The sequence below is a fragment of the Streptomyces sp. NBC_00727 genome (assembly GCF_045161745.1).
Lineage (GTDB): Bacteria > Actinomycetota > Actinomycetes > Streptomycetales > Streptomycetaceae > Streptomyces.
In genome coordinates this window covers 4,900,320-5,358,178 of sequence record NZ_CP108981.1, presented here as the reverse complement: position 1 = coordinate 5,358,178, position 457,859 = coordinate 4,900,320, and the positions used below count along the sequence as shown (strand labels likewise).

General features: G+C 71.5%; 401 protein-coding genes, 6 tRNA genes, 4 pseudogenes and 3 riboswitches (2 of these 414 cut by a window edge). Of the genes and pseudogenes, 144 read left to right on the top strand and 267 right to left on the bottom strand.

Annotated features, from left to right (window positions below; all coding sequences use genetic code 11):
• The 11 genes from OG242_RS24405 to OG242_RS24355 form a co-directional block, all read right to left on the bottom strand.
• Positions 1 to 1,486: the 5' portion of a proline--tRNA ligase gene (locus tag OG242_RS24405; RefSeq protein ID WP_093705679.1), read on the bottom strand. 218 nt of this gene lie to the left of the window's left edge; only the first 1,486 of its 1,704 coding nucleotides appear in the window; its start codon is at positions 1,484 to 1,486; the stop codon falls past the left edge of the window.
• A 73-nt stretch (positions 1,487 to 1,559) separates the two neighbouring features.
• Entirely contained in the window at positions 1,560 to 2,126 is a 567-nt protein-coding gene (locus OG242_RS24400) for a GNAT family N-acetyltransferase (RefSeq protein ID WP_405900180.1), read from the bottom strand.
• A 40-nt stretch (positions 2,127 to 2,166) separates the two neighbouring features.
• Positions 2,167 to 3,012 carry a GNAT family N-acetyltransferase gene (locus tag OG242_RS24395; protein ID WP_405900179.1) on the bottom strand — a complete coding sequence of 282 codons (846 nt, stop codon included), beginning with the start codon at positions 3,010 to 3,012 and terminating at the stop codon, positions 2,167 to 2,169.
• 164 nt (positions 3,013 to 3,176) lie between these two features.
• Entirely contained in the window at positions 3,177 to 4,331 is a 1,155-nt protein-coding gene (gene ispG / locus OG242_RS24390) for a flavodoxin-dependent (E)-4-hydroxy-3-methylbut-2-enyl-diphosphate synthase (RefSeq protein WP_405900178.1), read from the bottom strand.
• Between the two features lie 187 nt (positions 4,332 to 4,518).
• Positions 4,519 to 5,829, bottom strand: coding sequence for a M50 family metallopeptidase (locus OG242_RS24385; RefSeq protein ID WP_405900177.1), 1,311 nt, complete (start codon positions 5,827 to 5,829; stop codon positions 4,519 to 4,521).
• Positions 5,826 to 7,079: a 1-deoxy-D-xylulose-5-phosphate reductoisomerase gene (gene dxr / locus OG242_RS24380; protein ID WP_405900176.1), complete on the bottom strand. Its 1,254-nt coding sequence runs from the start codon at positions 7,077 to 7,079 to the stop codon at positions 5,826 to 5,828. Before dxr ends, OG242_RS24385 begins: the two co-directional genes overlap by 4 nt.
• 85 nt (positions 7,080 to 7,164) lie before the next feature.
• On the bottom strand, positions 7,165 to 8,400 hold the full coding sequence (aroA, locus tag OG242_RS24375; protein WP_405900175.1) for a 3-phosphoshikimate 1-carboxyvinyltransferase: 1,236 nt from the start codon (positions 8,398 to 8,400) through the stop codon (positions 7,165 to 7,167).
• A gap of 79 nt (positions 8,401 to 8,479) precedes the next feature.
• Positions 8,480 to 10,426: an acyl-CoA dehydrogenase family protein gene (locus OG242_RS24370; protein WP_405900174.1), complete on the bottom strand. Its 1,947-nt coding sequence runs from the start codon at positions 10,424 to 10,426 to the stop codon at positions 8,480 to 8,482.
• 197 nt (positions 10,427 to 10,623) lie between these two features.
• Entirely contained in the window at positions 10,624 to 12,069 is a 1,446-nt protein-coding gene (locus tag OG242_RS24365) for an aldehyde dehydrogenase family protein (protein WP_405900173.1), read from the bottom strand.
• 143 nt (positions 12,070 to 12,212) lie between these two features.
• Complete coding sequence (locus OG242_RS24360) at positions 12,213 to 13,781, bottom strand: PucR family transcriptional regulator (protein WP_405900172.1); 1,569 nt, start codon at positions 13,779 to 13,781, stop codon at positions 12,213 to 12,215.
• Between the two features lie 131 nt (positions 13,782 to 13,912).
• Complete coding sequence (locus tag OG242_RS24355; RefSeq protein WP_405900171.1) at positions 13,913 to 16,348, bottom strand: ATP/GTP-binding protein; 2,436 nt, start codon at positions 16,346 to 16,348, stop codon at positions 13,913 to 13,915.
• 248 nt (positions 16,349 to 16,596) lie between these two features.
• Between OG242_RS24355 and gabT the strand changes: the two genes are divergently transcribed.
• Together gabT and OG242_RS24345 are read left to right on the top strand one after the other, a co-directional pair.
• Positions 16,597 to 17,937 (top strand): 4-aminobutyrate--2-oxoglutarate transaminase, encoded by a 1,341-nt coding sequence (gene gabT / locus OG242_RS24350; RefSeq protein WP_405900170.1) that lies wholly within the window; start codon positions 16,597 to 16,599, stop codon positions 17,935 to 17,937.
• A 102-nt stretch (positions 17,938 to 18,039) separates the two neighbouring features.
• On the top strand, positions 18,040 to 18,858 hold the full coding sequence (locus tag OG242_RS24345) for a phosphatase PAP2 family protein (protein ID WP_405900169.1): 819 nt from the start codon (positions 18,040 to 18,042) through the stop codon (positions 18,856 to 18,858).
• Here OG242_RS24345 and OG242_RS24340 read toward each other — a convergent pair.
• Entirely contained in the window at positions 18,812 to 20,641 is a 1,830-nt protein-coding gene (locus tag OG242_RS24340) for a chitinase (RefSeq protein WP_405900168.1), read from the bottom strand. The two genes, OG242_RS24345 and OG242_RS24340, sit on opposite strands and share 47 nt — an antisense overlap.
• 100 nt (positions 20,642 to 20,741) lie before the next feature.
• Entirely contained in the window at positions 20,742 to 21,200 is a 459-nt protein-coding gene (locus OG242_RS24335; protein WP_405900167.1) for a hypothetical protein, read from the bottom strand.
• A gap of 167 nt (positions 21,201 to 21,367) precedes the next feature.
• Here OG242_RS24335 and OG242_RS24330 point away from each other — a divergent pair, with 167 nt between their 5' ends.
• Complete coding sequence (locus OG242_RS24330) at positions 21,368 to 21,943, top strand: NADAR family protein (RefSeq protein WP_405901715.1); 576 nt, start codon at positions 21,368 to 21,370, stop codon at positions 21,941 to 21,943.
• A gap of 64 nt (positions 21,944 to 22,007) precedes the next feature.
• On the opposite strand, the gene OG242_RS24325 is transcribed toward OG242_RS24330, so the two are convergent.
• Positions 22,008 to 22,817 (bottom strand): DUF4190 domain-containing protein, encoded by an 810-nt coding sequence (locus OG242_RS24325; protein ID WP_405901714.1) that lies wholly within the window; start codon positions 22,815 to 22,817, stop codon positions 22,008 to 22,010.
• 500 nt (positions 22,818 to 23,317) lie between these two features.
• Here OG242_RS24325 and OG242_RS24320 point away from each other — a divergent pair, with 500 nt between their 5' ends.
• The 5 genes and pseudogenes from OG242_RS24320 to OG242_RS24300 form a co-directional block, all read left to right on the top strand.
• Positions 23,318 to 24,457 (top strand): adenosine deaminase, encoded by a 1,140-nt coding sequence (locus tag OG242_RS24320; RefSeq protein WP_405900166.1) that lies wholly within the window; start codon positions 23,318 to 23,320, stop codon positions 24,455 to 24,457.
• A gap of 24 nt (positions 24,458 to 24,481) precedes the next feature.
• Positions 24,482 to 25,192: a glycerophosphodiester phosphodiesterase gene (locus OG242_RS24315; RefSeq protein ID WP_405900165.1), complete on the top strand. Its 711-nt coding sequence runs from the start codon at positions 24,482 to 24,484 to the stop codon at positions 25,190 to 25,192.
• Entirely contained in the window at positions 25,189 to 25,356 is a 168-nt protein-coding gene (locus OG242_RS24310) for a hypothetical protein (RefSeq protein WP_405900164.1), read from the top strand. The genes OG242_RS24315 and OG242_RS24310 overlap by 4 nt, the downstream gene beginning before the upstream one ends.
• Positions 25,357 to 25,535: 179 nt before the next feature.
• Positions 25,536 to 25,817: pseudogene (locus OG242_RS24305) on the top strand (response regulator transcription factor); the annotation flags it as partial.
• Positions 25,818 to 26,005: 188 nt separating this feature from the next.
• Positions 26,006 to 26,632: pseudogene (locus OG242_RS24300) on the top strand (serine hydrolase domain-containing protein); the annotation flags it as partial.
• Between the two features lies 1 nt (position 26,633).
• Here OG242_RS24300 and OG242_RS24295 read toward each other — a convergent pair.
• Complete coding sequence (locus tag OG242_RS24295) at positions 26,634 to 27,164, bottom strand: hypothetical protein (RefSeq protein ID WP_405900163.1); 531 nt, start codon at positions 27,162 to 27,164, stop codon at positions 26,634 to 26,636.
• Between the two features lie 115 nt (positions 27,165 to 27,279).
• On the bottom strand, positions 27,280 to 28,719 hold the full coding sequence (locus tag OG242_RS24290; protein WP_405900162.1) for a gamma-aminobutyraldehyde dehydrogenase: 1,440 nt from the start codon (positions 28,717 to 28,719) through the stop codon (positions 27,280 to 27,282).
• Positions 28,720 to 29,056: 337 nt separating this feature from the next.
• On the opposite strand from OG242_RS24290, the pseudogene OG242_RS24285 reads away from it, so the two are divergent.
• The 6 genes and pseudogenes from OG242_RS24285 to OG242_RS24260 all read left to right on the top strand — a co-directional run.
• Positions 29,057 to 29,710, top strand: a pseudogene (locus OG242_RS24285) (ABC transporter ATP-binding protein); the annotation flags it as partial.
• A gap of 26 nt (positions 29,711 to 29,736) precedes the next feature.
• Positions 29,737 to 30,873 carry a hypothetical protein gene (locus OG242_RS24280; RefSeq protein WP_405900161.1) on the top strand — a complete coding sequence of 379 codons (1,137 nt, stop codon included), beginning with the start codon at positions 29,737 to 29,739 and terminating at the stop codon, positions 30,871 to 30,873.
• A 94-nt stretch (positions 30,874 to 30,967) separates the two neighbouring features.
• Complete coding sequence (locus tag OG242_RS24275) at positions 30,968 to 32,098, top strand: Rossmann fold nucleotide-binding protein (protein WP_405900160.1); 1,131 nt, start codon at positions 30,968 to 30,970, stop codon at positions 32,096 to 32,098.
• Between the two features lie 49 nt (positions 32,099 to 32,147).
• The gene (locus OG242_RS24270; RefSeq protein ID WP_405900159.1) at positions 32,148 to 32,552 is read left to right on the top strand and encodes a hypothetical protein; all 405 of its coding nucleotides are present in this window, start codon (positions 32,148 to 32,150) and stop codon (positions 32,550 to 32,552) included.
• 71 nt (positions 32,553 to 32,623) lie between these two features.
• Complete coding sequence (locus OG242_RS24265; protein ID WP_405900158.1) at positions 32,624 to 33,358, top strand: MerR family transcriptional regulator; 735 nt, start codon at positions 32,624 to 32,626, stop codon at positions 33,356 to 33,358.
• On the top strand, positions 33,355 to 34,182 hold the full coding sequence (locus tag OG242_RS24260; RefSeq protein WP_405900157.1) for a hypothetical protein: 828 nt from the start codon (positions 33,355 to 33,357) through the stop codon (positions 34,180 to 34,182). The genes OG242_RS24265 and OG242_RS24260 overlap by 4 nt, the downstream gene beginning before the upstream one ends.
• 15 nt (positions 34,183 to 34,197) lie before the next feature.
• Here the strand turns inward: OG242_RS24260 and OG242_RS24255 are convergent, their stop codons facing one another.
• The 9 genes from OG242_RS24255 to rpsB all read right to left on the bottom strand — a co-directional run bounded on the left by OG242_RS24255 (position 34,198) and on the right by rpsB (position 44,101).
• Positions 34,198 to 35,223 (bottom strand): ABC transporter ATP-binding protein, encoded by a 1,026-nt coding sequence (locus OG242_RS24255; protein WP_405900156.1) that lies wholly within the window; start codon positions 35,221 to 35,223, stop codon positions 34,198 to 34,200.
• Positions 35,224 to 35,226: 3 nt separating this feature from the next.
• Positions 35,227 to 36,831: an ABC transporter permease gene (locus OG242_RS24250; RefSeq protein ID WP_405900155.1), complete on the bottom strand. Its 1,605-nt coding sequence runs from the start codon at positions 36,829 to 36,831 to the stop codon at positions 35,227 to 35,229.
• Between the two features lie 86 nt (positions 36,832 to 36,917).
• Complete coding sequence (locus OG242_RS24245) at positions 36,918 to 38,021, bottom strand: thiamine ABC transporter substrate binding subunit (protein WP_405900154.1); 1,104 nt, start codon at positions 38,019 to 38,021, stop codon at positions 36,918 to 36,920.
• Between the two features lie 82 nt (positions 38,022 to 38,103).
• Positions 38,104 to 38,220: riboswitch (TPP riboswitch) on the bottom strand.
• Positions 38,221 to 38,290: 70 nt separating this feature from the next.
• Positions 38,291 to 39,397 (bottom strand): 23S rRNA (adenine(2503)-C(2))-methyltransferase RlmN, encoded by a 1,107-nt coding sequence (gene rlmN, locus OG242_RS24240; protein WP_405900153.1) that lies wholly within the window; start codon positions 39,395 to 39,397, stop codon positions 38,291 to 38,293.
• A gap of 89 nt (positions 39,398 to 39,486) precedes the next feature.
• On the bottom strand, positions 39,487 to 40,581 hold the full coding sequence (locus OG242_RS24235; RefSeq protein ID WP_405900152.1) for a phosphatidate cytidylyltransferase: 1,095 nt from the start codon (positions 40,579 to 40,581) through the stop codon (positions 39,487 to 39,489).
• Positions 40,581 to 41,138, bottom strand: a complete 558-nt coding sequence (gene frr, locus OG242_RS24230) for a ribosome recycling factor (RefSeq protein WP_405900151.1) — start codon at positions 41,136 to 41,138, stop codon at positions 40,581 to 40,583. The genes OG242_RS24235 and frr overlap by 1 nt, the downstream gene beginning before the upstream one ends.
• Before the next feature lie 157 nt (positions 41,139 to 41,295).
• On the bottom strand, positions 41,296 to 42,072 hold the full coding sequence (pyrH, locus tag OG242_RS24225) for a UMP kinase (protein ID WP_405900150.1): 777 nt from the start codon (positions 42,070 to 42,072) through the stop codon (positions 41,296 to 41,298).
• A gap of 156 nt (positions 42,073 to 42,228) precedes the next feature.
• A complete protein-coding gene (gene tsf, locus OG242_RS24220; RefSeq protein WP_405900149.1) occupies positions 42,229 to 43,065 on the bottom strand; it encodes a translation elongation factor Ts in 837 nt (278 codons plus the stop codon).
• A gap of 97 nt (positions 43,066 to 43,162) precedes the next feature.
• The gene (gene rpsB / locus OG242_RS24215; RefSeq protein ID WP_361029100.1) at positions 43,163 to 44,101 is read right to left on the bottom strand and encodes a 30S ribosomal protein S2; all 939 of its coding nucleotides are present in this window, start codon (positions 44,099 to 44,101) and stop codon (positions 43,163 to 43,165) included.
• 276 nt (positions 44,102 to 44,377) lie between these two features.
• On the opposite strand from rpsB, the pseudogene OG242_RS24210 reads away from it, so the two are divergent.
• A pseudogene (locus OG242_RS24210) lies at positions 44,378 to 44,797 on the top strand (peptidoglycan DD-metalloendopeptidase family protein); the annotation flags it as partial.
• Positions 44,798 to 45,024: 227 nt separating this feature from the next.
• Here the strand turns inward: OG242_RS24210 and OG242_RS24205 are convergent.
• The 18 genes from OG242_RS24205 to OG242_RS24120 all read right to left on the bottom strand — a co-directional run bounded on the left by OG242_RS24205 (position 45,025) and on the right by OG242_RS24120 (position 58,919).
• The gene (locus OG242_RS24205) at positions 45,025 to 45,603 is read right to left on the bottom strand and encodes a TetR/AcrR family transcriptional regulator (RefSeq protein WP_405901713.1); all 579 of its coding nucleotides are present in this window, start codon (positions 45,601 to 45,603) and stop codon (positions 45,025 to 45,027) included.
• A gap of 235 nt (positions 45,604 to 45,838) precedes the next feature.
• On the bottom strand, positions 45,839 to 46,675 hold the full coding sequence (gene whiG, locus OG242_RS24200) for an RNA polymerase sigma factor WhiG (protein WP_405900148.1): 837 nt from the start codon (positions 46,673 to 46,675) through the stop codon (positions 45,839 to 45,841).
• Positions 46,676 to 46,963: 288 nt separating this feature from the next.
• Positions 46,964 to 48,178 (bottom strand): DNA-processing protein DprA, encoded by a 1,215-nt coding sequence (gene dprA / locus OG242_RS24195; RefSeq protein WP_405900147.1) that lies wholly within the window; start codon positions 48,176 to 48,178, stop codon positions 46,964 to 46,966.
• Positions 48,175 to 49,800 (bottom strand): YifB family Mg chelatase-like AAA ATPase, encoded by a 1,626-nt coding sequence (locus OG242_RS24190; protein WP_405900146.1) that lies wholly within the window; start codon positions 49,798 to 49,800, stop codon positions 48,175 to 48,177. Before OG242_RS24190 ends, dprA begins: the two co-directional genes overlap by 4 nt.
• Positions 49,800 to 50,159 (bottom strand): YraN family protein, encoded by a 360-nt coding sequence (locus tag OG242_RS24185; protein WP_405900145.1) that lies wholly within the window; start codon positions 50,157 to 50,159, stop codon positions 49,800 to 49,802. The genes OG242_RS24190 and OG242_RS24185 overlap by 1 nt, the downstream gene beginning before the upstream one ends.
• Before the next feature lie 84 nt (positions 50,160 to 50,243).
• Positions 50,244 to 50,552, bottom strand: a complete 309-nt coding sequence (locus OG242_RS24180) for a DUF2469 domain-containing protein (RefSeq protein ID WP_003965949.1) — start codon at positions 50,550 to 50,552, stop codon at positions 50,244 to 50,246.
• 61 nt (positions 50,553 to 50,613) lie between these two features.
• Complete coding sequence (locus OG242_RS24175; protein ID WP_405900144.1) at positions 50,614 to 51,102, bottom strand: NUDIX hydrolase; 489 nt, start codon at positions 51,100 to 51,102, stop codon at positions 50,614 to 50,616.
• Positions 51,092 to 51,841: a signal peptidase I gene (lepB, locus tag OG242_RS24170; RefSeq protein ID WP_405900143.1), complete on the bottom strand. Its 750-nt coding sequence runs from the start codon at positions 51,839 to 51,841 to the stop codon at positions 51,092 to 51,094. The genes OG242_RS24175 and lepB (OG242_RS24170) overlap by 11 nt, the downstream gene beginning before the upstream one ends.
• A 49-nt stretch (positions 51,842 to 51,890) precedes the next feature.
• Positions 51,891 to 52,814 (bottom strand): signal peptidase I, encoded by a 924-nt coding sequence (lepB, locus tag OG242_RS24165; protein WP_405900142.1) that lies wholly within the window; start codon positions 52,812 to 52,814, stop codon positions 51,891 to 51,893.
• Positions 52,811 to 53,737, bottom strand: a complete 927-nt coding sequence (gene lepB / locus OG242_RS24160) for a signal peptidase I (RefSeq protein WP_405901712.1) — start codon at positions 53,735 to 53,737, stop codon at positions 52,811 to 52,813. Before lepB (OG242_RS24160) ends, lepB (OG242_RS24165) begins: the two co-directional genes overlap by 4 nt.
• Positions 53,619 to 54,680 (bottom strand): signal peptidase I, encoded by a 1,062-nt coding sequence (gene lepB, locus OG242_RS24155; protein WP_405900141.1) that lies wholly within the window; start codon positions 54,678 to 54,680, stop codon positions 53,619 to 53,621. The genes lepB (OG242_RS24160) and lepB (OG242_RS24155) overlap by 119 nt, the downstream gene beginning before the upstream one ends.
• On the bottom strand, positions 54,673 to 55,455 hold the full coding sequence (gene lepB / locus OG242_RS24150) for a signal peptidase I (protein ID WP_405900140.1): 783 nt from the start codon (positions 55,453 to 55,455) through the stop codon (positions 54,673 to 54,675). The genes lepB (OG242_RS24155) and lepB (OG242_RS24150) overlap by 8 nt, the downstream gene beginning before the upstream one ends.
• A 45-nt stretch (positions 55,456 to 55,500) precedes the next feature.
• Positions 55,501 to 55,851 (bottom strand): 50S ribosomal protein L19, encoded by a 351-nt coding sequence (rplS, locus tag OG242_RS24145; RefSeq protein ID WP_405900139.1) that lies wholly within the window; start codon positions 55,849 to 55,851, stop codon positions 55,501 to 55,503.
• Between the two features lie 128 nt (positions 55,852 to 55,979).
• On the bottom strand, positions 55,980 to 56,801 hold the full coding sequence (trmD, locus tag OG242_RS24140; protein ID WP_405900138.1) for a tRNA (guanosine(37)-N1)-methyltransferase TrmD: 822 nt from the start codon (positions 56,799 to 56,801) through the stop codon (positions 55,980 to 55,982).
• Complete coding sequence (gene rimM, locus OG242_RS24135) at positions 56,801 to 57,406, bottom strand: ribosome maturation factor RimM (protein ID WP_405900137.1); 606 nt, start codon at positions 57,404 to 57,406, stop codon at positions 56,801 to 56,803. Before rimM ends, trmD begins: the two co-directional genes overlap by 1 nt.
• Positions 57,407 to 57,485: 79 nt before the next feature.
• Positions 57,486 to 57,725 (bottom strand): RNA-binding protein, encoded by a 240-nt coding sequence (locus OG242_RS24130; RefSeq protein ID WP_005311361.1) that lies wholly within the window; start codon positions 57,723 to 57,725, stop codon positions 57,486 to 57,488.
• Positions 57,726 to 57,727: 2 nt separating this feature from the next.
• Positions 57,728 to 58,168, bottom strand: a complete 441-nt coding sequence (gene rpsP, locus OG242_RS24125) for a 30S ribosomal protein S16 (protein ID WP_018521398.1) — start codon at positions 58,166 to 58,168, stop codon at positions 57,728 to 57,730.
• 157 nt (positions 58,169 to 58,325) lie between these two features.
• Complete coding sequence (locus tag OG242_RS24120; RefSeq protein WP_018521397.1) at positions 58,326 to 58,919, bottom strand: hypothetical protein; 594 nt, start codon at positions 58,917 to 58,919, stop codon at positions 58,326 to 58,328.
• Positions 58,920 to 59,455: 536 nt separating this feature from the next.
• Between OG242_RS24120 and OG242_RS24115 the strand changes: the two genes are divergently transcribed.
• Entirely contained in the window at positions 59,456 to 60,301 is an 846-nt protein-coding gene (locus OG242_RS24115) for a class I SAM-dependent methyltransferase (protein ID WP_405900136.1), read from the top strand.
• 61 nt (positions 60,302 to 60,362) lie between these two features.
• On the opposite strand, the gene ffh is transcribed toward OG242_RS24115, so the two are convergent.
• From ffh to OG242_RS24090, 5 genes are all read right to left on the bottom strand, one after another.
• Positions 60,363 to 61,910: a signal recognition particle protein gene (gene ffh, locus OG242_RS24110; protein ID WP_405900135.1), complete on the bottom strand. Its 1,548-nt coding sequence runs from the start codon at positions 61,908 to 61,910 to the stop codon at positions 60,363 to 60,365.
• A gap of 110 nt (positions 61,911 to 62,020) precedes the next feature.
• Positions 62,021 to 64,474, bottom strand: a complete 2,454-nt coding sequence (locus tag OG242_RS24105; protein WP_405900134.1) for a [protein-PII] uridylyltransferase — start codon at positions 64,472 to 64,474, stop codon at positions 62,021 to 62,023.
• A gap of 50 nt (positions 64,475 to 64,524) precedes the next feature.
• The gene (locus tag OG242_RS24100) at positions 64,525 to 64,863 is read right to left on the bottom strand and encodes a P-II family nitrogen regulator (RefSeq protein ID WP_020572989.1); all 339 of its coding nucleotides are present in this window, start codon (positions 64,861 to 64,863) and stop codon (positions 64,525 to 64,527) included.
• Complete coding sequence (locus tag OG242_RS24095) at positions 64,860 to 66,209, bottom strand: ammonium transporter (RefSeq protein WP_405900133.1); 1,350 nt, start codon at positions 66,207 to 66,209, stop codon at positions 64,860 to 64,862. The genes OG242_RS24100 and OG242_RS24095 overlap by 4 nt, the downstream gene beginning before the upstream one ends.
• 395 nt (positions 66,210 to 66,604) lie before the next feature.
• Positions 66,605 to 68,080, bottom strand: a complete 1,476-nt coding sequence (locus tag OG242_RS24090) for a hypothetical protein (RefSeq protein WP_405900132.1) — start codon at positions 68,078 to 68,080, stop codon at positions 66,605 to 66,607.
• Between the two features lie 361 nt (positions 68,081 to 68,441).
• Here OG242_RS24090 and OG242_RS24085 point away from each other — a divergent pair, with 361 nt between their 5' ends.
• A complete protein-coding gene (locus OG242_RS24085) occupies positions 68,442 to 69,101 on the top strand; it encodes a bifunctional DNA primase/polymerase (protein WP_405900131.1) in 660 nt (219 codons plus the stop codon).
• 73 nt (positions 69,102 to 69,174) lie between these two features.
• Here OG242_RS24085 and ftsY read toward each other — a convergent pair whose 3' ends face one another.
• Positions 69,175 to 70,374, bottom strand: coding sequence for a signal recognition particle-docking protein FtsY (ftsY, locus tag OG242_RS24080; RefSeq protein ID WP_405900130.1), 1,200 nt, complete (start codon positions 70,372 to 70,374; stop codon positions 69,175 to 69,177).
• Positions 70,375 to 70,498: 124 nt separating this feature from the next.
• On the opposite strand from ftsY, the gene OG242_RS24075 reads away from it, so the two are divergent.
• The gene (locus OG242_RS24075; protein WP_405900129.1) at positions 70,499 to 71,878 is read left to right on the top strand and encodes a purine-cytosine permease family protein; all 1,380 of its coding nucleotides are present in this window, start codon (positions 70,499 to 70,501) and stop codon (positions 71,876 to 71,878) included.
• Between the two features lie 67 nt (positions 71,879 to 71,945).
• Here OG242_RS24075 and OG242_RS24070 read toward each other — a convergent pair whose 3' ends face one another.
• From OG242_RS24070 to OG242_RS24055, 4 genes are all read right to left on the bottom strand, one after another.
• Positions 71,946 to 73,370, bottom strand: coding sequence for a sugar porter family MFS transporter (locus OG242_RS24070; RefSeq protein ID WP_405900128.1), 1,425 nt, complete (start codon positions 73,368 to 73,370; stop codon positions 71,946 to 71,948).
• Positions 73,371 to 73,470: 100 nt separating this feature from the next.
• A complete protein-coding gene (locus tag OG242_RS24065; protein ID WP_405900127.1) occupies positions 73,471 to 77,205 on the bottom strand; it encodes an AAA family ATPase in 3,735 nt (1,244 codons plus the stop codon).
• 353 nt (positions 77,206 to 77,558) lie between these two features.
• The gene (locus OG242_RS24060) at positions 77,559 to 77,768 is read right to left on the bottom strand and encodes a hypothetical protein (RefSeq protein ID WP_018521386.1); all 210 of its coding nucleotides are present in this window, start codon (positions 77,766 to 77,768) and stop codon (positions 77,559 to 77,561) included.
• A 438-nt stretch (positions 77,769 to 78,206) separates the two neighbouring features.
• Positions 78,207 to 78,488, bottom strand: coding sequence for an acylphosphatase (locus OG242_RS24055; RefSeq protein WP_026242487.1), 282 nt, complete (start codon positions 78,486 to 78,488; stop codon positions 78,207 to 78,209).
• Between the two features lie 144 nt (positions 78,489 to 78,632).
• Between OG242_RS24055 and OG242_RS24050 the strand changes: the two genes are divergently transcribed.
• Complete coding sequence (locus OG242_RS24050) at positions 78,633 to 79,655, top strand: CAP domain-containing protein (protein ID WP_405900126.1); 1,023 nt, start codon at positions 78,633 to 78,635, stop codon at positions 79,653 to 79,655.
• 98 nt (positions 79,656 to 79,753) lie between these two features.
• Positions 79,754 to 80,158: a winged helix-turn-helix transcriptional regulator gene (locus OG242_RS24045; RefSeq protein WP_405900125.1), complete on the top strand. Its 405-nt coding sequence runs from the start codon at positions 79,754 to 79,756 to the stop codon at positions 80,156 to 80,158.
• Here OG242_RS24045 and mutM read toward each other — a convergent pair.
• The 8 genes from mutM to OG242_RS24005 all read right to left on the bottom strand — a co-directional run bounded on the left by mutM (position 80,155) and on the right by OG242_RS24005 (position 88,642).
• A complete protein-coding gene (mutM, locus tag OG242_RS24040) occupies positions 80,155 to 81,015 on the bottom strand; it encodes a bifunctional DNA-formamidopyrimidine glycosylase/DNA-(apurinic or apyrimidinic site) lyase (protein ID WP_405900124.1) in 861 nt (286 codons plus the stop codon). The genes OG242_RS24045 and mutM overlap by 4 nt on opposite strands.
• An 86-nt stretch (positions 81,016 to 81,101) precedes the next feature.
• Entirely contained in the window at positions 81,102 to 81,926 is an 825-nt protein-coding gene (gene rnc, locus OG242_RS24035; protein ID WP_405900123.1) for a ribonuclease III, read from the bottom strand.
• Between the two features lie 19 nt (positions 81,927 to 81,945).
• A complete protein-coding gene (gene rpmF / locus OG242_RS24030; protein ID WP_003965982.1) occupies positions 81,946 to 82,119 on the bottom strand; it encodes a 50S ribosomal protein L32 in 174 nt (57 codons plus the stop codon).
• A 2-nt stretch (positions 82,120 to 82,121) separates the two neighbouring features.
• Complete coding sequence (locus OG242_RS24025) at positions 82,122 to 82,730, bottom strand: YceD family protein (protein WP_405901711.1); 609 nt, start codon at positions 82,728 to 82,730, stop codon at positions 82,122 to 82,124.
• A gap of 205 nt (positions 82,731 to 82,935) precedes the next feature.
• A complete protein-coding gene (locus OG242_RS24020; protein ID WP_405900122.1) occupies positions 82,936 to 84,096 on the bottom strand; it encodes a cell division initiation protein in 1,161 nt (386 codons plus the stop codon).
• A 110-nt stretch (positions 84,097 to 84,206) separates the two neighbouring features.
• Positions 84,207 to 84,686, bottom strand: coding sequence for a pantetheine-phosphate adenylyltransferase (gene coaD, locus OG242_RS24015; protein WP_405901710.1), 480 nt, complete (start codon positions 84,684 to 84,686; stop codon positions 84,207 to 84,209).
• 26 nt (positions 84,687 to 84,712) lie between these two features.
• Positions 84,713 to 85,297, bottom strand: a complete 585-nt coding sequence (gene rsmD / locus OG242_RS24010; protein ID WP_405900121.1) for a 16S rRNA (guanine(966)-N(2))-methyltransferase RsmD — start codon at positions 85,295 to 85,297, stop codon at positions 84,713 to 84,715.
• A 111-nt stretch (positions 85,298 to 85,408) separates the two neighbouring features.
• Complete coding sequence (locus OG242_RS24005) at positions 85,409 to 88,642, bottom strand: helicase-related protein (protein ID WP_405900120.1); 3,234 nt, start codon at positions 88,640 to 88,642, stop codon at positions 85,409 to 85,411.
• Between the two features lie 170 nt (positions 88,643 to 88,812).
• Here OG242_RS24005 and OG242_RS24000 point away from each other — a divergent pair, with 170 nt between their 5' ends.
• Positions 88,813 to 90,696 carry an HSP90 family protein gene (locus OG242_RS24000; RefSeq protein WP_405900119.1) on the top strand — a complete coding sequence of 628 codons (1,884 nt, stop codon included), beginning with the start codon at positions 88,813 to 88,815 and terminating at the stop codon, positions 90,694 to 90,696.
• Positions 90,693 to 93,605, top strand: coding sequence for a tetratricopeptide repeat protein (locus OG242_RS23995; protein ID WP_405900118.1), 2,913 nt, complete (start codon positions 90,693 to 90,695; stop codon positions 93,603 to 93,605). The genes OG242_RS24000 and OG242_RS23995 overlap by 4 nt, the downstream gene beginning before the upstream one ends.
• Positions 93,606 to 93,785: 180 nt before the next feature.
• Here OG242_RS23995 and OG242_RS23990 read toward each other — a convergent pair whose 3' ends face one another.
• A complete protein-coding gene (locus tag OG242_RS23990; protein ID WP_405900117.1) occupies positions 93,786 to 95,423 on the bottom strand; it encodes a DAK2 domain-containing protein in 1,638 nt (545 codons plus the stop codon).
• A gap of 291 nt (positions 95,424 to 95,714) precedes the next feature.
• On the opposite strand from OG242_RS23990, the gene rpmB reads away from it, so the two are divergent.
• Positions 95,715 to 95,900: a 50S ribosomal protein L28 gene (gene rpmB, locus OG242_RS23985; protein WP_003965989.1), complete on the top strand. Its 186-nt coding sequence runs from the start codon at positions 95,715 to 95,717 to the stop codon at positions 95,898 to 95,900.
• Between the two features lie 119 nt (positions 95,901 to 96,019).
• Here rpmB and thiD read toward each other — a convergent pair whose 3' ends face one another.
• Positions 96,020 to 96,829, bottom strand: coding sequence for a bifunctional hydroxymethylpyrimidine kinase/phosphomethylpyrimidine kinase (thiD, locus tag OG242_RS23980; RefSeq protein ID WP_405900116.1), 810 nt, complete (start codon positions 96,827 to 96,829; stop codon positions 96,020 to 96,022).
• A 265-nt stretch (positions 96,830 to 97,094) separates the two neighbouring features.
• Positions 97,095 to 98,063, bottom strand: coding sequence for a thiamine-phosphate kinase (locus tag OG242_RS23975; protein WP_405900115.1), 969 nt, complete (start codon positions 98,061 to 98,063; stop codon positions 97,095 to 97,097).
• Positions 98,064 to 98,303: 240 nt separating this feature from the next.
• Between OG242_RS23975 and OG242_RS23970 the strand changes: the two genes are divergently transcribed.
• Positions 98,304 to 98,537 (top strand): Lrp/AsnC family transcriptional regulator, encoded by a 234-nt coding sequence (locus OG242_RS23970; RefSeq protein ID WP_405900114.1) that lies wholly within the window; start codon positions 98,304 to 98,306, stop codon positions 98,535 to 98,537.
• A 20-nt stretch (positions 98,538 to 98,557) separates the two neighbouring features.
• Positions 98,558 to 99,046, top strand: a complete 489-nt coding sequence (locus OG242_RS23965) for a DUF3515 domain-containing protein (protein WP_405900113.1) — start codon at positions 98,558 to 98,560, stop codon at positions 99,044 to 99,046.
• A gap of 46 nt (positions 99,047 to 99,092) precedes the next feature.
• Here the strand turns inward: OG242_RS23965 and OG242_RS23960 are convergent, their stop codons facing one another.
• The 3 genes from OG242_RS23960 to OG242_RS23950 all read right to left on the bottom strand — a co-directional run bounded on the left by OG242_RS23960 (position 99,093) and on the right by OG242_RS23950 (position 102,079).
• On the bottom strand, positions 99,093 to 100,250 hold the full coding sequence (locus OG242_RS23960; RefSeq protein WP_405900112.1) for a D-alanine--D-alanine ligase family protein: 1,158 nt from the start codon (positions 100,248 to 100,250) through the stop codon (positions 99,093 to 99,095).
• Positions 100,251 to 100,319: 69 nt separating this feature from the next.
• The gene (locus OG242_RS23955; protein ID WP_405900111.1) at positions 100,320 to 101,330 is read right to left on the bottom strand and encodes an NAD(P)H-dependent glycerol-3-phosphate dehydrogenase; all 1,011 of its coding nucleotides are present in this window, start codon (positions 101,328 to 101,330) and stop codon (positions 100,320 to 100,322) included.
• Complete coding sequence (locus OG242_RS23950) at positions 101,327 to 102,079, bottom strand: lysophospholipid acyltransferase family protein (protein ID WP_405900110.1); 753 nt, start codon at positions 102,077 to 102,079, stop codon at positions 101,327 to 101,329. Before OG242_RS23950 ends, OG242_RS23955 begins: the two co-directional genes overlap by 4 nt.
• Before the next feature lie 162 nt (positions 102,080 to 102,241).
• Between OG242_RS23950 and cofC the strand changes: the two genes are divergently transcribed.
• Together cofC and OG242_RS23940 are read left to right on the top strand one after the other, a co-directional pair.
• The gene (cofC, locus tag OG242_RS23945; protein WP_405900109.1) at positions 102,242 to 102,925 is read left to right on the top strand and encodes a 2-phospho-L-lactate guanylyltransferase; all 684 of its coding nucleotides are present in this window, start codon (positions 102,242 to 102,244) and stop codon (positions 102,923 to 102,925) included.
• 9 nt (positions 102,926 to 102,934) lie between these two features.
• Complete coding sequence (locus OG242_RS23940) at positions 102,935 to 103,138, top strand: hypothetical protein (protein ID WP_018521363.1); 204 nt, start codon at positions 102,935 to 102,937, stop codon at positions 103,136 to 103,138.
• A 98-nt stretch (positions 103,139 to 103,236) separates the two neighbouring features.
• Here OG242_RS23940 and OG242_RS23935 read toward each other — a convergent pair whose 3' ends face one another.
• From OG242_RS23935 to leuC, 4 genes are all read right to left on the bottom strand, one after another.
• On the bottom strand, positions 103,237 to 103,899 hold the full coding sequence (locus tag OG242_RS23935) for an HU family DNA-binding protein (RefSeq protein ID WP_405900108.1): 663 nt from the start codon (positions 103,897 to 103,899) through the stop codon (positions 103,237 to 103,239).
• Between the two features lie 143 nt (positions 103,900 to 104,042).
• Positions 104,043 to 104,270 (bottom strand): hypothetical protein, encoded by a 228-nt coding sequence (locus tag OG242_RS23930; protein ID WP_026242491.1) that lies wholly within the window; start codon positions 104,268 to 104,270, stop codon positions 104,043 to 104,045.
• Between the two features lie 104 nt (positions 104,271 to 104,374).
• Complete coding sequence (gene leuD, locus OG242_RS23925; RefSeq protein ID WP_405900107.1) at positions 104,375 to 104,968, bottom strand: 3-isopropylmalate dehydratase small subunit; 594 nt, start codon at positions 104,966 to 104,968, stop codon at positions 104,375 to 104,377.
• Between the two features lie 2 nt (positions 104,969 to 104,970).
• Positions 104,971 to 106,398, bottom strand: coding sequence for a 3-isopropylmalate dehydratase large subunit (leuC, locus tag OG242_RS23920; RefSeq protein WP_405900106.1), 1,428 nt, complete (start codon positions 106,396 to 106,398; stop codon positions 104,971 to 104,973).
• Positions 106,399 to 106,572: 174 nt separating this feature from the next.
• Here leuC and ndgR point away from each other — a divergent pair, with 174 nt between their 5' ends.
• On the top strand, positions 106,573 to 107,289 hold the full coding sequence (gene ndgR / locus OG242_RS23915) for an IclR family transcriptional regulator NdgR (protein ID WP_003966003.1): 717 nt from the start codon (positions 106,573 to 106,575) through the stop codon (positions 107,287 to 107,289).
• 72 nt (positions 107,290 to 107,361) lie between these two features.
• Here ndgR and OG242_RS23910 read toward each other — a convergent pair whose 3' ends face one another.
• Complete coding sequence (locus OG242_RS23910) at positions 107,362 to 107,844, bottom strand: DUF4188 domain-containing protein (protein WP_402329748.1); 483 nt, start codon at positions 107,842 to 107,844, stop codon at positions 107,362 to 107,364.
• A 103-nt stretch (positions 107,845 to 107,947) separates the two neighbouring features.
• Between OG242_RS23910 and OG242_RS23905 the strand changes: the two genes are divergently transcribed.
• The gene (locus tag OG242_RS23905) at positions 107,948 to 108,589 is read left to right on the top strand and encodes a MerR family transcriptional regulator (protein ID WP_405900105.1); all 642 of its coding nucleotides are present in this window, start codon (positions 107,948 to 107,950) and stop codon (positions 108,587 to 108,589) included.
• 74 nt (positions 108,590 to 108,663) lie between these two features.
• Here the strand turns inward: OG242_RS23905 and OG242_RS23900 are convergent.
• From OG242_RS23900 to OG242_RS23855, 10 genes are all read right to left on the bottom strand, one after another.
• Positions 108,664 to 108,736: transfer RNA gene (locus OG242_RS23900), tRNA-Glu, on the bottom strand.
• 27 nt (positions 108,737 to 108,763) lie between these two features.
• Positions 108,764 to 108,835 (bottom strand) — tRNA-Gln (locus OG242_RS23895).
• Between the two features lie 12 nt (positions 108,836 to 108,847).
• Positions 108,848 to 108,920 (bottom strand) — tRNA-Glu (locus OG242_RS23890).
• A 60-nt stretch (positions 108,921 to 108,980) separates the two neighbouring features.
• Positions 108,981 to 109,053, bottom strand: a tRNA-Glu gene (locus OG242_RS23885).
• A 27-nt stretch (positions 109,054 to 109,080) separates the two neighbouring features.
• Positions 109,081 to 109,152, bottom strand: a tRNA-Gln gene (locus tag OG242_RS23880).
• Positions 109,153 to 109,237: 85 nt separating this feature from the next.
• Positions 109,238 to 109,957, bottom strand: coding sequence for an HAD family hydrolase (locus tag OG242_RS23875; RefSeq protein ID WP_405900104.1), 720 nt, complete (start codon positions 109,955 to 109,957; stop codon positions 109,238 to 109,240).
• A gap of 38 nt (positions 109,958 to 109,995) precedes the next feature.
• Positions 109,996 to 110,208: a hypothetical protein gene (locus OG242_RS23870; protein ID WP_405900103.1), complete on the bottom strand. Its 213-nt coding sequence runs from the start codon at positions 110,206 to 110,208 to the stop codon at positions 109,996 to 109,998.
• Between the two features lie 148 nt (positions 110,209 to 110,356).
• Positions 110,357 to 111,832, bottom strand: a complete 1,476-nt coding sequence (gene gltX, locus OG242_RS23865) for a glutamate--tRNA ligase (protein ID WP_405900102.1) — start codon at positions 111,830 to 111,832, stop codon at positions 110,357 to 110,359.
• Positions 111,825 to 112,601 (bottom strand): fumarylacetoacetate hydrolase family protein, encoded by a 777-nt coding sequence (locus OG242_RS23860; RefSeq protein WP_306057846.1) that lies wholly within the window; start codon positions 112,599 to 112,601, stop codon positions 111,825 to 111,827. The genes gltX and OG242_RS23860 overlap by 8 nt, the downstream gene beginning before the upstream one ends.
• Before the next feature lie 89 nt (positions 112,602 to 112,690).
• Complete coding sequence (locus tag OG242_RS23855; RefSeq protein ID WP_405900101.1) at positions 112,691 to 112,879, bottom strand: hypothetical protein; 189 nt, start codon at positions 112,877 to 112,879, stop codon at positions 112,691 to 112,693.
• Between the two features lie 582 nt (positions 112,880 to 113,461).
• On the opposite strand from OG242_RS23855, the gene OG242_RS23850 reads away from it, so the two are divergent.
• The 8 genes from OG242_RS23850 to OG242_RS23815 all read left to right on the top strand — a co-directional run bounded on the left by OG242_RS23850 (position 113,462) and on the right by OG242_RS23815 (position 124,253).
• The gene (locus OG242_RS23850) at positions 113,462 to 117,250 is read left to right on the top strand and encodes a nitrate- and nitrite sensing domain-containing protein (RefSeq protein WP_405900100.1); all 3,789 of its coding nucleotides are present in this window, start codon (positions 113,462 to 113,464) and stop codon (positions 117,248 to 117,250) included.
• 9 nt (positions 117,251 to 117,259) lie between these two features.
• Positions 117,260 to 117,673: a roadblock/LC7 domain-containing protein gene (locus tag OG242_RS23845; protein ID WP_168713747.1), complete on the top strand. Its 414-nt coding sequence runs from the start codon at positions 117,260 to 117,262 to the stop codon at positions 117,671 to 117,673.
• A 132-nt stretch (positions 117,674 to 117,805) separates the two neighbouring features.
• Positions 117,806 to 118,213 (top strand): DUF742 domain-containing protein, encoded by a 408-nt coding sequence (locus OG242_RS23840; protein ID WP_405900099.1) that lies wholly within the window; start codon positions 117,806 to 117,808, stop codon positions 118,211 to 118,213.
• Positions 118,194 to 118,778 carry an ATP/GTP-binding protein gene (locus OG242_RS23835; RefSeq protein ID WP_028444348.1) on the top strand — a complete coding sequence of 195 codons (585 nt, stop codon included), beginning with the start codon at positions 118,194 to 118,196 and terminating at the stop codon, positions 118,776 to 118,778. Before OG242_RS23840 ends, OG242_RS23835 begins: the two co-directional genes overlap by 20 nt.
• Before the next feature lie 509 nt (positions 118,779 to 119,287).
• On the top strand, positions 119,288 to 122,515 hold the full coding sequence (locus tag OG242_RS23830) for a nitrate- and nitrite sensing domain-containing protein (RefSeq protein ID WP_405900098.1): 3,228 nt from the start codon (positions 119,288 to 119,290) through the stop codon (positions 122,513 to 122,515).
• Between the two features lie 10 nt (positions 122,516 to 122,525).
• Positions 122,526 to 122,939: a roadblock/LC7 domain-containing protein gene (locus OG242_RS23825; protein WP_018551717.1), complete on the top strand. Its 414-nt coding sequence runs from the start codon at positions 122,526 to 122,528 to the stop codon at positions 122,937 to 122,939.
• Positions 122,940 to 123,037: 98 nt separating this feature from the next.
• The gene (locus OG242_RS23820; protein WP_405900097.1) at positions 123,038 to 123,691 is read left to right on the top strand and encodes a DUF742 domain-containing protein; all 654 of its coding nucleotides are present in this window, start codon (positions 123,038 to 123,040) and stop codon (positions 123,689 to 123,691) included.
• Positions 123,672 to 124,253: an ATP/GTP-binding protein gene (locus OG242_RS23815; RefSeq protein ID WP_014048542.1), complete on the top strand. Its 582-nt coding sequence runs from the start codon at positions 123,672 to 123,674 to the stop codon at positions 124,251 to 124,253. The genes OG242_RS23820 and OG242_RS23815 overlap by 20 nt, the downstream gene beginning before the upstream one ends.
• Positions 124,254 to 124,502: 249 nt before the next feature.
• On the opposite strand, the gene OG242_RS23810 is transcribed toward OG242_RS23815, so the two are convergent.
• From OG242_RS23810 to OG242_RS23775, 8 genes are all read right to left on the bottom strand, one after another.
• The gene (locus OG242_RS23810) at positions 124,503 to 124,706 is read right to left on the bottom strand and encodes an acyl-CoA carboxylase subunit epsilon (protein WP_405900096.1); all 204 of its coding nucleotides are present in this window, start codon (positions 124,704 to 124,706) and stop codon (positions 124,503 to 124,505) included.
• Between the two features lie 18 nt (positions 124,707 to 124,724).
• Entirely contained in the window at positions 124,725 to 126,308 is a 1,584-nt protein-coding gene (locus OG242_RS23805; RefSeq protein ID WP_405900095.1) for an acyl-CoA carboxylase subunit beta, read from the bottom strand.
• A 153-nt stretch (positions 126,309 to 126,461) separates the two neighbouring features.
• The gene (locus OG242_RS23800) at positions 126,462 to 127,703 is read right to left on the bottom strand and encodes a carbohydrate ABC transporter substrate-binding protein (protein WP_405900094.1); all 1,242 of its coding nucleotides are present in this window, start codon (positions 127,701 to 127,703) and stop codon (positions 126,462 to 126,464) included.
• On the bottom strand, positions 127,700 to 128,725 hold the full coding sequence (locus tag OG242_RS23795) for a hypothetical protein (RefSeq protein ID WP_405900093.1): 1,026 nt from the start codon (positions 128,723 to 128,725) through the stop codon (positions 127,700 to 127,702). Before OG242_RS23795 ends, OG242_RS23800 begins: the two co-directional genes overlap by 4 nt.
• A complete protein-coding gene (locus OG242_RS23790) occupies positions 128,722 to 130,158 on the bottom strand; it encodes a hypothetical protein (protein ID WP_405900092.1) in 1,437 nt (478 codons plus the stop codon). Before OG242_RS23790 ends, OG242_RS23795 begins: the two co-directional genes overlap by 4 nt.
• 79 nt (positions 130,159 to 130,237) lie before the next feature.
• A complete protein-coding gene (locus tag OG242_RS23785) occupies positions 130,238 to 132,520 on the bottom strand; it encodes a tetratricopeptide repeat protein (RefSeq protein ID WP_405900091.1) in 2,283 nt (760 codons plus the stop codon).
• On the bottom strand, positions 132,517 to 133,881 hold the full coding sequence (locus OG242_RS23780) for a serine protease (RefSeq protein ID WP_405900090.1): 1,365 nt from the start codon (positions 133,879 to 133,881) through the stop codon (positions 132,517 to 132,519). The genes OG242_RS23785 and OG242_RS23780 overlap by 4 nt, the downstream gene beginning before the upstream one ends.
• Before the next feature lie 86 nt (positions 133,882 to 133,967).
• Positions 133,968 to 137,831 carry an endo-alpha-N-acetylgalactosaminidase family protein gene (locus OG242_RS23775; RefSeq protein ID WP_405900089.1) on the bottom strand — a complete coding sequence of 1,288 codons (3,864 nt, stop codon included), beginning with the start codon at positions 137,829 to 137,831 and terminating at the stop codon, positions 133,968 to 133,970.
• A 336-nt stretch (positions 137,832 to 138,167) separates the two neighbouring features.
• Here OG242_RS23775 and OG242_RS23770 point away from each other — a divergent pair, with 336 nt between their 5' ends.
• On the top strand, positions 138,168 to 139,397 hold the full coding sequence (locus OG242_RS23770) for a glycoside hydrolase family 64 protein (protein WP_405900088.1): 1,230 nt from the start codon (positions 138,168 to 138,170) through the stop codon (positions 139,395 to 139,397).
• An 80-nt stretch (positions 139,398 to 139,477) separates the two neighbouring features.
• Here OG242_RS23770 and OG242_RS23765 read toward each other — a convergent pair whose 3' ends face one another.
• A complete protein-coding gene (locus OG242_RS23765) occupies positions 139,478 to 140,017 on the bottom strand; it encodes a hypothetical protein (RefSeq protein ID WP_405900087.1) in 540 nt (179 codons plus the stop codon).
• A 223-nt stretch (positions 140,018 to 140,240) separates the two neighbouring features.
• Between OG242_RS23765 and OG242_RS23760 the strand changes: the two genes are divergently transcribed.
• Positions 140,241 to 140,861 (top strand): YceI family protein, encoded by a 621-nt coding sequence (locus tag OG242_RS23760; RefSeq protein ID WP_405900086.1) that lies wholly within the window; start codon positions 140,241 to 140,243, stop codon positions 140,859 to 140,861.
• 106 nt (positions 140,862 to 140,967) lie between these two features.
• Here OG242_RS23760 and OG242_RS23755 read toward each other — a convergent pair whose 3' ends face one another.
• From OG242_RS23755 to OG242_RS23730, 6 genes are all read right to left on the bottom strand, one after another.
• A complete protein-coding gene (locus OG242_RS23755) occupies positions 140,968 to 141,510 on the bottom strand; it encodes a DinB family protein (RefSeq protein ID WP_405900085.1) in 543 nt (180 codons plus the stop codon).
• An 83-nt stretch (positions 141,511 to 141,593) separates the two neighbouring features.
• Positions 141,594 to 143,168 (bottom strand): FAD-dependent oxidoreductase, encoded by a 1,575-nt coding sequence (locus OG242_RS23750; RefSeq protein ID WP_405900084.1) that lies wholly within the window; start codon positions 143,166 to 143,168, stop codon positions 141,594 to 141,596.
• Between the two features lie 82 nt (positions 143,169 to 143,250).
• Entirely contained in the window at positions 143,251 to 143,736 is a 486-nt protein-coding gene (locus OG242_RS23745) for a hypothetical protein (protein WP_405900083.1), read from the bottom strand.
• Positions 143,733 to 144,875, bottom strand: coding sequence for a hypothetical protein (locus OG242_RS23740; protein ID WP_405900082.1), 1,143 nt, complete (start codon positions 144,873 to 144,875; stop codon positions 143,733 to 143,735). Before OG242_RS23740 ends, OG242_RS23745 begins: the two co-directional genes overlap by 4 nt.
• A complete protein-coding gene (locus OG242_RS23735; RefSeq protein WP_405900081.1) occupies positions 144,875 to 145,300 on the bottom strand; it encodes a hypothetical protein in 426 nt (141 codons plus the stop codon). The genes OG242_RS23740 and OG242_RS23735 overlap by 1 nt, the downstream gene beginning before the upstream one ends.
• Positions 145,297 to 145,821 (bottom strand): DUF6228 family protein, encoded by a 525-nt coding sequence (locus OG242_RS23730; RefSeq protein WP_405900080.1) that lies wholly within the window; start codon positions 145,819 to 145,821, stop codon positions 145,297 to 145,299. The genes OG242_RS23735 and OG242_RS23730 overlap by 4 nt, the downstream gene beginning before the upstream one ends.
• A 251-nt stretch (positions 145,822 to 146,072) precedes the next feature.
• Here OG242_RS23730 and OG242_RS23725 point away from each other — a divergent pair, with 251 nt between their 5' ends.
• A complete protein-coding gene (locus OG242_RS23725; protein WP_405900079.1) occupies positions 146,073 to 146,330 on the top strand; it encodes a type II toxin-antitoxin system Phd/YefM family antitoxin in 258 nt (85 codons plus the stop codon).
• The gene (locus OG242_RS23720; RefSeq protein ID WP_405900078.1) at positions 146,327 to 146,584 is read left to right on the top strand and encodes a Txe/YoeB family addiction module toxin; all 258 of its coding nucleotides are present in this window, start codon (positions 146,327 to 146,329) and stop codon (positions 146,582 to 146,584) included. The genes OG242_RS23725 and OG242_RS23720 overlap by 4 nt, the downstream gene beginning before the upstream one ends.
• A gap of 70 nt (positions 146,585 to 146,654) precedes the next feature.
• Here the strand turns inward: OG242_RS23720 and OG242_RS23715 are convergent, their stop codons facing one another.
• A complete protein-coding gene (locus OG242_RS23715; protein WP_405900077.1) occupies positions 146,655 to 147,092 on the bottom strand; it encodes an ATP-binding protein in 438 nt (145 codons plus the stop codon).
• A 111-nt stretch (positions 147,093 to 147,203) separates the two neighbouring features.
• Here OG242_RS23715 and OG242_RS23710 point away from each other — a divergent pair, with 111 nt between their 5' ends.
• Both OG242_RS23710 and OG242_RS23705 read left to right on the top strand, forming a co-directional pair.
• The gene (locus OG242_RS23710; protein WP_405900076.1) at positions 147,204 to 148,031 is read left to right on the top strand and encodes a helix-turn-helix domain-containing protein; all 828 of its coding nucleotides are present in this window, start codon (positions 147,204 to 147,206) and stop codon (positions 148,029 to 148,031) included.
• The gene (locus OG242_RS23705; RefSeq protein WP_405900075.1) at positions 148,028 to 148,279 is read left to right on the top strand and encodes a DUF397 domain-containing protein; all 252 of its coding nucleotides are present in this window, start codon (positions 148,028 to 148,030) and stop codon (positions 148,277 to 148,279) included. The genes OG242_RS23710 and OG242_RS23705 overlap by 4 nt, the downstream gene beginning before the upstream one ends.
• Here the strand turns inward: OG242_RS23705 and OG242_RS23700 are convergent.
• The 3 genes from OG242_RS23700 to OG242_RS23690 all read right to left on the bottom strand — a co-directional run bounded on the left by OG242_RS23700 (position 148,276) and on the right by OG242_RS23690 (position 151,091).
• Positions 148,276 to 148,941, bottom strand: coding sequence for a class I SAM-dependent methyltransferase (locus OG242_RS23700; RefSeq protein WP_405900074.1), 666 nt, complete (start codon positions 148,939 to 148,941; stop codon positions 148,276 to 148,278). The two genes, OG242_RS23705 and OG242_RS23700, sit on opposite strands and share 4 nt — an antisense overlap.
• A gap of 136 nt (positions 148,942 to 149,077) precedes the next feature.
• Complete coding sequence (locus tag OG242_RS23695) at positions 149,078 to 150,205, bottom strand: glycoside hydrolase family 3 N-terminal domain-containing protein (protein ID WP_405900073.1); 1,128 nt, start codon at positions 150,203 to 150,205, stop codon at positions 149,078 to 149,080.
• A gap of 28 nt (positions 150,206 to 150,233) precedes the next feature.
• A complete protein-coding gene (locus tag OG242_RS23690) occupies positions 150,234 to 151,091 on the bottom strand; it encodes a GH25 family lysozyme (protein ID WP_405900072.1) in 858 nt (285 codons plus the stop codon).
• Between the two features lie 301 nt (positions 151,092 to 151,392).
• Here OG242_RS23690 and OG242_RS23685 point away from each other — a divergent pair, with 301 nt between their 5' ends.
• Positions 151,393 to 153,015, top strand: coding sequence for an adenosine deaminase (locus OG242_RS23685; RefSeq protein ID WP_405900071.1), 1,623 nt, complete (start codon positions 151,393 to 151,395; stop codon positions 153,013 to 153,015).
• Positions 153,016 to 153,077: 62 nt separating this feature from the next.
• Here OG242_RS23685 and OG242_RS23680 read toward each other — a convergent pair whose 3' ends face one another.
• From OG242_RS23680 to OG242_RS23625, 12 genes are all read right to left on the bottom strand, one after another.
• Positions 153,078 to 154,490 (bottom strand): hypothetical protein, encoded by a 1,413-nt coding sequence (locus OG242_RS23680; RefSeq protein ID WP_405900070.1) that lies wholly within the window; start codon positions 154,488 to 154,490, stop codon positions 153,078 to 153,080.
• A gap of 73 nt (positions 154,491 to 154,563) precedes the next feature.
• Positions 154,564 to 157,641 carry a glycoside hydrolase family 3 N-terminal domain-containing protein gene (locus OG242_RS23675; protein WP_405900069.1) on the bottom strand — a complete coding sequence of 1,026 codons (3,078 nt, stop codon included), beginning with the start codon at positions 157,639 to 157,641 and terminating at the stop codon, positions 154,564 to 154,566.
• 101 nt (positions 157,642 to 157,742) lie between these two features.
• Entirely contained in the window at positions 157,743 to 159,161 is a 1,419-nt protein-coding gene (locus tag OG242_RS23670) for a GH1 family beta-glucosidase (protein WP_405900068.1), read from the bottom strand.
• 43 nt (positions 159,162 to 159,204) lie between these two features.
• Positions 159,205 to 160,215: an ABC transporter ATP-binding protein gene (locus OG242_RS23665; RefSeq protein WP_405900067.1), complete on the bottom strand. Its 1,011-nt coding sequence runs from the start codon at positions 160,213 to 160,215 to the stop codon at positions 159,205 to 159,207.
• Complete coding sequence (locus OG242_RS23660; protein WP_405900066.1) at positions 160,212 to 161,192, bottom strand: ABC transporter permease; 981 nt, start codon at positions 161,190 to 161,192, stop codon at positions 160,212 to 160,214. Before OG242_RS23660 ends, OG242_RS23665 begins: the two co-directional genes overlap by 4 nt.
• A 202-nt stretch (positions 161,193 to 161,394) precedes the next feature.
• A complete protein-coding gene (locus OG242_RS23655) occupies positions 161,395 to 162,375 on the bottom strand; it encodes an ABC transporter permease (protein ID WP_405900065.1) in 981 nt (326 codons plus the stop codon).
• Positions 162,372 to 163,433: an ABC transporter ATP-binding protein gene (locus tag OG242_RS23650; protein WP_405900064.1), complete on the bottom strand. Its 1,062-nt coding sequence runs from the start codon at positions 163,431 to 163,433 to the stop codon at positions 162,372 to 162,374. The genes OG242_RS23655 and OG242_RS23650 overlap by 4 nt, the downstream gene beginning before the upstream one ends.
• 33 nt (positions 163,434 to 163,466) lie before the next feature.
• On the bottom strand, positions 163,467 to 165,143 hold the full coding sequence (locus tag OG242_RS23645) for an ABC transporter substrate-binding protein (protein ID WP_405900063.1): 1,677 nt from the start codon (positions 165,141 to 165,143) through the stop codon (positions 163,467 to 163,469).
• A gap of 128 nt (positions 165,144 to 165,271) precedes the next feature.
• Entirely contained in the window at positions 165,272 to 166,246 is a 975-nt protein-coding gene (locus OG242_RS23640) for a LacI family DNA-binding transcriptional regulator (protein WP_405900062.1), read from the bottom strand.
• Positions 166,247 to 166,582: 336 nt separating this feature from the next.
• A complete protein-coding gene (gene cimA / locus OG242_RS23635; RefSeq protein WP_405900061.1) occupies positions 166,583 to 168,190 on the bottom strand; it encodes a citramalate synthase in 1,608 nt (535 codons plus the stop codon).
• 414 nt (positions 168,191 to 168,604) lie between these two features.
• Positions 168,605 to 169,693, bottom strand: coding sequence for a branched-chain amino acid aminotransferase (locus OG242_RS23630; RefSeq protein WP_405900060.1), 1,089 nt, complete (start codon positions 169,691 to 169,693; stop codon positions 168,605 to 168,607).
• Between the two features lie 227 nt (positions 169,694 to 169,920).
• Positions 169,921 to 170,961, bottom strand: coding sequence for a 3-isopropylmalate dehydrogenase (locus tag OG242_RS23625; RefSeq protein WP_405900059.1), 1,041 nt, complete (start codon positions 170,959 to 170,961; stop codon positions 169,921 to 169,923).
• A gap of 130 nt (positions 170,962 to 171,091) precedes the next feature.
• Between OG242_RS23625 and OG242_RS23620 the strand changes: the two genes are divergently transcribed.
• Positions 171,092 to 172,657, top strand: coding sequence for a purple acid phosphatase family protein (locus OG242_RS23620; RefSeq protein ID WP_405900058.1), 1,566 nt, complete (start codon positions 171,092 to 171,094; stop codon positions 172,655 to 172,657).
• Between the two features lie 9 nt (positions 172,658 to 172,666).
• On the opposite strand, the gene OG242_RS23615 is transcribed toward OG242_RS23620, so the two are convergent.
• Entirely contained in the window at positions 172,667 to 172,798 is a 132-nt protein-coding gene (locus OG242_RS23615) for a hypothetical protein (protein ID WP_018102494.1), read from the bottom strand.
• 342 nt (positions 172,799 to 173,140) lie between these two features.
• Between OG242_RS23615 and OG242_RS23610 the strand changes: the two genes are divergently transcribed.
• The 3 genes from OG242_RS23610 to OG242_RS23600 are packed head-to-tail and all read left to right on the top strand — an operon-like array spanning position 173,141 to position 175,778.
• Positions 173,141 to 173,713: a CDP-alcohol phosphatidyltransferase family protein gene (locus tag OG242_RS23610; protein WP_405900057.1), complete on the top strand. Its 573-nt coding sequence runs from the start codon at positions 173,141 to 173,143 to the stop codon at positions 173,711 to 173,713.
• Entirely contained in the window at positions 173,710 to 174,570 is an 861-nt protein-coding gene (locus OG242_RS23605) for a phosphatidate cytidylyltransferase (protein ID WP_405900056.1), read from the top strand. Before OG242_RS23610 ends, OG242_RS23605 begins: the two co-directional genes overlap by 4 nt.
• A complete protein-coding gene (locus OG242_RS23600) occupies positions 174,567 to 175,778 on the top strand; it encodes a lysophospholipid acyltransferase family protein (protein ID WP_405900055.1) in 1,212 nt (403 codons plus the stop codon). The genes OG242_RS23605 and OG242_RS23600 overlap by 4 nt, the downstream gene beginning before the upstream one ends.
• Positions 175,779 to 175,866: 88 nt before the next feature.
• On the opposite strand, the gene pruA is transcribed toward OG242_RS23600, so the two are convergent.
• Together pruA and OG242_RS23590 are read right to left on the bottom strand one after the other, a co-directional pair.
• Positions 175,867 to 177,498: an L-glutamate gamma-semialdehyde dehydrogenase gene (pruA, locus tag OG242_RS23595; protein ID WP_405900054.1), complete on the bottom strand. Its 1,632-nt coding sequence runs from the start codon at positions 177,496 to 177,498 to the stop codon at positions 175,867 to 175,869.
• 41 nt (positions 177,499 to 177,539) lie between these two features.
• Positions 177,540 to 178,466, bottom strand: a complete 927-nt coding sequence (locus OG242_RS23590) for a proline dehydrogenase family protein (RefSeq protein ID WP_405900053.1) — start codon at positions 178,464 to 178,466, stop codon at positions 177,540 to 177,542.
• A gap of 188 nt (positions 178,467 to 178,654) precedes the next feature.
• Between OG242_RS23590 and OG242_RS23585 the strand changes: the two genes are divergently transcribed.
• Positions 178,655 to 179,797 carry a PucR family transcriptional regulator gene (locus OG242_RS23585; protein WP_405900052.1) on the top strand — a complete coding sequence of 381 codons (1,143 nt, stop codon included), beginning with the start codon at positions 178,655 to 178,657 and terminating at the stop codon, positions 179,795 to 179,797.
• 3 nt (positions 179,798 to 179,800) lie between these two features.
• Here the strand turns inward: OG242_RS23585 and OG242_RS23580 are convergent, their stop codons facing one another.
• The 7 genes from OG242_RS23580 to OG242_RS23550 all read right to left on the bottom strand — a co-directional run bounded on the left by OG242_RS23580 (position 179,801) and on the right by OG242_RS23550 (position 190,194).
• Positions 179,801 to 180,406 carry a TetR/AcrR family transcriptional regulator gene (locus OG242_RS23580; protein WP_405900051.1) on the bottom strand — a complete coding sequence of 202 codons (606 nt, stop codon included), beginning with the start codon at positions 180,404 to 180,406 and terminating at the stop codon, positions 179,801 to 179,803.
• Between the two features lie 86 nt (positions 180,407 to 180,492).
• Positions 180,493 to 182,085, bottom strand: a complete 1,593-nt coding sequence (gene serA / locus OG242_RS23575) for a phosphoglycerate dehydrogenase (protein ID WP_405900050.1) — start codon at positions 182,083 to 182,085, stop codon at positions 180,493 to 180,495.
• A gap of 261 nt (positions 182,086 to 182,346) precedes the next feature.
• Positions 182,347 to 183,348 carry a ketol-acid reductoisomerase gene (ilvC, locus tag OG242_RS23570; RefSeq protein WP_405900049.1) on the bottom strand — a complete coding sequence of 334 codons (1,002 nt, stop codon included), beginning with the start codon at positions 183,346 to 183,348 and terminating at the stop codon, positions 182,347 to 182,349.
• A 117-nt stretch (positions 183,349 to 183,465) separates the two neighbouring features.
• A complete protein-coding gene (gene ilvN / locus OG242_RS23565) occupies positions 183,466 to 183,993 on the bottom strand; it encodes an acetolactate synthase small subunit (RefSeq protein WP_018102507.1) in 528 nt (175 codons plus the stop codon).
• A 23-nt stretch (positions 183,994 to 184,016) separates the two neighbouring features.
• Positions 184,017 to 185,873, bottom strand: a complete 1,857-nt coding sequence (locus OG242_RS23560; RefSeq protein ID WP_405900048.1) for an acetolactate synthase large subunit — start codon at positions 185,871 to 185,873, stop codon at positions 184,017 to 184,019.
• Between the two features lie 215 nt (positions 185,874 to 186,088).
• Positions 186,089 to 188,950 (bottom strand): putative bifunctional diguanylate cyclase/phosphodiesterase, encoded by a 2,862-nt coding sequence (locus OG242_RS23555; protein WP_405900047.1) that lies wholly within the window; start codon positions 188,948 to 188,950, stop codon positions 186,089 to 186,091.
• Between the two features lie 281 nt (positions 188,951 to 189,231).
• Entirely contained in the window at positions 189,232 to 190,194 is a 963-nt protein-coding gene (locus OG242_RS23550) for a 2-hydroxyacid dehydrogenase (RefSeq protein ID WP_405900046.1), read from the bottom strand.
• Between the two features lie 327 nt (positions 190,195 to 190,521).
• Between OG242_RS23550 and OG242_RS23545 the strand changes: the two genes are divergently transcribed.
• Together OG242_RS23545 and OG242_RS23540 are read left to right on the top strand one after the other, a co-directional pair.
• On the top strand, positions 190,522 to 191,478 hold the full coding sequence (locus OG242_RS23545; RefSeq protein ID WP_405901709.1) for an aldo/keto reductase: 957 nt from the start codon (positions 190,522 to 190,524) through the stop codon (positions 191,476 to 191,478).
• A 157-nt stretch (positions 191,479 to 191,635) separates the two neighbouring features.
• On the top strand, positions 191,636 to 192,823 hold the full coding sequence (locus OG242_RS23540) for a PQQ-dependent sugar dehydrogenase (protein WP_405901708.1): 1,188 nt from the start codon (positions 191,636 to 191,638) through the stop codon (positions 192,821 to 192,823).
• A 17-nt stretch (positions 192,824 to 192,840) separates the two neighbouring features.
• On the opposite strand, the gene OG242_RS23535 is transcribed toward OG242_RS23540, so the two are convergent.
• The 14 genes from OG242_RS23535 to OG242_RS23470 form a co-directional block, all read right to left on the bottom strand.
• A complete protein-coding gene (locus OG242_RS23535; protein ID WP_405900045.1) occupies positions 192,841 to 195,975 on the bottom strand; it encodes an AAA family ATPase in 3,135 nt (1,044 codons plus the stop codon).
• 71 nt (positions 195,976 to 196,046) lie between these two features.
• On the bottom strand, positions 196,047 to 196,226 hold the full coding sequence (locus OG242_RS23530) for a hypothetical protein (protein WP_405900044.1): 180 nt from the start codon (positions 196,224 to 196,226) through the stop codon (positions 196,047 to 196,049).
• A gap of 216 nt (positions 196,227 to 196,442) precedes the next feature.
• On the bottom strand, positions 196,443 to 197,027 hold the full coding sequence (locus OG242_RS23525; protein WP_405900043.1) for a hypothetical protein: 585 nt from the start codon (positions 197,025 to 197,027) through the stop codon (positions 196,443 to 196,445).
• A gap of 64 nt (positions 197,028 to 197,091) precedes the next feature.
• A complete protein-coding gene (locus OG242_RS23520; RefSeq protein WP_405900042.1) occupies positions 197,092 to 199,305 on the bottom strand; it encodes an MMPL family transporter in 2,214 nt (737 codons plus the stop codon).
• A 189-nt stretch (positions 199,306 to 199,494) separates the two neighbouring features.
• Complete coding sequence (locus tag OG242_RS23515) at positions 199,495 to 201,603, bottom strand: phosphocholine-specific phospholipase C (RefSeq protein ID WP_405900041.1); 2,109 nt, start codon at positions 201,601 to 201,603, stop codon at positions 199,495 to 199,497.
• Positions 201,604 to 201,789: 186 nt separating this feature from the next.
• A complete protein-coding gene (gene gatB, locus OG242_RS23510; RefSeq protein ID WP_405900040.1) occupies positions 201,790 to 203,298 on the bottom strand; it encodes an Asp-tRNA(Asn)/Glu-tRNA(Gln) amidotransferase subunit GatB in 1,509 nt (502 codons plus the stop codon).
• Positions 203,299 to 203,313: 15 nt separating this feature from the next.
• Entirely contained in the window at positions 203,314 to 203,547 is a 234-nt protein-coding gene (locus OG242_RS23505; RefSeq protein ID WP_405901707.1) for a hypothetical protein, read from the bottom strand.
• A gap of 8 nt (positions 203,548 to 203,555) precedes the next feature.
• On the bottom strand, positions 203,556 to 205,058 hold the full coding sequence (gene gatA, locus OG242_RS23500) for an Asp-tRNA(Asn)/Glu-tRNA(Gln) amidotransferase subunit GatA (protein WP_405900039.1): 1,503 nt from the start codon (positions 205,056 to 205,058) through the stop codon (positions 203,556 to 203,558).
• A gap of 5 nt (positions 205,059 to 205,063) precedes the next feature.
• Positions 205,064 to 205,360, bottom strand: coding sequence for an Asp-tRNA(Asn)/Glu-tRNA(Gln) amidotransferase subunit GatC (gene gatC / locus OG242_RS23495; protein WP_018102521.1), 297 nt, complete (start codon positions 205,358 to 205,360; stop codon positions 205,064 to 205,066).
• Positions 205,361 to 205,645: 285 nt separating this feature from the next.
• Positions 205,646 to 207,853: a putative bifunctional diguanylate cyclase/phosphodiesterase gene (locus OG242_RS23490; RefSeq protein WP_405901706.1), complete on the bottom strand. Its 2,208-nt coding sequence runs from the start codon at positions 207,851 to 207,853 to the stop codon at positions 205,646 to 205,648.
• 314 nt (positions 207,854 to 208,167) lie between these two features.
• On the bottom strand, positions 208,168 to 210,396 hold the full coding sequence (gene ligA / locus OG242_RS23485) for an NAD-dependent DNA ligase LigA (RefSeq protein WP_405900038.1): 2,229 nt from the start codon (positions 210,394 to 210,396) through the stop codon (positions 208,168 to 208,170).
• A gap of 30 nt (positions 210,397 to 210,426) precedes the next feature.
• Entirely contained in the window at positions 210,427 to 211,452 is a 1,026-nt protein-coding gene (locus OG242_RS23480; protein ID WP_405900037.1) for a methionine synthase, read from the bottom strand.
• Between the two features lie 186 nt (positions 211,453 to 211,638).
• Positions 211,639 to 212,328: an SDR family oxidoreductase gene (locus OG242_RS23475; protein ID WP_405900036.1), complete on the bottom strand. Its 690-nt coding sequence runs from the start codon at positions 212,326 to 212,328 to the stop codon at positions 211,639 to 211,641.
• Positions 212,329 to 212,370: 42 nt separating this feature from the next.
• On the bottom strand, positions 212,371 to 212,910 hold the full coding sequence (locus OG242_RS23470; RefSeq protein WP_405900035.1) for a TIGR00730 family Rossman fold protein: 540 nt from the start codon (positions 212,908 to 212,910) through the stop codon (positions 212,371 to 212,373).
• A 77-nt stretch (positions 212,911 to 212,987) separates the two neighbouring features.
• Between OG242_RS23470 and OG242_RS23465 the strand changes: the two genes are divergently transcribed.
• Both OG242_RS23465 and OG242_RS23460 read left to right on the top strand, forming a co-directional pair.
• The gene (locus OG242_RS23465) at positions 212,988 to 213,323 is read left to right on the top strand and encodes a DUF427 domain-containing protein (RefSeq protein ID WP_405900034.1); all 336 of its coding nucleotides are present in this window, start codon (positions 212,988 to 212,990) and stop codon (positions 213,321 to 213,323) included.
• A 67-nt stretch (positions 213,324 to 213,390) separates the two neighbouring features.
• Positions 213,391 to 214,191, top strand: coding sequence for an alpha/beta fold hydrolase (locus OG242_RS23460; protein ID WP_405900033.1), 801 nt, complete (start codon positions 213,391 to 213,393; stop codon positions 214,189 to 214,191).
• 92 nt (positions 214,192 to 214,283) lie between these two features.
• On the opposite strand, the gene OG242_RS23455 is transcribed toward OG242_RS23460, so the two are convergent.
• The 11 genes from OG242_RS23455 to OG242_RS23405 all read right to left on the bottom strand — a co-directional run bounded on the left by OG242_RS23455 (position 214,284) and on the right by OG242_RS23405 (position 224,017).
• A complete protein-coding gene (locus OG242_RS23455) occupies positions 214,284 to 215,135 on the bottom strand; it encodes an SDR family NAD(P)-dependent oxidoreductase (RefSeq protein ID WP_405900032.1) in 852 nt (283 codons plus the stop codon).
• On the bottom strand, positions 215,128 to 216,090 hold the full coding sequence (locus OG242_RS23450; protein WP_405900031.1) for a T3SS effector HopA1 family protein: 963 nt from the start codon (positions 216,088 to 216,090) through the stop codon (positions 215,128 to 215,130). The genes OG242_RS23455 and OG242_RS23450 overlap by 8 nt, the downstream gene beginning before the upstream one ends.
• Positions 216,091 to 216,094: 4 nt before the next feature.
• Positions 216,095 to 217,198 (bottom strand): class V lanthionine synthetase subunit LxmK, encoded by a 1,104-nt coding sequence (gene lxmK / locus OG242_RS23445; RefSeq protein WP_405900030.1) that lies wholly within the window; start codon positions 217,196 to 217,198, stop codon positions 216,095 to 216,097.
• A complete protein-coding gene (locus OG242_RS23440; protein ID WP_405900029.1) occupies positions 217,195 to 218,595 on the bottom strand; it encodes a M16 family metallopeptidase in 1,401 nt (466 codons plus the stop codon). The genes lxmK and OG242_RS23440 overlap by 4 nt, the downstream gene beginning before the upstream one ends.
• The gene (locus OG242_RS23435) at positions 218,592 to 219,905 is read right to left on the bottom strand and encodes a M16 family metallopeptidase (RefSeq protein WP_405900028.1); all 1,314 of its coding nucleotides are present in this window, start codon (positions 219,903 to 219,905) and stop codon (positions 218,592 to 218,594) included. The genes OG242_RS23440 and OG242_RS23435 overlap by 4 nt, the downstream gene beginning before the upstream one ends.
• Positions 219,906 to 220,082: 177 nt before the next feature.
• The gene (locus tag OG242_RS23430; protein ID WP_405900027.1) at positions 220,083 to 220,226 is read right to left on the bottom strand and encodes an LxmA leader domain family RiPP; all 144 of its coding nucleotides are present in this window, start codon (positions 220,224 to 220,226) and stop codon (positions 220,083 to 220,085) included.
• 213 nt (positions 220,227 to 220,439) lie between these two features.
• Positions 220,440 to 221,405, bottom strand: coding sequence for a hypothetical protein (locus OG242_RS23425; protein ID WP_405900026.1), 966 nt, complete (start codon positions 221,403 to 221,405; stop codon positions 220,440 to 220,442).
• 24 nt (positions 221,406 to 221,429) lie between these two features.
• The gene (locus OG242_RS23420; RefSeq protein WP_405900025.1) at positions 221,430 to 222,032 is read right to left on the bottom strand and encodes a flavoprotein; all 603 of its coding nucleotides are present in this window, start codon (positions 222,030 to 222,032) and stop codon (positions 221,430 to 221,432) included.
• On the bottom strand, positions 222,025 to 223,020 hold the full coding sequence (locus OG242_RS23415; RefSeq protein ID WP_405900024.1) for an LLM class flavin-dependent oxidoreductase: 996 nt from the start codon (positions 223,018 to 223,020) through the stop codon (positions 222,025 to 222,027). Before OG242_RS23415 ends, OG242_RS23420 begins: the two co-directional genes overlap by 8 nt.
• Positions 223,020 to 223,376 carry a nuclear transport factor 2 family protein gene (locus OG242_RS23410; RefSeq protein ID WP_405900023.1) on the bottom strand — a complete coding sequence of 119 codons (357 nt, stop codon included), beginning with the start codon at positions 223,374 to 223,376 and terminating at the stop codon, positions 223,020 to 223,022. The genes OG242_RS23415 and OG242_RS23410 overlap by 1 nt, the downstream gene beginning before the upstream one ends.
• Positions 223,377 to 223,396: 20 nt before the next feature.
• Positions 223,397 to 224,017, bottom strand: a complete 621-nt coding sequence (locus tag OG242_RS23405) for a hypothetical protein (RefSeq protein ID WP_405900022.1) — start codon at positions 224,015 to 224,017, stop codon at positions 223,397 to 223,399.
• A 288-nt stretch (positions 224,018 to 224,305) separates the two neighbouring features.
• Here OG242_RS23405 and OG242_RS23400 point away from each other — a divergent pair, with 288 nt between their 5' ends.
• The 3 genes from OG242_RS23400 to OG242_RS23390 all read left to right on the top strand — a co-directional run bounded on the left by OG242_RS23400 (position 224,306) and on the right by OG242_RS23390 (position 226,517).
• Entirely contained in the window at positions 224,306 to 224,755 is a 450-nt protein-coding gene (locus OG242_RS23400; protein WP_405900021.1) for an XRE family transcriptional regulator, read from the top strand.
• A gap of 215 nt (positions 224,756 to 224,970) precedes the next feature.
• Entirely contained in the window at positions 224,971 to 225,348 is a 378-nt protein-coding gene (locus OG242_RS23395) for a hypothetical protein (protein WP_405900020.1), read from the top strand.
• Positions 225,339 to 226,517 (top strand): MAB_1171c family putative transporter, encoded by a 1,179-nt coding sequence (locus OG242_RS23390; RefSeq protein WP_405900019.1) that lies wholly within the window; start codon positions 225,339 to 225,341, stop codon positions 226,515 to 226,517. Before OG242_RS23395 ends, OG242_RS23390 begins: the two co-directional genes overlap by 10 nt.
• Positions 226,518 to 226,544: 27 nt before the next feature.
• On the opposite strand, the gene mnmA is transcribed toward OG242_RS23390, so the two are convergent.
• Positions 226,545 to 227,675, bottom strand: coding sequence for a tRNA 2-thiouridine(34) synthase MnmA (gene mnmA / locus OG242_RS23385; protein WP_405900018.1), 1,131 nt, complete (start codon positions 227,673 to 227,675; stop codon positions 226,545 to 226,547).
• Positions 227,676 to 227,736: 61 nt separating this feature from the next.
• On the opposite strand from mnmA, the gene OG242_RS23380 reads away from it, so the two are divergent.
• Positions 227,737 to 228,402 (top strand): N-acetylmuramoyl-L-alanine amidase, encoded by a 666-nt coding sequence (locus OG242_RS23380; protein WP_405900017.1) that lies wholly within the window; start codon positions 227,737 to 227,739, stop codon positions 228,400 to 228,402.
• Here the strand turns inward: OG242_RS23380 and OG242_RS23375 are convergent.
• The 3 genes from OG242_RS23375 to OG242_RS23365 all read right to left on the bottom strand — a co-directional run bounded on the left by OG242_RS23375 (position 228,399) and on the right by OG242_RS23365 (position 230,399).
• Entirely contained in the window at positions 228,399 to 229,568 is a 1,170-nt protein-coding gene (locus OG242_RS23375; RefSeq protein ID WP_405900016.1) for a cysteine desulfurase family protein, read from the bottom strand. The genes OG242_RS23380 and OG242_RS23375 overlap by 4 nt on opposite strands.
• Before the next feature lie 287 nt (positions 229,569 to 229,855).
• On the bottom strand, positions 229,856 to 230,200 hold the full coding sequence (locus tag OG242_RS23370; RefSeq protein WP_405900015.1) for a DUF4190 domain-containing protein: 345 nt from the start codon (positions 230,198 to 230,200) through the stop codon (positions 229,856 to 229,858).
• Between the two features lie 46 nt (positions 230,201 to 230,246).
• The gene (locus tag OG242_RS23365) at positions 230,247 to 230,399 is read right to left on the bottom strand and encodes a hypothetical protein (protein ID WP_405900014.1); all 153 of its coding nucleotides are present in this window, start codon (positions 230,397 to 230,399) and stop codon (positions 230,247 to 230,249) included.
• Between the two features lie 114 nt (positions 230,400 to 230,513).
• On the opposite strand from OG242_RS23365, the gene OG242_RS23360 reads away from it, so the two are divergent.
• Complete coding sequence (locus OG242_RS23360) at positions 230,514 to 231,149, top strand: TetR family transcriptional regulator (RefSeq protein ID WP_405900013.1); 636 nt, start codon at positions 230,514 to 230,516, stop codon at positions 231,147 to 231,149.
• Positions 231,150 to 231,167: 18 nt separating this feature from the next.
• Here OG242_RS23360 and OG242_RS23355 read toward each other — a convergent pair whose 3' ends face one another.
• From OG242_RS23355 to OG242_RS23310, 10 genes are all read right to left on the bottom strand, one after another.
• The gene (locus OG242_RS23355; protein WP_405900012.1) at positions 231,168 to 232,004 is read right to left on the bottom strand and encodes a thioesterase family protein; all 837 of its coding nucleotides are present in this window, start codon (positions 232,002 to 232,004) and stop codon (positions 231,168 to 231,170) included.
• A 58-nt stretch (positions 232,005 to 232,062) separates the two neighbouring features.
• Positions 232,063 to 232,722, bottom strand: a complete 660-nt coding sequence (locus tag OG242_RS23350; RefSeq protein WP_405900011.1) for a trimeric intracellular cation channel family protein — start codon at positions 232,720 to 232,722, stop codon at positions 232,063 to 232,065.
• A gap of 18 nt (positions 232,723 to 232,740) precedes the next feature.
• Positions 232,741 to 233,952 (bottom strand): ABC transporter ATP-binding protein, encoded by a 1,212-nt coding sequence (locus OG242_RS23345; RefSeq protein ID WP_405900010.1) that lies wholly within the window; start codon positions 233,950 to 233,952, stop codon positions 232,741 to 232,743.
• On the bottom strand, positions 233,949 to 235,037 hold the full coding sequence (locus OG242_RS23340; protein WP_405900009.1) for an ABC transporter ATP-binding protein: 1,089 nt from the start codon (positions 235,035 to 235,037) through the stop codon (positions 233,949 to 233,951). Before OG242_RS23340 ends, OG242_RS23345 begins: the two co-directional genes overlap by 4 nt.
• Entirely contained in the window at positions 235,034 to 236,023 is a 990-nt protein-coding gene (locus OG242_RS23335) for an ABC transporter permease (RefSeq protein WP_405900008.1), read from the bottom strand. Before OG242_RS23335 ends, OG242_RS23340 begins: the two co-directional genes overlap by 4 nt.
• Positions 236,024 to 236,113: 90 nt before the next feature.
• Positions 236,114 to 237,874 (bottom strand): ABC transporter substrate-binding protein, encoded by a 1,761-nt coding sequence (locus OG242_RS23330; protein WP_405900007.1) that lies wholly within the window; start codon positions 237,872 to 237,874, stop codon positions 236,114 to 236,116.
• A 44-nt stretch (positions 237,875 to 237,918) separates the two neighbouring features.
• On the bottom strand, positions 237,919 to 238,911 hold the full coding sequence (locus OG242_RS23325) for an ABC transporter permease (protein WP_405900006.1): 993 nt from the start codon (positions 238,909 to 238,911) through the stop codon (positions 237,919 to 237,921).
• A 352-nt stretch (positions 238,912 to 239,263) separates the two neighbouring features.
• Complete coding sequence (locus tag OG242_RS23320; RefSeq protein ID WP_405900005.1) at positions 239,264 to 240,043, bottom strand: enhanced serine sensitivity protein SseB C-terminal domain-containing protein; 780 nt, start codon at positions 240,041 to 240,043, stop codon at positions 239,264 to 239,266.
• Between the two features lie 114 nt (positions 240,044 to 240,157).
• Entirely contained in the window at positions 240,158 to 240,937 is a 780-nt protein-coding gene (locus tag OG242_RS23315) for an enhanced serine sensitivity protein SseB (protein WP_405900004.1), read from the bottom strand.
• 125 nt (positions 240,938 to 241,062) lie between these two features.
• Positions 241,063 to 241,746: an AAA family ATPase gene (locus OG242_RS23310; protein WP_405900003.1), complete on the bottom strand. Its 684-nt coding sequence runs from the start codon at positions 241,744 to 241,746 to the stop codon at positions 241,063 to 241,065.
• A gap of 184 nt (positions 241,747 to 241,930) precedes the next feature.
• A riboswitch (glycine riboswitch) is annotated at positions 241,931 to 242,024 on the top strand.
• A gap of 144 nt (positions 242,025 to 242,168) precedes the next feature.
• Here OG242_RS23310 and gcvT point away from each other — a divergent pair.
• The 6 genes from gcvT (at position 242,169) to OG242_RS23280 (ending at position 247,397) form a co-directional block, all read left to right on the top strand.
• Positions 242,169 to 243,284, top strand: coding sequence for a glycine cleavage system aminomethyltransferase GcvT (gene gcvT / locus OG242_RS23305; RefSeq protein WP_405900002.1), 1,116 nt, complete (start codon positions 242,169 to 242,171; stop codon positions 243,282 to 243,284).
• A gap of 102 nt (positions 243,285 to 243,386) precedes the next feature.
• Positions 243,387 to 243,764: a glycine cleavage system protein GcvH gene (gene gcvH, locus OG242_RS23300; RefSeq protein ID WP_405900001.1), complete on the top strand. Its 378-nt coding sequence runs from the start codon at positions 243,387 to 243,389 to the stop codon at positions 243,762 to 243,764.
• Positions 243,765 to 243,784: 20 nt separating this feature from the next.
• Positions 243,785 to 245,044, top strand: a complete 1,260-nt coding sequence (glyA, locus tag OG242_RS23295; RefSeq protein WP_405900000.1) for a serine hydroxymethyltransferase — start codon at positions 243,785 to 243,787, stop codon at positions 245,042 to 245,044.
• 157 nt (positions 245,045 to 245,201) lie between these two features.
• Positions 245,202 to 246,584, top strand: coding sequence for an L-serine ammonia-lyase (locus OG242_RS23290; protein ID WP_405899999.1), 1,383 nt, complete (start codon positions 245,202 to 245,204; stop codon positions 246,582 to 246,584).
• Positions 246,585 to 246,735: 151 nt separating this feature from the next.
• Positions 246,736 to 247,008: a hypothetical protein gene (locus OG242_RS23285; protein ID WP_405899998.1), complete on the top strand. Its 273-nt coding sequence runs from the start codon at positions 246,736 to 246,738 to the stop codon at positions 247,006 to 247,008.
• On the top strand, positions 247,005 to 247,397 hold the full coding sequence (locus OG242_RS23280) for a type II toxin-antitoxin system VapC family toxin (protein WP_405899997.1): 393 nt from the start codon (positions 247,005 to 247,007) through the stop codon (positions 247,395 to 247,397). The genes OG242_RS23285 and OG242_RS23280 overlap by 4 nt, the downstream gene beginning before the upstream one ends.
• A gap of 38 nt (positions 247,398 to 247,435) precedes the next feature.
• Here OG242_RS23280 and OG242_RS23275 read toward each other — a convergent pair whose 3' ends face one another.
• From OG242_RS23275 to OG242_RS23250, 6 genes are all read right to left on the bottom strand, one after another.
• Positions 247,436 to 247,951, bottom strand: a complete 516-nt coding sequence (locus tag OG242_RS23275) for a hypothetical protein (RefSeq protein WP_405899996.1) — start codon at positions 247,949 to 247,951, stop codon at positions 247,436 to 247,438.
• 75 nt (positions 247,952 to 248,026) lie between these two features.
• Positions 248,027 to 248,377, bottom strand: coding sequence for a hypothetical protein (locus OG242_RS23270; RefSeq protein WP_405899995.1), 351 nt, complete (start codon positions 248,375 to 248,377; stop codon positions 248,027 to 248,029).
• A gap of 58 nt (positions 248,378 to 248,435) precedes the next feature.
• A complete protein-coding gene (locus OG242_RS23265) occupies positions 248,436 to 248,702 on the bottom strand; it encodes a hypothetical protein (protein WP_405899994.1) in 267 nt (88 codons plus the stop codon).
• A gap of 98 nt (positions 248,703 to 248,800) precedes the next feature.
• Positions 248,801 to 253,495: a putative T7SS-secreted protein gene (locus tag OG242_RS23260; RefSeq protein ID WP_405899993.1), complete on the bottom strand. Its 4,695-nt coding sequence runs from the start codon at positions 253,493 to 253,495 to the stop codon at positions 248,801 to 248,803.
• Between the two features lie 2 nt (positions 253,496 to 253,497).
• Complete coding sequence (locus tag OG242_RS23255) at positions 253,498 to 254,154, bottom strand: hypothetical protein (protein ID WP_405899992.1); 657 nt, start codon at positions 254,152 to 254,154, stop codon at positions 253,498 to 253,500.
• Complete coding sequence (locus OG242_RS23250; RefSeq protein WP_405899991.1) at positions 254,151 to 254,564, bottom strand: SseB family protein; 414 nt, start codon at positions 254,562 to 254,564, stop codon at positions 254,151 to 254,153. The genes OG242_RS23255 and OG242_RS23250 overlap by 4 nt, the downstream gene beginning before the upstream one ends.
• A gap of 261 nt (positions 254,565 to 254,825) precedes the next feature.
• Between OG242_RS23250 and metG the strand changes: the two genes are divergently transcribed.
• From metG to OG242_RS23235, 3 genes are all read left to right on the top strand, one after another.
• Positions 254,826 to 256,532: a methionine--tRNA ligase gene (gene metG, locus OG242_RS23245; protein WP_405899990.1), complete on the top strand. Its 1,707-nt coding sequence runs from the start codon at positions 254,826 to 254,828 to the stop codon at positions 256,530 to 256,532.
• A gap of 651 nt (positions 256,533 to 257,183) precedes the next feature.
• Positions 257,184 to 258,164: a terpene synthase family protein gene (locus tag OG242_RS23240; RefSeq protein ID WP_405901705.1), complete on the top strand. Its 981-nt coding sequence runs from the start codon at positions 257,184 to 257,186 to the stop codon at positions 258,162 to 258,164.
• A 281-nt stretch (positions 258,165 to 258,445) separates the two neighbouring features.
• On the top strand, positions 258,446 to 259,906 hold the full coding sequence (locus OG242_RS23235) for a carboxylesterase/lipase family protein (protein ID WP_405899989.1): 1,461 nt from the start codon (positions 258,446 to 258,448) through the stop codon (positions 259,904 to 259,906).
• A 111-nt stretch (positions 259,907 to 260,017) separates the two neighbouring features.
• Here the strand turns inward: OG242_RS23235 and OG242_RS23230 are convergent, their stop codons facing one another.
• The 7 genes from OG242_RS23230 to OG242_RS23200 form a co-directional block, all read right to left on the bottom strand.
• Positions 260,018 to 260,227: an EF-hand domain-containing protein gene (locus OG242_RS23230; RefSeq protein WP_147970975.1), complete on the bottom strand. Its 210-nt coding sequence runs from the start codon at positions 260,225 to 260,227 to the stop codon at positions 260,018 to 260,020.
• 93 nt (positions 260,228 to 260,320) lie between these two features.
• Positions 260,321 to 261,508, bottom strand: a complete 1,188-nt coding sequence (locus tag OG242_RS23225) for a hypothetical protein (protein WP_405899988.1) — start codon at positions 261,506 to 261,508, stop codon at positions 260,321 to 260,323.
• Positions 261,508 to 262,308, bottom strand: coding sequence for a polysaccharide deacetylase family protein (locus tag OG242_RS23220; protein ID WP_405899987.1), 801 nt, complete (start codon positions 262,306 to 262,308; stop codon positions 261,508 to 261,510). The genes OG242_RS23225 and OG242_RS23220 overlap by 1 nt, the downstream gene beginning before the upstream one ends.
• Positions 262,309 to 262,705: 397 nt before the next feature.
• Entirely contained in the window at positions 262,706 to 263,221 is a 516-nt protein-coding gene (locus tag OG242_RS23215; protein WP_405899986.1) for an ATP-binding protein, read from the bottom strand.
• Positions 263,222 to 263,472: 251 nt separating this feature from the next.
• On the bottom strand, positions 263,473 to 264,240 hold the full coding sequence (locus tag OG242_RS23210; RefSeq protein WP_405899985.1) for an enoyl-CoA hydratase/isomerase family protein: 768 nt from the start codon (positions 264,238 to 264,240) through the stop codon (positions 263,473 to 263,475).
• Positions 264,241 to 264,374: 134 nt separating this feature from the next.
• The gene (locus tag OG242_RS23205; protein WP_405899984.1) at positions 264,375 to 265,622 is read right to left on the bottom strand and encodes an Ig-like domain-containing protein; all 1,248 of its coding nucleotides are present in this window, start codon (positions 265,620 to 265,622) and stop codon (positions 264,375 to 264,377) included.
• Positions 265,623 to 265,813: 191 nt separating this feature from the next.
• The gene (locus tag OG242_RS23200; RefSeq protein WP_405899983.1) at positions 265,814 to 267,046 is read right to left on the bottom strand and encodes an Ig-like domain-containing protein; all 1,233 of its coding nucleotides are present in this window, start codon (positions 267,044 to 267,046) and stop codon (positions 265,814 to 265,816) included.
• Between the two features lie 153 nt (positions 267,047 to 267,199).
• Here OG242_RS23200 and glgX point away from each other — a divergent pair, with 153 nt between their 5' ends.
• Entirely contained in the window at positions 267,200 to 269,446 is a 2,247-nt protein-coding gene (glgX, locus tag OG242_RS23195) for a glycogen debranching protein GlgX (protein WP_405899982.1), read from the top strand.
• A 25-nt stretch (positions 269,447 to 269,471) separates the two neighbouring features.
• Here glgX and OG242_RS23190 read toward each other — a convergent pair whose 3' ends face one another.
• Genes OG242_RS23190 through OG242_RS23175 form a run of 4 tightly spaced genes read right to left on the bottom strand, consistent with a single transcriptional unit; the run spans position 269,472 to position 273,173 of the window.
• The gene (locus OG242_RS23190) at positions 269,472 to 270,122 is read right to left on the bottom strand and encodes a response regulator (RefSeq protein WP_405899981.1); all 651 of its coding nucleotides are present in this window, start codon (positions 270,120 to 270,122) and stop codon (positions 269,472 to 269,474) included.
• Between the two features lie 31 nt (positions 270,123 to 270,153).
• Complete coding sequence (locus OG242_RS23185; protein ID WP_405899980.1) at positions 270,154 to 271,419, bottom strand: sensor histidine kinase; 1,266 nt, start codon at positions 271,417 to 271,419, stop codon at positions 270,154 to 270,156.
• 34 nt (positions 271,420 to 271,453) lie between these two features.
• The gene (locus OG242_RS23180) at positions 271,454 to 272,242 is read right to left on the bottom strand and encodes an ABC transporter permease (protein ID WP_405899979.1); all 789 of its coding nucleotides are present in this window, start codon (positions 272,240 to 272,242) and stop codon (positions 271,454 to 271,456) included.
• Position 272,243: 1 nt separating this feature from the next.
• Positions 272,244 to 273,173: an ABC transporter ATP-binding protein gene (locus tag OG242_RS23175; RefSeq protein WP_405899978.1), complete on the bottom strand. Its 930-nt coding sequence runs from the start codon at positions 273,171 to 273,173 to the stop codon at positions 272,244 to 272,246.
• A gap of 173 nt (positions 273,174 to 273,346) precedes the next feature.
• On the opposite strand from OG242_RS23175, the gene OG242_RS23170 reads away from it, so the two are divergent.
• The 3 genes from OG242_RS23170 to OG242_RS23160 all read left to right on the top strand — a co-directional run bounded on the left by OG242_RS23170 (position 273,347) and on the right by OG242_RS23160 (position 279,567).
• The gene (locus tag OG242_RS23170) at positions 273,347 to 275,245 is read left to right on the top strand and encodes an ABC transporter ATP-binding protein (RefSeq protein ID WP_405899977.1); all 1,899 of its coding nucleotides are present in this window, start codon (positions 273,347 to 273,349) and stop codon (positions 275,243 to 275,245) included.
• On the top strand, positions 275,242 to 277,110 hold the full coding sequence (locus OG242_RS23165) for an ABC transporter ATP-binding protein (protein ID WP_405899976.1): 1,869 nt from the start codon (positions 275,242 to 275,244) through the stop codon (positions 277,108 to 277,110). The genes OG242_RS23170 and OG242_RS23165 overlap by 4 nt, the downstream gene beginning before the upstream one ends.
• Positions 277,111 to 277,512: 402 nt before the next feature.
• Complete coding sequence (locus tag OG242_RS23160; RefSeq protein WP_405899975.1) at positions 277,513 to 279,567, top strand: M4 family metallopeptidase; 2,055 nt, start codon at positions 277,513 to 277,515, stop codon at positions 279,565 to 279,567.
• Positions 279,568 to 279,681: 114 nt separating this feature from the next.
• On the opposite strand, the gene glgP is transcribed toward OG242_RS23160, so the two are convergent.
• A complete protein-coding gene (glgP, locus tag OG242_RS23155) occupies positions 279,682 to 282,285 on the bottom strand; it encodes an alpha-glucan family phosphorylase (RefSeq protein ID WP_405899974.1) in 2,604 nt (867 codons plus the stop codon).
• A 712-nt stretch (positions 282,286 to 282,997) separates the two neighbouring features.
• Between glgP and OG242_RS23150 the strand changes: the two genes are divergently transcribed.
• From OG242_RS23150 to glgB, 4 genes are all read left to right on the top strand, one after another.
• Positions 282,998 to 285,031 (top strand): maltotransferase domain-containing protein, encoded by a 2,034-nt coding sequence (locus OG242_RS23150; RefSeq protein ID WP_405899973.1) that lies wholly within the window; start codon positions 282,998 to 283,000, stop codon positions 285,029 to 285,031.
• On the top strand, positions 285,028 to 286,734 hold the full coding sequence (gene treS, locus OG242_RS23145; protein WP_405899972.1) for a maltose alpha-D-glucosyltransferase: 1,707 nt from the start codon (positions 285,028 to 285,030) through the stop codon (positions 286,732 to 286,734). Before OG242_RS23150 ends, treS begins: the two co-directional genes overlap by 4 nt.
• A 227-nt stretch (positions 286,735 to 286,961) precedes the next feature.
• Positions 286,962 to 288,356 carry a maltokinase N-terminal cap-like domain-containing protein gene (locus OG242_RS23140; protein WP_405899971.1) on the top strand — a complete coding sequence of 465 codons (1,395 nt, stop codon included), beginning with the start codon at positions 286,962 to 286,964 and terminating at the stop codon, positions 288,354 to 288,356.
• A 68-nt stretch (positions 288,357 to 288,424) separates the two neighbouring features.
• Positions 288,425 to 290,824: a 1,4-alpha-glucan branching enzyme gene (glgB, locus tag OG242_RS23135; protein WP_405899970.1), complete on the top strand. Its 2,400-nt coding sequence runs from the start codon at positions 288,425 to 288,427 to the stop codon at positions 290,822 to 290,824.
• A gap of 54 nt (positions 290,825 to 290,878) precedes the next feature.
• Here glgB and trxA read toward each other — a convergent pair whose 3' ends face one another.
• From trxA to OG242_RS23120, 3 genes are read right to left on the bottom strand one after another with little or no spacing between them, the layout of a single operon-like run.
• On the bottom strand, positions 290,879 to 291,211 hold the full coding sequence (gene trxA, locus OG242_RS23130; protein WP_405899969.1) for a thioredoxin: 333 nt from the start codon (positions 291,209 to 291,211) through the stop codon (positions 290,879 to 290,881).
• A 3-nt stretch (positions 291,212 to 291,214) separates the two neighbouring features.
• Positions 291,215 to 291,619 carry a MerR family transcriptional regulator gene (locus OG242_RS23125; protein WP_093706064.1) on the bottom strand — a complete coding sequence of 135 codons (405 nt, stop codon included), beginning with the start codon at positions 291,617 to 291,619 and terminating at the stop codon, positions 291,215 to 291,217.
• A 44-nt stretch (positions 291,620 to 291,663) separates the two neighbouring features.
• Positions 291,664 to 293,049, bottom strand: a complete 1,386-nt coding sequence (locus OG242_RS23120) for a cation:dicarboxylate symporter family transporter (RefSeq protein WP_405901704.1) — start codon at positions 293,047 to 293,049, stop codon at positions 291,664 to 291,666.
• 170 nt (positions 293,050 to 293,219) lie between these two features.
• Between OG242_RS23120 and OG242_RS23115 the strand changes: the two genes are divergently transcribed.
• From OG242_RS23115 to OG242_RS23105, 3 genes are all read left to right on the top strand, one after another.
• Positions 293,220 to 294,839: an ATP-binding protein gene (locus OG242_RS23115; protein WP_405899968.1), complete on the top strand. Its 1,620-nt coding sequence runs from the start codon at positions 293,220 to 293,222 to the stop codon at positions 294,837 to 294,839.
• On the top strand, positions 294,836 to 295,510 hold the full coding sequence (locus OG242_RS23110; RefSeq protein WP_405899967.1) for a response regulator: 675 nt from the start codon (positions 294,836 to 294,838) through the stop codon (positions 295,508 to 295,510). Before OG242_RS23115 ends, OG242_RS23110 begins: the two co-directional genes overlap by 4 nt.
• Before the next feature lie 174 nt (positions 295,511 to 295,684).
• On the top strand, positions 295,685 to 296,314 hold the full coding sequence (locus OG242_RS23105) for a helix-turn-helix domain-containing protein (RefSeq protein ID WP_405901703.1): 630 nt from the start codon (positions 295,685 to 295,687) through the stop codon (positions 296,312 to 296,314).
• A 45-nt stretch (positions 296,315 to 296,359) separates the two neighbouring features.
• Here the strand turns inward: OG242_RS23105 and OG242_RS23100 are convergent, their stop codons facing one another.
• Entirely contained in the window at positions 296,360 to 297,385 is a 1,026-nt protein-coding gene (locus OG242_RS23100) for an ATP-dependent 6-phosphofructokinase (RefSeq protein ID WP_405899966.1), read from the bottom strand.
• Positions 297,386 to 297,649: 264 nt separating this feature from the next.
• Here OG242_RS23100 and pta point away from each other — a divergent pair, with 264 nt between their 5' ends.
• The 3 genes from pta (at position 297,650) to pyk (ending at position 302,489) form a co-directional block, all read left to right on the top strand.
• Positions 297,650 to 299,722, top strand: coding sequence for a phosphate acetyltransferase (gene pta, locus OG242_RS23095; protein ID WP_405899965.1), 2,073 nt, complete (start codon positions 297,650 to 297,652; stop codon positions 299,720 to 299,722).
• A 5-nt stretch (positions 299,723 to 299,727) separates the two neighbouring features.
• Complete coding sequence (locus OG242_RS23090) at positions 299,728 to 300,984, top strand: acetate kinase (RefSeq protein WP_405899964.1); 1,257 nt, start codon at positions 299,728 to 299,730, stop codon at positions 300,982 to 300,984.
• Between the two features lie 74 nt (positions 300,985 to 301,058).
• Positions 301,059 to 302,489 (top strand): pyruvate kinase, encoded by a 1,431-nt coding sequence (gene pyk / locus OG242_RS23085; protein WP_405899963.1) that lies wholly within the window; start codon positions 301,059 to 301,061, stop codon positions 302,487 to 302,489.
• Between the two features lie 163 nt (positions 302,490 to 302,652).
• Here the strand turns inward: pyk and OG242_RS23080 are convergent, their stop codons facing one another.
• The gene (locus OG242_RS23080; RefSeq protein WP_405899962.1) at positions 302,653 to 303,534 is read right to left on the bottom strand and encodes an FG-GAP repeat domain-containing protein; all 882 of its coding nucleotides are present in this window, start codon (positions 303,532 to 303,534) and stop codon (positions 302,653 to 302,655) included.
• Between the two features lie 619 nt (positions 303,535 to 304,153).
• Between OG242_RS23080 and OG242_RS23075 the strand changes: the two genes are divergently transcribed.
• Both OG242_RS23075 and OG242_RS23070 read left to right on the top strand, forming a co-directional pair.
• Entirely contained in the window at positions 304,154 to 307,990 is a 3,837-nt protein-coding gene (locus OG242_RS23075) for a virulence factor (protein ID WP_405899961.1), read from the top strand.
• Entirely contained in the window at positions 307,987 to 308,724 is a 738-nt protein-coding gene (locus OG242_RS23070) for a hypothetical protein (protein ID WP_405899960.1), read from the top strand. The genes OG242_RS23075 and OG242_RS23070 overlap by 4 nt, the downstream gene beginning before the upstream one ends.
• 133 nt (positions 308,725 to 308,857) lie before the next feature.
• Here the strand turns inward: OG242_RS23070 and OG242_RS23065 are convergent, their stop codons facing one another.
• The 4 genes from OG242_RS23065 to OG242_RS23050 all read right to left on the bottom strand — a co-directional run bounded on the left by OG242_RS23065 (position 308,858) and on the right by OG242_RS23050 (position 313,097).
• Entirely contained in the window at positions 308,858 to 310,177 is a 1,320-nt protein-coding gene (locus tag OG242_RS23065) for a hypothetical protein (RefSeq protein ID WP_405899959.1), read from the bottom strand.
• On the bottom strand, positions 310,167 to 310,733 hold the full coding sequence (locus tag OG242_RS23060) for a DUF6114 domain-containing protein (protein ID WP_405899958.1): 567 nt from the start codon (positions 310,731 to 310,733) through the stop codon (positions 310,167 to 310,169). The genes OG242_RS23065 and OG242_RS23060 overlap by 11 nt, the downstream gene beginning before the upstream one ends.
• Before the next feature lie 94 nt (positions 310,734 to 310,827).
• Entirely contained in the window at positions 310,828 to 311,445 is a 618-nt protein-coding gene (locus OG242_RS23055) for a DUF6230 family protein (protein ID WP_405899957.1), read from the bottom strand.
• A 680-nt stretch (positions 311,446 to 312,125) separates the two neighbouring features.
• Positions 312,126 to 313,097, bottom strand: a complete 972-nt coding sequence (locus OG242_RS23050) for a tetratricopeptide repeat protein (protein WP_405899956.1) — start codon at positions 313,095 to 313,097, stop codon at positions 312,126 to 312,128.
• A gap of 318 nt (positions 313,098 to 313,415) precedes the next feature.
• Here OG242_RS23050 and OG242_RS23045 point away from each other — a divergent pair, with 318 nt between their 5' ends.
• A complete protein-coding gene (locus OG242_RS23045; protein ID WP_405899955.1) occupies positions 313,416 to 314,075 on the top strand; it encodes a TetR/AcrR family transcriptional regulator in 660 nt (219 codons plus the stop codon).
• Here OG242_RS23045 and OG242_RS23040 read toward each other — a convergent pair.
• The 4 genes from OG242_RS23040 to OG242_RS23025 all read right to left on the bottom strand — a co-directional run bounded on the left by OG242_RS23040 (position 314,051) and on the right by OG242_RS23025 (position 318,069).
• Complete coding sequence (locus OG242_RS23040) at positions 314,051 to 315,751, bottom strand: methylmalonyl-CoA mutase (RefSeq protein WP_405899954.1); 1,701 nt, start codon at positions 315,749 to 315,751, stop codon at positions 314,051 to 314,053. The genes OG242_RS23045 and OG242_RS23040 overlap by 25 nt on opposite strands.
• An 83-nt stretch (positions 315,752 to 315,834) precedes the next feature.
• Positions 315,835 to 316,170 carry a DUF3817 domain-containing protein gene (locus OG242_RS23035; protein ID WP_405899953.1) on the bottom strand — a complete coding sequence of 112 codons (336 nt, stop codon included), beginning with the start codon at positions 316,168 to 316,170 and terminating at the stop codon, positions 315,835 to 315,837.
• 65 nt (positions 316,171 to 316,235) lie between these two features.
• Complete coding sequence (locus tag OG242_RS23030) at positions 316,236 to 316,745, bottom strand: MarR family transcriptional regulator (protein WP_356318895.1); 510 nt, start codon at positions 316,743 to 316,745, stop codon at positions 316,236 to 316,238.
• A gap of 10 nt (positions 316,746 to 316,755) precedes the next feature.
• The gene (locus OG242_RS23025; RefSeq protein WP_405899952.1) at positions 316,756 to 318,069 is read right to left on the bottom strand and encodes an MFS transporter; all 1,314 of its coding nucleotides are present in this window, start codon (positions 318,067 to 318,069) and stop codon (positions 316,756 to 316,758) included.
• A 74-nt stretch (positions 318,070 to 318,143) separates the two neighbouring features.
• Between OG242_RS23025 and OG242_RS23020 the strand changes: the two genes are divergently transcribed.
• Positions 318,144 to 319,127, top strand: coding sequence for a DUF5937 family protein (locus OG242_RS23020; RefSeq protein WP_405899951.1), 984 nt, complete (start codon positions 318,144 to 318,146; stop codon positions 319,125 to 319,127).
• A gap of 46 nt (positions 319,128 to 319,173) precedes the next feature.
• Here the strand turns inward: OG242_RS23020 and OG242_RS23015 are convergent, their stop codons facing one another.
• Positions 319,174 to 319,467 carry an MTH1187 family thiamine-binding protein gene (locus tag OG242_RS23015; protein WP_405899950.1) on the bottom strand — a complete coding sequence of 98 codons (294 nt, stop codon included), beginning with the start codon at positions 319,465 to 319,467 and terminating at the stop codon, positions 319,174 to 319,176.
• Complete coding sequence (locus OG242_RS23010; RefSeq protein ID WP_359077255.1) at positions 319,464 to 319,814, bottom strand: DUF3817 domain-containing protein; 351 nt, start codon at positions 319,812 to 319,814, stop codon at positions 319,464 to 319,466. Before OG242_RS23010 ends, OG242_RS23015 begins: the two co-directional genes overlap by 4 nt.
• 256 nt (positions 319,815 to 320,070) lie before the next feature.
• Between OG242_RS23010 and OG242_RS23005 the strand changes: the two genes are divergently transcribed.
• From OG242_RS23005 to OG242_RS22995, 3 genes are read left to right on the top strand one after another with little or no spacing between them, the layout of a single operon-like run.
• Entirely contained in the window at positions 320,071 to 320,703 is a 633-nt protein-coding gene (locus tag OG242_RS23005) for an AIM24 family protein (RefSeq protein ID WP_405901702.1), read from the top strand.
• Positions 320,703 to 321,353 (top strand): AIM24 family protein, encoded by a 651-nt coding sequence (locus tag OG242_RS23000; RefSeq protein WP_405899949.1) that lies wholly within the window; start codon positions 320,703 to 320,705, stop codon positions 321,351 to 321,353. The genes OG242_RS23005 and OG242_RS23000 overlap by 1 nt, the downstream gene beginning before the upstream one ends.
• Positions 321,350 to 322,114, top strand: a complete 765-nt coding sequence (locus tag OG242_RS22995) for an AIM24 family protein (RefSeq protein ID WP_405899948.1) — start codon at positions 321,350 to 321,352, stop codon at positions 322,112 to 322,114. Before OG242_RS23000 ends, OG242_RS22995 begins: the two co-directional genes overlap by 4 nt.
• 50 nt (positions 322,115 to 322,164) lie before the next feature.
• Here the strand turns inward: OG242_RS22995 and OG242_RS22990 are convergent, their stop codons facing one another.
• Positions 322,165 to 323,370 carry an RNA-guided endonuclease InsQ/TnpB family protein gene (locus OG242_RS22990; protein ID WP_405899947.1) on the bottom strand — a complete coding sequence of 402 codons (1,206 nt, stop codon included), beginning with the start codon at positions 323,368 to 323,370 and terminating at the stop codon, positions 322,165 to 322,167.
• 218 nt (positions 323,371 to 323,588) lie between these two features.
• Here OG242_RS22990 and OG242_RS22985 point away from each other — a divergent pair, with 218 nt between their 5' ends.
• Positions 323,589 to 324,059 (top strand): MarR family winged helix-turn-helix transcriptional regulator, encoded by a 471-nt coding sequence (locus OG242_RS22985; protein ID WP_405899946.1) that lies wholly within the window; start codon positions 323,589 to 323,591, stop codon positions 324,057 to 324,059.
• A 310-nt stretch (positions 324,060 to 324,369) separates the two neighbouring features.
• Here OG242_RS22985 and OG242_RS22980 read toward each other — a convergent pair whose 3' ends face one another.
• Positions 324,370 to 324,774, bottom strand: coding sequence for an ATP-binding protein (locus tag OG242_RS22980; protein WP_405899945.1), 405 nt, complete (start codon positions 324,772 to 324,774; stop codon positions 324,370 to 324,372).
• Between the two features lie 208 nt (positions 324,775 to 324,982).
• On the opposite strand from OG242_RS22980, the gene OG242_RS22975 reads away from it, so the two are divergent.
• Both OG242_RS22975 and OG242_RS22970 read left to right on the top strand, forming a co-directional pair.
• Positions 324,983 to 325,849 carry a helix-turn-helix domain-containing protein gene (locus tag OG242_RS22975; RefSeq protein ID WP_405899944.1) on the top strand — a complete coding sequence of 289 codons (867 nt, stop codon included), beginning with the start codon at positions 324,983 to 324,985 and terminating at the stop codon, positions 325,847 to 325,849.
• The gene (locus OG242_RS22970) at positions 325,846 to 326,061 is read left to right on the top strand and encodes a DUF397 domain-containing protein (RefSeq protein WP_405899943.1); all 216 of its coding nucleotides are present in this window, start codon (positions 325,846 to 325,848) and stop codon (positions 326,059 to 326,061) included. Before OG242_RS22975 ends, OG242_RS22970 begins: the two co-directional genes overlap by 4 nt.
• A gap of 82 nt (positions 326,062 to 326,143) precedes the next feature.
• Here OG242_RS22970 and meaB read toward each other — a convergent pair whose 3' ends face one another.
• On the bottom strand, positions 326,144 to 327,103 hold the full coding sequence (gene meaB, locus OG242_RS22965) for a methylmalonyl Co-A mutase-associated GTPase MeaB (RefSeq protein WP_405899942.1): 960 nt from the start codon (positions 327,101 to 327,103) through the stop codon (positions 326,144 to 326,146).
• 40 nt (positions 327,104 to 327,143) lie between these two features.
• Positions 327,144 to 328,346 carry an acetyl-CoA C-acetyltransferase gene (locus OG242_RS22960; protein WP_405899941.1) on the bottom strand — a complete coding sequence of 401 codons (1,203 nt, stop codon included), beginning with the start codon at positions 328,344 to 328,346 and terminating at the stop codon, positions 327,144 to 327,146.
• 293 nt (positions 328,347 to 328,639) lie between these two features.
• Between OG242_RS22960 and mce the strand changes: the two genes are divergently transcribed.
• The 7 genes from mce (at position 328,640) to OG242_RS22925 (ending at position 338,210) form a co-directional block, all read left to right on the top strand.
• A complete protein-coding gene (mce, locus tag OG242_RS22955) occupies positions 328,640 to 329,068 on the top strand; it encodes a methylmalonyl-CoA epimerase (protein ID WP_405899940.1) in 429 nt (142 codons plus the stop codon).
• 132 nt (positions 329,069 to 329,200) lie between these two features.
• Positions 329,201 to 332,995, top strand: a complete 3,795-nt coding sequence (scy, locus tag OG242_RS22950; RefSeq protein WP_405899939.1) for a polarized growth protein Scy — start codon at positions 329,201 to 329,203, stop codon at positions 332,993 to 332,995.
• 185 nt (positions 332,996 to 333,180) lie between these two features.
• Positions 333,181 to 334,119: a cellulose-binding protein gene (locus OG242_RS22945; protein WP_405899938.1), complete on the top strand. Its 939-nt coding sequence runs from the start codon at positions 333,181 to 333,183 to the stop codon at positions 334,117 to 334,119.
• A gap of 93 nt (positions 334,120 to 334,212) precedes the next feature.
• Positions 334,213 to 335,205 (top strand): ABC transporter ATP-binding protein, encoded by a 993-nt coding sequence (locus tag OG242_RS22940; RefSeq protein ID WP_405899937.1) that lies wholly within the window; start codon positions 334,213 to 334,215, stop codon positions 335,203 to 335,205.
• Positions 335,206 to 335,207: 2 nt separating this feature from the next.
• A complete protein-coding gene (locus tag OG242_RS22935) occupies positions 335,208 to 335,987 on the top strand; it encodes an ABC transporter permease subunit (protein ID WP_405899936.1) in 780 nt (259 codons plus the stop codon).
• Positions 335,988 to 336,132: 145 nt separating this feature from the next.
• Positions 336,133 to 337,341, top strand: coding sequence for an ABC transporter ATP-binding protein (locus OG242_RS22930; RefSeq protein ID WP_405899935.1), 1,209 nt, complete (start codon positions 336,133 to 336,135; stop codon positions 337,339 to 337,341).
• Positions 337,338 to 338,210 carry an ABC transporter permease gene (locus OG242_RS22925; protein ID WP_405899934.1) on the top strand — a complete coding sequence of 291 codons (873 nt, stop codon included), beginning with the start codon at positions 337,338 to 337,340 and terminating at the stop codon, positions 338,208 to 338,210. Before OG242_RS22930 ends, OG242_RS22925 begins: the two co-directional genes overlap by 4 nt.
• Positions 338,211 to 338,219: 9 nt before the next feature.
• On the opposite strand, the gene OG242_RS22920 is transcribed toward OG242_RS22925, so the two are convergent.
• Entirely contained in the window at positions 338,220 to 338,549 is a 330-nt protein-coding gene (locus OG242_RS22920; protein WP_132899924.1) for an ATP/GTP-binding protein, read from the bottom strand.
• A gap of 200 nt (positions 338,550 to 338,749) precedes the next feature.
• Here OG242_RS22920 and OG242_RS22915 point away from each other — a divergent pair, with 200 nt between their 5' ends.
• Complete coding sequence (locus OG242_RS22915; RefSeq protein ID WP_405899933.1) at positions 338,750 to 339,793, top strand: LLM class flavin-dependent oxidoreductase; 1,044 nt, start codon at positions 338,750 to 338,752, stop codon at positions 339,791 to 339,793.
• A 102-nt stretch (positions 339,794 to 339,895) separates the two neighbouring features.
• On the opposite strand, the gene OG242_RS22910 is transcribed toward OG242_RS22915, so the two are convergent.
• Complete coding sequence (locus OG242_RS22910; protein ID WP_018102614.1) at positions 339,896 to 340,288, bottom strand: SCO5389 family protein; 393 nt, start codon at positions 340,286 to 340,288, stop codon at positions 339,896 to 339,898.
• A gap of 263 nt (positions 340,289 to 340,551) precedes the next feature.
• Between OG242_RS22910 and nucS the strand changes: the two genes are divergently transcribed.
• Entirely contained in the window at positions 340,552 to 341,223 is a 672-nt protein-coding gene (gene nucS / locus OG242_RS22905; protein WP_093706125.1) for an endonuclease NucS, read from the top strand.
• Between the two features lie 186 nt (positions 341,224 to 341,409).
• On the opposite strand, the gene OG242_RS22900 is transcribed toward nucS, so the two are convergent.
• The 4 genes from OG242_RS22900 to OG242_RS22885 form a co-directional block, all read right to left on the bottom strand.
• Entirely contained in the window at positions 341,410 to 343,878 is a 2,469-nt protein-coding gene (locus OG242_RS22900; RefSeq protein ID WP_405899932.1) for an ATP-binding protein, read from the bottom strand.
• Between the two features lie 256 nt (positions 343,879 to 344,134).
• On the bottom strand, positions 344,135 to 344,458 hold the full coding sequence (locus OG242_RS22895; protein WP_018102617.1) for an STAS domain-containing protein: 324 nt from the start codon (positions 344,456 to 344,458) through the stop codon (positions 344,135 to 344,137).
• Between the two features lie 237 nt (positions 344,459 to 344,695).
• Positions 344,696 to 345,544, bottom strand: coding sequence for a 3-hydroxyacyl-CoA dehydrogenase family protein (locus OG242_RS22890; protein WP_405899931.1), 849 nt, complete (start codon positions 345,542 to 345,544; stop codon positions 344,696 to 344,698).
• 132 nt (positions 345,545 to 345,676) lie between these two features.
• Positions 345,677 to 346,318, bottom strand: coding sequence for a TetR/AcrR family transcriptional regulator (locus OG242_RS22885; RefSeq protein WP_405899930.1), 642 nt, complete (start codon positions 346,316 to 346,318; stop codon positions 345,677 to 345,679).
• A 79-nt stretch (positions 346,319 to 346,397) separates the two neighbouring features.
• Here OG242_RS22885 and OG242_RS22880 point away from each other — a divergent pair, with 79 nt between their 5' ends.
• From OG242_RS22880 to OG242_RS22870, 3 genes are read left to right on the top strand one after another with little or no spacing between them, the layout of a single operon-like run.
• Positions 346,398 to 347,177, top strand: coding sequence for an ABC transporter ATP-binding protein (locus OG242_RS22880; protein ID WP_405899929.1), 780 nt, complete (start codon positions 346,398 to 346,400; stop codon positions 347,175 to 347,177).
• A gap of 17 nt (positions 347,178 to 347,194) precedes the next feature.
• The gene (locus OG242_RS22875) at positions 347,195 to 347,947 is read left to right on the top strand and encodes an ABC transporter permease (RefSeq protein ID WP_405899928.1); all 753 of its coding nucleotides are present in this window, start codon (positions 347,195 to 347,197) and stop codon (positions 347,945 to 347,947) included.
• 13 nt (positions 347,948 to 347,960) lie between these two features.
• A complete protein-coding gene (locus OG242_RS22870; protein ID WP_405899927.1) occupies positions 347,961 to 348,533 on the top strand; it encodes a cob(I)yrinic acid a,c-diamide adenosyltransferase in 573 nt (190 codons plus the stop codon).
• Positions 348,534 to 348,557: 24 nt separating this feature from the next.
• Here the strand turns inward: OG242_RS22870 and OG242_RS22865 are convergent, their stop codons facing one another.
• Complete coding sequence (locus tag OG242_RS22865; protein ID WP_405899926.1) at positions 348,558 to 349,112, bottom strand: hypothetical protein; 555 nt, start codon at positions 349,110 to 349,112, stop codon at positions 348,558 to 348,560.
• A gap of 93 nt (positions 349,113 to 349,205) precedes the next feature.
• Here OG242_RS22865 and OG242_RS22860 point away from each other — a divergent pair, with 93 nt between their 5' ends.
• The 3 genes from OG242_RS22860 (at position 349,206) to OG242_RS22850 (ending at position 353,109) form a co-directional block, all read left to right on the top strand.
• Positions 349,206 to 350,390, top strand: a complete 1,185-nt coding sequence (locus OG242_RS22860; protein ID WP_405899925.1) for a sensor histidine kinase — start codon at positions 349,206 to 349,208, stop codon at positions 350,388 to 350,390.
• Complete coding sequence (locus tag OG242_RS22855; protein ID WP_405899924.1) at positions 350,390 to 351,040, top strand: response regulator; 651 nt, start codon at positions 350,390 to 350,392, stop codon at positions 351,038 to 351,040. The genes OG242_RS22860 and OG242_RS22855 overlap by 1 nt, the downstream gene beginning before the upstream one ends.
• A gap of 179 nt (positions 351,041 to 351,219) precedes the next feature.
• The gene (locus OG242_RS22850) at positions 351,220 to 353,109 is read left to right on the top strand and encodes a glycosyl hydrolase family 18 protein (RefSeq protein ID WP_405899923.1); all 1,890 of its coding nucleotides are present in this window, start codon (positions 351,220 to 351,222) and stop codon (positions 353,107 to 353,109) included.
• A 272-nt stretch (positions 353,110 to 353,381) separates the two neighbouring features.
• Here OG242_RS22850 and OG242_RS22845 read toward each other — a convergent pair whose 3' ends face one another.
• From OG242_RS22845 to OG242_RS22730, 24 genes are all read right to left on the bottom strand, one after another.
• Positions 353,382 to 353,828 (bottom strand): DUF2550 domain-containing protein, encoded by a 447-nt coding sequence (locus OG242_RS22845; protein ID WP_405901701.1) that lies wholly within the window; start codon positions 353,826 to 353,828, stop codon positions 353,382 to 353,384.
• Positions 353,829 to 353,969: 141 nt separating this feature from the next.
• Positions 353,970 to 354,344 carry a F0F1 ATP synthase subunit epsilon gene (locus OG242_RS22840; protein WP_329028985.1) on the bottom strand — a complete coding sequence of 125 codons (375 nt, stop codon included), beginning with the start codon at positions 354,342 to 354,344 and terminating at the stop codon, positions 353,970 to 353,972.
• Positions 354,345 to 354,453: 109 nt separating this feature from the next.
• Positions 354,454 to 355,896: a F0F1 ATP synthase subunit beta gene (atpD, locus tag OG242_RS22835; protein WP_405899922.1), complete on the bottom strand. Its 1,443-nt coding sequence runs from the start codon at positions 355,894 to 355,896 to the stop codon at positions 354,454 to 354,456.
• A complete protein-coding gene (locus tag OG242_RS22830) occupies positions 355,896 to 356,810 on the bottom strand; it encodes a F0F1 ATP synthase subunit gamma (protein ID WP_405899921.1) in 915 nt (304 codons plus the stop codon). The genes atpD and OG242_RS22830 overlap by 1 nt, the downstream gene beginning before the upstream one ends.
• Before the next feature lie 3 nt (positions 356,811 to 356,813).
• The gene (gene atpA / locus OG242_RS22825; protein ID WP_405899920.1) at positions 356,814 to 358,385 is read right to left on the bottom strand and encodes a F0F1 ATP synthase subunit alpha; all 1,572 of its coding nucleotides are present in this window, start codon (positions 358,383 to 358,385) and stop codon (positions 356,814 to 356,816) included.
• A gap of 137 nt (positions 358,386 to 358,522) precedes the next feature.
• A complete protein-coding gene (locus tag OG242_RS22820) occupies positions 358,523 to 359,338 on the bottom strand; it encodes a F0F1 ATP synthase subunit delta (RefSeq protein WP_405899919.1) in 816 nt (271 codons plus the stop codon).
• Positions 359,335 to 359,880, bottom strand: a complete 546-nt coding sequence (locus tag OG242_RS22815; protein ID WP_405899918.1) for a F0F1 ATP synthase subunit B — start codon at positions 359,878 to 359,880, stop codon at positions 359,335 to 359,337. The genes OG242_RS22820 and OG242_RS22815 overlap by 4 nt, the downstream gene beginning before the upstream one ends.
• A gap of 42 nt (positions 359,881 to 359,922) precedes the next feature.
• Positions 359,923 to 360,153 carry an ATP synthase F0 subunit C gene (gene atpE / locus OG242_RS22810; RefSeq protein WP_030768902.1) on the bottom strand — a complete coding sequence of 77 codons (231 nt, stop codon included), beginning with the start codon at positions 360,151 to 360,153 and terminating at the stop codon, positions 359,923 to 359,925.
• A gap of 75 nt (positions 360,154 to 360,228) precedes the next feature.
• Positions 360,229 to 361,065: a F0F1 ATP synthase subunit A gene (atpB, locus tag OG242_RS22805; protein WP_405901700.1), complete on the bottom strand. Its 837-nt coding sequence runs from the start codon at positions 361,063 to 361,065 to the stop codon at positions 360,229 to 360,231.
• Positions 361,066 to 361,276: 211 nt separating this feature from the next.
• Entirely contained in the window at positions 361,277 to 361,720 is a 444-nt protein-coding gene (locus OG242_RS22800) for a hypothetical protein (RefSeq protein WP_405899917.1), read from the bottom strand.
• 381 nt (positions 361,721 to 362,101) lie between these two features.
• A complete protein-coding gene (locus tag OG242_RS22795) occupies positions 362,102 to 363,505 on the bottom strand; it encodes an MraY family glycosyltransferase (RefSeq protein ID WP_405899916.1) in 1,404 nt (467 codons plus the stop codon).
• A gap of 91 nt (positions 363,506 to 363,596) precedes the next feature.
• Positions 363,597 to 364,238, bottom strand: coding sequence for a protein-tyrosine-phosphatase (locus tag OG242_RS22790; RefSeq protein ID WP_405899915.1), 642 nt, complete (start codon positions 364,236 to 364,238; stop codon positions 363,597 to 363,599).
• Complete coding sequence (locus OG242_RS22785) at positions 364,235 to 364,882, bottom strand: L-threonylcarbamoyladenylate synthase (RefSeq protein WP_405899914.1); 648 nt, start codon at positions 364,880 to 364,882, stop codon at positions 364,235 to 364,237. Before OG242_RS22785 ends, OG242_RS22790 begins: the two co-directional genes overlap by 4 nt.
• A 55-nt stretch (positions 364,883 to 364,937) precedes the next feature.
• Positions 364,938 to 365,783, bottom strand: a complete 846-nt coding sequence (gene prmC / locus OG242_RS22780; RefSeq protein ID WP_093706161.1) for a peptide chain release factor N(5)-glutamine methyltransferase — start codon at positions 365,781 to 365,783, stop codon at positions 364,938 to 364,940.
• 42 nt (positions 365,784 to 365,825) lie between these two features.
• Positions 365,826 to 366,902 carry a peptide chain release factor 1 gene (gene prfA, locus OG242_RS22775; RefSeq protein ID WP_093706163.1) on the bottom strand — a complete coding sequence of 359 codons (1,077 nt, stop codon included), beginning with the start codon at positions 366,900 to 366,902 and terminating at the stop codon, positions 365,826 to 365,828.
• Positions 366,903 to 367,055: 153 nt separating this feature from the next.
• Positions 367,056 to 367,280, bottom strand: coding sequence for a 50S ribosomal protein L31 (rpmE, locus tag OG242_RS22770; protein WP_360860042.1), 225 nt, complete (start codon positions 367,278 to 367,280; stop codon positions 367,056 to 367,058).
• A gap of 144 nt (positions 367,281 to 367,424) precedes the next feature.
• On the bottom strand, positions 367,425 to 368,525 hold the full coding sequence (locus tag OG242_RS22765; protein WP_405899913.1) for an LCP family protein: 1,101 nt from the start codon (positions 368,523 to 368,525) through the stop codon (positions 367,425 to 367,427).
• A 352-nt stretch (positions 368,526 to 368,877) separates the two neighbouring features.
• Positions 368,878 to 370,914: a transcription termination factor Rho gene (gene rho, locus OG242_RS22760; RefSeq protein ID WP_405899912.1), complete on the bottom strand. Its 2,037-nt coding sequence runs from the start codon at positions 370,912 to 370,914 to the stop codon at positions 368,878 to 368,880.
• A gap of 404 nt (positions 370,915 to 371,318) precedes the next feature.
• A complete protein-coding gene (gene thrB, locus OG242_RS22755) occupies positions 371,319 to 372,236 on the bottom strand; it encodes a homoserine kinase (RefSeq protein WP_405899911.1) in 918 nt (305 codons plus the stop codon).
• Between the two features lie 306 nt (positions 372,237 to 372,542).
• Entirely contained in the window at positions 372,543 to 373,613 is a 1,071-nt protein-coding gene (gene thrC, locus OG242_RS22750) for a threonine synthase (RefSeq protein WP_405899910.1), read from the bottom strand.
• A 6-nt stretch (positions 373,614 to 373,619) separates the two neighbouring features.
• Positions 373,620 to 374,930 carry a homoserine dehydrogenase gene (locus OG242_RS22745; RefSeq protein ID WP_177153931.1) on the bottom strand — a complete coding sequence of 437 codons (1,311 nt, stop codon included), beginning with the start codon at positions 374,928 to 374,930 and terminating at the stop codon, positions 373,620 to 373,622.
• Positions 374,931 to 375,055: 125 nt separating this feature from the next.
• Positions 375,056 to 376,447: a diaminopimelate decarboxylase gene (gene lysA, locus OG242_RS22740; protein ID WP_405899909.1), complete on the bottom strand. Its 1,392-nt coding sequence runs from the start codon at positions 376,445 to 376,447 to the stop codon at positions 375,056 to 375,058.
• Between the two features lie 25 nt (positions 376,448 to 376,472).
• On the bottom strand, positions 376,473 to 377,543 hold the full coding sequence (gene nrtL / locus OG242_RS22735) for an ArgS-related anticodon-binding protein NrtL (RefSeq protein WP_405899908.1): 1,071 nt from the start codon (positions 377,541 to 377,543) through the stop codon (positions 376,473 to 376,475).
• Between the two features lie 55 nt (positions 377,544 to 377,598).
• Entirely contained in the window at positions 377,599 to 378,012 is a 414-nt protein-coding gene (locus OG242_RS22730) for a response regulator (RefSeq protein WP_405899907.1), read from the bottom strand.
• 216 nt (positions 378,013 to 378,228) lie between these two features.
• Here OG242_RS22730 and OG242_RS22725 point away from each other — a divergent pair.
• Positions 378,229 to 378,300 (top strand) — tRNA-Arg (locus OG242_RS22725).
• Positions 378,301 to 378,522: 222 nt separating this feature from the next.
• Here the strand turns inward: OG242_RS22725 and OG242_RS22720 are convergent.
• From OG242_RS22720 to OG242_RS22710, 3 genes are all read right to left on the bottom strand, one after another.
• Positions 378,523 to 379,956, bottom strand: coding sequence for an ATP-binding protein (locus tag OG242_RS22720; protein WP_405899906.1), 1,434 nt, complete (start codon positions 379,954 to 379,956; stop codon positions 378,523 to 378,525).
• A 231-nt stretch (positions 379,957 to 380,187) separates the two neighbouring features.
• Entirely contained in the window at positions 380,188 to 380,634 is a 447-nt protein-coding gene (locus tag OG242_RS22715; protein WP_405899905.1) for an ATP-binding protein, read from the bottom strand.
• A 71-nt stretch (positions 380,635 to 380,705) separates the two neighbouring features.
• Entirely contained in the window at positions 380,706 to 381,692 is a 987-nt protein-coding gene (locus OG242_RS22710; RefSeq protein WP_405899904.1) for a MarR family transcriptional regulator, read from the bottom strand.
• A 422-nt stretch (positions 381,693 to 382,114) separates the two neighbouring features.
• On the opposite strand from OG242_RS22710, the gene OG242_RS22705 reads away from it, so the two are divergent.
• Both OG242_RS22705 and OG242_RS22700 read left to right on the top strand, forming a co-directional pair.
• Positions 382,115 to 382,978 carry a Scr1 family TA system antitoxin-like transcriptional regulator gene (locus OG242_RS22705; RefSeq protein ID WP_405899903.1) on the top strand — a complete coding sequence of 288 codons (864 nt, stop codon included), beginning with the start codon at positions 382,115 to 382,117 and terminating at the stop codon, positions 382,976 to 382,978.
• Positions 382,975 to 383,220: a DUF397 domain-containing protein gene (locus OG242_RS22700; protein WP_405899902.1), complete on the top strand. Its 246-nt coding sequence runs from the start codon at positions 382,975 to 382,977 to the stop codon at positions 383,218 to 383,220. The genes OG242_RS22705 and OG242_RS22700 overlap by 4 nt, the downstream gene beginning before the upstream one ends.
• Before the next feature lie 427 nt (positions 383,221 to 383,647).
• Here the strand turns inward: OG242_RS22700 and glyA (OG242_RS22695) are convergent, their stop codons facing one another.
• Both glyA (OG242_RS22695) and OG242_RS22690 read right to left on the bottom strand, forming a co-directional pair.
• Positions 383,648 to 384,931 carry a serine hydroxymethyltransferase gene (glyA, locus tag OG242_RS22695; RefSeq protein ID WP_405899901.1) on the bottom strand — a complete coding sequence of 428 codons (1,284 nt, stop codon included), beginning with the start codon at positions 384,929 to 384,931 and terminating at the stop codon, positions 383,648 to 383,650.
• A 39-nt stretch (positions 384,932 to 384,970) separates the two neighbouring features.
• Positions 384,971 to 385,098, bottom strand: a riboswitch (ZMP/ZTP riboswitch).
• A gap of 95 nt (positions 385,099 to 385,193) precedes the next feature.
• Positions 385,194 to 386,249, bottom strand: a complete 1,056-nt coding sequence (locus tag OG242_RS22690; protein WP_405899900.1) for a Ku protein — start codon at positions 386,247 to 386,249, stop codon at positions 385,194 to 385,196.
• 62 nt (positions 386,250 to 386,311) lie between these two features.
• Between OG242_RS22690 and ligD the strand changes: the two genes are divergently transcribed.
• Positions 386,312 to 387,205, top strand: coding sequence for a non-homologous end-joining DNA ligase (gene ligD, locus OG242_RS22685; RefSeq protein WP_405899899.1), 894 nt, complete (start codon positions 386,312 to 386,314; stop codon positions 387,203 to 387,205).
• Between the two features lie 36 nt (positions 387,206 to 387,241).
• Here ligD and OG242_RS22680 read toward each other — a convergent pair whose 3' ends face one another.
• From OG242_RS22680 to OG242_RS22660, 5 genes are all read right to left on the bottom strand, one after another.
• On the bottom strand, positions 387,242 to 387,532 hold the full coding sequence (locus OG242_RS22680; protein WP_405899898.1) for a hypothetical protein: 291 nt from the start codon (positions 387,530 to 387,532) through the stop codon (positions 387,242 to 387,244).
• A gap of 113 nt (positions 387,533 to 387,645) precedes the next feature.
• Complete coding sequence (locus OG242_RS22675) at positions 387,646 to 389,145, bottom strand: IS701 family transposase (RefSeq protein WP_405899897.1); 1,500 nt, start codon at positions 389,143 to 389,145, stop codon at positions 387,646 to 387,648.
• Between the two features lie 206 nt (positions 389,146 to 389,351).
• Positions 389,352 to 389,813: a hypothetical protein gene (locus tag OG242_RS22670; protein ID WP_405899896.1), complete on the bottom strand. Its 462-nt coding sequence runs from the start codon at positions 389,811 to 389,813 to the stop codon at positions 389,352 to 389,354.
• Between the two features lie 460 nt (positions 389,814 to 390,273).
• On the bottom strand, positions 390,274 to 390,744 hold the full coding sequence (locus OG242_RS22665) for an NUDIX hydrolase (RefSeq protein WP_405899895.1): 471 nt from the start codon (positions 390,742 to 390,744) through the stop codon (positions 390,274 to 390,276).
• A 2-nt stretch (positions 390,745 to 390,746) separates the two neighbouring features.
• Positions 390,747 to 391,466, bottom strand: coding sequence for an XRE family transcriptional regulator (locus OG242_RS22660; protein ID WP_329223804.1), 720 nt, complete (start codon positions 391,464 to 391,466; stop codon positions 390,747 to 390,749).
• Between the two features lie 273 nt (positions 391,467 to 391,739).
• On the opposite strand from OG242_RS22660, the gene OG242_RS22655 reads away from it, so the two are divergent.
• Both OG242_RS22655 and OG242_RS22650 read left to right on the top strand, forming a co-directional pair.
• Complete coding sequence (locus tag OG242_RS22655) at positions 391,740 to 391,991, top strand: hypothetical protein (protein WP_405899894.1); 252 nt, start codon at positions 391,740 to 391,742, stop codon at positions 391,989 to 391,991.
• Positions 391,979 to 392,224 carry a hypothetical protein gene (locus OG242_RS22650; protein WP_405899893.1) on the top strand — a complete coding sequence of 82 codons (246 nt, stop codon included), beginning with the start codon at positions 391,979 to 391,981 and terminating at the stop codon, positions 392,222 to 392,224. Before OG242_RS22655 ends, OG242_RS22650 begins: the two co-directional genes overlap by 13 nt.
• Positions 392,225 to 392,753: 529 nt before the next feature.
• Here OG242_RS22650 and OG242_RS22645 read toward each other — a convergent pair.
• Positions 392,754 to 393,158, bottom strand: coding sequence for an RHS repeat domain-containing protein (locus tag OG242_RS22645; RefSeq protein WP_405899892.1), 405 nt, complete (start codon positions 393,156 to 393,158; stop codon positions 392,754 to 392,756).
• A gap of 359 nt (positions 393,159 to 393,517) precedes the next feature.
• Between OG242_RS22645 and OG242_RS22640 the strand changes: the two genes are divergently transcribed.
• The 5 genes from OG242_RS22640 (at position 393,518) to OG242_RS22620 (ending at position 399,340) form a co-directional block, all read left to right on the top strand.
• Positions 393,518 to 395,629: a HEAT repeat domain-containing protein gene (locus tag OG242_RS22640; RefSeq protein ID WP_405899891.1), complete on the top strand. Its 2,112-nt coding sequence runs from the start codon at positions 393,518 to 393,520 to the stop codon at positions 395,627 to 395,629.
• Positions 395,626 to 395,952 (top strand): zinc-ribbon domain-containing protein, encoded by a 327-nt coding sequence (locus OG242_RS22635; RefSeq protein ID WP_405899890.1) that lies wholly within the window; start codon positions 395,626 to 395,628, stop codon positions 395,950 to 395,952. Before OG242_RS22640 ends, OG242_RS22635 begins: the two co-directional genes overlap by 4 nt.
• A gap of 95 nt (positions 395,953 to 396,047) precedes the next feature.
• On the top strand, positions 396,048 to 397,445 hold the full coding sequence (locus OG242_RS22630; RefSeq protein WP_405899889.1) for an FtsW/RodA/SpoVE family cell cycle protein: 1,398 nt from the start codon (positions 396,048 to 396,050) through the stop codon (positions 397,443 to 397,445).
• The gene (locus OG242_RS22625; RefSeq protein ID WP_405899888.1) at positions 397,442 to 398,911 is read left to right on the top strand and encodes a penicillin-binding transpeptidase domain-containing protein; all 1,470 of its coding nucleotides are present in this window, start codon (positions 397,442 to 397,444) and stop codon (positions 398,909 to 398,911) included. Before OG242_RS22630 ends, OG242_RS22625 begins: the two co-directional genes overlap by 4 nt.
• A 123-nt stretch (positions 398,912 to 399,034) precedes the next feature.
• On the top strand, positions 399,035 to 399,340 hold the full coding sequence (locus OG242_RS22620) for an SCO0607 family lipoprotein (protein ID WP_405899887.1): 306 nt from the start codon (positions 399,035 to 399,037) through the stop codon (positions 399,338 to 399,340).
• Between the two features lie 16 nt (positions 399,341 to 399,356).
• On the opposite strand, the gene OG242_RS22615 is transcribed toward OG242_RS22620, so the two are convergent.
• Together OG242_RS22615 and OG242_RS22610 are read right to left on the bottom strand one after the other, a co-directional pair.
• On the bottom strand, positions 399,357 to 400,241 hold the full coding sequence (locus tag OG242_RS22615; RefSeq protein ID WP_405899886.1) for a hypothetical protein: 885 nt from the start codon (positions 400,239 to 400,241) through the stop codon (positions 399,357 to 399,359).
• A 58-nt stretch (positions 400,242 to 400,299) separates the two neighbouring features.
• Positions 400,300 to 401,409 (bottom strand): ferritin-like domain-containing protein, encoded by a 1,110-nt coding sequence (locus tag OG242_RS22610; RefSeq protein WP_405899885.1) that lies wholly within the window; start codon positions 401,407 to 401,409, stop codon positions 400,300 to 400,302.
• A gap of 178 nt (positions 401,410 to 401,587) precedes the next feature.
• Here OG242_RS22610 and OG242_RS22605 point away from each other — a divergent pair, with 178 nt between their 5' ends.
• The 5 genes from OG242_RS22605 to OG242_RS22585 all read left to right on the top strand — a co-directional run bounded on the left by OG242_RS22605 (position 401,588) and on the right by OG242_RS22585 (position 407,737).
• Positions 401,588 to 402,523 (top strand): diiron oxygenase, encoded by a 936-nt coding sequence (locus OG242_RS22605; protein WP_405899884.1) that lies wholly within the window; start codon positions 401,588 to 401,590, stop codon positions 402,521 to 402,523.
• Positions 402,524 to 402,549: 26 nt separating this feature from the next.
• On the top strand, positions 402,550 to 403,302 hold the full coding sequence (locus tag OG242_RS22600) for a TetR/AcrR family transcriptional regulator (protein ID WP_405899883.1): 753 nt from the start codon (positions 402,550 to 402,552) through the stop codon (positions 403,300 to 403,302).
• A gap of 43 nt (positions 403,303 to 403,345) precedes the next feature.
• On the top strand, positions 403,346 to 403,648 hold the full coding sequence (locus tag OG242_RS22595; protein WP_405899882.1) for a hypothetical protein: 303 nt from the start codon (positions 403,346 to 403,348) through the stop codon (positions 403,646 to 403,648).
• Between the two features lie 231 nt (positions 403,649 to 403,879).
• Complete coding sequence (locus tag OG242_RS22590) at positions 403,880 to 406,411, top strand: PQQ-binding-like beta-propeller repeat protein (protein ID WP_405899881.1); 2,532 nt, start codon at positions 403,880 to 403,882, stop codon at positions 406,409 to 406,411.
• A 189-nt stretch (positions 406,412 to 406,600) separates the two neighbouring features.
• The gene (locus tag OG242_RS22585) at positions 406,601 to 407,737 is read left to right on the top strand and encodes an NlpC/P60 family protein (RefSeq protein ID WP_405899880.1); all 1,137 of its coding nucleotides are present in this window, start codon (positions 406,601 to 406,603) and stop codon (positions 407,735 to 407,737) included.
• A gap of 40 nt (positions 407,738 to 407,777) precedes the next feature.
• On the opposite strand, the gene OG242_RS22580 is transcribed toward OG242_RS22585, so the two are convergent.
• From OG242_RS22580 to OG242_RS22560, 5 genes are read right to left on the bottom strand one after another with little or no spacing between them, the layout of a single operon-like run.
• Complete coding sequence (locus OG242_RS22580) at positions 407,778 to 409,019, bottom strand: styrene monooxygenase/indole monooxygenase family protein (RefSeq protein WP_405899879.1); 1,242 nt, start codon at positions 409,017 to 409,019, stop codon at positions 407,778 to 407,780.
• 28 nt (positions 409,020 to 409,047) lie between these two features.
• Entirely contained in the window at positions 409,048 to 409,695 is a 648-nt protein-coding gene (locus OG242_RS22575) for a GTP-binding protein (RefSeq protein WP_405899878.1), read from the bottom strand.
• Positions 409,676 to 410,092 carry a DUF742 domain-containing protein gene (locus OG242_RS22570; RefSeq protein WP_018521102.1) on the bottom strand — a complete coding sequence of 139 codons (417 nt, stop codon included), beginning with the start codon at positions 410,090 to 410,092 and terminating at the stop codon, positions 409,676 to 409,678. The genes OG242_RS22575 and OG242_RS22570 overlap by 20 nt, the downstream gene beginning before the upstream one ends.
• Positions 410,089 to 410,568, bottom strand: coding sequence for a roadblock/LC7 domain-containing protein (locus OG242_RS22565; RefSeq protein WP_405899877.1), 480 nt, complete (start codon positions 410,566 to 410,568; stop codon positions 410,089 to 410,091). Before OG242_RS22565 ends, OG242_RS22570 begins: the two co-directional genes overlap by 4 nt.
• Positions 410,565 to 413,588, bottom strand: a complete 3,024-nt coding sequence (locus OG242_RS22560) for a nitrate- and nitrite sensing domain-containing protein (protein WP_405899876.1) — start codon at positions 413,586 to 413,588, stop codon at positions 410,565 to 410,567. The genes OG242_RS22565 and OG242_RS22560 overlap by 4 nt, the downstream gene beginning before the upstream one ends.
• A gap of 363 nt (positions 413,589 to 413,951) precedes the next feature.
• Between OG242_RS22560 and OG242_RS22555 the strand changes: the two genes are divergently transcribed.
• Positions 413,952 to 414,734 carry a hypothetical protein gene (locus OG242_RS22555; RefSeq protein WP_405899875.1) on the top strand — a complete coding sequence of 261 codons (783 nt, stop codon included), beginning with the start codon at positions 413,952 to 413,954 and terminating at the stop codon, positions 414,732 to 414,734.
• A gap of 15 nt (positions 414,735 to 414,749) precedes the next feature.
• On the opposite strand, the gene OG242_RS22550 is transcribed toward OG242_RS22555, so the two are convergent.
• The gene (locus tag OG242_RS22550; RefSeq protein ID WP_405899874.1) at positions 414,750 to 415,232 is read right to left on the bottom strand and encodes a MarR family winged helix-turn-helix transcriptional regulator; all 483 of its coding nucleotides are present in this window, start codon (positions 415,230 to 415,232) and stop codon (positions 414,750 to 414,752) included.
• A gap of 240 nt (positions 415,233 to 415,472) precedes the next feature.
• Here OG242_RS22550 and OG242_RS22545 point away from each other — a divergent pair, with 240 nt between their 5' ends.
• Complete coding sequence (locus tag OG242_RS22545; protein ID WP_405899873.1) at positions 415,473 to 416,315, top strand: lysozyme; 843 nt, start codon at positions 415,473 to 415,475, stop codon at positions 416,313 to 416,315.
• A 282-nt stretch (positions 416,316 to 416,597) separates the two neighbouring features.
• Positions 416,598 to 417,278 (top strand): polysaccharide deacetylase family protein, encoded by a 681-nt coding sequence (locus tag OG242_RS22540; RefSeq protein ID WP_405901699.1) that lies wholly within the window; start codon positions 416,598 to 416,600, stop codon positions 417,276 to 417,278.
• An 83-nt stretch (positions 417,279 to 417,361) separates the two neighbouring features.
• Here the strand turns inward: OG242_RS22540 and lon are convergent, their stop codons facing one another.
• A complete protein-coding gene (gene lon, locus OG242_RS22535) occupies positions 417,362 to 419,782 on the bottom strand; it encodes an endopeptidase La (protein WP_405899872.1) in 2,421 nt (806 codons plus the stop codon).
• Between the two features lie 189 nt (positions 419,783 to 419,971).
• Between lon and OG242_RS22530 the strand changes: the two genes are divergently transcribed.
• The 6 genes from OG242_RS22530 to OG242_RS22505 all read left to right on the top strand — a co-directional run bounded on the left by OG242_RS22530 (position 419,972) and on the right by OG242_RS22505 (position 427,957).
• A complete protein-coding gene (locus OG242_RS22530) occupies positions 419,972 to 420,373 on the top strand; it encodes a DUF4259 domain-containing protein (protein WP_405899871.1) in 402 nt (133 codons plus the stop codon).
• Positions 420,374 to 420,425: 52 nt separating this feature from the next.
• Positions 420,426 to 421,004 (top strand): cysteine hydrolase family protein, encoded by a 579-nt coding sequence (locus OG242_RS22525; RefSeq protein WP_405899870.1) that lies wholly within the window; start codon positions 420,426 to 420,428, stop codon positions 421,002 to 421,004.
• A gap of 96 nt (positions 421,005 to 421,100) precedes the next feature.
• The gene (locus OG242_RS22520) at positions 421,101 to 421,793 is read left to right on the top strand and encodes a spermidine synthase (protein WP_405899869.1); all 693 of its coding nucleotides are present in this window, start codon (positions 421,101 to 421,103) and stop codon (positions 421,791 to 421,793) included.
• A gap of 235 nt (positions 421,794 to 422,028) precedes the next feature.
• Positions 422,029 to 422,766 (top strand): response regulator transcription factor, encoded by a 738-nt coding sequence (locus tag OG242_RS22515; protein ID WP_014154105.1) that lies wholly within the window; start codon positions 422,029 to 422,031, stop codon positions 422,764 to 422,766.
• The gene (locus OG242_RS22510; RefSeq protein WP_405899868.1) at positions 422,763 to 423,839 is read left to right on the top strand and encodes an ATP-binding protein; all 1,077 of its coding nucleotides are present in this window, start codon (positions 422,763 to 422,765) and stop codon (positions 423,837 to 423,839) included. Before OG242_RS22515 ends, OG242_RS22510 begins: the two co-directional genes overlap by 4 nt.
• Before the next feature lie 257 nt (positions 423,840 to 424,096).
• Positions 424,097 to 427,957, top strand: a complete 3,861-nt coding sequence (locus tag OG242_RS22505; protein ID WP_405899867.1) for a multifunctional oxoglutarate decarboxylase/oxoglutarate dehydrogenase thiamine pyrophosphate-binding subunit/dihydrolipoyllysine-residue succinyltransferase subunit — start codon at positions 424,097 to 424,099, stop codon at positions 427,955 to 427,957.
• 77 nt (positions 427,958 to 428,034) lie between these two features.
• Here OG242_RS22505 and fxsT read toward each other — a convergent pair whose 3' ends face one another.
• The 8 genes from fxsT to OG242_RS22465 form a co-directional block, all read right to left on the bottom strand.
• The gene (gene fxsT / locus OG242_RS22500) at positions 428,035 to 431,022 is read right to left on the bottom strand and encodes an FxSxx-COOH system tetratricopeptide repeat protein (RefSeq protein WP_405899866.1); all 2,988 of its coding nucleotides are present in this window, start codon (positions 431,020 to 431,022) and stop codon (positions 428,035 to 428,037) included.
• Between the two features lie 79 nt (positions 431,023 to 431,101).
• Positions 431,102 to 432,493 carry an aKG-HExxH-type peptide beta-hydroxylase gene (locus OG242_RS22495; RefSeq protein WP_405899865.1) on the bottom strand — a complete coding sequence of 464 codons (1,392 nt, stop codon included), beginning with the start codon at positions 432,491 to 432,493 and terminating at the stop codon, positions 431,102 to 431,104.
• The gene (locus OG242_RS22490) at positions 432,490 to 433,638 is read right to left on the bottom strand and encodes an FxsB family cyclophane-forming radical SAM/SPASM peptide maturase (RefSeq protein WP_405899864.1); all 1,149 of its coding nucleotides are present in this window, start codon (positions 433,636 to 433,638) and stop codon (positions 432,490 to 432,492) included. The genes OG242_RS22495 and OG242_RS22490 overlap by 4 nt, the downstream gene beginning before the upstream one ends.
• 214 nt (positions 433,639 to 433,852) lie before the next feature.
• Positions 433,853 to 434,041, bottom strand: a complete 189-nt coding sequence (gene fxsA / locus OG242_RS22485) for an FxSxx-COOH cyclophane-containing RiPP peptide (protein WP_405899863.1) — start codon at positions 434,039 to 434,041, stop codon at positions 433,853 to 433,855.
• A gap of 151 nt (positions 434,042 to 434,192) precedes the next feature.
• A complete protein-coding gene (locus OG242_RS22480; protein ID WP_405899862.1) occupies positions 434,193 to 437,681 on the bottom strand; it encodes an SAV_2336 N-terminal domain-related protein in 3,489 nt (1,162 codons plus the stop codon).
• Positions 437,682 to 437,688: 7 nt separating this feature from the next.
• The gene (locus OG242_RS22475; RefSeq protein ID WP_405899861.1) at positions 437,689 to 438,702 is read right to left on the bottom strand and encodes an AAA family ATPase; all 1,014 of its coding nucleotides are present in this window, start codon (positions 438,700 to 438,702) and stop codon (positions 437,689 to 437,691) included.
• Positions 438,703 to 438,832: 130 nt separating this feature from the next.
• Positions 438,833 to 440,839 carry a trypsin-like peptidase domain-containing protein gene (locus tag OG242_RS22470; RefSeq protein ID WP_405899860.1) on the bottom strand — a complete coding sequence of 669 codons (2,007 nt, stop codon included), beginning with the start codon at positions 440,837 to 440,839 and terminating at the stop codon, positions 438,833 to 438,835.
• A 56-nt stretch (positions 440,840 to 440,895) separates the two neighbouring features.
• The gene (locus tag OG242_RS22465; protein WP_405899859.1) at positions 440,896 to 441,444 is read right to left on the bottom strand and encodes a CU044_2847 family protein; all 549 of its coding nucleotides are present in this window, start codon (positions 441,442 to 441,444) and stop codon (positions 440,896 to 440,898) included.
• Positions 441,445 to 441,568: 124 nt separating this feature from the next.
• Here OG242_RS22465 and OG242_RS22460 point away from each other — a divergent pair, with 124 nt between their 5' ends.
• The gene (locus OG242_RS22460; RefSeq protein WP_003961784.1) at positions 441,569 to 441,751 is read left to right on the top strand and encodes a DUF6104 family protein; all 183 of its coding nucleotides are present in this window, start codon (positions 441,569 to 441,571) and stop codon (positions 441,749 to 441,751) included.
• A gap of 15 nt (positions 441,752 to 441,766) precedes the next feature.
• Here the strand turns inward: OG242_RS22460 and OG242_RS22455 are convergent, their stop codons facing one another.
• Positions 441,767 to 442,603 carry a hypothetical protein gene (locus tag OG242_RS22455; protein ID WP_405899858.1) on the bottom strand — a complete coding sequence of 279 codons (837 nt, stop codon included), beginning with the start codon at positions 442,601 to 442,603 and terminating at the stop codon, positions 441,767 to 441,769.
• A gap of 163 nt (positions 442,604 to 442,766) precedes the next feature.
• Between OG242_RS22455 and OG242_RS22450 the strand changes: the two genes are divergently transcribed.
• A complete protein-coding gene (locus tag OG242_RS22450; protein ID WP_405899857.1) occupies positions 442,767 to 443,624 on the top strand; it encodes a DUF4097 family beta strand repeat-containing protein in 858 nt (285 codons plus the stop codon).
• Between the two features lies 1 nt (position 443,625).
• Positions 443,626 to 444,618 (top strand): helix-turn-helix transcriptional regulator, encoded by a 993-nt coding sequence (locus OG242_RS22445; RefSeq protein ID WP_405899856.1) that lies wholly within the window; start codon positions 443,626 to 443,628, stop codon positions 444,616 to 444,618.
• Positions 444,619 to 444,724: 106 nt separating this feature from the next.
• Here OG242_RS22445 and OG242_RS22440 read toward each other — a convergent pair whose 3' ends face one another.
• The 4 genes from OG242_RS22440 to OG242_RS22425 all read right to left on the bottom strand — a co-directional run bounded on the left by OG242_RS22440 (position 444,725) and on the right by OG242_RS22425 (position 447,999).
• Positions 444,725 to 445,303: a Clp protease N-terminal domain-containing protein gene (locus tag OG242_RS22440; protein WP_405899855.1), complete on the bottom strand. Its 579-nt coding sequence runs from the start codon at positions 445,301 to 445,303 to the stop codon at positions 444,725 to 444,727.
• A complete protein-coding gene (locus tag OG242_RS22435; RefSeq protein WP_018102716.1) occupies positions 445,303 to 445,512 on the bottom strand; it encodes a helix-turn-helix domain-containing protein in 210 nt (69 codons plus the stop codon). The genes OG242_RS22440 and OG242_RS22435 overlap by 1 nt, the downstream gene beginning before the upstream one ends.
• Before the next feature lie 31 nt (positions 445,513 to 445,543).
• Positions 445,544 to 446,515, bottom strand: a complete 972-nt coding sequence (locus OG242_RS22430) for a zinc-binding dehydrogenase (protein ID WP_405899854.1) — start codon at positions 446,513 to 446,515, stop codon at positions 445,544 to 445,546.
• A gap of 272 nt (positions 446,516 to 446,787) precedes the next feature.
• Positions 446,788 to 447,999, bottom strand: a complete 1,212-nt coding sequence (locus OG242_RS22425; protein ID WP_093706270.1) for an NADP-dependent malic enzyme — start codon at positions 447,997 to 447,999, stop codon at positions 446,788 to 446,790.
• A gap of 523 nt (positions 448,000 to 448,522) precedes the next feature.
• Here OG242_RS22425 and OG242_RS22420 point away from each other — a divergent pair.
• Genes OG242_RS22420 through OG242_RS22410 form a run of 3 tightly spaced genes read left to right on the top strand, consistent with a single transcriptional unit; the run spans position 448,523 to position 451,243 of the window.
• Positions 448,523 to 449,500 carry an ABC transporter substrate-binding protein gene (locus tag OG242_RS22420; RefSeq protein ID WP_405899853.1) on the top strand — a complete coding sequence of 326 codons (978 nt, stop codon included), beginning with the start codon at positions 448,523 to 448,525 and terminating at the stop codon, positions 449,498 to 449,500.
• A gap of 28 nt (positions 449,501 to 449,528) precedes the next feature.
• Complete coding sequence (locus OG242_RS22415; RefSeq protein WP_405899852.1) at positions 449,529 to 450,485, top strand: amino acid ABC transporter permease; 957 nt, start codon at positions 449,529 to 449,531, stop codon at positions 450,483 to 450,485.
• Complete coding sequence (locus OG242_RS22410) at positions 450,482 to 451,243, top strand: amino acid ABC transporter ATP-binding protein (protein ID WP_405899851.1); 762 nt, start codon at positions 450,482 to 450,484, stop codon at positions 451,241 to 451,243. Before OG242_RS22415 ends, OG242_RS22410 begins: the two co-directional genes overlap by 4 nt.
• A 63-nt stretch (positions 451,244 to 451,306) precedes the next feature.
• On the opposite strand, the gene OG242_RS22405 is transcribed toward OG242_RS22410, so the two are convergent.
• Together OG242_RS22405 and OG242_RS22400 are read right to left on the bottom strand one after the other, a co-directional pair.
• Positions 451,307 to 452,086: a hypothetical protein gene (locus OG242_RS22405; RefSeq protein ID WP_405899850.1), complete on the bottom strand. Its 780-nt coding sequence runs from the start codon at positions 452,084 to 452,086 to the stop codon at positions 451,307 to 451,309.
• Positions 452,083 to 452,571 carry a SigE family RNA polymerase sigma factor gene (locus tag OG242_RS22400; RefSeq protein ID WP_405899849.1) on the bottom strand — a complete coding sequence of 163 codons (489 nt, stop codon included), beginning with the start codon at positions 452,569 to 452,571 and terminating at the stop codon, positions 452,083 to 452,085. Before OG242_RS22400 ends, OG242_RS22405 begins: the two co-directional genes overlap by 4 nt.
• 210 nt (positions 452,572 to 452,781) lie before the next feature.
• On the opposite strand from OG242_RS22400, the gene OG242_RS22395 reads away from it, so the two are divergent.
• Positions 452,782 to 453,411, top strand: coding sequence for a CGNR zinc finger domain-containing protein (locus OG242_RS22395; RefSeq protein WP_405899848.1), 630 nt, complete (start codon positions 452,782 to 452,784; stop codon positions 453,409 to 453,411).
• Here the strand turns inward: OG242_RS22395 and sodX are convergent.
• Positions 453,315 to 453,773: a nickel-type superoxide dismutase maturation protease gene (gene sodX, locus OG242_RS22390; protein ID WP_405899847.1), complete on the bottom strand. Its 459-nt coding sequence runs from the start codon at positions 453,771 to 453,773 to the stop codon at positions 453,315 to 453,317. The two genes, OG242_RS22395 and sodX, sit on opposite strands and share 97 nt — an antisense overlap.
• 181 nt (positions 453,774 to 453,954) lie before the next feature.
• Between sodX and sodN the strand changes: the two genes are divergently transcribed.
• Entirely contained in the window at positions 453,955 to 454,350 is a 396-nt protein-coding gene (gene sodN, locus OG242_RS22385; protein WP_239223397.1) for a superoxide dismutase, Ni, read from the top strand.
• Between the two features lie 127 nt (positions 454,351 to 454,477).
• On the opposite strand, the gene OG242_RS22380 is transcribed toward sodN, so the two are convergent.
• A complete protein-coding gene (locus tag OG242_RS22380) occupies positions 454,478 to 454,723 on the bottom strand; it encodes a hypothetical protein (protein ID WP_405899846.1) in 246 nt (81 codons plus the stop codon).
• Between the two features lie 167 nt (positions 454,724 to 454,890).
• Here OG242_RS22380 and OG242_RS22375 point away from each other — a divergent pair, with 167 nt between their 5' ends.
• The 5 genes from OG242_RS22375 to OG242_RS22355 all read left to right on the top strand — a co-directional run.
• Positions 454,891 to 455,028 (top strand): DUF397 domain-containing protein, encoded by a 138-nt coding sequence (locus tag OG242_RS22375; RefSeq protein WP_405899845.1) that lies wholly within the window; start codon positions 454,891 to 454,893, stop codon positions 455,026 to 455,028.
• A 213-nt stretch (positions 455,029 to 455,241) separates the two neighbouring features.
• Positions 455,242 to 455,994: a hypothetical protein gene (locus tag OG242_RS22370; protein ID WP_405899844.1), complete on the top strand. Its 753-nt coding sequence runs from the start codon at positions 455,242 to 455,244 to the stop codon at positions 455,992 to 455,994.
• A gap of 517 nt (positions 455,995 to 456,511) precedes the next feature.
• Entirely contained in the window at positions 456,512 to 457,036 is a 525-nt protein-coding gene (locus OG242_RS22365; RefSeq protein ID WP_405899843.1) for a hypothetical protein, read from the top strand.
• 133 nt (positions 457,037 to 457,169) lie between these two features.
• Positions 457,170 to 457,466, top strand: coding sequence for a hypothetical protein (locus OG242_RS22360; RefSeq protein ID WP_405899842.1), 297 nt, complete (start codon positions 457,170 to 457,172; stop codon positions 457,464 to 457,466).
• On the top strand, positions 457,459 to 457,859 hold the start of the coding sequence (locus tag OG242_RS22355) for a hypothetical protein (RefSeq protein ID WP_405899841.1). 580 nt of this gene lie beyond the right edge of the window; only the first 401 of its 981 coding nucleotides appear in the window; it begins with the start codon at positions 457,459 to 457,461; its stop codon lies beyond the right edge, outside the window. The genes OG242_RS22360 and OG242_RS22355 overlap by 8 nt, the downstream gene beginning before the upstream one ends.

Here is a 457,859-nt window from a genome sequence, read left to right as displayed (position 1 = left end):
GCTTCTCGGAGACGTCGAGGGCCAGTTCGGTCTGGAGCGCCTTGCCGGCGGCGACCACGTGGACGTCGGCCGGGGCGACCTCGCGGGGCCAGCACAGGCCCTTGTCGTCGGCGGTCTGCTCGGCGAGGGCGGCCACCGCGCGGGAGACGCCGATGCCGTACGAGCCCATCGTGACGCGGACGGGCTTGCCCTGCTGGCCGAGCACGTCGAGCGCGAAGATGTCGGCGTACTTGCGGCCGAGCTGGAAGATGTGGCCGATCTCGATGGCGCGGTCGACCTGGAGGCCGGTGCCGCACTTGGGGCAGGGGTCGCCCGCCTCGACGACGACGACGTCCAGGTAGTCGTCCACCTCGAAGTCGCGGCCCGCGACGACGTTCTTCGCGTGCTTGCCGTCCTTGTTGGCGCCGGTGATCCAGGCGGTGCCGGCCGCGACGCGGGGGTCGGCGATGTAGCGGACCTTCTCCAGCCCCTGGGGGCCGACGTAGCCGCGTACGAGGTCGGGACGGCCCACGAAGTCCTCGGCGGTGACCAGCTCGACGACGGCCGGCGCCAGGTGCTCGCCGAGCTTGCCGAGGTCGACCTCGCGGTCACCGGGCACGCCCACGGCGACGATCTCGCCGTCCACCTTGACCAGCAGGTTCTTCAGCGTGGCGGAGGCCGGGACGCCGAGGTGGGCGGCCAGGGTCTCGATGGTCGGGGTGTCGGGGGTGTCCAGCTCCTCGACGGGTCCGATGCCCGAGGCGTCGCCGGCGGTGGCGTTGAACGTCACGGCCTCGGTGTTGGCGGCGTAGTCGCAGTTCGGGCAGTCGACGAAGGTGTCCTCGCCGGCGGGGGCCGGGGCCAGGAACTCCTCGGAGGCGGAGCCGCCCATGGCGCCGGAGACCGCGGAGACGATGCGGTGGTCCAGGCCGAGCCGCTCGAAGATCCGGATGTAGGCGGCGCGGTGCAGCTGGTACGCCTCGACCAGGCCCTCGTCGGTGGTGTCGAAGGAGTACGAGTCCTTCATCTGGAACTCGCGGCCGCGCAGCACACCGGCGCGGGGGCGGGCCTCGTCGCGGTACTTCGTCTGGATCTGGTACAGGATGACCGGCAGGTCCTTGTAGGACGAGCACATGTCCTTGACGACCTGGGTGAAGATCTCCTCGTGCGTGGGGCCGAGGAGGTAGTCCGAGCCCTTGCGGTCCTGGAGGCGGAACAGCAGGTCGCCGTACTCGTCGTACCGGCCGCTGGCCTCGTAGGGATCCTTGGGCAGGAGCGCGGGGAGCAGGACCTCCTGGCCGCCGATCGCGTCCATCTCCTCGCGGACGACGCGGATGACGTTCTCCAGGACCTTCTTGCCGAGCGGCAGCCAGGACCAGATTCCGGCGGCGGTGCGTCGTACGTAGCCGGCTCGGACGAGGAGCTTGTGGTTGAGCGTCTCGGCGTCCGCCGGGTCGTCGCGCAGTGTCTTGATCATCAATCGGGACATGCGCTGGACCTGGGCCATGGTGAACTCCTGCTCGGAAGGGTGATGGGCCCGAGGTTAGCGGGGCGGCCCGTGCGGGCGGAAATCCATTCCCTCACGTACGGCGCAGTGGCAGGGGTGCTCCCATCACCGCGTACGGCTTGGGGGCGCTGGGGAAGACGACCTGGCGGGCCAGGTCCTGGTAGCCGAGCGAGCGGTACAGGCCGCGGGCCGGGCTGTCCGTGTCGATGGCGGAGAGGATCGAGCGGGGCTGCGGGACGGCGTCGGTGAGGGTGGTGATCAGGGCGCGGCCGAGGCCCCGGTTCTGGAAGTCCGGGTGGACGTGGAGTTCGGTGACCACGAAGGAGTCGTCGAGCCAGTGGGCGCTGCCGGTGGCGCGGAGGTAGGGCTCGACGACGGTGGACCACCAGTGGCCGCGCTCGTTGGGCATGCCGTAGACGAAGCCGACGAGCCGGTCCCCGGGGGCCAGGGCGCCGAGCGCGCGGGCGTGCGGGTGGTCGAGGTGCCGGAGCACGATGTGGCGGCGCACCTCGATCTCCTCGGCGCCCAGGCCGAAGGCGACGGCCTGTACGGCGAGCGCCTCGTCGACGCGGGCCGCGAGGTCGATCGGCCCGACCCGGACGCCGGTGGTGCGGGGGCCGCCCCCGGAAGCTGCTGCCATGGACCGACCCTACTGTCCGGGGCGCCGCGCCGTGGCCGGGTCAGAACAGCACGCTCATGAAGGCGCCGGTCTCCCGGAAGCCGATGCGGCGGTACGCCTTGCGCGCGGGGGTGTTGTAGTCGTTCACGTACAGGCTGACGATCGGGGCGACGTCGGCGAGCGCGTACCGCAGCACGGCGGCCATGCCGGTCTCGGAGAGGCCGCGGCCGCGGTACTCGGGGGCGACCCAGACGCCCTGGATCTGGCACGCCTGCGGGGTGGTGGCGCCGATCTCCGCCTTGAAGACGACCTTGCCGTCGTCGATGCGGGCGAAGGAGCGGCCTGAGCCGATGAGTTCGGCGACCCGGGCCTGGTAGAGGAGTCCGCCGTCGCCGGCCATCGGGGAGACGCCGACCTCCTCGGTGAACATGTCGACGCAGGCCGGCATCAGGATGTCCATCTCGTCCTTGCGGACGCGGCGGACGAGCGGGTCGGGCTCCACGTCGGCGGACGGGCTCTCGGTGACCATGAGGGGCTGGTTGGCGCGGACCTCGCGGGCGGGGCCCCAGCCGGGTTCGAGGAGCCGCCACAGTTCGGCGGTGGGCTCGGCGGGGCCGACGATCGAGGAGCAGCGGCGGCCGGCCCTGCGGGCGCGGTCGGCGAAGGCGCGTACGGCCTCGGGGCCGGCGCAGAGGGGGACGAGATTGGCGCCCGAGTAGCACAGGGAGCGGAGCCGGCCGTCGGCGTACCAGCCCCACATCTCTCCGCCGAGGCGCCAGGGGTCGAGTCCGGCGATCTGGACGCGGGATGTCACGAAGGCGTTGGCGACCGGCTCGCTCTCCAGGACGGCGAGGGCGGCGCCGAGGTCGCTGGGTTCGAGGACCCGGGTGGTGGTGTGCGTCAACACGAGGGGGCCTCACCATGCGGTCTGCTGATTTCGGCACTGTAACCGAAGAGCCTGAGCGACGCCCCCCGTGCCCGGGAACGGCCGGATGCGGACGTCGTGGGCCCGCTCACGGACCGGCGCCCCGCCGAGTGTTCTCGGGGGGCGCCGGCGGGGTTCGCGGGGGTTCAGCTGATGGAGACCTCGGGCTCGCCGGAGGCGATGCCGTCCATCTCCATCTGCTCGGCGATCTTCATGGCCTCTTCGATGAGGGTCTCCACGATCTTCGACTCGGGCACGGTCTTGATGACCTCGCCCTTGACGAAGATCTGGCCCTTGCCGTTGCCGGAGGCGACGCCGAGGTCGGCCTCGCGGGCCTCGCCCGGGCCGTTGACGACGCAGCCCATGACGGCGACGCGCAGCGGCACCTCCATGCCCTCCAGGCCGGCGCTGACCTGGTCGGCGAGCTTGTAGACGTCGACCTGGGCGCGGCCGCAGGAGGGGCAGGAGACGATCTCCAGGCGGCGCTGCCTGAGGTTCAGCGACTCCAGGATCTGGATGCCGACCTTGACCTCCTCGGCGGGCGGCGCGGAGAGCGAGACGCGGATGGTGTCGCCGATGCCCTCGCTGAGCAGTGCGCCGAAGGCGACGGCCGACTTGATGGTGCCCTGGAAGGCGGGGCCGGCCTCGGTGACGCCGAGGTGCAGCGGGTAGTCGCACTGGGCGGCGAGCTGGCGGTAGGCGTTGACCATCACGACGGGGTCGTTGTGCTTGACCGAGATCTTGATGTCGCGGAAGTCGTGCTCCTCGAAGAGCGACGCCTCCCAGAGGGCCGACTCGACGAGCGCCTCGGGGGTGGCCTTGCCGTACTTCTTGAGCAGTCGGGCGTCCAGCGAACCGGCGTTGACGCCGATCCGGATCGGCGTGCCGGCGTCCTTCGCGGCGCGCGCGATCTCCTTGACCTTGTCGTCGAACTGCTTGATGTTGCCGGGGTTCACGCGCACCGCGGCGCAGCCGGCGTCGATCGCGGCGAAGACGTACTTCGGCTGGAAGTGGATGTCCGCGATCACCGGGATCTGCGACTTGGACGCGATCGTCTTCAGGGCGTCCGCGTCGTCCTGCGTCGGGCAGGCCACGCGCACGATCTGGCAGCCGGAGGCCGTGAGTTCGGCGATCTGCTGAAGCGTGGCGCCGATGTCGGACGTACGGGTCGTCGTCATCGACTGGACCGAGACCGGCGCGTCCCCGCCGACCGCGACCGATCCGACCTGGATCTTCCGGCTGACCCGCCGGTCGGCGAGCTTGGTCGGAACGGCGGGCATTCCGAGAGAAATCGCAGTCATGCGCTGAGCATCCCCAAGGTGTGGATCGAGGTCCCGGTATCGGCGGGCTCCGGCCTTCGAGGTTACGTCACCGGGGGCGGCCGGGAGCACACCGCGTCCGGGGCCGCACGGAATGTCGGCCCGGCCGGACGCGGCCCGCACACCGCCCGTCACTCGCGGTGCATCCGGCGCGTCCGGCCGGCGGCCGTCAGGTGAGCTTCACCGGGTTGACCACGTCGGCGACGAGGACGAGCAGGGTGAAGCAGATGAAGACCCCGGCGACCACGTAGGCGACGGGCATCAGCTTGGCGACGTCGAAGGGGCCGGGGTCGGGGCGCTTGAAGACGCGTGCCGTGTTCCGGCGCAGCGCCTCCCACAGGGCGCCCGCGATGTGGCCGCCGTCGAGCGGGAGCAGCGGGAGCATGTTGAAGAGGAACAGCGAGAGGTTGAAGCCGGCCAGCAGGAACAGCATCATCGCGATCTGGTTCTCCGCCGGGACGTCCAGCGTCATCACCTCGCCGCCGATGCGGGCGGCGCCGACGACGCCGACCGGGGAGTCCGCCGCGCGCTCGCCGTCGCCGAAGGCGGCGTCCCACAGGGCGGGGATCTTGGAGGGCAGGGCGATGATCGAGTCGACGCCGTTCTCCACCATGTCGCCCATGCGGACGACCGAGTCGCCGAAGGAGAGCGGGGCGATCTTCGTCTGGGCGGCGAAGCCGAGGTAGCCGGCCGTGACGAATTCGCCGGCGACCGCCTCGCCGTGGGAGTCCTTCTTGGCGACGGCGTTCTTCAGGAGGACAGCGTGCAGGTCCTTCTCCCGTCCGTCGCGCTCGACCGTGATGGTGGCGGGGCCGACGGTGTCACGGATGCGGTCGGAGAGGGTGTCCCAGGAGTCCATCCGCTCGCCGTCGAAGGCGACGATCTTGTCGCCCTTCTTCAGCCCGGCGGCCTGCGCGGGCGAGACGGCGTCGGACTTCTCGCAGGTCTCGCGCTTCGCGCTCTGCGGGATGACGCACTTCTGGACGCCGGCGACCTCGGTGGTGTTGGTCTGGAAGCCGAAGGACATGGCGACGCCGAGGAAGATCACCACGGCCAGGACCAGGTTCATGAAGGGTCCGGCGAACATGACGATCACGCGCTTCCACGGCTTGCGCGTGTAGAAGAGGCGCTTCTCGTCGCCCGGTTCCAGCTCCTCGAAGGCGGCGGATCTGGCGTCCTCGATCATGCCGCGCCAGGGCGAGGTGGAGCGCGCCTCCAGCTTGCCGTCGGCGCCTGGCGGGAACATCCCGATCATGCGGATGTAGCCGCCGGCCGGGATGGCCTTGAAGCCGTACTCGGTGTCGCCCTTCTTGCGGGACCAGACGGTCGGGCCGAAGCCGACCATGTACTGGGGGACGCGGATGCCGAACAGCTTCGCCGTCGACAGGTGACCGAGCTCGTGCCAGGCGATGGAGAACAGCAGGCCGAAGGCGAAGATCGCGATGCCGAGAATCGTCAGCAGGATCGTCGTCATGCTCATGCGCGTGCCTCCGCAGTGGCCTTGGCCGAGAGTTCCCGGGCCCGGGTCCGCGCCCAGGTCTCCGCTTCAAGGACGTCCGCCACGGTGAGAGAAGTTCCCGACGCGGGCGTTCCGTGTTCGCCCACCACCGCGGTGACCGTGTCCATGATGCCGTTGAAGGGCAGCGCGCCGGACAGGAACGCGTCGACGCACTCCTCGTTGGCCGCGTTGAAGACGGCGGGCGCGGTGCCGCCGAGGGCGCCCACGTGCCGGGCGAGGCCGACGGACGGGAAGGCCTCGGTGTCGAGCGGGAGGAACTCCCAGGTGGAAGCCTTCGTCCAGTCGAAGGCGGGGGCCGCGTCCGGGACGCGCTGCGGCCAGCCGAGACCGATGGCGATCGGTCCGCCCATGTCGGGCGGGGTGCACTGGGCGAGGGTGGAGCCGTCGGTGAACTCGACCATGGAGTGCACGTACGACTGGGGGTGGACGACGACCTCGATGCGGTCGAAGGGGATGTCGTAGAGCAGATGGGCCTCGATGACTTCGAGGCCCTTGTTGACGAGGGTCGCCGAGTTGACGGTGATGACCGGGCCCATCGCCCAGGTGGGGTGCGCGAGGGCCTGCTCGCGGGTGACGTCGGCGAGCTCGCTCCTGGTCCGGCCGCGGAACGGGCCGCCGGACGCGGTGACGACGAGCCGGCGCACATCGGCGCGGGTGCCGGCGGCGAGCGCCTGGAAGAGCGCCGCGTGCTCCGAGTCGACCGGGATGATCTGCCCCGGGGCGGCCAGCGCCTTGACCAGGGGGCCGCCGACGATCAGGGACTCCTTGTTGGCGAGCGCCAGGGTGCGGCCGGCCTTCAGCGCGGCCAGGGTCGGGGCGAGGCCGATGGAGCCGGTGATGCCGTTCAGCACGGTGTGGCAGTCGCTCGCGGCCAGCTCGGTCGCCGCGTCGGGGCCCGCGAGGATCTCGGGGAGCGGCTCGGCCGTCCCGTACTCGTGCCGCAGGGCCTCGCGCAGGGCGGGCACGGCCTCGGGCGAGGCGACCGCGACCGTACGCACCTTGAGCAGGCGCGCCTGCTCGGCGAGGAGGCCGACCCGGCCGCCGGCCGCGGACAGCGCGGTGACGCGGAAGCGGTCGGGGTTGCGCAGCACCAGGTCGATGGCCTGGGTGCCGATGGACCCGGTGGAGCCGAGGAGGACGAGGTCCCGGCGGCCTTCGACGGCGTCGAAGACGAGGTGCGGGTCGGCGAGAGGGGCAGGGCTGTCGGTCATGGCCACCATTGTCGCCGCTCGTTCTGTGTGCGGGGACAGGGCGTCCCGGATCGCGCCCGCGCGTGTCCCGTCCCGCCCCTCCCCGTCAGCCGGTGGCGGCGGCGAACGCCTCGTGGAAGCCGGGGAACGTCTTGCGTACGCAGCCGGGGTCGTCGAACGTGATGCCGGGGGTGCGCAGTCCGGTGACGGCGAAGGACATCACGATGCGGTGGTCGCCGTGGGTCTCGATCTCCACGGGCCGGGGCGTGCCGGGCAGGATCTCGATCCAGTCGGGGCCGGTGCTGACCGTGATGCCCATGCGGCGCAGGTTGTCCGCGCACGCCTCCAGCCGGTCGCACTCCTTCACGCGGGTGTTGCCGACGTCCTCGATGCGTACGGGCCCCGAGGCGAAGGGGGCGATCGCGGCGAGCGTGGGCATGGTGTCGGAGATGTCGCGCATGTTGACGGTGAGGCCGCTCAGGGTGCCGTTGGAGCGGACGGTGGTGGCGTCGGCCGTCGTCGTCACGTCGGCGCCCATGCGGCGCAGTACGTCGGTGAACCTCAGGTCGCCCTGGAGCGCGCCCTCGCCGAGTCCGGGGACGGTGATCTCGCGGCCGGTGAGGACCGCCGCGGCGAAGAAGTAGCTCGCGGTGGAGGCGTCGGGTTCGACGGCGTAGGTGGTGGCGCGGTAGCCGCCGGGCTCCACGGTGAAGACGGTGTTCCCGGGGCCGCTCCGGGTGACCTCGGCGCCGAAGGAGCGCATCATCGCGAGGGTGATCTCGATGTAGGGCGCGGAGACGAGGTCGGTGACGGTGATCCGCAGCCCTGTCCCGGTGAGCGGTCCGAGCATCAGCAGGGCGGTGAGGTACTGGCTGGACTGCCCCGCGTCCAGCGTGAGTTCGCCGCCCTTGATGCCGGCGGCCTCGATGCGCAGCGGGTGGTGGCCCTCGGCCTCCTCGTGGCGCAGGTCGACGCCGAGGGTGCGCAGGGCCTCGGTGAGCGGGGCGAGGGGGCGGCGGCGCATCTGCGCGGAGGCGTCGAAGCGGTAGCTGCCGCGGGCGCCGGCCGCCGCGAGGGTGGGCAGGAAGCGGGCGGTGGTGGCCCCGTCACGGCAGTAGACGTCGGCCTCGGGGGCGGCGGGCCCGGCCGGGCGGCCGGTGATGTGCCAGGCCTCGGCCTCCTGCTCGACCTCGTAGCCGAGCGCGGTCAGCCCGGCGGCGAAGCCCTCGGTGTCGTCGGAGGCGAGGGGGCGTACGAGCGTGCTGCGGCCGTTCGCGGCGGCGGCCAGGAAGAGGGCGCGCGCGGTGACGGACTTGGAACCGGGGACATGGATGACGGTCACGGGCGTCCATCCTGCCGTGAACCGGGGCACGCGGCGGGGCGCGTCCAGCGACTGGACGCGCCCCGCGGTGCCTGCCCGCTCAGCGGATGGGCCGGTGCATGTTGTCCTTCGTGGACGGGCCCGGGGTGGCGTCGGCGATCCAGGGGCCCTCGCCGCTCGGGTCGACGACGCCCTCCTCCAGCCAGCCGTACGTGCCGGACAGGACGCCGTCGACGACGCGCCGGTCCAGGTCGTCGGTGTTGGACCAGAGCCGGGTGAACAGCTCCTCGACGCGGATGCGGGCCTGGCGGCAGAAGGCGTCGGCGAGCTGGTACGCCTCGCGGCCGTGCTCGTCCGTGGCGCGCAGGTGCTCGGCGCGGACGCAGGCGGCGCTCATCGCGAAGAGTTCCGCGCCGATGTCGACGATCCGGCCGAGGAAGCCCTGTTTGGTCTCCATCCGGCCCTGCCAGCGGGACATGGCGTAGAAGGTGGAGCGGGCGAGCTTGCGGGAGGCGCGTTCGACGTACCGCAGATGCGTGGCCAGGTCCGGGTGGCCCGCCGGGTTGAACTCGGCGTAGGCGGTGGGGAGCCGGCCCGGGCCCGCGACGAGCTTCGGCAGCCACTTGGCGTAGAAGCCGGCCGCGTTGACGCCCGCCTTCGCCTTGGCGGAGAGCGGCTTGTCGGGGTCGATGATGTCGCCGGCGACCTTGAGGTGGGCGTCGACGGCCTCGCGGGCGATCAGCAGGTGCATGATCTCCGTGGAGCCCTCGAAGATCCGGTTGATCCGCATGTCGCGGAGCATCTGCTCGGCGGGCACGGCCCGTTCGCCGCGGGCGGCGAGCGAGGCGGCGGTCTCGAAGCCGCGTCCGCCGCGGATCTGGACGAGTTCGTCGGCGATCAGACAGCCCATCTCGGAGCCGTACAGCTTGGCGAGCGCCGCCTCGATGCGGATGTCGTTGCGGTCCTCGTCGGCCATCTGCGAGGAGAGGTCGACCACGGCTTCGAGGGCGAAGGTGGTCGCGGCGATGAAGGCGATCTTGGAGCCGACGGCCTCGTGCCGGGCGACCGGCCTGCCCCACTGCTCGCGGACGGCCGACCACTCGCGGGCGATCTTGAGGCACCACTTGCCGGAGCCGACGCACATCGCGGGCAGCGAGAGCCGTCCGGTGTTGAGCGTGGTGAGGGCGATCCTGAGCCCGGCGCCCTCGGGTCCGATGCGGTTGGCGGCGGGGACGCGCACCTGGTGGAAGCGGGTGACGCCGTTCTCGATGCCTCGCAGGCCCATGAAGGAGTTGCGGTGCTCCACGGTGATGCCCGGCGCGTCCGCCTCGACGACGAACGCGGTGATGCCGCCCTTGCCGTCCTGTGACTTCGGTACGCGTGCCATGACGACCAGCAGGTCCGCGACGACACCGTTGGTGGTCCACAGTTTCACTCCGTCGAGGACGTAGTGGTCCCCGTCCCGGACGGCGGTGGTGGCGAGCCGCGCCGGGTCGGAGCCCACGTCCGGCTCGGTGAGGAGGAACGCCGAGATGTCCGTACGGGCAAGGCGGGGCAGGAAGGTGTCCTTCTGCTCCTGGGTGCCGAAGGTCTTCAGCGGCTGGGGCACGCCGATCGACTGGTGGGCGGAGAGCAGGGCGCCGATCGCCGGGCTCGCGGAGCCGGCCAGCGCGAGGGCCCGGTTGTAGTAGACCTGGGTCAGGCCGAGGCCGCCGTACTTGACGTCGATCTTCATGCCGAGCGCGCCGAGTTCCTTGAGGCCGTTCACGACCTCGTCGGGAATCCGCGCCTCGCGCTCGATGAGGGCGCTGTCGACCCGGGTCTCGCAGAACTCGCGCAGCCGGGCGAGGAACTCCTCGCCGCGCCGGACGTCCTCGCCGGCGGGCTGCGGATGCGGGTGGATCAGGTCGAGGCGGAAGCGGCCCAGGAAGAGTTCCTTGGCGAAACTGGGCTTGCGCCAGTCCCGTTCCCGCGCGTCCTCGGCGACCTGGCGCGCTTCGCGTTCGGTCACCTTGGACGTGGGCTGTTGTGCGGATGGAGCGGACATGAGGGCTCACCTCGCCGCGTCGTCGGGTGGGTGGACCCGGCAGGCGCACGGGCCGGCGGGGTCCGTCCGCCCGTGCGTACCTGTCCGGTTCTACTCGTCCGTATGTACCCGATTCCCGGCGGCCCGACCAGCCTCGGGGCGCCGATCGGGTCGGCCGCCACTCCACTGCCCGCCGCCGGGTGCGGCATGCGCCGGCTTCAGAGAGCGAGGCCCGTGAGGACGAGGACGCGCTCGTAGGTGTAGTCGTCCATCGCGTAGCGGACACCCTCGCGGCCCACGCCGGACTGCTTGGCGCCGCCGTACGGCATCTGGTCGGCGCGGTACGAGGGGACGTCGCCGATGATCACGCCGCCGACCTCAAGCGCGCGGTGGGCGCGGAAGGCGGCCTGGATGTCACGGGTGAACACGCCTGCCTGGAGCCCGTACTGCGAGGCGTTGACGGCCGCGAACGCCTCGGCCTCGCCGTTCACCTTCTGCACGGACAGGACCGGCCCGAAGACCTCCTCGGTGGCGAGGGTGACGCCGTCGGGCAGCCCGGCGATGACGGTCGGCGCGTACGTCGACCCGTCGCGCTTGCCGCCGGCGAGCAGCTGGGCACCTGCGGCGACGGCCTCGTCGACCCAGGACTCGACGCGCCGGGCGGCGGCCTCGTCGACGAGCGGGCCGACGTCCGTGGTGGGGTCGGACGGGTCGCCGGTGACCTGGGCCTCCACGGCGGCGACGATCCTCGGCAGCAGCCGGTCGTACACGGCGGCGTCGGCGATGACGCGCTGCACGGAGATGCAGGACTGGCCGCCCTGGTAGTTGGAGAAGGTCGCGATGCGGGTCGCGGCCCAGTCCAGGTCCTCGTCGGAGGCGTAGTCGCCGAGGACGACGGCGGCGCCGTTGCCGCCGAGCTCCAGCGTGCAGTGCTTACGGGGCACCGAGTCCATGATCGCGTAGCCGACGGGGGCGGACCCGGTGAAGGAGATCACGGGCAGCCGCTCATCCTGGACCAGGGCGGGCATCCGGTCGTTGGGGACGGTGAGGACCGACCAGGAACCGGCCGGGAGGTCCGTCTCGGCCAGCAGCTCGCCCAGGACCAGCGAGGAGAGCGGGGTGGCCGGGGCCGGCTTCAGGATGATCGGGACGCCGACGGCGATGGCCGGGGCGACCTTGTGGGCGCTGAGGTTCAGCGGGAAGTTGAAGGGCGCGATGCCGAGGACGGTGCCGCGCGGGAAGCGCCGGGTGAGGCCGAGGCGGCCGGTGCCGCCGGCGTCGGTGTCCAGGCGCTGGGCCTCACCGCTGTTGAACCGGCGGGCCTCCTCGGAGGCGAAGCGGAAGACGGACACGGCCCGCCCGACCTCGCCGCGCGCCCACTTGATGGGCTTGCCGTTCTCGGCGGAGATCAGCTGGGCGATCTCCTCGGTGCGCTCGGCCAGCCGGCGGGCCACGTGGTCGAGCGCGGCGGCGCGTACGTGGGCCGGGGTCGCGGCGAACTCCTCGCGCACGGCGTGCGCGGCGGCGACGGCCTCCTCCACCTGGGCCCCGGTCGGGACGGAGACCGTCCCGACGAGGCGCCCGTCCCAGGAGTTGGTGACGTCGAAGCTTTCCTCGCCGGTGGCCTGGCGGCCGGCCAGCCAGAAGGCGTGGGTGGAGGTCATGGAGTTCCGGCCCTTCGATGGCGTGGGGTGTGTCGGCCCCCACGGTAGGGCCGCCGGGGCCGCCTGGCGTTTGTCCTGGGTGGAGCAGAACGGGACCGGGGCGCGCCTTATTGGCCAGGGCCTGACCCGCGAAGATCAGCCGGTCAGGCCGCAGGCGGCGTGGTGACCTTCAGGGCGAGCCAGAGCTCCATCCGGACGTCCGGGTCGTCCAGCGAGCGCCCGAGGATCTCCTCCACCCGCCGCATCCGGTACCGCAGGGTGTGCCGGTGGACCCCCAGGTCGGCGGCGGCCGCGTCCCACTGGCCGTGGTGCGAGAGCCAGGCGCGTACGGAGGCGACCAGATCGCCCCGGCCCTTGGCGTCGTGCTCGTACAGCGCGCGGAGCATCCCGTCCGCGAAGGCCCGCACCGCGTCGTCGGCGAGCAGCGGCAGCACGGACCCGGTGGCCAGCTCCGCGTGCTCGACCAGGGCCCGGCCCCGGCGGCGGGCCACCGAGAGGGCCTGTTCGGCCTGCTTGTACGCGGCGGACACGGCGACCGGGCCCGCCGGGGCGGACATGCCCACCACGACATCGGTCTCCCGGGCGGCGGCCGGCTCGCGCGGGGTGAGCTCGTCCTGCGCCTCGGCGTACGCCTGGCAGGCGGCCACCGCCGCACCGCCGTCGGCGGCCAGCACCAGGAGGCGTCCGCCCTCGGGGACCATCAGCAGGGTCTCGCCGGACCGGTCGGCGGCGGTGTCGAGGGCATCGGCCAGGAGCGCCGTGGCCGAGGGGGCCTGGCCCTCGGCGATGAGCAGCCGGAACGGGGCGTCGAGCAGTCCGCCGTAGAGGTCCCCGGCGACGGCGCGGGCATGGTCGGACTGGCCGGCGAGCAGCATCCGCAGCACCGCCGCGCCGAGGCGCTGCTCGGCGCCCTGGAGGGCGCGGGAGCGGGCGGTGGTGAGGGTGAGCAGGGCGACGGCCGAGTGCACGGCGTACCGCTCGGCGGTGCCGAGGGCCGCCCCGGTGCCGACGGCGAGGGCGCCGCGGACCCGGCGGCCGGTGCCCAGGGACTGGAGCTCGACGCGGTCGTCGGTGTCGCCGACGACCATGCTCGCCGGGGCGGGGCGGGTGCGCAGCCGCTCCACCTCGGGGGTGAGCCGGGCGGCACGGCGGGCCGCCCAGTCGGGGGCGGCGGCGACGACGGCCCCGGCGGCGTCGTAGAGGGCGGCCCAGCCGTTGACGTGGGCGGCGAGGCGGGCGAGGAGGGCGGCGGGGCCGTCCACGGCGAGCGCCGCGCTCGTGAGTTCCCGCTGCGCCTCGAAGCCCGCGGTGACCGCGCGGTACTGGTCGGCCGCGATCTGCGAGGAGACCGCCTTGGCGATGGCGATGAAGGGGGTGCGGCGGGGCACTTCGAGCAGCGGCAGCCCGGCTTCCTCGGCGGCGCCGATCAGGGGCCGGGGCACCTCGTCGTAGGTGACTCCGACGGCGAAGCCGAGCCCGGCGACCCCGGCGTCGGCGAGCCGGCGCACGTAACGCCCCATCGCCTCCGGGTTCTCCGCGTCCAGGTTGGTCGCGGTGACCAGCAGCAGTTCGCCGCCCTCCATATAGGGGACGGGGTCGGTCAGCTCGCTGGCGTGGGCCCAGCGCACCGGTGTGCCGAGGCGGTCCGCCCCCGCGCGCACCGTGAGTTTGAGCGCCGAGTGCTGGACGAGCGAGGCGAGCGTGGGCGGCATGGGGGTGAGGGCCTTTGGCAGGGGGTGATTTCGCCGTCCCGTATGAACGGCTCACTTCGATTCTGCCAGGGTGGCAGAGTCCCTGTCACCGCTGCCACTCGTGTCCCGCGCGCCCCTGCCGCCCCTTGCCCTCAGCCGGCCAGCCGCACGAGCAGCGGGGGCGTGTGCTCGCCGTCCACGCTGGTCAGGGAGAGCACCGCGTGGCCGTGCGGCAGTTCGTAGGCGAGCCCGGACGCGGACCACCGCTCCCGTTCGACCTGGCGTACGGTCACCGCGTCCGTGGTGACGGCCTTGCCGGTGGCCATCTTGCGCAGGGAGTGCAGGGCGCGGGTGAGCGGCTGGTCGGCGAAGACGCCGTGCTGCGCGACCTCGCGGACCTCCACCCACTCCTTCCCCCACGCCTCCGCGAAGCGCTTGCCGTCCCAGGTGGTGAGGCCGGGGAAGACCATGGTGCAGCCGAACGCCCCGAGCAGCGTGGTGTGCAGCCCCTCCGGCACGTCGTCCAGGGTGCGCAGGGCGAGGACCGCCCCCGCGTTGACGGACCGGAGGCGGCGGATGCCCCGGACGGTGTCGGCGGTGACGGCGTGGGTGGCGTCGTCCAGGACGAGGCAGACGAACAGCGAGCGGTCGGTGCGGGCGGCGGTGACGGCGTTGAACTGGGCGAGCACCAGGCGGGCCAGGATGCGGGACGCCTCGGCGTGGCCCCGCTCCGGCAGGTCGACGCGGACCCGCAGCGGGTGCCGGCCCAGGGAGCGCAGCGAGAACGGCCGGGCGTCCTCGCCGGTGGCGAAGAACCCCGCGAAGGCGGGCCGGTCGAGCGTGGCGATCCGGTCGGCGAGGACGCCGGCCGGGTCGGCGCCACCGCCCGCCTGGCGGGCCCGGGCCTCCAGCTCGCGCAGCATCGCCTGGTGTCCCCCGGCCTCCAGGGCCTCACGCAGGGCGCCGAGCGCGGTGGCGGAGCCTTCGAGGAGTTCCCGCAGTTCGGGTACGGAGGGGAAGCGGCCGTGGACCGTGCGGAACGGGCCGAGCAGCTGGCCGAGTACGGTCGCGGCGCGCCGGGTCTCCAGGGTGGGGATGTCCCCGGCCAGCCCCTCGGCGAGGGCCGCCGCGGCCTCGTCCGGGTCGGTGGTGCCGCCGTACAGGTCGAAGTCGTGCAGGGACGCGGGGTCGCCGATGCGGATGACGACGTCGTAGGCGTCGTCCGGGCCGAGCCCGCCGCCCGCCCCGCCGACGGCGAGCACCGCGGCCTGGCCGGTGAGCGCCCGCAGCGCGAGGGCTTCCACGACGGGCCCGACGACCCGCTCGGTCTTGCCGGAGCCCGGCGGGCCGACGGCCAGCAGGGAGGTGCCGAGCGACGCGGGGTCCAGCGCCAGTCCGGAGCCCCGGCGCGGGTAGGGGTTGCGCGGGTCGTCGGCGCACTCCCCGATGCGGACCTGACCGGTGAGCGGGTCGTGGGTGGCGGTGCGCCGGGGCACGTCCCGGAGGCCGGAGGGGTGCAGGAAGGCGTCGGCGCCCTTGCGGAGCACGGTCTCGGTGAAGGAGGCCGGGCGGCCTCGCGCCCCGGTCCAGGCGTGGCCCACCCGTACGCAGTCCACGTCGTTCATCCGGCCCGCGTACACGGCGGCGGTCAGCGCCTCGGCTGCGTCGGCGGAGCCGGCGGCCCGCAGCTCGGGCCACTGGGCCCGCAGGGGGCCGTCCGCCGGGGCGGGGGCGGTGGCCGTGCCTTCCGTGCCCTGGGGGCGGGTGGGCGCGCGTCCGGCCCTCAGGTCGCGGAGGGCGTCTCCCCAGTGCGCGGCCCGGGCGATGGGCCACACGACGAGGGCGGTGGTCAGCGCGTAGCAGGTGTAGGCGGCCACCGTGGCCTTCAGCCGGTCGCCGCTGAGCAGCCACCCCTGCGCCGACCCCATGAGCACGAGCAGCAGCGGCACCTTCGGGGTCCAGGCCAGCCACAGCAACACCAGCGCGGCGGCCACCGACAGCGTCAGCCTGACGCGTTCGAACCGCTCGCGGGCGAAGTACCGCAGGACGTGGGCCCAGCCGCCCAGCCGGGCGGCGTAGAAGCCCAGAATGAGCACCAGGACCTCGTAGTACAGGGTGGTCGAGTCGACCACCAGGCCCGGCGCGTCGTCCCGCAGACCGCCCAGGACCCACCACTTGGGCCCGGTGATGATCTCGATCGGCTTGAACACGTAGGGGATGGTGCGCGCCGAGAGCAGCAGCCACAGCAGCAGCCAGAGGATCAGCGTCGCGGCCGGGCCGACCAGTGAGGGGCGCGGCGGGCGCTCGGCGGGCCGGGGCGTGAATCCGTACCGCCAGACGCCGGGTCCGGCCTCGGGCCGGGGGGCGTTGAACCAGTCGGCGGTGGGCGCGGCGGTGCCCGGGGCCGGGGTGTGCGCGAGGGGTGCCGGCCCGGCGGGAGGCCGGGCGGGCGGCGGGACCGTGGGCGGGTAGGCGGGCGGGGCGGCGGGGGGCGGACCCGCCGGACGCGGTACGGAGCCTCCGGCCCGCGCGCCCGGCGGCTGCGCGCCCCGCGTGTCCCACGCGCCGTGCGTACCGTCGTTGTCCATGAACCGTTGCCCCCTTGACCAGCCAGGTCCGTCACTGCACCGGTCAATCTAGTGCGCGCACACGGTGAGTTCAGCAACGCGCCCGGATAGTGACCGCCGGGAAGGCGCCTCGTACCGCCTCGGCACCTTCTGTCCGTCGCGGACAACGACACGCACGCGACCACTACCGATCGGAGCATGCCCCGCCCCGGGCCCCGCGCCTAGCCTGCACAACGAAGAAGCGTCCGAAACACCCCCAGGAGCCCCGCATGACCGAAATCCCGCAGGAGCGCCGACTCGTCACCGCCATCCCCGGTCCGAAGTCGGTGGAGCTGCAAGACCGCCGGCTCGCGGCGGTCGCCGCCGGTGTGGGCTCCACGCTGCCCGTGTTCACCGCGCGGGCGGGCGGCGGGATCATCGAGGACGTGGACGGCAACCGTCTGATCGACTTCGGTTCCGGTATCGCCGTGACGTCGGTCGGCGCCTCCGCCGAGGCCGTCGTGCGCCGGGCCTCCGCGCAGCTCGCGGACTTCACCCACACCTGCTTCATGGTCACGCCGTACGAGGGGTATGTGGAGGTCTGCGAGCGGCTCGCGGAGCTGACCCCGGGCGACCACGCGAAGAAGTCCGCGCTGTTCAACTCGGGCGCCGAGGCCGTCGAGAACGCGGTGAAGATCGCCCGTGCGTACACCAAGCGCACCGCGGTCGTCGTCTTCGACCACGGCTACCACGGCCGGACGAACCTCACGATGGCGCTGACCGCGAAGAACATGCCGTACAAGCAGGGCTTCGGCCCGTTCGCGCCGGAGGTGTACCGGGTGCCGGTGGCGTACGGCTACCGCTGGCCGACCGGTGCCGAGAACGCGGGCGCGGAGGCGTCCGCCCAGGCCATCGACCAGATCAGCAAGCAGATCGGCGCGGAGAACGTCGCCGCGATCATCATCGAGCCGGTGCTCGGCGAGGGCGGCTTCATCGAGCCGGCCAAGGGCTTCCTGCCGGCGATCGAGCGGTTCGCGAAGGACAACGGCATCGTCTTCGTGGCGGACGAGATCCAGTCGGGCTTCTGCCGGACGGGCCAGTGGTTCGCCTGTGAGGACGAGGGCATCGTTCCGGACCTGATCACCACGGCGAAGGGCATCGCGGGCGGCCTGCCGCTGTCCGCCGTGACCGGCCGCGCCGAGATCATGGACGCGGCACACTCGGGCGGCCTCGGCGGTACGTACGGCGGCAACCCGGTCGCCTGCGCGGGCGCCCTCGGGGCCATCGAGACGATGCGCGAGCTGGACCTGAACAAGAAGGCGAAGCGCATCGAGGAGGTCATGAAGGGCCGGCTCGAAGGGATGCGCGCGAAGCTGCCGAACGGCGGGCTGATCGGTGACATCCGGGGCCGCGGCGCGATGATCGCGATCGAGCTGGTGAAGCCGGGCACGAAGGACCCGCACCCGGAGGCGGCCACGCGGCTCGCGAAGGCCTGCCACGCCGAGGGCGTCCTCGTCCTGACCTGCGGCACGTACGGCAACGTGCTGCGCTTCCTGCCGCCGCTGGTGATCGGCGAGGACCTGCTGAACGAGGGCCTGGACGTCCTGGAAGGCGCCTTCGCCGGGATCTGAAACCGGGATTACGTGTGCGCCTGTGAAGAAAAGGTGGGGGGCCGATGGCGGGATACCGTACCCGCTATCGGTCCCCCTTCGCCTGACGTACGGTTTCCGCAGATGAGAGAAACACCCCGCCCGCAGGGGACTGCGGGTGACTCCGGGTCGGCGCTTCCCCAGCACCGTCCCGGCCGTGCCTTCGCGCACACCACTGGAGCATCACGCTTCGGAACTCCTCACCGATCGGATGGCCGCTCGTCCCACACCCCCCGGGACGCGCGGCAAACCGGTCCACTCGTCCGCTCCGGAACAACCCCCCCAGTTCCGGGGCGGACGGCTTTTTTCCTCTCCCTGGTCTCGGGCCTGTCGGCCCTCTTCGCGCTGACCACCTGGCAGATCGCCGCCGACGGCCCGCTGCGCGGCCTCGACGAGCGCGCCGGACGGGCCCTCGTCGGCCACGGCCCGCGACGCCTCACCGAATTCCTCGCCGACCTCGGCAACATGCAGGTGGCCCTCCCGGTGCTGGTCTGCGCGATCGGCTGGTCGCTGCTGCGCGGACGGCGGCGGGCGCCGCTGGGCGCGGCCCTCGCGATGGCTGCGGTGCCGCTGCTGGTCGTACCGCTGAAGGACTGGATCGCCCGGCCCGGACCGCTGACGGAGGCCACCGGCTACTACCCGTCGGGCCATGCGGCGACGGCGGCGGTGGCGTACGGGGCTTCGGTGCTGCTGCTCGCCGGGCGCGGGCGGCGCTCATGGATGATGCCCGTCGCCGCCGTCCTGCTGACGGCGGCGACGGGCATCGGTCTGGTGCTCCGCGGCTATCACTGGCCGCTGGATGTGCTGGGCAGCTGGTTCCTGTGCGGACTGCTGCTCCTGCTGTTGTACGGGGTGCTCAGCCGAAGTAGGCGTCGAAGTTCTTCGAGAACTCCCAGTTGTTGAAGCGGTCCCAGTTGACGGACCAGGTCATCAGGCCGCGCAGGCCCGACCAGGTGCCGTGGGTGGCGTAGGAGCCGCAGTCGGTCTTCTTGGTGAGGCAGTTCAGCGCCTTGGTGACCTCGGCGGGCGAGGTGTGCCCGTTGCCCGCCTGGGTGGAGGCCGGGAGGCCGATCGCGACCTGGTCGGGGCGCAGCCCGGGGAAGACCTTCGTCTGGTCACCGGCGACGGGGAAGCCGGCCATCAGCATGTCGGTCATCGCGATGTGGAAGTCGGCGCCGCCCATGGAGTGGTACTGGTTGTCCAGACCCATGATGGAGCCCGAGTTGTAGTCCTGGACGTGCAGCAGGGTGAGGTCGTCGCGCAGCGCGTGGATCACCGGCAGGTAGGCCCCGGCGCGCGGGTCCTGACCGCCCCACGGCCCCGAACCGTAGTACTGGTAGCCGAGCTGCACGAAGAAGGTCTCGGGGGCCATGGTGAGGACGAAGTCCTCGCCGTACTTGACCTTGAGGGTCTTCACCGCGGAGATCAGGTTGACGATCACCGGCGTGGTGGGGTTCCGGAAGTCGGTGTCACCGGTGTTCAGCGAGAGCGAGTGGCCCTCGAAGTCGATGTCCAGACCGTCGAGGCCGTACTCGTCGATGATCTTGCTGACCGAGGAGACGAACATGTCGCGGGCCGCGGTGGTGGCGAGCTGCACCTGGCCGTTCTGGCCGCCGATGGAGATCAGCACCTTCTTGCCGGCGGCCTGCTTGGCCTTGATGGCCGCCTTGAACTCGGCCTCCGACTCGACGTTCGGGCACTCGGCGACCGGGCAGAGCTTGAAGCGGATGTCGCCCGAGGTGACGGAGGTCGGCTCGCCGAAGGCCAGGTCGATGACGTCCCAGGAGTCGGGCACGTCCGCCATGCGCGTGTAGCCGGAGCCGTTGGCGAAGCTGGAGTGCAGATAGCCGACGAGCGCGTGGGCCGGGAGCTGGGTGCCGGTGCCGCCGTCGCCCCCGCCGCCCTCGGAGGTGGTCGCGGAGACGGCCGCGGACTTCGCGGACTCTCCGGCCTCGTTGACGGCGCTGACCTGGAAGCTGTACGCGGTGGAGGCGCTGAGGCCGGTCACGGTCGCCGAGGTCCCGGTGACGCTCTGGACCTTGGTGCCGCCCCGGTAGACGTTGTAGCCGGTGGCCCCGGAGGAGCCCGCCCAGGACAGGGCGACCGAGGAGGCGGTGACCGTACCGGACTTGAGGCCCGTGGGGGTGGAGGGGAGCACGACCGGGTCGCCGCCGGGGCCGATGAGGCTGACGTCGTCGGCGTAGTAGGCCGGGGTGCCGTACCAGCCGTGCGTGTAGATCTTGACCGAGGTGGTGGAGGCCCCGGTCGTGAACGTGGTCGTGAGCTTCTGCCAGCCGGGCGCGGACTGCGTCCAGGTGGAGACATCGGTCGTCCCGGTGCCCTCGGCGCCCAGATAGACGTAACTGCCCTGCACCCAGGCGCTCAGGGTGTACGTGGAGCCGGGCTTCACCTTCACGGACTGCGAACACTTGGCGTTGTCGCTGCCGGCCGGCGTCGCCTTCAGCGCCGATGTCCCGCCGTGTACGGGGGTGCTGACGGCCGCTCCGCTGCCGCCGGAGCAGTTCCAGCCGGTCAGCCCGGCCTCGAAGGTGCCGTTGCTCGCCACGTCGGCGTCGGCCGCGGCGGCGGTGGGCGCCGTGGCGGCGAGGCCACCGGCGGCGAGGAGGGCGGCCGAGAAGGCGGCCACAAGTCCGGTCATGCGGGCGGGGGGTCTTGTGCGTTCCACAACGGCCTCCGTACAGGGGGGAATTGGTGCGGCGCGGGGAATTGATGCGGCGCGCACAACATGGTCCAGACCAATCGGGTTGTCAAGACCTCTGGCAGCGTCAGACCTCTTCACCGCCCGTCGGGCCGGCCGCCGCCTCGTGCATCGCGAGCTCCAGGAGCGTGGAGTCGGTGAGGGTTCCGGAGCCGTCGGGCGGGACGAGCCAGCGCACCTTTCCGGCCGGGCGCCCCGGGTGCGGTACGACGATCCAGGTGCCGCGCCCGGCGCCCCTGACGCCCGTCCCGACCCAGCGGGCGACGGTGCCCGGCGGCACGAAGAAACCCATCCTGGCCTCGCCGAAGTCCGCGAGGACCGGCCCCGGCCGGTCGATGAGCCGGGTGAGCACGTCGAGCGTCGGATAGCCCAGCTCCCCCGGCAGGATCAGCACGTCCCAGCGCCGGCCGGCGGGCAGGAGCGCGATCCCCCGCGGATCGCGTTCCCAGTCCCACCGGCAGGCGGCCGGGTCGGGCGCCGCCGACGCCAGCCACTCGACCGCTGCCCTGACCTCCGAGCCCGTCATGGCCCGCCTCCGTAGTCCGTGTCGCGCCGGCCGGGCGGCGGGCGCGTTCAGGAGGGAGAGCGGGCCGGGGCCGGTCCATGACGCGGGTTCGGCTACCCATTGGTAGTGATCCGGGTCACGTGGACCTGTTGTCAGTGACGGGTGACAGACTCCACGGCATGGAACACATGGGGGATGTCCGCAGTGCCGAGGAGCTCGTCGAGCTGACGGGTCGCGGCGAGAGGGTGAAATACCTGCACTTCTGGGGGCACCGCCCGCGCCCGGACGGCAGCATCGGTGCGAGCTGTCTCAGTCAGTGGTGGCCCTCGCCGTTCACGGTCGACGGCGTGACGTACGCGTCGGCCGAGCACTGGATGATGGCCGGCAAGGCGCGGCTGTTCGGCGACGCGGATGCAGCCGGGCAGGCGGTGGCGGCGAAGAGCCCGGCGGAGGCGAAGAAGGTGGGCCGGCTGGTCCGCGACTTCGACGACGCCGTCTGGAAGCGCGAGCGGTTCGCCCTGGTGGTGGCGGGCAGCGTCCACAAGTTCGGCCAGGACCCGGAGCTGGGCGCCTTCCTGCTCGGCACCGGGGACCGGGTGCTGGTGGAGGCGAGCCCGATGGACCGGGTCTGGGGCATCGGGCTCTCGGCGGACGACCCGCGCGCGCAGGACCCGGCGGCCTGGCGGGGCCTGAATCTGCTGGGGTTCGCGCTGATGGCGGCCCGGGACGAGCTTCGGAACGGGACCGGCGGCGCCGGCATATGAACCGGCTCGCGGGGGCGGGCGGGGCCGGTGCCCCTCGCGCACCCGCGAGCCGGTTCGGTGGGGCTCAGGTCCGCGCGGAGAGGTGACCGAGCGGGGCCTGCTCGCGCGCCTCGACGACCTGGGAGACGGACGTCCGCCCGCGGTCGGAATCGCTGTCGTCGTCGGCGTAGTCGCTGGTGATCGCCCAGATGAGGAAGCCGAGGAAGGCGGCGCTGACGACGATCCCGATCGATCCGAGGATGATGCCGGCCAGCGCCACGCCGCCGTTGTCGGCCTCGCCCCGCTGGGCCCGGCCGCGGCCGATGATGCCGAAGACCAGTGCGAGGACACCGAGGATGACGCCGAGGCCGTACAGGCAGAAGCCGACCGTCGCGATGAGGCCGAGCACCAGCGCGGCGATGCCCATGCCGTTCGCGGGCTGCGGTCCGCCCCAGGTGGTTCCGTAGCCGGGATAGCCCGGGTAACCGAACTGCGGTGCCTGCGCGGCCGGGTAGCCGTACGAGGCCCCGGGTGGGAACTGGCCGCCCGGGTATCCACCCGGTTCCACCGGCGGGGCGGCCTGCCCGGGGCCGTTCGGCCCGACAGGCGGCGGCGGCACGGTCCCGGGAGCGGACCACCCGGCGCCCGCGGCCTGCGGCCCGGCGAAGCCGGCGGGACCGTTCTGCGGTGCCGCGAAGGGGTTGGACGGGCCGGGGCCCGTGCCGGCGCCCGGCATGGAGGTGACCGTCAGCTGATCGTGCACGCCCGAGGCGCGGGAGCCACCGGAGGATGCGCCGCCGGGCGCGTGGGGCCCGCCGGGTATGGGACCGTCGCCCGGCGCGTGGAGGTCGCCGGGTATGGGACCGTCGCCCGGCGCGTGGAGGTCGCCGGGTATGGGACCGTCGCCCGGCGCGTGGAGGTCGCCGGGCATGTGACCGTCGCCCGGCGCGTGGGGGCCGCCGGGCATGTGACCGTCGCCCGGCGCGTGGAGGTCGCCGGGTATGGGACCGTCGCCCGGCGCGTGGGGGCCGCCGGGCATGTGACCGTCGCCGGGTATGCCGTCCGTCGGCCGGCGGGCGTCGCCGGGCCGGGCGTCGGCCGGGACGGCGTCCTCCGGTGGGCGCGGGGCGCCGGGCGCGTCGTGCTTGTCGAGCGGGACCGGGCCGCCCGGCGAGTGGGCGTCGCCGGGCGGGGCGGCACCCTTGTCCAACGGCACCCGACCGCCCGACGGGCGACCGTCGCCGGGCGGGGCGTCGGCCGGCCCGGCGGTGCCCGGCGGCGTGCCGCCGCTCCGTGTCCCGTCGTGGCGCCGCTCCGGCGGTGCCCAGGGGTCGATCGGTGCGGCCCCGTCCGCCGGCTTGTCCGTGTTGTCTGGCATGGGCCTCCCCCATCGTGATGCGGTCATGCTACGGGCGGGGCCGTCCTACGATGACTCCCGTCCCCCGCCCTGGTCGCGCCGGTGACCGGGACCCGTACCACTCCCTGCCCACGGAGGCCCCGATGACCGATCTGCACCCCTTCATCGCGGGGCTGCCCAAGGCCGAGCTCCATGTCCACCACGTCGGTTCGGCCTCCCCCCGAATCGTCGCCGAGCTGGCCGCGCACCACCCCGACTCCAAGGTCCCCACCGCCCCCGAGGCGCTGGCCGACTACTTCACGTTCACCGACTTCGCCCACTTCATCGACGTCTACCTCTCGGTCGTCGACCTGATCCGCACCCCGGAGGACGTCCGGCTGCTGACCTTCGAGGTCGCCCGGGACATGGCCCGGCAGAACATCCGGTACGCGGAGCTGACGGTCACCCCGTTCTCCTCCACCCGGCGCGGCATTCCCGAGCAGGGCTTCATGGAGGCCATCGAGGACGCCCGCAAGGCGGCCGAGCGGGAGCTCGGCGTCGTTCTGCGCTGGTGCTTCGACATCCCGGGCGAGGCCGGTCTGGAGGCCGCCGAGGAGACCACCCGGCTCGCCGTGGACCTGCGGCCCGAGGGGCTCGTCTCGTTCGGCCTCGGCGGCCCGGAGATCGGTGTGGACCGCCCGCAGTTCAAGCCCTACTTCGACCGCGCGATCGCCGAGGGCCTGCACTCGGTCCCGCACGCCGGGGAGACCACGGGCCCGCAGACCGTCTGGGACGCGCTGACCGAGCTGCGCGCCGAGCGCATCGGCCACGGCACCAGCTCGGTCGCCGACCCCAAGCTGCTCGACCACCTCGCCGAGCGGCGCATCGCCCTGGAGGTCTGCCCCACATCCAACATCGCGACCCGGGCGGTGAAGGACATCGAGCAGCACCCGGTCCGCGAAATGGTCCAGGCCGGGGTGCTGGTCACGATCAACAGCGACGACCCGCCCATGTTCGGCACCGACCTCAACAACGAGTACGCGGTGGCCGCCCGCATCCTCGGTCTGGACGAACACGGTCTGGCCGCGCTCGCGAAGAACGCCGTCGATGCGTCCTTCCTGGACCCGGCCGGAAAGCGCACGCTGGCCGCCGAGATCGACACGTACACGGCCAACTGGCTGCGGAGCACCGGGCGGTGATCCCCGGGCGGTGACAATGGCCCCATGCCCACGCCCACGCCTGTCACCGCCGTCGCGCATCGCGGCGATCCGTACCGTGCCCGCGAGAACACCCTCGCCTCGATCCGCTCCGCCCTCGAACGCGGGGCGGACGTGGTGGAGACCGACGTCCGGGTCACCCGGGACGGGGTGCCGGTCCTGCTGCACGACGCCACGCTGGACCGGCTGTGGGGCCATGACCTGCGGCTGGATCGGCTCAGCCACCAGGAGTTGACCGAGCTGACGGCGGGCGGGGTGCCGACGCTGCGCGAGGCGCTGCTCGCCGTCGGCGCGCACCGCGTGATGATCGATCTGCCGGGCTCCACGCCGGAGTCGGTGAAACGCACGGTGGGCGTGGTGCGGGAGTGCGGGGCAGGCGAGCGCGTGTACTACTGCGCGGGGCCCGAGGCGATGCTCCGGGTGCGGGCGGCCGACCCGTCGGCCGAGATCGCGATGACCTGGACGACGCTCGCGCCCCCGCGCGCGGCGCTCCTCGACGCGGTCCGGCCGCGCTGGCTGAACTACCGGTTCGGGCTGGTCAGCCCGGAGCTGACGGACCGGAACCACCGCGACGGGCTGCTGGTCTCGGCGTGGACCGCCGACACCGGCCGGACGATGCGCCGCCTGCTCGCGTACGGCGTGGACTCCGTCACCACCAACCGGATCGACGTGCTCCGCAAGCTGATCGACCGGCGCGGAGCCGGGCGGAGACCGTGACAGACCCCCGCGCGCTCTGGCGCCGGGTGCGGGAGGCCGGCGGTCCGAGCCCCCGGGTGACCGACATCGGCGTGGTCCTGGTGGTACAGGCGGCGGTGTCGGTGCCCTGGGTGCTGCCCCGCGATCCCGCCTGGAGCCCGCTTCCCTGCCCGCGTATCTGCTGACCACCCTGACCGTGCTGCCGCTGCTGTGGCGGCGCCGGGCTCCCGTGCGGGCACTGCTGGCTGTGCTGGTGACGCAGAGCCTGTACGGAGTGGCCGTCGACGGCCCGGGGCAGACCCTGCCGTACACGGGCCTGCTCGCCCTCTACAGCGTCGCCGCGTACGCCCCGGCGCCGTCGCGGCAGCGGCTCGGCGTGCTGACCGCCCGGGAGCGCGAGACGCTGCTGCACCTGGCACGCGGGCTGTCCAACGCGGAGATCGCCGCGGCCATGGTCGTCAGCGACCACACGGTGAAGACCCATGTGGGCAACGTGCTGTCCAAACTGGGCCTGCGCGACCGCATCCAGGCCGTCATCTGCGCCTACGAGACCGGGCTCGTCGCTCCCTCGCCGGAGGGAGCACCGCCGTCCCCCTCCCCCGTGCAGGGGAGAAGGGGACCCGCCGGGAACCCCCCGCTCCGGTGATCCGCCAAGGGCCTCCCGGTCAGCAGGATGAGACCGACAACGGCGCGGCCGAAGCGACCGCGCCGCCCCGGATCTCGCTGCCTGGAGGCATCACGATGAACGCCCGCATCCGCCGTACCGTCCTCGCCGCCGCCCTGGTCGCCGGAATCGCGGCAGGCACCGCGGGCCCGGCCCTCGCGACGGGCACCCCGGCGGGGACGCGCCAGCACTACCTCAACATCAACTCCACGGTGGCCGGGCTGCTGATCGAGAAGATCACCGGGCACACCTACGAGGCGGAGGTGTCCCGGCGCATCCTGGCCCCGCTGGGTCTGCGCGACACATCGTTCCCCGGCGCCGATCCCCGTATCCACGGCCCGCACAACCACGGGTACCAGCGCATGAAGCGGGAAGACGGCACCACCGTGCTGCGGGACGTCAGCGTGTGGAGCGCGACCGACGGCTGGGCGGCGGGGGACGTCATCTCCACCACCGCCGACCTGGAGCGCTTCCTGACCGCGCTGTTCCGGGGCCGGGTGGTGCGCGGGCCGCTGCTGGAGGAGATGTTCACGCTGCCGGACCCCTCGGTGCGCGACTTCGTGACCGGCAAGGCCCCCGCGTTCAGCGCCGGGCTGTCCACCTGGAAGCTGGGCGGCCGCCAGGTCTGGGGCAAGACCGGCGGCCGCTGGGGCTACAACTCGGGAATCGGCGCCACGCGCGATCTCTCCCGCACGCTCGTCTACAGCATCAACTCCACGGACGCGAAGGCGGAGGGGGAGAACGCGCTGGTCATGGGCGTGGTCTCCACGGTCTTCGGAGCGCCGTCGGCCGACTGAGTCAGGCCGCCACCGGCTCCGGCTCCGGTGCCCGCTCCAGGCTCTCCAGGCGCTTGATCTTGCGGTGCACGATCAGCAGCGGGATCACCCCGAAGACGCCGAACGACATGTCGATGATCGACCACCAGAACGGGATGTCGCGGATCGGGCCGCAGATCAGCGCGAGCGGGATGATCCCGGCGCAGGCGATCATGCCGAACTCGATCACCCAGATGTTGCGGACCGGGTCGCGGTAGGGCCCGTAGAAGGCGACCGCGATGACCAGGTGGGCGAAGGCCAGCCAGTCGGTGCCGTACAGCACGAAGGGGTACCGGGCGTCGGCCTCGTCCAGGCCGGTGCGGACGCGGGTGATCCACTCCAGCAGAGCCGGGAAGTGTTCGGGGACGGGAGAGGCCGAGGACGTCAGCAGATCCTCGGTCCACCGCAGTTCGTGGACGAGCGGGAAGGCGGTCAGCCCGCTCAGAACCAGACAGACGATGAAGACGACCAACCACACGCGTATACGCCTTCGCAGGGCGTTTCGCTCGCTCATGTCCGCAGCGTACGCCCGCATTTACCGGCTCTTCATGCCGCCCCCGGTACAGCGCCGGTAGCCCCGTGCCCCGTGCGAACCGGCCGGTTCTCACGGGGCACGGGGGTGTGGTCGCTCAGCCCTCGATGGACGTCATCACGTGCTTGATGCGCGTGTAGTCCTCGAAGCCGTAGGCCGAGAGGTCCTTGCCGTAGCCGGACTTCTTGAAACCGCCGTGCGGCATCTCGGCGACCAGCGGGATGTGGGTGTTGATCCAGACGCAGCCGAAGTCCAGGTTCTTGGACATCCGCATGGCACGCGCGTGGTCCTTGGTCCACACCGAGGAGGCCAGGGCGTACTCGACGCCGTTCGCCCACTCGACGGCCTGCGCCTCGTCGCGGAACGACTGGACGGTGATGACCGGGCCGAAGACCTCGTGCTGGATGATCTCGTCGTCCTGCTTGAGGCCGGAGACGACGGTCGGGGCGTAGAAGTAGCCCTTGTCGCCGACCCGGTGGCCGCCCGCCTCGACCCGGGCGTGGGCGGGGAGGCGCTCGATGAAGCCGCTGACCTGGGCCAGCTGGTTGGCGTTGTTGAGCGGGCCGTAGAGCACGTCCTCGTCGTCCGGAAGGCCGGTCTTCGTGTCGGCGGCGGCCTTGGCGAGGGCGGTGACGAACTCGTCGTGGATGGACTCGTGGACCAGCACGCGCGTGGCGGCCGTGCAGTCCTGACCGGCGTTGAAGTAGCCCGCGACCGAGATGTCCTCGACGGCCTTGGCCAGGTCGGTGTCCTCGAAGACGACGACGGGCGCCTTGCCGCCGAGCTCCAGGTGGACCCGCTTGACGTCCTTGGCGGCCGACTCGGCGACCTGCACGCCGGCCCGCACCGAGCCGGTGATGGAGGCCATCGCCGGGGTCCGGTGCTCGACCATGGCGCGGCCGGTGTCGCGGTCGCCGCAGATGACGTTGAAGACACCCTTGGGCAGGATCTGCCCGATGATCTCGGCGATCAGCACAGTCGAGGCGGGCGTGGTGTCGGACGGCTTGATGACGACGGTGTTGCCCGCGGCGAGCGCCGGGGCGAACTTCCAGACGGCCATCATCATCGGGTAGTTCCACGGCGCGACCTGCGCGCAGACGCCGACCGGCTCGCGGCGCACGATGGAGGTCAGCCCCTCCATGTACTCGCCGGCCGAGCGCCCCTCAAGGAGCCGCGCGGCGCCCGCGAAGAAGCGGATCTGGTCCACCATCGGCGGAATCTCTTCGGTGCGGGTCAGTCCGATCGGCTTGCCGGTGTTCTCGGACTCGGCGGCGATCAGGTCCTCGGCCCGCTCCTCGAACGCGTCCGCGATCTTGAGCAGAGCGCGCTGGCGCTCGGCCGGTGTGGTGTCGCGCCAGGCGGGGAACGCCGCCGCGGCGGCGGCCATCGCGGCGTCGACGTCGGCGGGGCCGGAGAGCGGCGAGGTCGCGTAGACCTCCTCGGTCACCGGGTTGACCACGTCGATCGTCCGCCCGTCGGCGGCGTCCCGGAACTCCCCGTTGATGTAGTTGCGCAGACGGCGTACCTCGGCGGTCACGGCCACCCCTCCTCGTGTATGTCCAATGGGTGAGACGACCAGCGTAGTCGGGCGTCGGTGTGCTGTGCCGGGCAAGGCATCTCCCAGGTCCCCGAGCGGCCCGGATGCGGCCGATCGAGTGGGAAGAGGCGGACCCGGGCCGCGTGCTGTCCGCTCACCGCGATCCGAATCCTTACGGTGCCGAGTGACCGATCGGCCCCCTCTTCGTTCCCCCGTACGGGGACGGGATATCTGATCTGAACCGAGGTGTACGCCAGTGGCCCCGCCGGACAACGATGTGATCTGGGCGCGTTCCCTGCAGCATTCCCACAACGGCTCACCCGCGCTCGGCGGGGTCTCCCTGGGCATCCGCGACGGCGAGATCCTCGCGGTGACCGGTCCGCGCGGCAGCGGCAAGACGACGCTGCTGCACTGCCTCTCCGGTCAGCTGGTGCCCGAGCAGGGCGAGGTCTGGTTCAACAGCGTGCCCGTGCACACCATGGGGCCGAGGCTGCGCGAGCGGCTGCGCCGCGACAAGTTCGGCTGGATCGCCCCCGAACCGCAGCTCGTCCCGGAGCTGAACACCTGGGAGAACACCGCCCTGCCGCTCCTGCTGCGCGGCGCCTCGCACCGGGAGGCCAGGAAGACCGCCATGGAGTGGCTGGAGCGCCTGGACATCGGCACGTGCGCCAAGAAGCGCCCGCACACCCTCCAGCAGAGCCAGCGGCAGCGGATCGCCGTGGCCCGCGCGCTGGCCGCCGGGCCCTCGGTGATCTTCGCCGACGAGCCGACCGCGACGCTGCACCGCACGGACCGCACGCACGTCCTGCGGACCCTGACCAGCGCCGCCCGCTCGCACGGGATCACGGTGGTACTCGCGACGCACGACGCCGAGATCGCCGCGCTCGCCGACCGCGTGGTGCCGCTGCTCGACGGGCGCCGGGTCTCCACCGTCGGCCTGCCCGCCGAAGCCGATCCGGAGGGGCGCGCGGCGTGCTCGCTCTCCGTCTAGCCCGCGGTTCCCATCCACTGGTCCTGATGCGGCGGCTGCTGGTCGCGGCCGCCTCCGCCGGGGTCGGCTTCCTTCTCCTGTGCACCCTCGGCTACACCGCCGCGCACCCGCACTCGGCGGGGGCGGTGCTGCGGCTGCTGTGGTGCTTCGTCCCGCTGGCGGCAACCGTGCAGTTCGCGGTCGCGGTGGCCCGCACGGACCCGAGCACCCGGCCACGTACCGGGCTGTCCGCCGTGGGCCTCGGCCCGGTGAAGCTCAGCGTGCTCGCCGCGGTCTCGACCGCCGTCTCGTGCACCCTCGGCTCCGCGGTGGCCTTGCTGTTCTTCCTCCATCTGCGCGGCGACCTGTCGGGGCTGCCGTTCGACGGTGCCGCCGCCGACCTGCTCGGTGCGGACGCGTCGCTGCCCATCGCCGCCGTGCTGGTCCTGCTGGCCCTGGTGCCGGTGGCGGCCGCGACGGGCAGTGCGCTGGCGCTGCGCGGCCGCCCGGCGGGGGCGGCGCGCGACACGGACGACGGCGGCGACCTGGTGCCCACCGAGGAGATCTCCGCACCCGCCGCGCCGCCGGGCGGGCTGCCCTGGGGGGTGGCCCTGACCGCCGCCGGTCTCGCCGTCGAGGCGTACGCGAGCCGGGGCACGCCCGGCAGCCCCTTCCCGCTCCCGGGCAAGCTGGACTCCACACCGGCCTGGGTGCTCGTCGGCTGGACGCTCACGGCGATCGGCCTGGCCACGGCGGGCCCCGGCCTGACCTATCTGTGCGGCAAGCTGCTCCAGACGGCCCGGCCCGGGGCCGTACGCCTGCTGGCCGGCCGGGTCCTGATGGACGAGGCGCGCCGGATCGGCCGCCCGCTCGGCATCGTCTGCGCGGTGCTGTCGGCGGTCATCGCCGCCTTCGCGCTGTACGGGACGGGGCCCCGGCCGTTCGGCCCGCTGACCGCGCTGGGGGCGGTGCTCGTCGTCGGCTGCACCACGGCGACGCTGCTGACCTCGGCCCTGGAGGCCCGCCAGGCCCGTGCCGAGACGGCCAGGGCGCTGCTGCGGCTCGGGGCCCCGGCCTCGGCGCTGCGCTGGGCGACCGCCTTGCGCGCGGTGGCGCTGCTGGTCCTCTTCGCCCCGCTCACCTGGGCGATCGCCGAACTGGCCGCGCTGCCGCTGACCCCCTGAGCGCGGCTCGTCGCGCGAAACCGGCCGGGCCTCCTGCCCGGCCGGTTTCGCGCGTTTCCGGGTGCCCGCCCGGATCGGATGAGCGTTTCGTAGCATGAGCCGCGTGGAGAGCCCGGACGAGCACAAGAGCGCCCATGGCGACGAGATCGAGTCGCTGGCCGAGTTCGACGCGGCGGTGGCCGCCGGTTCGCTGGCCGGGCGCCGTGTGCAGTCGGTGGACCTGACGGAGCGGAGCGCGGCGCTGCTGGCCACGGACACCGCCGGAGCCGTGTTCCTCGGCTGCCCGATGGAGCCGGGTCCCGAGGAGAAGGTCCGGGCCGGCGGGGCGTTCGTCTTCCCGCCCGTCCCCGGCCTGCCCTTCGATCCGTACCGGGGCCTGCTCTACTCCCCCGACGCGCTCTACGACGGGCTCGCGCGGGAGGGTTACGCGGCCACGCCGGACGCCCTGGCCTTCGACTGGTTCCGGCGGACCCGGTCGGACGGCGACGCGTTCGCCTCGATGCTCCGGGCGCTCCACGACGACGCGATCTCGGACGCGCTGGCGGAGGTGCTCGCCGGGGCACGGGTGGCCGGTGTGATGGGCGGCCACGCGCTGCCCCGGGGCAGCGCGGGTTACGCGGAGGCGGCCCGGCTCGGCAGGACCCTGGCCCGCAGCGGCCTCACCGTGGCGACCGGGGGCGGCCCGGGCGCGATGGAGGCGGCCAACCTGGGGGCGTACGCGGCGCCGCACCCCGACGCGATGCTGGACGAGGCGTGCGCGATGCTGGGCGCGGTGCCGTCCTTCACACCCTCGGTCACCGACTGGGCGCGGGCGGCCTTCGCGGTCCGGGAGCGCTGGCCGGGCGGCGGCCCGTCCGTGTCGATCCCCACCTGGTTCTACGGCCACGAGCCGCCGAACCCGTTCGCCGGGCACATCGCGAAGTACTTCACCAACGCGCTGCGCGAGGACGGGCTGCTGGCCCGGTCGAACGCGGGCGTGATCTTCCTCCCGGGCGCGGCCGGGACGGTCCAGGAGATCTTCGACAGCACCACCCCGAACTACTACGAGTCACGCGGCGAGCCCGTCCCGATGGTGCTGGTGGGCCACGACCACTGGACGCGCGAGCTTCCCGCCTGGCCCCTCCTGCAAACCCTGGCGGCCGGCCGGAGGATGGAGTCCCGCATCGCCCTGGTCGACACGGTGGAGGAGGCGCCCGACGCCCTTGCCCGGCTCTCGGGGGCGTAAGGGCGATATCCGGTGGGGCCGGCAGGGGCCCTCTGCCATTCTGCTCGCCATGTCCGCACGCAATCGAAGACTTCCCCGGCACCGTGCCTGGCCGCTGACCACCACCGACGTCAGCGAGTGTCTCGGCCCCTGCATGACCCGGGTCACGGGCCTGGCATTCCTCACCGGGCATGACAGCGGGACCCTCGTCCTGGGAGTGGAGTGGGTCGCTCCGAACCCCCGCAACTACGGCCGCGGCGTCCACCCGGACATGGTCGGCTTCCGCATCGACGTCCACCCGGTCGACGCCACCGAACGGGCTGCCACCCGCGCTGTTCTACGCGCGCAGGCCCTCCCCCGACTCCGTGCATGGATCACACGGGCAACCACTGCCGATGAGACCTGGCGGATGGCCGACCACCAGTACTACTGGCGGATGACCGACGGCCGGTGCACGGGGGAACCCGGCCGATAGCGGTGCGGACGCGCCCGGCGATCCGTCGCGGCGCTTGACCTTGACGCAGCGGCAGGGTTTCTACTGGCCGCATGCGAATCGGAGAGATCGCCGAGCTCGTGGGGCTGACCACCCGGGCGATCCGGCACTACCACCATGTCGGTCTGCTCCCGGAACCTGAGCGGCGCCCCAACGGCTACCGGGCGTACAGCGTCCGCGACGCCGTCCTGCTCGCCCGGGTGCGGCGGCTCACCGAGCTCGGTCTCGGTCTCGATGAGGTGCGTGACGTCCTCGCCGATGACGCCGGGCGCGAGCTGGCCGAGGTGCTGGAGGAACTCGACGCGGACCTGGCCCGCCAGGAGGCAGCCATCCGGGAGCGCCGCCGCCGGCTCGGCGTCCTGCTCGCCGAGCCGCCCGGCGCCACCGGGCCCGTCTCGCCCGCCCTCGCCGCACTGTTGGCACAGGCCCCCAGGACGGATTCGCCGAGCGCGGCCAAGGATCGCGAGTACCTCACGCTGATGGATGCCCCCGGCACCGGTGCCCAGGAGATTTTCGCGCTGTTCGAAACGCTGGTCGCCGATCCCGCGGTCGTCGGACTGTACGAGCGCCTGGACGCGCTCGCCGAGGCCCCGGCCGACGATCCGAGGATCGCCCCGCTGGCGGCCGATCTGATGGCAGTCGTCCCCGAGGAACTGTTCGCCGCGATCCCCGAGGACGGGGTCGTCGTGACCGGGCTCAAGGAAGCGATGCTCGCCGAGTACGCCCCCGCGCAGGCGGAGGTCGTGAGCAGGCTCATGGAGGCGTTCATCGCGAGGGGCCGGGGATGAGTGGCGTGCGGGTGGCACGGGTCGCCTCAGCCGCCGTGCTGTCCGGGGAACTGGCCCTGGCGGTCTGCCTGGTGGCCGGGGTCCGGCCGCCCGGTTGGGCACTGGCGGGCGCCGAGGCGCTGGTGCTCACGGTCCTGCTGCTGGAGGCCCGGGTGCTGCGCTCGCTGTACGTCGCGGCGCGCGCCGGCGGCGCGGACCCCCGGGCGGCGCGGCGGGCCGCCGTGGAGCAGGCGGTGCCGGTGGCGGTCCGCCGTCTGGTCCTCCACGAGCTGCGCGCCGTCGCCTCACTGGCGCGGTGGGTCCGGCGCCGCGCGCACGGTGTGCGCCCCGGGGACCTCGCCGCCGCGTACACCGGGCCGCAGACCGCGATGCTGTACGGGCTGCTCTTCGTGATGGCCGTCGAGACGGTGGGCCTGGCCCTCCTCATCCCGTGGCCGGTGGTCCACCGGGTGTTCCTGGTCCTCGACCTGTACGGGCTCGTCCTGGTCCTGGCCCTGCACGCCGCCTGCGTCACCCGGCCGCACGTCGTACGCCCCGACGGCTCTCTGCGGATCCGCTACGGAGCACTCTTCGACCTCGTCGTGCCCCAGGACGCGGTCGCCTCGGTCCGGGTCGACCGGCGATACCCGGAAGGCCGCCTGGTCACCCTCTCCGACGACGGGGTCCTCGACCTGATCGTGGGCAGCCAGACCTCGGTGACCCTGGAGCTGAACCGGCCGCTGCCCTTCACCCGCCCGCTCGGCGCTCCGGAAGGGGCCCACACCATCCGCTTCCACGCCGACGACCCCCGCGCCCTGGTCGACGCACTCCGCCGGCCCGTCTGACGGCGCGCGGCCCGGTCAGAACAGCGCGGGCAGCACCACGCACTCCGACGCGTCGAAGGTGACGCCCACCCGCTCGCCCTCCTCCGGCGTCCCGCGCAGCGGGCACTCGGCGTCCAGCACCGGGCCGCGCTCGGGGTGGAGGGTCACGGCGACATGGCTGCCCCGGAAGGTGCGCGCCCCCACGACGCAGCGCAGCCCCTTCTCCGGCCCGCCGATCCGGACCCCGGCCGGCCGCACCAGCAGATCGCACGCCCCCTGCGGCGACCCGGCCGGCACCGGCACCTCGCCCCAGTCCGTGTCCGCCGCCTCCCCCTCGACGGTCGCCTCGACCACGTTGTCGAAGCCCAGGAACCGGGCCACGAAGGCGGAGGCGGGGCGCTGCCACACCTCCAGCGGGGTGCCCACCTGGGCGACGCGGCCCTCGCGCATCACGACGACCCGGTCGGCCAGCGCGAACGCCTCGCCCTGGTCGTGGGTGACGGCGAGCACGGTGGTGCCGAGCCGGCCGAAGAGGGCGCGCAGTTCGACGACGAGCCGTTCGCGCAGGCTGCGGTCCAGCTGGCCCAGGGGCTCGTCGAGCATCAGGAGCCTGGGGCTGGGGGCGAGGGCCCGGGCGAGGGCGACGCGCTGCTGCTCGCCGCCGGAGAGCGCGGCGACGGCACGGCGTTCGGCGCCGGGGAGGCCCACGAGGTCGAGGAGTTCGGCGACCCGGCGGTCCTGTTCGCCCCGGCCGGCACCGTGCATCCGCAGGCCGAAGGCGACGTTGGCGCCGACGTCCCGGTGCGGGAAGAGCTGGTGGTCCTGGAACATCAGGCCGAGGCCGCGCCGGTGGACCGGGATGCCGTCCTGGTCGGTGCCGTCGAGCAGGACCCGGCCGCCGTCCGGCTCCTGCAGCCCGGCGACCAGGCGCAGCAGGGTGGACTTGCCGCTGCCGCTCGGCCCGAGCACGCAGACGATCTCGTGGTCGGCGACCTCCAGGTCCACCCCGTCGAGCGCGGCCCGGTCGCCGAAGTGGACGGTTGCCGATTCGAGCGTCAGCATCTTCTAGAACTCCCCGGATCGGTCGGTGCGGATGCGTTCGAGCAGCAGCAGCGAGACCGCGCACACGAGCATCAGGATGGTGCTGAGGGCCATGGCCTGGCCGTAGTTGAGCTCCCCGGACCGGCCCAGCAGCCGGGCCACGGCCACCGGAAGCGTCGGGTTGTCCGGACGCGCGATGAACACCGTCGCCCCGAACTCCCCCAGTGACACGGCGAACGCGAACCCGGCGGCGACCAGCAGCGCCCTCCGCACCAGCGGGAAGTCCACCTCGCGCCAGGCCCGCAGCGGCGAGGCCCCGAGCACCGCCGCGGCCTCGCGCAGCCGGGCGTCCACCGCCCGCAGGACCGGCAGCATGGTCCGTACGACGAAGGGCACCCCGACCAGCGCCTGGGCGAGCGGCACCAGGATCCAGGAGGTACGGAGGTCGAGCGGCGGCTTGTCCAGGGTGATCAGGAAGCCGAAGCCGACGGTCACCGCGGAGACCCCGAGCGGCAGCATCAGCAGCGCGTCGAAGCCCCGGACGAGCCGGCCGGCCCGCCGGGTGAGCGCGGCGGCGGCGAGGCCCCCGACGACCAGGGCGATCAGGGTCGCGACGAGGGCGTAGCGCAGCGAGTTCCCGATCGCCTCGATGGGCGCCACCAGGAACGTACCGCTGTTGGCGTCCGCCGAGGTGAGCGCGCGGTAGTAGGCGAGCCCGGAGCCGCCGAGCGAGCGTTCCACCAGCACGGCGAGCGGCAGCAGTATCAGCACGAGCACGCTCAGCAGCACTCCGCCGAGCAGCGCCCACTGCCCGGCACCGCTCGGCCTGCGCGCCGTCTGTGCCGGGTCGACCAGCTTCAGCGCACGCTCCCTGCGGCGTACGGTCCAGGCGTGCACGGCGAGGATCGCGCCGACGGCGGCGAACTGCACGAGCGTCAGCACGGCGGCCGTGGGCAGGGCCAGCAGTTGCGCGGTCTGCCGGTAGATCTCCACCTCCAGCGTGGAGAAGCCGGGCCCGCCGAGGATCTGTACGACCCCGAAGGAGGTGAAGGTGAAGAGGAAGACCATCAGCGCGGCGGCGGCCACGGCCGGGGCGAGCGCGGGCAGCGTGACGCGGCGCCAGGCGGTGAACCTGCTCGCGCCCAGCACCCGGGCGGCCTCCTCCTGACGCGGGTCGAGCTGCGCCCAGAGCCCGCCGACGGTGCGGACGACGACCGCGTAGTTGAAGAAGACGTGGGCCAGCAGGATCGCCCACACGGTGGTGTCGAGCCGTACGCCCCACAGCTCGTCGAGCAGCCCGCCGCGTCCGAGCAGCGCGAGGAAGGCGGTGCCGACGACGACGGTCGGCAGCACGAACGGCACCGTGACGACGGCGCGCAGCACCTGCTTGCCGGGGAAGTCGAACCGGGCGAAGACATAGGCGCCGGGCAACGCGATCAGCAGGGTCAGCGCGGTCGAGGCGAGCGCCTGCCACAGCGTGAACCACAGGACGTCACGGATCTCCGGCCGGGCCAGCACCTCGCCGAACCGGCCGAACTGCCAGACGCCGTCCGCCTTGAGCCCCCGGCCGACGATCGCGGCGACCGGGTAGGCGAAGAACACGGCGAAGAACGCGACGGGCACGGCCATAAGCCCGAGCCGCACCGCGGTCCCGCGCCGGGCCCGGGCGCGTGCGGACCTCCCGCGCGCGCCCGGTCCGCGTACGGGAGTCTTCGTTACTTCACTACGAGCGAGGACCATGACCGGACCCACTGCTCACGGTTCTTGGCGATGGTGTCCGGGGCGACGGTCGCCGGCTTGTCGGCGGTGGCGCCGAACTTCGTGAAGAGCTCCGGCACCTTCGCGTCCTTGGCGACCGGGCTGACGAACATGGTCAGCGGCATGTCCTCCTGGAACTTCTTCCCGATCAGGAAGTCCAGCAGGGCCTTGCCGCCTGCCTCGTTCTTCGCCCCGTCCAGCAGACCGGCGAACTCGATCTGGCGGAAGCAGGTCCCGGTGGCGACCCCGGTGGGCGCGGTCTTGGGCTGCGGGTCGGCGTACAGCACCTCGACGGGCGGGCTGGAGGCGTAGCTGACGACGAGCGGCCGGTCGGCCTTGGCCTTCTTGCCGCCCGCGGAGCCGGAGAACTCCTCGTTGTACGCCTGCTCCCAGCCGTCGACGACCTTGACGCCGTTGTCCTTCAGCTTCTTCCAGTAGTCCTGGTAGCCGTCCTCACCGAAGGTGGCGACGGTGCCCAGCAGGAAGCCGAGGCCGGGCGAGGAGGTCGCGGCGTTCTCGGTGACGAGCAGGTTCTTGTACGCGGGCTTCGCCAGGTCGGCGAAGGTCTTCGGCGGCGCGAGCTTCTTGTCGGCGAAGTACTTCTTGTCGTAGTTGACGCAGATGTCGCCGGTGTCGACCGGGGTGACCCGGTGCTTGTCCGCGTCCAGCTGGACATCGGCCGGGACCCGGTCGAGCCCCTTGGCCTCGTACGGCGTGAACAGCCCGTTGTCGAGGGCGCGCGAGAGCAGGGTGTTGTCGACGCCGAAGAAGACGTCGCCGCGCGGGGAGCCCTTGGTCAGGATCTCCTGGTTCAGGGCGGCGCCCGCGTCACCGCTCTTGAGGACCTTGACGGTGTAGCCGGTCTGCCGGGTGAACTCCTTCAGCACGTCCTTGGAGGCGTTGAAGGAGTCGTGGCTGACCAGCGTGACGGTCTTGGAGCCGGAGCCCTTGGTGGATCCGGAACCGGACGCCGAGTCGTCGGAACTCCCGCAGCCGGCCAGCGCGGTGACGCCGAGCGCGGCGGCGACGGCCGCGACCGCGGCCTTCTGGGTGGTGCTCATGTGTGATTCCTCCTGGAGTGACCAGGAAGAGACGCGGCCCTGCCCGCACCGGTGGAAACCGGAAGCGGGCAGGGCGCAACAGCTTGAGTATGGTCCGAACTTCCTACCCGGAATGACCCGGGCGAGGTTCAGAGGGTCTGCGGCCAACCTGTCCTTGGTGCCGCACTCTCAGCGCTGTGGCGCTCCCCTGTCGGAATATGCAGTTGATTTCGGCCCCAGGCTACACGGCCGTTTTCGGCCGCGGTTCCGCATGCCCGGGCCGCTCGCCCTCAGCGCTCGGAGGCCGCCAGCTGTCCGCAGGCGCCGTCGATCTCCTGGCCCCGGGTGTCGCGGACGGTGACCGGCACGCCGTGGCTCGCGATGGCCTCGACGAACGCGCGCTCGTCCTCGGGCCGCGACGCGGTCCACTTGGAGCCGGGGGTCGGGTTGAGCGGGATCAGGTTGACGTGGACGCGCCTGCCTTTGAGGAGCCGGCCCAGCCGGTCGCCGCGCCACGCCTGGTCGTTGATGTCGCGGATCAGGGCGTACTCGATGGAGATGCGGCGGCCGGACTTCTCCGCGTACTCCCACGCGGCGTCCAGCACCTCACGGACCTTCCACCGGGTGTTGACCGGCACCAGGGTGTCGCGCAGCTCGTCGTCCGGGGCGTGCAGCGAGACCGCGAGGCGGCACTTGAAGCCCTCGTCGGCGAACCGAAGCATCGCGGGCACCAGGCCGACGGTGGACACGGTGATCCCGCGCTGCGAGAGACCGAGGCCGTCGGGCTCGGGGTCGGTCAGCCGGCGGATCGCGCCGACGACGCGGTTGTAGTTGGCCAGCGGCTCGCCCATGCCCATGAACACGATGTTGGACAGCCGGGCGGGGCCGCCGGGGACCTCGCCGTCGCGCAGGGCGCGCATGCCGTCCACGATCTGGTGGACGATCTCCGCGGTCGACAGGTTGCGGTCGAGACCGGCCTGCCCGGTCGCGCAGAACGGGCAGTTCATGCCGCAGCCGGCCTGCGAGGAGATGCACATGGTGACCCGCTCCGGGTAGCGCATCAGGACGGACTCGACCAGCGTCCCGTCGTGCAGCTTCCACAGGGTCTTGCGGGTGGTGTCGTCGTCGCAGCTGATGTGCCGGACGACGGACATCAGATCGGGGAACATCGCCTCGGCGAGCTTGTCCCGCGATCCGGCCGGGATGTTGGTCCACTCGGCCGGGTCGTGCGCGTACCGCGCGAAGTAGTGCTGCGAGAGCTGCTGGGCGCGGAACGGCTTCTCGCCGATCGCGGCGACGGCTTCCCTGCGCTCGGCGGGCGTGAGGTCGGCGAGGTGCCGCGGCGGCTTCTTGGCTCCGCGGGGCGCGACGAAAGTGAGTTCTCCGGGCTTAGGCATGGTTCTTCCAGTGTCGCAGACGGAACGGCGAAGGCCCGCCGCCCTGTGGACGACGGGCCTTCGTACGGAAAACCGCAGGCCGGAGCCGGTCAGCCGGAGCCGACGAAGAGGACGAGCAGCAGCCAGACCACCGGGGCGGTCGGCAGCAGGGAGTCCAGCCGGTCCATGATCCCGCCGTGGCCGGGCAGCAGCGTTCCCATGTCCTTGATGCCGAGGTCCCGCTTGATCATGGACTCGCCCAGGTCGCCGAGGGTGGCGCTGGCCGCGACCGCGAGGCCCAGCAGCAGCCCCTGCCACCAGGAACCGTCGTCGATCAGGAACTGCATGCACAGCGCCCCGGCCACCATGGCGAAGGTGACGGCCCCGAACAGGCCCTCGCGGGTCTTGCCCGGGCTGATGCGCGGAGCCAGCTTGTGCTTGCCGAACCGCCAGCCGACCGCGTACGCACCCGTGTCGCTGACCACGGTCAGCAGCAGGAAGGTCAGCACCCGCTGCGGGCCGTCGTCGGCCTTCAGGAGCATGGCGACGAAGGTGGCCAGGAAGGGCACGTAGAACGCGGCGAAGATGCCAGCCGTGACGTCCCTGAGGTAGTCCTCGGGCGGCTGGGCCATCCGCCACACGAGCACCGCCAGGGCGGTCAGGGCCATGGCGACCCAGGCGCCCTCGGCCCCGCGCGCGTACCCGGCGACGATCATGGCGGCGCCGCCGACGGCGAGCGGCACGAGGGGCGCCTTGATGCCCTTGCGCTCCTCCAGCCTGGAGGTGAGCTCCCACAGGCCGACGACGACGGCGAGCACGATGACGCCGACGAAGACGGCCTTGACGACGAAGAGCGAGACGACGACCAGGGCACCGAGCCCCAGGCCGACCCCTATGGCGGCTCCCAGGTCCCGGCCCGCGCGCTTCTTCTGCGGAGGCGGGGGAGGCGGCGGCGCGGTCGGCATGGGCTCCTGCGGCTTCTCGTCGCGGAACAGGGGGCCGCCGCTCAGGCGTCCGGCCCCCTGTTCCCGGTGATCACGGTCTTCAGCGTCTCTACCTGCGTCGGGAACGTCCGGCACGATGGGCATGGGCCGAGTCTGCTGGGCGTCATGCACATCGTAGGCAGGACCCGCCGCAGCACCCTGCATCTCCGGCGCGACCCGGTGGCCGGCGCCCTGCGGAGCGCCCCAGGAAGAGTCGTTCATCAGACTTCGAGCAGCTCGGCTTCCTTGTGCTTCAGCAGCTCGTCCACCTGTGCGACGTACTTCGCGGTGGTGTCGTCGAGCTCCTTCTCGGCGCGGCGCACCTCGTCCTCGCCGGACTCCTTGTCCTTGACCAGCTTGTCGAGCGCTTCCTTGGCCTTGCGGCGGACGGCCCGGATCGAGATCTTGGAGTCCTCGGCCTTGGTCTTCGCGACCTTGATGTAGTCGCGGCGGCGCTCCTCGGTCAGCTCGGGGAAGTTGACCCGGATGATGTTGCCGTCGTTGCTCGGGTTGACACCGAGGTCCGAGTCGCGGATGGCCTGCTCGATGTTGCGCAGCGCGGTCTTGTCGAACGGCGTCACGACGGCCATACGGGGCTCGGGCACCGAGAACGAGGCCAGCTGGTTGATCGGGGTCGGCGAACCGTAGTAGTCGGCGACGATCTTGTTGAACATCGCCGGGTGCGCACGGCCGGTACGGATCGCGGCGAAGTCCTCTTTCGCGACGACTACGGCCTTCTCCATCTTCTCCTCGGCCTCGAGGAGGGTTTCTTCGATCACCACGTGCTCCTGCGTGTCTTGAACGGGCCCGGCGGGCCCGGCGGGTCCTGCGTCGCGTACCACCTGCACGGTGTCCGACCGGCAGGCCGTTGTCCATCTTCCGGGGCGGTCCCGCGCCCCGGTTCCCACCGGGGCTCACCGGTGGAAGCACCCGTTTTCAGGCGCGGGTGTCCTGGTCGCTCACGAGCGTGCCGATCTTCTCACCCTTGACGGCGCGGGCGATATTGCCGGTGGCGGTGAGCTCGAAGACGAGGATCGGCAGCTCGTTGTCACGGCAGAGCGTGATGGCGGTGGCGTCGGCGACCTTGAGGTCGCGGGCGAGCACCTCGCTGTACTCCAGCGCGTCGAACTTCACCGCGGCGGGGTTGGTCTTCGGGTCGGAGTCGTAGACCCCGTCCACGCCGTTCTTCCCCATGAGCAGCGCCTCGGCGTCGATCTCCAGGGCGCGCTGGGCGGCGGTGGTGTCGGTGGAGAAGTACGGCATGCCCATGCCGGCGCCGAAGATGACGACCCGGCCCTTCTCCAGGTGCCGGACCGCGCGCAGCGGGATGTACGGCTCCGCGACCTGGCCCATGGTGATGGCGGTCTGGACGCGGGAGTCGATGCCCTCCTTCTCCAGGAAGTCCTGGAGGGCGAGACAGTTCATCACGGTGCCGAGCATGCCCATGTAGTCGGAGCGGGCCCGGTCCATGCCGCGCTGCTGGAGCTCGGCGCCGCGGAAGAAGTTGCCGCCGCCGATGACGATCGCGATCTGCGCGCCGTCCCGGACGACCGCGGCGATCTCGCGGGCGATGGCGTGCACGACATCGGGGTCGACGCCGAGACCCCCGCCGCCGGCGAACGCCTCTCCGGACAGCTTCAGCATGAAGCGTCCGGGCACCTTGCCGTCCTCGCGCTTGTGGTCGTCCTTGGCGGCGTCCGCGCCCTTGCTCATGGGGATTCTCCTCGTGCACATACGAAGAAGGCCATTGCCGGTGGGTCTGGTGTCCCTTGCGGCAATGGCCTCCTCGTCAGATCTGCGGTCGTACGGCGGTGTGCGGCCGTCGACTGCACCAGACCCTACCGGGTCCGCCGTTTTTCGCGGACGGACTCAGATGCCGACCTTGATACGCGTGAAGCGCTTCAGGGTGACACCGGCCTCGTCCAGAACCTTCTGGACCGACTTCTTGTTGTCCAGCGCGTACGGCTGGCCGAGGAGGGTGGCCTCCTTGAAGAAGCCGTTGACGCGACCCTCGACGATCTTCGGGAGGGCGGCCTCGGGCTTGCCCTCGGCGCGGGTGGTCTCCTCGGCGACGCGGCGCTCGGCCTCGACGACCTCGGCCGGGACGTCCTCGCGGGAGAGGTACTTCGGCGCGAAGGCGGCGATGTGCTGGGCGAGGCCCTTGGCCAGGTCGGCGTCGGCCTTGTCCAGCTCGACCATGACGCCGATCTGCGGGGGCAGGTCGGGCATGGTGCGGTGCATGTAGACCGAGACGAAGCCACCCTGGAACTGCGCGAAGCGGTCCAGGACGATCTTCTCGCCGAGGTTGGCGTTGGCCTCGTCCACGTACGCCTGGACGGTCTTGCCGGGCTCGATCTCGGAGGCGAGCAGCGCCTCGATGTCGGCCGGGGAGGTCGCGGCGACGTGCGCGGCGAGGGCGTTGGCGACGGCCTGGAACTTGTCGCCCTTGGCGACGAAGTCGGTCTCGCACTTGAGCTCGACGAGGACGCCGGAGGTCTTGTCCTCGGAGACGAGGGAGACGACCGCGCCGTTCTCGGCGGAACGGCCCTCGCGCTTGGCGACGCCCTTCTGGCCCTTGATGCGCAGCGCCTCGACGGCGGCGTCGACGTTGCCGTCGGCCTCGTCGAGCGCCTTCTTGCAGTCCATCATGCCGGCGCCGGTGAGCTCGCGGAGCTTCTTGACGTCAGCGGCGGTGTAGTTCGCCATGAGTCTGTGTTCTCTCTCGAAGTCTGAAAGATCTACGGGTGGACGGCGGGGGCGGTGCCAGTGCACCGACCCCCGCCGTCTTCAGCCGTGACGGGTGTCAGGCCTGCTCGGCGTCCGCGGCCGGGGCCTCGGCCTGCTCGGCGTCGGCAGCCGGGGCCTCGGCCTGCTCGGCGTCGGCGGCGATGGCGGCCGGCTCCGCGTCGGCGGCGGCGTCCTTCTCGGTCTCGACGGAGGACTGGACCTCGGCGTCGGCCTTCTTGTCGCCCTCGAGCAGGTCACGCTCCCACTCGGCGAGGGGCTCGCCGGCGGCCTTCTCGCCCGGCTTCGAGTCGCCGGTCGCGGCACCGGAGCGGGCGATGAGGCCCTCGGCGACGGCGTCGGCGATCACGCGGGTGAGCAGGGTGACGGAGCGGATCGCGTCGTCGTTGCCCGGAATCTTGTAGTCGACCTCGTCGGGGTCGCAGTTGGTGTCGAGGATCGCGACGACCGGGATGTGGAGCTTGCGCGCCTCACCGACGGCGATGTGCTCCTTCTTGGTGTCGACGACCCAGACGGCGCTCGGCACCTTCTGCATCTCGCGGATACCACCGAGGGTCTTCTCCAGCTTGGCCTTCTCGCGGGAGAGGACCAGGAGCTCCTTCTTGGTGAGGCCGGAGGCGGCCACGTCCTCGAAGTCGATGAGCTCGAGCTCCTTCAGACGCTGAAGGCGCTTGTAGACGGTGGAGAAGTTGGTGAGCATGCCACCGAGCCAGCGCTGGTTGACGTACGGCATGCCGACGCGCGTCGCCTGCTCGGCGATGGCCTCCTGGGCCTGCTTCTTCGTACCCACGAACATGATGGAGCCGCCGTGCGCGACGGTCTCCTTGACGAACTCGTAGGCGCGGTCGATGTACGACAGCGACTGGAGCAGGTCGATGATGTAGATGCCGTTGCGCTCGGTGAAGATGAAGCGCTTCATCTTCGGGTTCCAGCGACGGGTCTGGTGACCGAAGTGGACGCCGCTTTCCAGCAGCTCCCGCATCGTGACGACGGCCATGGCCGTACTCCTTGAGGTGCTCGGTTGTCGCGGCAGCAGGTTTGCTGTCGCGCCTGACGTCCCGGCGCGCCGTGCCACGAGGGACCGAGGGGCGCGGCCACCTCCGCTGAGCGGATGGTGGCGGGGCGTGCGAAGTCGACCCGGTGACCCGGGCCGCCAGAAGAAGTGTACGGGACCGTCCGGGTCCCGGGTGACGGCGCTGTCCACAACCGGCGGGTAGTCCACAGATCCGGGCCGTGATCCCCGCGATCCCGGTCCCCGGGGGACGCTGCCGCCATGCGAATCACATGGTGGCGCAGCGTCCGGGCCCTCGCCCTCGCCCTGTTGGTGTCAGCGTTCTGCGGCGGGCCCGGCACCGCCGTGGCGGCGGCCGCGGCGGACGCCGGCGAACGCGTCTGGCCCCTGGCGGGGCGTCCCTCGGTGGTACGGGGATGGGAGCCGCCCGCCGGTCCGTACGGGCCGGGCCACCGCGGGGTGGACCTGGCCGCCGTCCCGGGCACGGAGGTGCTGGCCGCGGCGGCGGGCCGGGTCTCGTTCGCGGGCACGGTCGCCGGCCGCGGGGTGCTCTCGGTCGAGCTCACCGGGACGGGTGACCCGCCCCTGCGGACGACGTACGGGCCGGTGCGCCCGCTCGTCGCGAAGGGCGACGAGGTCGCGGCGGGCCAGGCGGTGGCCGTGCTGGAGGCGGGGCCGTCCCACTGCTCGGCGGGCTGCCTCCACTGGGGGCTGCGCCGCGGGGACACCTACCTGGACCCGCTGTCGCTGCTGCCGCCGTCGTTGCTGCGCCACGGCCCGTCACGGCTGCTGCCGGTGTTCGGGGTGCCGTTGCCGGATGCGCCGGAGATGGCGGCCTCGGCCGTGCGCGCAGACGCCGCGCCCGCGCTGCTGGTGATGCTCGCCGTGCCGTGGCGGCGGGGCCGGGGTCAGTCCCGGGTTCGGGCGCCCGCGCCCCGGACGCCGTCGAGGATCATGGCGACGGCGGTGTCGGCGATGACGCCGGGCTCCTCCGCCACGCTCAGCTCGATACGCCGGACCGCCGCGTCCACGGAGCCCTGCAGCAGCATCGCGGCCAGGCGGGGTTCCTCGTGGCCCAGGTCGCCGAGCGCCTCGACGATCATGGCGATCAGCCCGCCGTGCGCGGCCCGGATCTTCTCGCGGGCGCCCGCGTCCAGCTCGCTGGCGGAGATGGCGACCACGGCCCGGTGGCGCCGGTCCCCGACGAGGCCGAGCTGGCGCCGGACGTAGGCCTCGACCTTCTCCGCGGGCGTGGCCGCGCGCTCCATCGCGCTCTCCACCTCGGCCGCCCAGACCGGGAAGTCGACGGCGCAGAGCTCCTCGACGACGGCGGCGCGGGAGCGGAAGTACTCGTAGACGGAGGACCGGGCGAGGCCTGTGCGTTCGGCGAGGGCGGGGAAGGTCAGCGCTTCCGTGCCCCCTTCGGACAGCAGGGAGCGCGCTGCGTCCAGGAGGGCGCCGCGCTGCATGGTCCGGTGCTCGGCCACGGAGGCCGCTCGAATCCTGGGCACGCCTCCACTCTACGGCGGCCCCCACCCGGAGGGACCCCCATGCTCCCGAGGTGGCCGAACCGGTGCGCCCGGGCCCGGGGCCGCCGGGCGGGGGGACGCGACCGGGCGGCGGTGCGGCCGGCGCGCAGCCCTGGCGGAAGGGCACCGCGCAAGGCGCCCCGGCGCCCCGTGCCCGCAGGTGGGCCGTCGCACCGGCCCGCTCGCGGACCCCTCAGCGGCCCGCGTCCGCCAGTTTCGCGCGGAGCTGGAGCACCGACTTGGTGTGGATCTGGCTGACCCGGCTCTCGGTGACCCCGAGGACGTTGCCGATCTCCGCGAGGGTCAGGCCCTCGTAGTAGTAGAGCGTGACGACTGTCTTCTCGCGGTCCGGGAGGGTGTTGATGGCCCGCGCGAGCAGCCGTCTCAGCTCGCGGTCCTCCGCCACCTCCACCGGGTCGTCGGCGGCGGTGTCCTCCAGCGTGTCCATCAGGCTCAGCCGGTCGCCGCCCTCGCCGCCGACGTGGAGCAGCTCCTCCAGCGCCACCACATTGGCCAGGGACAACTGGCTGAAAACCGCGTGCAGTTCGTCCAGCGTGACGTCCATCTCCGCCGCGACCTCCGCCTCGGACGGGGTACGGCGCAACTGCGCCTCCAGCGTGGCGTAGGCGCGTTCCACGGCGCGCGCCTTCTGCCGCACGGAGCGCGGAATCCAGTCCAGCGCGCGGAGTTCGTCGATCATCGCGCCGCGGATACGGGTGATCGCGTACGTCTCGAACTTGATGGCCCGTTCGATGTCGAACTTCTCGATCGCGTCGATCAGCCCGAACACCCCGGACGAGACGAAGTCCGCCTGCTCGACGTTGGGCGGCAGACCCACGCTCACCCGCCCGGCGACGTACTTCACCAGGGGCGAGTAGTGCAGGATCAGCTGCTCCCGCAGCCGTCCGTCGCCCGTCGTCTTGTACGAACGCCACAACTCGTCGAGCGAGGACGGGGCGGGAGGGCGCACAGTGCCACGCGCAGCCGGTGGAACTGCCGCGCGGTCAGACCCGGAGGTGTGCTGGGGCATGTGGTGCCTTGAGCCGTTCTGCCGTGAAGTACTGGGACTTGTCTCTGGGGCGGAATCCTTGTGAGCGTAGCGTGACTGAGTCGTCGCGGTGCGCGCAGGATAGAGGATGGAGTCCGTGCGCTCAGGGGCGTACGGACATGAGGCGCGACCCGGCCGCGGACATGACAGCCCGTCGGGGTGCGGACGGGCCGGGTACCCGGGGCCGTCGCCGCAGGCTTCGGCCCCGGAGCCACCGTCGAAGCGTCCGCCGAGGTCATCGGCCTCACCTTTTCACCCGAATGCTCCAGATCAAGAACCGCCTCGCCGCGCGTCGTCCCGGCAAGTCGGCTGCCGCGTCAACCTCCATTTCTCGCCCTCGCGTTCGACGAATCCCAGTGAGTGCAGTTCGTACAGCTTGCCGAGGGCCTCGTCGGCGCTCGTCCCGGCGGCGCGCGCCACCTCCCTCGCGTCGACGGCGGTACGGGCCGGCAGCGCGTCGAGCACCCTCCCGGCGACGACGTCGAGCAGGTCGCGGGCCACCAACGGGCCCCTCCTGGACGGCGCCAGGTCCCCGATCTCCCCCACCAGCTCGACGACTTCGGCGGCGTCCGTGACCAGTACCCCCTCCCCGCGCAGGAGTTCGTGGACACCGGCCGACAGGCCACTGGTCGCCGGACCGGGAACCCCCATGGTGAAGCGTCCCAACCGCTGCGCGACCCGCGCCGTGACCAGGGAACCGCTGCGGTACTCCGCCTCCACGACCACCGTGCCCCGTGTCAACGCGGCGATCACCCTGTTCCGCAGGATGAACCGGCTGCGCGTGGGGTGCTCGGACGGCGGCAGCTCTCCGATGACGAGCCCCTGCCCGGCCACCCGGCCGATCAGCTCGGCGTGCCCGCGGGGGTAGGGCACGTCCACCCCGCAGGCCAGCACCGCCATCGTCGCGCCGCCGGCGGCCAGCGCGCCCCGGTGCGCCGCCCCGTCCACCCCGAAGGCGGCACCCGAGACCACCACCCAGCCCCGCTCCGCGAGGCCCGCGCCCAGCGTCGTCGCCATGTGCGCCCCGTACGGTGTGCAGGCCCGGGCGCCGACCACCGCGACCGAGCGCAGCGCCCAGAGCCGCAGATCGGGCCCGCCCCGCACCCACAGCCCGGTCGGCCTCGCGTCGCCCAGGTCGTCGAGCTGGGTCGGCCACTCCCGGTCGCCGGGGCAGACGAAGCGCCCGCCGACCGCCGCGACCGCCGCCAGATCGCGCTCGGGGTCGGCACCGGCCGCCCGGAGCCGGTAGCCGGCCAGCCGCCGCACGGTCATGCCGCTCAGCCGCTCGGCCTCCCCGCCCGGGTCCGTGATCCGGCGCCAGAGCTCCACCGCACCGCACTCCCGCAGCCACCGCCCGCCCCGCTCGTCCCCCGGCTCCAGCACCCGCGTCAACGCCGCCCGCGCCAGCCGCTCCGGCACGCCCGCACCGCCGGCCGCCCCCGCGTCCGCGCCGTGCGCGAGCCCGGCTCCCCCGCACCCCGTCACGCCGCCCCCGCCCCCAGCGCCACCCCGCGCGGGATGCCGCTGCGCAGCTCCAGGGCCGTCACGACGTCGGAGGCCTCCGGGCGGCCCGCGCCACGCAGGTCCGCGATCGTCCACGCGACCCGTAGCACCCGGTCCAGGCCCCGTGCCGTGAGCAGCCCGCGCTCCATGTCCCGCTCGGCCGCCATCAGCGCGCCCGGGGCCACGGCCAGCCGGGTCCGCAGCTCATGGCCGGGCACCTCGCTGTTCGTCGTCCACGGGGTGCCGGCCAGCCGCTCGGCCGCCCGTGCCCGGGCCTCCAGCACCCGGGCGGCGACGGTCGCGGTGGTCTCGCCCCGGCTGCCCCGGCCCATCAGGTCCTCGCGCGTGACCGGTTCGACGGCCACCCTGAGGTCCACCCGGTCGAGCAGCGGCCCGGAGAGCCTGGCCTGGTAGCGCCGCACCGCCGAGGGCGGGCACTCGCAGCCGGCCCCGCTCAGGGTGTGCCGCCCGCACGGGCACGGATTGGCGGCGAGCATCATCAGGAACCGGGCCGGCAGCCGCACCACCCCGGCACTGCGGGCCACCACGACGTGCCCGGACTCCAGCGGCTGGCGCAGCCCGTCCAGGGCCTTGACGGAAAACTCCGGCGCCTCGTCCAGAAAGAGGATCCCGCGATGAGCGAGGGAGACGGCGCCCGGTCTGGGCAGCCCGTTTCCCCCGCCGACCAGCGACTGCATCGTCGCCGAGTGGTGCGGGGCGCAGTACGGCGCCCGGGAGACCAGCGGCTCGCCCGGCGGCAGGATACCGGCGACCGAGTGAACGGCGGTCACTTCGAGGGACTCCTGCCGGGTGAGCGGCGGGAGGATCGCGGGCATGCGCTCGGCAAGCATGGTCTTGCCCGCGCCCGGCGGGCCCGTCAGCAGGAGGTGGTGGCCGCCGGCCGCGGCGATCTCCAGGGCCTTGCGCGGCCGCTCCTGGCCCGCCACGTCCGCCAGGTCCGGCCGGGCGCCCTCCCCCGCCGCGGGGCCCCTGGCGAGGCCGGTGACCAGGCCGGCGCCGGGCACCATCAGCCCGGCGAGCATGGGGTCGGGACGGCCCTCCTCGTGCGGCCGCTGCTCGTCCGGCACCGGTTCGTCGCAGAGCACCGCGATCAGCTGCCGCAGGCTGCGCACCCCGAGCACGGAGACACCGGGGACGAGGGCCGCCTCGCCCGCGGTCTGTTCCGGGACGACCACCTGCCGGTAGCCGGCGTCGGCCGCCGCCAGGACGGCGGGCAGCACGCCCCGTACCGGGCGCACCCGGCCGTCCAGCCCCAGCTCGCCGATCATCACCACGTCGTCGATCGACGCCGGGTCGATCCGCTCCGCCGCGCCGAGCACCGCACACGCGACAGCGAGATCGAAGCCCGATCCGCCCTTGGGCACCGAGGCCGGGGAGAGCCCCACGGTGAGCTTCTTCTGCGGCCACTCCGCCCCGGAGTTGACCACGGCCGCCCTGACCCGGTCCCGGCTCTCCACCAGGCTCTTGTCCGGCAGCCCCACCAGGGTGAACGCCGCCACCCCGGCCTCCAGGTCCGCCTGGACCTCCACCACCACGCCCTCGACGCCCACCAGGGCCACCGAGCAGGCACGTGCGAACCCCATCAGGCCACCCCCCGCGCGTGCTCGGCCAGGGGCGCGCCGCGCTCGGGCAGCACCACACCGACCAGGTCGATGCGCACCCCGCCCGGCGGTGGGCCGCCGTGCCGGTCCAGCCAGAGCTCGGCCAGCCGTCGCAGCCGGTCCGCCTTGGCCGGGGTGACCGCGGCCATCGGATGCTCGAACGCGCCCGCTCTGCGGGTCTTCACCTCGCAGACGACGAGCGCGTCACCGTCCATCGCGACGATGTCGATCTCACCGGCGCGACAGCGCCAGTTCCGTTCCAGTACGGACATGCCGGCGTCGGCCAGCAGCCGCGCCGCCAGGTCCTCGCCGTACCGCCCGAGAGCCCCCCGTGCGTTCATATCGGCACCACCTCCGGCACCGACTCTGACGCGTCCGCCCTACTTCAGTGGATCTTGGTGGACAAGCGGGCGATTGTGGATAACTCAGCCACCCGGAAGTTCGAGATCGCTCTTGTTGAGCTCCTCGATGTTGACGTCCTTGAACGTCAGTACCCGTACCTGCTTGACGAACCGTGCGGGCCGGTACATGTCCCACACCCAGGCGTCCGCCATGGACACCTCGAAGAAAACCTCGCCCTGGACGGAGTGCACCTGCATCTCGTAGTCGTTGGTGAGGTAGAAGCGCCGTTCGGTCTCGATCACATATTTGAACAGACCGACGACGTCGCGGTACTCCCGGTAGAGCTTCAGCTCCATCTCGGTCTCGTACTTCTCGAGGTCCTCGGCGCTCATTGGCAGTTCCCCTTCAGCCGTGCGTTTCCCCATTGTGCGCCAGGCTCCGGCGCCCCGGCCGTCAGGCGCTTTCGGGGGCCAGGACCACCGGCGTACGCGGAGGCCCCTCGTCGAGCAGCCTCCGGAGCAGGTCGGCGAGCCCGGTCGGGTACACCGTCTCACGCGCCGACGACAGTTCGGCGGAGGTCCACCACCTCAGACCCGCGACACTGCGGCGTTCCAGCCATGTGTGGCCGCTGGTGTCCGTGGCGGTCTGTGCCGTACGGGCCAGGAAATACCACTCGTCCTGGTCCCAGCGCCTGCCGTCGAAGGGGAAGGAGCACCGGCGCCGCCAGATCACCGGGCCCAGTTCGACGTCGGTGATCCCGGTCTCCTCGGCCAGCTCGCGCAGCGCGGCCCGCTCGTGGGTCTCGTCGCCCTCCAGGCCGCCGCCCGGGGTGAACCACCAGGTGCGGTCCGGGTCCTCCGGTTCGAAGCCGTGCATCAGCAGAATGCGGTCGTCCGGGTCGAGGAGCACCAGCCGGGCGACCCTGCGGACCTCAGCGGGCACCGGCGGCCGCCTTCGGCTGCGCGCTCCGCTTCGGCCGGGCGGCACGGGCCGCGAGCGGGCCGTACACCGCTCCGCCCAGGATCAGCAGCATGCCCACGCCCATGGCGGTCAGCTGGAGCTTCAGCGGCCCGGCCGAGGAGACGCCGCCCGGCAGTGCGGCGAAGGCCTCGGGCCGGCCGATCATGGAGCCCAGCGGCCAGGCGACGGCGTCGACCCTGGCCTCCACGGCGTCACGGGGCACCGCACCGTGGGTGGCGTCCTCCAGGTGGACCCGGGAGTCGAGCGAGACCGTGCGGTCGTCGCCCAGCAGGAAGAGCTTGCCCTTCGGGACCTCGACGGTGAAGTCGTTGGCCGAGGCCCGGCTGGTCGACCGCAGATACGGTTCGTCAATGGGTATGCCGTTGACGGTGAGGCGGCCGTCCTTGTCGCAGCAGACGATCTTGTCGCCGCCGGTCCCGACGATCCGCTTCACCATCGGCATGTCGCCCCACGCCGGGTCGGTGAAGACCACCACGTCACCGCGGCGGACCTCGTCGCCGTCCACCCGCTGTGCGAGGATCTTGTCGCCCGCGTTCACCGTCGGGGTCATCGACCCGGTGGGCACCGTGTAGGGCCGGTAGACCAGCGCTCCCCAGACGAAGCCGCCGAGGAAGAGCACGCAGCCGAGGGCCACGGCCACTCCGGACAGCTTGCTGCCGAGCCGGCCGCGGCCGTCATCCGTACGACCTGTTGCACCCATACCGGCGTCCCCCATCGGAGATCGACAATCGCTGATCCGCGTGGGCACCCTACCCGGCAGTACGCCCGGAGGTCAGCCTCCGCCTGCGCCGGATGACGAACGGGAGCGCGCCCGCGACCCCCAGGACGCCCGGTGCGGCCCCGGCCGCGGCGCTGATCCCGGGCTGGTCGAAGGTGTCCGGGACGGAGAGCACCGACCAGCGGTTCACCGGCCAGGCGACGACGACGGCCCGGCCCACGACCTGGCTCACCGGCACGAAGCCCTTGTTGACGTCGCCGGTGTGGTAGCGGGAGTCCGACGAGTCCTGGCGGTGGTCGCCCATCACCCAGATCTTGCCGTCGGGCACCTTGAACGGCCCGAACGGCATGTCGTCGCAGGCGCTGTTGCCCTCGAAGATGAAGGACTTGTCGTCGATCGCCTTGCCGTTGACCTCGACCGGCCCGCCCTTCTTGCACTCCACCGTGTCACCGCCGATCGCGATCGTGCGCTTGATCAGGTCCTTCTCCTCGGCGGACGGCATCAGCCCGACGAAGCTCAGGAACTTCTGCACGGCGTTGGGCTTCGGGGTCGGCTCGTCCTTCAGCCAGCCGTCGGGATCGTGGAAGACGACGACCTCGCCGCGCTCCGGCTCCGACCCGAACCAAGGCGTCAGCTTGTCCACCAGCACCCGGTCGCCCCGCTGCAGCGTGTTCTGCATCGAGTCCGACGGAATCGAGAACGCCTGCACCAGGAACGTCTTGATCAGCAGCGCCAGGACCAGCGCGATCCCGATGAGGAGCGGCAGCTCCTTCCAGAACGGGCGGCTGCTCTTCTTCTTGCCGCCGGCGCCGTCCGTGCCAGTGGCGTCGGTGGGGGCGGTGCCGCTGTCCGTACCGATATCCGTACCGCTGTCCGTGCCGGCCTCCGGTTCGGCGGCGGAAGGCTCCGCGGACCGCGCCGGCTCGGGCCGTGCTCCGTCTGTCACATCACTCACGCGTCATTCCTCACTGCGCCGACGGTCGCGGCCCGGCGCCGCCTGCGCCAGAGCACCAGTGGCACGGCTCCCGCGAGGCCGATCGCCCCGGGCGCCGCGGCAGCGGCCGCCGCGTTGATGCCCGGCTGGTCGAAGGTCTTCGGGACCGGGAGCGTCGCCCAGCGGCTGACCGGCCACGCGATCACGATGGCCCGGCCCACGACCTCGTCGTTGGAGACGGTGCCGCCGCCCGGCAGGTTCTGGTGGTAGCGCGAGTCCAGGGAGTTCTGCCGGTGGTCGCCCATCACCCAGATCCGGCCCTTGGGGACCTTGATCGGGCCGAACGGCTCGTCGTCGCAGGCGCTGTTGCCCTCGAAGATGAAGGACTTGTCGTCGATCGCCTTGCCGTTGACCTCGACCGGCCCGCCCTTCTTGCATTCCACCGTGTCACCGCCGATCGCGATGACCCGCTTGATCAGGTCCTTCTCCTCGGCGGAGGGCATGAGACCGATGAAGCTGAGGAACTTCTGCACCGCGTTCGGCTCGGGTGCCTGGGTGTCCTCCAGCCAGCCGCCCGGGTCGTGGAAGACGACCACCTCGCCGCGCTCCGGCTCCGACCCGAACCAAGGCGTCAGCTTGTCCACCAGCACCCGGTCGCCCCGCTGCAGCGTGTTCTGCATCGAGTCCGACGGAATCGAGAACGCCTGCACCAGGAACGTCTTGATCAGCAGCGCCAGGACCAGCGCGACGCCGATGAGGAGGGGCAGTTCCTTCCAGAACGGGCGGGGGTTCTTCCTGGCCTTGCTGGAGCCGGACGCGCCGCCGTCACTCTCCGTCCCGCTCGCCGTCGTCCCGTCCTCCGCCGCACCGGCGGACTCGGAATGCGCCGGACGGCCCGGCCGGTCCTCGGGTTCGTCGTGTCCGGATCGTGCGCCGACCGCCAAATCCCCCACATCCACTCCTTACTCCGTGCCACCGCCTGCGTCCTAGCCGATGCAGGCCCACCACTCCCATAACGAGCGGGAGTTCCGCAGGGGTCGGGAGCCGGATCAATCCGTTGGGATCCTGAGACACACTATTCGACGGTCCCGAGGCGGCAGCCGTACCGGCGCGCGCGTCCGGGACCGAGGAGAACGCCGCGCGTTCCTCCAGGCCGGTCCAGTGCCCGAAGGGCCAGACGATCCACTTCGCCCGCCCCACGACCGCCTCCTCGGAGATCGTGCCGTCCGCCGTCTTGTCCAAGTGGAAGCGTGAATCGGCGGAATTGGAGCGGTGGTCCCCCATGACGAAGAGACGGCCCGCCGGAACCTTTACCTCGAATTTGATGGTGGAAGGGGAATCCCCGGGGAAAACATAGGGTTCGTCGACGGCCATGCCGTTGACGGTGAGCCTGCCGTCCGGCGCGCAGCACTTCACCGTGTCGCCCCCGACGGCCACGACCCTCTTGATCAGGTCCTGCTCGTCGTCCGACGGCAGCAGCCCGACGAAGGTGAGCGCCTGCTTCACCTGCTTGACGACGACGGGCGGATCGTCCGTGCTCACCGGGTTCGGCGGCGGCCAGTCGGACGGGTTGCGGAACACCACGACGTCCCCGCGCCGCGGCTTCGACCCGAACCAGGGCGTCAGCTTGTCGACGAGTACCCGGTCGCCGATCCGGATGGTCTGCTCCATCGACCCGGACGGGATCACGAACGCCTGCACCAGGAACGTCTTGAGGACGAGGGCGATCAGCAGCGCCACCATGATGAGCAGCGGTATTTCCCGCACCGCCGACCTGCGGCGTTTCCGTTTCACCTTGCGGGCCAGCTTCCGGCGCCCCGCCCGGGTGGGCAGGGAGCGCGCACCCGCGTCCGCCGTCGGCGCGCCGCGCCGCCCGTGGCTACCCATGCGACGGACCGGACGCCGGTACGGAGTCGAAGGCATCGGTGTCCGGCAGCGGCCCCAGCCGGCCCAGCGGCCAGCCGTACCAGTCGACCCGCCCGATCACCCGGCCCACCGGCACCATTCCGCCGCCCGGTTCGCCCAGGTGATCGCGGGAGTCGCGGGAGCGGCTGCGGTGGTCGCCCATCATCCAGAGGGTGCCGTCCGGCACCACGATGTCGAAGGGGACCTTGGAGGGCGCGTCACCGGGGAAGAGGTAGTCCTCGTCCAGCGGCCGGCCGTTCACCTCGATCCGGTCCCGCTCGTCGCAGCAGGCCACCCGGTCGCCCCCCACGCCCACCACCCGCTTCACGAAGTCGGTCCCGGCGGGCTCGGCGAGCCCCAGGGACGCCGCCGCCCCGTGCAGCAGCCCGGTCACGGGGTTCTGCTCCGCGCCCTCGCGTACGAAGGAGCCGGTGCCGTCAAAGACCACCACGTCACCGCGGCGGGGCTCCGCGCCGAAGCGGTACGCCAGCTTGTTGACGAGCACGCGGTCGCCCACCTGGAGCGTGGGCTCCATGGAACCGCTGGGGATCAGGAAGGGCTGCACGACGAAGTTGCTGAAGAGGAACACGAACACCGCGCAGACCGCACCGAGCGCGAGCGTGCCCCGCCAGGACAACCGCCGGGACAGCGGAGCGGTGACCCGGTCCCGGACACGCGAAGAGCGCGACCGCTCCCCCTGACCCGGACCGGGTACGGAGGAGAGATCGCGCTCCTGGAGTTCTGCTTGCGTGTCCATCGGAGCCAGAGCTTATCCGGACACCCTGTGGACCAGGCAGTCAGCTCAGCGGTCGCGCTTCTCCTTGATCTTCGCGGCCTTGCCGCGCAGCTCACGGAGGAAGTACAGCTTGGCGCGACGGACGTCACCGCGGGTCACGAGCTCGATCTTCTCGAAGATCGGGCTGTGCACCGGGAAGGTGCGCTCGACGCCGACGCTGAAGGAGACCTTGCGGACCGTGAAGGTCTCGCTGACGCCCGCGCCCTGGCGGCGGATGACTACGCCCTTGAACTGCTGGACACGGGAGCGGTTGCCCTCGATCACGCGGACGTGAACGTTGACGGTGTCACCGGGGCGGAACGCCGGGACGTCGGTACGCAGCGACGCGGAATTGACGTCGTCGAGCAGGGAAGCCATGTTGTCTGCTTTCTTCGCCGATGCCACAGGTCATCGACGGGAGAGTGATGAATGCTAGGGGCCGGTCGCGTCGGACGGGCGTCGTGTCCCCCTGTGGCAGGGGCGCACGCCGGACGGACAGCAGCGGCCTATTCTTCCACGGCCTCGGGCCTGCGCCAAAATCGGCCACCGGGCTCGGGCGACCAGCCGAGGATGGAGAGCATCTCCCGGTCCTTCTTGTCGAAGCCGGAGGCCTCCCACCGCTCGATCAGATCGGGCCGGTTGGCGGCCGTACGGCGCAGCGCCTCGTCCCGCCGCCAGCGCGCGATCCGCCCGTGGTGGCCGCTGAGCAGCACGTCGGGGATGGACCGGCCGCGCCACTCGGGCGGCTTGGTGTAGACGGGCCCCTCCAGGAGGTTGGCCATCGCGCCGGGGGCGAAGGAGTCGTCCTGGTGGGAGGCGGCGTTGCCGAGGACGCCGGGCAGCAGCCGGGCCACCGCCTCGGTGATCACCAGCACCGCGGCTTCCCCGCCCGCCAGCACGTAATCGCCGATGGACACCTCGACGACCCGCATCCGGGTGGCGTACTCCTCGGTGACCCGCCGGTCGATGCCCTCGTAGCGCGCCGGGGTGAAGACCAGCCAGGGGCACGCGGACAGTTCGACGGCGAGCTCCTGGGTGAACGGCCGGCCGCTCGGCGTGGGCACCACGAGGACCGGGGCGTGCGCCCCCGCCTCGTAGCCGTCCGCCAGCGCCTCGTCCAAGGCGTCGCCCCACGGTTCGGTCTTCATGACCATGCCGGGGCCGCCGCCGTACGGGGTGTCGTCGACCGTGTTGTGGCGGTCGTACGTCCAGTCGCGCAGGTCGTGCACATGGACGTCGAGGCGGCCGGACGCGCGGGCCTTGCCGACCAGCGAGACGTTCAGCGGTTCCAGGTACTCGGGGAAGATCGTGACGACGTCGAGGCGCATCAGGCGTCCTCGCCCTTGGACCCGGAGCCCTCCGCGCCGGAGTCCTTCACCCCGGAGTCCTCGTCCTCCTCGCGCGCGGAGGCCACGACCGCCTCGCTCTCGTCGATCAGACCGGGCGGCGGGGTGATCACCGCGCGCTGCTCCTCCAGGTCGATCTCCGTGACGATCTCCTCGACGAACGGGATCATCACCTCGCTGCCGTCCGGCCGCTCCACGATGAAGAGGTCCTGGGACGGCAGGTGCGTGATCTCGGTGATGCGGCCGATCTCGGTGCCGTCGGCGAGGACGACGTCCAGGTCCATCAGCTGATGGTCGTAGAACTCCTCGGGATCCTCCGGGAGTTCCGCCGGGTCGACGTCGGCGATCAGCAGGATGTTGCGCAGCGCCTCGGCGGCCGTACGGTCCTTCACGCCCTCGAAGCGCAGCAGCAGCCTGCCGCTGTGCACCCGGCCGGTCTCGATCGTCAGCGGTCCCGCCGTGGCCGGCTCGGTGGCCAGGACGGCTCCGGGCGCGAGCCGCAGCTCCGGCTCGTCCGTCCGCACCTCGACGGTGACCTCGCCCTTGATGCCGTGGGCGCGACCGATCCGCGCGACTACCAACTGCACCTTGTGTCTCTCCTGTCGTACGACGACGGGCCGGGGCGGGCGCTTGGCCCTCCCCGGCCCGTGCCGGTGTTCAACTCTGTCAGCGAACCTGATCCACATCGACGAGGTCGACGCGGATACCGCGGCCGCCGATGGCGCCCACGACGGTACGCAGCGCGCGTGCGGTGCGGCCGTTGCGGCCGATCACCTTACCGAGGTCGTCGGGGTGGACCCGGACCTCGAGCACACGGCCTCGGCGCAGGTTGCGCGAGGCGACCTGCACGTCGTCGGGGTTGTCGACGATGCCTTTCACGAGGTGCTCGAGAGCCTCCTCGAGCATGCTCAGGCCTCGGTCGACTCGGCGGGCGCGGCAGCGTCAGCAGCCTCGTCCGCCTTCTTGTCGGCCTTCTTCGCCTTCGGCGTGATGGCCTCGCCCTTCGACTCCTCACCGTCACCGGCGAGGGCCTCGAACAGGGCGCGCTTGTCGGCCTTGGGCTCCGGCTGCAGCAGCGGCGCGGGGGCCGGGAGGCCCTTGTGCGCCTGCCAGTCGCCGGTGAGCTTCAGGATCGCGAGAACCGGCTCGGTCGGCTGGGCGCCGACGGACAGCCAGTACTGCGCACGCTCCGAGTTGACCTCGATGCGCGACGGGTTCTGCACCGGGTGGTACAGACCGATCTCCTCGATGGCCCGGCCGTCACGGCGGGTACGGGAGTCGGCGACGACGATGCGGTAGTGAGGCGAACGGATCTTGCCCAGACGCTTCAGCTTGATCTTGACTGCCACGGAAGTGGTGTCTCCTGGTCTATGACGTGGTTGGGCACAACGAAGATGCCACGTGGGGTTGCGGTACTCGGGTGCCCGATGGACGCGTCAGCCGGAGGAGAGAGGGGTCCTGTGCGACTGTCGAGTACAGCTAGCCATTGTGCCACACCACGTCGGCTCACCCCACCGCGACCGCTGTCTCCGGGATCCGGAACGGCTTTCCGCAGCCGCCGCAGACGATCGGGGCCTGGGCGAGGACCGAGGGGACCACGCGCACATTGCGCCCGCAGTCGCACACGGCCTTGACCCGCACGCCCCCTCCGGAGGAGCCGTGCCGGGCGGCGGGGCCGCGGAAGGAACGCTTGGTGTCGGCGGCGGTGGCCACGGTGTGCGCCTTGAGGGCGCGCTGCAGCCGCTCCGTCGTCGGCCGGTAGCGCCGCTTGGCCTCGGGGTTGAGCGTGACCAGCGAGAAGCCGCTGCTGGGGTGGGGCTCCTCGGCATGGTCGAGGCCCAGCTCCTCGGCGATCGCCAGGAATCGTCGGTTGTGATATCGGCCGGCGCGCGAGGTGTCGCGGACACCTCTCGCGGCGGCAATGCCGTGGACTGCCTCGTGGAGCAGTCGCTCGAAGGAGAGCTCGGCGCCACAGGCGGACGAGGACTCTCCGATCAGGGACTCGGGTGCGGCGAGATCTGGCAGCTCGGGGTGGTACCGCTGAATGTCGGCCCACGCCTGCGCCAGCTCTGCGGCAAGTACAGGTGGTGTCGTGCTCACGTCGTGACCAACGAGCGCGGGGCCCTCGGTGTTCCGATTCCGGGCCATCCCAAATATTTTGCACGTACCAGTCAGTTGACGTTCATGCGTCCTGACGAGGGCGGGTGCGCTGATCTGCGGAGAAGTCTCACAGCTCGCACCAAGCCGGTACGTAGCGGCGCGTACGCCTGCGCGCGTAGACGCGGTACGCGCCCCCGGCGCCGGGCCGCCCGGCGCACGGACGCGCCGGCGGCGTCACGCAGGGTGCCCGCACCGCCCTGACGTGCTCGACGTGCCCGTCCCGGCGTGTCGGGTCAGACTGGGACCGGCAGAGGACGAGACGGATCCCCCTGGGGCGTCCACGCCGTCCGGGTGCGCCGGTGCCGTCGTGCGCCGGACGGCAGCGCGGACAACCACGCCCCGCAGACCTCTGGACGCGGCGCCCGTTGCGCAGTTCCCTGGCTTACGGGGGAAGCGCGGCACCAGGGCGGGAGGCCGTCCACTCGGGCACGACCGATCGGCAGAACCGGCAACCTCGGCGGATTGGGGCGCATTCCATGACACCAACGCTCGTTCGGCACCACCGGCACACGGAGTCGTCCGCCCCCGCGGACGGCGCCTCCCGCGCCCGTGACTGGGCCGAGATCCAGGAACGGATGCTGGCACCGCTGTACGAAGCGGTGTACACGCGGCTGGAGGCGGGGCCCGCCACGCGGATGCTCTCGCTCGGCTGCGGCTCCGGTCTGGCGCTGCTGATGGCCGCCGGCCGCGGAGCCCGGGTCACCGGCGTGGACACCGACCCCGACCGGCTCGCGCTGGCCCGGGCCCGGCTGCTGCCCACGTCCGAGGACCACGGCGCACCCGCCGCCGCTCCCCGGCTCACGGACACCGTCGCCGCCGCGGCTGAGGGCGGGCCGCACAACCTGATCACCGCCTTCACCCCGATCGGCTGCGAGGCCGGGGACGGCGAGGAGCTGGTACGGGCGCTGGAGACGGCCGTCCCCTCGGCGGACCGGGGTTCCACGGTCGTCCTGACCGGCTGGGGCCCGCCCGAGCGGTGCGCGACGGAGGCGGTGCTGCGGGTGGCCGGCCGGCTCGCCGACGACGGGCGCACTCCGGGCGGCGGCTGGCGCGGCCCGCGCCGGGACGATCTGGAGGACGTGGCCTTCCGGTCCGGGCTGAGGCCGGACGGATCGGGCCGGGTGGCCTGCCCGTTCGGTTACGCGGACATGGACAGCGCGGTACGCGGCCTGCTGTCGACCCGGCTGTTCGAGGCGGCGGTCCGGGCGACGGACCGGTGGCAGGTGGAGAAGGAGCTCGCCGAGGCCCTGCACCCGCACCGGCGCCCGGACGGCACGGTGTGGATGTCCAACGTGTTCCGCTACCTGGTCTGCACGGCGTGAACGTACGCCGGAGGGGCGCCCACCGTGTGTGGTGGGCGCCCCTCCGGCATGACGTGGGCCGTCAGCCCATGAACTTCTTGAACTCGTCCGGCAGCTCGAAGTTCTCGGCGTCCTGGCCGGCCGGGAGACCGGGGACGCCGTTCTGAGCCGCCTCGCGGCGGGCTGCCGCGGCCTGCTCCTCGGCCTTGCGCTTCATCGGGTTGCCGCTCTTGCGCTTGCCCTTGGCCTGCTTGACCTGCTTCTTCTGCCGGCCGGGGCCGCCGCCCATGCCGGGCATGCCGGGCATCCCGGGCATGCCGCCGCCCTGGGCCATCTTCGACATCATCTTGCGGGCCTCGAAGAACCGCTCGACCAGCCCCTTGACGGCGGAGACGTCTGAACCCGAGCCCTTGGCGATACGGGCCCGGCGCGAGCCGTTGATGATCGTCGGCTCGGCGCGCTCCTTCGGGGTCATCGACTTGATGATCGCGGCCATGCGGTCGATGTCGCGCTCGTCGATGTTGTTGATCTGGTCCTTGATCTGCCCCATGCCGGGAAGCATGCCGAGCAGCTTGGAGATGGAGCCCATCTTCCTGACCTGCTCCATCTGCGCCAGGAAGTCGTCGAACGTGAAGTCCTTGCCCTTGCTCGACGCCAGCTTGGAGGCCATCTTGGCGGCCTCTTCCTGGCTGAAGGTCTTCTCCGCCTGCTCGATCAGGGTGAGCAGGTCACCCATGTCGAGGATGCGCGAGGCCATGCGGTCCGGGTGGAACGCGTCGAACTCGTCGAGCTTCTCGCCGTTCGAGGCGAACATGATCTGCTTGCCCGTGACGTGGGCGATCGACAGGGCGGCACCACCGCGGGCGTCACCGTCGAGCTTGGAGAGCACCACGCCGTCGAAGCCGACGCCGTCGCGGAAGGCCTCCGCGGTGTTGACCGCGTCCTGGCCGATCATCGCGTCGACGACGAAGAGGATCTCGTCCGGGCTGACGGCGTCGCGGATGTCCGCGGCCTGCCGCATCAGCTCCTGGTCGATGCCGAGGCGGCCGGCGGTGTCGACGATGACGATGTCGTGGACCTTGGTCTTCGCGTACTCGATGGAGTCCTTGGCGACCTGGACCGGGTCGCCGACACCGTTGCCCGGCTCGGGGGCGTACACCGCGACACCGGCGCGGCCGGCGACGACGCTCAGCTGGTTGACGGCGTTGGGGCGCTGGAGGTCGCAGGCGACGAGCAGCGGGGAGTGGCCCTGGCCCTTGAGCCAGAGGCCGAGCTTTCCGGCGAGGGTCGTCTTACCGGCACCCTGGAGACCGGCGAGCATGATCACGGTGGGCGGGTTCTTCGCGAACCGCAGCCGCCGGGTCTCGCCGCCGAGGATGGAGACGAGCTCCTCGTTGACGATCTTGATGATCTGTTGGGCGGGATTCAGCGCCTGCGAGACCTCGGCCCCGCGCGCCCGCTCCTTGACGTTGGCGATGAAGGACCGGACGACTGGCAGCGCGACGTCGGCTTCCAGCAGAGCGATACGGATCTCGCGAGCCGTGGCGTCGATGTCCGCCTCGGACAAGCGGCCCTTGCCCCGGAGGTTCTTGAAAGTCGCGGCAAGGCGGTCGGAGAGAGTATCGAACACGGCGCTCGTCGGTCCTCAGGGTCGGGGGCGGGTCGGGTCAGTAGGTTCCCAGGGTATCCGGACGCCGGAGAACGCCAAGACCTCGCCCGGCACCGGACCCGGAGCGGGGCTCAGCCGAGCGCCTTCTCGACCTCCTGGGCCAGCTCCGCCGCCCGCTTCGGCGACAGCGGCTCCCCTTCCACGTCCGTGACGTAGACCGTGTCCACCGCGTTCGCCCCCAGCGTCGACACATGCGCGCTCCGCACCCGTACCGCGCTCCGCTCCAGCGCGTGCCCGATGCGGTGCAGCAGTCCGGGGGCGTCCTGGGCCCGCACCTCGATGACCGTGGCGAGCCGGGAGCCGGCCGGGGCGACCGTCACCCGGGGCGGCGGAGCCTTCACCCCGCGCCGGCGGGGGTAGGCCGCCTCGCGCTCCGCGAGCCGGGCGGGGATGTCCAGGCTGCCGTCCAGGGCGCGTACGAGGTCGGCGCGGAGCCGGGCCTCCTGGGGCAGCGAGCCGTACTCGGCGGCCACCCGCCAGCTGAGCAGCAGCAGGTCCGCGGACTCCCCCAGCTCCGTGGGCAGCTCCACGGCGCGCAGGTCGGCGGCGCGGACGGTGAGGCGGTGCAGGGCGAGGACCCCGGCGGCGGCGGGCAGCACGCCGGGCCGGTCGCGGAGCGCGATGAGGAGCTCGACGCCCACCGGCTCGGGGGCGCCCTCCTCGTGCGGGGTCTCGGTCCTGGTGTGCAGGGCGAGGACGGGGCCGCCGGTGCGCAGGGCCTCGATCGCGAGGCGTTCCTGCTCGGCGCTCGGGGCGGCCTGTTCGGGTTCCTCGGGGGCCTCCCCCGCGAGGACCTGGGCGACGCGCTTGACGAGTTCGGTGACGAGGGAGGCGCGCCAGGCGGACCAGGCGGCGGGCCCGGTGGCCAGCGCGTCGGCCTCGGTCAGGGCGTGCAGCAGCTCCAGGGTGGCGGCGGTGCCGACGGCGTCGGCGACGGCGCGGACGGTGGCCGGGTCGTCGAGGTCGCGCCGGGTCGCGGTCTCGATGAGCAGGAGGTGGTGGCGTACGAGGGTGGCGATGACGCCCACGTCGTGCTGGTCGAAGCCGATCCGGGCGGCCATGTCGCGGGCGATGACCTCCCCGGCGACGGAGTGGTCGCCGGGCCAGCCCTTGCCGATGTCGTGGAGCAGGGCGGCGACGAGCAGCAGGTCGGGGCGGCCGACGCGGCGGGTGAGCGAGGAGGCGCGGACGGCGGTCTCGACGAGGTGGCGGTCGACGGTCCAGGTGTGGACGGGGTTGCGCTGCGGGCGGCAGTGGACGCGTTCCCAGTCGGGCAGGAGGCGGGTGATCAGCCCTTCGGCCTCCAGGGCCTCCCAGACGGGGATCGTGGCCTCGCCGGCGCCGAGCAGGGTGACGAGTTCCTCGCGGGCCTCGGCCGGCCAGGGCACCGGGAGCGGCTGGGCGGCGGTCGCGAGGTGGCGTACGACGTGCCGGGAGAGGGGCAGTTCCGACTGGGCGGCCGCGGCGGCGGCGCGCAGCACGAGCACCGGGTCGCGTTCGGGCCGGGCGGTGCGGGCGAGCACGGCCTCGCCCTCGGCCTCCACGACGCCGTCGGCGAGCGGGGTCCGGTCCGGGACCGGGTTCCGGCCGCCGCCGAGCAGGGCGCGCAGCCGGGGCCGGGCGGAGCGGGCGCGCAGGACCCGGTTGACCTCGCGCCAGGTGACGTCGGTGGCGTACGAGACGGTGCGGGCGGCCTCGTAGACCTGGCGCAGCAGGGCGTCGGCGTCGAGGAGGCCGAGGGCCTGGGCGACCTGGTCCTGTTCCTGGAGGGCGAGGCGGTCGGTGGCGCGGCCGGTGGTGAGGTGGAGGGCGTCGCGGGCGTCGAGGAGGACGCGGCGGGCCTCGGCGAGTCCTTCGCGGGGGGCGTCGGCGACCCAGGAGGCGGCGACGGCGCGCAGGGCGGTCACGTCGCGCAGGCCGCCCCGGGCCTCCTTGAGGTCGGGTTCCAGGAGGAACCGCAGTTCGCCGTGGCGTTCGGCGCGTTCGCGGCAGAGCTCGTGGAGGTCGGGGAGGCGTTTGGGTGCCTGGTTGCGCCAGTCGGCGAGGATCGCGGTGCGCAGGGATGCGACGAGGCCGAGGTCGCCGGCGACGGGCCGGGCGTCGAGCAGTCCGAGCTGGACCTTGAGGTCATCGCCCGCGGTCTTGCGGGCCTCGGCGGGGGTGCGTACGGAGTGGTCGAGGGCGAGGCCCAGGTCCCAGACGGGGTACCAGACCCGGTCGGCGAGGGCGGCGAGGGCCGAGGCGTCGGCGGTGCCGTCGTGCAGGAGGAGGAGGTCGAGGTCGCTGCGCGGGGAGAGTTCGCCGCGGCCGTAGCCGCCGACGGCGACGAGGGCGGCGCCCTGGACCCCGGCGTGCCGGGCGGCGCCGGTGAACAGGGTGGTGAGCCAGTCGTCGGTGAGGGCGGCGAGGGCCGCACGGCGCGGCGGCCCGGGCCGCTCCTTCTCCTGGAGAAGGCGCAGCCGGGCCGCCGCGTAGCCGCTGGGGCGCGAGTCCTCGGATTCGGTGGTCGCTTCGATGCTCGTCACCCAGCTGCCCTTCCGTGTGCGGAACCGTGCGAAACAGTGGACCGGTGCGGTCAGAGCGCGTCCGGGCCGCGTTCGCCCGTACGGACCCTGACGGCGGTCTCGACGGGGACGCTCCAGACCTTGCCGTCGCCGATCTTGCCGGTTCGGGCGGCCTTGACGACGACGTCGAGGAGCTGTTCGGCGTCCTCGTCCTCGACCAGGACCTCGATGCGGATCTTGGGGACGAGGTCGACGGTGTACTCGGCGCCCCGGTAGACCTCGGTGTGGCCGCGCTGGCGTCCGTAGCCGCTGGCCTCGGTGACGGTGAGGCCCTGGACGCCGAAGGCCTGGAGGGCCTCCTTGATCTCGTCGAGGCGGTGGGGCTTCACGACTGCGGTGATGAGCTTCATGCGTCCACCTTCTTGTTCGTCGGGGCGGCCGGGCCGGTGGCGGGGGCGGCGGTACGGGAGGCCGCGCCGCCGCCGGCACCGCTGAAGTCGTACGCGGTCTCCGCGTGTTCGACCTGGTCGATGCCGGAGACCTCGTCGTCCTCGTCCACGCGCATTCCGAGGATCTTGTCGACCAGGAAGGCGAGGAGCGCGGAGACGACGAGAGAGTACGCGAGGACCGCGAAGACGCCGACGGCCTGCTTGCCGAGCTGGTCGAGGCCGCCGCCGTAGAAGAGGCCCTTGACGTCGGACTGGACGCCGCCGGTGGCGAAGAAGCCGACGAGCAGCGAGCCGATGATGCCGCCGACGAGGTGGACGCCGACGACGTCGAGGGAGTCGTCGTAGCCGAGCTTGTACTTGAGGCCGACGGCCATGGCGCACAGCGCACCGGCGATGGCGCCGACCGCGATGGCGCCGAGCGGGCTGACCGCGCCGCCGGCCGGGGTGATGGCGACGAGTCCGGCGACCGCGCCGGAGGCCGCGCCCAGGGTGGTGAAGGCGCCGTGGCGGATCTTCTCGTAGGCGAGCCAGGCGAGCATCGCGGCACCGGTGGCGACCTGGGTGTTGACGAACATGACCGCGCCCACGCCGTCGTCGTTGCCGAGCCAGGAGCCGGCGTTGAAGCCGAACCAGCCGAACCAGAGGAGCCCGGCGCCGAGCATGACGAGCGGCAGGCTGTGCGGCCGCATCGGGTCCTTCTTGAAGCCGACGCGCTTGCCGATCACCAGGATCACGCCGAGGGCGGCGGCACCCGCGTTGATGTGGACGGCCGTACCGCCGGCGAAGTCGATGACGCCGAGCTCGTACAGCCAGCCGCCCGTGCCCCACACCCAGTGCGCGACCGGGAAGTAGACGACGGTGACCCACAGCGTGATGAACAGGGCCCAGGAGGTGAACTTGACCCGGTCGGCGAGGGCGCCGCTTATCAACGCGGGCGTGAGGACGGCGAACATCAGCTGGAACACGGCGAAGACGTAGACCGGGATGGTGTAGCCGTCCCAGAGTTCCGTGACGCCGATCCCGCTGAGGCCGACGAAGTCCTGGCTCCAGCCGATGACGGAGCCGGCGTCGGTGCCGAAGGCGAGGCTGAAGCCGTAGAGCACCCACAGGATCGTGACGATGCCGAGGCTGATGAAGCTCATCATCAGCATGTTGAGGGTGCTCTTGACACGGACCATGCCTCCGTAGAAGAAGGCGAGGGCCGGGGTCATGAGCATCACCAGGGCCGAGCAGATGAGCATGAAGCCGGTGTTGGCGGCAGACAGCGTCGGGGTGTCTGCGGCAAGCGTCGTGATGCCTGGGGGCATCGGCGTCTCCTCGTCGTCGGTGCGGCCGCGTGCGGGCGGTGGGGGCACAACCACTGCGGAACCACGGGGGAAAGGTGCGGGCCGGTTGCGCCGGCCGGTCCCATGAGCCACGAGGTTCGTCCAGTGCCGTTTCGGCCGGTGCGCCTTGATGTTTCGCCGCAGTGACGAAGGGGAGCGACGTGTTACGTCCCCATGAACCGCACATGCCCTGCCCACGCTCCCGCCCACTCTGCGGCCCGGGCCGCATACGGTGCGGTTACGACGCTCCGGCGGGGGAACGACCACACGAACCGGCCACGGCGATCACCCGTTGACCTGGCAATGGGGGGAGCCGAAGTCGGTCTGTGCTGGGTGATCGTCGTGGCCGGGGCAGGTGGGCCCGTGACGTGGTCGCGCTAGACGGCTTCCACGGTCTCGGGGAGCTGTTCGATGAGGAGTTCGGTGAGCCGGGCGACCTCGGGCACGTCCCCGAAGTCCCTGGCGGCGGTGTCGACGGTCTTGCGGAGCCGGGTGTTGACGCGCTCGGAGCGGACCTTCCTGGCGACGCGCAGCGCCTGCTCGGCCGGCCCGGTGGACGCCTCGGGCTCGCCCTTGAGCAGGTGGACGGTGGCGAGGCCGATGAGATTGAGCGCGTAGGAGCGCTGGTGCTCGTCGTCCTCGCCGAAGAGCTGGACCGCCCTGCGCATGACGGGCTCGGCGAGCGAGGCGTACGTGGGGCTGCGGCCGGCCACGTAGGCGAGGTCCCGGAAGGAGTGCGAGTTCTCGCCGTTGAGCTCGGCCTCGGAGAAGAAGCGGACCCAGTCCGGCTCGGGCTCGCCGTCGACCCCGGCGTCGAGGAAGGTGTCCTCGGCCATCCGGACGGCCCGCTTGCACTTGCTGGGCTGGCCCATGTTGGCGTAGGCGCGGGCCTCCATCGCGTACAGCATGGCCTGGGTGCGCGGGGTCGCGCAGTCGCGGCTGCCGTACTGGGCGAGGTGGATCAGCTCCAGGGCGTCGTCCGGGCGGCCGAGGTGGATCATCTGGCGGCTCATGCTGGACAGGACGTACGAGCCCAGCGGCTTGTCACCGGCCTCCTTGGAGGCGTGCAGGGCGAGCACGAAGTACTTCTGGGCGGTGGGCTGGAGGCCGACGTCGTAGCTCATCCAGCCGGCCAGCTCGGCCAGTTCGGCGGCGCAGCGGAACAGGCGCTTGGAGGTGGCGGCGGGCTGGGGCTCCTGGAGCAGGTCGGTGACCTCGTGGAGCTGGCCGACGACGGCCTTGCGGCGCAGCCCGCCGCCGCACTGCGCGTCCCACTGGCGGAACATCGCGGTCGTCGACTCCAGCAGGTCCAGCTCGGGGCCGGAGAGCCGGGAAGGGCGGCGGGAGACGGTGGCGGGTTCCGGTTCGGCGGCGGGGGCGCCCACGACCGGCACCAGCCAGCGCTGCATGGGCTCGATGAGGGCGGGACCCGCGGCAAGGGCGAGGGAGCTGCCGAGGAAGCCGCGGCGGGCGAGCATCAGGTCGCTGCGCGAGAACTCGCTGAGCAGGGCGACGGTCTGCGGCCCCGCCCACGGCAGGTCGACACCGGCCACGGAGGGTGCCTGGTGCGGGGTGCGCAGGCCCAGGTCCTCGACGGCGACGACGCTGCCGAAGCGCTCGGAGAACAGCTCGGACAGGATGCGCGGGATCGGCTCGCGCGGCTGCTCGCCGTCCAGCCAGCGCCGCACCCGGGAGGTGTCGGTGCTGATGTGGTGGGCGCCCATCTGACGCGCCCGGCGGTTCACCTGACGCGCCAGCTCGCCCTTCGACCAGCCGCTGCGCACGAACCACGAGCCCAGTTGCCCGTTCGGCTGCTTGCCGGCATTCGTCTCGCCTGCGCCGCTGCCACTCACGGATAAGCCCCCATCCCGCCGAATACCTGTCGCGCGAAGCACTATCAGAATGCCGCGAACTCATGTCGCCCGTACGGGTGTTGCGCCCGATCGAACAGAAAACCGGGTTGCCTCCGGCATACCCGCGGACGCACATACTTCCACGGTTCGTGTACCGACGGTAATCCCACGATCACCGGCTCGGCGAGGGCCTTTGCGCAATCGCCACCATTCGCCACCCCTTCGATTGAACGCCACCCCCGTGGGCCGCGATTCACTTGACGGGGCGATCAGTACCGGCGCAAGGAAGCGCCGGGGGGCGCGCGGACGGTTGCACGCTCCTCTTCGTAACCACCGGCGAGCCGGACCCGTTGGAGGGGGCATGGGCTTCACGATCGGCATCCGCGAGATGCGCACCGGTGCACGACGTCGTGCCCGTGCCGCCGCCGGCAGCACCGCGGTGGCTGAGTACACGGGGCTGTGGGGCTGGGCCGTCGTGCCGGGGGCCCGCGCGGCGGACGGCGCCTGCTCCTGCGGGGACACCGGCTGCGCCGCCCCGGGCGCGCATCCGCTGGACTTCGCCCGCGAGGTGCCCGCGGGGGCCACGCTCGACGCGGTGGCGCGGGCCTGGGCCGAGGTGCCGGGCGCCTCGATGATGCTCCCCGTGGGCCGCGGCTTCGACGTGCTCGACGTGGCGGAGGCGGCCGGGCGCCGGGCCCTGGTGCGGATGGAGCGGATGGGTCTGCCGCTGGGCCCGGTCGCGGTGACCCCGCAGGGCCGCGCGCAGTTCTTCGTGGCGCCGGGCGCGGCCGAGGCGCTCCCCGGGCTGCTGTACCGGATGGGCTGGGACGACGCGGGGCTGGACCTGCGGGCGCTCGGCCCCGGCAGCCACATCACGGCGCCGCCCTCCGACCGGGGCGGGCTCGGACCGGTGCGCTGGCTGCGGCCGCCCGGCCTGGAGAGCGCGACGCCCCCGGAGGCCCGGCTGCTGCTCGGCACGCTGGCGTACCTCTGCCACCGGTGGGCGGCGCCCTGCGGCTGAGCCGCGTACCGCCCTGACAGCAGGAAGCCCGGCCGTACGAAGACGGCCGGGCTTCGAAGCTGCGCGGTGGGGGTCAGTCCCCGATCAGGGCGTCCACGAAGGCCTCCGGCTCGAACGGGGCCAGGTCGTCCGGGCCCTCGCCGAGTCCGACGAGCTTGACCGGCACGCCCAGCTCGCGCTGGACGGCGATGACGATGCCGCCCTTGGCGGTGCCGTCGAGCTTGGTGAGGACGATGCCGGTGATGTCGACGACCTCGGCGAAGACCCGCGCCTGGACCAGGCCGTTCTGCCCGGTGGTGGCGTCGAGGACGAGCAGCACCTCGTCGAGCGGGCCGTGCTTCTCGACGACCCGCTTGACCTTGCCCAGCTCGTCCATCAGGCCGGTCTTGGTGTGCAGCCGGCCGGCGGTGTCGATGAGCACGACGTCGGCGCCCTCGGCGATGCCCTCCTTGACGGCGTCGTAGGCGATGGACGCCGGGTCGCCGCCCTCGGGGCCGCGCACGGTGCGGGCGCCGACGCGCTCGCCCCAGGTCTGGAGCTGGTCGGCGGCGGCGGCGCGGAAGGTGTCGGCCGCGCCGAGCACGACGCTGCGGCCGTCGGCGACCAGCACCCGGGCCAGCTTGCCGGTGGTGGTGGTCTTGCCGGTGCCGTTGACCCCGACGACCATCACGACGCCGGGGGTCTCGAGACCGCCCTCCGTCTTCACGGCGCGGTCGAAGTCGGTACCGAGCAGGGTGAGCAGTTCCTCGCGCAGCAGGGCGCGCAGCTCCTCGGGGGTGCGGGTGCCGAGCACCCGGACGCGCTCGCGGAGGCGCTCGACCAGTTCCTGGGTGGGGGCGACGCCGACGTCGGCGGTGAGGAGGGTGTCCTCGATCTCCTCCCAGGTGTCCTCGTCGAGGTTGTCCCGGGACAGGAGCGCGAGGAGCCCCTTGCCGAGGGTGTTCTGCGAGCGGGCGAGGCGGGCCCGCAGCCGGACGAGCCGGCCGGCGGTGGGCTCGGGGACGTCGAGCGCGGGGGCGGCGGGCGCCTCGGGCTCCACGGTCTCCGGGGCGGCCTCGGCGGGCGGGGCCGCGACGTCCTCGATGGTGCGGCGCGATTCCTCGCGCGGCTCTTCGGCCTCCTCGCCGACATGGGGCTCGGCGGGAGGTGTGAGGGGCGGCGTGCTCGACGGCGCCGGGGGCAGCTGCTTCTTCTTGCGGCTGCTGACCACGAGCCCGCTGATCACGCCGACCGCGACCAGGGCGATGACTACAGCAAGGATGACGAATTCCATAACCCACCCAGTATCAGTCACCCGGGCCGGCAATCGGGGAAGGGACGGGCTCGGGGCAGGGCCGGAGGAGTACGTCCCGATCCGTTCGTTAAGCCCGGTATCCCGGAAAGGTACGATCCTGGCCGTGGAGACCCGTGGCCTGGAACCCGTGCCCGACGAGGCGCGGACCGGCCGGGTCCGGGCCCTCTTCCCCACCTGGGCCACGGCGAACATGACCGTGCTGCTCCTCACCGTCGGAGCGGGGCTCGTCGTGCTGAACGGGCTGAGTTTCCGGCAGGTGCTGGTGGCGGCGGTCGTGGCGCCCCTGGTCTCGTTCGGCCTGGTGGGTTTCGTCTCGGTGGCCGGGAAGCGCGGCGGCGCCCCAGGAATGGCGCTGTCGCGGGCGGTTTTCGGCCAACGCGGCAATCTGGCGCCCGGTGCGCTGATCTGGGTGGCGCGGTGGGGCTGGGAGACGATGAACGCGGTCACCGGGGCGTACGCCCTGCTGACCGTGGGCCATGTGCTGTTCGGCGTCCGGAGCACGACCGCGCTGATCATGGCGACGCTGCTCGCCTTCGTCGCGGGCAGCTTTCTGCTGTCGGGGCTGGGGCTGCGGGCGCTGCGGGTGTGCTGCACCTGGTCGGCGTACCTCTTCGGCGCCTTCAGCGTGCTCGTTCTGGTGCATCTGGCCGGGTCGGTGCCGTGGCGCGCGGTGCTGGACCGGCCGCCGGGCCCGGTGTCGATGGTGATCGCGGGGATCGGCACGCTGACGGCCGGCGGGATCAGCTGGGCGCCGTCCGGGCCGGACTTCACCCGCTATCTGCCGCGCGGCGCCCCGGGCCGGGCCATGGTCGCGGTCACGGTGGGCGGGGCGCTGGTGGTGCTGGTGCCGCTGGTGGTGATGGGGGCGGTGATGGCGGTGCGTACGCCGGAGCTCGCCGTCACCAGCGATCCGGTCTCGTTCATCGGCGTACTGCTGCCGACCTGGCTCTCCGTCCCGTACCTGGTCGTGGCGGTCAGCGGCATGGTGCTCATCAACGCGCTGTCGATGTACTCGGCCGGCTTCACCGCGCAGACCCTCGGCTTCACGGTTCCGCGCGCCTGGGCCGTCGGGGTGAACGCGGCGATCAGCCTGTTCCTGGGGGCGCTCCTGATGATGGTGGCGAGCAGTTTCATCGAGGCGTTCGTCTCCTTCCTGCATCTGCTCGCGGTGACGTTCTCCGCCTGGATCGGGGTGTTCGTCACGGACATGCTGCGCGGCCGCGCGTACGACCCGGTGGCGCTGATGGACACCGGTCCGGGTGGCGCGTACTGGTACGCGGGAGGCGTCGCGTGGTCCGCCGTCGCGGCCTGGGCCGCGGGTCTCGCGGCGGGGCTGCTGTTCACCGGTGCGGAGTGGTTCACCGGCCCCCTCGCCGGCACCTGGCCGGGCCGCAGCGGCCTGGGCTGGGCGGTCACGGTGCTCGTCTCGGGCGGTCTGTACGCGATGCTGCCGCGCCCGGGCCGCCCGGCGGCCGCCGGCTGAGCCGCGTACGGCCCCGCTCGTCCGGTGCGAGCGGGGCCGTACGGTTCCGAGGAGGGGCGGCGGGGAGTCAGCCCATCTCCTCCAGCGTCTTGCCCTTGGTCTCCTTCACGAACTTGATGACGAACGGGATCGAGAGCGTGGCGAAGCAGGCGTAGATGATGTACGTGGCCGAGAGGTTCCAGTCGGCGAGGCTCGGGAAGCTCGCGGTGATCGCCCAGTTGGCGATCCACTGCGCCGAGGCGGCGACGCCGAGCGCGGCGGCGCGGATGCGGTTGGGGAACATCTCGCCGAGGAAGACCCAGACCACCACACCCCACGACAGGGCGAAGAAGAGAACGAAGACGTGGGCGGCGGCGAGGGCGACCGCGCCCTGGGCGGTCGGGAGCTTGCCGTCGACCAGGTCGGCGGAGAAGGCCCACGCCTCGAAGGCGAGGGCGACGGCCATGCCGCAGGAGCCGACGAGGGCGAGCGGACGGCGGCCGACGCGGTCCACCAGGATCATCGCGATGACGGTACCGATGATGTTGACGATCGACGTGGTGAACGACCAGAAGAAGGAGTCGGTGGGGTCGATGCCGACGGACTGCCACAGGGTCGCCGAATAGTAGAACGCCACGTTGATGCCGACGAGCTGCTGGAACACCGAGAGGCCGATGCCGACCCAGACGATGGGCAGGAAGCCGAAGCGGCTGCCGAGCAGGTCCTTGAAGGTGGACTTGTGCTCCCGGCGCATCGCGGTCTCGATCTCCTCGACGCGCGCGTCGAGGTCGACGTCCTTGCCCTCGACCTCTTCGAGGATCTCCCGGGCCCGCTCCCGCTTGCCGACGGAGAGCAGGAAGCGCGGCGACTCGGGGATGGCGAACGAGAGCAGCCCGTAGAGGATGGCGGGCACGACCATCACCCCGAGCATCCACTGCCAGGCCTCGAGCCCGCCGATCTTGCCGCGCTGGTCGCCGTCGGCGAGCTGCAGGATGCCGTAGTTGACGAGCTGGGAGATGGCGATGCCGATGACGATCGCGGCCTGCTGGAACGAGCCGAGCCGGCCCCGGTAGGCGGGCGGCGAGACCTCGGCGATGTACGCCGGGCCGATCACCGAGGCCATGCCGATCGCGAAGCCGCCGATGATGCGCCACATCGCCAGGTCCCAGAGCGCGAACGGGAGCGCGGAGCCCACGGCGCTGATGGTGAACAGGACGGCGGCGATCTGCATGCAGCGGATGCGCCCGATGCGGTCGGCGATGCGGCCGGCCGTGGCGGCGCCGATCGCGCAGCCGATCAGCGCGATGGCGATGACCTGGGCGAGCGTGCCGGAGCCGATGTCGTACCGGTGGCGGATCGCCTCGACCGCCCCGTTGATCACGGAGCTGTCGTAGCCGAACAGGAAGCCGCCCATCGCGGCCGCGGCGGTGATGAAGATGACATGGCCGAGGTGGTCCGGATGGGCCGATCGGGCCCCGGACTCCGGTCCTGGTCCTGGCGATGTACTGGTCACGTAAGGCCTCCCTGGCGCGGGGCCGCGGCATCGGACATGGGTGAACTGATCTCAAGTGGCGCACAACATCGGCCCCGCCACCACTCGGGTACCCCCGCGCTCAGCGAAGACGCTGGCTGATCACCTTGGAGACGCCGTCGCCCTGCATCGAGACGCCGTACAGCGCGTCGGCGACCTCCATCGTCCGCTTCTGATGCGTGATCACGATGAGCTGCGAGCTCTCCTGGAGCTCCTCCATGATCCGGATCAGCCGCTGGAGGTTCGTGTCGTCGAGCGCCGCCTCGACCTCGTCCATCACATAGAACGGACTCGGCCTCGCCTTGAAGATCGAGACCAGCAACGCCACCGCCGTCAGGGACCTTTCCCCGCCGGACAGCAGGGAGAGCCGCTTGACCTTCTTGCCCGGCGGCCGGGCCTCGACGTCCACACCGGTGGCCAGCATGTTGCCGGGATCGGTGAGGATCAGCCGCCCCTCACCGCCCGGGAAGAGCCGCGAGAAGACGCCCTCGAACTCGCGCGCGGTGTCCCGGTACGCCTCCGTGAACACCTGCTCCACCCGCTCGTCGACCTCCTTGACGACCTGGAGCAGATCGGCCCGGGTCTTCTTCAGGTCCTCCAACTGCTCGGAGAGGAACTTGTGCCGCTCCTCCAGCGCGGAGAACTCTTCGAGGGCGAGCGGATTCACCTTCCCGAGTTGCTGGTACGCCCGTTCGGCCGACTTGAGCCGCTTCTCCTGCTCGGCCCTGACGAAGGGCCTGGGCTGGTTACGGGGATGCTCCGGGTCCTCCGGCAGCTCCTCGCCCTCGGCGGGCGGGGACGGCGGCACCGGCTGGTCGGGGCCGTACTCCGCGACCAGACCGGCCGGCTCGACGCCCAGCTCCTCCAGCGCCTTCGTCTCCAGCTGCTCCATCCGCAGCCGCTTCTCGGCACCGAGCACCTCGCCCCGGTGCACCGAGTCCGTCAGCTTGTCGAGCTCCCCCTTGAGGTCGCGGCCCCGCAGCCGCTCGGCCGCCAGCTCCCGCTCCCGCTCGCCCTTCGACGCCTCGGCCGCCACCCGCTCCTGCTCCGCCCGTACGACGGACACCTCGACGTGCGCCAGCAGCTGCCGGGCACCCGAGGCCACGGCAGCGGCCACCTCCGCCTCGTGGCGCAGCCGGGCGCGCCGCTGCTCGGCCCTGGACCGCGCCTCGCGCTCGGTGCGCGCGGCCCGGTCCAGGGAGTCGGCGCGCCCGGCTAGCGCCTTGACGCGTTCCTCGTGGGTGCGGACCTGGAGGCGGGCCTCCATCTCGGTCTGGCGGGCGTTGGCGCCGTCGGCAGCGAGTCGGTCGCGCACGGCGGTGTCCGGTTCGTCGTCGGCACCGTCCCCGGCCGCCTCCTCGGCGACGAGCAGCCGCTCGGCCAGCTCCTCCGCCTCCTCGGTGGCCCGCTCCAGCGCCTCCTGGGCCCGGGCGGCGGAGGCGTCCATGCGCTCGGCCTCACCGGCGGCGCCCCGCGCCTGGCCGGCCAGGCGGCCGAGCTGCTGGGCCACCCCGGACCGCTCCCGCTCGACGGCCCGGCGCCGCTCCCCCAGCTCCTCGACGAGCGCCGCCGAAGCGGTCCGCCGCTCGGCCGCGAGCCGCTGGGCCTCGGCGAGTCCGGTGCAGCGCACGGCCAGCCCGTCGAGCTCGGCGGCCGCCTCGTCCACGGACGCCTGCACTTCGAGCAGGCTGGGCGCCCCGGCGGAACCGCCGTGCGCGAAGTGGGCGGAGAGCAGATCGCCCTCGGCGGTCACCGCGGTCAGCCCGGGATGCCCGGCGACCAGGTCCTCGGCGTCCTCCAGGGTCGCGACGACCACCATGTCCCGCACCAGCCTGCGGACAGCGGCCACCAGTTCGACGGGGCCGGTGACCAGGTCGGCGACGGGGGCGGCGGAGCCGCCGGTGGGGGCGAGGCCCCGCACGGTGTGTACGGGGTCCGGCGCCCGCGTCGCCGCTGCGGCCTCCGCTGCTCCCCCGCCCTCCGGGCCCGGGCCGGGAAGCGCGACGTGCGTGGCGGCCCCGTGGTGCGGCGGGTGTGCGGAGGTGCCCTGGCCGGGTACGTGCCCGGTCGCGTCGCCGTCCCCGATGGCGGCCCGCGCCGGCCCACCCAGCAGCAGCGCCGCGCGGCCCGCGTCCTGTTTGCGCAGGAGCCGGATCGCCTCCGCCGCCGTGGCCGGGTCCGCGACCGCCACGGCGTCGGCCGCCGCGCCCAGTGCCGCCGCCACCGCGACCTCGTGGCCCGGGGCCACGGTCAGCAGTTCGGCGGCGGGGCCGAGCAGGCCGGCGAGCTGGTCGCGGGCGCCGAGCAGCGCCCCCGTACCGTCCTTGCGCCGCAGCCCGAGGGCCAGCGCGTCGTGCCGGGCGGCGACGGCGGCGCGCTGCCGTTCGGCGGCGGTGGCCTCCTCGCGGGCCCGGGAGAGCGCGGCCTCGGCCTCCTTCAGCTCGCGCCGGGCCGCGTCGTGCTGTTCGCCGAGCTCCGTGTCGCCGGCGTCCAGGCCGTCGACCTCGGCCTTCAGCTGCTCGTACTCCTCCTGGGCCGCGACGGCCCGCTCCCGCGCCTCGTCACGCGAGGCGGACAGCCGGTCGATCTCCGCCTGGGCCGAACCGGCGCGGCTGCGGGCGGCGTTGACCTGGCCGTGGAGCCGGGCGAGCCCTTCGCGGCGGTCGGCCAGGGCGCGGGCGGCGTCCTTGAGCCGGCGCTCCTCGGCGGCCAACTCCCGCTCCAGCTCCTGGCGGTGGGAGGCGGTGTCGTCGAGCGCGTGCTCCGCCGCCTCCAGGGCCGCGGTCAGCTCGGCCTCCTGCTCGCGGACACGGGCGGCCTCGCGCTCCATGTCCTCGGGGTCGCGGCCGCGGCGCTCCTCCTCGGGCGGCGCGGTGGCGCTCTTCACCCGGGCGTCGGCCAGCGAGATCGTGCCGCGTACCCGCTCGGCCAGCTGCGACAGCTCGTACCAGGTCTGCTGGGCGCGCTGGAGGCGCGGGGTCAGCCGACGTACCGCGTCCTCCAGTTCGGCCTCGCGGGCGAGGGCCGCCTTGAGTTCCGCCTCGGCCGCCTCCCGGCGCTGCCTGAGCGCGGCCTCGTCGGCGATCTCGCTGCGCAGGGCGGTGCGCAGGGTCACCAGGTCGTCGGCGAGGAGGCGCAGCCGGGCGTCGCGCAGGTCGGCCTGGATGACAGCGGCCCGGCGGGCCACGGCCGCCTGCCGGCCCAGCGGTTTCAGCTGCCGCCGCAGCTCGTCGGTGAGGTCCTGGACCCTGGCCAGGTTCGCCCCCATCGCGTCCAGCTTCCGCAGCGCCTTCTCCTTGCGCTTGCGGTGCTTGAGGACCCCGGCCGCCTCCTCGATGAAGGCGCGGCGCCCCATCGGGTCGGCGTGCAGGACGGAGTCCAGCTGGCCCTGGCCGACGATGACGTGCATCTCGCGGCCGATGCCGGAGTCGGAGAGGAGTTCCTGGATGTCGAGCAGCCGGCAGGTGTCGCCGTTGATCTGGTATTCGCTGCCGCCGTTGCGGAACATGATCCGCGTGATGGTGACCTCGGCGTACTCGATGGGCAGGGCGCCGTCGGAGTTGTCGATGGTCAGCGAGACCTCGGCGCGGCCCAGCGGCGGCCGGCCGGTGGTCCCGGCGAAGATCACGTCCTCCATCTTGCCGCCGCGCAGCGATTTCGCGCCCTGTTCCCCCATGACCCAGGAGAGCGCGTCCACCACATTGGACTTGCCCGATCCGTTGGGCCCGACGACGCAGGTGATACCGGGTTCGAAGCGCAGGGTCGTGGCGGAGGCGAACGACTTGAAACCGCGCAGGGTCAGGGCCTTGAGGTGCACGCCGCCGGACTCTACCTTTCACTCTCGGTTTCGCCGCTGAAGGTGCAGGGCACATCAGACGGTAAGGGAAGGGGTGTACGTCCGGGGCGGGACCTGCGCGAGTCCGGGGGAAAAGAAAGAAGGGACGCCGAAGCGTCCCCTGTAATTCTGCGGAACAGTTGTCGTCGCACAGGCAGCCGGGCATGCGGACGTGCTTTACCGGATCAATGACGAGGCGGAGGAGACGCGGATCAACGCAATCCGGCAATGCTCCGGCCTGCGGTATTGATCCTCAATGATCCGGTGGTGATCCGGCGATGTGCCCGTGCGATCGGCGCGTGGCCCGACCGGCCCCTGGGGGCCTTCAGGCCGGGTCAGGTGAGCGCCGGCTCCGCCTGGGGTACGTCGATGTCGATGCTGTCGAGCAGCGACTGGTGCTGGGCGGCGGCGTTGAGCGCGTCGTTCTCGTCCTGAATCCGTACGAGCTCGGATTCGAGGTCCTGGACGCGCTGCTGGAGCCGTCGCATCTCGGCGAGGAGTCGCGGGTCGGAACCGCCGACATAACCGAGAAGCGCCTTTGCCATGATGGATGGTCCTCCACAATGAGTGACCGACCGATGCGGTGTGGGTCGTGAGGGATCGCACCCGCGGTGCTCGGCAGTGCTCTGTTGTCACTGCTGTTCTGCTGCCTACCAGCTCTGCCGAACAGCTAAGGTGCGCGGGGATTTCAGAGTCTCACCAAAAAGTTTGACGGTCAACACGATCACACCCCGCAGACGCGGGCGTCCCGGGGGCGCGCGGCGAGACGATCATGCGGCGCGACTCTCCGACGGGGCCCTCAGGGGTACGGAGATCATCCTTTGGGCGGCAGCCTGACATGCCAGCCGAATCTTGGCAACCATCGGAACATTCCGCAGGTCATTTCATGTGTACGCGCGACGGGGGCGCCCGTGGTCACCCCTCGCCGCGCATCGGACACGGGCCGGATACGGACCCTTTCAAAGGCCCGTCCGCAGGCCTTCTCAGCGGATCGCGAATCCCTCGTATCCACCGCGCGGCGTGTCCCAGATCTCAGTGACGCCGTCGACGCGGCCGGGTGTGTCGTCCGAGCGCAGCCAGTCCAGAAGACGGTGGCAATTCTCACGCCGGCCCTCGGCCACGACCTGCACCCTGCCGTCGTCGAGATTGAGGGCGAAACCGGTGAGGCCCCCGATCTCCAAAGCGTTTGCCCTGGTGAACCAGCGGAACCCTACTTGCTGTACTCGGCCGCGTACCCAAGCGGTGAGTCGTACATCTTCGTTCATGCCCGAACGCTAACTGGCCACATGCTTTCGGAGCACTTGTCGGCGAAACGCCATGGCGTACAGTCCCCTCGCAAAAGCTTCACTCGTTCGGGTGAGCATGGTGGCGTCGAAAACGGCGTCCAGGTCGTCAGAAGGGCACAGCAGATGGGACGCCATCGACGCGGCGCCGCAGCCCCCGCCGCTGAGGAACAGGTGGACGGGGCCGCGGGCCGGCACCGGGGGGCAGGCCGCAGGAAGCGGTCGGCGATCCCCGTGCGCACCGGACTGATAGGCGTCTCGGCGGCCATGGCCGTCGGAGCGGTCGCCGTGGCCTCGGGTCTGCTGCCCGGCGGCGACAGCTACACCGTGGGCGGCGGTCCGGCCGCCGACCAGGTGCGGTCCCAGGCCGCCCCGGACCTGCTCACCCAGGGCGGCGCGACCACCTCGCCCGCCGACCGCTCCTCCGCTTCGGCCACCGCGAGCCGCGGCACCGACCGCTCCGCGGCACCGAAGAAGTCGCGTTCCGCCACGTCGGACCCGTCGGAGTCGGCCTCGCCCGCCGCCTCGCACTCGGCGTCCGCGTCGGCCTCCCCTTCCGCCTCGCACGCGAAGCCGGCCGCGCCGTCCAAGTCGCCGGCCGGGAAGAAGTCCGCCGCCGGGAAGACGACGTCGCCCAAGAAGAAGGAGACGGCCGCGCCCTCCTCCTCGGCGCCGAAGGCCGCGGCCACAAATGCCGCGAAGACCTCGGCGCCGGCCGCCCCGAAGTCCTCCGCACCGGCCCCCTCGAAGAGCAGCACGCCGAGCGCCACCGCCGCCTCGGCCCAGGCCGCGATCCTGGCCCTGGTCAACGAGGAGCGCGGCAAGGTCGGGTGCAGCCCGGTCACGGCGAGCTCGTCGCTGGCCTCGCTCGCCCAGAACTTCAGCGACGACATGGCGACGCGCGGCTTCTTCGACCACACGGACCCGGACGGCAAAACCCCGTGGGACCGGGCGGACGCGGCCGGTGTCCCGGGCCTCGGCGGCGAGAACATCGCCCGCGGCCAGGCCGACGCGCAGGCCGTGATGGACGCCTGGATGAACAGCGACGGCCACCGAGCAAACATTCTCAATTGCGACTACAAGACGCTCGGCGTGGGCGTCCACTTCGGGGCCGGCGGCCCCTGGTGGACCCAGGACTTCGGCTTCTGACCCGCGCCACCGCCGTACGCACCACCCGTACGCCCCACTCGCTCTCCCCAGGATCGCACTGACTCAGGGAAAGCGCTGTGCGGGCGTACGCTGGTTTCATGGACCAGAGCACCGCACCGGAGACGTCGGCGACGGACGACCTGCCCTTCGACGTGTTCTCCAAGCAGTGCCCCTCGCGCGGCCTGCTGGAACACGCCACCGGCCGCTGGGGCGCCCTCACGCTCGGCGCCCTGTACGAGGAGAGCCTGCGCTTCAACGCGCTGCGCCGCCGGGTCGACGGGGTGAGCGAGAAGATGCTGTCCCAGACCCTGCACGCGCTGGAGCGCGACGGTCTGGTGCACCGCGAGGCCCAGCTCGTCAATCCGCCCCGCGTCGACTACGAGCTGACGCCGCTGGGCCAGGAGGTCGCGGAGCGGCTGCTCGGCCTCATCCACTTCGTCGAGGGCCGGATGCCCGAGGTCCTCGCGGCCCGCGCGCGCTACGACGAGGCCCGCGAAGACTAGGGCGCGACGCGCGGCGGGCGCTGGCAGCGGGGGCAGTAGTAGCTGGACCGGTTCATCCAGGGGCGTCGCGCCATCGCCGTACCGCAGCGGTGGCAGGGCTCGCCCTCGCGGCCGTAGGCGTCGAGCGACCGGTCGAAGTAGCCCGACTCGCCGTTCACGTTCACGTAGAGGCTGTCGAAGCTGGTGCCGCCCTGGGCCAGCGCCGCGTCCATGACGTCGCGGACGTGGCCGAGCAGTTCGGCGGACTTGGGGCGGGTGAGCGTCGCGGTCGGCCGGTCGTAGTGGAGCCGGGCACGCCAGAGCGCCTCGTCCGCGTAGATGTTGCCGACCCCGCTGATCAGCGACTGGTCGAGCAGGGCGCGCTTGACCGTGGTGCGGCGCAGCCGGAGCGCCGTGTGGAAGGCGGCGTCGTCGAAGGCCGGGTCCAGGGGGTCGCGGGCGATGTGCGCGATGACGTCGGGCAGTCCGTCGGGGGTGTTCTCGTGGAGCGAGAGGCCGCCGAACGTGCGCTGGTCGACGAAGCGGAGCTCGGTGCCGACCGCGTCGGCGAACCTGATCCTGATCCGCAGGTGCTTCTCGTCGGGCGCCCCCTCGGGCTGGACGAGGAGCTGGCCGCTCATGCCGAGGTGGCCCAGGAGCGAGCCGGCCTCCTCGTCGAGCGGCACCCAGAGGTACTTGCCCCGGCGCATCGCGGTCCCGAACCGCGCCCCGGTCAGCCGGGCCGCGAAGTCCACGCCGCCCGCGAGGTGGCGGCGGACCGCGCGCGGGTGCAGGACCTCGACCTCACCGGCGGTCCGTCCGGCGACCCAGCGCTCCAGACCTCGGCGGACGACTTCGACCTCGGGCAGTTCGGGCACGGACGGCTCCTGGGGTGGGACGCGACGGGGGTACACGGACACGGAGAACCCCCCGGTGCACGGCGGCACCGGGGGGTTCTCGCAGGTCAGGCCGGAGCGACGTCCGTGGACGGCGACGGGTCGGCAGGGGTGTCGGCGGCCCCTCCGTCGGCAGCGGCCTTCGCCGCCGCCCCCCGCGCTTCCGCGGCGGCGCTGATCTCGCGCCAGGCGGACTCCGCCGCCTGCTGCTCCGCTTCCTTCTTGCTACGGCCGGTGCCGGTGCCGTACGAGACACCACCGACGCGGGCGGCAGCGGTGAAGGTCTTCTCGTGGTCCGGGCCGGTCTCCGTGACGAGGTACTCGGGGACTCCGAGGCTCTCGCTCGCGGTGAGCTCCTGGAGGCTGGTCTTCCAGTCCAGGCCGGCGCCGAGGTTCGAGGACCTGTCGATCAGCGGATCGAAGAGCCGGTGGACCAGCTCCGATGCCGCATCGAGGCCCTGATCGAGATAGACCGCGCCGATCACCGCTTCAAGGGTGTCGGCGAGGATGGAAGCCTTGTCCCGGCCACCCGTGCCCTCTTCACCGCGGCCGAGCCGGATGAAGGAGCCGAGTTCTAGGCCGCGGCCCACCTCAGCAAGCGCACGCGAGTTGACCACCGCGGCCCGCAACTTGGCCAGCTGGCCTTCGGGCAGGTCGGGGTGGGTGCGGTACAGCGTGTCCGTGACCACCAGGCCGAGCACGGAGTCCCCGAGGAACTCCAGTCGCTCGTTGGTGGGCAGACCGCCGTTCTCGTACGCGTACGAACGGTGGGTCAGCGCACGCACCAGAAGGGCGGACTCGAGTTGGTACCCGAGCCGCCCTTCCAGAAGCGTGTGGGACGAGGCTGTGTTGACGTTGTCTGCCTGCTTCTTGGCGTGGGACAACTCAGACATCGGGCCTCTCACCAGCCGCTCAGACCTCGAGGACCTGGCGCTTGTTGTACGTGCCGCAGCTGGGGCACGCGATGTGCTGCAGCTTCGGCTCCTGGCAGCGCTCGCACGAAACCAGGGTGGGGACCGCAGCCTTCCACTGCGACCGGCGGTGGCGCGTGTTGCTGCGCGACATCTTCCGCTTCGGAACAGCCACGGCTACTTCTCCTGCTTCTTGTCGACGCCGGGTGCGGCGCCGCCCATGTTGTCCTTCTCGCCGTCCTGAATGGTCTCGGCGAGTCCTTGCAGTGCCGCCCAACGAGCGTCGGCGGCATCATGGTGGTGGCCGGGATTCTCGTCCAGCCCGACTCCGCACTCGGAGCACAGACCGGCACAGGATTCCTTGCACACCGGCTGCATCGGCAGTGCGAGCACCACCGCATCACGCAGCACCGGCTCGAGGTCGAACAAGCCGTCCTCGAGAAAAAGCCTGTCCTCGTCGTCCTCGGCGTCGTCGACCGGGTCCGCGGGCTTGCCGTGGTTCCGGTCATCGGCGTCAGGGTACGAGAACATCTCCTGGAAGTCCGCCTCGACCTCGCGGTTCAGCGGCTCCAGACACCTTACGCACTCCCCCTCGACCGCCGCACGGGCGGTCCCGGTGACGAGCACGCCCTCCATGACGGATTCGAGACGGAGGTCGAGCTTCACCGGAGCGCCCTCGGGGACTCCGATGACGTCGGCGATCCCGAGATCGGCGGGGGCGTCCGCCGTGCGGGTCAGCCGCTTCATGGCACCCGGACGCCGGCCCAGCTCGTGCGTGTCGAACACGAGGGGGTTTCGGTGGTCGAGCTGGCCGTTCAGGGCTTTTCCTGCTTTCGGATCGAACGCGTCACGCGTGGTGTGGGAGGGGCCGACCGGTCCGGAGTCGAAGCGGGCAGCCGGGATCGCGGACATACGCGCGACCGAAGAGCCAGGATACTGGACGCACCGCCCAGCTCCCAATCCGGGCCCGGACGTATCCCCGGCCGGCCGGTCAGCGCTCCTGTTCGTACCGGCGCAGCTGGTCCAGGTCGATCATGCTGGTGTCGAACAGGCTGGTCTCGTCCAGGGCGCCCTCGCCGTGCTGCTGGAGGGGCTGCTGGGACTGGACGGGCTGCTGCCAGGCCTCGTAGCCGCCCTGGGCCTGCATCGCGTGCTGCGCCTGGCCCTGGTCGTAGCCCTGCTGCTGGTAGGCGGCGTACGGGTCGGGCTGCTGCTGGTAGCCGTAGACATCCTGCTGGGCGTGCTGGTCCTGGTACGCGTCCTGCTGCGGCTGGTTCTGATACGCGTCCTGCTGCGGCTGGTTCTGGTACGCCTCCTGCTGCGGCTGGTCCTGATAGCCGTAGCCCTGTGCGTACTGCGGTTCCGGCCGGCCGTACTGCGGCTCGGCCTGGTGCGGGATCTGGAGCGGCTGCGGGGCGGCCACCTCGGCCAGTCCGGCCCAGTGGTCCTCGTCGCTGGTGTGCCCCTGCTCACCGGCCGCGTCCTGGGCGGCGATGTGCGCGCCGAGCTCGTCGGTGGCGACCCGGCCGTGCAGCTTCTGCCGGCCCCGGCCGACGGCCTCCAGGGTCTTGGCGAGCACCGCCTCGAAGGCGCCGAACTTGGTGTCCACGTACGCGTCGGCGCGCTGCCTGAGCGTCTCCGGGTCGGCGCTGCGCTCCGGGGCCTCGGCGAAGTCGGGGTCCTCGTAGCCCTGCTCGTCGAAGCCCTGGCCGCGGCCGAGGAGCTTCTCGCGGCCGCGGTCGACGGAGCCGATGGTCTTGGTGAGGACGACCTCGAAGTTGGCGAGCTTGCTGTCGACGTACTCGTCGGCGTCGGCGCGGACCTCGTCGGCCTCCTTGCGGGCCTCGGTGAGGATCCGGTCGGCCTCGGCCTGGGAGCGCCGGGCGATCTCGGTGTCGGAGATCAGGGCGGTGCGCTCGGCGTGGGCGTTCTCGATGATGCGGCCGGCCTCCTGGCGGGCCTGTTCGACGAGCTGCTCGTGGCCGCCGATGACCTCGGCGGCCTGGGCGAGCGAGCCGGGCAGGGCCTCGCGCACCTCTTCGAGCATCGCGAGCAGTTCGGCGCGGTTGACCACGCAGGACGCCGACATGGGCATGGACCGGGCGTTCCCGACCGTGTCGACGATCTCGTCGAGCTTCTTCTGCACGTCCACCGTGTGCTCGCCACTCTCTACTGCCGGTTGGAGACGGACGGGACGACTGTACGGCCAGTCGGCGCCCGCCCGACACCTGCGGTGCGTACGGCTGACGTGCTGTCAGTGGCTCAGGACTGCGCGAGGCGTTCGGTCAGGGCCTCCTGGACGACCGGCGGCAGCAGGTGGGAGACGTCGCCACCCCAGGTCGCCACCTCCTTGACCAGGGAGGAGGACAGGAAGCTGTAGGTGGGGTTGGTCGGCACGAAGAGCGTTTCGACGCCGGAGAGCCCGTTGTTCATCTGGGCCATCTGGAGTTCGTAGTCGAAGTCGCTGACGGCCCGCAGGCCCTTCACGATCGCCGGGATGTCGCGCTGCTTGCAGAAGTCGACGAGGAGGCCGTGGAAGGCCTCGACCTGGACGTTGCCGAACTCCGCGGTGACCTGGCGGATGAGGTCGATCCGCTCGTCGACCGTGAACAGGCCCTTCTTGGACTGGTTGATCATCACCGCGACGTGCACGACGTCGTACAGCTTCGACGCTCGGCCGATGATGTCGAGATGTCCGTTGGTGATGGGGTCGAACGACCCCGGGCATACGGCGCGGCGCAACTTGATTCCCTCGCTCTCCGGTCCGGTCATCGTGCGTCTTCGCACGTAGCGGCGGCGCGACCGTACCAAAGCGTTCCCTCGCCGTAGCGACGGGCCCGCAATGGCTCGAAACCCTTGGGCCAGCTGAATTCTCCGCCTCTGGTGCTGCGTTCCACGGTGACGAGCGCGTCGCCCGTGAGCCACCCCTGGGCACGGAGTGTGAGGAGGATCTCGCCAAGATCGTCGTCGGTGACGGCGTACGGCGGATCCAGGAAGACCACGTCGTACGGCTCCGCGGGTGCCGGGCCCGTCACGATCTGTTCCGCTTTGCCGCCTCGGACCTCGGTGCCGGGGAGGCCCAGGGTGCGGGCGTTGTCCTTGACGGTGCGCAGGGCCTTGGCGTCGGCCTCGACGAGCAGGGCGTGGGCGGCGCCCCGGGAGAGGGCTTCGAGGCCGACGGCGCCGGAGCCGGCGTAGAGGTCGGCGACCCGGATGCCGTCCAGGGTGCCCAGGAGCGCCTGCCAGGTGGAGAACAGGCCCTCGCGTGCGCGGTCGGATGTGGGCCGGGTGCCGGTGCCCGGCGGGACGGCCAGGCGGCGTCCGCCGGCCACGCCTGCGATCACGCGGGTCATGGGTGACTGGTCCTCGGGTCGGGGCGGCGCTCGGGGTGCCGTGGGCGCCGTACCTCCCACGATATGGCGTCGGGGAGGGGCGGGCTTCCCGGGGCGGGCGGCCCTCCCGGTTCACCCCTTGTCCAGGTACTCCTCGCGCTCCTTGTCGAGCAGGGCGTCCAGGGCGGTGCGCAGCTCGGGCAGGTGCTCCAGCTCGGGGTCGGCGGCGACGACGGCGACGGCCTCCTGGCGGGCGGCGGCGATGACCTCCTCGTCGTCGATGACGTTCAGGACGCGCAGCGAGGAGCGGACCCCGGACTGGGCCTGGCCGAGCACGTCGCCCTCGCGGCGCTGTTCGAGGTCGATACGGGAGAGCTCGAAGCCGTCCAGCGTGGCGGCGACGGCGCCGAGGCGGGCGCGGGCGGGGCTCGCCTCGTGGGCCTCGGTGACCAGCAGGCAGAGGCCGGGGGCGGAGCCGCGGCCGACCCGGCCGCGCAGCTGGTGCAGCTGGGAGACGCCGAAGCGGTCGGCGTCCATGATGACCATCGCGGTGGCGTTGGGGACGTTGACGCCGACCTCGATGACGGTGGTCGCGACCAGGACGTCGACGTCGCCGGCGGCGAAGCGGCGCATCACGTCGTCCTTGTCGTCGGGCTGCATCCTGCCGTGCAGCACCTCGACGCGCAGGCCGTGCAGGGGGCCCTTGGCGAGCTGTTCGGCGATCTCCAGGACGGCGAGCGGCGGGCGCTTGTCGGCCGTCGCCTCCTCCTCGGCCGTCTTCTTCTTCCCCTTCTTCCCCGGGTCGTCCTCGTCGTCCCCGATGCGGGGGCAGACCACGTACGCCTGGTGGCCGTTCTCCACCTCCTCGCGGACGCGTTCCCAGGCGCGGCTGAGGAAGTGCGGCTTGTCCTTGGCGGGGACGACGTGGCTGGCGATGGGCGAGCGGCCGGCCGGGAGCTGGTCGAGGACGGAGGTCTCCAGGTCGCCGAAGACCGTCATGGCGACCGTGCGCGGGATGGGGGTGGCGGTCATGACGAGCAGGTGGGGCGGCTGCTTCCCCTTGGAACGGAGGGCGTCGCGCTGCTCGACCCCGAAGCGGTGCTGCTCGTCCACGACGACCAGGCCCAGGTCGTGGAACTTGACCTTGTCCTCGATCAGGGCGTGCGTCCCGATGACGACGCCGGCCTCGCCGGTTACCAGGTCGAGCAGCGCCTGCCGGCGGGCGGCGGTGCCCATGGACCCGGTGAGCAGGACGACCTTGGTGCCCTGGTCGGACCCGCCCAGCATGCCCCCTTCGGCCAGCTCCCCCATCATCTCGGTGATCGAGCGGTGGTGCTGCTGGGCGAGGACCTCGGTGGGGGCGAGCATCGCGGCCTGGCCGCCGGCGTCGACCACGGCGAGCATGGCGCGCAGGGCCACCATGGTGTTGTGCGTCACGGTGAAGTGATCAGTCACGTAGGCATGACTCGCGTCGGCGACGCTGATGCACTGCACAGGCTTGCGTCCGACGTACTCGACCGCACGGATTCCCCGTCGGAAGGTGTTGTACTTCGGCCTCGGGCGCATGCGACGCGACTTCCGGGCGAGCCGGAACGGGACGTACTCGTCCGGCAATGCGATCGAGACGTTGAATGCGGCCTTCTTCGGCAGCACTCGAGCCCGTCCTCCCAACGAGCGAACCAGCCATGCCACGTCGTCGGCCAACAGCCTGGAGGCCGAACAGAACGACACGCTCAGGCCGTCTGCATCCACCGTCCCGTCCGTGTCCATGAGCCCCTGCAGGACCGCCAGACGGTTCTTGATCGATGTGTTCTTGAAGGCGAGGGGCAGGAACTTGTCGTGCGAAGTGAGCCCCCAGAGACCGAGTTCACGCAACACGCTGATCACTGGGTTCCGTCGGGTGCCGCCTCTCGGACCTGCCAGCCCGATGGTGTAGTCACTGCCCGAGCCGGGAACCGGTGTGACCGCACGATCCGGGGCCAGAGTCGAGCGCACGGCAGCCAGAGTCTCCTCGTCGGCCGTCGAAAGGCGCAGGTTGTGCCGGAAGGATCCGTCTCCCAGCAGCAGACCGAAGAGATAAGGGTCGAGAGGCGGTGCCGTGCCATCGGACAGATCCACCGGAGTGGCCACCGGGAGGTACCACTTCGAAGAACCGTTGGCCTTGAACGTGTTCGCGCGGATCTCGCGCGTCGTCATGACCTTCGGGGTTTGTCCCCGGTACCAGGCGCAGCTTGTTCCGACGATCCACAGATGTTCGTCGTCGCATTCCACGGAGGTGTCGTCGGATAGTACGAGACGCCATACGTCCCGCTCGCCCTGAGGGAAAACTCCGTCGACCCAGCTGATCTCCCCGTTGGGGAGCACGACCTCGTCCCCCACGCAGACGTCCCCCATCCTCCTGAAGCCCGCAGGCGTCAGGACGAGCGAGTCGAGGGGCTGCGCCTTCCCGGACCCGACTTCGCCCTGGAGGAGGCGGTGCATCGGGTGCTCGGTGGCGAGGTCGTCGAAGATCTCCTTGGACACCTTCTGCTGGCCGTCGGTGAGCGTGAACGGCAGCTTGGCGTCGAACGCGTCGAGGAGGCCGTCGGGGGCGGCCCTGCGGGCGACGGCCGGGAGCTGGGTGTCGGCGTACCTGCGGCGGGCCAGGGCGACCTGGAGGACGAACGCCTCGTCCCACTTGAGCCGGTCCCGGGCCGCCGCCACGTCGGCCTTGGTGGCGGGCCGGTGGATCTTCAGCAGGGCCTCGGGCAGCGGCGTGAAGCCGCGGCCCTCGCGCAGGGAGGCGGGGAGCGGGTCGACGGCTTCCCGGGCGCTGGGCAGCACGGCGTCGACCGCCTTGGCGATCCGCCAGGAGTCGAGCTGCTTGCAGGCGGGGTAGATCGGCAGCAGCTTGCCCGCGAAGGCGTCCACGGCCTCGGTCGCCTCGGCGTCGTCCCCGGGGTCGGCGTCGAGCAGCTGGTAGGTGGGGTGGGCGAGCTGCATCTTGCGGTTGAAGACGGAGACCTTGCCGGCGAACATGGCGCGCCGGCCGGGCAGCAGCTCCTTGTGCGGTTTGTGGACGCCGTGGCCGAAGAAGACGAGCTGGAGCCGGCCGTGGCCGTCGGTGAGGGTGACTTCGAGGCGCTTGCCGCGGCCGCCGTTGAACGTGAGGACGCGGGCGTCGGCGACCTGCGCGACGACCGTGACGTGCTCGTCGAGCGGGAGGTCGGTCAGCGCCGTGAGCCGGCCGCGCTCCTCGTAGCGGCGCGGGTAGTGATGCAGGAGATCACCGACCGTGTGCAGGTCGAGGTGCTCTGCCATCACCTTCGCGGTGGGGCCGCCGAGCAGCTTCTTCAGGGGTTCGTCGAACGCAGACACGCGATCCATTGCACACCACGGCAGTGACAGTTGTCCGCCGGGCGCCGCCGGACCCCGGAATCTCCTGGTCGGAATCGTGATGCGACCCTAGGATCGGCTCCCCACGCCACCCGTCCGCGATCACCTACCGGGATCGCCCGACCCGCGCCGTCGTCAGTCCCCCCACCGGCGCTGCGACGATGACATCTTCTGAGACTTCAGCATCTGATCCGGCCGTTGCCAGGGAACCGCACACCTTCCAGGTGGATCTGCGCGGCCTTGTCGACCTTCTCTCCCATCACCTCTACTCCTCGCCGCGCGTCTATCTGCGCGAGCTGCTGCAGAACGCCGTCGACGCCATCACCGCCCGCCGGGCCGAGGAGCCGGACGCGCCCGCGCTGGTGCGGCTGTACGCGCAGGACGGCCGGCTGCGAGTGGAGGACAGCGGCATCGGCCTGACCGAGGCCGATGTGCACAGCCTGCTCGCCACGATCGGCCGCAGCTCCAAGCGGGACGGTGCCGAGGGTCTCGCCTCGGCGCGTGCCGGGTTCCTGGGCCAGTTCGGCATCGGGCTGCTGGCGTGCTTCGTGGTGGCCGCCGAGATCCGGGTGGTGAGCCGGTCCGCGCGCACGCCCGGGCAGCCGCCCGTGGAGTGGTGCGCGCGGGACGACGGTTCGTACACCGTCCGTACGCTGCCCGACAGCGCGCGCCCCGAGCCGGGGACGACCGTGTTGCTGACGGCCCGGCCGGGCAGCGGCGAGTGGCTGACGGAGGAGCGGGTGCTGTCGCTGGCCCGTGACTTCGGTTCGCTGCTGCCGTACGACGTCCGGGTCGGCGAGGCGGCCGTCACGGCGCTGCCGGCGGTGTGGGACCGGCCGTATCCGAGCCCGGCCGCTCGGCGGGTGGCGCTGGCGCGCCACTGCCACGAGCAGTTCGGCTTCACCCCGCTCGACACGATCGACCTCGCGCTGCCGCTCGCCGGTATACGCGGGGTGGCGCACGTCCTGCCGTCGGCGGTCAGCCCGGCGCAGCGGGCGGGCCACCGGGTCCATCTCAAGGGCATGCTGCTGACGGACCGGGCGGACGAACTGCTGCCCGAGTGGGCGTTCTTCGTGCGGTGCGTGATCGACACGGACAGCCTGCGGCCGACGGCCTCGCGGGAGGCGCTGTACGCGGACGAGACGCTGGCGGCCGTACGGGACGCGCTGGGCGACCGGATCAGGGAGTGGCTCACGGGTCTCGCCGCGGGTGATCCGGAGCGGCTGGCGCAGTTCCTCGCCGTGCACCACCTGGGCGTGAAGTCGCTGGCCCGGCACGACGACGCGATGTGGCGGACGATGCTGCCGTGGCTGCCGTTCGAGACGACGGACGGGCGGCTGTCGCTGGAGGAGTTCGCCCGGCGCCACCCGGTGGTGCACTTCACGCGGTCCGTGGAGGAGTTCCGGCAGGTCGCGCCGATCGCGTCCGCGCAGGGCATCGGGGTGGTCAACGGCGGCTACACGTACGACACCGAACTGGTCGAGCGGCTGCCCGCGGCCCGGCCCGGGACGGTGGTCGCGGAGCTGGACGCGGACACGGTGACCGCGCATCTGGACGCCGTCGACCCGCGCGAGGAGCTGGCGCTCGGCCCGTTCCTGGCGGCGGCGCGCGCCCGGCTCGACCCGCTGGGCTGCGACGTGGTGCTGCGCGCCTTCCACCCGGTGACCACGCCCGCGCTGCACCTGGACGACCGGTCGGCCCGTCACGAGCAGGCCAGGGCGGAGGCCGAGGAGCAGGCGGACGACCTGTGGGCGGGCATCCTGGGCTCGCTGCGCGGGAGCGCGCCGCGCGCCCGGCTCGTACTGAACCAGCTCAATCCGCTGATCCGGCGGATCGGTGCGCTGGACACCCCGGAGCTGGCCGCGACCGCGACGGAGGCGCTGTACGGGCAGGCCCTGCTGATGGCGCAACGGCCGCTGCGGCCGGCCGACTCCGCGCTGCTGAACCGTGCGTTCCTGGGGCTCCTGGAGTGGGCCGCGCCCCCGGTCGCGCCGCCCGGAACCGACCGCATACCGCCCGTGAACCCCCAGGAGGACGGCCGATGAGCGCCGACGCCGAGACGATCCGCCAGGCCCTGCGGGACAACCAGGACGAACCGGAGGGGCCCGCGCGCAATGCCCGCGCGGAGCGGCTGCTGGCCGAGGCCGAGCAGTGCGGGGACGCCGGGCTGCTGATCGAGGCCCTGGTCCATCAGCTGCAGGTCTACAACTACAGCTCCGAGAAGGACAAGATGTTCGTCCCGTTCGCGCGGCTGCTGCGCATGTGGGACGAACAGCCGGGCGAGTTCAGCGATGTCATGACCCACCATCTGTTCTGGATGTTCAAGTGGGTCTCCAGCTCGATGACCGACCAGCCGCACATCCCGCTCGCCTCGATCGAGAAGTGGCAGGCGGAGATGGCGCACCGCTACCGGCTGGCCGGCCACTCGGAGCGGGCCGTGTGCCAGGGCGAGCTGGGGATCGCCCAGCACCTGGGCGACCGGGAGCGGGGCGAGCGGGCGTTCACCGCCTGGCTGGCCGCCGACCGGGACCGGATGGCCAACTGCCACGCCTGCGAGCTGCACGGCCAGGGCTCCTGGCAGGTGTGGAGCGGCCGGGACGAGGAGGCGCTGAAGACCTGGGCGCCGGTGCTGGACGGCGAGCACGTCTGTGCGCACGAGCCGCACGCCGTGCTGGCGGCCTCCCTGCTGCCGCTGCTGCGGACGGGCCGCGCGGAGCAGGCGCGGGCGCACCATCTGCGCGGGTACCGGATGGTCCGGACGATGGAGAGCATGCGCTACTCGGCCGGCCTGCACATCGAGTTCTGCGCGCTGACCGGCAACGAGGCGCGGGGCCTGGAGATCCTCGGGGAGCGGCCGGCGTACTTCACCGACAGCGGCAACCCGGGCAGCCTGATGAGCTTCCTGACCGTGACCGCCCTGCTCATGGACCGGCTGGTCGCGCTCGGCCACGGCGGTCAGGCGGTGCCCGGTCCGGCGGGGACCGAGTGGACGGCCGCGTCGCTCGCCGTCGAGGCCCGGGCCCGGGCGCTCGCCCTCGCCGCCCGCTTCGACGAGCGCAACGGCAACGCGCACGTGAGCCAGGAGGTGCGCGAACGCCTGGACCGGGTCCCGCTGCTCGACCGGCTGCCACTGGGTGTACGGGCCGTGCGGCCGGTGAGCGCCGCGCCCTCCCCCGTACGTCCTGTGGCAGCGGCCCCCGCGGCGGAGGCGCCGGACCTGGCCGCACTGCTCGCCGAGGCGTACCGGCTGTCCGAGGCGCAGCGCCCCGAGGCCCGGGAGGCCTGGCAGGCGGTGGGCGAGCGGGCCGGGGACGAGGGGGCGGACCTCGCGCCCCTGGACCGGGCGAACCTGGAGGACCACCTCGCGATGGACGGCACCTGTCCGCCCGCCGAGGCCGCGGTGGGGTTCGGGAAGGCGGCCGGTCTGTACGAGGCCGGGGGCGACGCGGGCGAGGCCGTCGCGGCACGGGCCAGGAGCGTGTTCGCCCGGGCGCTGGACGGGGAGGCCGATGAGGCGGCGGCCCTGATCGCACCGCTGGTGGAGCAGGCACTCGCGCTGCACGCCGCGGGCGGGGCCACCGCCCGGCAGGCGGCCGGTGTCCTGATCTGCCGGGCCCGGATCGCCGAGCAGCGGATGCTGCGGGCGCAGGACGAGGAGGCGCACGAGGCCGCGGTCGCGGACCTCGAGGAGACGGCCGGTGAGGTGCTGGCGTTCACCGAGCCCCGGCGCGGCGAGGACCGGCTCGCCACCCGGACCGCGGAGGCACTGGGATTCCTCGGGAACGTCGCCGCGCACCGGGGCGACGCCCCGGCCGCCCTCGGGCTGTACGAGCGGGCGTCCACCGAGGTGTACGGGGCCGGGCAGCCGTGGGCCGCGGTGGAGTACGAGACCTGGACGGCGCAGACCGCGGCCGGTCTGGAGGACTTCGCGACGGCGGAGCGGGCCGCGCGGGCGGCCCTGGAGCACGGGGAGCCGTTCGTCGGCCCGCCCGGCCTGGCCCGGCTCCATCTCCGGCTGGCCGAGGTGCTCGCCGCGACCGGGCAGCTCGCCGAGGCGGCCGACCGCGCCCTGGACGCCTCGCACTGGGCGGACGAGGCGGGCGAGGGCGACACGCTGGGCGTCTACACCCGGCACCAGCTCGGCGGCTGGCTGCTGCCGCTCGGGCGGGCGGCGGAGGCGGCGGCCGTGCTGGAGGCCGTCCTGCCGGACATCTCGGCCGAGCACCACGGCGACGGCATGCTCGTCCAGACGCTGTGGTGGCTCGGCGACGCGCTGATGACGCTCGACGAGCCGAGGGCGGCGGCGGAGCACTGGCTGCGGGCGGCGGACGTCGCGCGCGGGTGGCCGGAGCAGCACGACCACGCGATGCTCGCCCAGCTCGCCGGGCAGGCCCTGTACCGGGCCGAGCTGAACCCGGAGGCCGAGCGCGCCTACGCGCGGGCCGGGGAGCTGTGGCGGTCGCTGGACGAGGTTCCGGGTCTGGTACGGACGCTGCGCGTACGGGCCTGGATCGCGCTGCGGGAGGACCAGCTGGACCGGGCGCGGAAGTTCATGGCCGAGGCGGAGCGGGAGTGCGCGGCGCGTCCGGAGCTGGGGGCGGAGCTGGCGAGCACGTACCGGCAGACGGCCGACCTGATCGTGCAGTCCTGCGAGGGCGAGCCGGGCGAGGCGCCGGACGAACCGGTGCGGCTGGCGTACGAGGAGGCGCTGGGGTACGCCGAGCGGGCGGCGGAGACCTTCCGCTCGGCGGGGTCCGGCCATCTCGGCCTCAGCACGGCCGCGGTGCTGATGGCCGCGTGGCTGGAGGCGGATCTCGGCCGGGGGCCGGCCGCGCTGGAGCGGGTACGGGTGGTGCTGGAGGCGTACGAGGGGGTGCCGGAGGGGTCGGACGAGACGGTGGACGCGCGGCGGGCGGAGGCGGAGTCGGTGCGGGCGTATGTGACCGGGGCGTAGCCCTGGCGGGCGGCGGGCGGTGTTGTAGCGCCCGGGTCGTCCGGCGCGCCGTCTTGTCCTCAATCGCCGGACGGGCTTGATTTCGGCGGTCCGTGAGCGCGGCGGCGCCCCGGCGCGGAGTTCCGTCCTCAATCGCCGGACGGGCTTGATTTTGCGCCGGACGGGCTTGATTTGGCGGTCCTACTCCACCCCGATCATCAGCGGTGCGCCCTGGTGGCCGCCCTCGTACGTCGTCGTGTCCACCGCCAAGTGGGCCTCGCGGACGTGTTGTTCCAGGGCGTCGGCGAGGGTGGGCGGGGTGGTCTCGCCGAGGACGAGGGTGACCAGCTCGCCGCCGGCCGCCAGCATGCGGTCCAGGACCTTGCGGGCGGTGCCGGGGACGTCCTGGCCGATGACGGCCACGTCACCGTCGATGAGGCCGAGGATGTCGCCGGCCTGGCAGATGCCCGCCGAGGTCCAGGACTGCCGTTCGGCGACGGCCAGCTCGGCGTAGCGGGTGGCGCCGGCCGCCGCGGTCATGGCGACCACGTCCTCGTCGAAGCTGCGGTCCGGCTCGTGGACGGCCAGGGCCGCGATGCCCTGGACCGCGGCCCGGGTCGGGATGAGGGCGACCCGGACGCCCTGGGCCCTGGCCTGTTCGGCGGCGGCAGCGGCGGTGTGGCGGAGGTCCGCGTCGTTGGGCAGCAGGACCACCTCGCGGGCGTGGGCGCGGCGGATCGCGTCGACGAGTTCGCCGCTGGCGGGCGGCTCGCCGGGCCGGGCGAGCACGGTGGTCGCGCCGGCCTCCCGGCACAGGGCGGCCAGCCCGCCGCCCGGGACGACCACGACGACCGCGCGGCGGGCGGGCTCGGGGCGTGCGTGCGTGCGGTCGGCGGCGAAGTGGGTGATCCGGATGCGGTACGGCCGGCCGGCCTCGACTCCGGCCTCCACCGCGGCGCCCGCGTCGTCCACGTGGACGTGGACGTTCCACAGGCCGTCGCCGCCGACCACGACCAGGGAGTCGCCGAGCACGTCCAGCCGGGTGCGCAGCCGTTCGACGGCCTCGTCGCCGGCCTCCAACAGGTAGATGACCTCGAAGGCGGGGCCGCCCCCGTCCCCGTCGTCGCCCGCCGGGCACTCCTTGTCGTCGCCGGCCACCGGGACGAACGGCACGGGGGCCTCGTACGGCCGCTCCGGGGCGCGTCCGGAGACGGCCTGGACCAGGGCTCCGAGCAGGGTGACCAGGCCGCGTCCGCCGGCGTCGACGACCCCGGCCCTGGCGAGGGCGGGGAGCTGTCCGGGGGTGGCGTCCAGCGCGGCGCGCGCCCCCTCGTAGGCGGCCCGGGCCACCTCGGCGGTGTCCGCGCCGGGCACCGCGCGTCCGGCGGCGGCCGCGGCCCGGTCCGCGACGGTGAGGACGGTGCCCTCGACGGGGTGGGCGACGGCCTCGCGGGCCCAGGCCGCGGCCCGGTCGAGCGCGAGGCGCATCCGGTCGCCGCCGGTGCCCTCCGCGAGGACACCGGCCATGCCGCGCAGGAGCTGGGCCAGGATCGTGCCGGAGTTGCCCCGGGCGCCGATCAGGGCGCCGTGGGCCATGGCCCGTACCGCGTCGGCGGCGGAGGGGACCGAGGTGCCGGTCTCGTGGGCGGCGAACACCGCTTCGACGGCGGCCGCCGCGGATTCCACGGTCAGGTAGAGGTTGGTGCCGGTGTCCCCGTCGGCGACCGGGTAGACGTTGATCGCGTCGATCGCCTCGCGCTCCCGGCCGAGCGCGTCCAGGGCCAGCGCGCACCACGTACGTACCGCGACGGCATCCGGTTCGTCGGCGGTCTGCGGCACCTCGGGTCCTCCTCGGAAGGGACTCGGAATGGGGGCGGGGCTGCCGGCTGCACCGCAGGCAGGCCCTGATCCGCCGGACAGACCCTAGCCCGGTCCGGGGGTGCGGCCGGGTCGGGGGCGGGGAGGGCGGTGGTGGAAGCCATGGTAGTTTCGTATCTCCGGAGCAGGCGTTGTATGCTGCTTCGGTTGCCCGACGAGAGTCGGGACATTCCTCCGGTACCGCCACTTCAGTTCCTGAATCCGGCGTATCGGAATTCACTGTAAGTGCATCTGAAGTCTTTGGAGTGACCCGTGGCTGCCAACTGCGACGTTTGCGGCAAGGGGCCGAGCTTCGGCAACAGTATTTCGCACTCGCACCGCCGTACGTCCCGTCGCTGGAACCCCAACATCCAGCGCGTGCGTGCCGTGGTCGGTCGGACGCCGAAGCGGCTCAACGTCTGCACCTCGTGCATCAAGGCCGGCAAGGTCGCGCGCTGACGTTCCCGTCGTAGCGCAGCCCTACCGGTTGCCCAAAAAGCCGGTCCATCTCGGTGGACCGGCTTTTTGCTGTGCCCGGACGCCGGGGGCGGAGGCCCGCGCCCCGGCGGGCCGCGCGGTCAGCCCGCGTCGCGCAGCCGCCAGCCGTGGCGGACCGGGCCGATGCCCGTGCCGAGCGGGAACCCCGCCTCGATCGCACCGGTGACGTACTCCTTCGCGGCCCGGACCGCCGCCGGCACCTCGGCGCCCCGCGCCAGATGGCTCGCGATGGCGGAGGCGAGGGTGCAGCCGGTGCCGTGGGTGTGCCGGTTGTCGTGGCGGGGGGCGCGCAGCCAGTGCTCCTCGCTGCCGTCGGTGAGCAGGTCTACGGGCTCGCCGGGCAGGTGACCGCCCTTGATCACGACCCAGCGGGGCCCGAATCCGAGCAGCGCGCCGGCGGCCCGGCGCATCCCGGCCTCGTCGGTGACGGTGATGCCGGTGAGCTGCGCCACCTCGTCGAGGTTGGGGGTCGCCACGGTCGCGACGGGCAGCAGCTTCGTACGGACCGATTCGAGGGCGTCCGCGGCGAGGAGCGGGTCGCCGTGCTTGGAGACGCCGACCGGGTCGACGACGACGGGCGCCGCGGTCCCCGCGAGGAGCTCCGCGACGGTCTCGACGAGCGGCGCGGACGCCAGCATCCCGGTCTTGACCGCGTCGACGCCGATGTCGTCGACGACGCTGCGGTACTGGGCGCGGACCGCGTCGGCGGGCAGCTCCCAGGCGCCCTGGACGCCGAGGGAGTTCTGCGCGGTGACGGCGGTGAGCACGCTCATCCCGTGCGTACCGAGCGCGAGCATCGTCTTGAGGTCGGCCTGGATGCCCGCACCGCCGCCGGAGTCGGATCCGGCGACGGTGAGCACGCGGGGCGGTACGGAGGTGGTTATCGGCATACGCCGCAATCTACTAGGGCCTGTATTGAGTACCCCGTCGTCCGCCCGGAGGGCGGGCGCAGCGGCGGTCGGTGCGTGCGATCGGTGTGCGGCGGTCCAGGTCATGTGGCGGAGCCACCTGTCCTGGACCGCCGTGCAGCGAGCAATGGGGTCTCCCCTGGTCGAGCGAAGCCGAGACCTTGGGGAAGTGCCGGGCGTCGGGGCGCAGACGGGGAACTCAATACAGGCCCTGAGGCCTGTCCGGCCCTGGTCCGCCGGACAGGCTTCAGGCGTCCTCGATGTCGCCGAAGTGGTCCCAGCCGTTCTTGCTGGTCCAGGGCGCTCCGTCGACCGTCACCTGGGGCAGCGCCGAGGGGTTGAGGACCTCGCCGATCACCTTCCAGCGGGCCGGCAGCTTCACGTCGGGCGGGAAGGTCGCGACGATCGCGTGGTCCTCGCCGCCGGTCAGCACCCACTGGAGGGGGTCGACGCCGACGGCCTGCCCGATGTCCGACATCTGGGACGGCACGTCGATGAGCCCGGAGCGCAGGTCGATGCGGACCTTGCTGGCCTCGGCGATGTGCCCGAGGTCCGCGACGAGCCCGTCGCTGACGTCGGTCATGGCGGTGGCGCCGAGTCCGGCGGCCGCGGGGCCCGCGTGGTACGGCGGTTCGGGGCGGCGGTGGGCCTCGACGAAGGCGCGGGGCGAGCGGAAGCCCCGGGAGAGCACGGCGAACCCGGCGGCGGACCAGCCGAGCCAGCCGGTGACGGCGACGACGTCCCCGGGCTGGGCGCCGGCCCTGGTGACGGGTTCGTGGTTGCGCAGGTCGCCGAGCGCGGTGATCGCGACGGTGATGGTGTCGCCGCGGACCACGTCCCCGCCGACCACGGCCGCCCCCGCGACCTGGCACTCGTCGCGCAGGCCGTCCATCAGCTCCGCGGCCCAGGTGACCGGGAGTTCGGCGGGGACGACGAGGCCGAGGAGCAGTGCGGTGGGCACGGCGCCCATGGCGGCGATGTCGGCGAGGTTCTGCGCGGCGGCCTTGCGGCCCACGTCGTACGCCGTCGACCAGTCGCGCCGGAAGTGCCGTCCCTCCAGCAGGATGTCCGTGCTGGCCACGACCCTGCGGTCGGGGGCGGTCACGACCGCGGCGTCGTCGCCCGGGCCGAGCCGGACCGCCGGAGTGGTGGTGAGCCGGGACGTGAGCTCTCTGATGAGCCCGAACTCCCCCAACTCGCCCACGGTTGCCTTCACCGAGTGTCACCTCTCATCTGTCGGGCCGGAACCTCCGGCCTGTCCCCCGTGCGCGCCGCCCCACTCGCGGTCGCGTGCCGTCACTGCTGTCGGTACTGTCAAGAGATACGTCAACTTGTGCGTTCTGTACGCCACGCTGAGGACGTCATCCGGCCCGCGGGTCTCCCCGCCACGCACGGCGACGCGATAACGTGGCGTCCCTTTCCCCCACATGATCCTCGTGGCCGCTCTGGAGGTTCCGTGGTACAGGCGTACATCCTCATTCAGACCGAGGTGGGCAAGGCGTCGACCGTCGCCGAGACCATCTCCAAAATCCCGGGAGTCATCCAGGCAGAAGACGTCACCGGCCCCTACGACGTGATCGTGCGCGCCCGGGCCGACACGGTCGACGAACTCGGACGCATGGTGGTGGCGCGGGTCCAGCAAGTGGACGGCATCACCCGAACCCTGACCTGCCCGGTCGTTCACCTCTAGCCCCCGTCTACGCTGGGCCGGTGACGTCATCCAGCCGCCGGCTCCTCCACCCCGTGCTCCTCGGTCCGTCCGCCGCCCTGCTGTTGCTGGCCGCGGCGGGCTGCTCCGCGGGCGACGCGACGGCGTCGGTCACGGTGCCCTCCCCGTCCCCGGAAGCCGCAGCCTACTGCCGCGCGCTGGACAGGGAACTGCCGGATACCGTGGCCGGTCTGGAGCGGAGTGATCCCGAACCCGGTTCGGAACTGACCGCCGGGTGGGGGGACGGGGCGATCGTACTGCGCTGCGGTGTGGAGCGCCCCGCCGAGATGGACGACGACCAGTCGAAGGGGATCACCGCGAGCGGCGTGAACTGGATGCTGGAGCAGCGGGAGGACGACGGCCCCCGGCTGACGACCACCTTGCGCGTGACGTACGTCGAGGTCTCGTTCTCGGAGGCGTACGCACATGACACGACCCCGCTCGCGGCTTTCGCCCCTGCGGTGAAGAAGGCGGTTCCGCTCCGGCTGTAGGGCGTGCGCTCGCTCCGAGCGCACGCCCTTCGCCGTGCCCGGTGGGTCAGCGAAGCCCGGTCGGCCGGGTGAGCGCCGCCTGGATGAGGCGGTCCACCAGCTGCGGGTAGCTGACGCCGCTCTCCTGCCACATGCGCGGGTACATGGAGATCGGGGTGAAGCCCGGCAGGGTGTTGATCTCGTTGATGACGAAGCCGCCGTCCTCGGTGAGGAAGAAGTCGGCGCGCACCAGGCCCTCGCAGGAGCACGCCTCGAAGGCCTCGACGGCGAGCCGCTGGACCTCGGCGGTCTGCTCGGCGGTGAGCGGCGCCGGCACGATCCCGGAGGCGGCGTCGATGTACTTGGCCTCGAAGTCGTAGAAGTCGTGCGCGGTGACCGGCGGGATCTCGGCCGGCACGCTGGCGCGCGGCCCGTCCTCGAACTCCAGGACCCCGCACTCGATCTCGCGTCCCCGCAGCAGGGACTCGACGAGGAACTTGGGGTCGTGGCGGCGGGCCTCTTCGATGGCCGCGTCGAGCCCGGAGACGTCGTCGACCTTGGTGATGCCGATGGACGAGCCGGCCCGGGCGGGCTTGATGAAGAGCGGCCAGCCGTGCTCCGCGGCGAAGCCGGTGATGCGCTCGCGGGCGGCGGCCCGGTCGCTGTCCCACTCGCGGGGGCGGACGACCAGGTACGGACCGACGGGGAGGCCGAAGGAGGTGAAGACGCGCTTCATGTACTCCTTGTCCTGGCCGACGGCCGAGGCGAGGACGCCGGCGCCCACGTACGGCACGCCGGACAGCTCCAGGAGGCCCTGCAGGGTGCCGTCCTCGCCGTACGGGCCGTGGAGGACGGGGAAGACGACGTCGACCTCGCCGAGCGCCTTGGGCACCGCGCCGGGCTCGGTATAGACCACTTCGCGGCTGCCGGGGTCGACGGAGAGTACGACGCCGCCCTCGTCGGACTCGGCGAGCTGGTCCACGTCCGGCATCCGCCGGTTCGCGATGGCCATGCGTTCCGGTTCGTCGGCGGTGAGCGCCCAGCGGCCGTCCGTCGTGATGCCGATCGGCAGGACGTCGTACTTGGTCCGGTCGATGGCGTTCAGGACGGCGCCGGCCGTGACCACCGAAATGCCGTGTTCGGAGCTGCGGCCGCCGAACACGACGGCCACACGCGGCTTGCGGAGCTGGTGCTCCGTGTTCTGGGGGAGGTTCTCGCTGCTCATATCGCGATGAGCGTACCTGCTGGTACCGGTCGCGTCAGCGTGGCACGGGCCGCCCGGGGCCGAACGGGGTCAGTGCCGTTCGGCCTTGGCGCTGCGCGACATCAGCTCCTTGACCGCGACCTTCGGCGGCTTGCCCTCGTGGACGATGCCGACGATGGTCTCGGTCAGCGGCATCTCGACGCCATGCCTGCGGGCCAGGTCGAGCACCGATTCGCAGGACTTGACGCCCTCGGCGGTCTGCTTGGTGGCGGCGATGGCCTCCTGGAGCGTCATGCCCCGGCCGAGGTTCATGCCGAAGGTGTGGTTGCGCGAGAGCGGCGAGGAGCAGGTCGCCACCAGGTCGCCCAGACCCGCGAGTCCGGAGAACGTCAGCGGGTCGGCACCCATGGCCGCGCCCAGCCGGATCGTCTCGGCGAGGCCCCGGGTGATGAGCGAGCCCTTGGCGTTGTCGCCGAGCCCCATGCCGTCCGAGATGCCGACGGCGAGGCCGATGACGTTCTTGACGGCGCCGCCGAGTTCGCAGCCGACCACGTCGGTGCTGGTGTACGGGCGGAAGTACGGGGTGTGGCAGGCGGCCTGGAGGCGCTGGGCGACGGACTCGTCCCGGCAGGCGACGACGGCCGCGGCGGGAAGGCGTTCGGCGATCGGCTTGGCGAGGTTGGGTCCCGTGATGACGGCGACGCGGTCGTCGGACACCCCGGTGACGTCCTCGATGACCTCGCTCATCCGCTTGGCGGTGCCGAGTTCGACGCCCTTCATCAGGGAGACCAGCACCGTCTGCGGCTCCAGGTGCGGGGCCCAGTCGGCGAGGTTGGCGCGCAGCGTCTGGGAGGGCACGACGAGGACCGCGAAGTCGGCGCCGCGCAGCGCCTCGGCGGCGTCCGTGGTGGCCCGGACGGTGGCGGGCAGTTCGATGCCCGGCAGATAGTCGGGGTTGGTACGGGTGGTGTTGACGGCCTCGGCGACCTCGGCCCGGCGGCCCCAGAGCGTCACCTCGCAGCCCGCGTCCGCGAGGACGATGGCGAAGGCCGTACCCCATGAGCCGGTTCCGAAGACGGCGGCCTTCGCGGGGTGCGTCACGTGAGTCCCTCTCCTTGGGCCCTGCGCCGCTGTTCGGCACGGGCCTTGCGGTGATCGTAGGGCTCGGCGGGTGCCTGCTGCCCCCGGATCTCCTCCAGTTGCGCGGTGACCGCCCGCATGATCACCTCGGTGACCTCGCGCAGCAGCTCGGGCGTCGGTTCCTTGTCGTAGAACCGGGAGAGGTCGACGGGCGGCCCGGCCTGGACCCGGAGGGTCTTGCGGGGCAGGAGGCGCACCTTCTTCTCCGTGGCGTACGGCGGCATCGCCTCGTTGGCGCCCCACTGCGCGACCGGGATCACGGGGGCGCGGGTCATCAACGCGACGCGGGCGGCGCCGGTCTTGCCGGCCATCGGCCACATGTCGGGGTCGCGGGTGAGGGTGCCCTCGGGGTAGAAGCAGACGCACTCGCCGCGCTCGATGGCGTTGACGGCGGCCCGGAAGGCGTCCAGCGCGTTGGTGGTCTCGCGGTAGACGGGGATCTGGCCGGTGCCGCGCAGCATCATGCCGACGAAGGGGGCCTTGAAGAGCCCGGCCTTGGCCAGGAACCGCGGCACGCGGCCGGTGTTGTACTGGAAGTGCCCGTACGAGAGCGGGTCCAGGTACGAGTTGTGGTTGACCGCCGTGATGAATCCGCCGTCGGCCGGAATGTGTTCCATTCCCCGCCAGTCGCGCTTGAACAGAACCACCAGCGGCGGTTTCGCGATGACCGCCGCCAGGCGGTACCAGAAGCCGATTCTGCGGCGGGACACTCGGACACCTTTCCTCTGCGAACGGGGCTGTGGAGCTGATTGCTGTCTGACTACCGAGGGTCAAGTCTCGCCCCAGGCCCCTGCTATGTCGAGAACACCGTACGCCTCGCCCCGGGGAGCGACCCTCCGGGTCGGCGCACCGGCAGGCGAGAATGGGTGGCGATGCGTATCGAGTCAGGCACCGCCACGACCAGCGACCCGGCCGGCCGCTGGTCGCTGGTCGTCCCGTTGAAGCCCCTGGCGCGGGCCAAGAGCAGGCTGGCGCCCGCCTCCGGCGCCCTGTTGCGGCCCCGGCTCGCCCTCGCCTTCGCCCGTGACACGGTGGCCGCCGCGCTGTCCTGCCCGGACGTGGCGGATGTGGTGGTCGTCACGGACGACACGGCGGCGGGGGCGGCACTGGGCGCGCTCGGCGCCCGCATCGTGCCCGACTCCCCGGCCGCGGGGCTCAACGCGGCCCTCGCGCACGGTGAGCGGGTGGCCCGGGCGGCCCGGCCGGGCGCGCCGCTGGCCGCGCTCAACGCGGATCTGCCCGCGCTGCGGCCGGCGGAATTGTCCCGGGTCCTCGAATTCTCTGCCGCTTTTCCCCGCGCATTTGTTCCCGATGCGGCGGGAATCGGGACGACATTTCTGTCGGCCGGTCCGGGGGTGGAATTGCGGCCCGCTTTCGGCGGTCCGTCGCGGTCGCGGCACCTGGCGTCGGGCGCGGTGGAAATCACGCTGCCGGGGATCGATTCGGTGCGCCGGGACGTGGACACCGGTGACGACCTGCGGGTGGCGCTGGCGCTGGGCGTCGGCCCGTTCACGGCGGGCCGCTGGGCCGCCGGGGCGTTCGCACCGGACCGATAGTCTGCACCCATGCAGGCGACCTCGTACACGTACGACCCCGTGACCCGCAGCGGCAGTGTGCTGCTCGACGACGGCACCCCGGTGGACTTCGGCGCGGCGGCCTTCGACGCCGGCGGCCTGCGGCTGCTGCGTCCGGGGCAGCGGGTGCGGATCGAGGGCGAGGGCGAGGGTGCCGGGCTGCGGATCACCCTGGTGACGCTGCAGACGTTCTGAGCCGTTGCGGGGTGGGTGCGCTCCCCCCGGACAGCCCGCGGGCCGGGCTCCCCGAGGGGAGCCCGGCCCGGCGCGTGTGGGGGCCCTGTGGCCCGGTCTCACTTCTTGCGCGCGGTGGCCTTCTTGGCCGTGGTCTTGCGCGCGGTGGTCTTCTTCGCGGGCGCCTTCTTCGCCGTGGTCTTCTTGGCGGGCGCGGTCTTGGCGGTGGTGGTCTTCTTGGCCGCCGCCGACTTCGCCGCCGCCGGGGTGGCCTTCTTCGCGGTGGCCGTCGTCGTCTTCTTCGCGGGCGAGGTCTTCTTCGCGGTCGCGGTGGTCTTCTTGGCGGCGGCGGTGGTCTTCTTCGCCGGGGTCGCCGCCTTCTTGGCGGTGGCCTTCTTCGCGGTGGCCTTCTTGGCGGCGGCCTTGGCCGTCGTACGGGTGGAAGAACCGCCCGAGAGGCTGCCCTTGGGTGCCTTCTTCACGGCCACGTCGTTCTTGGGGAGCTTCTTGGAGCCGCTCACCAGGTCCTTGAAGCCCTGGCCCGCGCGGAAGCGGGGCACCGAGGTCTTCTTGACCCGCACGCGCTCACCCGTCTGCGGGTTGCGCGCGTAGCGGGCGGGGCGGTCGACCTTCTCGAACGAGCCGAAGCCGGTGACCGAGACCCGGTCCCCCGCGACAACCGCACGGACGATCGCGTCGAGCACCGCGTCGACGGCGTCCGCGGCCTGCTGCCGGCCGCCGACCTTGTCGGCAATCGCTTCTACGAGCTGCGCCTTGTTCACGTCTTCCCCTTCGGAGACATTGCCGGAACGAATCTGTTCAGGCTTTTTCGCACGTTAGGCAGATATATACCGCAAATCAAACACGAAACGGGCTAATCACCCTAGTGCCGCAACGAAGTCGACCGCCGCGCAGTTCTGCGGAGTCAGTCACCTTCGGGGAATCGGCCCTCGTCGAGGTCCTTCATCAACCGGTCCAGACGCCTTGCCGCGCCCGGGAGATCGTGCTTCGCCGTGGCCGTCACGACCATCAGCTTCCGGTTCAACGCCATCCTTACGCCGTCCGGGACTTGCAGTGCGCGCACCCGGGAGTGCGCTTCCTTCAATTGGTCGGCGACTTGGCCGTAAAGCTTGAGTTGGCTGTCGCGTTCCATGCGCCGATTGTGCCATCTGGGGCGAGTTGTCGCCCGACGGGGTCCCAACAAACGACTGCGCCCCCTACCAGAAGGCAGGGGGCGCAGTCCTGAAAACTCGCTGATCAGGCCTGAATTGTGCGGGGCTTGTAGGCCGGCCGGGCCGCCTCGTAGGCCGCGATGTCGCCTTCGTTCTGAAGGGTGAGGCTGATGTCGTCCAGCCCGTTCAGCAGCCGCCAGCGGGCGTTCTCGTCGAGCTCGAAGCCGGCCGTGATGCCCTCGGCGCGCACCTGCCGGGCCTCCAGGTCGACGGTCACCTCGGCCGTCGGGTCGGCCTCCGTCAGCTCCCAGAGGGCGTCGACCGTCTGCTGGTCGAGGACCACGGTCAGCAGACCGTTCTTCAGCGAGTTGCCGCGGAAGATGTCGGCGAACCGGGAGGAGATGACGGCCTTGAACCCGTAGTTCTGCAGGGCCCAGACGGCGTGCTCGCGGGAGGAGCCGGTGCCGAAGTCGGGGCCGGCGACCAGGACCGACGCGCCCTTGCGCTCGGGGCGGTTGAGGACGAAGTTCTCGTCCTTGCGCCAGGCCTCGAAGAGCCCGTCCTCGAAGCCGTCCCGGGTGACCTTCTTCAGCCAGTGGGCGGGGATGATCTGGTCGGTGTCGACGTTGCTGCGGCGCAGCGGGACGGCCCGGCCGGTGTGCGTGGTGAAAGCTTCCATGGTTATCGGACTCCGGCAGGCGTACGGGCGTCGGACAGGTCGGCGGGCGAGGCCAGATGGCCCAGCACGGCGGTGGCGGCGGCGACCTGCGGGGAGACCAGGTGCGTACGGCCGCCCTTGCCCTGCCGGCCCTCGAAGTTGCGGTTCGAGGTGGAGGCGGAGCGCTCGCCGGGGGCCAGCTGGTCGGGGTTCATGCCGAGGCACATCGAGCAGCCCGCGTGCCGCCATTCGGCGCCGGCGGCGGTGAAGACCTTGTCCAGGCCCTCGTCGACGGCCTGGAGGGCGACCCGGACGGAGCCCGGGACGACCAGCATCCGTACGCCGTCGGCGACTTTGCGGCCGTCCATGATCGCAGCCGCGTTGCGCAGGTCCTCGATGCGGCCGTTGGTGCAGGAGCCTACGAAGACGGTGTCCACGCTGATCTCGCGCAGCGGCTGCCCCGCGGTCAACCCCATGTACTCCAGGGCCTTTTCGGCGGCGTTGCGCTCCGAGGCGTCCTCGTACGAAGCGGGATCGGGGACGTTGGCCGACAGGGGCGCGCCCTGGCCGGGGTTGGTGCCCCAGGTGACGAACGGCGCCAGTTCGGCTGCCTCGATGACCACCTCGGCGTCGAAGACCGCGTCGTCGTCGGTGCGCAGCGTCTTCCAGTACGCGACGGCGGCGTCCCAGTCCTCGCCCTGCGGGGCGTGGTCGCGGCCCTTGAGGTAGTCGAAGGTGGTCTCGTCGGGGGCGATCATGCCCGCCCGCGCTCCGGCCTCGATCGACATGTTGCAGATGGTCATCCGGGCCTCCATCGAGAGCTTCTCGATGGCGGAGCCGCGGTATTCGAGGATGTAGCCCTGGCCGCCGCCGGTGCCGATCCGGGCGATGATCGCGAGGATCAGGTCCTTGGCGGTGACGCCGTCGGGCAGTTCGCCGTCGATGGTGATCGCCATCGTCTTCGGGCGGGCCATCGGCAGCGTCTGGGTGGCCAGCACGTGCTCGACCTGGCTGGTGCCGATGCCGAACGCGAGGGCGCCGAACGCGCCGTGCGTGGAGGTGTGGGAGTCGCCGCAGACCACGGTGGTGCCGGGCTGGGTCAGGCCCAGCTGCGGGCCGACCACGTGCACGACGCCCTGCTCGACGTCGCCCAGCGGGTGCAGCCGGACGCCGAACTCCGCGCAGTTCTTCCGCAGCGTCTCCAGCTGGGCACGGGAGACCGGGTCGGCGATCGGCTTGTCGATGTCGAGGGTCGGGGTGTTGTGGTCCTCGGTGGCGATGGTGAGATCGAGGCGCCGCACCGGGCGTCCGGCCTGCCGCAGGCCGTCGAACGCCTGGGGACTGGTCACCTCGTGCAGCAGGTGCAGATCGATGAAGAGGAGGTCGGGCTCGCCCTCGGCGCGCCGGACGATGTGATCGTCCCAAACCTTCTCCGCGAGTGTCCTACCCATCGCTTTCCCTCCGGCCGGCGTCATCGCCGGCCCAACTAGAGATTCGGTGCGCCCCCGTCCGGACCCCCGTGCGGGGCGGTGGCTACGGGCCGTTGTGGGGCCGCCGGTACAGGTTCGCAACTTCCGGGGAAAATTGAACTTGCGTTTCACAGAGTGAGACGCGAGTATCGTCGTATGGACAACTCTAGCGGCGTCGGCGTTCTCGACAAGGCGGCTCTGGTATTGAGCGCCCTGGAGTCCGGGCCGGCCACCCTCGCCGGGCTGGTCGCGGCGACCGGGCTCGCACGACCCACGGCCCACAGGCTGGCCGTGGCACTGGAACACCACCGGATGGTGGCGAGGGACATGCAGGGCCGGTTCATTCTCGGCCCCCGGCTCTCCGAGCTGGCCGCAGCGGCGGGCGAGGACCGCCTGCTGGCCACGGCCGGGCCGGTGCTCACGCATCTGCGCGACATCACCGGCGAGAGCGCGCAGCTCTATCGCCGGCAGGGCGACATGCGGATCTGCGTGGCGGCGGCGGAGCGGCTGTCCGGACTGCGGGACACCGTGCCGGTCGGCTCCACGCTCACCATGAAGGCGGGTTCCTCCGCGCAGATCCTGATGGCCTGGGAGGAGCCGGAGCGCCTGCACCGCGGCCTCCAGGGCGCCCGCTTCACGGCGACGGCGCTCTCGGGTGTACGGCGGCGCGGCTGGGCCCAGTCGATCGGTGAGCGCGAGCCGGGCGTGGCCTCGGTCTCGGCCCCGGTGCGCGGGCCGTCGAACCGGGTGGTCGCCGCCGTCTCGGTCTCCGGACCGATCGAGCGGCTGACCCGGCACCCGGGCCGGATGCACGCCCAGGCCGTCATCGACTCGGCCGCCCGGCTGAGCGAGGCGCTGCGCCGCACCGGCTGAGCCCCGGCCGGCGCCCCCTCTCCCGTGGCCGCCCCAGCGTCGTGGCGGCCCCCTTCTCAGCCCCTCCCCGCGTCACTTCGCGCCGGATCGATGCGCGAGCCGGTCCGCCGCGCGGCGGCCCCGCCCCTCGATCGGCAGCGACCCCGTCGCCGCGGCCAGTCCGTACGCCGGCATGTCGGCGTATATGGACTCGTAGCCGCCCTCGGGCACGATGTAGGTCTCGTGCCACAGCCCCACGTGCTGCCGGGAGTTCTTCTCCTTGCGGTTGAGCATCGCCCAGGCCTTGCGGTGGAACATGTCGGGCGCCGAGGCATACGCGTACAGCTTCTCCTTCGACTCCCAGTACTGGACGACGTAGTACGTCCGCGGTGAGCCGGACAGCAGGATGTGGCCGAGCAGCCCCCTGGCCCTGTCCGCCTTCAACTCCCGCAGCATGCGCAGCATCGCCAGCATGACCGGCAGCCAGTGGTGCACGCCTCTGAAGTGGTTGATGCGCATGCCGATCAGCAGGACGACGACATCGCCCTCCGCTGCGGCGGTCGTCCTTCCCGGCATGACTTTCGTGGACACACGAGCCCCCTGGATGTTGTTGGAGAGTGCCACTATCCAATGGTTGGATAGTGGCACTGCCCAAGGGTGGGCGCAAGGGAAGGACGGCATGCGACTCTCGGAACTGAGCGAGCGCAGCGGCATCGCGACCGCGACGATCAAGTACTACCTGCGCGAGGGACTGTTGCCGCCGGGCGAGCGGCTGAGCGCGACGCAGGCGGAGTACGACGAGAGCCATCTGCACCGGCTGCGCCTGGTCCGGGCACTCCTCCAGGCCGGCCGCCTGCCCGTCGCCACGGCCCGCGAGGTGCTCGCCCATGTCGACGACGACTCGCTGGGTCGCACGATCCGCCTGGGCGCGGCCCTCTGGGCGCTCCCGCACGGGCCGGAGCCGGACGAGGAGGGCCCGGAGACGGCGGCGGCGCGTGCGGAAGTCGACGCCCTGCTGGACCGGTTGGGATGGACGGGCGCCCGGGAGATCGGCGAGCTCTCCCCCGTCTACCGCTCGCTCGTCGCGGGCCTGGCCACGCTCGCCCGGCTCGGCTATCCGTACGAGAGCGCGCACTTGGAGGAGCACGCCCGGCTGATGCACGAGGTGGCCGTGCGGGACCTGGACCTGCTGGAGACGTACCCGAGCCGCGCCCAGCAGGTGGAGATGGCGGTGGCCTCGGCGGTGCTGTACGAGCCGCTGCTGACGTCGCTGCACCGGCTGGCCCAGGAGGAGGAGTCGGCCCGGCGGTACGGGTATTGAGCGGGGCGGTCCGGGTCCGCGTACAAGCGAAAGGCCCTTCACCGGAGTGAAGGGCCTTCGTCTCTTGCCTGTTGTACCCCCGACCGGATTCGAACCGGCGCTACTGCCGTGAGAGGGCAGCGTGCTAGGCCGCTACACAACGGGGGCTTGTCCTGCAATGTGCTCTGTACTGCGCTGGGCTACCAGGACTCGAACCTAGAATGACGGTACCAGAAACCGTAGTGTTGCCAATTACACCATAGCCCATGGTGTTGCAAGTACCCCCGACCGGATTCGAACCGGCGCTACTGCCGTGAGAGGGCAGCGTGCTAGGCCGCTACACAACGGGGGCCCTAGCGATCCTGCATCGAGACCGTGGGTGCGACCCAGATGATCTCGCGGGAAGGATCTGTACCCCCGACCGGATTCGAACCGGCGCTACTGCCGTGAGAGGGCAGCGTGCTAGGCCGCTACACAACGGGGGCTTGTCCTGCAATGTGCTCTGTACTGCGCTGGGCTACCAGGACTCGAACCTAGAATGACGGTACCAGAAACCGTAGTGTTGCCAATTACACCATAGCCCACTGAAACGCAACCCCTGGGGGCCTTGTTTCTGTCTGCGCTTCCCGGCCGGATCTTTCGGCCCGCTCGGGCGGCGCAGGAAGAACATTACCCGAAGGTGTCCGACGCTCCAAAACGGGTATTGCCCGCGAGCAGCCCGGGCAGCTGGTCCAGCCCCGTGATCCGGGCCAGCTCGGGCCGCCCGCCTCTGCCGCGCCGGTCCAGCCAGACGGCGGCGAGTCCGGCGGCGGCGGCTCCCGCGGCGTCGATGTCGGGTTCGTCCCCGACGTACAGCACCTCGTGCGCGTCGAGTCCCAGCGCCTCGCAGGAGGCGAGGAACGCCCCGGCAGCGGGCTTGGAGACGCCCAGCTCGGCCGCGCAGAGCAGGGACTCGAACCGGTCGCGCACCCCGAGCACGGTCAGCTTCTGGTGCTGCGACTCCTGGGCCGAGTTGGACAGCACGGCGTGCCGGTACGTCCCCGCCAGGGCGTCGAGCGCGGGTACGGCGTCCGGGAAGAGCGCCCAAGCGGACTCGTAGTGCGAGACGTGGCGAGCGAACCAGGCGTCGGCCTCGTCGTCGTCCAGCGCCCGCCCCAGGAACTCCCTGGCCCGGTCCCGCCGCTGCCCCTGCCAGTCCGTCTCTCCGGCGGAGAACCGGGCCCAGTGCCGCTGCGAGACCCGCTGCCACGCGTCGACGGCCTCTTCGGCCGTGGCGTAACCCGGGGGCAGCCCCTCCGCCGCGAGATGCCGGGCCATGCCGGTGGCGGCGGCCGCCGTGTGGTCGAAGATCGTGTCGTCGATGTCCCAGAGGACGGCTCTGATGGCCATACGGCCACGCTATCGCGCCGGTCCCGCGCGGCGGGAGGTCAGAACCGCTGCTGGTCGACGCCGGGCGGCAGGAGGCACGGGGTGTTCACGACGAAGACGAGAAGGTCCTTGCCCACCGACGCCACGGAGACGAACTGATGATCCTCCGGATGCCGCGCGTCCACGGCGTTCGCCCGCTCCTCGTCCCTGTTGACGGCGAAGCCCTGGATCTCGAAGCCCTTCTTCTTCAGAGCCTCCTTGACGGCGGTCACCGCTGCGGCGTGGCCGGCGCGGGGAAGAGTGCCGAGACGACCGCCACATCCGCTGCCCCGTTCTCGCTCGAGTGTCCGGCGGGAGGCGGCGTGGAAACGGCGGAGGCCGGGCCCCCAAGGGGTCCGGCCTCCGGTGTGTTCGGCGTCGTTACGCGGTCAGCTTCGCCAGCGCCGCGTCGATGCGGGCGATCGTCTTCTCGCGGCCCAGGATCTCCAGGGACTCGAAGAGGGGGAGGCCGATCGTGCGGCCGGTGACGGCCACGCGGACCGGGGCCTGGGCCTTGCCGAGCTTGAGGCCGTGCTGCTCGCCGGCGGCGAGGACGGCGGCCTTGAGGGCGTCGGCGTTCCAGTCGGCGGCGATCAGTTCGGCGCGGGCCGTGACGAGGAGGGCGTCGGAGCCCTCCTTCATCGCCTTGGCCCAGGACGCCTCGTCGTGCACCGGCTCGTCGAGGAACAGGAAGTCCACGTTGGCGGTGATCTCGGAGAGCACCGTGACCCGGGTCTGGGCGTGCGGGGCGATCTCGGCGAAGACCGCCGCGTCGAAGGACTCCGGGGCCCAGGGGGCGAACGGCGCCTGCAGCCAGGGGCCGCACGCCTCGGTGAACGTCTTCACGTCGAGGCGGCGGATGTGCTCCGCGTTGACGTGCTCGCACTTCTTGAGGTCGAAGCGGGCCGGGTTGGCGTTGACGTCCTTGATGTCGAAGGCGGCGACCATCTCGTCGATGCCGAAGATGTCGCGGTCCTCGGCGATCGACCAGCCGAGCAGCGAGAGGTAGTTGAGCAGCCCCTCGCGGACGAAGCCGCGCTCGCGGTAGAGGTTGAGCGAGGCCTGCGGGTCGCGCTTGGAAAGCTTCTTGTTGCCCTCGCCCATGACGTACGGCAGGTGTCCGAAGGCGGGGGTGTCCTTGGCGATGCCCAGCTCGATGAGCGCCCGGTACAGGGCGATCTGGCGCGGGGTGGAGGAGAGCAGGTCCTCGCCGCGCAGGACGTGGGTGATCTCCATCAGCGCGTCGTCCACCGGGTTGACCAGCGTGTAGAGCGGGGCGCCGTTGGCGCGGACGATGCCGTAGTCCGGGACGTTCTCCGGCTGTACGGTGATGTCGCCGCGGACCAGGTCGGTGAAGGTGATCGCCTCGTCGGGCATCCGGAAGCGGACGATCGAGGTGCGCCCCTCGGCCTCGTACGCGGCCTTCTGCTCGTCGCTCAGCTCGCGGCAGTGGCCGTCGTAGCCGGACGGCCGGCCGGCGGCGCGGGCGGCGTCGCGGCGGGTGTCCAGCTCCTCGGTGGTGCAGTAGCAGGGGTACGCGTAGCCGCCGGCGAGGAGCTTCTCGGCGACGTCCTTGTAGATGTCCATCCGCTGCGACTGGCGGTACGGGGCGTGCGGGCCGCCGGCCTCGGGGCCCTCGTCCCAGTCCAGGCCGAGCCAGCGCATCGCGTCGAGGAGCTGCTCGTAGGACTCCTCGGAGTCGCGCGCCGCGTCGGTGTCCTCGATGCGGAAGACCAGGGTGCCCTGGTGGTGCCGGGCGAAGGCCCAGTTGAAGAGGGCCGTCCGGACCAGGCCGACGTGCGGGTTGCCGGTCGGGGAGGGACAGAAACGTACACGTACTGCGGGTGCGTTAGCCACGCTTGATCACCTTGTTGGTGAGAGTGCCGATGCCTTCGATGGTGACGGCGACCTCGTCGCCGACATGGAGGGGTCCGACCCCTGCGGGAGTGCCGGTGAGGATCACGTCACCCGGAAGCAGCGTCATGGCTTCCGTGATGTGGACGACCAGGTCCTCGATGGTCCGGATCATGTCGCTCGTCCGGCCGAGCTGGCGTTGCTCGCCGTTGACCGTGGCCTGGATGGCGAGGTCGCTGGGGTCGAGGTCGGTCTCCACCCAGGGGCCGAGGGGGCAGGAGGTGTCGAAGCCCTTGGCCCGGGCCCACTGCTTCTCCCGCTTCTGGGCGTCGCGGGCGGTGACGTCGTTGGCGCAGGTGTAGCCGAAAATGACGTCCTTGACCCGCTCGCGCGGCACTTCGCGGCACATCCGGCCGATGACCACGGCCAGTTCGGCCTCGTGGTGGACCTCGTCGGAGAAGGAGGGGTACTCGATGGCATCTCCGGAGCCGATCACCGAGGTGGTGGGCTTGAAGAAGGCGACGGGGACGTCGGGGACCTCGTTGCCGAGTTCGGCGGCGTGCTCCGCGTAGTTGCGGCCGATGGCCACGACCTTGTTGGGGAGCACGGGCGGCAGCAGCCGCACCTTGTTCAGCGGGACCTTGGTCCCGGAGAGCTCGAACTCGGAGTACGGAATGCCCTTGATGATGTCGAGGACGAGACCGTCGGGCCCGTCGCCCTCGACCGCGCCGAAGGCGACATTGCCGTCGATGGAGAACCTGGCGATGCGCACGGGTTGCTGTCGCCCCTCACTGCTTGCTGGGTGCCTGAAAAAGACTGACGCTCCAGGCTAGCGCGCATGAGGGGCGCTCCCGTGCGGGATCACTCCGCGGCGACGGGGCTCGTGGCGGGGGCCTTCATGAGGATCGTGCGGCGCGGGTTGGCGGTCTGCGTCGGCAGCTGGACCGCGTGCTGCCGGAGTTCCGCCGTCCTCAGCGCCTCGGCGTCCTTGAGGTGCGCCAGCGTGGTGCGCCGGGGGTTGGCGATGTTGCGGGACGTCGTCGTGTTCATCTGCCGTACGGGCCCTGTCGTCGGGGCGCCGCCCGTGCGAGGGGGCGCCGGTTGTCGGTTCTGCCATCCCAGTAAAGCGGCAGGCTAAACATGTGATTCCCATCGGGCGCCCGGAAGAGACGGAGATCTTCATGTGAGTTTGCTCACGAACAGCCGGACAATTACCCCAATACGGGCAGGTGGTCTGGACCTCGAAAACGGACATGTCACCCCTGAACCAGCCATTCCGCTCCTGATCATGGCGACTGGGACACCCCCCGCCACGATCGGACTCGCGCCGAATCGTCCGTTATGTCACTGAACACCCCGCACCCCTTGTTACGCAGCCATCACAAGGTGTCACGCAGGTCACAGCCCGGTACCTGGCCCTTGTTGGAGATCCGCCACTGTGCTGGAATTCCACGCACCGCCGCGGGTTTCAAGCCGGCGCGCAGGGGGCGCAACGTAGCGCCGAGTGGCGGCGGGAAGGGGAAGAGCGCCGGTCACTCACGACCACCATGGGGCGCGACAACGCCCCACCACGCCGACACCGTTTCCTCCGTTCACGACGGAGGAGCGCCTGGTCCAGAGGTTGCGACGCTAGTGCAGGGACGTTTCAAGAGGGATGGCAGCGCTGCGGCGGAACAGGAGCCGCGCGGCGGGACCGACCGCGGTGCCTCGCCCCAGCACGCCCAGAACCCCGGGCCGGCCGCGGCCGGTGACCACGGCGACCGAGACGGGCGCCCCGGCGCCGCGCCGGCCGGTGGCGAGCCCGAGCAGACCGCAGCGCCCAGGTCGCGCGGCCCCGTCAACACCGGCTCGCGCATGGCACTCCGCAACTGGCGCATCAGCACGCGCCTGGTGTCCCTGCTCGCCCTCCCCGTGGTCGCCGCGACCTCCCTGGGCGGTCTGCGCATCAACGAGTCGATGAACGACATCCAGCAGCTGGAGCACATGCAGCTGCTGACGGAGATGACCAAGCAGGCGACCTCGCTGGCGCAGGCGCTCCAGGAGGAGCGCGACCAGACGGCCGGCCCGCTGTCCAACGGCGTGCCCGCGACCGACTTCAAGGTCACCACGCCCCGCGGGAAGACCGACAAGGCGCAGAAGGCGTTCCTCCGCGGCACCGACAACATCGGCGACACCACCGGCGACGAGACGCTGGAGAGCATCCACGCCAGCGTCCAGCAGATCGCCGCGCAGCTCAGCTCCATCCGCGACATCCGCAAGCAGGCGTACGTCAAGAACAGCCCGAGTCTCCAGACGGTCGACGCCTACAGCCAGCTGATCACCTCGCTGCTGAGCCTCTCCCAGGACATGGCGCAGGCGACCAGCAGCCCCGAGATGATCAAGCGCACGCGTGCGCTGGCGGCCTTCTCCTCCTCGAAGGAGTACGCCTCGATCCAGCGCGCGATCATCGCCGCCGCGCTGCCGAACAGCGACGACGAGAAGCCGAAGCTCAACCGGAACGACCAGCAGTTCGGTCTGGCCGCGCAGCGCAAGGAGGACGCGGCCCGCAACTCGTTCGAGGCGATCTACACCACCACGGGCAAGAACGTCGGCGAGCTGACCGCGACGCTCGACGACGACGGGCATCCGGACATCAAGGCCGCGGACACGTACGCGAAGAAGATGCTGGAGAACCCCATCTCCATGAGCACCGAGTCCGCTCGGCGCTCGTACATGAACTGGTACGACCAGGACACCATCAAGATCCAGGCGATGAAGCGGGTCGAGGAGACCCTGCTCAGCGACATGGAGGGCAAGGCGCGCGAGCTGCGCGACCAGTCCCAGCGCGAGGCGATCATCTCCGGTGCGCTGATCCTGCTGGTGCTCGGCGTCTCCCTGGTCGGCGCCTTCGTCGTCGCCCGGTCCATGATCCGCTCGCTGCGCCGGCTCCAGGACACCGCGACGCGCGTCGCCCAGGACCGCCTGCCCGAGCTGGTCAAGCAGCTCTCCGAGTCCGACCCGCAGGACGTCGACACCTCGGTCGAGTCCGTCGGTGTGCACTCCCGCGACGAGATCGGCAAGGTGGCCGCGGCCTTCGACGACGTGCACCGCGAGGCGGTCCGTCTCGCCGCCGAGCAGGCCCTCCTGCGGGGCAACGTCAACGCGATGTTCACCAACCTCTCGCGCCGCTCGCAGGGCCTCATCCAGCGTCAGCTCTCGCTCATCTCCGAGCTGGAGTCGCGCGAGGCCGACCCGGACCAGCTCTCCTCGCTCTTCAAGCTCGACCACCTCGCGACCCGTATGCGCCGGAACGGCGAGAACCTCCTCGTCCTCGCGGGCGAGGAGCCGGGCCGCCGGTGGACCCGCCCCGTCCCGCTCGTCGACGTGCTCCGCGCCGCCGCGTCCGAGGTGGAGCAGTACGAGCGCATCGAACTGGCCGCGGTGCCCGCCACCGAGGTCGCCGGCCGGGTCGTCAACGACCTCGTGCACCTGCTCGCCGAGCTGCTGGAGAACGCCACGTCGTTCTCCTCGCCGCAGACGAAGGTCCGGGTCACCGGTCACGCGCTGCCCGACGGCCGGGTGCTCGTCGAGATCCACGACACCGGCATCGGCCTCTCCCCCGAGGACCTGGCGGCGATCAACGAGCGGCTCGCCTCGCCGCCCACCGTGGACGTCTCGGTCTCCCGCCGCATGGGCCTGTTCGTGGTCGGCCGGCTCTCCCTGCGTCACGGCATCCGCATCCAGCTGCGCCCCTCCGACTCGGGCGGCACCACCGCGCTGGTCATGCTCCCGGTCGACGTCGCACACGGCGGCAAGCAGCCGGCCCCGAAGCAGATGCCCGGCCAGCAGTCCCCCGGCGGCCTGCTCGCCGGCAACAGCGGTGCCCCGGCGCAGCGCGGCCAGGTCGGCCCCGGCCCCGGTGCCCCCCAGCGCGGCCAGGTCGGCGCGGGCTCCGGCCCCCGGGCCGCGCTGCCCGCCCGCGACGGCAACCGCCCGCAGAACCCGCAGGGCGGTCCCGGCGGGCAGGACCCGGCGTTCCAGAACCCGCAGCGGCCGCAGGACGGTGCCCGTCCGGAGCAGCCGCGTCAGGGCGGCCAGGGCGGCGGTCTCGCCGGTGCCTTCGGCGGTGCCCGGGCCGGTGCCCGCGGCGGCCAGGGCGACGGCGGTACGGACACCAACCGGCCCAGCCTGTTCGACCAGCGGCGCCCCGAGCAGAACGGTCCCGCCCGGCAGGTCCCGCACCCCCAGCAGGCCCGGCTCGACCAGGGTGGCCAGGGCGGGCAGGACGGCCGCAACGCCTTCGAGCCGCCGCGCGGTCCCGGCCGGGGCGAGCGCCAGCTGCCGCCCGTCGGCGGTCCGCGTGCGGAGCTGCCCGGCGGCACTCCGGCCCCGGGCGCGCCGAACGGCGGCTTCCCCGGCCCGCAGCGCCCGCAGACGACGAGCTGGGGCACCGACGAGCCGTCCGCGCCCCGGCGTGCGCCGCTGGACGCGCCGCGCGGTCACGAGGAGTCCGAGACCACGGGCCGCTTCCAGCAGCCCCAGGCCCCGCGCCTCCCGGCCGACGACCGCCAGGGTCCGGGTGCCACCGCGGAGTTCGCCCGCCCGGACTTCTCGGCCCCCGCGCCGGGCGCGCAGAACGGACCGCGCGACTCCGGCCCGTACGGCAACGGGCCGCAGAACAACGGCCCCCAGAACAACGGGCCGCAGAACAACGGACCTCAGCACAACGGACCGCAGCACGACGGCTCGTACGGCAACGTCCCGCAGAGCCCGGACGTGACGAGCACCTCGCAGTTCGCCCGGCCGGACTTCGGTGCCCCGCAGCAGCCGGTGCCCCCGCGGCGCGACAACCAGGACTTCGGCGCGCCGCGTCCGCCCATGGCGGGACAGGCCCCCGAGGCCCCGTACCGCCCGGTCCTGCCGCAGCAGCCGCAGCAGCCCGAGGCGCTGCCGCCGGCCTCCGGGCCCGGCGACGGCCGTACCCCGCTGTACGACACGCTGGAGACCAACTGGTTCCGCGGTCCGCAGCCGGGTGCGCCGCAGCAGCAGCCTCCCGCCGCGCCGGCGCCGGACTTCCCGCAGCAGCCCGTGCAGGAGCCCGCGGCTCCCGCGCCGCAGCGGAGCCTCGGCGACACCGGTGCGACGAGCGCCTGGCGCGCCTCGCCGAACGACGAGATCGTCCGGCAGGCGGAGCGGGTGAAGAAGCCCGCGGCGGGCGGGATCACCACGTCCGGTCTGCCTCGCCGGGTCCCGCGCGCCAACCTGGTGCCGGGTACCGCCCAGCAGCAGGACAACCAGTCCGGTCCGCAGGTCTCCCGAGCGCCCGACGATGTGCGCGGGCGTCTGACCAACCTCCGCCGCGGCATCCAGCAGGGACGCCAGGCGGGCAACGGTCAGACCGGCAGTTTCCCCCTCGGCCCCACTCACCAGCAGGAGCGTTAGTTGAGCCCGATGAGTCAGGCCGCACAGAATCTGAACTGGCTGATCACCAACTTCGTGGACAACACCCCAGGGGTGTCGCACACGGTGGTGGTCTCGGCGGACGGCCTGCTGCTGGCGATGTCCGAAGGTTTCCCGCGCGACCGCGCCGACCAGCTGGCGGCCGTCGCGTCCGGACTGACGTCGCTCACGGCAGGTGCCTCCCGGATCTTCGAGGGCGGCGCCGTCAGCCAGACCGTGGTGGAGATGGAGCGGGGGTTCCTGTTCCTCATGTCCGTCTCGGACGGCTCCTCGCTGGCCGTGCTGGCCCACCCGGACGCCGACATCGGTCTGGTCGGCTACGAAATGGCCCTGCTGGTGGACCGGGCGGGCTCCGTCCTGACCCCGGACCTCCGTGCGGAGCTGCAGGGCAGCCTGCTCCACTAGGCGGCCCGAACCAGTGACACAGACGATCAACCCAGGAACCGCACCCAACCCTCGCCCGTCCGGCCGCTTACAGCCCCCCACCGGCCCCTTCAGACGGCAAGCCGACACCCTGCTGTCACGCCCGGAGGACTCATGACCCCGCCACCCGCCTCACCCGATCCGTACGGCGCGTCCAGCCACGCGTCGTACGACAGCGAGGGTGACCAGCCGCTGGTCCGTCCGTACGCCATGACCGGCGGACGCACCCGGCCGCGCTACCAGCTAGCGATAGAAGCACTGGTCAGCACCACGGCCGACCCCGCGCATCTGGGGACCCTGCTTCCCGAGCATCAGCGGATCTGCCACCTGTGCCGCGAGGTCAAGTCGGTGGCCGAGGTCTCGGCCCTGCTGTCGATGCCCCTCGGCGTGGCGCGGATCCTCGTCGCGGACCTGGCGGAAGCCGGCATGGTGGCCATCCACCAGCCGGGCAATGGAGAGGCCGGCGGCGCGCCGGATGTGACACTGCTCGAAAGGGTGCTCAGTGGACTTCGCAAGCTCTAACGGCGGTGCGGCGACCCGGGCCACCACCTCGGCGAAGATCGTCGTGGCCGGTGGGTTCGGCGTGGGTAAGACCACGTTCGTCGGTGCCGTCTCGGAGATCAATCCGCTGCGCACCGAAGCCGTGATGACGTCCGCCTCGGCGGGCATCGACGACCTCACGCACACCGGCGGCAAGACCACCACGACGGTGGCGATGGACTTCGGCCGCATCACGCTCGACCAGGACCTGATCCTGTACCTCTTCGGTACGCCGGGCCAGGACCGCTTCTGGTTCATGTGGGACGACCTGGTACGCGGCGCGATCGGCGCCGTCGTCCTGGTCGACACCCGCCGTCTCGCGGACTGCTTCCCGGCCGTCGACTACTTCGAGAACAGCGGGCTGCCGTTCGTCATCGCCCTCAACGGCTTCGACGGACACCAGCCGTACACCCCCGACGAGGTGCGCGAGGCGCTCCAGATCGGCCCCGACACCCCGATCATCACCACGGACGCGCGGCACCGCGCGGACGCGAAGAGCGGCCTGATCACGCTGGTCGAGCACGCTCTGATGGCCCGGCTCAAGTAGCCGCAAGTCGGAAGTGGCATACGGCAGTTAGCGTAGTCACACGGGGGCGGGCTGTGTCCTTTGACACGATCCGCCCCCGTATTCATAACGTTTCGACAGAGAATTGCCCCGCGATCAACACCGGATGCGCACGAGCGGTGTCGCTGCGCTCACATGAGCCTCGCCTTTTGGCGGGGCTCGCTCTTTATGCCCGATTTATCTGAGGCGTGGGCCACTCGGAATCGCCCATTCCGACTGTTTGGAACGCGGCCGTCGGCCGTGCTGCAATTCGACCAACTCCCGAGTAGGACCGTCCGGCACATGGTGGGCGGATGAAGGAGCGGGGCTGGGTGCGTGCAGCTGCAAGGCGGAGGATTGAGCCAACGCGGAGCGTTGGTGATTGACGACAACGCCGCAGATGCGCGTGCCCAGCCCCGCGACGCCGCCCACCATGTGCCGGACGGTCCGAGTACGGCCCTGAACTAAACCCGGCACAGCGTAGGTGCCGACGCCGAGAGGTTGTTGGTCGAGTGAGGCGTAACAACGAGGGCTCCACGGCGCAGGCGGAGCGGGGCAACTTCACCCCGCCATCGCGAGCCGCGGCGCCGTCCGCCGACGTGTCCGAAGGGGCACCGGCCGGTGGCAGCACCAGCCGGCTGTCCCCGCGCAACTGGCGGGTGCCCACCCGGCTGAACGCGATCCTCCTGATCCCGGTGCTGGTCGGCCTGGTCATGGGCGGCTTCCAGGTGAAGGGCTCGATCGACACCTGGCAGGAGGCCCAGGACGCGGAGAAGACCGCGCTCATCGTGCGTGCGGCCGCCGAGTACGGGCAGGCCCTGCTCAACGAGCGCGACCTCACCGCGCAGCCGCTGCTGTCGAACAAGCGGGACGACGAGGTCGTCACGCAGACCCGCGCCACCACCGACGCGGCCGCGGAGAAGTTCGACCAGGCCGTCAGGGACATGCCTGCCAAGCAGGGCCTCCAGCGCCGCCTCAAGCTGTTCAGGCTGGAGGAGCCCAAGCTCCCGCAGCTGCGCAAGGTGGCCTACACCGCGGCCATGGACCCGGTGAAGACCGAGGAGGGCTACGTCCAGGTCCAGCACTCCCTGATGGAGTTCTGCAACGAACTGGGCCTCGGCACCGGCAACATCACCAGCTACGGCCGTACCGTCTACGCGATCGAGCTGGCCAAGGCCGCAGAATCGCTTCAGCGCTCGATCGGCATGCACCTCCTGGTCCGTCCCAGCAAGGAGGACGGCAAGTTCAACGACCAGGTCAAGGCCTTCGGCTCGTACAACTACCTGGAGCAGATCGCCCTCGGCGAGTTCACCTCCGGCGGTACGGAGGCCGACGCGGCCCGGCTGAAGAAGGTCATGGGCGCCAAGGCCGCCGCCGGCGCCGCCGAGCTCAAGGCCGCCAAGGAGAAGGCCGACGCGGCCGGGGTGCCGTTCGTGGCCCCGCCCACCATCGACGGCTCGGTCTACGACGGCATGGCCCAGGAGATCGGCCTCGGCCGCGACCCCGGGGAGCTGAAGGCGAAGGGCATCACGCCCGAGACCTGGACGGCCGCCGCGACCGCCAAGTTCGACGGCTACACCACGGTCGAGGACGAACTGGTCGACAAGGCCGTGACCGAGGCGGCGGAGATCTCCGCCGACGCCCGGACCGACGCCATCGTCAACGCTTCGATCGTCATCGTCGCCCTGCTGGCCGCGTTCATCCTGGCCGGGCTCATGGCCCGCCAGATGAGCCGCTCGATGCGCCGGCTGCGTACCGCCGCCTTCGGGATCGCCGAGCAGCGACTGCCCTCGCTGGTCGACCAGCTTTCGCGCACCGACCCGGGCCGGGTCGACACCCGCGTGCAGCCGATCCCGATCACCTCGCAGGACGAGATCGGCGAGGTCGCCCGCGCCTTCGACCAGGTGCACCAGGAGGCGGTCCGGCTCGCGGCCGAGCAGGCCATGCTCCGGGGCAACGTCAACGCGATCTTCACCAACCTCTCGCGCCGCAACCAGTCGCTCATCGAGGGCCAGCTGACCCTGATCACCGACCTGGAGAACAACGAGGCCGACCCGGACCAGCTGGAGAGCCTGTTCCGGCTCGACCACCTGGCGACCCGCATGCGGCGCAACGGCGAGAACCTCCTCGTCCTCGCCGGCGAGGAGCCCGGCCGCCGCTGGAACCAGCCGGTGCCGCTGGTGGACGTGTTGCGCGCCGCCTCGTCCGAGGTGGAGTCCTACGAGCGCATCGAGCTCTCCGGCGTCCCGGAGACCGAGATCCACGGCCAGTCCGTCACCGACCTCGTGCACCTGCTGGCCGAGCTGCTGGAGAACGCCACGACGTTCTCCTCGCCGCAGACCAAGGTGCGGGTCACCGCGACCCGGCTGCCCGACGGCCGCGTGATGATCGAGATCCACGACAAGGGCATCGGCCTCACCGCCGAGGACTTCGCCGACATCAACCACAAGCTGGCCAACCCGCCGACGGTGGACGCCGCGGTCTCGCAGCGCATGGGCCTGTTCGTGGTCGGCCGGCTCGCCGACCGGCACGGCATCCGGGTCCAGCTGCGCCCCTCGGGCGAGCAGGCCGGCACGACCTCGCTGGTCATGCTGCCCGACGCGATCACCCACGGTGGCGGCGGCGAGGCCCCGGAGCAGGACGACTTCACCGTCTCCTCGATCATCCCGCAGCAGCAGACGTTCGACGCGCTGCCGCAGCAGCCGCAGCTGCGTACGGCGGCCGAACTCGGCTTCGACGACTCGCGTTACGACGAGGCGTCCGCGGACGCCACCCAGCTCGACCCGGTGGGCCGCTCGCTGATGCGCGAGGAGCGCCGCGCGGCGCTGGAGGCCCAGGCCGTCGGCGGCGAGCGCCAGGCATACCCGCAGCAGGCGCAGCAGGGACAGCCGGAGCAGGCCTACGCCGAGGGCGCGTACGGGCAGGACGCCTATGCGGGGAACGGCGAGGCCGCCTACACCGGCAACGGCCAGGACGCCTACGCCGCGAACCAGTACGAGGGCGGCTACGACCCGTACGCCGGTGCCGTCGGCTACGAGGGGCAGCCCGCCTACGACGGCTCCCAGGGCGGCTATCCGGAGGCGGCTTACGCGACCCCGGAGGCGCCCCAGCAGGGCTACGACGAGCAGTACGCCGTCCAGCCCCAGCAGGAGGAGTGGCCAGCTCAGGGTGCGTACCAGGGCGGGTTCGAGCCGGTCGCGCAGCCGGAAGCGGAATCTGTGGCGGGCGCTCCCGCCGAGCCGCAGGAGCGCGTAGGCTTCGACCGTTCGGGCCCCGTCCCGAACGCCGGCCACGAACTGACCGAAGCCGGTCTGCCGCGCCGGGGCGGCCAGCAGCACTGGCAGCCCACGGGCCAGGGGAACGGCCGGCCCGAGGGAGCGCAGGAGCGTCCGCAGCAGCACGAACTGCCGCAGCGGCCGTCGCCGGCGCGACAGGAGCCCGACGGAGACGCCGGGAACGACGGACCCGAGGACTGGCGCTCGGCCAACGACGAGCGCTGGGAGCGGGCCGAGAAGCTCCGGGAGCCGAAGGCGGGCGGGATAACCCCCTCCGGTCTTCCCCGGCGGGTACCCAAGGCCAACCTGGTCGAGGGCACCGCCGAACAGACCCAGCAGGGCGGCCCCCAGGTCTCCCGCGCCCCGGAGGACGTGCGTGGCAGGCTGAGCAACCTGCGGCGCGGTGTCCTCAGGGGACGCAACGCGGGTTCGGACACAAGTAATACCTACAACCAGGAGCGTTAGTGTGAGCCCGATGAGCCAGGCGGCGCAGAATCTGAACTGGTTGATCACCAACTTCGTGGACAACACCCCCGGGGTGTCCCACACGGTGGTGGTCTCCGCCGACGGACTCCTGCTGGCGATGTCCGAGGGATTCCCGCGTGACCGTGCCGACCAGCTGGCGGCGGTCGCCTCCGGGCTGACCTCGCTGACGGCCGGCGCCTCGCGGATCTTCGAGGGAGGTGCGGTGAATCAGACGGTTGTGGAGATGGAGCGTGGATTCCTCTTCATCATGTCGGTTTCCGATGGATCCTCCTTGGCCGTTCTCGCACACCCGGACGCCGACATCGGCCTGGTCGGGTACGAAATGGCCCTTCTGGTGGACCGCGCGGGCAGCGTGCTGACGCCGGACCTCCGTGCCGAACTCCAGGGAAGTCTTCTTAACTAGTCTTATCCAGTAACCAGACAGTGCGTTTCGCGTCACCGCGCCATAGGGTGCGGTGGCGCGGCCCACTGCGATCGGGGCCGGCAGGCGGAGGAGGAATCGTGGGTACACCCCCAGGCGGGCACCAGTACGACGGTGACCGGCACGTACCGGGTGAGCACGGGGACGAACGTTTCAACTCCCCCTCCGCACCCGGGAGACAGGGCGCGCAGCAGCCTCAGCAGCCCTACCGGCCGTACGCGCAGCCGCAGTACGGCCAGGCGGGCCCCGACTGGCCGCAGCAGGAGCCCCAGCAGCCCTCGCAGCAGCCCCACCACCCCCGGCGTCCCCACCGCTTCGACGCGCCGCAGCAGCAGCCCCGCATCCAGCCGGTGCAGCCGCGGCGGGCTCCCGAGCCGGCGGCTCCGGCCGCGCACAATCCGCTGGTCCGTCCGTACGCCATGACAGGTGGCCGGACCCGACCGCGCTACCAACTCGCCATTGAGGCGTTGGTCAGTACGACGGCCGATCCGTCCAGGCTGCAAGGGCAGTTGCCCGAGCACCAGCGGATCTGCCGGCTGTGTTTCGAGATCAAGTCGGTGGCCGAGATCTCGGCCCTCCTCTCGATCCCCCTCGGCGTGGCCCGGATCCTCGTAGCCGACCTGGCAGAGGCGGGACTCGTCGCTATCCACCAGCCCGGCGGCGACGAGTCCGCCGGCGGCCAGCCAGATGTGACACTGCTCGAAAGGGTGCTCAGTGGACTTCGCAAGCTCTAGCGGCGGAGCGGCCCGCTCCACTACCTCGGCGAAGATCGTGGTGGCAGGGGGCTTCGGCGTGGGTAAGACCACGTTTGTCGGTGCCGTCTCGGAGATCAATCCGCTGCGCACCGAAGCCGTGATGACGTCCGCCTCGGCGGGCATCGACGACCTGACGCACACGGGGGACAAGACCACCACGACGGTGGCGATGGACTTCGGCCGCATCACGCTCGACCAGGACCTGATCCTGTACCTCTTCGGTACGCCGGGCCAGGACCGCTTCTGGTTCATGTGGGACGACCTGGTGCGCGGCGCGATCGGCGCCGTCGTCCTGGTCGACACCCGCCGTCTCGCGGACTGCTTCCCGGCCGTCGACTACTTCGAGAACAGCGGGCTGCCGTTCGTCATCGCCCTCAACGGCTTCGACGGACACCAGCCGTACACCCCCGACGAGGTGCGCGAGGCGCTTCAGATCGGGCCGGACACGCCGATCCTGACTACGGACGCGCGGCACCGGGCGGATGCGAAGAGTGCGTTGATCACGCTCGTGGAGCATGCGCTCATGGCGCGCCTGCGGTAGGTGGCTTCGGTACGCCGAGGGCCCCGCACTCCTGTGAGTGCGGGGCCCTCGTGCGTGTGCCGCTCGGCCTGGCGGCCTTGCTTGTCCTCAATCGCCGGACGGGCTTGATTCTGCCCGCGCGGCCTTGGATTGCACGTGCGGGCGCGGTTTGCCTGCGCGGCCTCGGATTGCCTGTGCGGGCGCGGATTGCCTGGGCGGGCGCGAAGAGGCCCGCACAGGCTCGTACCGCCTGTGCGGGCCTCTTGCGGGTCAGCCCTGCCAGCTGTGCGGGGCGCGGAAGCCCGGGGTGCGTTCCAGGCGGCGCCAGGCGGCCGTGTCTCGGACCCGGGTGGGGGCGGCGGCGGGCTGGGCTGCGGCGCGGGCGAGGAGGACCGCGGTGATGGCGGCCAGTTCCTCGGGGTCGGCGAGGCCCTTCTCGACGCGCAGTACGGACTCGGCGGTGGCAGTGGTCATGAGTGGTGTCTCCGTCTTCTACTGCGGGGGGTTGCCGTGCTTGCGGGCCGGCAGGTCGGCGTGCTTGGAGCGGAGCATCGCGAGCGAGGCGATCAGGACCTCGCGCGTCTCGGCCGGGTCGATGACGTCGTCGACCAGACCGCGCTCGGCGGCGTAGTAGGGGTGCATCAGCTCGGTCTTGTACTCCTTGACCATGCGGGTCCGCATGGCCTCGGGGTCCTCGGCCTCCGCGATCTGGCGGCGGAAGATGACGTTGGCGGCACCTTCGGCGCCCATGACGGCGATCTCGTTGGTGGGCCAGGCGTAGGTGAGGTCCGCACCGATGGACTGGCTGTCCATGACGATGTAGGCGCCGCCGTAGGCCTTGCGCAGGATCAGCGAGATCCTCGGCACCGTCGCGTTGCAGTACGCGTACAGCAGCTTCGCGCCGTGCCGGATGATCCCACCGTGCTCCTGATCCACGCCGGGCAGGAAGCCGGGTACGTCCAGAAGAGTGATGATGGGGATGTTGAAGGCGTCACACATCTGGACGAAGCGCGCGGCCTTCTCGGAGGCCTCGATGTCCAGGACGCCGGCCAGGGCCTGGGGCTGGTTGGCGACGATGCCGACGACCTGGCCGTCCATCCGGGCCAGGGCGCAGATGATGTTGCGCGCCCAGCGCTCGTGGACCTCCAGGTACTCGCCGTCGTCGACGAGCTCCTCGATGACCTTGTGCATGTCGTACGGGCGGTTGCCGTCGGCGGGGACCAGGTCCAGCAGGGCCTCGCCGCGCCGGTCGGCCGGGTCGTCGCTCTCCGCGGTGGGCGGGTTCTCCCGGTTGTTGGAGGGGAGCATCCCGATGAGGTAGCGGACCTCGGCGATGCAGGTCTCCTCGTCGTCGTACGCGAAGTGCGCGACGCCCGAGGTCTCGGCGTGGACGTCGGCGCCGCCCAGGCCGTTCTGCGTGATCTCCTCGCCCGTGACCGCCTTGACGACGTCGGGGCCGGTGATGAACATCTGCGAGGTCTCACGGACCATGAACACGAAGTCGGTGAGGGCGGGGCTGTAGGCCGCACCGCCGGCGCACGGGCCGAGCATCACGCTGATCTGCGGGATCACCCCGGAGGCGCGGGTGTTGCGCTGGAAGATGCCGCCGTAGCCGGCGAGCGCCGAGACGCCCTCCTGGATACGGGCGCCCGCGCCGTCGTTGAGGGAGACCAGCGGCGCACCGGCCGAGATGGCCATGTCCATGATCTTGTGGATCTTCGTCGCGTGGGCCTCGCCCAGCGCCCCGCCGAAGATCCGGAAGTCGTGCGCGTACACGAAGACCGTCCGGCCCTCGACCGTCCCCCAGCCGGTGACGACACCGTCGGTGTACGGCTTCTTCGCCTCCAGGCCGAAACCCGTCGCCCGGTGCCGGCGCAGCTGCTCGACCTCGTGGAAGGAACCCGGGTCCAGGAGCAGCTCGATGCGCTCGTGCGCGGTCAGCTTGCCCTTGGCGTGCTGCGCCTCGGTCGCCCGGTCACTGGGTCCGCGCCGGGCCTGCTCGCGCAGTGCCAGCAGTTCGGCCACTCGGCCGCGGGTGTCGCTCGGCTCGCCCTGGGTTTCGTCCACAACGGTCATGTATCGACCCTACGAACCCCGCCAAGAAAACCCTGCCGTCGACTCTGCACAGTCTCCTGCCCGGATTACTGGTGGAGCCTGACAGAAGCCCGGCGCCATGCAGGCGAAGTACCAGCCGGTACCCGGCTTCCTTTGTGGAGGTTCCACAAGGGCTCACTGTGGCCTGCCGCACACACCGGTGAGCCTGAGAGTGGTGTCGGGCTGGGCGTCCTGCACGTCCTGGATGTCCTGCAGGCGCGGCAGCACCGGCTCGTCCGGATGCGCCACGGTCAGCAGCACCGCCTCGTAGAACGCGTCCCGCACCGCCGCCGGCATGACGTCCGACGCGTCCAGGCACAGCGGAACCCGCTGGTCCGCGAACCGGCGGCCGACCTCCTGCTCGACCCGCCCCCTGCGCGCCGGGACCGCGGAGTTGGCCGAGAACACCCCGCCCCTGCGGCCCCATTCCTCCTGGGCCTTCTCGGACGTGAGCCGACGGATCAGCGCACGGGCCCGGTCGCCGTCCCCGAACAGCGCGGCGAAGTCGGCCGAGACCTCGTGGGCCTTCACGGTATACCGGCCCCCTGGCAGCAGCGGCGCGGAGTCGGTGAAGGCGGCCCGGTCCCTGTGGTCCCCGTAGAAGGAGCGGGCGAAGGAGCCCTGGTGCTCCAGGGAGCAGCCGCCGCCGAAGAGCAGCCCGTGGCCGCCGGCCGGGCCCCGGTGGTCGTCCTTCAGGATCGCCTCGCGCCGGGCGCGGGAGCCCTGGGCGAGCAGCCCCGCCCAGGTGGTCCAGGCGGTGACGACGTGGTCGGCGGTCCACTTGAGGTCTCCGGTCGCCCAGCGCGCGTACAGCACGGGGCCGGCCTGCTGGAGGAGCAGGTCCTCGATCCAGTCGCTGCCGGGCCAGCCGGAGGAGCCGTCGTCGCCCATGGCGGCGCACCAGGCGTCCAGCGGGGCCGGGGAGGACCGCGGGGTCTCGCCCTCGCGGTACCAGACGATGGACTTGAGGTCGACCTTGAGCGGGACCCACAGGTCCTTGGCCATGCCCTCGGCCTCCGGCAGCCAGGGCCTGCCGTACTCCTCGGGCTCGTAGAGGCCGGTGAGCGACTTCAGCCGGCCCTCGTCGGCGTACTCGACGAGTTCGCCGACGCCGGGCAGGATCGCGATGTCCGGCGGATCGCCGGCCTGGACCTCGGCGAGCAGCACCTCGCGGGTGGCCGCGGTGCCCTGGTAGGCGTACGGGATGCCGAAGCCGTCCAGGACGTCCTTGAACTGCTGTTCCTGCGCGTCGGTCCAGGGTCCGAGGATCGTCACCTTCGGCTCGGTGTCGCTGCCGCCGGGGGCCGCGAGCCCGCAGCCGGACGCGGTCAGGAGCAGGGCGAGGACGAGCAGGAGAGCCCGGAGCGGCCGTCTCATCCGGCCCTCCAGTAGTAGTCGGCGTTGAGTCTGCGGCTGAGACCGGCGGCCGGCAGCAGGAGGACGAGCGCGCCGCCGCCGAGCGCGCCGTAGTAGGTCCAGCTCTGCCAGCTCTCGGCGGCGAGCCGGTCGCGCAGGACGGTGGAGGTCCGGGTGACGTACTGCTGGTCCTTGTCGAGGTGGTGGCGCTCGCGTGCCGTCTGTTCGATCCTCCCCAGCTGGTGACGTGCGGAGTCCAGCCGCTCCTGGGTGGCGGCGGTCGCCCAGAGCGGTACGACGGCCAGGGCGACGGTCACCAGGAGCGCCGGCAGCAGCCACGGGTCGAGGCTGCGGCCGCAGCGGCGGCGCAGCAGCCACAGCGCGCTGAGCGTGGTCACGGCGACGACGGCCAGCCCCACTTCGGCGACGGCCCAGCCGGTGACCTGAAGGGGGCCCAGGGTGCTGATCCGGGTCATCCGCTGCATCTGGTGCTCCTGGAGCACGTCCAGGCGCGGTACGACCCCGGTACCCGGCCGGACGAGCTGGCGCCGGGCCTCGCTCAGTTTCTGCCGCTGCATCAGCTCGTCGTCGACGTACTTGACGGTCCCCGGGGTGATGGAGCCGCTGTACGAGGTGAGCACCCCGGTGACGGTCACCAGGACGACCCGGCCGCGCTCGCCGTCGATCTGGACGTCGGAGAGCCGGGACAGGCCCTGGTTGGCGGCGGAGAGCTGGGCCTCGTAGCGTGCCCCGGCCCCGACGACCACGTCGATCCCGCTCTCCACGGACGCCTCGGCCTCCTGGTGGGCGCGCAGCAGGGCGAGCTGGGTGGCGGCGACGCCCTGGACGGCGGGGGCGGCGTGGGTGCGCATCTCGCCCGCGGCGTTCTGGACCTCGCGGTACGAGACGAGCAGCGCGGTCATCGAGACGAGCGCGCTCAGCACGATGACGGCCAGGTGCAGTTCGAGCAGCCGCCTGGTGCGGGAGCCGGTCGGGCGGCGCGCCCGGAAGGCGCGCGCCCACCGGGTGGGCCGGGGCGTCACAGGGTCCTCCCGCAGGCGATGCAGTACCGGGCGCCCTGCCCGGCGGGGTGGCGGCAGCCGGGGCACTTCACGGGCGGTGGAGCGGCGTGCGGGGGCAGGTCGAGGAGCCGGCCGGACGCGACGTGCAGCCGCCCCTCGCGCACGGTCCCCCGGTCGACGGTGGGGCCGACGCGGACCCGGCCCCGGGCCCCGTCGACGATGTCGGCCACCTTGCGGACGTCGTCCAGCACCCAGGCGGCGCCGATCTCGTGGGCCAGCCGGACCGCGAGGCCGAACTGCCGCTCGGCCTCCTCGCGGCTCATCGGGTCCAGGGCGGCGTATCCCCGGTCCAGGGCGGTCCGCATCCGGGTCGCGGCGTTCACCGCGTCGACGGTGCCGCCTCCGCCGCCGCTGTCCGCGCCCACGGCGACCCCGGGCGGCAGCCAGCGGACCACGAGCGGGGCGGTGGCGTCGCCGACGGACACGGTGGCGAGCTGGAGCAGCACCCCGAGCGGGTCGGTGCTCGCGTCGGCCCGCAGGGTGAGCAGGTAGTCGCGGGCGCCCGGCATCCACCGGTGGGTGGTGAACTCGTACCGGTGCGGGTGCCCGGGCGCGGTCACCGGTACGAGGGAGTGCCACTCGGGCAGGCTCTCGCTCAGGGCGGCCCCGGTCACCGTGGGCCGGCCGGTGACGGTGACGGGCAGTTCGGGGCTCCGGACCCGGCGCAGCTGCCGCAGCGCCCCGGTGACGGCGGGGGCGAACCGGTCGGGCGCGGGCTCGGCCGTGCCGTGCAGGCCCTCGGCGAGGGCGAGCAGCGGGGCGGGGTCCCAGTCCCGGCCGAGCGCCAGCACGTCCACGCCGAACACCCCTTCGCACGCGGCGATCGCGGCCTTCAGCGCGCTGTCCTCGCGGTCCGGTTCGTCGGCCGGGTCGTGGCCGCCGCCGTCGGTGACGAGGATCAGGTGGCGCACGGGCAGGGGGCGTACGGCGAAGAGGGCGCGGGCGGCGGCGAGCCAGGCCCCGTATCCGGGCGGCGGCTCGTCGTCGGGTGTCGGCGCGACGCGGCCGGCGCTGAAGGCGGCCCGGCGCTTCTCGTCGCCGTCGGCCAGGGCCCAGTCCCCGCGCAGCGGGTAGCACCGGGCGGGGGTTTTGTCGCCGGGGTCCTCGACCGTGCCGCCCGTGCCGCCGAGTACGGCGAAGGACAGGCCGTCGGGCAGCGCGCGCATGGCGGCGGCGAGCGCGGCGGCGGCCTCCCCGCGGCGGGCGGGGGCGACGTCCAGGGCGATGACGACGGCGAGTTCGACGGCGGGGCGGCGGTCGCGGGGTCCCGTTCCGGTGGCCTTGACCCGGACGTGGGCGTCGATCCGGGTGTCGCTGTGCGGCTGCTGGTCGCGCCGGACGTCGACGGACACGGCGAAGGCGAGTCCGGTCGGCGGCGGGGCGGGAGCGCCCATGGGTCGGTCTCCAGGGGATGCGGCAGCGGTGCTGCGGACGGCCGGTCGAGCGGTACGCGGGGGCGCGGCGGGCCCGGGGTCAGAACCGCGTCTGGGGCCGCACCGCGTGGGACAGGTCGATGAGGCGTTCGTACTCCTGCGGTCTCTGCCGCTGCCGGGCGAGCCAGCGGTAGCACTGCTCCAGCTCCGCGCGCACCGCCCGTTCGCCCGGGACCGGCGGGGGCGGCAGGCCCGTCCGCAGCCATCCCCGGCGCGGTGCCGGGGTGCCGGCCCGCGCGCGTACGGCGTCGAGCTTCCACTCGTACAGCTCCGTCCGCAGCAGCCAGGCCGCCTCGTCGCCGGCGACGACGGGGGCGGCGAGCGCGTTCAGCGCGGCGTCGATCTCCGTCTCGCCGGGCAGCGGGCGCTCCCCCGCCGCGAGCCGGGCGGCGCGGATGCGCAGGGCGGCGACGCGGGCGACGGTGTGGTCGCGGGACTCGTCGGGGACCAGGTCCAGGACCTCGACGGCGGCGGCCCGGTCACCGGCGGCGAGGGCGAGCCTGGCCAGGCCCAGGGCGGCGCCGACGTGCGAGGGGTTGCGGGCGTGCACCGCGCGGAAGAGTTCGTACGCGGAGGGGCCGGCCGCGGTCCGCCGGTGCGGGCCGAGCTGCTCCGCGCAGTACGCGAGGGCCAGTTTCGCCGCGTACTCGCCGGGGAGCGCCCGGTGCACGGCGGAGAAGTGGCCGTGGGCGTCCGCCAGCAGCGCCTCGCGCTCCTCCTCCCACACGTCCGCGCCGCGCAGCGCGACCAGGCCGCGGTGCCAGCTGAGCCGCCACTGCCGCACCGGCCCCGGGCCGGGGATCGCGGCCGCCGCCCCGACCTGCTCGCGGGCCGCCGCCAGCGCCTCGTCGCCCTCCTGGCCGAGCAGCAGCCGGGCGTTGTGGAGGCAGATCTCGACCGACCGCTCCCCCTCGGCGGGCTGGGCGAGCGGCTGGCCCGGGTCGTAGCTGCTGACGCCGAAGCGGGCGGCCTGCGGGTCGCCCGGGTAGGGCCTGGGGACCGGCAGCCGGCGGGCGATCTCGGTGGGCGTCGGTGTGCCCGGGTCGAGGGCGGGCGCGGGGGGCGTCTCCCGGCGGCCGTGCAGCGGGCGGCGCAGCCAGTGGGCGTAGTCCGGCACCGAGCCGAGGCGGGCGCCGAGCAGTTCGGTGGAGGGCGTGAAGTAGGCGGAGGGTTCGGGCTGGTCGCGCTTGCCGCGCAGGGCCCGGATCTCGCGCAGCACCCCGCGCAGCTGCCCGGCCATGTCCTCGGCGGTGCCGAACCGTTCCTCGGGGTCCTCGGCGGTGGCGCGGGCCACGACGAGCCGGAAGGAGCTGGTGCCGAGGCCGGGGACGTCGTCGCCGACCGCCCAGCGGGCCAGTTCGTCGAGGGTGACGCCGACCGTGTGGATGTCGTGGGCGACGGTGAGGGGCTTCGTGCCGTCCGTCTCCGGGGCGGCGAAGTACGGGGTGATCACGGGCGGCGGGTCGACGCTGCCCGTCTTGCGGACGCCGCCGAGGTCGATGACCTTGATGCCGTCGAGGTGGTGGATGACGTTGGACGGCTTCATGTCCCCGTACAGGAAGCCCATGCCGTGCAGATGGGACAGGGCCTCCAGGATCTGGCAGCCGTAGGTGACGACGTGTTCGACGTCGAGGACGAACGCGCCCCGCCGGACCGACTCGACGAGCGCGGACAGGGTCCGGTCGCCGACGTCCTCCATCACGATGTAGCCGCCGGAGACGGTGCCGTCGGCGTTGGCGGTGGAGACGAAGTCGCGGATCTGGACGATGCGTTCGTGCCGGATGGCGACCAGGCTGCGGCGCTCCTCACCGGCCTGGGCGGCGCCGCGCTCGGCGTAGCGGTTGAGGAGGCCCTTGACCGCGACGAAGTCCTCCAGGTGGGTGTCCTCGGCCAGGTAGACCCAGCCCTGGCCGCCGTGGGCGATGGGGCCCCGGATGCGGTACTGGTCCTGGAGCGGCGGCCCGTCCCTGGTCAGTTCGGGGCGGTACGAGTAGGGCGCCCCGCAGACCGGGCAGTGCCCCTCGTCCGGGGGCGGGGCCGCGGTGTGCGGCGGGACGAACGCGGTGCCGCACGCCTTGGCGGAGCACGTCATCAGGATGCGCACGGGCTGCTCGGCGGCGGCCAGCCGTTCGGCGGGGCTGCCCGGGTCGAGGAGGGGGAGTTCGAGGAGGCCGGCGGGGCCGTGGTCCTCGGGGGCGGCGGGCAGCGGCGGGAGGCCGGGGGCGGCCTCGTCGCGGCCGCAGGTGTCGCAGTAGCCGGTGGGCCGGACGGCGCCGTCGCAGGGGGCGCCGGTGAAGCGGCGGTGCGGGCAGGGAATCCTCATGGGCGCCCCGCCGGTCCGGTGCGCTGTCCGGGGAGGCCCGGTCCCGGGCCCTCCGCGAGGTCGGCGCGTAAGTCGCGTAACAGCTGCTTGAGGGCGGTCAGCCGGTGGTGCGGGTCCGGCAGGGCGCGCAGGGCGGCGAGCTCCCGCCGGCGGACGGCCGGGGCGGCGGCGGGGCGGGGCGGCGCCGAGGCGGAGTCGGTCAGGCCGCCCAGCCGGGCCCAGGTGCGCTCCATGTGCTCGGCCCCGCGCAGCAGTTCCTCGGCGCGCTCGTCCAGGGAGGGGACGAGCAGGTCGCGCTCCACGGCGTCGAGTCCCGGGCCCTCCGTGCCGCGTACGACGACCAGCAGCCGGAAGCCGAGCGTGCGTACCCGGGCGAGCACGCGCACGAGGCCCGCCGGGTCGGGGTCCTCGTCCAGGCCGATCACCGCGAGGACCGGGCCGGCCGCCGCGGGCCGGCCGGCGAGTGAGCGTTCGGGTTCGTCGCCGCCCTCCAGGAGCCAGTCGCGGTAGCGGTTGCGCTGGTGCTGCGGGGGCCGCAGCTGGACGACCAGGGTCTCCACCAGCTCGTCGGGCCGGCTGCGCCCGGGGTGGTGGACGAGGTGGGCGCGGTGCAGCTGGTGGCTCAGGACGCGGTCGCGGCCGCCGCCGGACGGGACGACGGTGAAGCGGACCGAGGGCTGTCCGTCGCCCGCGAACCAGCGCCGCAGCCGCTCGGCGAGCGCGTGGTCCCAGCCGTCCGGGCCGCTCAGCTCGGCGACCAGCGGGACGAGTCGGGCGATGCGGTCGACGGGGATCATGTACGAGAAGGCGAGGTCGTTGTCGGTGGGCAGTTGCATCTCCAGGTCGCCGCGCCAGCTGACGACCAGGCCGACGACGCTCTCGGGGCGGGCGCCCTCGCGTCCGGTGTGGACGGCGGCGCCGCTGAACCCGGGGCGCACCACCTCGGCGTTGGTCCGGGCGTCGAGCTGCACCCAGTCGCCGTGGAGTCCGCTGATCCGGCCGGCGAGCCACATGCCGTCGGCGTCGAAGGGTGCCGCGTAGCCGCCGAGCCAGACCTCGCCGCCGCGGTCGAGGCGCCGGGACAGGGGTGCGGGCTGCGCCTGGGGCCGGGGGCTGTCCAGGGCGAGCACGGCGATGTCCTCGCGGCCGCGGAGCCAGCCGTCCGGGGCGACCCGGGCGGCGACGGGCGGGATGCCGGGGTTCTCGGCGAACTCGACCCACATCCGGGCGTCCGGTTCGCCGACGACGTGGGCGCAGGTCAGCATCCGGTCCTGGGTGATCAGCACACCGGCGCCGCGCACCGGCTCCTCCGGGCCACCCCGGCGCAACCGCAGGCGCCAGTCCGCTCTCAACTCCCCCATGGTTCCCGAGCGTACGCGTGCGCGGGCCCCGCTTCCCAGAGTCCGGACACAAAGGGAGGCGGGGCCCGCGCGGTACCCGTAGGAGATCAGCCTCCGCAGTGGAAGCGGGCGCTGCCCCAGTCGGCGTGGTCGTTGCCGTTGCCGTCGCCGCCGTCACCGGCGGTCAGCTCGACGTACTTGGCGCCGGTGACGTCGGCGGTGAGCGACCAGGCGGCGTCGGAGGCTCGGAGCACCGGCGACTTCACCTTCTCGGTGCCGTCCGCCTTCACGGAGAACTGCACGCTGCCGGCGGTCTTCTGGACGTCGTCCACGCCGACCTCGGCGGTGAAGGAGGTGCACTGTCCGCCCAGGTAGTAGCGGATGGTGGCCGGGGCGTGGCTCCCGAGCCCCTTCTCGTAGACCTTGGAGCCGATCGTCAGCGCGGTGCCGTCGCCGGCGCCGGTCTCGCCGTTGGACAGGTCGCGTTCGACCGGCCCCCAGCCGTTGGTGGTGGCCGTCCAGTCCAGGTCGCTGGCCCAGCTGTCCTTGGTGGGCGGCGGAGGCAGGGTGCGCACGGAGGTCTGCGCGCCGAGCTTCCGCTGTCCGTCGCCGGTCGTGTACGTGGCCTCGGAGGTGAGGGCGTACGCGCGGTACTCGGCGTCCACCGGCGGGGTGACCTGCCAGCTCGCGGTGGTCTCGGCACCGGGTGCGACGGAGTCGAAGGCGACGGCGCCGGCGGGCTCGGCCTGCCAGCCCTCGGGGAGGGCCAGGTCCACCGTGACGCCGGTGGCGGCGGTGGACTCGTAGTTGGTGAAGCTCGCCTTCACCGTGTTGGCGGTGCCGGGCTCCAGGGTCTCCGCGGCGGCGGCCACGGTGAGCGTGCCGCAGGCCGCCTGCTCGCCGGCGGGGGCCTCGCCGAGGTCCGTCACGGTGAAGCCGTCGAGCACGAAGTCGGCGCCCTCGGGGGCGTCGCCGCGCTTGCGCAGCCCGGTCCAGGTGTCGCCGCAGCCCGCCGTGACGGTCTCGGTGAAGTGGCCGGTGGTGTGCTGGGCGCCGATGGCGGTGGTCCGGGTCTCGACGGAGGCGGGCTTGCCGTCGGCGGTGATCCGGTCGTAGCCGTCGGCCCACTCGTAGGCCCCGGCGTGGCTGGACTGGTAGTCGTACTCGACCTTGTACCGGTGTCCTTCGGTCATCGGGACGGTCCAGGGCGCCGTGCGGTAGACGAGTCCGGTGTTCTCCTCGTGGGCCTTGAGGGACTCCTTGCCGCCGATCACGTCGTCGGTCAGCTTCCCGTTCCAGCCGGCCTGGGTGTACGGGGCGTGCAGCTGGGAGATGACGGTGCGGGGGTCGGTGGAGCCGCCCGCGTCGCCCTTGAGGAAGGGGCCCCAGCCCTGGTCGACGTCCTCGAAGTCCTCGTGCACCACGGTGTTCTTCTGGGTGGCGGGGGCGTTCGCGACGAGGCGTACGTCGTCGGCGCGGACGGTCGCCGTGCTGCCCTTCGCGGCCTCGATGCGCAGGGTGGTGCGGCCGTTCGCGGGGGCGGTGAAGTTGACCTTGGCGCGCTGGAAGTAGGTGCCGTGCCAGTCGGACGCGGCGACGTGGTCCCTGGCGGTGGAGCGGTCCACGGCGACGGACTTCCCGCCGGCCGAGAGCGTGGTGTGCCGGGTCTCGCCGGGCTCGACCTCGATGAGCGCGGAGGCGGTGTAGCGGGCGCCGGGCTTCAGGCCGCCGATGCGCTGGGAGAGCGCGGCGGTGCCGCTGCCGGAGAGCTCGGCGCTGTTGCGGCCCTGGCCGTCGGTGTCGCGGACGGCGGTGCCGGTCCTCGACCAGTCGCCGAGCCGGTCGTCGTTGAACCCGGGGTCGGCGACGAGGGTGTCCTCGCCCCACTTGGGGTCGGCGGCCTTGGGGGCGCGGTGCGGGTAGAGGACGTACGGCTGCCCGGCCTCGGCCTTCAGCGTGATCCTCCCGTTCACCGGGCGGACCGTGCCGGTCTTCACGCGGCCGTTGTCGGTGAGCTCGTAGACGGTGTACGTGCCCTTGGACGGCACCGCCCAGCTGCTCGTACCGCCGTCCTTGCTGTAGTGGTACAGCTTCTTGCCGCCGTCCCAGGGGAGCAGGTAGTCGGTGCCGCTGAGGACCTTGCGGCCGTGGTCGTAGAACGTCCGCCTGCCGTCCTCGACCGTGCCGGCGAGCCCGCCGGTGAAGGTGATGTCGTTGCCGTCCCAGCGGGTGATCTTCTGCTGCTGGAGGTACTTGGCGGGCAGGTCGCGCTGCCAGACGTTGTCGTAGAAGCTGTTCCAGTCGGTCTCGCCGGTCCAGCCCTCGAACTCGTCGATGGCGCTCTGGCCGAGGACCGGGTCGTTGTTCCAGACGTCCTTCTCGCCGTTCCGGATGAACCGGATGATCTTCGAGTTGAGGCCCTTGTTGGTGGCGCCGCCGTAGTCGAGGTCGTTGGCCCAGTGCGACCAGAGCGAGGCCCGCTCGAACTTGTCGGCCCACTCGCTGGACACGTTCCAGCCCTGCTTCTGGAGGGCCTGGACGGTCTTGTCGGCGATCCAGCCGTGCGTGTAGTACACGTCGATGTACAGCATGGAGAGGTTGGAGCCGGTCTCGTCGCGCAGCTGCTGGAAGCGCTTGGCGAGGTCGCCGCTGTTGATGTCGCGGCGCTGGTCGATGTAGTAGCTCTGGCCCAGCCAGTTCCAGCCCGGCTTGGTCTTGTCGACGAGCTGCTCGTCGAACGCCTTCGCCTCCGGGTACGCCTCCGTCGCGTTGACGTGGACGCCGAAGGTGGCGCCCCACTTCTTGCCGTCCTTCAGCAGGGCGTTGAGGTCCTTGAGCCCGCCGGCGCGCTTGTTGTAGTCGCCGCCGTAGTCGGGGTGGGCGGAGTCGTGGCCCTCGGAGGCGTACCCCTTGAGGAGCGCGAGCTGCCCGAGGCCGTCGGTGGCCAGCGAGATCCGCTTGACGTCGTCCAGGGTGCGCAGGAAGGGGTGGGTGGCCTGGCTGGCGAAGTTGAACGGGATGTGGGTGATCACCCGGTCCGCGGTGTCCTCGCTGCCCGGCGCGACCACGCCGATCGAGCGGAACGCGACGGCGCCGTCCTGCCAGTCGACCGTACGGTCGCCGTTGGCGTCGGGCGTGACGACGACCTTGGCCCAGGGCAGGGCGTCCCCGCTCTCCGGCTTCGGCGCGCCCTCGCCCCGGTAGGTCCACTGCCCGGACCGGACGGCGACCCGGGTGGAGCCGTCGTCCTCCTTGCGGGCCTGGTGCCAGAACCGGGCGTCGTCGCCGCCGGTGGCTCCGGAGGGCTTGTCGTACGAGGAGTTGGACTCGACGGCGGCCGCGAGCGAGCCGGTGTTGACGATCGCGTAGGTGGCGCCGGAGGGTGCGGACTCGGCCGGGGTGTCGCCGGTGACCTCGGCGAAGACGTCGGCGGTCTTCGTGGAGTCGGTGTCCAGCTTGGTGAAGGCGGTCGCGGCGCCGGGGTCGGTGCTCGCGACGGAGACCAGGTCGTGGCCGGGCATGTCGATCGTGCCCACCCGGAACGCCGCGGTGTCGCGGACGGCGGTGACCTTGAAGGTGGTGACCCGTCCGGACACCGAGAGCGTGGCGTCGATCTCGACACCGGGCAGGTCGGTGAAGGCCAGCGTGTAGCGGGCGGACGAGCCGGTGACCTGCGGGGCGGCCTTGAGCTCCACCGGGTGCGCGGTGCCGTTCAGGGTGACGGAGGTGACCGGCCGGGTGGAGCCGGTCAGCTGCTTGCCGGAGGCGCGGTCGGTGTACGTGAGGACGCGCGGGAAGTCGGCCGCGACGGCGACCGCGAGCTGCGCGGAGGAGATGACGGGGCTGCCCGCGGGAACGGCGGCAGCGGTTGAGGGGGCGGCGGCCACGGCGGGGAGCGCGGTTCCCACCAGAGCCAGGACGGCTGCTGAGGCGGCGGCTGCGACGCCCACCGGAGTACATCGTGGTGACATGTGCACTGCGTAGTCGTCGGCTCCGCGCACCGTCAACGACGTACGGCCCCGACGGCTTCTCCAGTCCAACAACCGCCCTCCGTAAGTCCAAGAGGGGCGGAGCCGGGACATCCCGGACGCCGCGTTCAGTTCCTGATCACGCGTTGCGCGAACGGCGGACGAAGACCCGGCAAGTGCCGCCCACCAGTGTCGAGTTGTGAAGAGTTCTTCTTTTTGAGAGCGCTCTCAGTCACAAGTCTTGACGTCCGTGCCGCGCGTCGCGAAAGTGGTGCGCACCGCGGACGCCCCCGCTCCACCTCCCCCCGTTCGCGCCCCCCACGTACCCGGAGTCGCCTCATGATTTCGCGCCGGAAGTTCCTGACGGGCGGTGCCGCCGCCACCGCCACCGCACTGACCTACCCCCTCTGGGGCAGCGCGCTGAGCCCGAGCGCGTCGGCCTCCGCCGCCACCTGCGAACTGGCCCTGGTCAACAAGTCGCTGCCCGGCCGCGTCAACGCCTATGTCACCGGCCACGAGCAGGGCACCGACCGCTGGGTCCTGCTGCGCGCCGACGGCAGCGTCTACCACCCCGACTCCCCCTCGGCCCCGCAGACCCCGCTGCCGGTCGACTGCGCCATCCCGCTGAACGCGGCGGGCGGCGCTCCGGTCGTGCTGACGCTGCCCCAGATGTACGGCGCGCGGGTCTACTTCGTACGCGACGACACCCTGACCTTCTACCTCAACCCGGGCCCCGCCCTCGTCGAGCCGGCGTTCGCCACGTCCACGGACCCGAACTACGGGCGGACCTGGTCGTTCTGCGAGTTCACGTTCAACCCGCAGCAGCTGTACGCCAACATCAGCTACGTCGACCTGGTGACCGCGCTGCCGATCGGCCTGACCCTGGAGGGCGACTCCGCGCACACCGTCGCCCCGCTCCCCGACGGCGCCGTGCAGCGGATCGCCGACGGCCTCATCGCCCAGGCGGCCGCCGACGGCCAGCCCTGGGACAAGTTGGTGACCCGCGGCGCGGACGGCAGCGTGCTGCGGGTCATCTCGCCGCAGAACCTGATGGCGCCCTACTTCGACCGCCCGGACCAGATGCCGTTCCGCGACCTGTTCACGGCGCAGATCGACCAGGTCTGGGAGAAGTACCGCTCGACGGACCTGCGCATCGACCTCCAGGGCGGGCGCGGGGTCCGCACCGGGCGGGTCAGCGGTGACACCCTGACGTTCGACGGCGGGCACACGTTCAGCAAGCCGGTCTCCAAGGACATCTTCACCTGCAACCACGGGCCGTTCACCAACAACCCGGCGGACAACGACGACAAGAAGGCCCTGCTGGCGCGCCTCGCGGCGGGCTTCAACCGGTCGATCATGCTCAGCCACCCGGACCAGCCGAACGGCACCTCGGTGGCCGACTACTACCAGGGCGCGGTGACCAACCACTGGTCCCGGATCGTCCACGCCAACAGCCCGATCGGCTACGCCTTCCCGTACGACGACGTACGCCCGGACGGCCAGCCGGACGTCTCGGGCGCCGCGAACGACGGCAACCCGAGGCGGTTCACGGTGAGCGTCGGTTCCTGAGCCCACCCCCCACAGAACCGGGAGGACCCCCGTCCGGGCGGGACGGGGGTCCTCCCTCATGCGTGTGCGGCCGGGCCGGGTCAGCAGCCGCCGCAGTTGTAGTAGGTCACGTCCCAGTGGTTGCCCTCGTCGGCGTAGACGTTGCCGGAGCCGGACTTGTACTGGGGTGCGCCGTCACCGCGCAGGCCGATGTAACTGAACGCGCTCTTCACGTAGTTGGTGAGGCAGGTGGTCTTGCCGAAGTCCAGCTTGTAGCCGTTCCAGTGCGAGTACGTGCCACTGGCGTGGCCGGTCTCCGTGCCGCCGGTGATGTTCAGGGCGCAGCCGGTGGCGCTCTTGAGGGTCTGGGCGCCCTGGGCGGTCGGCAGGTTGAGCTGGTCGAACGAGGTGCAGGTGGAGACGTTGCGGTTGGAGCAGCCGCCCGAGGACGACCAGGTGATGCCGGACGAGCTGAAGCGGGAGGTCGCCTGGCTGTGGGTGAGCTTGGTGACGGCGTACGCGTCGGTCGTGCCGCTCACGAGGCCGAAGCCGGGCGCGAAGAGGACGCCGAGGACGAGGGCGAGGGCGGTCAGGACGGGGCGCAGCGTCATCCGGGAGATGTGGGGCGCGCGGAACTCCATGGGGGGACTCCTCCTGTGCATGACAAAGGGGCAGGAGTGATGGTGCCCGAGTTCTACGCGCGTCGCCAGAGGGCCGGACGTAACGGCGGCGTGAACAGATGGCACCGTCCGCAACAGTCCGCGCCATAGATGTTGAACTTTGAACAAGATGGGTCTAAGGTGAATCTCGTTGAAGGTTAAACAAACGACCGGGTTCGCCCGGCCCCGTCCCCGAGGAGGAGCCATGGCTCTGTTCAACCGCAAGAACGACGACGCCGCCACCGCCGTGACCACGGCCGAGGTCGACCCCGCCCTGGCCGCCCTCACGGGTGACTACACGATCGACCCGGCGCACAGCAGCATCGGCTTCACCGTGCGTCACGCCATGGTCACCAACGTACGCGGCTCCTTCGCCGAGCACGAGGGTTCCCTGAAGCTCGACGGCGGCGACCCGGCCGGCTCGACGGCCTCGATCGACGTCAGGATCGCCAGCGTGGACACCGGTATCAAGGACCGCGACGGCCACCTGGTGAGCGGCGACTTCTTCGACGCCGAGAAGTTCCCCCTGATGACGTTCCGCTCGACCTCCGCCGAGCAGCTCGGCGGTGACAAGTACCGCGTCACCGGCGACCTCACCATCAAGGACGTGACCCGCCCGCTCTCCATCGACCTGGAGTTCAACGGCTCCGCCAAGGACGTCTACGGCAACGAGCGCGTCGGCTTCGAGGGCGGCGCCGAGATCCTGCGCTCCGACTGGGGCCTGACCTGGAACGCCGCGCTGGAGACCGGCGGCGTGATGGTCAGCGACAAGGTGAAGCTGAACTTCGACATCTCCGCGATCAAGGCCGCCGCCCCGCAGGCCTGATCCACCCCGGAACGCCCGCCGCCCACTCCTCGTACGGGAGCGGGCGGCGGGCGCTAGGGCGTGTCCGACCTTGATCCGACGGACACACCCTTAGACACTTCCCCGCTCAGCCCATGGTCTTCGCGCCGTCCAGGGACTCCCGGATGATGTCCGCGTGGCCGGCGTGCTGCGCGGTCTCGGCGATGATGTGCATCAGCACCCGGCGGGCCGACCACTTCGCGTCCCCGTCGAACCAGGGCGCCTTCGGCAGCGGGTGCGCGGCACCCAGGTCCGGCAGGGACGCGACCAGCTCGTCGGTCGCCGCCGCCACCTTCTCGTAGGCGTCGAGCACGCCGGCCAGCGTCTCGCCCGGCAGCATCTTGAACTCGTCGACCCGCTTGGCGAAGTCGGCCTCGGTCATCGCGGTGAAGTCCGGCATCGCCGAGGGCCCCTCCGCCATGAAGCCCGCCCAGCCCCGCTCCACCGAGGTGACGTGCTTGACGAGGCCGCCGAGACACAGCTCGCTCGCCGTCGTCCGCTGCCCGGCCTGCTCATCGGTCAGGTCACGGGTGGCGAACCGGAGGAAGTGCCGATGCTGGCCCAGCGCCTGCAAGAAGTCCGCCCGCTCGTCCGAGCCGGTGTTCGCCGCGGCCGTGTCGTTGGCGCTCATGGGTTCTGCCTTCCGTCGCTCTGTTCCGCCGTCAGGAATGACAGTACGAGCCCTTTAGGTCAGGGCTCGTCCTATACGCACGGTCAACGCCGCCTGACCTTCAGGGCGTTGTCCGTACGAGTGGTGGGGTTGCCGTCCGGGTCGTTCTGGACGCGTTCGTGCTCATCGCTGAGCAGCACCTCCCACTCCCCCTCCGGAAGCTCCAGCGACGCCAGCACCTCGTCGGGCGTCGGCAGCTCCATGTCCGCGTGGTGGTGGTCCCAGGCCGGGAAGCCCGCGTGGCCCACGATCAGCAGCACCCCGCCCGGGGCGACCGCACGGGCCGCCCGGTGCAGGATGCGCTCGCGCGGCAGGTCGCCCATGGAGTGCAGGAACTGCGCCGAGACCAGGTCGTACGCCCCTTCTGGGAACGTGGCGCCCAGGTCGTGGAACTGCCAGTCCACCCGGTCGGTGACCCCGGCCTCCGCCGCGTGCTCGGCGGCACGGTCCAGCGCGACGCGCGAGATGTCCGTCGCGGTGACCCGCCAGCCCCGGCGCGCCAGCCACACCGCGTCGGCGCCCTCCCCGCAGCCGAGGTCCAGCGCCCGGCCGGGCTCCAGGTCCTCGACCTCACGGACGAGCACGGTGTTGGGCTTGCCGCTCCAGATGCGGTCGCTCTCGCGGTACCGGTCGTCCCACATCCGCGCGTCCGAGGGCGCGTTGCGGGCCTCCACGGCGCGCCGGGTGTCCTCGGTGACGAGGTCCCCGTTGATGGCCGCGCCCGCCTTGAGCCCGGCCGCCACCGCCCCGATCACCTGGTCCATGAGAGCGGTGACGTTGCCTGCCACCCACACCCCGGGCACCTCCGTGAGGCCCATGGGGTCCGCCTCGATGTACGAGCCGATCGGCCGGCCGCCCACCTCCGCCGTGACCGGCCGCAGCCCCAGGCTCTCCAGCACGCGGGACCGCGCCGTGAACCTCGGCTGCACGACCACGGCCGCCCGCTCGACCACCCGGCCACCCTCGAGCCGTACACCGGTCAGCCGGTCGCCGCTCACCTCCAGGCCGGTCACCTCGCCGTCCACGACCGCGATGCCGCGCGCCGCCAGCTGCTCGTACTCCTCGTCGGAGGGCTCGGGCCCCTGGTGCAGGAAGAGGGTGACGTCGTCGCTCCACTGCCGCCACAGCAGCGCCTGGTGCACGGCCATGGGGCTCGTGGCGATGACGCCGACCGCCGAGTCCCGCACCTCCCAGCCGTGGCAGTACGGGCAGTGCAGCACCTCGTGCCCCCAACGCTCTGCCAGGCCCGGGACCGGCGGCAGCTCGTCGGCCAGCCCGGTCGTGACCAGCAGCCGGCGCGCCGTCACGGCCGTCCCGTCCCCGCGTACGATCCGGAACCCTGCGTCCTCCGGCAGCCGCTCGGCCACCGTCACCTCGCCCGTCACGACCTCCACCCCGTACCCGGCCACTTCCTCCCGGCCGATCGCCAGGAGCTCCGCGGGCGGGGTGCCCTCGCGGCCCAGGTAGTTGTGGACGTGCGACGCGGGCGCGTTGCGCGGGCTGCCCGAGTCGATCACCAGCACCGAGCGCCGCGCCCGGCCCAGCGCCAGCGCCCCGCTCAGCCCGGCGGCCCCGCCGCCGACCACCACTACGTCGTACATCTGCGTCATGTCGCTCATGCGCACACCTCCATCTACGGGAGATGGTGCGCGCCGCCCGGCGCCTCGGCAAACATCCTTGCCGGTGCGGCAAAATCCGCCCTCAGGACAGCGTGAGGACCCGGCACACGTCCGGGTCCCCGAGCCGGGCGAAGAGCACGGTGTGCCCGTCCTTCTCACCCACCCGCAGTTCGGTGACGGTCGCACCCCGGGCACTCGTGTCGAGTCCGTCGAAGGCCAGCCCGACCTCGCCGTCCTCGCCCGGTGCGTTCAGCAGCTTCCAGACCCCGGCCCCGTCGAACGTGGGTACCTTCTGCGTGAGAATCCCGGGCCCTTCCTCCTTGGGCCAGTTCTTCACGGAGAACGTGACCGACGTGCCGCCGACGGCGGTGAGTTCGAGGCGCGCCCCGTGCGGGCCGGAGTAGCTCCCGTACAGATCGGCCTGGCCGACGTCCGCCGACGGCGCCGGTCCGCACCCGGCCGTATCGCTGCCGCTGTCGCAACCGGTCAGCAGTGAGCCGGCGACGGCGGCAAGCGCGAGGGCGGAGGCGACCGGCCGCACCGGGCCGCCCCCGCGCGCGGGGCTCACTGCTTGCCGCCCGGGATGCGCTCGGTCCAGGTGACCGTCTGGTGCACAGCACTCGTCACCGGACCGTCGGCGACCTCCGCGTACTTCAGCCAGTCGTAGTAGCCGATGTAGTGGAGCGCCGACTCCGAGCTGGTGGTGTTGTCCAGGGTGTACTGCACGACCAGCGACCCGTCCGGGTCCGCGCCCTGGACCTCGTACTTGACGTTGTACGAGCCCATGAAGGCCTCACCAAGGTGATCGGGGTCGTTGGTGACGATGGCCGGCAGGTCCTCGGTGAGGAGCTTCTTGGCCGCGCCGACCTTGCCCGACGCGGAGATGGAGAATGCCGCACTGCCGGTCGTACTGCCCGTTTCCTCCCACTGCTCCACCGTCTGCTGTCGGATGTCCTTCATGCTCTCCATGGACTGGAGCAGATCGGTCATCCTGTCGCCGTTGGTGAAGTCGCGCTGCCGGGGCCCAAGACCGGTCACGTAGTCCAGGCCGAGGCTGTAGGGGCTGTCGTCCTGCCGGTCGGGATAGGGGTCCTTGCCGTCGAGGACGCGGTGGTACGCGTTGTACTCGTCGGTGCTGATCCGGTTCGTGGAGTCGATCGAGTCGTGTTCCGGCTTGCTGTTGAACCAGGAGTCGATGCCCACGTCGGACATCAGAGTCATGGCGAGGTTCTGGTCCGCGACGATGCCCTGCCGGCAGAGCTCGACGATCTCCTTCTGGGACTCGTCGACGTAGTAGGCGCTCTGGGTGCGCTGGCCCATCGGGATGTAGTGCTCCGCGGTGATGTATCCGGAGACCGTGCCCGAGTGGTCCACGGCCAGCCCCTTGTCGAGCGCCCGCTGGACGGCGTCCTTGAGATCGCGCCGGATGATCTTGAGGTCGGAGAGGGCGTCGTCGAGGACGCCGGACAGGGCCTTGGCCACCTTGGTGGCCGCCGCCAGCTGACACGCGATGTCGTCGATCAGCGTCCAGGCGAACGGGGCCGCCGCACCCTCCCAGTACCCCTTGTCCCGCAGGAGCTTGAGCACCTCGTCGTTCATGCGCTTCGGCAGGCGCTCGGTCTTGGTGTGCGCCTCACGCCACTTGTCAGCGAGGTCGTCCAGTACGGAGAGATCGGTGTCGAGCAGCTCACGGTAGAAGGAGGGCATCAGTGCGGCCCTCGCAACATGTTGAACTGCTGCTCGATCCCCTGGTTCGTACCCGTGTACGCACGGGACGACGCGCGCAAGCTCTCCGAGATTCGCGCGAGCCACCCCTCAGCGGCCTTGACCTGCTGTTCCCAGTTCTTGAGGGACGTCTTCAGCGCCGCGGCGCTGTCCCATCCCGCCAGCTCACGGGCGGCCGCGGTGGCCGGTTCGTGCACGGAGGCGGCGTGCTCGTGGAAGGCGTCGAAAACCTCGTCGGTCACGCCGGCCGCCTTCGTGAGCACCCCCTCGGCCATGACCAGAGGGACACCGATGCCCGGCGGAGCGACGCCGAGCGGCGGCGCGTCCAACGGCCCTCGCGCGCCCGGTGGAAGCGGCAGAAAAGGCAGCGATCCGGAGTCGCCCTCGCCGGCCCGGTCCTCGCTCATGCGGTACTGCTCCTTCGTCGATGCGGTGCGGGCCAGGTCGGGGACCCACACCCCTGGAAGGCTACTAGCAGCCAAGAAGGCGGCCATTTCGCGACGTTCGTGAAAATCGTGTGGATATCGGCGGTGAGGTTGCGCATGTCCTCCCCTGTCGCGTGCCACGTGGTGGCCTCGAACCGCCATTCCTCCGAGGGAGCCCGGTCACGGATCCCCCAGACCAGACGAACGTGACCGCCAGGGTGTTCCGCCGAGAGAGTCAGGTCGCAGCAGAGGGAGCGCCACGTACGCGCGCCTTCCCAGCCCCGGAAGTCTTCGGCAAGTGAGCCGAGGAAAACGTCGAGACCGTCGCCGCCCCACGTCTCCACCGAGATCTCGACACTTCCCCAGGGCCCGCGAGCCCTGATGAGGAAGCCGAGCGCCGGTTCGTTCTCGTACCGCCGGGCCGGCTCCGAGAGCAGTATCGGTGCGGGTTCGGAGTTCCCCACCGGGACCACGGGGCGGCCGGACTCGTCGTAGTCGATCACGCCATCAGGTTAGAAGACCGACCGCAGGACCGGACTGCGCCACTGTCGGGGCCCATTGCGATGCGGACGGCACAGCCCGGTGGGCCACTAGCGGTACGAGATCGCCGGACGGCCTCACGGGGGCCCGGCTGACCTCCTGCTGAACGGTCAACCTGCGGGCAACGGAAAGCCGCCATGGTACTAAATTCCGTACGCACATGGTACCGTTTTAGGTACTCTTGAAGGGTCGGCGACATACACAGGAGGAACCCGTGACCATCAACGCAAGCGAAGCACGGAAGGACTTCTTCGGCCTGATCCGCCGCGTCACCGAAGACCACGCGCCCGAGCGCGTCACGTCGAAAGCGGGCACCGTCGTGATCATGTCCGAGGAGGACTACAACGCCTGGGAGGAGACGATGTATCTGCTGCGCTCCCCCCGCAACGCCGCCCGCCTCATGCGCTCCATCGAGCAGATGGATGCCGGAAGCGGCACCGTACGAGACCTGATCGACACGGAGGACGCGTGAAGACGTCGTTCTCGGACGACGGGTGGGAGGACTACACCCACTGGGCCGACACCGACCGCAAGACGCTCCGCAGGGTCAATGGCCTCATCAAGGAGATCAAACGGGCCCCTTTCGAAGGCAGGGGCAAGCCCGAGCCGCTGAAGGGGAACCTGTCCGGCTGGTGGTCCCGCCGCATCACGCAGGAACACCGGCTGGTCTACCGCGTCACCGACTCCGGCGGCCTGGAGATCATCCAGGCCCGCGACCACTACTGACCGGCCAGTGCCGCCTCAAGCCGCTCCCCTCTGGACAGCAAACCCCAGGTCAGCAACAGGTGCCCATGCTTCAGTATGGATTGCCCACTGGGGCGGTGAACTCGCACCAGACGATCTTGCCCGGGGTGCGTTCGCCGACGCCCCACTTGGCCGCCAGTGCGGCGACCAGCAACAGGCCTCGTCCGTGCTCCGCCGTCGGGTCCGGGGGCGGGGTTCCCTCCGGGACCTTGCCGTCCCCGCTGTCGTGGATCTCGACGCGCAGCCGTCCCTCGGCGCCGTCCCAGTACAGGAAGAGTTTGAAGCCGCGACCCGGCGGTACGCCGTGTACGAGCGCGTTGGTCGCGAGTTCGCTCACGCAGAGCAGCACGTCGTCCGTGCACAGTTTGCGCTCCTCGCACGCCCAGTCGGCCAGCGCCTGCCGTACGAACGCCCGTACGAGCGGCACGGACCTGCGCTCACGGCGGTAGAAAGCTTCGCGGGATGCGAGGAGTTGAGTTGTTTCGTTCACGAGACGAAGGTCACACAACGTCACTACGGTTGTGCAGTGCGTCAGGTCGTACGAAGTCGACGTACGGGCTCTGACGGGTCGTCGGGTGGCCGAAACGGGGAGAGGCACTGCATGCAGCAAGCGAAGCAGGCGAAGAAGAAGCGGATTACGTCGTGGCACCTGATCGGTGCCCAAGTGGCGATGTTCCGCCGAGCGGCCGGCCTGACACAGGCAGCGCTCGCGGAACGGTGCCGTGTCAGCGAGGACACGATCGCGTCGATCGAGCAGGGGCGGCGCCCGCTGCAGTTGGACTTCGCCATCCGCCTCGACCGACTCCTGGAAACCAAGGGCGCCTTGGAGGTCGCCGTGGAGAGGGTGCCGGAGAAGGAGCGGTTCCCGGCGTTCGTGCAGGACTTCGTCGAGTACGAACAGGAGGCCGTGGCGCTGCACTCGTACCAGAACCAAGTGGTGCCGGGGCTCCTTCAGACCGAGGAGTACGCCCGCTTCGTCTTCTCCTGCCTGTACCCGCCCATCGAGGAGGATCAGCAGGAGGAGTGGGTGCAGGCCCGTCTCGACCGGCAGCGGCTCCTCACGCGCAAGCCGCGTCCGATGCTGCATTTCATCCTGGAGGAGAGCATCCTGCGCAGCGAAATCGGAGACCCGGCAATGATGCGGAGGCAGATCGAGCACCTGCGTGAGAGCGCACAACTCCCCTTCCTGGGGCTTCAGATCATGCCTATGAAGCTGCCTCTGCATGCAGGTCTCGCTGGCCCCATCGTTCTCCTGGAAACCCCCGACCACGACCACCTCGCCTACGTGGAGGGGCAACGCGTCAGCTTTCTCCACGAAGATCCAGATGAGGTCAGCCTGCTCCAGCAGTTGTATGGGATGCTGCGTTCGCAGGCGCTCTCCCCACAGGAGAGTGTGCGCCTACTGGACGAACTGCTTGGAGTGAGATGAACCGCACGACACCTGGCACCGGACTCAACTGGTTCAAGTCCAGCTACAGCAGCAGTCAGGGCGGCGACTGCCTCGAAGTTGCCTACGACTGGCACAAGTCCAGTTACAGCGGCAGCGAGGGCGGCGACTGCGTCGAGGTCGCCGCTCACACCGCCGCCGTGCACATCCGGGACTCCAAGGTGACCGAAGGCCCCGTTCTCACCGTGCCGCCCACCGCCTGGACCGCGTTTCTCCGGGCGAACGCCTAGCGCCTCGTGGCCGCGAGGTGGACGCGGCGGGCCGGGATCTCGTCCTCGTACGCCTCGCGGACCGTGCAGTCGTCGACGCGGAAGCCCGCGTCCCGGGCCGCCGTGCGCAGCTCGTACGCCGTGAACTCCGCCCAATACACGCGGAGTTCACTGCCCAGGGGGTCGTCGATGACCCCGTCCCCCATGCCCTCCTTCGCCACGATCAGCAACTGCCCGCCGGGGCGTATCGCGGACGCCCAGGACGCCAGCGTCGCGGGCAGCAGGCGCTTGGGCTGGTCGTGCAGCGAGTAGTACGCGACCAGCCCGTCGAGCGGGCCCGCGCCGATCGCCCCCTGGTCCATGACGGCGAACCGGCAGCCGGGCTGCTCGCGGCGGGCGAGTTCGACGCAGCGGGACGAGAGGTCTATGCCCAGGACGTCGAGGCCGCGGGACGCGAGCAGGGCCGTCACGTGGCCGCAGGGCCCGCAGCCGGCGTCGTACACCTTGCCGCCCACACCCACCCGGTCCGCGAACGCGTGCAGGGCCTCCAGGTCGAACGGCTTGCCGTGCAGCTCGTGGCGGAAGAGCCGGAGGTAGTGCTCCGCGCGCGCGTCCCACGTACGGACGACGTCGGCGGGGCTGCCGGGGGCGGGCGCGTCGGCGTACACCGTTTCGAACGTCATGATCGCGGAGTCTATGACGCAACTCCGTTGCCGATAAGACCTCTTGATCGACTCCGCCGCGCCGTCCGGCGCTCCCTCTTCCGCCGGACGGCGCGGCATCGTCCGAGACCCCGTCACCCCGCCGGGGCCCGCCCCCTCACAGCCCCGCCCGCAGGGCGTTCACCCGCGCGGCCGCGGCCTCGAAGGCGGCCGGGTCGAGCGTGCCGCCCAGGGCGTCGGCCAGGGCGGTGACGGCCTCGTCGCCCTGGGACACGCTGCGCGCCGAGCAGAGCAGCAGGTCCATCCCCGCGGCGGCGGCCTTGACGGCGCGCTGCGACGTACTGCCGTAGGACGCGAGGGCGCCGGCCTCCAACGCGTCGGTGACCGTGACGCCCTTGAAGCCGAGCCGGTTGCGCAGCTCGCCGACGACCGTCGGGGAGAGACCGGCCGGGCGGGCGGAGTCCAGGCCCGTGTAGACCGCCCAGGAGAGCATGACGAGCTTGACGCCCGCCGCGACGGCATCCCGGTACGGGGCCTCGTCCACGCTGCGGAGGGTGGACGCGGAGGTGGTGATCGTGACGGACCGCACATCGGTGTTCTGGCTCGCCGACGCCGGGCCCAGGCCCGGGAAGTGCTTGGCGGTGGCGGCCACGCCCTCGCCCTGCTGGGCGGTGATGAAGGCGGTGCCGCAACTGGCTACGGCGGCGGCCGACTTGCTGTACGAGCGCTCGTACTGGTCGGTGAAGTCGCCGTCCTTGCGGTAGACGTCGAGGACCGGGGCGAGGTTGACGTTCATGCCGATGCCGGCGAGGTTCAGGCCCGCGCCGCTGCCCGTGAAGTCGGCCCAGTAGTGCGGATCGGCCGAGGCGCCGACGTCCTTCGCGGACTTGACGGGCTCCCCGGGCAGCCGCCGGATCATGCCGCCCTCCTGGTCGGTCATCAGGAGGAGCGGGGCTTTGACGGGCGACGAGGCGTGGGCCGCCTTCATCGACGTGATGACGCTCTCGATCTGACTCAGGTTCCGGATGTTCTCGCCGAAGAAGATGACCCCGGCCGTGTGGCCCTGCTCGATGGCGTTCATCAGGGCCGCGGGCGGTGTGAGCCCCGGGTAGGAGTGGATGACGCACTGCCCGGCGCGTTGCAGCGGGGACAGGGCGGAGAAGCGGGGGCGGGAGGCCGCGGGCGCGCCGAGGGCCGCCTGCGCTCCGGCGGCCGGTGCGATGCCGCCGGCCAGGGCGGCGGCCCCGGCGATGAGGGCGCCGCGCCTGCTCAGGGGTGGTGTCATTGGGTGCTCCTCTCTGTGGCCTCCGCTGTCACGGGGTGTTGTTGGCCAGGGCCAGCAGGCGCGAGCGGTCGCCGCTGAAGCGGTCCCGGTCGACGTTGCCGGAGACACCGCTCACCGCGCCGGTGGAGGTGTACTGCCAGACGGTGTAGAAGGGGAAGCCCGACGGGATGCTGGGGCTGCCTGCGGAGGTCCAGTGCGCGACCCACAGCGGGCTGAGCGCGGACATGCCGTTCCAGCCGCCGGTGCAGGTGTTCCACCAGCTCGGGCTGGTGTAGATCACGACGTCCCGGCCGGTGCGGGCCTTGTACTTGTTGTAGAAGTCGAGGACCCATTGCCGCATGCCGGCCTGGGAGTAGCCGTAGCAGGTGCCCTCGATGTCCAGCACGCCGGGGAGCGTGAGGTTGTCGCGGGACCAGGCGCCGCCGTTGCTCGCGAAGAAGTCCGCCTGAGCCGCGCCGCCGGAGACGTCCGGCCGGGCGTAGTGGTACGCGCCGCGGATGACGCCTGCGTTGTACGCGTTCAGGTAGTTGGCGCTGAACGTCGGGTCCTTGTACGTCAGCCCCTCGGTGGCCTTCATCCAGGCGAACTCGATGCCCGCGCCGCGCACCGAGCTCCAGTTGATCCCGCCCTGCCAGCTGGAGACGTCGATGCCGGCCGGGTTCGCCTTGAGGTTGGCGTCCGGCTTTGCGTCCAGGGCCAGTTGGCGGGTGTCCGGCTTGAAGTCCTTGCTGTCCTGGACGTAGCCGACGCCCATGTAGCCCTTGCCGAGGGGCACGGGGTTGTCGTGGCGGGGCGCCGAGGACGCGGTGCCGGACATCAGGCCGAGCAGCAGTGCCGCGCTCGTGCCGAGGACGCCGGCCGCGGTGAGTCTGTTGCGAGTGGTCATGAGGAGCCTCCTGCTGGTGGGGGGAGCGGCCGGTGGCCGACCGCTCGGGCAGCACGGTTCACGCTTGGTCTACGCGCGTCGCTTGTCGCGAACACGACATAGTGAGCCACAGGAACCGGCTCCGGTAAACAGCTTTCACCGTTCGTTAGTGGTCTAGACCGGACCTCGTCGGCGTGAGCTGCGCGAACAGCCGTCGCGCGGCAGAACTTTCCGGATGACGCCCCCACTCGTTCGGGTGGACGTTCTCTCGCAAAGGCATGATTCGGGGGCAAATGACCTTGGCGAGCGCGATCATGCGTCGGTGATCATTACCCCTCGGACGGCACGCCGTCCCAAGTCCTCACTCCTGGCCGGGATCGGCGGGGCGCTCGCCCTCCTGGCAGTGCTTCCGGCGCTCCCGGCGACCGCCGCCGCCCCCGCGCAGGACGGCGCCGCGCGCGCCGCCGCCCCCGCGTCGCCCCGCGCGGTGACGCCGGCCGAGCGCCGCACCGCCGCGTACCTGGACTCGCTGCGGGACCGGCCCGCCCGGCTGCGGGCCTTCTTCAAGGAGCTGCCGAAGGGCGGCGACCTGCACAACCACCTGTCCGGCGCGGTGACCACCGAGTACCTGCTGCGGCTCGCGATCGAGCAGGGGCTGTGCATCGACGCGACGATGACCGCGGTGGCGTCGCCGTGCGCCCCGGGCGCCCGGCCGGCGTCCGACGCACGGACCGACGAGGCGTTCCGGCAGCGGATCATCCGGGCCTGGTCGATGCAGGACTTCCCGGCCGACGAGTCCGGGCACGACCACTTCTTCGACACGTTCGGCAAGTTCGGCATGGCGACCTGGTACGCCCGGGGCAAGATGCTCGCCAACGTCGCGAACACCGTGGTGAAGCAGAACCAGTTCTACCTGGAGACCATGGTCAGCCCGGCCTCCGACAGCGCCAAGTCGCTGGCCGACGCAGTGGGTTACGACGCCGACCTGGCCGCGCTGCACCACAAGCTGCTGGCCGGCGGGAAGCTCGACAAGGTCATCGACGAGGCGGTCAAGGAGGCCGACGACAGCGACGCGCAGTTCCGCGAGGCCGCGCACTGCGACACGCCGCACCCGGCGCCCGGCTGCCGGCTGCCCGTCCGGTGGATCTCGCAGGTCTCCCGGGGCAGCTCCCCGGTCCGGGTGTTCACGCAGATGGCGGTCGGCATGCGGCTGGCCGAGCGCGACCCGCGGTTCGTCGCGGTCAACCTCGTCCAGCCGGAGGACTGGGACAGCTCGCTGGAGAACTACAGCCTTCAGATGCGGATGCTGAAGTACCTGCGCGGGCAGTACCCGGGCGCCCACCTCACCCTGCACGCCGGTGAGCTGGCCCCCGGCCTGGTCAAGCCGGAGGACCTGACCTTCCACATCAACGAGGCGGTTCGGGTCGCCGGGGCCGAGCGCATCGGGCACGGCGTGGACCTGGTCCACGAGGACGACTGGCGCCGGCTGGCCCGTACGATGGCGCGGCGCCACGTGGCCGTCGAGGTGCCGTTCTCCAGCAACAAGCAGATCCTCGGCATCGCGGGCGACGACCACCCGTTCAACGCGTACCGCCGCTACGGCGTGCCGATCGTGCTGTCCACGGACGACCCGGGCGTCTCCCGGATCGACATCAGCCACGAGTACCAGTACGCCGCGAAGACGTACAGCCTCTCGTACACCGAGCTGAAGGACCTGGCCCGCGCCTCGCTGGAGTACGCCTTCCGCGACGGCCGCAGCCTGTGGGCCGCCGGCAGCGCGCCCTCCGGCTACCGCGTGGTCGCGGCCTGCCGGGCCGACCGCCCCGGTGGCGGCCGGCCGGGCGCGCGCTGCGCGGACTACCTGGCGGGCAGCCCGAAGGCGGCGACCGAGTGGCGCCAGGAGGCGGCCTTCGCCTCCTTCGAGCGCACCCACGGCGGTCGCTGAACCGGTCGGACCATGCCGGGAGGGGGTACGGGGCGGGTGTCCCGTACCCCCTCCTCATGCCGTCAGAACCCGCCCCCGAAGTCGCCTCCCCCGCCGAAGCCGCCCCCGTCACCGAAGCCGCCGCCGTCCCCGAAGCCTCCGCCGTCGAAGCCGGACGAGTCGAAGTCGGAGCCCGAGAAGTCACCGCCCATGTCGCCGCCGTAGTCGCCGCCCCCGTAGTCCGCCGCGTACGCCGGGGTGGCCAGCATCGAGCCGAGCATGGTGCCGACCAGGAGCCCGGGCAGCAGGCCGCCGCCGAAGTAGCCGCCCGCCCAGGGTCCGTAGGCCGGGCCCGCCTCCCAGTACGGGCGGCGCCTGCCGTCGCCCACGTCGACGGTCCGGCTCACCGGGTCCTCGCCCTCGCGCAGCCGCACCTCGTCCGCCGCGCACACCGGGACCTCGCGGGCGCTGCCGCCCGCCGGGGACCAGCGGACGTCGGCGACCGAGGGGCCGTGGCGCGGGTCGAAGAAGCAGGGCGGGCGGCGGACCGGGAGCTCGCGGCCGGTGCGGCGGGCGTCGAGCACCGCGAGCGAGTAGCGCCCGTCCTCCAGGGCCCGGGTCACCCCGCGCACGTCCGAGGGGTGCTCCGCGTGCGCCATACGGGACTTGGCGCTCTCGTAGGAGTCGAGGGCGCGTTCGTAGTCGGCGCGCATCGCGTCGTCGGCGCCCGCCTCCGCCGGGTGGAAGTCGAGCCGTTCCAGGGTCTCCCCGTACGCCGTGATGTCCTCGTCCACGACGACCCGCAGCTTGTCCAGGGCGGCCCGCTCCTCGGCCTCCTTGGCCCTGCGGTTGCGGCGTACGACCGTGTACGCGGCGGCGCCGCCGAGGACGACCACGGCGCCGGTGACGGCCAAGCCGACGGCGGCCGAGCCGCCGGTGGACGCGGAGTGCTCACCGCCGCTCCAGGAGGCGGGCGCGCTGCCCCGGGCCTGTTCGACGGCGCGGTCCACGAAGGCGTTGAGCTGGGTCGCCGCGTCGGTGTCCGCGCCGGGTGTCTTCACGGCGGCGGTGAGGTTGATGACGGCGTTCCGGGACATCACCCGCGGGTCGGCGCCCGCGCTGAAGCCGTCGCCGAGGCGTATGGCGTAGACGCCGGTGATGCCGGTCTCGGTGCGCAGGGTGCGCAGCACGCTGTCCTCGGGGAAGGCGGCGGTGTTCGGCAGCACGGCCACGAACACCGGCTTGTCCGCGTCCTCGATCTTCTTGCTCAGCGCGGCGGCCTGGCTCCGGGAGAGCTGGTCGGCGGCGGCCGGGTCGACGTAGACGGGTCCCTTGCGCAGGGCCTGGGCGACGTCCTCGACGGTGGAGGCGCCGGTCGCGGCCGGTGCGGCGGGGGCCGCCGCGGGGGCCAGGAAGAGGGCGAGGGCGGACAGCAGGGCCAGGAGCCCCGCCAGGAACGCCGGGGCCCGGAAGCTGTGGAACGGCCTGTTCCGCATACTCCCAAGCTAACGCACACGCGTACGAAACGGGCGGGCGGCCTCCTGGGGCCGCCCGCCCGTCCCGCGTCGCTCAGGCGGCCCGGTAGGCCGTCCTGAGCTTGGCCACCGCACCGGTCAGGTCACCGGTGAGCAGCAGGTGGTCGGCGTCCGCGAACGGCTTGGACACCTTCTCGGTCAGCTTGCCGCCGGTCTTCTGCTGGACCAGCAGACGGGCCTGGCCGACGATCTCCCTACCGACCACCGTCCGGCCGAGGCCGGCGCGCTCCGCGACCTGTGCGGCCACGCCGAGCAGGGTGAGCGTCAGCTCGCCGCCCGCCGGGGGCTTCTTCAGCGTGGTGAGGCCCCAGCCGTACGGGAACTGCGGGTCGTACGCCTTGTCGCCCACGTTGATCGGGAGCTGCGCCTCGGACTTGGGCCAGGTCACCGGGAGCTGCCCGGTGAAGGCCCGCTTGCCGAAGAGCACGTCGGCGACGCCGTCGCCCTCGGAGCCCGGCAGCCAGGACGCCACCAGCGCGTCGATGTCGCCGAGCCGGTCCCCGATGAGCTGCGGGCGGCCCGAGACGATCAGGACGGCGCACTTCATCGCGGCGCAGACCTTGTCGACCGCGGCCTTGTCGGCGTCGGACAGCTCCAGGTCGTGCCCGTTGCCGACGTCGCCGACACCCTCCGCGTACGGGGTCTCACCGACGACCACCACGCCCACGTCGTAGCCGGCGGTGTCGGCGGACGCGTCCTTGGAGTACGTGACGGACGCGGCGTCCTTCTTCATGGCGGACAGGATCGTCGTGCCCGGGGTGATGGCGCCGGACGAGCCCTGCCAGCTGACGGTCCAGCCACCGGCCTGGTTGCCGATGTCATCGGCGTTGGAGCCGGCCACGTACACCTTCTGCGAGGACTTCAGCGGCAGCACGCCGCCGTCGTTCTTCAGCAGCACCTGCGACTTGGCGGCGGCCTCGCGGGCCACGGCGCGGTGCTCGGCGGAGCCGATCTTGTCCAGGTTGGCGGTGTCGGCGTACGGCTTCTCGAAGAGGCCCAGCTTGAACTTCTGCGTCAGGATGCGGGAGACCGCGTCGTCGATCCGGGCCTGGGAGATCCGGCCGGCGCCGACCTCGTCCTGGAGCGTCTTCGTGAAGTCCTTGTACGCCGTCGGAACCATGATCATGTCGAGTCCGGCGTTGATGGAGGTGCGCACGTCACTCGCGTAGTCGCCGGGGATCTGGTCGATCGCCTGCCAGTCGCTGATGACGAAGCCCTCGAAGCCCATCCGGTCCTTGAGCACGCCGTTGATCATCTCGGCGTCGCCGTGCATCTTCACCGGGCCCTTGTCGTCCCCGATGATGTCGAGCGAGGAGTAGGACGGCATGACCGTGCCGACGCCGCGCTTGACCGCGTCCGCGAAGGGCGCGAGGTGGACGGCCTCCAGCTCCTGCCGGGTGACCTTGGTGACGCCCTGGTCGGTCGTGTACGAACCGGTGGTCGACGAGCCGTACTCCGTACCGCCGTCCCCGACGTAGTGCTTGGCGGTGGCCAGGACCTTGTCGTTGCGGTCCAGGTCCTTGCCGTTGGCGGCGCCCTGCATGCCCTGGATCACGGTCTCCAGGGACTGCACGAGCGCCGGGTCCTCACCGTAGGACTCGTAGGAGCGGCCCCAGCGCTCGTCGCGCGAGACGCAGAGGCAGGGCGCGAAGTCCCACGGGACACCGGTGGCGCGGACCTCGCTCGCGGTGACGGCGCCCGTCTTCTCGGCGAGCTTCGGGTCGCGGGTGGCGCCGAGGCCGACGTTGTGCGGCATGACCGTCGCGCCGACGAGGTTGTTGTGGCCGTGCACCGCGTCCACGCCGTAGATCAGCGGGATCTGGAAGCGGGTGGCCTGGGCGCGCAGCTGGTAGCCGTCGATCATCTTCGCCCACGCCTCGGGGGTGTTGGGCGAGGGGACCGAGCCGCCGCCGGAGAGCAGCGAGCCGAGGTCGTAGGTGGCGATGTCGCTCTGCGAGCCGAGTGCGTTGCGCTCGGCCTGGGTCATCTGGCCGGCCTTCTCGGCGGGCGACATCCGGGCGAGCAGGTCGGCGACCCGCTTCTTCACCGGCAGCTTGGCGTTCTGGTACGGCAGCCCGTGGGCGTCGATGACGACCTGCGGGTTCTCCTTGGGCGGCCGGGCGCCGGTGACGGTCAGTTCCAGCGGGACGGTCTTCGCGGACGCGGCGCCGGAGACCTTCTTCGTCGCGACGGCCACCTTGTGGGTGGTGCCCGACGCGGTGCCAGCGGGGAAGGTGTACGTGCCGCTGACCGGGGTGAAGTCGGTGCCGGGCTTCGCCGTGCCGCCCTTCGTCCCGTACGCGACGGTGACGGGCTCCTCCAGCGGGACGGACCCGGTGGTGGTGAGCGTGAAGCCGAGGGACGCGGACGCGCCCTGCTTGACGGGGACCACCGCCGCGTCGGTGACGACGCTCGCCTTCAGTGCCGCGTCGGCCTTGCCGTACAGCTCCACGCCGTCCATGGCGAACTTGCCGGGGGCGCCGGTCGGCAGGGTGAGGGCGTACCCCCACATCTCGTTCAGGCCGAGGACCTGGTCGATGCCGCCGACGGGCTGGTAGTCGCCCCGGTAGGTGAAGTCGGCGAACGGGATCTCGACGAGGTGCCAGCCCTCCCAGTCGTCGGTGAAGGAGGTGGTCCACAGCTCGGAGGCCTCGCCGTTGGCGCCGCCGTCCTTGATCTCGAAGTTGATCCGCTTGCCCGAACCGGGCGGCAGGGGGGCGGTGTTCTGGCCGTACCACCAGAAGCGGATGCCCTTGTGGGCGGACCAGTCGTGCGGCTGCGCGTCGGCGGCGTAGTCGTGGCTGAGGCCGCCGTAGCCGCTGATGTCGTAGGTGCCTTCGAGGACCTTGGCGCCCTCGGGGGCGTCGGCCCGGTCCTTGAGCGTCAGGGTGGGCGGGTCGTCGGCGTCGCCGCCCCAGGTGAAGATGCCCTCGGCCGGCTGGTTGGCGAAGGGCACCTCCCCCTCGAAGCGGTCCACGGCGACCGGCGCCGGTTCGTCGGCGGCCGGTGCCGCCGTGGACGGGACGGCCCCGGCGAGCAGGCCGGCCACCACGGTGGCTGCGGCCAGCACGGCGGTCGCGGGTCTCGCCCGGTGGCGGGTGCGGAGTGGCATGTGCGGCTCCTTCGTACGGGTTGCTGATGCGGTGCGTACGGGCGGCGCGGGCCCTGCGGACCCGCGCCGGTGCTGCTGTCCTGCGGGGGGCGAGTGGGTGGTTACGCGTCGCGGGTGAGCCGGATGGTGTCGCGGTACCACTTGGCGCTGTCCTTGAGCGTCCGCACCTGCGTGTCGTAGTCGACGCGGACGATGCCGAACCGCTTGTCGTAGCCGTAGGACCACTCGAAGTTGTCCATCAGCGACCAGGCGAAGTAGCCCCGCACGTCCGCGCCCTGGGCGCGGGCCGCGGCGACGGCGGCGATGTGGTCGGCGAGATAGGTGGTGCGGTCGGCGTCGTGGATCTCGCCGTCCTCGGAGAGGGTGTCGTCGAACGCGGCGCCGTTCTCCGTGATGACCGTCGGGAGGCCGTAGTCCTTCTCCAGACGGACGAGCAGGTCGGTGAGGGCGGTGGGGGTGATCTCCCAGTCCATGGCGGTACGCGGCAGCTCCCGCTCCACCTGCCGGGTGACGGGCAGCCCGTCGGCGTCGGCGGTCGCGCCGTCCTCCGTGACGCCGGAGAACAGCGAGCCCCGGTAGAAGTTGACGCCGAGGACGTCCAGCGGCGTCGAGATCGCGGCCAGGTCGCCGTCCTGGACGGGCAGTTCGATGCCCTGGGCGGCGAGGTCGGCGACGACGTCCTCGGGGTAGGAGCCCTTGACGACCGGGTCCAGGTAGATCCGGGCGCCCATGCCGTCGGCGCGGCGGCACGCCTCGGCGTCCTCGTGGCTGTCGGTCTCCGGGGTGGCGGTGCCCAGGTTGAGGGTGATGCCGAGTTCGAGCTCGTCGCCCCGGGCCGCGGCCTGCTCGCGCATGTACTGGGAGGCGAGGCCGTGGCCGAGGAGCAGGTGGTGCACGGCGTGGATCGCCTCGCCGAAGTTCTGCCGGCCGGGCGCCTGGTTGCCGTAGGCGTAGCCGAGCATCGCCGAGCACCAGGGCTCGTTGAGCGTGGTCCAGTGCTTGACCCGGTCACCGAACGCGTCGTAGGCGAGCGCGGCGTACTCGGCGAAGCGGTACGCGGTGTCGCGCACCGGCCAGCCGCCTGCGTCCTCCAGCTCCTGCGGCAGGTCCCAGTGGTAGAGGGTGACCCAGGGGGTGACGCCCTTGGCCTCCAGCTCGTCGAGCAGCCGCTTGTAGAAGTCGAGGCCCTTCGGATTGGCGGGGCCCCGGCCGCCCGGCTGGATGCGCGGCCAGGCCAGCGAGAAGCGGTACGTGTCGACGCCCAGGTCCGCGATGAGCTGCACGTCCTCGGGCATCCGGTGGTAGTGGTCGCACGCCACGTCACCGTTCTCACCGCGGACGACCATGCCCGGCACCCGGCAGTACGTGTCCCAGATGGACGGCGTCCTGCCGTCCTCGGCCGCCGCGCCCTCGATCTGGTACGCGGCTGTGGCGACGCCCCAGCGGAAGCCGGCGGGCAGACCGGGTACGGCCTGGGCGGCGATCTCGCGGGCGTATGCCTGAGGGGTGACGGGGTTCATGGTTCTCCTGTGGTGTGCGTTGCTCGTGGGCGGCGGCCGGGCGCTACGCGCGGGCGGCGGTGGCCGGGGCCTCGTGGTGGAGCCAGCAGGCCACCGAGCGGGAGCCGTCCGCGTCCGGCGCCGCGAGCACCGGGACGTGGGTGTCGCAGCCCTCGACCTTCTTGGTGCAGCGGGGGTGGAAGGCGCAGCCGGACGGCATGGCCGACAGGTGCGGGGGTGAGCCGGGGATGCCGCTGAGTTCGCGGCGGGGCCCGTGCAGCGCGGGGAAGGAGTGCAGCAGCCCGGCGCTGTACGGGTGGCGGGGGTCGCGGTAGATCTCGGAGGCGCCGGCCTGCTCCACGATCCGGCCGCCGTACATGATCGCGATCCGGTCGGAGAACTCGATCAGCAGCGAGATGTCGTGGGTGATGAAGACGACGGAGAAGCCGAGTTCCTCGCGGAGGCGGATCAGCTGGCGCAGGATCTGGCGCTGCATGACGACGTCGAGCGCGGTGGTCGGCTCGTCCATGATGACGATCTCGGGCTCCAGGGCGAGCGCCATCGCGATCATCACGCGCTGGCGCATGCCGCCGGAGAGCTGGTGCGGGTAGGCGCCGAGCCGGTCCGCGGAGATCCCGACCAGGCTGAGCAGTTCCCGGGCCCTGGCGGTGCGGTCGGCCTTCTTCATCTCCGGGCGGTGCGCCTGGAGGACGTCGGTGAGCTGGTTGTGGACCGTGTACACGGGGTTCAGCGAGTTCATCGCACCCTGGAAGACGATCGACAGCTCCTGCCAGCGGAAGGCGCGCAGCTCGGCCGCCGACAGGGCGAGCAGGTCGAGGGAGGCGCCGTCGCGCTGGTGGTAGTGGACCTGGCCGCCGGTGATGACGCCGGGCGGGGAGAGGAGCCGGGTGACCGCGTAGGCCAGGGTGGACTTGCCGGAGCCGGACTCGCCGGCGAGGCCGAGGACCTCGCCGCGGTGCAGGGTGAGGTCGATGTCGCGCAGGGCGTGCACGGCGTCGGCGCCGGTCCCGTAGTCGACGTTGAGGCCGCTGATGGTGAGGACGGGCTCGCTCATGAGCGGGTCTCCTTGTGGCGCTGGGTGCCGGTACGGGCCACCGGGGTGAAGCCGACGCGCATCTTGACCTTCCGGGACCCGCCGGTCTCGGTGCGCAGCCGCGGGTTGACGAACTCGTCGATGCCGAAGTTGATCAGGGCGAGGGACATGCCGAGCAGGGCGATGCAGAGCCCGGCCGGGACGAACCACCACCAGGCGCCCTGGGCGAGTGCCTGGCTGGACTGCGCCCAGAACAGGACGGTCCCCCAGTTCCAGTTGGAGATGTCGGCGACGCCGATGAAGGCGAGGGTGATCTCGGAGAGGATCGCGAAGATGACCGTGCCGACGAAGCCGGAGGCGATGACGGCGGTGAGGTTCGGCATGACCTCGAAGATGATGATCCGCCAGGTCGGTTCGCCCGTGGCACGGGCCGCCTCCACGTAGTCGCGGCGGCGCAGCGACAGGGTCTGGGCGCGCAGGACGCGGGCGCCCCACGCCCAGGAGGTGAGGGCGATGACGAAGGCGATGAGCAGGTCGCCGGCGTCCGTGACGAAGCTGGCGATGATGATGATCAGCGGCAGTCCGGGGATGACCAGGAAGACGTTGGACAGCAGCGACAGCGCCTCGTCGGCCAGCCCGCCGAGGAAGCCGGCGGTGACGCCGATCAGCACGGACAGGGCGGTGGCGAGGATGCCCGCGACGAAGCCGACGAGGAGCACGCCCCGGGTGCCGACGAGGATCTGCGAGAGCACGTCCTGACCGGTCTGCGTGGTGCCGAACCAGTGCGACCCGGAGGGCGGCTGCAGCAGGTCCTGGCTCATCGCGCTGGGGTCGTACGGGGCGATCCACGGGCCGATGATCGCCATCAGCACGAAGAAGAGCAGGATGCCCAGTCCGACGACGGTCTTCCGGCCGCGCAGGAACCGGAACTTGCGCTTGCTCGCTGCCGGGGTTTCGGTGGCATCGAGTGCGGCGACTTCGGTGGCGGTGACGGCCATGTCTAGTGCCTCTCGTCCGGATCAGGCCGGAAAGGGAGCGGGGCCTGGCGCGTGCAGCTGCAAGGCGGAGGATTGAGACAGATGGGGTCTCCCCTGCTCGAACGAAGTTGAGAGCTTGGGGAAGGAGCGTTGGTGATTGACGACAACGCCGCAGATGTGCGTGCCAGGCCACGCGAGCCCGGCCTGATCTGGACGAGAGGCACTATGCCTCCCTTCGGGTACGGGGGTCGAGGAGCATGTAGAGGATGTCGGCGAGGAGGTTCGCCGCGAGGACGGAGAGCGTGATGATGAGGAAGATGCCCTGCATGAGGGGGTAGTCCTTGGCGCCCACGCCCTGGAAGAGCTGGTAGCCGATGCCCGGGTAGGAGAAGACCATCTCCACCAGGAGCGTGCCGCCGACGATGAAGCCGAGCGAGAGGGCGAAGCCGGAGATGTTGGGCAGGATCGCGTTGCGTGCCGCGTATCCGAACATCACCCGGCGCTCGGAGAGGCCCTTGGCCTGGGCGACCATGACGTAGTCCTCGCTGGACACCGTCACCATCATGTTCCGCATGCCGAGGATCCAGCCGGCCACGGCGCTGAGGACGATCGTGAAGCCGGGCAGCACCCCGTGGTAGAGCGCGCTGGAGATGAACGGCCAGTCGAAGGCGGGCACCAGCGAGTTGTCGTAACCGCCGTCGGCCGGGAAGAACGGCCACTTCACGGCGAACAGCGAGATCGCGATGAGCCCGAGCCAGAAGTACGGGATGGACGAGATGAACGTGGTGACGGGCAGCAGGCTGTCCATCCAGGAGCCGCGCCGCCAGCCCGTGAAGACGCCGATGCCGGTGCCGAGCAGGAAGCTGATCAGCGTGGTGATGCCGACGAGCGCGAGCGTCCAGGGCAGCGACTGGGCGATGACCTCGCTGACCGGCGTCGGGAAGAAGGTGAACGACAGGCCGAGGTCGCCGTGGAACAGGTGCGCCCAGTAGTCGGTGTACTGCTGCCAGATCGACTGCTTCTTGTCGAGGCCGAACAGGGCCTTCAGCGAGTCGATGGCGTTGGTGTCCAGCTGGCCCTGGAAGCGGGCGATGAGCGCCTGGACGGGGTCGCCCGGCATGAGGCGCGGGATGAGGAAGTTGATCGTGATGGCGGCCCAGGCCGTGACCAGGTAGAAGGCGAGCCGTTGGAGCAGGAACTTCACTTCGCAGCCTCCTTCTGGTGGTCGTCGGTGCGGGCGGTGCCGGTGCCGTCGTACAGCCAGCAGGCGGCCCACTGGCCGTCGGCCAGGTCGAAGCGGGGCGGCAGTTCGGTGCGGCAGCGCTCCATCGCCTGGGGGCAGCGGGGGTGGAAGCGGCAGCCGGCCGGCGGGTCGATGAGCGACGGGGGCTCGCCGGTGCCGTTCTCCTCCGGCTCCTCCTCGGCGCCCGACCGGTCCGGGTGGGGCGCCGAGGCGATGAGCAGCTGGGTGTAGGGGTGTGCGGGGCGCTGGGTGACGGTCTCGCTGTCACCGCCCTCAACGATCCGGCCCGCGTACATCACCAGCGTGGTGTCCGCGAAGTAGCGGGCGGAGGCGATGTCGTGGGTGATGTAGAGGATCGCGAGGTGGAGCCGGTCCTTGAGGTCCTTGAGCAGGTTGAGCACCCCGAGCCGGATGGACACGTCCAGCATCGAGACCGGCTCGTCGGCCAGGAGGACCTGGGGGTCGGCGCCGAGCGCGCGGGCGATGGCCACGCGCTGGCGCTGACCGCCCGACAGCTCGTGCGGGAACTTGTCCAGGTACTGATGAGGAGGAGTCAGCTGGACGCGGTTCAGCAGAGCGGTCAGGTTCTGTTCCAGTTCCGCCTCGCCGTTGCCGGCCCGGCCGTGGATCTTCAGCGACCGGGTCAGGTGGTAGCGCACGGTGTGCACGGGGTTCAGCGAGGCGAACGGGTCCTGGAAGATGAGCTGGACCCGGCGTACGTAACTGCGGAAGGACCGGCCACGTCCGGCCCTCACCGGCTGCCCGCCCAGGTGGATCTCGCCCGAGGTGAGCGGATACAGCTGCGCGAGCAGTCTGGCGACGGTGGACTTCCCGGAGCCCGACTCCCCCACCAGTGCCGTGACGGTGCCGCGCCGCAGTTCCAGCGAGGCGTCGTCGACGGCGTGGACGGTACGGCGCGTGCGCGCGAGGAGATCGCGGGCGTTGCGCCGCACGGCGAAGTGCTTGGTGACTCCGCGTGCTTCGAGCACGATGTGGTTGTTCTCTGGCTGTTCAGACATGACCGGTACCTGGAATCCCTGAGTCCCTGCGTACTACTTGGCGGGCTTGAGCTTCAGCACGATCTCCAGCGAGGAGCGCTGGGTGTGCTGCGGGTCGGCGTACGGGTCGTCCTCGGTGGGCCAGCCCACCCAGTTCTTCGTGGAGTACTCCGCCCCGATGGGCGCGGCCGCGGTCGGGACCATCGGCGCCTGCTCGACCATGATCTTCTGGAGGGTGTCCATCGCGGACTTGCGGGAGACGTCCGACTGGGCCTGGGCGAAGTCCTTCAGCGCCTCGGTGGCCTCGGTGTTCTTGAAGCGGCCGAAGTTGCCGGACTGGGACGGCTTGCCGATGGGCTGGAGCAGGGCCCCGTCCATGATGTTCTGGTACATGTCGTACGGGGTGGCGCCGCTGTTGGTCCAGTGCAGGGTGGCGTCGAAGTTGCCGTTGGCGACGTCCGCGTTCCAGGAGTCCGCGGTCTGCGTCTTGACCTTGGCGTCGATGCCGATCTTCTTGATGTTGTCCTTGATGATCGACAGGCCGGTGATGTAGTCGTTCCAGCCGGCCGGGTCGGTGAAGGTGAGCTTCACCGGCTTGCCGCCCGGGTCCTTGAGGACGCCGCCGCTGAGCGTGAAGCCGGCCTTCTCCAGGACCTTCTTGGCGCCCTCGACGTCCGGCTTCGTGGTGGCGTTCTTGAACTCGTCGGAGAGGAAGGACTTCCCGGCCGGCAGCGGGATGCCGGTGGGGTTGGTGATCTCCGGGTAGAGCGTCGCCTCGGCCTGGGTGTAGATGGCGTTGCGGTCGATGACCATCGCCATGGCCCTGCGGAGCGCCGGGTTGTCGAACGGCTTGCGGGTGGTGTTGAACCAGAGGCCGTGGATGCCGAGGCCGGAGGGGAACCACAGCTTGTGGTTCCCCGGGTCCTTGGCGATGAACAGCTTCTTGTAGTCCGGCATGAAGACGAAGGACCACTCCAGCTTGCCGCTGGCCAGCGCGGTGGTGGCCGCGTTGTTGTCGTTGTACGTGCTGTAGCGCAGCTCCTTGACCTTGGTCGACCCCTTCCAGTAGGTCGGCGTCGCGGTCAGGGTGGTGGTCTGCGGCGTGAAGGTCTTCAGCTTGTACGGGCCGGAGCCGACGGGCTTGCGGTTGGGCCAGGTCTCCGGGTTCTCGACCTTCTCCCAGATGTGCTTGGGCACGATGTACTGCTGGATGATCTTGTTCTGGTTGACGTACTGCGAGTCGTCGAAGGTGAGGACGACCTTCTTGTCCTTGACCTCGATGCCGCCCCACTTGATGCCGTCGGCGTTGAGCGCCGGGTGCTTCTTGAGCAGGTTGAAGGTGAAGGCCACGTCCTCGGCGGTCAGCGGCTTGCCGTCGGCCCACTTGGCGCGGTCGTCGAGGGTGAAGGTGACCTTGTGGAAGTTGAGGTCCCACGTCCAGTCGGTCGCCAGCCACGGGTCGGCCTTGTCGGCGGGCCGGATCTGGCTGGTCATCGCCAGCGGCTCGTAGATCATCCAGCGGTAGCCGAGGGTGGCGCTCGCCGAGGTGTTCAGGAACGGGTTGCTGTTGTTCGTCTGCGGCCCGTCCGGCTTGCCGATGGTCAGGACGCCCGAAGCGGCACCGCCGGCGTTCTTGTTGTGGTTCGAGTTGGCCGAGGAACAGCCTGCGGCGAGTGCGACCACCGCGGTGGCGAGCGCGGCGGCTCTCAGCGTGTGACGGCGTGCGGACATAGCGACTCCAGGAGGGACTGGCGGGTCTGTGGGATCCGGAAGCGGGCAGCGCTGGGCGCGCCTTCGGTACGGGCGTTGCACTTACGGGCGGTGCGGGTGCGGTGTGGGCCTGGGGGTGCCCTTGTCCGCTAGGGCGCCGAGTGGCGCACGACCAGTTCGGTGGGGAGCACGACCGGGTTGTCGGGTACCGGTGTGCCGCCCAGGTGCGAGAGCAGCATGCGTGCGGCCGTCTCACCCATCTGCCGGGTGGGCTGGCGCACGGTGGTCAGGGGGGGTTCGGTGTGCTCGGACATCGGGATGTCGTCGAAGCCGACGACCGCGATGTCACCGGGCACGCTCTTCCCCGCGGCGCGCAACGCCCGCAGCACGCCTGCCGCGGTGATGTCGTTGTGCGCGAAGACCGAGTCGAACTCCGTTCCCGAGGCCAGGAGTTCTTCCACGGCGAGCCTGCCGGAGGCTTCGGTGAAGTCCCCCAGGACCACTAGGTCGGTGGGGAGGACCGACACGAACCCGGCCAGCCGGTCGCGTACGCAGCCGAAGTTCTCGGGGCCGGTGATCACGACGGGCCTGGTGCGGCCGGCGTCCCGCAGATGGCGGGCGGCCGACGCGCCTCCTTCGTGGTTGGTGGTCACGACGGAGGGGAATTCGGGGTGGTGGCCGCGATCGTCGATCAGCACGATCGGCAGGCCGCCACGGTGCAGTTCCGTGAGGTGGTCCAGGGTGTTCTCGGGTTCCACCACGACCAGTCCGTCGAAGGCCCGCGCCGACACCTGGCTGGTGAAGCGCTCCACGGACTCGGACCCGCGGTTGCAGGTGAACAGCAGCAGCCCGTAGTCGGCGGCCTCGACGGTGTCGACGACGCCCTGGAGCACCTCGCCCATCCAGGGCCAGGTCAGCGAGGGCACCAGCATGCCGACCGTACGGCTGCTGCCGCGGGCCAGACCGACGGCGCCCGAACTGGGCACGTAACCGAGCTGCGCGATCACTTCACGAACGCGGGCGGCCGTCGAACCGTCCACCTCGCCCTTGGTGTTGATGACCCGGGACACGGTCGTCTTGCTGACGCCGGCCTCGCGGGCGACATCAGCGATGGTGACACGCATCGGGGCCTCCAGGGACACAACGGGACAGAGAGAACGGCCGCATCGGCCGGTGATGGAACCGGTACCGCAACCGGTTCCGGAACCGGTACCGGCGTTGGTGGCTGGAGTTAACCCCGCTGGAACACGGCCGTCAATACTTCACGTCGAGATTGGTCCGTACCCATCTGATAACGAGAAGAACACGGTCCTTTCGTTCAACTCCTGAACGCACAACATCCTTGACGCGGCCTCCCGGATCCCGTTCACTCTCTCCCCGTACGGGGCTCCCGCACGCGAACGCCCCCGTCCGCCCCACCGGTTGCGGCGGGCGGACGGGGGCGGCGTGTCGTGCGGGCGTCAGTCCGTCGGTTCGAGGCCGGCGCGCAGCAGCCCGTAGGTGTACGCGTCCTCCAGCGCCTGCCAGGACGCGGAGATGATGTTCTCCGCGACCCCGACGGTCGACCAGTCGGCGGTGCCGTCGCCGGTGGTGATCAGGACGCGGGTGGTGGAGTCGGTGCCGGTGCGGCCCTCCAGGATGCGGACCTTGTAGTCCGTCAGCTCCAGCTTGGCCAGCTGCGGGTAGATCCGCTCCAGGGCCACCCGCAGCGCCCGGTCCAGGGCGTTGACCGGGCCGTTGCCCTCGGCGGTGGCGACGATCCGCTCGCCCTTGGCCCACAGCTTCACGGTCGCCTCGTTGGCGTGGGTGCCGTCGGGGCGGTCCTCGACGATCGCCCGCCAGGACTCCGTACGGAAGTAGCGCCGCACCCGCCCCTCGGCCTCGGCGCGCAGCAGCAGCTCGAAGGAGGCGTCGGCGGCCTCGTAGGTGTAGCCCTTGAGCTCGCGCTCCTTGACCCGTGCGACCACCCGGGCGACCAGCTCCCGGTCGCCGCCGAGGTCGATGCCGAGCTCGTCGCTCTTGAGCTCGATGGAGGCGCGTCCGGCCATGTCGGAGACCAGCATCCGCATGGTGTTGCCGACCAGGGCGGGGTCGATGTGCTGGTAGAGGTCCGGGTCGACCTTGATGGCGGAGGCGTGCAGCCCGGCCTTGTGCGCGAAGGCGGAGACGCCGACGTAGGGCTGGTGGGTGGACGGGGTGAGGTTGACGACCTCGGCGATGGCGTGCGAGACGCGGGTCATGTCGGCCAGCGCGCCCTCGGGCAGCACCCGCTTGCCGTACTTGAGCTCCAGCGCGGCGACGACCGGGAAGAGGTTGGCGTTGCCCACGCGCTCGCCGTAGCCGTTGGCGGTGCACTGGACGTGCGTGGCGCCCGCGTCGACGGCGGCGAGGGTGTTGGCGACGGCGCAGCCCGTGTCGTCCTGAGCGTGGATGCCGAGCCGGGCGCCGGTGTCGGCGATGACCGTGGAGACGACGGCCTGGATCTGGGCCGGGAGCATCCCGCCGTTGGTGTCGCAGAGGATGACGACGTCGGCGCCGGCCTCGGCGGCGGCCTTGACGACGGCCTTGGCGTACTCGGGGTTGGCGCGGTATCCGTCGAAGAAGTGCTCGCAGTCGACGAACACCCGGCGGCCCTGTTCGCGGAGGTGGGAGACGGTGTCGCGGACCATCTCCAGGTTCTCCTCCAGCGTGGTGCGCAGCGCGAGCTCCACATGGCGGTCGTGGGACTTGGCGACCAGCGTGATCACCGGGGCACCCGACTCCAGCAGCGCCTTGACCTGGGGGTCCGTCGCCGCCGTGCCGCCCGCCCTGCGGGTCGCGCCGAAGGCGACCAGCTCGGCGTTCTTGAACTCGATCTCCTGGCGGGCGCGGGCGAAGAACTCGGTGTCGCGGGGGTTGGCGCCCGGCCAGCCGCCCTCGATGAAGCCGACGCCGAACTCGTCCAGGTGCCGGGCGATGGTCAGTTTGTCGGCGACCGTCAGGTTGATGCCTTCACGCTGTGAACCGTCTCGCAGCGTGGTGTCGAAGACATGGAAGCTGTCGTCGGTGGGCTTGGCCTTGGTGGTCATGGCTGGTCTGACTCCTGTCGGATGAGTGGATCCGGACGGCTGGGCCGTGTCCGGCCCGGCTCCACTTGCCCCCGTCATCCCGCGCGCCTCGTGCACCGGCCGAGGTGACGGCCGGAAAACGAAAAAACCCCTCGCGGGTGCGAGAGGTCTGCGCGCGGGTCTGGGGCACGGTGGCCGTGCCGTACGTGGTGGTACGGGACGGTCACTGCGGACCGGCGCGCCTGCTGCCAATAATCATGACGAACGAGGACACGGCAGCAGTCTGGCACAGGACCGCCGCCGCGACCCGCCCCGTCTCAGGATGCGGGCGTACGCAGAGCGCCCGGCGAGACGCCCGGCGCTCTGCGTACGGCGTCTCGCCGGGCGTCTCGCCGGGCGCCCGGCGAGACGCCCGGCGCTCTGCGTACGGCGCGCCTACGCCAGGGAGTGCATCCAGCCGTGGGTGTCCTCGGCGGTGCCGCGCTGGATGTCGAGCAGGCGCTCGCGCAGCTTGAGGGTGACCGGGCCGGGCGTGCCGTCGCCCTGGGTCCACTCGCCGCCCGCGCTCTTCACGGTGCCGACGGGGGTGATGACGGCGGCGGTGCCGCAGGCGAAGACCTCGGTGAGGGTGCCGGCCGCGGTGTCCTCGCGCCACTGGTCGATGGAGACGCGGGCCTCCTCGGAGGTGTGGCCGAGGTCGCCGGCGAGCTTGAGGAGCGAGTCACGGGTGATGCCCGCGAGCAGGGAGCCGGTGAGGGACGGGGTGACGATCCGGTCCCCGTACACGAAGTAGAGGTTCATGCCGCCCAGCTCCTCCACCCACTTGTGCTCGACGGCGTCGAGGTAGGCGACCTGGTCGCAGCCCTTGGCGGCGGCCTCGGCCTGGGCGAGGAGGGACGCGGCGTAGTTGCCGCCGGTCTTGGCGTCGCCCATGCCGCCGGGGACGGCGCGGACCCGGTCCTCGGAGAGCCAGATGGAGACGGGCTTCACACCGCCCGGGAAGTAGGCGCCGGCGGGCGAGGCGATGACCAGGAAGAGGTACTCGTTGGCCGGCCGCACGCCGAGGCCGACCTCGGTCGCGATCATGAAGGGGCGCAGGTAGAGGGACTCCTCGCCGCCGTGCGCCGGGACCCAGGCGGCGTCCTGCTGGACGAGCGCGTCACAGGCCGCGACGAACGTCTCGACGGGCAGCTCCGGCATGGCGAGGCGGCGGGCGGAGGACCGGAAGCGCTCGCCGTTGGCCTCGGGGCGGAAGGTGGCGACCGAGCCGTCGGGCTGGCGGTAGGCCTTGAGACCCTCGAAGATCTCCTGGCCGTAGTGCAGCGTCATGTTGGCGGGGTCGATCGACAGCGGCGCGTACGGGACGAGCTGGGCGTCGTGCCAGCCGCGGCCTTCGGTCCACTTGACCGTCACCATGTGGTCGGTGAAGTAGCGGCCGAATCCGGGCTTGGCCAGGATCGCCTCGCGCTCCGCGTCGGACAGCGGGTTCGAGGAGGGCTTGAGCTCGATCGTGGGCGTCGTCATGAGTGCGTGTCCTTCACCGTTTTGTGTGTGTAGGACCGCGCACGCCGTTAAGTGCTAGGACGTCCGAGCTTCGCCGCGAGACACGGTCCCGTTCGATTATCGCTCGAAGGGTGCCGTGCACGAAATGGCGTGAATGCGGTCCAGGGTTCGATGGTGACACCCGGGGCCGCACAGGAGAAGCCGCCGGGTGCGTCTGCGACCCGGCGGCTTCTGTGGGAGTCGTCGGATCAGCCCGCTACGCGTACCGCGAGGGCGTCGCCGATCTCATCGGTGCTACGGGCGCTGCTGTCGCGCTCCGCGAGGTCGGCGGAGACGGCGTCCTCGATGCGCACGGCCTCGGCCTCGTAGCCGAGGTGGCGCAGCAGGAGGGCGACGGAGAGGATCGTGGCGGTCGGGTCCGCCTTGCCCTGCCCCGCGATGTCGGGGGCGGAGCCGTGGACCGGCTCGAACATCGACGGGAAGGCGCCCGTCGGGTTGATGTTGCCGGAGGCGGCCAGGCCGATGCCGCCGGAGACGGCCGCGGCGAGGTCGGTGAGGATGTCGCCGAAGAGGTTGTCGGTGACGATGACGTCGAAGCGCTCCGGCTGCGTGACGAAGAAGATCGTCGCGGCGTCGACGTGCAGGTAGTCGGTGGTGACCTGGGGGTACTCGGCGGCGACCTTGTCGAAGGTGTTCTTCCACAGGTGGCCCGCGTACACGAGGACGTTGTTCTTGTGGACCAGCGTCAGCTTCTTGCGCGGACGGGCGGCGGCGCGCTCGAAGGCGTCGCGGACGACCCGCTCGACGCCGAAGGCGGTGTTGAGGCTGACCTCGGTGGCGACCTCGTGCTCCGTGCCGGTGCGAAGCGAGCCGCCGTTGCCGGTGTACGGGCCCTCGGTGCCCTCGCGGACGACGACGAAGTCGATGTCCGGGCGGCCGGCCAGCGGGGTGTCCGTGTTCGGGAAGAGCTTCGACGGACGCAGGTTGATGAAGTGGTCGAAGGCGAAGCGCAGCTTCAGCAGCAGCCCCCGCTCCAGGACGCCGGAGGGCACGGACGGGTCGCCGATCGCGCCGAGCAGGATGGCGTCGTGGCCCTTGAGGGCTTCGAGCTCCGCGTCGGGGAGGGTCTCACCGGTACGGTGCCAGCGCCGGGCGCCAAGGTCGTACTCCTTGGTCTCCAGCTTCACGTCCTGCGGGAGAACAGCGTTGAGGACCTTGAGGCCCTGGGCCACGACCTCCTGGCCGATACCGTCACCGGGGATCACTGCGAGATTGATGCTGCGAGACATGTCCGGCACCTTACTGCGCGTCCCACCCCATGACACGTCACGTCCACCATACGGACACATGAGCAGCCGTACGTGTACCGTTCACCTATTCGACGGGGTGCCGTCAGCCGGGCGGTGGAGGTTGTCGCCCATGGACCTCCCCCGCTTCGGCATCCCCGAGAAGCTCGCCGGCCGCATGACCATGGCCGAGCAGCACGACTACCTGCGCACCCGGCTCACCCGTCGCGGGGCGCTGCGCACCGGTGTGGCGACCGCGGCCGTGGCCGGTGCCGGGATCGGCCTCTCCTCCTCCCCCGCGTACGCGGCCCCCACCGTGCTCACCTCGCACAGCACCACCCGGGTCGACGGCGCGCTGGTCGCCCCGTTCGGGCGGCACCTGGCGTACGGGGCCGACCCGAAGACGCAGATGGCGGTCTCCTGGCAGGTGCCCTTCGCGGTGCGCCGCCCGTACATCCGGATCGGGCTCAAGCCGTGGGCGCTCAGCAGGAAGATCGACGCCGAGGTGCGCCACCTCACGACGCCGCAGCTGAACAACGGGAGGATCGCGGCTGCCGAGCAGTTCTACGTACACGCGTCCCTGGAGCGGCTGCGGCCCGGCACGACGTACTACTACGGCGTCGGACACGAGGGCTTCGACCCGGCCGACGCGCGCAACCTGGGCACGCTCGGCACCTTCACCACGGCGCCGGCGCGCGCGGAGAACTTCACCTTCACCGCCTTCGGCGACCAGGGCGTCAGCTACCACGCGCTCGGCAACGACCAGCTGATCCTCGGCCAGCACCCGGCCTTCCACCTGCACGCCGGCGACATCTGCTACGCGGACCCGTCGGGTTCCGGGCAGACCACCGACACCTATGACGCGCGCACCTGGGACCAGTTCCTGGCACAGACGGAGACGGTCTCCAAGACCGTGCCGTGGATGGTCACGACCGGCAACCACGACATGGAGGCCTGGTACTCGCCGGACGGCTACGGCGGCCAGAACGCCCGCTGGACCCTGCCGGACAACGGCCCGGACCCGGTCGACCAGCCCGGCGCGTACTCCTTCGTGCACGGCAACGTGGGCGTGATCGCGCTCGACGCCAACGACGTCAGCTACGAGATCCCCGCCAACTTCGGCATCAGCGGCGGCCGGCAGACCCGCTGGCTGGACCGGCGCCTGGGCGAGCTGCGGGCCCGCCGGGACATCGACTTCCTGGTGGTCTTCTTCCACCACTGCGCCTTCTCCACGACGAACGCCCACGCCTCGGACGGCGGGGTGCGCGACGCCTGGGTGCCGCTCTTCGAGAAGCACCAGGTGGACCTGGTCATCAACGGGCACAACCACGTCTACGAGCGCACCGACGCGATCCTGAGAAACGCAGTCAAGCGCCCGGTGCCCATCGGCGAGCGCACCGACCCGAAGCGGGACGGCATCGTCTACGTCACGGCGGGCGGCGCGGGCAAGGCGCTGTACGACTTCCCGGTGCCCGACAGCTACGAGGGGCACGTCGCGGACCTGGAGAGCGTGAACACGTACCACGTGGCCAAGGGCGGCGCGAAGGCCACCGAGACCGTGGAGTGGTCGCGGGTGCGCTATACCGGCTTCTCGTTCCTCGCGGTGGAGGTGGAGGCCGGGCGGCACGCCCGTATGAAGGTCACCGCGCTCGCCGAGTCGGGCGAACGCATCGACCACTTCGAGATCAGCCGGGGGTAGGGGCCCCGGTCAGTGACCGGTGGAGCCGCCGTTGTCCCTGCGGTCGAGGGCGCGCTGCAGGGCGGCGGCGGCAGCCTGCCGCTCCGACTCGGTCGGGCGGTGGGCGTGACGGACACGGCGGCGGGTGGTGGTCTCGGCCATGGTGGATCGACTCCTTGAGATCGCGAGGATTTCGAGATCGAACAGCGTGGGGTGATGTCGAGATCGGTGATTTCGAGGCGCCGGAAGGGGCGGGGAACGGGCACCGCAGGGGTTGCCTGCGCAAGGGCGCGCGCTCTCGACCGCCAGTCGCTTGATCTAGCGAGACGTTCGGCTTCTACAAAGCTAGAACAGCGGAGCCGGTCTGTCTCCACAATTACTCGGACTTCCTACTATCTGAGACGGGAGCCCCGGACCAGGGGGCTCCCTGCCGCCCACGTACTCAGGCGTACTTGAGTACCCGCCCCGTGTCGAATGGACGCGCGTCGGACGAGAGTTGCGGTCATGAACGGCCTCTACGCTCTCAAGCCCTGGTACGCGGACCGGCTCTCCGGCGTCCGCTCCTCGCTGGTCCGCCGTGAGGTGTCGCCGGACACCGTCACCGCCGCCGGGGTGGCCGCCGCGGCCGGTGCCGCCGCCGCCCTGGCCTGGCTGCCCGCCCCGGTCGCCGCCCTGCCGGTCGCCGTCCTCCTCGCGGCGCGCCTCGCGTTCGCCAACCTGGACGGGGCGCTGGCCCGCGACACGGGGCGCACGACCCGGCGCGGCGCGGTCCTCAACGAGCTGGGCGACCGGGTCGCCGACCTGGTCGTGCTCGCCGGCTTCCTGACGCTCGCCCCGCTCTGGCTGGTGGCGCTGGCCGGTCTCGCGGCGACGCTGCCCTCCTGGGTGTCGCTGGCCGGGGCCGCCGCCGGGGCGCCGCGCCGCAACGGGGGCCCGGTGGGCAAGACCGAGCGCTGCCTGCTCGTCGTGGTCGCCGCCGCGAGCGGCTGGGCCGTCCCGGTCCTTGCCGTGATCGCCGCCGGCTCCCTGCTCACCGCCGTGCTCCGGCTGGCCGGCCTCTGGCGGGAGACGGCATGAGCGCCGTACTGATCGCCGAGGAGGCCGCCGCCCGCGCAGTGCCGCTGGTCGCGGGTGTGCTGGGCGCGGGCGGGGTCGCCGTCGCGGTGCTGCCCGCGAAGGTCCGGATGCGCGCCGAACTGCGCAGGCGCTGGCGGACCTGGGCACTGGTCGCACCGGTCTTCCTGGGGGCGTACTTCCTGGGCGGCGGCGGCACCTACGCGCTGGCCGCCGGTCTCGGCACGGTCGCGGCCGGAGAGTACGCCCGGATGGCGGGGCTGCGCCGGGGCGACCTGGCCGTCCTCGCGGTGGCGGCGGCCGCCCTCCCGGCCCTCGCCTGGCTCGCCCCGCACACGCTGGACCTGCGCGCGGCGGCCCTGCTGCTCGTGGCGGCGGCGCTCCCCTCCGTGCTGGGCGGCGACGACCGCACGGGCTTCACCCGCACCGCCCGGACCGCCTTCGGGCTGCTCTGGATACCGGTCGCGCTGACCGGCCTGGTGACGCTCGGGGACACGGCTGTCGCGGTGGGCCTCGCGGTGGCGCTCGGCGACGTCGGCGCCTGGTGCGGCGGTACGGCACTGGGGCGGCGCGGTCCGCTCGCCCGGCCGCTCTCGCCGCTCTCCCCGAACAAGACGTGGGCCGGGGTGCTGGGGGCGGCCGCCGCCACCGGCGCGCTGCTGCTCGTGCTCGGTGCGTTCAGCCCGCCGCTGTGGGCGGCGGTCGTCGGCGGGTGCGTGCTCGGTGACCTCGTCGAGTCGATGGTCAAGCGCGAGTCCGGTGTGAAGGACGCGGGCAGCTGGCTGCCCGGCTTCGGCGGCCTGCTCGACCGGATCGACTCCCTGCTCGTGGCCCTTCTCCTGGCGATGGTGACGACGTGACGCCTCTCGGAAGCACTCTTGTACCCGTCCCCGGTGTCCTCCCGGTCCGCTCCCGGGTCGCGTCCGCGCTGCGGCGCGGCCTGTGGTGGGGCGTGCTCAGCCTCACCGGCGGGGTCGAGCGGCGCGGCCGGCTGCCGCGCGGCGGCTGTGTGGTGGTCGCCAACCACACCTCGCACGCGGACACCGCGGCGCTCCTGGCCGCGCTGGACGCCCGGCACGGCCCGGCGATCGGCGCGGCCGCCGACTACTGGTTCGCGTCCCCCTGGCGGCGCCGGGTCTGCCGCCGGCTGGCGGCCGGCTTCCCGGTCCGGCGGGCGGGCGGCGGGATGGCCGACCTTCTCTCGATGACCGGCGAGCTGCGGGAGGGCCGGGCGGTCGTGCTCTTCCCGGAGGGCACCCGCGCCGAGGACGGCACCCTCGGCTCCTTCCACCGGGGCGCGCTGGTCCTTGCCGAGGAGGCGGGCGTGCCGGTCGTGCCGGTGGGCATCGCGGGCACGGGCCGGCTGCTGCCCAAGCACGGCCGGCTGCGCTCGTCCCTGGTCCGGGTGACGATCGGTGAGCCGCTGCCCTCCGGGGTGTCCCCCGAGGCGGCCCGGGACGCGGTGCGCGCACTGCACGACCGTACGACCGCCGAACCGCTGCGGGACTCCGCAGTGCGCCGGCGGGTGGCGTCGGCCGTCACCTCGCGGCTGGGGCTGCCGCTGGCCTTCTGCTGGGCGTTCGCGGAGGCGCTGAGCTGGCCGCTGATGCCGGAGCTGCTGCTCGGAGTGGTGTGCGTGGCGGTGCCGCGGGCGGCGCCGCGGATGTCGCTGGGCGCGCTGGCCGGCAGCCTGGCGGGCGGACTGCTGGCCCTGCACCTGGCGGCGGCGGGCGTGCACCTGCCGGCCCCGCTGACCACGGACCGGATGCGGGCGGAGGTCCGCCAGGAGCTTGCGCTGGAGGGCGCCTCGGCCGTACGCCACCAGCCGTGGAACGGCATCCCGTTCAAGGTGTACGGCGCGGAGGCGGGCCGGGCGTCGGTGCCGGCGGTGGACTGGCTGGCCGCGTCGGCGGCGGCCCGGGGCTCGCGGACCCTGACGGTGGGGCTCGCGTTCGCCGCGTTCGGCCTGCTGCTGCGGCGCCACCGCCGGCTGTACGGGCGCTACCTGGCGCTGCTCGGCGCCGGTTTCGCCGTCGGGCTCGGGCTGATCGTGCACGGGTGGAGCTGAGCCGCGTATGGAAACCGCCCCCCGTCCGGCAGGGGAACCGGGCGGGGGGCGGGAACCGGGGCGGGGCGCCGGGACGCCCCGGAGGGCGTCAGCCCTGGTGGGGGTAGGTGTACTCGGTCGGCGGGACCAGGGTCTCCTTGATGGCCCGGGTGAGGGTCCAGCGCTGGAGGTTCTGCGGGGCGCCCGCCTTGTCGTTCGTACCGGAGGCGCGGCCGCCGCCGAAGGGCTGCTGGCCGACGACGGCACCGGTCGACTTGTCGTTGATGTAGAAGTTGCCCGCGGCGTACCGCAGCTTCTCCATCGTGTACGCGGCCGCCGCGCGGTCGTTGGCGATGACGGACCCGGTCAGGGCGTAGTCGGAGACCGACTCCATCTGCTCCAGCATCGCGTCGTACTGCTCGTCCTCGTAGACGTGCACGGCGAGGATCGGGCCGAAGTACTCGGTCGTGAAGACCTCGTTCTCGGGGTCGGTGCACTCGATGACGGTCGGGCGGACGAAGTAGCCCACCGAGTCGTCGTAGGTGCCGCCCGCGACGATCGTGCACGCCGGGTCGGCGGCGGCGCGGTCGATGGCGGCCTTGTTCTTCGCGAAGGAGCGGTCGTCGATGACGGCGCCCATGAAGTGCGACAGGTCGGTGACGTCACCCATGGTGATCGAGTCGACCTCGGCCGCGAACGCCTCCTTGAAGCCGGCGTTCCAGATGGAGGCCGGGATGTAGGCGCGCGAGGTCGCGGAGCACTTCTGGCCCTGGTACTCGAAGGAGCCGCGGGTCAGGGCGGTCTTGAGGATCGCGTGGTCGGCCGAGGGGTGGGCGACGACGAAGTCCTTGCCACCGGTCTCGCCGACGAGCCGCGGGTAGGTGCGGTAGCTGGCGATGTTGTTGCCGACGGTCTTCCACAGGTGCTGGAAGGTCGGGGTCGAGCCGGTGAAGTGGATGCCGGCCAGGTCGCGGTGGTTCAGGGCCACCTCGGAGACGGCGATGCCGTCGCCGGTCACCAGGTTGATGACGCCCTTGGGCAGGCCGGCCTCCTCCAGGAGCTGCATGAGCAGCACGGCGGCGTGGGTCTGCGTCGGGGACGGCTTCCACACGACGACGTTGCCCATGAGGGCGGGCGCGGTCGGCAGGTTGGCGGCGATGGCCGAGAAGTTGAACGGCGTGATCGCGTAGACGAAGCCCTCCAGCGGGCGGTGGTCCATGCGGTTCCACACGCCCCGGGAGTTGGCCGGGGGCTGCTCGGCGAGGATCTGGCGCGCGTAGTGCACGTTGAAGCGCCAGAAGTCGACGAGCTCGCACGGGCAGTCGATCTCGGCCTGCTGGGCGGTCTTGCCCTGGCCGAGCATCGTGGAGGCGGCCAGCGTCTCGCGCCACGGGCCGGAGAGCAGCTCGGCGGCGCGCAGGATGATCGCGGCGCGGTCGTCGAAGGACATCGCGCGCCAGGCCGGGGCCGCGGCCAGGGCGGCGTCGATCGCGTCCTGGGCGTCCTGCTCGGTGGCGCCGGCGAAGGTACCGAGGACGGCCTTGTGGTTGTGGGGCTGCACGACGTCGACGCGCTCGCCGCCACCCATCCGCTTCTCGCCGCCGATGGTCATCGGCAGGTCCACCGGGTTCTGGCTGAGCTCCTTGAGCTTCGCCTCCAGGCGGGCGCGCTCCGGGGAGCCCGGGGCGTAGGAGTGGACCGGCTCGTTGACCGGCGCGGGGACCTGGGTCACAGCGTCCATGGTGTCCAGTGCTCCTTCAAGTAGAGGGGGTGGAGGGGTGTTCAGCCCTTGGTGAGGACGGAGCGGCCGAAGAAGAGCAGGTTGGCCGGCTTCTCGGCGAGGCGGCGCATGAAGTACCCGTACCAGTCGGTGCCGTACGCGGTGTAGACACGCATGCGGTGGCCCTCGGCCGCGAGCCGGACGTGCTCGTCGCTGCGGATGCCGTACAGCATCTGGAACTCGTACTCGTCGAGCTTGCGGCCGGTCTTGCGGCCCAGCTCCTGGGCGATGGCGATCAGCCGGGGATCGTGGGACCCGATCATCGGGTAGCCCTCGCCCTCCATCAGGGTCTTCAGGATGCGGACGTACGCCTTGTCGATCTCGGCCTTGTCCTGGTACGCGACGGAGGCGGGCTCCTTGTAGGCGCCCTTAACGATGCGCACGCGGCTGCCGGCGGCGGCGAGGCGGCGGGCGTCCTCCTCGGTGCGGAAGAGGTACGCCTGGATGACGCAGCCGGTCTGCGGGAAGTCCTTCCGCAGCTCCTCGTGGATGGCGAACATCGAGTCGAGGGTGGTGTGGTCCTCGGCGTCCAGGGTGACCGTGGTGCCGATCGCGGCGGCGGCCTCGACGACCGGGCGCACGTTGGCGAGGGCCAGCTCGTGGCCGTTCTCCAGCGCCTGGCCGAACATGGAGAGCTTGATGGACATCTCGGCCCTGGTGCCCAGGTCGAGGGCGCTCAAGCGGTCGACGAGCTCCAGGTAGGCGTCGCGCGCGGCGGCGGCCTGCTCGGGCGTGGTGATGTCCTCGCCGACGACGTCGAGGGTGACTTCGAGGCCCTTGCCGGTGGCGTCCTCGATGACCGGGACGACCTGGTCGACGGTCTCACCGGCGATGAAGCGGTCGACGACCTGCTTGGTGCCGGGCGCGGCCGAGATGAACCGGCGCATCCTGTCGCTGCGCGACGCGGCGAGAATCACGGGACCCAGCACGGGGCACCTCCACGGAAAGTACGAACGAAGCCACACCGCCGTATATGCCCTGCAACGAACATTAGCGGTACAGCACGGAGAACCACCGTGAAATCTAAGGATGCCGACCCCGCTCTGCCATCGACAGCTGCCACACATCCGTGGGCGGGATCTCAGACATATGTCTGAAGGGGTGCGAGAATGGCCGGGTGAAGGGCGATTACCAGGAGCTGGTCGACGAGATCTCCGCATTGCTGGGCGTCCCCGCGACGCTGGAGAACCGGGACTTCGGCCTGGTCGCCTTCGGGGCCCACGACAGCGACGACACCACGGCGATGGACCCGGTCCGCACCCGGTCGATCCTGACCCGCCGCTCCACCCCGGCGGTCCGCGCCTGGTTCGAGAACTTCGGCATCACCCGCGCCACCGGCCCCGTCCGCATCCCGGCCACCCCCGAGGCCGGCGTCTACCGCGACCGCATCTGCCTGCCGGTACGCCATCGGGGTGTCGTGCTCGGTTACGTATGGCTGCTGGGCGCCGACCCCGGGCCGACCGACCGGCAGCTCGACGCGGCGATGGACGTGGCCGCCCGGATCGGCGCGCTGCTCGCCGACGAGGAGCGGGCGGGCACCGATCTGTCCCGGGAGTTCGGCGCGGTCCTGGCCGCCGGGCGCGGCTGGCAGCGGGACATGGCGGTGGCCGCGCTCGCCGAGGCGCTCGGCCCGGACGCGGAGGGGCTGCACACCGTGGTCTGCGTGACCCCCTGGGCGGACGGCGCGCCCGCCGTGCGCACGGTCCCCTCGGCGGCGGCGCTGACCGGGGCCCCGCCGCCGGGCCGGTCCGGGCCGCCGGCACTGGCCGCGCTGATCCGGCTGCGCTCGCCCGAGGTGCTGGACCCCGCCCTGACCGCCGCCGACCGGCTGCGCGCCGACGCGGGGACGGCGGCGACCGCCGGGATCGCGGTCCCGCGCCGGGGCCTCGCGGAGCTGGCGGACGCCTGGCACGAGGCGTCGGCGGCCTCCCGGGCAGCGGCGGCGGAGAGCCGGTACGGCCCGGTCGCCGAGTGGTCGGCCATCGGCCCGTACCGGACGCTGACCGCGCTCGCCCCGGACACCCTGCCCGACCCGGCGGTGCGCCCCCTGCTGGCCCCGGCGCAGCGGGACCTCGCCCGCACCGCGGAGGTGTTCCTGGACTGCGCGGGCCAGGCGTCGCGGACCGCCGCCGAGCTGGGCATCCACCGCCAGACGCTGTACTACCGGCTCTCCCGCGTCCAGCAGCTCACCGGTCTCGATCTGAACGACGGCGAGGACCGGCTGCTGCTGCACATGGCCCTGAAGGCGGCCCGGCTCTGAGGCTCAGCCCGCGGTCCCGCCCTCCGCCGGCCGGCCCTCCAGGATCACCTTGAGCCCGTCCGTCAGGTCCTGGGCGGACGGCGCGGAGTCGGTGTCCATCAGCCACTGGACCATCACCCCGGCGAGCAGCGCCTGGCAGAAGAGTCCGGCCACCCGGGCCCGCTCGGGGTCGGTCTCGGGGTCGACGCCCATCATGGTCTCGGCAAGTCCGTCGCGGCCGGCGCGCTGCGGTCCGGCGAGGGCCTTCTGCAGCTCGGGGTCGGAGTCGATCCGGGAGATGACCTCCATCTGGAGCTGCCAGACGGCCCGGGTCTCCTCGAAGCTCCCGATCACCCGTCTCCAGGTCTCGCGGAACTGGTCGAGCGGCGGGGCCGGGGCCTGAGGCTTCCCCTTGGCGCCGTCGTCGTCACGGGTGAGCGTCTCGCCCCACTCCTCCGTGACCTTGATGAAGGCGAGGTTGAGCAGCGCCTCCTTGGAGCCGTAGTGGTAGCCGATGGAGGCGAGGTTCGTGTCCGACGCGGCCACGATGTCGCGCGCGGTGGTGCGCGCGTACCCCTTCTCCAGCAGGCAGCGCTTGGCGCCTTCGAGCAGATCCTCACGATGTCCCATGACAGCAGCGTACCCGGCATGCAGACGTTCGTGTAAGACGCGCGTCTACATACCGGGTACGGGCGGGACCCGTGGGGCCCGGGAGGTCAGCCGGTGAGGTTCACCGAACGGGCCGAGGCGGCGCCGATCTCCGAGGAGATCTCGGCCAGCACGGCCACCGGGACGTCGTCGTCGACGGTGAGGACGACCAGCGCCTCGCCGCCCACGTCGGCGCGGGAGACCTGCATGCCCGCGATGTTCAGACCGGCCTCGCCGAGGATGCGGCCGACCGTGCCGACGACACCGGGGCGGTCCTCGTAGCGCAGGACGAGCATGTGGTCGGCGAGGGCCAGGTCCACGTCGTGCTCGCCGATGGCGACGATCTTCTGGAGGTGCTTGGGGCCGGCCAGCGTGCCGGAGACCGCGACCTCCTGGCCGTCGGAGAGCGTGCCCCGGACGGTGACCACGTTGCGGTGCTCGGGCGACTCGGAGCTGGTGGTGAGGCGGACCTCGACACCGCGCTCCTGCGCGAACAGCGGGGCGTTCACATAGGAGACCGTCTCGTCGACGACGTCCTCGAACACGCCCTTGAGCGCGGAGAGTTCGAGCACCTTGACGTCGTGCTGGGTGATCTCGCCGTACACCTCGACGTCCAGGCGGGCCGCGACCTCGCCGGCCAGCGCGGTGAAGATCCGGCCCAGCTTCTCGGCGAGCGGCAGCCCGGGGCGCACGTCCTCGGCGATGACGCCGCCCTGGACGTTGACCGCGTCGGGCACGAGCTCACCGGCGAGCGCGAGGCGCACGGACTTGGCGACCGCGATGCCCGCCTTCTCCTGCGCCTCGTCGGTGGAGGCGCCGAGGTGCGGGGTGCAGACGACCTGGTCGAACTGGAACAGCGGGGAGTCCGTGCAGGGCTCCTTCGCGTACACGTCGAGACCGGCGCCGGCGACGCGGCCCTCCTTGAGCGCGGAGGCGAGCGCCTCCTCGTCGACGATGCCGCCGCGCGCGGCGTTGACGATGCGCACGGTGGGCTTCACCTTGTGCAGCGCCTCGTCGCCGATCAGGCCCAGCGTCTCCGGGGTCTTCGGGAGGTGCACGGTGATGAAGTCGGAGACCTCGAGCAGCTCGTCCAGCGAGAGGAGCTTGACGCCCATCTGCGCGGCGCGCGCGGGCTGCACGTAGGGGTCGTACGCGACGATCTTCATGCCGAAGGCCGACATGCGCTGGGCGACCAGGACGCCGATGCGGCCGAGGCCGACGACGCCGAGGGTCTTCTCGCTCAGCTCGACACCGGTGTACTTCGAGCGCTTCCACTCGCCGTTCTTCAGGGCGGTGTTGGCCTGCGGGATGTGGCGCGCGGTGGCCACGAGCAGACCGCAGGCCAGCTCGGCGGCGGTGACGATGTTGGAGGTCGGGGCGTTCACGACCATCACGCCGGCCTTGGTGGCGGCGGCGACGTCGACGTTGTCCAGACCGACGCCCGCGCGGGCGACGACCTTCAGCTTCTTCGCGGCGGCGATGGCCTCGGCGTCGACCTTGGTGGCGGAGCGCACCAGGATGGCGTCGACATCGGCGATGGCGGGGAGGAGCTCGGCGCGGTCAGCGCCGTTGCAATGCCGGATCTCGAAATCCGGGCCCAGGGCGTCCACCGTGGCGGGCGACAGCTCTTCAGCGATGAGTACGACAGGTTTCGAGCTCACGTGAGTCCTCACAGATCCAGTGCGGACGGCCGTCCCGACGGCCGCAGGCGTGGAGGGGCTTGCCGCGTGGAAGACGCACGACACTGTGGGCCTGACGCGTGTATGTGGAGCAGTGTAGTCATGCGCGGGAGCGTGTTCGGCGCCCCCTGGAAAGGATCACCCACACGAGGCCGGGCAGCTTGTACACACGTACGACCCCGCCTCTTCCAGCGGTGCGTAGGTGCCGGGGACGGGCCGTGACCCGCCCCCGGCACCGGGGTGTTACGCGTCCTCGTCGTTGACCCAGCTCATGAGCTTGCGCAGCTCACGGCCGGTGGTCTCCAGGAGGTGGTTCTCGTCGGCCTTCTTGTACTCGTTGTACTTGGGCAGACCGTTGTGGTACTCGGCCATCCAGTTCTTGGCGAAGGTGCCGTCCTGGATCTCGGCGAGGACCTTCTTCATCTCGGCCTTGGTGGCGTCCGTGATGATGCGCGGGCCGGTGACGTAGTCGCCCCACTCGGCGGTCTCCGAGATGGACCAGCGCATCTTCTCCAGGCCGCCCTCGTACATGAGGTCGACGATGAGCTTCAGCTCGTGCAGGCACTCGAAGTAGGCGATCTCCGGCTGGTAGCCGGCCTCGGTCAGGGTCTCGAAACCGGCCTTGACCAGAGCGGCGGTGCCACCGCAGAGAACGGCCTGCTCGCCGAAGAGGTCGGTCTCGGTCTCCTCGGTGAAGGTCGTCTTGATGACGCCGGCGCGGGTGCCGCCGATGCCCTTCGCGTACGACAGGGCGAGCGCCAGGCCGTTGCCCGAGGCGTCCTGCTCGACGGCCACGATGCACGGGACGCCGCGGCCCTCCTCGTACTGACGGCGGACCAGGTGGCCCGGGCCCTTCGGGGCGACCATGCAGACGTCGACGTTGGCCGGCGGCTTGATGAAGCCGAAGCGGATGTTCAGGCCGTGGCCGAAGAACAGCGCGTCGCCGTCCTTGAGGTTGTCCTTGACGGACTCCTCGTAGACCTGGGCCTGGATCGGGTCCGGGACGAGGATCATGATGACGTCGGCCTCGGCGGCGGCCTCGGACGGGGTCACCACGCGCAGGCCCTGCTCCTCGGCCTTGGCCTTGGACTTGGAGCCCTCGTGCAGACCGACACGGACGTCGACACCCGAGTCACGCAGCGACAGCGCGTGGGCGTGGCCCTGGCTGCCGTAGCCGAGAACCGCGACCTTGCGGCCCTGGATGATGGACAGGTCGGCATCGTCGTCGTAGAACATCTCGGCCACTGGGTCTTCTCCTTGGTGTGCAGGTGTTGCGTCCCACCGTACGGCGGGGTGCGTCAGATACGTTTTCGGGTCTCGCCATACGAGCGGCGTCGGCAGGCCGGCGGGTCCCCGGGGGTTTTACGCCGAGCGGTCGAGGGCGCGCAGGGACCGGTCGGTGATCGAGCGCGCGCCGCGCCCTATGGCGATGGTGCCGGACTGGACGAGCTCCTTGATGCCGTACTGCTCCAGCATCTTGAGCATCGCCTCCAGCTTGTCGGCGCCGCCGGTCGCCTCGATCGTGACGGCCTCGGGCGAGACGTCGACGGTCTTGGCGCGGAACAGCTGGACGATCTCGACGATCTGGGAGCGGGTCTCGTTGTCGGCGCGGACCTTCACCAGGACGAGCTCCCGCTGGATCGCAGCGGACGGCTCGAGTTCGACGATCTTCAGGACGTTGACCAGCTTGTTGAGCTGCTTGGTCACCTGCTCCAGGGGCAGGTCCTCGACATTCACGACGATGGTGATGCGGGAGATGTCGGGGTGTTCGGTGGTGCCGACCGCGAGCGAGTCGATGTTGAACCCGCGGCGGGAGAACAGGGCGGTGATCCGGGCCAGGACACCGGGCTTGTTCTCGACCAGGACGGAGAGCGTGTGCTTGGTGGACATGGAAGTCGGTCTCTCTCTGTCTCTCAGTCGTCTTCGTTGTCGCCGAAGTCGGGGCGGACGCCGCGGGCGGCCATGACCTCGTCGTTGGAGGTGCCGGCGGCGACCATCGGCCACACCATGGCGTCCTCGTGGACGATGAAGTCGACGACGACCGGGCGGTCGTTGACCGCGTTGGCCTCGGCGATGACCTTGTCCAGGTCGGCCGGGTCCTCGCAGCGGATCGCGTAGCAGCCCATGGCCTCGGACAGCTTCACGAAGTCGGGCACCCGGGTGCCCTTCGCCGCGTTGCCGTCCGTGTCGGCGCCGGAGTGCAGCACGGTGTTGGAGTACCGCTGGTTGTAGAACAGGGTCTGCCACTGGCGGACCATCCCGAGCGCGCCGTTGTTGATGATGGCGATCTTGACCGGGATGTTGTTCAGGGCGCAGGTGGTGAGCTCCTGATTCGTCATCTGGAAGCAGCCGTCGCCGTCGATCGCCCAGACCGTGCGGTCGGGCATGCCGGCCTTGGCGCCCATCGCGGCGGGGACCGCGTAGCCCATGGTCCCGGCGCCGCCGGAGTTGAGCCAGGTGGCGGGCTGCTCGTACTGGATGAAGTGCGAGGCCCACATCTGGTGCTGGCCGACGCCCGCGGCGAAGATCGTGTCCGGCGGGGCGAGCTCGCCGATGCGCTGGATCACCTGCTGCGGGGAGAGGCTGCCGTCCTCGGGGAGGTCGTAGCCGAGCGGGTAGGTCTCGCGCCAGCGGTTGAGGTCCTTCCACCACGCGCTGTAGTCCCCGGTGTTGCCCTCGGTGTGCTCGGCCTGGACTGCCTGCACGAGGTCGGCGATGACCTCGCGGGCGTCGCCCACGATCGGGACGTCGGCCGCACGGTTCTTGCCGATCTCCGCCGGGTCGATGTCCGCGTGGACGACCTTGGCGTACGGGGCGAAGCTGTCCAGCTTGCCGGTGACCCGGTCGTCGAAGCGGGCGCCGAGGGCGACGATCAGGTCGGCCTTCTGGAGCGCGGTGACGGCGGTGACCGAGCCGTGCATACCGGGCATGCCCACGTGCTGCGGGTGGCTGTCGGGGAAGGAGCCGAGCGCCATCAGGGTGGTGGTGACGGGCGCTCCGGTCAGCTCGGCCAGCACCTTGAGCTCGGCGGTGGCCCCGGCCTTCATGACGCCGCCGCCCACGTAGAGCACCGGGCGCTTGGCCTGGGTGATGAGCTTGGCGGCCTCGCGGATCTGCTTGGCGTGCGGCTTGGTCACCGGGCGGTAGCCGGGCAGGTCCATGACCGGCGGCCAGCTGAAGGTGGTCTTCGACTGGAGCGCGTCCTTGGCGATGTCGACCAGGACCGGACCCGGGCGGCCGGTGGAGGCGATGTGGAATGCCTCGGCGATCGTGTGCGCGATGTCCTCGGCGCGGGTGACCAGGAAGTTGTGCTTCGTGATCGGCATGGTGATGCCGCAGATGTCGGCTTCCTGGAAGGCGTCCGTGCCGATGGCGCTGGAGGCCACCTGACCTGTGATCGCGACCATGGGCACGGAGTCCATGGCGGCGTCGGCGATCGGGGTGACGAGGTTGGTGGCACCCGGCCCCGAGGTGACCATGCAGACGCCGACCTTGCCGGTGGCCTGCGCGTAGCCGGTGGCCGCGTGGCCTGCGCCCTGCTCGTGGCGGACCAGGACGTGGCGGACGCGGGTGGAGTCCATCAGCGGGTCGTACGCCGGGAGAATGCAGCCGCCGGGGAGTCCGAACACCGTGTCGGCCCCTACCTCCTCGAGAGAACGAATGAGGGACTGCGCGCCCGTGACGTGCTCAACGGTGGCGGAGGACGATCCGCCGGTACGGGCCCGCGGCTGGGGATGGTGGGCCCCGGTGGCCTGCTCGGTCATCGGCATTCTCTTCTCGAAGCTGAGGTTTTTGCGAGTGTTTTACGACGTTTTGCCTGGTCCGGTGCAACAAAAAACCCCTCGTGCCGTGAGGCAAGCGAGGGGAGCGCGCCGGTGCGGTCTGCAGGGTGCCATGGAGGGACCCTGCTTCAGCCGACGCGCTTTCCAAGTACGAGAATTCGGGTGCGCATGGCATTGACCCTCTCTCCGACGCACTCGGAGTGTCAAGTGGGTGGGACGGGCGTCTCACCATGTGAACCCGCCAGGGACGGGATCGAGCCGCCCGCCAGGACGGGCTGCGCGGGCACCCCGCCGGGCACCGGAAACGTACCGCGGGCCAGGGCGCGGCGCAGGCGGTATTCGTCGAGAGGTCCGGAGAACGCCGCGCCCTGGCCGTGCGTGCACCCCATGGCGCGCAGGGCGAGTACCTGTTCCGGGACGTCGACGCCGTCGGCCACGGACTGCATGCCGAGGTCGCAGGCGATCCGCAGCAGCCCGCTGGTGATCTTGTGCAGCCGGGCCGACTCGACGACGCCCTCCACCAGGCCGCGGTCCAGCTTGAGCACGTCGATGGGGAGCCGGCGCAGGGCGTTGATCGCCGCGTAGCCGCTGCCGAAGCCGTCGAGGGCGATACGGACGCCCAGGCGGCGCAGGGCGGCCAGGCGCTGTTCCAGTTCCTCGAAGGAGACCCGGGGGTCGCTGTCCGCGACCTCGATCATGAGCGCCCCGGACGGCAGCCCGTACCGCGTGAGCAGCGCCTCGACGGAGCCGGCCGGGAAGCCCCGGTCGAGCAGCCTGCGGGCCGGGAGGCGGACGGCCACCGGGACGGGGTGGCCGGACCCGGCCCGGTCGGCGGCCTGCTCGACGGCCTCCTCCAGGAGCCAGCGGCCTAGCTCGGCGGTGCGGTCGCCGTCCTCGGCGATCCGGAGGAACTCGGCGGGCGTGAAGAGGATGCCCTGGGCGGAGCGCCAGCGGGCCTGGGCGGCGACGGCCGCGACCGTGCCGGTGGCCAGGTGGACGACGGGCTGGTGGAGCAGCGCGAACTCGCCGTCGCGCAGGGCGCCGCGCAGCCGGGTCGCCAGCTCGGAGCGGCGCACCACGTCGGCCTGCATCTGCGGGGCGTACAGCTCGACGCGGTTCTTGCCGCCGGCCTTGGCGCGGTACATCGCGAGGTCCGCGTTGCGCATGAGGTCGTTGGGGCTGATGCCGGGCTCGGCGAAGGCGACGCCGATGGAGGCGGTAACGCGCACCTCGCCGGGGCCGATGCGGTACGGCTCGGAGAGCGTGAGGCGCAGCCGGTCGGCGATCTCGTGGACCTGGCACTCGCGGGCGTCCTGCTCGCGGCCGGCGTCGCCGACGATGAGGGCGGCGAACTCGTCGCCCCCGAGGCGGGCGGCGGTGTCCCCGGCCCGGACGGACTCCTGGAGGCGGCGGGCGGCCTGGACGAGCAGCTCGTCGCCCGCCTGGTGGCCGAGCCGGTCGTTGGCCGCCTTGAAGCCGTCCAGGTCGATGAAGAGGACGGCGGTGCCCGCGTCCCCGGCCCGGCGGCCGCCGAGGGCCTGGCGGACCCGGGAGGTGAACAGGGCCCGGTTGGGCAGGTCGGTGAGCGGGTCGTGCTCGGCGTTGTGCTGCAACTGGGCCTGGAGGCGAACCCGTTCGGTGACGTCCCGGCTGTTGAGGATCAGGCCGCCCTGGTGGCGGTTGACGGTGGACTCGACGTTGAGCCAGTCGCCGGAGCCGGAGCGGAAACGGCACTCGATGCGGGTGGCGGGCTCCTCGCCGGGCGGGGCGGCCAGGAAGCGGCGCACCTCGTGGACGACCCGGCCGAGGTCGTCGGGGTGGATGATCGAGGACAGCTCCGCGCCGACCAGCTCGTCCGCGTCGCGCCCGTAGACACCGGCGGCGGCGGGGCTGACGTAGCGCAGGACGCCGCTGGGTGCGGCGATCATGATGACGTCGCTCGAGCCCTGCACCAGGGACCGGAAGTGGTTCTCCTTCTGGGCCAGTTCCTGGGTGAGGGCGATGTTGTCGACGAGCATGATGCCCTGCCGGACGACGAGCGCGAGCACCACCGTGCACCCGGTGAACACGACGACGCGGTCCACCCGGCGTCCCTCGATGACGTTGTACAGGATGCCCAGGGTGCAGACGGCCGCGGCGAGATACGGGGTCAGCGCGGCCAGTGAGCCGGCGATGGGGCGGCTGGTGGTGCGCGGGGCCTCCCGGTCCGCGTCCGCGTCCGCGTCCGCGTCCGCGACAGCCTGGTCCGCGTCGCGGGCGGCGCCCCAGGGGGCGTACGCCAGGAGCAGCGAGCCGGCGAACCAGCCGGCGTCGAGCAACTGCCCGGAGTGGTAGGTCTGGCGCAGCAGCGGCGAGGTGAACAGGGCGTCGCACAGGACGGTGAGGGCGAGCGCGGCGATGGCGGTGTTCACCGCGGCGCGGTTGACGCTGGAGCGCCGGAAGTGCAGGGCGAGGACCATCGAGACGAGCACGATGTCCAGCAGCGGGTAGGCCAGCGAGAGGGCCGCCCGGGCCACGCTGTCGCCCTCGGCGTCCGCCACGTGCGCGGTGTGGGCGAGGGCGAGGCTCCAGGACAGGGTGAGGAGTGAGCCGCCGATCAGCCAGGCGTCGAGGGCCAGGCAGACCCAGCCGGCGCGTGTGACGGGTCTCTTGGCGAGGACGAGGAGCCCGACGATGGCGGGCGGCGCGAAGCAGAGGAAGAAGAGGTCGGCGAGGGAGGGGCTCGGGACCTGGACGCCGCGCACGCACTCGTACCACCCCCATACGGCGTTGCCGCTCGAGGCCATCAGCGAGGAGAGCGCGAACAGCAGCCAGGCCGGCCGGAACCGGATGTCGGCGGCACGGGCGAAGAGGAAGCAGGAGACGGCGGCGGCGAGGGCGGCGGCGCTGAGGCCGAAGTCCCCCATGAACAGGGCCACCCGGGCCGAGCCCCACCCGGTGCCCGCGCCCACCGCGTATCCCCCGCAGACGAGGCCGAGGGTGACCTGCGGGAGCAGCGCGGAGGTGCGGCCCGCCCCGGACTCCCCGGCGACGAGCGCTCCGCGGGTGCTCGCCGGGGCGCTCACCGCGGCCCTCCCGTGGTCCCCGGCCGGCCGCGGCGCCGGCTCACCGGGCCTTCCGTCGAGCGCGGTCGGCCCTGCCGTGCCCGGTCGTTCGCCCATCGGCCGTCCATCGCCCGTCGCCCCCTCGCGTGTGGCTGGCTCCCCGGCGCCGTCCCTGCCACGGCGCAGCACCCCTTTCGGGACGATACACCAGACTCGTCACTCAGGGACATAGTACCTCTACTCTCCGTGACGACCTGCGGTGTTGTGGCCACGGAGGGGAGCCGGACGTGCCCGGTGCGTGGTCAGCCGGTGGTGCGTACGACGTTCTCCAGCGGCTGCCCCGCGGCGAAGCGGGTGAGCTGTCCGGCGATCAATCGCTCGGCGCGCGGCAGGAACGCGGAGGTGCTGCCGCCCACGTGCGGGGTGATGAGGACGTTCGGAGCATGCCAGAGGGGATGGCCGGAAGGCAGCGGCTCGGGGTCGGTGACGTCGAGGGCGGCGCGCAGCCGGCCGGACTCGAGTTCGGACAGCAGGGCCCCGGTGTCGACGACCGGGCCGCGCGCGACGTTGACCAGGAGTGCCCCGTCCCGCATCGCCGCGAGGAAGTCCGCGCCCGCCAGCCCCTGTGTGGAGGGGTTCAACGGGGTGGACAGGATGACCACATCGGCCTCGGGCAGCAGGGCGGGCAGGTCGTCGAGCGTGTGTACGGGGCCGCGTGCGGTTGTCCGTGCGGAGCGCGCGACGCGTGCGACCCGCGCGCACTCGAACGGCGCGAGCCGGTCCTCGATGGCCGAGCCGATCGATCCGTAGCCCACGATGAGCACGGACTTGTCGGCGAGCGCCGGGTAGAAGCCGGACCGCCACTCCTCCTTGTCCTGGCCGTGCACGAAGCCGGGGAACCCGCGCAGCGAGGCCAGGATCAGCGCGAGGGCCAGCTCGGCGGTGGACGCCTCGTGGACACCCCTGGCGTTGCACACCCGTACCCCGGCGGGCAGTCCGGCGAGGCCGGGCTCGACGTGGTCGGTGCCCGCCGACAGTGTCTGCACGACCTGGACCCGGCGCATCTGCGGGAGCGGCCGGACCGCGATCTCCAGCCCCTTCATGTAGGGGACGACGTAGTAGGCGCAGTCGGCGGGGTCGGCCGGGAAGTCCTCGGCGCCGTCCCAGAAGTGGTACGTCAGCCCCTCGGGGAGCCCGTCGATCTCCTCGGCGGGGAGCGGCAGCCAGACCTCGGGGGCGGAGGCGGAATGCGTGGTGGAAGTCATGGTCAGGAGGCTATGCGAAGCCCTTGGGGGTGCAGAGGTTAGGTTGTTGGGCGGTGCGAGGCCGTGTCCGTGCAGTCCCGTCGTACGCCCGAAGGGCGTGGCCTGCGGCGCATGGTGCATCCCCAAGTTCTCGGCTTCGCTCGAACAGGGGAGACCCCACTCCTCGGCGTGCCGGCCGAGATCCCTCGTACTGGATGTACTTGGGATTTCGGCCGGTGCGGCGAGAGTGCGTGCCAGGCGTCGCAGGCCAGACGGGACTGCACGGACACGGCCTAGGAAGGGTTCGGGGAGTTGGAGCGCAGGAGTCTCGGGGCGGCGGCGCTCGCCGTGGGGGCGGTCGGTCTCGGCTGCATGCCGATGAGCTGGGCGTACAGCGCCTCCCAGCAGCGGGGGGACCGCGCGCTGCGGGCGGTGCACGCGGCGCTGGACGCGGGCGTCGATCTGCTCGACACCGCCGACATGTACGGGCCCTTCACCAACGAGCTGCTGGTGGGACGGGCGTTGAAGGGGCGCCGGGCGCAGGCGTTCGTGTCCACCAAGTGCGGGCTGCTCGTGGGCGATCAGCACATCGTGGCCAACGGCAGGCCCGGTTATGTGCGGCGGGCCTGCGACGCCTCGCTGCGGCGGCTGCAGACCGATGTGATCGACCTGTACCAATTGCACCGCGCCGACCCCGAGGTGCCCGTCGAGGAGACGTGGGGCGCGATGGCGGAGCTGGTGGGCGCGGGCAAGGTGCGGGCGCTGGGGCTGTGCGCCGTCGGGGCGCGGGCGTCGCGGCGGCCGGGTGCGCGGATGCATGACGGAACGATCCGGCAGCTGGAGCGGGTGCAGCAGGTCTTTCCGGTCAGCGCGGTGCAGGCGGAGCTGTCGGTGTGGTCGCCGCAGGCGCTGGAGTCGCTGCTGCCGTGGTGCGTGGACCGGGGCATCGGCTTCCTGGCCGCGATGCCGCTGGGCAACGGCTTCCTGACGGGCACGCTGACGCCGGGCCAGGGGTTCGAGCCGGAGGACCTGCGGGCCAGGCATCCGCGGTTCACGGCCGAGATGATGGCGGCGAACCAGCCGCTGGTGGTGGGGCTGCGCCGGGTCGCCGAACGGCACGGTGCGACGCCCGCGCAGGTGGCCCTGGCGTGGGTGCTGCACCAGGGCCCGCAGGTGGTGCCGGTGCCGGGCACCAAGCGGGAGGACTGGGCCGTGGAGAACGCGGGAGCGGCCGGTCTGGCTCTGACGGAGCGGGACCTGGCCGAGATCGACCGGCTGCCGGCGGCGCGCGAGTCCTGGGACTAGCCGGTCCGGAAAGCACCCCGGTCTGCGCCCGCTCGGTGTAAGAACAGGGGACAGGCGGCAGTTGAAGGGACAGGGTGCGGTGTTCGGATCAGTGCAGGGCCCCGAGGGGCGTCAAACGGGGCACGGCCGGGGCGGCCCGGGGGCGCGGCGGGGCACGGTGGCCGTGCTGGCGGCCGGCGCGCTGCTGTTCGCCGCGGGGTGCGGCTCGCCGGAGGGCATGGAGAGTTCGGCGGGCCAGGGCGCGAGTTCTCCGGCGCACTCCCCCTCCGCGTCGCCCCGGAAGTCCGCCTCCCCGTCGCCGTCCGTATCGCGCCCCCCGGCCGACCAGCCGCCCGCCAAGGGCTCGGCGAAGGTGGTGTCGACGCTCACCGACGGGCTGAAGTCCCCCTGGGGCCTGGCGGCGCTGCCCGGCGGCGACCTCCTCGTGGGCTCCCGGGACAAGGGGACGATCACCCTGGTCGACGCGAAGACCGGCAAGAAGAAGCTCCTCGGCACGGTCCCCGGCGTCGCCCCGGCCGGCGAGGGCGGGCTGCTTGGCCTCGCCGTCTCCCCCGACTTCGGCTCGGACCACCTGGTGTACGCGTACTTCACCACCGCGTCGGACAACCGCATCGCCCGCATGATCTACGACGAGAACGGCTCGCCCGGCCAGTTGCTGGGCGCCCCCGACACGATCCTGCGGGGCATCCCCAAGGGGCAGATCCACAACGGCGGCCGGATCGCCTTCGGCCCGGACCACATGCTGTACGCGGGCACGGGCGAGACGGGCGACGACGGCCGCGCCCAGGACAAGGAGTCGCTCGCGGGCAAGATCCTGCGCATGACGCCCGACGGCGAGCCGTTGCACGGCAACCCGGAGGCCGACTCCGTGGTGTATTCGTACGGGCACCGCAATGTGCAGGGGCTCGCCTGGGACGCGGAGAAGCGGCTGTGGGCCTCCGAGTTCGGCCAGGACACCTGGGACGAGCTGAACCTGATCGAGCCGGGCGGCAACTACGGCTGGCCGGACGTGGAGGGCACCGCGCACAAGGAGGGCTTCCGGGACCCGGTCGCCCAGTGGAAGACCTCCGAGGCGTCACCGAGCGGCATCGCCTACGTCAAGGGCTCCGTCTGGATGGCCGGCCTGCGCGGCGAACGGCTGTGGCGCATCCCGCTGTCCCGGGAGGACGGGGCGGCGAAGGAGCCCCTGGCGGACCCGCAGGCGTTCCTGGAGGGCCAGTACGGGCGGCTGCGGACCGTGCTGGCGGCGGGCGGCGACAAGCTCTGGCTCGTCACGAGCGAGACGGACGGACGGGGCACGCCGAAGTCGGGCGACGACAGGATCCTGCTGGTGCGGGTGAAGTAGCGCCCGGGCTCGCCGCCTCAGCCGCGCTCCGGCACCGGGTACAGCCGCAGCCGGTGGGCCAGCGCGGCGGCCTCGCCGCGGCCCGCGACGCCCAGCTTGGCCAGGATGTTGGAGACGTGGACGCTCGCGGTCTTCGGCGAGATGTAGAGCTCCTCGGCAATGCGGCGGTTGGTGAGTCCGGCGGCGACCAGCCGGTGCACGTCCTGCTCGCGCGGAGTCAGCCCGAAGGACTCCACGGCGGCGGCCGCGGCCCGCAGCTGCTCCTCGGAGGGGTCCCGGGCGGGCCCGGGGACGCCGGTCCCGTCGGGGACCACGACCGCGGCGGGTATCCCCTCGGCCGCGCCCGGACCGGCCAGGGCGATGCGGGCGCGGCCGGCCAGCAGCTCGATGGTCTCGGTGAGCGGGCGGGCCCCGAGCCGTACGGCGGTGGTGTGCGCCTCGCGGAGCAGGCCGGTGGCGGCGGCCCGGTCCGTGGAGGCGACGAGCAGGGCCTCGGCCCAGCGGTGGCGGATCTGCGCCAGATCGTACGGGCGGTGCAGCGGGTCGAACGCCTGGGCGGCGCGCTCCCAGTGGCCGGGGGTGTCGACGCCCTCGGCCCTGGCCAGCTCCGCTTCGACGAGCAGGACGTAGCCGGACCAGACCGGGACGAGGGCCGGCAGCCGCTTGAGGTGGCTGCGGACCAGGGCGAGGACGGCCGGCCGGCCCGGTTCGGTGGCGGGCAGGCCCCGGGCGTCGGCCTCGGCCGCCGCGACGGCGTGCAGCATCGGGAAGGCGTAGCGCTGGGTGCCGGTCGGGAAGCCCTCGGCTGCCTGGGCCTCGAACGCGGCGCGCGCCTCGGGCAGGCGGCCCTGCTGCGCGGCGATCTGGATGGCGTGCCGTACGGGGTTGATGAAGTGCTGCGGCTGGGGGTCGCTGGAGCCGAAGCAGCGGCGGGTCAGCGCCAGTTGCCGTTCGGCCTCGGCGAGGTCGCCGCGGGCCAGGGCGATCTCGGTGCGGCGGGCGGCGACCAGCCCCTGGGACTTGCGGGACAGCGACTTGCGGGCGGCGGCCTCGGTGGTGGCCAGGGACTCGTCCCAGCGGCCCAGCGAGAACAGGGACATGGCCTGGTTGGTGCGGACCCACGCCTCCATGTCCGCGACGCCGTGCTCGTGGCAGATGCGGATGCCGTGGTCGGCGGCGGCCACCGCCTCCAGGGAGCGGCCCATCGCCTCCAGCGTGGAGGGGAGGTTGATGCTCGCCCGGCCCATGATGTCGATGAGGCCCAGTTCGTCGGCCCGGTCACGGACGGCGTACATCTCGGCGATGCCCTCGTCGACGGCGCCCGCGTCCGCGTTGAGCCAGCCGCGGGTGAGCCGGGCGTGCAGCTCGATGTATTCGTCGCCGACCAGCTTCGCGTACTCCACGGCCCGTTCGGCGGCGGCCAGGGTGTCGGCGCCGGGGCGGTGCAGGGCGCCCCAGCCGGCCACCATCATCAGGACGTCCGCGTGCACCGCGGACGGGGGCAGGCCCCGGACCAGCCGCTCGGCCGTGGCCAGCTCCTCCCAGCCGTCACCGCGCGTGAGGTCCTGGACCAGGCGGGAGCGCTGGACCCAGAACCAGGCGGCGCGCAGGGCGTCCTCCTCGCCCTCCAGGATGCGCAGGGCCTTCTTGCAGATGGCGAAGGCCCGTTCCCGCTCGCCGCCGAGCCGGGCGGCGACGGTGGCCTCGGCCATCAGGTCGAGATAGGTCAGGGGTGTGGAGGCGTCGCGGCCGCAGCTGGGGTACACCTCGGCGTAGTCGATGGGGCGCAGTGTGCTCCGTACGTCCTCGGGGGCGTCGTCCCACAGCTCCAGGGCGCGTTCCAGCAGGCGCAGTTGCTCGGCGTAGGCGTTGCGGTGGCGGGCCTTCACGGATGCCTTGAGGACGGCGGGCAGCGCCTTGGCCGGGTCGTGCGCCCCGTACCAGTAGCTGGCGAGGCGGGTGGCGCGCTCGCCGTCGCAGACGAGCCCCGGGTCGGCCTCCAGGGCTTCCGCGTAACGGCGGTTGAGGCGGGAGCGCTCGCCGGGCAGCAGGTCGTCGCTGACGGCCTCGCGGACCAGGGAGTGGCGAAAACGGTAGCCGTCGCCCTCGGGGGTGGTGAGCAGCAGATTGGCGCCGACGGCGGTGCGCAGGGCCTCGATGAGGTCGTCCTCGGCGAGCCCGGCGACGGCGGCGAGCAGCTTGTACTCGACGGCGGAGCCGCCCTCGGCGACGATCCGGGCGACCTTCTGGGCGTCGGCGGAGAGGGTCTCGACGCGGACGAGGAGGAGGTCGCGCAGCGAGTCGGGCAGGCCGTCACCGGCTCCGCTGCCGCACTCCAGGGTGCAGGCGAGCTCCTCGACGAAGAAGGCGTTGCCGTCGGAACGCTCGAATATCTCGTCCACCAGGGCGGGTTCGGGGGTGCCTGCGAGGATGCCGGCGAGCTGGCGGCGGACCTCGGACCGGGTGAACCGGGAGAGTTCGATGCGGCGGACGGTGCGCAGCCGGTCGATCTCGGCGAGGAGGGGGCGCAGCGGGTGGCGGCGGTGGATGTCGTCGGCGCGGTAGGTGCCGACGACGACGAGGCGGCCGCTGCGCAGGGTGCGGAAGAGGTAGGCCAGGAGGTGGCGGGTGGAGGAGTCCGCCCAGTGCAGGTCCTCCAGGACGAGGACGACGGCCCGGTCGGCGGAGAGGCGCTCCAGGAGCCGGACGGTCAGTTCGAAGAGGCGGGCGGTGCCGAGCTCGTCGGAGCTGTCCCGGCCGGGCTCGCCCAGCTCGGGCAGGAGCCTGGCCAGTTCGCCCTCCTGGCCGGCGCAGGCGGCGGCCATCTCCTCGGGCAGGGTGCGGCGCAGGGCGCGCAGGGCCGTGGAGAAGGGGGCGTACGGCAGTCCGTCGGCGCCGATCTCGACGCAGCCGCCGACGGCGACGACGGCCTCGCGGCGGGCGGCGACGGCGAGGAACTCCTCGACCAGGCGGGTCTTGCCGACCCCCGCCTCGCCGCCGATGAGCAGGGCCTGCGGTTCACCGCAGAACCCTCCGGCCGCACCGGAGGGTTCCGTGGTGGCGCGGGTGAGCGCGCCGGTGAGCGAGTTGAGTTCGCCGGTGCGGCCGACGAACACGGGGCTGACTGACCTGGTCTCCACGTGGGCGAGCATCGCACACGGGTCCGACAGTGCGGACGGAATGAGCCGGGGGCCGGCCGGCCGGCTCCGGTCCACGACAGGCCCTACGCGGCGTGCGTGAACCGGTCCCGTATCCCGCTGGTACTCACCGTCCTCCCGCCCTCCTTGCGGGCGGTCCGGCGGGCGGCGCGGCGGCTGCGGTGCACCTCACCGGCGAGCCGCTCGGCGCCGGCGCGGCGCAGGAGTTCGGCGTGCATGACCTTGTGGAGTTCGTACTCGAACATGGGATGTCCCCCTGGGGTGAGGGCCCTTGTGGGCCTCGGTGGCGGCAGTTCCTCTGCCGTGCCACCACTCTCGTCCCCCAGGGGGGTCCGCCACATCGGGCGTCTTCCGCATCTGTGGCCTACGGGCGCCTTAGGTCCGGGGCCCTACCACCACCCGGGACCGGTGAAACCCCCCGGACATGCCTTAGTACGTGGTTCCGGCGCTCCGGAACCGTCCTATCCGGCCGTGGTGGGCAGGGCCACGATGAGGTCGAAGTACATGGCCACGGAGATGAGTACGCCGAGCGCGCCCAGGGCGATGCCGCCGCGGGCCACCGCGCGGACCCAGCCGGCCTGCGGCTGCCGGGCCGGGGCGCCGAACGCGGGCCGGACGAGGACGTAGGTGCCGACGAGCAGGGCGAGCAGCCCGAAGAGGCCGTTGACCAGGGCGGTGGCGTGCCAGGCGTCGCCGTATATCTCGTTGATCTGCTGGGCGGCCGAGCCGCCGGAAGAGGTCTTGATCTGGCCGACCAGGGTCTCGCGCTCGGCGGCGACCCGGCCGCTCCAGGCGCCGGTGAGCGCGACGACGCCGAGCCCGGCGGAGACGACCGCCGCGGACGCGGCGGCGAGCCGCCCGGAGGTCTCCTCGTCGGTGTCGTCGTCGGTGTCGTCGTCGGCCTCCTCGACGGCTTCCGCATCGGTCACGGCCCCCGGGCCCGTCTCGTCCTGGTCGTGCTGTTCCGGATTCTCCGCGGTGACGCGGTCGGTCGTGTCGGTCGTCTTCTCGCCGTCGGCGACGGCTTCGGGCGTCGTGGGGTTCATGGAGCGCACGCTAGGTGCCGCAGATGAGAGGCCCCTTAACGCCCGCCGGCACCCCGGCGCGCGGTCAGTGGACGCGCTGGGCCGGCTCCTCCTCGCACGTCCGCACCCCCGGCGCCGGCACGCGTGTCACCGGGCGGTCCGGCGGTTCGATGCTCAGGCGGGGCAGCCGGCGCTCCAGCCAGCCGGGCAGCCACCAGTTGGCGCCGCCCAGCAGGTGCATCAGGGCCGGGACGAGCAGGGTGCGCAGCACGAAGGCGTCCAGGGCCACGGCCGCCGCCAGGGCGATGCCGAACATCGAGATGACGCGGTCGCCGCTGAGGACGAAGGCGAGGAACACCGAGATCATGATCACGGCGGCCGAGTTGATCACCCGGCCGGTCTCGGCGAGGCCGACGCGGACCGCTCTCCGGTTGTCGCGGGTCTCCAGCCACTCCTCGTACATCCGGCCGACCAGGAAGACCTGGTAGTCCATGGAGAGGCCGAAGAGCACGGAGACCATGATCACCGGGAGGAAGGGTTCGATGGGGCCGGCGCCGCCGAGGCCCAGCAGTTCGCTGCCCCAGCCCCACTGGAAGATCGCGACGACGACACCGAACGACGAGGCGACCGCCGCGACGTTCATCGCCGCCGCCTTCAGCGGGATACCGATGGACCGGAAGGCCAGCAGCAGGAGCAGACAGCCCAGCCCTATGACGACCCCGACGAACAGCGGCAGCTTGCCGATGATGATCTGCGCGAAGTCGTCGTAGCTGGCCGTCACCCCGCCCACGTGCGTCTCCAGCGAGGTGTTGTCGGCCGCCTTCGGCAGCACGTCCGTACGCAGCCGCTCCACGAGGTCGCTGGTCGCGCGGGACTGCGGGGAGGAGTCGGGGACGACGGTGACGTACGCGGTGTCGCCTCCGGCGTTGTACGTCACCGGGTGGGCCCAGGCCACCCCGTCGACCGCGCGCAGGGTGGCGGGCAGGGCGTCCATCGCGAGCCGGTCGTCGGCGCCGTCCAGGTGCGCGGCGACGGTGAGCGGCCCGTTGACGCCGGGGCCGAATCCGTCGGCGAGGAGGTCGTACGCCTGCCGGGTGGTGGCGGACTCGGCGTTGTTGCCCTGGTCGGAGCTGCCGAGGTGGAGCGAGAAGGTGGGCAGCGCGAGGACGAGCATCACGACGGCGGCCACGGCGCCCAGGAGCTTGGGGTGCCGCTCCACGAAGGCGGACCAGCGGGCGGCGAAGCCGGTGGGGAGTTCGGGCTGCGGCCCGTGCTCGGCCAGCCGGGCCCGTTCGCGCCGGCTCAGCGCCCGCAGCCCGATGAGCGACAGCAGGGCGGGGAGCAGGGTCACCGAGGCGGCGACGGTCAGGACGACGGTGAGCGAGGCCGCGATGGCCACGCCGTTGAGGAAGCTCAGGCGCAGGATCAGCATGCCGAGCAGCGCGATGCAGACGGTGGCCCCGGCGAAGACGACGGCCCGCCCGGTCGTGGCGACCGCGTACTGCGCGGCCTCGGGCACGGTCATGCCGCGTCGCAGTCCTCTGCGGTGCCGGGTGACGATGAACAGGGCGTAGTCGATGCCGACACCGAGCCCTATCAGCATGCCGAGCATGGGCGCGAAGTCGGCGACGGTCATCAGGTGTCCGAGGAGCACGATGCCCGCGTACGCCGTGCCGACCGAGACGAGCGCGGTGGCGATGGGCAGCATGCTCGCGGCGAGCGAGCCGAAGGCGAGGAAGAGCACGACGGCCGCGACGGCGACCCCGATGACCTCGCTGAGATGCGCGGCGTGCGCCTCGGTGAGCGCGACGGCCTGGCCGCCCAGTTCGACGCGCAGGTGCGGGCTCTCGGCGGCCTTCGCGGTGTCCACGACCGCCTGCGCCTGCGCCACGGGGACGTCGTCGGCGCGCTGGTCGAAGGTGACGGTGGCGTACGCGGTGTGCCCGTCGGTGCTGATCTGCGCGGCGCCGGTCTCGGTGTACGGACTCTGCACCGCCCCGACGCCGGGCAGCCGTTCGACGGCGTGCAGGGTGCGGGTCAGCTTCTGCTCGACGTCGGTGGCCCGCACCGTGGAGTCCGCGGTGTGCCAGACGATGGTGTCGGTGTCGCCGCCGAGGTCGGTGAAGCCGCTCTTCAGCAGCTCGGCGGCCCGGCCGGACTCGGTGCCGGGCGCCTCGTAGTCGTTGGAGTAGGCCGATCCCGCGAACCCCGCGGCGGCGGCCGTGCCGCCGAGGGCGAGCAGCCAGACGAGAACGGCGATGAGGCGGTGTGTGACGCACCAGCGGGCGATGGCTGCCAAGGGGACGCGCTCCCTGTGGGTTCGTGGACCTTTACCCGCAGATGGAGTGATCTGCCCGCAAACGTCTCATGACCTGAGAACGCCACTCTGACAGCAGAAGGTGATCCTTTGTCCGTTTCGTGGCCATGGTCACAGGGCCCGGCCCGGAGGTGCACCGGGATGGATCAGGCCCTGCGACCCGAGGCCCGGTCAGCCGGAGACGCTCGCCCGGCCGTCCTCGATGTGCCCCATCAGGCGTCGCCGGAAGCCGCTCTCGCCCTCGGCCGTCACCGCCAGGTCGTACCAGCCGTGGGCGTCGGCCGCCGAGTGCACGACCGTACGGCTGCGGCCCGGCTTGACGGTGACACGGCGGGTCCAGCCCCTCAGGTCCGCCTCGTCCACGTATCCGAGCGGCCGCACCAGGAAGGTCAGGGTCCGGCGGCCGTCGTTCCGCAGGGTGAGGTGCAAGTCGCGGTCGCGGCCGTCGATGCGAGTGGTGACCTCCGCCCCGCCGTCGGCCGGTCCCTCGAACTCGCGCCGGAAGCCGTTCGGCCCGGTGACCGTGAAGCGGTACGCCTCGCCCGTCCGCGCAACCGTCCAGTGCCCGTCGCCCCGGACGTCCTGGTGCTGCGGAGCCGGGAACTCGCCCGCGTACGGGTACAGCGCGAAGTGCGCCGACGCCTTGCCGCTGTTGGCGAGCTCCACCCGCAGGCCGCCGCCGGTCCGCCGGACCTGGGCGTCGGGCTGGTAGGGCAGCGGGCGCGCCGGGCGTACGCCTGGCTCCTGCTCGGGCAGCCGCTGGACGGCGGGCGGCTTCGGCTGCCAGCGGCCGCCGAGCGGCGGGATCGCCCCGGGCCGCTCCACGGCCGGCTGCCGCCGCTGCCGGGAGAAGTCGAACGCGGAGGTGAGGTCGCCGGTGACCCGGCGCCGCCAGTCGCTGATGTTGGGCTCCGTCACGCCCGTCCAGCGCTCCAGGAAGCGGATGACGGAGGTGTGGTCGAAGACCTCGGAGCAGACGTAGCCGCCCACGGTCCACGGCGAGACGACGAGCATCGGCACCCGGATGCCGAGGCCGGTGGGCCGCCCCTCCCACTGCTCGTCGCTCACCCCGGGAGGCGCGACGGGCGGCGGGACGTGGTCGAAGAAGCCGTCGTTCTCGTCGTAGTTGATCAGCACGGCGGTGTGCCGCCACACGTCCGGGTGCTTGCCGAGCGCGTCGAGGATCTTGTAGACGACGGTGGCGCTGTGCACCGGCGAGGAGACGCTCGGGTGTTCGGAGTCGATCGCCGAGGGGACCAGGTAGGAGACCTCGGGGAGTGTTCCGGCCGCCACGTCCTCGGCGAACTCGTCGGCCAGCGTCCCGGTCGGCACCCGGCGCAGCGCCCGCTCGAACAGGCTGCGTTCCTTCCGGGTGAGTGTGGCCACGCCCTCGTCGAGGAGCCCGAGCAGCCGCTCCCGCTCAGCCTCCGAGGCGCCCCGGACCTCCGCGTAGAAGGACTCCATGTAGGTGTGGCCGCCGGTCCTCGCCAGGGCCTTGCGGGCGACGGCCTTGAAGGTGGCGTAGAACTCGATCTGGTTGTCGGTGAAGTTCTCCCACTCGGTGTACGTACGCCAGCTGCGCCCGGCCTTCTCCAGCCGTTCGGCATAGGTGGACCAGTCGTAGCCGGGGTGCGTGCCCTCGCCGTACGCGTCGTTGCCGACGGCCCGCTTCCCGTTCGGCTCGAAGCCGGTCTTCCCGCTCCACAGATGGTTGCGGTTGGGGCTGGTGGAGCTGTGGATCGAGGAGTGGTACGCGTCGCAGACGGTGAAGGTGTCGGCCAGCTCGTAGTGCAGCGGGATGTCGCGGCGGTCGTAGTACGCCATCGTGGCCGCGGTCTTGGCGCTGATCCAGCCGTTCATCCAGCCGCCGCCCCAGGCCTTCGCACCGCCGTTCCAGGAGTGGTCGAGGGCGCCGATGTACTGGAGGTCCTGTCGCTGCTCCTCGGCGGCCTCACGCACCGGGAAGGGCAGCACGGTGGAGCCGGCCGCGCCGGGCTGCTCGAACACCGTCCTGCCGGTGGGCAGTTCGACGGCATTGCGGTCGCCGAAGCCGCGTACGCCGCGCAGGGTGCCGAAGTAGTGGTCGAAGGAACGGTTCTCCTGCATCAGGATCACCACGTGCCTGATGTCCCGCAGCCCTCCGCCACCGGCCCCCGCGTGGGCGGGCTGCGCGGCGATGGCGGCCTGGAGCGACGGCGGCAGGAACGATCCCGCCGCAGCGGCGCCGAGCGCGCCGCCGCCCAGCGCGAAGAGCCGTCGCCGTGACATGTCCGTGGTCAAAAGAGCCTCCCCATTCCGGTGGTTACAGCCGGGAAGCTATGCAGGCCGGGTGGCGCGGGGAAGGACTGCGCACGGACCGGTGGTGAACGTCCAACAGGTCCGCCCGAAAGTCCGAGCACGCCGAAGGGGCGGTGCCCCCGGTCCGGAAACCGGGAACACCGCCCCTTCGGGCCGTACGGGAAAAGCTCAGCCCTCGACGCCGAGCTTCTCCAGGATCAGCTCGCGCACCCGGGCCGCGTCCGCCTGGCCGCGGGTCGCCTTCATGACCGCGCCGACCAGCGCACCGGCCGCCGCGACCTTGCCGCCGCGGATCTTGTCCGCGATCGCGGCGTTGCCCGCGATGGCCTCGTCCACGGCGGTGGACAGGGCGCCCTCGTCGGAGACGACCTTCAGGCCGCGCTTCTCGACGACGGTGTCCGGGTCGCCCTCGCCGGCGAGCACGCCGTCCAGGACCTGGCGGGCCAGCTTGTCGTTGAGGTCGCCCGCGGCGACGAGCTCGGCGACCCGGGCGACCTGCGCCGGGGTGACGGGCAGCTCGTCGAGGCCGCGGCCGGTCTCGTTGGCATTGCGGGCCAGCTCGCCCATCCACCACTTGCGGGCCTGGTCCGACGGGGCGCCCGCCTCGGTCGTGGCCACGATCAGGTCGACCGCGCCCGCGTTGAGGATGGACTGCATGTCGTGCTCGGAGACGCCCCACTCCTCCTTGAGCCGGGCACGGCGCAGCCGCGGCAGCTCGGGGAGGCCCTTGCGCAGCTCCTCGACCCACTCCCGGGCCGGGGCGACCGGCACCAGGTCGGGCTCGGGGAAGTAGCGGTAGTCCTCGGCGTTGTCCTTGATGCGGCCGGCCGTGGTGGAGCCGTCCTCCTCGTGGAAGTGCCGGGTCTCCTGGACGATCGTGCCGCCGGAGTTCAGCACCGCGGCGTGGCGCTGGATCTCGAAGCGGGCGGCCCGCTCGACGGAACGCAGCGAGTTCACGTTCTTCGTCTCGGAGCGGGTGCCGAACTTCTCGGTGCCGTTCGGGCGCAGCGACAGGTTGACGTCGCAGCGCATCTGGCCCATCTCCATGCGGGCCTCGGAGACGCCGAGCGCCTTGATGAGCTCGCGCAGCTCGGCGACGTACGCCTTGGCGACCTCGGGGGCCCGCGCGCCCGCTCCCTCGATCGGCTTGGTGACGATCTCGATGAGCGGGATGCCCGCGCGGTTGTAGTCGAGCAGGGAGTGGGACGCGCCGTGGATACGGCCGGTGGCGCCGCCGACGTGCGTCGACTTGCCGGTGTCCTCCTCCATGTGGGCGCGTTCGATCTGCACCCGGAAGATCTCGCCGTCCTCCAGCTGGACGTCCAGATAGCCGTCGTAGGCGATCGGCTCGTCGTACTGGGAGGTCTGGAAGTTCTTCGGCATGTCCGGGTAGAAGTAGTTCTTCCGGGCGAAGCGGCACCACTCGGCGATCTCGCAGTTCAGCGCGAGACCGATCTTGATCGCGGACTCCACGCCGATCTCGTTGACGACCGGCAGCGCGCCGGGCAGACCGAGACAGACCGGGCAGGTCTGCGAGTTGGCGTCCTGCTTCAGCTCGGTCGAGCAGCCGCAGAACATCTTCGTCTTGGTGCCGAGCTCCACATGGACCTCAAGGCCCATGACGGGGTCGTACGTCGCGAGGGCGTCCTCGTACGACTCCAGGTCGATGACAGTCACGGAAAACTTTCCCTCTCAGCCCAGCAGTACGTCGTCGTCGCCGAGACGCTTCAGTTCGCGATAGAGGATCGCGAGGCCGGTGGCGATGGCGGCGGCGGACACGGCGGCGTCGATGAGGCGCAGCGTGTCGTTGTCCGAGCGGGCCAGCTTCGCCTGCTTAGCGACGCTGAGCACACCGAAGGCGGTGGTGCCCATCGACACGTACAGCCCGGTCTTCGACTTCTTGAAGTTCTTGGCCTTCTTGGTCATGGCGGCGCTCATAGCGAAGGAGCCTCCTCGATCAGCGGGTGTCCCCACTTTTCCACGAAAGCGGCCTCGACGGCGGCTCCGACCTTGTACAGCCGGTCGTCCTTCATGGCGGGGGCGATGATCTGCAGCCCGACCGGAAGGCCGTCCTCCGGCGCCAGGCCGCAGGGCAGCGACATGGCGGCGTTGCCGGCCAGGTTGGTCGGGATGGTGCACAGGTCGGCCAGGTACATCGCCATCGGGTCGTCGGCGCGCTCGCCGATCGGGAAGGCGGTGGTGGGCGTGGTCGGCGAGACGATCACGTCGACCTGCTCGAACGCCTGCTCGAACTCGCGGGTGATCAGCGTGCGGACCTTCTGCGCGGAGCCGTAGTACGCGTCGTAGTAGCCGGAGCTGAGCGCGTACGTGCCGAGGATGACGCGGCGCTTGACCTCGTCGCCGAAGCCGGCCTCGCGGGTGAGCGCGGTGACGTCCTCGGCGGACTTCGTGCCGTCGTCCCCGACGCGTAGCCCGTAGCGCATGGCGTCGAACCGGGCGAGGTTCGAGGAGCACTCGGACGGCGCGATCAGGTAGTACGCCGACAGCGCGAGGTCGAAGGTCGGGCAGTCCAGCTCGACGACCGTGGCGCCGAGCGACTTCAGCAGCTCGACGGACTCGTTGAAGCGCTGGACGACACCGGCCTGGTAGCCCTCGCCGGAGAACTGCTTGACGACACCGACGCGCATGCCCTGGACGGAGCCCTTGCGCGCGGCCTCGACGACCGGCGGGACCGGTGCGTCGATCGACGTCGAGTCCATCGGGTCGTGCCCGGCGATCGCCTCGTGCAGCAGCGCCGCGTCCAGGACCGTGCGGGCGCAGGGGCCGCCCTGGTCGAGGGAGGACGAGAAGGCGACCATGCCGTAGCGGGAGACCCCGCCGTAGGTGGGCTTGACGCCGACCGTGCCGGTGACGGCCGCGGGCTGGCGGATGGAGCCGCCGGTGTCCGTGCCGATGGCGAGGGGGGCCTCGTACGCGGCGAGGGCGGCGGAGGAGCCGCCGCCGGAGCCGCCCGGGATGCGGGTGAGGTCCCAGGGGTTGCCGGTGGGGCCGTAGGCGCTGTTCTCGGTGGAGGACCCCATGGCGAACTCGTCCATGTTGGTCTTGCCGAGGATGACGACGTCGGCGGCCTTCAGCTTCTGGGTGAGGGTCGCGTCGTACGGCGGGACCCAGCCCTCGAGGATCTTCGAGCCGACGGTGGTCGGCATGTCCTTCGTGGTGAAGATGTCCTTGAGCGCGAGCGGGACGCCGGCCAGCGGGCCGAGCTTCTCGCCGGCCGCCTTCTTGGCGTCCACGGCGCGGGCCTGGGCGAGCGCGCCCTCGCGGTCGACGTGCAGGAAGGCGTGCACCTTCTCGTCGACGGCGTCGATCCGGGCGAGGTGGGCCTCGGTGACCTCGACGGCGGTGAGCTCGCCGGAGGCGATCTTCGCGGCGATCTCGGCCGCGGTGAGCTTGATGATGCTGCTGATGTCCGTCATGGCTTTCAGTCCTCCCCCAGGATCTGCGGCACCTTGAATCGCTGCTGCTCCTGGGCCGGAGCGCCGGAGAGCGCCTGCTCGGGGGTGAGAGACGGACGGACGACGTCCGCCCGCATGACGTTCGTCAGCGGCAGCGGGTGGGAGGTCGGCGGTACGTCTTGGTCGGCGACCTCGGAGACGCGGGCGACCGCGCCGATGATGTCGTCGAGCTGACCGGCGAAGTGATCGAGCTCTTCGCCCTTCAGCTCCAGACGCGCCAGCCGGGCGAGGTGGGCGACCTCCTCGCGCGTGATGCCAGGCATGCAGCGATCCTCAGGGGTTGGTGTGTGGTTTGCCGGGGGCCGGCGGCACATTTCCACCGTCCGTCCGAAGGACGGGCCGCGCGGCGTCCGGCGCGTGCGCTCGAAAGGCGCCGGAGCGCCCTCGTGGCGGAGCCACTCGGGCGTTTCGGCAACGCGGCGAGCGTGCGTGCCAGGCGTCGCGCGGCAGGTGGAAATGTGCCGCCGGCCCCCAATCCTATGGGGTCGGCCACACGCCGGAGGACACGGTCGTACGGGACGCCGCCACGCCGTCTTCACGGGATGCCGCTACGTCGTCGCCGGGCGCGGGCCCGCCGTGCGGCCGGAGGGGCGCTGTTCCAGCTCCGGCACCGGGGCCGCGGTCGTCGTGCCGGAGGCCGCGGCGGCCGCTGCCGCTGCGGCGGCCGCCAGCTCGGCCGGGCGGCGCCAGCCGTGCTCGCCCCGGGCCCGCAGCCAGGCGGTCGTCTCCTGGGGCGGCATCGCGGCGGCCACCAGCCAGCCCTGGACCGCGTCGCACCGCAGGTCGCGCAGCCGTTCCCAGGTCTCGTCGTCCTCGACGCCCTCGGCCACGACCAGCAGCCCGAGCGAGTGGGCCAGGTCGATGGTGCAGCGGACGATCTCCGCGTCCTCGTGGTCGATGGCGAGCCGGGCCACGAAGGACCGGTCGATCTTCAGCTCGCTGACCGGCAGCCGGCGCAGGTGAACCAGCGAGGAGTACCCGGTGCCGAAGTCGTCGAGGGACATCTTGACGCCGTGCCCGGTCAGCCCGGCGAGCGTGTCCGCCGCCCGCTGCGGGTCCTCGAGCAGCACGTGCTCCGTTATCTCCAGCTGGAGCGCGCCCGCCGGGACGCCGTGCCGGGCGAGCCGGGCCGCGACGCCACCGGCGAACCCGGGGGTGTGGACGTCGCGCGGCGACACGTTGACCGCGACGGGGACGAAGAGGCCCTGGGCCCGCCACCGGGCGACCTGGGCGAGCGCCGTCTCCAGGACGTACTCCGTGAGGTGCGGCATCAGCCCGGAGGACTCCGCGATGGCGATGAACTCGTCCGGGGGGACCCTCCCCCGCTCCGGGTGCACCCAGCGCACCAGCGCCTCGAGCCCGGCCACCTGGCCGTCGAAGCGGACCTTGGGCTGGTAGTGCAGCTCCACCTCGCCCGCGTCCAGCGCGCGGCGCAGGTCGCCGAGGAGGCCGAGCCGGTCCGGGGTGTTGCTGTCGCGCTTGGACTCGTACACCTCGACGCCGGTGCGGTCGCGCTTGGCCTGGTACATCGCCACGTCGGCCCGGCGCAGCAGCCCCTCCGCGTCCAGTGCGTGGTCCGGGAAGACGGCGACGCCGGCGCTGGCCTCCAGGACCAGGGTCAGCCCGTCGAGGTCGAGCGGGGAGGAGAGCTCGGCGACCAGGTGGCGGGCGACGCGCTGGGCGCTGGTGGTGGAGTCGGCCGTGGGCAGCAGCACCGCGAACTCGTCGCCGCCGAGCCGGGCCGCCTCCGCGCCGCGCGGCAGGGCGAGCCGCAGCCGCTCGGCGATCTGGAGCAGCAGGCGGTCGCCGGCCAGGTGGCCGAGGGTGTCGTTGACGGCCCGGAAGCGGTCGAGGTCGATGAGGACCAGGGCGACCCGGCTGCCGAGGCTCTCGGCCTCCTCCAGCGCGGTCCAGGTCCGCTCCAGCAGCCACTGGCGGTTGGGCAGCCCGGTCAGCGGGTCCTTGAGCTGTTCCTCGGCGCGGGCGCGGGCGATCCAGAGCGTGGAGTCGAGCGCGATCAGCGGCACCGCGAACAGCGGCAGCAGGATCGGTCTGGCCATCGCGACGACGCAGATCAGCGGGGCGATGCCGAGCAGGGCGACCGCGACGAGGCCCTGGCGCAGCATCGCGGTGCGGGCGACGGTGGGCAGGCCGCCGCCCGACTGGGCCCGTGAATACCACAGCAGGACCCGGGTGACGAGCAGATAGGTGGCGGCGGCGAGGAGGACTTCCGGGACCGCGTCGATCCCCCAGTCGAGTGGCCGCCACGGCGTCTCGACGGACTGCACCTCGCCGAACGCGGCGAGCACCAGCGCCGCCGCGCCGACCCCGAGGATGTCGACCGCCCCGTGCAGCAGCCCCTGCCACCAGCGGTGCCGGCGGGCAACGCCGACGAGGACGACCACGACGAGGCTGACCAGTCCTGCGGGCACCCAGCCGTAGAGCAGCAGCACGGCGAGGGTGAGGGCGGCGCCGGAGCCGGTGCCGCCCCACCAGCGGTCGCGGCCGAGCGCGACGAGGTGGCCGACGACGATGCCGGTGAGGACGGCGAGGGACCAGCCGGCCCTGCCGTCGGGGAAGAGGGCGTGCCCCTGGCTCAGGGCGCGGTAGAAGCCGGTCGCGAGCTGGACCGTGGCGAGGGCCACGACGACGGCGCCCACTTTGGGCGTGGGTCCCACGAAACCTTGCAGCCGCGCCACCGGTGCGGCGCTCTCGGTCGGTTTCATTCCGTCCCTCTCACAGCCGGCGATGCCGATGTCACCCGATGAATGCGTTCCGTGCCAGGACGCACCCCGGTCCCCGCCCGGTGGCCGGTCCGAGGGCGCATCTGTCCACAGTAGGCCGCGGAGGGCTGCTACGGGCAGCGGTCTACCGGTCTTGCCCGAATGCGAACCGACTATCCGTCAGCATCTGGTAGGGGGTGTCCCGCCGGTCAGGGTCGGATCAGGCCGCGGCGTCTGGCACGGCACCTCGCCGCGTTGCCGTGCCAGGCGTCGCGGACCCGGCCATGATCGGCGGGACACCCCCTGGGCGCCGATCGGGTGACGTTGGACGGAGTGTCGGGAACCGTTCACTCTCCGGCGGCGTCCGCCTCCTCGGTCGCCGGTCCGCCGGCCGGGACCGCCGCCTCGCGGGCGGCTTCCGCACCCTCGTCGAGCAGCACGGCGAAGCCGCTCTCGTCGAGCACGGGGACCTTCAGCTGCACCGCCTTGTCGTACTTGGTACCGGGGTTGTCGCCGACGACGACGAAGGAGGTCTTCTTGGAAACGGAACCGGTGACCTTCGCGCCCCGGCTCTGCAGGGCCTCTTTCGCGCCATCCCTGGTGTGCCCGGTCAGCGTGCCCGTGACGACGACGGTGAGTCCTTCGAGGGGCCGGGGGCCCTCGTCCTCGCCGGCTCCCTCGTCCTCCATCCGGACGCCGGCCTCGCGCCACTTGCGCAGGATCTCGCGGTGCCAGTCCTCGGCGAACCACTGCTTGACGGAGGCCGCGATGATGGGCCCGACCCCGTCGGCGTCGGCCAGCTCCTGCTCGGTGGCCTCCTCGATGCGGTCGATGGACCGGAACTGGCGGGCCAGCTCGCGGGCCGCGACCGGGCCGACGTGGCGGATGGAGAGCCCGGTGAGGATGCGGGCCAGGGGGGCCTGCTTGGCGGCCTCGATGGCTTCGAGCATCGCGACGGCGTTCTTCCTGGGCTCGCCCTGCTGGTTGGCGAAGACCTGGGCCTTCTTCTCCTCGCCGGTCTTCGGGTCGCGCTTGGGCAGCCCGCTGTCGGGGTCGAGGACGTACGCCCGGATCGGCAGCAGTTCGTCCACGGTCAGCCCGAAGAGGTCGCCCTCGTCGCGCAGCGGCGGCCGGGCGGGCTCCAGTGGTGCGGTCAGCGCGGCGGCGACCACGTAACCGAAGTGGTCGATGTCGAGGCACTTGCGGCCGGCCAGGTAGGAGACGCGCTCGCGCAGCTGGGCGGGGCAGGAGCGGGCGTTGGGGCAGCGGACGTCGACGTCCGCCTCCTTCATGGGCTTCAGCTCCGTGCCGCACTCGGGGCAGTGGGTCGGCATGACGAACGCCCGCTCCGTGCCGTCGCGGAGGTCGACGACGGGGCCGAGGATCTCCGGGATGACGTCACCGGCCTTGCGGAGCACCACCGTGTCCCCGATGAGGACGCCCTTGGCCTTGACCACGTTCTGGTTGTGGAGGGTGGCGAACTCGACCTCGGAGCCCGCCACCACGACCGGTTCGACCTGGGCGTACGGGGTGACGCGGCCGGTGCGGCCGACGCCGACGCGGATGTTGGCCAGCTTGGTGTTGACCTCCTCCGGGGCGTACTTCCAGGCGATGGCCCAGCGCGGGGCGCGGGAGGTGGAACCCAGCCGGCCCTGGAGCGGGATCTCGTCGAGCTTGACGACGACGCCGTCGATCTCGTGCTCCACGGAGTGCCGGTGCTCGCCGAAGTACGCGATGAACTCCCGTACACCGGCGAGGGAGTCGACGACCTTGTTGTACTTGGCGGTGGGCAGGCCCCACTCGCGCAGCAGCTCGTAGGCGTGCGACAGGCGGTCGATGTCGAAGCCCTCGCGGGCGCCGATGCCGTGCACCACCATGTGCAGCGGCCGGGAGGCGGTGACCTTGGGGTCCTTCTGGCGGAGTGAACCGGCCGCCGCGTTACGGGGGTTGGCGAAGGGCTTGTCGTCGGCCTCGACCAGCCGGGCGTTCAGCTCCTCGAAGCCCTCCATCGGGAAGAAGACCTCGCCGCGGACCTCGACGAGCGGCGGGATGCGGTCGCCCTTCAGCCGGTGCGGGATGTCGGAGATGGTGCGGACGTTGGGCGTGATGTCCTCGCCGGTGCGGCCGTCGCCGCGGGTCGCGGCCCGGGTCAGCACGCCGTTCTCGTACGTGAGGTTGACGGCGAGGCCGTCGATCTTCAGCTCGCACAGGAAGTGGTAGCCGGGCGAGCCCACGTCCCGGGCGATGCGCTCGCCCCAGGCGGCCAGCTCCTCGTCGTCGAAGGCGTTGTCCAGGGACAGCATCGGCTCGCGGTGCTCGACCGACGTGAACTCCGTGCGGTACGGCCCGGCGACCTTCTGGGTCGGCGAGTCCGGGGTGCGCAGCGGGGGGTGGGCGTCCTCCAGGGCCTCCAGCTCGCGCATCAGCCGGTCGAAGTCGGCGTCGCTGACGACCGGCTGGTCGTTCACGTAATACCGGAAGCGGTGCTCCTCGATCTGCTCCGCGAGGAGCTTGTGCCTCTCCTGCGCGTCCGCCGGCACTGCGGTCTGCCCTGCGGTCTGCTCTTCGCCGGCCATCGTCCCGTCCTCCCGTTACCCAGCGCCCCGTTACTCAGGGTTGTCTGCAAGCGATCTTGCGGCCCGGGCGCAGTGGGCCAGCGCGGCCCGTGCGTACGCGGGCGACGCACCCGCGAGACCGCACGAGGGGGTGACCGTCACGGACTCGGTCAGAGTCCCCGGATTCAGCCCCAGCCTGCGCCACAGCGTCCTGACACCCATGACGCTACCGCCCGGGTCGGACAATCGGCCCGAGGCCGGGTCGGTGCCCGGCACCACCCCGAAGAACATCCGGGTGCCGCCCTCGACGGCTTCCCCGACAGCCTCCTCCTCACGCTCGGTGAGGAGGGACAGATCGAAGGAGATTCCGCCGGCCCCGGCCCTGCGGAGCAGCGCGAACGGCACCTCGGGAGCGCAGGTGTGCACGAGCGTGGCGGTCTCGCCGGCCGCGCCGAGCACCTCGCGCAGGGTGGCCTCCACGACCTGGCGGTCCACGGCCCGGTAGGTGCGGTAGCCGCTCGCGGTCCCGACCCGGCCGCGCAGCACGGCGGTGAGGGAGGGTTCGTCGAGCTGGAGGACCGGGCGGGCGCCGGGGATCCGGCGGCGGACCTCGGCGAGGTGGCCGCGCAGCCCCTCGGCGAGCGAGTCCGCGAGGTCGCGGCAGGCCCCCGGGTCGCCGAGGAAGGCCTCGCCGCCCCGGCGTTCCAGGGCGGCGGCCAGGGTCCAGGGGCCGACGGCCTGGACCTTGAGCGGGCCCTCGTAGCCCTGGGTGAACTCCTCCAGTGCGTCCAGGTCCTCGCCGAGCCAGGACCGGGCCCGGCGGGTGTCGCGGCCGGGCCGGTCGCTGATCCGCCAGCCGCTCGGCTCGACGTGCCCGTACAGCTCGGAGAGCAGACCGACCGTCCGCCCGGTCATGTCGGCGCCGGGCCCGCGGGCCGGCAGTTCCGCCAGGTACGGCATGCCCTCGCCGTCCCCGAAGGAGCCGGCGACGGTCTTCGCCGCCTCCCGGGCGTCTCCCCCGGGCATCGAACCGATCCCGGTGGCCGGGCAGTGCCTGAACTCGCTGTTCTCGCTCACGCGAGAAGGGTAACGACCTCGCCCGCGATTGCCGGCGGGAGAAGGAGCGGCGCCTGGGACCTTCGAACCCAAGGCGGAGGAGGGAGCGATGGCGGAGCCATCGCGACCGACGACAACGCCGGAGGCGGAGGTCCCAGGCGCCGTGACGCCGCCGACAATCGCGGGCGAGGTCGTAAGGCCCGGGGGTCAGCGGCCGGGACGGACGGTGAGGTCGTTGACCTCGGCGTCGGGGGGCAGGTCGAGCGCCATCAGGATCGTGGTGGCGACGGACTCGGGGTCGATCCAGCGGGCGGGGTCGTACTCCTTGCCCTCCTGCCGGTGGACCTTCTCCTGCATGGGGCTGGCGGTGCGGCCCGGGTAGACGGAGGTGACGCGGACGCCGTTGCCGTGCTCCTCGTGGCGCAGCGAGTCGGCGAGCGCCTTCAGACCGTGCTTGCTGGCGGCGTACGCGCTCCACTCGGGGCTCGCGGAGAGCCCGGCGCCGGAGTTGACGAACAGGACGTGGCCCTGGGCGACGCGCAGTTGGGGCAGCGTGAGGCGGGTCAGCTCGGCGGGGGCGACGAGGTTGGCGTTGAGCTGTACGTGCCACGCCTTGGGGGTCAGCTCGCCGACCGGGCCGAGCTCGACGACGCCCGCGATGTGCAGCAGCGAGTCGAGCCGTTCCGGCACGGTCTGCTGGGCGAGGGCCCAGGAGAGCCGGTCCGGGTTGGAGAGGTCGCCGACGAGGGTGCGGGCGCCGGGGTGGAGCGCGGCCAGTTCCTTGGCGCGGCCCGCGTCGCGGGCCAGCAGGACGAGGTCGTCGCCGCGCTCGGCCAGACGGCGGGCGACCGCTGCGCCGATGCCGGAGCCGGCACCGGTGATGAGGTGAGTGGACATGGCCCCATCGTCGCACCCGCCCCCCGGGCCCCGTACGTCACGTCACTGCAGGCCGGACCACTCCTCCAGGTACGCCAGGGCGCCGACGCCGTCCTCGGCGAAGAAGACCAGCTCGGTCAGCGGCAGCGGCAGGAAGCCCTCGTCCTCCATGCGCTGGAACTGCTCGCGCAGGCCGTCGTAGAAGCCGGCGGTGTTGAGCAGGACGACCGGCTTGGTGTGCTTGCCGTGCTTCTTCAGCTCCAGGATCTCGGTGGCCTCGTCGAGCGTCCCGGTGCCGCCGACCATGATCACGATCGCGTCGGACTTCGCGAGGAGCAGCGCCTTGCGCTCGGCGAGGTCGCGGGCGATGACCATCTCGTCGGCGTCGGTCCGCGCCTTGGCCGCCAGGAAGTCCACCGACACGCCGACGAGCTTCCCGCCCGCCTCCTGGACGCCGTCCGCGACGACCTTCATCAGGCCGCTCTCGGAACCGCCCCAGACCAGGGTGTGCCCGCCGCGCCCGAGCAGCTCGGCGAATTCGCGGGCGGGCACCGTGTAGCGGTCGTCGAGGTCGGCGGCGGAGAGGAAGACGCAGATGTTCATGGCTGCCACGGTAGGGCCCGCCGCTCGCGGGTCCGCGGCGGGGGAAGAAACCCGCGCCCGGAGCGGCTGAGAGAGATATGACTGCCACCCGAGGACACCGCATCACCGTCGAGCCCGGCACGGAGCATGTACGCGTGGTACGCGACGGGCTGCTGCTCGCCGAGAGCCGGCGCCCGCTCGTCCTGCGCGAGACCGGCTGCCCGGTCCGCTACTACCTGCCGCCCGAGGACGTCCGTACCGAGCTGCTGACGCCGTCGGCCACCCGCACCCACTGTCCGTTCAAGGGGGACGCGTCCTACTGGTCGCTGCCCGGGGCAGCGGATCTGGTCTGGGTGTACGAGGAGCCGAAGGCCGGGGTCGAGGCGATCAAGGACCACTTCTGCTTCTACGACACGGAGTTGATCGCGCGCTGACCGCCCGTCAGGAAATCTCTTTCGCGGACGCCGATGAGTTCGTGACGGCCCGGCGGTCCACCCTCGCATGGACACGATTCTCTCCAGCGACGGCACCTCGATCGCGTACCGGCGCCGGGGCGAGGGGCCGCCGGTCATCCTGGTCGGCGGGGCCCTGAGCACGGCGGAGACCGAGGAGCCGCTCGCCCGTCTGCTCGCGTCCCGCTTCGACGTCGTCACGTACGACCGGCGCGGCCGGGGCGCCAGCGGGGACGCGGCACGCTACGCGGTGCGGCGCGAGACCGACGACCTGGCGGCGCTGGCCGCCGTGACGGGCGGCCGGCCCGCGGTCTTCGGCGTCGGGGCGGGCGGCGCGCTGGCCCTGGAGGCGCAGGCGGCCGGGCTGCCCGCGGACCGGCTCGCGGTGTACGAGCCGACGTACACCCCGGGGCCCGCCGGGCTGCTGTTCAAGGCCGACTGCACGGCCCGGCTGCACCGGCTGCTGTCCGCCGGGGACCGGGGCGGCGCGGTCGAGCTGTTCCTGACCGTGACGGGGGTCCCGGCCGGAACGGTCGCCAGGATGCGGCGGGCGCCGCTGTGGCGGACCCTGGAGTCCGTGGCGCACACGCTGGCGTACGACGACGCGCTGCTGGGCGACGGCTCGGTGCCGTCCGGGCGGCTCGCCTCGGTCACGGCCCGGACCCTGGTGGTCTGCGGCGGCTGCAGCTCGGCCACCGCCCGGTCGGCGACCCGGCTCCTCGCCCAGGCGCTGCCCCGGGGCCGCCACCGCACCCTGACGGGCCAGACCCGCGAGGTGGCCCCGCAGGCGATCGCCCCGGTGCTGGCGGAGTTCTTCGGCCGCGACGTGTACGCCCGCCAGGCGTCCTGAGACCGGCGCCGGTCGGACCGGGGGGCGGGAACGCCCCGCGCGGACACGCCCGTACCGGGGTCGGGCGTTGCCGCGCGGGGTCCGCCGGGCTGCTACCGGCCGGACAGGAGCCGCTCCGTCATCCCATGCAGTCTGCGGCGCTTCACGGCATCCTGTACATCCTCGTGCGGCTCGGCCCGCTCCAGGCCGTTGAAGTAGCCGCCGGTGCCCGACTCCGTGAAGGGCAGGCGCAGCAGGGCAAGGACGGCGTCGCCGCCCTGCGTAACCGTCGACTGCGGCGCGAGTCCGGTGTCCCGTACCAGTGCGGTGTCCATGAGGTCGGCGGGGTGCACACAGTTGACCGCGATCCCGGACGGCTTGAGCTCATCCGCCAGGTCCCTGCTGAACGAGGCGAGAGCGAGCTTCGCACGGCCGTACGCGACCCACCCGTCGTAGTACGCCGTCATCTCCGGATCGTCGTGGTCGAGCTCGATCTGGGCGGCGGATCCGACGTTGATCACCCGCGCCCCCGCGGAACATCTCAGCGCGGGAAGCAGGAGCCCGGTGAGCACATAGGGCGCAAGGTATCCGACGGCGAAACGCAGTTCGTGTCCTTCCTTGCTCGCTTCCCGTCCGGCACCCTCGGCGCCCGGGCCGACGCCCGCGTTGTTGATGAGCACATCGATCCGACGGTGCTCGTCCACCACGCGCCGGCCCAGGTCGCGGACTTCGTCGAGGGAAGCGAGATCCGCACAGTATGTGTGGACCGTCGCCCCCTTCTCCTTCAGGCGCAGACTCAGGTCGTGCAGAGCGGCCGGATCGCGTCCGTGCAGCAGAAGGACGGTGTCCGGGGTGGCCAGCCGACCCGCCAGATGGCGGCCCAGCCCGGCCGTCGCACCCGTGATCAGCACCACGCGCCCGTCGCCCTGCACCGGGCTGCTCGGCATCAGTCGCTCCTCAGTCATCGTGACCGCTCCTGGACGGCAGGTTGAGCCAGGGCGCGTCGGGCCGCACTCCGGCTCTGTTCAGGGCGTGGCAGACGGCCTCCTCGACGCTGCCTCCGCGCCCGGCGCCGGCATGTTCCAGCAGACCGTCCGCCAAGGCATGGGCCCTGTGCTGCCCGAAGCTCATCTGCGCCATGCCCTTTCGGGTGTCGGACGGCTCACAGGCGGTGGCCAGCCCCGGTGCGAGCTCCTGAGCGAACACCGAAGTCCGGCGGCCGAGTCCGGGCCGTCCGGCGGTCGCTTCGACGAGGTCCGCCCCTGCAGCGTCCACCGTGCGGAGGTAGACGACGATCGCGTCACGCCGCGGGTAGAAGAGCCGCGACGAGCTGACCTTGGCGCGATACCGAAGCCCGCGGCCCTCAAGGTGCTCCAGCAGGCCGCTCCACAGAGCGGGGGCCGCGTGCGCGTTCGCGACATGGAGATAGAACCGTGTGATCGCCTCGTGGTCGTCCGGCCGCCCCGCTGAGCCGTCCACCAGGTAGAACCCGGCCGACAGCGCCGGCCTCGCCGCCGGGTAGCGCACCACCCTCGTTCCGTCCGACGACACCCCCTCGTCCACCGACGCCAACGGAATCAGAGTCCGCACGCCGTCCAGGGGCACCACGCAGTACTCGGGGTCCTCGCTCCGGGCGATCGAGTCGGCCGGGACGCGCAGCCGTGCCTCGCGGTGTGGGACGCCGTCCGCGAGAAGTGCCTCGCAGCCGGGATCCCGCAGGGTCCTGGGACGCGGCCCGTCGTCCCTCTCCAGACCGGCGTGGAACACCTCGTACAGCCTGTTCGCCAAGGCGTGGCGCAGTGCGGCCCGGGTGTCCGCCTCGACCGGCGTTCCCCGGACGTGTGCGGTGCGCCCGTCGGAACCCATGTCGACCAGGTCGACCGCGGCGCGCAGCCTCGGGTGAAGCATCGTGAGCGGCATCGGTTCAGTCCTTGAGGCCGAGAGTGGTGATGAGCGCTTCGGGGGTCAGCAGCACCGTCCGGGCGATGCCCATCGCAGCGCGCTGCACCGGATGGAGCACCGAACTCTGGGATGCCTGCGCCAGCACGCGGTCGATGAGGTGCCAGCCGGCGAACCGTACGCTCTGAAGGTGCAGGCTGTGCGTCCCGGGCCGTCCGGTGGAGACGTAACCTTCGTGGAACTGCCGGACGAGAGGGCGTATGCGAAGGAGCTCCTGAGCACCCCTGGCGACCACTTCGCGGTCCACCGGCTCCGTGCCTGTCGGATCGTTCCGTGCCGGGCCGGGAAGCGTGGCGACCGCGCGGTGGAGCCACTCCCCGATGAACGCGCCGGTGTCACGCGCCGGATCACCGAGGCGCAGTTCCTCGCAGTCGAGGAGGTGGAAGTCGTGCCCGGAGAGCAGCAACTGGTCCAGGCGGAGATCGCCATGCGTGGGACAGGTCTCCGCCGCCGCCTCGGCGCGTCGCAACTCCACGATGGCTTCGACGAGTTCCGCGTCCTGCTGAAGCATGCTCCAGACCCGCAGCTCTGCCGCACTGGATGTCCGGTGGCTCTCCAGGGGCAGTGCCGTGAAGGCGGCGACAGAAGGCTGACTCGGCGCCGAGGTGTCGAGACGGACACGTCCGGAGGGCTTGAGGCCGTGCAGTTCACCGATCATCTCGCCGATCTGCCGCGCGTGGCCTTCCCCGAACTCCTTCGCGTCGGCGAGTTCCGCCCCGGTGCGGGACAGGGGCAGCATCTCGTAAGCCACCAGGGCGTCCTCCTCGCTCCACCCCAGGCATCTCGGGGCACGGAGCGTCCCGGCGGGCGCGTCCTCCAGAAGCTCCTCGAAAGCGATGATGCCGCGCAGTCGTCGCTGCGCGTCCTCGGGCTCCCCGCCCAAGCTCTTGACGAAGACCGCACGGCCCGAAGTGGTCGTTCCGGACCAGTTCTCGTTGCGCCCGGTGTGTGACACCAGGCCGTCCGGAACGAAGTCACCGAGACCGAGACCGCGTAGGAACGCGGCGACTGCGGGGACCTGCGAAAGATCGGTGGCCCGTGTGAGGTAGCGGCGTCGGGCAGTCGTCATCGTGCCTGCTGCCGCTCGTACGGTGACGTCCGCACGGGTTCGTACGCGCCCGCCGGAGCATCCTCCCCGTATTCGTGCGGGGTGACGAGTCCCAGCTCCTCGAAGCGGTGTACGCGGGTATCGGGGAGATCCGCCAGCCGGTCCCCCAGTACGTCCGCGTCACCGACCAGCACGGCGGTGAGACCGGCCGGGTCCAGGTAGCGGCCCGCCGCCGAGACGACGTCCTCCGCGGCGACCGCGTCGACCCGTTCCCCGTAGCCGTCGGCCCACTGGGGATCCGCCCCCTCGGCCAGCAGATTGGCCAGGAACGTCGCGTACGAGGCGGGCGAGACGGCGGCGGTCCCGATCCGGCCCGCCAGCAACTGCTTGCCGTGGCCGATCTCGGCCGCGTTCGGCGGTGACTCCACGAGCGCGCCGAGCTCCCGGCGGGTCTCGGTCAGCGCACCGGCCACTGCCTGCGCGCCGACGGCCACTCTCACCAACGTCGTGGGCAAGCCCGCCACCACCTCCACCGCGGATGCCGCCACGTACGCGTACCCCTTCTCCTCGCGGATGTTCCGGCTCAGCCGGGAGGCGACCCCGCCGCCGAAGAGGACGTTGGCCAAGTCGAAGGCGGGGCGGTCCGCGTCGGTCCGGTGCGGCGCAGGACCCGCGAGCAGCAGCTCGGCCTGCGCGGAGCGTGGACGATTCACCAGGACCACGTCACCCGGAGCCGCCCCGGGCAGGGGCGGTTGCGGGGTGAGCGTCGTTTCCTCGGCCCCCTGCCATTCCGCGAACGCTCGCTCGGCCGTGGCCATGATCTCGTCAGGAGCGAAATCCCCCACCAGCACAAGGACCGCTCCGCGCGGCACGAGCCGGTTGCGGTGCAGTTCCCGTACGTCCTCGGGTTCCACGTGGGGCAGCGCCTCCGGAGGAGGAATGTCGCAGGGCGCCAACTGGTGGGGACTCCAGCGGCGCAACAGCGCGGCCAACGCCATCCAGCGGGCCTCGCTGCGCCCTATGGCGACCTGTGCAGCCACGCGCTGCCGGGACTCGACGACCCGTTGACCGAGGTAGCGAGGAGTTGCCAGCGCGGCGGCCGTCTCCCTCAGCACGGGTACGAGCGATGCCGAGGGTATGCAGCCGAAGACCCCCAGTCGGTTGACGTCGCGGCCGGCGGCCAGACCGGCGATTTCCCATTGCGGCGCGCGTTCCGGCGACAACTCGTCGGCGGACGGCAGCAGCACGTCGCCGAGGACCTGGGCGCGGGCCGCGTGCGCGTCACCGGAACCGGCGCAGGGGATGCTCAGCCGGAACTCCACCAGTGGCGCGGTGGCGTCCGGCACGGCCACGACCCGAAGCCCGTTGGAGAGTGTCCCGTCGAGAACGATGCGGGTGCCTGCTCGTGCGTCCGTCATGCCAGTGCCGCCTTCTTCGTGGTGCCGTCGGCACCTATGGCCGACCGGCCGGGGACCAGACGCAGTACGGCGCGTGCCCCGGTGAGGAGTTGACCGGCCGCATCGGCGACAGCCTGCGCGGTCACCTCGGCCGTGAGGGAGGGAAGTTCGTCGACGACTGCCGCGCGGCCGTGCAGGAGTTCACAGGCTCCCAGGGCTCTGGTGCGGGCCATCAGATCGGCGTTGCGCCGGGATACTCGCGCCGACAGCCTGCCCGTAGCGACAGGCAGGCGCAGGCCGGCTGCGGCAGGGTCGGTCAGGCGGCCGATCTCCTCGTCGATCACGGTGAGCAGGGCTTCCTGTTCGGCGTGGTCGTGATGAGTGACGACGACGGCAAGCGTGTCGGGCGCGCGGGCGTCGAGCGAATCGAACAGTCCGCAGCCCGCCGTGACCTGGACCGCCAGGCCGGTGTCCCGTACAAGCCTTTGTTCCAGCGGCGCCGACGGGCCGCCGGTCAGCAGCTCGCACACGGTCATCCACGCCACGTAGGCGTCAAGTTCGACGGCAGGATCCGGCAGTTGGTGACCGAGCGCCAAGGCGGGCCTGGAGGCGTGCGCATCCGCCCAGTCACCGTGTCGCGGGTTCACGGGCGGGGGCTCGCTCAGGACAGCGGGCTCCGGCTTCGGCCCGGCCGGCAGCCTGCCGAACAAGTCCTCGACCAGTGCCGCGACGGTGTCCTCGTCGAAGGCCCCTGCCACGCTCAGCACCGCGTTCGACGGCGCGTAGTACATGGCGTGGAAGTCCCGGGCCTCATCGACCGTAGCCCGGTCCAGATCCATGAACTCGCCGTAGCCGTTGTGGGTGTTGGCGTACGAGCGGTAGAGCAGCGCGGGCAGTGGTATCCACGGGAAGCCGCCGTAGGCCCGGTTCAGGATGTTGAGACCGACCTCCTCCTTGACGACCGCGCGCTGGTTGCGGAGGTTCTCCTCCGTGATGAGAGGAAAGCCCATCCGGTCGGCCTCCATGGCGAGCACGTCCGCCAGGCCCCGCTCCGGTACCAGTTGGTAGTAGTCCGTGTAGTCCTGGTGGGTCGATCCGTTGGCAGTGCCGCCGAGCCCCTGCACGTAGCTCCAGTGCTCCAGCTTCGGATAACGCGCACTGCCCTGGAACATGAGGTGCTCGAAGAGGTGGGCGAAGCCGCTGCGTCCCTCGGGCTCCGACCGGAATCCCACGTCGTAGTGCACGGCGACCGCGACGGCCGATGCGGAGGGCGCGGGCGCCAGGAGTACGCGAAGGCCGTTGGTGAGCGTCAGCCGGCGCAACCGGGTCATGAAGTGTCGGTCCCCTCGGCGTGCACCGCGCGGGGTGCACACAGGTCCGCCGGGGACGCAGCCCTACGGGCGGCGCCCCCGGCCCTATCATGGATCCGAAGTGCTGGAGCCGACTCGATACTTAGCGGGATCAGTCGGCTCCAGCGCCTCGGCTCTCAGCCAGACCCTGACGTCGGGTCAGCAGCCCTTCTTCCAGGTCAGCAGACCCGTGGCGACCGAAAGCGCGACGGTGGCCGGCGCCTCGTCGGCCTCCGGTGCCGCCGCCAGCTCCTCGGCGTCGGTGTACACGGTGTAGCCCTCGATGAGCTTCTCGGCGTCCATAAGGATTCCCCTCACATAGTCGATACACGCTCCGGAGATTCCCCCGGAGCGCCCTTGCGTTCTCATTTCTAGCACCTTCCCGGCGGCCGGGGAAAGTGTTTTCTTCAGGCATTCGAGATCTCCCTGACGGAGAAATTCAGGGCATGGGAAAGAACCTGACCGACTTCTCGGTCAGGTTCCATTCGCCGCACACATCAGGCGAGCCGAATGCGCCTATCCATCATGAGCGGCCCCCCATTCGATCATCCCCGCACCGCCCCGATCGCATTCCTCCGCGATGACATTCAGCACCGTCGGAACCCACCACTCGCTCCACTCCACATAGGCGCAGTAGTCCCTGACGTGGTTGAGCACACACAGCGTGGCGGCCCGGCCCGTCTCGGCACTCAGCCCTCGCCCGTAGCCATCGGCGAAGGCCCTGCCCAGCGTGGACCACTCCGCGGCGGCCGCCTCACCCGACTGATCTCGGACGACTCCACGCAACTCCGCAAGCTCGCCCAGCACCCACCCGATATCGAGCGACGGCCGGCCGGTCGCCATGTCTTCACCGGTCAGCAGTGCGGCCCGGCTGCCGTTCGTGCCGGGGACGACGAGTCCGGTGCCGGGTCTGCCGTGCAGCAGAACGGCATCGTGTGCCGGCATCCCGAATTCCTCGCACCAGCCCCGGATCAGGTTCCACCGCTCGCTCCCCAACCTCTTCCTCGCAGCCGTGAAGAGACGTCCGGATTCTCCCGCCCCGCTCCCGTCACCGAGCCATCCCGAGAGTCTGGAAATTCCCGGATGCCCCTGGTCCTGCACGTCACGGGCAGAAATCGAATGAAGCTCTCCCAGATTCCTCCCGAGACCCATGAGCAAATCACGAGCCCTCGGGTAGGAATGGTCTCGACTCTGCGTCATCAAAATATTCGCAAGCGATTCCGGACCGTTGGCGGCGTAGACAAGCCGGTGCCCCCGGGATTCCGGAAGCGAGAAATCCATCCCCTCGGCCGGCAGTTCGCGCATTCGACGACGCGCGGCGGCGGGCGGCGGCCGCATCGGCTCGGACCTTTCCGGACCGGCGGACCGCACCCACCGGAATCCGCCCCCCGACGGCAGGCGGTACACCGATGTGCTGGTGAACCCGGTTCCGTAGGAGTCGACCAGACTCGCACCGGAAAGGAAGCGATCATCGTTCGGCACAAACCCCCCTCGTCACGGCCGGGATCAGACCGGCCGCTTCCCCGTTCGTTCCATCAATGCCAGCAGGTCCGGCAACGCAGGCGGCACGTAGGCGTCCTGGCGGCCGGTCGTACTGCTCGACCCGGGTTCAGGCGTCGCCACACAGATGTTGGGCCGCTCCCGGAGCTTCTTCAGGTGCTGCGCCAGGAGGGGGTTGCGCACCGCCCCCGGTGGGAGTGAAGGAGCGATCCCCACGGGCGCCTCGGTGCACTGGAGCGCCAGCATCGCAGGGCTGTCGCCCCGGCCTCCCGCCATTCTGCTGATGAAGTCCACGGTCGCCGGATAGACAGCAACCGCTTCGGCCCACTCGGCCCATTCGACGTGCAGCGCCCCCGTACGGGGCTCATCCGGCCAGACGTCCGGCAGCGCCGGACTCGAGTTGATCGCCGACAGCGCGGCGCGGGTGACAAAGCGTTCCGCGCTCCGGGTCACCACGACCCTGCACTCCACCTCGGGCAGCGCCATCGCCAGCCAGTTCATCCAGTACGGGAGGAACGCCACCCCGATCGAACCGGTGCCCACCAGCAGAAGCCGGCGTGGCGTGAACACCACGCCCGCCGGCGCGCCGGGTATGGGGCCGTCAGACATGGAGACGCCCCAGTTCCGCCACCACGTCACGCAGGTCGGCGAGCGCCGCCTCCACCCCACGAGTCAGCAGAACACCGCCCGGGGACAGTACGACCTCGTCCACGCCCCCCTGCAGGTACTCGGCCACCCTCCTCGCGATCTCCTTGGCCGATCCGGTCAGGAAGACGCCGGAATCCACCAGGGTCTGCGCTCCGGCCTCGGGATCCGAGGGATCCGCCGTCAGGCCCGCGCTGCGCAGCATCGCCGTGTAGTGATCGGTGCCGAGGTGATCCCGGTTGGCGGCCAGCACCATGGCCCGAGGGTCGACACCCGGGCGGTCCACGGCGAAGTGCACCATCGAGACGACGTCCGGCACCGGACGGCCCCGGCTCTGCGCCCCCTCCCGCATGGCGGGGGCCAGCACCTCCTGGATGTAGGGCAGGGGCGTGAGCCAGGTTATGGCCGCATCGGCGACCTCGCCGGCCACCCGCGCCATGCCGGACCTCAGCACCCCGGCACCCACACGGATCTCCGGCTGACCGGCGGGCATCGCGGGAAGGGCGCCCTCCAGGAAGTGGTATTCACCGGAGCGCCTGACCGGTTCGCCGTTCACCAGCGAACGGACCATGGACAGGTACTCGCGGCTCGCGGTGAGCGGACTGGCGAATCCCCTGCCCCGCAACGAGGCGACCATCTCAGGGCTGCCGGGACCGAAGCCGACGGTCATCGGCCGGCCCGTGAACAGCGCGACCGAACGGGCCTGCACCGCCGCCTCGTACGGGTGTCGCAAGCCCATCACTGTGACGGCCGTGCCCGTGGGGATGCGCAGCCCCCGGCCGGCCAGATAGGCGAAGAGGTGGTACGCGTCGTACGTGAGGCTCTGCCCCATCCAGAGCCTCGCCAGCCCCGCGTCGCGCACGAGCTCGGCGAAACCCACGATGGTCTCGGCCTTCACCGGCATGATCGGGAAGAAGACCGAGACCCGCCCGGTGCCGCTGGACTCCCCCATCACGCACCTGCCCGCTGCCCGAGGAAGTGGACCTGGTCGATGCGGCCCTCCCGGATCCGGTAGAGCGCCAGAACGGTGAGGGCAGCCGCACCATCGGCCTCGATCAGTTCGTGGTCGACGACCCACTGGGCCTGCTGGATCCTGGCCAGGGAGGTCGCGCGTACCCGGGTCGACGCGAACTGCTGACCGTAGACCTCACGGAGAGCCGCCCTGCCCGACGCGAAGGCCGCACCGTCCGCGAACAGCTCCACCGCGTCGTCGTAGCAGGCCAGGAACTCGTCCAGCGCCTGCCGGTTGTACGCATCCATCTGACGGTCCACGACCATTGCTTCCGTGGAACAGGACTCGCGGGTCACGGAGGACTCCTTCTCGGGGATCAGCATGCTCTGGAGTTGCTCAGGGCCCGGGGGAACGCCTCCGGTGTGTCCGCGGACACGTAGACCGCGGTGGCCTCCACCGCCCCGTCCTTGCCGAGGTCGACACGTACGGGCGGGTCCAGCCGGACGCAGAGACTCACCGAACTGCCGAGTGAGCACGCCAGGGCGCCGGGTTCGCCCGGCACCGCGCGCAGCCCGCGGCCCGGGAGGGTCCTCATCGACCGGGACGCCGACTGCACCCGGTCACGCGGCAGCGAGATCTCCCCGAGGAACCCGGTGCTCAGCACCACTCGGGACGGCGAAACGGTGTGCGGGTGCCTCGCCATCGCCGCGAGCACGCTGAAGCCCAGCAGGATCAGTGCCGCCTCCAGCAATGCGTGGGGGACCCGGGCGGGCACCGGCAGGATCGACGAGACCAGAAAGGCGACGGGAATCTCGCACAGTGTCAGGGCCAGTACCGCCTGGCGCACCTCCGCCGAGTGGCGGATCGCCACCACACCGGGTCCGGCGCAGTCCGGTGGCTGTCGCCGAAGCTGTCCTGCGAGCGCCCGTGTCAGCACGCGCAGGCGTTGACCGACGGCCGGCTTCACCGCCACGTGCACCTCGGTCGGATCGGTCACGTAGCGACTCCCGTTCGTTGCGCCGGACACCTGAACCAGGGGCGCTTCCACTCAGGCAAGCCACTGGCGGGGCCGACTCTTCACACCAGTGGAGATTCAGCGATGAGAACACTAGATCACCGCTCGATCGCCATGCAACTGAGATCGAATCCTGATCGGGCGGAGTCTCCACCTCCGTACAATTCACGCAGGCACACCCGGAAGATCACGAAGCAGTTCGGCCCGCTGACCCGGCAGCGGGCCGAAACGGATGTATCCGGCGCGAGCGCAGATAAGGTGGCAGATCCCATGTCCGACGAGAACAGCACGAGCCTGGCGGATCGGCTCAATCATCTGTTCGCCACAGTGGGCCCGGACAGCGGCCAGGAGTACAGCAACGAGTACGTGGCCGCCGCCATCAGGAAGGCCGGAGTCCCCATCTCGCAGAGTTACATCTGGCAGCTCCGCAAGCGGCGGAAGGAAAACCCCACCCTCCGTCATCTTCAGGCTCTGGCAGACTTCTTCGGCGTCCCGGCCGCCTACTTCTTCGACAACGGTGTGGCCCGCCGTGTCGAGGACCAGCTCACAGCGCTGCGGGCCGAGCAGGACCGGCTCGCACAGAACGGCGGGCGCGATGTACGGCTGATGGCCATGCGCGCCGGTGAGCTGTCTCCCGCTCGTCGCAAGCAGGTCATGGAACTAATCGATGTCGTCTACAAGTTGGAACAGGCAGAGCGTCGGTCCGCCTCGGGTGACTGACTCGTGCGCCGGAAGGCGCGGCATGGGGGGTTGCTCGAGTGGGTCTGTTGAACTGGTCCGTCCATGACCGACTGACGGAACGGCGGTTGCGACACCACTGCAAGCGCGTGCTCCGCGACTTGGGTGTCCAACCCCCGCTGCAGGTGGCAGAGCTGTGCCACCTGCTCGGCGAGCAACGGGGGCGCCCCCTCCGCCTCGTGCCTTACGCGCTGCCGGTGCCAGGGCCTTACGGCGCCTGGATCGCCACCGCAACGGCCGACTACGTGCTGTACCAGCAGAAGACGACGAAGCCGCACCAGGACCACATCATCCTGCATGAAGTGGGCCATATCCTCGCCGGGCACCGGACCGGCGAGGACCATCACGACGAGGCGCTCTGGCAGCAGGAGATGCCCGACATCTCGCCGGGGACCATCAGGCGGGCCCTGCGCCGCACCTCGTACGAGGCGGCGGAAGAACGTGAGGCGGAGCTGATCGCCACCATCGTTCTCGGCTGGGCCTCGGTCCTCGACCATGTCGCCCCGCAGTCGGCGAGCGAGCCCTCACTGCAACGCATCCAGACCGCCCTGGGTGACCGGCGGGGGTGGCTGTGATCATGGGCGGGGTCCCGATCACAGTGCTTCTCGGACTCGCCGTGGTGTGGAAGCTCTACCAGTTGTCCCGGGCGCCGGGCGACCGCGCCCTGCGCGCGGTCTCTCTGTGCCTGGCCTGCCGGGCCGCCGAACTGTGCCTCCTCCTGCCGTCGGTGTCGGCCGCGGTAGGCACCGTACTGGGTCCTGGCACCGGTCAGCTGATAGCGAAGATCTTCGCCATGGACACGGCCTACTGGCTCGTGCGTTTCTACCTCCACCTGCTGCCGGCCTCCCGGCAGTCCACCCGGCGGGTCCGGCGGGAGACCCTTCTGCTCGCAGCCGCGGTCGCCTGCGTCACCACGGCCTTCCTGGCAACGTCGCCCGCGGCCCGGAACAGCCTCTTCACCTTCGGGGACATCAGTGCACCGGCGGTCGCCGCCTTCCACGCCGTCCCGCCCCTGTACCTGATGTACACGCTCGCCATGGCCCTGCGCTGGACCTGGAGCTACGTGAAGATCTCGGACGGCGCTGTGGCCACCGGCCTGCGCCTGACCGCGGGGTCTCTGGCGTGCATGCTGGCGTCCAACGCGGTTTTCGAGCTCAGTGCGTTGGCCCGCTGGCGCGGACTGCCCTTTCCGGCCCCCCTGTACCACGCCTGCTGGCAACTGCTCACACCGGCGATCCTGCTGTTCGCCACAGGTCTGAGCTACGCGAGCATCATGGCCCGGCTCGCCTCCGGGCGGATCTGGATACGGCACCGGCGGAACTACCGGCAGCTCGCACCGCTGTGGCGCGGACTCCATGAGGCGTTCCCCGAGAACACGCTGAGAGGCTCCCCCGCCGCACCGTGGCGCGAGACGCTGCACGCCTGGGGCATCCACCGGCGCTACTACCGGCGCGTGATCGAGTGCCGGGACGGGCTGGTCCGCCTCAGCCCGTACCTGGCGGCCTGCGGAGTGGGGACCGGCGCATCGCCCGAGACAGTCGCGGACCACCTGCCCCGGGCCCTGAGTGCGCAGGCGTCCGGGGACGCCGCCGCGGACCGGGCGGTCGACATCATGCCGTCGGTCGGGGACAGTCTCGACGCCGATACCCGGCAGCTGATCGCGGTGTCCCTCGCCTTCAGAGGTCCGCGCCGCTTTCCGCCTGCCACGGAGCACTCCGCACGTGCCGGGTCCGGCCCGCCGTAGCCGGCCGCGATCGCGCGGCCGCCGGCGTCAGCCCGCCGACGCGGTCTCCCGGCGTACCGTCGTCGCGATCGTCGCCGAGCCGACCACGCGGGTGCCGTCGTACAGGACGACCGCCTGGCCGGGGGCCACGCCCCGGACCGGCTCGGTGAACGTGACGTGGAGGGTGCCGTCGGTCAGCTCGGCGCTCACCTCGGTCTCGCCGCCGTGGGCGCGCAGCTGGGCGGTGTACGTCCCCGGGCCGGACGGGGGCGTTCCGCACCAGCGGGGCTTGATCGCGGTGAGCGCGGTGACGTCCAGCGCCTCGACGGGGCCGACGGTCACCGTGTTGTTGACCGGCGAGATGTCCAGGACGTAGCGCGGCTTGCCGTCGGGCGCGGGGTGGCCGATGCGCAGGCCCTTGCGCTGGCCGATGGTGAAGCCGAAGGCCCCCTCGTGGGTGCCGAGCTTCGCACCGGTCTCGTCCAGGATGTCGCCCTCCGCCCTGCCGCCGAGGCGGTTCGCGAGGAAGCCCTGGGTGTCGCCGTCGGCGATGAAGCAGATGTCGTGGCTGTCGGGCTTCTTGGCGACCGCGAGGCCCCGGCGCTCCGCCTCGGCGCGGATCTCGTCCTTGGTGGTGAGGGTGTCGCCGAGCGGGAACATCGCGTGGGCGAGCTGGCGCTCGTCCAGTACGCCGAGCACGTAGCTCTGGTCCTTGGCCATGTCCGAGGCGCGGTGCAGTTCGCGGTTTCCGTCCGCGCCGGTGACCACGGTGGCGTAGTGGCCGGTGCACACCGCGTCGAAGCCGAGCGCGAGGGCCTTGTCGAGCAGCGCGGCGAACTTGATCTTCTCGTTGCAGCGCAGGCACGGGTTGGGCGTGCGGCCGGCCTCGTACTCGGCGACGAAGTCCTCGACGACGTCCTCGCGGAAGCGTTCCGCCAGGTCCCAGACGTAGAAGGGGATGCCGATGACGTCCGCGGCACGGCGGGCGTCGCGGGAGTCCTCGATGGTGCAACAGCCCCGGGCGCCGGTCCGGAAGGACTGCGGGTTCGCGGAGAGGGCGAGGTGCACACCGGTCACGTCGTGGCCCGCCTCGGCGGCGCGGGCCGCGGCGACGGCGGAGTCGACACCGCCCGACATGGCGGCGAGGACACGGAGGGGGCGCTGGGAAGTCTCAGTCATAGCTCCACCAGGGTACGTGGGGGCGGGAACCGAAAGCTCGCGGATAAGCGTTGTCCGTCACATGGGGACCAAGGGGACGGCCGGGGCGGGCACCGGGACCGGGATCAGCCGGCGTTCGGTGCTGATCGGCGGTGCCGTCACGGCCGTGGGCACGGCGGCGCTGGCGCGGGACCGGCTGAAGCGCGCCTGGTGGCGGCTGCCGGGCGTGGAGAAGCCGCGCACGCCCGGCGCGGTGGACTACGCGCGTGCGCGCTGGGTGGCGGCGGCCGACGCGAACTGGCGGCGGGCGGACCGCCCCGACGACTACGGCATCGACCGGGTGGTCATCCATGTCACACAGGGCAGCTTCAGCAGCGCGGTCCGCGCCTTCCAGGACCCCGGGCACCAGGCCGCGGCCCACTACGTGGTGCGCAAGGACGGCCATGTGACGCAGATGATCCGCGAGCTGGACGTGGCGTTCCACGCGGGCAACCGCTCGTACAACGAGCGCAGCGTGGGCATCGAGCACGAGGGCTTCGTGGAGCGCCCGCAGGACTTCACCGCCGCGATGTACGGGGCGTCGGCGAAGCTCACGGCGGCGATATGCGGGCGGTACGGCATCCCGGTGGACCGGGAGCACATCATCGGGCACGTGGAGGTGCCGGGCGCCGACCACACGGACCCGGGCCGCGGCTGGGACTGGGACCGCTACATGGAGCTGGTCCGCCGCGCGGCCACCTCCGGCTAGCTGAGCCCCGCCGACCGGGCCCGCTCCACCGCCGGGCCGATCGCGCGGGCCACGTCCTCGACGTCCTGCTTGGTGGAGGTGTGGCCGAGCGAGAAGCGCAGGGTGCCCCGGGCCAGGTCCGGGTCGGCGCCGGTGGCGAGCAGGACGTGGCTGGGCTGGGCGATCCCGGCGGTGCAGGCGGAGCCGGTGGAGCACTCGATGCCCTGGGCGTCCAGCAGCAGCAGGAGCGAGTCGCCCTCGCAGCCGGGGAAGGTGAAGTGCGCGTTGGCCGGCAGCCGCCCGCCGGGCGCCGGGTCGCCGCCCAGCAGGGCGTCGGGGACCTGGGCCAGGACGGCGTCGGCCAGCTGGTCGCGCAGGGCGCCCGTCTCCCGGGCGAAGTCATCGCGCCGGTCCGCGGCGAGCCGCCCGGCGACGGCGAACGAGGCGATGCCCGGCACATCCAGGGTGCCGGAGCGGACGTGGCGCTCCTGCCCCCCGCCGTGCAGCACGGGCACCGGGGTGTACTCGCGGCCGAGCAGCAGCGCGCCGACGCCGGCCGGGCCACCGATCTTGTGCGCGCTGACGGTCATCGCGGCAAGGCCGGACGCGCCGAAGTCCACGTCGAGCTGTCCGAACGCCTGCACCGCGTCGGCGTGCATCGGGATCTGGAACTCGCGGGCCACCTCGGCCAGTTCACGCACCGGCAGGATGGTGCCGATCTCGTTGTTGGCCCACATCACGGTGATCAGCGCGACGTCGCCGGGATCGCGGAGGACCGCCTCGCGCAGGGCCTCGGGGTGGACGCGCCCGTAGCGGTCGACGGGGAGGTATTCGACGTTCGCACCCTCGTGGACGGCCAGCCAGTCGACGGCGTCGAGGACCGCGTGGTGCTCGACGGGGCTGGCCAGGACCCGGGTGCGGCGGGGGTCGGCGTCGCGGCGGGCCCAGTAGAGGCCCTTCACCGCGAGGTTGTCCGACTCGGTGCCGCCGGAGGTGAAGACCACCTCGCTCGGGCGGGCACCGAGGGCGTCGGCGAGGGATTCCCGGGACTCCTCGACGGTACGGCGGGCCCGGCGCCCGGCGGCGTGGAGTGAGGACGCGTTGCCCGTGACGGCGAGCTGCGCGGTCATCGCCGCGATCGCCTCGGGAAGCATCGGCGTGGTCGCGGCGTGGTCGAGGTAAGCCATGGTGGGCTCGATTCTACGAGCCCGGGGCCTGGGCCTGTCGTCTGGATCAGGCCGGATCAGGGAGCGGGCTCCGGTGCCGTGCATCGCAAGGCGGAGGATTGAGGCAGATGGGGCCTCCCCTGTTCGAGCGGAGCCGAGAACTTGGGGAAGGAGCGTTGGTGATTGACGACAACGCCGCGAGGTGCGGTGCCGGAGCCCGCGAGCCCGGCCTGATCCAGACGACAGGCCCCGGCGTACGCCGGGCGCATGGGGTCCCGGAGCCCGCGCACCGCGTACGGCGGTGCCGGTCAGCCCCCGAAGCCCCAGGAGACGGTGCCGTTTCCGGTCACCAGGAAGGCGAGGATCACCAGGTCGGCGACGCCCAGCGCGAGGCCGAGATAGGCGCGGCCGCGCCGGGTGGTGGAGCGGGCCAGGGCGAAGAGCGCCATCACGATGGCCGCCGGGCCGAGCAGGATGTTCATCACCAGCAGGCCCACGAGCCCCAGCACGAAGGAGGCGACGGCGAGCCCGTCGGCGTCCCGCCGGGTACGGCGTCGGGCGGGAGCGGACTGCGCGGCCTCGGGCTCATGGGTGGTTTCCGGCTCGCGCGTGGTCCCGGGCTCGGTGCGATGGGCGTACGCGGTGCGTGTCATGGTGCGGACTCCTTCGGGTACGAGGCGGTTGCGGTGGGCTGCGGGGTCAGTGCGAGCGGCGCGTCCGCTCGCGTACGGCGAAGACCAGCAGCCAGCAGCCGATGAGGCCACCGAGGGCGAGCGACAGCGGGAGAGGGATCTGGGCCACCGCTCCCAGCACGATCCCCAGCAGGAGCAGGGCGGCGACGAGGACGATCATGTTCGGCCTTTCCGTGTGCGGACGGACCATTGAGAGTACGAGTGTTCACTGACTCATGAGTCTAAACCCACACTGCCCTTCCCCGACCCGGAGAACAGTTGTTTACTGAATGGCATGAGTCACACCGCCGGCATCCGCCAGAACCAGAAGCTGAGAACGCGCCAGGCGCTGCTGGACGCCGCTCTCGGACTACTGGAGGAGCAGAGCCTGAGCAGCCTGGGGCTGCGCGAGGTGACCCGGGCGGCCGGCATCACGCCCACGGCCTTCTACCGGCACTTCGAGAGCGTCCCGGCGCTCGGGGTCGCCCTGGTCGAACAGACCCTGGGCAGCCTGCACGGCATGATCGGCGCGATACTCGCCGAGACGGGCGACAGCGAGGTCCGGCTGGACCGCAGCATGGACCTGATGCAGCGTCACGTACGGGCGCAGTCCGCCCACTTCCGCTTCATCGCCCGGGAGCAGCACGGCGGGGTCGGACCGGTCCGCGAGGCCATCGCGGCGCAGCTGCGGCTGTTCGCCGAGGAGGTGGCGGCGGCCCTCGCGACGGAGCCGGAGTCGGAGGGCTGGGCCGATGAGGACCTGCTGATGCTGGGCGGCCTCTATGTGGACCACATGGTGATCACCGCGTCGGCCCTGCTGGACGCCGGCCCGGCGGGCGACGAGCGGGTGGCCCGGGTCGCCCGGCGCCGGCTGAGGCTCATCGCACTCGGCGCCCTGCACTGGCTCGACGAGCCGGCACAGGGCGCCTGAGGAGGGGGAGGCGGAGGGTCAGCTGCGCGGGGCGCGGGCCAGCTGGCGGGACTGGGCGACCAGGCGGTCGGCGCTGTCCCAGACGTCCGCGTCCTCCTCCAGGAAGCCGCCCGCCAGGTTGCGGGTGGTGATGGAGACGCGGAGCGGGCCCGGCGCCGGGCGGCAGCGGATGTGGGTGGTCAGCTCGATGGTCGGCGTCCAGCCCTTGAGCCCCAGCTCGAACGAGGTGGGCGGCAGCGCGTCCACGGTGAGCAGGAGGGAGAGCGGGTCGGGGTCGCGGCCGTCGGCCAGCCCGAACCAGCCGCGCATCTCGCCCTTGCCGGACGGCTGCCCGATGGCCCAGCCGATGGTCGCCGGGTCCAGCTTGATGTCCAGCCGCTCGGTGATGGCGGAGCTGCCGGGGATCGGCGCCGGTCCGTCGCTCGGGCCCAGGCAGTGCTCGCGGGGCGGGATGACCGGCGGCTTGGCGGACGTGCGGACGTCGTCGCTCAGTGCGTCCAGGTCGCCGTAGGTGGCGAGGACGCGGATGCGCTCGATCTCGGTGCCGTCCTCGGCGTACTGGAAGAGGGACGCCTGACCGGTGGAGAGGGTGCGGCCGGTGCGGACGGTCTCGGTGCGGATCACCGCGGGGCCGGGCACCGAGGCGGTCAGGTAGTGCGCGGAGACGGTGAACGGGTCGTCGTGCGGAAGGGCCTCGCCCAGCGCGCGGCCGAGCATCGCCAGCAGGTAGCCGCCGTTGACCGCGTGGATGATCGTCCAGCCGGCCGAGAGCTCCGCGTCGTAGACGCCCTCTTCGCGCAGGGTGACGGCGGTGTCCCGGTCGAACTCGCTGTCCCCGATGGTTGCCTGTGCCATGGACGCACCGTACACCGATCGTATTACTGAGCGGTAGCTTTTTGCCCTGCGGAGTCGGTCACCCCTCGTCGGCCCGCGCCGAGCGCCGGTTGTAGGCGCGCGGGGCCCGCCAGTGGAAGCGGAGCGCGAGGATGCGCAGGGCGAACGCGGCGATCACGGCCACGCCGCTGGTCAGGGCGTTCAGCGCGTCGAAGCGGATGCACAGCACGATCATGGTGGCCCCGACGATGGCGGGCACCGCGTACAGGTCACGGTCCCAGCGCAGCAGCGAGGGCACCTCGTTGGCCAGTACGTCCCGCAGCACGCCGCCGCCGACCGCCGTCACGAGGCCGAGCGCCGCCGAGGAGGTGAGGCCGAGGCCGTAGTCGTACGCCTTCACCGTGCCGGTGACGCAGAAGAGCCCGAGCCCGGCGGCGTCGAAGACGTTGACCCCGACCTGGATGCGCTCCACGTGCGGGTGCAGGAAGAAGACCAGGCCGGCGGCGAGCAGCGGGGTCGTGAAGTACCCCAGGTCCGTGAAGGCGGCCGGCGGCACCGCGCCGATGACCAGGTCACGGAAGAGCCCTCCGCCCAGCGCGGTCGCCTCGGCGAGCACCGCGATGCCGAAGACATCGAAGTTCTTGCGTACGGCGAGCAGGGCGCCCGAGATCGCGAAGACGAAGATCCCGACGATGTCGAGCGCGTGCTGGACGGAGGGCGTGAACAGTTCGTTGAGCACCGGGCAATTGTGCCCGTACTACTCCTTCGTGCCGTCCGGGGCCGAATCCGGGGCGTCGGTGGCCTCGGTGGACGCGGGTGCCTCGGCGGGCTCGGGCTCCTCCGGAGCCTCCGGCTCCGCCTTCGCCGCCGTCACCAGCTCGACCGCCTCCCGCGCCCCCGCCGGGACCTGCTCCCCCGGCGCCTGGTCCGGCGCGTTCTCCGGGTGGTGGCAGGCCACCTGGTGTCCGGTCTTCAGCTGGAGCAGCGGCGGCTCGGTAGTCCCGCAGATCTCCGTCGCCTTCCAGCACCGGGTGTGGAACCGGCAGCCGGCCGGCGGCGAGATCGGCGACGGGACATCGCCCTTGAGCAGGATGCGGTCGCTCTTGGCACCGCGCCGGCGCGGGTCCGGCACCGGCACCGCGGACATCAGCGCCTTGGTGTACGGGTGCATGGGCGCCTCGTACAGCGACTTGCGGTCCGCGAGCTCGACGATCTTGCCGAGGTACATGACCGCGATCCGGTCCGAGACGTGGCGGATCACCGACAGGTCGTGCGCGATGATCATGTACGTGAGGCCGAGCTCGTCCTGGAGGTCGTCCAGCAGGTTCACCACCTGCGCCTGGATCGACACGTCCAGCGCCGAGACCGGCTCGTCCGCGACGACCAGCTTCGGCTTCAGGGCGAGCGCCCGGGCGATGCCGATGCGCTGGCGCTGTCCGCCGGAGAACTCGTGCGGGTAGCGGTTGTAGTGCTCGGGGTTCAGGCCCACCAGCTCCAGGAGGCGCTGGACCTCCGCCTTCACGCCGCCCTCGGGCTTGACGCCCTGGAGCCGGAAGGGGGTGGAGACGATCCCGCCGACCGTGTGGCGCGGGTTCAGCGAGCCGTACGGGTCCTGGAAGATCATCTGGATGTCGCGGCGCATCGGCCGCAGCCGCCCGGCGGACAGGTGGGTGATGTCGCGGCCCTGGAACTCGACCTTGCCGCCGGTCGGTTCCAGCAGCCGGGTCACCAGCCGGCCCATGGTCGACTTGCCGCAGCCCGACTCGCCGACGACGCCCAGGGTCTCCCCGGGGCGCACGTCGAAGGTGAGCCCGTCCACGGCCTGGACCGCGCCGACCTTGCGCTTCAGCACGCCCTTGGTGATGGGGAAGTGCTTGACCAGGCCGTCGACCTTGAGGAGCGGCTCGGGACCGGACCCGTCCGACCCGGCCGCGGCGGGCGCGGGAGTCTTCTTGTTCAGCTCAGTCACAGCTTCGGCGCAATCTCTTCGGTCCAGATCCGGTCGCGCTGCCCGGGCGACATGTGGCACGCGGAGAAGTGCCCGTCGCCGACCTGCCGCAGCTCCGGACGCTCGGTGCGGGTGATGTTGTCGGGCGGGACGTCGGCGTACGGGCAGCGCGGGTGGAAGGCGCAGCCCGAGGGGACGTTGATGAGGCTGGGCGGCGAGCCCTTGACCGGGACGAGCCGCTCGGTCTGCTCCCGGTCGATGCGCGGCATCGAGCCGAGCAGGCCCCAGGTGTAGGGGTGCTGGGGCTCGTAGAAGACCTGCTCGGCGCTGCCGCGCTCGACGCAGCGTCCCGCGTACATCACCAGCAGGCTGTCCGCGATCTCGGCGACGACGCCGAGGTCGTGGGTGATCATGACGACCGCGGAGCCGAACTCCTTCTGCAGATCGCGGATCAGGTCGAGGATCTGTGCCTGGACGGTGACGTCGAGGGCGGTCGTCGGCTCGTCGGCGATGAGCAGCTGCGGGTTGTTGACCAGGGCCATCGCGATCATCGCGCGCTGGCGCATGCCGCCGGAGAACTGGTGCGGGTAGTCGTCGTAGCGGCGGTGCGGCTCGGGGATGCCGACCCGGTCGAGCATCTCGACGGCGCGCTTCTTGGCGGTCTTCTTGTCGACCTTGTTGTGGACCCGGTGGGCCTCCACGATCTGCGCGCCGATCGTGTAGTACGGGTGCAGCGCGGAGAGCGGGTCCTGGAAGATCATGGCCATCTTCTGGCCGCGCAGCCTGCGTACGCGCTCGGCGCCCGAGCCGATGAGCTCCTCGCCGTCGAGCCAGATCTCCCCGCTGATCCGGGCCCGCTCCGAGGTGTGCAGGCCCATGATCCCCAGCGAGGTCACGGACTTGCCGGAGCCGGACTCGCCGACGATGCCGAGGGTCTTGCCCGCCTCCAGGTCGAAGCTGACGCCGTCCACGGACTTGACGAGGCCGTCGTCGGTGTCGAAGTGGACGGTGAGGTCGCGTACGGAGAGGAACGGGCGGCCGTCGCCGGACCGGGGCGCCGGGACGGAGTCCGCCGCCGGGGAAGCCTTGCTGATTGCGTCGCTCATGAGAGCCTCACCCGGGGGTCGATCGCGGCGTACACGAGGTCCACCAGCAGGTTGCAGAGGACGATGAAGAAGGCGGCGACCAGGGTCACGCCCATCACCTTGGGCAGGTCGGCGGTGGTCACGCCCTGGATGGCGAAGGCGCCCAGGCCCTGGAAGGAGAAGACGCGTTCGGTGATGACCGCGCCGCCGAGCAGCAGCGCGAAGTCCATGCCGAAGATGGTGACCAGCGGGGTGAGCGCGGAGCGCAGCCCGTGCTTGACGACCACCTTGCGTTCCTGGAGGCCCTTGGCCCGCGCGGTCCTGATGTAGTCCTCGCCCATGGTCTCCAGCATTCCGGCCCGGGTGAGCCGGGCGTAGAGCGCGGAGTACAGCAGCGCGAGGGTGCACCAGGGCAGCACCAGGCTGCCGGCCCAGGCGACCGGGTCCTCGGTGATGGGGACGTACTCGCCGTTCCCGAAGAGTGCCAGGACCACGAGGCCGGTGAAGAACATCGGCAGCGAGACACCGGCGAGGGCGACTCCCATGGAGAGGCGGTCGAAGAAGGAGCCCCGCTTGAGGGCGGAGACGACGCCGATCGCGACACCGGAGACGACCCAGATGACGGCGGCACCGACGGCCAGCGACAGCGTGACCGGGATGCGGTCGACGAGCTGGGGCCAGATCTCGGTGTGGGTCTTGAACGAGTAGCCGAAGCAGGGGGCGTTGCAGGTGACCGGGTCGGGGCCGAACTGGTACTCGGCGCCGACGACGATGCCCTTGATGAAGTGCCAGTACTGGAGGTACAGGGGCTGGTCGAGCCCCAGGTTCTTCTTGACCGCGGCGATGACGTCGGGGTCGGGGCTCTTCCCGACGTACTGGGCGGCCATGGAGTCGAGGGTCTGCCCGCCGAGGCGGGGCACCAGGAAGAAGATCGCGAACGTGACTGCGCTGACCACCAGCAGCAGCAACACCGCGGCGAATACGCGTCGGATGATGTACGCAGCCACAGCCGTGCGGCGCCGGGCGGGCGGACGGGGTACGCCCGCCGGCCCGGCGCCTTCACCTGCCTTTCAGGGGATGCTTTTGATGAACAGGTGCTACTTGGTGGACGTCATGAGCACGTAGTCGTACATGCCGAGGTACGCGTCGGTGACGGTGACGTTCGCCGCGGAGTCCGGGCGGTAGAGCAGGTTCTTGCGGTAGAAGAGGGGAACGACCGAGGCGTTCTCCATGACCTTCTGGTCGACCTCGCCCCACGTGGCGTTGCGCTCCGCGGTGTCGACGGTGCCGATGCCCTTGACGAGGAGGTTGTTGATCCCCTTGTCGTCGAGCTCCATCAGGTTCGTGCCGCCGGAGGGCTTGATGGCCGAGCCGTTGACGATCTGGTCGAGGAAGCCGAAGCCGGTCGGCCAGTCGGCGCCCCAGGCCATCATCATCATGCCCGCGTTGTTCTTGTGGACCCACTTCGGGACACCGGCGAAGTCGGTGAAGTACTTGTCCGCGGGGAACTGCTTGATCTCGGCGGTGATGCCGATCGCCTTCAGGCTGTTCTGGAGCTGCGTGGCGGCGGTGACCTCGTCAGGACGGTCGGAACGCGCGGTCAGCGTCGTCTTGAAGCCGTCCGGGTGACCGCACTTGGTCAGGTGCTCCTTGGCCTTGGCCGCGTCGCCCTTGCTGCCCTCGCTCGGGTACAGGTCGAACTTCTTGTAGCCGGCGACGGTCGGCGGGATGACCGTGCTGGCCGGGTCGCCCTTGACCGAGCCGCCGATCGAGTCGACCATGCTCTGCTTGTCGACGGCGTACTGGACGGCCTTGCGGCACTCGACGTTGTCGAACGGCTTCACGTTGACGTTCAGCGCGAGGTACTGCAGGGCGCCGGCGTACGGGTTGTCCGTCTTCGCCTTCTCCGCCGCCTTGCGCAGGACCTTGGGCTGGGTCTTGGACTGCAGACCCGTGCCCGCGATGTCCGCGGTGGTCTCGTCGTTGAGGAGGTGCTCGTCGACCGTGGTGGGGTTGACGTTGAACTTCAGCTCGATCTTGTCCGGCAGCGCCTTGCGGATCGGGTCCGTCTTGGGGTCCCACTCCGGGTTGCGGACCAGGGTCGCGCCCTTGCTCTCGTCGTACGCCGAGAACTTGTACGGACCCGAGGAGACCATCTTCTGGACGTAGCTGGCGCCCTTGTCGGCCTTCTGCTGGATCGGCGCGGTCTGCGAGAACGCGGCCAGGTAGTCCATGTCCGCGAACGGCTTGTTCAGGTGGAAGACGATCGTGTACTTGTCCGGCGTCTCGATGGACTTGAGACCCTCGGCGGACTTGTCCTTGTACGGACCCTTGTACTTGTCGCCGCCCTCCAGGTACGCCTTGAAGTACGTCGGGCCGTTCGACAGGGCCTCCGGCGCGAAGTTGGAGCGCTCGACGGCGTACTTGACGTCCTGCGAGGTGATCTCGGAGCCGTCCTCGAACTTCACGCCCTTGCGGAGCGTGTACGTCCAGGTCTTGGCGTCCGCGCTGGCCTTGCCGAGGCCGGTGGCGAGGTCGGGCACGACCTCCAGGCCCTCCTTGCCGGCGGCCGGCTTGAAGGTCACCAGCGAACGGGCGTACAGGCGGGCGAAGTTCTGCACCCAGCCGTAGTACGTGTTGCCGGGGTCCAGGGAGTCCGGGCCACTGGTGTGCTCGTAGGTGACCGTCCCGCCCTTCTTGTCGCTGGCGTTGACGATGCTCGTCAGACCCGCGTCCGCCTTGGCGTTGCCGCCGCCGCCCTTGCCGCTGCCGCCGTCCGAGTCCTTGCTGCACGCCGTGGCGGCGAGCGACACCGCGATCGCGACGGCTACGAGCGCCGCTGTCTTTCTGTTCTGCATGCTGAGGAAAGCCCCCTCGCTAGTCCTGTGCGGCACTGCCGCGTTTACTTGCCACGAGGGTCGAGTGCGTCACGCAGCCCGTCCCCCAGCAGGTTGAAGGCCAGCACGGTGATGAAGATCGCCATGCCGGGGATGACCATGAACATCGGGTCCACCTCGTAGAGGTCGACCGCCTGCGTGAGCATGCCGCCCCAGGAAGCCTGCGGCGGGGCGATGCCGACGCCCAGGAAGGACAGGGCCGCCTCGAAGAGGATGTTCGTGGGGATCAGCAGCGTCGCGTACACGAGGATCGGCGCGACCAGGTTGGGCAGCAGTTCGCGGAAGAGGATGAACGGACCGCGGGCGCCCAGCGACCGGGCGGCCTCGACGAACTCGCGCTCGCGCAGCGACAGGGTCTGCGCGCGGACGATGCGGCCGATGTAGGGCCAGCTGAAGAAGCCGATCACGAAGATCAGGACCGCGATCCGCAGCGTGAGCCCTTCCATCCCGAAGGCGTTGCCCTGCAGGGAGGCGGAGATGGAGATCGCGAAGAGCAGCAGCGGGAAGGCGAGGAAGGTGTCCATCAGCCGGCTGATGACGCTGTCCACCCAGCCGCCGTAGAACCCGGCCACGACACCCATGACGACGCCGATGACGACGGAGAGCAGGGTGGAGCCGACGGCGACCACGAGCGAGACCCAGGAGCCTTCGACGATGCGCGCGAAGATGTCGCGGCCGGTCTGCGGTTCGACGCCGAACGGGTGGTCCCAGCTCATCCCGCCGAAGTCGCCCTTGGGCGCGAGCATCACGGGGTCGACCAGGCTCTGGTTGAACGCGTTGGGGTCGAGCCCCAGGAGCGACTGGAGCGGCTTGGACAGCACCGCGGTGAGGATCAGAAGCACGACAACGATGCCACCGGCCATCGCCGCCTTGTCCCGCTTGAAGCGGGTCCAGGCGATGCGGCCGAGTGAACGGCCCTCGATCTCCTTACGACCCGCGCCTTCCAGCACCGCTTCGGGCCGTGTATCCGCCCCGGTGGTCTCGATAGGTGCCGTCATTGCGCTGGAGACCCCTCTCGGCCGGCGGTGGCCGGCCCGTGACCGCCGCGGTAGCGGCTTCTTCGTTGCCTGAATCGTGCGCTGGTGTCCGGCCGGTCGTGCCCTGCTCGGGAGTGGGCACGAAGGGCATGGCGCACCTGCTGCGTGGAGTCTTCAGCCAGTTCGCGACCCCCCGCCAGACCTGACGGGGAATGTTTGCTCAAACGTGATGACGTCAGAATGCTTCCGGTATCCGGACAGCCGTGCTCAACAAGCGGACCTCTCGGTCACTTATCAGCGATAACGGACGTACCGCGCAAGAGCATGGAGCGGATGACGAATGCGTCGAGAACGCACCGCCGCTGACGGGTCATCAGTACGCGTGCGGGGCTGGGCCGGCCTGGGGATAGCCGTAACCGGGCGCGGCGTGCGCCTCGCGGTCGTAGAAGGGCCGGGAGTTGGCGCGCAGCCACATCGCGACCGGGTCGTACTCGTCGGACATCGCGACCGTGGAGACCGGCAGCCCCTCGGGGACGGCGCCGACGGACTGGCGCATCATGGCCCGCACCGCGTCGACGGACGGCCCGCTCGTGTCGTACAGGTCGAGACCGACGGCGAGGTACGGGGCGCCGAGCGCGGGCTGCACCCAGGCGCGGCGCAGCGAGCGGATCGCGGGGGTGTGGTGGGCGTTCTGCGCGAGCTGGGCGTAGAACTGCGGGATCTCGACGGCGGGTTCGCTGATGCGCAGCGGCCCGGCGGGCATCCGGTCGAGGCCGGTCGCGATGCGGCGCAGATCCAGCCAGGGGATGCCGACGCCGCCGCCCTGGGCGTGCGGGTTCAGCCAGAGACCCCAGCGGTCGGGGTAGAGGGCGCGGGCGATGTCGAGGCCGGCGACGACCTCGTGGTCCCGGCTCCAGCCGCTGGCGGCCAGCTCCTGGGAGGAGGTGACGCACGGGGCGTAGCCGAGGCCGTCGACCTCCATGTTGCCGTACTGGGCGTCGGGGGCGCCGGGGCGGCCGTGCCACAGGAGCATCCGGACCCGGCCGGACGCCAGGGCCTGGAGCAGCGCCTCGTACGCGTCGTAGCGCCCGGGCGCGACCTGGCGCAGCATGTGCTCGACCTGACCGGCCGCCGCGGTGCCTGACGCACTCACCCTGGGTCCCGCCCCTCGTAGATCCTCTGTTCCGGCCACCGGGCAACGGCCTTCGGCCATCAAACCAGCTTATGCGGCCGTGCCGTCACCGGCTTGACGGCACGGCCGGACCCGTCATGCCGGGGAGACCCCGGCGCGCGTGTAGAAGGGCCGCACCCGCTCGCGCATCCAGTCGGCGACCGGATCCTGCGCCACGTCGAGCAGCACGAGGTTGACCGGCCAGGGCACCTCGACGCGGCCCAGCGCCCGGCCCAGGGCGTCCATGGGGGCGCTCTGTCCGGCGCCGTCCCAGGTGGAGAACTCGACGCCGACGAAGAGGACGGGGGCGCCGCCCTCGATGCTGGCGAGGGCCCTGCGGGCGGTGAGGACGACGCCGCTCTCCTCGAACTCGCCGGCCGCGGCGGCCAGGAAGTCGACGGGCTCCTCCTTCCAGTCCGGCTCGTACAGCCGGACGCGGCCCCCGGTGGCCGGGCCGTCGAGCGGGGTGCGCCCGGCCCGGCACAGCTCGGCGACGGCGGGCGGGGGCAGCGGCATGCCGACGGCGCCGCCCGGGTTCACGGCGATGCCGAGCTGCGGGGGCAGGCCGCGGGCGAACTCGCGGGCGGGGGCGACCGTGAAGGACATATGGGCGCCGACGCAGGCGAGGAACTGGTGCTCGGAGCTGAAGACGGGGACGTACGCGGCGCCCTCGATCTCCAGCGTGGGCAGGTCGAGGTCCGGGGAGTCGGCCGCGCCGCCGCCGGGCAGGGGCACCCAGACGTGGCTGCGGCCGAGCACCTCCAGCAGGCGGCCGCCCGCCTCCGGGACGCCCAGCGAGGCGCCCAGCACCTCTTCGAGTTCGTTGGCCGGCCATCCGCCCTGCGGCTGGCTCCCGGCCTGTGCCGGAATGTTCACTGATTCCCTCTCGCCCCGTTGCCGTGCAGCAAGAGAGTACGGCCTGCTCCGCCCTCCGCCACTCGCCGGGGCTGTCCTGAAAGCGCCCCTCTCCGGCTACTGTCCGGCCTTTGGACGGTCTGTTTTCAGCCTCGGGTCTGTGCGTCTGCGAACGTGATCCGCGCCAGGGAGCCGGCCGCCTCCCGGTCCAGCAGCACCGCCGAGGCGCAGCCGCGCGGCAGCAGGCCCGCCTCGGTGTCCTTCAGCAGCCGCCCCACGGCTCTGCGGTGCCGGGCGAAGGCGTACGCGGAGACGCCCCGGCCCCGTTCGCGCTGGCCCTCGCGCGCGGTCTCCGCGGACACGTCGAGCAGGACGAGGTGCAGGCCGCTGCCTCGGCGGCGGGCATGGCGGGCGAGCCGGGCGCGGACCCAGCTCTGCGTGCCGCAGTCGTGGACCACCACGGGGGCGCCGGAGCGCAGCACCCGGCGCAGCCCCCGGTAGTGGGCGAGGCGGACGAGCGGCCGGTAGAGGAGGTAGGGGAGTAAGCGGGGCAGCCGGCGGGCCCAGCGGTCCCGGGTGTCCTGGGAGTCGACGGCGTAGGCCGGGGCGGCGCGGGCGATCAGGGTGGACTTGCCGCTCCCGGGCAGTCCGGAGACCACCACGACGTCCCCGGCGGCGAACCGCAGCGCGCGCGGTCCGCGCCCGGCCCGGCCGCGCAGGTCCCGGACGACGGGCGCGCAGCCGCCCTCCGCCTGCCGGGCCGGTGAGCCCGGCTGCGCGGGCAGCGCGCCGTGCGCGGGCCCCGCAGTCGTCGCGTAACGCAACGTCATCGCCTCCCCCTGGCCGTACGGCCGACGCGTGCCGACTGGTACTTACCCCCGAAGTGTAAAGAAAAGGTAATGCGGCACAAGCGTCCGACCCGCCGGAATCCCGCACCGGCCGGTAGCGGTCCCGGGCGCCCCACTCCCCCGGAATGCGTGCGATGATGACCCCGCCAACTGCATACAGGCCGCTTGAATCCGCGCGGGAGAGTCCCGGTCACCGTGCCGGGCGCCGAAGGAGCAAGATCCTCCCTTGAATCTCTCAGGCCCCGTACCGCGTGGATGAGGCAGATCTGAAAAGCGAGCCGCTCCGCGGCTCCACCCAAGGTGCAAGCCGAACCCCACCGGGGCCTCTCGGCGAACCTCTCAGGTTCCGATGACAGATGGGGAGGGATCGTCCTCGTCGTCGTCATGCCCTGGGAGCCCGTTTCATGAGCAGCACCCCCCGTCTCACCGCCCTCGACGCGTTGCACCGGTCGCTCGGCGCCACGATGACCGACTTCGCGGGCTGGGACATGCCGCTGCGTTACGCCAGCGAGCGCGACGAGCACAACGCCGTCCGCACGAAGGCCGGTCTCTTCGACCTCTCGCACATGGGTGAGATCACGGTCACCGGCCCCCAGGCCGTGGACGTGCTGAACCACGCGCTGGTCGGCAACATCGGCACCGTCTCGACGGGCCGGGCCCGCTACACGATGATCTGCGCCGAGGACGGCGGCATCCTGGACGACCTGATCGTCTACCGCCTCCAGGACACGGAGTACATGGTCGTCGCCAACGCCGGCAACGCCCAGCTGGTCCTGGACACGATCACCGAGCGCGCCGCCGGCTTCGACGCCGAGGTGCGCGACGACCGCGACGCGTACGCGCTGCTCGCCGTGCAGGGACCCGAGTCCCCGGCGATCCTCGCGGCCGTGACCGACGCCGACCTGGACGGCCTGAAGTACTACGCCGGGCTGCCCGGGGTGGTCGCCGGGGTGCCCGCGCTGATCGCCCGTACCGGCTACACCGGCGAGGACGGCTTCGAGCTGTTCGTCGCGCCCGGCCACGCCGAGCAGCTGTGGAAGGCGCTCACCGAGGCGGGCGCCCCGCACGGCCTGATCCCGTGCGGCCTCTCCTGCCGCGACACGCTGCGCCTGGAGGCGGGCATGCCGCTGTACGGGCACGAGCTGACCACCTCGCTGACCCCGTTCGACGCCGGGCTCGGCCGCGTCGTGAAGTTCGAGAAGGACGGCGACTTCGTGGGCCGCAAGGCGCTGGAGGCCGCCGCGGAGCGCGCCGAGACCGCCCCGCCCCGCAAGCTCGTCGGCCTGGTCGCCGAGGGCCGCCGGGTGCCGCGCGCCGGCTTCCCGGTCGTGGCGAACGGCGAGGTCATCGGCGAGGTCACCTCCGGCGCGCCCTCCCCGACGCTGGGGAAGCCGATCGCCATGGCGTACGTCGACGCGGCGCACGCCGAGCCGGGGACCGCGGGTGTCGGCGTCGACATCCGGGGCACCCACGAGCCGTACGAGGTTGTGGCGCTCCCCTTCTACAAGCGTCGGAAGTAGCACCGTGGGGCGCAGGGCCCCCGCGCGACGTGACGCAGTCCCGTCTCACACCGTAAGACCACCGTTCATCAGCACTCCCCCGCGTACAGGAGAATTCAGGTCATGAGCAACCCCCAGCAGCTGCGGTACAGCAAGGAGCACGAGTGGCTGTCGGCCGCCGAGGAAGGCGTGTCCACGGTCGGTATCACGGAGCACGCGGCCAACGCGCTCGGTGACGTCGTCTACGCCCAGCTCCCCGAGGTCGGTGACACGGTGACCGCGGGCGAGACCTGCGGCGAGCTGGAGTCGACCAAGTCGGTCAGCGACCTGTACTCGCCGGTCACCGGTGAGGTCACGGCCTCCAACCAGGACGTCGTCGACGATCCGTCGCTGGTGAACTCCGCTCCGTTCGAGGGCGGCTGGCTGTTCAAGGTGCGCGTCGCGGAGGAGCCGAAGGACCTGCTCTCCGCCGACGAGTACACCGAGTTCTCCGGCAACTAAAGACCCCAAGGGACCACCTGATGTCGCTTCTCAACTCCTCCCTCCACGAGCTTGACCCGGACGTCGCCGCCGCCGTCGACGCCGAGCTCCTCCGTCAGCAGTCCACGCTCGAGATGATCGCCTCGGAGAACTTCGCTCCCGTCGCCGTCATGGAGGCGCAGGGCTCCGTCCTGACCAACAAGTACGCCGAGGGCTACCCCGGCCGCCGCTACTACGGCGGCTGCGAGCACGTCGACGTGGTCGAGCAGATCGCCATCGACCGGATCAAGGCGCTCTTCGGCGCCGAGGCCGCGAACGTCCAGCCGCACTCCGGTGCGCAGGCCAACGCCGCCGCGATGTTCGCGCTGCTGAAGCCGGGCGACACGATCATGGGCCTGAACCTGGCGCACGGCGGTCACCTGACCCACGGCATGAAGATCAACTTCTCCGGCAAGCTCTACAACGTGGTCCCGTACCACGTGGACGACACCGGTGTCGTGGACATGGCCGAGGTCGAGCGTCTGGCCAAGGAGTCCAAGCCGCAGCTGATCGTCGCCGGCTGGTCCGCGTACCCGCGCCAGCTGGACTTCGCCGCCTTCCGCCGCATCGCGGACGAGGTCGGCGCGTACCTGATGGTCGACATGGCGCACTTCGCCGGTCTGGTCGCCGCGGGCCTGCACCCCAGCCCGGTGCCGCACGCCCACGTCGTCACCACCACCACGCACAAGACCCTCGGCGGTCCGCGCGGCGGTGTGATCCTCTCCACCCAGGAGCTCGCCAAGAAGATCAACTCGGCGGTCTTCCCGGGTCAGCAGGGCGGCCCGCTCGAGCACGTGATCGCGGCCAAGGCGGTCTCGTTCAAGGTCGCGGCGGGCGAGGAGTTCAAGGAGCGCCAGCAGCGCACCCTGGACGGCGCGCGCATCCTGGCCGAGCGCCTGGTGCAGCCGGACGTCACCGAGGTCGGCGTCTCCGTGCTGTCCGGCGGCACGGACGTGCACCTGGTCCTGGTGGACCTGCGCAACTCCGAGCTGGACGGCCGGCAGGCCGAGGACCGGCTCCACGAGCTTGGCATCACGGTCAACCGGAACGCCATCCCCAACGACCCGCGCCCGCCGATGGTCACCTCGGGCCTGCGGATCGGCACCCCGGCCCTGGCCACCCGCGGCTTCGGCACCGAGGACTTCACCGAGGTCGCCGAGATCATCGCCTCGGCCCTCAAGCCGTCCTACGACGCGGACGACCTGAAGGCCCGGGTCGCGAAGCTCGCCGAGAAGTTCCCGCTGTACCCCGGCCTGAAGTAGCCGGGCCGGCGCATTTGCGTATCCGGGAGGGGCACCGCGCACACTGAACAGTGAGCGCGGTGCCCCATCCCGTGTCCCCGCTCTCCGGGCCGCGATCCGGCCCGTACCGCACCACCCGGCAGACAACGGCGTCTACCAACCCCTTAGGAGTCCCCCTGTGGCCATCTCGGTCTTCGACCTGTTCTCGATCGGCATCGGCCCGTCCAGCTCCCATACGGTCGGCCCCATGCGCGCGGCCCGTATGTTCGCGCGCCGCCTGAAGAACGAGGGCCTGCTCGCCCACACCGCCTCGATAAGGGCCGAGCTGTACGGTTCCCTCGGCGCCACCGGCCACGGCCACGGCACGCCCAAGGCGGTCCTGCTCGGCCTGGAGGGCGAGTCCCCCCGTACGGTCGACGTCGAGACGGCCGACGAGCGGGTCGAGGAGATCCGCTCCACCGGCCGGATCAACCTCCTCGGGATGCACGAGATCCCCTTCGACGCGGACGAGCAGCTGGTCCTGCACCGCCGCAAGGCGCTCCCGTACCACGCCAACGGCATGACCGTCTTCGCGTACGACGCCGAGGGCTCCCCGCTCCTGGAGAAGACGTACTACTCGGTCGGCGGCGGCTTCGTCGTGGACGAGGACGCCGTGGGCGAGGACCGGATCGTGCTCGACGACACGGTCCTGAAGCACCCCTTCCGCACCGGCGACGAGCTGCTGCGCCTCGCCCGCGAGACCGGTCTGTCGATCTCCTCGCTGATGCTGGAGAACGAGCGCGCCTGGCGCACCGAGGACGAGATCCGCTCCGGGCTCCTGGGCATCTGGCGCGCCATGCAGGCGTGCGTGTCCCGCGGCATGTCCCGCGAGGGCATCCTGCCCGGCGGCCTCAAGGTCCACCGCCGCGCCGCCAAGACCGCCCGCCAGCTGCGCGCGGAGGGCGATCCGCAGGCGCACGCCATGGAGTGGATCACCCTCTACGCGATGGCGGTCAACGAGGAGAACGCGGCGGGCGGCCGCGTGGTCACCGCCCCGACGAACGGCGCGGCCGGCATCATCCCGGCCGTCCTGCACTACTGGATGAACTTCGCCGCGGGCGGCTGCACGGAGGCCGAGAAGGAGGACGGCATCGTCCGCTTCCTGCTGGCCGCCGGCGCGATCGGCATGCTGTTCAAGGAGAACGCCTCCATCTCCGGCGCCGAGGTCGGCTGCCAGGGCGAGGTCGGCTCCGCCTGCTCCATGGCCGCCGGCGCCCTCGCCGAGGTCCTGGGCGGCTCCCCCGAGCAGGTGGAGAACGCCGCCGAGATCGGCATGGAGCACAACCTGGGCCTGACCTGCGACCCGGTCGGCGGCCTCGTCCAGATCCCGTGCATCGAGCGCAACGGCATGGCCGCGGTGAAGGCCGTCACCGCGGCGAAGATGGCGCTGCGCGGCGACGGCAGCCACAAGGTCTCCCTCGACAAGGTCATCAAGACCATGAAGGAGACCGGCGCGGACATGTCCGTCAAGTACAAGGAGACCGCGCGCGGCGGGCTCGCGGTGAACATCATCGAGTGCTGACCGCACAGGCCCTGACCAGCGCGTTCGCTTCTTCCAGCGCTGTCAGGGCCTGAAGTTGGCGACACCTGCGCAGCGATGGATATCCCCTCCGGCATACCCGCTCGGAGTATCACCCCCATCCATTAACAAGAGTTTTATTAAACTCGGCCCCATGGCTACCTGTCAGGCGCCCGGCGAAGGGCCCGTCCGGCCCGTATCGGTCTCCCTCCACGAAGGCACCATCGCTGCCCTCAAGGCACGTACGGGCAAACGAGGCATGTCCGCCTACGTCGAGACCCTCATCCAGCGCCAACTGGAACGGGACCGACTGCGCGAGCTCATCGAAGACGCTGAAGCGGAACACGGCCCGGTCGATCAGGCGGCGGCCGACGCCAAACGTGCCATTCTCCGCAGCGACGCCGCGGGCTCGGTGGACGCAGCGTGAACGGCACGCTCGTCCTGGACTGCGAATGCCTGTCCAGACTGGTTCGACGCACGCCCGAGATCACCGAGTGGCTGGCCGCGGCCGAAGCCGAGGACATCCGCGTCGTCATCAGCTCCGTCACCCTCGTCGAGGCACGAGACCCCAGGGTCAACCAGGCCCGCTTCGACAACGCAGTCTCCCGCGTGAACATCATCCCGCCCACCGAAGCCATCGCCCGCCATGCGAGCAAGCTCCTGGCCACGGCCGGGCTGCACGGCCACAAGTACGCCCTCGACGCCATCGTGGCCGCCACCGCACTCACCTCGGCGGCTCCTGCGACCGTCCTGACATCGGATCCCGAAGACCTCCTGATGCTCTGCGGCCCCAGCGTCCGCGTCATCAAGGTCTGACCCGAGGCCGCGACTCGGCCCACCTCTCTGCGGGACAGTCACTGTTCCAGTTCCGCCGCACGCCCCTTGAGTTCCTCGGCGAACGCGTCCCAGTCGGGTCCGAAGCACAGCAGGTCGGCGGCCGCTTCCCGGAGCAGTCGCGGGTCATCGGGACGTTGCAGGCAGGCCAGGCGGTAGGCGAGATTCCGTGCCCAGGGCGGCAGCGCCATCCAGTCCTCGGCCAGGATCTCGCGGAGCACGGTGAGAATCTCGTCGGCCGTCGCGAAGGTGAGCTTCTCGACGAAATCGCGGCCGGCTTCGTTGATCTGCCGGCTGTCGCCGCTGTCGACGGCCCGGCTGAGGCGCCTGGCGTCCTCATTCCAGAACGGCGCGCCCACCCGCACTCGGATCTGCCTCTTTCGGTCGTCGTGGAAAGCCACTTCGCCGGAGACTCCTTCTCCGGCCTCGGGCAGTTCGTCCACCGGTGGATCGGGGTTGTACGAGGCGATGTCCAGGAATGCGATCACCTCGGGAGCGCCGTCCAGCTCGACGAACACTCCGAACGGGCGCCGCACACGGACCACCCCGTCCACTCTGCTTCCGACGGGGTGCCTGAGTTTCGCGTCCTCCCATGCGTCTCCCATGGCTGCCTATTGGAACAACAGGCGGTCGCTGACCGAAATTCGGGGCGTCACCTGAATCTCCAGGGTGCCCGCGCACTCACCCGTGTGAAAGTCGACGGAAAATCCCTTGGCTGCATTCCCCGAGGTGCAGGAGAGACGCGTCGCGCCTTCACGGAAGATGTCCAGCACCTCGGCCCCCTGATCGTTCGCCCAGCGGATCCTCACCGATCTCCCCACCGCGTCGTAGGAGAAGGAGACCGACTGCCCCGCTTCATCGTGCAGGGTGAGGACCCGCGCACCGCTCTCGTCCACGTCCGGCCATTGGCCGGTGGCCTCGTAGATCTCTTCGTCGTCGGGGGTCAGGAACTCTCGGTACATGTCCACCTTCCGCCGTCGCCGACGACGACGCGACTCCCGTCCATGCGTGTGGCGGCCATCAGACCGAGGCCCCTCCCTCCGGGCCGCGCACGGTCTCGATCCGCAGGCGGGCGACGGTGCGTGGCCCCTCCAGCACCACCAGTTCGGCTCCGGGACGCATGTGGGGAGCGGCCAGCTCGGGCACGAGGAACCCCACCAGACACCTCCGGTGCCCTTCGTCCAGCCGTTCGGTTTCCTGCAGCAGGACGCTCAGCTGGTCAGCTGATGCCGGCCAGCCCGGCCGGACTTCCTCCTCGGAGCCCTGGACGAATACCGCCGTCGCCATATAGACGGGGGCGGTGGGCGGGCCCGCCTGTCGTCCCCCTTCTCGACGTGTCAGCCATACGACCACGCCCTCGCCTGCTGGATCTGCGATTTTCTGCATTACGGCCACAGCTCGATTTCGCTCGCGTGTTCGTTGATCCTGGCGAGTTGATCGCCATCCGCATAGTAACCGGGGCCAACCCCGTCCAACTTGCCCGCATGGTAATGCAGCTCATCGGCCAACGGCTTGGGTATGCGCGTGGTGACCGTCAATCCGTCGCCGCCGTTGAGAAGTCGGCCCCATTGGTCGGCGTGCTCGCCTTGGGTCGCGAACCACTTGCCTTCCATCTGCCCCGCGCCGGTCCCGAACCGGCCCGTCGTAGCGATGGCGTCGAACTCGACACCGTCCACATTTCGGTAGATCTGAACGGTCTCAGGAGGGAGAGGGGCGGGAGTGGGCCGCTCATCCGGGTAGTCCGGCGCCAAGCCCAAGGGGTCGGCCCAGGTACAGGGGTTGTCCACGTACGTGACGGGGTTGGGCGCCGGCGCCAGTCCCAGCGGGTCCGGGGAGGCGTAGCGGCCGGTTTCGGGGTCGTAGTGGCGGAAGACGTTGTAGTGGAGGCCGGATTCCGGGTCGTAGTACTGGCCGGGGAAGCGGAGGGGGGTGTACGTGGTGCTGGTGCGGGACCAGGCGGTGGTGCCCCAGAGGGTGGCGCGGGCGCGCCAGGCGATGTGGCCGGTCTCGTCGATGAGTTCGGTGGGGGTGCCGACGAGGTCGGTGGCGATGGCGAAGAAGCGACGGTCGATCTCCGTCTGGCGGTCGTCGGCCGTGAGGATGCGTTCGGTCTGGGACAGCGGGGCCAGGCCGCGGTGGTCCCAGCTGAGGGCGACCGTGTTCGGGTCGTCGGGCTGGTGGGTGGTCTGTTCGCAGAGGGTGAGCCCGTCCCAGGTGAACCGGGTCTCCTCGGCCACGTTCCCGTCGGCGGTCAGGCGCTGTTTGGCGGTACGGCGGCCGAGCGGGTCGTAGCGGTAGCGCCAGCGGGTGCCGTCGGGGGTGGTGACGGAGGTGAGGCGGTTCTCCGTGTCCCAGGTGTAGTGCCAGGCGTCGGGCTTGCGGGAGAGCCGGGTCTTCCGGCGCACAGTGATCCGGCCGAGGGCGTCGTATTCGAAGCGGACGTCTCCGGCGCGGGTGAGGGTGGTGCCGGTGTAGGCGCGGGAGCCGGTGGCCTCGGTGCCGGGGTGGCCGGAGGGCCAGGTGGCGGAGGTCTGGTTGCCGGCGTCGTCGTAGGCGTAGCGCTCGGTCCAGTTCTGGGCGTGGACGGCGGTGACGCGGCCCGCCGCGTCGAGGTCGAAGGTGCGGGTGCCGGACTTCCGGTCGGCGACGGATATGAGGTGGCCGTCGGCGCGGTAGGTGTAGGCGCGGCTGTTGACGGCCCGGGTCCCGGCGTCGATGTGCTGGACGGTGAGGCGTCCGGCCTCGTCCCAGGCGGAGGTCATGGTGAGCGCGTCGTCGTAGGCGCGGGTGAGTTCGCGCCCGGTGCCGTCGTGGGTGAAGTCGATGCGGTGGCCACCGCTGGTGAGGCTGTGCGCGCGGCCATCGGGACCGTACGTGTAGGAGGTCACGTGGCCCGTGGGCGTGACGCGCCTGGTACGGCGGCCCAGCGCGTCGTACGAGTAGGAGAGGGGACGGCCGTCCACCAGTTCCGTCCTGGTCCTGCCCATGCGGTCGTACTGGTAGCGGATCTCGCTCTCCGGGCCCACGGCTTCGAGCAGGCGCCCCGCCCGGCCGTAGGCGTACGTCGTCACCCGGCCGTCGACGTCCTTGCGGAGGATCTGGCCGAGCGCGTCGCGTTCGAAAGTGATCGTTCCGCCGAGGGCGTCGGTGCGGGCGGTGAGCCTGCCCGCCGCGTCCGTCTCGTAGGCGAGGGTGCGGCCGTCGAAGTCGGTCTCGGACGTGATGGTGCCGGCCGCGTCGTACGCGTAACTCCAGGCCATTCCCTGCGGGTTGGTGACGCGGGTGAGGCGCAGTGCGCGGTCGTGCTCGAACTCGTAGCGGGCGCCGTCCGGTCCGGTGCGGGCGGCGAGGAGGTCGAAGTGGGTGTACTCGAAGCGGGAGACGCCGCCCGCCGCGTCGGTGTGCGTGAGCGCGTTGCCCTCGCCGTCGTACGTCCACGACTCGATGGCCCCGTCGGGAGCGGTACGCCGGGCGAGATTGCCGTCGGGGTGCCACTCCAGGCGGGTGACGCCGCCCGCCGCGTCGGTGATGCGGACGGGGCGGCCGAGGGCGTCCCGTTCGGTGCGGGTGACGGCGCCGCCGGGGTCGGTGACCCGTACGGTCAGGCCGGCGGCGTCGCACTCCACGCGGGTCGTCGCGCCCAGGGCGTCCGTGACCGAGGTGAGGCGGCCGGCGGTGTCGTAGGTGCAGCGGGTGGTGGCTCCGGCGGGGTCGGTGACCGCGGTGCGGTTGCCGCGTTCGTCGAACTCCTGGAGCACGCGGTTGCCGTCCGGGCCGATGACCTCTACGGGCAGGCCGGACGGGTCGCGCACGGTGCGCAGTTCGCCGCCGTCGGGCGCGGTGGTGGCGACGAGCCGGTCGTCCTCGTCGTACGCGAAGGCGGTGCGCAGGCCCAGCGGGTCGGTGCGGGAGTGCAGGTTGCCGTGCGGGTCGTGGGTGAACCGGGTGGTGTGGCCGAGCGGGTCGGTGACCGCGAGGGGAAGGCAGCCGGGACCGAAGAGGTGGCGGGTGGTGTGGCCGTCGGCGGTGGTGAGCGTGGTGGTGCGGTGGCCGGTCTCGGGGTCGGGGTCGGTGTAGGCGAGGGTGATCTGTACGTGCCCGGCCTCGCCACCCTCCGCGACGACGCGGTCCTGGTCGTCGTAGACGTAGTCGTAGCGGCTGTCGTTGGAGTCGATCCAGGCGATGACGCGGCGGCGGTCGTCGTAGACGAAGGTGGTCGTGGCGCCGGACGGCTTGGTGACGGTGGTGAGGTCGCCGTCCGTGTAGCCGTAGCTCATCAGGAGCAGGTCCGCGCCGTCCTCGCCCGCGCCGGCCAGGGACAGGGCGGTGATCCGGCCGTCGGCGGTCGTCAGGGCGAGCCGCCGGCCCGCGGAGTGGACCAGGGCCAGCGGCAGGCCGTCCTCGTCGCGGTCGACGGTGATCCGATGGCCGTTGCGGTCGGTGAGGTCGGCGAGCCAGGCCACGCCGTCGCCGCCGGGCTCGACGCCGGACGGGCCGTCGAAGTCGAGGACCAGGCCGCTGTCGGGGTCGGTGACCGTGTAGTCGCCGTTCGCGTCGCGGGCCAGCAGCGTGCGGGCCCGCCCGGACTCCGGCCGGACGGGCGCTCCGGGGGCCGGGTGGGGGTAGCGGATCAGGAGGCCGTCGGCGGTGACGTGGAGGACGCCGATGGAGTCGATCTGCAGGCGCTCGTCGACGGTGGAGGTCCAGGAGAGCCCCATGAAGCGGCCGGCGGTCAGGCCGGACTCGGTGCGGCGGGTGAACAGCAGCGGCAGGATGCCGGGTATCGCGACGTCGGTCTGCGGCAGGAACATCCGGCCCGTGGCCAGGTCGACCGGGTCGGTGTCGTCGGTGACGCGCTCGCCGGGCTTGCGGGTGTGGGTGCCCTCCGGAACGTCGTCCGCCACCTTGCGCAGCCGGGCGATGTCGGACGCCTTGTCGACGACGCGCAGGCCCTTCACCGCGGCGCCGCCGCCTCCCGTGGCGACGGTCAGCGCGAGGTCGGGGATCAGCCGGCCGACGCCCTCGGCCGGGTCCTTCATGAAGTCCTTGACCATCTGGCTGCCGGTGCCGACCGGGTCGTTCGCGGCGACCACCAGACCGGCGGCCAGGCTGTTGAGCGAGGTCAGGTACTCGGCCGGGTGCGTCAGGTTGTAGGGGTCCATCGGGTTGATGCCGCGCACGAAGTTGACGATGCCCGCCGACGCCTTGATGATCCCGCCGTCCAGGTGCATGCCCATGACCTGGGACTCCTCGAACCCGTCCCGCACCTGCTCGGCGTACGAGGGCTTCTTCGGCGCCATGTCGCGGGCGGCCTGCACCGCCGTGCGGGCGGTCTCCGCCGCCGTGTTGCGCTGCTTGCGGGCCTCGGCGAGGAGGTCCTGCGCGTCCTGCATCAGCTTCTTGCCGGGGTCGGTGAACGTGGACGCCGGCCTCGGCGGCAGCGAGGACGGGTCGCGCTTGTCGGCCGGCTCGGCGTTGTAGCGGTCGACGGCGCTGTTGTAGGCGTCGACCTTCTTGCGGTGTGCGTCCGCCGCGTCCTCGGAGGCCTTCACGCCCTCCTTCCACTTGTCGATCGCCGTCTGTGCCTGACCCTGCGCCCAGGTGACGGTGTCCGCGAACGCGTCGAGGGCCCCCAGCGCCTTGGTGGTGGCGTCGGCGGCGGCGTACCACTTCGGCGGCTGCGTGCTCACCGCGGTGCGCAGGGCGTTCGCCGTCTCGCCCTTCAGCTCACCGGAGTTCAGCCCCTTGAGCCCGTCCCCGGTGCCGTCGAAGGCCGACTGGAACGCGCGGAGCTTCGTCACCGTGGCGTCGATCTTGCTGGGGCTGCCGTAGATCAGCTTGGTCTTGTCCTCGGTCTGGCCGAGGTCCATCTCGTCGACCTCGGCGCCCAGCCGGTTGGCGACCGAACGGGACTGCTCGCGCACCCAGTCCGCACCGGACTCCCAGCCGACGTCGTCCAGCCGGTCGGCGGTCCAGTTCCCCGCGTCCTCGACCCGGTCACCGGCCCACTCGAGACCGTCCTCGACCGCGTCCTCGACCGAGTCCGGCGTGAGGTCGCTGATGATGTCGCCGATACCCACGGTCAGTTGCCCCCCGGCTCACTCTGCTGCTGTGCCTGCTGCGCGCGTTCCTCCGGCGACGGGCCGAGCGTCTCGTCCAGCATGCCGTCGAACTGCTCGTCGGAGATCCCGAGCGCGCTGTTGAACATGTCGGACTGACGGCCCCCGTACCCCTCGGTGAGGACCGTGCGGCCGGTGTCCTTCCAGGTCTGCCCCATGTCCTGGCCGGCCTTCTCGAACGACTCGGGGCTGTAGTCCGGACTCAGGTAGTCCGGCGTGAAGATGTCGCCCCAGTCCTGTTGCGCGATCTCCTCCTCGGTCGCGTGCGGGTTCCCGCCGAACACGGCGTTGGCGCCCACCTTGAGCGTGCCCGCGAGGTACTGGTCGTTCTGCCACTGCGTACCCGCGGCCAGACCCAGCCGGTCCGCGATCCCGCTGGCGTCCCGCACCAGGGCGCGCACACCCCACTCCCAGCGCTCGCAGAAGTCCTCGAAGTCGACCGAGAGGCCGTGGTGCCCGGTCTCCATCCCGGTCATCGACAGCTCCGAGAACCCCTTGCCCATCACCGACCCGGTGGCACCGCCCAGGTCCCCGAGCTCTTCGATGGTCGTGTTCAGACCCTTGGTGAACTTGGCGACCGACGTCTTGTCCAGACGCAGGTCCGCGCCGTCGCCGCTCACGCCCCCACCTCCCGCGCCTCACCGGCGTCGACGGCGGCCGCTTCCGGCACGATGCCGACGACCGGCGGGAAGAACATCGCCCCGTCCTCCGTCGCGACGTCCACGGCCAGCCCGGCGGGCTCGCCCAGGGCCGGCACGATCTCGTCCACGATCCGCGCACCCAGCAGGGCCGCGTACTCCAACGGCTGGTCACCCGGGGCGTGAAGCCTGACGAACCGCGCCAGCGCCACCTCGTCCGTGAATCCGTGGATCCACCGCACCCCGCCCAGCCGAGCCGACCACAGCCGGTCCCCGGCCATCGGCACCAGAAGAACCGCGCGCCGCATCTCGCCGACCAGCGCCCGTGGGTCCCCGACCCCGCTCCTCCGCTCGGCTATGCGCTCGGCAAGCGCTGCCCCGGATCGCTCCACGGCCCCTCCCCCTCGTACGGCAACTCACGACACCGTAGACCAGGACGCCCGACAGGCCCGAGACGGTTTCACCGGGCCCTGGCCGCCCGCGCGGAAATCCGGTAAGGGCGGCCTCCCCCCATTCGATAGGATGCAGGCGGCCTGCAACAACGGCACCGGCGCGCTCCGCGTCCGACCGGTGCGCGTCGGCAGGAATCCGACCTCGACTCCGTTGCCGGGCCGCACCTGGCTCATCGCAGTAGAAATTGGGAGCATCCGACGATGACTCGACACCTGATCACCAGCGCGCTCCCCTACATCAACGGGATCAAGCACCTGGGGAACCTGGTCGGGTCGATGCTCCCGGCGGACGTGTACACGCGGTACCTGCGGCAGCGGGGCGAGGAGGCGCTGTACATCTGCGCCACCGACGAGCACGGCACCCCGGCGGAGCTGGCCGCGAAGGCGGCCGGGCTCCCGGTGGACGAGTTCTGCGCGCAGCAGCACGACGCGCAGAAGGCGGTCTACGACGGCTTCGGGCTCTCCTTCGACTACTTCGGCCGCAGCTCCTCCGCCGAGAACCGCGAGATCACGCAGCACTTCGCCCGCAAGCTCCACGAGAACGGGTTCATCGAGGAGCGGGCGATCCGCCAGGTGTTCTCGATCGCCGACGACCGCTTCCTGCCGGACCGCTACATCGTCGGTACGTGCCCGCACTGCGGGTACGACAAGGCGCGCGGCGACCAGTGCGAGAACTGCACCCGGGTGCTGGACCCGACCGACCTCATCGAGCCGCGCTCCGCGATCAGCGGCAGCAGCGAGCTGGAGGTCCGGGAGACCAAGCACCTCTTCCTCCTCCAGTCGAAGCTGTCCGGCGAGGTCGAGGCGTGGATCGACGAGACCGGCGACGAGTGGCCGCACCTGGCCTCCTCGATCGCCCGCAAGTGGCTCACCGAGGGCCTGCACGACCGGTCGATCACCCGTGACCTGGAGTGGGGCGTGCCGGTCCCGGCCGACACGTGGCCGGAGCTGGCGGCCGAGGGCAAGGTCTTCTACGTCTGGTTCGACGCCCCCATCGAGTACCTCGGGGCGACGAAGGAGTGGGCGGACCTGGAGCCGGAGACCCGGGACTGGAAGTCCTGGTGGTACGAGGCGTCCGACGTCCGGTACACGCAGTTCATGGCCAAGGACAACGTCCCGTTCCACACGGTGATGTTCCCGGCCATGGAGATCGGCACCCGCGAGCCGGTCAAGCGTGTGGACCTGGTCAAGGCGTTCAACTGGCTGAACTACTACGGCGGCAAGTTCTCGACGTCGCAGCAGCGCGGCATCTTCTCCGACACGGCCCTGGAGCTGCTGCCGGCGGACTACTGGCGCTACTTCCTGATGGCGCAGGCCCCGGAGTCGGACGACACGTCCTTCACCTGGGAGCTGTTCGCCACCTCGGTGAACAAGGACCTCGCCGACACCCTCGGCAACTTCGTGAACCGGGTGCTCTCCTTCTCCCGCAAGCGGTTCGGCGACGCCGTGCCGGCGGGCAAGGAGGCCGGGGACGCCGAGCGGAAGCTGGGCGAGGAGATCGCGCGGCTGCTCGCGGAGCACGAGGGCCACATGGAGGCGCTCCAGTTCCGCAAGGCGGCCCAGGCGCTGCGCGCGCTGTGGAGCGCGGGCAACTCCTACCTGGAGGAGAAGGCCCCCTGGCTGGAGATCAAGACCGACCAGGAGGGTGCCGCGCTCACCCTGCGCACCGCGATGAACCTGATCCACCTGTACGCGGTCGTCTCGGAGCCGTTCATCCCGTCCTCCGCGCGGGCCATGCGCGAGGCGTTCGCCCTGGCGGACGACACGGCGACGTGGGTGAGCGCCGACGAGGCCCGCGCCCTGGCGTCCGTGCCGGCCGGGACCGCGTTCTCGGTGCCGCCGGTGCTCTTCGCCAAGATCACCGACGAGGACCTGGAGGCCTGGCGCTCGCGCTTCGGCGCCCAGTAGGCCCCGAGCGGTACGCCGATCGCCCGGCCGGGAGTTTCCCGGCCGGGCGATCGGCGTTTCGGGTCCCGCGTCGCGCCGCACCGAATCGGCCACACGTTCGCACGGGGCACGACATCGCGATGGACCCAGGAGTGCGCCAACTGCTCATAAGCGCGCAGGAGTTCTTGCCGATCACACATTTTCGGTCACCTGCTCCTTCCCTCCCCCGCGTACGGGGGGTTCACTGGACGTGACGAATGGTGACGCGACCGCCGCGCACGTCAGGCGGTCCGCTGCCCGGGCCCTGCTCCGGCTGCCCGGTCCGTGCGGAGGAAAGAGGACAGCGATGACAGCCGCCCCTGCCCCGGCGCGCCTGCGGCGTGTTCCGGCCGTGCGGGCCGCGTACGGCCGTCCGGCGCGGGCGGGCGGGTGTCCGGCGGTGGCCGCCCACCGCACCCGCCCCGGGCCGCCGCCGCGGCCGTCGGCAGGCCCTGGCGCCCCCACCGCGCTCCTGCCGTACCGGGGCGGGCGGCCGTCCGCCGACCGGCCGCGCGTCCGCCGCTCGCCGCCGCGGTTCCCGCCTGCGCGTATCCGTCTCGCGCATCCCCCTGCCCTGTTCTTATCGTCTCGACGAGGTGCACCATGAGTAAGATCGCGCTTCCAGAATTCCACATGCCGTTCGAAAGCACGGGATGCAATCCGGGAGTTGAGCAGACCAAGAAGGCCGCCTGGGAATGGGCCGAGGCCAGTGATCTCGTCCTGTCACCCGTGGCCGTCAAGAAAATGATCCGAACCCGTCCGGAACTCTGGATCTCGCTGATATTCCCCGAGGCCTCACAGAAGCATCTGGACCTTTTCTGCCAGTGGCTGTTCTGGGCCTTCCTCGTCGACGACGAGTTCGACGACGGCCCGGCCGGGCGCGACCCGGGACGGTGCGAGAGCGCGATCGGCCGCCTGGTGGACGTGCTCGACGGCGCCCGCGCCCCCGTCGGCCGCATGGAGCACGCGCTCGACGAGCTGCTCGCCCGGACCTGCGTGGACCGGCCGGCGCACTGGGTGCGGCAGTTCCGGCGGGACACGGCCGCCTGGCTGTGGACGTACTACGCGGAGGCCGTGGACCGGGCCGCGGGCCATGTCCCGACCACCGCCGACTTCGTGAAGCACCGCCGCGACTCCGTGGCGATGCAGCCCTTCCTGGACCTCCACGAGATCACCGCCGGAATCGACCTGCCGGAATCCGCCCGCAGCCTTCCCGCGTATATCGCGCTGCGGAATGCGGTCGCCGACCATTCCGGGCTCTGCAACGACATCTGCTCGTTCGAGAAGGAGGCATTGCTCGGTTATGAGCACAACACCGTGCGGCTGATCCAGCGTGACCGGGGCGGCACACTCCAGGAGGCGGTCGAGGAGGCCGGCATTCTGCTCGGCCGTATCGCCGACCGAGTGCAGCGGGCGGAGAAGGAACTCGTCGAGGAGATCGAGGCGGCGGGCATCGAGGGACCGGCGCGCACCGCGCTGGAGCGCTGTGTCCGGGACTACCGGGGGCTCGTACGGGGCGACTTCGACTACCACGCGAGGGCCGAGCGCTACACCCGGCCCGAGCTGACGGAGATCGACGAGGACGGCTCCATGTCCCGCAACTTCGCCGCCTGACCGGCCGCCGACGGGGAGGGCGGGCGAGGGCCGGGACCGGGGCGCGGGCCCCGCGTCAGCGATTTCCGGACATTCCTCGCCCCGCCCGCCCCGGCGGACCCCCGGGCCCGTCGGCGGCCGGAAGCCGTCGGCGGCCGGAAGCCGTGGGTGCCGGAAGCCGTGGGTGCCGGAAGCCGTGGGTGCCGGAAGCCGCCCGCGGCCGCGGGCCCCCTCTGGCCGCCCCTCCCGGTCCGTGGTCTGCTGGAGAACACGCCCGACGCACGCGGAAGGGCCGGAACGTCATGACAGCGCCACCCCCGCCGCCCGCCCCACGCGCCGAGACCGTCCACGGCATCGTCCGGGGCACCCACGAGCGCGGGATCGCCGTGTTCCGGGGCATCCCGTACGCAGCCGCCCCGGTGGGCGGACGACGCTTCGGGCCGACCGGGCCGCCGGAGCCCTGGACGGGGGTGCGGGCGGCCACCGCGTTCGGGCCGACCGCGCCCAAGCGGCCGTACACCCCGCCGCTGAACCGGCTGCTGGCCGACCCCTCGGTGCCCGGCGACGACTGCCTCAACCTGAACGTGTGGACACCGGCGCCCGACCGCGGCGCACGGCCCGTCCTGGTCTGGGTCCACGGCGGCTCGCTGCTGCACGGCTCGTCCGCCCTGCCGCTGTACGACGGGACGGCGTTCGCCCGCGACGGGGTCGTGCTCGTGTCGGTCAACTACCGGCTGGGCATGGAGGGGTTCGGTGTCCTGCCCGACGCACCGGCCAACCGGGGGCTGCTCGACCAGCTGGCCGCCCTCGGCTGGGTGCGGGACAACATCGCGGCGTTCGGCGGCGATCCGGACCGGGTCACGGTGTGCGGGGAGTCGGCGGGCGCCATCGGCGTCGGGGCGCTGCTGGCCGCGCCACGGGCCCGCGGGCTGTTCAGGCGGGCGGTGCTGCAGAGCGGGGTGCCGGCCGCGCTGCCCGTGGCCGAGGGCCGGCGGACCACCGCGCTCGTCGCCAAGCGGCTCGGGGTGGCGGCGACGGCCCGGGGCCTGGCCGGGGTGGACCAGGCCGCGCTGCTGGCCGCGCAGAGCGAGGTGACGGCCGGCGGCTCCCCGCTGACCGGCGGCCACTCCTTCCAGCTCGTGGTGGACGGCGAGCTGCTGCCCCGCGACCCCCTGGAGGCCCTGCTCGGCGGGGCCGGGTCCGGGGTCGGGCTGCTGATGGGGTCGAACACCGAGGAGTACCGGCTGTGGTTCGTCCCGAGCGGGCTGACCGAACGGCTCTCCCGGGCGAGGCTGCGCCTCGCGCTCCTGAAGTTCCGGGTGCCGCGCGCCACCACCCGTACATACCGCGCCAACCGGCCCGGGGCCACGCCCGGCGAACTGCTCGGCGCGCTCGCCACCGATGTCCTGCTGCGGGTGCCGCTGAACCGGCTGGCCGACGTCCGCGCCCCGGGCACGACCCATCTGTACGAGTTCGGCTGGCCCTCCCCCGTCGAGGGGCTCGGTGCCTGCCACGGGCTGGAGATCGGCTTCGTCTTCGACACCCTGCGCGGCCCGGACGCCGTCGCGCTCGCGGGGTACGACGCCCCGCAGGAACTGGCCGACTCCATGCACGCCGCGTGGGTGCGGTTCGCCACGCACGGCGACCCGGGGTGGCCGGGCTGGGACGCCTCGCGCCCGGTGATGCGCTTCGGGCCGGGCGCCCCCGCGCTGGTACGGGCCCCGCGTGACGACGAACTGCGCGGCTGGCCCCCGTACCGGTGAGGGAGGAGGCGCCGGAGCGTTCGTCCGGCGCCGTCCCCGGGATCAGGCTCAGGGTCTGTCGTTCGGGCCGGTCCGGGCTCGCGGGCCCCGGCCTGACCCGAACGACAGACCCTAATTCTGCGCGGCCCAGAACTCGTCGAACGTGAGGAGCCCGTCGCCGTTCGCGTCGTGGGAGTTGATCACGGCCTGCGCGACCGGCTCGGTGACGTAGGGGTCACCCAGCTGAGCCATGACGCTCTTGTACTCGGCGGCCGAGATCAACCCGTCGCCGTTCAGGTCGTACCGCTCGAACGCCTTGCGCGCCGACTCGATGTCCGCCACTGTTCGCCCCTTCGTATGACTGTCTGACGGGGCTCAGATTAACCGGCGCCCCGAGGGGCCTCGGAGGCGGCCGGTCGGTGTGCGGACCGGTGGTCAGCGGAAGACTCCGGTGTGGCCGAGGGAGTAGCGGCCGGGCTGGGGGTAGACGGCGAGGCCGTGCGGTCCGCTGCCCACGGGGATGCGGGCGAGCTGCTTGCCGGTGGCGGTGTCGATGGCGTACACCTCGGCGTCGTAACGCCCGGCCAGCCAGAGGACCTTGCCGTCGGCGGAGACCCCGCCCATGTCCGGGCTGCCGCCGTTCGGCAGGTGCCACTTCTTCGCCAGCTTCTTGTGCGCGAAGTCGAAGACGGAGACCGAGCCCTCGCCCCGGTTGGAGATGTACATCTCCTTGGCGTCGCGGCTGACGTAGAGCCCGTGGCAGCCCTTGCCGGTCGGCAGCAGCTTCGGGGTGGTGAACTTCTCGCCGTCCAGCACCCACATCCCGTCGGCCTTCATGTCCGCGATGTAGAACGTGCCGCCGTCCGGGGACAGCTTCACGTCCTGCGGCATGGCGCCCTCGAACGGCAGCTTCTGCTGGGCGACGACCTTCATCTTCTCGGTGTCGACCTTGAGGAGTTCGCCGGAGAACTCGCAGGAGACGATGAAGTACCGGCCGTCGGCGGAGAAGTCGGCGTGGTTGACGCCCGCGCAGCTGACCGGCACGGTCTTGGCCGTCTTCATGGTGTGCGCGTCCCGGAAGACCAGCTCGCGGTCCATGGAGGCCATCACGATGGCGTACTTGCCGTTGGGCGTGAAGTAGAGGTTGTACGGGTCGGATACCGCGACCGTCTTCCCGGGCTTCCCGGTCGCCGGGTCGATCGGGGTGAGGCTGTCGCCGAGGTCGTTGTTGACCCAGAGCGTCTTGAGGTCCCAGGACGGCACGACGTGCTGCGGCTGCCGGCCGACCGGGATGGTCTCGATGACCTTGTACGTGGCGGGGTCGATGACCGAGACGGTGTCGGAGTTGGTGTTGGGCACGTAGACGCGGGACGGGAAGTCCTTGACGACCGGCGAGAGCTTGCCGGGCGCGTCGGCCGCGTACACGTTCTCCGGGTCCAGCACCGGCGGCATGCCGGCCAGCCCCGGGGGCTCGGGCGGGGTGACCTGCCGGGCCCGGACGCTCGGGGTCGCGGACGCGGTGGTGGCGGCCGTCCTCTGCGCGGGGGTTCCGCAGCCGGAGAGCACGGCGAGCAGGACCCCGCCGAGGAGGACGGCGGTGCGTGGGGTCGTGGTGGGAGGCATCAGGTCAGCAGCTCCGTGGTCGTCACCGCGCGCAGTCCGCGGCGGTCGATTTCAGTGAGGAGGAGGGGCAGCGCGGCGACCGTGTCCGCGTAGCCGAAGTGCAGGCTCACCACCGATCCGTTGCGGATCTCCCCGGCCACCTTGCGGGTGACGGCCGCGGCGCCGGGCGAGGTGAAGTCGAGGGAGTCCACGTCGTACGAGAGGACGTGCGGGTAGCCCGCCCGGGCGGCGAGCCGCTGGACGAGCGGGGTGGCGTACTGGCCGCGCGAGGGGCGGAACCAGGTGCCGATGGAGCCCGTGAGCCGGCGCAGCCGCTGGGCGCAGCCGGTGATCTCCGCGTACGCCCGTGTCTCGTCGAGCGCGGAGATGTCGATGTGGTGCTGGGTGTGGTTGCCGAGGTCGTGGCCGCCGTCGAGGATGCGGCGGGCCATCTCGGGGTGTTCGTCGAGCCAGCTGCCCACGGCGAGGACGGTGACCCGGGCCCCGGCGCGTTCGGCCTCGCCGAGCACGGTCCTGGCGACGGCCGGGTCGCCCTGGCCGTGGAAGGTGAGGGCGACGCGGGCGCGGTCGCGGGGGCCGCTGGTGATCTGGGCCGGCTGCCCGGGGAAGCGGCGCGGGACGGGGGCGGGGGCGTGCGCTCCGGCGGCGGTGGCGGCGGGCTTCGCGGCGACCGTGCGGGTGGCGGCCGGGGTGGGCGTACCGGGGTCGCGCTCCTGGCAGCCGGCGGTGAGGGCGACGGCCGCGGCGGCTCCCGCCCGCAGGGCGTGGCGGCGGTGCACCGGTGCGTGGGAGGCGTCCATGGCTGCACAGTAGGGCGATATGACCGGAAAATCCCGGCCGACTCCGCCGACTCCCCCGGCGGACCACCACCATGCAGGCCGTCCACATCCTGGACGACCAATGGATCATGCGTGGATACTCATGGATATTCATGGATTTCCAGGCAAGTGACCCAACACACCTACGTTTCCTCGCTGAATTGTCCAAAGAAGGCAAAGAATGAGGCATTCGAGGCTTTGGCTATGGAGTCGTCCGTCTGCCATAGTCGGTGGCACGACCCCCATTGACCCGGGCCAGGTCGTCATGAGCGGCCGTGAACACACCCCCCATTTCACGGTCCCCCACAGAAGCCCCCGAGGCGCCGTACCACGGCCGACACGGGGGCTTCTGTCTTGCCGGGCGGCCGCGCGGGGGAGGTCAGCGGTCGGAGATGCGCATCTCGAACCAGGTGGTCTTGCCCCGGGGTAAGAGGTCCACGCCCCACCGGTCGGAGAGCTTGTCCACGAGGAAGAGGCCCCGGCCGCTGATGTCCATCTCCCGGACCGGCATGAGGCACGGCAGGCCGCGCGAGGGGTCGCGCACCTCGATCCTGATCCAGCCGCGACGGCGGAGCATGCGCAGCCCGAAAACCCGGGCGCCGGTGTGCCGCACGGCGTTCCCGACCAGTTCGGAGACGAGCAGGACGGCGTGTTCGGCGGCCTGCGGGGAGAGCGCCCACTGGTGGAGGACGACGCACGAGGTGAGCCGGCGGGCGGTGGCCGCGGACTCCGGACGGGAGGGCAGCCGGACTTCCTCCTCCGTCGGGTTTCCGAACAACTCCAGCGCTTTGAACGCTTGTTCGTCCTCGACGGCCGGCATTCTCCGTGCCGCTGTCGCGCTGCTGCGCGGTCGCGGCTGCTCCACACCCTCCAGGCCCGCCATGCACACCATCATGGCCGCACGGCGGGCCTTCCGGGGCCGTTCCGGGGGAATCCCCGACCCGTAATCAGCCGTCCCCCGAGGGGGGGATGGCATATGCCAGGGGCAGAATGCCTCTTAGAATACCCCTTCTGACCTGCGCCAACGGCGCTTCCGGTCGGGTTCGCCGACGGGCCGGGCGCGGAGCTTCTTAAGGTTCCCTTAAGGTTCCGCTAATCCGCCCGCACGGATGAACGCCCCCGTTGTCGTTCTCAACCGGCGTTCGGTCAGAGGAACTTCGCCTTGCCCGGACCCTCCTCCACGAAGCTGCGCATTCCGCGCTCCCGGTCCTCCGTGGCGAACAGACCGGCGAACCACGTGCGCTCGATCGTGAGGCCCGTGTCGATGTCGGTCTCCAGTCCGGCGTCCACCGCCTCCTTGGCCGCGCGCAGGGCCAGCACCGGCCCCTTCGCCAGCTTGGCCGCCCATGCGTGCGCCTGCTCGTAGACCTCGGCGGCGGGCACCACGCGGTCCACCAGGCCCATCGTCAGGGCCTCTTCGGCCTTGACGTGGCGGCCGGTGAAGATGAGGTCCTTGGCCTTGGCGGGGCCCACCAGCCGGGCGAGCCGCTGGGTGCCGCCGGCGCCCGGGATGAGGCCGAGCAGGATCTCCGGCTGGCCGAGCTTCGCGTTCTCCCCGGCGATGCGGAAGTCCGCGCAGAGGGCCAGCTCGCAGCCGCCGCCGAGCGCGTAGCCGGTGACGGCCGCGACGACGGGCTTGGGGATGCGGGCGACGGCGGTGAAGGAGTCCTGGAGCGCCTTGGACCGCAGCACCATCGCCGCGTGGTCCATGGCCTGCATCTCCTTGATGTCCGCGCCCGCCGCGAACACCTTCTCGCCGCCGTAGAGCACCACGGCGCGCACGTCGTCGCGCCGGGACGCCTCTTCGGCGAGTTCTCGCAGCCGGTCCTGGGTCGCGACGTCCAGGGCGTTCATCGGCGGGCGGTCGAGGCGGATGGTGCCGACGCCGTCGCTTACTTCGAGGGTTACGGTCATGGGGTGCAGGTTAGACCGACCGGCGCACGGGGGGCGGCACGGGCCGGGGGCGGTGCCGTTGGTCACGGCGGACGCGGGCGGGCCCGGCACCGTGGATCTCGGTACCGGGCCCGCCGGGGTGTGTGGTGGGGGACCTACTTGGTCCACTCCGACCAGCTCATGTTCCAGCCGTTGAGGCCGTTGTCCGGGCTGATCGTCTTGTCGTGGGAGTTCTTGACGACCACGACGTCGCCGATGAGCGAGTGGTCGAAGAACCAGGCGGCCGGCATGGACGAGTCGCCGCCGCCGCGCTGGTCCTGGAGGCCGACGCAGCCGTGGCTGGTGTTGGCGTTGCCGAAGACCCCGGAGCCGCCCCAGTAGTTGCCGTGGATGAAGGTGCCCGAGGTGGACAGGCGCATCGCGTGCGGCACGTCCTTGATGTCGTACTCGCCGCCGAAGCCGACGGTGTCGCCGTTCATCCGGGTCACCCGCAGCTTCTCGCTGATGACCATCTGGCCGTTGTACGTGGTGGTGGCCGGGGCGCCCGCCGAGATCGGGATGTCCTTGATCTGCTTGCCGTCACGGACGACCTTCATCCGGTGCGTGTCCGCGTCGACGGTGCTGACCTGGCTGCGGCCGACGGTGAACGAGACGGTCTTGGCCTGCTTGCCGTAGACGCCGGGCCGCCCCTCCACGCCGTCGAGGTTGAGCTCGACGGTCACCTTGGTCCCGGCGGCCCAGTACTCCTCCGGGCGGAAGTCCAGCCGGTCGTTGCCGAACCAGTGGCCCTCGACGGGGACGGCGGGCTCGGCGGTCACCTCGATGGCCTTCTCGACGGCCTCCGGGTCGGTGATGCCCCGGGTGAAGTGGATGGAGACGGGCATGCCGACGCCGACCGTCGAGCCGTCCTCCGGGGTGTACTGGCCGATGAAGGTGTTCTTCGGGACGAGCGTGGTGAAGGTGGTGTCCTTGGCGGACTCACGGCCCTTCGCGTCCTTGGCCACCGCGTGGACCTTGTACTTGGTCGCCGAGGCCAGGTGCTGGTCGGGCACCCAGCTCGCGCCGTCCGCCGCGATCTTCCCCTCGACGTCGCCACCCTTGGGGTCCGAGACCTTGACGACGGTCAGCTTGCCCTGCGCGGCCGTGACCTTCAGTGCCCCGCTCGTGGCGACGTCGTCGGTCCCGTCCTTGGGCGCGACGGTCACCACCGCCTGCGAGGCGCTGGTGTCCTCCTTGACCCCGTCGGCCTTGCCGTCGCCGGCTCCGCCCTCGGCGTCTCCCCCGCCGCACGCCGTCACCAGCAGCAACAGCGCACCGACCGCCAGGGCCGGCAGACCGGTCGCCCTCCGCACACGCCGCCTGCCGCCCCCGGCCGATGTCCCCGATATCGGCTGCCCGTTCAATGTGGTCGTCTCCCCTCACACGGCCCGGCCCCGCCGAGGCCACGGGAACCCGTGGGTTCCCACCCCCGCGCGCTGCACAATGCGCGCTCAGCAAAGAGATAATCACATCGACTGTGGGTAGATCTTCCCGGGAATGTCACCGTTCCGTCCCAAGTGGCCGCGGGGTTGCCCCCGCACCACCAGGACATGCCCTACCGGAGCGCGGAACCCGCCCGCCACCGGGCCCAGCCGAGGTTCCAGCCGCCGAGCCCGTTGTCCGGTGCGACCGTCTTGTCCGGGGAATTGACCACCTCGACGACGTCCCCGATGAGGGTGCGGTCGAAGAACCAGCCGGCCGGGGTCGAGCCGCTGCCGCCCTGGACGTCCCGCAGCCCGATGCAGCCGTGGCTGACGTTGGTGGAGCCGAACACCTCCTCGTCGGACCAGTAGTTGCCGTGGAGGAAGGTGCCGGACTTCGTCAGCCGGATGGCGTGCGGCACGTCCTTGATGTCGTACTCGCCACCGAAGCCCACGGTCCGACCGTCCATCCGCGTCACCTCGTGCATCTCGCTGACCACCATCTTGCCGTTGTACGTGGTGGTCGTCGGGGAGCCCGCGGTGATTGGGACCGTGGAGACGAGCCGCCCGTCCCGGCGCACCTCCATGGTGTGCGCCTCCGAGTCCACCCGGGAGATCTGCTCCCGGCCCACCGTGAACCGCACGGTCTTGCGCTGGCTGCCGTACACCCCCGGCGCCCCCTCCACGTCGGCCAGCCCGATGTCCACGGTGACCTCGGTGCCGGGCTCCCAGTAGGCGGCCGGGCGGAAGTCGAGCCGGGTCTTCCCGAACCAGTGCCCGGCCACCGCCACCGGCGGATCGGCGGTCACCCGGATCGCCCGCTCCACCGCCGCACGCCGGGTGACCGGGCGGTTGAACTCGAAGGACACGATCATGCCGGTGCCCACGGTCGAGCGGTTCTCCGGCTTGAAGTACCCGATGAAGCGGTCCTTGGGGACCGCGGTGGTGAACGTGGTGTGGCGGGCCGCGCGGTGGCCGCCGCCGTCCACGGCGACCGCGTCCACGCTGTACTTCGCGGCCAGCCCCAGCCGCGCGCCCTTCTTCGGCGCCCACGACCTGCCGTCCTCGGCGATCCGGCCCGGTACCTCCTGTTCCTGCGCGTCCTCGATCCGCCGCACCCGGACGCTCTCCAGCCGGCCGTCGGGGACCTCCACCTCCAGCCGTTCGTCCGCCCGGACGTCCTCGGCCCGGTCGGCCGGGGTGATCCGGATCGCCTCCTGCGGCGACCTCGGCTTCCCGCCCATGAACGAACCGGTTCCCGAACAGCCCGTCAGCACGGCCAGGAGGACCAGTACGGCGAGCACTCCCGGCCCGGCCTGATCCAAACGAAGGGCCCTCGCCCCTGCCTTCTTCGCTACGTGAGTCACGTCCCCCCAACGACGGGGGCCGGTCGGGGGAAACGTGAGTGGGTGCCGCCCGGTGGGCAGAACACAGGGGACGACCACACTCGGGGAGCCGCGGCCGGGACGCCGCGCGCCCCCTTTCCGGTGCCGGTCCCACGAGCCGCGGGAGGCGAGCAGGTGTCGAGCGCAGCCGAGCAGGAGGCAGTGCCGAGGACGGACGCGGCGACGACCGGGGCCGTAGTGGAGCGGGCCGCCGCCCCCGCTCCCGGACCGTGCCCGCCCGCGGTGTGGCCGGGGGCGCCGATGCCCCTCGGAGCCCGCTTCAGGACCGGCCCGGACGGGGTCGCGGGCACCAATTTCGCCCTGTGGGCGGGCGGCGCGGAAGCCGTCGAACTGTGCCTCTTCGACGAGGACGGCACGGAGACCCGGCTCGCCCTCACGGAGCTCACCCACGAGATCTGGCACGGCTTCGTACCCGGGGTACGGCCGGGCCGGCGGTACGGCTACCGGGTGCACGGACGGTGGGACCCGTGGACGGGCGCCCGGTGGAACGCGGCGAAGCTCCTCCTCGATCCCTACGCCCGGGCCGTGGACGGCGAATTCACCCTTCCGGCCGAGGCGTACGGCCATGTGAGGGACTGGCCCGACCAGCAGGTCGCCGACACCGTCCGCGACGAACGGGACTCCGCCCCGTACGTCCCCAAAGGGGTCGTCGTCCATGACGACGACGACTGGGCCGACGACCGCAGGCCGAAGACGCCCTGGGCGGACTCCGTCATCTACGAACTGCACGTCAAGGGCTTCACCCGGCGCCACCCCGGCATCCCCGAGGAGCTGCGCGGCACCTACGCCGGGCTCGCCCACCCGGCGGCGACCGGCCATCTGAAGCGCCTCGGGGTGACGGCCGTGGAGCTGCTGCCGGTGCACCAGTTCGCCCACGAGGACCATCTGCTGCGGCGCGGCCTGCGCAACTACTGGGGCTACAACTCGATCGGCTACTTCGCCCCGCACGCCGGCTACTCGGCGAGCGGCACGGCGGGCGGGCAGGTCGGCGAGTTCAAACGGATGGTCCGGGCCCTGCACGACGCGGGCATCGAGGTCATCCTCGACGTCGTCTACAACCACACCGCGGAGGCGGGCGAGCTGGGCCCGATGCTCTCCCTGCGCGGCATCGACAACCGCGGCTACTACCGGCTCCAGGGCGACGCCCGCCGGTACGCCGACTACACCGGCTGCGGCAACACCCTGCACGTCGTCCAGCCGAACGTGCTGCGCCTCATCACCGACTCGCTGCGGTACTGGGTGACCGAGATGGGCGTCGACGGCTTCCGCTTCGACCTCGCGGCGGCGCTCGCCCGCTCCATGCACGACGTCGACATGCTCTCCCCGTTCCTCGCGGTGATCGCCCAGGACCCGGTGCTGCGCCGGGTCAAGCTCATCGCCGAACCCTGGGACGTGGGCAACGGCGGCTACCAGGTGGGCGCCTTCCCGCCGCTGTGGACCGAGTGGAACGACCACTACCGGGACACCGTGCGGGACTTCTGGCGCGGCGCGCTGCCCGACGTACGGGACCTCGGCTACCGGCTGACCGGCTCCAGCGACCTGTACGCCTGGGGCGGGCGGCGCCCGTACGCCTCGGTCAACTTCGTCACCGCGCACGACGGGTTCACCCTGCGCGACCTGGTGAGCTACCAGGGCAAGCACAACGAGGCCAACGGCGAGGACAACCGGGACGGCACCTCGGACAACCGGGCGTGGAACTGCGGCGCCGAGGGCGAGACGGACGACGCGGACGTCAACGCGCTGCGGCGCCGGCAGCTGCGCAACCTGCTCACCACGCTGCTCCTGTCGACCGGGGTGCCGATGCTGGTGGCCGGCGACGAGATGGGCCGCACCCAGGGCGGCAACAACAACGCGTACTGCCAGGACAACGAGACCGGCTGGGTGGACTGGTCGCTCCTGGAACAGCCCGAGTGGCGGGAGCTGACCGCGCTGACCGCCCGGGTTCTCTCGCTGCGCCACCGCCATCCCGTGCTGCGCCGGCGGGCGTTCTTCTCCGGCCGGCCGCAGGCCCCGGACGGGCTGCGGGACCTGGCGTGGTTCACCGGCGAGGGCGCGGAGATGACCGAGTCCGACTGGTACGCGCCGGCCGCGACGGTCGGGCTCTACCTCTCCGGCCGGGACATCCCGGGCCGGGACGCCCGCGGTGAGCAGGTGACCGACGACAGCTTCCTGGCCGTCCTGCACGCGGGCCACCTCCCGGCCCGGTTCCTGCTGCCGGGGCCACCGTGGGCGCAGGCGTACGAACTGGTCCTGGACACCTCGCGCGACGACCAGGCCGAGGCGCCGGGCACGGTCCACCGGGGCGGCGAGCGGCTGACGGTGCCGGAGCGTTCGGTGCTGCTGCTGCGCGTACGGGAGTGAGGACGCCCCCTAGCTAGGACCTGTCTTAGCCGAGGACGCCGCGCTCGTAGCCGGCGGCCACGGCGGCTGCCCGGTCCTTGACGCCCAGCTTGGCGAACAGATGCGTGAGGTGGGTCTTCACGGTGGCCTCGCTGATGAACAGTCCGGCGGCGATCTCCCGGTTGGAGGTCCCCCGGGCGACCAGCGTCAGCACCTCGCGCTCGCGGGCGGACAGCGTCTCGTTGCCGGCGGCGGCCGGGGCGCGTACGGCCGAGACGAGCCGGGAGGCGACGGCCGGTGAGAGCACGGTCCGGCCCTCGGCGGCGGCCCGGACGGCGGTGAACAGCTCCTCGCGGGGCGCGTCCTTGAGGAGGTAGCCGGTCGCGCCCGCCTCGATCGCGGGCAGGGTGTCGGAGTCGGTGTCGTACGTGGTGAGGACGAGGACCTTGGAGCGGGCGCCGCGCCGGGTCAGCTCGGTGATCGCGGCGACCCCGCCGCCGCCCGGCATCCGGAGGTCCATCAGCACCACGTCGGGGTCGAGCCGGGCTGCCATCTCGACGCCCTCGACCCCGTCGGCCGCCTCCCCGAGCACCCGGAACTCCGGTGCGGCGGCGAACATCCCGCGCAGTCCGTCCCGTACGACGGGGTGGTCGTCGACGACGATCAGCGTGATGACGCGCGCGGGTTCCCGGTCCATGACGCACACCGTACGGGACGGTCCCGGGGCGTCAGGCGGCGTCCCGGGCGTGCGGCACCATCGGGACGCGGGCGCAGACCGCCGTGCCGAGGCCGGGTCCGGTCTCCACCTCGACGGTGCCCGCGATGCGTTCGGCGCGGGAGCGCATCCCGCCGAGTCCGAAGCCGCCGGCGCCCCGGTACGGGGGCAGCGCCGCCGGGTCGAAGCCGCGGCCGTCGTCGCGGACGTCGAGGGTGATCTCGTCGCCCATGTAGGAGAGGGTGACCCCGGCCCGGGACGCCTCCGCGTGCCGGCCGGCGTTGGCCAGGGCCTCCTCGGCTATGCGGAGCAGGGTGGCGCCGACCTCGTCGTGGAGGGGTTCGACGGTGCCGGTGACGGTGAACTCGGCGCGTACACCGGTGCGCCGGGACCAGGTGGTGACCGTCTTCCCGAGTGCGCCGGGCAGGTCGTCGTGCTCCAGGGCGGCGGGCAGCAGGTTGTGCACGGAGCGGCGGGCCTCGCCCAGGCTGTGCCGGGCCAGGTCGGCGGCCCGGACCAGGTGTTCGCGGGCGAGGCCCGGGTCGGTGTCGGCGGTGGAGCCGGCGGCCTGGAGCTGGGCGATGATGCCGGTGAGGCCCTGGGCGATGGTGTCGTGGATCTCCGCGGCCAGCCGGCGCCGCTCGTCGGCCACCCCGGCCTCGCGGGCCTGGACGAGGAGCTGGGCGTGGAGTCCGGCGTTCTCCGCGAGGGCCTGCTCCAGGCGGGCGTTGGCGGACTCCAGGGCGCTGATGGTGGCGGTCCGGGCCTGGTCCTGCTCGGCCTCCCGGACCCCGATCTGGGCGAAGATCATGGTGAGGGTCGCGTGCACGGCGAGCACGACGCCGAAGACGACCCAGTTCATCAGGGTGGCGGGCGGCAGGGGGCTGCCGCTCTGCGCGCCCGCCATGATGACGGCGACCGCGAGCAGGCCGGGCCGGATGCCGCGCTCGGGGAGCACCCGGGCGGCGTCGAAGTAGCCGAGCACCGCGTAGATGGAGAAGAAGGGGTTGCACCAGGTGAGCCCGAGGGCCAGCAGGGTGCGGGCGGTGAAGTAGTACACGCCGGTGCGCCGGGCCCCGCCGGGGGCGCTCCGGGACCACCACAGCTGGAGGAGGAGCGCCGCCGGGAGGAGGACCATGGCGGCGCGCTCGTCGGCCGGGGACATGACAAGGTTCCGGGAGACGGCCGAGACGATGGCGGCCAGGCCGAGCAGCCCGTACGGGCCGTACCGGAAGAACCGCCCCCACCACTGCTCGGCCGTCGTGACCTGTGCGCTCATGGCCGCCAGTCTCCCCCGCACCCCGGGCCCCCTTCTACTGCCAGCGGAACGTACGGTTGGCGGCCCAGCCCGCGACCACCGCCCACGCGGCGACCGCGCCGAGGTGGCCCCAGCCCGGCCAGCCGCCCCGGGCCGCCTGGTCCAGCGCCTGGGACGCGGCGCCGAAGGGGGTGGCCTGGACGACGCGGCGGAGCGCGTCCGGCATGGCCTGCACCGGGACCCAGACACCCGCGGTGAACATCATCGCGAAGTACACGACCGAGCCGACGGCGGCGGAGATCTTCGTCGTACGGGAGACGGAGCAGATCAGCGAGCCGAGGGCGAGGACGCAGGCGACCGCGAGCAGCAGCGCCAGCAGATAGCCGAACGGCTGGTCGGGCAGCCGCACTCCGAAGGCGGTCCGGCCGACGGTGATGACCAGCAGGGCGGAGACGAGCGCGGCCGCGCCGTGCAGCGCGATCTGCGCGCCGAGCAGGGCGGAGGGCCGCACCGGGGTGGTGGACATGCGGCGCAGGATGCCGCGTTCGCGGTAGCCGGTCAGGACGGGCGGCATCGCCTGGAGCCCGGACATGATCAGTGCGAGCAGCACCGCGACGGGCACGTACAGGTCGATGACGCGCCGGCCGCCGAGCCCGTCGTCGTGCTCCCGGAAGGACGGGACGAGGCCGAGGATCACCAGGAGCACGGTCGGGAAGACCACGATCCAGAAGAGGCTGCCGGGTTCGCGGAGGAAGAGCCGGGTCTCCGACTTGAGGACGGCGAGCGTCGCGCCGGGCACGGCGGTGCGGGGCGCGGCGGCGGGGGCGGTGTGCGCTGTGGCCATCTCAGGTTGCCCTTTCTGTGGGTCCGCGCCCGTCGGCGGGGCCGGTGAGGTCGAGGAAGGCGTCGTCGAGGGTGGCTTCGGCGACGCGGAGGCGGTGCGCGGTGACGCCGCGCCTGGCCAGCAGCGAGATGACGGCGTTGACGGTCTCGTCGGTGCCGTTGATGACGACCCGGCCGCCCTCGGTCTCGTACGACACCGCACCGGGCAGGCCCGCGAGTCCGGCGTCGGGCAGCGGCTCGGAGGGCGTGAAGGAGATGACCGTGGAGCCGTCGGCGCCGGCGACGAGACCGGCCGGGGTGTCGAGCGCGACGACGCGCCCCTTGTCGATGACGGCGATGCGGTCGCAGAGGCGCTGGGCCTCCTCCATGAAGTGGGTGACGAGCACGACGGTGACGCCGCCGTCCCGCACGTCCTCGATCAGCTGCCAGGTGTCGCGCCGGGCGCGGGGGTCCAGGCCGGTGGTCAGCTCGTCGAGGATGACGACGCGGGGCCGGCCGACGAGGGCGAGCGCGATGGACAGGCGCTGCTTCTGGCCGCCGGAGAGCCGGTGGAAGCGGGTGTCCAGCCTGTCGTGCAGGCCGAGCCGTTCGGCGAGCGGGCGCCAGTCGGCGGGCTCGGGGTAGAACGCGCTGTACAGGTCCAGCGCCTCCCGTACGGTGATCTTGGGCTGGAGTTCGCTCTCCTGGAGCTGGGTGCCGAGCAGTCCGGTCACCCGCTCGCGGTCGGCGACCGGGTCCAGGCCGGCGACCCGGACGGTGCCGGCGTCGGGGACCCGCAGCCCCGCGACGCACTCGACGGTGGTGGTCTTGCCCGCGCCGTTGGGGCCGAGAATCCCGAAGATCTCCCCCTCGTCGACGGCGAAGGAGACCCCGTCGACCACGGGGCGGCCGGCGTAGGCCTTGCGCACCCCGTTCGCTTCGATGATTGCCATGGCACGAGCATCCGCGCGGCGGGCCGGCGGCGGTATCGGCCATCGCGCTCGGACCGGCATCAGCCGATCGGTTGATGTCCCCTACGACCCTTAGGGGGCGCGGGTCGGCCGTTGGTCCGGTGGCGGGATAAAACCGCAGGACCGCTATCCGGACGCATCGTAGGCTCACCCTGATGCGCCAGGAACATGTAGAGCCCAAGGACCGGTCCGCCGTACGCTCCCTGTTGCGGCTGTGGCCGTATGTGAGGCCGGTACGGAACCGGCTCTTCGGCGCGGCCCTGGTGGCGATCGTCGCCTCCTGCCTGGGCCTCGTGATCCCGCTCGTCCTGAAGTGGATCGTCGACGGCCCGGTCGCGGACCGGGACCCGGGCGGGGTCTGGCTCGGCGCGCTGTACCTGCTGCTGCTCGGCCTCCTGGAGGCGGTGCTGTTCGGGGTGCGGCGGTGGATGGTGGCGCGTCCGCTGGCGGGGGTCGAGGCGTCGATGCGCGCCGACCTCTACAGGCATCTGCAACGGCTGCCGGTGGCCTTCCACGACCGTTGGCCGTCGGGGCAGTTGCTGTCGCGCGGGACGACGGACCTGATGCTGGTGCGCATGTTCCTGGTCTTCCCGCTGACCTTTCTGCTGGTCAACGCCACCACGATCCTCGTCGGGTTCGTGGTGCTGCTGGTCCAGGAGTGGACGCTGGGCCTGGTGCTGCTCGCCCCGGTCGTGCCGCTCATGATCATCTGCTCGGCCTTCGAGGCGAAGTACGCGAAGGTCGCGCGGCTGGCCCAGGACCAGGTCGGCGACCTGACGACGGTGGTCGAGGAGAGTGTCCTCGGCATCCGCATCATCAAGGGCTTCGGCCGCCACCGCAGCCAGGCCGGCGCCTTCCGGGACCTCGCCTCCCGGCTGCGCGACACGGAGCTGGGCAAGGCCCGGCTGCTCGCCCGGATCTGGGCCCTCATCACCACGCTGCCCGAACTCGCGATCGGGGCGGCGCTGGTGTGCGGCACCATCGAGGTCGCGAACGGCGACCTGTCCGCGGGCACCCTGGTCGCGTTCCTGTCCACGGCGCTCGCGCTGCGCTGGCCCGTCGAGTCGATCGGCTTCCTGCTGGCGATGAGCCAGGAGACGGCGACGGCGACCGAGCGGTTCTTCGAGGTGATGGACGTCGCCGAGGAGGAGGACACCGGGCAGTCGGCCGCGAACGGCGCCCCCGAGGCGGGCGGCATGGTCTTCGAGGGCGTCGAGTTCCGCTATCCCGACGCGGAGGAGGGCTCGGCGCCCGTGCTGGCCGGGATCGACCTGCGCATCCGGCCGGGCGAGACGATGGCCCTGGTCGGCGCGACCGGCTCCGGCAAGACCACGCTCACCTCGCTGGTGCCCCGGCTGTACGAGGCGACCGCCGGGCGGATCACCCTGGACGGCGAGGACATCACCGCGATGCCCCGCGCCCGGCTGCGCGAGCTGGTGTCGGTGGCGTTCGAGGAGCCGACGCTCTTCTCGGCGAGCGTCGGCGAGAACGTGCGGATGGGCGCCGGGAACGCGGACGAGGAGGAGCTGCTGCGGGCGCTCTCGGTGGCCCAGGCCGACTTCGTCCACGACCTGCCGCACGGCGTCGGCACGGAGGTCGGCGAGCAGGGCCTGAGCCTGTCGGGCGGCCAGCGCCAGCGCCTCGCCCTGGCCCGGGCCGTGGTGGGCCGGCCACGCTTCCTGGTCCTCGACGACCCGCTCTCGGCGCTCGACGTGCACACGGAGACCCTGGTGGAGGCGGCGCTGCGCCAGGTCCTGGCGGAGACCACGGCGGTGGTGGTCGCGCACCGGCCGTCCACCGTGATGCTCGCGGACCGGGTGGCGCTGCTGTCCGAGGGCCGGATCACCGCGGTCGGCACCCACCAGGAACTCCTGCGCACCAGCGCGGAGTACGCCTGGCTGATGTCGGGCGCGGACCGGCCGGACGGCGGTGGCCTCCCCGAGGGCGGGGACGCGGTGGGCCGCCCGCGCGAGGACGCACCCGTACCCGCACCGCAGACCGACGACGAACCCCTGGGCGCGAAGGCCCCTGCCGAGGAGGGCAGCACCCGATGACCAGCACCACGACCGGACGGCCGGCGGAACCGGGCGGCGACGAGGACGAGCGGGAGGCCCCCGCCGGGAAGGCCGGCGACCCCTTCGACCGCGACGACCTGCCGACCCCGCGCGGCGCGACCGGGCGGCTGCTCGGATCGCTGCTGCGGCCGATGCGGGGGCGGGTGGCGGTGGCCGCCCTGATCATCCTGTTGCAGCAGGCCGCGGTACAGGCGGGCCCGCTGCTGGTCGCGTACGCCATCGACAGCGGGGTGCCCGCCTTCCGCGACAACGACTACGGGCCGCTGATCGCCGTGGCGCTGGGCTACGCGCTCTGCTCGGCCGGTGCCGGCGCCCTGCAGTACGCCTTCGTCCGGGTGTCCGCGCGGGTCAGCCAGGACGTCCTGATCGACCTGCGCGGCCGGATCTTCCGCCACGCGCAGGCGCTGAGCGTGGACTTCCACGAGCGGTACACCTCGGGGCGGCTGATCTCGCGGTCCACCACGGACCTGGAGTCGCTGCGGGAACTGCTGGAGGAGGGCCTCCAGGAGCTGATCTACGTCATCCTCTCGTTCGCCTCCATCGCCGTGATCCTGCTCTGGCTCGACCTGGCGACGGGCGCGGCCGCCGTGGCGTCCTTCCTGCCGCTGTATCTGCTGGTGCGGCTCTACCGGAAGCGCTCCGCGGTGATCTTCGCCGCCCGTTCCACGGCGATCGCCTCGGTCGTCGTGAAGTTCGCTGAGACCATGAACGGCATCCGGCCGGTCCAGGCGTTCCGCCGCGAGCCGGTCAACGACGCCGTGTTCCGGGAGCTGAACACACGTCACCGCGTCACCAACGGCGACGCGACGCTGGAGAACGCGCGTTACGTCGTCGGCTCACGGCTGGTCGCCAACACGGCGGTGGCCGGAATCGTGCTGTGGGGCGCGTACCGCGTCGCCTCCGGCGATCTCGCGCTCGGGGTGCTGGCCGCGGTGGTGCTCTATCTGCGGCGGCTCTACGACCCGATCGACCGGCTCAGCATGTTCCTCAACTCCTTCGCGTCGGCCGCCGCCTCCGTGGGGAAGATCGCCGGCCTGCTGGCCCAGACGCCCACCGTGCCTCAGGCCCTGGAGCCCCGGGAGCTGCCGCCGCGTGCGGGCGGTGAGCCGGGCCGCGAGGTGGTCTTCGACGGGGTGGCCTTCGCGTACCGGACGGGTGGCGAGGTGCTGCCCCGGTTCGACCTGACCGTTCCGGCGGGGCAGACGGTGGCGGTGGTCGGCTCCACGGGCGCCGGCAAGTCGACGCTGGCCAAGCTGCTGGCCCGGTTCTACGACCCGACCGAGGGCCGGGTCCTGCTGGACGGCGTCGACCTGCGGGACCTCGCCACGCCCGAACTGCGGCGCGGGGTGGTGATGGTGACCCAGGAGGCGTTCCTGTTCTCCGGGACGGTCGCGGAGAACATCGCGATCGGCCGCCCGGAAGCGAGCCGCGAGGAGATCGAGCAGGCGGCGAAGGCGATCGGCGCGCACGACTTCATCACCGGTCTGCCCGACGGCTACGACACCGACGTACGCAAGCGGGGCGGCCGGATCTCGGCCGGTCAGCGCCAGTTGGTGGCGTTCGCCCGGGCGCTGCTGGCCGACCCGGCGGTGCTGATCCTCGACGAGGCGACCAGTTCGCTGGACATCCCGGGCGAGCGCGCGGTCCAGCAGGCCATGGACACCGTGCTGCACGGCCGCACCGCCGTGGTGATCGCGCACCGCCTGTCGACCGTGGAGGTGGCGGACCGGGTGCTCGTGATGGAGCGGGGGCGGATCGTGGAGGACGGCGCCCCGGCCGAACTCATCGGCGGCACGGGCCGGTTCGCCGGACTGCACCGCGCCTGGCGCGAGAGCCTCGCCTGACCCCTGGGACGTGTTTTGGAAGCCCCGGTGGTCCGCCCCCTGTGTCCGGGGGCGGACCACCGGGATCGCGCCACACTCACAGACCGTCTCGACAGGTGGGAACTTTCCGCTTGTTCACATTCGTGCCGCACCGCGCTCACTCGTGCGTAACCCCGACGCGCCCTGCGCTTTCCAGTCGTCCGGGCCCTCCGGGCCCCCCTTGGCACGTCCGCGTGAAGATCCGCGAAACGTCCGCTTAACGAACACGCATCTTCCGGCAACGAACGAATTCCGGCCAAGTTGTTGACGCGGTCCTGACAGAGATGGCCGACTCCTGACACTCTTCACCCCGTTCTGCGCACTGCTTGCTCTGCCCGGACGGCTCACCCAGCCGCCGGTACCCCCCTCGCAGAAGGAGTCCGCGTGAGATCCACGCACAGCCGTCGTACCACCGCGACCGGCGCTCTGATAGCCGCAGCCGCCCTCCTCGCCGTAGGAGTCCAGACCGGATCGGCCTCGGCCGCACCGGACACCGGCAACGCAAGGACCGCCTCCGCCTCCAAGGCGAACCCGGGCGCCCTGGCCAAGCAGCTCTCGCCCTCGCAGCGGGCCGAGCTGATCCGCCAGGCCACCGAGAGCCGGGCGGCCACCGCGAAGAAGCTCGGCCTCGGGTCCCAGGAGAAGCTCGTCGTCCGCGACGTCATCCAGGACAACGACGGCACCACGCACACCCGTTACGAGCGCACCTTCGACGGCCTCCCGGTCCTCGGCGGCGACCTCGTCGTCCAGGAGTCGAAGGCCGGCGCGACCGAGAGCGTCGTCAAGGCGTCCCGCGCCACCGCCTCCCAGCTGAAGGCCGTCGACACCGTCGCGGACATCGCCCCGGCGGCGGCCAGCAAGCAGGCGCTCGGCGCGGCGAAGGCGGCCGGCTCGGACAGGGCCGAGGCGGACAAGGCGCCCCGCAAGGTCGTCTGGATGGCCTCGGGCACCCCGCAGCTCGCGTACGAGACCGTGGTCGGCGGCCTCCAGGAGGACGGCACCCCGAACGCGCTGCACGTCATCACGGACGCCTCCACCGGAGCGAAGCTCTACGAGTGGCAGGCCATCGAGAACGGCGTCGGCAACACCGAGTACAGCGGCCAGGTAACCCTGGGCACCTCCGGGTCCTCCGGCTCGTACAGCCTGACCGACACCGCACGCGGCAGCCACAAGACGTACAACCTGAACCACGGCACCTCCGGCAAGGGCACCCTCTTCTCCGGCTCCGACGACGTCTGGGGCAACGGCAGCGCCTCGAACGCGGAGACCGCGGCGGCGGACGCCCACTACGGCGCGGCCGAGACCTGGGACTACTACAAGGAAGTCCACGGCCGGAACGGCATCCGGGGCGACGGCGTCGGCGCGTACTCCCGCGTCCACTACGGCAACAACTACGTCAACGCCTTCTGGGACGACAGCTGCTTCTGCATGACGTACGGCGACGGCAGCGGCAACGCCAACCCGCTGACCGCGCTGGACGTGGCGGCCCACGAGATGAGCCACGGCGTCACCTCGAACACCGCCGGTCTGAACTACAGCGGTGAGTCCGGCGGCCTCAACGAGGCGACCAGCGACATCTTCGCCACCGCCGTGGAGTTCTACTCCAACAACGCCACCGACAAGGGCGACTACCTCATCGGTGAGAAGATCGACATCAACGGCGACGGCACCCCGCTGCGCTACCAGGACAAGCCCAGCAAGGACGGGGCGTCCAAGGACGCCTGGTACTCGGGCATCGGCAACGTCGACGTCCACTACTCGTCGGGTCCGGCCAACCACTTCTTCTACCTGCTGTCCGAGGGCAGCGGCGCGAAGACCATCAACGGCGTCAACTACAACTCCCCGACCTCCGACGGTCTGCCGGTGACCGGCATCGGCCGCGCCAAGGCCGAGCAGATCTGGTTCAAGGCGCTCACCACGAAGTTCACCTCCACCACCAACTACGCGGGGGCCCGCACCGGCACGCTCGCGGTGGCCGGTGAGCTGTACGGCACCAGCAGCGCCGAGTACAAGGCCGTCCAGGACGCCTGGGCCGGAATCAACGTCGGTGAGCGCTCCGGCGGCGGCACCGACCCGGGCGACCCGGGCGACGGCACGGTCTTCGAGAACAACAGCGTCGTGTCCATCCCGGACGGCCGCTCGTCCGTCACCAGCGCGGTCACCGTCTCCGGCCGCTCCGGCAAGGCGCCCAGCACCCTGAAGGTCGGTGTGGACATCACCCACACCTACCGCGGTGACCTGGTCATCGACCTCGTCGCCCCGGACGGCAGCACCTACCGGCTGAAGAACGCGAACATCAGCGACTCCGCGAACGACGTCAAGGCGACGTACACCGTCAACGCCTCGTCCGAGACCGCCAACGGCACCTGGAAGCTGAAGGTCCAGGACGTCTACCGCGGGGACACCGGGAAGATCAACAGCTTCAAGCTGACCTTCTGAACCGCACGAACGCCACCCCCCACCGCGCGGGCCACCGCATGACCCGCCGCTGACACGGAACCGCCCGGGAGGAGACCCCTCCCGGGCGGTTCCGCCATGCCGGAGCCGCGCGCCTCAGCGCATCAGCACGCCCCCGCCGTCACCCGCGGCCCCCGCCGGCTGGGCGACCAGGCCGAGTTCGGCGCCGCTCCCCAGCAGCCGGTGGGCGGGCAGCACGCGCACGGTGTAGCCGTACGGGCCCGTGCGGTCCAGGGCGAGCGGGCCCTCGTACAGCCAGTGGCCCTCCAGGTCCTGGCCGCCCGCCGGCTTCAGCGGGAAGACCTGCGCTTCGGAGATCGCGTCCGACGAGTCGACCCGCCCGGCCACCGCCTGCACCTCCACGTCGTCCGGCGCCAGCGCGCCCAGCGAGATCCGGACCCGCAGCGCCAGCGTGGAGCCCAGCTCCGCCGTCGTACCGGATGCGGTCGGCGTCACCGCCTCCACATGGTCCACGGCCACCCGCGGCCAGGCGGCCCGGACCTTCGCCTTCCAGCCCGCCAGCTCCCGCGCCTGCGCCGCGTCCATGGAGCGCCGGGCGAGCGCGGCGGGGGCGTACAGCCGCTCCACGTACTCCGTGACCATGCGGTCGGCGAGCACCTTGGGGCCCAGGATGCCCATGGTGCGGCGGACCATCTCGATCCAGCGGCCGGGCAGCCCCTCGTCGCCGCGCTCGTAGAAGTGCGGCGCGACCCGGTCCTCGATCAGCTCGTACAGGGCATTGGCCTCCAGGTCGTCGCGCCGGTCCTCGTCCAGCGCGCTGCCCTCGGCCGTCGGGATCGCCCAGCCGAAGTCCGGCTCGAACCACTCGTCCCACCAGCCGTCCAGCACGGACAGGTTGAGGCAGCCGTTGAGCGCGGCCTTCATCCCGCTCGTCCCGCAGGCCTCCAGCGGGCGCAGCGGGTTGTTCAGCCAGACGTCGCAGCCCGGGTAGAGCTTCTGGGCCATCGCCATGCCGTAGTCGGGCAGGAAGACGATGCGGTGGCGGACCCTGGCGTCGTCGGCGAACCTGACCAGCTCCTGGACCAGCCGCTTCCCGCCGTCGTCGGCCGGGTGCGCCTTGCCCGCGACGACGATCTGGACCGGCCGCTCGGGGTGCAGCAGCAGCCCCCGCAGCCGGTCGCGGTCGCGCAGCATCAGCGTCAGCCGCTTGTACGAGGGGACGCGGCGGGCGAAGCCGATGGTCAGCACGTCGGGGTCCAGGACGCCGTCGATCCAGCCGAGTTCGGCGGGCTGGGCGCCCCGGTGGCGCCAGGAGGCGTGCAGCCGCTCCCGGACCTCGTCCACGAGCTGTCCGCGCAGGGTGCGGCGCAGCTCCCAGAGGCGGCGGGCGGGGATGTCGGCGACGGAGTCCCAGCGGCCGGGTGTGCCGCCGGACTCGGCGCGCAGCCGGAGGACCTCGGGGGCGACCCAGGTCGGTGCGTGGACGCCGTTGGTGACGGAGGTGATCGGCACCTCACGGGCGTCGAAGCCCGGCCAGAGCCCGGCGAACATCTCGCGGCTGACCGCACCGTGCAGCGTGGAGACGCCGTTGGCGCGCTGGGCGAGCCGCAGCCCCATGACCGCCATGTTGAAGACGCCCCGGTCGCCGTCCGGGTAGGTCTCGGTGCCGAGTTCCAGGACGCGTTCGGCGGGGACGCCGGGCAGTTCGCCGTCCTCGCCGAAGTGGCGGGCGACGAGTTCGCGGTCGAACCGGTCGATTCCGGCCGGGACCGGGGTGTGGGTGGTGAAGACGGTGCCGGCGCGCACGGACTCCACCGCGGAGTCGAAGTCCAGGCCGGTGGTGGCCAGCTCCCGGATGCGCTCCAGGCCGAGGAAGCCGGCGTGGCCCTCGTTGGTGTGGAAGACCTCGGGTGCGGGGTGGCCGGTGAGCCGGCAGTAGGCCCGCACGGCGCGGACCCCGCCGATGCCCAGCAGCATCTCCTGGAGCAGCCGGTGCTCGCTGCCGCCGCCGTAGAGCCGGTCGGTGACCTCGCGTTCGCCGGGGAGGTTCTCCTCGACGTCGGAGTCGAGCATGAGCAGGGGGACCCGGCCGACGTGGGCCTGCCAGATCTGGGCGTGCAGGGTGCGGCCGCCGGGCAGGGCCAGGGCGACCTGGCTGGGGGTGCCGTCGGCCTCGCGCATCAGGGTGAGCGGCAGCTCGTTGGGGTCGAGGACGGGGTAGTGCTCCTGCTGCCAGCCGTCCCGGGACAGGCTCTGCCGGAAGTAGCCGTGGCGGTAGAGCAGGCCGACGCCGACGAGGGGCACGCCCAGGTCGCTGGCGGCCTTGAGGTGGTCCCCGGCGAGGATGCCGAGCCCGCCGGAGTACTGGGGCAGGGCGGCGGTCACCCCGAATTCGGGCGAGAAGTAGGCGATGGCGGCGGGAAGCGCGCCGCCCCGTTCGCGCTGCTCCTGGTACCAGCGGGGCCCCTGGAGGTACTCCCGGAGGTCGGCGGACGCCTCGGCGAGCCGGTGCAGAAACGCTTCGTCACGGGCGAGTTCCGCGAGCCGCCCGGCGGAGACGGAGCCGAGCAGGCGGACGGGGTCGCACTCCGCCGCGGAGCCGGCCGCCGGGTCGACGGCCCGGAAGAGGTCGCGGGTCTCGGTGTGCCAGGACCAGCGCAGGTTCCGCGCCAGGTCGCTGAGGGGTTGGAGGGAGTCCGGAAGGACGGGACGCACGGTGAATCGACGAATGGCCTTCACGTATTCCACCTTTACAGGGGACGTACGAATCCGAGCGGGACGCACCACCATGTGCGCCGCTCCGTCACCCTCGACGGTAGCCGCGTGCCCGGTGCGCGGGACACGGCGCGAACGGTCCGCGCGGAGTGCGACCGGGGCGTTCCGGGCGCCCGTGCGCCACCGTCCCGTACGCCTCGCGCATCTCCGCACGTGTCACCGGGCCCACCCGTCACAGGCGTTATGGCCGATTCCTTCCCCTCGTGCGGCCTTGTGGGCGTTCGCGCCACAAGGAAAGCTGCCGGGTGGCGCCCTTTCCCACCCGCGTGCGCCGGTTCCGCGCAATCCCGCGTGCGCGCGGCGGAGCCCGGCGCATTCGGTACGTCCCCCATACGCCCGAGCAGACGACATATCACCGGATTGGCCCACCGCGATGTGGGGGAAGGCTTCTCCGGTAACCCGGAACGAAGGCATTCGGATGACACCCGATGGCGGTTCATCTCCGGCACGCGCGTGATTCATTCCCTGGCCGCCGATGAACGGTCCCCGGTTCGTATACGACCTGTTTGGACTGCCATTCGAGTGAACGCGGACAGGAGCGGCCATGCCCAGACCCCACCAGTCATCCACCGAGCGGCTAGAAAGGACGCATCCCCACCCTCGCGGCGCGCGCGTTCAGCCTTCGGCGCCCGCTGCCCACTTTGCCGAGTCCGAGCTTCAGTCCCCAGGTGATTCCATGATCGGTCGCATTCCCGTCCTCGACGTCCATCCGCTCGTCGATTGCGGCAGAAGGCCCGCCAAGGCCGTTGCCGGTGAGACCTTCCAGGTCACCGCGACCGTCTTCCGGGAGGGCCATGACGCGGTGGCGGCCAATGTCGTGCTGCACAGTCCGAGCGGGCGCCCGGGTCCCTGGACGCCGATGCGCGAGCTGGCGCCGGGCACCGACCGCTGGGGCGCCGAGGTGACGCCGGACGCCGAGGGCCGCTGGACGTACACCGTCGAGGCGTGGAGCGACCCGGTCGCCACCTGGCGCCACGCGGCGCAGATCAAGGTCCCGGCGGGCATCGACACCGAGCTGATGCTGGCCGAGGGCGCCGAGCTGTACGAGCGGGCCGCCGAGGGCGTGCCCAAGCGCGACGGCCGCGAGGCGGTGCTGGCCGCGGTGGACGCGCTGCGCGACGAGTCCCGGCCGGCCGAGGCGCGGCTGGCCGCGGCCCTGGCGCCGGAGGCCCGGCAGGCGCTCGACCGCCACCCGCTGCGCGAACTGGTCACCGCGTCCCGCCCGCACCCGCTGGTCGTCGAGCGCCGGCGCGCGCTGTACGGCTCCTGGTACGAGCTGTTCCCGCGGTCGGAGGGGGCCAGGTTCGAGCCCGCGAAGCCGCGCAAGGGGCGCGGGGCCAAGTCCGCCGAGCCGCAGCCGCCCCGGCTCGTCGGCGGCACCTTCCGTACCGCGGCCGAGCGGCTTCCGGCGGTCGCCGCGATGGGCTTCGACGTGGTCTACCTGCCGCCCGTCCACCCCATCGGCACGACCCACCGCAAGGGCCCGAACAACTCGCTGACGCCCGGCCCGCAGGATGTGGGCGTGCCCTGGGCGATCGGTTCGGCCGAGGGCGGGCACGACGCGGTCCACCCGGATCTGGGCACGCTGGAGGACTTCGGGCATTTCGTGGAGACGGCCCGTAATCTGCGGATGGAAGTGGCCCTGGATTTCGCCCTCCAGTGCTCGCCGGACCATCCGTGGGTGCAGAAGCATCCCGAGTGGTTCCACCACCGGGCCGACGGCTCGATCGCCTACGCGGAGAATCCGCCGAAGAAATACCAGGACATCTACCCGATCGCCTTCGACAAGGATCTTGAAGGCATCGTCGCGGAGAGCGTGCGCATCCTGCGTTTCTGGATGGCCCGGGGCGTACGGATCTTCCGCGTCGACAATCCGCACACCAAGCCGGTGATCTTCTGGGAGAAGGTGATCGCGGAGATCAACGGCACCGACCCCGATGTGATCTTCCTGGCCGAGGCATTCACCCGGCCCGCGATGATGCGCACCCTCGCCGCCATCGGGTTCCAGCAGTCCTACACGTATTTCACCTGGCGCGACAGCCGGCAGGAAATCACGGATTACGTGAACGAGCTGGCCCGTGACACCGCCGCGTTCATGCGGCCGAATTTCTTCGTGAACACCCCCGACATCCTTCCCGGATACCTTCAGCAGGGCGGCCGGCCCGCTTTTGAGGCACGGGCGGTGCTCGCGGCGACCCTCTCCCCCTCCTGGGGGGTGTACGCGGGGTTCGAGCTGTGCGAGAACACCCCGATCCACCACGGCAGTGAGGAGTACCTCGACTCGGAGAAGTACGAGATCCGGCCCAGGGACTGGGAAGCCGCGGAGCGCGAGGGCCGTTCGCTGGCCCCGCTCATCACCTCGCTCAACCGGATCAGGCGCCGCCACCCGGCCCTGCAGCAGCTGCGTGACGTGCACTTCCACGCGTCGGACAACGACGCGGTGATCGCGTACAGCAAGCGTTCCGGTTCGAACATCCTTCTGGTGGTCGTCAACCTCGACCCGCACCACACCCAGGAGGCGACCGTCTCGTTGGACATGCCGCAACTCGGCCTCGACCGGCACGAGAGCGTGCCGGTGCGCGACGAGCTCACCGGCACTTCCTATCACTGGGGCAGGACGTTCTATGTGCGCCTCGAACCGGGCGTGACGCCCGCGCACATCGCCGTCCTGCGACCGTCCCCGCCGACCGGAGGGTCACCCACACCATGATCGTCAATGAGCCCGTCCACGACACGTTCGAGGACACCCCGGCCAAGGACCGCGATCCCGACTGGTTCAAGCGTGCCGTGTTCTACGAGGTCCTCGTCCGGTCCTTCCAGGACTCCAACGGCGACGGCATCGGAGACCTGAAGGGGATCACCGCCAAGCTCGACTACCTCCAGTGGCTGGGGGTCGACTGCCTCTGGCTGCCGCCCTTCTTCAAGTCACCGCTGCGCGACGGCGGTTACGACGTGTCGGACTACACGGCCGTGCTGCCGGAGTTCGGCGACCTCGCCGACTTCGTGGAGTTCGTCGACGCCGCCCACCAGCGCGGCATGCGCGTGATCATCGACTTCGTCATGAATCACACGAGCGACCAGCACGAGTGGTTCCAGCAGTCCCGGACCGACCCCGACGGGCCGTACGGCGACTACTACGTCTGGGCCGACGACGACAAGCAGTTCCAGGACGCCCGGATCATCTTCGTGGACACGGAGTCGTCCAACTGGACCTTCGACCCGGTGCGCAAGCAGTACTACTGGCACCGGTTCTTCTCGCACCAGCCCGACCTCAACTACGAGAACCCGGCGGTGCAGGAGGAGATCATCTCCGCGCTCCGCTTCTGGCTGGACCTGGGCATCGACGGCTTCCGGGTCGACGCGGTGCCGTACCTCTACCAGCGCGAGGGCACCAACTGCGAGAACCTCCCCGAGACCCACAACTTCCTGAAGCGGGTCCGCAAGGAGATCGACGCCAACTACCCGGACACGGTGCTGCTCGCCGAGGCCAACCAGTGGCCCGAGGACGTCGTCGACTACTTCGGCGACTACCAGTCCGGCGGCGACGAGTGCCACATGGCGTTCCACTTCCCCGTGATGCCGCGCATCTTCATGGCGGTGCGGCGCGAGAGCCGCTACCCGGTCTCCGAAATCCTGGCGAAGACCCCGTCGATCCCGCAGAACTGCCAGTGGGGCATCTTCCTGCGCAACCACGACGAGCTGACGCTCGAAATGGTCACGGACGAAGAGCGCGACTACATGTACGCGGAGTACGCCAAGGACCCGCGGATGCGGGCCAACATCGGCATCCGCCGCCGGCTGGCCCCGCTGCTGGACAACGACCGCAACCAGATCGAGCTGTTCACCGCGCTGCTGCTGTCGCTGCCGGGCTCCCCGATCCTCTACTACGGGGACGAGATCGGGATGGGCGACAACATCTGGCTGGGCGACCGGGACGCCGTACGCACCCCGATGCAGTGGACGCCCGACCGCAACGCGGGCTTCTCCTCCAGCGATCCGGGGCGGCTGTTCCTGCCCACCATCATGGACCCGGTCTACGGCTACCAGGTCACCAACGTCGAGGCGTCGATGGCCTCCCCGTCCTCGCTGCTGCACTGGACGCGGCGGATGATCGAGATCCGCAAGCAGAACCCGGCGTTCGGCCTCGGCACGTACAACGAACTGCCGTCCTCCAACCCGGCCGTGCTCGCCTTCACCCGTGAGCACGGCGACGACCTCGTGCTGTGCGTCCACAACTTCTCGCGGTTCGCACAGCCGACGGAGCTCGACCTCAGGTCCTTCAACGGGCGTCATCCGGTGGAGCTGATCGGCGGGGTGCGCTTCCCCGCCATCGGTCAGTGGCCCTACCTGCTGACTCTCGCGGGACACGGCTTCTACTGGTTCCGGCTGCGCAAGGACGCGCCGCCGAGCTGACGCGTACGGCACTGTGCGGGGCGGTTACCGCCGCCCCGCACGGGGCACTCGCCCCCATACCGGGTGGTTCAGGAAGCTTCCTGGATTCTCCTGGCGTTTCTATCCCCTCATGTCGAGTCCGTACGGATCATCCTGACCCGACACGTCCCGCACAGCCGGACAGCCAATGCCGCAATCCGGGACACTCTTCGCATCCTGTGGTGTGCCCGGGGAAAGGACGCGATGCCATGTCGGAGGCTGCATCCGCTCAGGTCACCCTGGCGAACAGCACTGCCCTGATTCCGTCTCTCGGACCGCTGCTCCACGAATGGCTGCCCCGGCAGCGGTGGTTCGCGGGCAAGGGGCGGCCCATCACCGCCTTCTCGCTCGTCTCGGCCACCGAGATACTGCCGGTGGACGGCAGCGACGAAGGCACCCCCGGACTCCTGCACCTGCTGGTGCGGGTCCACCAGCCCACGATGGCCGCCCAGCCCCCCGTGGACTGCTACCAGTTGCTCCTCGGAGTCCGCTCCGCGCTGCCCCAGCACCTGGCCCCCGCAGCCATCGGCCGCGTCCCGGACGGACCGCTGGCGGGGCTCGCGGTCTACGACGGGCTGCACGACGCGCGCCTGGCCTCGCTGCTGCTGGAACGATTGCGCACCCCCGGCCGGCTCGGCGCGGTCCGCTTCGACCGGGGCGCGGAGCCGATCCCGGAGGACCTGCCGCCCCGGGTGCTGGACACCGAGCAGTCCAACTCCTCGCTGGTGTACGGCAACGCGTACATCCTGAAGATCTTCCGCCGGGTCTTCCCGGGCACCAACCCCGACCTGGAACTGCCGCTCGCGCTCTCCCGCGAGGGATGCGGCCGGGTCCCCGCGCCGGTCGCCTGGTTCGAGGCGGCGACGCCGGAGCGGCTGACCCTCGGGGTGCTCCAGCCGTTCCTGCGCGGCGCCCAGGACGGCTGGCAGCTCGCCCTGCGCGCCCTCGCCACCGGGCACGACTTCCTGGCCGAGGCGAAGGCGCTGGGCCGCGCCACCGCCGAGGTGCACACCGCGCTCGCCGCCGCCCTGCCCACCCCGGTGCTCCGCCGCTCCCAGACCGACGAGCTGGCCGCCGCCATGGTGGAGCGGTTGGAGGCCGCGGCGCACGCGGTGCCCGAGCTGGTCCCGTACGTCCCCGGGCTGCGCGCCGCGTTCGACGCGGTGGCCGCGCTCGGGCACCGGGGGCGCAGCTGGGCCGCACAGCGGGTGCACGGCGACCTCCACCTCGGCCAGACCCTGCGCGGCGCCGACGGTTTCTGGTCACTGATCGACTTCGAGGGCGAGCCGGCCCGGCCGCTCCCGGAGCGCCGCAGCCCGCAGCCCCCGGTGCGCGACGTGGCCGGGATGCTGCGCTCCTTCGACTACGCGGCCCGCTCGCACCGGCCCTGGAAGCCCGAGTGGGCCGCCCGCTGCCGGGACGCCTACTGCGACGGCTACGCCGACGCGGCGGGCGCCGACCCCCGCGCCGAGCCGGAGCTGCTGCGCGCCCACGAGACCGACAAGGCGGTGTACGAGGTGCTGTACGAGGCACGGCACCGGCCCGACTGGCTCCCGGTCCCGATGGCCGCGATCCACCGCCTGGCCTCCGTCTCCGCCGTCTGAGGATGCCCCGCTCCCCCGTACCGCCCCGTCCGCCCCACCCCGCCAACACCTCCGAGGAGGCTGTCCCTGTGACCGCCCGCAAGCCGTCCCGCAAGTCCGCGCCCGACGCGCCCACCCCCGAGCTCCCGCTCGCCGAGGAACCGATCGCCGCCACCCTGTCCGCGCCACCGGCCGGGCCGGCCCCGAAGAAGCGGGCCCCGAAGAAGCCCGCCGCGACGGGCGCCGCCGCCCCGGCCAAGCGTGCGAAGAAGGCCGCGGCCCCGCCCCGCCCCCGCAGCGCCGGCAGCCAGGAGCTGCGCCCGGCCGCCCCGCTGCACGACGCCGACCGGGGCCGGCTGCTGGCCGGCGAGCACCACGCCCCGCACGACCTGCTGGGCGCTCACCAGGTGGCCGACGGGGTGGCGATCCGGGTGCTGCGCCCGTTCGCCCGGTCGGTCACCGTGCTCGCGAAGGGGCTGCGGGCTCCGCTGCACAGCGACGGGGACGGACTGTTCTCCGGGGTGCTGCCGCTGCCGGAGGTGCCGGAGTACCGGCTGCTGGTGGCGTACGAGGACAACGAGATCGAGACCGACGACCCGTACCGCTTCCTGCCCGCGCTGGGGGAGCTGGACCTGCACCTGATCGGCGAGGGCCGGCACGAGGAGCTGTGGACCGCGCTCGGGGCCCGGCCGATGGAGCACCAGGGCGTCGCCGGGACGCGGTTCACGGTGTGGGCGCCGAACGCCCGGGGCGTCCGGGTGTGCGGCGACTTCAACTACTGGGACGGCACGGGCTTCCCGATGCGGTCGCTCGGCTCGTCCGGGGTGTGGGAGCTGTTCCTGCCCGGGACCGGGGAGGGCGCGCTGTACAAGTTCGACGTGTGCCGCCCCGACGGTTCGCACACGACGCGCTCCGACCCGATGGCCCGGCACACCGAGGTCCCGCCCGCCACCGCGTCGGTCGTGACGGCCTCGCACCACGTCTGGCAGGACCAGGAGTGGATGGCGAGGCGCGGGAACGTACCGGTACACGAGGCGCCGTTCTCGGTGTACGAGGTACATCTCGGTTCCTGGCGACCGGGCCTGACATACCGTCAGCTCGCCGAGCAGCTGCCCGCGTACGTCAAGGAGCTGGGCTTCACGCATGTGGAGCTGATGCCCGTGTCCGAGCACCCCTTCGGCGGCTCCTGGGGCTACCAGGTCACCGGCTTCTACGCCCCGACCTCCCGGATGGGTTCGCCGGACGACTTCCGCTTCCTGGTCGACGCGCTGCACCGGGCCGGGATCGGTGTCGTCATGGACTGGGTGCCCGCGCACTTCCCGCGCGACGACTGGGCGCTCGCGGAGTTCGACGGCCGGCCGCTGTACGAGCACTCCGATCCGAGGCGGGCCGCGCATCCGGACTGGGGCACGCTGGAGTTCGACTACGGGCGTACCGAGGTGCGCAACTTCCTGGTCGCCAACGCCACGTACTGGTGCGAGGAGTTCCACATCGACGGGCTGCGGGTGGACGCGGTCGCCTCGATGCTCTACCTGGACTACTCGCGCGAGGACGGCCAGTGGTCGCCCAACGAGTTCGGCGGGCGGGAGAACCTGGACGCGGTCGCCTTCCTCCAGGAGATGAACGCCACGGTCTACCGGCGCAATCCGGGCGTGGTCACCATCGCGGAGGAGTCCACCGCCTGGGACGGCGTGACCCGGGCCACCGACCACGGCGGTCTCGGCTTCGGCCTGAAGTGGAACATGGGCTGGATGCACGACTCGTTGGTGTACGTCTCCAAGGAGCCGGTGCACCGCAAGTACCACCACGACGAGATGACGTTCTCGATGGTGTACGCGTACAGCGAGAACTACGTGCTGCCGATCTCGCACGACGAGGTGGTGCACGGCAAACAGGCCCTGGTCAGCAAGATGCCCGGCGACTGGTGGCAGCAGCGCGCCAACCACCGCGCGTACCTGGGCTTCATGTGGGCCCACCCCGGCAAGCAACTGCTCTTCATGGGGCAGGAGTTCGCACAGGGCGCGGAGTGGTCGGAGGGCCACGGCCCGGACTGGTGGCTGTTGGACCCCTCGTACGAGGCGTCGGGCGACCACCGCGGGGTGCGGGACCTGGTGGGCGACCTGAACAGGGTGTACGGGGCGACGCCCGCGCTCTGGCAGCGCGACACCCGTCCGGAGGGCTTCGCCTGGGTGGACGGGGGCGCGGCGGAGGACAACGTGTTCGCGTTCCTGCGCCACGACGCTAAGGGCGCGCCGCTGCTGGCCGTCTCCAACTTCTCGCCGGTGGTGCGGCACGACTACCGGCTCGGGGTGCCGGAGGGGCCCCGGCTGTGGGCGGAGGTCCTGAACACGGACGCGGCCCGGTACGGGGGCGGCGACGTGCGCAACGAGGAGCCGCTGAAGGCGGAGGCGGTGGGGTCCCACGGCCGGCCGTCGAGCGTGTCGCTGACGCTGCCGCCGCTGGCGACGGTGTGGTTCAAGCCGGCGTGACGCGGTGAGACGACGAGGGGGCGGGGCCGGTGTGGCCCCGCCCCCTCGGGCGGTTCAGAGCAAGTCCTCCAGCTCCTGGAGGAGCCGCCGCTTGGGACGGGCGCCGACCATGGACTTCACCGGCTCGCCGGCCCGGAAGACCATCAGGGTCGGCATCGACAGCACGCCGTACCGGGCGCTGATCGCCGGATTGCGGTCGACGTCGATCTGGACGACGCGGAGCCGTTCGCGCTCCTCCTCGGCGACGGCGCCCAGGACCGGGGCGAGCTGGCGGCAGGGGCCGCACCAGTCGGCGGTGAACTCCACCAGGACGGGCCGGGTCTCCCCCAGCACCTCGGCGTCGAAGGTCTCGTCGGTGACCTCGTCGACACCCGTTACGTGGATCATCTGTCATCCTCCCAGTTCGCAGCGTGGTTCGGGGCCGCCGGGCAGCTCGGCGGCCGCCTCCAGCTCGGCGCGGGCCAGCTGGGCGCCCACCTCCGAGCGGACCGCCCGCAGCTGCTCGATGAGCTCGTCGAGCTCCCCGAGCTTGCGCCGGTAGACGGCGAGCGAACCGGGACAGGCGTCCCCGGCCGGGTGCCCTGCGCGCAGGCACTCCACGAAGGGCCGGGTCTCCTCCAGGTCGAACCCGAAGTCCTGGAGGGTCCGGATCTGCTGGATGAGCCGCAGATCGCTCTCGTCGTACGTGCGGTAGCCGTTCACCGCCCGCCGTGCGGGCAGCAGCCCGCGCGACTCGTAGTAGCGCAGCGTCCGCGTCGTCGTCCCGGCCCGTTCGGCCAGCTCCCCGATTCGCATACCGCGACCGTAATCCTTGACGTCGGCGTCAAGGCAAGGACGTGTCAGACCTTGGCGGGAGCGGGCGTCTCCTCGCCGACGACGGTCCCGCGTTCCCGTGCCTCGGGGACGTGCGGCTCGGCGGGGCCCTCGTCGGTGATCATCTTCTCGTCGAAGGGCAGCGCGCCGGAGAGCACCTGGTCCACCCGTGCGCGGTCGATCTCCTTGGTCCAGGTGCCGACGAGGACCGTGGCGACCGCGTTGCCCGCGAAGTTCGTCAGAGCGCGGGCCTCGCTCATGAAGCGGTCGATGCCGACGATCAGGCCGACGCCGTCGACGAGCTCGGGGCGGTGCGACTGGAGGCCGCCGGCGAGGGTGGCGAGGCCGGCGCCGGTGACGCCCGCCGCGCCCTTGGAGGCGATGACCATGAAGACCAGCAGCGAGATCTGCTCGCCGATGCTCAGCGGGTCGCCCGTGGCGTTGGCGATGAACAGCGAGGCCATCGTGAGGTAGATCGCGGTGCCGTCCAGGTTGAAGGAGTAGCCGGTCGGCACGGTGATGCCGACGACGGGCTTGCTGACGCCCATGTGCTCCATCTTCGCGATCAGCCGGGGCAGCGCCGACTCGGAGGAGGAGGTGGACAGGATCAGCAGGAACTCGCGGCCCAGGTACTTCAGCAGCTTGAAGATGTTGAGCCCCGCCACCAGGCGCAGGATCGTGCCGAGCACCACGAAGACGAAGAGCGCGCAGGTGACGTAGAAGCCGATCATGATGACCGCGAGGGACTTGAGCGCGTCCACGCCGGTCTCGCCGACCACCGCGGCCATCGCGCCGAACGCGCCGACCGGGGCCGCCCACATGATCATGGCGAGGATGCGGAAGACGAGGCGCTGGATGTGCCCGATGCCGCGCAGCACCGGCTCGCCCGCCGAGCCCATGGCCTGGAGCGCGAAGCCCGCGAGCAGGGCGATGAGCAGGGTCTGCAGGACCTCGCCCTCGGTGAAGGCCGACACGATGGTGGTCGGGATGATGCCCAGCAGGAAGTCCGTGGTGGACTCGCCCGCCCCGGACGCCTGCTTCTCACCGGCGGCGCGGACGGCCTCGGTGAGGTGGAGGCCGGAGCCGGGCTCCAGGATGTTGCCGACGACCAGGCCGATGGCCAGGGCGACCGTGGACATCACCAGGAAGTAGCCGAGGGCGAGACCGCCGACGGCGCCGACCTTGGCGGCCTTGCGGACCGAGCCGACGCCCAGCACGATCGTGCAGAAGATGATCGGCGAGATCATCATCTTGATCAGGTTCACGAACCCGGTGCCGATGGGCTTGAGCTCGACGGCGGCGTCCGGGGCGACGAAGCCCACGAGGATGCCGAGGCCCACCGCCGCGATCACGGCGAGATACAGATACTTCGTACGGTCCGGTTTGGTGCGTTCCGGCTCGGCGGCGGTCACAGCCACGGGGGTCTCCTCGGGTCGTCGTCGTCCCACCCCCGTGCCGGGGGTCCCGGCGACTATCCCGCCCGCTGTGACCCCGGTCACCGTTGCGTGCATTTCGTTCATAGGTGGGGCCGCCCCCCGATGGCCGGCTCCACCTGGGTTTTCGGCCAGGCACACTTACTGGCATGCGTTTTCCCCGTACCCGACCGCGCAGCCTGGCCGGCCAGCTGTTCGCGTGGCAGGTGGTGCTGGTGGCGGCCGTCGTGGCGGGGTGCGCGTTCTTCGCGTACGCCTCCGGGCGCGGGCAGGCCGAGGAGACGGCGGCGCGGCAGGCGCGGGCGGTGGCCCTCTCGGTGGCCGGATCGCCGTCGGTCCGGGAGGCGATCCGCACGGACGACCCCTCGGCCTCGCTCCAGCCGTACGCGGAGCGGGTGCGGAAGGACACCGGGATCGCCTTCATCACGATCATGAGCCCGGACCGGGTCCGCTGGACGCACCCGCACACTGAGCACATCGGTGAGACCTTCCTCGGGCACACCGCGCGGGCGCTGCGCGGGGAGACCTTCTCGGAGACGTACACCGGCACACTCGGGCCGTCGATACGCGTCGTCACCCCCGTCCGCGACGGCGGCCGGATCACCGGCCTTGTCAGCGCGGGCATCACGGTGGACCGGGTCTCCTCGCAGGTGCGGGCGCAGCTGGGCGCCCTGGCGCTGGCGGCGGGCGCGGCGCTGGTGCTCGGCGGCCTCGGCACGTACGTGATCAACGCCCGGCTGCGGCGGCACACGCACGGGATGAACGCGACGGAGCTGAGCCGCCTGCACGACTACCACGAGGCGACCCTGCACGCGGTGCGCGAGGGGCTGCTGATGCTGGACGGGCAGCGCCGGATCGCCCTGATCAACGACGCGGGCCGGGAACTGCTCGGCCTGGCCCCGGGCACCGTCGGCCGCCTGGTCGCCGACCTCGATCTGCCGGGCCCGCTGACCGGGGCGCTGCTCGCCTCCGAGGAGCGGGTGGACGAGGTGCACCTGACGGCGGACCGGGTGATCGTCGTCAACACCCGTCCGGTGGTCGGGGGCGAGCGGCGCGGGACCGTGGTGACCCTGCGGGACCACACCGAGCTCCAGGCGCTGTCCGGGGAGCTGGACTCGGAGCGCGGGTTCACCCGGGCCCTGCGCTCCCAGGCGCACGAGGCGGCGAACCGGCTGCACACGGTGGTCTCGCTGATCGAGCTGGGCCGGGCGGAGGAGGCGGTGGGCTTCGCCACGGAGGAGCTGGAGCTGGCCCAGGCCCTCACCGACCGGGTGGTGGGGGCGGTCGCCGAACCCGTGCTCGCGGCCCTGCTGCTGGGCAAGGCGGCCCAGGCGAACGAGCGGGGCGTGGAGCTGGTGCTCGCGGAGGACAGCCTGATCGACGACGGCGCCCTGCCGGCGACGCTGCCCGCCCGCGATCTGGTGACCGTCCTCGGCAATCTGATCGACAACGCGGTGGACGCGGTGACTCAGGAGGAGGCCGTTCCCGCTCGGCGCGGCCGGGTCACGGTCACCGCGCTCGCCGACGGGGACGAACTCCTGCTGCGGGTCGCGGACAACGGGGCCGGAGTCGATCCGGCGGACGCCGCCGAGGTCTTCCGCAGCGGCTGGTCGACCAACGGCGCCGGGCGCGGTCTGGGCCTCGCCCTGGTCCGCCAGGCCGCGCACCGGAGCGGCGGGACGGTGACGCTGGAGCGCGGTCCGGACGGGGGCGCGGAGTTCACCGTACGGCTGCCGCTGGCGCTCGCGGCGAAGGAGGGCGTCTCGTGATCCGGGTCCTGGTCGTCGAGGACGACCCCGTGGCGGCCGACGCCCATCAGCTGTACGTGGGCCGGGTGCCCGGCTTCGCCGTGGCGGCCGTGGCGCACTCGCGCGCCGAGGCGGTGCGGGCGCTGGAGCGCACCCCGGTCGACCTGCTGCTCCTGGACCTCTACCTGCCCGACGGGCACGGGCTCCAGCTGCTGCGCTCGCTGCGGGCGGCCGGGCACTCGGCGGACGTGATCGCGGTCACCTCGGCCCGCGATCTGGCCGTGGTCCGCGAAGGGGTCTCGCTGGGCGTCGTCCAGTACGTGCTGAAGCCGTTCACCTTCGCCACCCTGCGGGACCGGCTGGTGCGGTACGCGGAGTTCCGGGCGGCGGCCGGTGAGGCGAGCGGGCAGGACGAGGTGGACCGGGCGCTCGCCGCGCTGCGCGCCCCGGAGCCCGCCCGGCTGCCCAAGGGGCTGAGCGCTCCGACGCTGGAGGCGGTGACCGGGGCGCTGCGGGCCGCCCCGGACGGGGTGACGGCCGCGGCGGCCGGCCAGGAGCTGGGGATCTCCCGCATCACCGCGCGCCGCTATCTGGAGCACCTGGTGACGATGGGGCGGGCGGTGCGCAGTCCGCAGTACGGGCAGGTGGGGCGGCCCGAGCTGCACTACCGGTGGCAGGCCGAGAAGCGCTGAACCGGGGGCGACCTGTCCCGCCGTGCGGCTTTTGCACCTAGGACCTTCCTATGAGCCGTATTATCGGGCGAACACACCGTAGTCAGACAGGCTCCGGCCTCCTACGGTGGGCCCGTGCACCCCACCCCGCCTTTCAACGCTCCCGCCGCGCGAAGACTCCGCGAGGCCCTGGGTATGGCCCCCGGCCATGTCGCCTACGGCCTCGGCGCCCAGTACGGACTACGGATCACCGCCGAGACGGTGGCCGCCTGGGAGCGCGGGCTCGCGCTCCCCTCGGATTACGAACTCACCGCGCTGGCGGGGGTGCTGTGGTGCGCCCCGGGCGAGCTGCTGACCGCCGCGCGCAGCCTGCGCGAGCACCGGGTCTCCCGGGAGCTGGCGCCGGACGAGCTGGCCGGCCGGCTCGGGATGGCCACCGCCGCGTATCTGCGGATGGAGGAGTCGGGGCGGTGGCGCGGCAACGAGCGCCAGTCCGCCGCGCTGAGCGAGGCGCTGAGCCTGACGCCCGCCGACTTCGTGACGGCGACCGGGCGGGAGGAGGAGCTGGCGGACCTGCTGCGCAGCGCCGTGACGACGCGCTGGCAGGCTTACGGCCGGCCGGTGGCCAAGCTGGTGCCGCTGGACCGGCGCCGCGTCCAGGAGGTCCTGGAGCGGCTGCACGCCGACTACCAGGCGCTGATGGTGTCCACCCTGAGCTGGAGCAGCGCGGGCACGGACCGGCCGGGCGGCACCGGCGAGGAGGGGCGGGCCTTCCTCGCCCGGATCGTGCCCCGGTTCTGGGAGACGACGGACCCGTCGGCGTAACGGAAAGGGGGCCCGCTTCCGCGAGCCCCCACCCTGTGGCACCTGTCAGAAGACCGACTCGGCCTCGTGCATCCGGTCCAGCGGGACCGTCTTGAGCTGGGTGACGGCCTCGGCGAGCGGGACCATCTCGATGTCGTTGCCGCGCAGCGCGGTCATGCGGCCGAAGTCGCCGCGGTGCGCCGCCTCCACCGCGTGCCAGCCGAAGCGGGTGGCGAGGACGCGGTCGTACGCGGTCGGCGTGCCGCCGCGCTGGACGTGGCCGAGGATGACCGGCCGGGCCTCCTTGCCGAGCCGCTTCTCCAGCTCGACGGCCAGCCGGTTGCCGATGCCCTGGAAGCGCTCGTGCCCGTACTGGTCGATCTCCCCCTTGGCGTACGGCATCGAGCCCTCGGCCGGGTGCGCGCCCTCGGCGACGCAGATGACGGCGAACTTCTTGCCGCGCGCGAAGCGCTCCTCGACCATCTTGACCAGGTCGTCGACCTCGAACTTGCGCTCGGGGAGGCAGATGCCGTGGGCGCCGCCGGCCATGCCGGACTCCAGCGCGATCCAGCCCGCGTGGCGGCCCATCACCTCGACGACCATCACGCGCTGGTGGGACTCGGCGGTGGTCTTCAGGCGGTCTATGGCCTCGGTCGCGACGCCCACGGCGGTGTCGAAGCCGAACGTGCGGTCGGTGGAGGAGATGTCGTTGTCGATGGTCTTGGGCACACCGACGACGGGCATCCCGGCGTCCGACAGCATCCGGGCGGCGGTGAGCGTGCCCTCGCCGCCGATCGGGATCAGCGCGTCCATCCCGTAACGGCGGCTCAGCTCGGCGCAGTTCTCGGCGGCCTCGCGCAGCCGGTCGCGCTCCAGGCGGGCCGAGCCGAGGATGGTGCCGCCGCGGGCGAGGATGCCGCTGACCGCGTTCAGGTCGAGGGGGCGGAAGTGGCCGTCGAGGAGGCCCTTGAAGCCGTCCTCGAAGCCGATGACCTCGTCTCCGTGGCCGACGACGGCCCGGTGGACGACCGAACGGATCACTGCGTTCAGGCCGGGGCAGTCGCCGCCTGCGGTGAGAACTCCGATGCGCATCCTGCTGTATCTCCTGCTCGCTGGGCCCGTCCGTCGGCATGCGGGGCGGGGGCTTCATCGCCTCCCCCGTACGGTGAGTCACGACGAGTGTCCCACGCCGGGCGCGCGGCTCGCGCTCCCGGCTGCTCCGGGGCCGCCTGGGAGGCGGCTTCGCGGGGCAGTCGTCCGGCGGGCGGCCCCTCCGCCCCCACGGGTATCGTCAAACGGGCGATTACCACTCGAACCGGGGCACCATACCGGACCAGAGACGACGGGAGAGCACGCGTGACGCGCAGCGTGTACGTGACCGGGATCGACCGGGGAGACGGCCGCCAGGTCGTCGACCTGGGCGTCATGGAGCTGCTGACCCGCCAGGTGGACCGGGTCGGGGTCTTCCGCCCCCTGGTCCACGACGACCCCGACCGGCTGTTCGAGCTGCTGCGGGCGCGCTACCGGCTGTCCCAGGACCCGGGCACGGTCTACGGGATGGACTACCACGAGGCCTCCGCGATCCAGGCCGAGCAGGGTACCGACGAACTGGTCTCCCGGCTCGTCGGGCGCTTCCACCGGGTGGCCGTGGACTACGAGGTGGTGCTCGTCCTCGGCACCGACTACGCCGCCACCCAGCTCCCCGACGAGCTGGCGCTCAACGCCCGCCTCGCCAACGAGTTCGGCGCCTCGGTGATCGCGGTGGTCGGCGGCAAGGACCAGAACGCCGAGTCGGTGCGCGCCGAGACCCGCAACGCGTACCGGGCCTACACGAGCCTGGGCTGCGACGTCCTCGCGATGATCGTGAACCGGGTCGCCCCGGCCGACCGGGACGTCGTCGCGGAACGGCTGACCGCCACCCTGCCGGTGCCCTGCTCGGTGCTGCCGGACGAGCCGGCCCTCTCGGCGCCGACGGTCGCCCAGATCACCGCGGCCCTGGACGGCACGGTGCTCCTCGGCGACGACTCGGGGCTCGCCAGGGACGCCCTGGACTTCGTGTTCGGCGGCGCGATGCTGCCGAACCTGCTGAAGGCGCTGACCCCGGGGTGCCTGGTGGTGACGCCCGGGGACCGCGCGGACCTGGTGGTCGGCTCGCTCGCCGCGCACAGCGCCGGGACGCCGCCGATCGCCGGTGTGCTGCTGACCCTGGACGAGCGGCCCGGCGAGGAGATACTCACGCTGGCCGCACGGCTCGCACCGGGCACCCCGGTCGTCTCGGTGGCCGGCGGCTCCTTCCCCACCGCCGGGGAGCTCTTCGCCCTGGAGGGCAGGCTCAACGCGGCGACCCCGCGCAAGGCGGAGACCGCGCTCGGCCTCTTCGAGCGCCATGTCGACACCGCCGCACTCCTGGACCGGATCTCGGTCGCCCGCAGCGGCCGGGTCACGCCGATGATGTTCGAGCACGAGCTGCTGGAGCAGGCGCGCGCGGTCCGGCGCCGGGTGGTGCTGCCGGAGGGCACCGAGGAGCGGGTGCTGCGCGCGGCCGACGTCCTGATGCGGCGCGACGTCTGCGACCTCACCCTCCTCGGCGACGTCGACGTCATCCGCAAGAAGGCCGCGGACCTCGGCATCGACCTGGCCGACACCCAGCTCATCGACCCGCAGACCTCGGAGCTGCGCCAGTCGTTCGCCGAGCGGTACGCACAGCTGCGGGCACACCGCGGGGTGACGGTCGAGCTGGCCCACGACGTCGTCTCGGACGTCAACTACTTCGGCACCCTGATGGTCCAGGAGGGCCTGGCCGACGGCATGGTCTCCGGGGCGGTGCACTCGACGGCGGCGACGATCCGGCCGGCGTTCGAGATCATCAAGACGAAACCGGACGCGTCGATCGTCTCCTCGGTCTTCTTCATGTGCCTCGCCGACAAGGTGCTGGTGTACGGCGACTGCGCGGTCAACCCGGACCCGGACGCCGAGCAGCTCGCGGACATCGCCGTCCAGTCGGCCGCCACGGCCGCCCGCTTCGGCGTGGACCCCCGCATCGCGATGCTGTCGTACTCGACGGGCACCTCGGGCACCGGCGCCGACGTCGACAAGGTCCGCGCGGCGACGGACCGGGTGCGCGCGAGCCGCCCGGACCTGAGGATCGAGGGCCCCATCCAGTACGACGCGGCGGTCGAGCCGAGCGTCGCCGCGACCAAGCTGCCCGGCTCCGAGGTCGCGGGGCAGGCGACGGTCCTGATCTTCCCGGACCTGAACACCGGCAACAACACCTACAAGGCCGTGCAGCGCTCGGCGGGCGCCGTGGCCGTCGGCCCGGTCCTCCAGGGGCTGCGCAAGCCCGTCAACGACCTGTCCCGGGGAGCGCTCGTGCAGGACATCGTGAATACCGTGGCCATCACGGCGATCCAGGCCCAGGGCGAGGAGTGACCCGCATGACCACCCCGAACACCGACTCGAGCGCCGAGGAGACCGCGGCCGGCGGGAAGCCGAGCCGGGTGCTCGTGCTCAACTCCGGCTCCTCCTCCGTGAAGTACCAGCTGCTCGACATGCGTGACCGCTCCCGGCTGGCGTCCGGGCTCGTCGAGCGGATCGGCGAGGAGACCTCCCGGCTCGTCCACACCCCGCTGACCGGGGACGGCGGCGAGCCCCGGGAGCGCGAGGGCCGGATCGCCGGCCACGACGAGGCGCTGAAGGCGGCGGCCGAGGAGCTGGCGGCCGACGGGCTGGGCCTGGACTCCCCCGAGCTGGCGGCGATCGGGCACCGGGTGGTGCACGGCGGGCTGCGGTTCACCGAGCCGACCGTGATCACCGACGACGTCCTCAAGGAGATCGAGCGCCTGGTCCCCGTGGCACCGCTGCACAACCCGGCCAACATCACGGGCATCCGCACCGCCACGGCGCTGCGCCCGGACCTGCCGCAGGTGGCGGTGTTCGACACGGCGTTCCACACGACGATGCCGGAGTACGCGGCGCGGTACGCGATCGACGTGGAGACGGCCGACGCCCACCGCATCCGCCGCTACGGCTTCCACGGCACCTCGCACGCGTACGTCTCCCGGAAGGCGGCCCGGCTGCTGGGCAAGGAGCCGCAGGACGTCAACGTCATCGTGCTGCACCTGGGCAACGGGGCGTCGGCGTCGGCGGTCGCGGGCGGGCGGTGCGTGGAGACGTCGATGGGCCTGACCCCCTTGGAGGGGCTGGTCATGGGTACCCGCTCCGGTGACATCGACCCGGCCGTCACCTTCCACCTGAAGCGGGTGGCGGGAATGTCGGCGGACGAGATCGACGTCCTGCTCAACAAGAAGAGCGGCCTGGTGGGGCTCTGCGGTGACAACGACATGCGGGAGATCCGGCGCCGGGTCGACGAGGGCGACGAGCGTGCCGCGCTCGCCTTCGACATCTACATCCACCGGCTGAAGAAGTACATCGGCGCCTATTCGGCGGTCCTCGGCCGGGTGGACGCCGTGGTCTTCACGGCGGGGGTGGGCGAGAACTCCGCCCCGGTACGGGAGGCTGCGATCGCCGGTCTGGAGGAGCTGGGCCTCGCGGTGGACGCGGATCTCAACGCCGTACGGTCCGGGGTGCCGCGGCTGATCTCGCCGGATTACGCACGGGTCGCGGTCGCCGTGGTGCCGACCGACGAGGAGCTGGAGATCGCCACCCAGGCCTTCGCACTGGTCGACAACTGAGCGACCCTCCGCCCTTTTGTATCTTCCACCAGCCGGAATATTCCGCAGCGAAACAAACCGATAGGATCCGCCTCATGCGCCGTTCCAAAATCGTCTGCACCCTCGGCCCCGCCGTCGACTCCCATGAGCAGCTCGTCGCTCTGATCGAGGCCGGCATGAGCGTGGCCCGTTTCAACTTCAGTCACGGCTCCCACGCGGAACACCAGGGTCGGTACGACCGGGTCCGCAAGGCCGCCGCCGAGACCGGGCGGGCGGTGGGCGTGCTCGCCGACCTCCAGGGCCCGAAGATCCGCCTGGCGAAGTTCGCCGAGGGTCCGGTCGAGCTGGTCCGCGGGGACGAGTTCGTCATCACCGCCGAGGACGTCCCCGGGGACAAGTCGATCTGCGGCACGACCTACAAGGGCCTGCCCAATGACGTCGCCAAGGGCGACCCGATCCTGATCAACGACGGCAACGTCGAGCTCAAGGTCGTCTCCGTCGACGGCCCCCGGGTCCACACCATCGTCATCGAGGGCGGGGTGATCTCCGACCACAAGGGGATCAACCTGCCGGGTGCCGCGGTCAACGTCCCGGCCCTGTCCGAGAAGGACGTCGAGGACCTGCGCTTCGCCCTGCGGATGGGCTGCGACCTGGTCGCGCTGTCCTTCGTCCGCGACGCCGACGACGTCAAGGACGTCCACAAGGTGATGGACGAGGAGGGCCGCCGGGTCCCCGTCATCGCCAAGGTGGAGAAGCCGCAGGCCGTCGAGCACATGGAGGGCGTCGTCATGGCGTTCGACGGTGTGATGGTCGCCCGCGGCGACCTCGCCGTCGAATACCCGCTGGAGAAGGTCCCGATGGTGCAGAAGCGCCTGGTGGAGCTGTGCCGGCGCAACGCCAAGCCGGTGATCGTGGCGACCCAGATGATGGAGTCGATGATCACCAACTCCCGCCCGACCCGCGCCGAGGCGTCCGACGTCGCCAACGCGATCCTGGACGGCGCGGACGCGGTCATGCTCTCCGCGGAGTCCTCGGTCGGCGCGTACCCGATCGAGACCGTCAAGACCATGTCGAAGATCGTCGTCGCCGCCGAGGAGGAGCTGCTCTCCAAGGGCCTCCAGCCGCTGGTCCCGGGCAAGAAGCCCCGTACCCAGGGCGGTTCGGTCGCCCGCGCGGCCTGCGAGATCGCGGACTTCCTGGGCGGCGAGGCCCTGGTCGCCTTCACCAAGTCCGGTGACACCGCCCGCCGCCTCTCCCGCTACCGCGCGGCCCAGCCGATCCTGGCCTTCACCACGGACGAGTCCACCCGCAACCAGCTGGCCCTCAGCTGGGGCGTCGAGGCCCACGTCGTCCCGCACGTGGACAACACGGACGCGATGGTCGACCTGGTCGACTCGGAGCTGCTGAAGCTGAACCGCTACAACGCCGGTGACACGATGGTCATCACGGCCGGCTCACCCCCCGGCGTCCCCGGCACCACCAACATGGTCCGCGTCCACCACGTTGGTGGCCAGGACCAGGGCTGACACACACGGCGACGGCCCGGCACCCCCGCGCGGGGGTGCCGGGCCGTCGCCGTACCGGAGGGAGCCGTCAGGCGCCGTCCTTGGTGAAGTAGTTGTGCAGTCCCGGGACGGTCAGCGTGCCGCCGAACTGGCCGGCCTGGGTGACCTTCACCTCTGTGGGCCGTCAGGAGAACATGACACGGTAGATGTCGTACCCGTACCCGATCTGCTTCTTGGGCTCGTAGGGGGCCGCGGCATTGCCCGTGCCCTTGTACAGGAAAAGGTCGCCGGCGGTGTTGCGAGCGATGAGGTCCGCCCTGCCGTCGAGATCGATGTCTCCGGCACCGACCAGCGAGTCGTACTGATTCCACCCGCTACCGATCTTGGTCTTCGCGGCGAACGGGGCTGCCGCGTCTCCGGTCCCCTTGTAGAGCCACAGCATCCCCGTGGTGTCGCGTGCGACGATGTCAGGCTTGCCGTCACCGGTGAGATCGCCCTTGCCTGCGATCTGGGTGTACTGGCCCCAACCGCTCCCGATCTCGTGGCGGGCGGTGAGCGTGCCATCGCTGTATCCGAAGTAGAGCCACAGCTTGCCCGCTGCGTCCCGGCCCAGTACGTCGTACCCCTTCGCTCCACCGAGGCTTCCGGGGGAGAACACGACGTCGTAGATGTTCCAGCCGCCGCCGACGTAGCCGTATCCGTAGCTGCTCGCGAGTCCACCGGCCGTGGTCCAGACCCAGGTGTCGTCGGAGACTCCGTCCCCGTCGTCGTCGGCGCTGCTGGACATTCTCACGTCTTCGTAGTCGCTCGCCAGCAGCTCTCGGCGAGCGAGGCTGCCGGAGCCATCCGGTGCGTAGGAGTAGAGCTTGCCCGCCGCGTCGATACCGAATATCCCGAACACGGCGGCATCGGAGGCCGACGCCGACGCGGCGACCCCGGTGTCCGCTTGAGCCCCCTTCTCGGTGACGAGCTCCGCGGCCCGTACGGCCGGGGACTCGTCCGTCCTCGCCACCGCCGCGCTGCCGGGGCTGGCAGCCAGTACCGCGGCCAGTGCCGCGATGGACACAGCAACCCTCACGACACGGGGCCGGCGATCAGTACGTCCGGTCATGCAGTCTCCTGGTGCTCGGATCCGAAGCGCGCACACGGTCAGCAGCTGGTGGTGCGTCAAGGCCTTGTAAGCGCAGGGATAGAAGGAGCCGCCAGGCCTCCCCAACAGGCGGATCCCGCCGCACACGACTACTTCAAGGCGTTTGCAGGACGTTTGCCCTTCGGGATCTTGCCACACGCTCACCCTGTGTATCTAGTGTGTGTTCGACATGTAGATCTTGCGAACGCCGCACCTCGGAAGCGTTCAAAAGCGCTTCTCCCCCTGCGCGTACGCGCTCCGATCCGATCCTCATCACGCAGCCACAGCCCACGGTCGCCTCATTTGCGGCTGCACGTCAGCAATGCACGGAAGGACGGCAATGCCCTCTTTGAGGACCCTGCGACAGCCTCTGCGGCGACGAAGAACCAGAGCTCCCGCCGCGTCGGTCGCCGCCCTCGCACTCTTCGCAGCGCTCGCCGTTCAACCGGGAAGCATCCCGCAAGGGTCCCGAACGCCGAACACGCAGGCGGCCGGCGACACCTGGGACTGGTACGAGGACACGCCGACCGAGCAACTGCGGCAGGACCAGTGCTTGATGAACGATGTGTTGCGCCAGGGCGGCACATCCATGGCCAGGATCGCCCAGGACGGCCTCAATCTGCCCCCTGACGGGCTCCACATCCAGGCGAACAACAAGTACTGGAATCACACACCGCTCGCCGAGGCATACAAAATCGACCAGGAGGCCGCTGGCGAGGCGAGCGATGCCCTGTCGGATCAGGTCCGAGCATATGCGCCCCCGCTCTACGGCCTGGATGACCCCGGGGGATTCAGCAGCGACGTAGATTTCGCATGGCCGCCTGGCTTCCCCGGTGACACCAGAGGAAACTTCTACGATCAGACCGGCCTGAGCCAGTGGTACTGGGACAGCTTCTGGCAGTCGGAGAGCGAACTCTACGAGGACCCCACCCCACGCGCCGACGACACCACACACGACGGCGTGACGGCGATGGGCACCCCGCTCTACACCTACCTCGCCGATACCTCGGTTCCTGAGGATGAGCGGAACGGAACCTACGGCGAGGCGCTGGCGTTCGATCAGCTGACGGACTGGTCGCTGGAACCGATGAGCGCGGACAACGCCCGCATATTCCTGCAGTCCGGTGGCTTCCCTCGCTCGGCGCCCCAACCCGACACTCCGGAATTCCGCATCGCGGTCGAGGACCTGAAGACCCGGTTCTCCACGTGTGCGTGGCGCGACCCGATCGACCCGAACAAGGTAATGGGCGACGAGGTCAGCACCGCTGCCGCTGAATGGCAGCAGGAGATCGCTTCGCAAGCCGTGCAGCGCAACCAGATCCTGGATGCCAGCACCAGTTCCACCAAGTCCCTTGCCACCGGGGCGAGGGTCCTCGGCGACATGCTGGGCAACTCGTGGGTGGCCGACCACCTGGTGCGCTGGCAAGCCTACTGGGCTCCCGGTGGTCCGTGGACCGAAGGCTGGTCGGATCCGCCCGACGCAGGCCAGTTCGTCCACGCCAAGGAGGAACTGGCCAAGGCTCGGGCATCCGCCAAGGCTCAGCTCATCCAGCTCAAGCTGCAGGCCGCGGCTGCGAAGCGAGCAGCCACCGCAACCAACACAGCGCTGCAGGCGGCCTACGCCATCGCCGACGGCAACGGCGCGCCTCGCGGGCGCGGCCTGATGGCCGCTCAGCAGAGGGCTCAGGTCACCGCCGGTGCGAGCGCGGCACTGGATGCCATGGTCGCCGCCGGGCAGACGGCGGAAGCAGCCACCCACGCGTCCGCTGCGGACAGCGAGACCATCACGCAGCTTGCCGTGACCAAGGCAGCACAGTCCAAGGCGGAGTTCCGGAAGGAGGCGGCACAGTTCGCCGCGCAGCAGGCCGCAGCGGCCGCTGCCGCAGCCAAGGTTCACCGGGACAACGCGAAGAAGGACAAGGAGACCGCCGAAGCCAAGCTCGCCGTCGCGGTCAAGGCCGAGGCCGACTCGAAGGCCGCCGCGGCCGACGCTCATGCCAAGCGACTCGCGGCGGAGGCCGAGGAGAAGACGGCCAAGGCGGAAAAGGCGACTGCGGCAGCCAAGCAGTCCGAGGCTGCCGGCCACAAGACCAATGCCGAGGCATACAAGTCCGCGGCTGTAGCGGCCGAGAAGAAGGCCGACACTGCCGCCACAACCGCCTCCGAGAAGCGTGCCTCTGCGGAAGCAGCGCGTGACACGGCGAAGGACAAGCGGGACGACGCCTGGGACGCCGAACTCAAGGCCAACGCCGCACGTGCCAAGGCTGACGCGAAGGACGCCTACGCGGACGCTCACGAGGCGGACGAGAACGCGGGAGAGGCCCGCACAGCAGCGAACCAGGCCGATGCCGCCGCAACGGAAGCAGAAACAGCCGCAGCAGGAGCGCGAACGGAGGCGGACGCCGCAACGAAGGCTGCCGCGGACGCAGACGCGGCCGCCACTCGCGCCGAGGCCGCGGCCAAACGCGCCCGCTCGGACGCCGACGGGGCGCAGGCCGCGAAGCTGAAGGCGGACTCAGCGGTCATGACCGCGACGAGTGCTGCCGCCGATGCGATCGAAGCGTCACAGCACGCCGCATCCGAGGCCAAGGCAGCGGTCGAGCTCGCGAACACGGCCGAAAAGAAGGCCAAGGACGCGAAAGCCGACGCCGAGGTCGCCAAGAAGGAAAGTGCCAACGCCCAAGCGGCGGCGTCAAAGGCTGCTGGCTTCGCCTATGTCACTGCACAGGCGGCGGGCGACGCCAAGGCATCTGCGGCTCAAGTATCGAAACCCGCCAACGATGCCATTCAACTCGGCTCCCCCTACGTCTCCACCGACGCGACTGCCAGCCTGGTCGTACTCACGGGGCAGGCGTCCAAGACGATAGCCGAGCAGCAGTTGGCTGTCGCTGAGGCCCACGCCAAGAACGCGCAGAAGGAAGCGGCCCTGGCTCAGAGCCTCGCCGACAAGGCCGCGGCAGACACCAAGGCTGCCCTGCAGAGCGCCGCCGATGCCGCCGCTTCTGCGGCTGAAGCCCGTGGCTATTCCAAGGAGGCACTCGGCTACTCCGCCGGTGCCGCAGCGGCAGCCGCGAAGGCGGTCGCTTCACTGGCCCGTTCCACGGACTACGCCGGCCAGGCGGCCATCGACGCGATCGCCGCAGACCAGGCAGCCGGGCGCGCCGAAGGCTACGCTACAGATGCCCGGGACTCCGCCGACCAGGCAGCACTCGACGCCGACGCCGCCCACGCAGCCGCAACCGCCGCGACGGAAGCGGCCGAGAAAGCGCGGAAGGCCGCCGACCAGGCCGATGCCGACGCCACCGCTGCCGAAGAAGCGGCCAAGGATGCACAAACCTACGCCGACGGGGCCCAGGAGGCGGCTGCGGAAGCCGCGAACAAGGCCGCGAACACTGAGGTCTCCACGGGTGCCGGAGTCGGCATCGAGCGTGTCTTCTCCGTCATCGAAAAAATGACGGAGGCAGCTCCGGCAAAGCAGCTCAACACGTGCGACTACGTGCCCCAAGGGTGCACGGTCACGTACAAGCTGACCGTGAACGTCACGGCCAGCTACTACTTCTGTGCCAACCCCGACGTGCCCGCCACCGAGTCAGGCTGCCCGAAGTCGGACGCGATCTACCTCGACACGCTGACACTCGAGAAGCAGGAGGACGAGTGGACTCATCACTTCTCCTTCGGTGACATCACCCGACTCGGTTGGCAGAACCTCTTCGGCGAGAAGCTCGGCGCCATACTGTACGAACTGGTGCTGGGTGACGTGGCCAAGTGCCGCCACGGACACGTCTCCAACTGCGTTATGGCCGCCGTCCTGGTGGCACCGCCCTCGGTGTTCGCCAAACTCGCCGAGGCTGCCAAGCTCGCGGCACGGGCGGAACTGGCAATCAAGACCGGTGACGACGCCGCTCAGGTGCTTGCGGATCTGAAGAAGATCTACGGAGAAGGGGGAGCAGCCCAGATCGGCAACGCCGCGAGTGCGGCGAACATGGGCTTTCTTGTCGCCAAGGGTGTGGCGGAACGGGCGAAGATCGCGGCCACTGCCCTCGACTCGAAGTTGTTGGCTAAGCTCACTGCCTCCGGGGCGAATTTCAACCGAGCGGATACGCTGTGGATTGTCTCCTACGCAAAGCCCGGTCTGCCGATCGCCTGGCTGGAGACGGGTAACGTCAATGCCGGCCTCATCCATATCATCTTCCGGCATGCCGGTGAATTCGCCAATGCCGGAGTCCGAATAGAGAATATACCGGCCCTCGTGAGCAAGGCTCTGACCGACGGCGCAAGGGTGGGCACCCAGAACGGGAGGCCCATCTTCGAAGTGGTCTTCCAGGGGAAAACCCAGCGCGTGGCCATTAGCGTGGGGGACAACGGCTACGTGGTAGGAGCAAACATCGCATGACCGAGAAGCCACACGATCTGCTTGTGCAGGCCCGCGGCGAAGCGTCTCCGCTGTACACCTCGCCGGATGGAGCATACGCCGACCTCGATTCCTTCACTCGCAATGTTCCGCTGAACGACGATCAACTGATCCTGCCCCCCGGTCTGACGGAGGCGCTTGGCTCCTGGGCTGTGTCCCGCCCCTCTGAGGGGTTCGGCTCCCGTGCCGCGGCTCGTAAACACGCGGCGCGTGGCTTGAAGGTCACCCAGGGATTGGCCAGTCATCTAGGACCGTCGTGGGCCATTCGCTACTGGGACGAACCACACGGAACGGCGAAATGGGTCTGCTGGGGCTGCGACCGCCTCCACTGGGAGCGGGACAGCCATGACACGCCGCCGCATCCCATCGACATCGCAGTTGAGGGAGAGTTCAAGTTCGGACCGCTACGGTCCGACGGATTCGGGGATTTCTTCCCGGATGATCCAGCGGCCGCACTTGCACTGTCCGAGGCTATGGTGGCCGACCTCTACTCGTGGGCTCGGGGCATCGACGCAGAGATGAATGCGTACCTCCGGGACCGGAATGAGGCCAGGTATCAGGACGTCGCATTCCGACAGTTCCGCGAGGGGGAGGAACTGGCGCGAAGAGTCGCCCACGAACTCGGATCCATGCGAAAGGTGACCTATAGGGGCATGGCGCACGGGGGGCCGGCCACCTTTACGTCGGTGACGTGGCAAGGAGATCGAAAGGTATAGGGCCCCGACAGATGGCAGGCGCGACCGCCGGCGCCTGCCATCCGCTCGACTGCGAGCGAACAACTCGGCGAGCACGGTGGTGGGCCGCACCCCGAGGGTGCGGCCCACCACCGCTGTGCGAGTTCCGGACGCGTCAGGCGCCGTCCTTGGTGAAGTAGTTGTGCAGTCCGGGGACGGTCAGGGTGCCGCCGAACTGGCCGGCCTGGGTGACCTTCACCTTGGTGAAGAAGGCGAACGGGACGTTCAGCGGGGGCGGGGTCTCCGGGCTGAAGGTGATCGGGATGAGGCCGAAGAGGTTGCCCTTCAGCTCCTCCGTGTACATCGTCACCGTGCCGTTGCGGATCGTGGAGGTGGAGCCCTTCCGCGCCTGCACGTGGCCCGTGGTGCCCGGCATCGGGCCGGTCGTCAGCTGGTGCAGGTCCTTGATGTCGATCGAGGACGCGGTGAACTTCAGCACCTTCTTCGTGGTGCCGTCGCCCTTCTTCACCTCGACGATGCCCTTGTAGTCGAGCCCGTTCAGGGTGAGCAGCGAGCTCTCCAGGATCCACGGGTCGGTGGGCAGGTTCGGGATGCCCGGCTCCAGCTTCGCGTTGGCGAGGGCCTCCGGGTCCGCGGTCGGGCACGGGAACGGCTCCTTGGCGCCGTCCGGGATGTCCTCGTCCTTCTTGGCGTCGGTGCCCTTGACGTCCTCGTCGAGCTCCTCGACCGTCCGGCCCGCCTTGCCGGCCGCCTCGCGGATGGCCTCGGTGGTCTTGTCGGCCGTGTCCTTCGCCGCGCCGGTGGCCTTCTCGACGGACTTCTCGGCCGGCTTGTCCTCGGCGTCGTCCTTCGTGTCCGCGGTGGCGGACGGCTTCGGGCTCGCGGTGGTGGGCGTCGGGGCCGGGCTCGCCGTCTCCTTGTCCGGGCCGTCGAAGAGGTCCTTGAGCGCGTCGCCGAGGCCCAGCGGGTCGAGCGGGTTCTTCGTCTTGGTGGGCGACGGCGTGGCGGCCGGGGTCTCGGCCGGGGCGGCGTCGGTGCTCTTCTGCTTCGCGGTGTCGGCGGTGTCGGCGGCCTCGCTGCCGGTGTCGGCCGCCGAGCCGGTGGCCGTGGGCTTCGGGGTCGCCTTGTCGCTCGTCTCCGGCGTCGGCTTGCTGCTCGTGCTCGCCGACGGCGACGGCGTCTTCGACGCGGAGGGCGTCGGGTCGGCCGACTCGCTCGGCTCGTCGGAGCGGGTCACACAGGGGCCGGGCGCGAAGGGGATGTCCGTCGAGTCGTCGGCCATCGCCAGCTTCGGGGTGAGCCCCATCCCGACGAACACCGCCGTCGGCATCGCGGCGAGCGCGAACGCCTTCTTGCCCGACGGCATGTGGAGTTTCGTCAGCAGCGACTTCCTGGGGGCGGCGTGGCGGGGCCCTCTGCGTTCCTGGAGCCCGCTCTCGTCCGCGCCGTCGACCTGCTTGTCGTCACCCCGCACGATGCCTCCCGCCCTCGATCTCGGCGGTCGGGCCGTACGCCTGCTGCTGGGGAATGCCCGCCCCGTGGAGCGCACCCTCGGGAAGCGTCTCGTCCTTCGCGAACGAGACGGTCTCCGGGGCCTCCTCGGCGGGAGCGGCGGGCTCCTGCTCCGCCGGCGCCTCGCCCGGGACCCACGACACGGAGAGCGCGCCGCCGAGCAGGGCGAAGACGAAGCCGATGACGAAGCCGCCGATGTTGGCGACGGGTATGGAGATGAGGGCCAGCAGAATCGCCGCGACACCGGCGAACACACGGACGATGCTGTGGAACCACATCGTCAGGCCCAGCGTGACGAGCAGGACCCCGATGATCAGCGAACCGGCGCCGGCCGTGGTGGACATCGCCAGCGTCATGTTGCCGAGGTGCATGTTCGCGTACGGGAAGTACATGATGGGCACGCCGCCCAGCATGGTGAACAGTCCGGCCCAGAACGGCCGGCCACCCCGCCAGTTGCGGAAGCCTCGCCGGGCGACGGAGAGGTAGTGCTCGTTCTGCCCTTGGGATTCGGGGCTCATGGAAAACAGCTCCCTGGAACCGGTACTGCTGTGAGAAGGAGAAGGGTGGGCGGGCGGGGCCGCGTGAAACGCCCCCGCCCGCCCGGACGAGTGCTTAGTAGCACTCCTTGCCGGGGCCGGAGCCCTTGTGAAGGCGCAGCTTCAGTCCGCTGAGGTTGAAGGTGCCGGCCGTCGTGGCCCACGCCTTCTGGCGGACATCGGTCAGCACAGCCTTCTCGGCACGCTGGGCGAACCCGTTGGGGTTGGCCTGCGTACCGGGCTGGATGCCGATGCTTCCCGGCTTGTCCGTCTTCAGCGAACCGGCACCCACACCGATGTCGATGTTGTGGAACTTGGCGTCGCCGTCGAGCTCCGACACGTCAAGGTAGAGGTCCTTGGCGTAGACACGCTCGTGGCCCTCGCCGCCCGCCTCCAGCTTCAGCGTGATGTCGCCGAGGCCGAACGGCAGGTTGGGCGTGACGACCGACTGGCACATGTTCGTGATGTAGGCCTTGCTGAAGCCCGACACGGCCACGGCGTGACCCTTGCCGTCAGCGACCTTGGGGTCGGCGCCCTGCTCGGTGGCCACACTGCCGTACTGCACGAAGTCGTAGCCCTCGAGCTCGCCGGCCTTGACCTTGAACTCCTGGCCCGACACGCTGAAGGACGCGGCGAGCGCGCCCTGGGCCAGACCGACGCCGACGGCGGCGGTGGCTATGACGCTCGGCACCATGACGACAGCGAAACGCTTCCATCTCGTGCCACCGCGAACCTGGGAACTCATATTTTTCCTCCTTCTCGGACGTACATCTCCGGTCCGGCATCCTGCCCGACCTGGGATGGGAGAAGTGCTACGTCCTCGGAAAGGAGAGCGCCCGGATACGGAGGCGTGTACCACGTCCGCATCACCGGCGATCACCCCCGAGCGACAACCACTGGTCACGCGTGTGCGTGACCTGATTCGGACAGGCCCTGCCTGCTGGCAGGAACCCCCCTGTCCGGAGTCGGCGCCACTGCCGCCGACCCGCCCGGTGGGGACCCAATGGAGCCGCCGCTCCCGGCTGGCGGCCGGGCTGGCGTTATTGGACCGAGCGTGGCCGATCGTGGTCCATTCCCGGCCGGGACACAAGGGGGTTCGTTACTGGCTGGTAATGCCCCCATAACCGGGCCACGACCTGCTGGCACCGAGCAGCCACACACGGTTGCGCCGGGACGGCGGACGAAAAGGAGGAAGATTGAGCGAAACGGGACAGACCGCGAAGATCGATTTACTGCGAGTAACAGGCCGTGCCTTTATCAAGATTTGGTAAAGCAGGGCCTGCTCTTATCGCCTGATCGCGAAAACGGCCGCGGCGCCCGGGGGCGGCCGCGGCCGTGTTGTCAGTTCAGCACAATCAGCTTGGACAGACCGGATCAGAACAGGACGCGCGCGAGCGCGGTGCGCGCGGCACCGACCCTCGGGTCCTCCGGGCCGATGACCTCGAAGAGGTCGAGCAGCCGCAGCCGGACCCGGTCGCGGTCCTCGCCGAACGTGCGGCGCACCGTCTCCACGAGCCGTCCGAAGGCGTCCTCCACATGGCCGCCGACGAGGTCGAGGTCGGCCGCCGCCAGCTGCGCGTCCACATCGGCCGGCTTCTCGGCGGCCTCCTGACGCACCTTCTGCGGGTCCGTCCGCTGTACGCGGGCCAGCAGTTCGGCCTGAGCGAGACCGAGCTTCGCCTCACTGTTGGCCGGGTCGTCGGACAGGACGTTCTTGTACGCCTGGACGGCACCCGGGAAGTCGTTGGCGTCCAGCGCCTGCGCGGCCGCCTCCAGGAGGGAGTCGTAGGGGCCCGGCGGAACCGGAGCCGCCACCTGGGCCTCGCCGGCCGCCGACGGGTCGACCGCGATACCGGTGAGGCCGAAGCGCTCCTCGCCGACCTGGATCAACTGGTCCAGGGTCTCGCGGATCTGGGCCTCGGGGGCCGCGCCCTGGAAGAGCGGCAGCGCCTGTCCGGCGACGACGGCGAAGACCGCCGGGATGCCCTGGATGCCGAACTGCTGCATCAGCATCTGGTTGGCGTCGACGTCGACCTTGGCCAGCACGAAGCGGCCGTTGTACTCGTGGGCCAGGCGCTCCAGGAGGGGGCCCAGCTGCTTGCACGGCTCGCACCACTCGGCCCAGAAGTCGATGACGACGGGCACTTCGGCGGAGCGCTGGAGGACGTCGTTCTCGAAGCCCGCCTCGTTGACGTCGATCACGAGGGAGGACGCGGGCACGGCCGCGGGGCCGCCCTGGCGCGCGGACTCGGCGCGGGCCTGCTCCGCCTTCGTCTTGGCCTCTCCGGCCGCCTTCACCGCGGCGAGGTCGACGACGCCGCTCATGGACATGTTTCTGGGCTGCATGCGTACATCCTCCCCCCTCGGTGCGCCGTTCCGGAAAGCGATACGTGAACCGCGCCCGTCCGTGCCCCTCGCCGGTGTGCGAGGCGGACGGACAGACACGACCCAGGGGCCCCTGAAAGACCCGGTTCGGCGCCCGGTCCCCACCCGGCGCCTGTGGCTGTCGATCGTTCGTGGCGCTCACGCCGGCCGGGGCCGACGCCTTACGCTACGACCCGTAGCGTAACTGCCCACGACCCCTCGCGCACAAGAGTGTTCGGTGATCTGTCTCACGGGTTCCGGGACCGGTCGGATTTACCTACTGACGGGTATGGTCGCCGCATGCCCAGCCGCAGCCACCCCAAACCCGCACGATCGGGACGCCCGCGCAGCGCCGAGGCCGACGAGGCGATCCTGGAGGCGACCAGAGAGTCGCTCGTGGAGCTCGGCTGGTCGAAGCTGACGATGGGTGACGTGGCGACGCGGGCCGGGGTCGCCAAGACGACCCTTTACCGGCGCTGGGCGGGCAAGAACGAGCTGGTCGTGGACGCGGTCGCGGTGCTCTTCGACGAGCTGGAGATGCCGGACCTGGGCAGCCTGGCCGCCGACGTGCAGGCGGTCGTGCTGCAGTTCGCCGCGCTCCTGGACCGGCCGGAGACCCGGACCGCGCTGATGGCGGTGGTCGCCGAGTCGACGCGGGACGAGGCGCTGCGGGCCCGCATCCGCGGCTCGATCGTCAACCGGCAGAAGCGGCTCGTGCTCGAGGGCCGCCGGCGGGCGCAGGAGCGCGGCGAGCTGCCCGTCGAGCCGGACGAGGCCACGGCGGACCTGACGGCGGACCTGATCTTCGATGTGATCGCCGGTGCGGTGGTGCACCGGACGCTGGTGAGCGCCGAGCCCGTCGATGCCGACTGGGCCCGGCGCTTCACGCTGCTGCTGCTGGCGGGGCTGGGCGCGGCCGCCGGACAGCCGGTACGTCAGAAGCCCGGCGGCTCCGTGTAGACGCCCCACTCGTCGCGCAGGACGCCGCAGATCTCGCCGAGGGTCGCCTCCGCGCGGACCGCGTCGAGCATCGGCGCGATCATGTTGGAGCCGTCGCGGGCGGCGGCCAGCATGGCATCCAGGGCGTTCTTGACCCGGGCGTCGTCGCGGGCCTCCTTGCGGCCGGCGAGGGCGCGGACCTGCTCGCGCTCGACCTCGTGGCTGACGCGCAGGATCTCCAGGTCGCCGGTGACCGAGCCGTGCGCGACGTTGACGCCGACGACCCGCTTGTCGCCCTTCTCCAGGGACTGCTGGTAGCGGAACGCGGACTCCGCGATCTCGCCGGTGAACCAGCCGTCCTCGATGCCGCGCAGGATGCCGGAGGTGATCGGGCCGACCGGGTGCTGCCCGTCGGGGTGGGCGCGGGTGCCGCGCTCCTTGATCTGCTCGAAGATCTTCTCGGCGTCGGCCTCGATGCGGTCGGTGAGCTGCTCCACGTACCAGGAGCCGCCCAGCGGGTCGGCCACGTTGGCGACGCCGGTCTCCTCCATCAGGACCTGCTGGGTGCGCAGCGCGATCTCGGCGGCCTGCTCGGAGGGGAGCGCCAGGGTCTCGTCGAGGGCGTTGGTGTGGAGCGAGTTGGTGCCGCCGAGGACGGCGGACAGGGCCTCGACGGCGGTGCGTACGACGTTGTTGTACGGCTGCTGCGCGGTGAGCGAGACACCGGCGGTCTGGGTGTGGAAGCGCAGCCACTGGGCCTTGTCGGTCCTGGCGCCGTACGTCTCCTTCATCCAGCGCGCCCAGATCCGGCGGGCGGCGCGGAACTTGGCGATCTCCTCGAAGAAGTCGAGGTGCGCGTCGAAGAAGAAGGACAGGCCGGGCGCGAAGGTGTCGACGTCGAGCCCGCGCGAGAGGCCGAGCTCCACGTAGCCGAAGCCGTCGGCGAGGGTGTACGCCAGCTCCTGCGCGGCCGTCGCCCCGGCCTCGCGGATGTGGTAGCCGGAGACGGAGAGCGGCTTGTACGCGGGGATGGAGCTCGCGCAGTGCTCCATCAGGTCGCCGATGAGACGCAGATGGGGCTCCGGCTGGAAGAGCCACTCCTTCTGCGCGATGTACTCCTTGAAGATGTCCGTCTGGAGCGTGCCGTTGAGGACGGCCGGGTCGACGCCCTGGCGTTCGGCGGCGACCAGGTACATGCAGAAGACCGGGACGGCCGGGCCGCTGATCGTCATCGACGTCGTGACGTCGCCGAGCGGGATGTCCTTGAACAGGACCTCCATGTCGGCGGCGGAGTCGATGGCGACGCCGCAGTGGCCGACCTCGCCGAGCGCGCGGGGGTCGTCGGAGTCGCGGCCCATCAGGGTCGGCATGTCGAAGGCCACGCTCAGCCCGCCGCCGCCGGCGGCCAGGATCATCTTGTAGCGCTCGTTGGTCTGCTCGGCGTTGCCGAAGCCGGCGAACTGGCGGATGGTCCAGGTGCGGCCCCGGTAGCCGGTCGGGTGGAGCCCCCGGGTGAAGGGGTACTCGCCGGGCCAGCCGATCCGCTCGAAGCCCTCGTACGCGTCCCCGGGGCGGGGGCCGTACACGGGCTCGACCGGGTCGCCGGAGAGCGTGGTGAAGTCCGCGTCACGCTTGCGGGCCTTGTCGTAACGGGCCTGCCAGCGGCGGCGGCCTTCCTCGATCGGGTCAGCGTCCATGCCACCCAATTTACTAGGACGTCCTAGTAAATGTCGATGACAAACCGCCCGGCGCTTCGCGCGGGGCGGTTCGGAGGGTCTGCTCAGGCGTTGGCGGGGGCCGCCGGCGCCGGGCCCGCGAGCAGCGGCTCGACCTCGCGGGCGACCTTGCGCTCCACGAAGAACGCGGCCGTCGGGATCGTGCCCGCGATCAGCACCCAGAGCAGCTTGCCCATCGGCCACTTCGCCTTGGAGCCCAGGTCGAAGGCGAAGATCAGGTAGATGATGTACAGCACGCCGTGGATCTGGGAGACGACGAGCGTCAGGCCCTCGCCCTTGTCGAAGCCGTATTTGAAGATCATGCACACGCAGAGGATCAGCAACATGACGGCGGTGACGTAAGCCATCACCCGGTATCGGGTCAGCACACTGCGTTTCATGACATCGAGCGTAACCGGACGTCCGGGGCGATCTTGCGGCGGGCCGGGCACCGGAACCGCGTCTCTCAGATCTCCTCGAAGTCCTGCGCGGCGATGCGCAGGGGCCGCAGCAGCGCGAAGATCTCGGCGCACTCCTCGGCGTCGTACGCCCCGAGTCCGAACTCCATCGCGACCAGGTCCCGGGTGGCCGATTCCACGACCTCGCGCCCCTTGTCCGTGATGGAGGCCAGCGTGCCCCGCCCGTCGTTGGGGTTCGGGCGCTTGTCGACCAGGCCGGAGCGCACCAGCCGGTCCACCGTGTTCGTCACGGACGTCGGGTGGACCATCAGCCGCTCACCGATCTTGGACATCGGCAGCTCACCCGCCTTGGAGAAGGTGAGCAGCACCAGCGCCTCGTACCGCGCGAAGGTCAGTCCGTACGGCTTGACGACGGCGTCGACCTCCGCGAGGAGGATCTGCTGCGCGCGCATGATCGAGGTGATCGCCCCCATGGACGGGACCGGGCCCCAGCGCTGCTGCCAGAGCTCGTCGGCGCGGGCGATGGGATCGAAGGGAAGGCTGAGCGGCTTCGGCACGGCCACGACCTTACCCATGGGGAACTTGGCGGTCCTCCCCGTCTCGCACTTCGGTCCGTACCCCGGCCACGGGTGCGGTTCCGCGCACCTCGGCGACCAGGGACAGCAGGCACAGAGTGCCCAGCACTGCCGCCCCCGCGACCACCTGGTGCACCGGGAAGAACTCGGCCGCCAGCCCGGTGAGCGCCATCCCGACGCCCTGGAGGGTCATGAGCCCGGCGGTGAGCAGGGTCATCGCCCGCCCGCGCAGCTCCTCCGGGACGGCCGCCACGAACCACTGGTCGAGGCCGATGACGTACGCGGAGGAGGCCCCGGTCACCACGAGCGCGGCGGCGGCCCCGACGACGCCCGGCGTCAGCGCGTACACCAGGAGGGGCAGCAGACCGGCGGCGGCCAGCGGCAGCACGATCCGCTCGCGGGTGCGCGGCCGGAGCGCGGAGCCCGCGTACAGCTCGGAGGCGATGTGGCCGACGGGCATGGCGCACATCAGCAGCCCGAGCGCGGCCGGGCCGACGCCGATCTCGTCGGCATAGGGCGCGGCGACCGCCTCCGGGGCGACGACGAACATCGGCGGCAGCCAGAACAGCAGCAGCAGCGCCCGGATGCGGCGGTGGCCGAGGACCAGCCGGGCGCCGGACAGGGACTCCCGCAGCAGCGAGGAGCCGCCCCCGTCCCTCGCACGGGCGGGCCGGTCGCGGGTGCCGAGGCGCAGCAGCGCGGCCGAGCAGAGGAAGGTGACGACGGTGATCGTGATCGCGCCGCGCGGCGAGACCACGGTCAGCAGCACCCCGCCGACGCCGAAACCGGCGAGCAGCGCGCTCTGCGAGACGATCCGCAGCAGCGAGCGGCCCAGCACGAACAGCTCGCCCTCGCCGAGGATGTCGGTGAGCGCGGCCATCCGCGTCCCGGTGAAGACCGGCGAGACGGCGGCGACCAGGCAGCGCAGCACCAGGAGCCCGGCGACCGGGGTGCCCGGCAGCACCATCACGGCGACGCAGACCGCGCAGACCAGATCGCAGGTGACCAGGACCCGGCGGGCCGGGTAGCGGTCGGCGATGCCGCCGAGCAGGGTGCCGCCGACGAGGTACGGGAGCATGCCGAGCGCGAAGGTGAGGGCGCTGAGCAGGGGCGACGAGGTGAGGTCGTAGACGAGGACGGTGAGCGCGAGCTCGCTGACGACGACCCCGAGCAGCGAGAGCAGGTGCGCGGCGAAGACCGCGCGGAACTCGCGTACGGCGAAGACGGCGCGGTAGCCGCGGGGGGCGGGCGGGGTGTCCGTCGGGTCGTGGGCGGTGCCCTGCGAAGGGCTGCTGTTGCTCGGCATGGCGGCAGCTTGGAGGAGCGGGTCCCCCGCTCCGTAGACTTTCGGCTGACGCCGAATCTTCGCGAGGGGCGCCCATGCCGTTCCATCTGCATCTCGACGAGAACGATCTGCTGCGCTGCCGGTTCGCGCTCTCCCCGCTCTGGGAGACCCAGGCCGCCGTGCGTACACTGCTGCGCCCGCAGCGCCACGGGTACCACCAGCCCTGGCTGCGGCGCATCCGGGGCGCGGCCTCGGGGCTCGATCTGCGGCCGCTCTGGTCGCTGATGACCGACGGCGGGCACAATCCGGACTTCCTCTGCCCGCCTCCCACGGGGCCGTACGTCGCGTTCGAGGACGAGATCGCGGCCGTACGCGCCACCGACCCGGAGCTGGTCGCCCAGGACCTGACGCTCACGCTGGCCGACCGGCCCGGTGGGCCGGACTCCCCCGCCGGACGGGCGCTGCTCGCCGACCCCGCGCGGACCCTGCGGGACCTGGCCGATCTGCTCGAAGAGGCGTGGCGGACGCTGATCGAACCGGACTGGTCGAGGCTGCGCGGCCTGCTGGAGGCCGATATCGCGTACCACTCGCGGCGGCTGGCCGAGGTGGGATTCGCACGCCTTCTCGGGGAGTTGAGCCCGCAGCTGACGTGGACGGACTCCACGCTGACGCTGGTGGGGATGCGGGGCCGGCACTCCCGGGTGCTCGGCGGGCAGGGCCTCGTGCTGATCCCGAGCGTCTTCGCCTGGCCGGACGTGGTCAGCGGTTACGAGCCGCCCTGGCCGCCCGCCGTGATCTACCCCGCGCGCGGGATCGGGGGCCTGTGGACGGACCCGGGCGACACCACCCCCGACGCCCTGGCCCGGCTGCTCGGCCGGGCCAGGGCCGACGTCCTGTGCGCGCTGGACGAGCCGGCCGGCACCAGCGCGCTCGCGCACCGGCTGCGGCTCGCCCCCTCGTCCGTGTCGGGGCATCTGTCGGTGCTGCGGGCGGCCGGGCTGCTGACCTCGCGGCGCTACGGCCACCAGGTGCTGTACGAGCGGACGCCGCTGGGGATCGCGCTGGCGGTCCCGGAATGAGGAGAGCCCCCGCCGGGACCGGCAGGGGCTCGTTGGGGGCGCGGGGTCACTCCGCGAGGTAGCGCTCGACCGTCTCCACCTTGGAGGTCAGGCCGTCCGTGACCCCGGGGCGGATGTCCGCCTTCAGGACGAGCGAGACCCGCCCGGCCCGCGCCTCGACGGCGGCCACGGCGCGCTTCACCACATCCATGACTTCGTCCCACTCCCCCTCGACGGAGGTGAACATCGCGTCCGTGCGGTTCGGCAGCCCCGACTCACGGACGACCCGGACGGCGTCGGCGACGTACTCACCGACGTCCTCGCCGGCCCCGAGCGGGCTGACGGAGAAGGCGACGATCACGCGCTGACCGTGCCTTCGCGGCGGGCCCGGGCGGCGATGACGCCGTCCGCCTCGTAGCGCTTGAGCACCTTGTCCCCGTACAGGCCGCCGAACGGCAGTACGCACAGCAGGAAGAAGAACGCGACGCGCTTCAGCGGCCACTTGGTCTTGTTCCAGACGTCCAGCAGCGCCACGACGTAGATCACGAACAGCACGCCGTGCAGCATGCCGAGCGGCATCATCAGGAAGTCGATGTCGGACACCCGGCTCAGGACCGAGCCGAAGAGGATCAGCGCGGGGAAGGACAGCGCCTCGGGAATCGAGATGAGGCGCAGCCGGTGCAGGGCGGTAGCGGTCTTGATGTCCACGGGGGCACCTTCGGTGGGAGGGGCGTGACAGCTTGTGAACGCACGCACAAGCGGCCCCCATTGTGACATCGCGGCCCGGCCCGCCCGGCAGGGGGTCCTGCGGGAGGCGGTCCGCGCCCGCCGGTTCCGTGAGAAGTACGTCCCGATTGCGTCCGGGTCCCGTACCGGATGCGTATCAGGGGCGGTCCGGGGCGCCCGATCGCGGGGCTACCCCTGTTCCGGCGGCGGTTGCTGCCGCTATTTTCAGCGGGTGGCAATGTTCCGGCTTGAGGGAAGCAAGACGCTCGCCGTCGATCTGGCAGGCGATGCCGTCAAGGCGAAGAACGGCTCGATGGTCGCGTACGAGGGCCAGATGTCGTTCAAGAAGATGACGGGCGGCGGTGAGGGACTGCGCGGGATGGTGACCCGCCGGCTGACCGGTGAGTCGATGGCGGTGATGCAGGTCACCGGGCAGGGCACCTGCTACTTCGCGGACCGGGCGAGCGAGATCAACCTCGTCTCGCTGCACGGCGACAAGCTGTACGTCGAGGCGAGCAATCTGCTCTGCACCGACGCGGGGCTGCGCACCGGCACCACGTTCACCGGGCTGCGCGGCGGGGCGTCCGGCAACGGCCTGTTCACCACCACCGTGGAGGGGACCGGCCAGGCGGCGATCATGTCGGACGGCACGGCCGTGGTGCTGCGGGTCTCGGCGCAGTACCCGCTGTTCGTCGACCCGGGCGCGTACATCGCCCATCAGGGCAGCCTCCAGCAGCACCTGCAGTCCGGGGTCAACTTCCGGACGCTGATCGGCGAGGGCTCGGGCGAGTCCTTCCAGATCCGTTTCGAGGGCGAGGGACTGGTCTACGTGCAGCCCAGCGAGCGGAACACGATCGGGGGGAACGTCTGATGCCCTTCCGGGAGATCAACTCCAAGATGGTCGAGGCGACGGTGGTCCCCGGCCAGAAGATGTTCAGCCAGCGCGGGGCGATGCTCGCGTACCGGGGCGAGGTGGCGTTCACGCCGAACATCCAGGGCGGCCAGGGCGGCATGATGTCGATGATCGGCCGCCGGATGGCGAACGAGGCGACCCCGCTGATGACGGTCGAGGGCAACGGCACGGTGATGTTCGGCCACGGCGGCCACCACATCCACGTGATCAGCCTGTCCGGGGACACCCTCTACGTGGAGGCGGACCGGCTGCTCGCCTTCGACGGGTCGCTCCAGCAGGGCACGATGTTCATGGGCTCGCAGGGCGGGGTGATGGGCATGGTGCGCGGCCAGGTGACCGGGCAGGGCCTGTTCACCACGACGCTCACGGGGCACGGCGCGGTGGCGGTGATGGCGCACGGCGGGGTCGTCGAGCTCCCGATCGCGCCGGGCCGCGACGTGCACGTCGACCCCCAGGCGTACGTGGCCCACCACGGCCAGGTGCGCAACAAGCTCTCCACCGCGCTCGGCTGGCGCGAGATGGTGGGACGCGGCTCGGGCGAGGGCTTCCAGCTGGAGCTGAGCGGCAGTGGTGCGGTGTACGTCCAGGCGTCGGAGGAGAAGCTGTGAACGGGCCCGTGGTCTTCGACCCGATGACGCTGCCGTCGGACGACAACGTCAACGCGTACACCTTCTGCGTGGAGCTCAAGGGGAGCCAGTGGTTCCTGCAGAAGGGCAAGATGATCGCCTACTACGGGCAGATCAACTTCGACGGCATCGGGCACGGCCGGTTCGAGCGGCTGGTCCGGTCGAGCTTCCACTCGCCGCTGCACGCGAGCGACTGGGTGGTGGCCGAGGGCAGCGGCAAGATGCTGCTCGCCGACCGGGCGTTCGACGTGAACTCCTACGACCTGGACGACGGCAACCTGACGATCCGCTCCGGCAACCTGCTCGCCTACCAGCCGTCCCTGGCGCTGAAGCAGTCGATCGTGCCCGGGTTCCTGACGCTGATCGGCACCGGCAAGTTCGTCGCCGCGTCCAACGGTCCGGTGGTCTTCATGGAGCCGCCGCTGCGGGTGGACCCGCAGGCGCTGGTGGGCTGGGCGGACTGCCCCTCCCCCTGCCACCACTACGACCACGGCTACATGACCGGCCTCATGGGCGGGCTGCGCGCGCTCACCGGGATCGGCGGGGCCTCCGGCGAGGAGCACCAGTTCGAGTTCGTGGGCGCCGGTACGGTGCTGCTCCAGTCTTCCGAGGCGCTGATGGCCGAGCTGTCGACGGGGGCGGTGCCGCAGCAGGCGGGGGTGCCGGGCGGCGGTGCGCGGCCGGGCACGACTCCTCGGGCGCCCGGTCAGCTGGGGGACCTCCAGCGTCGCTTCGGGATTTGAAACCTCCCCTCCCTGGCGGGAGGGGATTTCTGGCTCACTTCGCCTGACCCCTAGCAGGGGGCAGGGCTTACGAGATCAGCACCAGCCGGGTTGAGACCAGCCCGGACGAGCATCACGCGGGCGGAGTTCTTGTCCCTGGGAGAGACGGCTCCGCACGCGGTGCACGTATACGTTCGTTCGGAGAGGGGGAGTGCGTGCTTGGTTCTCGCTCCGCACTGTGCGCAGTCCATGGTGGTGTGCGCGGGGTGGACAAGGTGCACGGTCCTGCCGTGCTTGCGGGCCTGCTCGATCAAAGCCGTCTTGGTGGCGGCGATCGCCGCGTCGGCGGCCTTACGGGCCATCGTGGTCTTCGCGAGGAACTTCGGACGAAAGTCCTCCACCGCGAGCTGGTCGAAGTCACGCACGACGGCCTTGGCCCACTTGCGAGCGGTGTCGGTCCGCTGACGGGCAGTCTTCTTGTGGAGCCTCGCTACGGCTTTGCGGGCCTTGCGATAGCCGACGGTGTCGGGACAGTTCTTCGGCGTCTTCCTGCGGGCCATCATCCGCTGATAGCGGGAGAGCTTCCGCGCGGCCGTCTTCCCATGCTGGGCGTGCGGGAGGTCGTGAGCATCAGAGGTGGTGGTCGCGGTCTCCCGCACACCCCAGTCGACACCGATCGCCCGCCCGGTGGCGGGCAGCGGCTCGGCCTCGGTGGCGACGACGAACGAGCAGTACCAGTGCCCGAGGCTGTCCTGGTACACCCGGACCGACGACGGCGTGGACAGAAGATCACGGGACCACACCACCCTCAGCACGATCCCACCGGCCAGGTGCAGATGCCCGTCCCTGATCCGGAATCCGCGAGTGGTGTAGTTCAGCGTGGGCAACGCGTCACGCTTTCGCTTGATCCGCGGCATCCCTGCACGCCGCCGCATCGGCAGACCGGCCTTGATGTCCTTCAGCGCCTTGGCGCGGCACTTGGCGAAGTCCCGGATGACCTGCTGCTGCGGCACCGAAGCACCCTCCCGCAACCACGCCACCGATGCCCGGGCCTCGGTCAGCAACCTGTCCAGCTGCGCCGGACCACACGTGACCTTTTCCAAGGCTCCCCGGTTCGCGGCGTGGACCTTACGGGACATCGCCACGCACTCGTTCCACACCCACCGGCAGCGCGCCCACTCGGCTTCCAGCCGGGCGAGGGCGGTCGTCGACACACGAAGCCGGAAGGTGTACCGGGCATGCCCCACTCCCTGCTCGGCCGCCTCTGCCGTCGTCATGATCCGCAACCTAACAGTACCCACCGACAACAGAGAGAGTGCAGGTCAGAAGCCACTTTTCTCCTGCCTCAGGGACGAGACATCTCGGGATGCCTTGAGTGACCGGTAGTCTGCGGAGTGTGACGTCGAACATCTGCGCCCCATACCGACCCGTACCGTGCCAGGCGTCACGCCTCCACCTTTCGTCCGGCTTTCAACTTCTTAGGTAGAATCCATACATGGAGACCGAGACGGCCACCCGCTGGCTGAGCGACGCCGAGCAGTGCGCCTGGCGCACCCATCTGGACGTCGGCAGGCTGCTGACCCACCAGCTGGAGAAGGACCTCCAGCCGTTCGGCCTGACCATGAACGACTACGAGATCCTCGTCAACCTCTCGGAGTCGGAGGACCGCCGAATGCGGATGAGCGACCTCGCGGGCGCCACTCTCCAGTCCAAGAGCCGCCTCTCCCACCAGATCACCCGCATGGAGAGCGCGGGCCTGGTCCGCCGCGAGAACTGCGAGTCGGACCGCCGGGGTCTGTACGCGGTCCTCACGGAGGAGGGTGCGGAGACGATGCGGAAGGTGGCGCCGCACCATGTCGCGTCGGTCCGCAAACACTTCATGGACCTGCTGTCGCCGGAGGCGCTGGCGGAGCTGCATGCGGCGTTGGCGCCGGTGGCGGAGCATTTGCGGGGACAACGGGGGTAACGGCTGTTACGGCCGGGCCCGCACCACGAGCCCGGCCCAGGCGCCTTCACGCCCGCCGGCCGCCTTCGGGGAAGGCTACTGAAAGTCCTCCGTGGGCCGGACGACGAAGTAGCTGGTGAGCACTGCCCTGTAGCTCGCGTGCCGCGTCCGACCGCCATGCTTCAGGCACCAGTCCTGCACGGACCCCTTCTCCACCGTTTCCGGGGACCGCTCACCACACGACATGCACCACGCATGGGCCAAGTCCTGTACGGCGTCGGGGTCCAGAGCCAGCGTGTGGTCTACGTACCGCATTACGGACCTCATCTCCTCACACGACTTTCTTGGTCCGGATCTCAGCCCACGCCGTCTTGCCCATGACCCGCTCCGTCACGCCCCACGACGCGGACAGGGCCGCCACGATTCCGAGCCCCCGGCCGGACGCGGCCAGGGGGCGCACGGCACGACGCATGCGCGGGATCCCGTCGCCGACGTCCCGCACTTCGATCCGTACGCGCTCCGAGTCCTGGTCGAGCGTGACCTCGACCTGCCGGTCGCGAGCCGTCCTGCCGTGCACTACGGCGTTCGCGACCAGCTCCGAGACAACCTGCACAAGGTCGTCCGACAGCCCGACGCGACCGGCCGCGCCGATGAACGTACGCGCGAACTCGCGCGCCCTTCCGACGCTCGCCTTGACTCGCGGATACCGAACACTTAACCGGTGAGTACTGCTCATGTGGCCCCCTATCGCGGGTGCTGCCCTGTGTGACGGAACGTCACCTTCCTTGCGCCACCGATGGGTCGGACCCATCGGCGAGCACCCAACCACCATGCACCTTGGAGCCACCAAAGTGTCAAGTCCCTATTTCGGTGGTCTCTGCTGAGCGTTGCTGCAACGGGTCGGCGTCGGGCAGACTGACCCAGGACAGAGGGGAGGTCGAGGAGTGCCGATCACTTACAACCCGACCATCCGGCAACGACGGCTGGCGCGAACGTTGCGGGATCTGCGTTTGAAAGCCGGTTTGAAACACTCGGACGCTGCGGAAGTCCTCGGCTGCGCGGAGTCCAAGATGACCAGGATTGAAAATGCTCAATCCGGAATCCGGTTGCTTGATCTCAGAGCACTGCTCGATGCATACAACGTCACGAACGGAACGCAACGCGCCGAGATCGAGAAGCTATCGAGAGACGCCAAGTGCAAGGGCTGGTGGGCCCAATACGGGAACGTCGTCGACTCCGCATACGCGGCTTACATCGCGATCGAGTCGGATGCCTCCGAGATTTATGACGTCGAGACCAGCTTGATTCCGGGGCTCTTGCAAACTCCCGCATACACAGAGGCTGTCATCAAGGTTCAGGTACCGGACGCCTCGGACGAACACATCAGCACGATGGTCAAAGTGCGCGAGGAGCGCCGTAAGGTTCTCGGCGGAGACAACCCCATCCACCTTTGGGTCATTCTCGCGGAGTCGATACTGAGACATGCCGTCGGCAGCGCGGATGTAATGCGCGAACAGTTGGAACATCTTCTCGCGGCCAGCGAAGAAACCAGCATTGAGCTGCAAATCCTCCCCAGCGAAAGCGCATTGAACGCGGCACTGTTCGGGCCGTTCGTCATCATGAGCTTTTCCTCATCCTCGGAGTCGGATGTTGCGTACACGGAGTCGACTACGGGCACCGTGTACTACGAGGAACAAACCGACACTGAGGTATATCAGACGCTGTTTCGGCGCCTCAATGTGGCAGCGTGCGATGTGAGTAAATCCAGGGCCTTGATCCGCAGGGCCATAGCAGAAACGGCAGACAAGTGACGAACACGAACCCGATCCCTACGGAAAACCTCGTCTGGGTAAAGTCTTCATTTTCCGGCAATCAGGGCAACTGCGTGGAGGTCGCCAACCTCCCCGGCGGTGGTCGGGCGGTTCGCGACTCGAAAGACCAGAGCGGTCCTGTCCTCGCGTTCGCCGATGGCGAGTGGCGAGCGTTCATCGACGGTGCCCAGGCCGGAAAGTTCAACGCCTGACGACCGCGGCTGAGGGAATACGTGTGAGCGCGTGCCGGGAAGTCCCGGCACGCGCTCACACGTATGGAAGCCGAACGCGCCGTCAGCTCTCGCCCGTCAGCCCCGCCACCAGTTCGTCCGCCGCCGCGTACGGGTCCAGGCGGCCCGCCACGATGCGTTCGGCCAGGGCGTCGAGGCGGCGGTCGCCGTGCAGGCTGCCGATGCGCTCGCGGAGGCGGGTGACCGCGATCGTCTCGACCTCGCGGGCGGCGCGGGCCGCGCGCCGTTCGCCGAGGACCCCGCGCTCCTCCATCCACGCCCGGTGCTTCTCCAGGGCCTCGACCACCTCGTCGACGCCCTCGCCCCGGGCGGCGACCGTCTTCACGATCGGCGGCCGCCAGTCGCCGGGGCCCCGGGACTCCCCGAGGCCCAGCATGTGGTTGAGCTCGCGGGCGGTGGCGTCCGCCCCGTCCCGGTCGGCCTTGTTCACGACGTACACGTCGCCGATCTCCAGGATTCCGGCCTTGGCCGCCTGGATGCCGTCGCCCATGCCGGGGGCGAGGAGTACGACCGAGGTGTCGGCCTGGGAGGCGATCTCCACCTCGGACTGGCCGACGCCCACGGTCTCCACCAGGACCACGTCGAAGCCCGACGCGTCCAGCACCCGGATGGCCTGCGGGGCCGCCCAGGCGAGGCCGCCGAGGTGGCCGCGGGTCGCCATGGAGCGGATGTAGACGCCCGGGTCGGACGCGTGGTCCGACATCCGGACCCGGTCACCGAGCAGCGCCCCGCCGGAGAACGGCGAGGACGGGTCCACGGCGAGCACGGCGACCCGCTTGCCCTGCCGCCGGTACGCGGAGACGAGCGCCGACGTCGACGTGGACTTGCCGACGCCCGGCGAACCGGTCAGGCCGACGACGTAGGCGTTGCCCGCCAGCGGCGCCAGGGCCGCCATCACCTCGCGCAGCTGCGGCGAGGCCCCCTCCACCAGGGAGATGAGCCGGGCCACCGCCCGCGGTCCGCCCGCGCGGGCCTGCTCCACCAGGGTGGGGACGTCCACCATCACCGCTCCGTTCCGCTCGCTGTCTGTTTCCGTACCGCTGCTACTTGCCCGGCACGCGCAGGATCAGCGCGTCGCCCTGGCCGCCACCGCCGCACAGCGCCGCCGCACCGGTGCCGCCGCCGCGCCGCTTGAGCTCCAGCGCCAGGTGCAGCACCACGCGGGCGCCGGACATGCCGATGGGGTGGCCGAGCGCGATGGCGCCGCCGTTGACGTTGACCTTGTCCGAGGTGACGCCGAGGTCCTTCATGGACTGGACGGCGACGGCCGCGAACGCCTCGTTGATCTCGATGAGGTCGAGGTCCTCGACGCCGATGCCCTCCTTCTTCAGGGCGTGCCGGATGGCGTTGGACGGCTGCGACTGGAGCGAGTTGTCCGGGCCGGCCACGTTGCCGTGGGCGCCGATCTCGGCGATCCACTCGAGGCCCAGCTCCTCGGCCTTGGCCTTGCTCATGACGACGACCGCGGCGGCGCCGTCGGAGATCTGCGAGGAGGTGCCCGCGGTGATCGTGCCGTCCTTGGCGAAGGCCGGGCGCAGCTTGCCGAGGGACTCGGCGGTGGTCTCGGGGCGGATGCCCTCGTCCTTGGAGAAGAGGACCGGGTCGCCCTTGCGCTGCGGGATCTCGACCGGGGTGATCTCGGCCTCGAACAGGCCGTTCTTCTGGGCGGCGGCGGCGCGCTGGTGGGACAGGGCGCCGATCTCGTCCTGGGCGGCGCGGCCGAGGCCGAGGCGGGTGTTGTGCTTCTCGGTGGACTCGCCCATCGGGATGTTCTCGTAGGCGTCGGTCAGACCGTCGTACGCCATCGAGTCGAGCATCTCGATCGCGCCGTACTTGTGGCCCTCGCGGGACTTGGGGAGCAGGTGCGGGGCGTTCGTCATGGACTCCTGGCCGCCGGCCACGACGACGTCGAACTCACCGGCGCGGATGAGCTGGTCGGCCAGGGCGATGGCGTCGAGCCCGGAGAGGCACACCTTGTTGACGGTGAGCGCGGGGACGTTCATCGGGATGCCGGCCTTGACCGCGGCCTGGCGGGCGGGGATCTGGCCCGCGCCGGCCTGGAGGACCTGGCCCATGATCACGTACTCGACCTGGTCGCCGCCGATGCCGGCCCGGTCCAGCGCCGCCTTGATGGCGATGCCGCCGAGGTCCGCGCCGGAGAAGGTCTTCAGGGAGCCGAGGAGCCGGCCCATGGGCGTCCGCGCGCCCGCGACGATCACGGAGGTGGTACCGGTCGTTCCTGACATGAGGCACAGCCCCTTGGAATAGATGTGAACGAGGGTGGGAGGGGCCGGCATATGAGGGGCGGCGTCACAGGCCCTGGCACGCACATCTGCGGCGTTGTCGTCGGTCGGCGTGGCTCCGCCACGCCTCCCTCCTCCGCCTTGCAGCTGCACGCACCAGGCCCTGCTCCTTCTTCCACCCCTCATATGCCGGCCCCTCCGCTTGAATGTACTGAGCGGTACCCGCCCCGTCATCCGCCCGCGAGTGTGATCGCGCGCACGTTGCGTAACCATCCGCCGCGCGCTGCACTGGTTCCATGCTGACGCGAATCGACCACATCGGGATCGCCTGTTTCGACCTCGACGAAACCGTCGAGTTCTACCGCTCGACCTACGGGTTCGAGGTCTTCCACTCCGAGGTCAACGAGGAGCAGGGCGTACGCGAGGCCATGCTCAAGATCAACGATACGTCCGACGGCGGGGCCTCCTGCCTCCAGCTCCTGGAGCCCACCCGGGAGGACTCGGCCGTGGGCAAATGGCTGGCCAAGAACGGGGAGGGAGTGCACCACATCGCCTTCGGTACGGCGGACGTCGACGCCGACGCCGCGGACATCCGCGAGAAGGGGGTCAGGGTGCTGTACGACGAGCCCAGGACGGGTTCGATGGGGTCCAGGATCACCTTCCTCCACCCCAAGGACTGCCACGGCGTGCTCACCGAACTGGTCACGGCGAAGACGGAGCACTGACCCCAGCCATACCCGCCCGGTAGAGTGGGCTCTTCCGGGCCGGGGCCGGGTCGGGGGCGCGCCGCGTCCCCAGCCGTTGATCTGTCACCATTCCCCGAACGTTGAGAGCTCGGGGAAGGATGGGACCGCGCAGTGCGGGGCTACGAACGCCAGGAGAGCCACCGGGCTGAAGACGACCATCTCTCGCGGTTCGAGGCCGAGATGGACCGGCTCAGGACCGACCGGGAGAAGGCTGTCCAGCACGCCGATGACCTCGGTTACCAGGTCGAGGTCTTGCGCGCCAAGCTGCACGAGGCTCGGCGCAGTCTGGCGATGCGTCCCGCGTACGACAGCGCGGACATCGGCTACCAGGCGGAGCAGTTGCTCCGTAACGCCCAGGTCCAGGCCGAGCAGCTGCGCAGCGACGCCGAGCGCGAGCTTCGCGACGCCCGCGCCCAGACGCAGCGCATCCTCCAGGAGCACGCGGAGCACCAGGCCCGGCTCCAGGCCGAGCTGCACAACGAGGCCGTGCAGCGCAGGCAGCAGCTCGACCAGGAGCTGGCGGAGCGCCGCCAGACCGTCGAGTCCCACGTCAACGAGAACGTCGCCTGGGCCGAGCAGCTGCGGGCCAGGACCGAGTCGCAGGCCCGCCGACTCCTGGAGGAGTCCCGCGCCGAGTCCGAGCAGGCGCTGGCCGCCGCCCGGGCCGAGGCCACCCGGCTGTCCGAGGAGACCCGTCAGCGGATCGGCTCGGAGGCGGAGTCCGCCCGCGCCGAGGCCGAGTCGATCCTGATGCGCGCCCGCAAGGACGCCGAGCGGATGCTCGGCGCAGCGGCCGGACAGGCGCAGGAGGCCACGAGTCACGCGGAGCAGCTGCGGCTGTCGGCGACGGCCGAGACCGAGCAGACGCGGCAGCAGACCACCCAGCTGAACCGGGCCGCCGAGCAGCGCATGCAGGAGGCCGAGACCCGGCTGCGGGAGGCCCGGCTCGAGTCCGAGAAGGTCCTCGCCGAGGCCAAGGAGGCCGCGGTCAAGCGGCTGGCCGGTGCGGAGTCGCAGAACGAGCAGCGCACCCGTACGGCGAAGGCGGAGATCGCCCGGCTCGTCGGCGAGGCGACCAAGGAGGCCGAGACCCTCAAGGCGGAGGCCGAGCAGGCGCTCGCCGACGCCCGCGCCGAGGCCGAGCGGCTGCGCTCCGAGGCGGCCGAGGCCGCGCGCACCGCCGCCGCCGAGGACGCGGCCGCCCAGCTGGCGAAGGCGGCCCGGTCCGCCGAGGAGATCCTGACCAAGGCCTCCGAGGACGCGAAGACGGCCACCCGGGCGGCGGGCGAGGAGGCCGAGCGCATCCGCCGCGAGGCGGAGGCCGAGGCGGACCGGCTGCGCGGCGAGGCCGCCGAGCAGGCCGACCAGCTCAAGGGCGCGGCCAAGGACGACACCAAGGAGTACCGGGCCAAGACGGTCGAGCTGCAGGAGGAGGCGCGCCGGCTGCGCGGCGAGGCCGAGCAGCTGCGGGCCGAGGCGGTCGCCGAGGGCGAGCGCATCCGGGGCGAGGCCCGCCGCGAGGCCGTCCAGCAGATCGAGGAGGGCGCGAAGACCGCCGAGGAGCTGCTCGCGAAGGCCAAGGCCGACGCGGAGGAGCTGCGCGGCGCCGCGACCACCGAGAGCGAGCGCGTCCGCGGCGAGACAGCCGAGCGGGCCGCGACCCTGCGCAAGCAGGCCGAGGAGGCGCTCGACCGGGCCCGCGCCGAGGCCGAGCAGCTGCGCACGGAGGCCGAGGAGCAGGCCGGGGCGACGAGGACCGCGGCCGATGAGGCGGCGTCCGCGCTGCGCGAGGAGACGGAGCTCGCGGTCGCGGCCCGGCAGTCGGAGGCGGCCGACGAGCTGGCCCGGCTGAAGGACGAGGCCGAGACCCGGGTCACCGCCGCCGAGCAGGCGCTCGGTGAGGCGCGTACGGAAGCGGAGCGCGTCCGGCGCGAGACGAACGAGGAGTCCGAGCGGCTCCGGGCGGAGGCCGCCGAGCGGCTGCGGACGCTCCAGGAACAGGCCGAGGCCGAGGCCCAGCGGCTGCGCGACGAGGCCGCGGCCGACGCCTCGCAGTCCCGTGCGGAGGGCGAGTCCGTCGCCGTACGGCTGCGCACCGAGGCGGCCACCGAGGCGGAGCGGCTGCGGACCGAGGCGCGGGAGAGCGCCGACCGGATGCGGTCGGAGGCCGCCGCCGCCGCGGAGCGGGTGGGTGTGGAGGCCGCCGAGGCGCTGGCCGCCGCCCAGGAGGAGGCCAACCGGCGCCGGCGCGAGGCCGAGGAGACGCTGGACGCCGCCCGCACCGAGGCGAACCAGGAGAGCGAGCGGGCCCGCGAGCAGAGCGAGGAGCTGCTGGCGTCCGCGCGCAAGCGGGTCGAGGAGGCGCAGGCCGAGGCGCAGCGCCTGTCCGGCGAGGCGGAGACCCGGGCCGCCGAGCTGGTCGCGGCGGCCGAGCAGACCGCCCAGCAGGTGCGGGATTCGGTCAGCGGGCTCCAGGAGCAGGCCGAGGCGGAGATCGCCGGGCTGCGCTCCACCGCGGAGCATGTCGCGGAGCGGACGAAGTCGGAGGCCCAGGAGGAGGCCGACCGGCTGCGGGCCGACGCGCACGCGGAGCGGGAGCGGGCGAGCGAGGACGCCTCCCGGATCCGCCAGGTGGCCAAGGAGGAGACGGACGCCGCGAAGGCGATGGCGGAGCGTACGGTCTCCGACGCGATCGCGGAGTCCGAGCGGCTGCGCGCCGACACCGCCGAGTACAGCCAGCGCATGCGCACCGAGGCGTCGGACGCGCTGGCGTCGGCCGAGCAGGACGCTGCGCGCAGCCGGGCGGAGGCCCGCGAGGACGCCAACCGGATGCGCACCGAGGCGGCCGCCCAGGCGGACCTGCTGGTGTCCGAGGCGACCGCCGAGGCGGAGCGGATGCGCACCGAGGCGGAGCGGCAGGCTGCCAGGACCGGCGACGAGGCGGCGGGCGACGCGGAGCGGATGCGTGCGGAGGCGGCGGCCACCGTCGGGTCCGCGCAGGAGCACGCGGCGCGTACGCGCGAGGAGTCGGAGCGGCTGCGGGCCGACGCGGAGGCGGCGGCCGAGCAGATGCGGGCCGAGGCGCGCCAGGAGGCGGACCGGCTGCTCGACGAGGCGCGCGAGGCGGCGTCGAAGCGGCGGGCGGATGCGGCCGAGCAGGCGGACCAGCTCATCAACAAGGCCCAGGAGGAGGCGCTGCGCGCCGCCACGGAGGCCGAGGAGCAGGCCGACACGATGGTCGGCGCGGCCCGCAAGGAGGCCGCGCGGATCACCTCCGAGGCGACGGTCGAGGGCAACTCGCTGGTGGAGCGGGCCCGGACGGACGCGGACGAGCTGCTGGTCGGTGCGCGCCGGGACGCCACCCAGATTCGGGATCGGTCCGAGGAGCTGCGCGCCCGGGCGGATGCCGAGGTCCAGGAGCTGCACGACCGGGCGCGGCGGGAGACGTCCGAGCAGGTCAAGACGGTCGGCGAGCGCGTCGACAAGCTGATGAAGGCGGCGACCGAGCAGCGTGAGGAGGCCGCGGCGAAGGCCAAGGAGCTGTTGGCGGACGCCAATTCGGAGGCCAGCAAGGTCCGGATCGCCGCCGTGAAGCGGGCCGAGGCGCTGCTGAAGGAGGCCGAGCAGAAGAAGGCCAGCCTGGTGCGCGAGGCCGAGCAGCTGCGGGCGGACGCCGAGGCCGAGGCGAAGCGCGTGGTGGACGAGGGCCGGCGCGAGCTGGAGGTTCTGGTGCGCCGGCGCGCGGACATCAACACGGAGATCTCCCGTGTCCAGGACGTGCTGGAGGCGTTGGAGTCTTTCGAGACCCCGGGGGCGGGCGGTAAGGGCGGCGCCGCACCGGCCGCCGGCGTCAAGGCCGGGGCCTCTGCGGGCACTCGATCGAGTGGCAAGCAGTCCGATGGGTAGCCAACCGGCCGTCGTCCGTGGTTCCGCATGGACCGTAACGCGTCCGAGTGGCAAGGGTTACCGGGGTCAGCCACTCAAAAGGGGTGTCATTCTCCAGATCAAACCGGCATCTGCTCGATGACACGCCGTTCCGGCCCCTAGGATTCCCTCTATCACCTCACCGGTCTCACTTCGACAGGAACCCCATGAGTGACCCTTCCTCCCCCTTCGGCTTCGAACTCGTGCGGCGTGGTTACGACCGCGGTCAGGTGGATGACCGCATTACCAAGCTCGTCGCCGACCGTGATAGTGCTCTCACCCGCATCACTTCGCTGGAAAAGCGCATCGAGGAGCTGCACCTCGAAACGCAGAACGCCCAGGCCCAGGTGAACGACGCGGAGCCGTCGTACGCGGGTCTCGGCGCGCGTGTGGAGAAGATCCTCCGCCTGGCCGAGGAGGAGGCGAAGGACCTGCGCGAGGAGGCCCGTCGCGCCGCCGAGCAGCACCGCGAGCTCGCCGAGTCCGCCGCCCAGCAGGTGCGCAACGACGCCGAGACCTTCGCCGCCGAGCGCAAGGCCAAGGCCGAGGACGACGGCGTCCGCATCGTCGACAAGGCCAAGGGTGAGGCCACCGCGCTGCGTACCGACGCGCAGAAGGACGCGGCCCAGAAGCGCGAGGAGGCCGACGCCCTCTTCGAGGAGACCCGCGCCAAGGCCGCCCAGGCCGCCGCGGACTTCGAGACCAACCTCGCCAAGCGCCGCGACCAGTCGGAGCGCGACCTCGCGTCCCGTCAGGCCAAGGCCGAGAAGCGTCTCGCCGAGATCGAGCACCGCGCCGAGCAGCTCCGCCTGGAGGCCGAGAAGCTCCGCACGGACGCCGAGCGCCGGGCCCGTCAGACGGTGGAGACCGCGCAGCGCCAGTCCGAGGACATCGTGGCCGACGCCAACGCGAAGGCGGACCGCATCCGCAGCGAGTCGGAGCGCGAGCTGGCGGCCCTCACCAACCGCCGCGACTCGATCAACGCGCAGCTGACCAACGTCCGCGAGATGCTGGCGACGCTGACCGGTGCCGCGGTGGCCGCCGCCGGCACCCCCGCCGACGAGGAGCCCGCCTCCCGAGGCGTCCCGGCCCAGCAGACCCGCTGATGCAGCAGACCCGCTGATTCCGGTTGTCGTACCCGTGTGCCCGGTTCCGCCTTTGTGGTGGCGCCGGGCACGCGGTCGTTCTAGCGTGAACGCATGATCGAGCTGGATGGCCTCACGAAGCGCTTCGGGAACAAGGTCGCCGTCGACCAGTTGTCGTGCGTGATCAGACCGGGAATGGTGACGGGTTTTCTGGGGCCCAACGGGGCGGGCAAGTCCACCACGATGCGGATGATGCTCGATCTCGACAACCCCACCAGCGGTTCCGTGCGCATCGACGGCAAGCACTACCGCGAGCTCTCGGAACCCCTGAAGTACATCGGGGCGCTGCTGGACGCCAAGTCGATGCACGGCGGGCGCAGCGCGTACAACAATCTGCTCTGTCTGGCCCAGAGCAACCGCATCCCCGCACGCCGGGTGGCGGAGGTCCTGGAGACCGTCGGTCTGACGGCGGTGGCGAAGAAGAAGTCCAAGGGCTTCTCGCTCGGCATGGGCCAGCGCCTGGGCATCGCGTCGGCGCTGCTCGGTGATCCCGAGATCCTGATGTTCGACGAGCCGGTCAACGGGCTCGACCCGGAGGGCATCCACTGGATCCGGAACCTGATGAAGACGCTCGCCTCGCAGGGCCGGACGATCTTCGTCTCCTCACACCTGATGAGCGAGATGGCGCTGACCGCCGACCATCTGATCGTGATCGGTCAGGGCCGGCTGCTCGCCGACACCTCGATGGCCGATTTCATCCATGAGAACTCGCGGAGTTACGTGCGACTGCGCTCCCCGCAGCAGGAGCGGCTGCGCGATGTGCTGCACCAGGAGGGCGTCGTCGCGGTCGAGGCCGCGGGCGGCACGCTGGAGGTGGACGGTGCCACCACCGAGGACCTGGGCGAGCTGGCGGCCCGGCACTCGATCGTGCTGCACGAGCTGAGCGCCCAGCGGGCGTCGCTGGAGGAGGCGTTCATGCAGATGACGGCGGGCTCGGTCGAGTACCACGCCCACTCGGAGCCGGGCGGCGGCGCACCGCCGCCGCCGGAGGGCCCGCAGTGGGGCGGGACGTGGAACCAGCAGCCCGGCAACGGCAAGGAGGCGTGACGATGGCTTCGGTCCCCGCGGTCCTGACCTCCGAATGGACCAAGATCCGGACGGTCTCCTCCACCACCTGGACGCTGATCTCGGCCTTCCTGGTCACCATCGCGATCGGCGCGGCCCTGTCCGCGGTGATGAACGCGCAGTTCGACGATCTCTCCGAGGCGGAGCGGCTGACCTTCGACCCGACGTTCGTCAGCTTCTCCGGGATGATTCTCGGCCAGCTGGCGATGGTCGTGTTCGGGGTGCTCGTCGTCGGTACGGAGTACAGCTCGGGCATGATCCGCACCTCGCTGGCGGCCGTGCCGCAGCGGGCGACCTTCCTGTTCAGCAAGATGCTGGTGGCCGGGGTGCTGGCCCTGGTGGTCGGCCTGATCACGAGCTTCGTCACGTTCTTCCTGGGCCAGGCGCTGCTGGGCGACCACGGTACGGACATCGGCGCGGACAACGTGCTGCGGGCGGTCGTGGGCGGCGGCCTCTACATGGGGCTGATCGCGGTGTTCTCCATGGGGGTGGCGGCGATGCTGCGCAGCTCCATGCTGTCGCTGGGCATCCTGATGCCGTTCTTCTTCCTGGTCTCGCAGATCCTGTCGGCGGTGCCGGGCGCCAAGAAGGTCGCCCAGTACTTCCCGGACCAGGCGGGCTCCAAGATCATGCAGGTGGTGCCGGACGCGATGAACAGCGACCCGGCGCCGTACGGGCCGTGGGCCGGGCTGCTGATCATGGTGGGCTGGGTGGCGGCCGCGGTGATCGGCGGTTTCCTCCTGCTGAAGAAGCGGGACGCCTGACCGGGGGCGGGCCCCGCCCGGGCGGGACTCGCCCCGTAACGACTTGGCCGGAACCGTCAAGGCGTGGATATCCTCCTAACTCTTACGGGGGCGTACAGCCGGACGGCGTGTGCCCCGACGACAGATAAGTCGATGGGGCTGGAGCATGATCGAGGCAGTCGGCCTGACCAAGCGCTATGGCGCGAAGACGGCCGTGTACAACCTTTCCTTCCAGGTGCGGCCGGGGGCCGTCACCGGATTCCTCGGTCCCAACGGGTCCGGCAAGTCCACGACGATGCGGATGATCCTCGGCCTGGACCGGCCGACGTCCGGCCGGGTGACCATCGGCGGACACGACTTCCGCAGCCTGCCGAACGCGCCCCGCCAGGTGGGCGCCCTGCTCGACGCGAAGGCCGTGCACGGCGGCCGCAGCGCCCGCAACCACCTGCTCTCGCTCGCCCAGCTGGCCGGTATCCCGGAGGCCCGGGTCGACGAGGTGCTGGGCGTCGTGGGTCTCCAGGACGTGGCCCGCAGGCGTTCCAAGGGCTTCTCGCTGGGCATGGGGCAGCGCCTGGGCATCGCGGCGGCGCTGCTCGGCGACCCGCAGGTGCTGCTCTTCGACGAGCCGGTCAACGGCCTCGACCCGGAGGGCATCCTCTGGGTCCGCAACCTGATGCGGATGCTGGCGTCGGAGGGCCGCACGGTCTTCGTCTCCAGCCACCTCATGAGCGAGATGGCGCTGACCGCCGACCACCTGATCGTCATCGGGCGCGGCCAGCTGATGGCCGACATGAGCGTCAAGGACTTCATCTCGGCCAACTCGGCCGACTTCGCCCGGGTCCGCGTCCCGGACGAGACGCCCGAGCAGCGGGAGAAGCTGACCACCACGCTGACCGAGGCGGGCGGACAGGTCATGCCCGAGCCGGACGGGGCCCTGCGCGTGACCGGTCTGCGCCTGCCCCGGATCAGCGACCTGGCCCACGAGTCGGACGTCCGGCTGTGGGAGCTGTCGCCGCACCAGGCGTCGCTGGAGGAGGCGTACATGCGGATGACGCAGGGCGCCGTGGACTACCGCTCGACCGCCGACCAGAAGGCCCACCTCCAGCAGCAGCCGCCGTACGCGGGCTACGGGCAGCAGCCGGGGTACGCCCCGCCGCCGCAGCAGCAGCCCGCCCCGGACGTGCCGCAGCAGGGCTGGTACGCCCCGCCGCCGCCCGGCGAGAACCCGTACGCGGCCGCCCCTGCGCCCGCCGCCCCGGCGCAGGCGCCCACGCCCCCGGCCGACGCCCCCGCGCCCACCGCTCCCGCCCCGGCGGCGCCCGCCGCGGCCCCCGCAGACCTGACCAAGCGCGACACCAGCGAGGACCCCCGATGACCACGCCGTCCACGCCGCCGGCGCCGCAGGCGCCGTACCAGCAGGCCGCACCGCAGCAGGCGTACCAGCAGCCTCGCGGCTTCTACACCTCGCCGATCCCCGTGCGTCCCGCGACGCTCGGCGACGCCATCGCCTCCGAGTGGACCAAGATCCGGTCCGTGCGCTCGACCATGTGGACGCTCGGCGTCATGACCGCGCTGCTGCTGGTCATCGGGGTGCTCACGGCCGTCGCGGTCTCCGCGTCCGACTCGGAGATGGACGACACCCCGGTGCTGAGCCTCGGCTTCTTCGGGGTGCTGCTGAGCACGATCTGCGTGATCACGCTCGGCGTGATGACGATCGCCTCGGAGTACGGCACCGGCATGATCCGTACGACGCTGACGGCCTGCCCGAGCCGGGGCCGGGTGCTCGGCGCCAAGGCGCTCGTCTTCTTCCTGCTGACCTTCGTCCTCACCACGGTGATGACGTCGCTGGTCGCCCTGATCCAGTCGTCCATGCTGGACGCGGCCTCGCCCTCCGGCGCGGAGTGGCTGCGCGCCACGATCGGCGTCAGCCTCTACGTGGCGACGCTGGGGCTGCTCGCCCTGTCGGTCGGCGCGCTGATCCGGCACTCGGCCGGGGCGATCACGATCATGATCGGCGTGGTGCTGCTCCCGCTCGTGCTGGCGCTCTTCATGTTCGCGAGCTCGCTGGAGGGGCTCCGGGACGCGCTGCTGGAGTACTCGGTCCCGAACCAGCTGAGCGTCTTCTACGACAACTCGGTCTCCTCCTCCGGCCCGTCCGGCTGGGATCCGCTGTGGATCATCATCGGCGTGACCGCGGTGGCGCTGGGCGGCGCCTACCTGGCGATGAACCGGCGCGACGTCTGACGTCACTCCCTAATAGCGAGGCGCGTTCCTGGACCGCTGCACCCGTGTGGTGCGGCGGTCCTTCGCGTTCCAGCACGCCTTGTGCCAGTGCCTGCGGTCGTCGACCCCGCCGTACTCGGACCAGGCGACCAGGTGCGGGACGCCGGACGGGATCTCCTGGTCGCAGCCGGGGCACCGGTAGCGCTTGCCGGCCGCGCTCGCGCCGCTGACCGGGCGTACGGACCACTCCTCGCCCTGCCACTCCTCGCTGCGCCCGCCCCCGCCGTACCGGTCCCCCGCCTCGCTCGCGCTGTCGTTGCGGCTCTCGCCGCCTCGGGGGCGGTTGCGGCGCGGGGACACGTTTCACCTCTTGCGGCGGGGACGGCGGTTCCCGTCCAGCCTAGGGCCATTCGGGCGGGGTACCCGTCGTTCCGGGCCCGGAGGCGCTGCGGGTTACCGGAAAATCGCAACAACTCCGCGCCGGACCGTGCCTTTGGCACGTGTCAGACGTTGTTGCCAGTAAGGGGAGAGCCGCGTCGGCCGCAAGGAGGCAATTGGCGATGCACGTCGGAACATTCGTACTGGCGGCCCAGTTTCCGGGCCAGGGACCGGGAGAAGCGCTGCACCGCGCGATCCGGTCCGCCGAGGTCGCGGAGGAGTCCGGGCTCGACTCGGTCTGGCTGGCCGAACATCATTTCGTGCCGTACGGGGTGTGCCCGTCGGCCGTGACACTGGCCGCGCAGCTGCTCGGCCGCACCCGCCGCATCCGCGTGGGCACGGCGGTGAGCGTGCTGCCCACGCAGCACCCGGTGGCGCTCGGCGAGCAGGCCGCGCTGCTCCACCTCACCAGCGGGGGCCGGTTCAGCCTCGGAGTGGGCCGGGGCGGGCCGTGGGTGGATCTGGAGGTGTTCGGCGGCGGCCTGGAGGCGTACGAGAGGGGCTTCCCGGAGTCCCTGGGGCTCCTGCTCGACTGGCTGCGCGAGCCGCGGGTCGCGGGCCGGGGCGAGCGGTACGCCTTCCAGGAGGTGGCGGTCGTCCCCCGGGCCGACGAGCTGCTCGACGAGGACGGCTCGGGCGGCTGCGGCGGGCCCGAGGTGATCGTCGCGTGCACCTCGCGCAAGACCGTGGAGCTCGCCGCCGAGAACGGCCTGCCGATGCTGCTCGGCATGCACTGCGGGGACGAGGAGAAGGCGGAGATGGTGGCCCTCTGGCGGTCCCGCGCGCTGGCGGCCGGCCATGCGCCGGAGCGGGTGCACGGGGCCGGGCACGTATCGGCGGGCGTGGCCCAGATCGCCGACCGCACCGAGGACGCCGTCGAGACGCTGGTGAAGGCGATGCCCGGCTGGCTGCGCCAGGGGCTCAACGCGCATGTGACCGTCGACGGCCGGCACCGCGTGATGCGCGACCCCGTCGGATACGCGGAGCTGCTGTGCTCCCTTCATCCGGTGGGCACACCGGAGCTGGCGGCCGACCGGCTCGCCGCCACCGCCGAGCGCACGGGCATCACCCGCTTCGCGCTCCTGGTGGAGGGTTCCGGAGATCTCGTGGCCACGGAGGAGAACGTAGCGCGGCTGGGCACGGAGGTACGGCCACTCCTCGAATGACCCCCGCACACGGACAGAACGGTGTATGGCGGTGTGTACGTACGGGAGCCGCCGCCCCGGACCAGTTGCACCTCCCGCGGCCCGGAACGGCGACAGAAGCGTTCAGCAGTCCCGGAGTTCGGGCGACTGGTTGAGCAACTGGCCCCTCACCGAGGTGAACTTGGCCAGTCGGTCGTCGACCGAGGCGTCCAGCGGGAACACCGCGACGCGGTGGCAGTTCTGGAATGCGAGACGCACTCCGAAGTGCCGCTGCAGCGCGCCGCGTATCGCATCACTCGCGAGCGCACGCAGCAGCTGACCACGTGCCTGCTCGTTGGGCGGCGGCGTCTGGTTGTCGGCGAACTCCCCGCCGTCGACCTTCAGCTGAGCCACCAACGAGCTGATCATCTCCCATGCGTAGGGCAGGGAGGTCCGGACGCAGTCGACGAAGTCGGCTTCGTCGACCTCGCCTCGCTCGGCCTGTTCCAACAGAGCCGGTGAGACGTCGAGCGACATGGGTTCTCCTCTCGCGGCCCCGGCGGGCTGCCGGAACCTTACGGGCAGGGAAGGAGGGCGGCGACGCAGCGTGCACACGCGGCGACCTCCTGCATCCACGGTAAGGGTGCAGTCCGGGCCGCACCAGGAGATTGGGAACACAACCGGCCAATAACGAAGGGGTTCAAAGAGGGGCAAGACAGAAAGCGTCACGTTTGGACGGGGCGGGAGTGACGGATGGGTGAATCGCGCCGGGCCCACGTCGTCGAGTAGCGTTGCCGACCATGCGTCTCGTCATTGCCCGCTGCTCCGTGGACTACGCGGGCCGGCTCACGGCCCACCTGCCCTCCGCTCCCCGCCTCATCCTGGTGAAGGCGGACGGGAGCGTGTCGATCCACGCCGACGACAGGGCGTACAAACCGCTCAACTGGATGTCGCCGCCCTGCACCCTGAAGGAGGGCAGCGGGGACGCCGAGGGCGTCTGGACCGTGGTGAACAAGGCGGGCGAAAAACTGATCATCACTATGGAGGAAATCCTCCATGACTCGTCCCACGAGCTGGGCGTCGATCCAGGCCTGATCAAGGACGGTGTGGAAGCGCACCTCCAGGAACTGCTCGCGGACCGCATCGAGATCCTGGGCGAGGGCTACACGCTGATCCGCCGCGAGTACTTCACGGCCATCGGCCCGGTGGACATCCTGTGCCGCGACGCGGACGGGCAGACGGTCGCCGTCGAGCTGAAGCGCCGCGGCGACATCGACGGCGTCGAGCAGCTGACCCGCTACCTGGAACTGCTCAACCGCGACCCGCACCTGGCCCCGGTGAAGGGCATCTTCGCCGCCCAGGAGATCAAGCCGCAGGCGAGGGTCCTGGCCACGGACCGCGGGATCGGCTGCGTGGTCCTGGACTACGACGCGATGCGAGGCATCGAGGACGACAAGCTGCGCTTGTTCTGAGCCGGGGCCCGCTTCTCCCGGCCTCGGCCGGGCGGACCTTTCAAGCCCGTCCGGCGATTGAGGACGGAACCCTCGCGCCGGAGACCGGCAACCCTCCGGACGGGCGGACCTTTCAAGCCCGTCCGGCGATTGAGGACGGAACCCTCGCGCCCAGAGCCGGCAACCCCCGACGGGCGGCGCGCCCGTTCAGCCCCCGTCGCCCGAGGGCGACCCCCCACTCGCCGAGTCGGACGAGCCCGGCACCGTAGGCGCCTCCGACGTCTCCGACTCCGTCGGCTCCGGCGAGTCGTCGCTCTCGGACGGCGCCGGACCGCTCGACGCCGTCTCCGACGGCGCCGGGGCCGTCGACGTCGACGTCGGCGTCGTCTTCGACGGCCCCGGCTTCGACGGCGTCACCGACGACTCGGTCGCCCCGGGCGACGACGGCGCATCCGGGGAAGACGGCCCGTCCGAGGAGGAGGACGGCGTCGCCGAGGACGACACCCCCGGCGAAGCCGACCCGCTCACCGACGGCCCGGGCGACGGGGACCCCGACCTCGACGGCGAAGCCGTCGCCGACTCCCCGGTCTCCACATCCGCGTCGTAGATGCTGTCGTCGTCCGGCACCTCCTGCTCGGTCGACGTACCGGCCCCGCCCTGCGGGTCGCTGTTCGACGTCAGCCCGAGCGTCACCACCGTGCCGAGGACCCCGGCCAGCAGCACCCCCGCCCCGGCGGCGACCAGGTTGCGCCGGGCCCCGCCGATGAGGGCCAGCGGCCCGCCCCGCGCCGCACCCTTGCCGCCGCCCGCCGCAGGCGCGGGCACCGGCTCCTGCCGAGGCACCACGGCGGTGTCGGCGAACGGGCTCGTCATCGAGACCGGAACGACGGCCGGCACCCCCAGCGGCGGCGACACCTCGAACGCAACAGCCGTCCCGCCGCCGCCCGGCGCCGAACCGCCCCCGGCCCGGTCCTCGACCAGCGCGAGGGCCCGCCGCCCGGCCACCGCCCCGCTCTTGTCGGCGAGCGCGCCGCGCATGCTGATGGCGGTCTCCAGTTCGGTCCTGGCCCGGGCGGGGTGACCGGTGCAGAGCGCGAGGACGCCCAACTCGTGGTGGAAGTACGCCTCTTCCGCGACCTCTCCGGCGAGCCGCCCGGCCTCCTGGCCGATCCGCAGGGCCCGCTCCCAGGCCCCCCAGTGCAGCCCGGCCGCGAAGGCGGGGGCCGCGCTGCGGGCGAGGAGCACGGCGGCGCTGGTCCGGCCGGCCCCCTCCCCCGGCACCAGCTGGGTCATCGCGGCGGTGATCGCGTCGGCCTCGGCAGCGGCCCGTGCGGGGGTGACCGAGGGATGCCCGGTCCACCAGGCGTAGTGCTGGGCGGCCGTACGGGCCCGGTCGTCGGTGTCGTCGCCGTAACCGGCGGCCGTCAGCTGGGCCAGGACCCCGGCGGCCAGCCGGTACCGGGGGCCGGCGGGCGAGAGCAGCCCGCAGCCGGCCAGTTCGCCGAGCGCGGCGTCGGCGTGGGTTTCCCCGACGAGCGCCGGCAGATGCGCCTGGTGCGGCACCTCACCGCCGAGCGCCACCGCGAAGCGGAGCGTGTCGCGGGCGGCACCGCTCAGCCGGGAGGCGAGCAGGGCCGCGGGCGCGGCGCCCTCGCCGAGGCTGGGCAGCGGCACCTCGGCGTCCTCGGCGCCTTCGGGCACGGGCGGCGCGTCGGCGGGCCGGTTCTCCAGGTAGCCGTACTCGTCGTACGCGGTCGGGTCGGTGAGCTGCTGGTCGCGCTGGCGCAGCAGCGCGCCGGCCTGGACGAACCGCAATGGCAGGCCCTCGGACTCGAACCAGAGGTCCCCGGCCCAGTTGGCCTCCTCCTCGGTGAGCGGCCGTTCGACGACGCGTGCGAGGAGGTCGAGTGAGGCGGCGCGGTCGAGGCCGGTGAGGAAGACCTCTTCGAGGGGGGAGTCGGCGCCGGGCGCGGCGACGTCGGGCGTCGCGGCGAACAGGAAGGCGCATTCGGGGGTCGCGTCGAGCAGTTCGTCGAGGGCGGCGCCGCCGAACTCCAGGTCGTCCAGGACGACGACGGCGCCGGTGGTCCGGAGCGTCTCCAGGAGGAGGGTGCGGTCCGGGCGGTGGAGGGGCGCGTCGTGGACGGCGTCGAAGAGCGCGTGCAGCAGGTCGGTCGCGGTGCGCTTGTGGCCGTTGAGGCGTACGACCCCGTCGGGCGCGAACTCCGCGCAGTCGGCGGCGACGGCGTCGAGCAGGGCGGTACGGCCGGAACCCGCCGGTCCGGTGAGCCGGACGGAGCGGCCGCGGGCGAGCAGCCTGGTCAGCCGCTCGCGCTCGTCGTCGCGCCGCAGCAGGGGCAGTTCGGGGGCGGGCGGTCCTGGCGGCACGGGGGGCGCCGCGGCGCGGGCGCGGTCGGCGCGGTCGGCGGGGGTGCGGCGGACGGGGGCGGGGGGCTGCTCGCCGGGCGGGCAGAGCTCGACCTCGCTGCCGTCGACCGGGTTGACGGTGAGCATCAGGTCACCGGCGACGAGGGTGACCACGCGGGCCTGTTGCGGTGTTTGCTGACCGAAATCCGGAGTCAGCGGGTCGCGGGAAGGCCGGCGCCGGCCGGCTTCTTCGGCGACGCCCTTGCTGTCGTGGCCGAACTCTTCCGGCCCCCGGTGTATCGGGTCCATCGCCAAAGCTCCCAAGACGCGTCGAGCACGGGTGCCCCGCCCGGCCTCGTACGTCCGGATGCCGCTCACGGCCCGGTGTCCGCCGGGTGGGTCCGTCAATCGGCAGACGGCCGAACCCTAAACCTTCGCACAGTATCTACGACCACCAGGGGTGGCGCTCCGCCCCGCAGATCACGGTCTAGTGAGGATTGTGTGGCCTGAGCCGTACGGTCACGGAGAGGGTGTGCCGGGCCACGGCGCGTCCCGGCCGGCGCGTTCAGACGCGCGGCAGGGACTCCGCGGCGATCCCGCCCTCGATGGCGAGGATGCGGTGCAGCCGGGTGGCCACCAGGAGGCGTTGCATCTGCGGAGGCACCCCGCGCAGCACGAGGCGCCGTCCGGCGCGCCCGGCCCTGCGGTGTGCGCCCATGATGACGCCGAGTCCGGTGGCGTCCCACGAATCCAGCTCGGTCAGGTCGAGGACCAGATCACCGACGCCGTCGTCGAGGGCCGAGTGCAGGACCGTACGGGCGTCCGCCGCGCTTCGGACGTCGAGGCGGCCCCCGACGACCAGCTCGGCGTGGTCGCCCCTGATGTGCATATGCGCTCCCCTGGAATGCTCCGTGGCCCGGTCCGTCTGTCCGAAACTGTCTCTGCCCCAACTGACTGCGGCAGCGACAGGGTAGTTGCCGTCTGTAAGCGAACCGATACCGAATTCACTCCGAGGAGTGATGCGGGATGGCTGCGGACCCGGGTGGACCCGCTGGTTCCGGACGGTGTTCCCCGAACCGCGCCCGGCCTGATTGACAGCGAATCAGCCGGACCGGACCGAAAATGATCAGTAGGTGTAGAAGCCCTGCCCGCTCTTGCGCCCGATGTCACCTGCATCGACCATCCGGCGCATCAGCTCCGGGGCGGCGAACTTCTCGTCCTGCGACTCGGTGTAGATGTTGCTCGTGGCGTGCAGCAGGATGTCGACCCCGGTCAGGTCGGCGGTGGCCAGCGGGCCCATCGCGTGGCCGAAACCGAGCTTGCAGGCGACATCGATGTCCTCGGCCGTGGCGACGCCCGACTCGTACAGCTTGGCGGCCTCGACGACGAGCGCCGAGATCAGCCGGGTGGTGACGAAGCCGGCGACGTCACGGTTGACGACGATGCAGGTCTTGCCGACGGACTCGGCGAACTCCCGCGCGGTGGCGAGGGTTTCGTCGCTGGTCTTGTAGCCGCGTACGAGTTCGCAGAGCTGCATCATCGGGACCGGCGAGAAGAAGTGCACGCCGACGACGCGCTCCGGGCGCTCCGTCACCGCCGCGATCTTGGTGATCGGGATGGCGGAGGTGTTGGAGGCGAGCACGGCGTCGTCCCGGACGATCTTGTCGAGCGACCGGAAGATCTCGTGCTTCACCTCCAGCTTCTCGAAGACGGCCTCGACGACGATGTCCGCGTCGGCGACGGCGTCCAGGTCGGTGGTCGTGGTGATCCGGCCGAGGGCGGCCTCGGCGTCGGCGGCGTCGAGCTTGCCCTTGGCGACGAACTTGCCGTAGGAGGCCTCGATGCCGTCGCGGCCGCGGGCCAGGGCCTCGTCGGTGACATCGCGCAGCACGACGTCCCAGCCCGCCTGGGCGGAGACCTGCGCGATACCGGACCCCATGAGTCCGGCTCCGATGACGGCGAGCTTCCTGGCCACGTTGGCACCCCTCTGTATGTGTCGGTCGTTCTGGTCCATGCCCTCCGGCGGAGGTTAGTACCCGGGGCGCGCGCTGGGGCTGCGAAGAGATGCGCGTCACGTCTCAAATGACGGACATCACACCGGGACGCCTCATTCGGCGGCGCGCCGGGCGTAGTTGAGTACCTTTTCGCCCAGCAGGTCCTCGATGTCGTCGAGGAGCCCGAGGGCGTCCCGGGAGACCTCGGCGGGCCCCCGGCCGGCCACCATCTCCTGCCCGATGTACCCCATGAGGGTGCCGTGGACCCAGGAGAGCTGACCGGCCACCAGGACCGGCGTCCGGTCCCCCGCCTCGGCGCCGCTCACCTCCAGGAGGGTGGCCTCCAGGTGCCGCGTCGCCTCCTGCTGGATGTGCCAGAGGCGGGCCTTGAGGCTGTCGGCGCCCTCGATGACCCGCATGAAGCGGTCGTACCCCTCCATCAGGCCGACGGCGGGCGAGACGCTCTCGACCTGGATGTGCAGCTCGCGCAGGACGGCGTCGGCCGCGGACTCGCCCTCGTCGCGGCCCCTCACGTACCGCGAGAGGCGCTCGACGACGCCCTGGCCGCGGTCGAGGAACAGGTCCTCCTTGGCCGGGAAGTAGTTGTAGACGGTGTTGACCGAGACGTCGGCGGCCTGGGCGATCTCGGCGATCGTGACCGTGTCGAAGCCCCGCTCCAGGAAGAGGCCGGTGGCCACGTCCGAGAGGTGCTGCCTGGTCTGCCGCTTCTTGCGCTCCCTGAGTCCCTCAGCCATGGCCCCATCGTAAATCCTCTGGGGTCTCTGAATGTTTGGGGTCATTGCATTTTTTCAGTGACTCTGTTTTTGTGGGGGCATGCCCATCATCAGCACGTCCGGGCTCGCCCGGACCTTCATGAGCAGGAGCGGCCCGGTGGAGGCCGTACGCTCCCTCGACATGACCGTCGCGGCCGGCGAGATCGTCGGCCTGCTCGGCCCCAACGGCGCGGGCAAGACGACCACCCTGCGCATGCTCACCACGCTGCTCTCCCCCACCGGCGGCGCGGCCACCGTCGCCGGCCGCGACCTGGCCGCCGACCCGGCGGGCGTACGCGAGCAGTGCGGTTACGTCGCCCAGTCGGGCGGGGTCGACCCGCACACCACCGTGCGGGAGGAACTGGTCACCCAGGGCCGGATGTACCGGCTCGGCAAGGCGGCGGCAGTGTCCCGGGCCGCTGAACTCGCCGGGGAGCTGGGCCTGTCGGACCTGCTCGACCGCCGCACCGCCACGCTCTCCGGTGGCCAGCGCCGGCGCCTGGACATCGCCATGGGGCTCACCCACCGCCCCGCCGTCCTCTTCCTGGACGAGCCCACCACCGGGCTCGACCCGGGCAGCCGCGCCGACCTGTGGGGCCTGGTCCGCAGGCTGCGCGACACCAACGGCACCACCGTCGTGCTCACCACGCACTACCTCGACGAGGCGGACGCCCTCGCCGACCGGCTCGTCGTCGTCGACGGCGGCCTGGTGGCGGCGGAGGGCACCCCCGCCGAGCTGAAAGTCCGGTACACGGGCTCTCCGGACGCCACGCTCCAGGACGCCTTCCTGGCCCTCACCGGGCGCGCCCCCGCCGCCGACGCCGCGCCCCTCGCGGTCTGACACCTCTCGGGACACCCATGCTGCTGCACGACACCGCGCTCATCTTCGGGCGCTACGCCCGCCAGACCCTGCGCTCCAGATTCCAGATCCTCTTCGGCATCCTGATGCCCCTGCTCTACCTGCTCTTCTTCGGACCCCTGCTCACCGAGCTGCCGCTCGGACGGGACGACGTCGACTCCTGGCAGATCCTGGTGCCCGGACTGCTGCTCCAGCTCGGCCTGTTCGGCGCCTCGTTCACGGGGTTCGGCCTCATCATCGACAAGTCGACCGGGGTGGTCGAGCGGATGCGGGTGACCCCGGTCAGCCGGGCGGCCCTGCTGCTCGGCCGGGTGCTGCGGGACGCGCTGCTGTTCGTGTTCCAGGCGGCACTGCTGGTGGTCGTCGCCGTACTGATGGGGCTGCGGGCGCCGCTGGCCGGGGTGCTGATCGGCTTCGTCTTCGTCGGCCTGCTGACGGTCTCGCTGGCCTCGCTCTCGTACGCGCTGGCGATGCGGGTCTCCACGCCGCAGGAGTTCGGCCCCGTCATCAACTCGCTCACGATGCCGGCCATGCTGCTGTCCGGCCTGATGCTGCCGATGACGCTCGGCCCGAAGTGGCTGGACGTGCTCTCGCACTTCACGCCGTTCCGCTACCTGGTGGACGCGGTCCGGGACGCGTACGTGGGCACGTACGCCACCGCGCACATGCTGTACGGGGCCCTGGTCGCCCTGGGCTTCGCGGCGCTGGCCGTGACGGTGGGCACACGTGTCTTCCGGAGGGCCGGGGCGTAACTAGGCTGGCCGCATGGTCAATCTGACGCGCATCTACACCCGTACCGGCGACACCGGCACCACCGCCCTCGGCGACATGAGCCGCACCGCCAAGACCGATCTGCGGATCTCCGCGTACGCCGACGCCAACGAGGCCAACGCGGTCATCGGCACCGCGATCGCCCTCGGGCAGCTGGACGAGGACGTCGTGAAGGTCCTCGTCCGCGTGCAGAACGACCTGTTCGACGTGGGCGCGGACCTGTCCACGCCGGTCGTCGAAGCCCCCAAGTACCCGCCGTTGCGGGTGGAGCAGTCGTACGTCGACAAGCTGGAGGGCGACTGCGACCACTACCTGGAGCAGGTGGAGAAGCTCCGCAGCTTCATCCTTCCGGGCGGTACGCCGGGCGCCGCGCTGCTGCACCAGGCGTGCACGGTGGTCCGGCGCGCCGAGCGGTCCACCTGGGCCGCGATGGAGGTGCACGGCGAGGTGATGAACCCGCTGACGGCGACCTACCTCAACCGCCTCTCGGACCTGCTGTTCATCCTGGCCCGGGTGGCCAACAAGGAGGTCGGCGACGTGCTGTGGGTGCCGGGCGGCGAGCGCTGATCCCAGGACCCCGTCCGCGAGGGCTCACCTCGCGGACGGGGCCTTACGGGGCTCCTGTTTCGGGAACACCGTGTAGCTCGCCGCGATCACCAGGTTGATCCCGATGACCAGGAGCATCGTGCGCTGCCAGGACCGCAGCGAGGTCACGTCCCCGTCTCCCCCGACGTACCAGGCGGCCGCCTGGAGCAGCGCCAGCGCGGTCGCCGCGGCCACGGTCCACCGGCCGGCGACCTTCCACTCGTGCACCGCCCGCGCCTTGCCGTACTTCGGCGGCTTCACCGGGGGCGGGCCGCCGGCGAAGCGGTGCGCGACCCGGGCGTCCACCCACTTGACGGTGGAGTGCCCGAGGCCGGCCGTGAAGCCGACGTAGACCGCGGCGAGGCCGTGCTTCCAGTCGGGCTCCGCGCCGTTCTTCAGGTCGACGGCGGTGACCGCGAGCAGGACGAGCTCCAGCACCGGTTCGCACAGCAGCACGGCCGCGCCCAGACGCGGCCTGCGCGCCCCGTAGCGCAGCGCCAGTCCGACGGCCAGCAGCACCCAGAAGGCGATCTCGCAGGCGACGATCAATGTGACGATCACGGTCCGCTCCTCTTCGCTCCCTTCCAGCCTGGCCGCCGCCCCGGCCCGGATCATCGGCCCCGATGACGAAACCCGACTGCATACTTCGATGTAGTGCCGACTCTCCGCCTGCCCCGCCCCCACCGCGACGACGTGCTCATCGCGGTCTTCGGGCTGCTCGGCGGCCTGGTGCTGTGGCTGCTGAACCTCTATATGCGGACCGGTAACGTCCTCGGGGACACCCGTCTGCCGCTGATCCCGCTCGTCGTGGTGTCGGCGGCGGAGCTGCTCCGCAGGACCGCGCCGCGCACCGCCCTGGCCGTGGGCACCGTCGCCCTCGTCGCGGACCAGTGCACCCACGGCAACCTGGCGACCGTGGCGATGTACACCGACGTCATGTACGCGGCGGTGCTGTACGGGACCCCGGCGGCCGCCCGCCGCATCCCGGTGATCACCTTCCTGATCTCCCTCGTCGTCACCGTCGGCTCGCTCGCCTGGTTCCGCGATCCCGAGGCCCTGCTCATCGGCATCGTCACCGCCCTCGTGGTCTTCGTGCCCGCCCTCACCGGTGTCAGCGTCCGCAACCACCGGGACGCCGCCGAGGCCGCCCGGCTGCGCGCCGACCAGACCGCCCTGCTCGCCGAGATGGACCGCACCCAGGCGGTGACCGCCGAGCGGGCCCGGATGGCGCGCGAGCTGCACGACCTGGTCGCCAACCACCTGTCCGCGATCGCCATCCACTCCACCGCGGCGCTCTCCATCGACGACCCGGAGACCTCGCGCAACGCGCTGGGGGTGATCCGGGAGAACAGCGTCGACGGTCTGGCCGAAATGCGCCGTCTGATCGGGCTGCTGCGCACCGGGGCGGCCGATCCGGAGCCCAGCAGCTCACCGACGCTCGGCTCGCTGGACGCCCTGGTCGGGCAGCAGCGCGCGAACGCGGCGGCCGGCGGGCTGACCTGCGTCCTGGAGGACACCCGGGACGGGCCGGAGCCCTTGCCGGCGCCGGTCGAGCTGGCCGCGTACCGCATCGTGCAGGAGTCCCTGACCAACGCCCTCAAGCACGCGGCGCCGGGCCCCGTCACGGTGCGGCTCGGGCAGGCGGGGCGGCGGCTGACGGTGGAGGTGAGCAGCGTGCTCGGCGACCGGCCGGGGCCGCGCGCGCCGGGGTCGGGGGCCGGTCTGGTGGGGATGCGGGAACGGGTGGCGCTGCTCGGCGGGGAGTTCGGGGCGGGGCCGGTGGACGGGATCTGGCGGGTGCGGGCGGAGCTGCCCGTGGACGAAGGAGCGGTGGGTTGATGACGATCCGGGTGCTGGTCGCGGAGGACCAGACGGCGGTACGGGCGGGGCTGGTGCTCATTCTGGGCAGCGCGCCGGACATCGAGGTCGTCGGGGAGGCCGGTGACGGCGAGGAGGCGGTGCGGCTGGCCCGGGAGCTACGGCCGGACCTGGTGCTGATGGACGTACAGATGCCGCGCCTGGACGGGGTTTCGGCCACCCGGCAGGTGACGGAGGAGGGGCTGGCGGACGTGCTGGTGCTGACGACGTTCGACCTGGACGCGTACGTGTTCGGCGCGCTGCGGGCCGGGGCGTCGGGCTTTCTGCTGAAGGACACCGAGGCGGCCGGGCTGCTCGACGCGGTGCGTACGGTGGCGCGCGGCGAGGGGCTGATCGCGCCGGCCGTGACGCGCCGGCTGATCGCGGAGTTCGCGGGGGCTTCCCCGGTACGCCCTGCGGAGGCTCCGGACGCCTCGGTGCTGGAGACGCTGACGAGGCGTGAGCGGGAAGTGCTCGGGTGCTTGGGCGAGGGGTTGTCGAACGCGGAGATCGCGGCGCGGCTCTCCATGGCGGAGGCGACGGCGAAGACGCACGTCAGCCGGTTGCTGGGGAAGCTGGAGCTGCGCAGCCGGGTCCAGGCGGCCGTGCTGGCGCAGGAGTTGGGCGTCTGAGGTTTATTCAGCGGGCAGCCACGAACTTTGGTCTGGACCTCTTGACGATTGGTCCAGACCTTCCTAATCTCACCGAACACACTGCGGTGAGCCTGCCATGACAAACGCGGGCTCTGGGCGGCGCAGGGTTGCAGTTCACGGACCACCCCGTATGTCCGGACCTCACCCGAGGAGCACCGTTGAGCACTGAGACCCCCCGCCGGACCCGATTCAGACTCGGGTCCGGTCAAGCCACCAGAACCAGAGCCGTCGCGGGCCTCACCGCACTGCTCCTTCCCCTCGCCGCCATGGTCGCCATGGCCTCCCCCGCCGAGGCGGCGACCTCCGCCACCGCCACGTACCTCAAGAAGTCCGACTGGGGCAGCGGCTTCGAGGGCCAGTGGACGGTGAAGAACACCGGCTCCACCTCCCTCAGCTCCTGGTCCATCGAGTGGGACTTCCCCAGCGGCACCGGAGTCGGCTCCGCCTGGGACGCCACCGTCACCCACACGGGTAACCACTGGACCGCCAAGAACGTCGGCTGGAACGGCACCATCGCCCCCGGCGCCAGCGTCTCCTTCGGCTTCAACGGCACCGGCTCCGGCAGCGGCGCCGCCACCAACTGCACGCTGAACGGCGCCTCCTGCGACGGCGGCCCGACCGTTCCCGGCGACAACGCCCCCTCGGCGCCGGGCACACCGACGGCGAGCAACATCACCGACACCTCGGCGAAGCTCAGCTGGGCCGCGGCCACCGACGACAAGGGCATCAAGAACTACGACGTCCTGCGGGACGGCGCGGTCGTCGCCACGGTCACCGGCACCACGTACACCAACACCGGCCTGAGCGCCGGCACCGACTACTCGTACACCGTGCAGGCGCGTGACACCGCCGACCAGACCGGCCCGGTCAGCGGCGCGGTCAAGGTCCACACCACCGGCGGCGGTGGCGGTGACGACGGCGGCAACGAGACCGGCGACAAGGTCAACCTCGGTTACTTCACCGACTGGGGCGTCTACGGCCGGAACTACCACGTCAAGAACCTGGACACCTCCGGTTCGGCCGCGAAGATCACGCACATCAACTACGCCTTCGGCAACGTCCAGGGCGGCAAGTGCACCATCGGCGACTCGTACGCCGACTACGACATGGCGTACACCGCCGACAAGTCCGTCGACGGCGTCGCCGACACCTGGGACCAGCCGCTGCGCGGCAGCTTCAACCAGCTGCGCAAGCTCAAGGCGAAGTACCCGCACATCAAGGTCCTGTGGTCCTTCGGCGGCTGGACCTGGTCCGGCGGCTTCGGCCAGGCGGCCCAGAACCCGGCCGCGTTCGCCGAGTCCTGCTACAACCTGGTCGAGGACCCGCGGTGGGCCGATGTCTTCGACGGCATCGACATCGACTGGGAGTACCCCAACGCCTGCGGTCTGACCTGTGACACCAGCGGCCCGGCCGCGCTGAAGAACATCACCTCGGCGCTGCGTACCAAGTTCGGCAGCAACAACCTGGTCACCGCGGCCATCACGGCCGACGGCTCGGCCGGCGGCAAGATCGACCTGGCCGACTACGCGGGTGCCGCGAAGTCGCTCGACTGGTACAACGTGATGACGTACGACTTCTTCGGCGCCTGGGACGCGAAGGGCCCGACCGCCCCGCACTCCCCCCTCACCTCCTACAGCGGCATCCCGCAGGCCGGCTTCAACTCCGCCGACGCGATCGCCAAGCTGAAGGCGCAGGGCGTCCCGGCCTCCAAGCTGCTGCTCGGCATCGGCTTCTACGGCCGCGGCTGGACCGGCGTCACCCAGGACGCGCCCGGCGGCACCGCCACCGGCGCCGCCCCCGGCACGTACGAGGCGGGCATCGAGGACTACAAGGTCCTCAAGAACAGCTGCCCCACCACCGGCACCATCGCCGGCACCGCGTACGCGCACTGCGGCACCAACTGGTGGAGCTACGACACCCCCGCCACCATCGGCTCCAAGATGACCTGGGCCAAGAACCAGGGCCTGGGAGGCGCGTTCTTCTGGGAGTTCAGCGGGGACACCAGCAACGGTGAGCTCGTGAGCGCGATGAACAACGGTCTCAAGTAACGACCGAGGCTCAACCCCCCGAAAGACGCCGGGGAGACAGGTCCGCCCCCTGTCTCCCCGGTTTTCGGCGTTCCCCTACGCGGACGCCTCGTCGATCATCGCCTGGACACCGTCCAGGATGCCGTCGAGGCCGAAGTCGAGCGTCTCGGTGCCGCTCGGCTCGAAGGCCCCCTCCGCGATGGCCCGGGTGAGCGCCGGGAACCGGACCGCTTCCTGGACCTGATGCCGACCCGGGTCCGTCCGGCGATCACGAGCCGGCCGGCCGACGCCTCCTAGGCGACGTTGACCCTCTGGCCGGGAGGGGCCGCCTCCAGCCAGGCGAGGAAACCGGTCAGCGCGTCCTCGCTCATCGCCAGCTCCAGGCGGGTCTCCCGGTGGAGACAGCCGAGCACGATGGCGTCGGAGAGCAGCGCAAGCTCCTCCTCGCCCTCCGGCATGCGACGGGCGACGACCTCGATCGCGGACCGCTCGAGCACCCGGCGCGGACGCGGCGAGTAGCTGAAGACCCGGAACCAGTTCACCCTGTCGCCGCTGTACCGGGCGACGCCGTACACCCAGCCCTTGCCGGACAGGTCGGGCTCCTCGGGTACGTTCCACCGCAGGCTGCAGTCGAAGGTCCCGCCCGAGCGCTGGATCAGCCGCCGGCGCAGACCGAAGACGAAAAGTCCCACTGCCACCAGTGCGACGACCAGCCCGCCCACCCACAGCGCGAGGAACATCTCCACCGACCTCCTCGCGTCTTCGAGTTAACGGATACCGCCCGGAACTTCACCTGCATCTGCATCGCCTCAGCCGCGACACGGTCCGGAGGGGTCTCCGGCACGGGCCGCGGCTGAGGGTGAATCCATGTCGTGAGGTGGCTAGTGTGCCGCCACCGCACGCAGTCGCACTTCGGCGCGCCGCTCGGAAACGGCGTCCGTGTCCGACTTCGCACGTTCCAGCGCACGCTCGGCGCGCTGGACATCGATCTCGTCGGCAAGCTCGGCGATCTCGGCGAGAAGCGAGAGCTTGTCGTCCGCGAACGAGATGAAACCGCCGTGCACCGCGGCGACGACGGTACCGCCGTCGCTCGTACGGATCGTCACCGGGCCCGATTCCAGCACACCCAGAAGCGGCTGGTGACCGGGCATGACGCCGATGTCGCCGGACGTGGTGCGCGCGACGACCAGGGTGGCCTCGCCGGACCAGACACTGCGGTCCGCGGCGACCAGCTCGACGTGCAGCTCAGCAGCCAAGGGTGGCTCCTCGGGTCACCACCCGGCGGTCGTGCCGGGTGTTGGGTCAATTCTACGGGGCGTGGTGAGGGGGACGGGACGCACCCGCCCCCCTCGGTGAGCCGGGGGCTCAGGAGACGCCGAGCTCCTTGGCGTTGGCCTTCAGGTCCTCGATGCCACCGCACATGAAGAACGCCTGCTCGGGGAAGTGGTCGTACTCCCCGTCACAGATCGAGTTGAACGCGGCGATCGACTCCTCGAGCGGAACGTCCGAACCGTCCACGCCGGTGAACTGCTTGGCGACGTGGGTGTTCTGCGACAGAAAGCGCTCGACGCGACGGGCACGGTGGACAACGAGCTTGTCCTCCTCGCCCAGCTCGTCGATACCGAGGATCGCGATGATGTCCTGGAGGTCCTTGTACTTCTGCAGGATCCCCTTGACACGCATGGCGGCCGCGTAGTGGTCCGCCGCGATGTACCGCGGGTCGAGGATGCGGGACGTCGAGTCCAGCGGGTCCACGGCCGGGTAGATGCCCTTCTCGGAGATCGGACGGGAGAGAACCGTCGTCGCGTCGAGGTGGGCGAAGGTGGTCGCCGGCGCCGGGTCGGTCAGGTCGTCCGCGGGGACGTAGATCGCCTGCATCGAGGTGATCGAGTGACCGCGGGTCGACGTGATGCGCTCCTGGAGCAGACCCATCTCGTCGGCCAGGTTCGGCTGGTAACCCACCGCGGACGGCATACGGCCGAGCAGGGTGGACACCTCGGAGCCGGCCTGGGTGTACCGGAAGATGTTGTCGATGAAGAAGAGCACGTCCTGCTTCTGCACATCGCGGAAGTACTCCGCCATGGTCAGACCGGCCAGGGCGACGCGGAGACGGGTCCCCGGCGGCTCGTCCATCTGGCCGAAGACGAGCGCCGTCTTGTCGATGACGCCGGACTCGGCCATCTCCTCGATGAGGTCGTTGCCCTCACGGGTACGCTCACCGACGCCCGCGAACACCGACACACCGTCGTGGTTGTTGGCGACGCGGTAGATCATCTCCTGGATCAGCACGGTCTTGCCGACACCGGCACCACCGAACAGACCGATCTTTCCACCCTTGACGTACGGGGTGAGGAGGTCGATGACCTTGACGCCGGTCTCGAACATCTCGGTCTTGGACTCGAGCTGGTCGAAGTTGGGCGCCTTGCGGTGGATCGGCCAGCGCTCGGTGACCTCGGCCTCGGCCTCGGGCTTGTTCAGGATCTGGCCGAGGGTGTTGAACACCTTGCCCTTGGTGATGTCACCGACGGGGACGGTGATGCCCGTGCCCGTGTCGGTCACCGGGGCCTGGCGGACCAGACCGTCGGTGGGCTGCATCGAGATCGCGCGGATCACGCCGTCACCGAGGTGCTGGGCGACCTCGAGCGTCAGCGTCTTGAGCTTGCCGTCCTCGGCCGGGTCGGCCACCTCGACGGTCAGCGCGTTGTAGATCTCCGGCATCGCGTCGACGGGGAACTCCACGTCGACGACCGGGCCGATGACCCGGGCGACGCGGCCCGTGGCAACGGCCGTCTCAACTGTGGTCGTCATTACTTGTCACTCCCCGCGGTCGCGTCGGCCAGCGCACTGGCACCACCGACGATCTCGCTGATTTCCTGGGTGATTTCGGCCTGGCGGGCCGCGTTGGCAAGCCGGGAGAGCGTCTTGATGAGCTCACCGGCGTTGTCGGTGGCCGACTTCATCGCGCGGCGGCGGGCGGCGTGCTCGGAAGCAGCGGCCTGCAGCAGCGCGTTGTAGATACGGCTCTCGACGTACCGCGGAAGCAGGGCGTCGAGGACGTCCTCCGCCGACGGCTCGAAGTCGAAGAGCGGCAGGATCTCGCCCTTGCCGTCCTCCTGCTCCGTGGCACCGAGACTGAGCGGCAGCATCCGGTCGTCGACCGGGTTCTGCGTCATCATCGACACGAACTCCGTGAAGACGATGTGCAGCTCGTCGACGCCGCCCTCGGCGGTCTCCTTGGAAACCGCCTCGATCAGCGGGGCAGCCGCCCGCTTGGCATCCGCGTACGTCGGGCTGTCGGTGAAGCCGGTCCACGAGTCCGCGACCTTGCGCTCGCGGAACCCGTAGTAGGCCACACCCTTGCGGCCGATCACGTACGTGTCGACCTCCTTGCCCTCACCGCGCAGCCGCTCGGTCAGCTTCTCCGCGGCCTTGATGGCGTTGGAGGAGTAACCGCCGGCCAGACCGCGGTCGCTCGTGACGAGCAGGATCGCGGCCCGGGCCGGGGACTCGGCCTCGGTGGTCAGCGGGTGCTTGGTGGTGGAGCCGCCCGCCACCGCGGTCACCGCACGGGTGAGCTCGGTCGCGTACGGCGTCGACGCCGCCACCTGGCGCTGCGCCTTGACGATGCGCGAGGCGGCGATCATCTCCATCGCCTTGGTGATCTTCTTCGTGGCGGTGACGGAGCGGATGCGGCGCTTGTAAACGCGAAGCTGAGCGCCCATCGATCAGCCCTCGCCCAGGAGCTTGCCGTCCGAGGTCTCGAACTGCTGCTTGAAGGCGGCGACGGCGTCGGCGATCGCCTGCAGCGTGTCGTCGGACATCTTGGCGCCCTCGCGGATGCTGGTGAGGAGGTCCTTGCGCTCGCGGCGCAGGTACTCCAGCAGCTCCGACTCGAAGCGGCGGATGTCCTCGACCGGGACGTCGTCCATCTTGCCGTTGGTGCCGGCCCAGACGGAGACGACCTGCTCCTCGACCGGGAACGGGGCGTACTGCGGCTGCTTCAGCAGCTCGACCATGCGCTTACCGCGCTCCAGCGAGGCCTTCGAGGCCGCGTCCAGGTCGGAACCGAAGGCGGCGAACGCCTCCAGCTCGCGGTACTGGGCGAGGTCCACGCGGAGCCGGCCGGACACCTGGCGCATGGCCTTGTGCTGGGCGGAGCCGCCGACGCGGGAGACCGAGATACCGACGTTCAGAGCCGGACGCTGACCGGCGTTGAACAGGTCGGACTCCAGGAAGCACTGGCCGTCGGTGATGGAGATGACGTTGGTCGGGATGAACGCCGACACGTCGTTCGCCTTGGTCTCGACGATCGGGAGGCCCGTCATCGAACCGGCACCCATGTCGTCGGAGAGCTTGGCGCAGCGCTCCAGCAGACGCGAGTGGAGGTAGAAGACGTCGCCCGGGTAGGCCTCGCGGCCCGGCGGACGGCGCAGCAGCAGGGACACGGCGCGGTAGGCGTCGGCCTGCTTCGAGAGGTCGTCGAAGATGATCAGGACGTGCTTGCCGGAGTACATCCAGTGCTGACCGATGGCCGAGCCGGTGTACGGCGCCAGGTACTTGAAGCCGGCCGGGTCGGACGCCGGGGCGGCGACGATGGTCGTGTACTCGAGCGCGCCGGCCTCTTCGAGGGCACCGCGCACGGAGGCGATGGTGGAGCCCTTCTGACCGATGGCGACGTAGATGCAGCGCACCTGCTTGTTCACGTCGCCCGAGCGCCAGTTGTCGCGCTGGTTGATGATCGTGTCGACGGCCAGGGCGGTCTTGCCCGTCTGGCGGTCGCCGATGATCAGCTGACGCTGGCCGCGGCCGATCGGCACCATCGCGTCGACGGCCTTGTAGCCGGTCTGCATCGGCTCGTGCACCGACTTGCGGACCATGACGCCAGGGGCCTGCAGCTCGAGGGCGCGGCGGCCGTCGGTCGCGATCTCGCCGAGACCGTCGATCGGGTTGCCGAGCGGGTCGACGACGCGGCCGAGGTAACCCTCGCCGACGCCGACGGAGAGCACCTCACCGGTGCGCTGCACCGGCTGGCCCTCCTCGATGCCGCTGAACTCGCCGAGGACGATCGCACCGATCTCGCGCTCCTCGAGGTTGAGGGCGAGACCGAGGGTGCCGTCCTCGAACTTCAGCAGCTCGTTCGCCATGGCGGAGGGCAGGCCCTCCACCTTCGCGATGCCGTCGCCGGCAACGCTGACCGTACCGACCTCCTCGCGCGAGGCCGCGTCCGGCTTGTACGACTGGACAAAGTTCTCCAGCGCGTCCCGGATCTCCTCCGGCCGGATCGTGAGCTCCGCCATCTGGGTTCCCTGCTCTCCTTGTTGGGCCCGAAGTTTCTTAAGGGGGTCTGGGGGCCGACCCCCAGGAATCTTCTGCAGTTTCTGCACGGCCCAACCGGGCCGCTGGTCCTGCTCTGTTCTGTTGCGCTGCGCTTGTGTCAGCCGGCCATGCGGCGGGTCGCCTCGTCGAGGCGGTCCGCGATGGTGCCGTTGATGACCTCGTCGCCGACCCGCACCGCGATCCCGCCGAGGACCGCGGGGTCCACGTCGAGGTTCAGGTGCATCTGCCGGCCGTAGATCTTCGCCAGGGCCGCGCCCAGGCGCTGCTTCTGCCGGTCGCTGAGCGGCACCGCCGAGGTGACGATCGCGACCATGCGCTCCCGGCGCTCCGCGGCGAGCTTGGAGAGGGAGTCGAGTCCCGCTTCCAGGCTACGTCCACGCGGCTGGGTGACAAGCCGCACGACGACGCGCTCGGTGGTGGGCCGCACCTTGCCGCCGAGCAGGCTGCGGAGCAGCTCGCCCTTGGCGGCGGGGGTCGCGGTCCGGCTGGTGAGCGCGGCGCGCAGACCGGTGTCCGAGGCGACGATGCGGCCGAACCGGAAGAGCTCGTCCTCGACGTCGTCCAGGTCGCCGCTGCGCTGGGCGGCGGTGAGGTCGGCGGTGTTCGCCAGTTCCTCGACCGAGTCGACCAGGTCACGCGACTGCGACCAGCGCGAGCGGACCATGCCGGAGACCAGATCGACGGCTTCGCCGCCCACCTGGCCGCCGAGCAGGCGGCCTGCCAGCTCGGCCCTGGCCTCGCCCGGCTGCGCCGGGTCGGTCAGGACCCGGCGCAGCGACACCTCGCGGTGCAGCAGCGCCGTGACGCCGGCCAGGTCCTCGGCGAGCTTCGCCGCGTCGACCGACGTGTTGTCGGTCAGCGCGTCGAGACGCTCGCGTGCGGCAGCCAGTGCCTCGCGGCTCGCGCTGTTCATCGGACGGCCTCGGCCTTCGCCTCGAGCTCGTCGAGGAAGCGGTCGACGGTGCCACTCTGCCGGGCGTGGTCCTCCAGGGACTCGCCGACGAGCTTGCCGGCCAGGTCGGTGGCGAGCTTGCCCACGTCCTGGCGCAGCGCGGCGGCGGCCGCCTTGCGGTCGGCCTCGATCTGGGCGTGGCCGGCGGCGAGGATCTCGTCGCGCTGGCGCTGGCCCTCGGCGCGCATCTCCTGCAGGATCACGGCGCCCTGCTCCTGCGCCTCCTGGCGCATACGAGCGGCTTCGTGGCGGGCCTCGGCGAGCTGAGCCTTGTACTGCTCAAGAACGCTCTGGGCCTCGGTCTGGGCCGCATCGGCCTTCTCGATACCGCCTTCGATGGCCTCGCGGCGCTCTTCCAGAACCTTGTTGATGTTCGGGAGGAGCTTCTTGGCGAGGAAGCCGAAGACGATGAGGAAGGCGATGAGGCCGATGACGAGCTCGGGGATCGGCGGGATGAGAGGGTTTTCCATCTCCTCCGCAGCGACCGTAAGCAACTGGCTCACATCAGTGCCTTTCGTCTAGTGGGCTGGTCGTGGATCCGAAGATCACGGGCCGTAGACGAACGGCATGACCAGACCGATGAGGGCGAGCGCCTCACAGAAGGCGAAGCCGAGGATCTGGTTGGCGCGGATCAGGCCGGCAGCCTCGGGCTGACGGGCGAGGGCCTGGGTGCCGTTACCGAAGATGATGCCGACGCCGACGCCGGGGCCGATGGCGGCGAGGCCGTAACCGATGGAGCCGAGGGAGCCGGTGACGGCAGCAAGGGTCTGGGACATGCCAGTTCTTCCTTCTCTTTCACGGACCGGTGGGGGTTGGCCACCGGACGACTTCAGGGTCGGAGCGCGGGATGCTCAGTGGTGCTTGGCGAGCGCGCCCTGGATGTAGGTGCAGGTCAGGAGCACGAAAACGTACGCCTGCAGCGCCTGGATGAAGAGCTCGAAGGCGGTCATCACGATGGTCATCACGAAGGACACGCCGGCATAGGCGAACCCGATGCCGTTGAGCAGGTACCAGCTGGCGAGCGTGAACAGCAGCAGCAGCGTGTGGCCGGCGAACATGTTCGCGAACAGTCGGACCGCGTGGGTGAAGGGCCGCACCAGCAGGTTCGAGAACAGTTCGATCGCGGCGGCCAGGTACGCGACCGGACCGAGCGACTTGTCGTAGCCCGTGAAGTTCTTGAACGCCCCGACGAAACCGTGCCGCTTGAACGTCAGGCTGACCCAGACGATGTACACGATCGCCGCCAGCACCGCCGGGTACGCGATGATCGACGTCACCGGGAACTGGGCGACCGGGATGATCGACCAGAGGTTCATCATCCAGACGAAGAAGAACAGCGAGACGACGAGCGGTACGTACTTCTCGCCCTCGCGCTTGCCGATCGTCTCGTGGACGATGCCGCGGCGGATGAAGTCGTATCCCGTCTCGGCGACCATCTGCAGCTTGCCCGGGACGACCTTCGGCTTGCGGAAGGCGGCCCAGAAGAAACCGACGATGACGATCGAGCCGAGCAGGGCCAGCAGCATCGGCTTGTTGAAGTACAGGTTGCTGTCCGCGTCGCCCCAGAGGGGTTCGAACAGGAACGAGTGCAGGCCGGGTGCCGGGAAACCACAACCGTCGAAGATGTGGCAATCGGTCTCGAAGGCGAGCACCTGTGTCGGGTCAGCACTCACCGCGGGCTCCTTCAGCGTGGCGCATAGGTACGGCAACCTCGTTGTGTCGGCGCGGCGCACAGCCGCGGTTCGGCACTGGACTGGTGTTTCGGATGTGTGAGCGGCAGTCAGGCATGTGAGCCTCGCGATCGAGCAGGCGTCAGCTCACATGCACGCGCCCGCAGTGCCGCAGTTGGAACCGGACGATAGCAGGGTCCTGAACTCGCCTTTATCCCGCCCCTACCCTTCACGATCGAGGCCCTGATTTGTTGGGCTTCTCGCTCTTGTCGGACTCCGACTCGGGCTCCACGTAAAGGATCTTGGCCTTCATGTGCGCACGCGCCTGCGCCCCGATCCACACGAGGGTCGTCACGACCAGCGTGAGGGCGAAGGCCTTCGGGTTGAACGCCGTGGTGTTCTTGAACGCCGCGACGAAGATGAAGAGCAGGAGCAGCTGAGCCGTGTAGAGCATCAGCCCCATGGCCTGGAAGAGGTGCGGCAGGGACTTGGCGGTCCGCTGCAGGACCATGAGGCCGATCCCCATGAAGACGATGACCACGACCGTCGCGACGACCGCTCCCAGAGCCCCCTTGCCGCCGGCAACGCCCGCGCTGACCGCGGCGGCGATGGCGCCGGCGGCAGCGGTGGGCACGGCGGCGTGAAGGAGAGTCCGGACGTCGCTGGACGGCATGGGGCAGCTCCGCTTGAAGGGGGGTGGGCGATCTGTCGTCAGGGGACGAGCGTAGGGCCGGATCGAGTCGATGCCTTTCGGTCCAATGGACCGCGTTACTCAGGCCCTTCGGCTCAACCACCGGGTTCGTGAACGGTATCACAAACTATTTGATGAGGTCTTTACCAAGAAAGTGTGGTTGCCATCACACCTGAGTGTGAACCTGCGCGCGTGAGCGCCCGTGACGGCGGATTGTCCTGTAATGGGGGCTTATTTCCGTGCGGAATCCAGGGCCGCAGCCCCAGTCAACATCGCGCAGCACGTGTGCGCTCCCACGAGCTACATGAGACAAGCGGCGCTCCCCCGCGGGCACCAAGTGCCTTACCCGGAAGCGCTGTCGGCTCAGCGGTGCGTGGAGCCGGCCTTGCGTCGGTCCGCGAAGCGTGAGCGGGAGCCGATCGCGGTTGCCCCGTTGGCGCCCGATACGCCTGCGGCCAGCGGGGCCTGTGGGGCGGGCTCGCGTTCCTCCTGCCCCTTCTGGGTGTCCGGGGCCGCCTGGGGGCCCTCGGCGGCCTCAGCGGGCGCCTCATGGCTCTCCGCGGCCCCCGGTTCCTCCCCCCGACGCCGTCTGCGGCGGTAGCGCGGCGGCACGAAGCTCTCCGCCCAGCGCGGGGCGCGCGGGGTGAAGCGGGGCATCAGCAGCAGGATCAGGCCCAGCGCGCTCAGGCCCACGATGACCAGGACGATCCACATCGACGTCGAGTGCACCGAGTACCCCACCGCGCCGAAGGCGATCAGCGCCGACCAGAAGTACATGATCAGCACCGACCGGCTGTGCGAGTGGCCGATGTTGAGCAACCGGTGGTGCAGGTGGCCCCGGTCCGCCGCGAAGGGCGACTGGCCGTTCCAGGCGCGCCGCACGATCGCCAGCACCAGGTCCGCCGCCGGGATGGCGATGATGGTCAGCGGCAGCAGCAGCGGGATGAACACCGGGAGCATCGCGTGGGTCGCCTGGCGCTCACTGCCCTCGAAGATCTTCATGGTGTCCGGGTCGACCTGCCCGGTCACCGAGATCGCGCCGGCCGCGAGCACCAGGCCGATGAGCATCGAACCCGAGTCGCCCATGAAGATCCGCGCGGGGTGCATGTTGTGCGGCAGGAAGCCGAGGCACATGCCCATCAGGATCGCCGCGAAGAGCGTCGCCGGGGCGGCGGCCTCGATGGTGTGCCCGTACCAGAGCCGGTAGGTGTACAGGAAGAACGCGGCGGCGGCGATGAGCACCATGCCGGCCGCGAGCCCGTCCAGACCGTCCACGAAGTTGACCGCGTTGATCGTGATGACGACCAGCGCCACGGTGAGCAGCGTGCCCTGCCACGGGGTGAGGGCCACGGTGCCGACGCCCGGGATCGGCAGCCACAGGATGGTGAGGCCCTGGAGGACCATGACGGCGGCGGCCAGCATCTGCCCGCCGAGCTTGATCAGGGCGTCGATCTCGAACTTGTCGTCCAGGACGCCGATCAGCCAGATCAGCGCCGCCCCGGAGAGCAGTGCGCGCGGTTCGCTGGACAGCTCGAAGACGCCGTCGAGGTTGGCCAGGTGGTTGGCGACGATCAGCCCCGCGCACAGCCCGCCGAACATGGCGATGCCGCCGAGCCTCGGGGTCGGTTCGCGGTGGACGTCGCGCGCGCGGATCGCGGGCATCGCCCCGACCGCGATGGCGAACTTGCGCACCGGACCGGTGAGCAGATAGGTCACAGCGGCCGTGACACAGAGTGTCAGCAAGTAATCACGCACGGGCTGCCCCACAAATATCGCCGGCCATCTCAGCCCACACCTTAACTACGTCGGTCCCATGGTTGAGGACACGGAACCCGCCGCGATGGTTGCGCGGAGGAGGTCAGCGGGGCTCGGAGACGCCGGTCAGCGCGGTGACGACCGGGTCCAGCGCCTGGCTGATCTCGTCGCCGATGGACCGGAAGAACGTGATCGGGGCGCCGTACGGATCGTAGACCTCGTCGGCCTCCGCGGTGGGCGCGAGCAGCCAGCCGCGCAGGGCGGCGGCGGCCCGGACCAGGGCGCGGGCGCGCTCGACGACGCCCTCCTCGCCGGCGTCGGGAAGGGTCGCCGGGTCTATGGCCCGGACGAGCCGGGTGAACTCCTTGAGCGTGAACGTACGCAGTCCGGCGGAGTGGCCCATGGAGATGACCTGGGCGCGGTGGTCGCGGGTGGCGGTGAGCACGAGATCGGCGCGGATCACGTGCTCGTCCAGCAGCTCACGGCCGGTGAACCCGGTGGCGTCGGCGCCGAAGTCGGCGAGCACCACTTCGGCGTTGGCCTCCATCGGGGCGCCCTCGTGACCCCAGGTGCCGGCGCTCTCCACGATCAGCCCGCCCTGGAGGGGGTCGCCGAGCCGGTGCACCAGGGCGTGCCGGGTCAGCCGCTCGGTGATCGGCGAGCGGCAGACGTTGCCGGTGCTGACGTGGAGGATGCGGAAAGTGTCGGGCAGCCCCGCTATGCCACGCCCCTCGGGGGCGGTCAATTGGCCACCTCGAGGTCGGGTACCACCTTGCGCAGCTCCTCGGCCGAGAGCGCCCCGGCGCGCAGCAGGACGGGCACCTTGCCGGTGACGTCGACGATCGAGGACGGCACGATGCCGGGGGTCGGGCCGCCGTCGAGGTAGACGGAGACCGAGTCGCCGAGCATCTCCTGGGCGGCGTCGCAGGTCTCCGGCGAGGGGTGGCCGGTGAGGTTGGCGCTGGAGACGGCCATCGGGCCGGTCTCGGTGAGCAGCTCGATGGCGACCGGGTGCAGCGGCATCCGGACGGCGACCGTGCCCCGGGTGTCGCCGAGGTCCCACTGCAGCGAGGGCTGGTGCTTGGCGACGAGCGTCAGGGCGCCCGGCCAGAAGGCGTCGACGAGCTCCCAGGCCTGCTCGGAGAAGTCGGTGACCAGGCCGTGCAGGGTGTTCGGGGAGCCGATGAGGACCGGCGAGGGCATGTTGCGGCCCCGGCCCTTGGCCTCCAGGAGGTCGCCGACGGCCTCGGAGCTGAAGGCGTCCGCGCCGATCCCGTACACGGTGTCGGTGGGCAGCACGACGAGTTCGCCGCGGCGGACGGCCGACGCGGCTTCGCGCAGCCCCGTCGCGCGGTCCGTCGCGTCGTTGCAGTCGTATCGCCGTGCCATCAGCCGGCCTCCTCAAGCGTGTACGGGTAGGGCTGGTACGGGTGGACGGCCCCGGTCACGGCATCGCCTTGCGGGCCGTGGCGAAGCGGGGGCGCCGGTTGAGGTCGGGGTGGTCTGCCGCGTCGGCCCAGCCCCGCTCCTCGGTGAAGATCCAGGGCACCTGGCCGCCCTGGGTGTCGGCGTGCTCGATGACGACGAGGCCGCCGGGGCGCAGCAGGCGGTGCGCGGTGCGCTCGATGCCGCGGATGGTGTCGAGGCCGTCCTCGCCGGAGAACAGCGCCATCTCGGGGTCGTGGTCGCGGGCTTCGGGCGCCACGTACTCCCACTCGGTGAGCGGGATGTACGGGGGGTTGGAGATGACCAGGTCGACCTGGCCGTCCAGCTCGGGCAGGGCGCTGAGCGCGTCGCCGCGGTGGACGGTGACGCGGGAGTTCTCGGCGTTCTTCCGGGTCCACTTCAGGGCGTCCTCGGAGAGCTCCACGGCGTGCACGCGGGAGCGCGGGACCTCCTGGGCCATGGCGAGGGCGATGGCGCCGGAGCCGGTGCACAGGTCGACGATCAGCGGCTCGACGACGTCCATCGCGCGGACGGCGTCTATGGCCCAGCCGACGACCGACTCGGTCTCGGGGCGGGGCACGAAGACGCCGGGTCCGACCTGGAGCTCCAGGTAGCGGAAGAAGGCGCGTCCGGTGATGTGCTGGAGGGGTTCGCGGGCCTCGCGGCGGGCGATCGTCTCCCAGTAGCGGGCGTCGAAGTCGGCGTCCGGCACGTTGTGCAGCTCGCCCCGCTTGACGCCGTGCACGAACGCGGCGAGTTCCTCGGCATCGAATCTCGGTGAGGGAACACCGGCGTCGGCCAGCCGCTGGGTGGCCTGGGCCACCTCGGCGAGCAGCAGGTTCATCGCGGTTCTCCGTACGGGTTCAGAGCGGGGCGGGCGGCGGGCTCAGGCGGCGGCGAGCTTGGCCGCGGAGTCGGCGTCGACGCACGCCTGGATCACCGCGTCGAGGTCGCCGTCGAGCACCTGGTCCAAGTTGTACGCCTTGAAGCCCACGCGGTGGTCCGAGATCCGGTTTTCCGGGAAGTTGTACGTCCGGATCTTCTCGGACCGGTCGACCGTACGCACCTGGCTGCGACGTACGTCCGAAGCCTCCTGCTCGGCGGCCTCCTGGGCGGCGGCGAGGAGCCGGGAGCGCAGGATGCGCATGGCCTGCTCCTTGTTCTGGAGCTGGCTCTTCTCGTTCTGGCAGGAGGCGACGACGCCGGTGGGCAGGTGGGTGATGCGCACGGCGGAGTCGGTCGTGTTGACGGACTGGCCGCCGGGGCCCGAGGAGCGGTAGACGTCGATGCGCAGGTCGTTGGCGTGGATCTCGACGTCGACCTCCTCGGCCTCGGGCGTCACGAGGACGCCGGCGGCGGAGGTGTGGATGCGGCCCTGGGACTCGGTGGAGGGCACGCGCTGCACGCGGTGCACGCCGCCCTCGTACTTCATCCGGGCCCAGACGCCCTGGCCGGGCTCGGTGGCACCGTTGCCGCCCTTGGTCTTCACGGCGACCTGGACGTCCTTGTAGCCGCCGAGCTCGGACTCGGTGGAGTCGATGATCTCGGTCTTCCAGCCGACGCGCTCGGCGTAGCGCAGGTACATGCGCAGCAGATCGCCGGCGAACAGCGCGGACTCGTCACCGCCCGCCCCGGCCTTGATCTCCAGGAGCACGTCCTTGTCGTCGCTGGGGTCGCGGGGGACGAGCAGGAGGCGCAGCTTCTCGGTGAGCTCCTCGCGCTGCTGTTCCAGGTCCTTGACCTCGGCGGCGAAGTCGGGGTCGTCGGCGGCGAACTCGCGGGCGGTCTCGATGTCGTCGCCGGACTGCTTCCAGGAGCGGTACGTCGCGACGATCGGGGTCAGCTCCGCGTAGCGCTTGTTGAGCTTGCGCGCGTTGCCCTGGTCGGCGTGGACCGCGGGGTCGGCGAGCTGCTTCTCGAGATCGGCGTGCTCGCCGATCAGTTCCTCGACCGCCTCGAACATCTCGGGCTCCTGGTTCCTTCGCTCGTCGTGCCTGCCGGCCGGTGGGTTGCCTGCCGGGGCCGGGGTACGGAGACCCCGTGCCCGGACCGGAAAAAAACGCCGGTCGCGGCGCCCCCGGGAAAGAGGGCGCCGCGGACCGGCGCGGACGGCTCGCTACTTGCCGGCGGCCTTGGCGCCCTTGCCGAAGCGGGCCTCGAAGCGGGCCACACGGCCACCGGTGTCGAGGATCTTCTGCTTGCCCGTGTAGAACGGGTGGCACTCGGAGCAGACCTCGGCACGGATGGTGCCGCTGTCCAGCGTGGAGCGGGTGGTGAACGACGCGCCACAGGTGCAGCTGACCTGCGTCTCGACGTACTGGGGGTGGATTTCGCGCTTCAAGGGTGTCTCCTAGGTTCGGGAGGGCACCGGGTCGTACGCGCGGATTGCGCGTCCGTGAACCGGGGCCGACGTACCAGTCTGCCAGGACCGGCCGTATCTCCCAAAACGAGGGTGGACGGCCGGGTATTCCCCCGGCGCTTCGGCTCAGCGGACGATCTTGCCCGCGTCGCCCTTGTCGCCCGCCGACTGCTTCGTCGCGGAGGCGGGGATCGGCCTGTCGGCGTTCAGTGCGTCCCAGACCTGCTTGTCGGCCCTCTCCAGCGGGACGACGCGGTTGGGGTCCGCGGGGTCGTACTGGACGGGCAGGGTCACCATGCTGACGTCGTCCGAGCCGAGCCCCTTGAGGCCCTTCGCGAAGCCGGCGAGCTCGGTGACCGAGCCCAGGTCGGAGTCGGTGGTGATGGCCTTGGTGGCGGTGTCGGCGATCCCGTAGAGCTTGCTGCCGTTGAACACGCCCACGCTCTTGACCTGCTGCATCAGCGCCTTGATGAACGCCTGCTGGAGCTGGATGCGGCCGAGGTCGCTGCCGTCGCCGACGCTCTTGCGGGTGCGTACGAGGCCGAGGGACTGCTCGCCGTCCAGGGTGTGGGTGCCGGGCGCGAGGTCGAGGTGGCTCTTGGGGTCGTCGATCGCCTCGGTGGTGGTGATCCCGACGCCGCCGAGCTTGTCGACGAGCTTCTTGAAGCCGGTGAAGTCGACCTCGATGTAGTGGTCCATGCGGATGCCGGACATCGACTCGACGGTCTTGACCGCGCAGGCCGGCCCGCCGACCTCGTACGCCGTGTTGAACATGGCGCGCTGCTGCCCGGGCACGGGCTCGCCGCTGACGTCGCCGGTGCAGTCGGGCCGGGTGACGAGGGTGTCGCGCGGGACGGAGACCACACTCGCGGACTTGTGGCCCTTGTTGACGTGGACGATCATCGCGGTGTCCGAGCGGGCCGCGCCCTCGTCGGCGCCGTACTCGCCGTTCGCGCCGGAGCGGGAGTCGGAACCGAGGACGAGGATGTCCTCCGAGCCGTTGTCGACGTTCTCGGGGCGGTCCTTGCCGAGCGCGGTGTTGATGTCGACGGCCTTGAGGTTGCCGTTGAGGTGCACGTACGCGTATCCGAGCCCCGCTCCGCCGACGACGACGGCACCGGCCAGGCTCCAGACGGCTATGCGCGAGGCCCTGCGGCGGCGGGACGGCTTCCTCCGGCGCTTGCCGGTGGCCCGTATTCGGCTGCTGCTCCCGCTTCGGTCGCTCATCGCTCTCCTCGTTCCGTCGGCTGCTTCCGGCTACCCCCTGCAGTGGCGAGCGGGTCTGTGTGCCGCTTTGTCGCGCTTGTTCGTCACTCATGGGTACGACGCGGCGGCGACAAGAAGGGTTGCACAGGCGGCTGTGGCCTCCGGATGAGCGCGGAACGCCTCGCGCGGGCGCGCGGACGGCCCGCGCTCCGGCGTTCACCTGCGGTTTCGTGGCTCGTACAACGGTCGTACGAGGCCGCGCGCGCGGGCGGCCGTGTGGCGAAGGTCTCGGAACGGCAACGGCGTACGGCACAGGGCCGCCCCCGCACCGGAGTGCGGGGGCGGCCCTGTGTGCCTGCCGGAGGGGCGACGACTAGTCGTTGTTGCCCGGGGCCGGCGTGGTCTTCTGGATCTGGAGCAGGAACTCCGCGTTGGACTGGGTCTTCTTCATCCGGTCCAGCAGGAGCTCGATGGCCTGCTGCTGGTCGAGCGCGTGCAGCACCCGGCGCAGCTTCCAGACGATCCCCAACTCCTCGCTGCCGAGCAGGATTTCCTCCTTGCGGGTGGAGGACGCGTCGACGTCCACCGCCGGGAAGATCCGCTTGTCGGAGAGCTTGCGGTCGAGCTTGAGCTCCATGTTGCCGGTGCCCTTGAACTCCTCGAAGATCACCTCGTCCATGCGCGAGCCGGTCTCGACGAGCGCGGTGGCCAGGATGGTCAGCGAGCCGCCGTCCTCGATGTTGCGCGCGGCACCGAAGAAGCGCTTCGGCGGGTAGAGCGCGGTCGAGTCGACACCACCGGACAGGATGCGGCCGGAGGCCGGGGCGGCGAGGTTGTACGCGCGTCCCAGGCGGGTGATCGAGTCCAGCAGGACGACCACGTCGTGACCCAGCTCGACGAGGCGCTTGGCGCGCTCGATGGCCAGCTCGGCGACGGTGGTGTGGTCCTCGGCGGGGCGGTCGAAGGTCGAGGAGATGACCTCGCCCTTCACCGACCGCTGCATGTCGGTGACCTCTTCCGGACGCTCGTCGACGAGGACGACCATCAGGTGGCACTCGGGGCTGTTGACCGTGATCGCGTTGGCGATGGCCTGCAGGATCATGGTCTTACCGGTCTTCGGCGGGGCCACGATCAGACCGCGCTGGCCCTTGCCGATGGGGGCGACCAGGTCGATGATCCGCGTCGTCAGGATGTTGGAGTCGGTCTCCAGACGGAGCCGGTCCTGCGGGTAGAGCGGGGTCAGCTTCTGGAACTCGGGACGGCCGCGGCCGGATTCGGGCGCTCCGGCGTTGACCGAGTCGAGGCGGACCAGCGCGTTGAACTTCTCGCGGCGCTCGCCGTCCTTGGGCTGGCGCACGGCACCGGTGACGTGGTCGCCCTTGCGCAGGCCGTTCTTGCGGACCTGGGCGAGCGAGACGTACACGTCGTTCGGGCCGGGCAGGTAGCCGGAGGTCCGGATGAACGCGTAGTTGTCGAGGATGTCCAGGATGCCCGCGACGGGGATCAGGACGTCGTCGTCGGTGACGGGCGGGGCGTCGCTCGCGAAGTCGTCGCGTCCGCGACGGCCCCGGCGGTCGCGGTAGCGCCCGCGCCGGCCACGGCGGCCGCCCTCGTCGTCGAAGCCGTCGTCCTGGGGGCCGTTGTTGCCGCCCTGGCTCTGGCCGCCGCCGCCGCTCTGGCGCCGGCCGCCCTGCTGGTCGTCGCCCTTGCCGCGCTGGCGGTCGCGCTGGCGGTCCCGGCGCTGCTCGCCGCGGTCGCCCCGGTCACCGCGCTGGCCGCGGTCCTGGCGGTCGCCGCGACGCCCCTCGGCGTTGTCGGCACCGGCCTCGGCCTTGGCGTCGGAGCGGTCCTCGGCGGGCGCCTCGTGCTTCTGGTCCTGCTTCGGCTCGTCCTGGGCGCGGTCCTTGGTCTGCGCCTTGGCGTCCGGCTTGCTCTCCGGGCTGCCCGCCTGGGCGGTGGCACGGCGGCGACGGCGCTCGCCCGCGGGCTGGTCGTCGCTGGCCGGCTGGCCCGGGATGTCGATCTGCTGCTGGGCCGCGGCCTTGTCGGCGGGCTCGGCGGCGGTCTCGTCGGCCGCGCCGGTGCGCGCCTTGGAGGTGGCGCGGCGCTTCGGCTTGGTCTCCGCCGCTTCGGCGGGGGCCGCGGAGGCCTTGGCCTTGGGGGCGGAGGAGCCGCCGCCGGCCTGGGTCTCCTTGATGACCTCGATCAGCTGGCTCTTGCGCATCCGCGCGGTGCCCTTGATACCGAGGCCGGACGCGACCTGCTGCAGCTCGGCCAGGACCATGCCCTCAAGGCCGGTGCCGGAGCGGCGGCGCCGTGCGGTGGTGCCAGTGGCAGCACCTTCGGCGGGCGCGGCGCTGTCGACGCTCTTGTCGGCAGTCACGCCCATCAGATCGGTGGTGTCGCTCACGAAGGGTCCTTCCCTGGAGCGGACGTCGGCCTTCTGGCTCGGCGACCGGTTGTGCTGTCCGGCTGCGGTCCTCGGTTGGTGCGGCCCGTGCCGGGGCGGTGGTCCGCCGGATGGAACGGCGGAGGGATGGGGTGTGCTGGGGCCCGGCGCGAGCATCCCCCTGCTCGGCCCACTCCTGGACGAGCGAGGGGTGTCGTGCCGGTTCCGGAGCGTGCTCGCAACTGCTCAGGCAGGCTGCTCAGGCAGTTGGGGAGGCTCCCGGAAGAAATGGTGGTCCCGAAGGGGACACGAAGCAACGCGCCTCATGGACGTCGGTTGCAGACTTGAGGTTAACACTACCGGCTCCAACAAACATTCCCCCTCTCCCTCACCGGCAATCACTTCTCGGCCAGCAGCCTCGCGTGCTACGCGGCCAGCGGCAGGACGCTCGCGCCCCGGGCGTCGAGAGCGAGCCGGTTGGCCGCCCATCCCTCGCCCGCCAGCGCGGCGACCTTGTCGGCCGCGCCGTCCTCGGCCAGGGCCAGCACCGTCGGTCCCGCGCCGGAGATGACCGCGGGGACGCCCTCGGCGCGCAGCCGGCCGACGAGTTCGACGCTTTCGGCCATTGCGGGCGCGCGGTAGTCCTGGTGCAGCCGGTCCTCGGTGGCCGTGAGCAGGAGCTCGGGGCGCCTGGTCAGGGCCTCGACGAGGAGGGCGGCCCGGCCGGCGTTGAAGGCGGCGTCGACGTGCGGGACCGTACGCGGCAGGAGGCCGCGGGCGGTCTCGGTGAGCACCGGCTTGCCGGGGACGAAAACCACCGGAACGATGGAATCAGCGGGATCCATCCGGATCGCGCGGGCGGAGGACCCGTCCATCCAGGCGAGCGTGAATCCGCCGAGCAGGCAGGCCGCGACGTTGTCGGGGTGGCCCTCGATCTCGGTGGCCAGCTCCAGCAGGGCCGCGTCGTCGAGGCGGGCGTCACCGCCGGTCGTCACGGCGCGGGCGGCGACGATCCCGGCGCAGATGGCGGCGGAGGAGGAGCCGAGGCCGCGCCCGTGCGGGATGCGGTTGGCGCAGACGATCTCCAGGCCGCGGGGCTGTCCGCCGAGCAGGTCGAAGGCGGTGCGCAGGGACCGTACGAGCAGGTGCTTCTCGTCGCGGGGCAGGGTGTCCGCGCCCTCGCCGGCGATGTCGATGTGCAGTCCGGAGTCGGCGACGCGGACGACGACGTCGTCGTACAGGCCGAGCGACAGGCCGAGGGCGTCGAAACCGGGGCCGAGGTTGGCGCTGGTCGCGGGGACGCGCACCCGGACGGCGGCGGCTCGGAAGGCGGGACCGGCCATCGCTGTGACGACTCTCCTTGTGAAGGCGGCGGGGATTCGGGGCGCTGCGACTGCGGGGATGGTGTTCGGGGGGAGCCGCAACGGCCCGGGCACCCCGGCAGATGCGGCGGGGCGGGTTGGGTACAGCTTATCGAAGGAAGGTTCTGCGGCGACATAGGGCGCACAGGAGGCGCACGATGCGTGTCGCACGCCCGCGATGCGCTCTCGTACCGGAAGGGGCCGGTCGGGGGCCCTTTCTGACGAGGCGTCGCGCGCGGAGCCCCGGGCCGTCGTCCGGACCGGCCCGGGGGTGTACGCGTTACGTGGTTACGCCAGGCCCAGCTTCTCGGCGGCGGCGGCCGCGTCGACCGGGACGGTGACCGGCTGCGGGGCGCCCGCGACGGCCCAGTCGGGGTCCTTGAGGCCGTTGCCGGTCACCGTGCAGACGATGCGCTGGCCGGGGTCGACCTTGCCCTCCTCGGCGGCCTTGAGCAGACCGGCGACGGACGCGGCCGAGGCGGGCTCCACGAAGACGCCCTCCTGGGAGGCCAACAGCCGGTAGGCGGACAGGATCTGACGGTCCGTGACCTCGTCGATGAAGCCGCCGGACTCGTCGCGCGCGGCGAGCGCGTAGTTCCAGGAGGCCGGGTTGCCGATCCGGATCGCGGTGGCGATGGTCGACGGGTCCTTGACGATCTCGCCGCGCACGATGGGCGCGGAGCCGGAGGCCTGGAAGCCCCACATCCGCGGCTTGTGCGTCGACATGCCGTCACCGGCGTACTCGGTGTAGCCCTTCCAGTACGCGGTGATGTTGCCCGCGTTACCGACCGGCAGGACGTGGATGTCCGGGGCGTCGCCGAGCGCGTCGACGATCTCGAACGCGGCGGTCTTCTGGCCCTCGATACGGACCGGGTTGACCGAATTGACCAGCGCGACCGGGTAGTTGTCCGAGAGCGAGCGGGCCAGCGTCAGGCAGTCGTCGAAGTTGCCGTCGACCTGGAGGATCTTGGCGCCGTGCACGAGCGCCTGGCCCATCTTGCCGAGCGCGATCTTGCCCTGCGGCACGAGGACCGCGCAGACCATCCCGGCCCGCACCGCGTAGGCGGCGGCGGAGGCGGAGGTGTTGCCGGTGGAGGCGCAGATGACGGCCTGCGCGCCCTCCTCCTTGGCCCGGGTGATGGCCATGGTCATGCCGCGGTCCTTGAAGGACCCGGTGGGGTTGGCGCCCTCGACCTTGAGGTGCACCTCGCAGCCCGTGCGCTCGGAGAGGACCTGAGCGGGTACGAGCGGCGTACCGCCCTCACGGAGCGTGACGACCGGCGTCGTGCTCGTGACCGGGAGACGGTCCCGGTACTCCTCGATGATGCCGCGCCACTGGTGGGTGCCCTTGGTGGTCATGGGTCCTTACTCCCCTTCAACACGCATGATGCTGGCGACACCGCGCACGGTGTCGAGCTTGCGCAGCGCCTCGACGGTCCCGGAGAGGGCGGCGTCGGGCGCGCGGTGGGTGACGACGACGAGGGACGCCTCGCCGTCGGTTTCCTGACTGTCCGGCCGGCTCTGCTGGCGGACCGTATCGATGGATACGCCCTGGTCGGCGAAGACCGTCGCGACCTGGGCGAGCACGCCCGGCTTGTCGGCCACGTCGAGGCTGATGTGGTACCGCGTGACGACGTCGCCCATGGGGCTCACCGGCAGACGCGTGTACGCGGACTCGCCGGGCCCGGGGGCCTCGTTGAGCTTGTTGCGGCAGACGGCCACGAGGTCGCCGAGCACCGCGGACGCGGTGGGCGCACCGCCCGCGCCGGGGCCGTAGAACATCAGCTGCCCGGCGGCCTCCGCCTCGACGAACACCGCGTTGTACGCCTCGCGGACGGAGGCGAGCGGGTGGCTCAGCGGGATCATCGCGGGGTGCACGCGGGCCGTGACGGAGCGCCCGTCGGCGGCGCGCTCGCAGATGGCGAGGAGCTTGACGGTGCAGCCCATGCGGCGGGCGGACGCGATGTCGGCTGCGGTGACCTCGGTGATGCCCTCGCGGTGCACGTCGCCGATGCGGACCCGGGTGTGGAAGGCGATGCCGGCCAGGATCGCGGCCTTGGCGGCGGCGTCGAAGCCCTCCACGTCGGCGGTGGGGTCGGCCTCCGCGTAACCGAGAGCGGTGGCCTCGTCGAGCGCCTCGGAGTAGCCGGCGCCGCTGGTGTCCATCTTGTCGAGGATGAAGTTGGTGGTGCCGTTGACGATGCCGAGCACCCGGTTCACCTTGTCGCCCGCGAGGGACTCGCGCAGTGGGCGTACGAGCGGGATGGCACCGGCCACGGCGGCCTCGTAGTAGAGGTCCCGGCCGTGCTGCTCGGCGGCGGCGTGCAGGGCGGCGCCGTCCTCGGCGAGCAGCGCCTTGTTGGCGGAGACGACGCTCGCGCCGTGCTCGAACGCGGTCCTGATCAGCGTGCGGGCGGGCTCGATGCCGCCGATGACCTCGATGACGACGTCGATGTCGCCCCGTTTGACGAGGGCGGTCGCGTCCGTGGTGATCAGCGCGGGGTCGATGCCCTCGCGCACCTTGGAGGGCCGGCGCACGGCCACACCGGCGAGCTCCACCGGCGCGCCGATGCGCGCCGTGAGGTCGTCGGCGTGCGTCGTCATGATGCGCGCCACCTCTGAGCCGACCACACCGCAGCCCAGCAGCGCCACCTTCAGCGGACGCGTACGCATCATCCGACCTCGTTTCCTTTACACCTGTTGTACGGACCAGTCTCACTCACCGGACGGGTGTTCCTGCCACCCGTCCGGATCCTGAGATGTTTACCGGGACAGCGTGGTACGCCCCCGGAAATACGGCTTCAGCCGACGTCGAGACGCAGGAGATCTTCCTCCGTCTCGCGCCGGACGATCACCCGCGCCTCCCCGTCCCGCACGGCGACGACCGGCGGGCGCAGGGCGTGGTTGTAGTTGCTCGCCATGGAACGGCAGTACGCGCCGGTGGCGGGCACGGCGATCAGGTCGCCGGGGGCCAGGTCGGCCGGCAGGTAGGCGTCCTTGACCACGATGTCGCCGCTCTCGCAGTGCTTGCCGACGACCCGGACGAGCATCGGTTCGGCGTCCGAGGTGCGCGAGGCGAGCGAGACGCTGTACTCGGCGTCGTACAGCGCGGTGCGGATGTTGTCCGACATGCCGCCGTCGACGCTGACGTAGGTGCGCAGGCCCTCCAGAGGCTTGACCGTGCCGACCTCGTACAGCGTGAAGGCGGTCGGGCCGACGATGGCGCGGCCGGGTTCCACGGAGATACGGGGGGTGGCGAGCCCGGCGGCCTCGCACTCGCGGGTCACGATGTCGCCGAGCGACTTGGCGATCTCGTGCGGCTCGCGCGGGTCGTCGTCGGAGGTGTACGCGATGCCGAGGCCGCCGCCCAGGTCGATCTCGGGCAGCTCGACGCCGTGCTCGTCGCGCACCTCGGCGAGCAGCTGCACGACGCGGCGCGCGGAGACCTCGAAGCCGGCCATGTCGAAGATCTGCGAGCCGATGTGCGAGTGGATGCCGACGAGTTCGAGCCCGTCCAGGGTGAGCGCCCGGCGCACGGCCTCGGCGGCCTGCCCCCCGGCCAGCGCGATCCCGAACTTCTGGTCCTCGTGGGCGGTGGCGATGAACTCGTGGGTGTGCGCCTCGACGCCGACGGTCACCCGGATCTGGACGCGCTGGCGCCTGCCGAGGCCCTGCGCGATGTGCGCGACGCGGGCGATCTCCTGGAAGGAGTCGAGGACGATGCGCCCGACGCCCGCCGCGACGGCCCGCTCGATCTCGTCGACGGTCTTGTTGTTGCCGTGGAAGGCGATGCGCTCGGCGGGCATCCCGGCGTCGAGCGCGGTGGCCAGCTCGCCGCCCGAGCAGACGTCGAGGTTGAGCCCCTCCTCCTTGAGCCAGCGCACGACCGCCCGGGAGAGGAACGCCTTGCCGGCGTAGAAGACGTCGGCCCCCGGCCCGAAGGCGTCGGACCAGGCGCGGCAGCGGGCCCGGAAGTCGGCCTCGTCCAGGAAGTAGGCGGGGGTGCCGAACTCCTCGGCCAGTCGGGAGACCGTGAGCCCGCCGACGGTCACCGCCCCGTGCTCGTCGCGGGTGACGGTGTGGGACCACACCTTCTCGTCGAGGACGTTGAGGTCGTCGGCGGGGGCGAAGTAGTGGCCCTCGGACATGACGTCGGCGTGACGGGGTCCGGCGGGGTGTGCGGATCGGCTCATCGTGTGGCTCTGCTCTCTCGGGTCTTCAGAGGTGTTCGGGCGCGCTCACGCCGAGCAGGGACAGGCCGCCGGCCAGCACAGCCCCGGCGGCTTCGGCGACGGCCGTCCGGGAGCGGTGGGCGGCCGAGGGTTTCTCGTCCCCGACGGGCAGCGATGGGGCGGCGTCGTGGAAGTCGAAGAAGGCCCCCGCGACCGCTTCGAGGTGCCGGGCGAGCCGGTCGGGGGCGCGGTGCCGGGCCGCTGCGGCGAGTACGGCGGGGTGCGCGTCGAGCAGCGCGAGCAGGGTGTCGGCCCCGGTGGCGTCGATGTCCTCGCCGTCCCCCGCGACGGCGACACCGAGCCGTCCCGCGCCCCGGAGGACGGCACGGGCGCGGGCGTATGCGTAACGGACCCGGAAGAGGGCGTTGGCCTCGGTCTGCACGAGCAGCTCGGGCCCGAGGGGCGCGTGGTCGTGCCCGGCGGGCCGGAGCAGCCCCCAGCGGGTGGCGTCGGGGCCGAGGCGGGTGAGCAGGGCGGCGGCGGTGTGCCCGGCGGGGACGGGGCGGATGGGGGCTTCCGCCTGGGCACCGGGGGCTTCCGCGCTCACCCCGAGCCGCGCCCACTCCGGATCCGGCTCCCCCTCACAGCTGACGCGTACGACGGCCCCCTGGGCGCTCAGCAGCCGGCGGAGGGCATCGGCGGTGACAGCGGCCCGGACCTCACGGGCGTGTACGAGGCTCAGCCGCTGTCCGGCGAGGGCGTCCCCGTACCCGTACCGCTCCCCTCGCTCCCGTACCCGGTGCACGAGGTCGCGGTGGGCGGCGGCGCCGGCCGACGCGTCGAGCGTGAAGTTGAGGAAGCCGGGCCCGGTGATCTCGACACCGGCGACTCCGGGGGCGCCGGCGAGCCGGTCGCGCAGGATCTCGGCGACCTCGCGGGCCCCGAGGCCGGCGGGGCCGGCGAGCTGGAGCGCGACGGCGCTGGCGTACTCCCCGCGGCCGCCGGGCCGGGTCCTCTCCACCCGTACGCGCGCGGGCACGGGCGCGCGCAGGGCGTCCTCGCGGACCGCGCGGCGCACGGCGTGCAGCACGGTCGTGGAGAGGTCGACGGGGGTCACGGGACCAGCGTATGGGAGGGAGGGGGGGCCTTCGCGAACCGGTTTCGCCATGCGGTCAACCGGCGGCGCTCTCCGCCCGCCCGGCACCGGGCCCGCCGTCGAGCGCGGCCGTCCGGCCGCGCTCGATCAGCCGACGCACGAGCCGCACGAGCTCGCTCGGCTCGAAGGGCTTGGCGAGGAACGCGTCGACCCCGGCGGCGACCCCGTGGTCCACCTCGTACGGCGTGCAGGCGCTGACGATCGCGAGGGGCAGGTGCCCGGTGCGGGGGTCGGAGCGCAGCCGGGTCGCGGTCTGCAAACCGTCCAGCCGGGGCATGGCGACGTCGAGTGTGATCACATCGGGGCGGACCCGGTGCACGAGATCCAGACACTCGGCACCATCGCCCGCGGTCACGACCTCGAAGCCCTCCAGCTCGAGGTTGACCCTGATCAACTGCCGGATGACCTTGTTGTCGTCGACAACAAGCACGCGGCCGCATGCCCCAGACACCCTTCGAGAGTAGGTGGGCCGGAGGGGCTGCGTCCGGGTTTTGCCCACTTCCGCCCCCGGAGGAGGCCCCGCGAGATTGGCCGGATGTGTGTACGAGGGGTCTCCCGCCGGCGCCCGATGACGCGGAATACCTGTTCACGGGCACCCTGCGGAAGCTGGTAGTGTTTCACCCGTCGCAGAGCAACACAGCGATACGCCCCCGTAGCTCAGGGGATAGAGCATCGGCCTCCGGAGCCGGGTGCGCAGGTTCGAATCCTGCCGGGGGCACTTCGCGAGAAGTGCCAAAGAAGCCTCTGACCTGCTGAACTGCAAGTCAGAGGCTTTCTTTCATGCCAGAACACGGCAGTGGCACCGTACGCGCGCCTTCCGGCGGTCGAGCCTTCAGGCCCAGGGCTCCTTCCGCCCAGTCCCCGCGTCGCACTTCGAGGCCGGCCCCACCGGGCTCCCGGGGCAGCCGCATCGCCATGTCCGGCCTGACGGTTTCCACGGCTACCGCCAGGCACGGACAAGGTCCTCCGGGTCCCAGTGCGCCGCCAGAGGCAGGTCGCCCTCGACACCGCAACGGGACACCGCGACCAGCGGCGTGTTCGGCTCGGCACCGGGCACGGCGAGCATGTCCCGCACCAGGGCGTCGTACTCACGACGGCCGAACGGCTGCGACTCCAACCACTTCACCGAGCCGATGAAGTGAACCCGCCCTGCCGCGGGTTCACGGTCGGCTCCGATCAGGTCGATCTCCGGGTTGTTCTGCCGGTTCCACCAGCCCCCGACCGCCTCCGTCTGCGGCCACCTCTCATCGGGCAGCAGCCGCAGCAACGACTCGCGGACGACCGGCTCGACGGCCCGGCCCCGCCAGGTCATCCACGACCGCTCGATGCGCTCCAGCGCCAGATCACCACGGCCACGCTCGATGAGCGGGATCCCACGCTGCAGGAATGCCAGCCAGAACCGGAGATACGGATCGGCGATCCGGTAGCGCTTGTTCTTGCTGTCCGCCTTGACAGAGAGCGGCAGGTCAGCGGCCAGGACGCGCTTGGCCAGCAGCGTGTTCAACAACGGAGACAGCGTGCCCGAGGGCAGCGCGCCCCCACCGCCGGCTTGTGCGGCAATGGTGGAAAAGGTCCGCTCGCCGCTACCGACCGCTTCCAGGATCGCGCGCGAGTGGGATGCCTCGGGAAACTCCCCCAGCAGAGACAGTTCGCCTGCCACCAACAGCGGCGCAAGCGGATTGGACACAGCCTCGCGCAGGAAGTCCCTGGGGCCCATCCCCGTCCGCCAGGACTGAACGATCTCCGGGAACCCTCCGGTGATCAGCAGCGCGTCCACGGCTTCCGCCGCGCCGAGCCCGGTCATCGCCTGCACATCGGCCAGATGCAGCGGCTGTACGGTCATCTTGGCTGCCCGGCCGAAAAACGGGCGCCCATAGGACTGCAGCGCCTCCATCACCGACATGTCGCTGCCTACCAGGATCAACAGGACGGGCTTGGCGGACAGGTGCCGGCCCCAGACCGTCTGCAGCGCCCCCTCGAACTCCCCGTCCTGCTCCACCAGCCACGGCACCTCGTCGAGCACCGCAATGCTCGGGACATCGTCCGGAACCGCGACCGCCAGGGAGCGCAGCGCCTGGTTCCAGTCGGAGGCCTGCAGACCGGCCACCAACTCAGCCCCGGGAAGAGGGGAATGCGCCAGCGTCGCGGCGAAGTCCGCCCGCTCGGCCACGGCATTGCGTCCCCGGGTCGCTTGGAAGACCGCGTAGGGAAGCCCGGAACGGTCGCAGAACTCCTGGACCAGACGGGACTTGCCCACCCGGCGCCGGCCCGTCACGATCACAGCCTGACCACGGGTGGCGCCCGTACCGCCGACCACCAGACCCAGTTGCCGAGCCAGCTGATCCAGGTCGGCAGACCTGCCCTTGAACTTCATCGGAGCTCCAGCCTGATCCCCATAAAACATAGATTCGATATTACGTAGATTGCATCTTACTTAGGTTAACTCGCACTGCCGTCGTCGGCAGCCCCGCCGAGACAACGGCGCAGCGGAGAACGCCCTCGTAGCCGGGGCTGGACGCCTTCCGCGCTGATCAGGGCCGCGCTCCACCCGTCGCATTCCGGCAGGGGCGTCCGCCAGGAGCAGACCCCGGTCCGCAGTTCCCCGTCACAGCGGCAGGTCAAGCTCGGCCGCGACGGTCTTGCCGACGGGGACGCGGTCCAGCACCTCCCAGCGGGCGGCGAGCGCCTCCACCAGCAGCAGCCCCCGGCCGTCCTCCGCGAGCGGGGCGGGCGCCACCGCTCCCCCAACCGGCGGGCGGCGTTCGCCCCGGGCGTCGGAGACCTCGATGCGCAGGGTCCGGCCGATGAGCCGTACGGTCACCTCGAAGTCCCGGCCCGGGACGCGGCCGTGGGTGACGGCGTTGGCGGCCAGCTCGGCGACCAGGACGGCGGCGGTGTCCGATGCCGGGCTGCCGTACGGCACACCCCAGGCGTCGAGTTGGTGCACGGCGAGCCTCCGGGCGAGGCGGGCGCCGCGCGGGGTCGAGCTGAAGCGCTGGGTGAACGCGCTCGCGGTGGCCGGGGCGCCGACCTCGGTGGGCAGTGGTGTCATGCCCCCAATCTGGTGGTACGTCCCCGGCGTGCACCAGCACCGGCCCGCGTACTCCGCGCAGGCGTACGCGCTCAGGGCGTGCGCATCAGGTCGCGGAGTCCGGCGACGCGGGCCGCGACGTCATCGGCCGCGACCGGGGGCGTGGCCTGCGGGTGCGGGGTGCGGCAGGGGCGGCAGAGGCCGTCCGGGAGGGCAGCCGCCGGGCCCGGGCGGCCGCACTCGACGCACTCGACCCGGAGATCGGGCGCTGGGCGGCCTGCCGGGGGTGCGTCCGGCAGCCGGGGCGGCATCTTGTCGACCAGGCGGCGGCGTACGAAACCGAGCGGGAACGCGACGTCCTCGGCGGGGAGCCCGGCGGTCAGCGCCGAGGTCAGGTGGGCGACATCGACGCCGCGCGCGAGCCAGGCGGCGGCGAGCGGTTCCAGGTCGGCGCAGTCGGCGGCGGAGAGCGCGAGGCGGGGTTCACGGCGGCCGAGTCCGGCGAGGGCGAGGTAGGCGGGGGACGGTGCGGCGGGCGACGACGCGGCGGGGGACGGCGCGTCCCGCCTCGGCGGCGCGGGCGGGTTCGGGGCGGGTCGCTGCGCGGTGCGCTGCGGCGGTACGTCGAGCGGCTCGCCGGAGGGGTCCGGCGCCGGTACCGGGTCGGCGGGCCCACCGCCCGCGAGCCTCGCGGTCCACCACTCGTTGTCGTGGGCGGTCCGGGACCAGTAGGTGTACGTCACCCACCGGCACTGGCCGTCCCCCCCGACATCGATCCGGCGGCGTACCCGGCGCAGGTGCCCGGCCACGGCGAGCGCGCGCAGGGCGGTGCCGATGGCCATCTGGCCGTACAGGGGGAGGTCCCTGGCCAGCAACTTGATGTCCATCGCGGCCCCGTCGGGCAGACGGTCCAGATACCCGGCGACGTACCGTTCGCGCTCGGGCAGGGCGGCGAAGTCGGCGGGGAGGGGCGGGCCTTGGGCGGGAATGCTCTGCTTGCCGTAACCGGTGCGGGCCGCGCGGTACGGGGCCGGGACTTCGGGGGCGCGCAGGGCGGGACTAAAGTGCTGGGCAGCCATGAGATCGGTCTTTCTTTGGGTGACGATCTTGGGTCAGACCCCGGCCGGTGCGACAACACCGCGTCGGGGTCGTTTCGTTGGGGGCACCGTAGGCAGCCGCCACTCTTCGCCGCAACTCGCTCACTATTAGTCATACTTGCTGGCCGTGACGGGGTCGGGAGGGTGGGAGGGTTTCCCTTCCCCCAATTACCCGCCGGATGAAGAACACCGCTCGGACCTCGGGTCACGAATCCCGAATCTCAAGCGCCGCCCGGCATGCCGCACCGGGCACGACGCCCGAGACCCGAGATCCGAGACTCAGGAGGTGCGTACGCAGCGTCAGCGTACGCACACGAGGAGTAGACAGTACGCAAGCCCTGGCCCGACGATGAGACCCAGTCAGAAGCGGTACGACGGGGTGCGCGCGCGAAAGGTGGCCGGTAGTGGGCTACGGCAATACGGACGGCGGTACGGGATCGGCGGGCGGTTCGGAGCCGGGGGCCTCGGACAGTCTGCGCACCTTCGGCGCGGTCGTCCAGGCCTTACGGGAGCATGCGGGCCTGAGCCGTGAGGAGTTCGGCGCCCTCGTCGGGTATTCCAAGCACACGATCGCCTCCATCGAGCAGGGCCGCCGGATGCCGGACCGCGATTTCGTGCAGAGCGCGGAGCCTCTGCTCGGCAACACGGGCGCGCTCAGGAAGGCCGCGCCTCATCTCTCCCGCCAGGCGGGGCTGGCGAGCTGGTTCGTGCAGTGGGCACGCCTGGAGACGACGGCGATCAGCCTCTACACGTACGACTGCCGCGTGATCCCGGGCCTGTTGCAGACCGAGGCGTACGCACGAGCCATCTCGCTCGACGTCCCGCCACTGCCGGACCCGGAGGAGCTGGAACAGCGGATCGCGGCACGGTTGGCCCGTCAGGAGCTGCTGTCCATCCACCGGAAGCCACCCACGGCGTTCAGCTTCATCGTGGAGCAGTCGGTGTTGGAGCGGCACACGGGCGGGGACGACGTCACGCGTGAACTCCTGGATCACTTGATTGAGTTGATCGAGGGGAACTGGAACGTGGAGTTTCAGGTCATGCCCATGCGTCAGCCACACCACGCAGGCACGGATGGTCCGATCCTGCTGGCAGAAACGCCCGAACACCGATGGTTCGCCTACTCGGAGGGTCAGCAGAACGGGCGGCTGATTTCCGATCCGAAGGAGATCAGCATCCTCCAGCAACGGTATGCGAAACTGCGCTCACAGGCTCTGAGCCCCGAGGACTCGCTGAGCCTGCTGAAGCGATTGCGAGGAGCGCTATGAGCACGTCCGGCCTGACCTGGTTCAAGAGCAGTTACAGCGGCTCTCAGGGTGACGCCTGCATCGAGGTGGCGATGGACTGGCACAAGTCGACCTACAGCGGCTCCGAGGGTGACAGCTGCGTCGAGGTCGCCGCCTGCCCCACGGCCGTCCACGTCCGGGACTCCAAGGACCAGCACAGCCCCGAGCTCGCCCTCTCCCCCTCCACCTGGAGCGAGTTCGTCGCGTACGCCTCCCAGGGCTGACGCCCGACAACTGGCCGAACCGCCCCGGGCTGCGGTCGTGCCCGGGGCCCGACACAGCGTGGGGATTTCCTTGGGCGCCTCCGATCAGCCGGGAGATGAGATGGCGAAGCCAGAAGGAACAGTGAGAAGCCTGCAGGGTGGTGGATTCCTCAGGGGCTCCGCTCTCGGGCTTGGGCAGATGTTCCTCGGGTGGCGATCCCTCTTGCTGGGCGCCTGCGGGACGCTGGCCGGGTTCGGAGGAGCGATCACCAATGAGGGAGCCGCGACGCGAGTGACGCTTGTGGCCATCGGCTGCGCCTCGCTTGCCCTGGTGGTGGTCACCCGCAAGTACATGAAGAACCACCGGGACCGGGACAACAACGCCTGATCGTGGTCCCGGGCTCCGAACGCCGTCGGCCTCGTCTCAGCGAGAGCCACGCGACCACGGTCAGGCGACCGGCAGCCCCGGCGCCGGGTACCCGTCCATCAACTCCTTCACCTCGGCGCGGACCTTCGAGATCGCGTCCTCGTCGTCCGCGCGGGCGGCCGTGATCACGCGGTCGATCCAGCCCGCGACCGTCGCCATCTCCGACACCGGGATACCCCGGGACGTGAGCGCGGGCGTCCCGATGCGGATGCCGGAGGGGTCGAAGGGCTTCCGAGGGTCGTACGGGACGGTGTTGTAGTTGACGACGATGCCGGCGCGGTCGAGGGCCTTGGCGGCCGTCTTGCCGGGGATGTCCTTGGTCGTGAGGTCCACCAGGAGCAGGTGGTTGTCGGTGCCGCCGGAGACCAGATCGAAGCCCCGGGCCGCCAGTTCCTCACCCAGCGCGCGGGCGTTGGCGACGACGGTGTGGGCGTAGGAGCAGAAGGCGGGGGTCGCGGCCTCGTTCAGGGCGACGCCGATCGCGGCCGTGGTCTGGTTGTGCGGGCCGCCCTGGAGGCCGGGGAAGACGGCGCGGTCCAGGGCGCGGGCGTGTTCGGCGCGGCTCAGGAGCATCGCGCCGCGCGGGCCGCGCAGGGTCTTGTGCGTCGTGGTGGAGACGACGTCCACGTGCGGGGCGGGCGAGGGGTGGGCACCGCCCGCGATGAGGCCGGCGATGTGGGCGATGTCGGCGACCAGGACCGCGCCCACCTCGCGGGCGATCTCCGCGAAGCCCGCGAAGTCGATCGTGCGGGGCACGGCGGTGCCGCCGCAGAAGATGAGCTTCGGCCGCTCGGCGAGGGCCAGGTCGCGGACCTCGTCCAGGTCGACGCGGCCGGTGTCGCGGCGCACGCCGTACTGGACGCCGTTGAACCAGGTGCCGGTGGCGGAGACGCCCCAGCCGTGCGTGAGGTGGCCGCCCATCGGCAGGGACATGCCGAGCACGGTGTCGCCGGGCTTGAGGAAGGCCAGGTAGACGGCGAGGTTGGCGGGTGAACCGGAGTACGGCTGGACGTTGGCGTGGTCCATGCCGAAGAGCGCGCGGGCGCGCTCGGCGGTCAGGCGCTCGACCTGGTCGATGACCTGCTGGCCCTCGTAGTAGCGCTTGCCGGGGTAGCCCTCGGAGTACTTGTTCTGGAGCACGGTGCCGGACGCTTCGAGCACGGCGGCGGAGACGTAGTTCTCGCTCGGGATCAGGCGCAGGGTGTCCGCCTGGAGCTGCTCCTCGGCGGCCACGAGGGCGGCGAGTTCGGGATCGGCGCCCGCCAGGGCGGGGTGGCGGGGCTGTGCGGGTACGGACGCGGTCACGGGGTTCCTCCCGGGTCGGTCGCATGGCTGCGGCGTGGACCCGGATGCCCAGGCGGACGGCTCTCCGGCATGACACCCCCGGGCACGCCCGGGGTGTGCCGCTCCCTCGTGGTCGATTCCACTGAGCACCCCCCGTGAGGGAGTGCGCGCCAGTCGCGGCCTTCCGCACCTTACCGGGCGCCCTTACGGGGTGCGCAAGGGCGATACGGGCGCACGGGGAGGGCCGCCCGCCGTCAGCGGGTGCGCCGGGAGAGCCGCCCCGTCAGGCCGAGGCGCGCTTGCGGGACGCCGTGCTCTTCGACCCGCTCTGCTTCTTGGCCGTCGTCTTCTTCGCCGCCGTCTTCTTCGCGGTGCTCTTGGAGGCCGTCTTCTTGGCCGCCGTCTTGCCCGTACCGCTCGACGTGGACTTCTTGCCGCCGCCGGCCTTCGGGGAGGACGCGGACTTCTTGGCGGCGCCGCCGGACGCGGGTTTCTTGTCGGCACCGGACGCCTTGCGGTCGGCGAGGTGCGTGACGTCCGCCACGGAGTCCTCCTCCTCGCCCCGGGCCTCCTTCGCGGCCTTGACGCTGCTCTCCAGGGCGGCGAGCAGGTCGATGACCTTCCCGCCTCCCTTGGCGCCCTTCTCGGACGGTTCCGGCGCCTCGCCCGAGGCCTTGGCGGCGACCAGTTCCTCGACCGCCTCGCGGTAGTCGTCGTGCAGCGAGTCCATGTCGACGTCGCCGAGGGTGTCCATCAGGGCGTCCGCGAGGTCCAGCTCCGCGTCGCGCACGGTCACGTCGGACTCCGGGGCGACGCCCTCGGGGGCCCGGATCTCGTCCGGCCAGAGCAGCCCGTGCATGGCGATCACGTCGTCGACGACCCGCAGCATGCCCAGGCGCTCGCGCCCGCGGAGCGCGTACTTGGCGAGGGCCACCTTGCGGCTCCGCTTCAGGGCCTCGCGCAGCAGGGTGTACGGCTTGGCCGCCGGGACGCCGTTGGCGGAGAGGTAGTAGGCCGCGTCCATCTGGAGCGGGTCGATCGCGTCGGCCGGGACGAAGGCGACGATCTCGATGGTCTTCGCGGTGGGCAGCGGCAGATGGCTCAGGTCCTCGTCGGTGATCGGGATCATCGAGCCGTCGGCGTCCTCGTACGCCTTGCCGATCTCGGCGGACGTCACCTCCTCCCCGTCCAGCTCGCACACCTTGCGGTAGCGGATGCGCCCGCCGTCCTCGACATGGATCTGCCGGAAGGAGATCGAGTGGTTCTCGGTGGCGTTGACCAGCTTGATCGGGATGCTGACCAGCCCGAAGGAGATGGCGCCGTTCCAGATGGACCTCACCGGTTCACCCCTTGGATACGTATGTGCGAAGAAACCTACGTTTCGCGTGTGATTCTTATCGTATGACGCCGATCACCGAGGTGGAGGGGCGACGGCTCTCCCTGAGCAATCTGGAGAAGGTGCTGTATCCGGCCACCGGCACCACGAAGGGCGAGGTGCTGCACTACTACGCGGCCACGGCGTCCGGGGTGCTGCTCGCGCATCTGCGGGACCGGCCCGTGTCCTTCCTGCGCTATCCGGACGGGCCGGAGGGGCAGCGGTTCTTCACGAAGAACCCGCCGCCCGGTACTCCGTCCTGGGTACGCAGGGTCCCGGTGCCGCACCGCGAGAGCGAGCCGTCCGAGCAGGTGGTCGTGGAGGATCTGGCCTCCCTGATGTGGGCGGCCAACCTGGTGGTGGAGTTCCACACCCCGCAGTGGCGGGCCGGGACGCCCGCGGTGGCCGACCGGCTGGTGTTCGACCTGGACCCGGGGGCGCCGGCCACCGTCGTGGAGTGCTGCCGGGTGGCGCTGTGGCTGCGGGAGCGGCTGGCCGAGGACGGCCTTGCGGCGTACGGGAAGACCTCGGGTTCCAAGGGCCTGCATCTGCTGGTCCCGATCACCCCGACGGACTCGGCGGCGGTGTCGGCGTACGCGAAGGGGCTGGCCGTCCGTGCGGAGCGGGAACTCCCGGAGCTGGTGGTGCACCGGATGCGGCGGGCGCTGCGGCCGGGCAAGGTGTTCGTCGACTTCAGCCAGAACGCCGCGGCGAAGACCACCGCCACGCCCTACACCCTGCGCGCCCGCGCCGAGCCGGCCGTGTCCGCGCCGGTCACCTGGGCGGAGATCGAGGGCTGCCGCTCCCCCGGCGACCTGGTCTTCCTGGCGGGTGACATGGCCGGACGGCTGGACCGGCACGGCGATCTGCTCGCCCCGCTGTGCGACCCGGAAGAGGGCCGGCCGCTTCCGGTCTCCTAGGACCTGTCCGACCCTGATCCGCCGGACAGGCCCCGTTCAGGATCTGGGGTCAAGGCCCCGCCCTCGGATGCCACGGCACCGAGCGTGCTCCTGCTCATGGAACAGGGCATTGATCTCGTCGCGATCAATGGACTCCGCGGGCGCGCCGACATCGGCGTCTACGCCCATGTCCGGCTCCGCCTCCAACACCACGCCGCCAACACCCTCGGCGACGCCCTCGGTCCGGGCGACGATGCCCCCGACGACCCACTTACCGCAGCCGTCGTCCGCCGACGTTGCCGTTGCCGTTGCCGTTGCCGTTGCCGTTGCCGTTGCCGTTGCCGTCAAACGAAACAAGGCCCCCTCCGCACCGCTGTGCGGAGGGGGCCTTGTTCCTATCCCCGAAACCCTGACCTCTCCATGGGGAGAGGGCACGACCTTAAATCTCTGGGCTACAGGTACTACAGCCGGAGATCTTGAGGATCAGTGATCGGCGGGATCGGTTGATGGGTCGACCAGGCCTGTAGGGGGCGAGGTAGGGGGTCGCTGCGGCGGCGGTAGTGGCTGACCGTGGCGCGGGTCTGGTGGAGGCGGCGCCAGTAGTCGCAGGCCAGGACGGTTTCGACGGGGTGGCGGGGGTTGAGGCGGGTGGCGGCCAGGCAGTGCCGGATGCTCTGCCGGGAAGGCTGCAGGAGTGGTCCGGGGATCAGTCGGTGGTCTCGCTCTCGTCGCTGACCTGGTCTTTTCCCGGGGTGTCGGCTTCCTGTGAGGTGTCGCCAGGTTCTGGTTCGGGGCGGGTGAGGGCGGCGTGCCGGACGGTGAGGAAGGCGGTGGCGAGCATGCAGATGGTGATGTGACGGTGCCAGGGGGGGCCACTTGCGGACCTGGTACTGGGCGAAGCCGACGAGCTGTTTGTTGATCTCGTTGTCCTCCTCGATCCGCCACCGGCCGCCCGCACGGGTGATGATCTCGGTGAGGGTGGTGTCGTGCGGGGCGTGCACGAGGAAGTAGGCGATCTCCCGGTGGAGTTGTCCGTCCTTGCCGCGCCGGTTGGGGTGCAGGGATCTGCGCATCACCAGCCAGTGCGTGAATCCCTCGGCCGGCTCCTCGTCCTTTACGGTGACATCGAAAGCGGTCCAGTCGTAGAGGCGTTCGCCCTTGGCGCCCTCGCCGAGCGAGCGGCGTTCCCACTCATCGCGGAACTTTGCGTAATGCAGCAGGTCATCGGCCCGTTTCACGGCCGGGAGGCGGGGCTTGCCCAGTGGGCCGTCCAGCGGCAGATCGGCCGGGACGGCCAGCACATAGGGCAGCGTCCGCTCGTGACAGAAGACCCGCAGTTTGCGGTCGCGGCCATACCCGGCGTCCGCCAGGACCCAGCCGAACGGGACACCGGCGGCCAGGGCGCGTTCCAGCATGGTGACGGCGAGTTCGGGTTTGGTGGCGAAGCCGATGTTCTCGGGCACGCCGGCCTCGCGGCAGCGTTCCCGGTCGCCGGTCCATTCCTCGGGCAGGTACAGGCGGCGGTCGATGAAGGCATGTCCGGCCTTGGCGGCGTAGGTGAGCATGACCATGGTCTGGCAGTTGCGGACGTCCCCGGTCGGACCGCAGTGCTGGAAGGCCACCCCGACCGACTTGGTGCCCTTCTTCTGCGCCTGGGTATCGTCGATGACCGGCGAGGCTTCCGGATCACCGAGGTGGGCGACCACGTAGTCACGCACGGCATCGCGCAGCCGGTCGGCATCCCAGACCGAGCCGTTGAGCAGCCATTGCATCCGGTCCGGCGTCAGATGCCCGGCCCGTTCCGAGAGTGTCCAGCCGTTCTTCACCGGCAACTCCGCCAGCAGCCCCTCGACGTACTGCGCGAACACCATCCGTGGCTCGGGCCGGTTGAACAATCGCCTCAACGAGCCGGTCAGTGTGGACAGTTCCGCATCCCACCCGGCTATCTGCTCAGCCGTCACACCCATCATCATGACCGGTCAACGACCGTGACAGGACATGGTCACAAGATCTCCGGCTGCAGTACTCGTCCGCTGACGTTGCCGTCAGCGTTGCCGTCAAACACCCCTGAAGCCCCACCGGAAAGTAATCCGGTGGGGCTTCAGACTTACTGATGAAATTCTAGGGCTGCCATCGAATTCTCTCTATTTCAACAGCCGCAATCGGGTCACGATGACGATTTGATTCGCTCGACCTCTCGACGGATCGGGCCAATCCGGGGAACTCGATCCCACCACCATTCACCATTCGATCGCTCACCGCCATCGAGACGACGAACAATTCCAGATTCATCAATTTCAGTGAACTGAATAAATCTGGAGTCGGCATCATCGAGCGCCCGCCTGAATCCCCCAAGGAAATCCGAGTCGGTCTTTTTCATGCCGAGAGAGACGAAGCTCCTGAGTGCGAGGGCGGCAATCAAGTCATAGACGCCCCACACCGTCCTGTCGGAATCGGGTAGCCCAATCTCCACCTCAATCCTGAGAACGTGATTGCGCCAGCTCTCCAGCAGCTCAACCAGCCCTAGGGTCCGCTCCGGGGCGACTGGAACTGAGACGCTCTCCAGCCGACGGATGTCCATATCCGTCAGGAAGCATCCGAGCCATTCGCCTCGTTCGCTTGCATTCATCCATTCACCTGCCAGGGTAATACGACGTGGACTTCCACGGCATATCCCAGTTGATAATTACGCGGACACCATTGTGGTCAAACCTTGATGAGTTCTGCCCGTCCAACTGGCGTGGCCCAGCCTGTCGAAGCGTCGTCTCAACTTCCGTGGCGGACGGACGCCCCATTGCCGGGTTCCCCCCACCCGTGTGACCGTTCACGAACTCAACCATCTCGTCGAGACTGTAGTCACTTCCATGGAAATCCTCGCCGCCGAGACGGTCTCCATTCCTGCCGCCAGCTGGAACTCCACAATTCGGACCGGAATTGTGCACCAGGACCGGAGTAGCCCCCGCCAGCACATAGTACGTGTGCTACGCGAAGCCTTCGACCTGCTTTTTCGCAGGTCAAGTGCGGTTTGTTGGTCCGGTGAGGTGCGTGGTTGTGCGGGGTTGTTGCCGTCGCTACTGCCGTCAGATGGTTCAGCCCAGGTACGGCTTCTCGCGCTGTTCCTGGAAGTGTTGGAGCCTGAGTCGTTGGGTGTGGTGCATCGGCAACTCCTCGATCTCTTCCGGCGGTACGAACCGGAGTTCGGTGGACTCGTCGGAGATTGTCAGTTGGCCGCTGGTGATGCGGGCGGTGAAGCAGACGTTGAACTGGCGGCGGACCTCACCGTCGGTGTAGGCGATGATGTGTTTCGGGTCGGTGTAGGTGCCGACCAGGCCGGTGATCTCGACGTCGAGGCCGGTCTCTTCCTTGATCTCGCGGACGGCTGTGCCTGGCAGGGAGTCGGTGAGGTCCATTCCGCCTCCGGGCAGGGCCCATAGGTCGTTGTCGCGGCGGCGCTGGAGAAGGATGCGGCCGTGGTCGTCGGTGACGACGGCGGAGGCGGCGACGACCATGCTGTTCGGCTTGGGCGCGTTCGGGTCGTCGTAGTACTCGGTGCGGGCCACGGTCAGTCTTCCTCTCGTACGGGGGTTGCGGTCGCCCACACGGCGTCGAAGCTGTCGGCGTAGGTGTCGAACATGCCGCTCTCCTGGTGTCGGCGAAGGTGCCACACGGGGGCTGCGTAGGCGTTGACGCCCCAGACGTGTGCGTTGACGAGTTGCTGGTCGTCGGCCCGGTAGAGGGAGTTGTAGAGCGTGGTGCCGTGGGTGCGGACTTCGATGCCGGGGGTGTCGGCGAGCGGCTTGTAGTGCATGAGCGCGAGGCGGCAGCGGGATTCGATGCCGTGGCCGAACCGCTCTTCCTGGCCGCGGGCTTGGACGTTGTCGCTGTCGGGGTCCCCGATCGCGATGCGGACGGTGCAGCCTTCGGCGGCGCGTTCGGTGAGGAGTTCGTTCAGCCGCGGGTACGCCTCGTGGAGGAAGACTGCCGCGTAGACGAGGATGTCGATCCGTTCCCGGGCTTGGGCCATCAGGTCGGTGAACGTCGAGACGGGGATATCGGCCCGCTGTTCGTAGAGCGCGACCAGTTCGGGGCTGATGGCGCGGGCGGGGCGGGCCTGGCGGAGCGCCGGCCAGAGTGCGTGCACGTCTTCTCCCAGGGCCTTGGCCGCCTGGAGGGCGGTGGCGCGACGTGGGATACGCCCGAGGTTCACCCAGCGCTCGACCGACTTGGGGTCGACCTCGACCTGCTGAGCGAGTGCGGCGTACGTCCAGCCTCCCGCCGCCATGACGGCTCGTAGTCTCTCGTTCGGCACGAGTCTCCCCCTTCGTCTCAGGACGGCACTAGGGACGTTCTACACGGTGCAGGACGTCCCGAAGTGAGGTTTGGTGGAGGTTCCTTCGTCCCGGTGACCGGCGTGAGGATCGGTGCCGACCCCGCGGCACCAACAAGCCCAGGGGCACGCATCAACGCCGCCGAGGAGCGTCACCGTGCGAATGAGTGCCACCCCACGTGTTCCCGCCCTGCGACTGCCCGCCCGGTCCCGCGCCGCCTCGCGGGGGTGGTCACGATGACGGCCCCCACCCCTGATGCCGACGGGCACACCGTCTCGCCCGATGTCGGCGCCCTGGTGGTCGACCGGCGGAGCGGCAAGGTGGGCGTGGTGATGGGGCATGTGGGGACGTACGTGCAGCTTCGGCCGCCGCGCGGTGGCCGGGAGTGGGACGTGCCGCCCGAGGACGTACGTACGCCGACTCCGACGGAGGAGTTGAGCGCGAAGGTGGCCGTGGCCAACCGGAGGTGGGGACGGTGACCCCTCGCTCGGTCCTGCGCTACGAGACCTGGACGCTCCAGCCCGACCGCGAGCCGGACGCGGAGCCGGTCCTGTACGCGATGAAGTGCGCCGTGGACGGAGAGACCTCACCGACGAGCGAGGACTTCGCCGAACCGCAGGAGTGGGTGCTGCGGCACTGTGGTCAGAACCCGTCCCACCACACCTACCGGGAGATCATCACCCGCCCCTGGCGGACCTGGCGCCAGACATGACCCGCCTCGCTCGCCCAGGCGCCGCACCGCGCTGACCCACCCGACTCCCGTCCCTGCCGGGCGCAGCCGATCGAGGCTCCCCCGCACTCGTCAGCCCCGGCAGGGACGGGCCCTCACGTGGTGCCGTGCCCGTGGCTGTGGGAGTTCTGGCCTCTGCCACAGAAAGTCAGCCACGACGGCGGGCGCGCCGACCGATCACCCGCCACGTGTGTCTCGCTCAACCCCGCACCAGCATCAGCCCGGATATCTCCATCGTCACGGCCCCCAGCCAGGCAGCAAGCATGGGCGCCCGGGACGGCGCGAGCCCGCCGGGTAGCCTCTCAGGTGCCCGGCCAGTCTGCTGCTGAGCGGTCGGACCGGGTCTTCCGATTGGTGGTCCGGCCTACGCTCCCGGGCTCTGCGCGCCGAGCGGTCGGCGGCCGTCGCCAGCGGGGCGGCAGACAGGAGCGGGCGGCGGTCACCGACCGCCGGCGCGCGGCGGCCCGCGCCAGCGGGACGCCCTTGATCAAGTAAAGAAACTCTGAACAGCTCACCCAGTGTCCGCGCTGTCAGACCGGGTGGATGCGGCGAGCTGCCCCTTGGCACCTCTGACCGTGTCGTAGACCTGCTTGGTCCGCAGGGTTCCGGTGGGGGACTTCTCGCGTACCTCGGTCTGGCGGCCGAGGTCGTCGTAGAGGTACGCCAGTCCGGGGGCGTCGGTGCGCGAGCCCTTGACGAACGTCATCTGGCTGCGGTCGTCGTAGGTCGTATCCGTCGTGCCCTGGTCAGGGTCGGTAGTTGAGATCTTCCGGCCGAGCTGGTCGTAGGTGTACGTCCAGTGGTTTCCGGCGGGGTCGGTGACTGAACCGTTCCGAGTTCGGTAGAGGCTGCCAGCAGCCAGGGCGCGCAGCACGTCAGCGGGGCTCTGAGCCTCACTCCGATCGAACAGATCCATTCGATCAGGAGGCACCAACTCCCGATGATCGGAGCCTACTGTCCGTCCTCATCCATACGTCGCACCTCGGCTGCTCGAGCTCCGGCGTCAGCGCCTCCGGCACCACCCGCTGGAACAACGCCCACAACTCATCTGGCACCAGCCGCTCAACGAGCCCCACCATGAACGACAGGCTACCGAGCTAGCCAAATGAGATGGTTTCTCAGCCGTACGCGCCCCGCCCGTAACGCCATACCGCACGCGCGCGGCTGTTGTCATGTTCCTGGGCAAAAGCGTGCGGGGGGTGGTCGGATGGTCCGGGGCGTGGTGCACACTCTGCGCAGACACTGCTTGCGTGACGTCGGCGGGGAGGCGATGGCGTGTTCGCGGGGATCGAAGAGGTCGACTGGGCCTCGATGGAGCATGCCTACGGACCGGCGGACGACGTGCCGGCCCTGCTGCGCGGGCTGGCGTCCGCCGATCCGGCGGAGCGCGAACGCGCCCTGGACGGGATGTACGGGGCGGTGCACCACCAGGGCGACGTCTATCCGTGCACGCTCGCCTGCATCCCGTTCCTCTTCGAGCTGGTCACCGACCCAGCGGTCGTGGACCGGGGCGACCTGGTCGAGTTACTGACCAGCATCGGCGGCATCGACCTCGGCGAGGACGACGAGGAGGAGCTGGACGAGGAGGAGGCGGAGGGCGCGGCCAACTACGCGATGGCGGCGGCGGCCGTCACCGCGAACGCCGGGGTGTTCTTCGCGCTGCTGGCCGACGAGGACCCGGGCGTACGGCTGAGCGCCCCGCTCGCGCTGGCCGCCCTGCACGACGACCCGGCCAGGGTGCTGACCCTGCTGCGGGCCCGGCTGGCGTCGGAGCCGGACGACGAGGTGCGGTTCGCCCTGGTCGAGGCGGCGGGACGGCTCGCCCTGCGCCACGGGCCGCTGGCCGGGACGGTCGCCGACTGGCTGAGCCGGCTGGCCGCCGAGGCCAGTCCGCCGGGGCTGCGGCTGGCGGCCCTGGCCCAGCTGGCGCGCTGCGCACCGCGCTCGCTGCCGGGCGACGTGGTGGCCGTGGTGACGGGCCTGCTGCGGAAGCTGCGTACGTCCCCCGGGCCCGGCGGCCCCCGGACCCGCACCGCCGAGCCGCCTGGGACGGGCGCCGAGGCGGCCCCGGTGACACTGCTCGGGCAGGTGCGGGCGCTGTCCGCCGAGGAGACCGCGGGGCGGGCCGCGCCCTGGACGGCCGATCTGCTGCGCACGCTGCACGCCGGGCTCGACGACCGGGTCGCCGAGCGGGCGGCGCTGCTGGCCGAGCAGCTGCGGAGCCCCGACCCCTGGCAGCGCGTCGACGCCGTCCGCCTGAGCGACCGGCTCATAGGCGGCTGGCGGGGTTCCTACGAGGAGCTGGTGCGCCTGGTGGGCGAGCAGCTCGCCGCGCCCGAACCCAAGCTCGCCGAGGCCGCCTCGCACCTGCTGGAGGGGCTCTTCGGGCTGGCCGCCCCGGCGGCGGACGCGCTGGCGGAGCGGGTCGCGGCGGACCCCGGGGCGTGGGTGCGGACCTGGCCGGACGGGCGGGCGCAGCTGGGCGGCGCGGTGAAGGCCCTGGCCCGGCTGGGCGACCCGCGCGCCCTGCCCGCCCTGACGGCGGCCCTCGGCCACCCCCTGGTGCCGTACGACGTGGGTCCCGGCATCGCCCGGCTGGGCGAGGCGGCCCGGCCGCTGACCGGTGCGCTGCGGCAGCGGCTGGATGAGGCGGTGCTCGATGAGCGGGCGTACGACCGGGTGGGGCCGCTGCTGAGCGCGCTCACCGCGCTCCGGACGGGCGGGGCGGCCCCGGGAGTGCTGCGGGTGCTACGCGGGGCCCCGGGCTCCGGGGACGAGCGGCTGCGTACGGCGGCGCTGCGGGCCCTCGCGGCTTTCGGGCCCGCCGCGGGCTGCGCCGTACCTGAACTGCGCGCCCTGGTGCGGCGGACCGGCACGGTGGAGGCGGCGGAGGCGGCCGGGGCGCTGTGGGCGGTGGAGGGGGACGCCGACGCGGTGCTGCCCGCGCTGGTCGCGGGGCTGGCCTCCCGGAACGTGGAGGCGCGGCGGGCGGCGGTGGGCACGGTGGGGCGCCTGGGATGGCGGGCGGCGGCGGGCGCGCCCCGGCTGCGGGAGCTGCTGCGCGACGGGAACGTGTGGCTGCGGGTGGACGCGGCGGTCGCTCTGTGGGAGGTTTCCGGTCGTGCCGAGGAGTCCGTCCCGGTGCTGCTGGCGGCCTGGGGGCAGAACCCCCACGTCCGGGTTCGGGTGGCGGAATGCCTGGCGCGCATGAGGCCCGCTGGTGCAGGGTCGGACGCGGCACGCGTGCTGCTCACCGAGCTCACCTCCGTACGCCGTCACAACGCGCCGGAGGGCGACCGCGGCAGCCACCACACGTACACCGACGAAAAGCTGCTCGCGCTCTGCCGCCGGGCGCTCCTGGGGAACACGGGGAAGGAACCCACATGATCATTTTCGGCACGCGAGGTTATCTGTACCAGCTGGCGGTCCTGACGCTGGTCTGCGGCTGGTGCGGGAACCCGTCGGCGCACACGCTGCGCAAGCGGGTCACGAAGTTCACGCTGTTCTTCGTGCCGCTGTTCCCGTTCTCGACGAAGTACGCCACGCAGTGCACGTTCTGCGGCGGCGAGCAGCGGATACCCAAGGAGCAGGCCGAGCAGCTGCTGGCGCAGCACGCGGCCTCGCAGGACGGCAACCCGTTCGGCCAGTCCCCGCAGCAGGGGTACGCGTCGGGGGCGCCGGGCCAGGGGCAGAACCCGTACCAGCACTGACGTCCTCCCCGGGCCGAGGAGCGGGAGTCCCTGACCCACACCGAGAGTCAGGGACATAACCGACATAGCGCCTGCCTCTTGCTACGTTGCGGGGCATGACCGCATCGACGGCGGACGCACCCCCGCCCGAGCTGCGCCTGCCCAGGCGGCGCGGCGTGGAACTCTCGCTCCTCATCGGGGCCGTCCTCATCTCCGTCTACGGCTACGCCGCGGTCGGTCTGGCCCACGACGACGCGGTCCCGCCCGATGTCGCGGGGTACGGCGGCGGTCTCGGGCTGCTCGCACTGCTCGCCCATCTCGCGGTCCGGCTGCGCGCCCCGCACGCCGATCCGCTGCTGCTGCCCATCGCCGTCCTGCTCAACGGGCTCGGCCTGGTGCTGATCTACCGGCTCGACCTGGAGACCCCGGGCGACCGGGCGGCGACGACCCAGCTGATCTGGTCCACGATCGGCGTCGCGTTCTTCATCACGGTCGTGGTGTTCCTGCGCGACCACCGGGTGCTCCAGCGCTACGCGTACCTCTCGGTGGCCGCCGCGCTCGTCCTGATGATCGTGCCGATCTTCTTCCCGGCGGTGAACGGGGCGAAGATCTGGATCAGGGCCGGCGGTTTCTCCTTCCAGCCCGGGGAGTTCGCCAAGATCCTGCTCGCGGTGTTCTTCGCCGCCTACCTCGCGGCGAACAGCAACGCCCTCGCGTACACCGGCCGCAAGGTCTGGAGATTCCAGCTGCCCACCGGACGGGTGCTCGGCCCGATCGTGGCGATCTGGCTGCTCAGCGTCGGCGTCCTGGTCCTGGAACGCGACCTGGGCACCTCGCTGCTGTTCTTCGGCCTCTTCGTGATCCTGCTGTACGTGGCGACCGGGCGGCGGGGCTGGATCGCGGTGGGACTGCTGCTCGCGGCGGTCGGCGCGTTCGTCGTCGGCTCGTTCGAACCGCATGTGCACAGCCGGGTGCAGGACTGGCTCGATCCGTTCGCCTCGATCGACGCCGGACGCGGTCCCGGCCAGCTCGCCCAGTCGCTGTTCGCCTTCGCGGCCGGCGGGATGCTCGGTACGGGGCTCGGGCTCGGCCACTCCGTCCTGATCGGGTTCGCCGCGAAGTCGGACTTCATCCTGGCGACGGCCGGCGAGGAGCTGGGGTACGCCGGACTGACCGCGGTCTTCCTGCTGTACGCGCTGCTGGTGGCGCGCGGCTACCGGGCCGGGCTCGCCCTGCGCGACGCGTTCGGGCGGCTCCTCTCGATCGGGCTCGCCTCGATCCTGGCGCTCCAGGTCTTCGTGATCGCGGGCGGGGTGACGGGGCTGATCCCGCTGACCGGGATGGCGATGCCGTTCCTGGCGCAGGGCGGTTCGTCCGTGGTCACCAACTGGATCATCGTGGCGCTGCTGATCCGGGTCAGCGATCTCGCCCGCAGACCGGCGCCGGACGAGGTGGAGACGGGGGTCGTGGCCTCGGTCCCGGCGGAGCGGCCCGGCGCGGAGGGCGAGCGGTGATCCGCTACATCCGGCACGCCGCCGCGTTCTGCCTGCTGCTGCTCGTGGCGCTGCTGGCCAACGCCGCCCGGGTCCAGGTCTTCCAGGCCGACGAGCTGGACGACAACCCGGCCAACCGGCGTACGACCATCGCCCGTTACGACGAGCCGCGCGGTAACATCCTGGTCGACGGCCGGCCGGTCACCGGCTCGAAGGACACCGGCGAGCAGCTCGCGTACGAACGGACCTACCGCTACGGGCCCCTGTACGCGCCGGTGACCGGGTACGCCTCGCAGACGTACGGCACCACGCTCGTCGAGAACGCCGAGGACAACCTCCTCTCCGGCACCGACCCGCTGCTCGCCCCGGTCCCGCTGTGGGGCGAGGTCAGCCGGAGCCGGCAGCCGGGCGGGGACGTCGTCACGACGGTCCGGGACGCGATGCAGCGCGCCGCGTACGAGGGGCTGGGCGACCGGCGGGGCGCTGTCGCGGCCGTCGAACCGGCGACGGGGCGCATCCTGGCGCTGGTCTCGACCCCCTCGTACGACCCCGAGCGGCTGTCGGGGACCGGCTCGTCCGTCACCGACGCCTGGCGGGAGCTGAACGCGGCGGACAGCAGGCCCATGCTGAACCGGGCGATCCGGCAGACCTATCCGCCGGGCTCCGCGTTCAAGATCGTGACGGCGGCGGCCGCGCTGGACGCCGAGGTCGTCACCGACCCGGACGCGGAGACCGACACCCCGTCCCCGTACGTCCTGCCGGGCACCTCGACCGTGCTGCCCAACGAGTCGCGCGGCTGCGAGAAGGCGTCCCTCTCCGACGCGATCCGGGTGTCCTGCAACACCGTGATGGCGCACCTGGGGGTGGAGGTCGGGCTCGACGGCATGGTGGAGGCGGCCGAACGGTTCGGCTTCAACGACACCGGCCTGAAGGTCCCGTCCAGGGTGGCGAAGAGCAACTTCGACACGGACATGAGCGACGACCAGCTCGCGCAGTCCTCGATCGGCCAGTTCGACACCACGGCGACCCCGCTCCAGATGGCGATGGTCGCGGCGGCCGTCGCCAACGGCGGTGAGCTGATGTACCCGCACCTGGTGGAGCGGACGACCAAGCACGACGGCGCCACCGTGCACACCACGGGGTCGCGCTCCTACCACCGCGCGATGAACCCGATGACGGCGACGCGTCTGCGGCAGATGATGATCGACGTCGTCCAGGACGGTACGGGCACCAACGCGGCGATCGACGGCGCCACGGTCGGCGGCAAGACCGGCACCGCCCAGCACGGCGTCGACAACTCCGACCTGCCGTACGCCTGGTTCATCTCCTGGGCACAGGCGGACGGCGCGGCCCGCCCGGCGGTCGCGGTCGCCGTGGTCGTCGAGGACGCCGAGGCCGACCGCGCCGACATCAGCGGCGGCGGCAGCGCGGCCCCGATCGCCCGGGCCGTGATGGAGGCGGCCCTGGAACCCGACGGGGGCGGCTGAGCGGGATGACGGGCCGTCCGTACAAGTACGCCGACATCGCAGGTGAGTACGGGTACTCAGGGCGCCGCGGCCTCCGGGACGGCAGCCTGGACTCCGACAGCCACCCCCTGAAGGAGTTCCACGATGCGTACAGCCGGCCATCCCCGTCGTCTGCGGACCACCGCAGCCCTCACCGTAGGCGGCGCGGTCCTCGCGCTCCTCACGTCCGCCTGCTCGACGGCGGACGCGGTCTGCTCCGGCGGCGAGTACCCGGTGCTCTACGTGGGCAGCACCGGCAGCGCGTGTGTGAAGGACGGGCAGGAGCCGCCCGAGGGCTACGCCCGCTACCCCGAGGGCAAGGTCCCGAAGCACGTGGACGACAAGTGGTGGACGTACTGGAACGAGCACACCCTCGACAAGGACGGGAAGATCGTCGAGGTCTCGGAGTAACGGCCGTCCCGAGTGGTCAGCCCGCCGTGCCGGCGCCGATCGGCCTGCGCATCTCCTTGCGGACCTGCGCGGCCTGTCGCGCCGCCTCGGCGAGGTCGACCTCGTCCGGGTCCTGGAGCGCGGTCTCGGCGGTGACGACGGCGACGAGGGCACCCGTGTTGTCGTCGCCCCACGCGCACATCGGCAGGGTGCTGCTGCCGATCCCGTCCTCCTTCGACCGGACGACCTCGCAGGCGATGGTGATCCCGTAGCCGGCGGGAGTGAACTCCCGGACGGGCACGGCCACGGTCACCCCGTCGGCGTCGGCGGCCCCCTCCAGGATCTTGTCGCGGGCGAACTCCGGGGACTTGATGCGGCCCCACATGCCGGAGACGATCACCGTGCCGCCGCTCTTCGACGTGTACTGCGCGACCACCGCCTTGGGGTCGCGGATGGACGGGTCGTAGGTCTCCTCGATGCCCTTGCCGTCCGTCGCCGAGGTGTCCGCGTGGAGGGTGTACTCGCCGTCCAGCAGCGTCTTCTGCACGGTCAGCCTGTACTCCGCCGGCGGGAACGCCCGGGTCCCCGGCAGCTTCCCGTCGTCCGCCGCGCCCACCAGCCGGGAGACCCCGAAGGCGACCCCGCCCGCCACCACGAGCGCCCCGACGACGATCCCCACGATCAGGCCCGGCCGGGTCCGCCGCGGCGGCGGGAACCCCGGCCCGCCGGGCACCGCGCCCCAGGGCTGCGGCGCCGGCGCCTGCGGGTACCCGTAGGGCTGCTGCTGTCCGGGCCCCGGCTGCTGTGCGTACGGGTTCGGCTGGGGCTGCGGCGGCCCGTAGGGGCCCTGGGGCGCACCGTAGGGGCCGCCCTGGGGCGCGCCGTACGGGCCCTGCGGCGGCTGGGGCGGGGGCGTGGTCATGGCGCCCAAGCTACGGCATGGGTACGAACACGCTTTCTACGGCCGGTGCGGGGCTCCGTCAGGCCTCCGCACCGCCCTGTGCGATGGCCTCGGCCACCTCCGCCACCCGTTCCCGCTCCTCCGCCTCGAAGCGGTCCTTGTCCAGTTGCTCGGCTATCTCCTCGTCCTGGGCCATGAGGAGGTCCAGGTTGGAGTCGCCGAGTTCGAGGACGCCCATGTCGACGTACGCCTTCTGGAGCCGTTCGCCCCAGAGGCCGATGTCCTTGACGCACGGGACGATCCGGCTGAACAGCAGCTTGCGGAAGAGCTGGAGGAATTCGGAGTGCTCCGAGAGGTCCTTCGCCTCCTGCTTGCCGATGCCGAAGTTCTCCAGGACCTCGACCCCGCTGAGCCGGTCGCGCATCAGGTAGCAGCCCTCGATGACGAACTCCTCGCGCTCGCGCCGTTCCGCGTCGCTGAGCTGCTTGTAGTAGTCGCGCAGCGCCATCCGCCCGAAGGCGACGTGGCGGGCCTCGTCCTGCATCACGTACGCGAGGATCTGCTTGGGCAGCGGCCGGGTCGTGGTGTCGCGGATCATGCCGAACGCGGCGAGCGCCAGGCCCTCGATGAGGACCTGCATGCCGAGGTAGGGCATGTCCCAGCGGGAGTCGCGCAGGGTGTCGCCGAGCAGGCCCTGGAGGCTGTCGTTGACCGGGTAGAGCATCCGCACCTTCTCGTGCAGGAAGCGGCCGTAGATCTCGGCGTGCCGGGCCTCGTCCATGGCCTGGGTCGCGGAGTAGAACTTGGCGTCCAGGTCCGGGACGGACTCCACGATGCGGGCGGCGCAGATCATCGCGCCCTGCTCGCCGTGCAGGAACTGGCTGAACTGCCAGGCGGTGTAGTGCTTGCGCAGCTCGCCGCGGTCCTTCTCGGTCATCTTCGCCCAGTGCGGGGTGCCGTACAGGGTCAGCGCCTCGTCGGGGGTGCCGAGCGGGTCGGACGGGTCGACCTCCAGGCTCCAGTCGATGCGCTTGTTGCCGTCCCACTGCTTGTCCTTGCCCTTCTGGTACAGGGCGAGGAGGCGCTCGCGGCCGTCGTCGTAGTCCCAGCTGAAACGGGCGGCGCCCGAGGCGGGCACCGTCCACAGCGGCTCCTCGGGGGCGGTGGTGTAGAGGTCGTGGGTCGACACGGACGGCTCCTTCGCCTCGCGAATGCCGGGAAGTCGGCGGGCTCCCCGCTCAGTTGGCAGGTTCACACGCTGGTAGACGCGTGGTCAACAAGTCGTGCGCAAGGGATTGACGGCCTTGCTGACAGGCAGTCTCATAGTGGATGACCGCCGGTAACCCATGTGTGAGGTGCCTCCAGCCATGACGACCGTCTCCGAAAGCGACCTGCAGGCCCTCCGCGACGCACTCGGCCCACTGCGCGGCCGCGAACAGATCGCGGAACGACTGCTGGAGGCCTCGGCCAAGCACTCCTTCGACCCGGACGAGGAACTCGACTGGGACACCCTGCCCGAGGACGGCAAGTGGTTCTGGCCGCCGGAGCTGGTCTCGCTCTACGACACCCCGCTGTGGAAGCGCATGTCGCACGACCAGCGGCTCGAACTGGCCCGCCACGAGGCGGCCTCGCTCGCCTCGCTCGGCATCTGGTTCGAGATCATCCTCATGCAGCTGCTCGTACGGCACATCTACGACAAGCCCGCGACCAGCAGCCATGTCCGCTACGCGCTCACCGAGATCGCCGACGAGTGCCGGCACTCGATGATGTTCGGCCGCATGATCACCTGGGGCGACGGGCCCACGTACGCCGTACCGCGCAGGTACCACAACATGGCGCGCGTCCTCAAAAGCGTGTCCACGACGCCCGGTTCGTTCGCCGGGACGCTGCTCGGCGAGGAGATCCTCGACTGGATGCAGCGGCTGACCTTCCCCGACGAGCGCGTCCAGCCCCTGGTACGCGGCGTGACCCGCATCCACGTCATCGAGGAGGCCCGGCACGTCCGCTACGCCCGCGAGGAGCTGCGCCGCCAGATGGTGACCGCGCCCCGCTGGGAACGCGAACTGGCCCGCGTCAGCTGCGGACAGGCCGCCCGCGTCTTCTCCGTCTGCTTCGTCAACCCGCAGGTGTACGAGAACGTCGGGCTGAACCGCCACGAGGCCGTCGCCCAGGTGAAGGCCAGCGGACACCGCGCGGAGGTCATGCAGACGGGCGCCAAGCGGCTGACCGACTTCTTCGAGGACATCGGCGTCCTGAACGGGGTGGGGCGCAGGCTGTGGAAGAGCTCGGGCCTGCTGGCCTAGCGGTGGCAGCCCTTAGTCTGGGCGGTATGACCCCTGCCGCAGCCGCGCCGCCCAGCCGTGCGTACCGAAGGCTCAGCGTCGAGGAGCGGCGCGCCCAGCTGCTGGGAGCGGCGCTCACGCTCTTCGCCCACCGGGCCCCCGACGAGGTCTCGCTCGACGAGGTCGCCACGGTGGCCGGGGTGTCGCGCCCGCTGGTCTACCGCTACTTCCCCGGCGGGCGCCAGCAGTTGTACGAGGCTGCGCTGCGGTCCGCCGCCGAGCAGCTGAAGCTGTGCTTCACCGAACCCGCCGAGGGCCCGCCCACCGAGCGCGTCACGCGTGTCCTCGACCGCTACCTGGCCTTCGTCGACGAGCACGACACCGGCTTCAGCGCCCTGCTCCGGGGCGGCAGCGTCGCCGAGACGTCCCGGACGAGCACCATCGTCGACGAGGTCCGGCGCGCGGCGGCCGAGCAGATCCTGCTCCACCTGGGCCAGGACGGGCACAGCGAACCCGCGCCCCGCATGAGCATGATGGTCCGCACCTGGATCGCCGCGGTCGAGGCGGCCTCGCTGATCTGGCTCGACGAGGGCAAGCGGCCGGACGCGCACGAGCTGCGCGACTGGCTGGTCGACCAGTTCATCGGCCTGCTCGCCGTCACCTCGGCCTCGGACCCGCAGACCGCCGCCGCGGTGGCCGCGCTGCTCCCGCTGGAGACCGTGGAGGGTCCGGCCGGCCGGCTGGCGGACCGGCTGGCCCCGCTGGTGGGCGTCGCCGCGCATCTGCTGCCGCCGGACTGACCGGCTGCGCGGGGCGCGATGCCCGATCGGTCAGACTGGCCCGGTGAGAAGTGAGAACACCGCCTTCGTCGGCGGCCCGCTGGACGGCCGGGTGCTGCCCGTCCTCACCGGCGCGACCGGCCACCCGCCCAAGTGGTACGAGGTCCCGGTCCCGGACGCCGCCGGCGGACCGCCCACCGTGTACGCGTACCGCAGGGCCCCGGCCGGGTACTCCAAGCGGCTGCACCTGCAGCGCGGCTGGGTCTACGAGTACGCCCCCGAGGGACGCGAGCGCCACCGGCCGCGGTGGCCGTGGTCCAAGCCGGGGGGCGGTGGCGGGCGAAGCCCGGAGGAACCGCCGCACTAGGCCCTGTCGTCACATTCCCGTCGTCCGCCCGGAGGGCGGGCCGGGCGGCGTCAGGTGCGTGCTCTCGGCGTGCCGGCCCCAGATCCCTGTACTGGACGTACCGGGGTCTGGGGCCGGTGCGGCGAGAGTGCGTGCATGGCGTCGCCCGGCAGACGGGAATGTGACGACAGGGCCTAGGATCGGTCGTCCGGTCCAGGGAAGGCCGGGACCGGTTACGAGGGGGGATGCGCCATGGAGGCGCCGCGTCAGGACGATCCAGGCCGTTTCGGGCCGTACACCGTGCTGGCGCGCCTGCGCGAGACGGCCTCCTCGGTGCAGTACCTCGCACGCGGCGAGGCCGGGACCGACCTCGTCGTCGTCACCGCAGCCCGCCCCGCGCTCGCCGCGCTGCCCGCCTTCCGGCGCCGCTTCGAGGCCGAGACGCGCATCGCGGACCGGCTGGCGGGCGGCTGGGTCGCGGAGTTGCTGGAGACCGCCGCGGACGGCACCGGCGAGGACCGGGGACCGTGGACCGCGTCGCCGTACGTGCCCGCGCTGACCCTGGCCGAGGCGATCGGTACCGCGGGGCCGCTGCCCGAGCGCGCCGTACGGATACTGGGCGCCGGCCTCGCCGAGACGCTGTCCCGGGTGCACGCCACGGGGGACGTCCTCCAGGGCCTCTCCCCCCGCACCGTGCTGCTCGCCGAGGACGGCCCCCGGCTCACCGCGTTCGGCCCGCTGGGCGCGGCGGCCGAGGCGGAGGCGGGCGAGGGCGGGCGGCTCTCCGTGCGGCTCGGCTACCTGACGCCGGAACAGCTCGCGGGCGAGGCGGCGGGCCCGTCGTCCGACCTCTTCGTGCTCGGCCTGCTGCTCGCGTACGCGGCGACCGGAAGCACCCCGCTGGCGGCCGGCGACCCGGCCGGGGCCGCCGAGCGGATCGCCGCGGGCGACCCCGAACTCGGGGACGTACCGGACTCGTTGCGCGACCTGGTCGCCCGGTGCCTGGCGAAGGACCCGGCGGACCGCCCCACCGCGGGGACGGTCGCCGCCGAACTGGCCCTGGAGGGCGCGGCGGCCCTCGCGGCGGGCGGCTGGCTCCCGGACCGGCTCTCGGCGGACGTGACCGCCCAGGGCGTCGCGGCGCACCGGCTGGCGGCGGAGCCCGAGCCGGGCGAGGCCGCGCCCGACGTCCAGGACGCCGTACCGCCCGTACCCGCGTGGCAGCAGCCGGGCGCCGCGTCCGAACCGGTCCTCGACACCCGTACGACGCAGCTCAAGGCCATCGGGCACCAGGCCGGGGCACCTGCCGCCCCGTGGCCGAACGCGGAGGCCTACCAGCAGCAGCCGTACACCCCGCAGCCCCAGCCCCAGCAGGCGCAGTTCCCGCAGACGCCGCAGCCGCTGCCCGTCCCCCCGGCGCCGGTCCCGGCCGTCGCCCCGGCCCCCGGACCCCGGCGGGGCGGTCTCGACCGGCGGGCGCTGCTGTTCGGCGGTGCCGCGGGCCTGGCCGGCCTGCTGATCGGCGGCGGGGCGGTCTACGCGACCGGGTCCGGCGACGAGGCGAAGGCCGCCGAGGACCCCAAGCCCGCACCGAGCACCCCGGAGCCCACCCTGGCAGGGACGGCCCCGCAGCCGCGCTGGGTCTACACCCACCCGGAGGGCGAGCCCGCCCCGCTGACCGCCGCGCTCTGGAAGGACCGGCTGGTGGTGCTGACCGACGAGAAGCGGGCGAGCGCGGTGGACCTGCGCACCGGGCGCCGGGCCTGGGCGAGCGAGGACGGTGCCGGGGGCCGGGCCGCGCTTCCCGTCGACGACGAGCACTGCTTCGTGGCGGGTCCGGACGAGTTCTTCTGGATCTCGGTGAAGGACGGCAAGGTCGCCCACCGGCTGGCCTGCGCCGACGGTTTCGAGGACGCGCCGGGCCTCAAGGTCGGCACCCTGGTCGGCGCGGACGCGACGAGCATCTGGTTCACCGCCGCGCACAAGGTGACCGTGAAGGCACCCAAGCCCAAGAAGGGCAAGAAGCGCGGCAAGGACAAGCAGGTCGTCAAGTCGTACCTGTTCGCGTACGACATCGCGCAGCGCAAGGAGCTGTGGCGGACGGGGCTGCCCAACGGCCGCGGCGACGTCGCGCCCGCGTACCGGCTGATCGCGGTCCGCCCGGACTCCGTGGTCGTGCAGCAGCGCCTGTCGTCCCTCACGCCCGCGCAGGTGAAGGCCGCCAAGAAGAAGTCGCGGTTCAGCAGCTACGACCGGAAGACCGGCAAGCTCCAGTGGACCAAGGCGTTCGGCGGCGTCGCACTCGACGCGGCTGCCGTGGGCGACAAGGACGGCACGCTGTACGCGGCGGACGGCACCGCTCTCCGCGCCTTCGGGACGGCCGACGGCAAGGCGAAGTGGACGGTGAAGGGCGCGCGCGGCTCGGTCTACGGGCCCTCGGTCCCGGCGGAGGGCGTGCTGCACACCACCAACGTCAACCAGGAGGTCGGCGCCGTCGACCTGGCGAGCGGGAAGCCGCGCTGGCAGCGGTCCACGGAGGCGACGCCCGGCGCGGCGGCCCCCCAGATCGCCGTCAGCGGCTCCGGCGACACCCTGCTCGCGGCCGGAGCCGGGCAGGTCACCGCGTTCGCGGCGGCCGACGGCAAGCGGCTGTGGAAGTTCCAGGACATCGGCAACCAGGCCCCGGAGGGCGAGACGGTCACGGCCGGCTACCAGGTGCTGGCGTACGACAGGACGGCGGTCGTCCGGCGCGGGCGCACGGTCTACGCGTTCCCGGTCGCCTGACCGGTCGTCCGACCGCCCCCGCACCCACCCGGCGTACGGGCCGCCGCCTTCCGGGCGAATCCGGAAGCGGTGGCCCGTCGCCACGCCCGTGGGTTCTTGCATCACCCTCCGCCACGGGTGAGCGTATGAACGAATTGCGCTCACTCATGGGGTAGTCGCACGATTCACCCCGGTTTCGGAGGTGATGACGTGTCATCGGCCACCCTGGTGCGTTCCTTCGGTACGGCGGCTCTGGCCGCCGTCGTCGTGGTCTCGCCGGCCACCGCCGTCGCGGCCCCCTCGCCCGCGCCGGCCGTCCCCGGCGCCCCGGCCGGCGGTGTCGCCGGGCTGCTGAGCGAGGTGCAACGGCTCTACCAGCAGGCCGAAGAGGCCACCGAGACCTACAACGGCACGGCGGCCGAGCTGAAGAAACGGGCCGCGCGGGCCAAGAAGCTGGGCGCCGCCCTCGTCACCGCCCGCCGCTCGCTGGCCAAGGGCCGCGACGCCGCCGGGCGGCTGGCCCGCGAGCAGTACCAGGGCCGGTCCGACCTCTCCGCGTATCTGCGGCTGCTGCTGATGCGCGACCCCGAGGCCGCCCTGACCCAGGGCCAGGTCATCCAGCGCCTCGCCGCCGGGCGGGCGGTGGCCGTGCAGCGACTGGGCGCGGCCGAGAAGCGGGCCGACGAGCTGGCGAAGGAGTCCCGCAAGGTGCTCGCCGAGCAGCGGACGCTCGCCGCGCGGAAGAAGAAGGAGCGCGACACCGTACGGACCCGGCTGAAACAGGTGGAGGCGAAGATCGCCACGCTCTCCGAGGACCAGCTCGCCGAGGTCTCCGGCCTCGCCCGGGAGAACACGGACAAGGCCCAGAACGCCCTGGTCGCCTCCGGGGCGCTCTCCTCGTCCCGGCCGCCGACCGCCCAGGGCGGCGAGGCCGTCCGGTACGCGGTCCGGCAGATCGGCAAGCCGTACGTGTGGGGCGCCGAGGGCCCCGGCTCGTTCGACTGCTCCGGGCTCACCTCGCAGGCCTGGGCGAGCGCCGGCCGCGTCATCCCGCGCACCTCGCAGGAGCAGTGGCAACAGCTGACCCGGGTGCCGATGAACGCGCTGCGCCCCGGCGACCTGGTGGTCTACTTCCCGAAGGCGACCCATGTGGCGCTGTACATCGGCAATGGCCTGGTGGTGCAGGCGCCCCGGCCCGGCACCAGCGTGAAGGTCTCACCCGTGGCGTCCAACCCGGTGCTCGGCGCGGTCCGGCCCGACCCGGACGGCTCGCCGCTCGCCTCGTACAAGGGTCCCGAACTCCCCGACGGCGCCACGGACGGCTCCGACGAGGGGTACGCCCCCTGAGCCCCGGCCTCGTGACGGCCGGGACCGGAGGGGCGGGGCGTCAGGCGGCCGGGCCCGCCACCGAGGCGAGGTAGGCGTCGGCCTTCTCCGGGTCGAAGAAGAAGTTCTCGAAGTCCGCCGGGTCGTTGAAGCCGTTGGCGAAGCGGTCCGCGACCGGCTGGAGCTGTCCGGCGGCGCCGATCAGGTTCAGCACGTGCTCCGGCGGGACGCCGAGCATCGCGTTGGTCCACTTGGTGACGTGCTGGGCGGTGTCCCAGTAACGGTCGAACGTGGCCTGCATCCACGCCTCGTCGAACTCGCGGTCGCCGTGCTCGACGATCGCGTTCAGATAGGCCTCGGCGCACTTGGAGGCGGAGTTGGAGCCCTGGCCGGTGATCGGGTCGTTGGCGACGACCACGTCCGCGACGCCGAGCACCAGACCGCCGCCGGGCAGCCGGCCGACCGGCTTGCGGACGGTGGGGGCGTAGCGGCCGGCGAGGGTGCCGTTGGCGTCGGTCAGCTCGACCTTGGTGGCGCGGGCGTACTCCCACGGCGTGTACCGCTCCATCAGCTCCAGCGTCTTCGCCAGGTGCTCGGAGGGGTCCTTGATGCCCTGGAACGCGTCGAGCGGCCCGCCGGGGACGCCCTCCCAGAACAGGATGTCGGCGCGGCCGGAGGTGGTCAGGGTCGGCATCACGAAGAGCTCGCCGACGCCCGGGACGAGGTTGCAGCGGACCGCGTCGAACTCCGGGTGCTCCGGGCGCGGGCCCATGCCGTGCACGTACGCGACGGCCAGCGCGCGCTGCGGGGCGTCGTACGGCGAACGGGACGCGTCCCGGCCGAACATCGAGACGAGCTCGCCCTTGCCGGCCGCGACCAGCACCAGGTCGTAGGTGCGGGAGAAGTAGTCCAGGTCGGAGACGGCCGCGCCGTGGATGACGAGCTGTCCGCCGCGCTGGGCGAAGGTCTCCATCCAGCCGGCCATCTTGACGCGCTGGTCGACGGACTGGGCGTACCCGTCGAGCTTGCCGACCCAGTCGACGGCCCGTGAGGAGTCGGGGGCGGCGACCGAGACGCCGAGGCCCTCGATGCGCGGGGCCTGCGACTCCCAGAAGTTGAGCCGGAGGCCCCGTTCGTGCTGGAGCGCGGTGTGGAACATGCACTGCGTGGACATGACCCGGCCGGAGCGGATCTCGTCGGCGGTGCGGTTGGACATCAGGGTGACTTCGTACCCCTTGGACTGCAGTCCGAGGGCGAGCTGGAGCCCGGACTGACCGGCTCCGACTATCAGTATCTTCCGCATCGCGGTTCTCCGTTGTGTGTTGCTGGGGCTACGCGGGGCTGACGTCGAGGGCGTGGCCGACGAGCGCCAGCAGGGATTCGACGACCGTGATCCGGTTGCGTGCGTCCATGATCACTATCGGGACGTGCGCGGGTACGGTCAGAGCCTCCCGGACGTCGTCGGCCTCGAAGCCCGGCGTTCCCTCGAAGTGGTTGACGGCCACGATGTACGGCAGTCCGCAGCTCTCGAAGTAGTCGAGGGCGGGGAAGCAGTCGGCGAGGCGGCGGGTGTCGGCCATGACGACGGCACCGATCGCGCCGCGCACCAGGTCGTCCCACATGAACCAGAACCGCTGCTGGCCCGGCGTGCCGAACACGTACAGCACGAGGTCGTCGTCGAGCGTGAGCCGGCCGAAGTCCATGGCGACGGTCGTGGTGGCCTTGTCCGGGGTGGCGCTGAGGTCGTCGGTGTCCTCGCTGGCCCGGGTCATCATCGCCTCGGTCTGCAGCGGGGTGATCTCGGAGACCGAGCCCACGAACGTGGTCTTGCCGACGCCGAAGCCGCCCGCGACCACGATCTTCGTGGCGATCGGTGCCCGGGTGCGGTCCAGCTGCCAGGGCTGGAGCTTCTCCTCGGGCTGGTCCTCCGGGCCCGGCTGCCGCGGTGCGAACAGCGACTCAGAGACGGCGGAGTCCATCGAGCACCCTTTCGAGCAGTGCGCGGTCGGGCTGGCCGGTGCCGTGCCCGGTCCCGTACACGCGGATCTTTCCCTGATCGGCCAAGTCGCTGAGCAGCACCCGGACCACGCCGAGCGGCATCTTCAGCAGCGCGGAGATCTCCGCGACCGTGCGCATCCGCCGGCAGATCTCGACGATGGCCCTGAGCTCCGGCATCACCCGGGAGGCCAGGTTGCCGTTGGTGAGTTCGCGGCGCTCCTCGGGGGCCTCCAGCGCGGCGACGAACGTCTCGACGAGCAGGACGTGCCCGAAGCGGGTGCGGCCGCCGGTGAGCGAGTACGGGCGGACCCGTGCGGGCCGTTTGCCGGCCCCTCGTACGGGAAGCTTGCGGGCGGGTCCGGCAGCGGCGTGGCTCACTGGGCGCTCTCCATCGATTTGCGCAGTTCACTGCGGAGTTCGGGGGTGAGTACGTGTCCGGCCCGGCCGACGAACAGCGCCATGTGGTACGCGATGACGCCCATGTCGCAGTCGGGGGCGGCGTGCACCCCGAGCAGCGATCCGTCACTGATCGACATGACGAAGACGCTGCCCTCCTCCATGGCGACCATGGTCTGCTTGACGCCGCCGCCCTCCATCAGCTTCGCGGCGCCGACGGTGAGGCTGCCGATGCCGGAGACGATGGTCGCCAGGTCGGCGCTGGAGCCGCGCGGTCCGCTGGGCTTTCCCTCTTCGGGGGCGCTGAGATGGCCGGGGTCGGAGGACAGCAGCATCAGCCCGTCGGACGAGACGACGGTGACCGAGTGGACCCCTGGCACCTCCTCCACCAGATTGCTCAGCAGCCAGTGCAGGTTCCGGGCCTCGGTGCTCAGCCCGAATGTGCTGGGCGCAGTCAACTGCGTGCCTCCTCGACTGTGTCCCCCGTCTCTCCGGTCCGGCCGTCGGTGCGGCCTGCCGGCTCGGCGTGCTCGGTACGTGTGGTGCTCGCGGCGCCCGTGTCCTCGACCAGCTCGGCCTCGACGTCGCGGCGGCCGTCCTTGGCGCCCTGGTGGAAGCCGCCGAGCCGGCGCCGCAGGGCCTCCTTGTCGACGCTCCCCCGCCGTTCGGCTGCGGGCGCCCCGGCGGGCCGGACGACCTTGGGTGTCCGCTTGGGCAGCCCCTTGCCGGTGACCGGGCCGGCCTCGGGGCGGCGGGGGGCGGGGACGGTGTCCGCTGCCGCGCTGTCCGCCGGCACGGGCGTCTCGGAGGGTGCGGTGACCGCCGGCGCGGGGGCATCGGGGGCGGTGGGCGCCGCGTCCGCGTGCGGGGCATCGGGGGCGGTGGGCGCCGCGTCCGCGTGCGGGGCATCGGGGGCGGTGGGCGCCGCGTCCGCGTGCGGGGCCTCGTCGGCGGCGCGCTCGTGGCGGTCGGGGCCGATGGCGTACGGGCCGGCGGCGGTCGCGTCCGCTGCACGAGGCGGCCGGGGCAGGCGCACCTGGAGGGTGGCCTCGGGGTCGCTCTCGGGGCCGGGGTCGGGGTCGGGGTCGGGCTGGGGCTCCGTGGCGGCTGCGGCTTCGGGCGCGGCTGCGGGCTCGTCGGCCGCAGGCGCCTCCGGGGCGGCGGGCGCCTCCGGGGCCTCAGGGGTCACGTCGGCCTCAGGAACCTCCGGCGCCTCCGGCGCCACAGGCGCCCCCGCTCCCGCGAGGGCACGTTCCGCCGCCGCGATCATCGGGTCGTCGGAGGTGGACGCGGCGCGTCCGGGCAGGGTGTTGGAGTTGGCCTCGGCGACCGAGCCCGGCAGGTTGAGCGTGGGCGCGTCGCCCGGGGCCGTGACCGGCGGCGGCGTCGCGGCCGGGAGGGCCTTGGGCAGCAGGGCCTCCGGGAGCACGACGACCGCGGTCACCCCGCTCCCCTTCTGCTCGCGCAGCTCCACCCGTACGCCGTGCCGGGCGGCGAGCAGCGAGGTGACCTGGAGGCCGAGCCCGGCCCCGTCCGCGTTCTGCTCGCCGGCCTCGAAGAGCGTCGGGTCGGCGAGGCGGGTGTTCAGCTCGCCCATCCGTACGGAGGACATGCCGATGCCCTCGTCCTGCACGGAGAGCATCACCTCGCCGCTCTCCAGGAGCCAGCCGGAGAGCTGGACGTGGGAGTCGGGCGGGGAGAACGAGGTGGCGTTCTCCAGAAGTTCCGCGACGAGGTGGCTGAGGTCGTCGGCGGCGAACCCGGCGACCTGGGCGTGCGGCGGGAGGGACTGGATGGTGACCCGCTCGTACCGCTCGATCTCGCTGACGGCGGCGCGCAGGACGTCGACCATCGGGATCGGGCCCGGGTGGCCGTGGCCGTGGTCCGCGCCGGCGAGGACCAGCATGTTCTCGCTGTGACGGCGCATGACCGTGGCCATGTGGTCGAGCTTGAAGAGCGTGCCGAGCCGTTCCGGGTCCTGCTCGCGCTCCTCCAGGGACTCGATGACGCCGAGCTGCCGCTCGACCAGGCCCAGGGTGCGCAGTGAGAGGTTGACGAAGGTGTGGTGGACGGTGTTCTTCAGCTTCTCCAGCTGGGCCGTCAGGTCGGCGGCGCGCACCTGGAGTTCGGCGCGCTGGACGGTGAGGGCCTCGCGGCCGGCGACCAGCTCGGCGCGCTCGGTCTCCAGCTCCCCGAAGCGCCCGTTGAACTCCGTCAGCAGTCCGTGCAGCCGGCCGTGCAGGGCGTTGATGGAGCGGACGACCTGGGCGAACTCGTCGTTGCGGCCGGTGTAGCGGACCGGCTCGGCGGTGGCTGGGTCGGCGGCGAGCCGGGCGGCGCCGATCCGCAGCACGGCGAGCGGCTGGGTCAGGGTGCGGGCGACGGCGGTGGAGACGGCGACGGCGACGAGCAGGCAGCCGCCGAGGAGCGCGATGCGCAGTTCGAGGGCGGTGACGTCGTCGTCGCGGAGCTGTTCGAGGCGCTGGACCTGGGTGGTGCCGAGCGCGGCCTCCACGGAGCGCATCCGGTCGACGCGCGCGGAGAGGGCCGCGGCGACCTTCTTGGTGCTCACCTTCAGGTCGTCGTCGGAGAGCTCGGGGCGGTCGGTCAGCTCGGCGAGGTACTTCTCGGCGCTGTTGACCTCGGGGCCCGTGACGGTGGAGGACAGCTTGTCGCGGGCGGTGGCGCCGGCGGCCTGGTCGAAGCCGGCGAGCGCGGAGAGTTCACCGACCCGGGCCTGCTGAGCGGCGGCGCTCAGCGCGTCGCGGGTGCGGTCCTCCTTGGTCTCGCCCTCGTCCTGGGGCTGGACCGGGAGGCCGGTGAACGGGTCGATCCGCGGGGTCGCCGGTTCCGGCCGGGGCACGGCGAGCGCGGCGAGCAGCAGCCCGCGGGCGGCGGAGGCCTGTTCGGTTGCCCGGCCGAGCGCCTGCGGGGTGCGGGTCGCGTCGGCGGCGCGCGGCGGGGTGCTGCGGGCGAGCTCGTCGGCGAGGCCGTGGAGTTTGCCGATGACCTCGGAGTACGCCTGGTGGGCCTCCAGCGCCGTGCCCTTGCCGCTGACCGCGTCCCGGCGCAGCGAGGGGATGGTGGACAGGTCGCGCAGCAGGTCGGCCGGGGCCGCCTCGCGGATCTCGTCCACCTGCTGGTCGACGCGGGCGCCCCGGTTGCCCGGCTCGCCCTCCCGGCCGGCCGCGATGTACGCGGTGACCTCGTCGCGCTCGTCGGCGAGCGAGTGGGCCAGGGAGATCGCCTGCTGGTTCAGCTCGGCGAGGGTGACCAGGTGCTGGGAGTCGGTGAGGTCTGAGGAGGCGGCGAGCACGGCCGGTGTCCCCGCCGCTATGACGGTGATCCCGACGACGGCGACGCCCGCGATCAGCCGGCTGCGGACGCGTACGGTGCGACCGCCCTCGGCCGGGGCCGTCGGCGCCGCCCCGGAACCGCTGTTGCTGCCGCCCTTGCTCCGAGGCCGCTTCTTCTGCACCGGTGCTCGCAATCTTGACTCGTCCGCCCTTGAAGCAGAGGTGACGCACGGTCACATGAACGAGCGTCCCGCCCCCTGGTACGGCTTCCGACCATTCCAGTGCTTTTCGGGAGGGGGCGCGCATCAACCGCTCCGCCACACGAACGAGTGAACATCACTCCGGAGTTGGCGAACAAGTCTCCCCAGCGGGCTCCGGCGTCATGCGTGGACACCGGCTGGAACTTCCGGGCGGGCTTTGGCAGGATGCCCGCCCGCACCCCGGGGCGGAGTGATTCCTTCCGCCCGGCCGACCTTCTGACCTGCTGGTACGCACCAATCCCGGTGCCGTGCAGGCACGGTGAAGGCATCGTGCAGACTGGTCGCATGCGTATCGAACTCGCGACCGCCGCCGGTGCTCCCGATCGCCCGAACGAGGACTGGACGGCCACCGTCCTCCCTGCATCCGGTCGGGGCGGGGGGCTGGTGCTGCTCGACGGCGTCACCCCGCCCAGCGGTGACGCCGGTTGTGTGCACTCGGTTCCGTGGTTCACCGCGAGGCTGGGCGGGGCGCTGGTCGAACTGTCCGGTTCACGGCGGGATCTGACCTTGCGGGAGATCCTCGCGGAGTCCATCCGGCGCACCGCGGACGCCCACCGTTCCACGTGTGACCTTTCTCACGTACGTACGCCACAGGCAACCGTCGTCGTGGCGCGTTGGGACGAGGCCGAGATCGAACACCTGGTGCTGTCCGATTCGGTGCTGCTGCTCGAGTCGCCGGCCGGGGAGGTCCGCGCGGTCCTGGACGACCGGCTGGACCGGCTGCCCCGGGAGCTGCTGGTGTCGGAGGCGGTGGCCGATGCCCGGGCGCGCAACAAGGAGGGCGGCTTCTTCACGGCTGCCGCCGACCCGGCCGTGGCGGAGCGCGCGGTCGTGGGGCGGACGCCGCGCGCCGGCGTGCGGGCGCTGGCGGCGATGACGGACGGGGCGAGCCGGTGGACGGAGATGTTCGGTGAGGGCGACTGGGCGGCGTGCCTCGGGGTGCTGGAGAAGGAGGGCCCGCAGGGCCTGATCGACCGGGTCCGCGCCCTGGAGACCGCGGACACGGAGCGTAAGCGCCTGCGCGGCAAGACCCACGACGACGCGACGGCGCTCTACGCCCGGCTGTGAGCGCCCGGCGCCCCTTCAGTCCTCGGCGCGGGCGTTCAGCTGGTGCAGCAGCCGGGCCAGTTCGGCGACTTCCGCGCGGTCCCAGTCGGCGAGCTTGCGGACGTAGCGGTCGCGGCGGGCGTCGCGGACGCTGCGGAAGCGGGCGAGGCCCTCCTCGGTGAGGTGGACGAGGAAGGCGCGCCCGTCGGCGGGGTCGGGCTCCCGCGCCACCAGGCCGAGGGCTTCGAGGGCGCGGAGTTGACGGCTCATGGTGGCCTTGCCGACCCCGAAGTACGCGGCGAGATCGGTGGCCCGCTGCCGGCCGGCGGATTCCAGGCGTACGAAGAGGCCGTAGGCGGCGGCCTCCAGTTCGGGGTGCACCTCGCGCGCCATCTCTCCGGAACTGGCCCGCGCGCGCCGCAGGAAGACGGCCAACTCCAGCTCCAGGGCGAGGAATTCGTGGTCCACACCACTTCCTCCGGTTGCGCCGGGTTCACGCCCGCTTTCGCTGCCGTGCACGTCAACTCCCCTCAAGAGCTTTCCCGCAGATGAAAGTTTCTTCCGCCGACGGCCATCACCGCAGCTCCGCCAGTATTTCGCAGGAGTAGACCAACGGCACCGCCCGGGCCCTCTTCCGCCGTACGGGTCTACGTGCGTAGCGTCATGCATGGCATGTTCACACCATGACATGCCGCCGGGGTCGCCCTGCGGCGCCCCCCGGGTCAGCAGATCCCCCCACTGAGGCCTCGGAGGCACGCAATGCCCGTGCACAGATCCGGCTCCAAGACGACCCGCCGCTCGCGCTTCGCGGCGGCCGGCACTCTGCTCGCAGCTCTCTCCCTCCTCATCGCCCTGCCCGGCGCGGCGAACGCGGCCGGCGGCGACCCCACCGCTCCCGCCCGCGGCACCGCCACCATGGGCATGGGCGTCATCGCCCACGACGGCAGGGGCGGTCTGCCCGTCGAAGGCCGCGCCGCCCAGACCGAGGGCGTCGACGTCAGCAGCCACCAGGGCAACGTCGCCTGGTCGACGCTGTGGAACAGCGGCGTCAAGTGGGCCTACACCAAGGCCACCGAGGGCACGTACTACACGAACCCCTACTTCGCCCAGCAGTACAACGGCTCGTACAACGTCGGGATGATCCGGGGTTCGTACCACTTCGCCACACCCGACACCACGAGCGGCGCCGTCCAGGCCAACTACTTCGTGGACCACGGGGGCGGCTGGTCCAAGGACGGCAAGACCCTGCCGGGCGTGCTCGACATCGAGTGGAACCCGTACGGCGCGCAGTGCTACGGGAAGTCCGCGGCCCAGATGGTCTCGTGGATCCGTGACTTCGTGAACACGTACAAGGCGCGCACCGGGCGGGACGCGGTCATCTACACCGCGACCAGCTGGTGGCAGTCCTGCACGGGCAACAACGCGAGCTTCGGCGCGACCAACCCGCTGTGGGTGGCCCGGTACAACAGCACGGTCGGCACGCTCCCGGCCGGCTGGGGCTTCTACACGATCTGGCAGTACACCTCGTCCGGCCCGACGGTGGGTGACCACAACCACTTCAACGGCGCCCTGGACCGCGTGCGGGCACTCGCCAACGGATAGCGGCGGCGGCTTTCAGGCCTGCGGAGCCCGGTGACGTACCCCGTCGCCGGGCTTCGTCGCGTCCACGCCCCTGACCAGGCGTTTCGCGGACGAGGCGGGAAACCGACCCCACTATGAACTCAGTGTATACACGAGAGGTATAGTCGCCGCTCCAGGTCGCACACCAGTGCGCCCGTTCACACGAGGGAGTGGCGCGCCGTGCCCAGTAAGAGGAAGCCGATCGGTACGGGGTTGGCCGTCGCCCTTGTGACCGCGCTCACGCTGACGCTGAGCGGTTGTTCGATGGACACCACCGCGCCCGGTTCGGCCCGCGCCGACGCCGCGTCGGACGCCAAGGGGTCGTTCGGGCCGGTGGACTGCCGGAAGGCCAAGTGCATAGCGCTGACCTTCGACGCGGGGCCGGGCGAGGACACGCCCCGTCTGCTGGACATCCTCAAGGAGAAGAAGGTCCACGCGACGTTCTTCCTGCTCGGCAAAAACCACGTGAAGAAGCACCCCGCCACCGTCCGCCGGCTCGCGGCCGAGGGGCACGAGATCGCCAACCACACCTGGTCGCACGAGATCCTCACGGACAAGAAGCCGGCCGAGATACGCGCCGAGCTGGAGAAGACGCAGAACGCGATAGCCGCGATCACCGGCAAGAAGCCCCGGCTGATGCGCCCGCCGCAGGGCCGCACCGACGACACCGTCTCCGGGATCAGCAAGGACCTCGGGCTGTCCCAGATCCTGTGGAGCGCGACCGCCAAGGACTACTCGACGACCGACTCCGCGCTGATCAGGAAGCGGATCCTGGACCAGGCCGGCAAGGACGGCATCATCCTGCTGCACGACATCTACAAGGGCACGGTGCCCGCGGTGCCCGGCATCATCGACGCGCTGAAGAAGGAGGGCTACACCTTCGTGACGGTCCCCCAGCTGATGGCTCCCGCCGAGCCGGTCCCGGGCACGATCTACCGCCCGTAGGACCCGCTCGTACGCGGAACGGCCCGCCTCCCCGCGTGGGGAAGGCGGGCCGCCCGTACCAGCCGTGATCGGCAGGACACTCCCTACGCCGCGGCCGGAATCCTGCGCTCCGCCGGGGCCGAGGCCGGGGCGAGGGCGATCTCCAGGACCTGGCGGACGTCGGTGACCGGGTGGACCTCCAGGGTCTCCAGCACCTCGGCCGGGACGTCGTCCAGGTCGGCCTCGTTCCGCTTGGGGATCACCACGGTGGTGATGCCCGCGCGGTGGGCGGCCAGCAGCTTCTGCTTCAGCCCGCCGATCGGCAGCACCCGCCCGGTCAGCGACACCTCACCGGTCATCGCCACGTCCGTGCGGACCAGCCGCCCGGAGAGCAGCGACGCCAGCGCCGTCGTCATCGTGATGCCGGCGCTCGGGCCGTCCTTGGGGACCGCGCCCGCCGGGAAGTGGATGTGCGCCCCGCGGTCCTTGAGGTCCGCGACCGGCAGCTCCAGCTCCGCGCCGTGCGACCGGAGGAAGCTCAGCGCGATCTGCGCCGACTCCTTCATGACGTCGCCGAGCTGACCGGTGAGGGTCAGTCCGGACGCCCCGGTCTCCGGGTCGGCCAGCGACGCCTCCACGAAGAGGACGTCCCCGCCGGCCCCGGTCACCGCGAGCCCGGTGGCCACGCCCGGCACCGCGGTGCGGCGCTCGGCCGGGTCCTGGGCGGACTCGGGCACGTGGTGCGGGCGGCCGATGAGACCACGCAGGTCGTCCGCGCCGACCGTGAACGGCAGCGCGCGGTCGCCCAGTTCGCTCTGGGCCGCGACCTTGCGCAGCAGCCGGGCGACGGCCCGCTCCAGGTTCCGTACACCGGCCTCGCGGGTGTACTCGCCGGCCAGCTTGCGCAGCGCCGGCTCGTCGAGCGCGACCTCGTCCTTCTCCAGGCCGGCCCGCTCCAGCTGGCGCGGGAGCAGGTGGTCGCGGGCGATGACGACCTTCTCGTCCTCGGTGTAGCCGTCGAGCCTGACCAGCTCCATGCGGTCGAGCAGCGCCTCCGGGATGGCCTCCAGGACGTTGGCGGTGGCCAGGAAGACGACGTCGCTGAGGTCGAGTTCGACCTCCAGGTAGTGGTCGCGGAAGGTGTGGTTCTGCGCGGGGTCGAGCACTTCGAGGAGGGCGGCGGCCGGGTCGCCCCGGAAGTCGGAGCCGACCTTGTCGATCTCGTCGAGCAGGACGACCGGGTTCATCGAACCGGCCTCCTTGACGGCGCGGACGATGCGTCCGGGCAGCGCGCCGACGTACGTACGCCGGTGGCCGCGGATCTCCGCCTCGTCCCGGACACCGCCGAGGGCGACGCGGACGAACTTGCGGCCCATGGCATGCGCCACGGACTCCCCGAGGGAGGTCTTGCCGACGCCGGGCGGGCCGACGAGGGCCAGCACCGCGCCCCCGCGCCGCCCGCCGACGACGCCCAGACCGCGGTCGGCCCGGCGCTTGCGCACCGCGAGGTACTCGGTGATGCGCTCCTTCACGTCCTGCAGGCCCGCGTGTTCGGCGTCCAGGATCTCCTGGGCGCCCTTGATGTCGTACGCGTCCTCGGTCCGCTCGGTCCAGGGCAGTTCGAGGACGGTGTCGAGCCAGGTCCTGATCCAGGAGCCCTCGGGGCTCTGGTCGGAGGCGCGCTCCAGCTTCTCGACCTCCTTGAGCGCGGCCTCACGGACGTGCTCGGGCAGGTCGGCGGCCTCGACGCGGGCCCGGTAGTCGTCGGACTCGTCCTCCGGATCACCGTTGAGCTCGGACAGTTCCTTGCGTACGGCGTCGAGCTGGCGCCGCAGCAGGAATTCGCGCTGCTGCTTGTCGACGCCCTCCTGGACGTCCTTGGCGATCGACTCGGCGACGTCCTGCTCGGCGAGATGTTCGCCAAGCCACTGGATGGCGAGCTTCAGCCGGGCGACCGGGTCGGTGGTCTCCAGCAGGCGCACCTTCTGGGCGGTGGTGAGGAAGGGGGAGTAACCGGAGTTGTCGGCGAGCGCGGAGACGCCCTCGATCTGCTGGACCCGGTCCACGACCTGCCAGGCGCCGCGTTTCTTCAGCCAGCTGGTGGCGAGCGCCTTGTACTCCTTGACCAGCTCGGCGACGGCCCCGGGCAGGGGGTCGGGGACGGTGTCGTCCACCCGGACCCCTTCCACCCAGAGCGCGGCGCCGGGCCCGCTGGTGCCCGCTCCGACGCGGACCCGGTCGCGGCCCCGGATGAGGGCGCCCGGATCGCCGTCGGAGAGCCGTCCGACCTGCTCCACGGTGCCGAGGACCCCGATCCCGGTGTACGTCCCGTCGATGCGCGGGACGAGCAGCACCTCGGGCTTGCCTCCGTCCTCCCGGGCCGCGGCCTGCGCGGCCTCCACGGCGGCGCGCACCTCGGTGTCCGACAGGTCGAGCGGCACCACCATTCCCGGCAGCACGACCTCGTCGTCGAGCGGCAGCACGGGCAGGGTGAGCGGTGTGACGGCGTTGGACTCAGTAGCCATGATCTCCCCTTCGGCAGTCAAGTTGAGCTATACCGACTCAATGCATGTGAGCCGCTCGATGTTCCCCAAGACCTGTTCGCTCTGAGCGATCAGGCGAAGCCACCCGGGGCGGGCGCTCCAAGGCCACTGTCAGTGGCGCCTGTCACGATGCGTGGAGATCGAGGAGATCGACTCGGCAGGGAGAGACATATGGGTACGTGGGACGTGGGCCCCTTCGACAACGACACCGCCGCCGACTGGTGCGGCGGCCTGGACGACGCCGCGCCGGACGCGCGCGAGGGCCTGGTGCGCGCCGCGCTCGCCGAGACGGTGGGCACCACGGACTACCTGGACTCGGACGTGGCGAACGAGGCGATAGCGGCGGCCGCCCTGGTCGCGGCGCAGTGCCCCGGCGGCGCGACCGCCGACTCCGCGTACGGCCCCGACGAGCCGCTTCCGGATCTGACCGGCCTGCGCGAACTCGCGCTCCGGGCCCTGGACCGGGTCCTCACGGAGCCGTCCGAGCCCCTGGAGCTCTGGGAGGAGACGGACGACGGGCCTTGGCATACGAGCGTCAACCGCCTGCGCGAGACCCTTATGCCCCGGGCCTGAGCGCCCCCGATATTCCGTGGAGCCCGCGCGCCGGGCCGGACAGGATGGCGGCATGACCGACTCCCCGCCCCCCGTGCAGGCCCTGATCGTCGTGGACGTCCAGAAGGACGGGGTGACCGGCGCCCGGGCCGTCCCCGCGGCCGGTGTGCTGCTGGACCGTACGGCCGGGCTGCTGGACCGGGCGCGGCGCGCCGGCGCGGTCGTCGTCCACCTCCAGAACGACGGCGGCCCCGGCGCGGGCGACGAGCCGCACACACCGGGCTGGGCACTGCACCTACCCGTCGAGCCGGGCCCCAGGGAGTCCGTGATCCGCAAGATCCGGGACGACGGCTTCGCGGACACGGACCTGGGCGCCGTCCTGACGGAGGCGGGCGTGGAGTCGCTCGCCGTCTGCGGGGTCATGTCGGAGATGTGCGTCCAGGCGACGGCCCGCACCGCCCTGGAGCTGGGCTACCGGGTCGTCCTCCCGCACGACGCCCACGCCACCCATGACGTCCCGGCCGCCCCCGGGGTCGCCGAGGCGGTGCCCGCGGCCGTCGTGTCCCGGGTCGCGGCCTGGGCGATCAGCGCGGACGCCGACGTCACGACGCCCGCGGCGGACGTACGGTTCACGGCCCCGCCGGGCTCGTAGCCGCGCTCCCCGCCCCGCACGAACTCGCTGGCCCCGCCCGTCCCGCCGCGACAGGATGGCGGGGTCACCGACCACGGCCACCGGAGATTGAGCGCCATGCCCCATACGTTCGGCCCCGACGCCGACGCCCCCGTCACCCTGGACCGCCGCGAGGGACCCTTCGGGGAGGTCGTCCTGCGCATACGCGGGGAGGACTTCGAGATCATCGCCAACGGGTGCTTCCTGATGGACACCTCGGACGGGCGGTCCGAGCGGCTGCTGATCGACGCGGCGCTGGACGCGCTGCCGGCCGGCCGGTCCGCGCCCTCCGTGCTCATCGGGGGACTCGGTGTCGGGTTCTCGCTCGCCCGGGCCGCCGCCGAGCCCCGGTGGGGCCGGATCGCGGTGGCGGAGCGGGAGGAGGCGATCGTGGACTGGCACCGGCAGGGGCCGCTGGACCGGATCTCGGGTCCCGCGCTCGCCGATCCCCGTACGGAGATCCTGACGACCGACCTCGTCGCACACCTGCGGACGACTACGGACCGTTACGACGCATTGTGTCTGGACATCGACAACGGGCCGGACTGGACGGTCACCGAGGACAACAACGACCTGTACTCCCCCGCCGGTCTGGCCGACTGCCGCGCGCGGCTCAACCCGGGCGGGGTCCTCGCCGTGTGGTCCGCACAACCGTCCGCCGCATTCGACCAGGCCCTACGGAATGCCGGGTTCCAGGAGGTAAGGGCGGAAGAAGTGGGCGTTGCCCGAGGTGTGCCCGACGTGGTCCATCTCGCAATCCGCAGGGACTGACATCCCCCCGCCGGGCATCGCGGATCCCCGGGCGCCCGGGGTCCGGCCCCCGCGAGCGCGACACTTCGCCGCCCCCGTACGCCCGCCGGGGCCGGACGGCCTTGCACCCTGCGTAGCCGGAAACCCTCCGCTGCCTCTACGCTGCTGACCGATAGCGGGATCACCCACGAAATTCACGAGCGAAAACCGTACGTCCGGGGGAGTGGCCTCCGTGAAAACGGGCAGGGGCGGGGCGATGGAACAGACACACACCACCCACAACGGCGTCGCGGCCACCCCGGGCGCGCAGCGCCGGGTGCTGGTGGTCGAGGACGACGCCACGATCGTCGACGCCATTTCCGCCCGGCTGCGGGCGGAGGGCTTTCTCGTGCAGACCGCTCTCGACGGCCCGGCGGCCGTGGACGCGGCCGAGGCATGGCAGCCGGACCTCATGGTCCTCGACATCATGCTGCCCGGCTTCGACGGCCTGGAGGTCTGCCGCCGCGTACAGGCCCAGCGGCCGGTGCCGGTGCTGATGCTGACCGCGCGGGACGACGAGACGGACATGCTCGTCGGGCTCGGGGTCGGCGCCGACGACTACATGACCAAGCCGTTCTCGATGCGTGAGCTGGCCGCCCGGGTGCACGTGCTGCTGCGCCGGGTGGAGCGGGCCGCGCTGGCCGCCGTGACGCCGCGCAGCGGCATACTGCGCCTCGGCGAGCTGGAGATCGACCACGCGCAGCGCCGGGTGCGGGTCCGCGCCGACGACGTGCACCTGACCCCGACCGAGTTCGACCTGCTGGTCTGCCTGGCGAACACGCCGCGCGCGGTGCTCTCCCGTGAGCAGCTGCTCGCGGAGGTCTGGGACTGGGCGGACGCCTCGGGCACCCGGACCGTGGACAGCCACATCAAGGCGCTGCGCCGGAAGATCGGCGCGGAGCGCATCCGTACCGTGCACGGCGTCGGCTACGCCCTGGAGACCCCCGCGCCATGACCTCGCCCGGACCGGGGCTGCGGCCGTTCTCGATCAAGGCCAAGCTGGGCACGCTGGTCGTGGTGTCGGTGTTCATCACGACCGGGCTGATCATGGTGGCCTTCCGCACGCGGACCGAGCTGCGGTTCATCACCGTGTTCTCGGTCATCGCGACCCTGCTGATCACCCAGTTCGTGGCGCACGGCCTGACCGCGCCGCTGGACGAGATGCGCGCGGTGGCCCGGTCGATCTCGCACGGGGACTACACCCGGCGGGTCAACGGGGCGGGCCGGCGCGACGAGCTCGGCGACCTGGCGCAGACCATCAACCTGATGGCCGACGACCTGGCGGCGGTGGACCGGCACCGCAAGGAGCTGGTGGCGAATGTCTCGCACGAGCTACGGACTCCCATCGCGGCGCTGAGAGCCGTCCTGGAGAACGTCGTGGACGGGGTGTCCTCGGCCGACCCGGAGACGATGCGGACCGCGCTGAAACAGACGGAGCGCCTGGGTCGGCTGGTGGAGACGCTGCTCGACCTGTCCCGGCTGGACAACGGCGTGGTGACGCTGAAGGCCAACCGCTTCGAGGTGTGGCCGTATCTGTCGGGGGTGCTGAAGGAGGCGAACCTCGCCGCCGCGCACCGCCGGCTCTCCTCCGGGTCCGGCAACCACTCCCGTACGGACGTGCACCTGCACCTGGACGTGTCGCCGCCGGAGCTGACCGCGCACGCGGACGCCGAGCGGCTGCACCAGGTGGTGGCCAATCTCATCGACAACGCCGTCAAGCACAGCCCGCCGCACGGCCGGGTCACGGTGCTGGCCCGGCGCGGCGCGCAGCCGGAGTCCCTGCACCTGGAGGTGGTCGACGAGGGCCCGGGCATCCCGGAGTCCGAGCGCCACCGGGTCTTCGAGCGTTTCAACCGGGGCGAGGTGGCCTCCCCGCACGGTCCGGGCAGCGACGGCGGTACGGGTCTGGGCCTGGCGATCGCGCGCTGGGCGGTGGATCTGCACGGCGGCCGGATCGGAGTGGCCGAATCTGCTCGCGGCTGCCGCATACGCGTCACCCTTCCGGGGATTCCTCAACCGCGAGGTTGACATAGGGTTCGAACCGGAAGGGCACGTTCTGCGTGTTCTCCTCAAGGGGTACGGTCCAGGGGGCCGCTGCGGCGGCCTCGCGTACCCGGAGTGAAGCGGAACCATGCTTGTTTCCCGCCATTTCCTGTGCCGAAACCCGGCTTCCGATGTGACTTGCACGACGAAGACCTCCCCGGCCTGCAAGGAACGGCCGGGGAGGCGTAGCCTTGATTCCCGCTGTCCATCACCTTGCGAAGCGGAAGAGGGCGGTCACCGCCGTGTCGTCTCAGTCCCCCAGTAACTCGAGCATCTCGACCGACCAGGCCGGCCCGGGCACCAACCCGGCCGCGGCTTTCGGCGCCAATGAGTGGCTCGTCGACGAGATCTACCAGCAGTACCTCCAGGACCCGAATTCGGTCGATCGCGCCTGGTGGGACTTCTTCGCCGACTACAAGCCGGGCAAGACCGGCACGGCGGACAAGCCCGTTCCCGGCGCCGCAGCCGCGGGGGCTGCAGCGCCCGCGGCCCCGGCCGCCCCCACCAGCGACACCGCCCCGGCCGCGCCGGCGCAGCCCGCGGCCCAGGCCCCGGCAGCGCCCGCCGCCCCGGCACAGGCCGCCCCGGCCGCTCCCGCCGCCCCGAAGGCCCCGGCGCAGGCCGCCCCGGCTCCGGCCGCGAAGGCCCCCGCCGCCAAGGCCCCGGCCGCGAAGGCCCCCGCCGCCAAGGCCCCGGCCGCGAAGGCCAAGGCCGCCGCGGACACCGAGGCCCCGGGCGGTCCCGAGTACGTGACGCTGCGCGGCCCGTCCGCCGCGGTCGCGAAGAACATGAACGCCTCCCTGGAGCTGCCCACGGCCACGTCCGTGCGCGCCGTCCCGGTGAAGCTGCTCTTCGACAACCGCATCGTCATCAACAACCACCTCAAGCGCGCCCGCGGCGGGAAGATCTCCTTCACGCACCTCATCGGGTACGCGATGGTGCAGGCGCTCAAGGCCATGCCGGCCATGAACTACTCCTTCACGGAGAAGGACGGCAAGCCGACCCTCGTCAAGCCGGAGCACGTCAACCTCGGCCTCGCCATCGACCTGGTGAAGCCGAACGGCGACCGCCAGTTGGTCGTCGCGGCCATCAAGAAGGCCGAGACGCTCAACTTCTTCGAGTTCTGGCAGGCCTACGAGGACATCGTCCGCCGCGCCCGCAACGGCAAGCTCGGCATGGACGACTTCACCGGCGTCACCGCCTCGCTGACCAACCCCGGCGGCATCGGCACCGTCCACTCCGTGCCCCGCCTGATGCCCGGACAGGGCCTCATCATGGGCGTCGGTGCGATGGACTACCCCGCCGAGTTCCAGGGCACCTCGCAGGACACCCTGAACAAGCTGGGCATCTCCAAGGTCATGACCCTGACCTCGACGTACGACCACCGCGTCATCCAGGGCGCCGCCTCCGGCGAGTTCCTGCGCATCCTCTCCCAGCTGCTGCTCGGCGAGAACGAGTTCTACGACGAGATCTTCAAGGCGCTGCGCATCCCCTACGAGCCGGTCCGCTGGCTCAAGGACATCGACGCCTCGCACGACGACGACGTCACCAAGGCCGCGCGGGTCTTCGAGCTGATCCACTCCTACCGGGTCCGCGGCCACGTCATGGCCGACACCGACCCGCTGGAGTACCACCAGCGCAAGCACCCCGACCTGGACATCACCGAGCACGGCCTCACCCTGTGGGACCTGGAGCGGGACTTCGCGGTCGGCGGGTTCGCCGGCAAGTCGATGATGAAGCTCCGCGACATCCTCGGCGTGCTGCGCGAGTCGTACTGCCGCACCACCGGCATCGAGTTCATGCACATCCAGGACCCGAAGCAGCGCAAGTGGCTCCAGGACCGGGTGGAGCGCCCGCGCCCCAAGCCCGAGCGCGAGGAGCAGCTGCGCATCCTGCGCCGGCTCAACGCCGCCGAGGCGTTCGAGACGTTCCTGCAGACCAAGTACGTCGGCCAGAAGCGGTTCTCGCTGGAGGGCGGCGAGTCCGTCATCCCGTTGCTCGACGCGGTCATCGACTCCGCCGCCGAGGCCCGCCTCGACGAGGTCGTCATCGGCATGGCCCACCGCGGCCGCCTGAACGTCCTCGCGAACATCGTGGGCAAGTCGTACGCCCAGATCTTCCGCGAGTTCGAGGGCAACCTCGACCCGCGCTCGATGCACGGCTCCGGCGACGTCAAGTACCACCTGGGCGCCGAGGGCACCTTCACCGGTCTGGACGGCGAGCAGATCAAGGTCTCGCTGGCCGCCAACCCCTCGCACCTGGAGGCGGTCGACCCGGTCCTGGAGGGCATCGCCCGCGCCAAGCAGGACATCATCAACAAGGGCGGCACGGACTTCACCGTCCTGCCCGTCGCCCTGCACGGCGACGCGGCCTTCGCGGGCCAGGGCGTCGTCGCCGAGACGCTCAACATGTCGCAGCTGCGCGGCTACCGCACCGGTGGCACCGTGCACGTGGTGATCAACAACCAGGTCGGCTTCACCGCCGCCCCGGAGTCCTCGCGCTCCTCGATGTACGCCACCGACGTGGCGCGCATGATCGAGGCGCCGATCATCCACGTCAACGGCGACGACCCCGAGGCCGTCGTCCGGGTGGCCCGGCTCGCCTTCGAGTTCCGCCAGGCGTTCAACAAGGACGTCGTGATCGACCTCATCTGCTACCGCCGCCGCGGTCACAACGAGGGCGACAACCCGGAGTTCACCAACCCGCAGATGTACACGCTGATCGACAAGAAGCGCTCGGTGCGCAAGCTCTACACCGAGTCCCTGATCGGTCGCGGCGACATCACCCTGGAAGAGGCGGAGCAGGCGCTCCAGGACTTCCAGGGCCAGCTGGAGAAGGTCTTCGCCGAGGTCCGCGAGGCCACCTCGCAGCCGGCGCAGCCGCACGTCTCCGACCCGCAGGCCCACTTCCCGGTCGCCGTGAACACCGCGGTCTCCGCCGAGGTCGTCAAGCGGATCGCCGAGTCCCAGGTCAACATCCCCGAGTCGATCACCGTGCACCCGCGCCTGATGCCGCAGATGCAGCGCCGTGCCGCCTCGGTGGAGAACGGCACGATCGACTGGGGCATGGGCGAGACCCTGGCCATCGGTTCGCTGCTGATGGAGGGCACCCCGGTCCGGCTCGCCGGCCAGGACAGCCGCCGCGGCACCTTCGGCCAGCGCCACGCGGTGCTGGTGGACCAGGTCACGGGCGAGGACTACACCCCGCTCCTCTACCTGACGGACGAGCAGGCCCGTTACAACGTCTACGACTCGCTCCTCAGCGAGTACGCGGCGATGGGCTTCGAGTACGGCTACTCGCTGGCCCGTCCGGAGTCGCTGGTCATCTGGGAGGCCCAGTTCGGTGACTTCGTCAACGGCGCGCAGACCGTCGTCGACGAGTTCATCTCCTCGGCCGAGCAGAAGTGGGGCCAGACCTCCGGCGTCACGCTGCTCCTGCCGCACGGCTACGAGGGCCAGGGCCCGGACCACTCGTCCGCGCGCCCGGAGCGCTTCCTCCAGATGTGCGCTCAGGACAACATGACGGTCGCGATGCCGACCCTGCCGTCGAACTACTTCCACCTCCTGCGGTGGCAGGTGCACAACCCGCACCACAAGCCGCTGATCGTCTTCACCCCGAAGTCGATGCTCCGCCTCAAGGCGGCCGCGTCGAAGGTGGAGGAGTTCACGACCGGCGGCTTCCGCCCGGTCATCGGCGACGACACGGTCGAGCCGAGCGCGGTCCGCAAGGTCGTCTTCTGCGCCGGCAAGGTCTACTACGACCTTGAGGCCGAGCGCCAGAAGCGTGGCGACACGGAGACCGCGATCATCCGCCTGGAGCGCCTGTACCCGCTGCCGGGTGCCGAGATCCAGGCCGAGATCGCCAAGTACCCGAACGCGGCGAAGTACCTGTGGGCCCAGGAGGAGCCGGCCAACCAGGGCGCCTGGCCGTTCATCGCCCTGAACCTGATCGACCACCTGGACCTGGCCGTCGGCGCGGACGTGCCGCACGGCGAGCGCCTGCGCCGCATCTCGCGCCCGCGCGGCTCGTCCCCGGCGGTCGGCTCGGCCAAGCGCCACCAGGCGGAGCAGACCCAGCTGGTCGAGGAGGTCTTCGAGGCCTGACCGGCGGCGTCGCACGAACCAGGGGCCCGTCCCGCGAGGTGATCGCGGGACGGGCCCCTGGGCGTGGGCGAGGCGGTTCAGGTGGTCAGCGGCTCGAAGTCCCAGTAAGGGCGGTTGCGGGAGCGGGCCGAGACGGTGTGGACGTGCTGAGCGCCGAGGGTTGCCGCCAGGTCTTCCAGGGCCTCGTTCTCGATCTTCTCGGCCTTCTGCCGGTCGCGGAGACCGCGCAGGTCGGCGGCGTGGGCGATACGGGCGGACAGTGTCAGCGGGTGGGTCCGGCCCAGGACCTCCACGGCGCGGGTGATGACGGAGTCCGTCAGCGCGGCCGCACCCTCGGGGTCGCCCACGAGGTTCCGCAGCGCCGAGGCGTTGATGCCGCAGCCCAGCGTCCACGGATGGTGCTCGCCGACGGCCCGCGTCATGCCGGCCAGCGCTTCCTCCAACAGCACGTGGGCGTGCTCCCGCTCCCCCACGTTACGCAGGATCAAGGCGTGGTTGGACCGTGTGCCCGCCGAGTACGGGTGGTCCTCGCCGAGCATGTCCGCGTACCCGTTCACGACCTTCTCGCTTATGGCCCTCGCCTGGTCGATGTTGCCGTGCTCGCGGGCGAAACAGCTCTGGCCGGCCGCGAACATCATCGTCAACGGGTCGCTCTCACCCAGCACGCGTTCCCCTCGCTCCAGGACGCGGGTGAACAGGGCGGCGGCCTTGGCGCGTTCGCCGTCGCGGTAGTGGCACAGCGCGAGGTTGTGCTCGGCGCACAAGGTCTGCGGGTTGTCCGGCCCCAGGACACGCCGGTGCACCTGGGCGCTCTGGTTCTGGAGGGAGAACGCCTCGTTGTAACGGCCGAGGAGGCGCAGGTCGATGGAGTAGCTGATCTCGGAGGACAGGGTCCAGGCGTGCCGCTGGCGCAGCAACTGGCGGCGTGCGTCCAGAGTGCGCCCGTCGAGTTCGAGGGAATCCCGGTACCGGCCCAGCAGCCGAAGCGTCACGGCCAGGTTGTTCTGCGCGTTGAGCGTGCGCGAGTCCTGGTCGCCGAGCAGGTCGTGGTAGCCGGCCAGGAGCCGCTGGGAGAGCTCCAGCGCCTCGTCGTAGCGACCGAGGCCGCGCAGGTCGGCGGCCAGTCCGCCGGAGGCGCGCAGGTGTTCCAGATCCTGGGTGCCGCGCTCGGCGCGCAGATGCTCCACCGCCGCGCGTTCGATGGCCTCGGTGGCCGCGTAGTCACCGACGGCCCTCAGCAGGTTGGCGTAGTGGTAGCTGAGGTCCCAGACCCTGGGGTGGTCCTCGCCGAACAGCTCCCGCCAGGCGGCCATGGCGCGTTCGCCGAGCTTGATGCCGGCCCGGTACTCGCCCGAGAGGTACATGTAGCGCAGGCAGTTGAGCACCAGGGTCTGCACCGCCGGGTCGGTGCTCTTCAGCACGTCGGCCCACTTCAGGTGCGGGGTGATCTCGGCGTACGCGGGCCACAGACGGGTGTCGGTGGGGCGTCCCGGATCGGCCGCCGCCAGGGCGCGCCGGACGACGTCGATGAACTCCTCGCGGTTCTCCTCCGTCATGTCGTGCCCGATGATCTGGTGGACCATGCGGTGCATGTAGATGGACTCCCCGGAGGATGCCGCATCGATGCCCGATTCATGGGATTCCAGCCGGACCACGGAGTACTGACGGAGCTGGTTGATCGCCTTGTTCCACAGCAGGGGGTCGCTCATCAGCCCGGAGACCTGTTCCGGCAGGTCCCCCGGCGGCATCTCCTTCAGGAGCCGTACGGGGATGGAGCCGGGTGCGAAGAAACTGCAGAGGCGCAGCAGGTCGACGGACTCGGGGACGGTGTCCCTGAGCTTGTTCAGCAGTATCGACCAGGCGGTCTGGAAGGCGAGCGGGAAGTCCGCGGACACCTTGACGACGTCCTGGTCGATTCCGCCTTCGAGGAGTTCGATGTACTCCTCCACCGACAGGTCCGAGTCGTTGAGCCAGCCGGCGGTCTGGTCGAGGAGCAGCGGCAGGTCTTCGAGTGCCTCGGCGAGCTGGTCGGCCTCCGCCGGGCTCAGGCGCGGCGCCCGGCGGCGGATGAAGGCCACGGACTCGTCGCGCCGGTAGACGGGCACCTCGACGAGGTTGCTGTTGTGCTCGCTCCACTCGGGGTTGCGGGAGGTGATGAGGACGTGTCCCGGGCCGGTGGGCACCAGGTCCCAGATCTGCTCGGGTTCGTCGGCGCCGTCCAGGATCAGCAGCCAGTGGGCGTGCGGGTCGCCCCGGCGCAGCGAGTCGCGTACGGCACGCAGCCGTTCGCCGTATTCGGCGCCGGTGGACAGGCCCAGTTCGGGCGCGAGTTCGGCGAGCTTCTGCCGGTAGAGCGCGCGCCGGTCGGCGGGCACCCACCAGACCACGTCGTACTCGGAGCCGAAGCGGTAGACGTACTCCGCGGCCAGTTGCGTCTTGCCGACGCCGGACATGCCGTGCAGGGTCACGACCCCCGCGCCCGACCCCGACTCCTGGAGCGCCCGGTAGGTGTCGGTGAGCAGCTGCTCCCGGCCGGTGAACCGGATGTTGCGGCGCGGCACCCCGCCCCACACCTGCGGGGTGTCGGACGGGAACCGCGGCCCCGACGAGGTGCCCTCGGGCAGCGGGTCGGTGGGCAGTCCGAGACGTACGAGGAGCCGCCGCTCCGCCTCCTCGGCGCCGACGTTGGTGAGGTCGGCCGCGCCGAATGCGGATGTGGCTCCGGGGAGCGCGGAGGTGGTGACGCAGACGGCGGCGAACCGGTCGGGGTCCGGGGCGACTTCGGAGCGCAGCGCCCGGTTCCACTCGTCGTGGCTCCGGGGGCCGAGCTGGAAGTACCAGTCACTGAGGACCACCAGGACCCGTCCGCGCGCCAGCGTCAGGTCGCGCAGCGCCTCCTCCAGCGGGACCGAGACCGGCGGGTCCCAGCGCTGCTGGACGACCGTCACCCCGCGCCGCTCCAGACGGTCCGCGATCCACGCCGCCCAGGCGCGGTTGAAGCCGGCGAAACTGATCGTGACGGTGTTCGCCCCGGCTACTCCAACTGGCTTACGCGTTCCGGGCATTCAGCCGTCTCCCTGCCTCGATACGAGCCTTGTCAACATACACCGGAGCACTGTCGCCCCAGCGGGAATCCCAGGCTTCTCACTGCCTTCGCAAGCCGTTCCTCTGCTGCCATATCACCTTGGCGGTGGACACGTACGCCTGAGCGCGCGCGAGGTGCCCCGAGGGGGGCGGATTGTCGTCCAAACGGTGGTAGACGGAGATCATCTCGTTGACCAGCGTCCGGCCTTCGGCGGTGAGGCCCGCCGAGCCGGCCAGCACGGGCAGTACGGCACCGACCTGTTCGCGGCAGCGGGCGTGCTCGGCCCATGCCAGGTCGTGGTGCGTGACCCGGTGCGCTTGCAGAGCGAACCGCTGCCAGTAGTCGGCGAGCGCCAGGTGCGAGTAGGCGCCCTGGAGCAGACCGTCGAAGGGCCGGGGGTCGGGGCGCCAGGGAGCGAAGTACCGCTCGGTCGTGTCCTCGCGGTGGAGGGGCACCAGGGCGGTGAGGGCGGACAGCTTGGTGTGCTGGAGTTCGTGGACGAGCGTCGAGGCGAAGAAGGCCGCGGTGGCGGGCTTGCTGCTGAGCACGGCCCCGAATGCCTCGCGCCTGGTCGCGCTGCAGTGCGCCGCGCCCTCTCCGTCGGGTCCGGAGCCGGCCGGTTGCCTGAGGGGCACCATGCAGCGGAGCAGCACGGCTGCTTCGGCGATGCGGTGTTCGCCGCCGACGCGCAGCAGGGGTTCGAGGCCGGACCAGGAGCCGGCCCATTTCTTGCGCTCGTGGTCATCGACGTGCACGGCCCCGCTCAGCCCGTACGGGGGCCGGTCCCCGGCCTCGCTGCCGTAGGGATCGACATCGTCGAGAGCCACGGGCGCACTGCCCGGCACGACGGGACGGAGCATGAGCACCGGAAGCCAGCGCGGGTCGGCCGAGCTCAGGGTCCGGTCCGTGTGGCGGCGGACCGTGAACCGCGGGCCGTCCTGCGGGGACAACGTCAACTCGTCCTCGCGGTACGAGAGCCGGACCGGGCCCGCGCCTGACCGGACGGCGCCGAGCGTGGGCAGGGAGACCAGCCCCCGGCGCGGGGTGAGCCGGACGTCGAACCCCACTCCCGCCCGTATCGCCCCCGCCGCCGCCAACGCCGTCAGGTGTGCCAGGTCGGCGCGGAGGTCCGGCCCGGCCGGGGCGTCGGAGGTGAGGCCGCCCAGCAGTCGTTGCGCCCAGGGGCCCGCCAAGGGGTGGAACAGGACGGTGCGCACCGCCTCCCGGTCCGCGAGTTCCGCGGTTTCGAGGAGGGCCCAGTCCTCGCGGAGCCGGTCCAGCAGCTCGGGTGGGCAGACGGCCGGGGGTGCGGCCTCCGCCGCGTCGAGCACGGCTCGCAGGAGGACGAGGCGGCGGGTGTCCTGGTCGCGGACGAGCAGGCCGAGGGATGCGGCGTCGCCCTCGGTGCGGCCGAGTTCGCGCAGGACGTGGTCGGGGATGACGGTGCTCATGGGGGGTCTCCAGCGGTTGCGTCGGCGAGCCGGCCCGCGATGTGGCGGATCAGCCGTTCGAGGTCGGCGCAGTAGACGGAGGGGTTGCGGAAGCCGTTGTCTGCGCGATAGCGGTGTGCGTAGTGGCCGCCACCGCACACGGTCAGCAGCGGACAGGTGCGGCAGGTGGCGGCGAGCGCGTCGGCCCCCGCCTGGCGGGCGGCCACGCCGGGGTGGCGCAGCGCGTCGTCGAAGGTGTGGTGGAAGACGTCGAGGCCGGTGGCGGCCGCGCCGTCGTACGCGGACTTGAGCGAGTCGACCTGTTCGATGGACCCGTCCGTCTCGATGACCACCGCGTTGAGCGGGTCGAGACCGAGGGACTCGGTGGCGGCGGGCAGTCCGAGGAGCAGCGCGACGCACTCCTCGAAGAGCCGGACGTGGGTCTCCCGCCGGGGGGCCTGCCACCAGCGGTCGAAGACGGTGCACAGCCAGTCGCCGTACGGGGTGGCGCGGCCGGGACCGGCAGCGGTGGAAAGGCCCGGCGGCGGGCTGGACCAGTTGCCGTGCGGCAGCAGGAGGTCCAGGGCCGGAGGGCGCAGGGCGAGCAGCGATTCGTACAGCTCCACCGGGTCGGTGCGCGGGTCGACGACGGTGAGGATGCCCGCGTACGCCTCCGGGTGGTGGTCGGCCAGGAGGCGGGCGCCGCGCGAGGCGGCGGGCCAGGAGGGGCGGCCCGCGTGGTCGGTGCGCAGGGTGTTGTGGGCGGCGAGGCCGCCGTCGAGGCTGATGCCGACGCGGATGCCGTGCCGGGCGAGCGTGGTGACGGCGGGGCCGGTGAGCAGCGTGGCGTTGGTCTGCACGGTCGTGTGGACGGCGCAGTCCGCCGGTACGCGCTCGCGCACCGCGTCGGCGAGGGCCGCCAGCCGGCCGGGGCCGGCGAGCAGGGGTTCGCCGCCGTGCAGGACGAGGGCGACGCCGCGCAGCCCGTGCGTGGCCGCGTGCTCGGCGATACGGCCGGCGGTGCGGTCGAGGACGGCGGGCGGGGCGGCGGCCGGGCGGTCGCGCCAGGTGCGGTCGGGGCCCTCGTACAGGTAGCAGTAGCGGCAGGCCAGGTTGCAGCGGCCGTGCACCTTCACGATGAACTGGCCGAAGGGGACCGGGTTCACGCGACCGCGCGCACGGGCGTCTCCTCGCGCCGCACGCTCCTCCCGAGGCGTCGTCCGTCCAGCCAATCGAGCACCCCCGTGCTGTACGCCGGCCGGGATGGCCCCCGCTACCGGCCCGGGGTGAGTGTCCCCGGCGTACGGCGGGCGCAGGCCCGGCCCGGGCCATGATGTCCGGATCGGGCACACCCCCGGCCGAAACCGTGCGGTGCGACGGTCAGAAGGCGTTGGTGAACCCCCAGAGCATCTCCTCGGGCTGCTCCGCCCGCCCCCGCAGATCCGCCACCACCTCCGCGAGCACCGGGTGGTCCATCGTCCGCAGGGTCGCCAGGTCCAGGCCCAGCAGGTCCGGCAGTCCGCCCATGCCCGTCGCGCCCGCCCCGTCGTTCCGTGTCGACTCGTTCATCACGCCTCCCCGTACCGCAGCTCCGGGCCGCCCGTCGGCCCGCTCGTCGTCGAACGCGCCCCGCCGGTCCCGCCTCCCTGGCCTGCCGTGTCGTCGCCTGCCGGCCGTGTGCGCCGGAGCACGGGCCCGCTCGTCGTCGAGCGCGCCGCACTCACCGCTCCAGCTCCACCAGCCGTTCGGCGGTCGCTTCGCCCGCCGCGCCGCCGTCGTCCGGCAGTTTGCGCCACTCCTGACGGGCCGCCCGGTACGCGTCCCGCGCGGCCCGGGGGCGGCCCGCTCTCTCGTACGTCATACCCCGCCAGTGGTTGGCTGTAGCAGCCAATTCCACGGCTTCCCGGAGATGTTGTGGAGTCTCCAGCTCCGTTTGCGCGTCGCCCGCGGAGTCGGCGGCCGAGCGGAAGGCCTCCGCCGCCTCGTCGCGGCGGGCCGGGCGGTCGAGGATGCCGGCGGCCTGGAGGAGGGCCCGGCCCAGCTCCAGCCAGCAGCGGGCGGCGGTGAGCGGGTCCGTGGCCTCCTCGGCGGCGAGCTTGAAGAGGTACTCCGCCTCCCGCAGATCGACCCGGTCCGCCGTGGCGCGGTGGCGCAGCATCAGGGCGCGGCCCAGCATCAGCAGGCGCTCGGACTGGTGGGCGCCGCCGGCCGGCATCTCGGAGCGGCAGTCGCGCAGCACGCGTACCGCCGCACCGATGTACTCGCGGCCGTCCGGGAGTTCGGCGCGGCGCAGCAGCGTGGCGCCCCATTCGGCGAGCAGGTCGGTGTAGGCGCGGGAGTCGCGGGGGATGCCCCGGGCCGCGCGGGCGAACCACTCGGTGGCGGCGACGAGTTCGGCGGGGTCGCCGGTGTGCTCGTAGCGGGTGACCCGGACGCGCCCGGCCCGGGTCTGGAGCTGGGCGCGCTGGCGCTGGTCGCGCACGGTCTCCAGCGCCTGGGTGGTGAGGGTTGCGGCCTCCTCCGGCTCGGCGCCCGAGGCGAGCAGCGCGTCGACGAGGTCGAGGACGATGCGGACCTCGGTGCCCATGGTCTGTTGGCCGCCCTGGGCGAACGCGGTGCGCAGGGAGCGGGCCGACTGGCGGGCGTACTCGCGGGACTGTTCGCCGTCCTGGGTGGCGCGGGCGAGCCTCAGCAGTGTGCGGCCGTGCTGGAGGGGCAGGACGGCCGGGCGGTTCTCCTGGTCGGGCCAGGCGTCGGCGAAGGCCTCCAGCATCCCGCAGGCGCTCTGCAGCAGCGCGGTGTCGCCGTCGATCCGCCACTGCGCCTCCAGGGCGCGCACCCGTTCCAGGGTGAGCCGCAGCGCTTCGCCGGGCTCCAGGCCGGGGCTCGCGCAGGCGGCGGTGTACTCGCGGTCGGCGCGCCGCAGCAGCTCCAGCGCGCCGCGCCGGTCGCCGCGCCTGCGCCGGTCGTCGGCCGCCGCGTGCAGCACCTTGGCGAGCACCGCGCGTTCGCGTACGGCGCCGGGGCGGGCGGCGGCCCGTTCGGCGGCGCGTTCGGCCTCGTCGAGCAGGTCGGCGCCGCCCTGCACCTCCCACAGGCGCAGCACGCAGCGCGCGTACTCCGCCCACAGTTCGGTGTCCTCGCCGGCTTCGCCGCCGTGGTCGGCGGCGCCCCTGAGCAGTTGTACGGCGTCGATCAGGCGCTGCACCATCTTGTCGGCCTCGAAGTGCCGTACGAGTTCACGGGCGCGCCGCACGGCGAGGCCGCCGGCCCGGGAGTCGGGGGAGGTCTTGGGCTCGGGGGTCACGAACCTGGGGGGTACGGGCATGAATCGCTCCAGTACGCGTGCTGCGACTTCGGCAAAGGCGTGGGGGACGCGCGGACCGCCGCGTCTCTCGTTCCCCCCGTTCCCCTCGTTCTCCTCACTGTCGTCGGCGTCCTCCGCGTCCGCGTCGCCGTCCGGCGAGGCGCCGGCCGCACCCGGGGCCGGCGGCGCCACGAAGGGGATGCCGTGCGCGGTGCCGCTGGTGGTGCCGTCGCCGAGCTGGGCGTAGGCCAGGGCCGGGAAGTTGGGCCCGCCCTTGCCGAACCGCTGCTCTATGTATTGCGAACAGTGCTTGAGTACGAGCAGAGCCTCGTCACGGCCGAGCGGCCCGAGCAGCGCCTCCTGGACGTCGGGCTCGAACGCGTACCACTGTCCGCGTCCGGTGCCGCCCTCCTGCCGCTTGAGGAGGCCGCTCAGCAGGACTTCGGCGAGTTCGGAGGGGCCCGACTGGGGCAGCATCGTGCGCTGGACGAGTTGCATGACGGGCAGGTAGAGGGGGGCCGCCGCGAGGTAGACGGCGAGCTGTCCGGCGGCCGGGGAGGCCGTCGAGCGGAACCGGCTGACCAGTTGCAGCGAGGACAGGGCGTCGCCCCCGCGGCGGGCGGCGGCCGCCGGCTGGTCGGCCCTGACCCAGCCGACCGCGCCCGGGACGGACGCCGCGCCGGTGCCGGAGAGCAGCCTCGCCCAGGCGGCGAGGGCGTCCGCGGCCGGCGGCAGGACGGGCACGGCGAGGGCGCCGGGGTGGGCGGGGCCCGTTCCGGCGTCGCCCGTGACCTTCAGCAGGGTGGCCCCGGCGGGGCCCTCGCCCCGGGTCAGCGAGCCGAAGGTGACCGGCAGCCGGGTCCGGTTCCACATGCGCTGCGGGAGCGGCTGGAGCACGGCGACCGGGGCGAGCCGGGCGAGCTGGTGCAGCAGCCGGTGGGCGTGTCCGCTGCGCCAGAGCGGGCCCGCGCAGTCGCTGACGACGACGGTGACCCGGCGCCCGGTGGGGTCGCTGAGCCGGTCCGCCGAGTGCAGCGGGGCGGCGGCGGGGTCCGGGCTGCGGCTGACCGTGCAGCCGCCGTCCGGTCCGGGGTGCAGGTAGCGCATCTGCACGTCCCGGAAGGCGCCGAGCTGGGCGAATATCTGCTGGAGCTCCTCGAACATCCGGTCCCAGACCAGCATCGAGGAGGAGGCGTCCATCACGCACTGCACGACGGCGTCGCCGCGCCGGACGCCCCGGAACACCGGCATGATCACGCCGCCGGCGCGGGCGCTGCGTTCGGCGGTCGCCGTCTCGTCCAGGACGCGGCGCAGCGGGGCGGAGACCGGGCGGTAGCGCTGCAACGGGCGCAGGGCGCGGCTCAGTTCGAGGGGGGCGGGCAGGACGGGGGCGGCGGGCACGCCGAGGGGCAGCACGGCGGTGCGGGAGTCGGTGCCGGGCTGTGCGGCGGGGTCCTGGGCGGGTGTCCCGTCACCGGGCCGGGTGCGGCCGGGGACGGGGTGCAGGGAGATCCGCTCGCCGTCGCCGGGCCGGCCGGTCTCCTCACGCCGGGTGTCCCGGTCCGGAGTGCGTACGTCCCCGGGTGGCCGCGTCGCGGTCCGGCCGGGCTCGGCGCGCTCGTCGGAGGTCCGGGCGTCGCCGGGGCCCTCGCCGTCCGCGTCCGGGTCCTCGTCGGAGGCGTCGGCGCTCCGGGTCCAGCGGGCCAGCCAGAGCGCGTCGCAGAGCTGCTCAACGTCGGGGTCGAGCCCGGCGCCGCGCAGCCTTGCGACGAGCTCCGGGAGTAACCCGGTGTCGTACGGCTCCGAGGCGCCCGGTGTCCCGTCGGGCCCAGGCGTCACGGAGGCACCGGGCGCACCACCGGGCCCGTCACCCTCGCCGTTGCCGTCCGCCGCACCGGACATCAGATCCTCACCTCGGCCGGTCGAGTCGCTGGATGAGCAGGTCGGCCAGCCGGTCGCGGCCGGCCGGTGACGCGGCGTGCGTCAGGTAGATCGCGTTCAGCAGCTGGTCGGTGGCGAGGAGTTCGGTGCGGGAGCGTTCCAGGAAGTGGGCGATGAGGTCGTCGCTGGCGCGGGCCGCCTCCTCGCCGAGGTGGGCCTTGACGAAGGAGGCGAGCCGCTTGTGGTCGGGGCGGCCCAGCTCCAGGTGGATGCAGCGGCGCATCAGCGGGGCCGGGAAGTCCCGTTCTCCGTTGCTCGTGAGCACGACGAAGGGGAAGGCCCGGCACTGCACCCGGCCGCCCTTGATGCGGACCTTGTTGCCGTCGTGGTCGAGGACGTCCGCCTCACCGTCGGGCAGCCGGTCGGCGATCCGTTCCAGCTCGGGGATGGCGAACTCGCCCTCCTCCAGCACGTTCAGCAGGTCGTTCGGGAGGTCGATGTCGCTCTTGTCCAGCTCGTCGATGAGCAGGACGCGCGGCCGGTCCGAGGGCAGCAGCGCGGTGCCGAGCGGGCCGAGCCGGATGTAACTGCCCACGCTCTGGGCCGCGTCGGCCGCGCCGCCCGCCGCCGCCGCGTGCGAGGCGATCTGGACGTCCTGGAGCCGGGCGATGGCGTCGTAGTGGTAGAGGCCGTCGAGCAGCGTGGTGCGGCTGACCACGGGCCAGCGCAGCACCTTGCCGAGCTCCAGCTCCCGGGCCACGGAGTGGGCCAGGGTGCTCTTGCCGGCCCCCGGGTCGCCGGTGACCAGCAGCGGGCGCCGCAGGTACAGCGCCGCGTTGATCATCTCCAGTTCCTCGGCGCCGGGCCGGTGCTCCTCGGCGACGCGGCCGGGGATGCCGAGCCGGCGGTCACCGCCGTCCGCGGCACCGGACCCGCGGCCTCCGGTGAAGTCGCGCCAGGGCGGCGGGGGCGGCAGCTGCGGCACCTCGTCGTGCGGTTCGCCGATGCCCCGGTAGATGAGCCACTCGCTCGGTTCACTCATAGCGCGTTCCTCGTCGTCACTCGTCCGCGACCCTCGGCCCCCGTCGAACGTGCCTTACCGTAGCGATCCGGCCCAACACCCGTAAGGGGCAGGCGGGTTCGCTTACGTGAGTGATGCGGTACGCAGTGGGTCACGGCGCCTCCAGGAAGTCGGAGCCCGGCAGCGGACGGTGCGGATCGTCGTAGTAGAGGGCGGCGCCGGCGGACCAGTACATCTCCGTCCGCCCCGCGCCGACCCCTCGTCTCAGTTCGTGGATCTTCCACGGCAGCCGGTCGTGGGTGCGGGTGTCCGACACCGCCTCGGCCACGCGCCGGTGGAACTCCTTGCAGACCGTGTCGGCCTCCGTCGCCCGCCGCTGGAGCAGGGCCACGCCGAAGCCGCTGTCGAGCAGCCGCACCACTCCGGCCGTGACGTCGGCGTCCGGCCGGCTTCCGTAACGGCACAGGACGGGCACGGTTCCGTGGGCCAGGGTGCTCAGCCGCGCCGGCTCCGGTACTCGTACCCGTAATTCGTCCTCGCAGTCGACGACTTCGGCCCGTATGCCGGTGATGAGCCCGGCGTCCCAGCGGGCCGGCCGCTGCCCGTCCGCGCCCTGGTACGGGCTGCGCAGCACCACCGGGCGTACGGCTCCGAGCCGCTGTCCGGACTGCGGCAGCACCCAGTCGTCGACCGGAAGCCCGAACAGCGGCGGTGCGACGACGACCTGGAGCATGGCCGGGCTGTCCGGCTCGTCACAGCGGCGGAACGCCTCGGTGAGCGCGGCGGCCAGCCGGTCCGGGACGGTGCCGAGCGGAGCGCCGCGGCTGTCCTCGTCCACGGGCTCCGCCTCCCCCGCCCGGCGGTCCACGGCGACCCGCCAGTCGTACTGGTCGGGGGCCCAGTACTGGACGTCCACATGGAGCACGACGCAGTCGCGGTCGCCGTACAGGACGGGTTCGCTCGCCGGGGCCCGGGCGGCCCGCTGGCGGTTCTGCTCCAGGCGCAGCCGGATCTCGGCCCACTCCACGCCCAGCTGCCGGCGCAGGTCCCTGGGCAGTTCGGCGTCCGCGATGCGCTTGACCCAGCCCCACAGCGCCTTGGCGTTCCGCACGGAGAGCTGGCCGCAGGGCCGGTCGGCCGCGAGGACGCCCATGCAGTAGCGCACGATCAGTTCGAACCGTGCCTCACGGTCGCGGGCGCGGGCGTCGTACAGGGCGCCGAGCCCGTCGCGCCAGGCGCGCGGGGCCGGGCGGTGGTCGCGGGCGTACACCCCGGGCAGCCGGTCCAGCAGCGTCAGCAGGGCGCGGGTGCTCGCGGGGGGCGGCAACTCGGCGAGGCGGCCGAGCAGTTCGGCGCGGAGCTTGGGGCCGAGGATGCCGCCGGGCGGGGCGGGCAGCTCGCTCTGCGCGTCGGTCCAGGTCCGGTCGGTGCCGGCGGAGCTGGTGTGCTGGTCGGCGTGGTAGCGGTCGTGGGCGTGGAAGACGGCCTGGTAGGGGTCGTCGGTCTCGGTCTCCACGGGGCCGGCCGGCACCTCCAGGGTGCGCAGTCGCTCGACGCCGACGGCGGTCCCGCCCTGGTGGCCGTCGAGCCGCGACTTGATGACGCCGACGACCTCGCCCCGGACGAGGTCGACCAGCGGGCCGCCGGACATGCCGAGCTCCACCCAGTCCCCGTCGAGCCGCACCACCTGCTCGGCGTCGCCCGACGCCCCGTACGAGCCCTTCACGACGCAGACCCCGCTGCGGTTCTGCAGTCCGCCGCCCTGTCCCGGCGCCCAGCCCACGCAGCGCACCTCGCGGCTGCGGAGCATCGCCTCGGACCGCTCGGTGACGTACACGCAGGGGTGCTCGACCGGCCGCTGGAGCTGGATGAGGGCGAGGTCGGGGGCCGGCCAGCCGCCGGGCCCGGGCAGCCGGGCGCCGGGCAGGGCGGCGACGACCTTGCCGGGCACCTCGGTCAGCTCGGTGCTGTAGCGGTCCGCCTTGAACCACACGCCCACCATGCCGCCCTCCCCCCGCATCGCCACGTGTGCGCACGTGAGGACCCAGCTGGGTGCGACGAAGAAGCCGCTGCCCAGGAAGTCCCCTTCCGACCCGTCCTGGGCATACCCGGACGGTGGGCGATGGATGCGTACGGTCGCGTCCTGCACGAGGTCCATGAGGGCAGCCTGGGCGGGTTCGAGCACCCCCTCTGCGCCCCCTCGGTCCTCGGAGGTCATGCCCCGCCGCCGTCGGTGTCGTCCGCTCCGCCCGGGTGTGCCGGTGCGCCGGGGGGCGCCCCGGCGGGCGGGAAGCCGGGAGGTGCGCCCGCGCCCGGCGGCGCGGCGGGCGGTGGTGCGGGGGGCGCGAAGGGGACGGGCGTCTGCGCCGGTACGGGAGCGGGCGGCGGCGCGTCGACCGGGGGCCCGCCGCCGTTCCAGGTGAGCGTCACCGTGATGGCGCCCTTGGCCTCGCCGTCCGCGAGCAGCCCGACGATCTTGCCGGACTTGGCGGTCAGCTCGATCCCGAACTCGACGCTCACCTCGTCCGGCCGCACCGCGCGCAGCGGCACGGCGAGCGAGCGCGCCACCCCGGTCACCACGGAGTGCAGGCTCTCGACGCGGGCCTGGACCTGGTCCGCGATGTCCCCGAAGCCGGTGTCCGTGTAGGTCGGACCGCCGCCGGGCGCGGGACCGGCCAGCTCCTCGGCCCCCGAGATCCGGGCCCAGACCGGTGTGCCGTCCGGCAGCTCGATGCGCGTAATACGGGACCCACTGTCGCTCATGACAACCCCCCCGTTCGCCAACTACCCGCAGATTAACGGCCGTAGTCGGCGGATGAGGGGTAGATCGAAGAGGAGGGGGAAGCGGGCGGGCAAACCGCGCCGGGGGCCGCTCTAGACTTGGGCCATGTACTTCACCGACCGCGGTATCGAGGAGCTGGAGAAGCGGCGAGGCGAGGAAGAGGTCACGTTCGAGTGGCTCGCCGAGCAGCTGCGTACGTTCGTCGATCTGAACCCCGACTTCGAGGTGCCGGTCGAGCGCCTCGCGACCTGGCTGGCCCGTCTGGACGACGAGGACGAGGACGAGTAGGGCCTTTCGTTTGGATCAGCCCGTTCCCTCCCCGCCGCGTACCCGGTCGTACGCGAGGCCCAGCGCACCGTGCGCCATCAGGAGCACCCCGGCGAAGGCCCAGCCGCCGCTGCGCCGGGCCGCTCCCCACAGGACGAGCGGCAGCCCGGCCGCGAGCTGGGCGCCCGCCAGGGCCCTCGCCCGCGGTCCGCGCACCCAGGGGCCGAGCCGGCTGCTCTCCACCGCGCCCAGGTCGACCTTGACCGCGTCGCGCCACCCGGTCCACTCGACGCGCTCGGCTCCCTCCCACCCCTCGGGGCCCTGCTCGTCCGGGTCGGCTCCGAGTCCGGCCGGGAGCGCGAGGCCGGTGCGGGTGAGTACGGCGAGCAGCCCGCGCAGCCGGGCCCGGGCGTCGGTGTCCGGGTCGGGGCGGGTGAGCGCTTCGAGCGACTGCACGTCCAGTACGGGGTCGAGCCCGAGCCGCTCGGCGAACGTACGCATCGCCTCGTCCTCACCTGCCGGGGTGCCGTCCGCGAGCCAGACGTAGCCCACCGGGCGGCGGAATCCCGAGGCGAGGGTGTATCCGGCCCGGTCGCCGTCCCACCACAGCGCGAGCACGGGCCAGGTGGAGCCGACCGCGAGCGCGGTGGCCCAGCCGCCCAGCACCCGGTCGACGGGTTCGGCGCGCTCCCCCTCCCCCGACCGTGCTCGGCGGCCGCCCTGCCAGGGCTCGCCCTCGGGTACGAGGACGCTCCACCCTTGCCCGGCCTGCGCGAGCAGCAGCGGTTCGCGCAGCAGGTGCGCGACCGGGCGCACGGCGTCCGGCACGGTCCGGCACAGCAGCAGGGCACCCACGGGTGAGGTCGCGTCCATGCGTCACACGGTAGGACACCTCGAACGTATTTGATGCGTTTTGCGCCCTTTGGGCGGCACTCGGGCACCGTAACCCTGTCTTGACTTCCCCGATCCGCGATATATCGTGTTCATCAAGAGACGCGATATGTTGCGTCGTCCGCGCAATCGGGAGGTCAGATCCATGCCAGTCTCGACATGGTCCGTCGCCGAGCCCCGGAAGCTGACCTTCGACGAGCCGGTGACCGCCCTGAAGGTGCGCGTCGTCAACGGCACGGTCAACGTGGTCGGCACCGACGAACCGACCGCACGCCTGGAGGTGTCCGCGATCGAAGGACCGCCGCTCCTCGTGACGCAGGAGGACGGGGTCCTGACCGTGGCGTACGAGGATCTGGCCTGGCAGAACCTGCTGAAGTGGTTCGACCGCAAGGAATGGCGCCGCCACGCGGTCGTCTCGCTCGCGGTCCCGGCCGGCGCGACGGTGGAGGTCGGCGCGGTCGGCGCCGGGGCCTTCGTCTCCGGGATCCGGGGACGTACGGAGGTACGCGGCGTCAACGGCGACACCACGCTCGTCAACCTCTCCGGGCCGGTCGGCGCGGAGACCGTCTCCGGCGGCGTGGAGGCCCAGTCCGTCACCGGCGACCTGCGCTTCAAGTCGGTCTCCGGCGATCTGACGGTCGTCGAGGGGGCGGGCACCTCCGTGAAGGCCGAGTCCGTCAGCGGCGGCATGGTGCTCGACGTGGACGCGGCCGGCAAGCCCACCGACATCCGGCTGACCACGGTCTCCGGCGAGATCGCCATCCGGCTCCCCCACCCCGCCGACGCACGGGTCGAGGCGAACACCGCGAGCGGTTCCGTCTCCAACGGCTTCGAGGACCTGCGGGTCAGCGGCCAGTGGGGCGCGAAGAAGATCACCGGCACCCTGGGCTCCGGCACCGGCACCCTGAAGGCGTCGACGGTCTCCGGATCGATCGCGCTCCTGCGCCGCCCACCGGCCGAGGACGAACCGCACGACGCCGAGCCGACCGGAAAGGTGCTCTGACATGCCCCCCGTTTTCGCCCACGGCCGTCTGCGGCTGTACCTCCTGAAGCTGCTCGACGAGGCCCCCCGGCACGGTTACGAAGTGATCCGGCTGCTGGAGGAACGATTCCAGGGCCTGTACGCCCCCTCGGCCGGCACGGTCTACCCCCGGCTGGCCAAGCTGGAGGCCGAGGGACTGGTCACGCACGCCACCGAGGGCGGCCGCAAGGTCTACTCGATCAGCGAGGCCGGCCGCGCCGAACTGGCCGACCGCACCGGTGAACTCGCCGACCTGGAGCTGGAGATCCGGGAGTCCGTCTCCGAGCTGGCCGCCGAGATGCGCGACGACGTGCGCGGGGCCGCGGGCAAGCTGCGCAGCGAGATGCGGGCAGCCGCCGACGAGTCGCGCCACACGTCCGGGGGGCCCGGGACCGGCGCCAAGGGATCGCCGTTCGGCGGCTTCGGCGACCTGGGCGACTTCGGGGACCTGCGGGACAAGGAGGCGTGGCGCTCCGCGAAGGAGGAGCTGCGCAAGGCCGGACAGGAGTGGAAGGAGCAGGCCCGCCGCGCGAAGGACGAGTCCCGGCGCGCCCGCCAGGACGCCCAGCAGGCCCGCCGCCAGGCCAAGGAGGCCCAGGACCGGGCGCGCGAGCAGATGCAGAACGCCGCCCGCCAGGTCCAGGAGCACTTCGCCCGGGGCGACTGGCCGGCCGGGGTCCGCGAGGGCCTGGCCGAGATCACCGGCCAGCTCGGCGGCTTCGCCCGTACGGGGAGCTGGGCGCCGCACGCCAGGCCGGACGCGGCGGACACCGACCCCGAGTGGGGCAAGGACGCGGGCGGCACCGGCGACCCGGCCCGCGACCTGGACCGGCTGCTCGACCGCTTCCGCGACGAGATCCGCGACGCGGCGAGGGACCACGGGGTGACGGAGGCCCAGCTCGCGGAGGCCCGCCTGCACTTGGCGACGGCGGCGGCACACGTGGCCGGGGTGCTGCGGGGGGACGGCAAGAAGTAGGTACGGGGCCGGCGGGGCCGACGGCGCGACCGATGGGGGCCGGCCGGGCCGACGGCGCGACCGGTGGGGGCCGGCCGGGCCGACGGCGCGACCGGCCCCCGTACGGTCAGCCCGCCTTGCGGTGGTCCTCCGCGCCGCCGGCCCCGTCGCCGTACAGCGCGCGCTCGGCCGACGCGTACGTCACGCCGTGCTCCGCGAGGACGTCGGCGACCGGGCCGGGCGTCGCGGTGAGGGCCAGCAGGAGGTGCTCGCCTCCGATGAACCGGTCGCCGCGTCCGAGCGCGACGCGCAGCGACTTCTCCAGCACCTTCTTCGCCTCCCGGGTGAAGGACGGGCGGCCCGCTCGCCGCCGGCCCGCGCGGTCGCCCCGCAGGGCCCCCTCGCCGTGCGCCTCCTCGATGCGCGAGACGACGGCGGTGAGGTCGATCCCGATGTCCGCGAGCGCCTCGGCGTCCGCCTTGCTCATGCCGCCGCGCCTGCCGGCCTCGGCGAGCGCGGCGGCCACCGAGTCCCTGCGGTCCGCCAGCCCCAGCGCGGTGATCGCGAAGGAGGCCCGGCCGGTGTCCTGGTCCAGCAGGGCGAGCAGCAGATGTTCCCCGGTGACCTTGCCGGCCCCGGTCCGCTCGGCGTGCCCCACGGCTCCGGTCACCGTGGCCCGGGCGTCCTTGGTGAATCGCTCGAACATCAATGCCTCCCGTACTTCTTGTGCACGGCCTGCCTGCTGACGCCCAGTTCGGCCGCGATCTCCTGCCACGACCAGCCCTTGGCGCGGGCGCTCCTGACTTGTACGGCTTCCAGCTGCTCAAGCAGCCGCCGCAGCGCGGCGACCGACCGCAGCCCCACCCGGGGGTCGCGGTCGCCCGCCCGCTCGGCGAGATCCGTTGCTTCGGTCATGGTGTCAACTTATATTGACACCGAACCCGTGTCAACCGTTGTTGACAGTGAGCACGATCTTCCCGAACTGGTCGCCCGCCGCGAGGCGTTCGAAGCCCTCCCGGGCGCGGTCCAGCGGCAGTACCTCGTCGACGACGGGGCGCACGCCGGTGGTGGCGCAGAAGGCGAGGAGATCCTCCAGCTCGTCCTTGGAGCCCATGGTCGAGCCGACGACCTTCAGCTCCAGGAAGAAGATCCGGGTCAGCTCGGCGTGCGAGGGCCGGTCGCCGCTGGTGGCACCGGAGATGACCAGGGTGCCGCCGGGGCGCAGCGACTTGACGGAATGCGACCAGGTGGCGGCGCCGACCGTCTCGATGACGGCGTCCACCCGGTGGGGCAGCCGGGCGCCCGCCTCGAACGCGTCGACGGCGCCGAGCTCGACGGCCCGCTTGCGCCTGGCCTCGTCGCGGCTGGTGGCGTAGACCCGCAGTCCTGCGGCCCGCCCGAGCACGATCGCGGCGGTCGCGACCCCGCCGCCGGCGCCCTGGACGAGCACGGAGTCCCCGGGGCGGACCCCCGCGTTGGTGAAGAGCATCCGGTACGCGGTCAGCCAGGCGGTCGGCAGGCAGGCGGCCTGCTCGAAGCTCAGCTCCTCGGGCTTGGGCAGCACGTTGTGGGTGGGGACGGTGACCTGTTCGGCGAACGTGCCCTGGTGGCGCTCGGTGAGGATCGAGCGGGGTTCGTCCGGGCCGACCCCGTGGCCGGTCTGGCCGATGACGGAGTGCAGGACGACCTCGTTGCCGTCCTGGTCGACACCGGCGGCGTCGCAGCCGAGGATCATCGGCAGCTTGTCCTCGGCGAGGCCGACGCCGCGCAGGGACCAGAGGTCGTGGTGGTTGAGGGAGGCGGCCCGGACGTTCACGGTGGTCCACCCGGGCCGGGCCTGCGGGGCTGGGCGGTCGCCCAGTTCGAGGCCGTTGAGGGGGTTGGCGGGGTCGAGGCTGGATGCGTAGGCGGCGAACATGCCGCCGACGATAGGGGGCGCCGTACTGACGCGTAACCGGCTGCGGGTGTGACACGCACCGCGCGTCACGGGGGCGCCTGCGGCGGGCCTTGTCCCCTGCCCGCCCCTTCCCGAACCAGGGCGCTGCCCCGGACCCCGCGCCTCAAACGCCGGCGAGGCTGGGATGGCCGGGAAGTCGCCCCGCCGCCGCGGATACGCGGCGGCGGGGGCGAAAACCAAGCCCCTCCGGCGATTGAGGAGCGGGGGCACGGGGGCAGCTCCCCCGCAACGCCTCAGCGCCGGGCCACACCCTCCGCCCGCGCCGCCGCGGCCACAGCGGCCGTCACCGCCGGAGCGACCCGCTCGTCGAACGGCGACGGAATCACGTAATCCGCCGCCAGCTCATCGCCGACGACGTCGGCCAACGCGTTGGCCGCCGCGATCTTCATGCCCTCCGTGATCCGGGACGCCCGGACCTGGAGCGCGCCCGCGAAGATCCCCGGGAACGCCAGCACGTTGTTGATCTGGTTCGGGTAGTCCGAGCGCCCCGTCGCCACGACGGACGCGTACTTGTGCGCGATGTCCGGGTGGACCTCGGGGTTCGGGTTGGCCATCGCGAAGACGAACGCACCGGGCGCCATCGACGCCACGGCCGCCTCCGGGACCGTACCGCCGGAGACGCCGATGAAGACGTCCGCGCCGGCGAGCGCCACCTCCAGCGGGCCCGAGATGCCCGCCCGGTTGGTGAGCTCCGCGAGCTCCCGCTTGACGTCGGTCAGGTCCTCGCGGTCCCGGCTGACGATGCCCTTGCGGTCGGCGACGGCCACGTCACCGAGCCCCGCCTCCAGCAGGAACTTGGCGATGGCGACCCCGGCCGCACCGGCGCCGGAGATCACGGCGCGCAGGTCGCCCAGGCTGCGCCCGGACAGCTTCGCCGCGTTGCGCAGGGCGGCCAGCGTCACGACGGCCGTGCCGTGCTGGTCGTCGTGGAAGACGGGAATGTCGAGCCGCTCCTGGAGCTTGCGCTCGATCTCGAAGCAGCGCGGCGCCGAGATGTCCTCCAGGTTCACCCCGCCGAAGGAGGGGGCGAGCCGGACGACGGTCTCGACGATCTCGTCCGCGTCGGTGGTCGCGAGCGCGATCGGCACCGCGTCCACGCCGCCGAACTGCTTGAAGAGGATCGCCTTGCCCTCCATCACGGGGAGGGACGCCTCGGGACCGATGTCGCCGAGGCCGAGCACCGCCGTACCGTCCGTCACGACGGCGACGACCTGCGACTTCCAGGTGTAGTCGTGGACGAGCTCGGGCTGCTCGGCGATCGCACTGCAGACCTTCGCCACGCCCGGTGTGTACGCGAGGGACAGGTCGTCCTTGTCCCGGATCGGGACGGTGGCCTGCACGGCCATCTTCCCGCCCCGGTGGAGGGCGAAGGCCGGATCGAACGGCTCGTCGGTGGTGCTGTCGGTGGTGCTGTCGCTGCGAGGATTGACGATCTCCGCTGCCATGGTGTTGACCCCTTAAGTCTTCATCGTTTGAGGGTGGCCACTCCTGGTCGAGGAGGGGTGGGCGGACCCGCGTACGAGCCCTACGCCCGGCGGTTGGCCCGCACCGGCAGGGGAGATACGTACGCGCGGGCGCGCCGCACACGCGCCCTGAGCCCCGGATGAGGGGTGTAAAGGTCTTTCTTACCGGACGGACCAGGTCAGGGACGAGCTCATATCGGCTCCGTGACATGACTCATAGTGGGCCCCATTTCAACAGGTCAGCCTTGTGCCGTGCCTGAGTCCACGACGCGAGACGCGCCGCAGATCCTCCGGTCGCGAGAAGGAAACCCCACAAAAGGTCCGGCCGTGGTGTACCGGCCCCAAGAGGTTCGGGGATCGCCCGTTACCCGATTTTGACATGCCGGGCCCCCTGTTCGGGCTAATCCGCATGGCAACATGCCGTAATCACACAAGGCGGCGACACCCGATGCCGTGTTTCATTACCGCCCTGGCAACCACCCTGACCTGCCGGAGGAACCCGCTCATGACCGCACGCCCCACCCGTCGTACGGCCGCGAAGACCCGCATCGCGGCGGTCGGCGCCATCGCGGTCGCCGGCACCATGCTGCTGACCGCCTGTGGCGACCAGACGAAGAACAACGACGCCGGCGGCTCGGAGACGGCCAAGACCGACGGCGGCGCCTCCGCCGGAACGGCCTCGCCCGCCGACCTCCTCCCCGCGGACATCAAGTCCAAGGGCGTCATCAAGGTCGGCTCCGACATCGCGTACCCGCCGGTCGAGTTCAAGGACAAGTCCGGCAAGACCGTGGGTATCGACCCCGACCTCGCCGCCGCGCTCGGCAAGGAGCTGGGCGTCGAGTTCAAGTTCGAGAACGGCACGTTCGACACCCTGATCACGGGCCTGCGCTCCAAGCGCTACGACATCGCCATGTCGGCGATGACGGACAGCAAGGAGCGCCAGGAGGGCATCGACCCGGAGACGAAGAAGAAGGTCGGCGAGGGCGTCGACTTCGTCGACTACTTCACCGCCGGTGTCTCGGTCTACACCAAGAAGGGCGACGACCAGGGCATCAAGACCTGGGCCGACCTCTGCGGCAAGAAGATCGCCGTCCAGCGCAACACCGTCTCGCACGACCTGGCCAAGGACGAGTCCAAGAAGTGCACCGGCGGCAAGAAGATCGCCATCGAGCCCTACGACACGGACCTGGAGGCCCAGACCCGCATCCGCTCGGGCGGCGCCGACGCCGGCTCCTCCGACTTCCCGGTCGCCGCGTACGCGGTGAAGACCTCGGGCGGCGGCAACGACTTCCAGATCGTCGGTGACCAGGTCGAGGCGGCCCCGTACGGCATCGCCGTCGCCAAGGGCAACGACCAGCTCACCAAGGCCCTCAAGGCGGCCATGGACGCGATCATCAAGAGCGGCGAGTACGAGAAGGTCATCGCCAAGTGGGGCGTCGAGGCCGGCGCGGTCACCGAGGCCAAGGTGAACGGCGGGTCCTGACCGGATCCGACGCTGAAAGGCATCAGCCGTGACTGACATCAAGAAGACGGGACCGGCCGACGAGCCGCCCGCATCCCCCGCCACGGCGGCGGCGCCCGCACCGGAGGCCATCAGGGCCGTCCCGGTCCGGCACTACGGCCGGTACGTATCGGCGCTCGTCGCCATCGCCCTGCTCGCCTCGATCATCTACGCCTTCAGCCAGGGCAAGATCAACTGGGGCGCGGTACCGGACTACTTCTTCGACCACCGCATCATCGACGGGGTCGGCCAGACGCTGCTGCTGACCGCCCTGTCGATGCTCATCGGCGTGGTCGGCGGCATCCTGCTCGCCGTCATGCGCCTCTCGAAGAACCCGGTCACCTCGTCGATCGCGTGGTTCTACATCTGGTTCTTCCGGGGCACCCCGGTCCTGGTCCAGCTGTTCGTGTGGTTCAACCTGGGTCTGGTCTTCGAGTACATCAACCTCGGGCTGATCTACAAGGACTACTGGTCGAGCTTCATGACGCCGCTGCTGACGGCGCTGCTCGGCCTCGGCCTCAACGAGGCCGCGTACATGGCGGAGATCTGCCGGGCCGGTCTGCTCTCGGTCGACGAGGGCCAGACGGAGGCGTCACACGCGCTGGGCATGAGCCACTCGAAGACCCTCCGTCGCGTCGTGATCCCGCAGGCCATGCGGGTGATCGTGCCGCCCACGGGCAACGAGGTCATCAACATGCTGAAGACCACCTCGCTGGTGGCGGCCGTGCAGTTCTACGAACTCTTCAAGAACGCCCAGGACATCGGGCAGAGTTCCGGGTCGCCGGTGGAGATGTACTTCCTCGCCGCGGCCTGGTACCTGATCATGACCTCGGTGCTCAGCGTGGGGCAGTACTACCTGGAGCGGTACTACGCGCGTGGATCCAGCCGGAGCCTGCCGGCGACCCCGTTCCAGAAGGTCAAGGCCTCGCTGCTGTCGATCGGCCGCCCGAAGGGAGGCATCGCATGACCGCGATGGTGAAGGCCGAGGGCGTCCACAAGTCCTTCGGCACCGCGCACATCCTCAAGGGCATCGACCTGGAGGTCGCCCCGCGGGAGGTCTTCTGTCTGATCGGCCCGTCCGGTTCCGGCAAGTCGACGTTCCTGCGGTGCATCAACCACCTGGAGCAGATCAGCGCCGGCCGGCTGTACGTCGACGGCGAGCTGGTGGGCTACCGCCAGAAGGGCGACAAGCTCTACGAGCTCAAGGACAGCGAAGTCGCCCTCAAGCGCCGGGACATCGGCATGGTCTTCCAGCGCTTCAACCTGTTCCCGCACATGACGGCGCTGGAGAACGTCATGGAGGCGCCCATCCAGGTCAAGCGCGAGGCCAAGGCGGTCGCCCGGGCCCGTGCCGAGCGGCTGCTGGACCGGGTCGGCCTCGGCGACAAGGCGAAGAACTACCCCTCGCAGCTCTCCGGCGGACAGCAGCAGCGGGTGGCCATCGCCCGGGCGCTGGCCATGGAACCGAAGCTGATGCTCTTCGACGAGCCCACCTCGGCACTCGACCCGGAGCTGGTCGGTGACGTCCTCGACGTCATGCGGGGCCTCGCCGAGGACGGGATGACGATGGTCGTCGTCACCCACGAGATGGGCTTCGCCCGCGAGGTCGGCGACGCGCTGGTCTTCATGGACGACGGCGTGGTGGTCGAGTCGGGCCACCCGCGCGACGTCCTGACCAACCCGCACCACGACCGGACGAAGTCGTTCCTGTCCAAGGTGCTCTAGGAATACGCCGAAGGGGCGGTACGGGCCGGCGTGGCCCGTACCGCCCCTTCGCGTTGCCGGGGATCACTTCCCCGGCAGCAGCTCCGTACGCAGCACCAGCTCGCGCAGCTGCGCGCGGGTGAGCGGCGGGGTCTTCAGCAGCGGGCCCTGCACGACGTCGGCCTCGAAGCCGGTGCTGTCGCGCACGCCCAGCAGGCTGCCGTCCGCCAGGGTGAGCCGGGCGACCAGCTCCGGCCCCCACTGCGGGGTGCCCTCGCCGTAGTCCATGTCGTCGCTCCAGATGGTGAGCACCCGCCCGCCGGACAGCTCCTCGCGGACGCAGTCGGTGCGGGCCGGCTCGCCGTTCGTCGGGTTGCACAGGTCCTCGGCCCGCGGGCCGCCGCCGAGCTTCTTCTTCACGGCCTTCGGGGCCATGACGTCGATGGTCAGATAGCCGACACCGCCGTCCCGGCGGACCGCGTACTGCCCGTCCAGCGGCCCGGTCCTCGGCGGCTCGTCCGGGGCCGGGGTCACGTGCTTGATGATCTCCGCGAACGACACCTCCTCGACCTTGCCGACACCGCCCGGCAGCAGCCCGGTCAGCCGCGCGGCCCGCCCGGTGTCCGCGGGCGCCTTCGACGAGGACGCCACGGACGAGGTCTGCGGGGCCGTCGGCGCGGAGGAGGAGGCCAGTTGCGGCACCACGAACGCCCCGGCCGCCACCGTGCAGACCGCCGCCGCCGACACCGCGGCCCGGCGCCGCCACCGCACCCGGGCGGCCTTCGCGTAGACCGCCTCCGTGCTGATGACCGGCCGCCCCGCGTCGCCGGCGGCCCGCCCCAGCAGCTCACGCACGTCACTCATACCAATACCTCCGCCATCTCGGCGCGCAGCGCCGCCAACCCCCGAGCCGTGTGGCTCTTGACCGTGTTCTCCCGCATCCCGAGCGTCTCGGCCGTGGCCTCGACGCTCAGGTCCTCCCAGTAGCGCAGCACCAGGACGGCCCGTTGCCTGGGCGTGAGCCGGGCGAGCGCCGCCCGTACCGCCAGGCCGGTGTCCGTGTCGGGTGCCGCGACGGCCCGCTCGGGCAGTTCCCCGTAGGCCTGCTCGCGGCGCCAGAACCGTCGGCGGGCCGCGATGAAGGTGTTGACCAGGGTCTTGCGTGCGTACGCCTCGATGTTGTCGAGCCGCCCGTGCCGCCGCCCGCCGAGCACCACCTTGACCAGAGTCGCCTGGACCAGGTCCTCGGCCTCGTGCCGGTCGCCGCAGAGCAGGAACGCGCTGCGGAACAGGGCGGTCCGTCTGCTCTCGACGAAGGCGTGCAGCGCGTCGTGGTCATCGCTCCGCATCCTCGGTGTCCTTCCCCCGGCCCGCGGGCGCGGACCGTCTCACCCTTCCAGTGCGCTGGGCGCGGCGGCGGGTTGCGGCGCGCGTGGGAGGAATTCGGGAGGCGCAGTGACCACCCCGGCACCCCACCCCCGTTCGTAATACCCTGTACGCTAAACGACCCATTACGCCGCACCGCACCGCCCCCTGCACCGACGCCGTAAGGACAACTCGTGGAACTGGCCTATTACTCGGACTACGCCGTGCGCCTGGTCAACACCGAGGAACCGGCCCGCAACAAGGACGTCCTGACCTCGGTCGAGGCGGTCCGCGACCTGTTCGGCGCGAACGGCCAGGCGGCCCGGCGCGCGACCGATTCGGACGTGACCCGGTTCCGGTCCGTACGGGCCCGGCTGCGCGCGGTCTTCGAGGCGGCTGACGACGGGGACGAGCGGCTGGCCGTCGACCTGCTCAACTCCCTGCTGATGGAGTTCCCCGTCAGCCCGCAGATCTCCGGCCACGACGTCCGCGACGCCGACGGGAAGCCGGACTGGCACATGCACCTCGCGGACCACCCGTCCAACGCCACGGCGGGCTACGCCGCGATCGCCGCCATGGGCCTGGCCTTCCACCTCACCTCGTACGGGGTGGACCGGCTCGGGCTGTGCGAGGCCGCGCCGTGCCGCAACGCCTACCTCGACACCTCGACCAACCGCTCCCGCCGCTACTGCTCGGACCGCTGCGCGACCCGGGCCAACGTGGCCGCCTACCGGGCCCGCAAGCGCCTGGAGACCGAGCGCGCCGCCGACAGCGGCCGCAGCGCGGAGAACGCCCAGGCCGCGACCCCGCGCAGCGAGCGCTGATCCTTCGTCAGCGGCCGGTACCGCGCCCGGGCCCTGGCCAGCACCAGCTCCTCGGGCACCGTCCCGTAGTCCGTGCTGTCCCCGCCCGCGTAAGTGTTGTCCCCCAGCACCCACCAGCCGCCGGCCCGCCGCTCCACGGCCCGCTTCACCACCAGCAGGTCCTGCTGGAACGGGTGGCGCAGAATCACCACGTCCCCGGGGCGCACCGGCGCCCCGTACTGCACGAGCAGCCAGTCCCCGTGGTGGAGCGTGGGCACCATCGAGGGCCCCGTCACCTCCACCACCTGGAAGGGCACCCGCGCCGACAGCCCCCGTACGGGCTGCTCATCGGCCGGCTCCGACACCTCAGGCACCTCCCTCATCTCCTCCGGCACCTCCCCGGTGCGTCCAGTACACCGTCCCTCACAGGGTTTCGTACATTCGGCCACTGGACCCACACCCATCCCGGACTTTTGGCCTAAGCCCCCGGGGGCACTCGCTGAAAGAGGCTTCTCACGGAGTAATGTCCCACCTGAGAAGACGATCACGAGGAAGGACAGCTCAATGCTTTCCCGCCTGTTTGCCCCCAAGGTGAAGGTCAGCGCCCACTGCGACCTGCCCTGCGGCGTGTACGACCCGGCCCAGGCCCGCATCGAGGCGGAGTCCGTCAAGGCCGTCCAGGAGAAGTACCAGGCCAACGAGGACCCGCACTTCCGCGCCCGCGCCGTGGTCATCAAGGAGCAGCGCGCCGAGCTCGCGAAGCACCACGTCTCGGTCCTGTGGAGCGACTACTTCAAGGCCCCGCACTTCGAGAAGTACCCGCAGCTCCACCAGCTGGTCAACGACACCCTGAAGGCCCTCTCGGCCGCCAAGGGCTCGACGGACCCGGCCACCGGCCAGAAGGCGCTGGACCTGATCGCGGAGATCGACAAGATCTTCTGGGAGACCAAGAAGGCCTGATCGGCCGCGAGTTCTGCCGACGGCTGCGCCGCAGGTCAGAGCGGACACGAGAGGGGCCCGACCGCTTCCCGCGGTCGGGCCCCTCTGTCTTTCCAAGATCATCTGGGAGGCGTTTGGAGGATCATTTTCAGGCGGCCTTCCAGTGGCGCCAGTCGGCCGCGACGTCGGCCTCGTCGGTGAGCGACTTCTCCCACGCCTGCTGGAGTGCGCGGGCGATGTTGAGCTCCATCTCGGGTGACGTGTGCGAGTACGTCCCTTCGACACCCTGCAGCTTGTGCCCCATCCGCTCTTCGACCGCGACCCTCGGGTGTCCCTGCTCGTCCAGCCAGACCTTGTGGCCGTGTCGCAGGCCGTGCGGCACCATCCCGTCCAAGCCCTTGACTCCCGGCATCGCCTCTTGCGCGGGTCGTCCTCGGCGGGACGGCTACCTCCTCCTGGCCGTCGACGATGGGGTGCCAGAACCTCCCGTAGAACTGGTCGTCGACCCGGAGCGGCCGGCCCCGCTGCGTCGGGAAGACGAGGTGGTCGTGACTGCTCGTCGTGAGCAGCTGGGAAGTGGAGGTCGCGGACAACCTGCCTCAGGTCATGGTCCGCGACTCCAAGCACCTGGACGAGATCGGTCCGGAGCTGAACGCCTCCCGGCCAGCCTGGACGGCCTTCATCAGCTCGATGAAGTGACGCCAAGAGCGCCCCGACGGCCCCCTCTGCGTGAGGGGGCCTTCTGCTGTCTTTGGCGGGCGTACCGGGGCCCCTCAAGCATTTCTCCACTGAGTCCGGGAGTGCAGCGCAATCCTCCACAGGTAATGGCAAGTCGCGTGTGGAGGGGGCAGGGTCGCCTGCGAAGGAAGCACTCGCGGCCGCACCGCCTGGCAGTGCGCACCCTCTCGCACCATGCCCTCAGTCTCGATCAGCCCCCACGACGAGCAACCACGACTACTACACCGTCATCAACAAGAAGAGCAGCCTCGAACTGACCCCCCAGAACTGGGGAACCTCGGCATCGACCAACTTGCAGCAGTACACCCCGGCGAGCCGCAGATGCGGGAGCGTCAGTACTGGGCACTGGATGAGGCAGGGGAGGTCACGGAGATCACGGGTCTCAAGTCGGTCGAGAGGGACCCCAACGATATCGGCGACGTCTTGCGGCTGACAGACTTCAAGCAACCCTCGTGGGACACCACGGCGGAGGTGTTGGTCGGGCAGCTGGCCGTACCGTTCTTCACGATCGCGGATTCGACGCGCGATTGGCAAATCGCCTACAGCCCGTACTACATCGTCAAGCGTTACGGCTACCGGCAGCAGGTGTACTTCTACGAGCACGCCGGTACCAGCGCGGTCGCGAAGGAAAAGACGGTCGCGGTCGGCCTGACCACAAGTTCCGCCAGGACAGTGGAGGATACGACTGGCATCTCGGTGACCGCAGAGTCCTCGTTCTCGTACAAGGGCTTCTCAATGCCGCTGAGCGCCACCTACAGTCGCGAATTGAAGGTCACCACCCACACCGGCGAGGTGAGGGAACACACCACTGAGGAAAAGGTCCGCAGGGAGTACCGAGGCGATGGAGTACGGATCGCCGAGTGCCTCTGGTATCGGGGAGACCGCTACACCGTGGAGCGCAAGGACGGCACCCAGATCCTGGAGTAAAACACCCTTAACCCGGTCATCGAAGTGGTGGACGGCTACACCCGCCGCTGAACCCTCCGGAGTCGCTCCCGACTGAGTGAGGGGCGCCGTCCGTGGCGTCATCGGTGCGACGCTGGGCGAGGAACAGTGCGCGGGGCCGCCGGGGAGCAGGAACCGACCGTCCTCGACGGCGCCGATAGCGGCGTCTCGCCCGCGTCGAGCGGGCGGTACGACCTGGTCGTCGATTCGGGGTGCTTCCACCACCTGCCGAACCTGTACCGCCGCGCCGATCAGCTCTCCACCGAGGCTCCGACCACCCGGCCACCACCACGGCGTTCCGGACCGTGGAAGAGCTGGCCACAGCTGTGTGCCGGTGGTGCGCCGACGGGCGCCGGTCGACGCGCAGTCCTCCGCACGGCGGAGCACGTATGACGCACAGCAGCCGAGATGCGGGCTGGCAAGGCCCCGCAGCGGAACGGGGCTCGCAACCGGCGTTGTCGGAGCCTCGTGACACACTGCACTGGCTGAGGGCGGGGGGATGCGTGTGAACAGGGTGCGGTGGGCTGTCGTCTGCATGGCCTTGGCGGCGACCGGACTGACCGGCTGTACGTCCGACCCGGCGGCCTCCGGTCCGAGGCCGGAGGATTCCGGTCCGATCACCAGGGCCAAGATGCGCCTGGTGCTCGACGGCATCACCGAGGACGTCGGGGCGCCGGCGAACGACCCGGAGGTCGCCGCGAGAACGGAGACAACCGACAACCCGCTGGGCAAGTGCTTCGTCCAGTACAAGGGATTCGACAAGACCGCCACCAAGCTGGACGTTGACCGGGCCAGAGCCGTAGCCACCGCGTTGACCGACCGCGGCTGGTCGGAGACCAAGAAGCGCGACGACGGCGACGAGGCGTCGGACAACGAAATCGCCGTGGTCCGGGCGGTGTTCAAGAAGCGCGGCTGGACCATTGTCATGGACTACAGCCAGTCCTCGGACTTCCGGGTGCTCAGCCTGAACAGCTTCGAGGACACCTGCGCCAGGAAGGCCCAGGGAACCACGCCCGCCGGCTGAATGAGTTCGCGTCAGGTTTCCCCGTACCCCGGACGTTCATCCTGCTGCGCCTCTACAATCGACGGACGGTAGTGAGCGGATTACAGATGGCAGGAAATCTCGATCCTGCCCGGGGGCACAGATGGTTCCAGGTATGCAGCGTTTCGTGGGTGCGGTGGGAACGGTGGCGGTCGCCGCGCTGGTGAACGTGGCCACCGGAGTCCTCACCGATCACCGATCGACGGCGTGGTGGGTTTCTGCGGCGGTGCTGCTCGTGGTCGGGACCGCGGTGCAGTGGCGGCTCCCGGTGACACCGGAGCCGGACAGTAGCCAGCGGGCCAATGACAACAAGGTCAACGGTAATTTCTACCAGGCGGCCCCCGGACCCACGGCGCAGGAAGCGCACCGGAACCGCGTCAAGGGCGATTTCAGCCAAGATCAGAATGGGTGAGCCGCCGAAGAGGTCCCGAGAGGCGTTCCAGGGCGCGAACAGCAACGTCGTCGGCAGGGACCTGCGCCAGGAAATCAACATTCACGTCGGCACCGCGTCCGAGGCCAAGAAGGCACTGGGCGACACCTCGCGCGCCCCGAGCCGCCGCGCGGTCCTGCTCGGCGGCGCCGCACTGGCCGCGACGGCCGGCACCCTGGTCACCGTACGCCTCACCGCCACGGACGACAGGAAGCCGCGGGGCCCGAGGCCGCTGAGCGATTTGTTCGCTTTCAACCAACGAGACTCGGATTCCCTCACGACATCGAGCTTTATGAAGAAGATCGACGCCGTGATGCAGACGCCTGACGACAAGAAACAGTACTGGCTCTTCTCCGGGTCGGATTCCATCATCAT

Coding starts and splice junctions, on each gene's coding strand:
- OG242_RS24400 (WP_405900180.1), bottom strand. CDS start 2,126: ATGGCAGCAGCTTCCGGGGGCGGCCCCCGCACCACCGGCGTCCGGGTC.
- ispG (WP_405900178.1), bottom strand. CDS start 4,331: ATGACTGCGATTTCTCTCGGAATGCCCGCCGTTCCGACCAAGCTCGCC.
- OG242_RS24385 (WP_405900177.1), bottom strand. CDS start 5,829: ATGAGCATGACGACGATCCTGCTGACGATTCTCGGCATCGCGATCTTC.
- dxr (WP_405900176.1), bottom strand. CDS start 7,079: ATGACCGACAGCCCTGCCCCTCTCGCCGACCCGCACCTCGTCTTCGAC.
- OG242_RS24370 (WP_405900174.1), bottom strand. CDS start 10,426: ATGTCCGCTCCATCCGCACAACAGCCCACGTCCAAGGTGACCGAACGC.
- OG242_RS24365 (WP_405900173.1), bottom strand. CDS start 12,069: ATGACCTCCACCCACGCCTTCTGGCTGGCCGGCCGCCAGGCCACCGGC.
- OG242_RS24360 (WP_405900172.1), bottom strand. CDS start 13,781: ATGCCGCCCACGCTCGCCTCGCTCGTCCAGCACTCGGCGCTCAAACTC.
- OG242_RS24355 (WP_405900171.1), bottom strand. CDS start 16,348: ATGGACAACGACGGTACGCACGGCGCGTGGGACACGCGGGGCGCGCAG.
- gabT (WP_405900170.1), top strand. CDS start 16,597: ATGACCGAAATCCCGCAGGAGCGCCGACTCGTCACCGCCATCCCCGGT.
- OG242_RS24345 (WP_405900169.1), top strand. CDS start 18,040: ATGAGAGAAACACCCCGCCCGCAGGGGACTGCGGGTGACTCCGGGTCG.
- OG242_RS24335 (WP_405900167.1), bottom strand. CDS start 21,200: ATGACGGGCTCGGAGGTCAGGGCAGCGGTCGAGTGGCTGGCGTCGGCG.
- OG242_RS24330 (WP_405901715.1), top strand. CDS start 21,368: ATGGGGGATGTCCGCAGTGCCGAGGAGCTCGTCGAGCTGACGGGTCGC.
- OG242_RS24320 (WP_405900166.1), top strand. CDS start 23,318: ATGCGGTCATGCTACGGGCGGGGCCGTCCTACGATGACTCCCGTCCCC.
- OG242_RS24315 (WP_405900165.1), top strand. CDS start 24,482: ATGCCCACGCCCACGCCTGTCACCGCCGTCGCGCATCGCGGCGATCCG.
- OG242_RS24295 (WP_405900163.1), bottom strand. CDS start 27,164: ATGAGCGAGCGAAACGCCCTGCGAAGGCGTATACGCGTGTGGTTGGTC.
- OG242_RS24280 (WP_405900161.1), top strand. CDS start 29,737: ATGCGGCGGCTGCTGGTCGCGGCCGCCTCCGCCGGGGTCGGCTTCCTT.
- OG242_RS24275 (WP_405900160.1), top strand. CDS start 30,968: ATGAGCCGCGTGGAGAGCCCGGACGAGCACAAGAGCGCCCATGGCGAC.
- OG242_RS24270 (WP_405900159.1), top strand. CDS start 32,148: ATGTCCGCACGCAATCGAAGACTTCCCCGGCACCGTGCCTGGCCGCTG.
- OG242_RS24265 (WP_405900158.1), top strand. CDS start 32,624: ATGCGAATCGGAGAGATCGCCGAGCTCGTGGGGCTGACCACCCGGGCG.
- OG242_RS24260 (WP_405900157.1), top strand. CDS start 33,355: ATGAGTGGCGTGCGGGTGGCACGGGTCGCCTCAGCCGCCGTGCTGTCC.
- OG242_RS24255 (WP_405900156.1), bottom strand. CDS start 35,223: ATGCTGACGCTCGAATCGGCAACCGTCCACTTCGGCGACCGGGCCGCG.
- OG242_RS24250 (WP_405900155.1), bottom strand. CDS start 36,831: ATGGCCGTGCCCGTCGCGTTCTTCGCCGTGTTCTTCGCCTACCCGGTC.
- OG242_RS24245 (WP_405900154.1), bottom strand. CDS start 38,021: ATGAGCACCACCCAGAAGGCCGCGGTCGCGGCCGTCGCCGCCGCGCTC.
- rlmN (WP_405900153.1), bottom strand. CDS start 39,397: ATGCCTAAGCCCGGAGAACTCACTTTCGTCGCGCCCCGCGGAGCCAAG.
- OG242_RS24235 (WP_405900152.1), bottom strand. CDS start 40,581: ATGAACGACTCTTCCTGGGGCGCTCCGCAGGGCGCCGGCCACCGGGTC.
- pyrH (WP_405900150.1), bottom strand. CDS start 42,072: ATGAGCAAGGGCGCGGACGCCGCCAAGGACGACCACAAGCGCGAGGAC.
- tsf (WP_405900149.1), bottom strand. CDS start 43,065: ATGGCGAACTACACCGCCGCTGACGTCAAGAAGCTCCGCGAGCTCACC.
- rpsB (WP_361029100.1), bottom strand. CDS start 44,101: ATGGCCGTCGTCACGATGCGGGAGCTGCTGGAAAGCGGCGTCCACTTC.
- whiG (WP_405900148.1), bottom strand. CDS start 46,675: ATGCCCCAGCACACCTCCGGGTCTGACCGCGCGGCAGTTCCACCGGCT.
- OG242_RS24190 (WP_405900146.1), bottom strand. CDS start 49,800: ATGGGGTTCGCACGTGCCTGCTCGGTGGCCCTGGTGGGCGTCGAGGGC.
- OG242_RS24185 (WP_405900145.1), bottom strand. CDS start 50,159: ATGAACGCACGGGGGGCTCTCGGGCGGTACGGCGAGGACCTGGCGGCG.
- OG242_RS24180 (WP_003965949.1), bottom strand. CDS start 50,552: ATGAGCGCCGAGGACCTCGAGAAGTACGAGACCGAGATGGAGCTGAAG.
- lepB (WP_405900143.1), bottom strand. CDS start 51,841: ATGGGTGCAACAGGTCGTACGGATGACGGCCGCGGCCGGCTCGGCAGC.
- lepB (WP_405900141.1), bottom strand. CDS start 54,680: ATGGGTAGCCACGGGCGGCGCGGCGCGCCGACGGCGGACGCGGGTGCG.
- lepB (WP_405900140.1), bottom strand. CDS start 55,455: ATGGACACGCAAGCAGAACTCCAGGAGCGCGATCTCTCCTCCGTACCC.
- rplS (WP_405900139.1), bottom strand. CDS start 55,851: ATGGCTTCCCTGCTCGACGACGTCAATTCCGCGTCGCTGCGTACCGAC.
- trmD (WP_405900138.1), bottom strand. CDS start 56,801: ATGCGCCTCGACGTCGTCACGATCTTCCCCGAGTACCTGGAACCGCTG.
- OG242_RS24130 (WP_005311361.1), bottom strand. CDS start 57,725: ATGCTCGAGGAGGCTCTCGAGCACCTCGTGAAAGGCATCGTCGACAAC.
- OG242_RS24115 (WP_405900136.1), top strand. CDS start 59,456: ATGACACCAACGCTCGTTCGGCACCACCGGCACACGGAGTCGTCCGCC.
- OG242_RS24100 (WP_020572989.1), bottom strand. CDS start 64,863: ATGAAGCTCATCACCGCAGTCGTGAAGCCCCACCGCCTCGACGAGATC.
- OG242_RS24095 (WP_405900133.1), bottom strand. CDS start 66,209: ATGCCCCCAGGCATCACGACGCTTGCCGCAGACACCCCGACGCTGTCT.
- OG242_RS24085 (WP_405900131.1), top strand. CDS start 68,442: ATGGGCTTCACGATCGGCATCCGCGAGATGCGCACCGGTGCACGACGT.
- ftsY (WP_405900130.1), bottom strand. CDS start 70,374: ATGGAATTCGTCATCCTTGCTGTAGTCATCGCCCTGGTCGCGGTCGGC.
- OG242_RS24060 (WP_018521386.1), bottom strand. CDS start 77,768: ATGGCAAAGGCGCTTCTCGGTTATGTCGGCGGTTCCGACCCGCGACTC.
- OG242_RS24055 (WP_026242487.1), bottom strand. CDS start 78,488: ATGAACGAAGATGTACGACTCACCGCTTGGGTACGCGGCCGAGTACAG.
- OG242_RS24050 (WP_405900126.1), top strand. CDS start 78,633: ATGGGACGCCATCGACGCGGCGCCGCAGCCCCCGCCGCTGAGGAACAG.
- OG242_RS24045 (WP_405900125.1), top strand. CDS start 79,754: ATGGACCAGAGCACCGCACCGGAGACGTCGGCGACGGACGACCTGCCC.
- rnc (WP_405900123.1), bottom strand. CDS start 81,926: ATGTCTGAGTTGTCCCACGCCAAGAAGCAGGCAGACAACGTCAACACA.
- rsmD (WP_405900121.1), bottom strand. CDS start 85,297: ATGACCCGCGTGATCGCAGGCGTGGCCGGCGGACGCCGCCTGGCCGTC.
- OG242_RS24005 (WP_405900120.1), bottom strand. CDS start 88,642: ATGGATCGCGTGTCTGCGTTCGACGAACCCCTGAAGAAGCTGCTCGGC.
- OG242_RS24000 (WP_405900119.1), top strand. CDS start 88,813: ATGACATCTTCTGAGACTTCAGCATCTGATCCGGCCGTTGCCAGGGAA.
- OG242_RS23995 (WP_405900118.1), top strand. CDS start 90,693: ATGAGCGCCGACGCCGAGACGATCCGCCAGGCCCTGCGGGACAACCAG.
- thiD (WP_405900116.1), bottom strand. CDS start 96,829: ATGCCGATAACCACCTCCGTACCGCCCCGCGTGCTCACCGTCGCCGGA.
- OG242_RS23960 (WP_405900112.1), bottom strand. CDS start 100,250: ATGAGCAGCGAGAACCTCCCCCAGAACACGGAGCACCAGCTCCGCAAG.
- cofC (WP_405900109.1), top strand. CDS start 102,242: ATGCGTATCGAGTCAGGCACCGCCACGACCAGCGACCCGGCCGGCCGC.
- OG242_RS23940 (WP_018521363.1), top strand. CDS start 102,935: ATGCAGGCGACCTCGTACACGTACGACCCCGTGACCCGCAGCGGCAGT.
- OG242_RS23930 (WP_026242491.1), bottom strand. CDS start 104,270: ATGGAACGCGACAGCCAACTCAAGCTTTACGGCCAAGTCGCCGACCAA.
- leuD (WP_405900107.1), bottom strand. CDS start 104,968: ATGGAAGCTTTCACCACGCACACCGGCCGGGCCGTCCCGCTGCGCCGC.
- leuC (WP_405900106.1), bottom strand. CDS start 106,398: ATGGGTAGGACACTCGCGGAGAAGGTTTGGGACGATCACATCGTCCGG.
- ndgR (WP_003966003.1), top strand. CDS start 106,573: ATGGACAACTCTAGCGGCGTCGGCGTTCTCGACAAGGCGGCTCTGGTA.
- OG242_RS23910 (WP_402329748.1), bottom strand. CDS start 107,844: ATGCCGGGAAGGACGACCGCCGCAGCGGAGGGCGATGTCGTCGTCCTG.
- OG242_RS23905 (WP_405900105.1), top strand. CDS start 107,948: ATGCGACTCTCGGAACTGAGCGAGCGCAGCGGCATCGCGACCGCGACG.
- OG242_RS23875 (WP_405900104.1), bottom strand. CDS start 109,957: ATGGCCATCAGAGCCGTCCTCTGGGACATCGACGACACGATCTTCGAC.
- OG242_RS23855 (WP_405900101.1), bottom strand. CDS start 112,879: ATGAACACGACGACGTCCCGCAACATCGCCAACCCCCGGCGCACCACG.
- OG242_RS23845 (WP_168713747.1), top strand. CDS start 117,260: ATGAGTCAGGCCGCACAGAATCTGAACTGGCTGATCACCAACTTCGTG.
- OG242_RS23840 (WP_405900099.1), top strand. CDS start 117,806: ATGACCCCGCCACCCGCCTCACCCGATCCGTACGGCGCGTCCAGCCAC.
- OG242_RS23825 (WP_018551717.1), top strand. CDS start 122,526: ATGAGCCAGGCGGCGCAGAATCTGAACTGGTTGATCACCAACTTCGTG.
- OG242_RS23810 (WP_405900096.1), bottom strand. CDS start 124,706: ATGACCACTGCCACCGCCGAGTCCGTACTGCGCGTCGAGAAGGGCCTC.
- OG242_RS23805 (WP_405900095.1), bottom strand. CDS start 126,308: ATGACCGTTGTGGACGAAACCCAGGGCGAGCCGAGCGACACCCGCGGC.
- OG242_RS23800 (WP_405900094.1), bottom strand. CDS start 127,703: ATGAGACGGCCGCTCCGGGCTCTCCTGCTCGTCCTCGCCCTGCTCCTG.
- OG242_RS23790 (WP_405900092.1), bottom strand. CDS start 130,158: ATGGGCGCTCCCGCCCCGCCGCCGACCGGACTCGCCTTCGCCGTGTCC.
- OG242_RS23785 (WP_405900091.1), bottom strand. CDS start 132,520: ATGAGGATTCCCTGCCCGCACCGCCGCTTCACCGGCGCCCCCTGCGAC.
- OG242_RS23780 (WP_405900090.1), bottom strand. CDS start 133,881: ATGGGGGAGTTGAGAGCGGACTGGCGCCTGCGGTTGCGCCGGGGTGGC.
- OG242_RS23775 (WP_405900089.1), bottom strand. CDS start 137,831: ATGTCACCACGATGTACTCCGGTGGGCGTCGCAGCCGCCGCCTCAGCA.
- OG242_RS23770 (WP_405900088.1), top strand. CDS start 138,168: ATGATTTCGCGCCGGAAGTTCCTGACGGGCGGTGCCGCCGCCACCGCC.
- OG242_RS23765 (WP_405900087.1), bottom strand. CDS start 140,017: ATGGAGTTCCGCGCGCCCCACATCTCCCGGATGACGCTGCGCCCCGTC.
- OG242_RS23760 (WP_405900086.1), top strand. CDS start 140,241: ATGGCTCTGTTCAACCGCAAGAACGACGACGCCGCCACCGCCGTGACC.
- OG242_RS23755 (WP_405900085.1), bottom strand. CDS start 141,510: ATGAGCGCCAACGACACGGCCGCGGCGAACACCGGCTCGGACGAGCGG.
- OG242_RS23750 (WP_405900084.1), bottom strand. CDS start 143,168: ATGAGCGACATGACGCAGATGTACGACGTAGTGGTGGTCGGCGGCGGG.
- OG242_RS23740 (WP_405900082.1), bottom strand. CDS start 144,875: ATGCCCTCCTTCTACCGTGAGCTGCTCGACACCGATCTCTCCGTACTG.
- OG242_RS23735 (WP_405900081.1), bottom strand. CDS start 145,300: ATGAGCGAGGACCGGGCCGGCGAGGGCGACTCCGGATCGCTGCCTTTT.
- OG242_RS23710 (WP_405900076.1), top strand. CDS start 147,204: ATGCAGCAAGCGAAGCAGGCGAAGAAGAAGCGGATTACGTCGTGGCAC.
- OG242_RS23705 (WP_405900075.1), top strand. CDS start 148,028: ATGAACCGCACGACACCTGGCACCGGACTCAACTGGTTCAAGTCCAGC.
- OG242_RS23700 (WP_405900074.1), bottom strand. CDS start 148,941: ATGACGTTCGAAACGGTGTACGCCGACGCGCCCGCCCCCGGCAGCCCC.
- OG242_RS23695 (WP_405900073.1), bottom strand. CDS start 150,205: ATGACACCACCCCTGAGCAGGCGCGGCGCCCTCATCGCCGGGGCCGCC.
- OG242_RS23690 (WP_405900072.1), bottom strand. CDS start 151,091: ATGACCACTCGCAACAGACTCACCGCGGCCGGCGTCCTCGGCACGAGC.
- OG242_RS23680 (WP_405900070.1), bottom strand. CDS start 154,490: ATGCGGAACAGGCCGTTCCACAGCTTCCGGGCCCCGGCGTTCCTGGCG.
- OG242_RS23675 (WP_405900069.1), bottom strand. CDS start 157,641: ATGCCACTCCGCACCCGCCACCGGGCGAGACCCGCGACCGCCGTGCTG.
- OG242_RS23670 (WP_405900068.1), bottom strand. CDS start 159,161: ATGAACCCCGTCACCCCTCAGGCATACGCCCGCGAGATCGCCGCCCAG.
- OG242_RS23665 (WP_405900067.1), bottom strand. CDS start 160,215: ATGAGCGAGCCCGTCCTCACCATCAGCGGCCTCAACGTCGACTACGGG.
- OG242_RS23660 (WP_405900066.1), bottom strand. CDS start 161,192: ATGGCCGTCACCGCCACCGAAGTCGCCGCACTCGATGCCACCGAAACC.
- OG242_RS23650 (WP_405900064.1), bottom strand. CDS start 163,433: ATGTCTGAACAGCCAGAGAACAACCACATCGTGCTCGAAGCACGCGGA.
- OG242_RS23645 (WP_405900063.1), bottom strand. CDS start 165,143: ATGTCCGCACGCCGTCACACGCTGAGAGCCGCCGCGCTCGCCACCGCG.
- OG242_RS23640 (WP_405900062.1), bottom strand. CDS start 166,246: ATGCGTGTCACCATCGCTGATGTCGCCCGCGAGGCCGGCGTCAGCAAG.
- cimA (WP_405900061.1), bottom strand. CDS start 168,190: ATGACCACCAAGGCCAAGCCCACCGACGACAGCTTCCATGTCTTCGAC.
- OG242_RS23630 (WP_405900060.1), bottom strand. CDS start 169,693: ATGACGACGCCCACGATCGAGCTCAAGCCCTCCTCGAACCCGCTGTCC.
- OG242_RS23625 (WP_405900059.1), bottom strand. CDS start 170,961: ATGTCTCGCAGCATCAATCTCGCAGTGATCCCCGGTGACGGTATCGGC.
- OG242_RS23620 (WP_405900058.1), top strand. CDS start 171,092: ATGGACCTCCCCCGCTTCGGCATCCCCGAGAAGCTCGCCGGCCGCATG.
- OG242_RS23615 (WP_018102494.1), bottom strand. CDS start 172,798: ATGGCCGAGACCACCACCCGCCGCCGTGTCCGTCACGCCCACCGCCCG.
- OG242_RS23610 (WP_405900057.1), top strand. CDS start 173,141: ATGAACGGCCTCTACGCTCTCAAGCCCTGGTACGCGGACCGGCTCTCC.
- OG242_RS23605 (WP_405900056.1), top strand. CDS start 173,710: ATGAGCGCCGTACTGATCGCCGAGGAGGCCGCCGCCCGCGCAGTGCCG.
- pruA (WP_405900054.1), bottom strand. CDS start 177,498: ATGGACGCTGTGACCCAGGTCCCCGCGCCGGTCAACGAGCCGGTCCAC.
- OG242_RS23580 (WP_405900051.1), bottom strand. CDS start 180,406: ATGGGACATCGTGAGGATCTGCTCGAAGGCGCCAAGCGCTGCCTGCTG.
- ilvN (WP_018102507.1), bottom strand. CDS start 183,993: ATGTCCACCAAGCACACGCTCTCCGTCCTGGTCGAGAACAAGCCCGGT.
- OG242_RS23560 (WP_405900048.1), bottom strand. CDS start 185,873: ATGCCGATGACCGAGCAGGCCACCGGGGCCCACCATCCCCAGCCGCGG.
- OG242_RS23550 (WP_405900046.1), bottom strand. CDS start 190,194: ATGACTTCCACCACGCATTCCGCCTCCGCCCCCGAGGTCTGGCTGCCG.
- OG242_RS23535 (WP_405900045.1), bottom strand. CDS start 195,975: ATGCTCGCCCACGTGGAGACCAGGTCAGTCAGCCCCGTGTTCGTCGGC.
- OG242_RS23530 (WP_405900044.1), bottom strand. CDS start 196,226: ATGTTCGAGTACGAACTCCACAAGGTCATGCACGCCGAACTCCTGCGC.
- OG242_RS23525 (WP_405900043.1), bottom strand. CDS start 197,027: ATGAACCCCACGACGCCCGAAGCCGTCGCCGACGGCGAGAAGACGACC.
- OG242_RS23505 (WP_405901707.1), bottom strand. CDS start 203,547: ATGACCAAGAAGGCCAAGAACTTCAAGAAGTCGAAGACCGGGCTGTAC.
- gatA (WP_405900039.1), bottom strand. CDS start 205,058: ATGACGGACATCAGCAGCATCATCAAGCTCACCGCGGCCGAGATCGCC.
- gatC (WP_018102521.1), bottom strand. CDS start 205,360: ATGCCTGGCATCACGCGCGAGGAGGTCGCCCACCTCGCCCGGCTGGCG.
- ligA (WP_405900038.1), bottom strand. CDS start 210,396: ATGGCCGGCGAAGAGCAGACCGCAGGGCAGACCGCAGTGCCGGCGGAC.
- OG242_RS23475 (WP_405900036.1), bottom strand. CDS start 212,328: ATGTCCACTCACCTCATCACCGGTGCCGGCTCCGGCATCGGCGCAGCG.
- OG242_RS23470 (WP_405900035.1), bottom strand. CDS start 212,910: ATGAACATCTGCGTCTTCCTCTCCGCCGCCGACCTCGACGACCGCTAC.
- OG242_RS23465 (WP_405900034.1), top strand. CDS start 212,988: ATGACTGCCACCCGAGGACACCGCATCACCGTCGAGCCCGGCACGGAG.
- OG242_RS23460 (WP_405900033.1), top strand. CDS start 213,391: ATGGACACGATTCTCTCCAGCGACGGCACCTCGATCGCGTACCGGCGC.
- OG242_RS23455 (WP_405900032.1), bottom strand. CDS start 215,135: ATGACTGAGGAGCGACTGATGCCGAGCAGCCCGGTGCAGGGCGACGGG.
- OG242_RS23450 (WP_405900031.1), bottom strand. CDS start 216,090: ATGCCGCTCACGATGCTTCACCCGAGGCTGCGCGCCGCGGTCGACCTG.
- lxmK (WP_405900030.1), bottom strand. CDS start 217,198: ATGACGACTGCCCGACGCCGCTACCTCACACGGGCCACCGATCTTTCG.
- OG242_RS23440 (WP_405900029.1), bottom strand. CDS start 218,595: ATGACGGACGCACGAGCAGGCACCCGCATCGTTCTCGACGGGACACTC.
- OG242_RS23435 (WP_405900028.1), bottom strand. CDS start 219,905: ATGACCCGGTTGCGCCGGCTGACGCTCACCAACGGCCTTCGCGTACTC.
- OG242_RS23430 (WP_405900027.1), bottom strand. CDS start 220,226: ATGGACGCCGAGAAGCTCATCGAGGGCTACACCGTGTACACCGACGCC.
- OG242_RS23420 (WP_405900025.1), bottom strand. CDS start 222,032: ATGTCTGACGGCCCCATACCCGGCGCGCCGGCGGGCGTGGTGTTCACG.
- OG242_RS23415 (WP_405900024.1), bottom strand. CDS start 223,020: ATGGGGGAGTCCAGCGGCACCGGGCGGGTCTCGGTCTTCTTCCCGATC.
- OG242_RS23400 (WP_405900021.1), top strand. CDS start 224,306: ATGTCCGACGAGAACAGCACGAGCCTGGCGGATCGGCTCAATCATCTG.
- mnmA (WP_405900018.1), bottom strand. CDS start 227,675: ATGACTGAGACTTCCCAGCGCCCCCTCCGTGTCCTCGCCGCCATGTCG.
- OG242_RS23380 (WP_405900017.1), top strand. CDS start 227,737: ATGGGGACCAAGGGGACGGCCGGGGCGGGCACCGGGACCGGGATCAGC.
- OG242_RS23375 (WP_405900016.1), bottom strand. CDS start 229,568: ATGGCTTACCTCGACCACGCCGCGACCACGCCGATGCTTCCCGAGGCG.
- OG242_RS23370 (WP_405900015.1), bottom strand. CDS start 230,200: ATGACACGCACCGCGTACGCCCATCGCACCGAGCCCGGGACCACGCGC.
- OG242_RS23365 (WP_405900014.1), bottom strand. CDS start 230,399: ATGATCGTCCTCGTCGCCGCCCTGCTCCTGCTGGGGATCGTGCTGGGA.
- OG242_RS23360 (WP_405900013.1), top strand. CDS start 230,514: ATGAGTCACACCGCCGGCATCCGCCAGAACCAGAAGCTGAGAACGCGC.
- OG242_RS23355 (WP_405900012.1), bottom strand. CDS start 232,004: ATGGCACAGGCAACCATCGGGGACAGCGAGTTCGACCGGGACACCGCC.
- OG242_RS23340 (WP_405900009.1), bottom strand. CDS start 235,037: ATGAGCGACGCAATCAGCAAGGCTTCCCCGGCGGCGGACTCCGTCCCG.
- OG242_RS23330 (WP_405900007.1), bottom strand. CDS start 237,874: ATGCAGAACAGAAAGACAGCGGCGCTCGTAGCCGTCGCGATCGCGGTG.
- OG242_RS23325 (WP_405900006.1), bottom strand. CDS start 238,911: ATGACGGCACCTATCGAGACCACCGGGGCGGATACACGGCCCGAAGCG.
- OG242_RS23310 (WP_405900003.1), bottom strand. CDS start 241,746: ATGACGTTGCGTTACGCGACGACTGCGGGGCCCGCGCACGGCGCGCTG.
- gcvT (WP_405900002.1), top strand. CDS start 242,169: ATGAGCAGCACCCCCCGTCTCACCGCCCTCGACGCGTTGCACCGGTCG.
- gcvH (WP_405900001.1), top strand. CDS start 243,387: ATGAGCAACCCCCAGCAGCTGCGGTACAGCAAGGAGCACGAGTGGCTG.
- glyA (WP_405900000.1), top strand. CDS start 243,785: ATGTCGCTTCTCAACTCCTCCCTCCACGAGCTTGACCCGGACGTCGCC.
- OG242_RS23285 (WP_405899998.1), top strand. CDS start 246,736: ATGGCTACCTGTCAGGCGCCCGGCGAAGGGCCCGTCCGGCCCGTATCG.
- OG242_RS23270 (WP_405899995.1), bottom strand. CDS start 248,377: ATGTACCGAGAGTTCCTGACCCCCGACGACGAAGAGATCTACGAGGCC.
- OG242_RS23265 (WP_405899994.1), bottom strand. CDS start 248,702: ATGGCGACGGCGGTATTCGTCCAGGGCTCCGAGGAGGAAGTCCGGCCG.
- metG (WP_405899990.1), top strand. CDS start 254,826: ATGACTCGACACCTGATCACCAGCGCGCTCCCCTACATCAACGGGATC.
- OG242_RS23240 (WP_405901705.1), top strand. CDS start 257,184: ATGCCGTTCGAAAGCACGGGATGCAATCCGGGAGTTGAGCAGACCAAG.
- OG242_RS23235 (WP_405899989.1), top strand. CDS start 258,446: ATGACAGCGCCACCCCCGCCGCCCGCCCCACGCGCCGAGACCGTCCAC.
- OG242_RS23225 (WP_405899988.1), bottom strand. CDS start 261,508: ATGCCTCCCACCACGACCCCACGCACCGCCGTCCTCCTCGGCGGGGTC.
- OG242_RS23220 (WP_405899987.1), bottom strand. CDS start 262,308: ATGGACGCCTCCCACGCACCGGTGCACCGCCGCCACGCCCTGCGGGCG.
- OG242_RS23215 (WP_405899986.1), bottom strand. CDS start 263,221: ATGATGGTGTGCATGGCGGGCCTGGAGGGTGTGGAGCAGCCGCGACCG.
- OG242_RS23210 (WP_405899985.1), bottom strand. CDS start 264,240: ATGACCGTAACCCTCGAAGTAAGCGACGGCGTCGGCACCATCCGCCTC.
- OG242_RS23190 (WP_405899981.1), bottom strand. CDS start 270,122: ATGGACCGGGAACCCGCGCGCGTCATCACGCTGATCGTCGTCGACGAC.
- OG242_RS23185 (WP_405899980.1), bottom strand. CDS start 271,419: ATGAGCGCACAGGTCACGACGGCCGAGCAGTGGTGGGGGCGGTTCTTC.
- OG242_RS23180 (WP_405899979.1), bottom strand. CDS start 272,242: ATGGCCACAGCGCACACCGCCCCCGCCGCCGCGCCCCGCACCGCCGTG.
- OG242_RS23175 (WP_405899978.1), bottom strand. CDS start 273,173: ATGGCAATCATCGAAGCGAACGGGGTGCGCAAGGCCTACGCCGGCCGC.
- OG242_RS23170 (WP_405899977.1), top strand. CDS start 273,347: ATGCGCCAGGAACATGTAGAGCCCAAGGACCGGTCCGCCGTACGCTCC.
- OG242_RS23165 (WP_405899976.1), top strand. CDS start 275,242: ATGACCAGCACCACGACCGGACGGCCGGCGGAACCGGGCGGCGACGAG.
- OG242_RS23150 (WP_405899973.1), top strand. CDS start 282,998: ATGATCGGTCGCATTCCCGTCCTCGACGTCCATCCGCTCGTCGATTGC.
- treS (WP_405899972.1), top strand. CDS start 285,028: ATGATCGTCAATGAGCCCGTCCACGACACGTTCGAGGACACCCCGGCC.
- OG242_RS23140 (WP_405899971.1), top strand. CDS start 286,962: ATGTCGGAGGCTGCATCCGCTCAGGTCACCCTGGCGAACAGCACTGCC.
- trxA (WP_405899969.1), bottom strand. CDS start 291,211: ATGATCCACGTAACGGGTGTCGACGAGGTCACCGACGAGACCTTCGAC.
- OG242_RS23125 (WP_093706064.1), bottom strand. CDS start 291,619: ATGCGAATCGGGGAGCTGGCCGAACGGGCCGGGACGACGACGCGGACG.
- OG242_RS23115 (WP_405899968.1), top strand. CDS start 293,220: ATGCGTTTTCCCCGTACCCGACCGCGCAGCCTGGCCGGCCAGCTGTTC.
- OG242_RS23105 (WP_405901703.1), top strand. CDS start 295,685: ATGGCCCCCGGCCATGTCGCCTACGGCCTCGGCGCCCAGTACGGACTA.
- OG242_RS23100 (WP_405899966.1), bottom strand. CDS start 297,385: ATGCGCATCGGAGTTCTCACCGCAGGCGGCGACTGCCCCGGCCTGAAC.
- OG242_RS23090 (WP_405899964.1), top strand. CDS start 299,728: ATGACCACCCCGAACACCGACTCGAGCGCCGAGGAGACCGCGGCCGGC.
- pyk (WP_405899963.1), top strand. CDS start 301,059: ATGCGCCGTTCCAAAATCGTCTGCACCCTCGGCCCCGCCGTCGACTCC.
- OG242_RS23075 (WP_405899961.1), top strand. CDS start 304,154: ATGAACGATGTGTTGCGCCAGGGCGGCACATCCATGGCCAGGATCGCC.
- OG242_RS23070 (WP_405899960.1), top strand. CDS start 307,987: ATGACCGAGAAGCCACACGATCTGCTTGTGCAGGCCCGCGGCGAAGCG.
- OG242_RS23060 (WP_405899958.1), bottom strand. CDS start 310,733: ATGAGCCCCGAATCCCAAGGGCAGAACGAGCACTACCTCTCCGTCGCC.
- OG242_RS23055 (WP_405899957.1), bottom strand. CDS start 311,445: ATGGTGCCGAGCGTCATAGCCACCGCCGCCGTCGGCGTCGGTCTGGCC.
- OG242_RS23050 (WP_405899956.1), bottom strand. CDS start 313,097: ATGCAGCCCAGAAACATGTCCATGAGCGGCGTCGTCGACCTCGCCGCG.
- OG242_RS23045 (WP_405899955.1), top strand. CDS start 313,416: ATGCCCAGCCGCAGCCACCCCAAACCCGCACGATCGGGACGCCCGCGC.
- OG242_RS23040 (WP_405899954.1), bottom strand. CDS start 315,751: ATGGACGCTGACCCGATCGAGGAAGGCCGCCGCCGCTGGCAGGCCCGT.
- OG242_RS23035 (WP_405899953.1), bottom strand. CDS start 316,170: ATGAAACGCAGTGTGCTGACCCGATACCGGGTGATGGCTTACGTCACC.
- OG242_RS23025 (WP_405899952.1), bottom strand. CDS start 318,069: ATGCCGAGCAACAGCAGCCCTTCGCAGGGCACCGCCCACGACCCGACG.
- OG242_RS23020 (WP_405899951.1), top strand. CDS start 318,144: ATGCCGTTCCATCTGCATCTCGACGAGAACGATCTGCTGCGCTGCCGG.
- OG242_RS23005 (WP_405901702.1), top strand. CDS start 320,071: ATGTTCCGGCTTGAGGGAAGCAAGACGCTCGCCGTCGATCTGGCAGGC.
- OG242_RS23000 (WP_405899949.1), top strand. CDS start 320,703: ATGCCCTTCCGGGAGATCAACTCCAAGATGGTCGAGGCGACGGTGGTC.
- OG242_RS22990 (WP_405899947.1), bottom strand. CDS start 323,370: ATGACGACGGCAGAGGCGGCCGAGCAGGGAGTGGGGCATGCCCGGTAC.
- OG242_RS22985 (WP_405899946.1), top strand. CDS start 323,589: ATGGAGACCGAGACGGCCACCCGCTGGCTGAGCGACGCCGAGCAGTGC.
- OG242_RS22980 (WP_405899945.1), bottom strand. CDS start 324,774: ATGAGCAGTACTCACCGGTTAAGTGTTCGGTATCCGCGAGTCAAGGCG.
- meaB (WP_405899942.1), bottom strand. CDS start 327,103: ATGGTGGACGTCCCCACCCTGGTGGAGCAGGCCCGCGCGGGCGGACCG.
- OG242_RS22960 (WP_405899941.1), bottom strand. CDS start 328,346: ATGTCAGGAACGACCGGTACCACCTCCGTGATCGTCGCGGGCGCGCGG.
- mce (WP_405899940.1), top strand. CDS start 328,640: ATGCTGACGCGAATCGACCACATCGGGATCGCCTGTTTCGACCTCGAC.
- OG242_RS22945 (WP_405899938.1), top strand. CDS start 333,181: ATGAGTGACCCTTCCTCCCCCTTCGGCTTCGAACTCGTGCGGCGTGGT.
- OG242_RS22940 (WP_405899937.1), top strand. CDS start 334,213: ATGATCGAGCTGGATGGCCTCACGAAGCGCTTCGGGAACAAGGTCGCC.
- OG242_RS22935 (WP_405899936.1), top strand. CDS start 335,208: ATGGCTTCGGTCCCCGCGGTCCTGACCTCCGAATGGACCAAGATCCGG.
- OG242_RS22930 (WP_405899935.1), top strand. CDS start 336,133: ATGATCGAGGCAGTCGGCCTGACCAAGCGCTATGGCGCGAAGACGGCC.
- OG242_RS22925 (WP_405899934.1), top strand. CDS start 337,338: ATGACCACGCCGTCCACGCCGCCGGCGCCGCAGGCGCCGTACCAGCAG.
- OG242_RS22915 (WP_405899933.1), top strand. CDS start 338,750: ATGCACGTCGGAACATTCGTACTGGCGGCCCAGTTTCCGGGCCAGGGA.
- OG242_RS22910 (WP_018102614.1), bottom strand. CDS start 340,288: ATGTCGCTCGACGTCTCACCGGCTCTGTTGGAACAGGCCGAGCGAGGC.
- nucS (WP_093706125.1), top strand. CDS start 340,552: ATGCGTCTCGTCATTGCCCGCTGCTCCGTGGACTACGCGGGCCGGCTC.
- OG242_RS22900 (WP_405899932.1), bottom strand. CDS start 343,878: ATGGACCCGATACACCGGGGGCCGGAAGAGTTCGGCCACGACAGCAAG.
- OG242_RS22895 (WP_018102617.1), bottom strand. CDS start 344,458: ATGCACATCAGGGGCGACCACGCCGAGCTGGTCGTCGGGGGCCGCCTC.
- OG242_RS22885 (WP_405899930.1), bottom strand. CDS start 346,318: ATGGCTGAGGGACTCAGGGAGCGCAAGAAGCGGCAGACCAGGCAGCAC.
- OG242_RS22880 (WP_405899929.1), top strand. CDS start 346,398: ATGCCCATCATCAGCACGTCCGGGCTCGCCCGGACCTTCATGAGCAGG.
- OG242_RS22875 (WP_405899928.1), top strand. CDS start 347,195: ATGCTGCTGCACGACACCGCGCTCATCTTCGGGCGCTACGCCCGCCAG.
- OG242_RS22870 (WP_405899927.1), top strand. CDS start 347,961: ATGGTCAATCTGACGCGCATCTACACCCGTACCGGCGACACCGGCACC.
- OG242_RS22855 (WP_405899924.1), top strand. CDS start 350,390: ATGACGATCCGGGTGCTGGTCGCGGAGGACCAGACGGCGGTACGGGCG.
- OG242_RS22845 (WP_405901701.1), bottom strand. CDS start 353,828: ATGTTCCTCGCGCTGTGGGTGGGCGGGCTGGTCGTCGCACTGGTGGCA.
- atpD (WP_405899922.1), bottom strand. CDS start 355,896: ATGACGACCACAGTTGAGACGGCCGTTGCCACGGGCCGCGTCGCCCGG.
- OG242_RS22830 (WP_405899921.1), bottom strand. CDS start 356,810: ATGGGCGCTCAGCTTCGCGTTTACAAGCGCCGCATCCGCTCCGTCACC.
- atpA (WP_405899920.1), bottom strand. CDS start 358,385: ATGGCGGAGCTCACGATCCGGCCGGAGGAGATCCGGGACGCGCTGGAG.
- OG242_RS22820 (WP_405899919.1), bottom strand. CDS start 359,338: ATGAACAGCGCGAGCCGCGAGGCACTGGCTGCCGCACGCGAGCGTCTC.
- atpE (WP_030768902.1), bottom strand. CDS start 360,153: ATGTCCCAGACCCTTGCTGCCGTCACCGGCTCCCTCGGCTCCATCGGT.
- OG242_RS22800 (WP_405899917.1), bottom strand. CDS start 361,720: ATGCCGTCCAGCGACGTCCGGACTCTCCTTCACGCCGCCGTGCCCACC.
- OG242_RS22785 (WP_405899914.1), bottom strand. CDS start 364,882: ATGGCACGGCGATACGACTGCAACGACGCGACGGACCGCGCGACGGGG.
- prmC (WP_093706161.1), bottom strand. CDS start 365,783: ATGAACCTGCTGCTCGCCGAGGTGGCCCAGGCCACCCAGCGGCTGGCC.
- prfA (WP_093706163.1), bottom strand. CDS start 366,902: ATGTTCGAGGCGGTCGAGGAACTGATCGGCGAGCACGCCGATCTCGAG.
- OG242_RS22765 (WP_405899913.1), bottom strand. CDS start 368,525: ATGAGCGACCGAAGCGGGAGCAGCAGCCGAATACGGGCCACCGGCAAG.
- thrB (WP_405899911.1), bottom strand. CDS start 372,236: ATGGCCGGTCCCGCCTTCCGAGCCGCCGCCGTCCGGGTGCGCGTCCCC.
- thrC (WP_405899910.1), bottom strand. CDS start 373,613: ATGACCACCAAGGGCACCCACCAGTGGCGCGGCATCATCGAGGAGTAC.
- OG242_RS22745 (WP_177153931.1), bottom strand. CDS start 374,930: ATGATGCGTACGCGTCCGCTGAAGGTGGCGCTGCTGGGCTGCGGTGTG.
- lysA (WP_405899909.1), bottom strand. CDS start 376,447: ATGAGCCGATCCGCACACCCCGCCGGACCCCGTCACGCCGACGTCATG.
- OG242_RS22720 (WP_405899906.1), bottom strand. CDS start 379,956: ATGAAGTTCAAGGGCAGGTCTGCCGACCTGGATCAGCTGGCTCGGCAA.
- OG242_RS22715 (WP_405899905.1), bottom strand. CDS start 380,634: ATGACACCACTGCCCACCGAGGTCGGCGCCCCGGCCACCGCGAGCGCG.
- OG242_RS22710 (WP_405899904.1), bottom strand. CDS start 381,692: ATGGCTGCCCAGCACTTTAGTCCCGCCCTGCGCGCCCCCGAAGTCCCG.
- OG242_RS22700 (WP_405899902.1), top strand. CDS start 382,975: ATGAGCACGTCCGGCCTGACCTGGTTCAAGAGCAGTTACAGCGGCTCT.
- ligD (WP_405899899.1), top strand. CDS start 386,312: ATGACGCCGATCACCGAGGTGGAGGGGCGACGGCTCTCCCTGAGCAAT.
- OG242_RS22670 (WP_405899896.1), bottom strand. CDS start 389,813: ATGAATGCAAGCGAACGAGGCGAATGGCTCGGATGCTTCCTGACGGAT.
- OG242_RS22660 (WP_329223804.1), bottom strand. CDS start 391,466: ATGGCGGCGGGAGGCTGGACGTACGCCGCACTCGCTCAGCAGGTCGAG.
- OG242_RS22645 (WP_405899892.1), bottom strand. CDS start 393,158: ATGGATCTGTTCGATCGGAGTGAGGCTCAGAGCCCCGCTGACGTGCTG.
- OG242_RS22635 (WP_405899890.1), top strand. CDS start 395,626: ATGATCATTTTCGGCACGCGAGGTTATCTGTACCAGCTGGCGGTCCTG.
- OG242_RS22630 (WP_405899889.1), top strand. CDS start 396,048: ATGACCGCATCGACGGCGGACGCACCCCCGCCCGAGCTGCGCCTGCCC.
- OG242_RS22620 (WP_405899887.1), top strand. CDS start 399,035: ATGCGTACAGCCGGCCATCCCCGTCGTCTGCGGACCACCGCAGCCCTC.
- OG242_RS22615 (WP_405899886.1), bottom strand. CDS start 400,241: ATGACCACGCCCCCGCCCCAGCCGCCGCAGGGCCCGTACGGCGCGCCC.
- OG242_RS22605 (WP_405899884.1), top strand. CDS start 401,588: ATGACGACCGTCTCCGAAAGCGACCTGCAGGCCCTCCGCGACGCACTC.
- OG242_RS22600 (WP_405899883.1), top strand. CDS start 402,550: ATGACCCCTGCCGCAGCCGCGCCGCCCAGCCGTGCGTACCGAAGGCTC.
- OG242_RS22590 (WP_405899881.1), top strand. CDS start 403,880: ATGGAGGCGCCGCGTCAGGACGATCCAGGCCGTTTCGGGCCGTACACC.
- OG242_RS22580 (WP_405899879.1), bottom strand. CDS start 409,019: ATGCGGAAGATACTGATAGTCGGAGCCGGTCAGTCCGGGCTCCAGCTC.
- OG242_RS22575 (WP_405899878.1), bottom strand. CDS start 409,695: ATGGACTCCGCCGTCTCTGAGTCGCTGTTCGCACCGCGGCAGCCGGGC.
- OG242_RS22555 (WP_405899875.1), top strand. CDS start 413,952: ATGCGTATCGAACTCGCGACCGCCGCCGGTGCTCCCGATCGCCCGAAC.
- OG242_RS22545 (WP_405899873.1), top strand. CDS start 415,473: ATGCCCGTGCACAGATCCGGCTCCAAGACGACCCGCCGCTCGCGCTTC.
- OG242_RS22540 (WP_405901699.1), top strand. CDS start 416,598: ATGGACACCACCGCGCCCGGTTCGGCCCGCGCCGACGCCGCGTCGGAC.
- lon (WP_405899872.1), bottom strand. CDS start 419,782: ATGGCTACTGAGTCCAACGCCGTCACACCGCTCACCCTGCCCGTGCTG.
- OG242_RS22530 (WP_405899871.1), top strand. CDS start 419,972: ATGGGTACGTGGGACGTGGGCCCCTTCGACAACGACACCGCCGCCGAC.
- OG242_RS22525 (WP_405899870.1), top strand. CDS start 420,426: ATGACCGACTCCCCGCCCCCCGTGCAGGCCCTGATCGTCGTGGACGTC.
- OG242_RS22520 (WP_405899869.1), top strand. CDS start 421,101: ATGCCCCATACGTTCGGCCCCGACGCCGACGCCCCCGTCACCCTGGAC.
- OG242_RS22515 (WP_014154105.1), top strand. CDS start 422,029: ATGGAACAGACACACACCACCCACAACGGCGTCGCGGCCACCCCGGGC.
- OG242_RS22510 (WP_405899868.1), top strand. CDS start 422,763: ATGACCTCGCCCGGACCGGGGCTGCGGCCGTTCTCGATCAAGGCCAAG.
- fxsT (WP_405899866.1), bottom strand. CDS start 431,022: ATGCCCGGAACGCGTAAGCCAGTTGGAGTAGCCGGGGCGAACACCGTC.
- OG242_RS22495 (WP_405899865.1), bottom strand. CDS start 432,493: ATGAGCACCGTCATCCCCGACCACGTCCTGCGCGAACTCGGCCGCACC.
- fxsA (WP_405899863.1), bottom strand. CDS start 434,041: ATGAACGAGTCGACACGGAACGACGGGGCGGGCGCGACGGGCATGGGC.
- OG242_RS22480 (WP_405899862.1), bottom strand. CDS start 437,681: ATGTCCGGTGCGGCGGACGGCAACGGCGAGGGTGACGGGCCCGGTGGT.
- OG242_RS22475 (WP_405899861.1), bottom strand. CDS start 438,702: ATGAGTGAACCGAGCGAGTGGCTCATCTACCGGGGCATCGGCGAACCG.
- OG242_RS22470 (WP_405899860.1), bottom strand. CDS start 440,839: ATGGACCTCGTGCAGGACGCGACCGTACGCATCCATCGCCCACCGTCC.
- OG242_RS22465 (WP_405899859.1), bottom strand. CDS start 441,444: ATGAGCGACAGTGGGTCCCGTATTACGCGCATCGAGCTGCCGGACGGC.
- OG242_RS22460 (WP_003961784.1), top strand. CDS start 441,569: ATGTACTTCACCGACCGCGGTATCGAGGAGCTGGAGAAGCGGCGAGGC.
- OG242_RS22455 (WP_405899858.1), bottom strand. CDS start 442,603: ATGGACGCGACCTCACCCGTGGGTGCCCTGCTGCTGTGCCGGACCGTG.
- OG242_RS22450 (WP_405899857.1), top strand. CDS start 442,767: ATGCCAGTCTCGACATGGTCCGTCGCCGAGCCCCGGAAGCTGACCTTC.
- OG242_RS22445 (WP_405899856.1), top strand. CDS start 443,626: ATGCCCCCCGTTTTCGCCCACGGCCGTCTGCGGCTGTACCTCCTGAAG.
- OG242_RS22440 (WP_405899855.1), bottom strand. CDS start 445,303: ATGTTCGAGCGATTCACCAAGGACGCCCGGGCCACGGTGACCGGAGCC.
- OG242_RS22435 (WP_018102716.1), bottom strand. CDS start 445,512: ATGACCGAAGCAACGGATCTCGCCGAGCGGGCGGGCGACCGCGACCCC.
- OG242_RS22430 (WP_405899854.1), bottom strand. CDS start 446,515: ATGTTCGCCGCCTACGCATCCAGCCTCGACCCCGCCAACCCCCTCAAC.
- OG242_RS22425 (WP_093706270.1), bottom strand. CDS start 447,999: ATGGCAGCGGAGATCGTCAATCCTCGCAGCGACAGCACCACCGACAGC.
- OG242_RS22420 (WP_405899853.1), top strand. CDS start 448,523: ATGACCGCACGCCCCACCCGTCGTACGGCCGCGAAGACCCGCATCGCG.
- OG242_RS22410 (WP_405899851.1), top strand. CDS start 450,482: ATGACCGCGATGGTGAAGGCCGAGGGCGTCCACAAGTCCTTCGGCACC.
- OG242_RS22405 (WP_405899850.1), bottom strand. CDS start 452,086: ATGAGTGACGTGCGTGAGCTGCTGGGGCGGGCCGCCGGCGACGCGGGG.
- OG242_RS22400 (WP_405899849.1), bottom strand. CDS start 452,571: ATGCGGAGCGATGACCACGACGCGCTGCACGCCTTCGTCGAGAGCAGA.
- sodX (WP_405899847.1), bottom strand. CDS start 453,773: ATGAGGGAGGTGCCTGAGGTGTCGGAGCCGGCCGATGAGCAGCCCGTA.
- sodN (WP_239223397.1), top strand. CDS start 453,955: ATGCTTTCCCGCCTGTTTGCCCCCAAGGTGAAGGTCAGCGCCCACTGC.
- OG242_RS22370 (WP_405899844.1), top strand. CDS start 455,242: ATGCCCTCAGTCTCGATCAGCCCCCACGACGAGCAACCACGACTACTA.
- OG242_RS22365 (WP_405899843.1), top strand. CDS start 456,512: ATGCGTGTGAACAGGGTGCGGTGGGCTGTCGTCTGCATGGCCTTGGCG.
- OG242_RS22360 (WP_405899842.1), top strand. CDS start 457,170: ATGCAGCGTTTCGTGGGTGCGGTGGGAACGGTGGCGGTCGCCGCGCTG.